At 70.8% G+C, this 357,606-nt stretch carries 339 protein-coding genes, 2 tRNA genes, 3 pseudogenes and 1 riboswitch (1 of these 345 running past the window's edge); of the genes and pseudogenes, 158 read left to right on the plus strand and 186 right to left on the minus strand.

The window, feature by feature from the left end; genetic code table 11:
* Positions 1–146: the 5' end (the start) of an aminotransferase class V-fold PLP-dependent enzyme gene (locus tag BMY74_RS07275; protein ID WP_089911549.1), read on the minus strand. Its footprint begins 952 nt before the window's first position; 146 of the gene's 1,098 nt are visible here — the first part of the coding sequence; its start codon is at positions 144–146; its stop codon lies off the left edge, out of view.
* Here BMY74_RS07275 and BMY74_RS07280 point away from each other — a divergent pair.
* Positions 145–621, plus strand: a complete 477-nt coding sequence (locus BMY74_RS07280; protein ID WP_089911552.1) for an oligopeptide/dipeptide ABC transporter ATP-binding protein — start codon at positions 145–147, stop codon at positions 619–621. The two genes, BMY74_RS07275 and BMY74_RS07280, sit on opposite strands and share 2 nt — an antisense overlap.
* A 104-nt stretch (positions 622–725) precedes the next feature.
* Here BMY74_RS07280 and BMY74_RS07285 read toward each other — a convergent pair whose 3' ends face one another.
* Both BMY74_RS07285 and BMY74_RS07290 read right to left on the minus strand, forming a co-directional pair.
* Complete coding sequence (locus BMY74_RS07285) at positions 726–1,370, minus strand: class F sortase (RefSeq protein ID WP_089911555.1); 645 nt, start codon at positions 1,368–1,370, stop codon at positions 726–728.
* The gene (locus BMY74_RS07290; protein ID WP_089911557.1) at positions 1,367–2,179 is read right to left on the minus strand and encodes a DUF4397 domain-containing protein; all 813 of its coding nucleotides are present in this window, start codon (positions 2,177–2,179) and stop codon (positions 1,367–1,369) included. Before BMY74_RS07290 ends, BMY74_RS07285 begins: the two co-directional genes overlap by 4 nt.
* 200 nt (positions 2,180–2,379) lie before the next feature.
* Here BMY74_RS07290 and BMY74_RS07295 point away from each other — a divergent pair, with 200 nt between their 5' ends.
* The 5 genes from BMY74_RS07295 to BMY74_RS07315 all read left to right on the plus strand — a co-directional run bounded on the left by BMY74_RS07295 (position 2,380) and on the right by BMY74_RS07315 (position 6,008).
* The gene (locus BMY74_RS07295) at positions 2,380–3,318 is read left to right on the plus strand and encodes a LysR family transcriptional regulator (RefSeq protein ID WP_089911560.1); all 939 of its coding nucleotides are present in this window, start codon (positions 2,380–2,382) and stop codon (positions 3,316–3,318) included.
* A gap of 170 nt (positions 3,319–3,488) precedes the next feature.
* On the plus strand, positions 3,489–4,025 hold the full coding sequence (locus BMY74_RS07300; protein ID WP_143091472.1) for a hypothetical protein: 537 nt from the start codon (positions 3,489–3,491) through the stop codon (positions 4,023–4,025).
* Positions 4,026–4,162: 137 nt separating this feature from the next.
* Complete coding sequence (locus BMY74_RS07305) at positions 4,163–4,705, plus strand: hypothetical protein (RefSeq protein ID WP_089911566.1); 543 nt, start codon at positions 4,163–4,165, stop codon at positions 4,703–4,705.
* Between the two features lie 36 nt (positions 4,706–4,741).
* Positions 4,742–5,329: an RNA polymerase sigma factor gene (locus BMY74_RS07310; RefSeq protein ID WP_089911569.1), complete on the plus strand. Its 588-nt coding sequence runs from the start codon at positions 4,742–4,744 to the stop codon at positions 5,327–5,329.
* Positions 5,316–6,008 (plus strand): anti-sigma factor, encoded by a 693-nt coding sequence (locus tag BMY74_RS07315; RefSeq protein ID WP_089911572.1) that lies wholly within the window; start codon positions 5,316–5,318, stop codon positions 6,006–6,008. The genes BMY74_RS07310 and BMY74_RS07315 overlap by 14 nt, the downstream gene beginning before the upstream one ends.
* A gap of 18 nt (positions 6,009–6,026) precedes the next feature.
* Here BMY74_RS07315 and BMY74_RS07320 read toward each other — a convergent pair whose 3' ends face one another.
* Entirely contained in the window at positions 6,027–7,289 is a 1,263-nt protein-coding gene (locus BMY74_RS07320; RefSeq protein ID WP_089911575.1) for an FAD-dependent monooxygenase, read from the minus strand.
* A gap of 71 nt (positions 7,290–7,360) precedes the next feature.
* Between BMY74_RS07320 and BMY74_RS07325 the strand changes: the two genes are divergently transcribed.
* The 4 genes from BMY74_RS07325 to BMY74_RS07340 all read left to right on the plus strand — a co-directional run bounded on the left by BMY74_RS07325 (position 7,361) and on the right by BMY74_RS07340 (position 9,398).
* Entirely contained in the window at positions 7,361–7,810 is a 450-nt protein-coding gene (locus BMY74_RS07325) for a MarR family winged helix-turn-helix transcriptional regulator (protein WP_177229613.1), read from the plus strand.
* 108 nt (positions 7,811–7,918) lie between these two features.
* Positions 7,919–8,212, plus strand: coding sequence for a WhiB family transcriptional regulator (locus tag BMY74_RS07330; RefSeq protein ID WP_089912587.1), 294 nt, complete (start codon positions 7,919–7,921; stop codon positions 8,210–8,212).
* A complete protein-coding gene (locus tag BMY74_RS07335; protein WP_089911580.1) occupies positions 8,209–9,075 on the plus strand; it encodes a MerR family transcriptional regulator in 867 nt (288 codons plus the stop codon). The genes BMY74_RS07330 and BMY74_RS07335 overlap by 4 nt, the downstream gene beginning before the upstream one ends.
* Positions 9,076–9,095: 20 nt before the next feature.
* Positions 9,096–9,398 (plus strand): DUF3099 domain-containing protein, encoded by a 303-nt coding sequence (locus tag BMY74_RS07340; RefSeq protein WP_245785955.1) that lies wholly within the window; start codon positions 9,096–9,098, stop codon positions 9,396–9,398.
* 6 nt (positions 9,399–9,404) lie between these two features.
* Here BMY74_RS07340 and BMY74_RS07345 read toward each other — a convergent pair whose 3' ends face one another.
* The 3 genes from BMY74_RS07345 to BMY74_RS07355 all read right to left on the minus strand — a co-directional run bounded on the left by BMY74_RS07345 (position 9,405) and on the right by BMY74_RS07355 (position 11,937).
* Complete coding sequence (locus BMY74_RS07345; RefSeq protein WP_089911586.1) at positions 9,405–9,926, minus strand: hypothetical protein; 522 nt, start codon at positions 9,924–9,926, stop codon at positions 9,405–9,407.
* A gap of 328 nt (positions 9,927–10,254) precedes the next feature.
* The gene (locus tag BMY74_RS07350) at positions 10,255–10,815 is read right to left on the minus strand and encodes a snapalysin family zinc-dependent metalloprotease (protein ID WP_089911590.1); all 561 of its coding nucleotides are present in this window, start codon (positions 10,813–10,815) and stop codon (positions 10,255–10,257) included.
* Positions 10,816–11,094: 279 nt separating this feature from the next.
* Positions 11,095–11,937: an oxidoreductase gene (locus BMY74_RS07355; protein ID WP_089911592.1), complete on the minus strand. Its 843-nt coding sequence runs from the start codon at positions 11,935–11,937 to the stop codon at positions 11,095–11,097.
* 240 nt (positions 11,938–12,177) lie between these two features.
* Between BMY74_RS07355 and BMY74_RS07360 the strand changes: the two genes are divergently transcribed.
* Positions 12,178–13,788 carry an ABC transporter substrate-binding protein gene (locus BMY74_RS07360; protein WP_177229614.1) on the plus strand — a complete coding sequence of 537 codons (1,611 nt, stop codon included), beginning with the start codon at positions 12,178–12,180 and terminating at the stop codon, positions 13,786–13,788.
* An 80-nt stretch (positions 13,789–13,868) separates the two neighbouring features.
* Here the strand turns inward: BMY74_RS07360 and BMY74_RS07365 are convergent, their stop codons facing one another.
* Positions 13,869–14,708 (minus strand): ABC transporter permease subunit, encoded by an 840-nt coding sequence (locus tag BMY74_RS07365; RefSeq protein ID WP_089911598.1) that lies wholly within the window; start codon positions 14,706–14,708, stop codon positions 13,869–13,871.
* On the minus strand, positions 14,708–15,637 hold the full coding sequence (locus BMY74_RS07370; RefSeq protein WP_089911603.1) for an ABC transporter ATP-binding protein: 930 nt from the start codon (positions 15,635–15,637) through the stop codon (positions 14,708–14,710). The genes BMY74_RS07365 and BMY74_RS07370 overlap by 1 nt, the downstream gene beginning before the upstream one ends.
* Before the next feature lie 155 nt (positions 15,638–15,792).
* Here BMY74_RS07370 and BMY74_RS07375 point away from each other — a divergent pair, with 155 nt between their 5' ends.
* Positions 15,793–16,968, plus strand: a complete 1,176-nt coding sequence (locus tag BMY74_RS07375; RefSeq protein ID WP_143091473.1) for a sensor histidine kinase — start codon at positions 15,793–15,795, stop codon at positions 16,966–16,968.
* Positions 16,965–17,633, plus strand: a complete 669-nt coding sequence (locus tag BMY74_RS07380) for a response regulator (protein WP_089911606.1) — start codon at positions 16,965–16,967, stop codon at positions 17,631–17,633. Before BMY74_RS07375 ends, BMY74_RS07380 begins: the two co-directional genes overlap by 4 nt.
* A 6-nt stretch (positions 17,634–17,639) precedes the next feature.
* On the opposite strand, the gene BMY74_RS07385 is transcribed toward BMY74_RS07380, so the two are convergent.
* From BMY74_RS07385 to BMY74_RS46050, 4 genes are all read right to left on the minus strand, one after another.
* Complete coding sequence (locus BMY74_RS07385) at positions 17,640–18,716, minus strand: BtrH N-terminal domain-containing protein (RefSeq protein ID WP_143091474.1); 1,077 nt, start codon at positions 18,714–18,716, stop codon at positions 17,640–17,642.
* Between the two features lie 196 nt (positions 18,717–18,912).
* Positions 18,913–19,752, minus strand: a complete 840-nt coding sequence (locus BMY74_RS07390) for an endo alpha-1,4 polygalactosaminidase (protein ID WP_245785956.1) — start codon at positions 19,750–19,752, stop codon at positions 18,913–18,915.
* 13 nt (positions 19,753–19,765) lie between these two features.
* The gene (locus BMY74_RS46045) at positions 19,766–20,281 is read right to left on the minus strand and encodes a Rossmann-fold NAD(P)-binding domain-containing protein (protein ID WP_245785957.1); all 516 of its coding nucleotides are present in this window, start codon (positions 20,279–20,281) and stop codon (positions 19,766–19,768) included.
* 21 nt (positions 20,282–20,302) lie between these two features.
* A complete protein-coding gene (locus BMY74_RS46050) occupies positions 20,303–20,746 on the minus strand; it encodes an NAD-dependent epimerase/dehydratase family protein (RefSeq protein WP_245785958.1) in 444 nt (147 codons plus the stop codon).
* 193 nt (positions 20,747–20,939) lie between these two features.
* Here BMY74_RS46050 and BMY74_RS07400 point away from each other — a divergent pair, with 193 nt between their 5' ends.
* Positions 20,940–21,791: a helix-turn-helix transcriptional regulator gene (locus BMY74_RS07400; RefSeq protein WP_089911615.1), complete on the plus strand. Its 852-nt coding sequence runs from the start codon at positions 20,940–20,942 to the stop codon at positions 21,789–21,791.
* On the plus strand, positions 21,788–23,062 hold the full coding sequence (locus tag BMY74_RS07405) for an MFS transporter (RefSeq protein WP_089911618.1): 1,275 nt from the start codon (positions 21,788–21,790) through the stop codon (positions 23,060–23,062). The genes BMY74_RS07400 and BMY74_RS07405 overlap by 4 nt, the downstream gene beginning before the upstream one ends.
* Here the strand turns inward: BMY74_RS07405 and BMY74_RS07410 are convergent.
* From BMY74_RS07410 to BMY74_RS07430, 5 genes are read right to left on the minus strand one after another with little or no spacing between them, the layout of a single operon-like run.
* Positions 23,019–23,867 (minus strand): class II fructose-bisphosphate aldolase, encoded by an 849-nt coding sequence (locus BMY74_RS07410; RefSeq protein WP_089911621.1) that lies wholly within the window; start codon positions 23,865–23,867, stop codon positions 23,019–23,021. The genes BMY74_RS07405 and BMY74_RS07410 overlap by 44 nt on opposite strands.
* On the minus strand, positions 23,864–24,784 hold the full coding sequence (locus BMY74_RS07415; RefSeq protein ID WP_089911624.1) for a 1-phosphofructokinase family hexose kinase: 921 nt from the start codon (positions 24,782–24,784) through the stop codon (positions 23,864–23,866). The genes BMY74_RS07410 and BMY74_RS07415 overlap by 4 nt, the downstream gene beginning before the upstream one ends.
* On the minus strand, positions 24,781–25,698 hold the full coding sequence (locus tag BMY74_RS07420) for a DMT family transporter (RefSeq protein ID WP_089911627.1): 918 nt from the start codon (positions 25,696–25,698) through the stop codon (positions 24,781–24,783). Before BMY74_RS07420 ends, BMY74_RS07415 begins: the two co-directional genes overlap by 4 nt.
* Positions 25,699–25,708: 10 nt before the next feature.
* Positions 25,709–26,665 carry an N-acetylglucosamine kinase gene (locus tag BMY74_RS07425; protein WP_089911630.1) on the minus strand — a complete coding sequence of 319 codons (957 nt, stop codon included), beginning with the start codon at positions 26,663–26,665 and terminating at the stop codon, positions 25,709–25,711.
* 1 nt (position 26,666) lies between these two features.
* Positions 26,667–27,788, minus strand: a complete 1,122-nt coding sequence (locus BMY74_RS07430) for an SIS domain-containing protein (protein WP_089911633.1) — start codon at positions 27,786–27,788, stop codon at positions 26,667–26,669.
* Between the two features lie 221 nt (positions 27,789–28,009).
* Here BMY74_RS07430 and BMY74_RS07435 point away from each other — a divergent pair, with 221 nt between their 5' ends.
* Positions 28,010–28,849: a DeoR/GlpR family DNA-binding transcription regulator gene (locus tag BMY74_RS07435; protein ID WP_089911636.1), complete on the plus strand. Its 840-nt coding sequence runs from the start codon at positions 28,010–28,012 to the stop codon at positions 28,847–28,849.
* A gap of 102 nt (positions 28,850–28,951) precedes the next feature.
* Here the strand turns inward: BMY74_RS07435 and BMY74_RS07440 are convergent, their stop codons facing one another.
* From BMY74_RS07440 to BMY74_RS07455, 4 genes are all read right to left on the minus strand, one after another.
* Positions 28,952–29,587, minus strand: a complete 636-nt coding sequence (locus tag BMY74_RS07440; RefSeq protein WP_177229615.1) for a DUF998 domain-containing protein — start codon at positions 29,585–29,587, stop codon at positions 28,952–28,954.
* Positions 29,584–30,210, minus strand: coding sequence for a TetR/AcrR family transcriptional regulator (locus BMY74_RS07445; protein WP_089912596.1), 627 nt, complete (start codon positions 30,208–30,210; stop codon positions 29,584–29,586). The genes BMY74_RS07440 and BMY74_RS07445 overlap by 4 nt, the downstream gene beginning before the upstream one ends.
* A 45-nt stretch (positions 30,211–30,255) precedes the next feature.
* Positions 30,256–31,020: an SDR family oxidoreductase gene (locus BMY74_RS07450; protein ID WP_218159548.1), complete on the minus strand. Its 765-nt coding sequence runs from the start codon at positions 31,018–31,020 to the stop codon at positions 30,256–30,258.
* 77 nt (positions 31,021–31,097) lie between these two features.
* Complete coding sequence (locus BMY74_RS07455; RefSeq protein ID WP_089911639.1) at positions 31,098–31,505, minus strand: hypothetical protein; 408 nt, start codon at positions 31,503–31,505, stop codon at positions 31,098–31,100.
* 105 nt (positions 31,506–31,610) lie between these two features.
* Between BMY74_RS07455 and BMY74_RS07460 the strand changes: the two genes are divergently transcribed.
* The 5 genes from BMY74_RS07460 to BMY74_RS07480 all read left to right on the plus strand — a co-directional run bounded on the left by BMY74_RS07460 (position 31,611) and on the right by BMY74_RS07480 (position 37,525).
* A complete protein-coding gene (locus tag BMY74_RS07460) occupies positions 31,611–32,510 on the plus strand; it encodes an NAD-dependent epimerase/dehydratase family protein (protein WP_089911642.1) in 900 nt (299 codons plus the stop codon).
* 78 nt (positions 32,511–32,588) lie between these two features.
* Positions 32,589–33,212: a flavodoxin family protein gene (locus BMY74_RS07465; RefSeq protein WP_089912603.1), complete on the plus strand. Its 624-nt coding sequence runs from the start codon at positions 32,589–32,591 to the stop codon at positions 33,210–33,212.
* A gap of 194 nt (positions 33,213–33,406) precedes the next feature.
* Positions 33,407–36,415, plus strand: a complete 3,009-nt coding sequence (locus BMY74_RS07470) for a protein kinase domain-containing protein (RefSeq protein ID WP_177229616.1) — start codon at positions 33,407–33,409, stop codon at positions 36,413–36,415.
* Between the two features lie 69 nt (positions 36,416–36,484).
* Entirely contained in the window at positions 36,485–36,907 is a 423-nt protein-coding gene (locus BMY74_RS07475) for a nuclear transport factor 2 family protein (protein WP_089911649.1), read from the plus strand.
* Between the two features lie 21 nt (positions 36,908–36,928).
* Positions 36,929–37,525 (plus strand): TetR/AcrR family transcriptional regulator, encoded by a 597-nt coding sequence (locus BMY74_RS07480; RefSeq protein ID WP_089911652.1) that lies wholly within the window; start codon positions 36,929–36,931, stop codon positions 37,523–37,525.
* A gap of 4 nt (positions 37,526–37,529) precedes the next feature.
* Here the strand turns inward: BMY74_RS07480 and BMY74_RS07485 are convergent, their stop codons facing one another.
* Positions 37,530–38,519 (minus strand): hypothetical protein, encoded by a 990-nt coding sequence (locus BMY74_RS07485; RefSeq protein ID WP_089911655.1) that lies wholly within the window; start codon positions 38,517–38,519, stop codon positions 37,530–37,532.
* A 77-nt stretch (positions 38,520–38,596) separates the two neighbouring features.
* The gene (locus tag BMY74_RS07490) at positions 38,597–39,367 is read right to left on the minus strand and encodes an SDR family NAD(P)-dependent oxidoreductase (protein WP_089911657.1); all 771 of its coding nucleotides are present in this window, start codon (positions 39,365–39,367) and stop codon (positions 38,597–38,599) included.
* Between the two features lie 85 nt (positions 39,368–39,452).
* Between BMY74_RS07490 and BMY74_RS07495 the strand changes: the two genes are divergently transcribed.
* Positions 39,453–40,292 (plus strand): helix-turn-helix transcriptional regulator, encoded by an 840-nt coding sequence (locus tag BMY74_RS07495; protein WP_089911660.1) that lies wholly within the window; start codon positions 39,453–39,455, stop codon positions 40,290–40,292.
* 33 nt (positions 40,293–40,325) lie between these two features.
* On the opposite strand, the gene BMY74_RS07500 is transcribed toward BMY74_RS07495, so the two are convergent.
* The 3 genes from BMY74_RS07500 to BMY74_RS07510 form a co-directional block, all read right to left on the minus strand.
* Entirely contained in the window at positions 40,326–41,357 is a 1,032-nt protein-coding gene (locus BMY74_RS07500; protein ID WP_245785959.1) for a hypothetical protein, read from the minus strand.
* A gap of 11 nt (positions 41,358–41,368) precedes the next feature.
* Positions 41,369–41,923, minus strand: coding sequence for an RNA polymerase sigma factor (locus BMY74_RS07505; RefSeq protein ID WP_089911667.1), 555 nt, complete (start codon positions 41,921–41,923; stop codon positions 41,369–41,371).
* A 152-nt stretch (positions 41,924–42,075) separates the two neighbouring features.
* A complete protein-coding gene (locus tag BMY74_RS07510) occupies positions 42,076–43,311 on the minus strand; it encodes an extracellular catalytic domain type 2 short-chain-length polyhydroxyalkanoate depolymerase (protein ID WP_177229617.1) in 1,236 nt (411 codons plus the stop codon).
* Positions 43,312–43,435: 124 nt separating this feature from the next.
* On the opposite strand from BMY74_RS07510, the gene BMY74_RS07515 reads away from it, so the two are divergent.
* The 4 genes from BMY74_RS07515 to BMY74_RS07530 all read left to right on the plus strand — a co-directional run bounded on the left by BMY74_RS07515 (position 43,436) and on the right by BMY74_RS07530 (position 47,905).
* Complete coding sequence (locus tag BMY74_RS07515; RefSeq protein ID WP_089911673.1) at positions 43,436–44,269, plus strand: PhzF family phenazine biosynthesis protein; 834 nt, start codon at positions 43,436–43,438, stop codon at positions 44,267–44,269.
* Between the two features lie 81 nt (positions 44,270–44,350).
* A complete protein-coding gene (locus BMY74_RS44860; protein ID WP_245785960.1) occupies positions 44,351–45,811 on the plus strand; it encodes a PP2C family protein-serine/threonine phosphatase in 1,461 nt (486 codons plus the stop codon).
* A complete protein-coding gene (locus BMY74_RS44865; protein ID WP_089911676.1) occupies positions 45,808–46,839 on the plus strand; it encodes a cobalamin B12-binding domain-containing protein in 1,032 nt (343 codons plus the stop codon). Before BMY74_RS44860 ends, BMY74_RS44865 begins: the two co-directional genes overlap by 4 nt.
* A gap of 295 nt (positions 46,840–47,134) precedes the next feature.
* A complete protein-coding gene (locus tag BMY74_RS07530; RefSeq protein WP_089911679.1) occupies positions 47,135–47,905 on the plus strand; it encodes an MHYT domain-containing protein in 771 nt (256 codons plus the stop codon).
* Positions 47,906–47,908: 3 nt separating this feature from the next.
* On the opposite strand, the gene BMY74_RS07535 is transcribed toward BMY74_RS07530, so the two are convergent.
* Both BMY74_RS07535 and BMY74_RS07540 read right to left on the minus strand, forming a co-directional pair.
* Positions 47,909–48,163, minus strand: a complete 255-nt coding sequence (locus BMY74_RS07535; protein WP_089911682.1) for a Smr/MutS family protein — start codon at positions 48,161–48,163, stop codon at positions 47,909–47,911.
* Complete coding sequence (locus tag BMY74_RS07540) at positions 48,148–49,341, minus strand: MFS transporter (protein ID WP_177229618.1); 1,194 nt, start codon at positions 49,339–49,341, stop codon at positions 48,148–48,150. Before BMY74_RS07540 ends, BMY74_RS07535 begins: the two co-directional genes overlap by 16 nt.
* Positions 49,342–49,414: 73 nt before the next feature.
* On the opposite strand from BMY74_RS07540, the gene BMY74_RS07545 reads away from it, so the two are divergent.
* The gene (locus tag BMY74_RS07545) at positions 49,415–49,855 is read left to right on the plus strand and encodes a helix-turn-helix domain-containing protein (protein ID WP_143091476.1); all 441 of its coding nucleotides are present in this window, start codon (positions 49,415–49,417) and stop codon (positions 49,853–49,855) included.
* Here the strand turns inward: BMY74_RS07545 and BMY74_RS07550 are convergent.
* The 3 genes from BMY74_RS07550 to BMY74_RS07560 form a co-directional block, all read right to left on the minus strand.
* Positions 49,849–50,514 carry a DUF1345 domain-containing protein gene (locus tag BMY74_RS07550; RefSeq protein ID WP_089911692.1) on the minus strand — a complete coding sequence of 222 codons (666 nt, stop codon included), beginning with the start codon at positions 50,512–50,514 and terminating at the stop codon, positions 49,849–49,851. The two genes, BMY74_RS07545 and BMY74_RS07550, sit on opposite strands and share 7 nt — an antisense overlap.
* Positions 50,507–50,857 carry an STAS domain-containing protein gene (locus BMY74_RS07555; RefSeq protein WP_177229619.1) on the minus strand — a complete coding sequence of 117 codons (351 nt, stop codon included), beginning with the start codon at positions 50,855–50,857 and terminating at the stop codon, positions 50,507–50,509. Before BMY74_RS07555 ends, BMY74_RS07550 begins: the two co-directional genes overlap by 8 nt.
* Before the next feature lie 80 nt (positions 50,858–50,937).
* The gene (locus tag BMY74_RS07560) at positions 50,938–51,555 is read right to left on the minus strand and encodes a DsbA family oxidoreductase (protein ID WP_089912610.1); all 618 of its coding nucleotides are present in this window, start codon (positions 51,553–51,555) and stop codon (positions 50,938–50,940) included.
* Positions 51,556–51,628: 73 nt separating this feature from the next.
* On the opposite strand from BMY74_RS07560, the gene BMY74_RS07565 reads away from it, so the two are divergent.
* Both BMY74_RS07565 and BMY74_RS07570 read left to right on the plus strand, forming a co-directional pair.
* Positions 51,629–52,642, plus strand: coding sequence for a GTP-binding protein (locus BMY74_RS07565; protein WP_089911698.1), 1,014 nt, complete (start codon positions 51,629–51,631; stop codon positions 52,640–52,642).
* Positions 52,642–53,727: a GTP-binding protein gene (locus BMY74_RS07570; protein ID WP_143091477.1), complete on the plus strand. Its 1,086-nt coding sequence runs from the start codon at positions 52,642–52,644 to the stop codon at positions 53,725–53,727. Before BMY74_RS07565 ends, BMY74_RS07570 begins: the two co-directional genes overlap by 1 nt.
* On the opposite strand, the gene BMY74_RS07575 is transcribed toward BMY74_RS07570, so the two are convergent.
* Positions 53,613–54,800 (minus strand): mannosyltransferase, encoded by a 1,188-nt coding sequence (locus tag BMY74_RS07575; protein ID WP_177229620.1) that lies wholly within the window; start codon positions 54,798–54,800, stop codon positions 53,613–53,615. The genes BMY74_RS07570 and BMY74_RS07575 overlap by 115 nt on opposite strands.
* A 141-nt stretch (positions 54,801–54,941) precedes the next feature.
* Here BMY74_RS07575 and BMY74_RS07580 point away from each other — a divergent pair, with 141 nt between their 5' ends.
* From BMY74_RS07580 to BMY74_RS07620, 9 genes are all read left to right on the plus strand, one after another.
* Positions 54,942–55,733, plus strand: a complete 792-nt coding sequence (locus BMY74_RS07580) for a trypsin-like serine peptidase (protein WP_245785961.1) — start codon at positions 54,942–54,944, stop codon at positions 55,731–55,733.
* 21 nt (positions 55,734–55,754) lie between these two features.
* On the plus strand, positions 55,755–56,279 hold the full coding sequence (locus BMY74_RS07585; RefSeq protein WP_089911708.1) for a hypothetical protein: 525 nt from the start codon (positions 55,755–55,757) through the stop codon (positions 56,277–56,279).
* 60 nt (positions 56,280–56,339) lie between these two features.
* The gene (locus tag BMY74_RS07590; RefSeq protein WP_089911713.1) at positions 56,340–58,664 is read left to right on the plus strand and encodes a helix-turn-helix domain-containing protein; all 2,325 of its coding nucleotides are present in this window, start codon (positions 56,340–56,342) and stop codon (positions 58,662–58,664) included.
* A 351-nt stretch (positions 58,665–59,015) separates the two neighbouring features.
* Positions 59,016–61,289, plus strand: a complete 2,274-nt coding sequence (locus tag BMY74_RS07595) for a M4 family metallopeptidase (protein WP_089911716.1) — start codon at positions 59,016–59,018, stop codon at positions 61,287–61,289.
* Positions 61,290–61,558: 269 nt separating this feature from the next.
* Positions 61,559–62,392: a hypothetical protein gene (locus tag BMY74_RS07600; protein ID WP_089911719.1), complete on the plus strand. Its 834-nt coding sequence runs from the start codon at positions 61,559–61,561 to the stop codon at positions 62,390–62,392.
* A 12-nt stretch (positions 62,393–62,404) separates the two neighbouring features.
* Positions 62,405–62,728, plus strand: a complete 324-nt coding sequence (locus tag BMY74_RS07605; RefSeq protein ID WP_143091478.1) for a hypothetical protein — start codon at positions 62,405–62,407, stop codon at positions 62,726–62,728.
* The gene (locus BMY74_RS07610; RefSeq protein WP_089911726.1) at positions 62,725–63,225 is read left to right on the plus strand and encodes a WXG100-like domain-containing protein; all 501 of its coding nucleotides are present in this window, start codon (positions 62,725–62,727) and stop codon (positions 63,223–63,225) included. The genes BMY74_RS07605 and BMY74_RS07610 overlap by 4 nt, the downstream gene beginning before the upstream one ends.
* Positions 63,218–63,718: a hypothetical protein gene (locus tag BMY74_RS07615; protein ID WP_089911729.1), complete on the plus strand. Its 501-nt coding sequence runs from the start codon at positions 63,218–63,220 to the stop codon at positions 63,716–63,718. The genes BMY74_RS07610 and BMY74_RS07615 overlap by 8 nt, the downstream gene beginning before the upstream one ends.
* Positions 63,715–64,161: a hypothetical protein gene (locus tag BMY74_RS07620; RefSeq protein WP_089911731.1), complete on the plus strand. Its 447-nt coding sequence runs from the start codon at positions 63,715–63,717 to the stop codon at positions 64,159–64,161. Before BMY74_RS07615 ends, BMY74_RS07620 begins: the two co-directional genes overlap by 4 nt.
* 51 nt (positions 64,162–64,212) lie before the next feature.
* On the opposite strand, the gene BMY74_RS07625 is transcribed toward BMY74_RS07620, so the two are convergent.
* The 6 genes from BMY74_RS07625 to BMY74_RS07650 are packed head-to-tail and all read right to left on the minus strand — an operon-like array spanning position 64,213 to position 71,898.
* Positions 64,213–64,977 carry an aspartate/glutamate racemase family protein gene (locus tag BMY74_RS07625; protein ID WP_089911734.1) on the minus strand — a complete coding sequence of 255 codons (765 nt, stop codon included), beginning with the start codon at positions 64,975–64,977 and terminating at the stop codon, positions 64,213–64,215.
* The gene (locus BMY74_RS07630) at positions 64,974–66,413 is read right to left on the minus strand and encodes an NCS1 family nucleobase:cation symporter-1 (protein WP_089911737.1); all 1,440 of its coding nucleotides are present in this window, start codon (positions 66,411–66,413) and stop codon (positions 64,974–64,976) included. The genes BMY74_RS07625 and BMY74_RS07630 overlap by 4 nt, the downstream gene beginning before the upstream one ends.
* A 58-nt stretch (positions 66,414–66,471) precedes the next feature.
* On the minus strand, positions 66,472–67,200 hold the full coding sequence (locus tag BMY74_RS07635; RefSeq protein ID WP_089911741.1) for a GntR family transcriptional regulator: 729 nt from the start codon (positions 67,198–67,200) through the stop codon (positions 66,472–66,474).
* A 16-nt stretch (positions 67,201–67,216) separates the two neighbouring features.
* Positions 67,217–69,445 carry a molybdopterin-dependent oxidoreductase gene (locus BMY74_RS07640; protein ID WP_089911744.1) on the minus strand — a complete coding sequence of 743 codons (2,229 nt, stop codon included), beginning with the start codon at positions 69,443–69,445 and terminating at the stop codon, positions 67,217–67,219.
* A 10-nt stretch (positions 69,446–69,455) separates the two neighbouring features.
* Complete coding sequence (locus BMY74_RS07645; protein ID WP_245785962.1) at positions 69,456–70,034, minus strand: TetR/AcrR family transcriptional regulator; 579 nt, start codon at positions 70,032–70,034, stop codon at positions 69,456–69,458.
* Positions 70,035–70,083: 49 nt separating this feature from the next.
* On the minus strand, positions 70,084–71,898 hold the full coding sequence (locus tag BMY74_RS07650; RefSeq protein ID WP_089911748.1) for a LamG-like jellyroll fold domain-containing protein: 1,815 nt from the start codon (positions 71,896–71,898) through the stop codon (positions 70,084–70,086).
* 306 nt (positions 71,899–72,204) lie between these two features.
* On the opposite strand from BMY74_RS07650, the gene BMY74_RS07655 reads away from it, so the two are divergent.
* Entirely contained in the window at positions 72,205–73,200 is a 996-nt protein-coding gene (locus tag BMY74_RS07655; RefSeq protein WP_089911751.1) for an ABC transporter substrate-binding protein, read from the plus strand.
* Positions 73,201–73,209: 9 nt separating this feature from the next.
* Here BMY74_RS07655 and BMY74_RS07660 read toward each other — a convergent pair whose 3' ends face one another.
* Positions 73,210–75,345 carry a putative bifunctional diguanylate cyclase/phosphodiesterase gene (locus BMY74_RS07660; RefSeq protein WP_089911756.1) on the minus strand — a complete coding sequence of 712 codons (2,136 nt, stop codon included), beginning with the start codon at positions 75,343–75,345 and terminating at the stop codon, positions 73,210–73,212.
* Positions 75,346–75,486: 141 nt separating this feature from the next.
* On the opposite strand from BMY74_RS07660, the gene BMY74_RS07665 reads away from it, so the two are divergent.
* The 6 genes from BMY74_RS07665 (at position 75,487) to BMY74_RS07690 (ending at position 81,850) form a co-directional block, all read left to right on the plus strand.
* Positions 75,487–76,221: a GntR family transcriptional regulator gene (locus tag BMY74_RS07665; RefSeq protein ID WP_089911759.1), complete on the plus strand. Its 735-nt coding sequence runs from the start codon at positions 75,487–75,489 to the stop codon at positions 76,219–76,221.
* A 4-nt stretch (positions 76,222–76,225) separates the two neighbouring features.
* Positions 76,226–77,221 (plus strand): ADP-ribosylglycohydrolase family protein, encoded by a 996-nt coding sequence (locus BMY74_RS07670; protein ID WP_089911762.1) that lies wholly within the window; start codon positions 76,226–76,228, stop codon positions 77,219–77,221.
* Positions 77,222–77,259: 38 nt separating this feature from the next.
* Complete coding sequence (locus BMY74_RS07675) at positions 77,260–78,636, plus strand: purine-cytosine permease family protein (RefSeq protein WP_089911767.1); 1,377 nt, start codon at positions 77,260–77,262, stop codon at positions 78,634–78,636.
* Positions 78,629–79,588: a PfkB family carbohydrate kinase gene (locus BMY74_RS07680; RefSeq protein ID WP_089911771.1), complete on the plus strand. Its 960-nt coding sequence runs from the start codon at positions 78,629–78,631 to the stop codon at positions 79,586–79,588. Before BMY74_RS07675 ends, BMY74_RS07680 begins: the two co-directional genes overlap by 8 nt.
* 94 nt (positions 79,589–79,682) lie before the next feature.
* Complete coding sequence (gene mycP, locus BMY74_RS07685) at positions 79,683–81,098, plus strand: type VII secretion-associated serine protease mycosin (RefSeq protein ID WP_245785963.1); 1,416 nt, start codon at positions 79,683–79,685, stop codon at positions 81,096–81,098.
* Positions 81,095–81,850, plus strand: a complete 756-nt coding sequence (locus tag BMY74_RS07690) for a DinB family protein (protein ID WP_089911774.1) — start codon at positions 81,095–81,097, stop codon at positions 81,848–81,850. Before mycP ends, BMY74_RS07690 begins: the two co-directional genes overlap by 4 nt.
* On the opposite strand, the gene BMY74_RS44870 is transcribed toward BMY74_RS07690, so the two are convergent.
* From BMY74_RS44870 to BMY74_RS07710, 5 genes are read right to left on the minus strand one after another with little or no spacing between them, the layout of a single operon-like run.
* On the minus strand, positions 81,840–82,010 hold the full coding sequence (locus BMY74_RS44870; RefSeq protein WP_177229621.1) for a hypothetical protein: 171 nt from the start codon (positions 82,008–82,010) through the stop codon (positions 81,840–81,842). The genes BMY74_RS07690 and BMY74_RS44870 overlap by 11 nt on opposite strands.
* 34 nt (positions 82,011–82,044) lie before the next feature.
* Positions 82,045–82,950 (minus strand): carbohydrate ABC transporter permease, encoded by a 906-nt coding sequence (locus BMY74_RS07695; protein WP_089911776.1) that lies wholly within the window; start codon positions 82,948–82,950, stop codon positions 82,045–82,047.
* Positions 82,947–84,224, minus strand: a complete 1,278-nt coding sequence (locus BMY74_RS07700; RefSeq protein WP_245785964.1) for an ABC transporter permease subunit — start codon at positions 84,222–84,224, stop codon at positions 82,947–82,949. Before BMY74_RS07700 ends, BMY74_RS07695 begins: the two co-directional genes overlap by 4 nt.
* A gap of 29 nt (positions 84,225–84,253) precedes the next feature.
* Positions 84,254–85,534, minus strand: coding sequence for an ABC transporter substrate-binding protein (locus tag BMY74_RS07705; RefSeq protein ID WP_089911782.1), 1,281 nt, complete (start codon positions 85,532–85,534; stop codon positions 84,254–84,256).
* Positions 85,535–85,544: 10 nt separating this feature from the next.
* The gene (locus BMY74_RS07710; RefSeq protein WP_089912619.1) at positions 85,545–86,741 is read right to left on the minus strand and encodes an ABC transporter ATP-binding protein; all 1,197 of its coding nucleotides are present in this window, start codon (positions 86,739–86,741) and stop codon (positions 85,545–85,547) included.
* Positions 86,742–86,873: 132 nt separating this feature from the next.
* On the opposite strand from BMY74_RS07710, the gene BMY74_RS07715 reads away from it, so the two are divergent.
* Both BMY74_RS07715 and BMY74_RS07720 read left to right on the plus strand, forming a co-directional pair.
* Positions 86,874–87,560 carry a response regulator transcription factor gene (locus BMY74_RS07715; RefSeq protein WP_089911785.1) on the plus strand — a complete coding sequence of 229 codons (687 nt, stop codon included), beginning with the start codon at positions 86,874–86,876 and terminating at the stop codon, positions 87,558–87,560.
* Positions 87,557–88,771, plus strand: coding sequence for a sensor histidine kinase (locus BMY74_RS07720; protein ID WP_089911788.1), 1,215 nt, complete (start codon positions 87,557–87,559; stop codon positions 88,769–88,771). The genes BMY74_RS07715 and BMY74_RS07720 overlap by 4 nt, the downstream gene beginning before the upstream one ends.
* 3 nt (positions 88,772–88,774) lie before the next feature.
* Here the strand turns inward: BMY74_RS07720 and BMY74_RS07725 are convergent, their stop codons facing one another.
* The gene (locus tag BMY74_RS07725; protein ID WP_089911791.1) at positions 88,775–89,071 is read right to left on the minus strand and encodes a YiaA/YiaB family inner membrane protein; all 297 of its coding nucleotides are present in this window, start codon (positions 89,069–89,071) and stop codon (positions 88,775–88,777) included.
* A 379-nt stretch (positions 89,072–89,450) separates the two neighbouring features.
* On the opposite strand from BMY74_RS07725, the gene BMY74_RS07730 reads away from it, so the two are divergent.
* From BMY74_RS07730 to BMY74_RS07740, 3 genes are all read left to right on the plus strand, one after another.
* The gene (locus tag BMY74_RS07730; protein WP_177229622.1) at positions 89,451–90,926 is read left to right on the plus strand and encodes a sigma-70 family RNA polymerase sigma factor; all 1,476 of its coding nucleotides are present in this window, start codon (positions 89,451–89,453) and stop codon (positions 90,924–90,926) included.
* Between the two features lie 85 nt (positions 90,927–91,011).
* Positions 91,012–91,275, plus strand: coding sequence for a DUF1883 domain-containing protein (locus tag BMY74_RS07735; protein ID WP_089911798.1), 264 nt, complete (start codon positions 91,012–91,014; stop codon positions 91,273–91,275).
* Between the two features lie 82 nt (positions 91,276–91,357).
* On the plus strand, positions 91,358–91,831 hold the full coding sequence (locus BMY74_RS07740; protein ID WP_089911801.1) for a hypothetical protein: 474 nt from the start codon (positions 91,358–91,360) through the stop codon (positions 91,829–91,831).
* Here BMY74_RS07740 and BMY74_RS07745 read toward each other — a convergent pair.
* Positions 91,817–94,489: an AfsR/SARP family transcriptional regulator gene (locus BMY74_RS07745; protein WP_143091479.1), complete on the minus strand. Its 2,673-nt coding sequence runs from the start codon at positions 94,487–94,489 to the stop codon at positions 91,817–91,819. The two genes, BMY74_RS07740 and BMY74_RS07745, sit on opposite strands and share 15 nt — an antisense overlap.
* Positions 94,490–94,689: 200 nt before the next feature.
* Between BMY74_RS07745 and BMY74_RS07750 the strand changes: the two genes are divergently transcribed.
* The 3 genes from BMY74_RS07750 (at position 94,690) to BMY74_RS07760 (ending at position 97,424) form a co-directional block, all read left to right on the plus strand.
* Positions 94,690–95,706 carry a LacI family DNA-binding transcriptional regulator gene (locus BMY74_RS07750; RefSeq protein ID WP_089911807.1) on the plus strand — a complete coding sequence of 339 codons (1,017 nt, stop codon included), beginning with the start codon at positions 94,690–94,692 and terminating at the stop codon, positions 95,704–95,706.
* A 147-nt stretch (positions 95,707–95,853) separates the two neighbouring features.
* Complete coding sequence (locus BMY74_RS44875; RefSeq protein ID WP_089911810.1) at positions 95,854–96,729, plus strand: hypothetical protein; 876 nt, start codon at positions 95,854–95,856, stop codon at positions 96,727–96,729.
* Entirely contained in the window at positions 96,726–97,424 is a 699-nt protein-coding gene (locus tag BMY74_RS07760; RefSeq protein WP_089911813.1) for an aminoglycoside 3'-phosphotransferase, read from the plus strand. The genes BMY74_RS44875 and BMY74_RS07760 overlap by 4 nt, the downstream gene beginning before the upstream one ends.
* Positions 97,425–97,451: 27 nt before the next feature.
* Here BMY74_RS07760 and BMY74_RS07765 read toward each other — a convergent pair whose 3' ends face one another.
* A complete protein-coding gene (locus BMY74_RS07765; protein ID WP_089911816.1) occupies positions 97,452–98,192 on the minus strand; it encodes a DUF1684 domain-containing protein in 741 nt (246 codons plus the stop codon).
* On the minus strand, positions 98,189–99,163 hold the full coding sequence (locus BMY74_RS07770) for an ArsR/SmtB family transcription factor (RefSeq protein WP_089911819.1): 975 nt from the start codon (positions 99,161–99,163) through the stop codon (positions 98,189–98,191). Before BMY74_RS07770 ends, BMY74_RS07765 begins: the two co-directional genes overlap by 4 nt.
* Before the next feature lie 70 nt (positions 99,164–99,233).
* Here BMY74_RS07770 and BMY74_RS46950 point away from each other — a divergent pair, with 70 nt between their 5' ends.
* Entirely contained in the window at positions 99,234–99,953 is a 720-nt protein-coding gene (locus BMY74_RS46950) for an inositol monophosphatase family protein (RefSeq protein ID WP_425434822.1), read from the plus strand.
* Here BMY74_RS46950 and BMY74_RS44880 read toward each other — a convergent pair.
* A tRNA-Ile gene (locus tag BMY74_RS44880) sits at positions 99,910–99,981 on the minus strand. The genes BMY74_RS46950 and BMY74_RS44880 overlap by 44 nt on opposite strands.
* A gap of 80 nt (positions 99,982–100,061) precedes the next feature.
* Positions 100,062–100,134: transfer RNA gene (locus BMY74_RS07780), tRNA-Gln, on the minus strand.
* 302 nt (positions 100,135–100,436) lie between these two features.
* On the opposite strand from BMY74_RS07780, the gene BMY74_RS07785 reads away from it, so the two are divergent.
* The 8 genes from BMY74_RS07785 (at position 100,437) to BMY74_RS07820 (ending at position 119,416) form a co-directional block, all read left to right on the plus strand.
* A complete protein-coding gene (locus BMY74_RS07785; protein WP_089912623.1) occupies positions 100,437–101,978 on the plus strand; it encodes a glycoside hydrolase family 13 protein in 1,542 nt (513 codons plus the stop codon).
* An 88-nt stretch (positions 101,979–102,066) separates the two neighbouring features.
* A complete protein-coding gene (locus BMY74_RS07790) occupies positions 102,067–105,726 on the plus strand; it encodes a DUF4132 domain-containing protein (protein WP_177229623.1) in 3,660 nt (1,219 codons plus the stop codon).
* A gap of 73 nt (positions 105,727–105,799) precedes the next feature.
* The gene (locus tag BMY74_RS07795) at positions 105,800–109,513 is read left to right on the plus strand and encodes a DUF4132 domain-containing protein (protein ID WP_089911829.1); all 3,714 of its coding nucleotides are present in this window, start codon (positions 105,800–105,802) and stop codon (positions 109,511–109,513) included.
* An 82-nt stretch (positions 109,514–109,595) separates the two neighbouring features.
* Positions 109,596–113,240 (plus strand): DUF4132 domain-containing protein, encoded by a 3,645-nt coding sequence (locus tag BMY74_RS07800; protein ID WP_177229624.1) that lies wholly within the window; start codon positions 109,596–109,598, stop codon positions 113,238–113,240.
* Positions 113,237–114,307 carry an ATP-binding protein gene (locus BMY74_RS07805; RefSeq protein ID WP_218159550.1) on the plus strand — a complete coding sequence of 357 codons (1,071 nt, stop codon included), beginning with the start codon at positions 113,237–113,239 and terminating at the stop codon, positions 114,305–114,307. The genes BMY74_RS07800 and BMY74_RS07805 overlap by 4 nt, the downstream gene beginning before the upstream one ends.
* Positions 114,265–116,511 (plus strand): DUF5682 family protein, encoded by a 2,247-nt coding sequence (locus BMY74_RS07810; protein WP_245785966.1) that lies wholly within the window; start codon positions 114,265–114,267, stop codon positions 116,509–116,511. The genes BMY74_RS07805 and BMY74_RS07810 overlap by 43 nt, the downstream gene beginning before the upstream one ends.
* Complete coding sequence (locus BMY74_RS07815) at positions 116,508–117,614, plus strand: VWA domain-containing protein (RefSeq protein ID WP_089911838.1); 1,107 nt, start codon at positions 116,508–116,510, stop codon at positions 117,612–117,614. Before BMY74_RS07810 ends, BMY74_RS07815 begins: the two co-directional genes overlap by 4 nt.
* Entirely contained in the window at positions 117,611–119,416 is a 1,806-nt protein-coding gene (locus tag BMY74_RS07820) for a hypothetical protein (RefSeq protein WP_089911841.1), read from the plus strand. Before BMY74_RS07815 ends, BMY74_RS07820 begins: the two co-directional genes overlap by 4 nt.
* 265 nt (positions 119,417–119,681) lie before the next feature.
* On the opposite strand, the gene BMY74_RS07825 is transcribed toward BMY74_RS07820, so the two are convergent.
* From BMY74_RS07825 to BMY74_RS07850, 6 genes are all read right to left on the minus strand, one after another.
* Positions 119,682–121,019: a hypothetical protein gene (locus BMY74_RS07825; protein WP_089911844.1), complete on the minus strand. Its 1,338-nt coding sequence runs from the start codon at positions 121,017–121,019 to the stop codon at positions 119,682–119,684.
* Positions 121,020–121,029: 10 nt separating this feature from the next.
* Positions 121,030–121,950, minus strand: a complete 921-nt coding sequence (locus BMY74_RS07830; RefSeq protein WP_089911847.1) for an ArsR/SmtB family transcription factor — start codon at positions 121,948–121,950, stop codon at positions 121,030–121,032.
* Between the two features lie 107 nt (positions 121,951–122,057).
* Positions 122,058–122,642: a TetR/AcrR family transcriptional regulator gene (locus BMY74_RS07835; RefSeq protein WP_089911849.1), complete on the minus strand. Its 585-nt coding sequence runs from the start codon at positions 122,640–122,642 to the stop codon at positions 122,058–122,060.
* Between the two features lie 3 nt (positions 122,643–122,645).
* Positions 122,646–124,094 carry an MFS transporter gene (locus BMY74_RS07840; RefSeq protein ID WP_089912628.1) on the minus strand — a complete coding sequence of 483 codons (1,449 nt, stop codon included), beginning with the start codon at positions 124,092–124,094 and terminating at the stop codon, positions 122,646–122,648.
* Positions 124,095–124,221: 127 nt separating this feature from the next.
* On the minus strand, positions 124,222–124,869 hold the full coding sequence (locus BMY74_RS07845; RefSeq protein WP_342716637.1) for a hypothetical protein: 648 nt from the start codon (positions 124,867–124,869) through the stop codon (positions 124,222–124,224).
* Positions 124,866–126,308, minus strand: coding sequence for an alpha/beta hydrolase (locus BMY74_RS07850; protein ID WP_089911852.1), 1,443 nt, complete (start codon positions 126,306–126,308; stop codon positions 124,866–124,868). The genes BMY74_RS07845 and BMY74_RS07850 overlap by 4 nt, the downstream gene beginning before the upstream one ends.
* A gap of 196 nt (positions 126,309–126,504) precedes the next feature.
* Here BMY74_RS07850 and BMY74_RS07855 point away from each other — a divergent pair, with 196 nt between their 5' ends.
* Together BMY74_RS07855 and BMY74_RS07860 are read left to right on the plus strand one after the other, a co-directional pair.
* Positions 126,505–127,674 (plus strand): sensor histidine kinase, encoded by a 1,170-nt coding sequence (locus tag BMY74_RS07855; RefSeq protein ID WP_218159551.1) that lies wholly within the window; start codon positions 126,505–126,507, stop codon positions 127,672–127,674.
* Positions 127,675–128,349, plus strand: coding sequence for a response regulator transcription factor (locus BMY74_RS07860; RefSeq protein WP_089911854.1), 675 nt, complete (start codon positions 127,675–127,677; stop codon positions 128,347–128,349).
* Between the two features lie 392 nt (positions 128,350–128,741).
* Here BMY74_RS07860 and BMY74_RS44095 read toward each other — a convergent pair whose 3' ends face one another.
* Positions 128,742–128,900, minus strand: a complete 159-nt coding sequence (locus BMY74_RS44095) for a hypothetical protein (RefSeq protein ID WP_177229625.1) — start codon at positions 128,898–128,900, stop codon at positions 128,742–128,744.
* A gap of 19 nt (positions 128,901–128,919) precedes the next feature.
* Here BMY74_RS44095 and BMY74_RS07865 point away from each other — a divergent pair, with 19 nt between their 5' ends.
* The 4 genes from BMY74_RS07865 to BMY74_RS07880 all read left to right on the plus strand — a co-directional run bounded on the left by BMY74_RS07865 (position 128,920) and on the right by BMY74_RS07880 (position 135,886).
* Positions 128,920–129,534, plus strand: coding sequence for a hypothetical protein (locus BMY74_RS07865; protein WP_089911857.1), 615 nt, complete (start codon positions 128,920–128,922; stop codon positions 129,532–129,534).
* A gap of 99 nt (positions 129,535–129,633) precedes the next feature.
* Positions 129,634–132,183 carry an NPCBM/NEW2 domain-containing protein gene (locus tag BMY74_RS07870; RefSeq protein WP_089911860.1) on the plus strand — a complete coding sequence of 850 codons (2,550 nt, stop codon included), beginning with the start codon at positions 129,634–129,636 and terminating at the stop codon, positions 132,181–132,183.
* Positions 132,177–135,047: a discoidin domain-containing protein gene (locus BMY74_RS07875; protein ID WP_089911863.1), complete on the plus strand. Its 2,871-nt coding sequence runs from the start codon at positions 132,177–132,179 to the stop codon at positions 135,045–135,047. Before BMY74_RS07870 ends, BMY74_RS07875 begins: the two co-directional genes overlap by 7 nt.
* Positions 135,048–135,124: 77 nt before the next feature.
* The gene (locus BMY74_RS07880) at positions 135,125–135,886 is read left to right on the plus strand and encodes an alpha/beta hydrolase (protein WP_342716640.1); all 762 of its coding nucleotides are present in this window, start codon (positions 135,125–135,127) and stop codon (positions 135,884–135,886) included.
* Here BMY74_RS07880 and BMY74_RS07885 read toward each other — a convergent pair.
* Positions 135,808–136,299 (minus strand): metallophosphoesterase family protein, encoded by a 492-nt coding sequence (locus tag BMY74_RS07885; protein ID WP_089911865.1) that lies wholly within the window; start codon positions 136,297–136,299, stop codon positions 135,808–135,810. The genes BMY74_RS07880 and BMY74_RS07885 overlap by 79 nt on opposite strands.
* A 53-nt stretch (positions 136,300–136,352) precedes the next feature.
* Between BMY74_RS07885 and ku the strand changes: the two are divergent.
* Positions 136,353–137,153: pseudogene (gene ku, locus BMY74_RS07890) on the plus strand (non-homologous end joining protein Ku); the annotation flags it as partial.
* Between the two features lies 1 nt (position 137,154).
* Here ku and BMY74_RS07895 read toward each other — a convergent pair.
* On the minus strand, positions 137,155–137,799 hold the full coding sequence (locus BMY74_RS07895) for a PP2C family protein-serine/threonine phosphatase (RefSeq protein WP_245785969.1): 645 nt from the start codon (positions 137,797–137,799) through the stop codon (positions 137,155–137,157).
* Between the two features lie 69 nt (positions 137,800–137,868).
* Entirely contained in the window at positions 137,869–138,807 is a 939-nt protein-coding gene (locus tag BMY74_RS07900; protein ID WP_089911871.1) for a helix-turn-helix transcriptional regulator, read from the minus strand.
* A 43-nt stretch (positions 138,808–138,850) separates the two neighbouring features.
* Here BMY74_RS07900 and BMY74_RS07905 point away from each other — a divergent pair, with 43 nt between their 5' ends.
* Complete coding sequence (locus BMY74_RS07905; RefSeq protein ID WP_089911874.1) at positions 138,851–139,927, plus strand: epoxide hydrolase family protein; 1,077 nt, start codon at positions 138,851–138,853, stop codon at positions 139,925–139,927.
* Positions 139,928–139,958: 31 nt separating this feature from the next.
* Positions 139,959–142,562 (plus strand): AfsR/SARP family transcriptional regulator, encoded by a 2,604-nt coding sequence (locus BMY74_RS07910; RefSeq protein WP_177229626.1) that lies wholly within the window; start codon positions 139,959–139,961, stop codon positions 142,560–142,562.
* On the opposite strand, the gene BMY74_RS07915 is transcribed toward BMY74_RS07910, so the two are convergent.
* From BMY74_RS07915 to BMY74_RS07925, 3 genes are all read right to left on the minus strand, one after another.
* Positions 142,545–144,092: an outer membrane protein assembly factor BamB family protein gene (locus tag BMY74_RS07915; protein ID WP_089911881.1), complete on the minus strand. Its 1,548-nt coding sequence runs from the start codon at positions 144,090–144,092 to the stop codon at positions 142,545–142,547. The two genes, BMY74_RS07910 and BMY74_RS07915, sit on opposite strands and share 18 nt — an antisense overlap.
* A gap of 381 nt (positions 144,093–144,473) precedes the next feature.
* Positions 144,474–144,836 carry a hypothetical protein gene (locus BMY74_RS07920; RefSeq protein ID WP_143091484.1) on the minus strand — a complete coding sequence of 121 codons (363 nt, stop codon included), beginning with the start codon at positions 144,834–144,836 and terminating at the stop codon, positions 144,474–144,476.
* Between the two features lie 46 nt (positions 144,837–144,882).
* The gene (locus BMY74_RS07925; RefSeq protein ID WP_089911888.1) at positions 144,883–145,656 is read right to left on the minus strand and encodes a TetR/AcrR family transcriptional regulator; all 774 of its coding nucleotides are present in this window, start codon (positions 145,654–145,656) and stop codon (positions 144,883–144,885) included.
* Between the two features lie 94 nt (positions 145,657–145,750).
* Here BMY74_RS07925 and BMY74_RS07930 point away from each other — a divergent pair, with 94 nt between their 5' ends.
* Together BMY74_RS07930 and BMY74_RS07935 are read left to right on the plus strand one after the other, a co-directional pair.
* The gene (locus tag BMY74_RS07930; RefSeq protein ID WP_089911891.1) at positions 145,751–148,009 is read left to right on the plus strand and encodes an ATP-binding cassette domain-containing protein; all 2,259 of its coding nucleotides are present in this window, start codon (positions 145,751–145,753) and stop codon (positions 148,007–148,009) included.
* Positions 148,006–148,788, plus strand: a complete 783-nt coding sequence (locus tag BMY74_RS07935) for a siderophore-interacting protein (protein ID WP_218159552.1) — start codon at positions 148,006–148,008, stop codon at positions 148,786–148,788. The genes BMY74_RS07930 and BMY74_RS07935 overlap by 4 nt, the downstream gene beginning before the upstream one ends.
* Here the strand turns inward: BMY74_RS07935 and BMY74_RS07940 are convergent.
* Positions 148,778–149,734, minus strand: a complete 957-nt coding sequence (locus BMY74_RS07940; RefSeq protein WP_245785970.1) for an acetylserotonin O-methyltransferase — start codon at positions 149,732–149,734, stop codon at positions 148,778–148,780. The genes BMY74_RS07935 and BMY74_RS07940 overlap by 11 nt on opposite strands.
* A 107-nt stretch (positions 149,735–149,841) precedes the next feature.
* On the opposite strand from BMY74_RS07940, the gene BMY74_RS07945 reads away from it, so the two are divergent.
* Positions 149,842–151,044: an FAD-binding protein gene (locus BMY74_RS07945; protein ID WP_089911894.1), complete on the plus strand. Its 1,203-nt coding sequence runs from the start codon at positions 149,842–149,844 to the stop codon at positions 151,042–151,044.
* Here the strand turns inward: BMY74_RS07945 and BMY74_RS07950 are convergent.
* Both BMY74_RS07950 and BMY74_RS07955 read right to left on the minus strand, forming a co-directional pair.
* Positions 151,017–151,586 (minus strand): SRPBCC family protein, encoded by a 570-nt coding sequence (locus BMY74_RS07950; protein WP_089911897.1) that lies wholly within the window; start codon positions 151,584–151,586, stop codon positions 151,017–151,019. The genes BMY74_RS07945 and BMY74_RS07950 overlap by 28 nt on opposite strands.
* A complete protein-coding gene (locus BMY74_RS07955; RefSeq protein ID WP_218159553.1) occupies positions 151,579–152,085 on the minus strand; it encodes a helix-turn-helix domain-containing protein in 507 nt (168 codons plus the stop codon). The genes BMY74_RS07950 and BMY74_RS07955 overlap by 8 nt, the downstream gene beginning before the upstream one ends.
* A gap of 95 nt (positions 152,086–152,180) precedes the next feature.
* Between BMY74_RS07955 and BMY74_RS07960 the strand changes: the two genes are divergently transcribed.
* A complete protein-coding gene (locus BMY74_RS07960) occupies positions 152,181–154,310 on the plus strand; it encodes an RICIN domain-containing protein (RefSeq protein ID WP_245785971.1) in 2,130 nt (709 codons plus the stop codon).
* Positions 154,311–154,486: 176 nt separating this feature from the next.
* On the opposite strand, the gene BMY74_RS07965 is transcribed toward BMY74_RS07960, so the two are convergent.
* A complete protein-coding gene (locus tag BMY74_RS07965; protein ID WP_089911904.1) occupies positions 154,487–154,813 on the minus strand; it encodes a DUF6204 family protein in 327 nt (108 codons plus the stop codon).
* Positions 154,814–154,882: 69 nt separating this feature from the next.
* Between BMY74_RS07965 and BMY74_RS07970 the strand changes: the two genes are divergently transcribed.
* Positions 154,883–155,524, plus strand: a complete 642-nt coding sequence (locus BMY74_RS07970; RefSeq protein WP_089911907.1) for a thiaminase II/PqqC family protein — start codon at positions 154,883–154,885, stop codon at positions 155,522–155,524.
* Positions 155,525–155,562: 38 nt separating this feature from the next.
* Here BMY74_RS07970 and BMY74_RS07975 read toward each other — a convergent pair whose 3' ends face one another.
* Complete coding sequence (locus BMY74_RS07975) at positions 155,563–157,056, minus strand: chitinase (RefSeq protein ID WP_089912647.1); 1,494 nt, start codon at positions 157,054–157,056, stop codon at positions 155,563–155,565.
* Positions 157,057–157,156: 100 nt separating this feature from the next.
* Between BMY74_RS07975 and BMY74_RS07980 the strand changes: the two genes are divergently transcribed.
* Entirely contained in the window at positions 157,157–157,921 is a 765-nt protein-coding gene (locus BMY74_RS07980) for an alpha/beta fold hydrolase (RefSeq protein ID WP_089911910.1), read from the plus strand.
* Here the strand turns inward: BMY74_RS07980 and BMY74_RS07985 are convergent.
* From BMY74_RS07985 to BMY74_RS07995, 3 genes are read right to left on the minus strand one after another with little or no spacing between them, the layout of a single operon-like run.
* Positions 157,911–158,741 (minus strand): oxygenase MpaB family protein, encoded by an 831-nt coding sequence (locus BMY74_RS07985; protein ID WP_089911913.1) that lies wholly within the window; start codon positions 158,739–158,741, stop codon positions 157,911–157,913. The genes BMY74_RS07980 and BMY74_RS07985 overlap by 11 nt on opposite strands.
* Positions 158,742–158,798: 57 nt before the next feature.
* Positions 158,799–159,614: an ankyrin repeat domain-containing protein gene (locus tag BMY74_RS46060; RefSeq protein WP_143091485.1), complete on the minus strand. Its 816-nt coding sequence runs from the start codon at positions 159,612–159,614 to the stop codon at positions 158,799–158,801.
* 19 nt (positions 159,615–159,633) lie between these two features.
* Complete coding sequence (locus BMY74_RS07995) at positions 159,634–160,020, minus strand: hypothetical protein (protein ID WP_089911916.1); 387 nt, start codon at positions 160,018–160,020, stop codon at positions 159,634–159,636.
* A 30-nt stretch (positions 160,021–160,050) separates the two neighbouring features.
* Between BMY74_RS07995 and BMY74_RS08000 the strand changes: the two genes are divergently transcribed.
* Genes BMY74_RS08000 through BMY74_RS08045 form a run of 10 tightly spaced genes read left to right on the plus strand, consistent with a single transcriptional unit; the run spans position 160,051 to position 169,338 of the window.
* Entirely contained in the window at positions 160,051–160,596 is a 546-nt protein-coding gene (locus BMY74_RS08000; RefSeq protein ID WP_089911918.1) for a helix-turn-helix domain-containing protein, read from the plus strand.
* A gap of 27 nt (positions 160,597–160,623) precedes the next feature.
* A complete protein-coding gene (locus BMY74_RS08005; RefSeq protein WP_089912654.1) occupies positions 160,624–161,703 on the plus strand; it encodes an NAD(P)/FAD-dependent oxidoreductase in 1,080 nt (359 codons plus the stop codon).
* Positions 161,700–161,882, plus strand: a complete 183-nt coding sequence (locus BMY74_RS46810; RefSeq protein WP_089911921.1) for a 2Fe-2S iron-sulfur cluster-binding protein — start codon at positions 161,700–161,702, stop codon at positions 161,880–161,882. The genes BMY74_RS08005 and BMY74_RS46810 overlap by 4 nt, the downstream gene beginning before the upstream one ends.
* On the plus strand, positions 161,879–163,114 hold the full coding sequence (locus tag BMY74_RS08015; protein ID WP_089911925.1) for an NAD(P)/FAD-dependent oxidoreductase: 1,236 nt from the start codon (positions 161,879–161,881) through the stop codon (positions 163,112–163,114). The genes BMY74_RS46810 and BMY74_RS08015 overlap by 4 nt, the downstream gene beginning before the upstream one ends.
* Positions 163,111–164,004: a dihydrodipicolinate synthase family protein gene (locus BMY74_RS08020; RefSeq protein ID WP_089911928.1), complete on the plus strand. Its 894-nt coding sequence runs from the start codon at positions 163,111–163,113 to the stop codon at positions 164,002–164,004. Before BMY74_RS08015 ends, BMY74_RS08020 begins: the two co-directional genes overlap by 4 nt.
* Positions 164,001–164,993: a proline racemase family protein gene (locus BMY74_RS08025; protein ID WP_089911932.1), complete on the plus strand. Its 993-nt coding sequence runs from the start codon at positions 164,001–164,003 to the stop codon at positions 164,991–164,993. Before BMY74_RS08020 ends, BMY74_RS08025 begins: the two co-directional genes overlap by 4 nt.
* A 34-nt stretch (positions 164,994–165,027) precedes the next feature.
* Positions 165,028–165,666, plus strand: a complete 639-nt coding sequence (locus BMY74_RS08030) for a VOC family protein (RefSeq protein ID WP_089911936.1) — start codon at positions 165,028–165,030, stop codon at positions 165,664–165,666.
* 38 nt (positions 165,667–165,704) lie between these two features.
* Positions 165,705–168,149 carry an ABC transporter permease gene (locus BMY74_RS08035; protein WP_143091486.1) on the plus strand — a complete coding sequence of 815 codons (2,445 nt, stop codon included), beginning with the start codon at positions 165,705–165,707 and terminating at the stop codon, positions 168,147–168,149.
* A 20-nt stretch (positions 168,150–168,169) separates the two neighbouring features.
* Complete coding sequence (locus BMY74_RS08040; protein ID WP_245785972.1) at positions 168,170–168,745, plus strand: ABC transporter ATP-binding protein; 576 nt, start codon at positions 168,170–168,172, stop codon at positions 168,743–168,745.
* On the plus strand, positions 168,721–169,338 hold the full coding sequence (locus BMY74_RS08045; RefSeq protein WP_245785973.1) for an ATP-binding cassette domain-containing protein: 618 nt from the start codon (positions 168,721–168,723) through the stop codon (positions 169,336–169,338). The genes BMY74_RS08040 and BMY74_RS08045 overlap by 25 nt, the downstream gene beginning before the upstream one ends.
* A 54-nt stretch (positions 169,339–169,392) precedes the next feature.
* On the opposite strand, the gene BMY74_RS08050 is transcribed toward BMY74_RS08045, so the two are convergent.
* Both BMY74_RS08050 and BMY74_RS08055 read right to left on the minus strand, forming a co-directional pair.
* Positions 169,393–169,839: an Lrp/AsnC family transcriptional regulator gene (locus tag BMY74_RS08050; protein ID WP_089911942.1), complete on the minus strand. Its 447-nt coding sequence runs from the start codon at positions 169,837–169,839 to the stop codon at positions 169,393–169,395.
* A complete protein-coding gene (locus BMY74_RS08055) occupies positions 169,836–170,957 on the minus strand; it encodes a M24 family metallopeptidase (RefSeq protein WP_089911945.1) in 1,122 nt (373 codons plus the stop codon). The genes BMY74_RS08050 and BMY74_RS08055 overlap by 4 nt, the downstream gene beginning before the upstream one ends.
* A 104-nt stretch (positions 170,958–171,061) precedes the next feature.
* Here BMY74_RS08055 and BMY74_RS08060 point away from each other — a divergent pair, with 104 nt between their 5' ends.
* Positions 171,062–172,006 carry a 5'-3' exonuclease gene (locus BMY74_RS08060; protein WP_089911949.1) on the plus strand — a complete coding sequence of 315 codons (945 nt, stop codon included), beginning with the start codon at positions 171,062–171,064 and terminating at the stop codon, positions 172,004–172,006.
* A gap of 22 nt (positions 172,007–172,028) precedes the next feature.
* Here BMY74_RS08060 and BMY74_RS08065 read toward each other — a convergent pair whose 3' ends face one another.
* Positions 172,029–173,945: a CHAP domain-containing protein gene (locus BMY74_RS08065; protein WP_089911952.1), complete on the minus strand. Its 1,917-nt coding sequence runs from the start codon at positions 173,943–173,945 to the stop codon at positions 172,029–172,031.
* Between the two features lie 381 nt (positions 173,946–174,326).
* Here BMY74_RS08065 and BMY74_RS08070 point away from each other — a divergent pair, with 381 nt between their 5' ends.
* Positions 174,327–175,649, plus strand: coding sequence for an FG-GAP-like repeat-containing protein (locus BMY74_RS08070; protein ID WP_177229628.1), 1,323 nt, complete (start codon positions 174,327–174,329; stop codon positions 175,647–175,649).
* A gap of 39 nt (positions 175,650–175,688) precedes the next feature.
* Here BMY74_RS08070 and BMY74_RS08075 read toward each other — a convergent pair whose 3' ends face one another.
* The 14 genes from BMY74_RS08075 to BMY74_RS08140 all read right to left on the minus strand — a co-directional run bounded on the left by BMY74_RS08075 (position 175,689) and on the right by BMY74_RS08140 (position 190,637).
* Positions 175,689–176,858 carry a GNAT family N-acetyltransferase gene (locus BMY74_RS08075; protein ID WP_177229629.1) on the minus strand — a complete coding sequence of 390 codons (1,170 nt, stop codon included), beginning with the start codon at positions 176,856–176,858 and terminating at the stop codon, positions 175,689–175,691.
* A gap of 37 nt (positions 176,859–176,895) precedes the next feature.
* Positions 176,896–177,894 (minus strand): hypothetical protein, encoded by a 999-nt coding sequence (locus BMY74_RS08080; protein ID WP_089911961.1) that lies wholly within the window; start codon positions 177,892–177,894, stop codon positions 176,896–176,898.
* 49 nt (positions 177,895–177,943) lie between these two features.
* Positions 177,944–178,648, minus strand: coding sequence for a DUF4333 domain-containing protein (locus tag BMY74_RS08085; protein ID WP_089911964.1), 705 nt, complete (start codon positions 178,646–178,648; stop codon positions 177,944–177,946).
* 96 nt (positions 178,649–178,744) lie between these two features.
* Positions 178,745–181,486: a DEAD/DEAH box helicase gene (locus BMY74_RS08090; RefSeq protein WP_089911968.1), complete on the minus strand. Its 2,742-nt coding sequence runs from the start codon at positions 181,484–181,486 to the stop codon at positions 178,745–178,747.
* Positions 181,487–181,674: 188 nt separating this feature from the next.
* A complete protein-coding gene (gene htpG / locus BMY74_RS08095) occupies positions 181,675–183,516 on the minus strand; it encodes a molecular chaperone HtpG (protein ID WP_089911973.1) in 1,842 nt (613 codons plus the stop codon).
* A gap of 45 nt (positions 183,517–183,561) precedes the next feature.
* Positions 183,562–184,422 (minus strand): diacylglycerol kinase family protein, encoded by an 861-nt coding sequence (locus tag BMY74_RS08100; protein WP_089911977.1) that lies wholly within the window; start codon positions 184,420–184,422, stop codon positions 183,562–183,564.
* Positions 184,419–185,327, minus strand: a complete 909-nt coding sequence (tatC, locus tag BMY74_RS08105) for a twin-arginine translocase subunit TatC (protein ID WP_089912665.1) — start codon at positions 185,325–185,327, stop codon at positions 184,419–184,421. Before tatC ends, BMY74_RS08100 begins: the two co-directional genes overlap by 4 nt.
* Positions 185,328–185,440: 113 nt before the next feature.
* A complete protein-coding gene (tatA, locus tag BMY74_RS08110) occupies positions 185,441–185,734 on the minus strand; it encodes a Sec-independent protein translocase subunit TatA (RefSeq protein ID WP_089911979.1) in 294 nt (97 codons plus the stop codon).
* Positions 185,727–185,999 carry a bacteriophage holin gene (locus BMY74_RS08115; RefSeq protein WP_177229630.1) on the minus strand — a complete coding sequence of 91 codons (273 nt, stop codon included), beginning with the start codon at positions 185,997–185,999 and terminating at the stop codon, positions 185,727–185,729. Before BMY74_RS08115 ends, tatA begins: the two co-directional genes overlap by 8 nt.
* Positions 186,000–186,017: 18 nt before the next feature.
* A complete protein-coding gene (locus tag BMY74_RS08120; RefSeq protein WP_089911982.1) occupies positions 186,018–186,989 on the minus strand; it encodes a helix-turn-helix transcriptional regulator in 972 nt (323 codons plus the stop codon).
* Positions 186,986–187,951 carry a helix-turn-helix transcriptional regulator gene (locus tag BMY74_RS08125; protein WP_089911987.1) on the minus strand — a complete coding sequence of 322 codons (966 nt, stop codon included), beginning with the start codon at positions 187,949–187,951 and terminating at the stop codon, positions 186,986–186,988. Before BMY74_RS08125 ends, BMY74_RS08120 begins: the two co-directional genes overlap by 4 nt.
* Before the next feature lie 61 nt (positions 187,952–188,012).
* Positions 188,013–188,858, minus strand: a complete 846-nt coding sequence (locus BMY74_RS08130) for an alpha/beta fold hydrolase (RefSeq protein WP_089911989.1) — start codon at positions 188,856–188,858, stop codon at positions 188,013–188,015.
* Positions 188,859–188,922: 64 nt separating this feature from the next.
* A complete protein-coding gene (locus tag BMY74_RS08135; RefSeq protein WP_089911993.1) occupies positions 188,923–189,561 on the minus strand; it encodes a uridine kinase family protein in 639 nt (212 codons plus the stop codon).
* The gene (locus tag BMY74_RS08140; protein WP_089911996.1) at positions 189,561–190,637 is read right to left on the minus strand and encodes a WD40/YVTN/BNR-like repeat-containing protein; all 1,077 of its coding nucleotides are present in this window, start codon (positions 190,635–190,637) and stop codon (positions 189,561–189,563) included. The genes BMY74_RS08135 and BMY74_RS08140 overlap by 1 nt, the downstream gene beginning before the upstream one ends.
* Positions 190,638–190,758: 121 nt before the next feature.
* On the opposite strand from BMY74_RS08140, the gene BMY74_RS08145 reads away from it, so the two are divergent.
* Positions 190,759–194,883, plus strand: a complete 4,125-nt coding sequence (locus tag BMY74_RS08145; protein ID WP_089911999.1) for a wHTH domain-containing protein — start codon at positions 190,759–190,761, stop codon at positions 194,881–194,883.
* Between the two features lie 93 nt (positions 194,884–194,976).
* Here BMY74_RS08145 and pafA read toward each other — a convergent pair whose 3' ends face one another.
* A complete protein-coding gene (gene pafA / locus BMY74_RS08150) occupies positions 194,977–196,335 on the minus strand; it encodes a Pup--protein ligase (protein WP_089912002.1) in 1,359 nt (452 codons plus the stop codon).
* 116 nt (positions 196,336–196,451) lie between these two features.
* On the opposite strand from pafA, the gene BMY74_RS08155 reads away from it, so the two are divergent.
* The 4 genes from BMY74_RS08155 to BMY74_RS08170 all read left to right on the plus strand — a co-directional run bounded on the left by BMY74_RS08155 (position 196,452) and on the right by BMY74_RS08170 (position 201,779).
* Positions 196,452–197,816: a bifunctional phosphatase PAP2/diacylglycerol kinase family protein gene (locus tag BMY74_RS08155; protein ID WP_089912668.1), complete on the plus strand. Its 1,365-nt coding sequence runs from the start codon at positions 196,452–196,454 to the stop codon at positions 197,814–197,816.
* A 172-nt stretch (positions 197,817–197,988) separates the two neighbouring features.
* Positions 197,989–198,744, plus strand: coding sequence for an IclR family transcriptional regulator (locus BMY74_RS08160; RefSeq protein WP_089912004.1), 756 nt, complete (start codon positions 197,989–197,991; stop codon positions 198,742–198,744).
* 52 nt (positions 198,745–198,796) lie between these two features.
* Positions 198,797–200,266: a glycerol kinase GlpK gene (gene glpK / locus BMY74_RS08165; RefSeq protein ID WP_245785975.1), complete on the plus strand. Its 1,470-nt coding sequence runs from the start codon at positions 198,797–198,799 to the stop codon at positions 200,264–200,266.
* Positions 200,259–201,779: a glycerol-3-phosphate dehydrogenase/oxidase gene (locus tag BMY74_RS08170; RefSeq protein WP_089912008.1), complete on the plus strand. Its 1,521-nt coding sequence runs from the start codon at positions 200,259–200,261 to the stop codon at positions 201,777–201,779. The genes glpK and BMY74_RS08170 overlap by 8 nt, the downstream gene beginning before the upstream one ends.
* Here BMY74_RS08170 and BMY74_RS08175 read toward each other — a convergent pair.
* Both BMY74_RS08175 and BMY74_RS08180 read right to left on the minus strand, forming a co-directional pair.
* Positions 201,776–202,546 (minus strand): aminoglycoside phosphotransferase family protein, encoded by a 771-nt coding sequence (locus BMY74_RS08175; protein ID WP_245785976.1) that lies wholly within the window; start codon positions 202,544–202,546, stop codon positions 201,776–201,778. The genes BMY74_RS08170 and BMY74_RS08175 overlap by 4 nt on opposite strands.
* A 62-nt stretch (positions 202,547–202,608) precedes the next feature.
* Positions 202,609–203,028 carry a MarR family winged helix-turn-helix transcriptional regulator gene (locus BMY74_RS08180; RefSeq protein ID WP_089912010.1) on the minus strand — a complete coding sequence of 140 codons (420 nt, stop codon included), beginning with the start codon at positions 203,026–203,028 and terminating at the stop codon, positions 202,609–202,611.
* Positions 203,029–203,107: 79 nt separating this feature from the next.
* Here BMY74_RS08180 and BMY74_RS08185 point away from each other — a divergent pair, with 79 nt between their 5' ends.
* Positions 203,108–203,716, plus strand: a complete 609-nt coding sequence (locus tag BMY74_RS08185; RefSeq protein WP_089912014.1) for a maleylpyruvate isomerase family mycothiol-dependent enzyme — start codon at positions 203,108–203,110, stop codon at positions 203,714–203,716.
* Here BMY74_RS08185 and BMY74_RS08190 read toward each other — a convergent pair.
* On the minus strand, positions 203,706–204,269 hold the full coding sequence (locus BMY74_RS08190; protein WP_218159556.1) for a GNAT family N-acetyltransferase: 564 nt from the start codon (positions 204,267–204,269) through the stop codon (positions 203,706–203,708). The two genes, BMY74_RS08185 and BMY74_RS08190, sit on opposite strands and share 11 nt — an antisense overlap.
* 179 nt (positions 204,270–204,448) lie before the next feature.
* On the opposite strand from BMY74_RS08190, the gene BMY74_RS08195 reads away from it, so the two are divergent.
* Entirely contained in the window at positions 204,449–204,994 is a 546-nt protein-coding gene (locus BMY74_RS08195; RefSeq protein WP_089912017.1) for a PadR family transcriptional regulator, read from the plus strand.
* A gap of 181 nt (positions 204,995–205,175) precedes the next feature.
* Entirely contained in the window at positions 205,176–205,811 is a 636-nt protein-coding gene (locus tag BMY74_RS08200; RefSeq protein WP_089912020.1) for an alpha/beta fold hydrolase, read from the plus strand.
* Between the two features lie 515 nt (positions 205,812–206,326).
* Here the strand turns inward: BMY74_RS08200 and prcA are convergent.
* The 5 genes from prcA to BMY74_RS08225 form a co-directional block, all read right to left on the minus strand.
* On the minus strand, positions 206,327–207,100 hold the full coding sequence (gene prcA / locus BMY74_RS08205) for a proteasome subunit alpha (RefSeq protein WP_089912023.1): 774 nt from the start codon (positions 207,098–207,100) through the stop codon (positions 206,327–206,329).
* A 34-nt stretch (positions 207,101–207,134) separates the two neighbouring features.
* Positions 207,135–207,983, minus strand: a complete 849-nt coding sequence (gene prcB, locus BMY74_RS08210; protein WP_089912026.1) for a proteasome subunit beta — start codon at positions 207,981–207,983, stop codon at positions 207,135–207,137.
* A 49-nt stretch (positions 207,984–208,032) separates the two neighbouring features.
* Entirely contained in the window at positions 208,033–208,227 is a 195-nt protein-coding gene (locus BMY74_RS08215; RefSeq protein WP_030471529.1) for a ubiquitin-like protein Pup, read from the minus strand.
* 79 nt (positions 208,228–208,306) lie between these two features.
* Positions 208,307–209,800 (minus strand): depupylase/deamidase Dop, encoded by a 1,494-nt coding sequence (gene dop, locus BMY74_RS08220; RefSeq protein ID WP_089912029.1) that lies wholly within the window; start codon positions 209,798–209,800, stop codon positions 208,307–208,309.
* 72 nt (positions 209,801–209,872) lie between these two features.
* Positions 209,873–212,263 carry an FtsX-like permease family protein gene (locus BMY74_RS08225; protein WP_089912032.1) on the minus strand — a complete coding sequence of 797 codons (2,391 nt, stop codon included), beginning with the start codon at positions 212,261–212,263 and terminating at the stop codon, positions 209,873–209,875.
* A gap of 107 nt (positions 212,264–212,370) precedes the next feature.
* Here BMY74_RS08225 and BMY74_RS08230 point away from each other — a divergent pair, with 107 nt between their 5' ends.
* Complete coding sequence (locus BMY74_RS08230) at positions 212,371–212,859, plus strand: NUDIX domain-containing protein (protein ID WP_089912035.1); 489 nt, start codon at positions 212,371–212,373, stop codon at positions 212,857–212,859.
* Here BMY74_RS08230 and BMY74_RS08235 read toward each other — a convergent pair.
* From BMY74_RS08235 to BMY74_RS08260, 6 genes are all read right to left on the minus strand, one after another.
* Entirely contained in the window at positions 212,846–213,181 is a 336-nt protein-coding gene (locus tag BMY74_RS08235; RefSeq protein ID WP_218159557.1) for an antibiotic biosynthesis monooxygenase family protein, read from the minus strand. The genes BMY74_RS08230 and BMY74_RS08235 overlap by 14 nt on opposite strands.
* A gap of 15 nt (positions 213,182–213,196) precedes the next feature.
* Positions 213,197–214,072, minus strand: a complete 876-nt coding sequence (locus BMY74_RS08240; RefSeq protein WP_089912677.1) for an aldo/keto reductase — start codon at positions 214,070–214,072, stop codon at positions 213,197–213,199.
* 15 nt (positions 214,073–214,087) lie between these two features.
* Positions 214,088–215,119, minus strand: coding sequence for a glycoside hydrolase family 5 protein (locus BMY74_RS08245; RefSeq protein WP_089912041.1), 1,032 nt, complete (start codon positions 215,117–215,119; stop codon positions 214,088–214,090).
* 166 nt (positions 215,120–215,285) lie between these two features.
* Complete coding sequence (locus tag BMY74_RS08250) at positions 215,286–216,341, minus strand: glycoside hydrolase family 5 protein (protein ID WP_089912044.1); 1,056 nt, start codon at positions 216,339–216,341, stop codon at positions 215,286–215,288.
* 98 nt (positions 216,342–216,439) lie between these two features.
* Positions 216,440–217,195, minus strand: coding sequence for a hypothetical protein (locus tag BMY74_RS08255; protein ID WP_089912046.1), 756 nt, complete (start codon positions 217,193–217,195; stop codon positions 216,440–216,442).
* Positions 217,192–217,893, minus strand: a complete 702-nt coding sequence (locus BMY74_RS08260) for an ABC transporter ATP-binding protein (protein WP_089912049.1) — start codon at positions 217,891–217,893, stop codon at positions 217,192–217,194. Before BMY74_RS08260 ends, BMY74_RS08255 begins: the two co-directional genes overlap by 4 nt.
* Positions 217,894–218,004: 111 nt before the next feature.
* Here BMY74_RS08260 and BMY74_RS08265 point away from each other — a divergent pair, with 111 nt between their 5' ends.
* Both BMY74_RS08265 and BMY74_RS08270 read left to right on the plus strand, forming a co-directional pair.
* Positions 218,005–219,072, plus strand: coding sequence for a sensor histidine kinase (locus tag BMY74_RS08265; RefSeq protein ID WP_245785977.1), 1,068 nt, complete (start codon positions 218,005–218,007; stop codon positions 219,070–219,072).
* Entirely contained in the window at positions 219,069–219,698 is a 630-nt protein-coding gene (locus BMY74_RS08270; protein WP_089912052.1) for a response regulator, read from the plus strand. The genes BMY74_RS08265 and BMY74_RS08270 overlap by 4 nt, the downstream gene beginning before the upstream one ends.
* Here the strand turns inward: BMY74_RS08270 and BMY74_RS08275 are convergent.
* The gene (locus tag BMY74_RS08275; RefSeq protein ID WP_089912055.1) at positions 219,695–220,219 is read right to left on the minus strand and encodes a hypothetical protein; all 525 of its coding nucleotides are present in this window, start codon (positions 220,217–220,219) and stop codon (positions 219,695–219,697) included. The two genes, BMY74_RS08270 and BMY74_RS08275, sit on opposite strands and share 4 nt — an antisense overlap.
* 83 nt (positions 220,220–220,302) lie before the next feature.
* Positions 220,303–222,099 carry a proteasome ATPase gene (gene arc / locus BMY74_RS08280; RefSeq protein WP_089912058.1) on the minus strand — a complete coding sequence of 599 codons (1,797 nt, stop codon included), beginning with the start codon at positions 222,097–222,099 and terminating at the stop codon, positions 220,303–220,305.
* Between the two features lie 713 nt (positions 222,100–222,812).
* On the opposite strand from arc, the gene BMY74_RS44885 reads away from it, so the two are divergent.
* Complete coding sequence (locus BMY74_RS44885; protein ID WP_177229631.1) at positions 222,813–223,664, plus strand: Rv0361 family membrane protein; 852 nt, start codon at positions 222,813–222,815, stop codon at positions 223,662–223,664.
* 43 nt (positions 223,665–223,707) lie between these two features.
* A complete protein-coding gene (locus tag BMY74_RS08290) occupies positions 223,708–224,577 on the plus strand; it encodes a hypothetical protein (protein ID WP_089912059.1) in 870 nt (289 codons plus the stop codon).
* A gap of 54 nt (positions 224,578–224,631) precedes the next feature.
* Here the strand turns inward: BMY74_RS08290 and BMY74_RS08295 are convergent, their stop codons facing one another.
* Positions 224,632–225,456: a tRNA (adenine-N1)-methyltransferase gene (locus tag BMY74_RS08295; RefSeq protein ID WP_218159576.1), complete on the minus strand. Its 825-nt coding sequence runs from the start codon at positions 225,454–225,456 to the stop codon at positions 224,632–224,634.
* Between the two features lie 15 nt (positions 225,457–225,471).
* Positions 225,472–226,590 carry a site-2 protease family protein gene (locus BMY74_RS08300; protein WP_089912064.1) on the minus strand — a complete coding sequence of 373 codons (1,119 nt, stop codon included), beginning with the start codon at positions 226,588–226,590 and terminating at the stop codon, positions 225,472–225,474.
* Between the two features lie 259 nt (positions 226,591–226,849).
* Between BMY74_RS08300 and BMY74_RS08305 the strand changes: the two genes are divergently transcribed.
* From BMY74_RS08305 to BMY74_RS08315, 3 genes are all read left to right on the plus strand, one after another.
* Positions 226,850–227,725 carry a RecB family exonuclease gene (locus BMY74_RS08305; RefSeq protein WP_089912067.1) on the plus strand — a complete coding sequence of 292 codons (876 nt, stop codon included), beginning with the start codon at positions 226,850–226,852 and terminating at the stop codon, positions 227,723–227,725.
* Complete coding sequence (locus BMY74_RS08310; protein ID WP_177229646.1) at positions 227,722–228,495, plus strand: thioesterase family protein; 774 nt, start codon at positions 227,722–227,724, stop codon at positions 228,493–228,495. Before BMY74_RS08305 ends, BMY74_RS08310 begins: the two co-directional genes overlap by 4 nt.
* A 62-nt stretch (positions 228,496–228,557) precedes the next feature.
* Positions 228,558–229,199, plus strand: coding sequence for a phosphoribosyltransferase (locus BMY74_RS08315; RefSeq protein WP_089912073.1), 642 nt, complete (start codon positions 228,558–228,560; stop codon positions 229,197–229,199).
* Here the strand turns inward: BMY74_RS08315 and BMY74_RS08320 are convergent.
* From BMY74_RS08320 to BMY74_RS08330, 3 genes are read right to left on the minus strand one after another with little or no spacing between them, the layout of a single operon-like run.
* Positions 229,133–229,444, minus strand: coding sequence for an antibiotic biosynthesis monooxygenase family protein (locus BMY74_RS08320; RefSeq protein WP_089912076.1), 312 nt, complete (start codon positions 229,442–229,444; stop codon positions 229,133–229,135). The two genes, BMY74_RS08315 and BMY74_RS08320, sit on opposite strands and share 67 nt — an antisense overlap.
* Positions 229,441–230,301, minus strand: a complete 861-nt coding sequence (gene hisG / locus BMY74_RS08325; RefSeq protein WP_089912080.1) for an ATP phosphoribosyltransferase — start codon at positions 230,299–230,301, stop codon at positions 229,441–229,443. Before hisG ends, BMY74_RS08320 begins: the two co-directional genes overlap by 4 nt.
* A gap of 16 nt (positions 230,302–230,317) precedes the next feature.
* Entirely contained in the window at positions 230,318–230,581 is a 264-nt protein-coding gene (locus BMY74_RS08330; protein WP_089912086.1) for a phosphoribosyl-ATP diphosphatase, read from the minus strand.
* A 108-nt stretch (positions 230,582–230,689) separates the two neighbouring features.
* Between BMY74_RS08330 and BMY74_RS08335 the strand changes: the two genes are divergently transcribed.
* The 3 genes from BMY74_RS08335 (at position 230,690) to BMY74_RS08345 (ending at position 232,551) form a co-directional block, all read left to right on the plus strand.
* A complete protein-coding gene (locus BMY74_RS08335) occupies positions 230,690–231,340 on the plus strand; it encodes a (2Fe-2S)-binding protein (RefSeq protein ID WP_089912090.1) in 651 nt (216 codons plus the stop codon).
* A 48-nt stretch (positions 231,341–231,388) separates the two neighbouring features.
* Positions 231,389–231,563: riboswitch (cobalamin riboswitch) on the plus strand.
* 33 nt (positions 231,564–231,596) lie between these two features.
* Positions 231,597–231,785 (plus strand): CbtB domain-containing protein, encoded by a 189-nt coding sequence (locus BMY74_RS08340; protein ID WP_177229632.1) that lies wholly within the window; start codon positions 231,597–231,599, stop codon positions 231,783–231,785.
* Between the two features lie 16 nt (positions 231,786–231,801).
* Positions 231,802–232,551 carry a CbtA family protein gene (locus BMY74_RS08345; protein ID WP_089912096.1) on the plus strand — a complete coding sequence of 250 codons (750 nt, stop codon included), beginning with the start codon at positions 231,802–231,804 and terminating at the stop codon, positions 232,549–232,551.
* Here the strand turns inward: BMY74_RS08345 and BMY74_RS08350 are convergent.
* Positions 232,548–233,204: an HAD family hydrolase gene (locus BMY74_RS08350; protein WP_089912100.1), complete on the minus strand. Its 657-nt coding sequence runs from the start codon at positions 233,202–233,204 to the stop codon at positions 232,548–232,550. The two genes, BMY74_RS08345 and BMY74_RS08350, sit on opposite strands and share 4 nt — an antisense overlap.
* 213 nt (positions 233,205–233,417) lie before the next feature.
* Here BMY74_RS08350 and BMY74_RS08355 point away from each other — a divergent pair, with 213 nt between their 5' ends.
* The 3 genes from BMY74_RS08355 (at position 233,418) to BMY74_RS08365 (ending at position 235,898) form a co-directional block, all read left to right on the plus strand.
* The gene (locus BMY74_RS08355) at positions 233,418–234,317 is read left to right on the plus strand and encodes a PAC2 family protein (RefSeq protein ID WP_089912103.1); all 900 of its coding nucleotides are present in this window, start codon (positions 233,418–233,420) and stop codon (positions 234,315–234,317) included.
* 139 nt (positions 234,318–234,456) lie between these two features.
* Complete coding sequence (locus BMY74_RS08360) at positions 234,457–234,663, plus strand: hypothetical protein (RefSeq protein WP_089912107.1); 207 nt, start codon at positions 234,457–234,459, stop codon at positions 234,661–234,663.
* A gap of 74 nt (positions 234,664–234,737) precedes the next feature.
* Positions 234,738–235,898 (plus strand): MFS transporter, encoded by a 1,161-nt coding sequence (locus tag BMY74_RS08365; protein WP_089912110.1) that lies wholly within the window; start codon positions 234,738–234,740, stop codon positions 235,896–235,898.
* Here the strand turns inward: BMY74_RS08365 and BMY74_RS08370 are convergent.
* A complete protein-coding gene (locus tag BMY74_RS08370; protein ID WP_089912113.1) occupies positions 235,828–237,411 on the minus strand; it encodes an ABC transporter permease in 1,584 nt (527 codons plus the stop codon). The genes BMY74_RS08365 and BMY74_RS08370 overlap by 71 nt on opposite strands.
* Complete coding sequence (locus BMY74_RS08375; protein ID WP_089912116.1) at positions 237,408–238,295, minus strand: ABC transporter ATP-binding protein; 888 nt, start codon at positions 238,293–238,295, stop codon at positions 237,408–237,410. Before BMY74_RS08375 ends, BMY74_RS08370 begins: the two co-directional genes overlap by 4 nt.
* An 82-nt stretch (positions 238,296–238,377) precedes the next feature.
* On the opposite strand from BMY74_RS08375, the gene BMY74_RS08380 reads away from it, so the two are divergent.
* On the plus strand, positions 238,378–238,869 hold the full coding sequence (locus BMY74_RS08380) for a GbsR/MarR family transcriptional regulator (RefSeq protein WP_245785979.1): 492 nt from the start codon (positions 238,378–238,380) through the stop codon (positions 238,867–238,869).
* Between the two features lie 55 nt (positions 238,870–238,924).
* Here the strand turns inward: BMY74_RS08380 and BMY74_RS08385 are convergent, their stop codons facing one another.
* Entirely contained in the window at positions 238,925–240,025 is a 1,101-nt protein-coding gene (locus BMY74_RS08385; RefSeq protein WP_089912122.1) for a S1 family peptidase, read from the minus strand.
* Positions 240,026–240,529: 504 nt separating this feature from the next.
* Here BMY74_RS08385 and BMY74_RS08390 point away from each other — a divergent pair.
* Complete coding sequence (locus tag BMY74_RS08390; protein WP_245785980.1) at positions 240,530–242,236, plus strand: S8 family serine peptidase; 1,707 nt, start codon at positions 240,530–240,532, stop codon at positions 242,234–242,236.
* A gap of 149 nt (positions 242,237–242,385) precedes the next feature.
* The gene (locus BMY74_RS08395) at positions 242,386–242,775 is read left to right on the plus strand and encodes a hypothetical protein (protein WP_089912128.1); all 390 of its coding nucleotides are present in this window, start codon (positions 242,386–242,388) and stop codon (positions 242,773–242,775) included.
* A 4-nt stretch (positions 242,776–242,779) separates the two neighbouring features.
* On the opposite strand, the gene BMY74_RS08400 is transcribed toward BMY74_RS08395, so the two are convergent.
* Complete coding sequence (locus BMY74_RS08400) at positions 242,780–243,229, minus strand: hypothetical protein (RefSeq protein WP_143091489.1); 450 nt, start codon at positions 243,227–243,229, stop codon at positions 242,780–242,782.
* A 54-nt stretch (positions 243,230–243,283) separates the two neighbouring features.
* Positions 243,284–244,522, minus strand: a complete 1,239-nt coding sequence (gene mshC, locus BMY74_RS08405) for a cysteine--1-D-myo-inosityl 2-amino-2-deoxy-alpha-D-glucopyranoside ligase (RefSeq protein WP_089912134.1) — start codon at positions 244,520–244,522, stop codon at positions 243,284–243,286.
* Between the two features lie 236 nt (positions 244,523–244,758).
* Here mshC and BMY74_RS08410 point away from each other — a divergent pair, with 236 nt between their 5' ends.
* The 5 genes from BMY74_RS08410 to ctaD all read left to right on the plus strand — a co-directional run bounded on the left by BMY74_RS08410 (position 244,759) and on the right by ctaD (position 256,966).
* The gene (locus BMY74_RS08410; RefSeq protein ID WP_245785981.1) at positions 244,759–248,913 is read left to right on the plus strand and encodes a glycoside hydrolase family 2 TIM barrel-domain containing protein; all 4,155 of its coding nucleotides are present in this window, start codon (positions 244,759–244,761) and stop codon (positions 248,911–248,913) included.
* A 65-nt stretch (positions 248,914–248,978) separates the two neighbouring features.
* Positions 248,979–249,806: a slipin family protein gene (locus BMY74_RS08415; protein ID WP_089912140.1), complete on the plus strand. Its 828-nt coding sequence runs from the start codon at positions 248,979–248,981 to the stop codon at positions 249,804–249,806.
* A 132-nt stretch (positions 249,807–249,938) separates the two neighbouring features.
* Positions 249,939–253,835 carry an ATP-binding protein gene (locus BMY74_RS08420; RefSeq protein ID WP_089912143.1) on the plus strand — a complete coding sequence of 1,299 codons (3,897 nt, stop codon included), beginning with the start codon at positions 249,939–249,941 and terminating at the stop codon, positions 253,833–253,835.
* Positions 253,836–255,161 (plus strand): lipase/acyltransferase domain-containing protein, encoded by a 1,326-nt coding sequence (locus BMY74_RS08425; protein ID WP_089912145.1) that lies wholly within the window; start codon positions 253,836–253,838, stop codon positions 255,159–255,161.
* Between the two features lie 38 nt (positions 255,162–255,199).
* Positions 255,200–256,966: an aa3-type cytochrome oxidase subunit I gene (gene ctaD / locus BMY74_RS08430; protein WP_089912148.1), complete on the plus strand. Its 1,767-nt coding sequence runs from the start codon at positions 255,200–255,202 to the stop codon at positions 256,964–256,966.
* Between the two features lie 58 nt (positions 256,967–257,024).
* On the opposite strand, the gene BMY74_RS08435 is transcribed toward ctaD, so the two are convergent.
* Entirely contained in the window at positions 257,025–257,837 is an 813-nt protein-coding gene (locus BMY74_RS08435; protein WP_089912152.1) for an SCO6745 family protein, read from the minus strand.
* A gap of 74 nt (positions 257,838–257,911) precedes the next feature.
* Here BMY74_RS08435 and BMY74_RS08440 point away from each other — a divergent pair, with 74 nt between their 5' ends.
* On the plus strand, positions 257,912–258,448 hold the full coding sequence (locus BMY74_RS08440; RefSeq protein WP_089912155.1) for a DUF4240 domain-containing protein: 537 nt from the start codon (positions 257,912–257,914) through the stop codon (positions 258,446–258,448).
* A 13-nt stretch (positions 258,449–258,461) separates the two neighbouring features.
* On the opposite strand, the gene BMY74_RS08445 is transcribed toward BMY74_RS08440, so the two are convergent.
* Both BMY74_RS08445 and BMY74_RS08450 read right to left on the minus strand, forming a co-directional pair.
* Positions 258,462–260,390, minus strand: a complete 1,929-nt coding sequence (locus BMY74_RS08445; protein WP_089912158.1) for a vWA domain-containing protein — start codon at positions 260,388–260,390, stop codon at positions 258,462–258,464.
* The gene (locus BMY74_RS08450; protein ID WP_089912161.1) at positions 260,387–261,778 is read right to left on the minus strand and encodes a sigma 54-interacting transcriptional regulator; all 1,392 of its coding nucleotides are present in this window, start codon (positions 261,776–261,778) and stop codon (positions 260,387–260,389) included. The genes BMY74_RS08445 and BMY74_RS08450 overlap by 4 nt, the downstream gene beginning before the upstream one ends.
* Positions 261,779–261,933: 155 nt before the next feature.
* Between BMY74_RS08450 and BMY74_RS08455 the strand changes: the two genes are divergently transcribed.
* From BMY74_RS08455 to BMY74_RS08470, 4 genes are all read left to right on the plus strand, one after another.
* A complete protein-coding gene (locus BMY74_RS08455; RefSeq protein WP_089912163.1) occupies positions 261,934–262,359 on the plus strand; it encodes a YcxB family protein in 426 nt (141 codons plus the stop codon).
* A 60-nt stretch (positions 262,360–262,419) separates the two neighbouring features.
* Positions 262,420–263,217 carry a hypothetical protein gene (locus BMY74_RS08460; protein WP_089912166.1) on the plus strand — a complete coding sequence of 266 codons (798 nt, stop codon included), beginning with the start codon at positions 262,420–262,422 and terminating at the stop codon, positions 263,215–263,217.
* Positions 263,218–263,317: 100 nt separating this feature from the next.
* Positions 263,318–265,120 (plus strand): vWA domain-containing protein, encoded by a 1,803-nt coding sequence (locus tag BMY74_RS08465; protein WP_089912170.1) that lies wholly within the window; start codon positions 263,318–263,320, stop codon positions 265,118–265,120.
* On the plus strand, positions 265,117–266,442 hold the full coding sequence (locus tag BMY74_RS08470; protein ID WP_089912173.1) for an extracellular solute-binding protein: 1,326 nt from the start codon (positions 265,117–265,119) through the stop codon (positions 266,440–266,442). The genes BMY74_RS08465 and BMY74_RS08470 overlap by 4 nt, the downstream gene beginning before the upstream one ends.
* 347 nt (positions 266,443–266,789) lie before the next feature.
* On the opposite strand, the gene BMY74_RS08475 is transcribed toward BMY74_RS08470, so the two are convergent.
* Genes BMY74_RS08475 through fabG form a run of 3 tightly spaced genes read right to left on the minus strand, consistent with a single transcriptional unit; the run spans position 266,790 to position 269,374 of the window.
* On the minus strand, positions 266,790–267,815 hold the full coding sequence (locus BMY74_RS08475) for a ferrochelatase (protein ID WP_089912683.1): 1,026 nt from the start codon (positions 267,813–267,815) through the stop codon (positions 266,790–266,792).
* 52 nt (positions 267,816–267,867) lie between these two features.
* Entirely contained in the window at positions 267,868–268,635 is a 768-nt protein-coding gene (gene fabI, locus BMY74_RS08480; protein WP_089912176.1) for an enoyl-ACP reductase FabI, read from the minus strand.
* A gap of 34 nt (positions 268,636–268,669) precedes the next feature.
* Positions 268,670–269,374 (minus strand): beta-ketoacyl-ACP reductase, encoded by a 705-nt coding sequence (gene fabG / locus BMY74_RS08485; RefSeq protein WP_089912179.1) that lies wholly within the window; start codon positions 269,372–269,374, stop codon positions 268,670–268,672.
* Between the two features lie 108 nt (positions 269,375–269,482).
* Here fabG and BMY74_RS08490 point away from each other — a divergent pair, with 108 nt between their 5' ends.
* Positions 269,483–272,062 carry an FAD-binding and (Fe-S)-binding domain-containing protein gene (locus BMY74_RS08490; protein WP_089912184.1) on the plus strand — a complete coding sequence of 860 codons (2,580 nt, stop codon included), beginning with the start codon at positions 269,483–269,485 and terminating at the stop codon, positions 272,060–272,062.
* Here BMY74_RS08490 and BMY74_RS08495 read toward each other — a convergent pair.
* Complete coding sequence (locus BMY74_RS08495) at positions 272,042–273,334, minus strand: MFS transporter (protein WP_089912686.1); 1,293 nt, start codon at positions 273,332–273,334, stop codon at positions 272,042–272,044. The genes BMY74_RS08490 and BMY74_RS08495 overlap by 21 nt on opposite strands.
* Positions 273,335–273,450: 116 nt before the next feature.
* Here BMY74_RS08495 and BMY74_RS08500 point away from each other — a divergent pair, with 116 nt between their 5' ends.
* Genes BMY74_RS08500 through BMY74_RS08515 form a run of 4 tightly spaced genes read left to right on the plus strand, consistent with a single transcriptional unit; the run spans position 273,451 to position 276,805 of the window.
* Positions 273,451–274,110 (plus strand): response regulator transcription factor, encoded by a 660-nt coding sequence (locus BMY74_RS08500; RefSeq protein ID WP_089912187.1) that lies wholly within the window; start codon positions 273,451–273,453, stop codon positions 274,108–274,110.
* The gene (locus BMY74_RS08505) at positions 274,111–275,415 is read left to right on the plus strand and encodes a sensor histidine kinase (protein ID WP_089912191.1); all 1,305 of its coding nucleotides are present in this window, start codon (positions 274,111–274,113) and stop codon (positions 275,413–275,415) included. It begins immediately after the preceding gene.
* Positions 275,412–276,275 carry a TAXI family TRAP transporter solute-binding subunit gene (locus BMY74_RS08510; RefSeq protein WP_089912194.1) on the plus strand — a complete coding sequence of 288 codons (864 nt, stop codon included), beginning with the start codon at positions 275,412–275,414 and terminating at the stop codon, positions 276,273–276,275. Before BMY74_RS08505 ends, BMY74_RS08510 begins: the two co-directional genes overlap by 4 nt.
* The gene (locus BMY74_RS08515) at positions 276,272–276,805 is read left to right on the plus strand and encodes a dihydrofolate reductase family protein (protein WP_089912197.1); all 534 of its coding nucleotides are present in this window, start codon (positions 276,272–276,274) and stop codon (positions 276,803–276,805) included. Before BMY74_RS08510 ends, BMY74_RS08515 begins: the two co-directional genes overlap by 4 nt.
* Here BMY74_RS08515 and BMY74_RS08520 read toward each other — a convergent pair.
* The 5 genes from BMY74_RS08520 to BMY74_RS08540 form a co-directional block, all read right to left on the minus strand.
* Positions 276,790–277,755 carry a VWA domain-containing protein gene (locus BMY74_RS08520; protein WP_089912200.1) on the minus strand — a complete coding sequence of 322 codons (966 nt, stop codon included), beginning with the start codon at positions 277,753–277,755 and terminating at the stop codon, positions 276,790–276,792. The two genes, BMY74_RS08515 and BMY74_RS08520, sit on opposite strands and share 16 nt — an antisense overlap.
* A complete protein-coding gene (locus BMY74_RS08525) occupies positions 277,752–278,633 on the minus strand; it encodes a DUF58 domain-containing protein (RefSeq protein ID WP_177229647.1) in 882 nt (293 codons plus the stop codon). The genes BMY74_RS08520 and BMY74_RS08525 overlap by 4 nt, the downstream gene beginning before the upstream one ends.
* 59 nt (positions 278,634–278,692) lie before the next feature.
* Positions 278,693–279,742 (minus strand): AAA family ATPase, encoded by a 1,050-nt coding sequence (locus BMY74_RS08530; protein ID WP_089912206.1) that lies wholly within the window; start codon positions 279,740–279,742, stop codon positions 278,693–278,695.
* Positions 279,743–279,804: 62 nt separating this feature from the next.
* Positions 279,805–280,335 (minus strand): molybdenum cofactor guanylyltransferase, encoded by a 531-nt coding sequence (gene mobA, locus BMY74_RS08535; RefSeq protein ID WP_089912209.1) that lies wholly within the window; start codon positions 280,333–280,335, stop codon positions 279,805–279,807.
* The gene (locus BMY74_RS08540) at positions 280,332–281,015 is read right to left on the minus strand and encodes a TetR/AcrR family transcriptional regulator (protein WP_089912211.1); all 684 of its coding nucleotides are present in this window, start codon (positions 281,013–281,015) and stop codon (positions 280,332–280,334) included. The genes mobA and BMY74_RS08540 overlap by 4 nt, the downstream gene beginning before the upstream one ends.
* Before the next feature lie 77 nt (positions 281,016–281,092).
* Here BMY74_RS08540 and BMY74_RS08545 point away from each other — a divergent pair, with 77 nt between their 5' ends.
* On the plus strand, positions 281,093–282,001 hold the full coding sequence (locus BMY74_RS08545) for an ATP-binding cassette domain-containing protein (protein WP_089912214.1): 909 nt from the start codon (positions 281,093–281,095) through the stop codon (positions 281,999–282,001).
* Positions 281,998–282,741: an ABC transporter permease gene (locus tag BMY74_RS08550; RefSeq protein WP_089912217.1), complete on the plus strand. Its 744-nt coding sequence runs from the start codon at positions 281,998–282,000 to the stop codon at positions 282,739–282,741. The genes BMY74_RS08545 and BMY74_RS08550 overlap by 4 nt, the downstream gene beginning before the upstream one ends.
* On the opposite strand, the gene BMY74_RS08555 is transcribed toward BMY74_RS08550, so the two are convergent.
* Entirely contained in the window at positions 282,728–283,600 is an 873-nt protein-coding gene (locus BMY74_RS08555) for an oxidoreductase (protein WP_089912220.1), read from the minus strand. The two genes, BMY74_RS08550 and BMY74_RS08555, sit on opposite strands and share 14 nt — an antisense overlap.
* A gap of 26 nt (positions 283,601–283,626) precedes the next feature.
* On the opposite strand from BMY74_RS08555, the gene BMY74_RS08560 reads away from it, so the two are divergent.
* Positions 283,627–283,968: a DUF2203 domain-containing protein gene (locus BMY74_RS08560; RefSeq protein ID WP_089912222.1), complete on the plus strand. Its 342-nt coding sequence runs from the start codon at positions 283,627–283,629 to the stop codon at positions 283,966–283,968.
* Here the strand turns inward: BMY74_RS08560 and BMY74_RS08565 are convergent.
* The gene (locus tag BMY74_RS08565) at positions 283,965–284,858 is read right to left on the minus strand and encodes a hypothetical protein (protein ID WP_089912689.1); all 894 of its coding nucleotides are present in this window, start codon (positions 284,856–284,858) and stop codon (positions 283,965–283,967) included. The genes BMY74_RS08560 and BMY74_RS08565 overlap by 4 nt on opposite strands.
* A 90-nt stretch (positions 284,859–284,948) precedes the next feature.
* Here BMY74_RS08565 and BMY74_RS08570 point away from each other — a divergent pair, with 90 nt between their 5' ends.
* From BMY74_RS08570 to BMY74_RS08580, 3 genes are all read left to right on the plus strand, one after another.
* Entirely contained in the window at positions 284,949–285,497 is a 549-nt protein-coding gene (locus BMY74_RS08570; RefSeq protein ID WP_089912692.1) for a cysteine hydrolase family protein, read from the plus strand.
* Positions 285,494–286,396 carry a GlxA family transcriptional regulator gene (locus BMY74_RS08575; protein WP_089912226.1) on the plus strand — a complete coding sequence of 301 codons (903 nt, stop codon included), beginning with the start codon at positions 285,494–285,496 and terminating at the stop codon, positions 286,394–286,396. Before BMY74_RS08570 ends, BMY74_RS08575 begins: the two co-directional genes overlap by 4 nt.
* Before the next feature lie 74 nt (positions 286,397–286,470).
* The gene (locus tag BMY74_RS08580; protein WP_089912229.1) at positions 286,471–287,028 is read left to right on the plus strand and encodes an isochorismatase family protein; all 558 of its coding nucleotides are present in this window, start codon (positions 286,471–286,473) and stop codon (positions 287,026–287,028) included.
* On the opposite strand, the gene BMY74_RS08585 is transcribed toward BMY74_RS08580, so the two are convergent.
* Genes BMY74_RS08585 through BMY74_RS08595 form a run of 3 tightly spaced genes read right to left on the minus strand, consistent with a single transcriptional unit; the run spans position 287,015 to position 288,572 of the window.
* On the minus strand, positions 287,015–287,404 hold the full coding sequence (locus BMY74_RS08585) for a hypothetical protein (RefSeq protein ID WP_089912232.1): 390 nt from the start codon (positions 287,402–287,404) through the stop codon (positions 287,015–287,017). The genes BMY74_RS08580 and BMY74_RS08585 overlap by 14 nt on opposite strands.
* A complete protein-coding gene (locus tag BMY74_RS08590) occupies positions 287,401–288,042 on the minus strand; it encodes an NAD-dependent epimerase/dehydratase family protein (RefSeq protein ID WP_089912235.1) in 642 nt (213 codons plus the stop codon). The genes BMY74_RS08585 and BMY74_RS08590 overlap by 4 nt, the downstream gene beginning before the upstream one ends.
* A complete protein-coding gene (locus tag BMY74_RS08595) occupies positions 288,039–288,572 on the minus strand; it encodes a TetR/AcrR family transcriptional regulator (protein ID WP_089912237.1) in 534 nt (177 codons plus the stop codon). Before BMY74_RS08595 ends, BMY74_RS08590 begins: the two co-directional genes overlap by 4 nt.
* Before the next feature lie 47 nt (positions 288,573–288,619).
* Between BMY74_RS08595 and BMY74_RS08600 the strand changes: the two genes are divergently transcribed.
* The gene (locus BMY74_RS08600; RefSeq protein ID WP_089912696.1) at positions 288,620–289,096 is read left to right on the plus strand and encodes a GNAT family N-acetyltransferase; all 477 of its coding nucleotides are present in this window, start codon (positions 288,620–288,622) and stop codon (positions 289,094–289,096) included.
* Positions 289,097–289,100: 4 nt separating this feature from the next.
* On the opposite strand, the gene BMY74_RS08605 is transcribed toward BMY74_RS08600, so the two are convergent.
* Both BMY74_RS08605 and BMY74_RS08610 read right to left on the minus strand, forming a co-directional pair.
* Positions 289,101–290,408, minus strand: a complete 1,308-nt coding sequence (locus tag BMY74_RS08605; protein WP_425434823.1) for an NlpC/P60 family protein — start codon at positions 290,406–290,408, stop codon at positions 289,101–289,103.
* Positions 290,409–290,573: 165 nt separating this feature from the next.
* On the minus strand, positions 290,574–291,035 hold the full coding sequence (locus BMY74_RS08610) for a cupin domain-containing protein (protein WP_089912240.1): 462 nt from the start codon (positions 291,033–291,035) through the stop codon (positions 290,574–290,576).
* A gap of 85 nt (positions 291,036–291,120) precedes the next feature.
* On the opposite strand from BMY74_RS08610, the gene BMY74_RS08615 reads away from it, so the two are divergent.
* The gene (locus BMY74_RS08615; RefSeq protein WP_089912243.1) at positions 291,121–291,690 is read left to right on the plus strand and encodes a TetR/AcrR family transcriptional regulator; all 570 of its coding nucleotides are present in this window, start codon (positions 291,121–291,123) and stop codon (positions 291,688–291,690) included.
* Here the strand turns inward: BMY74_RS08615 and BMY74_RS08620 are convergent.
* Positions 291,683–293,197, minus strand: coding sequence for a class I adenylate-forming enzyme family protein (locus BMY74_RS08620; RefSeq protein ID WP_089912247.1), 1,515 nt, complete (start codon positions 293,195–293,197; stop codon positions 291,683–291,685). The two genes, BMY74_RS08615 and BMY74_RS08620, sit on opposite strands and share 8 nt — an antisense overlap.
* 9 nt (positions 293,198–293,206) lie before the next feature.
* The gene (locus BMY74_RS08625) at positions 293,207–294,016 is read right to left on the minus strand and encodes an SIR2 family NAD-dependent protein deacylase (RefSeq protein ID WP_089912250.1); all 810 of its coding nucleotides are present in this window, start codon (positions 294,014–294,016) and stop codon (positions 293,207–293,209) included.
* A 17-nt stretch (positions 294,017–294,033) separates the two neighbouring features.
* Here BMY74_RS08625 and BMY74_RS08630 point away from each other — a divergent pair, with 17 nt between their 5' ends.
* The 3 genes from BMY74_RS08630 to BMY74_RS08640 all read left to right on the plus strand — a co-directional run bounded on the left by BMY74_RS08630 (position 294,034) and on the right by BMY74_RS08640 (position 297,386).
* A complete protein-coding gene (locus tag BMY74_RS08630; RefSeq protein WP_143091490.1) occupies positions 294,034–294,486 on the plus strand; it encodes a hypothetical protein in 453 nt (150 codons plus the stop codon).
* On the plus strand, positions 294,483–296,000 hold the full coding sequence (locus BMY74_RS44890; RefSeq protein WP_177229633.1) for a proline-rich domain-containing protein: 1,518 nt from the start codon (positions 294,483–294,485) through the stop codon (positions 295,998–296,000). Before BMY74_RS08630 ends, BMY74_RS44890 begins: the two co-directional genes overlap by 4 nt.
* An 84-nt stretch (positions 296,001–296,084) precedes the next feature.
* Positions 296,085–297,386, plus strand: a complete 1,302-nt coding sequence (locus BMY74_RS08640) for an FAD-dependent monooxygenase (protein ID WP_089912255.1) — start codon at positions 296,085–296,087, stop codon at positions 297,384–297,386.
* Here the strand turns inward: BMY74_RS08640 and BMY74_RS08645 are convergent.
* From BMY74_RS08645 to BMY74_RS08655, 3 genes are read right to left on the minus strand one after another with little or no spacing between them, the layout of a single operon-like run.
* Positions 297,306–300,026, minus strand: coding sequence for an AfsR/SARP family transcriptional regulator (locus tag BMY74_RS08645; protein WP_089912258.1), 2,721 nt, complete (start codon positions 300,024–300,026; stop codon positions 297,306–297,308). The genes BMY74_RS08640 and BMY74_RS08645 overlap by 81 nt on opposite strands.
* Entirely contained in the window at positions 300,026–300,658 is a 633-nt protein-coding gene (locus tag BMY74_RS08650) for a hypothetical protein (RefSeq protein WP_089912703.1), read from the minus strand. The genes BMY74_RS08645 and BMY74_RS08650 overlap by 1 nt, the downstream gene beginning before the upstream one ends.
* Complete coding sequence (locus BMY74_RS08655) at positions 300,655–301,365, minus strand: ATP-binding cassette domain-containing protein (RefSeq protein WP_089912706.1); 711 nt, start codon at positions 301,363–301,365, stop codon at positions 300,655–300,657. The genes BMY74_RS08650 and BMY74_RS08655 overlap by 4 nt, the downstream gene beginning before the upstream one ends.
* 203 nt (positions 301,366–301,568) lie before the next feature.
* Here BMY74_RS08655 and BMY74_RS08660 point away from each other — a divergent pair, with 203 nt between their 5' ends.
* Complete coding sequence (locus BMY74_RS08660; RefSeq protein WP_089912709.1) at positions 301,569–304,385, plus strand: aconitate hydratase; 2,817 nt, start codon at positions 301,569–301,571, stop codon at positions 304,383–304,385.
* A 119-nt stretch (positions 304,386–304,504) separates the two neighbouring features.
* The gene (locus BMY74_RS08665) at positions 304,505–304,930 is read left to right on the plus strand and encodes a DUF1761 domain-containing protein (protein WP_177229635.1); all 426 of its coding nucleotides are present in this window, start codon (positions 304,505–304,507) and stop codon (positions 304,928–304,930) included.
* On the opposite strand, the gene BMY74_RS08670 is transcribed toward BMY74_RS08665, so the two are convergent.
* From BMY74_RS08670 to BMY74_RS44895, 13 genes are all read right to left on the minus strand, one after another.
* Positions 304,927–305,367 (minus strand): PH domain-containing protein, encoded by a 441-nt coding sequence (locus BMY74_RS08670; protein WP_371927725.1) that lies wholly within the window; start codon positions 305,365–305,367, stop codon positions 304,927–304,929. The genes BMY74_RS08665 and BMY74_RS08670 overlap by 4 nt on opposite strands.
* Positions 305,364–305,861, minus strand: a complete 498-nt coding sequence (gene ribH, locus BMY74_RS08675; RefSeq protein WP_089912266.1) for a 6,7-dimethyl-8-ribityllumazine synthase — start codon at positions 305,859–305,861, stop codon at positions 305,364–305,366. The genes BMY74_RS08670 and ribH overlap by 4 nt, the downstream gene beginning before the upstream one ends.
* Positions 305,858–307,120 (minus strand): bifunctional 3,4-dihydroxy-2-butanone-4-phosphate synthase/GTP cyclohydrolase II, encoded by a 1,263-nt coding sequence (locus BMY74_RS08680; protein WP_089912269.1) that lies wholly within the window; start codon positions 307,118–307,120, stop codon positions 305,858–305,860. Before BMY74_RS08680 ends, ribH begins: the two co-directional genes overlap by 4 nt.
* Positions 307,117–307,737 carry a riboflavin synthase gene (locus tag BMY74_RS08685; protein WP_089912272.1) on the minus strand — a complete coding sequence of 207 codons (621 nt, stop codon included), beginning with the start codon at positions 307,735–307,737 and terminating at the stop codon, positions 307,117–307,119. The genes BMY74_RS08680 and BMY74_RS08685 overlap by 4 nt, the downstream gene beginning before the upstream one ends.
* An 8-nt stretch (positions 307,738–307,745) precedes the next feature.
* Complete coding sequence (gene ribD, locus BMY74_RS08690; RefSeq protein WP_089912711.1) at positions 307,746–308,729, minus strand: bifunctional diaminohydroxyphosphoribosylaminopyrimidine deaminase/5-amino-6-(5-phosphoribosylamino)uracil reductase RibD; 984 nt, start codon at positions 308,727–308,729, stop codon at positions 307,746–307,748.
* 14 nt (positions 308,730–308,743) lie between these two features.
* Positions 308,744–309,394 carry a ribulose-phosphate 3-epimerase gene (rpe, locus tag BMY74_RS08695; protein WP_177229636.1) on the minus strand — a complete coding sequence of 217 codons (651 nt, stop codon included), beginning with the start codon at positions 309,392–309,394 and terminating at the stop codon, positions 308,744–308,746.
* 26 nt (positions 309,395–309,420) lie between these two features.
* On the minus strand, positions 309,421–309,918 hold the full coding sequence (locus BMY74_RS08700; protein WP_089912277.1) for a flavoprotein: 498 nt from the start codon (positions 309,916–309,918) through the stop codon (positions 309,421–309,423).
* Positions 309,919–309,928: 10 nt separating this feature from the next.
* The gene (locus BMY74_RS08705; protein ID WP_089912280.1) at positions 309,929–310,405 is read right to left on the minus strand and encodes a shikimate kinase; all 477 of its coding nucleotides are present in this window, start codon (positions 310,403–310,405) and stop codon (positions 309,929–309,931) included.
* A 113-nt stretch (positions 310,406–310,518) separates the two neighbouring features.
* A complete protein-coding gene (locus BMY74_RS08710; protein ID WP_089912283.1) occupies positions 310,519–311,970 on the minus strand; it encodes an RsmB/NOP family class I SAM-dependent RNA methyltransferase in 1,452 nt (483 codons plus the stop codon).
* On the minus strand, positions 311,967–312,272 hold the full coding sequence (locus tag BMY74_RS08715) for a hypothetical protein (protein ID WP_143091492.1): 306 nt from the start codon (positions 312,270–312,272) through the stop codon (positions 311,967–311,969). Before BMY74_RS08715 ends, BMY74_RS08710 begins: the two co-directional genes overlap by 4 nt.
* Positions 312,269–313,195 (minus strand): methionyl-tRNA formyltransferase, encoded by a 927-nt coding sequence (fmt, locus tag BMY74_RS08720; protein ID WP_089912289.1) that lies wholly within the window; start codon positions 313,193–313,195, stop codon positions 312,269–312,271. Before fmt ends, BMY74_RS08715 begins: the two co-directional genes overlap by 4 nt.
* 2 nt (positions 313,196–313,197) lie before the next feature.
* Positions 313,198–313,746 (minus strand): peptide deformylase, encoded by a 549-nt coding sequence (gene def, locus BMY74_RS08725; protein ID WP_089912292.1) that lies wholly within the window; start codon positions 313,744–313,746, stop codon positions 313,198–313,200.
* Positions 313,747–313,792: 46 nt separating this feature from the next.
* Complete coding sequence (locus BMY74_RS44895) at positions 313,793–313,942, minus strand: hypothetical protein (protein ID WP_177229637.1); 150 nt, start codon at positions 313,940–313,942, stop codon at positions 313,793–313,795.
* 206 nt (positions 313,943–314,148) lie between these two features.
* On the opposite strand from BMY74_RS44895, the gene BMY74_RS08730 reads away from it, so the two are divergent.
* The gene (locus BMY74_RS08730) at positions 314,149–314,667 is read left to right on the plus strand and encodes a DinB family protein (protein WP_089912295.1); all 519 of its coding nucleotides are present in this window, start codon (positions 314,149–314,151) and stop codon (positions 314,665–314,667) included.
* A 44-nt stretch (positions 314,668–314,711) separates the two neighbouring features.
* Here BMY74_RS08730 and BMY74_RS08735 read toward each other — a convergent pair whose 3' ends face one another.
* Entirely contained in the window at positions 314,712–314,921 is a 210-nt protein-coding gene (locus BMY74_RS08735; RefSeq protein ID WP_143091493.1) for a hypothetical protein, read from the minus strand.
* Positions 314,922–315,101: 180 nt separating this feature from the next.
* Positions 315,102–316,871 (minus strand): gamma-glutamyltransferase, encoded by a 1,770-nt coding sequence (ggt, locus tag BMY74_RS08740; RefSeq protein WP_089912300.1) that lies wholly within the window; start codon positions 316,869–316,871, stop codon positions 315,102–315,104.
* A gap of 65 nt (positions 316,872–316,936) precedes the next feature.
* Between ggt and BMY74_RS08745 the strand changes: the two genes are divergently transcribed.
* Positions 316,937–317,404: a hypothetical protein gene (locus tag BMY74_RS08745; RefSeq protein ID WP_089912303.1), complete on the plus strand. Its 468-nt coding sequence runs from the start codon at positions 316,937–316,939 to the stop codon at positions 317,402–317,404.
* Here the strand turns inward: BMY74_RS08745 and BMY74_RS08750 are convergent, their stop codons facing one another.
* Genes BMY74_RS08750 through BMY74_RS08760 form a run of 3 tightly spaced genes read right to left on the minus strand, consistent with a single transcriptional unit; the run spans position 317,405 to position 322,934 of the window.
* A complete protein-coding gene (locus BMY74_RS08750; RefSeq protein ID WP_089912306.1) occupies positions 317,405–319,744 on the minus strand; it encodes a primosomal protein N' family DNA-binding protein in 2,340 nt (779 codons plus the stop codon).
* A gap of 30 nt (positions 319,745–319,774) precedes the next feature.
* Positions 319,775–320,977, minus strand: a complete 1,203-nt coding sequence (locus BMY74_RS08755; protein WP_089912308.1) for a hypothetical protein — start codon at positions 320,975–320,977, stop codon at positions 319,775–319,777.
* 10 nt (positions 320,978–320,987) lie between these two features.
* Entirely contained in the window at positions 320,988–322,934 is a 1,947-nt protein-coding gene (locus BMY74_RS08760; RefSeq protein ID WP_089912311.1) for a phosphocholine-specific phospholipase C, read from the minus strand.
* Between the two features lie 141 nt (positions 322,935–323,075).
* Here BMY74_RS08760 and BMY74_RS08765 point away from each other — a divergent pair, with 141 nt between their 5' ends.
* Positions 323,076–323,564 (plus strand): calcium-binding protein, encoded by a 489-nt coding sequence (locus tag BMY74_RS08765; RefSeq protein WP_089912314.1) that lies wholly within the window; start codon positions 323,076–323,078, stop codon positions 323,562–323,564.
* Here the strand turns inward: BMY74_RS08765 and BMY74_RS08770 are convergent.
* The 13 genes from BMY74_RS08770 to pyrR all read right to left on the minus strand — a co-directional run bounded on the left by BMY74_RS08770 (position 323,551) and on the right by pyrR (position 339,668).
* Positions 323,551–326,439, minus strand: coding sequence for a BTAD domain-containing putative transcriptional regulator (locus BMY74_RS08770; RefSeq protein WP_089912317.1), 2,889 nt, complete (start codon positions 326,437–326,439; stop codon positions 323,551–323,553). The genes BMY74_RS08765 and BMY74_RS08770 overlap by 14 nt on opposite strands.
* Before the next feature lie 85 nt (positions 326,440–326,524).
* A complete protein-coding gene (gene metK, locus BMY74_RS08775; RefSeq protein WP_177229638.1) occupies positions 326,525–327,727 on the minus strand; it encodes a methionine adenosyltransferase in 1,203 nt (400 codons plus the stop codon).
* Between the two features lie 36 nt (positions 327,728–327,763).
* Positions 327,764–329,017 carry a bifunctional phosphopantothenoylcysteine decarboxylase/phosphopantothenate--cysteine ligase CoaBC gene (gene coaBC / locus BMY74_RS08780; protein ID WP_089912320.1) on the minus strand — a complete coding sequence of 418 codons (1,254 nt, stop codon included), beginning with the start codon at positions 329,015–329,017 and terminating at the stop codon, positions 327,764–327,766.
* Between the two features lie 619 nt (positions 329,018–329,636).
* Positions 329,637–329,915, minus strand: coding sequence for a DNA-directed RNA polymerase subunit omega (gene rpoZ / locus BMY74_RS08785; RefSeq protein ID WP_045313812.1), 279 nt, complete (start codon positions 329,913–329,915; stop codon positions 329,637–329,639).
* Between the two features lie 2 nt (positions 329,916–329,917).
* Entirely contained in the window at positions 329,918–330,514 is a 597-nt protein-coding gene (gmk, locus tag BMY74_RS08790) for a guanylate kinase (RefSeq protein WP_089912323.1), read from the minus strand.
* On the minus strand, positions 330,511–330,828 hold the full coding sequence (gene mihF, locus BMY74_RS08795) for an integration host factor, actinobacterial type (RefSeq protein WP_030471603.1): 318 nt from the start codon (positions 330,826–330,828) through the stop codon (positions 330,511–330,513). The genes gmk and mihF overlap by 4 nt, the downstream gene beginning before the upstream one ends.
* A 296-nt stretch (positions 330,829–331,124) precedes the next feature.
* Positions 331,125–331,937 (minus strand): orotidine-5'-phosphate decarboxylase, encoded by an 813-nt coding sequence (gene pyrF, locus BMY74_RS08800; RefSeq protein WP_089912326.1) that lies wholly within the window; start codon positions 331,935–331,937, stop codon positions 331,125–331,127.
* A complete protein-coding gene (gene carB, locus BMY74_RS08805) occupies positions 331,934–335,236 on the minus strand; it encodes a carbamoyl-phosphate synthase large subunit (RefSeq protein WP_089912328.1) in 3,303 nt (1,100 codons plus the stop codon). Before carB ends, pyrF begins: the two co-directional genes overlap by 4 nt.
* A complete protein-coding gene (gene carA, locus BMY74_RS08810) occupies positions 335,236–336,348 on the minus strand; it encodes a glutamine-hydrolyzing carbamoyl-phosphate synthase small subunit (RefSeq protein ID WP_371927726.1) in 1,113 nt (370 codons plus the stop codon). Before carA ends, carB begins: the two co-directional genes overlap by 1 nt.
* Positions 336,345–336,833 (minus strand): PH-like domain-containing protein, encoded by a 489-nt coding sequence (locus BMY74_RS08815; RefSeq protein ID WP_089912334.1) that lies wholly within the window; start codon positions 336,831–336,833, stop codon positions 336,345–336,347. The genes carA and BMY74_RS08815 overlap by 4 nt, the downstream gene beginning before the upstream one ends.
* Positions 336,830–338,113: a dihydroorotase gene (locus BMY74_RS08820; protein ID WP_089912337.1), complete on the minus strand. Its 1,284-nt coding sequence runs from the start codon at positions 338,111–338,113 to the stop codon at positions 336,830–336,832. The genes BMY74_RS08815 and BMY74_RS08820 overlap by 4 nt, the downstream gene beginning before the upstream one ends.
* Positions 338,114–338,166: 53 nt before the next feature.
* A complete protein-coding gene (locus tag BMY74_RS08825; RefSeq protein WP_089912340.1) occupies positions 338,167–339,099 on the minus strand; it encodes an aspartate carbamoyltransferase catalytic subunit in 933 nt (310 codons plus the stop codon).
* The gene (pyrR, locus tag BMY74_RS08830) at positions 339,096–339,668 is read right to left on the minus strand and encodes a bifunctional pyr operon transcriptional regulator/uracil phosphoribosyltransferase PyrR (RefSeq protein ID WP_089912344.1); all 573 of its coding nucleotides are present in this window, start codon (positions 339,666–339,668) and stop codon (positions 339,096–339,098) included. The genes BMY74_RS08825 and pyrR overlap by 4 nt, the downstream gene beginning before the upstream one ends.
* Before the next feature lie 257 nt (positions 339,669–339,925).
* On the opposite strand from pyrR, the gene bldD reads away from it, so the two are divergent.
* Positions 339,926–340,414, plus strand: coding sequence for a transcriptional regulator BldD (gene bldD, locus BMY74_RS08835; RefSeq protein ID WP_030471611.1), 489 nt, complete (start codon positions 339,926–339,928; stop codon positions 340,412–340,414).
* Between the two features lie 114 nt (positions 340,415–340,528).
* Here bldD and BMY74_RS08840 read toward each other — a convergent pair whose 3' ends face one another.
* On the minus strand, positions 340,529–341,338 hold the full coding sequence (locus tag BMY74_RS08840; RefSeq protein WP_281244962.1) for a sigma-70 family RNA polymerase sigma factor: 810 nt from the start codon (positions 341,336–341,338) through the stop codon (positions 340,529–340,531).
* Positions 341,339–341,426: 88 nt separating this feature from the next.
* Between BMY74_RS08840 and BMY74_RS08845 the strand changes: the two genes are divergently transcribed.
* Together BMY74_RS08845 and BMY74_RS08850 are read left to right on the plus strand one after the other, a co-directional pair.
* Positions 341,427–342,128: an SDR family oxidoreductase gene (locus BMY74_RS08845; RefSeq protein WP_089912352.1), complete on the plus strand. Its 702-nt coding sequence runs from the start codon at positions 341,427–341,429 to the stop codon at positions 342,126–342,128.
* Positions 342,129–342,140: 12 nt separating this feature from the next.
* Positions 342,141–342,770 (plus strand): HD domain-containing protein, encoded by a 630-nt coding sequence (locus BMY74_RS08850; RefSeq protein ID WP_089912355.1) that lies wholly within the window; start codon positions 342,141–342,143, stop codon positions 342,768–342,770.
* A gap of 45 nt (positions 342,771–342,815) precedes the next feature.
* Here the strand turns inward: BMY74_RS08850 and nusB are convergent, their stop codons facing one another.
* The 3 genes from nusB to BMY74_RS08865 are packed head-to-tail and all read right to left on the minus strand — an operon-like array spanning position 342,816 to position 344,909.
* The gene (nusB, locus tag BMY74_RS08855; protein ID WP_089912358.1) at positions 342,816–343,235 is read right to left on the minus strand and encodes a transcription antitermination factor NusB; all 420 of its coding nucleotides are present in this window, start codon (positions 343,233–343,235) and stop codon (positions 342,816–342,818) included.
* Complete coding sequence (efp, locus tag BMY74_RS08860; protein ID WP_089912361.1) at positions 343,235–343,801, minus strand: elongation factor P; 567 nt, start codon at positions 343,799–343,801, stop codon at positions 343,235–343,237. The genes nusB and efp overlap by 1 nt, the downstream gene beginning before the upstream one ends.
* Positions 343,802–343,832: 31 nt before the next feature.
* Positions 343,833–344,909 (minus strand): M24 family metallopeptidase, encoded by a 1,077-nt coding sequence (locus tag BMY74_RS08865; RefSeq protein WP_089912364.1) that lies wholly within the window; start codon positions 344,907–344,909, stop codon positions 343,833–343,835.
* 35 nt (positions 344,910–344,944) lie between these two features.
* Between BMY74_RS08865 and BMY74_RS08870 the strand changes: the two genes are divergently transcribed.
* The gene (locus tag BMY74_RS08870; RefSeq protein ID WP_177229639.1) at positions 344,945–345,355 is read left to right on the plus strand and encodes a B-4DMT family transporter; all 411 of its coding nucleotides are present in this window, start codon (positions 344,945–344,947) and stop codon (positions 345,353–345,355) included.
* Here BMY74_RS08870 and BMY74_RS08875 read toward each other — a convergent pair.
* Together BMY74_RS08875 and BMY74_RS46065 are read right to left on the minus strand one after the other, a co-directional pair.
* Positions 345,339–345,947, minus strand: a complete 609-nt coding sequence (locus BMY74_RS08875) for a hypothetical protein (protein ID WP_218159559.1) — start codon at positions 345,945–345,947, stop codon at positions 345,339–345,341. The genes BMY74_RS08870 and BMY74_RS08875 overlap by 17 nt on opposite strands.
* A gap of 19 nt (positions 345,948–345,966) precedes the next feature.
* A complete protein-coding gene (locus BMY74_RS46065; protein WP_245785984.1) occupies positions 345,967–346,332 on the minus strand; it encodes a VOC family protein in 366 nt (121 codons plus the stop codon).
* A 343-nt stretch (positions 346,333–346,675) separates the two neighbouring features.
* Here BMY74_RS46065 and BMY74_RS08885 point away from each other — a divergent pair, with 343 nt between their 5' ends.
* Together BMY74_RS08885 and BMY74_RS44900 are read left to right on the plus strand one after the other, a co-directional pair.
* Positions 346,676–346,861, plus strand: a complete 186-nt coding sequence (locus tag BMY74_RS08885) for a hypothetical protein (protein ID WP_143091494.1) — start codon at positions 346,676–346,678, stop codon at positions 346,859–346,861.
* 90 nt (positions 346,862–346,951) lie between these two features.
* Complete coding sequence (locus tag BMY74_RS44900) at positions 346,952–347,113, plus strand: hypothetical protein (protein WP_177229640.1); 162 nt, start codon at positions 346,952–346,954, stop codon at positions 347,111–347,113.
* Between the two features lie 12 nt (positions 347,114–347,125).
* Here BMY74_RS44900 and aroQ read toward each other — a convergent pair whose 3' ends face one another.
* The 7 genes and pseudogenes from aroQ to BMY74_RS08920 form a co-directional block, all read right to left on the minus strand.
* Complete coding sequence (aroQ, locus tag BMY74_RS08890; RefSeq protein WP_089912376.1) at positions 347,126–347,554, minus strand: type II 3-dehydroquinate dehydratase; 429 nt, start codon at positions 347,552–347,554, stop codon at positions 347,126–347,128.
* Positions 347,551–348,609 (minus strand): 3-dehydroquinate synthase, encoded by a 1,059-nt coding sequence (aroB, locus tag BMY74_RS08895; protein WP_425434824.1) that lies wholly within the window; start codon positions 348,607–348,609, stop codon positions 347,551–347,553. The genes aroQ and aroB overlap by 4 nt, the downstream gene beginning before the upstream one ends.
* 28 nt (positions 348,610–348,637) lie before the next feature.
* A pseudogene (locus tag BMY74_RS08900) lies at positions 348,638–349,163 on the minus strand (shikimate kinase); the annotation flags it as partial.
* The gene (aroC, locus tag BMY74_RS08905) at positions 349,160–350,359 is read right to left on the minus strand and encodes a chorismate synthase (RefSeq protein WP_089912719.1); all 1,200 of its coding nucleotides are present in this window, start codon (positions 350,357–350,359) and stop codon (positions 349,160–349,162) included. The gene aroC and the pseudogene BMY74_RS08900, both read right to left, overlap by 4 nt.
* 13 nt (positions 350,360–350,372) lie before the next feature.
* Entirely contained in the window at positions 350,373–350,825 is a 453-nt protein-coding gene (locus tag BMY74_RS08910) for a prepilin peptidase (RefSeq protein ID WP_089912385.1), read from the minus strand.
* A 109-nt stretch (positions 350,826–350,934) separates the two neighbouring features.
* Positions 350,935–351,390 carry a PTS sugar transporter subunit IIA gene (locus BMY74_RS08915; RefSeq protein WP_089912387.1) on the minus strand — a complete coding sequence of 152 codons (456 nt, stop codon included), beginning with the start codon at positions 351,388–351,390 and terminating at the stop codon, positions 350,935–350,937.
* The gene (locus tag BMY74_RS08920) at positions 351,387–351,623 is read right to left on the minus strand and encodes a PTS sugar transporter subunit IIB (RefSeq protein WP_089912389.1); all 237 of its coding nucleotides are present in this window, start codon (positions 351,621–351,623) and stop codon (positions 351,387–351,389) included. The genes BMY74_RS08915 and BMY74_RS08920 overlap by 4 nt, the downstream gene beginning before the upstream one ends.
* Positions 351,624–351,734: 111 nt before the next feature.
* Between BMY74_RS08920 and BMY74_RS08925 the strand changes: the two genes are divergently transcribed.
* Genes BMY74_RS08925 through BMY74_RS44905 form a run of 3 tightly spaced genes read left to right on the plus strand, consistent with a single transcriptional unit; the run spans position 351,735 to position 354,064 of the window.
* Positions 351,735–352,490, plus strand: coding sequence for a GntR family transcriptional regulator (locus BMY74_RS08925; RefSeq protein WP_089912391.1), 756 nt, complete (start codon positions 351,735–351,737; stop codon positions 352,488–352,490).
* Positions 352,487–353,767, plus strand: coding sequence for a PTS transporter subunit EIIC (locus BMY74_RS08930; RefSeq protein WP_089912393.1), 1,281 nt, complete (start codon positions 352,487–352,489; stop codon positions 353,765–353,767). The genes BMY74_RS08925 and BMY74_RS08930 overlap by 4 nt, the downstream gene beginning before the upstream one ends.
* A gap of 30 nt (positions 353,768–353,797) precedes the next feature.
* Positions 353,798–354,064 (plus strand): HPr family phosphocarrier protein, encoded by a 267-nt coding sequence (locus BMY74_RS44905; protein ID WP_159460507.1) that lies wholly within the window; start codon positions 353,798–353,800, stop codon positions 354,062–354,064.
* 198 nt (positions 354,065–354,262) lie between these two features.
* On the opposite strand, the pseudogene BMY74_RS46070 reads toward BMY74_RS44905, so the two are convergent.
* A pseudogene (locus BMY74_RS46070) lies at positions 354,263–354,799 on the minus strand (phosphatase PAP2 family protein); the annotation flags it as partial.
* A gap of 57 nt (positions 354,800–354,856) precedes the next feature.
* Between BMY74_RS46070 and BMY74_RS08940 the strand changes: the two are divergent.
* The 4 genes from BMY74_RS08940 to BMY74_RS08955 all read left to right on the plus strand — a co-directional run.
* A complete protein-coding gene (locus BMY74_RS08940; protein ID WP_089912400.1) occupies positions 354,857–355,531 on the plus strand; it encodes a response regulator transcription factor in 675 nt (224 codons plus the stop codon).
* Complete coding sequence (locus tag BMY74_RS08945) at positions 355,528–356,883, plus strand: ATP-binding protein (protein ID WP_089912405.1); 1,356 nt, start codon at positions 355,528–355,530, stop codon at positions 356,881–356,883. The genes BMY74_RS08940 and BMY74_RS08945 overlap by 4 nt, the downstream gene beginning before the upstream one ends.
* Before the next feature lie 83 nt (positions 356,884–356,966).
* Positions 356,967–357,269 carry a hypothetical protein gene (locus tag BMY74_RS08950; RefSeq protein WP_089912408.1) on the plus strand — a complete coding sequence of 101 codons (303 nt, stop codon included), beginning with the start codon at positions 356,967–356,969 and terminating at the stop codon, positions 357,267–357,269.
* 95 nt (positions 357,270–357,364) lie between these two features.
* On the plus strand, positions 357,365–357,606 hold a 242-nt coding region (locus tag BMY74_RS08955), incomplete at its 3' end, for a leucine zipper domain-containing protein (protein ID WP_143091497.1).

Raw genomic sequence — 357,606 nt, forward strand, 5'->3', positions numbered from 1 at the left:
GCCAACTGGGCGCGCACCTCCTCGGTGCGGGCGAGCCACGTCGACTTCGGTCCCGCCGTGAACTGGGCCTGGTCGTAGAACGCGTCCAGCCGCGCCCGCACGGCGGTGGACAGCGGTGTCTGGTGGGCGGCGTCGAGGTGGAGCATGGTGTCGGCGGCCGGGAAGTGCGCCCGGATGTCGCGGGTGTCCAGCAGGGCCGACCTGCTGCGGGACCTGCAGCGCGAGCTGGACCTGACCTACGTCTTCATCTCCCACGACCTGTCGGTGGTCAAGCACATCGCGGACCGGGTGGCCGTGATGTACCTGGGCAAGATCGTCGAGCTCGCCGACCGGACGTCGCTCTACCGCGCTCCCCGCCACCCCTACACCGCGGCACTGCTGTCGGCGGTCTCCGTCCCGGACCCGGCGAAGGAACGGCAGCGCCGCCGGGTGGTGCTGAGCGGCGACATGCCGTCGGCGGCCGCCCCGCCGTCCGGGTGCGCGTTCCACCCGCGCTGCCCGCGCGCCGAGGCCGAGTGCGCGGAACGGTCGCCGTCGTGGGATCCCCAACCCGGGGCGGATCACTTCGCCGCGTGCTTCTCACCACTTCCGGCGCCCGAGCGCGCCTCCGGGCTCCGGTGATCGGACACGCGCGACCCTCCTGACCGGTTGTCGGTGTCCGCTGGGGCGGTGTCACCAGCAACAGGGAGGCGAAACTCCATTGTGGAGCGATGCCGGTCTCCGGGTCAGACGGGTTCCGCGGTCACCACCACGTTGTCCACATAGGACCTCGTGGCACGGTCGAACTCCCCACCGCAGGTGAAAAGCGTCAGTCGAGGCGCACCGGTCGAGGTGAAGTAGGGGCCCAGGTCGAGATCCTTCTTCGGGTACTGCTCACGCGCCACGACCCGGTACCTCCTCACGCGCCCGTCCTGCCCCGTCAGAGCGACCTCGTCACCCCTGTCCAGTTCACGGAGCCGGTAGAACGCGCCCGGCCCGTCCGTCGCGCTGTCGACGTGTCCACCGATGACCAGCGAGCCCGCGGGCGAGTCGAGTCCGACGCCGAACTCGTACCACCCGACGACGTCGACGCTGGGCGGTACCGCGAACTCCGCGTTGTCGTCGACGCCGGTGGGCACGACCCGGGCCGTCAGGCCGATCCCCGGCACGGACAGCGACGTCGGCGGGACGTCCTGCCGCTCCACCGGCAGGTCCGCGGGCCGGGTCGGCACCGGGGCGCCGGCGACCGCCTGGGGACTGGTCGTGCTCGCGGTGGCCATCTCCCGGACCACCTCCGCGCCGAAGTCGCGCTCACCGCGGGAGACCAGCCACACCGCGCCCAGCCCGAGAACGACGGAGACCACCAACGCGAGCACACCAGCGCGGGTCACCTGGACTCAACCGCCGGACGACGCCGGGCCACCACGACGGCCGCCGCCGCGACGAGGCCCGCCAGCGCCAGACCCCACGGCATCAGGCCGGAACCGGCCGTGCTGCCCCCACCGGCGGGCATCCCGCTCGGCGCGCCGCCCAGGCCGTCGATCGTCTGGGCCGCGAAGGTCAGCGACTTGGCCTCCGCCGATCCGATGGCGTAGACGATGGTGGCCGCACCGGCCTTGAGCACGAGGTCCTTCGGTCCGATCGCGACGGTCGTCGTGCCGGCGAGCACGACGTCGGCGTTCACCGTGCCGGCGGGCAGGTCGGCCTTGTTCTCCTTCGGGTTGGTGAGCCCGGAGAACACGGGCTTCCCACCGGCGCGCACGTCCACCGCGGGTGCGGCGGCGGTGTGCCGGACGATCAACCTCGCCTGACCCGCCGCCAGCTTCGACCTGTCGTTGACGAACGCGGTCAGCGCGGGTTTGCCGGAGGCGTCCAGGTGCGCTGCCAGGCTCACGTCCTGGCCGCCCGGCACGGCGAGCGCGTTGTTGCGCAGGATGGCCTTGTCCACGGCCTCACCCGGTTTGGTGAGCGCGATGTCGTAGGTCGCGGCAGGCAGGGTCAGCGGGCCGGCGACGGTCGCCGGTGCGAAGTTGTCCAGCGTCTTCTTGCCGTTGACGTAGACGTCGACCGGCTGGCCGGGGATGCCGTGCACCACCGTGACCATCGAGTCCTCGGCCGCGCCCGCGGGCAGCGTGACACCGAACGACATGGCCACGGCCGACAGCACGGCGGCGGTGACGCGCAACGCGATGTTCCTCATCTTCACTCCAAGTCCGGGGAACCGGGGACGCGGGAGATACGACGGCGTCCCCCGGTTCGGATGCACCCGGCCCGAAAACTCCGCCGGACGACCGGCGCTCGACCTTGCCCGCGCACAGCGGCCAGGGCACCATCGGGGACGACCAGGCGGGCGATCACCGCTCGAGATCCCGCTCAGTGCGGCCGATGAGGTGACCTGTCGTGGAGTTCAACGTCCGCCACCTGCGCGCGCTCGACGTGCTGCGGATCGAGGGCAGTTTCCGCAGGGCGGCGGCGAGGCTCGGCGTCGGCCAGCCGTCCCTGTCGAGGCAGGTGGCCCGGATGGAGAAGGCCCTCGGGATGGCACTGGTGGACCGTTCCGTCGACGGTGTCACGCTCACCCCCGCCGGACTCGTCGTGGTCAAGCACGCCGGCCGGGTGATCACCGCGGTCGACGACATGCTCGCCGAGCTCGACGAACTCCGCGGGACCACGGGCGGTGAGCTGAGGATGGCCGCGTCGCTCAACCCGGCGCTGACGACCGAGTTCCTGCTCGGGGCCGGGTGGCAGGTGCACGTCACGCGCGATCAGGACACGGTCGTGAAAGCGCTCGTGGAGGCCGGCACCGTCGACCTCGCCCTTCTGGTCGACGATCCGGTGGCCCCTTATCGGCCGGCGCCCGGGTTGCGCATGGCAGTGGTCCTGGAAACGCCCCTGTGGGTCGCCACGCCACGGGACCACTCGTTCAGTGGGCGTGACGTCCTCCGGCTCGCTGATCTGGCGGGCGAGCCGTGGCTGATGCCCTCCAGCGGAACGCTGCGCACCATCATCGGACGGGCGCTGCGCAAAGGCGCCGCGATGCCGGAGGTGCGTCTCTGGGGTGACGTGGAAACGCTGTTCCCCGCGGTCGAGACCGGCACCGGAATCGGGCTGGCCAGTCCTCTGTGCGGTGCGTTCTACGGCTACCGCGTCGACGTCCGGCCGCTGGCGGACGGGCCGACGGAACGCAAGATCTGCGTGTGGCGCGAGACCGCCGTGTCCACGTCCCTGATCAGGTCCCTGGTCGACGAGCACCAGCGAAGGCACGTGGCCTTGGCCCCGGTCATGCCGCAGTACCTCCACTGGCTGGAGGAGAACCCGGCCGCACTGCCGCATTTCTGACGCGCGAGATCCTTCGTGAGCGCGGCATATTCCTTCAGGGCATCACAAATCGCACGTCGTGACATAGCGCCAATGGTGTTCACACGGCGATATGTTTAATTTCGGCACTTCAGAGCACCAGTTCGAATTGTTAGCCTTTCGGCATTGTTCTCGAACGGAAGGTTCGCACCATGAATTTCGCGCGAAGGCTTTTCGCATTCGTCACCGGAGTGGCCGCGGCCGCGGTGCTGGTGGTCGCGCTGCCCGGCTCGGCTTCTGCGGGACCGTGCCCTTCCGCGACCGCGTTGTCGATCATCAACCAGGGCCGCACCTCGTTCTGGAACTACCACGAGAGCGGCGTCGCGGACAACGCGACGGCGCTGAAGAACATCAACCAGGCCGCCTCGGGTCTCGCCGCCCAGCGCAGCAGCTACGGCACGGCTCCCGGTGGATCGGTCTGCCTGGCGAACTCCATGCTCAACGGGCTCTACTACGTCGGATCCGCCTACCGCCTGACCCTGAGCGAGATCGCCGGCGGTTCGCACAGCGCGGGGTCGAAGCACTACCAGGGCGTCGCGTTCGACGTCGCGAGCATCAACGGCAGTTCCGTCAGCTCGTCCAACCCGTACTACCAGGGGGTCATGCAGAGCTGCCGCAACAACGGCGCGGTCCTGGTGCTCGGGCCCGGTGACGCGGGCCATGCCACGCACCTGCACTGCCAGTGGTGATGTGACCCCGGTGGTGTGTGCCGCCAGAACGGCACACACCACTCGCAGAACGACTTCCTCGGCGCGAGGTGCATCCGCGGCGACCACGCCCGTCGTACCCGACTCATCCAGCCACGGACGAGTTGAGGAGTGCTTCGATGCGCAACCGACTGATCGCCGCCGCACTGGCGTTCGGCATCGCAGTCGCCGGTGGTGTGGCGGCGGCCGTCCCCGCCACCGCGGCCCCGTCGGCCACGACGGTTTCACCGGCCGGCGCGGCGAACGAGTTCTTCCGCGGACGGACCGACCTGACGCTCGACACCGCGGCCGCGGCCGCGCTCACCTCGCTGGGCGTGAAGGTCAAGCCGTTCCTCGCGCGCACCAACGGGTCTGCTATCAGCTTCGCCATCGTCGGCGACCCGTCGGACGGCACGATCGAGCACATCGGTGGGCTCGTGCTCCGGGCAGGACACACGAGGCTGTACCTGACCAACTACACGATCGACCTCAAGCGCGGCGTGCTCTCGGGGCTGGTGAACTTCACGACACGAGCGGACCTGTTCACCCTCGGCGCGGCCACGCCCCAGGGCGTCACGCTGGCCCTCACGCCCGGCGCCGCCTCCGTGCTCAACAGCACCTTCGGCGTCACCGCGTTCACCCCGGGGCTCGTCCTCGGGTACGGCGACCCCGTACTCCGCTGAGCCCGCCGCAGGCTCTGGATCCGGTCAGGTGGTCCGATGTTGCCCGCGGTGGTCACGGCCGTGAACGACACAGGTGACACCGCCGACGAGGTGGCCAAGTCCTTCGTCGCCGGTGACGACGGTGCGCTTCGTGCCGTCTACGACCGCTACGCCCCGGCGGTGCTGCGGGTCGCGGCGGCCACCCTCGGGACGCACGCCGACGCGGAGGACATCGTCCAGACGACCTTCGTGACGGCGTGGCGCACCAGGAGGAGCTTCGACCCGGCGAGGGGCAGCCTGCTGGTCTGGCTGCTCACCATCGCGCGCAGCCGGAGCCTCGACCAGCTCAGGACGCGAAGCCGCCAGACGAACACCGTGAAAGCGCTTCGGAGCAGCAGCACCGAAACCATGTCCGACGAGGCCGTGCGACCCGAACGGGTCGTGGACCGCATGATCGTGCTCGAGGCGATCGGCGAGCTGCCACTCCAGCAACAACGCGTCCTGTTCCTGGCGTTCTACGATGATCTCACGCACGAACAGATCGCTTCGGTGACCAGCCTGCCGCTGGGCACGGTGAAGAGCCACCTGCGCCGCGGTGTGGCCAGGCTGAGGAAGCGGTGGGAGGTGGACGGTGTCGCACGCTGACCCCGATCAGCTCACGCTCGTCGCCCTGGGCGAGCCGGCCGCCGACAGGTCCACTTCGGACCACGTCCGCGGCTGTGCCGCATGCCGCGCCGAGCTGGCTTCGCTTCGCGAAGTGGTGGCCCTGGGCAGGGAAAGCCACGTCGAACTCGACCTGCCCATGCCGTCGGAGGCCGTCTGGGACCGCATCACCGCCGAGGTCGACCGGAAGAACACGACCGTCGTCGCGGTTCCACCGCACCGGCCACGTCGCCGGGTCCGGGGGTTGCTCGCGGTCGCCGCCGCGGCCGCGGTGATCGGCGCGGCCTCTGCGGTCGTCGTGGACAGAGCCGCTACGAGCACACCCGTGGCGGCGGAACAACTGCTGGCACGAGCACAGCTGTCCCGGCTCGGCACGGCTCCCGGCGGCGCCCGGGGCACCGTGCGCGTGGTCCGCACCGGAGACCACGCGGTGATGCGGGTCGCCGTCGACGGAATGCCCGCGCCACAAGGGCTCTACCAGGTGTGGCTTTACGACGGCGTCGACACGATGATCCCTCTCGGCGTGCTGACGGGTGGCGAGGTCGAGGTGCCGGTTCCGGCGAAGGTCGACCTGACCCGGTTCAAGGTGGTCGACGTGTCCGCTCAGCGACTGGGGCAACAGGAACACGGCGTCAGCGTGCTGCGGGGTGAGTTGGGCTGACCGCTGTGATGCGCGGCTTCACACCTGGGTTTCGCGCCGGAGGATGACGTCCGCAGGAGCGGCCGGCGCCATCAGCCCCTTGGCGTTGAGCGAACCGAAGAAGGTGGCGAGAGGTTTCACCGCGGCGACGAGCCGCAGCACGGGCGCCGGACTGGCAAGGCCGCGACGGACGCGCGCCGCGCTGCCGCGTTCGATGCGCACCTGACGTTCCTGCTCGGCCTGCACCGGGGGCCTCCTGCGCGCCTCGACCTCCGCGCAGGCCGCGTCGAGCTCGGCGTCGGGTCCGCCGTCGAGCAGCACGCCCGCGATCCGGTTGGCCGTCTCCGCGGCGTCGCAGATCGCGAAGTTGATGCCGTTGCCCCCGACCGGTGAGATGACGTGCGCCGCATCGCCGATGAGCAGGACTCCCGGGCGGTACCACCGGTCGACCTTCGTGATGCGGACGGGCAGCAGGGTGAACTCCGCCGGGTCGGCGATGGCGTCGACCCGGTCGCCGAGCCAGGGCAGGCTCGTCCGCAGCGCGGCGACGACGGGGCCGGCACCGCCTTCCCGCAGGCGCGGGAACGACCCCGCCTCGATGGTGAACCCGATCTGCCAGTGGTCGACCTGGTTGAGCACGGCGATCGTGCCGAGCGGGTGTCCGAACAGCTGCAGACCCGACAGCGCCGGATCGCCGTCGCGGCGCGGGAACTCGCGCCACAGCAGGTCGAGGCTCGCCCCGAGCTGGGTGGTCTGCGCGCCCGCGAGGACGCGGACCTTCGAGTTGCGCCCGTCAGCGGCGATGACCAGGCGGGCGCGCACTTCGCGTTGCCCGCCTTCACCGGTGTGCCGGACTCCGCACACCCTGCCGGTGTCGTCGCGGAGCAACTGGTTCACCTTGGCCCGCATGCGCACCTCGAAGCCGGGATGGGCCGCTGCCAGCTTCACCATGTGCGGCAGGAACAACGCCTGCGGGATCAGGGCGTAGTAGGGGTGCTTCGCGCTGGTCTTGTCGTAACGGGCGATCGTGTAGGTCTTCTTCGGCGTGTGCCACTGGAAGGCTCGGGCCCTGGTGTGCGGGATGGTGTTGAGGATCTCGTCCGCCAGTCCGAGCTGGTCGAGGTAGTCGAGCACGGACGGGGCGAGCGTGTCGCCGCGGAACCTGCGGTTGAAGTCCGCCTGCGCTTCCAGCAGCACGACGCGCAGCCCGGCGCGGGCGAGAAGGTACCCCAGGACTACGCCGGCCGGACCACCGCCCACGACGACGCACTCCGCCTCGGTGACCTCTTGTGGTTCGACCATCGAAAACTCCCATAGATTGACTACTAGGAAATCTAACTAGGTCCGGCCGGGCCTGCATGACGGGAGATGACGTGTCCCTGCACCAGGAAGTGCTCGACCAGGTGCGGGCCGTGGCAGCGGTCACCACCCGCCTGGGCGATGCGTTCGCCCAGGCCACGGGCCTGAACCGGACCGACGCGACCGCACTCGCGATGGTCATGGACGCCGGTGACGCAGGGGACGACATCGGGCCCTCGCAGCTCGCGCGCCAGCTCCGCGTCACGACCGCGGCCACGACGGCACTGGTCGACCGCCTGGTGGCGGCGGGCCACCTCGAGCGCGTTCCCGACCCGTCCGACCGTCGGCGACTCGTCCTGCGGATCACGACCTCCGCACTGAGCGAGGGCAGGGAGTTCTTCGGTTCGGTCAACACCGCGCTGCTCGCCGCGACGTCCGGCTTCACCGCCGACGAGCTCGACGTGGTCGCCCGCTACCTCGGCGTCGTGCGCGCGACGATCGAGCAGCACCCGCCTGAGGCGTGATCGGACCGCGCCGCCCCGACGAACTCGACGCCGAGTTGCGTCGTTTCTGAGTCGAATTTATGCTTGGGTCAGCGCATCGTGATCATCTGTCAGCGAAGGTCGTGCACCGTGCCCGAGCTCTCCCGTCTGCCCCAGCCCGTGACCGAGTCGTGGGACTGGCAGCTGTCCGGTCTGTGCCGAGGCATGGACAGCACCTACTTCTTCCACAAACCCAACGAGCGGGGCAGCGCACGAGAGGCACGCGAAGCGGCGGCGAAGGCGATCTGCCAGAGGTGCCCCGTGATGCAGAAGTGCCGCGAGCACGCGCTCCAGGTCCAGGAGACCTTCGGCATCTGGGGTGGTCTGGGGGAAAGCGAACTGCGGGCGATGCTCACCGCGCAGTCCCGCCGCAGGCGGCCGTGACCTACACGCCTCGCGCGGTGGCGGCGATGCTGGGAATCGCACCGACCACGCTCAGGACGTGGGACCAGCGTTACGGCGTGGGGCCTTCGCAGCGCAGCGAAGGCGGTCATCGTCGTTACGAGGACTCCGATGTGGAGCTCATCCGGCGGATGATGGCGCTGACCGCCCGGGGAGTCACACCGGCGGCCGCGGCCGAACTCGCTCGCCGGCAACGCGATCGCGGACCGTTCCGGGCGCGGTCGCCGCTGGACGACGACATCGCGCGGGCCGCTCGGCTCGCGTTCGTCACCTCCGCGAACGGACTCGACGAGTCGTCGATGCTCGACGTGGCCGGCAAGCTCATCGCCGACCACGGCGTCGTCGCGGCGTGGGACTCGGTGTTCGTCCCCTGCCTGACCGACATCGGCGACATGATCGCCGCTCGCGGCAGCGGGGTCGAGATCGAGCACCTGGCCAGCGCGAGCGTTCTGCAGGCCATGCGAGGCGTACCCCGGTCGACCGCGCCCGGCCCGCCGGCGGCGCTGTTGTCGACCGCACCGGAGGAACAACACGTCCTCGCTCTGGAAGCGCTCGGAGCCGCGCTGTCCGAACAGGACTGCCAGTGGCGCAGTCTCGGCGCTCGAGTGCCTCCTCGCGCGTTGTGCGACGCTGTCGCCGCTCTGCGGCCGGGCGTCACGCTGATCTGGGCCCATCGCGCGGATCTGACGGCAGCGGTGCCTCTGGACGAGTTGCACGCGCGCTCTGATTCGCTGCTCGCGGTCGCGGGACCGGGCTGGTCCGGCGTGGCGCTGCCCTCGTTCGTGCAGCGGCCCGAGTCGCTGACGGAGGCCGTCGAACTGGTGCTCGCCCGCACTTCCGATTGAGCGAGAACGGAGGTCGAACTGTGAACTCACACCGCGGCGACCAACCCGTGCTGATCACTTCGGCGGCACCGTCCCACCAGGAGCAGCTCGCGGCCAGACGGCGCCGGTACGCCGTCATGATGAGCCTGCGCATCCCGTGCATCGTGCTCGCCGTGGTGTTCGCGAAGATCTGGTGGCTGGCGCTCGCCCTGATCCTGCTGTCGGTTCCGCTGCCGTGGATGGCCGTCCTCATCGCCAACGACAGGCCACCGCGCAAGGCGGAGACGCCGCGGCGCCTGCGACCGTTCCGCCGCGCCATCACCACCGGCGACCATCAGCCGTAGCGGGGATCAGAGCTGCCCGCCTCCGGTCACGAGGTAGTAGGCGTCGGCGGTGTCGCCGTCGACGCCGACGAAGTACTCGAGACGTGCCGCGGCCTCCCGGACCAGGACGATGAGGATGTCGAAGCCGTGGTCGCCCGCGAGAGCTTCGAGTGCCGGCCCGGCGAGGCCGACGTCGCTGTTCGCCACCGCGGTCAGGAGGCTTGCCGCGTACTCGACCGCTTTGGCGCAGTGGTGTTCCTCCTTCAGCACCGTCATCCCGATCGGGACGCGCGCGTCGGACTTGAGGCCTCCCATCGGGAGGCCGTGCACCAGCACCGAGGTGAGCACGTCCAGCGCGGCCATCCGGGACGCCTCGTCCCGCAGCACCATCCGCACCGCGACGATCGCGTTCGCGTGGTCGCGCCGGTTGATCGCGCCGATGGCCGCTCGCACCCAGGTCGCGCCATCCGGTTGCGGACCGGCGTGGGTGGTCGTGGCGGCGCTCGACGACACCACGTCCGCCAGCAGGTCGTCCCGATCGGAGATCATGTGCGGTGTGGACCTTCCTGCTCGACGACCCGTCTGGCCGTAGCCGATGGTAGATCTTGCCGCGGAGACGTCCCCGGACCGGGCGACCTGACGCCTGATCGCGGAAGCGCTGTGTAGCAACCGGATTCGATCGCCGAGGCGCTCCACCACTCGGAGAGCGGCATCAAGTCGACGCAGGAGCCACGCGCGGCGACCGAATGTGATCAGCAGCGGCCGCGGTCGCACGATGGAGTGATGTGCAGCGTCCACCGTGCTCCGCAGGCCCACTCCCCGGCGCACGGGCGAGGCCCGGGTCCACTGGAGACCCAGGCCTCGCGGTCGTGCGCGCTCAGGAGTGGACGGGGACCTGCTCGTAGATCACCTTCCACTCGTAGGTGCCGGCGAACCCGTTGGCCCACAGGGAGTTGACCCTGGCCGCCTCGGTGGCGTTCGGCGAGGCGACGGTGCACGACGTGCCCGGACCACCACCCGACATCAGCTCCGAGCACGGGCCGCTGTAGTGGTCGGGCAGGCCGAGGGCGTGCCCGGTCTCGTGGGCGGTGATGCGGGTGACGTAGTACTGCCGCGCCTGCGTGTAATCGATGAAGATCGTGCCGCTGCCGTGGCCGTTGGTCGAGGCGTACGAACCGCGCGGGTCGTTGCCCTCGCGGTAGCGCAGAGTGGCCGCGCTGCGGTTCTCCACCAGTTTCACGTTGGACACCCGCGCATTCCAGTTCGCCGCGCCCTGCCGAATGGCGCTCGCGAACGTGGGTGCGCTGCTGGTGTCGTAGTAGACGTTGACCGCCGCCGCGGTGGGCGGGGCTCCACCGGCCGACGCGTGGCCGGTCAGGGGTGCGACGACGGTCGTGGCCGCGGCGAGCGCGACGGCCAGGAAGGCTTTCCTGAGCATGGTTTCTCCTCGCTTGCAGGGTGCGAAGAATGGAACTTTCCGGTTCCGCCAACTCAACGTAAGGAAGGTGTTCGCGTCCATTCGCCCGCCATTGGCGTGAAGCGGGTGAACGCTCTTGACCGTTGACGTCGCCCGCTATTCGGGCGAATGCGGCGAACACGCGAGAAGAGGGCGAATGTTCGTCACGATGCGTCAGCTTCTGCAGTACGAATCAGGTGGGGATGCGTGTTGAACTGCTCGCGAATTCCCGCCGAACCGGTCCAGGTGTTCGGGGATGGTTCAGGCGTCGTCGAAGGCCGTCCTGGAGGCGAGCGGCTCCCACTCGTCCATCGTCTGGAGGAAGCCCGCGAACTTCCTCCTGGCGGCGGCGTAGACCCCCGCGCCGAGCGGGAGGTGCAGTGGCGGGTGCTCGGCGTCGACCGCCCGCAGGAGGACGTCGATGGCCTTGCGCGGATCGCCCGGCTGCCGCCCGTCGTGCTCGGCGCGGTAGCGGCGGCGGCCCCCGGCCGAGATGCCGGCGTACTCCGGCATCTCGGCCGCGGCCATCCGCATGGAGCGGCCGAGGAACTCCGTGCGGAACGGGCCGGGCTCCACGATGATCGTCGCGATCCCGAACGGGGAGACCTCCTGGGCGAGCGCCTCGGACAGGCCCTCGACGGCGAACTTGGTGGCGTTGTAGTAACCGCTGCCGGCGCTCCCGGCGATTCCCGCGCCCGAGGACATCATGACGATCCGCCCGCCACCTGCCTTCCGCAGGGCGGGCAGCGCGGCCCTGGTCGTCTCGATCACGCCGAAGACGTTGGTCTCGAACAGCGGCCGGTACTCCTCGGGGGAACCCTCCTCGATCGCGCCCACCATGCCCTGGCCCGCGTTGTTGACCAGCACGTCCAGCCCGCCGAACTCCTGTTCCGCCACCGAGATCGCGGCCGCGGCGTCTCCCTCCCGCGTGACGTCGAGCGTGACCGCCCGGCACGTCCCGGGGTGGGCGGCGACGAGGTCCTCCAGCGACCGCGGGTCGCGCGCGGTGACCACGGCCTGGTCACCGCGGTCCAGCACCGCCTCGGCGAGGACCCGGCCGAGTCCGGCCGAACATCCCGTGATGAGCCATCTGCGCGGCGTCATGCTCGTGTCTCCTCCGTGGTTCGGTTGGGCCTGCGTGAACGACCGTAATGAGGTTCGGCCTGCCGGGCGTGGGTGCAGTGCACCCCCGTTGCCGCGCCGATGCTTCTGAAGAGGACGGTCCGACGACACAAGTCGGCCGGAGTTCTTTCGTTGTTCCGCACGAAGATTTCGCGTGTTCGAGTTCCTACGCTGCGGCGATCACGTGCCAAAAGCACCTTCGACCTGTCAAAGGGCGTTCTCTTGAACCTCAGCCGCACAACGGCGACGTGGCTCGCCGTCTTCGCCGTCTCCACCGCGCTCACCGGCTGCTCCGGTGCGGCGGAGAGCGACCGGTCCTCGGTCGCGCACGACGCGGACATCCCGAAGCTGACGTGGGCGGTGGCCGCCGGGCCTCGCTCGCTCGACATCGCGCACAGCCTCGACGGCACGTCCTACCTGGCCATCGCGGCCCTGTTCGACTCCGTGCTCAGGCTCGACATGAAGGGCAACCTCGAATCCGGCCTCGCGGAGTCGTGGTCCAGTCCCGACTCCCACACCTACGTCTACCGGATCCGCCGGGGCGTGAAGTTCTGGAACGACGAGCCGGTGACCGCCGAGGACGTCCGGTTCTCGCTGGCACGGCAGCTCGACCCGGCCACCGCCTCGGAGTCCGCGCAGTTGCTCGCGGCGGTGAAGTCCGTGGAGGTGAGCGGGCCGGACCAGGTGACCGTCCGGTTGAGCCACCCGGACGCCGCGTTCCAGTACACGCCCGCGCTGGCGTGGTTCGTGCAGCAGAAGTCCTACGTGGAGGCCGCGGGCGAGGAGCTCGGCACCGGTGCCAGGCCGGGCATGGGGTCGGGCGCGTACACGGTCGAGTCGTTCTCGCCGGCCGGCGGCGTCGCGCTGCGCCGCAACGAACAGTACTGGGGTGCGAAGCCGAAGGTCGTCTCCGCGGAGATCAAGCCCATCGCCGTCCCGGAGGCCCTGCGGCGCGCCGTGCAGGCCGGTGAGGTGGACGGCACCATCGACTTCCCGGTGCGGCACGCCCAGCGGTGGGAACAGCTCCGCGGTGTGCGCGCCCAGTTCGTGCGGAGCACGACCACGACGTACCTGTCGCTGGACACGGCCACGGCCCCGTTCGACGACGAGCACGTGCGTCGCGCGATCGCGCACTCGGTCGACCGGAAGGGGTTGCTGGCGCCCGCTTTCGGCGGCCGGGCCGACCTGGCCGCCAGCCCGTTCACGACCGCGCAGCTGACCGCGACGGTCGGCGAGGACCGCGCCGCGGAGCTCACCGAGTCGATCGCGCTGCCCGAGTTCGACCTGGGCAAGGCCGCGGCGGAGCTGAAGAAGTCGAGACATCCCAACGGGTTCACCGTCGACGCGCCCTACGCCGCCGACGAGCCGTGGGCCCAGCTCACCCTGGAGGACCTCGCCCGCAACCTGGCCCGGATCGGCATCAGGCTCACCCCGAAGCCGATGCCGCGCCAGCAGTGGGTGGCACAGATCTACGCGCACCAGGACCTGGGCATCCAGATCATCCGTGCCGGGGGCGGCACCCCCTACGCGGGCGAGCTGGCGTCGGTGTTGTTCGTCGAGGACTCGGCGAGGCCGAACGGCTTCAACACCGCCAACTTCCACCCGGACGAGGTGCGCCAGGTCGTCGACCAGATCGGCGCGCCGAGCAGCGCGGAGGCGCGGTTCGCACAGTTGAGGTCGCTGATGGCGCTCAACGCCGAGCAACTGGGTTACGTCCCGCTGTTCGAGCCGCAGACCGGCATCGCGCTGCGCGACGAGTTCGTCTTCGACCCGCAGGTCGACACCTTCCTGGTGGGGGACAACTGGTTGCGGCTGATCAAGTCGGCGAAGTGAGCGCGGGCGGAGCACGGCGACGTCCGGCAACACGCTCGTGACCGGTGGGGAAGGCGCACCCTCCCAACCGGCCGCAGGCGTCACACGTCCCGGCGGCTCAGGCTGACCACCGCGGCGACGACAGCGGCGGCGACCCAGATCGCCAGCACCGCGACACCTGCCGCGGCGCCCAGCTTGCTGTCGCCCGCGGCGGCCACCGCGGTGAACGCGGAGGCGGCGGAGCTCGGCAGGAAGCGCAGGATCGTGTCCCAGCTGTCGGGCAGCAGTGCGCCGGCGATGTTGGGCAGGATCAGGATGCCGCCGACGACCGCGCCGATGCTGCCCGCGACGCTGCGCAGCAGGATGCCCAGGCCGAGGCCGATCAGGGCGATCGCGGTGATGTAGCCGACCATGCCGAACAACGTGGTGAGGACGTCGTCGTCGGTGAGCGAGGCGGTCGGGGCGTCGTTCGCGGAGAGGATGGCCGTGCCCGCCGCGTAGGAGCCCAGGACGGCGATCAGCGCGGTGGGGATCACGGCGGCGGACAGGGCGACGGCCTTGGCCACCACCACCTGCCAGCGGCGGGGGACGGACACCACGGACGCGGTGATCATGCGGGAGCCGTACTCGCGGGCGCCGGCGAGGCTGCCCAGGACGCCGATCAGGAGCACGGCGAACGTGGAGCCGGTGAGGACGGTCGAGAGGGGTCCGCCGCCGCCGAACGGGCCGCCGCCGTCGGAGCCGCCCGGGCCGGGGGGCTGGACGGAGCCGGTGGAGACCGCGGAGGCGATCGCCCCGAAGCCGATCATGACCACGGCGACCGCGGCCATGCCCACCCAGGTGCTGCGCAGGCTGCGGGTTTTGATCCATTCGGAGTGGACGGCCCTGGTGAGCGTCTGGGGGCGGACGCGGGTCGCGGGTGCGGGGAGGGTGGTGGTCATCAGGCTGCCAGTTCGTGCGTGGGGACGGTGGCGGTGTACTCGACGCTGTCGCGCGTGAGTTCGAGGTAGGCCGACTCGAGCGAGGCGGTGACGGGGGTCAGTTCGTGGACGCGCAGCCCGTGTTCCGCGGCCAGGTCGCCGATCGCGGCCGAGGTCGTGCCGCGGACCTCGAACCGGCCCGGCTCGCGGGTCGTCAGCGAGATGCCGTCCCCGGCGAGCAGTGCCGCGAGCCTGCCCGCGTCCGGCGAGACGACGACGACCGCGTTGCCTCCGGGGGACTCCTCGATGAAGTCCGCGATCGACGAGTCGGCCAGGATCCGTCCCTGGCCGATGACCAGCAGGTGGTCGGCGACCAGTTGCATCTCGCTCATCAGGTGCGAGGAGAGCAGCACGGTGCGCCCCTCCCCCGCGAGCTCCGTGAGCAGGTCGCGGATCCACTGGATGCCGTCGAGGTCGAGGCCGTTGACGGGTTCGTCCAGCAGCAGCACGGCCGGGTCGGCGAGCAGTGCGGCGGCGATGCCGAGGCGCTGGCCCATGCCGAGCGAGAACGACCCGGCCGCCTTGTGCGCCACCTCGCTCAGCCCGACCTGGGCGAGCACCTCGTCGACCCGGCGGCGGCCGATGCCGACGGTGGCGCCGAGCGCGAGGAGGTGGTTGCGGGCGCTGCGGCCGGAGTCGACCGCCTTGGCGTCGAGCAGCGCGCCCACCTCGGCGAGCGGTGCGCGGGAGGTGGCGTAGGGGTGGCCGTTGACGAGCGCCGTGCCGGAGGTCGGCCGGTCGAGGCCGACGATCATGCGCATGGTCGTCGACTTGCCGGCGCCGTTGGGGCCGAGGAAGCCCGTGACGACTCCGGGGCGGATGGTGGCGGTGATGCCGTCCACGGCCACTTTGGTGCCGTAGGTCTTGGTGAGGTGCCGCAGTTCGATCATGCCGAGAACGATGCTCCTGACACGGGCTCGTGCGCGTCGTACGGCCGTGGACACATAGGACACTCGCCCGTACTGCGTTCGTGGTACGGCTCCCGGTTCGCGGTACGACGGCGGTGAGATGCCCCCAGGCCGCCGGGGCGTCTACTTTGATCGTCATGACGCGGATGTCGGTCTGGAGGTGGGTGGCGAGCCACCCCGTGCTCCGCGACATCGCTCTCACGTGCGTCGTCGTGGCGGGCGGCGTCGCCGGTGAGCTGAGCGGGATGCGCGGCCAGACCGACGGGGCCCTCACCACGCGGGACTTCGTGGCACTGGCCGTCGTCGTGGTCGCGGTGTCCACCCGCCGCCTGCGCCCCGCGCTGAACCTGGTCGGCACCGCCGTCGCCGCGCTGGCGATGGTCCTGGTCACGGGTGTGCTGCAACCCATGCTGGTCGTGACCCTCGGGGTGCTCACCTACACCACGACCGCCGCCACCGGCCGCCGTTCCGGGGTGCTGCTGGCCGCCCCGATCGCCGTCGGCCTCTACGTCGTCGACACCTTCGTGGACACGTCGTCCCCGTGGTCGCCCCGGAGCTTCGCCGTGCTCGCCGGGATCGCCGCGGCCGCCGCCGCCGGGGACGCCGTCCGCAGCCGCCGCGCCTACGTGGCCGAGGTCGAGGAACGGGCCCGCCGCGCGGAGCACACCCGTGAGGAGGAGGCCGCCCGCCGCGTCGCCGAGGAACGGGTGCGCATCGCGCGGGACCTGCACGACGTGGTCGCCCACCACATCGCGGTGATCAACGTGCAGGCCGGAGCGGCGAGCCACGTCCTCGTCCGCCACCCGGACCAGGCCCGCCGGGCCCTCACCCACATCCGCGACGCGTGCGGCACCGTCCTGAGCGAACTGGCCTCGATCGTCGGCGTGCTGCGGGAGAACAACGACCACGACAGGGAACCCGTCCGCGGTCTGGCCGCGCTCACCACCATGATCGACTCGCTCGCCGCCACCGGCCTCACGGTGGAGCGCAGGCAGGCCGGCGAGGCGAGGGACCTGCCCGCGGTCGTGGACCTCGCGGCCTACCGGATCCTGCAGGAGGCGCTGACCAACGCGCACAAGTACGGCACCGGAACCGCCTGCGTCACCATCACCTACACCGACGACTCCCTCATCCTCGACGTCGTCAACCCCATCGCCGTGGAACGCGCGCCGGTCACCTCGGGCTACGGCATCCTCGGCATGACCGAACGCGCGGCCACCGCGGGCGGCACCCTCGACGCGACCGCCCGCCCGGACGGGCGCTTCGCCGTCCACGCCGAACTCCCCGCCCCGACGCAGAAGGCCACCACATGACCATCCGGGTGCTGCTCGCCGACGACCAGGCCCTCATCCGCGCCGGCTACAAGATGATCCTCAACGCCGAACCGGACCTGGAGGTCGTGGGCGAGGCGGTGAACGGGCGTGACGCCGTGCACCTCGCCCGCGCGACCCGCGCGGACGTGGTGCTCATGGACATCCGCATGCCCGAGGTCGACGGCATCGAGGCCACCCGCCGCATCGCCGCCGACGACGACCTCGCCGGCGTGCGCGTCCTCGTGCTGACCACGTTCGAGAACGACGAGAACGTCCTCCACGCGGTCCGCGCCGGCGCCAGCGGGTTCCTCGGCAAGAACGCGGGCCCCGACGAGCTGATCCACGCCGTCCGGGTCGTGGCCTCCGGGGACGCCCTGCTGTCCCCGAAGGCCACCAGGGGCCTCGTCCAGCACGTCCTGAACCAGCCCGAGCCCGTGCCGCTGCCGGCGCTGGCCGACCTCACCGACCGCGAGCGCCAGATCGTCGTCCTCGTCGCCCACGGACTGTCCAACGAGGACATAGCGCAGCGCCTGGTGCTGTCGCCGCTGACCGCCAAGACCCACGTCAACCGGGCCATGACCAAGCTGGGGGCGCGGGACCGGGCGCAGCTCGTCGTCATCGCCTACCACAACGGCCTGGTCCGGCCCGGTGACCCGGCGCCCTGACGGGCCTCAGTCCACGACGGCCTTCAACCGCGCGATCGCGTCGGTCTCCGCCGCGTGCAGCTCCGCGAGCTGCGCGCCCATGGCGGGGAACTCGGTCATCTCCCCCAGCGCGTTCCACATGGCGCCGATCTCCCGCCACCGCGGCGCGAGCCCGGAGTGCCCGGCCTGCTCGAGGAAGTCCGCGAACAACGGCCGCAGGTTGCCGCCGGTGACGCCGTAGCGGCCGTCCACTCCCTCGCGCACGCTCTGCAGCGCGTGGTCGAGGCCCTGTCCGTCGGCGAAGACCTTCGGCCACGCCTTGGCGGCCTTGGTGTCGGTCATCATGCGCGACCACTTGCGCCACGCCGGCAGGGAGAACGAGTCCGACTTGGCCGACAGGTGCTCGACGACGTCCCGCAGGCCTTCGCGCACCGCGGCCTCGACGTCGGGCGCCCGGTCGGAATCGGTGATCACGAGGGCCTGGTTCTTCCAGGTGCCGACGCGCGCGACGGCCCGGTCGAGGTCCTCGCGCGCGACGGTGAGCGGGACCTGGTTGCGGTCGTCGAGGTAGACCTGGTTCCCCGCGGCGCGGTAGACGACGACCGGGTGGCCGCCGTGGCCGTCGAGCTCCTCGGGGAGGTCCCAGTAGCCGATCTGGTACCGGTCCGGCCACACCATGACGGCGTCGCCTGCGTCGAGGCGCGCGGTCAGCCACGCCCGGGCGGCCTTGGGCGCCGAGCGGTGCCACTCGTGGGCGATGCCGAGGCGTGCGAGGACCTTCTCGCTGCGGCGGGTCACGTACTGCCACGTGTTGGTGAAGCCGATCGTGACGTGGCGGCTGTTGTGCTGCTTGAACTCCCACAGGATGTAGCCGGCGCCGATCCCGCCGCCGATGCCGAAGACCAGCGCCTCGTCCAGGCCGGAGATGCCGCGGGCGGCGAGCATGGCGTTCAGTCCCGCCGCGTCGGGGTCCGTGCCTCCGCGCAACACCCAGCCGCCGTCCGGCGAGGCACCGCTCAGGTGGGCGAACGCGGTCGTGTAGCGCTCACCGGTCTTGGCCATGCGGGCGCGCACCTGCGCCTTGAACTGCTTGCGTGACGTCATCACCGAACTCCTCGGCCGTCGCGTCCGACACCCGAACCCCACGCGCCCCGATGTCACGACAGCCTTGGTTCCAGGCATGACGAGGAGGGCGTCCCGAGGCTCACAGGTCCCCTTTGCCTCCGCTGTGGCCGGATGGCGTGGGCACCCGGTCAGGAGGTTGGGCGTGGAACACGCCGGTGGCCATCCTAACGTCGGGTCAGCAGTGCTGGAAGACGTGATCCGGGTTCTCCGGCCCGACGAGCCCGCGGTCGCGCAGGGTGGTCGTCCTCGGCGTCGCCGGGTCCGCGCACGCCCCGGCGAACGTGCCGCGCAGGTTGTCGGTGTACTCGACGTCCATCACGTGCGCGCCGTAGACGTCGGTGTAGGTCGAGCACTCGTTGAAGGCGTGGCACTCCTCGGTGACGGCGAAGTCGAAACCGACCTCGTCGTGGGCGCGCCTGCTGATCTCCGCGGAGTTCTTCTGGCCGATCGGCAGGCCGCGGTCGTGCGCCCGCGCGCTGAGCAGGGCCGCGAACGCGAGGTTGTGCTCGGCGGTGAGGCGGTCGCCGGAGCGGGAGTACGAGTCCAGGTTGTCGATCTCGACGGACTGGAAGCCGCGGTCGGCGCAGCGGGTGATCGACTCCCCGACCAGCCTCGCCAGTTCGTCCCGGTTGGACGGTGACGAGGTGTCCACGAGGAGCTCGTCGGGCCACTCCGGGTCGATCACGGGCTCGCCGCCGGAGTCTTTCAGGACCAGGTGCCCGCGCCGGGTCAGCCACAGCTCGCGGTCCTGCGGCTGCGTCTGGAAACCGTTGACGTAGCAGACGTTGTGGACGCCCGGTGCCGGTGAGGCGGTGCTGTCGCGCGCGACCAGCGTGACGCCCGCGGGGGGCGGGTAGGCCGCGCCCAGCTGGTAGTCGAGCACGGCGGGTGAGGGCGGCAGCGCCACGCCGGCGCGGGGTGCGGTCGGCGCCGGGGCCGCCTCCTGACCCGAACACCCGGCCAGCAGCGCGATCGACACCAGGACCACCCAGGCCGGGCGAACGGAGGCACTCACCTGGTCCATTCCATCACACCGCCGCGGGACGACCGGCGGTGACGAGTCCCTTCTCCACCATGCTCAGGCCGGCGGCGACCACGGCCTCCTGCGCCGGACGCGGCTCCCAGTCCAGCACCCGCCGCGCCTTGTCCGTGGACACCCCCTTCACGAACCCGAGGTCGGCGGTCACCGACCGGAGCTCCGGGGTGAACCGCGCTGCGAGCCTCACCACGAAGTCGGGCAGCGTCCTGGTGGGCACGCGCTTCGCGGCCTCGCCGAGGTCGGCCTTCAGCAGCGCGCCCACGTCCTCCAACGCGAGCGACTGTCCCCTCGCGACCAGGATCCGCTGGCCTGCCGCACCGGGGGCGGTCATCGCGCGCACGTGCGCGGCGGCCACGTCCCGGACGTCCACGATCGGCATCCACAGGTTCGGGTAGCCGGGCATGGCGCCGTCGAGGAGGCGCCGCACCACGTGGTTCGCGCCCGAGACGGCGTCGCCCATCACCGGGCCCATCACGGCCACGGGCAGCACCGCGACGAGTTCCACGCCTTCCGCGGCGGCGAAGTCCTAGTCAGCACGCTCGGCCAGGGTCTTGCTCCTGCCGTAGGCGTCGATGCCCGGTCCGTCCAGAACGGACCAGTCTTCCTCGGTGAACGTGCCGTGCGTGTGCGGGTGCCCGAAGCCGACCGCGTGGAACGCCGACGTCAGCACGACTCGCCGCACCCCCGCGTCACGGGCCGCGCGGAGCACGCGCAGGGTGCCGTCCCGCGCGGGAACGATGACGTCGTCGTCGTTCTTGACGTGCTGCAGGTGCACGGGCGAGGCAACGTGCAGCACGTACTCGCACCCCGCGACGGCCTCGGCCCAGCCCTCGTCGCTCGTCAGGTCGGCGGCCGCGAAGGTCAGCGCCGAGTCGTCGGCGAGGCCCGCGTCGGCGAGCACGGCGCGAACGGTGGTCTGCTTGCCCGGCGAGCGCACGGTCGTGCGGACGTGGTGGCCCTCGCTGAGCAACTACAGGATGACGTGGCCCGCGATGAAGCCGGAACCACCGGTCACCAGAACGTTCGCCATGGTGATCACTTCCCCTGGTCGGTCGCTGTCGAGGACGATCTTGCGGCCGGCCGTGCGCCCCGGCCAGAGCCCTTGTCAACCGGGGGAGTGACAGGGCCCCTCACGATCCTCCTGACCGCCTTACGGTGGAGGCATGACCGACGACCCGAACCTGCTCGGCGCCTTCCTGCGGGCCCGGCGCGAGCTCGTCACGCCCGAGCGGGCGGGCATCCCGGTGCACGGGGTCCGGCGGGTCCCCGGGCTGCGCCGCGAGGAGGTGGCGATGCTCGCGGGCATCAGCGCCGACTACTACCTGCGCCTCGAACGCGGGCGCGACCGCCACCCGTCGGTGCAGGTGCTGGAGTCCCTGGCCACCGTGCTGCAGCTCGACGACGACGCGCGCGAGTACCTCGTCGGGCTCGTCGCCGAGAAACCCCGCAAGCGCAGGCGGGCTCGACGGGAGGTCGTTCCCACCGGCACGGCCAACCTGCTCTCGGTGCTGCCGTTCCCGGCGTTCGTCGAGGGCCGCTACCTCGACGTGCTCGCCGCGAACCCGTTGGCCACGGCCCTGTCGCCCCGGCTGACCGCGGGGGCCAACCGGTTGCGGGACGTGTTCCTCGACCCCGAGGAGAAGGAGATGTTCCAGGACTGGGAACTGGCCGCCGCCTACCTGATCGCGGGGTTCCGCCAGGCCGTCGGCACCGACACCGACGACCCCCGGTTCATCGAGCTCGTCGGCGAGCTCACCCTGGCGAGCCCGCTGTTCCAGCGGCTCTGGGCACGTCACGACGTGCGCCCGCGGATGAGCGGCACGGTCCGGTTCACCCACCCCCAGCTCGGGGAGATCACCCTCAACCGGGAGAAGTACCTCGTCGCCGGCACCGACGGGATCATGCTGGTCGTCTACCACCCCGACGCCGGTTCGGAGCACGCCGAGAAGCTCGCGTTGCTGGGCTCGGTGCTCGGCTCGGCGCGTTCCGGCACCTCACGTTCGCCAGCACGGTGAGCACCTCGACGCCACGACCTCCCGGCAGGCACGACCTCGCCCTGCTGGCGATCGGCTCCGGACTCTCCACCGCGAGTTCGATGCTCACCCTCGTCGGACTCACCGTCCGGCTGCACGACGTGGGTCCCGGTGCCGTCGCCACCCTGTTCGCGGCCGGCACGGTCGGTGGTGTTCTCGGCACCCCGGTCGGCGGCCGGCTCGTGGACCGCTACCGCAACCGGTCGCTGTTCGTGCTCGTCCTGATCGCGCAGGCGGTGACGTTGTCGGCGCTGATCGCGGTCGCCTCGGTGCCCGCCGCGGTCATCGCCGGCCTCGCGATCATGGGAATGCTCGGCGCGATGGCCACCACGTGCACCTCCGTGCTCGTCGCGAGGCTCACCGCCGAGGACGACGGCGTGCGCGGGTTCTCGTGGCTCAGCACCGCCCGCACGGCGGGAGCCATGGCCGGGACCCTGCTCGGTGGCGTCGTGGCCGCGGGGCCGGGCCTCGAGATCGCGCTGGCGATCGACGCCGGGGCGTCCGTGGTGCAGGCGTTCCTCATCTCGCGCATCCGAACCGACCGGGACCCGCGCGTGCACGACCGGTCCGCGGGCACGTCACGCCGCTCGCTCGCCGGGCTGGCGCAACTGGGTCAGGACGGACTGCTCACCGTCCGGCTGGCGGCCCACGTCGTGACGATGACCGCGATGACCATCGCCCTGGCGAACGAGATCTTCCTCGTCACCGGGGTGATGCGGCAGAACGAGGTGGTCTACGGCGTCGTGGTCACGTGCTGGGGCGTCGGTGTCATGGCGGGTGCCGTGGTGACCAGGCGGCTCAAAGGCGTCGACGCGTTGTTGCGCGCGTACCTCGTCGGCACCGGCGTGATGGCCGCGGCGTTCGCGGTGACGGCCCTGTTCCCCCACCCCGTCGTCAACGCGGTCGCGTGGATCGCCGGCGGTGGCTGCGCGGCGGTTCAGAACGTCACCCTGATGGCCTTGGTGCAGAACCGCACCCCGGAGGCGTGCAAGGGCCGTGTCCACTCGGCGGCCGGCACCTGCCTCATCATCGCGAACACCGCCGGCTACCTCTCTGCGGGCCCGGTGATCTCCTCGGCAGGTCCGAGGAACACCCTCTTCATCGCCGCTGCCCTGATCGTTCCGGCCACGCTGGCGATGGTCGTCGTCGTCCTGCGCGAACGGGCGGGGAGCGAGCCCGCGGCACCTGGGAACACCTCCTCCCCGCCCATCAGCGCGCGATGCTCGGCGCGTCCGCGTCGGCCAGCACGGTGAGCAGCCTCGCCACCTCGTCGCGCACGGCGTCGCGGCCGGGCGCGAGGTAGCGGCGCGGGTCGGTCAGGAGCTCCCGCTCGTCGAGCACCGCGCGGACCGCCTCGGTCAGCACCTGGTTGAGGCGCGTGCCGACGTTGACCTTGACGATCCCGCTGGTCACCGCCCCGCGCAGGCCGTCGTCGGACACACCGGACGAGCCGTGCAGCACCAACGGCACGGGAACCGCGTCTGTGAGTGCCGCGATCAGGTCCTCGTCGAGCACGGCGCTGCGGTCCGTCATGGCGTGTGACGAGCCGACCGCCACGGCGAGCGAGTCGACGCCGGTCGCCGCTACGAACGCCGCCGCTTCGGCCGGGTCGGTGCGCACTCCCGGCGCGTGGGCGCCGTCCTTGCCGCCGACCTCGCCCAGTTCCGCCTCGACGAGGCATCCGTTGGCGTGGCAGCGTTGCACGACGGCGCGGGTCCGGTCGACGTTCTCGGTGTAGGGCAGCTTGGACGCGTCGAACATGACCGAGGTGATGCCCAGGTCGAGCCCTTCGCGGATCAGGTCCTCGTCCTCCACGTGGTCGAGGTGGACGAGCACGGGCACGGAGGCGTCCTCGGCGAGTCGCAGGCACGCGAGCGCGAACGGTGCCAGGGAACCGTGGTAGCGCACGGCGTTCTGCGAGATCTGCAGGATCACCGGGAGTCCGCTGTGCTCCGCGCCGGCCACGATGGCCTCGGCGTGCTCGATCAGGATCGCGTTGAACGCCCCCACCGCGCGCCGCTCCTCGCGCAGTTCGCCGAGCAACGTCGTCCAGTTCACCGTGTCTCCTTCACCGTCGTCAGTGGAATCCAGCGGGTTCTGGCCCCCAGGTCGATCTCGCCCGCCACCGGCCGCAGCACCGCGCTCGCGGACGTGGCGACCACGTCGGCGAGCGCGGCGGGCCAGTCGACGTCCCGTCCCGCCGCGAGGTGCAGTGCCAGCGCGGCGGCGGCCGCGTCCCCGGCGCCGGTCGGGTTGCCGGTGACGACCTCCGGCGGGCGGGCCTGCCAGGTGCCGTGGGCGGTCGCCGCGATCGCGCCGTCCGCGCCCGCCGTCGCCACCACGGCGGGCGTTCCCCCTGCCACCAGGTCGTGCACAGTCCTTCCACCACCGACGAGTTCGGCCAGTTCGTCGGAGTTGGGCATCAGCACCGCTCCGCTGTCCGCGGCCGCGCGGAGGGCCGGTCCCGACACGTCGGTGATGACCGGCACGCCGAACTCCGCGCACACCCGCGCCAGACGGGCGGGCACGGCCGGGTGCAGGCCGTGCGGCACGCTGCCGGAGATGACGACGCCACCCGCTCCGGCTTCCAGTTCGTCGCGCAGTGCGCCGGTGATCGCCGTTTCCGCGCCCTCGCAGGCCGGGAAACCGTTCTCCTGCAACATGGTCGTGGTGCCGTCCTCGGCCACCACCGCCACTGTTCGCCGCACCGACGCCAGCGCGGGCACGAGCCGGTGAGCGATTCCCAGCTCCTCCAGGCCCGCGCGGAACTCGTCGGGTTCCGCGGTCGTGGTGAGCGCGAGTGCGAAGCCGTTGCCTCCCAACGCGTTCACCACGGCCGCGACGTTCACGCCCTTGCCGCCGGCCCGCGACCGCACCTGCGGCACGCGGACCGTCTGCCCGACCCGCAGGGCGTCCACCCGGTAGGTCACATCGATGGCGGGGTTGAGCGTGACGGTGATGATCCGGTCCGTCACGCCGGAACCGCTTCGCTGCTCTTCTCGGCCCGGTAGACCATCAGCGTCGAGCCGGCCAGTGCCAGCACGATGCCCGCGATCTGGAACGCGCTGGGCTGCGCGCCGAACACGATGAGCGAGAGCACGATCGTCAGCACGGGTGCCAGCGCGTTGGTGACCGGTGCGACGATCGAGGCCTTGCCGCGGCTCATGGCCATCACGAGGAACAGCGCGCCGACGGCGTTCAGGACCTGCGTCCCGGCGGTGAGGGCGGGAGCCTGCCAGGGGAAGTCCAGCGGGAGGCCGCCCATCATGAGCAGCGCCACCGGGATCAGCACGAGGCCGCTGATGGTCATCCAGCCGAACGTCGACGCGTCGTCGACCCCGGCCACCGCCGCCTTGCGCATGTAGTACGCCTGCACGCCCCAGGCCACGCAGACCAGGACCGCGAGCAGCAGGTAGACCCACCCGGTGTCACCGGCTTCCCCGGTGGACACGGAGAACAGCACCACCGCGACGAGAGCGAGCACCACGCCCGTCCAGGACAGGGCGCCGAGTCGTTCGCGCAGCAGGCCGAACGCCATCAGGACGGTGATCGCCGGGGACAGCGCGACGATCGGGAAGATCACGTACGCGGGCCCGATCGTGAGCGCCTTGAACAACACCAGCTGGCCGCCCGCGCCGGTGAGCCCGATCAGCAGGCCGTACCCTGCGGCGGTCCTGCTGCGGTCGAACCTCCTACCGCGCAACGAGAACCACGCCGGGATGAGCATCGTGAACGCCCACACGACGTAGATCATCGGGTCGGGGTAGGCGTAGAGCTTGGTGGGCAGGGCGGAGAAGGCTCCCCAGACGCCCCAGAACAGCACCAGCAGGCCCGCGTACGGGATCCAGCTGGTCGGGCGGAGGGAGGTGGACACGCCTGATCCGGTCATCTTCGGCTCCTCAGAGGGAGAGCGCTGCGGCTGTGTGGACGTGCTCTGCCCGCAGGGGGTGTCCGTGCAGGCGTGCCGCGTGGAGCGCGGCACCGACGTGCGGTTCCAGCAGTGGTGCGCGCAGGTCGAAGTCGTGGGTGAGCGACTCGCGGAACGCCGCCAGCACCTGCGCCGAGCCGAACATGCCACCCGAGTACGACACCGGAACCTGCTGCGAGGCCTCGAACTCCAGCGCCTCGCGGCCTATGTCGACGAGGAGTGCGAGCTCCTGGCCCGCTCGCCGGAGGACGTCCGCGGCGATCGCGTCCCCCGCGTCCGCCGCCCGGACGACGACCCTGCTCAGGTTCGCGATCTTGCCGCGGTCGCCGTGCCACCGGTTGACCACGACGTCGATGGCGTCGAAGTCGGCGGAGAGTTCCAGCGCGGCGCGCATCTCCTCGACGAGCGGACCGGCGGGCATCCGTCCGTCGACCATGCGGCTGAAGGCGTTGAGGCCGTTGACGGCGACCCAGTAGCCGGAGCCCTCGTCGCCGAACAGCTCGCTCCAGCCGCCACCACGCCACTGCCTGCCGGCGTTCTCGCCGTACGCGATCGAGCCGGTGCCCGCGACGACGTTGATGCCGTCGACCCCGCCGAGCGACCCGGCCCAGCCGCAGATCATGTCGTTGCCGCACCGGTAGTCCGTGGTGCCGAGGACCTTCGCGGGGAGCGCGTCGAGCACCGGCACGTCGGCGCTGATCTCCCCGTACGCGGGCAGTCCGAAGAACGCGAAGGTGATGCCGTCCACCGGGATGCCGGCGGTGGCGCAGACCTCGTCGATCCCCTGCCGCAGCAGGGGTTCCACGATCCCGATGCCCTCGCTCAGGTAGTAAACGCTCGCGGTGCGCGCCTCGGCGACGACCCGGCCGTCCGGATCGACCAGGCAGAACGCCGTCTTGGTACCCCCACCGTCGACACCGAGGAACATCTCAGCCCACTCCCTCCGGGAACTCGTGGATGACCACGCCCTGCACGACCCGGTTGACCTCGCCGCCGGGGAACGGGTTGTCCGGCGTCAGGTCGAGAGCCAGCGAGCACGCGAGTGCCGTGGCCTGGGCCGCGATCACGGCCACCAGGGCCCACGCGGACGGGGAGCCGCCGGCCGGCACCGGCCACACCTGCGCTCCCCCGCACTCGTCGGGACCCGCCGCGCCCACCACGACCACGCGCTCGGGCTCCAGGGCCACCACCAGCTCCCGCGCGATGTCGACGTCGTAGGAGCGCGCATACGGTTCCGGCGAGAGGAAGACGACGGCGATCGTGCGGTCGTCGAGGACCGACTTCGGGCCGTGCCGGAAGCCCAGCGACGACTCGGCGATCCCGACGACCTGGCCGCGGGTCAGTTCGAGGGACTTGAGCGCGGCCTCCCGTGCCAGTCCCCGCAACGGGCCGGAACCCAGGTACACCAGGCGATCCGGTTTCGCACCGGCGATCGCCGACGCCCGTTCCGCCGCCTCGCCGAGGACCGCGGTTCCCGCCTGCGCCAACGCTTCCACGTCGACGTCGAGACCGAAGGCCAGCAGCGCCGCCAGCGCCATGCCGGTGAACGACGACGTCATCGCGAAGCCGCGGTCGTTGACCTCGTCCGGCAGCGCGACCACGACGGCGTTCCCGTCGCCGGACCACCGCTGGGCGAGCCTCCCCCGCGGATCACAGGTGATCACCAGGTGGCGCGTGGGCGTGAGCCGGTGCAGGAGTTCCGCCGCCGCAAGCGATTCGGGGCTGTTGCCGCTGCGCGCGAAGGAGACCAGCAGCACCGGGCGTTCGTCGACGACGACCGAGCGCGGGTCGGCGACGATCTCCGTGGTGGCGACGGCGTCGACCTGCCTGCCGAGGTGCCGCGCGAGAGCGGGTGCCACGACCTCGCCGATGAACGCCGAGGTGCCGGCGCCGGTCAGCACGATCCTGGGGTTCGCGGCCAGCGCCGCGCCGAGGAGTTCTTCGATCCGCGGCCGGGCGTGCCCGACCACGTCCTCCACCGCCCGCCAGGTGGTGGGTTGCTGCCAGATCTCCCGCGCGGTCCAGCTGTCGCCGAGCCCGGTCACAGTCATGTGTCGCCTTCCGATTACCGGCGCACTTCGAAACGCATTCCGGAGCGCATTCCCCGAGTGGTGCATTCGTACGTCCGGCGCTGCGCGAGGGGCAAGGTTCGGCGCTCAAATGAACAAACGGAGTGAGCGTTTCGCCGCGTCGTCCCTGTTCAGGACGATCATCGGAGGAAGCTGCGCGTGAACAATCGCTCACCGGAATGATCTGTCGTAGGCTCCGCTGCATGGCCGATACCACGGATTCCTCCGCACCCAAGGGCCGCACGCGGAAAAGGCTCACGACGCGGGCCGAACGCATGTCCGAAATACTGCGAGCGCTCCGCGAAACAGGTTCTCTGCAGGTCGGTGAACTCGGCACGCGGCTCGGTGTCTCGTCCGCGACGCTGCGGCGCGACCTGGCCCAGCTGGAGGAGCAACGGCTGCTGATCCGGACCCACGGAGGGGCCAAACCCCACGGCGCGATCGACGAGGTGCCGGTGCGGTACCGGGGAGGCCGGTCCCGTGACGCGAAACGGGCCATCGTGCGCGAGGCGGTGCGCCTGCTGCCGTCCGGGCCGCACGTCATCGCCCTGACCGGTGGGTCCACGACCACCGAGCTCGCGAAGCAGTTGCCCGGCAGGGCCGACCTGACCGTGGTGACGAACGCGCTGAACATCGCGATGGAGATGGCGATGCACCCCAGGCACAAGCTCGTCGTGGTCGGCGGTGTCGCCCGGCCGCGTTCCTACGAGCTGGTGGGCCCCTGGGCGGAGCACGTGCTGGCGTCGATCAGCATCGGCACCGCGTTCATCGGCGTCGACGGCATCGACGCCGCGGCGGGCATCACCACGCACGACGAGAACGAGGCGCGCACCAACCGCGCGATGCTGGGCCGCGCCCAGCGGGTGATCGTGATGGCCGACGGCAGCAAGCTCGGCAAGGCCACGCTCGCCCGCATCGCCGACGTCCAGGACGTGCACGAGGTGATCACCGACCTGTCCGCCGATCCCGCGGCCGTGGCGGCGATCCGGGCGGCGGGCGTGCGCGTCACCGTGGTCGAGGTGACGACCGCGAAGGACGGGTGACTCAGCCGCCCGGCCGGACGAGCCCCGAGTCGCAGGCGAAGAACGATGCGCTCGCACCGTCCACAACGGACGCGGACGGCTCCAAGGGCGAGAAGGTCGCGTTCACCGCCCCGCGGGCCGCGTCGGCAACGCCACGCCGCACGCGACCGCCCACAGCAGCACCGGGAACGCGGCGATGCGTTCCCATAGACCGAACAGCGCCGGACCACCGACCTGGGCCACCATCAGCACGAGGGCGACCATCGCCACCACAGCGGCGGCGACGCCGACGCGGCCGAGGACGCGCCACCGTTCGGTGCCCGCCAGCGCGAGCCCGGTCAGCAGCATCGCGACCTCGCCCACCGGGATGGCGACGACCGCGCCGGCGACGTGCAGGGTGGCGCTGGTGTCCTCGGGGTTCAGGCCGACGACGGTCAGCGCCAGCCCGGTCACGACGAGGAGCGCGAGCCCGGTGCGGGCCGTCCGCGTGGCCGGGAACAGCGGCCCGACCAGCAGGGCTCCCCCGGCCAGGCACAGACCGGCGACCGTCCAGGACACGCCCGAGACGACGTGCCACGGCGAACACACCCAGCGCTCGACCTGCTCCGACCGGAAGCAGGTGGCCGCGCCCAGGTCGCTGATCGCGTTGCGCACCCAGCTGTACGGGACCTCCCACCGCGCCTCGACGACGAACAGCAGCAGGAAGTACTGCGCGACCAGCACCCACAGCGCCGCACCGAGGCGGGCCCGCCCGGTCACGCCCGGACTCCGGCCAGGCGCAGGGCGAAGAGCACGAAGGCGTCGGCCACCTGCTCCCGCGTGTGGTCCTGGCCGGGGCCGAACCAGTTGCCGACGCGCTGCCCCATGCCGCCGATCGCCCGCGCCGCCAGGCGTGCGTCGGGGACGTCGAACACGCCGTCCGCCAGCACGTCCAGCAGCAGCTGCTCCGAGGCGGCGCGCAGGGCGAGCGCGGGCGCGGCGAGTTCGGCGGACAGCACGTGCAGCTCGCTGTTGGTCACCACGGCCAGCAGCGAGAAGTCGGTGTGCGCGAACACGTGCGTGCGCACGAGCGCCGTGAGCTTCTCGACCGGGTCGGTGAGGCCGTCGACGGCGTCGAGCAGTCGCCGGTGCAGCTCGCGGTGCCCGACCAGGACCAGCTCGGCCAGCACCAGTTCCTTGGAGCTGTAGTAGCCGTAGAGGGTCGCCGAGTTGATGCCCGCGGCCGCGCCGATCTCGCGGATCGAGGTGCCGTGGAACCCGCGTTCGGCGAACAGCCCGAGAGCGGCGTGCAGCACGCGGCCCTGCGTGCCCGTCGGTGTCGTTCCCTCGGGCAGGACGACGGCCGCGGTCGCCAGCCTGCCCTTGTTCCACTGCTCGCTCAACGCCCACTCCAACCAATCGATTGATTGGAATGTAGACCATTCAGCTCAGGCGCGGCGCGAGGGGAGCATCGACAGGGCCTGGGCGCGCTGGGCGACGAGCTCGTCGTAGGTCCCGTCGCGTTCCGCCCAGCGGTGCATCAGGACCTGCTCGACCAGGACTTCCTTGGGCGTCGGTTCCTGGGACAGCAGCTTCACGACGTCGGTGACGTAGTCGTGCACCGGCACCGCCCGCGGGTTGACCTTCTCCTGCCCGGCGCTGGCCACGGCCGGGGGCACGAGTTCGACGACGTCGACGCCCGTCCCGTCCAGCTGGGCGCGCAGGGCCTCGGAGTAGGCGTGCACGGCGGCCTTGGACGCGGCGTAGGTGGGCATCGGCGGGAACGGCAGGAACGCGATCCCCGACGTGACGGTGACGATGGTTCCCGCACCGCGCCCGACGAGGTGCGGGGTGAAGGCGTCGATGAGCCGGATCGTGCCGGTCAGGTTGGTGTCGATGGTGCGCTGCGCGGCTTCGAAGTGCGCCGGGTCGCGCAGGTCCTCGAGCAACATGACCCCGGACATGGTCACCACGGTGTCCAGGTCGGGGAAGCGGGCGAGCACGGCGTCGCGGGCGGCCTCGACCGACTCGCCGTCGGTCACGTCGAGGGCGAACTCGCCGTCGCCGGCGCTGCGTCCGCCCACGGCGACGGTGCTGCCCGCGGCGGTCAGGTGCCGGGCCAGTTCCCGGCCGATGCCGGACGTGCCGCCGGCGATGAAAACGGTGCGGTTGGACAGGTCCACGAGAAGTTCCTCCATGTCATTCGCTGACATGGCCAGTCTTCGCCGCGGAAGGCCGGTGTCCCAGGTCCCTGATCTTCCGGGGTCCTGTCAGGACCCCTCTCAGGCGGTCACTTCGCGATGCTGCCCGACAGCTCGGAACTGCTGTCGCTGCCGGGTGAACCGCTGCCCGCGGTCTGGGTCAGCGGCTTGCCGTTCGCCGTGCTCTTCGCCAGCACGTCACCGCCGCCGTACTTCAGTTGCAGCTTCCACTCGTGGCGGCCGCTGTCCACGGGGAACTCGAGCGTCTTCGACCACGGGAGCGTCACCGCCTTCTCCTCGGTGGTGGCGCCGTCGACGACCAGCGTCAGCGACGTGATCGTGGCGGTACCCGTCACGTCCAGCACGATCGTGTTCACCGCAGAGGTCGCCGACGTGGCCGTGGTGGCCGCTCCCGGAGCGCCCGGCTCGGGGGTGGTGCACCCGCTCATCGCCGCCGTGACCAGCAGGGCCAGCAGAACTCGTTCGCTCCCACGCATGATCGTGGAGTCTACGAGGGCGGGACGACGCCCACGGAACGACTGTTTTGCCGGATCGGCAACGTTCCTCGGCCGCCGGTGGTGCTCGCGGCTAGCTTGCGGGGCATGAAGGTCTTCCTCACCGGCGCGACCGGTTTCATCGGAGGCGTCGTCGGTGAACGGCTCGTCGCCGAGGGGCATGAGGTGCGCGGCCTCGTGCGCAACCCTGACCACGCGCCGCTGCTGCGGCGGGCCGGGATCACCCCCGTGCCCGGCGACCTGGACGACGCCGGCCTGCTCACGGCCGAGGCGCAACGGGCGGATGGCGTGATCAACGCGGCGAACAGCGACCACCGGGGCGCGGTGGAGGCCCTGCTGCGCGGCCTGCGCGGCTCCGGCAAGCCGTTCGTGCACACCAGCGGCACCAGCCTGATCGCGGACGACGCCAAGGGCGAAGCGCTCTCCCCCACCGTCCACGACGACGCGCACGAGGTCGTCGCGAGCTCCCACCCCGTCCGGCAGGCCCGGTTCGCGCTCGACACCGACGTCGTCACCGCCGACGGTGTGCGGGCCGTCGTGCTCTGCAACCCGCTCGTCTACGGCACCGGCCGCGCGCCCCATCCCGACACCGTCCTGCTGGTGCCGCTCGTCGCGCAGGCCCGCGCCGGCGGCGTCGTCCGCGTGGTCGGCCGGGGCCTCAACACCTGGTCCACCGTGCACGTCGACGACCTGGCCGCGCTGTACGCGACCGCGCTGACCGACCCCGCCGCCCGCGGGTTCTACTTCGTGGAGAACGGCGAAGCGTCGTTCGCGGAGATCGGTGCCGCGATCGCGGACCGGCTGGGCCTGGGCGCGGTGCAACCGTGGCCGTTGCAGGAGGCGGCACGCGTGTGGGGCGAGGGTTTCGCGCGCTACGCGCTGGGCGCGAACAGCCGGGTGCGCGCCACCAGGGCGGGGGAACTCGGCTGGAAGCCGCGGCACTCCTCCGTCACCGCCTGGATCCGGCAGGACCTGCGCGTCCACTGAGGACAGGTTTGGCCGCGGCCGGAACGGGGTCCCCTCAACAGTGCGCCCTTGCGGTCCCGAGCACGGCGCGCACGCAACATGTGGAGGTTCACCGTGTCCTTGCGCGCCGTGGCTCTGGTCTGCAGCCTGAAGCCGTCCCCCGCCCCGTCCAGCAGCGACCTCATCGCGCACCAGCTCCTCGACGAGCTCAAGAACCACGACGTCGTCGGCGAGGTCGTCCGGGTCGTCGACCACGACGTCAAACCCGGCGTCGAGGCGGACATGGGCGACGGTGACGAGTGGCCCGCGCTGCGCCGCTCCATCGGCGAGGCCGACATCCTCATCGTCGCCACGCCGACCTGGATGGGTCACGCCTCCAGCGTCGCCCACCGCGTCCTCGAACGCCTGGACGCCTCGCTGTCGGAGACCGACGACCAGGGCCGCCCCGCGATGTTCGGCAAGGTCGCCCTGGCCGCCGTGGTCGGCAACGAGGACGGCGCCCACAAGATCGTCGCGGATCTCTTCCAGGCCCTCAACGACACCGGCTTCTCCATCCCGGCCCAGGGGTGCACGTACTGGAACGGCCAGGCGATGCAGACCGTCGACTACAACGACCTCGACGAGACGCCCGACGCCGTGAAGTCCACCACCGCGACGGCGGCCCGCAACGCCGCCCACCTCGCCCGGCTGCTGCGGGCCGAGCAGTACCCGCCCGTGTCCTGACACAGCGCGAAGGCCCACGCTCCGGCGTGGGCTTTTTGTTGCGCAGAAGCAATTCCACCCCACCTGTGCGCTGTAACGCGACCGGAGCGATCAGGCGATCTACCACCTGGTCGATTCGGACCGAACGAACAGTGCGGAGTGGTGCGGGGAAGCCGCGTCCACGCCTCCCCGAGTTCCAGGTGGGATGGTTCTCCTTGCGCGACTTGCCGAAACGCCGCGTCGTGGCCGGTGCCACGTTCGTGGCGGCCGTGTCCCTCGTCGTCTTCCTTTCCCTGCAAGGGCTCGAGCGGGCCGACAAGTGGGGCAGCGTCATCAGCGCGCTCGTCGCGCTGACGAGTCTGTGGTTCGTGCTGCCGAAGCCCGGTCCGGACGCCGGGAAGCTCCTCGACGCGCTGGAGCTCGATCCTCTGCACACCGGTGATCCCCGCGAGATCGGCGAGTACACCCTGCTCGGCCGGGTGGGGTCCGGTGCCACGGGCAACGTGTTCCTCGGTGCCAGCGGACGGCTCGGGCAGCTCGTGGTCGTCAAGGTGATGGGCGCCGAGGTGGCCGCGAACCCGGTGAGCCGCGAGCGGTTCCGGCGCGAGATCCGGTCCGTGGACGAGGTCGGCAGGGCGGCGGGCGGTGAGTTCCCGACACTGCTCGACTCCAACGCCGACGCCGAGCGGCCGTGGTTCGCGACCGAGTACCTGCCGAGCCGGTCGCTGCAGGAGCTGGTCACCGGCCCGTGGCGGCCCGCGGCGGTGGCGTGGCTCGCGGCCGCGGTGGCGCGGAAGCTGCGGCTCGTCCACGCCAAGGGCCTGGTGCACCGGGACCTCAAGCCCGCCAACGTGCTGCTGGGCGTCGAGGACCTGTGGATCATCGACCTCGGCATCGCGAAGAACCGCGAGGACGCCGGCCTCACCCGGCACGGTGCCGTCGGGACCGTCGCGTTCATGTCGCCGGAGCAGGCCCGCGGCACCGAGGAGGTCACCGCGGCGAGCGACGTGTTCTCGTTGGGGGCGTTGCTGGTCCACGCGGCGACGGGCACGCCGCCGTTCGGCAACGACCCGGACGACACCGTGCGCAGGATCCTGGCCGACGAACCGGACCTGAGCGGACTGGCGGGGTGGGACAGCGCACTCGTCGCGCTGCTGCGGCGGTGCCTGGACAAGGATCCGGCGCGGCGCCCGTCGTTGGACGAGATCATCGAGGTGTGCACGCCGTTCGCCGGCGACGCGCCCGCGGAGGTCCGCGCACGGGCCGCGGAGCTCGGTGCGGCGATGGCGGTCGCGCGCGACCAGGCGTCGGCTCCCCCCGTTCCGTGGTGGCGCCAGGTCAGGACGCGGTGGACCGCACTCGCGGCGGTCGTCGCGTTGCTGGCGTTCGCCGTGGTGCCGCTCCTCGCCTCCAGCCGCGAGATCACCGCACTGGCTTCGTGCTCCACACCACCGGACACGACCGTCCACATCGGAGTGTCCGCGGACAAGAGCGAGCTGTTCAAGGAGTTCGCCGAGAAGTACGGCACGCGGTCGGCCGACGGGCACTGCGTCAAGGTCCGGATCACCGAGCTGAACTCCGGCACTGCCGCGAACACGCTGGCACGCGGGTGGACCGAGTCCGACGGCCCGCGCCCCGACGTCTGGTCCCCGGCCTCCAGCGAGTGGCTCGACATCGCCCGCGACCGCGCCGCGCCCGGCTCGAACGCGCTCGCCGCGCTGCAGGCGCAGAGCCGCGGACCCGTCGTGACGTCACCGCTGGTGGTCGCCATGCCGAAGCCCATGGCGGAGACGCTCGGCTGGCCGAGCACCAGGGACGTCAGCTGGAGGACGCTCGCGGACCTGGCGGCCGACCCGCAGGGGTGGGCGCGGTACGGGAAGGACTGGGGCCCGTTCCGGCTGGGGAAGACGAACCCCAACTACTCGACCTCGGGCCTCAACGCGACCATCGGCGCGTTCCACGCGTTCCGCGCCAACATCGATTCGACCGGACCGCTCGAGGACGGCGACGTCGACAACGTCAACGCGCAGAGGTTCGTCCAGAGCATCGAGCAGTCGATCGTGCACTACGGCGAAACGAGCCTGCACTTCCTGCGCAACCTGCGCACCGCCGAACGACAGGGGCAGGGGCTCTCCTACGTCTCCGCGCTCACCGTCGACGAGAGTTCCATGCTGGCCTACAACTCCGGCTACCCGGCGGGCGCACTGTCCCCTGTGGACCAGAAGGAGGGCGAGCCCACCACCAAGCTCGTCGCGATGTACCCCAAGGAAGGGACGATCTTCCACGACCACCCGTACGTCCCGCTGGCGTGGCCGGACACCTCGACGGCGAAACGGGAGGTGTCCGAGGACTTCTTCACCCACCTGAGATCCACCCAGGCGCAGAAGCGCTTCGGGGAGCTGGGTTTCCGCGACCCCTCGCGGAAGTCGAACGAGGTCTCCGAGCAGAACGGGGTCTCCCCCGACTTCGCCGTGAAGGAGGTGCAGGCGCCGTCGGCGCGCACGCTGAACAAGGTGCTGACCGCGTGGAGCACCGTGCGCAAGCCGGCGAACGTCCTGCTCGTCGTCGACACGTCCGGTTCGATGAGGTCCGGCGTGACCGCGGAGAAGGTCGACAAGCAGACCTGCGACCCGAAGTGGCTCGAGCGGGACCCGGTCACCAGGCACTGCCCGTCCAAGATCGAGCTGGTCAAGAAGTACCGCACCGAGATCGTCACCGGGTTCACCAACTCCGACCGGCTGGGCCTGTGGAACTTCTCCAGCGCGGGCTACGCCGGCAAGGGCCCGTCCTGCCGCGACGACCACTGCGAGCAGCACCCGATCGGCCCGCTGGACGAGGTGAAGCGCCGGGAGATCGCGAACAAGATCGCGGAGCTGCCCGCGGACGGCGGGACGGGGCTGTTCGACACCGTCGACCGGGCCGTCACCACCATGCGGCAGCAGTTCGACGAGAAGGCCATCAACGCCGTCGTGGTGCTCTCCGACGGCAAGAACGAGAAGGAGACGGGCCTCGACCTCGCGCAGCTCGTCGAGCGGATCAAGGCCACCGCGGGGTCCGAACCGGTCAGGGTGTTCACGCTCGCCTACGGCTTCAGCCCCGAGGACGCCACGGGACGCGAGGAGCTCAAGAAGATCGCCGAAGCCACGGCGGCGGGCGCGTACGAGGCCGCCGATCCCAGCACGATCACCGACGACCTGGTGGCGGCCATCACGTCGAACTTCTGATCCTGGTTTTTCGCGACAACCTGTCGTAACGTTCACGACAGGTTGTCGTAAAAGTTCCGGGAGGGCCCCATGGACGATCGCGCCGAGCTCGTCGAACTGCTCAGCCACTACGCCGACATCGCGGACCTGAAGGAGTTCGACGCGTTGCCCCGCAAGGTCTTCACCGAGGACCTGACGCTCGACTTCGAGTCCGTCACGGGCATGCCGCCCATGACGGTCCCGCTGGACAGCTACGTCGAGGTCCTCCGTTCGACCTTCGCGCCGTTCGAGGCGACGCACCACGCGATCACCGGCCACGTCGTCACCGTCGAGGGCGACACCGCGAAGATCCACGCGCACGTCCGCGCCGAGCACTGGCTGCCGGACGCCGCTCGCTGGCTGGTCGTCGGCTTCTACGACGACGAGGCGGTCCGCACCGCGGACGGCTGGCGGCTCAGCCGTGTCAAGCTGACGGCGACACACCAGGAGAACGTGCCCGCCGCCGTGCGGTGAGAACCGAGGAGGAACGACCGGATGCCGCGGATTCGCGCCGCCACCATCGAGGAGCACCACGAGGTGGTGTGGACGGGCCTCGCCGAGGCGTTGCGGCAGTTGCTGCTCGAACGCGACTACGACTCGATCACCCTGGGCCACATCGCGGCGCGGGCGGGCCTCGCGCGCAACACGCTCTACAACTACGCCAAGGACAAGCGGACGCTGGTCCTCGAACTCGCCCGCCGTGCCAGCAGCCCGCTGGCCGAGCAGGTGAGCGCGATCGCGGCACGGTCGGCGGACCCGGCGGCCGACCGGATGCGCGAGATCGTCGAGACGATCCTGGCGGCCTCCACGGACCTGCGGTTCATGTTCCTGCCGAACGCGAGTCCGATGGTCGCCGAACTCCAGCAGGGGCCGGAGAACCCGTTCACCGTCCTCGTGGCCGAGGTGGAGAACGTCGTGCGGGACGGCATCACCCGAGGCGAGTTCCGCGACGTCGGCGACGTGGGCCTCGTCGTGGAACTGCTGTCGGGCGCGATGCGGGCGGGCGTCGACCGGATCGGCCGCGACCCGGCGTCGTTGCCCGCCACGGTCCGCGCGGCGCAGGAGGTCGTCCTCGCCGCGATCACGGCCTGACGGTCTACTGCATGTTCGTGACGTGCCGGTGCCGGGGGTCGGCGGCGCACGTGTAGAGCTGCAGGTTGTAGCCGCGGCCGATCATGACCATCGTCGGCTCGTGCGGAGCCGGGTACGGCGGGTGCGCCGCCTCGGCGTCCTCGACCGGCTGCCAGCTCATCCCGCCGTCCCACTCGGCGCTGGCGACGGTCAGCAGCGGCTCGACGTCCGCGCCGCAGTCCGGGCACGCCATGGGGAACGGGTCGGAGAAGCTCCACGGCCCGTGGCCGCCGGTCTTCCAGCCGTCGGCCACGGACAGGTCGTACTGGTACCTCTGCCCTTCCCGGTCCTCCCACTCGTGCACCTGCCGGGCCAGGTCCTCCTCCAGGCAGTGCGGAGCGGGGTACTCCGTGACCTCCTCGGGGTGCAGCACGCACGGCTGCGGCAGGTAGTGCTCCTCGACCGCGGCCGGGACCGGGGGTTCTCCGAGCGGGTCGGTCACCTCCGCCGCCACCCGCCAGCGCACCGCGGTGCTGGGCGCGTAGCCCTCGTCCTCGTGGTCGAAGGGGCACCACAGCACCTGCACCAGGTCCGCGCCGTCCGGGCGGGGCAGGCCGGGGACGTCCCGCGCGTACAGCTGCGCCACCGGCACCATCGGCAGCGGGCCGTCCTGCCTGATCGGCGTGCCCTGGTCGACGCGGTCGACGACGACCTTCTCCTCCGCCGTCAGGAGGTTGACCCCGCGTTCCCGTGGACGGGCCCACGCCTCGGTCAGGATCTGCCTGCGCGCCATCACATCGGGCACGGAGGCACCGTCCAGAAAGGAGTCACCGTGCTCGGCGCAGGAAGGCCACGGCTCCCCCGCCGGCCACAGCAGCGGACCACCGACGGAGCTGTCCGCCGCCGTCGGTTCGCCCGGCCGGGGGTGCAGCCGCACGGAGGTGCGGGCCAGCGGCGCCAGGGCGGGGAGGTGCTGGGCGACGTCGACGGGACGCGGCGGGGTGGTGCGGACCATGGCACGGGATCGTAATCACGATCTTCACCGCCCCGCGCCGATTCGAACAACCGCACACCGCTTCCCCAGCCCACGTCTCAGGCCCCGGCGCCCCCGTCCACCGGCACGATCGCGCCGTTCACCATCGACGCCCGGTCGCTCAGCAACCACGCGGCGACCTCGGCCACCTCACGCGGCTCGGCCATCCGCCCCAACGGGGTCGACGCGGTGATCTGCGCGGTCACGCCGGGCGTCGCCGCCTCCCACTGTTCGATCATGGCCGTCGCGGTGCCGCCGGGCGTGATGCCGTTGACCCGGATCCCCTCCCGGCCCCACGTCACTGCGGCGCTCTCGGTGAGGCTGTTGAGCGCGCGCTTCATGGCGCCGTAGGCGGGCAGGACCGGGTTCGCGCGGCGGCTGCCGATGCTGGACGTGTTCACGATGGCGCCGCCACCGCCGCGGCGCATGAGGGCGGCCTCGGCGTTCATGGCGGTCCAGTGGCCGCGGAAGTTCACCGCGAACTGCTCGTCGATCTCGTCCTCGCTGGTCTCGTGCAACGGGCCCGGCTGCTGCACGACGGCCCCGTTGTTGAAGGCGCCGTCGAGTCGTCCGTGGAGCTCCTCCACGCGGTCGACGGCGGCGCGGACGCTGGCCCGGTCGCCCAGGTCGATCGTGACGGCGTCGGCGGTGCCGCCTTCGGCGCGGATGCCGGTCACGAGGCGGTCCAGGGCGTCGGCGCTGCGGGCGGCGAGCACGACGGACGCGCCCTCGTGGGCGAAGAGCCTCGCCGCCGCCTCGCCGATGCCGCGGCTGGCGCCGGTGATGAGCACGACCTTGCCGGCGAGGAGGCCGGTGTTGTTGTTCGTCATGGCACCAGCGTCGGTCCGGGTGCGGACCGGAGGCAGGCACAGGCTGTACCAGTCTGGGAGGCCGCCCACCGCGCATACTCGGGGTATGGACAAGCAGCAGCTCGGCACGTTCCTGCGCACCCGGCGGGAGCGGCTCCTGCCCTCGGACGTCGGTATGCCCTCGGGTCCGCGCCGCCGGACGTCCGGGCTGCGCCGCGAGGAGGTGGCCGTCCTCGCGCACATCTCGACGGAGTACTACATCCGCCTCGAACAGGGGCGGGCGCCGCGGCCGTCGACCGAGGTGCTGGCGGGGATCGCCCAGGCCCTGCGGCTCACCGACGCCGAGTCCGACCACCTGCACGTCCTCGCGGGCACCGCGCCGAGCCGCACGGGACGGCACCGGCGCGACGTCCGGCCGAGCATCCTCGCGCTGCTCGATCGGCTGCCGCAGACGGCGGGCTTCGTGACGTCGGCGGCGTTCGAGGTGCTGGCGTGCAACGACCTCGCGGCGGCGTTGATGGAGGACTTCCGCGAGCTCGGCCCGCGGGAGCGCAACCTCGCGCGGCGGGCGTTCCTGCACCCCGTCCCGGAGCTGTACGGCGTGTCGGACGCCGCCGAGTTCCGCCACCACGTGGTCATGCACCTGCGGGCCGCTCTCGCGCGCTACCCGTCCGATCCGGTGGTGTCCGGGCTGGTCGACGAGCTGCGCGAGGGCAGCGCCGACTTCGCCCGGCTCTGGGAGCGGCACGACGTGCACGCCGCGCCGACGCTGACGAAGACGTTCCGGCACCCGGTCGTCGGGGAGATCACCGTCGACTGCGACTCACTGGCGCTGACGGACCGCGACCAGCACCTGGTCCTCTACAGCGCCCCGCCCGGTTCTCGTGACGCCGAGGCGCTGGCGTTGCTGAACGTGCTGGGAGCGCAGAAGTTCGCGGACTCCTGAGAGGACCGGAATCGGTCCTCTCAGGAGCGTTGCTCAGATCTTGCCGGCCGCGATGTCGGCCAGGTTCACCCGGGACGACTTGTAGTTCGCCACCGAGTGCGGGTCCTGCTCTCCTTGCGCGGGAACGACCTCGGAGCGGATCGGCAGGCCGTTGCCGGCGTCCACGGTCACCACGTGCGCCCCCTCGCCGGAGCTCACCGGAGGAGCGGCGGTGAGCTTCAGCACGGTCTGGCCCCCGACGTCGGCCTTGTCGACGGTGACGTCCTCGATGGTCGCGAGCAGCTTCAGCACCCCCGCGCGGACCTCCGCGTTGGCCGCGCCGATGAACAACGCGTAGGTCGTGTTGCTCCACAGGGTGTTGTTGATGCCGTCCTCCAGCTCCTTGCCCGTCGGGCGCGGCTTGGCGGGCGGCACCGGCATGCCCTTCTTGCGGAAGACCTCGGCCCTTTCCTCCTGGCCGCGCGCCCACGCCTTCTCCTGCTCGGCGGGGCTCATGCCGAGCGCCCAGCAGCAACCGGCGCCGTTGACCATCGCGTTCCTGGCCGCCTCCAGGTCACCCTTCGCCGCGAGCCGGGCGGCCGCCATCAGCTTCCGGTCGTAGTCCGTGGCCAGGTCCTGTCCCTTCGCGGCCGCCTGCGCCAGGGTCTTCGGGGAGTCGCCGTGGAACGTCTGGCCCTTGTCCGTGTAGACCGTGTACCAGACGTACTGCGACTTGTCGGGCGCGAGGTTCGAACGGATGATCAGCGACGAGTCCCCCTGCGACGGCGCCGCTTTCAGGTCGGAGGCGAGCTTCACCAGCGGTGACTCGACCACCTGCGGTGCCGCGGCCGGAGGTGCCGCCGGAACGCCACCGCCCGTCGTGCCCATCACCACCGCCGTGGCGACGGCCGCCGCACCCACGGCCGTGATGCCGGCCCTGGTCCAGGAGAACCAGCGCTTCGGGCGCACGACCGGGGCCACCGGCTCCGCCATCGCCGTCCGCAGCGCCGCACGGGCGTCGTCGTAGGCCTCGGGGCGGGGGGACGGGACGTCACGCAGCTTCTTCATCAGGTCCATCTCATCCATGGGGTGTTCTTTCACGTTGTCGGTACCTGCAGCAGCGCGGCCACCTCGGGGGCGTCGCGCAGCGACTTGCGCGCCTGGTGCAGCAGGCGGCGGGCCGTTCCGGCCGGGATGTCGAGCACCCGTCCCGCCTCGGCGACGGTCAGGTCCTCCCAGGCGACGAGGCCCAGGACCTCCCGCTCCTCCGGTTTGAGCCGTGCCAGCGCCGCGCGCAGCGACGCCTGGGCGTCCACGCGCGTGTCGACCGCCGGCCAGGGGTCCCAGCCGCTCGCCATCCGCGCCACGTCCGGCGCGGGGTCCTCTTCCGGCTCGGACCGCCAGTGCTGGCGCAACCTGTTGAGCGCGACGCCGTACAGCCAGGGCCGGGCCCCGGGGTACGACCTGTCGTAGCTCGCACGGGAGGCGTAGGCCGCCACCCACACGTCGCCGAGCACGTCCTCGGCGGTCTGCCGCCCCACCCTGCGCGCGAGGTAGCTGCCGATCGCGCTCTCGTGACGGCTGATCACCTCGACGAAGGCGTCCGTGTCTCCGTGCAGCGATCTGCCGATCAGTTCAGCGTCTGACGACATGGAGCTCCTCGGGTTCTGCTTCCCTTTCCACCCCGTAGTTGTCAACTCGCGCCGAAACCGTTCAGGTTGCTCGACGGCGCAGGTCAGCGTGTACGACAACGGCCGCGCCTTCGAGGCGCGGCCGTCCTGGTCGTGTGCTGTTGGAGCGCTGGTCAGCACCTCACCCAGTAGTTCGTCGAGGTCTGCCGCAGAGTGCTGGTGGTGTAGGTGTTCCAGAGTCCGAGCGCCTGGTTGGAACCCAGCGCGTAGGTCTGGCCCAGGTTCGCGTAGGCGCGGCCGGCGACCGTGTGGGCGTAGTTGCTGGCGGTGACGCATCCCGAAGGCGGAGCCGTGGTGGTGGTGGTGGTGGTTGTCGTCGTCGTGGGCGCCGGTCCGCCGTTCGAGAGCGCCTTGACCATGTTCACCACGGCGGTCATCTGCGGGCCGCTCTTCTGCGCGTACTGCGCCGACTGGTAGCCCCACCAGTCCCAGCAGCCGCGCGGGTTCGCGGAGGACGTGGTGGCCTGCGGGTAGAGCACGACCATGCCGTTGGTGTCGGCGTACTCGTTGAGATAAGCCTTGTCCAGCAACGCGTTGCCGATCTGGCCGTACGTCTGCTGGCAGCCGTGCAACGCCACCACGAGCTTGCACGGACCGGTCTCGCACGCCTTGGGCACGTACGCGAAACCCTCACGGCCCAGGGTGATCGCCGACGCGCTGCCGCCGGGCGCGTAGGTGTTCTGGTCGAACTGCACGAGCTTGCCGGTCAGCGTCGAGGCGGCCGCGTTCACGGAACCGAACAGGTGGCCCAGCATCTGCCCGACGACGTCGGCCGAGCACTTGTTGATGTACGGCGAAGCCGTGGAGCCGCAGGCGTTCGGGCCGATCGGGCTGATCCACGCGTGGCCTGCCGCGGTGGTGCTGTTGTAGACGACGCGGGAGCCGAAGTCGCGGTAGTAGGTGGCGAGGTCGTTGTTCACCGCGGCGTCGACCGTGTCGTCCGCGGTGCCGTGGAAGAGCCACACCGGGTCGCCGGACAGGTTCTGCGGCGCGTCGACCGCGCCCGCCGCCGCGCGGTCGCGGGTCAGCTGTTCGAGCTGGGCCGGGGTCTTGCGGGCCTGGAAGGTGTCCATGCACGCGAGCAGGGCGGTGTTGACGTTGTTCTGCGCGCAGTCGTAGGGACCGGCCGAGAAGATGCCCGCGCCCTGGAACAACCCGGAGTACGCGACGTGCAGCTGGTTCGCCATGTACCCGCCGGACGAGATGCCGCTGACGTACGTGCCGGTGATGTTCAGCTTGGTCAGCGTGCCTTGCTGGGGCGGCGGGACCGCCGCGAGCGAGATCGACAGGGATGCCGCGGCCAGGCCGGTCGCCGCCGCGAGTGCCACGAGCACGTTCCTCAATCGCATGTGTTCGCCTCCGTCGTTGCAGGCAGGACGTGCGATCGAGGCTAAGAGCGGACAAATGGCCTGCACCACGTGTGACGGAGCTACCTCGTGCGGTGACCGGACGTCGGACGGCACCATTGACACCATGCGGACGTTCAGCCAGGTCGACGTTTTCACCGACGAGTTCACGAAGGGCAACGCGCTCGCGGTCGTGCACGACGCGGAAGGCCTCACCACGGAGCAGATGGCGGCGTTCGCGAACTGGACGAACCTCGCGGAGACGACATTCCTCCTGCCACCGACCGATCCCGCCGCGGCCGACTACCGGGTGCGCATCTTCACGGTGAGCCGCGAGCTGCCGTTCGCGGGCCACCCGACGCTCGGCTCTGCCCACGCGTGGCTGGCCGCCGGCGGCACCCCGCGCGACCCGGACCGGCTGGTGCAGGAGTGCGGCGCCGGTCTGGTGGAGGTGCGCCGGGACGGCGCGCGGCTGGCGTTCGCCGCCCCACCGCTCCTGCGCGGCGGTCCCGTCGAGAACCCGGAGGCCCTGGCGGCGGCGCTGGCGATCGAGCCGGACGACGTCCTCGGCGCTCAGTGGGCCGACAACGGACCCGGTTGGGCCGCGGTGCTGCTGCGCTCCGCCGAGGCGGTGCTCGCCGTGCGGCCCGACTACCAGCGGTTCGGCGAGTTCACCGGCATCGGGGTGGTCGGGCCGCACCCGGAGGGCCACGACGCCGAGTTCGAGGTGCGGGCGTTCATCCACGAGGGCGGCAGGTACGAGGAGGACCCGGTGACCGGCAGTCTCAACGCCGCGATCGCCCAGTGGCTCATCCCGGCCGGAATCGCCCGGGAGCGGTACGTCGCGGCCCAGGGCACGGCGCTCGGCCGGCGCGGGCGAATCCACCTCGCGCAGGCGGACGGGCGGATCTGGGTCGGCGGGAACACCGTGGCGGGCATCACCGGACGGGTGACGCTGTGATCGTCCTCTGAGGACCGCATACCCACTCGTCAGGGGGTTCAAACGTTGTTCTTGATCGGGTTCGGATGAGACAATCGGTTCGTGGTCACGGTCTCCAGCTGGTTGCGTTCACCGTGCCCCGCGCTGGTCGTCGACGCCGTCGGTGCCGTGCACGGCATGAACGACGCAGCCAGGACGCTCTTCCCGGAACAGGTCTTGCCGCCCGACTTGCGGCACGGCGAGTCCGTGCACGTCGCGGACCGCAGCTACGCCGCCCACCGGGTCGACAACGAGGACGGCTCGGTCACCTGGTGGCTGCTCGACGAGACCGACCTGCTGCTCGAACGCGACCGCGCCGCGCTGCTGGCGCGGATGTCCAGCGAGCTGATGACATCGCTCAACCCCGAGCGCTGCATGAACGTCGTGGCGGAACTGGCCGCCGAGCACCTCGCCGACGAGGCCGTGGTGATCGCGCCGCCGTCCGGCAACGGTCACCCGGTCACGCGGTGCCTGCGCGGCGGGACGCCGACGTACGAGCTGCAGCGCGTCGACGTCGAGGAGGTCGTCGGGCTCAGCGAGGCGTTGCGCGGCTTCCCGCCGGTGCCCTCGCGGTGGATCGACCCGGCCGCGGCGCCGGGCTGGCTCGCCCAGGACGTCGTCTCGATCGTCGTCACCCCGCTGCCCGGCCACGGCGTGCCGGCCGGGGCGTTGATCCTCATCCGGCGCGACAAGCAGTTCACCGAGGCCGAGGAGGCGTTCGCGCGGCTCTTCGCGTCGCGGGCGGGCGTGGCGATCTCGGCGGCGAGCCTGTTCACCCAGCAGGCCTCGATCACCGAACGGCTGACCCGCGACCTGCTGCCCCCGGTGCTGCACCGCTACGAGCACGTCGAACTGGCCGGGCGCTACCGGGCGTCGGGCGACACCGAACGCGTCGGCGGCGACTTCTACGACGTGCACGAGCTGCCGGACGACCAGTTGTTCGTCCTGTTCGGCGACGTGTGCGGCAAGGGACTCGACGCGGCGGTGCAGACCGGCCGGGTCCGCACGGCGGTGCACGCGCTCCTGCAGGTGGTCACCGACCACGACCAGGTGCTGCACGCCCTCAACCAGGCGTTGCTCACGACGGACGAGTCGCGGTTCATCACCACGGTCGTCGGCACCATCAGCCCCGAGGCCGGCGGCCTGCGCGTGCGGCTGACCTCGGGCGGGCACCTGCCTCCGCTGGTCGTGCGCACGAACGGCGAGGTCGAGGCCGCCAGGAACAAGGGCACGCTCGTCGGCATCCTGCCGAAGATCCTGACCGAGACCGACGAGGTCGTGCTGGCGCCCGGCGACTCGCTGCTGCTCTACACCGACGGCATCACCGAGGCCCACGGCGGCCCGCTGGGCGACGAGGAGTTCGGCGAGGACCGCCTGCACCGCGCCCTGACGGCCTGCGGCGGCATGCCGGCCGAGGCCCTCGTCGAACACGTGCACATGCTCGCCTCGCAGTGGGTCGGCGGTGGCGAGCACGACGACATGGCGGTCGTCGCCATCACGGCGCCGCGGAGGAGGCCTTCGTGAAGCCCGTCGCGGACGTGGTGGACGCCCTGTGGGAGGCCGCGCTGCTCGGCGACGAGTACCGGGCCACCGACGTGGTGCTCGACGCCGCCGACGAGCGCGGCCACGAGACCGTGCTGCTCGACGTCGTCGGCGCGGTGCAGAAGCGGGTCGGCCAGGAATGGGCCGCGAACCGTATCAGCGTGGCGCAGGAGCACGCGATCACCGCGATCAACGACAGGGCGGTCACCGCGTTGTCGATCACCAGGCCGCGCCGCGAGCCCGAGCACGGGCGCGTGACGGTCGCGTGCGTGGACGGCGAGTGGCACGCGTTGCCCGCGCGGCTGCTGGCGGAGGTGCTCGCGTTGCGCGGGTTCGCCGTCGACTACCTGGGCGCGCAGGTGCCGACGCCGCACCTCATCACGTACCTGCACCGCACCGGCCCGGACGTGGTGGCGCTGTCGAGCTCGATCGCCACCCGGCTGCCGGTGGCGCACTCGACGATGACGGCGTGCCAGGCGACGGGCGTGCCGGTGATGGTCGGCGGGGCGGCGTTCGGCCAGGACGGCGTGTACGCGCGGCGGTTCGGCGCGAACGCGTGGGCCGCGGACGCCCGGTCGGCCGCGGACATGCTGCTGTCGCAGACGTTGCCCGCGCCGAGCCCCCCGCACCAGCCGGTCGACGACCTGCCGCACCTCGCGGACCAGGAGTACACGCTCGTGACGCGGACCGCGCGCGATCTGGTGCGGTCGGTGTACCGCGGTCTCGAGGACCGCGTGCCCGCGATGGCCTCCTACACCGACGAACAACGGCACCACACGGCCGAGGACCTGGCCCACATCGTCGACCACCTGGCCACCGCCCTGTACGTGGACGACGACTCGCTGTTCGTGGACTTCCTGTCTTGGACCGGTGCAGTGCTCAACGCGCGCGGCGTGCCGGCGCAGGTGCTGGACCCGGCGTTGGAGTTGTTGTCGGACCAGCTGCGCGATTTCCCGCGCGCGCAGCGGATGCTCGCGCAGACGCGTCTAGGTGTCCAGACGATGAACTAGGGCCTGTGTCGAGGTCCGGTTCGATGAGAGCTGCGCTTGAGGTGGTTTCTGGTGGTGCGGCCGGAACGGCCGCGTACCGGTGTTGTACGTGGGCGTTCCGGCCGTGCCGCCAGGGGCCGCCTCGGGCCCGGCTGTCGCGGACCGGATCTCGACACAGGCCCTGGTCTCAAGTGGACGGACGCAGAGTATGTCTTTTCCCACTGGGTGTGCACGCCTGATCGCCGTTCGTATTCGTGAATCCCTTTATTTCCAACGGCCTTGTGCCCCATAGATTCGAAATGTTTTCATCTCGCCCATGGAGATGGGGACGGCCACACCGATCGCTGCCTACGTCGTCGCGGTACTCGGCTCTGTTCTGGGACTCCTGGCCGCGGAACGCGCACGCAACGCGAACAGGACGACGCGCAACTGGTGGATCGCCGTGGCCGCCGTGTCGATCGGCGGTCTGGGCATCTGGGGCATGCACTTCACCGCGATGCTCGGCACGTGGATGGGGTCCACCGTCTCCTACGACATCCCGATCACGTTGCTCAGCATGGTCGTCGCCATCGTGTTCGTCGCGATCGGACTGTTCATCGTGCGGCGCTACGGCGTCGACGGCGACACGCGCTTCGTCCTGCTCGCGGCGGGCGGTCTCGTCACCGGCCTCGGCGTCGCGGCGATGCACTACACCGGCATGTCCGCGATCATCATCAACGCCGACGTGTCCTACAACATCGGTATCGTGGCGCTGTCCGTCGTGATCGCCGTGGTGGCCTCGACCGTCGCGCTGTGGTTCACGCGCAAGGTGACCGGCCCGCTCGCCGTCGCGGGTGCGGCGCTGGTGATGGGCGTCGCCGTCACGGGCATGCACTACACCGGCATGTACGCCATGAGCATGACGCACGACCACGCCGCGTCGGTCGTCGTGGGCAACTCGCAGGAGCTGATCACGTCGTTGATCATCGGCGGTGCCGGCGTCAGCGTGATCATCATCTTCCTGCTCGCACTCACCTCGTCCGACGAGGAGACGAGCGAGGAGACCGAGCTGCTCGACCGCGTCATGCGCAGGACGAGCCAGGGCTGAGCCCTACTTCAGGTGCACCAGCAGCATCCCGTCGTTGCCGGGAGCCGTTTCGACGCGCCGGTAGAGCTTCTTCACGTGCGGCTGCTTGAGCATCGCGAGCACGCGGCTGCGCAACTTGCCCGATCCCTTGCCCGTGATGATCTCGACGAGCGGCACCCGCTGCCCGGCCGCGCGGAAGAGCGCGGCGCGGATCGCCTGGGCGATGTCCTGGTCGCTGCGGAAGACGGGATGCAGGTCGACGGTCAGCTTGTCGGGCACGCGCTCATTCTGCCCCGGTCCCACACCACGAGCCCCGTCACCGCTCCGCCCACCGTCACGACGCAGGCGACCACGACGGCGGCGTCGAGTGAGAACGCCTGCGCGAGCAGCGGTCCCGCCAGCGCGCCGGCCAGCGTCGCCAGCGCCTCCGCAGACAGGAACACCGCGCTGATCCGGCCGAGCGCCTCGTTCGGAACCTCGCGCTGCAACACGGTTTGCGGCACGACGAGGGTCATCGAGCCGAACAGTCCGATCGCGACACCGGCGGGCACCGCGACGACCACCGACGTCGAACTGAAGAGCGCGAAGAACGCCACGGCGACCGCCGACTGGGTCGCCGCGAGCAGCAGGCGCGGCGGCACCCGGTCGACCAGCCGGCGGACCAGCACCGCGCCCAGCAGGAACCCGACGCCGAGCGCGGACACCACGAACCCGATCTGCTCGCTGCCCCCGAGCCGCTCGATCCCGAACGGCACGAGCAACGCGCTGAGTGAGGCGTTGGCCGCCAGGAACACCGCCGTCAGCGGCAGCAGCACCACGGCGACCGGTAAGCCCCGCAACACCTCCCACCCCCCGGCGAGGCCGGCGCGCTCCCCCACCGCCGGACCGCCGCGGCGCGTCATCAGCGCGATCGCCGCAGCCGAGACGAGATAGCTCGCGACGTCGATCCAGATGAGCGCGGAGAACCCGGCGAACGTCAGGATCGCGGCCCCGAGCGGCGGCGCGACGAGCCGGACCGTGCCGTCGACGAACGCGTTGAGCGAGTTCGCACTGCTCAGCCCGCTCCCCTTGCCGACGACGACCGGCAGGTGCGCCTGCGCGGCCGGCCGGAACAGCACAGCACCCGTGCTCTCCGCGACGAGCGCGGCGTAGACGAGCCAGAGCGAGTGCTCGGCCGTCGCGAACACCATCAGCCCGACCGCGGCCGCGCGGAACAGGTCCGCGACGATCATCACGCGCCGGCGGTCCCACCGGTCCGTCAGCACCCCCGCGACCGGGCCGAGCAGCAACGGCGGCAGGTGCTCGGCCACGAGCGTGAGACCGGTCGCCAGCACCGAGCCGGTGAGCGCGTAGACGTGCGCGGGGATGGCGATCACCAGCAGCCAGGAGCCCAGCAGACTCACCGTCCGCCCGGTCCACCACAGCCGGAAATCACGGATCTTCAGCGCTTCGAGCACCGCCCACCCCCAGGTAGTATTCTTGTCAGAATAAGAGCGCCACCCGGAGTGTTCTGTCAAGATAGGAGCGGACGTGCCGAACGAGCCCATCGGGCCGAGACTGCGCGCCCTGCGGCAGGCCTCGGGCCGCACCGTCGCCTCGGTCGCCGCCGACGCCGGGCTGTCCGTGCCCTACATCGCGAACCTGGAGAACGGCAGGGGGAACCCGACCACGAACGCGTTGAGCAGGCTCGCGGCCGCGCTCGGCACCGAGCTCTCGATCGAGTTCGGGTCAGCGAGCCCGGCGGCCACCGGACCGGTCCCGCAGAGCGTCGTGAAGCTGAGCCGCAGCCGGCGTTTCCAGGAGACCGTGGCGGCCCTCGCCGGGTCCGGGGAGGAGCAGCAAGAGGTGGCCGCGCGACTGATCAGCGCGTGCGTCCTGCTGACGGAGGCGCTCGGACGCGAGGCGAGCGAGCACGACTGGTGGCGGCTGCTCGACGCGCTGACGCTGATGGCCGAGCACCCGGCTCACTGACTGCTGATGCTCGCGACCAGGTTGATCGTCGTGGCCAGCACCCCGGTGCCGAACAGGTACGACAGCAGGGAGTGCTTCAGGGCCGTGCGCCGCATCTCGCGCCCGGACAGGCTCGTGTCGGACACCTGGAACGTCATGCCGATGCTGAACGCCACGTACGCGAAGTCGCCGTAGTCGGGCGGCTCGGGCTGGTTGAAGTCGATGCCGCCGTCCGCGCCGTAGTAGTAGAGGCGGGCATAGCGCAGGGTGAAGATCGTGTGCACGACCGTCCACGACAGCACCACGGACAGCACGCCCAGGCCGACGCGCAGCAGTTCGGAGCCGCCGGTCGTGTGTGCCGCACGGGCCAGTACGAAACCCACGGACACCAGGCTCGCCACGGCGGCCACGATCAGCACGACCTCGGCGACGCGGCGGGTGGGGTCGTTGCGGACGGCGTGCTGCGCGGTCTCCTCGGCGTCCATCGGCCAGATCACCAGCCACGCCCGCACCAGGTACACCAGCGTGGCGACGTCCCAGCCGATCAGCAGGCCGAATTCGCCGTGGCCGGTCAGGGTCACCGCGAGACCACTGACCAGGCCCGCCGCGACCGCGACGACGACCTTGGTGCGGTCCAGCACGAAGCCGTCCGGCGCCGGGCGGGACGGCAGGTCAGGCATGCAGCGCCGCGTCGACGTCCAGGTACAGCTCCAGCGTCTCGGTCAGGGTGGTCGCCTTCAGCGCCCTCAGCACGCTGCCGCGCGGGGACACGAGCCGGAACGGCGTGCCGCGCTCCTCACCGCGCAGGTGGTACTCGACCAGCGCGGACAGGCCGACGGACGCGAAGAACTCGACGTCGCTGAGGTCGAGCACCACGGGCAGTCCCGCGCCGAACGCCTCGGACAGCTTCTCCCGCAGCAGTTCCACTGTGTAGGAGTCGACCTCGCCCTCGGCGCGCAGCACGACCGCGGTGTCACGCTTCTCGGACTCGACCTTCAACAGAGCAGCGTTGCCCTCGTTCACGGTGTGCAGCCTCCCGATCTGATCGTCGGCTCCACGCTAACCGATCGCGCGCTCCCAGGTCCGTGACGAAAGGCGCTCGTTCAGCTCTCCCGGGCCTGCGCCAGCGCGCGTTCGAACAGCTCGGTGGGCTGGGCCCCGGACACGGCGAACCGCTCCGCGAGCACCACGAACGGCACGCCGGACACGCCGATGTCCCGCGCGCGCTGCTCGTCGGCGCGCACCTCGCCGGCGCAGGCGGCCGGGTCCTCGAGCACGGCCTTCACGTCGGCCGCGTCGAGACCCGCCTCCGTGACGACCTCGGTCAGGGACTCGGGCGTGAACAGCGAGCGCGCCTGCCCGAAGTTGGCGTGCAGCACGGCGTCGAGGACCTGGTGCTGGACGCCCTTCTCCCCCGCCAGGTGCAGCAGCCGGTGCACGTCGAACGTGTTGCCGACCTCGCGGTCCAGGCGGTACTCGAGCCCCTCGTCGCGCGCGAGCTGGGCGACGGAGGCCTCCATCTCGGCGGCGCGCGGGCCGAACTTGGCGGCCAGCATGTCCTGGACGGACTCCACGCCGGTCCTGCCGGGGTCCAGCTCGAACGCGCGGTGGACCACGGTGATCTCGTCGCGGTGCTCGAACGCCGCCAGCGCCTTGTCGAAGCGCGCCTTGCCGATGTAGCACCACGGGCAGATGACGTCAGCCCAGAACTCGACCTGCATGCCTCCGATCATGTCACGTCTCACCGCCGACGCCGGTTCGAAACGATAATCGTTGTCATGTAGGGTACGGGCCATGGCAGCACGGGTCGTATTGGTAGCCGGGTTCACCCACCACGACGTGGCCGACGAGCTCTGGCGCGCGTCACCGGAGTCGTCGCTGGTCAGGCACGACCTGAGCGGCCTGGCCGATGGGGTGGTGCGGCGCTGGGCGGACGGCAGGCTCACCGTGCTGGAGCTCGCGCACGGGTGCGTGTCGTGCACGTTGCGGCTGGACCTGATCCCGTTGCTGGAGAGCCTCGACGGCCGGGTGATCGTGCAGCTGGACCCGATGCTCGAACCGGAGGCGGTCTGCTTCGCGCTGAGCGAGACCTCCGTCGAGGTCGAGGCGGTCGTGACGGTGGTCGACAGCGCCACCTGGCTCGACGACGCCACGGGCACCGACTCGCTCGCCGACCGGGGCATGCGCGCGGCCGAGGGCGACGAGCGGACCGTCGCGCAGGTCGTCGTGGGCCAGGCGGAGTTCGCGGACGCGCTGGTGCTGACCGGCCCGGCCGGTCCGGTGCTCACCGCCGTGCTCGACCGCCTCTCCCCCGGCGCCCCGCGGCAGCTCCTGGAGACGCTGGACGTCGTCTCGTTGCTGGCGGAGATCCCCCGGGCCTCGCGGCGGGGCGAGATCGACGACGGCTTCGGGTCGCTGCTGTTCGGGCGGCCGTCGCTGGAACCGGCGCACGGCGTGTCCGTCGTCCACTTCACCGACCGGCGCCCGTTCCACCCGATGCGCCTGCACGACTGCATCGACGTGCTGCTCGACGGCGTCGTGCGGGTGCGCGGCCGGGTGTGGGTGGCGAGCCAGCCCGAGGCGGCGCTGTGGCTCGAGTCCGCGGGTGGAGGGCTGCGCGTGGGCAACCTCGGCCCCTGGGAGGGCGACCGCGACCAGGAGGTCGTCGTGATCACGACCTCCGCCGACGCCTCCGAGATCACCGCGGCACTGCGGTCGGCCCTGGTCACCGACGAGGAGCTGGGCCTGATCGCGGAACTCGACTTCGCCGACCCGTTCGCCGACTGGCACGAGGAGATGGAACTCTGATGCGCACTCCCGTGACCGTGCTGTCCGGCTTCCTGGGCGCCGGCAAGACGACGCTGCTCAACCACGTCCTCGCGAACCGCTCCGGCCGCCGCGTCGCGGTGATCGTGAACGACATGAGCGAGGTCAACATCGACGCGGCGCTCATCGACCGCACCACCGAACGGCTCGTCGAGCTCACCAACGGCTGCATCTGCTGCACGCTGCGCGAAGACCTGCTCGACAGCGTCGGCGAACTGGCGCGCTCGGGCCGGTTCGACACGATCCTGGTCGAGTCGACGGGCATCTCCGAGCCGATGCCGGTGGCCGCCACCTTCGACTGGACGTTCGCCGACGGCACGAGCCTGTCCGACCTCGCCCGGCTCGACACCATGGTCACGGTCGTGGACGCGGAGGGCTACCTGCGCGAACTGGCCGCCGGCGACGTCGCGGACCTGCTCGTCGACCAGGTCGAGTTCGCGAACGTCCTGGTGGTCAACAAGACCGACCTGGTCACCGAGGACCAGCTCGCGAAGCTCGACGCCCTGCTGCGGCGCCTGAACCCGTCCGCCCGCCTGCTGCACACGCGCCGGGGGGTCGTGGAGCTGGCCGAGGTGCTCGACACCGGCCTCTACGACCCCATCACGGCGGCGCAGGCGCCCGGCTGGGCGCAGGAGCTCGCCGGCGGGCACACCCCGGAGACCGAGGAGTACGGCATCCGGTCCGTCACCTACCGCGCCTCCCGCCCGTTCCACCCCGCCCGCCTCGCGGAGGCGTTGAGCGACTGGGAGGGCGTGCTGCGCAGCAAGGGTTTCTGCCACATCGCGACCCGCCCGGACGTGCTGGCCGTGTGGTCGCAGGCGGGCCCGAACCTGGTCATCGAGCCCGGTGAGCTGCTCGACTCGCCGCAGGCCCGCCAGGAGCTGGTGTTCATCGGCGTGGACCTCGACGTGGCGGAACCCGCGCGGCGCCTGGACCCCGCGCTGCTCACCGATCAGGAGCTCGCGGCGGGACCCGAGGTGTGGGGGACGTTCTCCGACCCGTTGCCGGAGTGGGACCTCGACGACCTGCACGACCACGCGAGCGTGACCAGCGCCAGCGCCGGGTAGACCCAGCCCAGCGCCGCGAGCGGCCACGGTCGCGGGATCTCCCAGATCGACGGCTGCAGGTCGATCAGGACCGTGATGACGTCCGAGCACACCGCGACCACCCACACCCCCGCGAGCACGAGGTTCCGCCGCCCGTAGACCAGCCACAACACCAGCGGGATCACCCACAACCAGTGGTGGCTCCACGAGATCGGCGAGACCAGCAGCCCGAACAGCTGCACGACGACCACGGCGGCGAGCCCGTCCCCCGCCCTCACCGCCGCCCGCAGCGCGCACCACGTCAGTGCGGCCGACACCGCCACCGCGAGCAGCCACGGCCAGGACGTCTCGACGTCGTACCCGAGGGACCGCGACAACGCGCCGCGCACCGACTGGTTGATCACCGACCCGACCGGCCCGACCCGATCAGCCGCGCCGAGCAGCTCGAACCAGTAGCGCCACGAGTCGCCCGCCGACACGAGGAAGCCCAGCGCCACCGTGACCGCGAAGCCCGCGATCGACCACAGCGCGGCCTTCCACCTGCGGGTGACGAGGAAGTACAGCCCGGAGATGGCCGGCGTCAGCTTGATCCCGGCCGCGACACCGACGCCGAGGCCCGCGACGACCTGGCGCACCGCGAGCATCGCCGCGAACACCCCGGCGACCAGCACGAGGTTGATCTGTCCGAAGTCGAGGGTCTTGCGGACGGGCTCGAACCACAGCGCGATCGCCGTCCACAGCAGCGCACGACGGCCGTCGTACCGTTCGTCACCGGCGAGCGACTTCAGCGCCGTGCGCACGATCCACCACAGGCAGACCAGCGACACCACCTGCCAGACCACCCGCGCGGCCACCCACGGCAGCGCCGACAGCGGCAGGAAGAGCGCGGCCGCGAACGGCGGGTAGGTGAACGGCAGCGGGAAGTCGGCCGTGAACGGCATGTCGATCGAGTAGAGCTGGTCGCGCAGCACGTTGGGCGCGAGGGTCCAGTACACCTTCAGGTCGATCATGCCCCAGTTCGCCGTGGCCGCGTAGACGGCCAGCGACAGACACAGCAGCAGCGGCGCGAACCGCAGAACGCGCTGGTCGAACACCGGTTCCTCCCCCTGAAGTCGCACCCCCGCAGCCCGGACATCATCCCAAAGGCTGGTTTGGACCGCGGCAGCGCTCCCGCGTGCAACTCCGGTCCTTTGTGGAACGTCACCCGGTCATGACCCGGCCAGGTGGTGACGAAGGTGTCCGAATCGGACCGAACCGCTGCTCTGGCCCACTGGACACCGGAACGGATGAAAGCCGTCGGCGACGGCGATCTCCCGCCCGCCGAGCAGATCTCGAAGCCCTACGAGGGCACGGCGCCGGGCGTCGGCAGGTTGTTCCTGTCGAACTCCCTCGGCGAGGACCACTCCTGCACCGCGACGGTGGTGCCGAGCGCGACCGAGGACGTGGTGCTGACGGCCGGGCACTGCGTCAACGGCGGCCTCGACCGGTGGGACGACCCGATCAAGGTCCTGAACGTGGTGTTCGTGCCCGGCTACGACCGCGGAGCGCAGCCGCACGGCGTGTTCGCGGCACGCGCCTTCGCCTGGTCCGACACCTACACCGAGCCGTCCAGCGGCCTGGACGACGACGCGGTGATCGCACTGGACCCGGTGGGCGGCAAGCACGTCCAGGACGTGGCCGGATCCCAGGACGTGTCGTTCGACACCGTTGGACCACCGGTTGAAACGATCACGCTGGGGTATCCGGTGTCGGAGCTCGCGCGGGGCGAGGCATTGCTGTCGTGCGAGCGCCCGGCGACGCTGGAGGTCAACTCGGTCCTGTCCACGTGGGAGACGGACTGCGATCTCGCCGGTGGTTCCAGCGGTGGGCCGTGGTTGCGCGGTGTCGACCCGGCCACGGGCAGGGGAACGATCTTCTCGGTCACCAGTCGCGGCACGGTGAACGGCGACCTGGTCACGACCGACCTCAGCGAAGCCGCGTTCTCCGAGGCCGTCGAAGCGTTGTACACCAGCGCGAACGACCTCTGACGACACAGGGAAGGATTGACGATGAACATCAAGCACAGGTCGGCCGCGGGGCTCGGCGTCACCGCGTTGCTCGCGGCGGCCGTTCTGCCCCTCGCCGCCGGCACCGCGTCGGCCAACCCGTCCGATCAGCCGTGCGACGTCGCGGACCTCGTCGTCTCGGTGACGAAGGACCCGTACTCGTCCGCGGGCCAGGAGGCGTTCGTCCTGCACTACGAGGCGGCCGGCCCCGACACGAACTGCAAGCTGCAGGGCGTGCCGACCGGCGTCACGTTCACCAAGGGCAGCGGTCACGGCGAGGGCGACGGCAGCGGCATCACCGTCGTACCGGACAACCCGAACGGCGACCCCGCACCGGTGAACGTCCGGCCCGGCAAGGCCGCCGAGTCGCGGATCCTGATGTCCTCGCAGGAGCCGGAGTCGTTCCTGCCGGACGTCGTCACCCTGAACCTGCCGGCCGAGGGCGGCCACACGACCACGGTCGGCTGGCCGGACGGGCAGTCGCTGCGGGGCTCGCAGGTCGAGGTGACGGACGTGTCGCCCGCCTGATCGCCGCGGCCCCCTCGTCGTTCCAGCCGCATAATGCAGTTGGAACGACGAGGGGGCGCAATGAGCACGACCGCTTTCGGGGACTTCCTCCGCTTCTACCGGTCGCGGATCCCGCTGACGCAGGAGGAGCTCGCCGAACGCACAGGCCTGAGCACACGGGCGATCAGCGACATGGAACGCGGCCGCACGCTCAGTCCCCAGTTCCGCACCGTGCAACTCCTCCTCACCGGTCTCGGCCTGCGCGACGAGGAGGCGGCCGAGTTCACCGCGCTCGCCCGCGCCAGCCGCGTCGTCGCCGTCCGGGAACGGCCTGCGACACCGTTCGCCGTGGCGTCCTGCTCACTGCCGCCGGTGCTGGTCGAGCTCACCGGCCGCGACGGCGAGAAGGAGCTGCTGGACGGGTTCGCCGCGGACGCCGCCTCGTCGTCCCGGCTGCGGATCGCGGTGGTCCACGGCGCGCCCGGCTCGGGCAAGACCGCACTCGCCGTCGACGCGGGCCACCGGCTCGGCCCGCGGTTCACCGACGGCTGCGTGTTCCTCGACCTGCGCGGCACCGACCACGAACCGCTGACCCCGGACAGGGCCGCGCACCGGCTGCTGCGCTCGTTCGGCGTGGACGAGCGCCAGATCCCGTCCGACCCGGACGACAGGCTGTCGCTCTACCGCTCACAGCTCCGGGACCGCACCGTCCTGCTGGTGCTGGACAACGCGGCGAACGAGGCCCAGGTCCGCCCGCTGCTCTCTTCCAGCCCCGGCACCCTCGTGCTGCTGACCAGCCGCAGGACGCTGGCAGGCCTGGACGTCCGGCACCGCCTCGCGCTGGAGTTGTTGCCGCTCAACCATTCCTTGGACCTGCTCCGCACGGTGACGGGCTCCGGGCGACTCGACGCCGAACCGGAGGCGGCCCTGCGGGTCGCGGAGCTGTGCGGGGGCATGCCGCTCGCGTTGCTCATCGCGGGCAACCGCCTGACGAGCAGGCCTCAGTGGACGGTCGGACACCTCGCCGGGCAACTGGAGGACGAGGGTCGCCGCCTGTCCGTGCTGCGCGCGGGCGATCTCGAAGTCCGGACGGCGTTCGAGATCTCCTACCACCAGCTCAGCCCGGCCGCTGCCGCCCTGTTCCGCAGGCTCGCCCTGGTGCCGGGACCGGACGTGAGCACCTCCCTGGCCTCCGTCCTCACCCCGGACGCCCCCGAGGCCCTGGACGAACTGGCCGACGCCTCGTTGCTGGGCATCAGCGACGTCCCCGGCCGCTACACGCGTCACGACCTGCTGCACGTCTTCGCCACCGAGCGCCTGGGACTGGACGAGGATCCCGCCGCGGTCGACGAAGCACGCACACGTTTGCGCCACTGGCTCCTCGACGTCGCCACCAGGGCGGCCCTCTTCTTCGACCACGACGAGCCCGCCGAACGCCTGGGACCGGTGCACGACAGGGAGTCTTCCGACCGCTGGCTGGAGCGGGAACTGGAGAACTGGCGCGCGGCGTTGCGGGACGCCCTGGAGGCGGGCGAGCACGACCGCGTCCTCGCGGTTGCCCAGGCCATGCACTGGTACTCGGACATGCACGGCGTGGGCGACCTGTGGCGCGAGGTCTTCTCCGCCGGCGCCCACGCCGCCCGCCGGTCGGGCGACGCGAAAGCCACCGCCGCCCAGCTGAACTACCTCTCCTGGGCGCTCTACGCGTTGTGCGGCCGCCCCCACGAAGCCCTTGCCGTGCACGAACAAGCCGCAGCGGTGCCGATCGACGACACTCTCACCGAGGCCTGGACCCACTACTACGGCTCGGCGATCCGCCGTCGCGTCGGCGAACCGGAGAAGGCCGTGGCGCTCGGCCGCCGCTCCGTCGACCTCTTCGAGCAGGCGGGCTACGGGATCGGCGAGAACCTGGCGCTCTCCCTGCTGGGCCTCATGCTCCACAACGCCGGCCACCTCACCGAAGCAGTCGAGGTGCAACAGCGCAGCGTGGACCAGCACCGCAAGGCAGGCGGCGACGACGAACTCCTCTCCATGCTCCTGATCCGCCTGGCCACCACCCTCGCCGCCGCGGACCAGGTGCCCGCCGCGCTGGACCTCCTCGACGAGGCGGAGACGTTGTTCCGCAAGCACTCCAACACCGCCGGCACCGCCCGCGTGCAGCACAACCGCGGCCTGGTCCTGATGGACGCGGGCCGCTTCCCCGAGGCCCGCGCACAACTCCGGGCAGCACTCGGCGAGGCACGGCTGTCCGACCACCGCGTCGAGATCCTGGCCCGGCTGGCGGACATCGCCGACGACCCGGCGCAGGCCCGCGCACTGCGGGTGCGGGCGCTGGCCGAGTGCGACCGCTACGACACCCCGGCGGTGCGCGCCACGGCGGCGAAACTGGTGGCCGCGCTCAGCTGAGGCTGAGACGTCGCACCGCCGCGGTGCCGCCGTGGACGTTGAGCCCGGCCCCACACCCGACGTGGGTCGTCCCGCTCGCCTGCACCTTCCGAACAAGAGCGTTCCCATGTCGGCCGGCCCTCTGAGCACCCCAGACTTCTCGGCGCAAATCGACCATCGGGCGCGACAAAGGAATACACGGCAGCAAGTCCTACAAATGCGCACGAATTGTTGGTGTGAATAAGTTAGTACTTGTTAACGGTCGTCCGGGAACTCATTCTTTCCCTGCTCCGCCACCACATTCACCTCGACGAACGCCCGGCTCCCCCTGCAACCGAGGGCCGGTCGGCTCGCCCTGCAACGAGGAGAAAAATGCAAGCGAGACGCACCTTCGTGCTGGCCGTGGCAGGTTCACTCGCCGCAGCCGTCCTCACCCAGACCGGCGCGCAGACCGCCGCCGCCCAACCAGGACCGACCGCCGAGGCACTGGCCGTGGACGCGGCCGCGAGCCTCGTCGCGAGCCGTCCGGCCCAGCTGCACGCGGGCTCGAACGACGCGTTCGCCCGGCACGCCGTCATCTCGTCGACGAACGGCCTGAAGTACGTCCCGTACGACCGCACCTACAAGGGGATCCCGGTCGTGGGCGGCGACTTCGTCGTCGTCACGAACTCGACCGGCCAGGTCCTGCAGACGTCCGTCAGCCAGGACAGGACGATCGACCTGGCGAGCACCACTCCCTCCGTCACCAAGGCGCAGGCCGAGGCGACCGCGCGGACCACGCTGTCCACTGTGGACGGCGTGGGCACCGCGGAACAGGTCGTGTACGCGCTCGGCTCCGCTCCCGCGCTCGCGTGGAAGGTCACGGTCACCGGCCGCGACGCCGAGGGCCCGAGCAAGCTCGACGTGGTCGTCGACGCCGCCACCGGCAAGGTGCTGCGCAAGCAGGAACGCGTGATGCACGGCACCGGCACCAGCGGCTGGAACGGCCCGAACCCCGTCACCATCGCCACGACGCAGTCCGGTTCGACGTTCTCGCTGAAGGACCCGAACCTCACCAACGTCAGCTGCCAGGACGCGGCGAACAACACCACGTTCACCAAGTCCACCGACACGTGGGGCAACGGCACCCAGACCAACCGCGAGACCGGCTGCGTCGACGTGCTCTTCGCCGCGCAGACCGAGTCGAAGATGCTCACGCAGTGGCTCGGCCGCAACGGTTTCGACGGCAACGGCGGCGGCTGGCCGATGCGCGTCGGCCTGAACGACCAGAACGCCTACTACGACGGCAGCCAGGTCCAGATCGGCAAGAACTCCGCCGGCCAGTGGATCGGCTCGATCGACGTCGTCGCGCACGAGCTCGGCCACGGCATCGACGACCACACGCCGGGCGGCATCTCCGGCGCGGGCACCCAGGAGTTCGTCGCGGACGTCTTCGGCGCCACCACCGAGTGGTTCGCGAACGAGCCGTCGCCCTACGACACCCCCGACTTCCTCGTCGGCGAGACGATCAACCTCGTCGGCCGCGGCCCGATCCGCAACATGTACAACCCGTCCGCGCTCAACCACGCGAACTGCTACTCGAGCTCCATCCCGAACACCGAGGTCCACGCGGCCGCCGGCCCCGGCAACCACTGGTTCTACCTGCTCTCGCAGGGCACGAACCCGTCCAACGGCCAGCCGGCCAGCACCACGTGCAACAACACCACGATCACCGGTCTCGGCGTCGAGAAGGCCATCAAGATCTTCTACCACGCCATGCTGCTCAAGACCTCCAGCAGCTCGTACCTGAAGTACCGCACCTGGACGCTGACCGCCGCGAAGAACCTCTACCCCGGCAGCTGCGCGGAGTTCAACACGGTCAAGGCCGCCTGGGACGCGATCAGCGTGCCCGCCCAGTCCGCCGACCCGACGTGCAGCGCCACCGGCACCGTGACGATCAGCAACCCCGGCAACCAGTCCAGCACGATCGGCACCGCCGTGTCGCTGCCGCTGTCCGCGAGCGGCGGCACCGCGCCGTACACCTGGTCCGCCACCGGCCTGCCCGCCGGCCTCTCCATCAACTCCGGCAACGGCACCATCTCCGGCACCCCGACCACTGCCGCCACGTCGAACGTGACGGTGACCGCCACCGACAGCGCGAACAAGAGCGGCACCGCGTCGTTCAGCTGGACCGTCGGCACGAGCGGCGGGACCTGCTCGGGCCAGAAGCTCGCCAACCCGGGCTTCGAGTCCGGCGCCACCTCGTGGACCGCCAGTTCGGGCGTCATCGGCCAGCACAGCGCCGACGGCGAACCGGCCCGCACCGGCACGTGGTCGTCGTGGCTGAACGGCTACGGCTCCTCGCACACCGACTCGCTGTCCCAGTCGGTGACGATCCCCGCCGGCTGCAAGGCGTCGCTGACGTTCTACGTCCACATCGACACCAAGGAGACAGGCAGCACCGTCTACGACAAGCTGACCGTCACCGCGGGCAGCACCACCCTCACGACGCTCTCGAACGTGAACGCGGCCTCGGGCTACGTCCTCAAGACGTTCGACGTGTCCTCGTTCGCGGGACAGACGGTGACCGTCAAGTTCACCGGCGTGGAGGACGCCTCGCTGCAGACGTCCTTCGTGGTCGATGACACGGCGGTGACGCTGAGCTGACGCTGGTGCGCGGTTGCCGCGGTCGTGGACTCGATCGCGACAACCGCGCTGCACCACACCGGACAAGTCGCGCCCGGCCTCGAACGGCACAGTGCCCGCACGTCACCGATGGACGAGTTTGGGCTGGTTCAGCTACTCCCCATTCAGGTCAATCGACTACTGATCTATTTACTCTCCGTATCAAATGGTCCGTTCGACGATTCGAATTCCGCCATTCGAGTCATCTCTTCGTGTTCCTGTTGCTACTCTCCGCAGCAGGGAGGTATTTCATGGCAGAGGGTGACAGGCAGGACGAGGGCGAGGACCACGAGGCCCGGCTCGCTGAGCAGCACCACAGGCTGGCGTTGGCGAGAGCGGGGTACGCGCCGCCGGCACCGGAGCCGTACGAGCTCGAGGACTCGGTCGCCACGGCACCGGGTGTGAGCGTCGTGGTGCGGGACCGCCGGATCATCTGGCTCGACGTCCACCCGGATCTGCTCACGCAACCGCCGGGTGCCGTGTCGAAGGCGATGAGGGACGCCGTCAACGCCGCGCTGGAGCAGTCGTTGATCGACACGCCCGGTGCCGGTGATCCGGGACCCGACCTGGCCGCGCTGGGGCAGCAGCTCGCGGACTTCACCCGCCAGGGCGGCGAGGCGTTGCGCCGGATCCAGGGCCTGCTCGAGGCGTCGATGGCGAAGACCGGCATCCGCGGCGACAGCACGCCCCAGTACGTCGACCACCTGTTCCAGGACGCGATGGGGGTGGTGGCCTCCACGCAGGCGGCGCTGTCGGCGGATCCGGCGCCGGTGGTCGTCGGTGAGGGCGGCGACGAGGCCAACGAGGTCAACGCCACCGTCACCAGCGGTCAGGTCCACACCCTGTCGCTGACCGTCGTCGCGGTGCAGTACCCGTCCGCGCAGTTGACGCAGTCGGTGATCCAGGCGGTCAACACCGCGATGGACGACTGGGAACGCCAGGCCGCCGCGGTGGACAGGCCGGCGCTGGACGTCGCCGCGTTGCAGGCGGTCAGCGAACAGGCCGAGAAGGTCCGCGAGCAGAGCATGCAGCACCTGCGCGCCTACACCACGAACCTCACCTCGATCATGCGCACCGTCGACTAGGGAGTGACAACGATGTCCGGGATGCAAGTGTCCGCCGAGGCGATCGGCGGATCCGCGAAGGAGATCCTGGGGACCGGCGACTCCCTGACCGGGGAGATCGCCGCGTTCCGCAGCCAGGTCGAAGCGCTGACCGGCGCGTTCGGAGCCGACGAGCTCGGCTCGGCGCTGGGCACGATCTACCAGATCGTCTCCGAGGCCGCGTTCGAGTCGTTCGAGGACAACGCCGACGGTCTCGCGGAGATCGGCACCACCCTGCAGGGCATGGCCGACGAGTACACGGCCGTCGAGGCCGCCAACCAGCAGTCGCTCCAGCAGGTGATGGGAGAGCTGGCATGACCACCGGCATGATGCTGCCGCCGGAGCTGTCCGGCCTGCTCAACACCCTGGGCTTCAACTGGCCCGAGAGCGACGAGGGCAAGCTCTTCGACCTCGGCGGTCTCTGGTCGGACTTCGCCGACCGCCTCGGTCCCGCCGCGGCCACCGCCGACGGCCACGCCCAGCAGGTGCTGAGCGCGAACAGCGGCGCGGCCATCGACGGCTTCAAGGCGTTCTGGGCCGACGACGAGTCACCGAAGAAGAACCTCGAGGACGGCGCCACCGCCTCGTCGCTGGTCGGTGCGGGCCTCTACGTCTGCGCGGGTGTCGTGGTCGCGCTCAAGATCGCCGTGGTCGTGCAGCTGGCCATGCTCGCCGTCCAGATCGCCCAGGCCATCGCCACCGCGGTGCCGACGTTCGGCGCCTCGCTGCTGGAGATCCCCATCTTCAAGGAGATCACCTCGATCCTGCTCGACCAGGCGATCGACCTCGCCGTCAGCCAGGTGCTCAATGCCTAAGGTCAAGAAGCCCAAGAAGAACAGGACCATCACCAACGCCGGGGTCTTCAACCCCATCGGCACGAAGCTGCGGACGGCGAAGCGCCCCGCGGGCGGCAACGTCCAGCCGCTCGACGTCGACTCCTACGCGAACCTCAAGAAGCGGGAGAAGGTCGGTGACAACCTGGAGCACGACCACATCCCGTCGTCGGCCGCGCTCAAGAAGGCCGAGGAGAAGCGGCTCGGCCGCAAGCTGACGAGGCAGGAGGCCGACGCCCTGCACAACAAGGCGAACGCCATCGAGGTCCCGAAGGACGTCCACGCGAAGAGCGACACCTACCGGGGCAAGAACACGAAGAAGCAGATCGAGGACGACGCGGCGGACCTCAGCAAGGCCGCGAACAGGGACTACGCTACGACCCGCAAGAACCTCCTCGCTCACGGTTACTCGGCCAAGGACGTCGACGCGGCTTTGGACGAGTTGCGCGCTGCGAACCGAAAGAAGGGCATATGACGACGGTTTCCGGTGAGATCACCGTGCTGCTGGACGTGCTGGGCCACCGGCAGGGTGACAGCCGCATCCTCGAAGCGGTCGTCCTGGTCGGCCCCCAGATGGAGGTCAGCGAGTACGACTTCGACGGCGAGAAGTCGACGTACTTCGTCTTCAAGGACGCCGGCACCGAGCTGCTCTTCGAAGACGACGTCCTGGCCTCGGCGATGGTGAGGACCCAGCCGGATCCCGAGGACGAGACCTACGGCGTGTACCCGCGTCCCGGCGAACTGGTGCAGGGGCTCTCCGCCACCGCCACCCGCGACGAGGTCAGGGCGTTCCTGGGCAGCCCGGAACGCACCGGCCCGAGCTTCGACCGTTACCAGGTCAACGGCCGCTACCTGCACTTCGAGTTCGGTGCGGACGGGCGGGTCGCCCGGATCTCCGCGCTGCTCGAACCGGTCTAGGCACACGGGTCCGCCACCGCACCGGTGGCGGACCCGTTTCTCGTCGCGGGGTCAGCGGTTCTCCGCCGCCGAGTACCCGGCACTCCGGTGTCCGTTCCGCAGTGCCGGTACCGCGAACGCCTCCAGCAGCCCCGAGTAGGGCTTGGGCGGTGGTGCGGCGAACTCCCCCGCCGCGCTCGTCCGCAAACCCATGCGCACCAACGACTCCACCTGCAGCACGGCCGCCTGCACACCGTCCACGACGGGCACACCGACCCGTCGCTCGATCTCCGCGCGTTGCGACGTCATGCCGGCGCACCCGAGCACGACCACGTCCGACCCGTCCGCCGCCACCGCCGCCCGGCAGGCGGCGACCACGGCGTCCACCGCGGCCTCCACCTCCAGCACCGGCACGTCGCAGGCCGACACGCCCCGGCAGAACCCCGCCATGCCGTAGCGGTGGGCGAGGTCCCAGGCCCGGCCTCGGGTGCGGTCCAGTGTCGTGACGACGCTGAACCCCCGTCCCACCAAGGCCGCGGTGCGCATCGCCGCCTCCGCGATGCCGATCACGGGACCGTCCACCAGTTCGCGGGCGGCCTCCAGGCCCGGATCGCCGAAGCAGGCGATCACGTGGCCGTCGGCCTCGGAGGACGCGATCTCGGACAGCAGGCCCGGCACGCTGAGCGCCTCGTCGTAGTGGCTCTCGATCGACGCCGGTCCCATCGACGGGCACGTGGTCCGCACCTGAACTCCTGGTCCGGCGATCGCGGAGGCGGCGCGGCCGATCGCCTCGGTCATGGCCGTGCTGGTGTTGGGGTTGACGACGTGGATCTTCACCGGTTTCCCTTGGACAGCAGGGAGAACAGCGCGAAGCCGAGTGCCATGCCGACGAACCAGCTGTAGGGAGCGGCGGCCGACAGCGCGGGGACCAGGACCGGGACCATCGCCACGAGGGAGGCCACCACCGTCGAGACGATCGCCTTCGGGTTGTACCCGTTGCGGTACCAGTACTTCCCGCTGGTGGACATGGTGAACAGGTCGTCGACGTCGACCCGTTGCCGCGCCACGACGTAGTGCCCGGCGATCAGGACGCCGAACAGCGGGCCGATGAACGCGCCCAGCGTCTCCAGCGTGTAGTGGATGACGGCCGGGTTGTGGTAGAGGTTCCACGGCGTGATCAGCACGGATCCGACCGCGGCGATCATGCCGCCCGCGCGCCAGCTGATGCGGCGCGGGTTGACGTTGGAGAAGTCGAACGCGGGCGAGATGAAGTTCGCGACGATGTTGATGCCGATCGTGGCGATGCTGAACGTCAGCGCTCCCAGCACGATCGCGAACGTGCTGTCGATGCGCGCGACCGTCGCGACCGGATCGGTCAGCAGCTCGCCGAAGACCGGCACGGTCAGGGAGGCGGTGACGACGACCAGCACGGCGAACACGAGGAAGTTGACCGGCAGGCCCAGCAGGTTGCCGCGCTTGACGGCCGCGAACGACTTGCCGTAGCGGGAGAAGTCGCCGAAGTTCAGCATCGGGCCGGAGAAGTACGAGACGACCAGGGCGATGGCGCCGAACATGACCGGCAACGAGGCCCAGCCGGTGTGCTTCACGTCGCCGAGGTTGAAGTCGATCGCGCCCCAGCCTGCCCGGGCGATCAGGTAGCCCGCGAGCAGGAACATCACGACGTAGACGGCGGGTCCGCAGAAGTCGATGAACCGCCGGATCGTCTCCATGCCCGTCCAGAACACGGCCGCCTGCAACAACCACAGCGCCGTGAACGACGCCCAGCCGAGCGCCGACAGCCCCAAGAAGCCGTGCTGCTGCACGTCCGCGTACGGCAGCAACGACGGGAAGAGCTTGAGCAGCACCACGTCCAGGGCCGCGGACGCCAGGTAGGTCTGGATGCCGTACCAGGCCACCGCGATCAGGCCGCGGATGACGGCGGGCACGTTCGCGCCGAGGACGCCGAACACGCTGCGGCAGATCACCGGGTACGGCACGCCGGTCTGCTGGCTGGGCTTCGCGACGAGGTTGCAGAAGAAGTACACGATCCCGATGCCCACCAGCAGGGACACCAGGACCTGCCAGCCGCTCAGGCCCAGCAGGAAGAGGCTGCCCGCGGTGACGTACCCGCCGACGCTGTGCACGTCCGACATCCAGAACGCGAAGATGTTGTAGGAGCCCCAGGTCTGCTTCTCCAGCGGCGCCAGATCGGCGTTGGTCAGCCTGGGGTCGTAGGCGGGCTTGCTCTCCGTGGTCGTCGCTGTCGCTGTCATCTCCGCACTCCTGCCTGGTGGGGTGTCGCCACCGTAGGGAGGAGTTGTTTCCCGGCTGCTACGGGAAACGTATATCTTCCCCGTCCGCGAACAGGCCGGTGTCCCTCGGCACGGCCGCCAGCGACGAGCGCAGCCGTTCGTGGTGGACGCGGGCGGCCTCGACCAGAGCGACGGCGTCGCGTGCCACGAACGCGGCGAGCATGCCCTCGTGGTCGGCGTGCAGCGCCCTGCGTTCCTCGTCGGGCACGTGTGCCATGGGCTGCAACGGTTCGGTGAGGTTCCAGGCCGACTCGAACATGTCGAGCAGCCGCTTCATGCCGCTCGGCCGGACCAGCGCGAGGTGGAACCGGCGGCTCTCCCTGTGGTACGCCCGCACGTCCCCGGCCGCCTGCGCGTCGGCCAGCGCGGTGTGCGCGGCGCGAGCCTGTTCGTCGTGCTCGAGGCGCGCACGGGAGACCGCGGCCCCCAGCGCGGCGGCTTCGAGCACACCCCGCACGACGTACAGCTCGTGCAGCTCCTCGGGGGTCAGCTTCGCGACCGTGTAACCGAAGTTGGGCCGGTGCTCGACCAGGCCCTCGCCGATCAACGTCTTGAGCGCCTCCCGCACCGGGATCCGGCTCACCCCGAACACCGCCGCCACCTCGTCGACGGGGATGGCGCTGCCCGGCGGCACGCCGTCGAGCAGGCACCGCCGCAGCTCGGCGAGGATGGCCGCCTGCGCACTGCCACCGCGGTCGGCCTCGAGCTTCGCCACCACGACCGACCGTCTCCTCGGAGCCCGACTCATCCGGACACGGTAGACCTCATCCGAGCGGGTCGAGCCGGGCCGGCACGTGCTTGTGCCACGGGGTGCCCGCCCACTCGTCGCGGTCCTCGGCGGCGGTGAGCTCGTTGGGCGCGACGCCCGTGCGCTCCCGGACCGTGAGCCCGAAGCCGTTGGGCAGCGAGACGTGGCCGGAGCGCATGGTGTCGGTCGTGTCCACGGACACCTCCACGCTGCCGCGGCGGGTGGTGATCCTGACCAGGTCGCCGGTCGTGACGCCGAGCCTCGCCGCGTCCGCGACGCTCATGCGCAGGCGGCCCTCCTGGTCGCGCCGCCGCCAGGTCGGATCGCGCATGATCGTGTTGGCGGTGAAGGCGCGGCGTTCCCCGGCGGAGAGCACGAACGGCCACTCCGGGTCCGCGGCCGGCGCGGGCCTGTCGCCCAGCGCTGCCACCGCGGCCAGCAGTTCCGGCACGTCCAGGTTGATCCGGCCGCCCCGTACCCGCTGCCAGGACTCGCCGTACTCGTCGTCGGTGATGTGCACGCCGTGCGAGCCCTCGACGATGGCCTCGAAGAGCCTCTCCCCCGCCTGCGGACCGGTTCCGTAGCCGGCCTTCTCGACCCCGGCGGGGTTCTTGCGGGCGCACTCGTGCGCGGCCATCCACAGCACCGCGGCCGCCGAGGCGTCGTGCGGCAGCGTCGGGCCGAGCGTGCGGTACAGCAGGACGGACGCGAGCCGCCTCTTCGCCGGATCCGCCAGCGCTCCCAGGAACGCCTGCGCGAACTCGGTGCGTCCGGCGGCGGCCGCCGCGCGCAACGGGGCGTAGTCGGCTTCGGTGAGCGCGCCGGAGGCCTCGACCAGCCTCGCGTGGATCTCCGGTTCCGGCAGCACGCCCTCCGGTGCGGGCACGACCGGGTGCCGCAGGTGGAAGACGTTGCGCGGGAAGTCGAAGTTGAAGAACGTGGCCTCGAACTTCTCGAACTGCGTCGGCGCGGGCAGCACGTAGTCGGCCAGGCGCGCGGTCTCGGTCATCGCGACGTCGATGACGACCACGAGTTCCAGCGCGGCGAGCGCCTCCCGCATCCGCGCCGAGTCGGCCAGCGAGTGCGCCGGGTTCGCGCTCTCGACCAGCATCGCCCGGTAGCGAGCCGGGTGGTCGGTGAGGATCTCCTCGGCGATCACGTTGCACGGCACGAGACCACTGATGATCGGCGCACCGGCGACCGGGCTGCGCGGGCCTTCACCGGTGGCGTGCCCGCGGTCGCGGCCGAGCGGCACGAGGCTGGAGGGCACGTACTGGGTGCCCTTCTCGCCGAAGTTGCCGGTGAGCAGCCAGACGAGCTTCTCGACGTAGCTCACCAGCGTGGAGTCGCGGTTCATCTGGACGCCCAGGTCCTCGAACACCGCGACCGAGTCCGCGGCGGCGATCCGGGCGGCGACCGCCCGCACCAGCGACTCCTCCACGTCGGCGACGGCGCAGTACTCGCCCACCGGCACCTGCCGCAGCACGGCGGTCACGGCGTCGAGGCCGTCCGCGTGCTCGGCGAGCCAGTCCGCGGCGACCAGGTCCTCCTGCACGAGCACGGCGGCCAGCGCGGTCAGCAGGTAGAGGTCGGTGCCGGGCCGCACCTGGAGGTGGAAGTCGGCGAGCTCGGCGGTCTCGGTCCGCACCGGGTCGATCACGACCATCGACCGCGCGGGGTCCTTCGCGATCTCCTTCAGCACGGACCTGGCGCGCGGGAAGCCGTGCGACTGGTAGGGGTTCTTGCCGACGAACAGCGCGACCTCGCAGTGCTCGAAGTCCGCGCGGGTCATGTTGCCGAGCAGGCGGGCGCTGACCCAGAACTCACCGGTCTTCTCCTGCGCGAGGGCCGAGGACCGGTATTTGGCGCCGAACGCCGCGAGCGTGGCGGGCGAGTACGCGCCGCCGAGGTGGTTTCCCTGACCGCCGCCGCCGTAGTAGAAGATCGTCTCGCCGCCGAACGCGTCGCGGACCTCACCGAGCCGGGCCGCGATCTCGCTGATCGCGGTGTCCCAGCCGATCTCCTCGAACGTCCCGTCCGCCTTGCGGCGCAACGGATGCGTGATCCGGCCGGTGTCGCCGTTCTGGTGCAGGCCGAGGCGCAGCGCCTTGTTGCAGGTGTAGCCGGCCGACGCGGGGTGGAGCTTGTCCCCGCGGATCTTGTCGAACGACCGGCCGTCCTCGCCGACGAGGACCTCGATCCCGCAGTTGCACTCGCAGAGGATGCAGGCGCTGGGTTTCCACACGGTCGGCTCCCTAGTTCGGTCGCTCCAGCAAGGGTGTGATCTCCGCGAGGACGTCGTCGAGCGGCCCGAGGTCGCGGTGCGCGCGGCAGAGGATGATCGCCCCTTCGACCGCGGACACGACCAGCGTGGCCAGCCGCTGCGCGCGTGACGCCTCGAAGCCGTTGGCGGACAACGCGTTCGCGATCCCGTCCTGCCACTGGGCGAAGATGTCCCGCACCACGTCGGCGGCGTCGGGGACGACGTCACGGCCGTCCATCGCCATCGCCGCGGCGGGACATCCCGCCCGGTAGTCGGTCTTGGTCAGCGACCGCTTCCAGAAGGCGACGAGGCGTTCGACCATCAGGCGCACGTCCCCCTCGGCCGCCGCCTCGGCGACCATCGCGGAGATGTAGTCGCCCGCCAGGCGGACGGCGCCCAGCACCATCTCGTTCCGGCCTCCGGGGAAGTGGTGGTAGACGGATCCCCGCGGCGCGCCGCTGTGGGCCAGCACGGCGTCGACCGTGACCCCGGCGGCGCCGCGTTCGCGCAGCAGCAGCACAGCGCTGTCCAGCATCCGCTGCTTGGTGCCCCGCCTGCCCTGCTCGACCACCGCACCTCCTCGCTTGGATCTGCACTATGGCAGAGACCATAGTGCGCTGTCAGCCCCGTGCGGTGAGGAACTCCGAGGGGCGCAGGGCCCTGGCCACGATCCGGGTGTCGCCGAGGGAGCCGTAGAAGCCCTGGCCGTAGCGCAGGGCGAACTGGGTGGCACCGAGGACGAACGGCCTGCCCTGGGTGGTGATGCCGCGGGACTCCCCGGCCGCGTTGCGGGCGATCTTCGCGCCGTCGACGTACGTGGTGGTGCGGCGGCCGTCGTTGACGATCGCGACGTGGGTCCAGCGGCCGACCGGGATGGCGTGGCTCCAGGAGGTGGGGTCGGCGTCGACCGGCACCGGGTAGACGACGAACTGCAGGAAGCGCTCGCCGGAGACGTTGAGGCTGCACGTCGGTTCGTCGTCGGACCAGCCGCTGTGCTTGCCGGCGTCGCCCGCGCGGCCCTCCCAGCTCAGCACGCCCATGAAGGCGTGGTCGCCGGTGAACGGGCTGGGGAGCTTCAGGAACGTCTCGATGGTGTAGCCGGACTCGAACTTCTGGCTGTTGAGCGGGGCGTTGCCGGCGGTGCGCAGGACCGCGCCGCGGTCGGGGGCCTTGCCGCCCGCGAAGGTGAGGCTGGCGTGGGCGGGCTGGGTGTCGTGGTGGTCGGTGGACCACGTCAGGACGTCGGGCGCGCTCGCGTGCAGGTGCTCGACGGTGAGGTCGTTGCCGTTGCCGGTCAGGTCGCGGGCGACGACACCGGGCGCCACGGGACCGGCCGCGGCGGAGGGAAGGCCCTCCCGGTCGAACCGCCAGTACGCGGCGGTGCCGCGGACCAGCACGGCGCGCGCGGGGCGGGACGCGGGCAGCGCGGGCGGGGCGAACCCGGCGAAGCGCCGCCGGAAGTCGATCTCGACGGTGAACCTGTCGAGCTCACCGCTGAGCTCGGCCGTCTCGGCCTCCGGGAGCGTGTCGCGGTGGGTCAGCAGCCACGGCGAGAACGTCTCGACGTCGATCACGTTGCGCGCCAGGTCGAACGAGTAGAAGCGGACCATGCCCGCGCCGCCGTAGTAGCGCTCCTGGTAGTTCGTGATGTGCAGGTGCACGGGGTTGCCGGCGTCGTTGGTGAGCGTGACCCGGCCCGACGGCCAGTAGTGGCCGTTGAGCGTCAGGAAGATCTGGTCGTTGCGGCGGATCAGGTTGTCCCACAGGCGTTTCCCGTGCTCGGACAACGCGGCCTCCGGCGAGCCGCCGACGAGGTCGTGGGTGGTGAGAACGGTGGGCAGGGCGCGGTGTTCGTCGAGAACCCCCTGCGCCCACTGGATTCCCTTGTCCGACACGCGCCAGTCCAGCGCCAGCAGCAGCCACTGCCGGCCGCCCGCGGTGATGACGTGGAAGCTGTTGTAGCCGCCGGGTGCGAAGCCGCCGAACGTCTTCATCCGCTGGAACCGCTCGGGGCCGAACACCCGCGAGTACGGCGTGGGGCCGCGCTGGTCGTCGCCGGACACGTCGTGGTTGCCGGCCAGCACGCTGTACGGCACCTGGTTCCCGATGGAGTCGAAGACCGAGTCGGCGAGCCGCATCTCGCGTTCGGTGCCGTGCTCGGTGACGTCACCGAGGTGAGCCATGAAGACGATGTTCGCCTCGCGGCGCCGTTTCGCGAGCGACCGCAACGCCTCCCGCACGGGTTCGGGGTCCGAGCCGCCCTCGTCGAGGAGGTACTGCGTGTCGGGCAGCACGGCGATGGTGAACCGCGAGTCGTCCGCGGCGGGCGCGGCCTGCGCGACCGGTGCTCCGGCCAGCGCGGCCACGGCCGGTGCCGCGAAAGCGGCCTGCAACACCGTGCGGCGCCCCAGCGCGGGAGTGGCGTTCTCAGTCATGTCGTCAGCCTGCCGATTCCAAGCGGGCTGGACGTTGAACAACCGCTGCACTCCGCCTGAAGTCTTGGAGCGGGTACCAGAGCGGCCGAAGGCACGACAAGAGACGTTCCGTTGAACGGAAGAAACGCCCGCCCAATTCACACGAATCGACCACCTTGACGTTCGTGCAAGGATGGCCCGCAAAAGGAGAAAAGATTACCTGATCCCGCGGTGACCACATCGTCGAATGGCGAAGGTCAGTGCGCCGTTTCGCCGTGCCCGAATATCCGAACAGAGCACCTATTCCATTTCACGGGAGAAAGTCACATGTCTGGTAGGCGCCGGATCGCAGGTCTCCTGTCCGCTGCCGCCGTGCTCGCGGCGGCGTCCGGTTGCGGTGCGCTCGGCGGCGGGCAACCGGCCGCGACCTCCCAGCCCGCCGCAGCCGAGAAGATCTTCATCAAGGTGGGCGTGCTTCCGGTCGTCGACGTGGCGCCCCTGCACATCGCGATGAGGAACGGGTACTTCAAGGAGGAGGGGCTCGAGGTCGAGACGGTCGTCGTCCAGGGTGGCGCCGCCGCGATCCCCGGACTGGTCCAGGGCAGCCTCGACATCACCTTCGGCAACTGGGTCTCGTTCATGGCCGCGCAGTCCAAGGAGACCGCGAAGAACGTGGGCGGCATCAAACTGATCTGCGACGGCTACCAGGCGAAGCCCGGGATGTTCCTGATCCTCGTGAAGGGGAACGGGACCATCAGGTCGATGACGGATCTGGTCGGCAAGACGATTGCGATCAACACTTTCAACAACATCTCCGAGCTGACCACGAAAGCGGTGCTCGAAGCCAACAACATCGATCCGAAGAAGATCACGCTCAAGGAAATGCCCATGCCCGACATGGAGGCGGCGATCGAGCGGAACGTCGTCGACGCCGGGTTCATGAGCGAACCGTTCATCACCAGGGCGCAGCGCAACTCCGGCCAGATCGCGATCCTCGACGCGGCCTCGGGCCCCACCTCCGCCATCCCCATCGCCGGGTACGGCACGACCGGCAAGTTCGTCCAGGAGAACCCGAACACGGTCGCGGCGTTCCAGCGCGCGATGACCAGGGGACAGCAGGACGCTTCGAACCGCGCCACCGTCCAGGAGCTCCTGCCGCAGTACGCCGGTGTGGACCGGGACACCGCCAAGCTCGTGAACCTCGGCCAGTTCCCCACCTCGCTCGACGCCACGCGACTGCAGCGGGTGGCCACCCTGATGCGCACGTACGGGCTGCTGCAGACCGACCTCGACGTCGAGCCGATGCTGTTCCGGGGCAGGTGACGGGCGCGGTCACCAGCCGGTGGACGCGGCCGCCTTCCACTCGGCCGCGTCCGCCGGCCTCCCGAAGAGGTAGCCCTGCGCGTACGAGCACCCGGCGTCCCGCAGCCAGTCCGCCTGCTCCGGCGTCTCGATCCCCTCGGCGACCGTCTTCGCGCCCAGCACCTCGGCCAGGGCGATGATGCACCGGATCACGCCCTCGGTGCGGCCGTTGCGGCCGAGGGCCCCGGTGAACGAGCGGTCGATCTTCACGACGTCGAACGGGTAGCGCTGCAGGTAGCTCAGCGAGGAGTAACCGGTGCCGAAGTCGTCGAGCGCCACGCGGATCCCCGCCTCGCGCACGGCCACCAGGCTCCGCATCGCCGGTTCGTCGGCCCAGACGCTCTCGGTCACCTCGACGGTCAACCGGTTCGGCGCCAGTCCCGCGGAGGTGATCACCCGGTCCAGCCGCGGCAGGAAGCCGGGGGTCGCGAGTTCGCGCGTGGAGACGTTCACCGTCACGCCGAGGGACCGTCCTTCGCCGTTCCAGCGCACGGCCTGTCCGCACGCGGCTTCGAGGACCTTCTCGCCGAGCGGCACGATGAGGCCGGTCTCCTCGGCGAGGCCGATGAACGCGTCGGGGCCGAGCAGGCCCCTGCCGGGACGCTGCCACCGGACCAGTGCCTCGGCGCTCGTGACCGCGCTCGTCGCGAGGTCGACGATCGGCTGGTAGTGCACGACGAGCTCGCCGCCGTCGATGGCGGTGCGCAGGTCTGCCTTGTCGCGTTGCCGGGCGAGCGCCTGCTCCCCCATCTCCCGCCGGAACTGGCGCACCCGGTTGCCGCCGTCCCGCTTCGCGACGTACATCGCGGTGTCGGCGTCCCGGAGCAGGCCGGCCGCGTCCGCACCGGCCTGCGACACGGCGGCGCCGACGCTCGCCGCGAACGGTTCCGCGGCGCCGTTCAGGCTCTGCAGCACGGACTTCGCGAGCCGCACGGTGTCCCGCACGTCGAAGCCGGGGGCGAGCACGGCGAACTCGTCACCGCCGAGACGGCCCGCGACGGCCCTGGGAGGCAGCGCGGAACGCACGCGGGCGGCCGCGGCCTGGAGGTACCGATCGCCCACCTCGTGACCGTCGGCGTCGTTGACGTCCTTGAACCTGTCCAGGTCCACGACGAGCAGCCCGACGACGGTCTCGGCGCCCATGGCCTCCCGCACGAGGTGCAGGAAGTGCGCCCGGCTGGCCAGCCCGGTCAGCTCGTCGCGTTCCGCCTTGTCGCGCAGCGCCTGCTCCCACTGCCGGCGTCCGCTCACGTCCACGGCGGCGACGACCGTGTGGTCGGGCCCGGTGTCCTGTTCGACCGGACCGGTGTGGACGGAGAGCACCAGACCGTCGCGCGGCTCCACCTCGACGGGGTCCACGACGCACCCGTCGCGGCAGCCGACGATGCCGACTCCGTGCGGGCACACCACGGTCCCGGCGTCGTCGCCCCAGCCGAACATCTCGCGGGCGCGGGCGTTGTGCAGCCGCGGAGTTCCGTTCTCGTCGAGCAGCGCCAGCCCCACCGGGGTCGCCTCCAGCAACGCCCCGACGGTCCGGCGCGCGGTCTGCTCCGCCCTGACCGCGCGCACGGTCTCGTGCAGCGCGAAGGTCCCGATCACCAGGCCCAGCAACGGCATCACCGCGGCCATCACCACGTCCGGATCGACGCGGTCGAGCCGGGACAGCGACAAGCCGAGCCCTCCCGCGTAGCCGCCCAGGCCCACGAGCGACTTCACCGGGTACCGCCAGGGACCTCCGTGCAACGCGCGCCGCGTCGTCGCGCCGAACAGGAACGCGAGCACCGGCTGCGCGGCGGGCAGGACGAGCACCGCACCGGCCGTGGCGACCCCTTCGACGACCGCGACCGCCCAGCCGTCGTACCGCGGCCGCACCCACCACGAGCCCAGCACGAGCAGGACCACCGCGGCCAGGACGACACGGGCGATCCCGTTCCCGGCCACGAGCAGATTGCCCACCAATGCGGCGCCGCCCAGCCACGCGAACACATTCGTGAGCAATCGAACCGCGCGCAACGGATCGCGGGGCGCACGACTCCCCGACTCGTTCACCCGCCCGATCGCCATCGCACCGGACCCGTGCGCACCCGCCACACCTGTTGCCCCCATGGATTCGAGGTGAATCGGCTGTCCAGCTCAACAAAGAATGCACTATCTGCCGAAAACCGGTCACGGTACAGCCGCCGATCGGATACCTGGGCCACGAACGAGCCGTTGACCGTACAGGTACCAGACAGGTACGTTCGCTGTATGACCAACGAGGCCGGTGCCGCTCGCGTCCGATCGTCGCTCAAGCGGCAGGAGGTCGCTGACCGGCTGCGGGAGGCGATCAGATCGGGTGAGCACCCGGCCGGGTCGCTGCTGCCGGGCGAGAACGAGCTGGCGCGCCGGTTCTCCGTCAGCCGCAGCACCATCCGCGGCGCGTTAGAGGGCCTCGCCAGGGACAACCTGATCGAGACGCAGACCGGGGTCGGGTCGTTCGTCACCTTCGACGGCCGGCAGCTCGACGAGTCGCCGAGCTGGGGTCTCGCGCTCGCGATGACCGGCATCCACACCCGCGCCGAGGTCGTCCGGATGGAGCGCGTGGTCGACCCCGACCTGGCGGCCACCGTGGGCGCGGGCTCCATGGAGTTCCTGGCGCTGGACCGGATCCGCCGCCTCACCGGCGACGGCACCGCCGTGTCGCTGGAACGCAGCCGGGTGCCCGCGGTCGGCGCGGTCGCACGCGTTCCCGAGGACGGGCTCACCGACGACTCGCTGGCCGAGACGATGGCAGCGGCCGGGCTGGTGCCGGCGCGCGGGGACCAGTGGATCGCGGTCGCGGCCCTCGGCGAGGAGGACGCGCGGCTGCTCGGGCGGGAGCCGGGTGAGATGTTCCTGCACACGACCCGCATCGCGCGGGACGCGGACGGCGGCTTCGTCGAGAAGGTCGTCAGCTGGCTCGACCCCGCCCGGTTCCGCCTGCACGTGAGCTTCGGGGGCTGAGCCGGTGGACCTCCACGACCGCGCGCTGGCCGCCTTCCGCGGACTGGCGCTGGGGGACGCGCTGGGCATGCCCACGCAGTCGATGTCCCGCGCCGAGATCCTCGCCGACCACGGGCCGATCACCGGGCTCGCCGACGCCGGGCCGCGGCAGCGCATCGCCGCCGGCATGGCCGCCGGGTCGATCACCGACGACACCGAGCAGGCCGTGCTGCTCGCCGAACTGCTCGTCGAGGGCGGCGGCGTCGTCGACCCGGTCGTGCTGGCGCGGCGGTTGCTGGCCTGGGAGGACCGGATGCGCGAGCGCGGCTCGCTCGACCTGCTCGGCCCGTCCACGAAAGCCGCGCTGGCCCGGCTGCAGGACGGCGTCCCGGCCGAAGAGGCGGGCAGGACCGGTGCCACGAACGGCGCCGCCATGCGCATCACCCCGGTCGGAATAGCCGTGGACGCGGCCGACCTGACGTCCTTTGTGGACGTCGTCGCGCGCACCAGCGCGCCCACGCACAACACGGGCATCGGCATCGCCGCGGCGGCCGCCGTCGGTGCCGCGGTGAGCGCGGGCGTGGGCGGCGCGAGCCTGCCCGAGGCCGTCGAGGTCGCCGTCGCCGCGGCCGACGAGGGCGGGCGGCGCGGGTACTGGGTGGCCGGTGGCTCTATCGCGGCCCGCCTGCGCTGGGCGCTCCCCCACCTCGCGTCCCTCGGGGCCGCCGACCGGGAGACGGCGTTGATCGACGTCGTCGGCACGTCCGTGGCGGCCCAGGAGTCCGTGGTCGCCGCGCTCGCCCTGGCGGCACTGGCCGACGACCCGTGGGACGCGCTCTGCCAGGCCGCGAGTCTCGGTGGGGACACCGACACGATCGCCGCCATGGCGGGAGCGGTCCTGGGCGCGACGCACGGCGGTTCGGCGTGGCCCGCCGCCGCGGTCGCCACCGTCGAGCAGGTCAACGACCTCGACCTCGCCCCGCTCGTCAGCAAGCTGCTCGACCTCCGAGGAAGGCCGTAGAGCCGAAGCGTTTCCGTCACCGTCGTCTGGAGACCGTCATGTCCACCACCACCCGCGGCGCGCTGAGCGCCGTCGAGCAGCGCGGCATCGAGCCCGTGCCCACCGCCGACCGCAACGGCAACCCCCTGCAGCTGTTCTGGGTGTGGTTCGCGGCCAACATCTCCATCCTCGGCCTGCCGCTCGGTGCCACGCTGGTCGCGTTCCAGTTCCTCAACGTCTGGCAGGCGCTGGTCGTCGCCGCGGTCGGCGCCGCGGGCTCGTTCGCGGTGGTCGGCGTCGTCTCGGTGGCCGGGCGGCGCGGCGGGGCACCGAGCATGACGTTGTCCCGCGCGGTCTTCGGCACCCGCGGCAACGCCGGGCCGACGCTGGTCGCCCTGGCGTCGCGGCTCGGCTGGGAGACGGTCAACACCACCACCGGCGCGTTCGTGCTGCTGTCGCTGTTCACCATCGCGTTCGGCACGGCGACCGGCGCGAAGTCGGTGCCGGTGCTCACGATCGTCGCGATCCTGGTCTTCGAGCTGTGCACGCTCTTGGTCTCCGGGCTCGGCCACGCGGCGATCCTGGTCATCCAGAAGTGGGCGACGTGGATCTTCGGCGCCCTGAACGTGGTCGTCGGCGTCGTGCTCGTGGCCACTGTGGACTGGAACGCCGTCGCGGCGATGCCCGCGGGCCCGTTCACCGCGGTGCTGGCCGGAATCGGCGTGATCGCGGGCGGCACGGGCATCGGCTGGGCCAACGCGGGCGCGGACATGGCCCGCTACCAGAAGACGAGCGTGCGGGCGGGCCGCCTGATCAGCGCGAGCGCGGCCGGTGCCGGCATCCCGCTCGTGCTGCTGATCGGCCTCGGCGCGCTGCTCACCGCGGGCGACGACTCGCTCGCGTCCGCCTCGGACCCGGTCGCCGCGATCCGCGGGCTGCTGCCGTCGTGGATGGCCGTGCCGTACCTGATCGCCGCGTTCGGCGGACTGCTGCTGTCGAACCACCTGTCGGTCTACTCGGCCGGGCTCACCACGCTGACGCTGGGCGTGCGGGTGCCGCGGGTGTACGCGGTCGCGTTGGACGTGACCGTCACGTTCCTCGGCGCGATCTACTTCATGCTGGTGGCCGAGAACTTCTACGGACCGTTCATCAGCTTCATCTCCCTGCTGGCCATCCCGATCACGGCGTGGCTCGGCGTCTTCCTGGTCGACATGGTCAAGCGCCGCCACTACGACCCGGCGGGCTTGCTCGACATGACCCGCGGCGGCGCCTACTGGTACCGCGGAGGCGTGGAGTGGCGTGCGACCGGGGCCTGGGCCGTCGCCCTCGTCGTGGGTTATGTGTTGCTCGCCAACGGTTTCAGCTCGATCGGCTGGATCGTCACGTTCGTCGTCGCGGCGGCGGGCTACTTCGCCCTGGGCGGTGCCCGTGACTGACGCGCGGCTGATCTCGACCGGCAACGTGATCGTCGACGTCGTGATGACCGTCGACCGCATCCCGGAACCGGGCGGCGACATCATCGCCAGCAGCTCGCAGATGATCGCGGGCGGCGGCCTCAACACCCTCGTCGCCGCCCGGCGCACCGGGCTGCCCGTCGTGTTCGCCGGGCAGTACGGCACCGGCCCGATGGGAGACATCGTGCGCGCCGCACTGGCCGCGAGCGGCGCCGAGATCGTCCAAACAGGACTCGAAGGCGTCGACAGCGGCTACTGCGTCGCCCTGGTCGACGCGACCGCCGAACGCACGTTCGTGACGACCGTCGGCGCCGAGGGCAGGCTGACCCGCGACGACCTGGACCGCGTGCACGTCACCGGGCACGACCTGGTCCACGTCTCCGGCTACAGCCTCGCCCACCCGGTCAACGCGGCGGCGTTGTCCGGCTGGCTGCCCGGCCTGCCCGCCGGTGCCAGGGTGATCACCGACCCGTCGCCGCTGGTCGGTGACCTCGATCCCGTGCTGCTCGACGCGGTGCTGGCCCGCACCGACGTGCTCACGGCCAACGCGCGGGAAGCGACGATCATGACCGGCGTCGCGGACCTCGCCGCCGCCGCGACCGCCCTCGTCCCGCGCATCCGCGCCGGTGGGTTCGCCGTGGTGCGCGACGGCGCGTCGGGCTGCCTGCTCGCGGGAGCGCCGATCGGCCCGCAACCGGTGCGGGTACCAGGTTTCCCGGTGCACGCGGTCGACACCAACGGCGCCGGTGACGCGCACGCCGGGGTGCTGGCCTCGGCCCTGGCGGCCGGTCTGTCCCCGATCGCGGCGGTGCGGCGGGCCAACGCCGCCGCCGCGGTCGCCGTCACGAGGTCCGGTCCGGCCACCGGTCCGACGACCGCCGAACTCGACGCGTTCCTGCGCGACGCCGACCACCTGAAGCCCGCTTCAGGTTGAGGCGCCCCGGTTTTTGCGGCCAGCGGGCCTCCTGTGGTGGACTCTGGTCAACACCGATCGGGGGGTCGGTGGGGGTGGACCCGGGGGGTCACAGGTGAAGATCGATACCACGGGGTTCCGCCGTGCCACGGCAACGGCGACCACGGCAATTCTGCTGCTGACAGGAGCACTTCCGGCGGCTTCCGCGCAGCCGCAGACCGCGGCACAGCCGAACTCGGTGCCACCGGCGCTGCCGCCCGGCACCCCGCCGCCGAGGGACACGGGCGGGCCGGACGTGCCGTACGAGCCGACCGGCAAGGGCTGCGTCACGTCCGACACCAAGAACGAACTGATCGAGCAGATGCCGTGGGGCCAGGTCCACCTGAACCTCGAGCAGGCGCACCGGTTCGCGACCGGCAAGGGCGTCAAGATCGCGATCATCGACACGGGTGTCGACCCGCGCAACCCGCGCTTCGGCGGCCGCGTCGTTCCGGCCGGTGAGTACGTCAGCGGGACCAAGAACGGCGCGGACGACTGCGACGGCCACGGCACCGAGGTGGCGGGCGTCGCGGCGGCGGCCAGGACCGAGGGCGACTTCGTCGGCGCGGCACCGGGGGCGACGATCCTCGCGATCCGCCAGACCAGCGACCGCTTCGAGTTCAAGGGCGACGCCACCAGGGAGAAGCGGACCTCCGCCGGCAAGGTCTCGACGCTGGCGCAGGCGATCGTGCGCGCCGCGGACCAAGACGCAGGGGTCATCAACATCTCCCTGACGAACTGCGGCACCCCCAAGGACTTCAGCGCGGACGACCGGGCGCTGCAGGCCGCGATCCGGTACGCGGTCGACGTCAAGAACGCCGTGGTCGTGACGGCGGCGGGCAACCTCGACGCCAAGGCCGGCTGTCCACTGCAGAACAACAACATCGACTCCGCGACAGTCAGCTCGATCTCGTCGCCCGCGTGGTTCGCCGACGACGTGCTGTCGGTGGCGTCGATGGCGCGCTCCGGTGAGGTGTCGGGCTTCAGCGTCTGGGGCCCGTGGGTCAGCATCGCCGCGCCGGGTGAGGAGATCATCTCCGTCGACCCCAAGGGCACCGGCCTGACCAACGCGAACGTGAAGGCCGACGGCGTGGGGAAGATCCAGGGCACGAGTTTCGCTGCCCCGTACGTCTCGGGCATCACCGCGCTGGTGCGCGAGCGCTTCCCGGACCTCAAGGCTCGCCAGGTGATGGACCGGCTCAAGGCCACCGCGCTGCACCCCGGCAACGTGTCCGGAAGGGACCACCGGGTCGGCTTCGGCATGGTGAACCCGGTGGCCGCGCTGACCGCGGTGCTGCCCGCCGAGTCCGCCGGTTTCCCGGGCCCGCGGCCCAGGGAGATCCTCACGACCGTCACCCCGCCACCGGGTCGCGACTGGCCACCGGTGGTCGTGGCCCTGAGCGGCATCGGCATCGGTTTCGGGTTGCTGATGCTGACACTGCTCGTCCTCAACTCGATCGAGCGGCGACGGCGTGCGAAGCTCGGCGGATGAACTTCAGCCACCCCGACGACCTGCGGGGCGCCACCTTCACCGACGTGAGCCTGCGTGGTGCCCGGTTCACCCGCGCGAACTTCTCCGGCGTGGTCATGCGCGCGGTCGAGGTCGGCGGCACGGACATCGACGCGCCGTGGCTGCTCGACGGCAGGAACACGTTGCTGGTCAACGGTGTCGACGTCACGCCGTTCGTCGACGCCGAACTCGACCGGCGCTTCCCCGGCCGCGCCGAGCGCCGCGCGCAGGACCCGGACGGGCTGCGCGCGGCGTGGGCGAAGGCGGAGACCGCCTGGGCCGCGGCGGTCGAGCGGGTCGCGGCGCTGCCACCGGGCACGCAGGACGTCTCGGTGGACGGCGAGTGGTCGTTCGCCCAGACCGTCCGGCACCTCGTCATGGCGACCGACACCTGGCTAGGCAAGGCGGTCCTCGGCCGGGAGAAGCCGTACCACCCGCTGGGGATGCCGAACGCCGAGTACGAGACCGACGGCTACGACCTGTCGGTCTTCGTCTCCGGCGTCCCGCCCTACGCCGACGTGCTGGCGGCCAGGGCCGACCGGACGGCGATGGTCCGCGACTTCCTCGCGACCGCGACGCCGGAGGACCTGGCCGTGGTGCGGGCGAACCCGTGGGGTCCCGAACACCCCGAGACCACCCTGTCGTGCCTGCACACCATCCTCGAGGAGGAGTGGGAGCACCTGCGCTACGCCACGCGCGACCTCGACACCATCACCCGCGGCTCTACTTCGTAGACCCGGCCGGCACTTCCTGCACGAGGCGACGACCACGACCGACGAGCTCGACGCGTTCCTCCACGATCAGCAACGGCAGCGGCCGCCGGCACCTCGGTGCGAGGTCAGCCAGCGGACCGCGGCGCAGCCGCGGGAACAGCCTTCCGCCGATCCTTCTCACGACCGCGGACCTCCATGCGGACGCGGGGGAAGCTCTACTTCGTGGACCCGGCCAGCACCCCCTGCACGAAGTACTTCTGGAACACCAGGAACACCGCCAACGGCACGACCATCGACAGGAACGCACCGGTCGACAACATGTCGATGTTGGTGCCGAACTGCCGCAGCTGGGCCCGCAGCGCCACCGTGATCGGCGCCGAGTCCTGGTCCGCGAACACCAGCGCCACCAGCAGGTCGTTCCACACCCAGAGGAACTGGAAGATCGTCAGCGACGCGATCGCCGGCTTCGCCACTGGCAGGATGACGCGCTTGAAGATCACCCACTCCGTGGCGCCGTCCATCCGCGCGGCCTCGATCAGGTCGCGCGGGATGCCGGTGAAGAAGTTGCGCAGCAGGAAGATGGCGAACGGCAGGCCGAACGCGACGTGGAACAGCACCACGCCGGTGATCGTGCCGAACAGGCCGAGCGCGCCGAACAGCTTCGCCACCGGGATCAGCGCCACCTGGATCGGCATGACGAGCAGCCCGACCACGACGACCGTCAGCGTCTCGCGGCCCGGGAACTCGATCCACGCCAGGGCGTACGAGGCCAGCGACGCCATCACGACGACCAGAACCGTTGCGGGCACGGCGATGTAGAAGGTGTTGAGGAACGACTGCCACACCGCCTGGTTCGCCACCAGGTCGGCGTAGTTGGCCAGCGTCAGCTCGGCGGGCTTGGTGAACACGGTCCACCAGCCGCTCGCGGTGTTGGCCGACTCGTCGCGCAACGACGCGATCAGCAGACCGAACACCGGGACGAGCCAGAAGACGGCCACCAGGGCGAGCACGACCTGCACGACCCCGTTGCCGAGCCTCGACACCAGCCGCGTCAGGAAGCCCCGCTTCGGTGCTCCCGAGACCGGCACGTCGATGCGGACCTCGTCCGCCACAGCAGTCACGACCGCTCCCGTCGGAATCGGCGGATGTTGAACAGCATCGCGGGCGCCACCAGCAGGAACAGGATCACCGCGAGCGCGCTGCCCGCCCCCTGGTCGCCGCCGGTGCCGAAGGACACCTGCCACATCTGCAGGGCCAGCACGTTGGCCTCGGACTGCACCGAGCCCGGCGCGATGACGAACACCAGCTCGAAGATCTTCAACACGTTGATCACGAGGGTCACGAACACCACCAGCAGCACCGGCGAGAGCAGCGGGATGGTGACGCGTTTGAACACCTGCCACTCCGTCGCGCCGTCGACCCGCGCGGCCTCCAGCGCGTCACGCGGGATCGCCGACAGGCCCGCGGCGATGAACGTGATCGCGAACCCGGTCATGATCCAGATCCAGGACGAGATGATCACCGGGGTGATGAACGACGGCCCGAGCCACGTCAGGCCGCGGAACGGCAGCGCGAAGTTCTCGGGAGGCAGCCGCACGGTGACGTCACCGGCGCCGAGGTCGGGGAAGGTGAACCTGCCGTCGTCGCCGGTCGTGGTGCGGGCGACGACCTGCCCGTCCCGCACCGCTTCCACGGCCACGCCCGGCAGGCCGCGCTCGGTCGGGTCGACGGCGCCCGCCCTGCCGCCGATCGACACGTCGAGCCACAGCACACCGCGCAACTCCCCCGTGCCGGCGGTCGGCGGGGAGGCCGGCAGCGCCTGCGGCGGCACGTCCTGCGGTGGATACCCGATGAGCGGCAACGAGATCGTGTCGCCCGCCCGCGACGGCCGGATCGCGGTGAAGCCCGCTTCCGTTGCGGCGTAACCGTCCCTTGGCCGCGCACCGGGGTACTGCGAGGCCGGGCTGAAGACGTCGTGCACACCCACCACGACCGCGTTCACGACGCCCTGGTTCGGCGCCTCCTCGTACACGAGCCGGAAGATGATGCCGGAGGCGAACAACGAGATCGCCATGGGCATGAACAGCACGAGCCGGAACGCCGTCGCCCACTTGATGCGTTCGGTCAGCACGGCGAGGATCAGGCCGATGCCGGTGACGGCGGCTGGGGCTACCACCACCCAGATCACGTTGTTGCGGAACGCGATCAGCGTGCGCGGGTCGGTGAACGTCTCGACGTAGTTGCCCAGGCCGACGAACTCGTCACCCGAGGCGTCGAAGAAGCTGCGGATCAGCGAGTACACCAGCGGGTACAGCACCAGCGCCGCGAGCACCACCAGTGCGGGGAGCAGGAACGGGATCGCCTGCCGGGGCGAGCGCCCCGGCGCGGCGTCCACGTTCGGACTGAAACTCCGCTTCCTTGACGTCATGCGCCGTAGGCCTTCGCCGCGTTCGCTTCCAGGCGCGCCATGATGCCGTCGACGTTCTTCGGGTCGGCCAGGAAGTCCTGCAGGTCCTTCCACTCCCCCGCGCCCTTCGTGCCGCCGAACGCGGCCGGTGCGAGGTCGGACATGTCGAACCGGACGTTGTCCCCGGCGTCGACGATCCGCCGCGCGAGGTCCTGCGTCACGGCGTCCGGGTACGCGCTCTCCGGGATGTCCTTGTTGGGCGAGAGGAACCCGCCGAGCTCGGCCCACACCTTGCCGGACTCCGGTGAGGCCAGGTACTTCATCAGCTCGGTGGTCGCCTTGTCGTCCTTGAACTGCACGGCCATGTCACCACCGGCGACGACGGCGTCCTTGCTGCCCGCGACCGACGGGAACGGGAAGAACTTGGCGTCCTGGCCGACCTTCGCCTTGGTGTTGGTCGTGATGATGCTCGCGACGAAGTCCGCCTCGAACACCATGGCGGCACCGGAGGGCTCGCCGAAGACGGTGATGACGGACTTCGGGAACTCCGTCTGCAGCGCGCCGGGCGCGATCAGGGTCGGGTCGCCCCAGAGCTTCGCCAGCTCCTCCAACGCCTTGCGCACGGTCGGGTCGGTCCACGGGATCTCGTGCTTCGCGAGCTTGTCGTAGTTCTCCGGGCCCGCGGTGCGCAGGTAGACGTTCTCGAACCAGTCGGTGAGCGTCCAGCCGTCCGCACCGCCGACCGACACCGGCGCGAGACCCGTCTCGGAGATCGCCTTGCTGACCTTGATCAGCTCGTCCCACGTCGCGGGCGGCGTGGCACCGACCTGCTGGAAGGCCTTCTCGCTGTACCAGAACGCGGACTTGTTGGCCGTCTTGAAGGTGAAGCCGTAGAGCTTGCCGTCGACGCTGCCGAGCTGCTTCCACACGGCCGCGTTGTGGTCGGTGACCGCCTTCTCGACGTCGGCGCCCACGGGCTTCAGCGCCCCCGCCTTGGCGAACTGGGCGACGAGACCGGGTTGCGCGATCAGCGCGACGTTCGGCGGTGTGCCGCCCGAGATCCTGGTCTGCACCACAGTCGGCAGCTCGTCCCCGGCGGGTGTGTACCTGACCTCGGCGCCCGTCTTGTCGGTGAACACCTTCAGCACCTGCTCGAAGGCCTTCTGCTCGTCGCCGGTCCATGGTCCGACGACCTCGACGGTCTGCCCCTTGAGGTCTTCAGAAGTCCCGGTTCCCGCGGCACCTCCGGAGCACGCGGCGGCGGTGAGTGCGAGCAGCGCGATCCATTGCTTCCCCATTGAAGCTCTCCTACTTCCAGATCGAGGACCCGGTGGCCGGGTCGAAGAAGTGCAGCCGGGAGGTGTCCACCCGGGCGGCGACGGGTTGTCCTTCGTAGATGCGGGTGCGCGGGCTGAACCGTCCGACGAGGACGGTCCCCTTGCCGCCGGTGCCGGGCAGGTCGTCGGTGCCCGCGTCCCTGGCCAGCTCACGGGTGTCGTCGGTGACGACGGGCGGGACGTCGACCGGGAAGTGCACGAGCACGTCGGACCCCATCGCTTCGACCAGATCGGCGACGGAGTGCAGGATCTCGCCCTCCTGCGCGTCGGCCAGGGCGGTGTCCTCCATGTCCTCCGGGCGGATGCCGACCACGACGTCGCCGCCGACGTACTGCTCGAGCTTCGGGCGTTGGCGCGGCACGGACTCCGGCAGCAGCAACGCGTCGGAGCCGAGCGAGACCCAGAACCGGTCGTCGCCGTCCCGGTCGAGCTTCGCGGACACGAGGTTCATGCCCGGCGAGCCGATGAAGCCCGCGACGAACAGGTTGACCGGCCGGTCGTAGAGCTCCTGGGGCGGGCCGACCTGCTGGAGCACCCCGCGGCGCATGACGGCCACGCGGTCGCCGAGCGTCATGGCCTCGGTCTGGTCGTGCGTGACGTACACGGTCGTCACGCCGATCTCGCGCTGGATCCGCGCGATCTGCGCCCGCATCTGGACGCGCAGCTTGGCGTCCAGGTTGGACAGCGGCTCGTCCATCAGGAACGCCTGCGGGGCCCGCACGATCGCCCGGCCCATGGCGACGCGCTGCCGTTGCCCGCCGGAGAGGTTGCGGGGCTTGCGGCCGAGGTGCTCGGTTAGTTCGAGGACCTCGGCGACCTCGCGCACGCGGTGGTCGATCTCGGACTTGGGGAGCTTGCGCAGCGTGAGACCGAACGCGATGTTGTCGTACACGTTCAGGTGCGGGTAGAGCGCGTAGGACTGGAACACCATCGCAACATCGCGATCACGGGACGGCACGTCGTTCACGACCTGCTCACCGATGTGGATCGTGCCTTCGGTGATCTGCTCGAGCCCGGCGATCATGCGCAGCGCCGTCGTCTTGCCGCAGCCCGACGGGCCCACGAGCACCAGGAACTCGCCGTCGCGGATCTCCAGGTTGAGGTCGGTGACGGCACGGGTGCCGTCACCGTAGGCCTTGCCCAGCCCCGTCAGAACGACTTCTGCCACGCCCACTCCCCGGTTCGGTGTGCTGCAGACCGTAGAGGCGGCAGCCCTAAGGGAGATTTAAGGACGTAGCACGATCGAGATAAGCTCCCGCCCCCTCTCCCCATCGGCGGGTTCGCTGCTTACCCTGCGTGTATGTCGAAGGTGCTGGTGGTCGAGGACGACCCGGTGGTCCAGGCGGCGCTCGTGCACGCGCTGACCGACCTCGGGCACGTCGTGCAGGCCGTCGGCACCGCCGTGGCCGCGTTGCGCGAGGCGGGCACGTCGGAGCTCGACCTGGTGATCCTCGACCTGGGGCTGCCGGACCTCGACGGCGTCGCCGCCCTGCGCATGCTGCGCGGCGTGAGCAACGTCCCGGTCATCGTGGCGACGGCGCGGGGTGCCGAGAGCTCGGTCGTGAGCACGCTGAACGCGGGCGCGGACGACTACATCGTCAAACCGTTCTCGGCCGAGCACCTGGCCGCGCGGATCAACGCCCTGCTGCGCCGCACGGGCACCGGTACGACCGCGTCCGCCGACCTCCTCGCGCTGGGCGACCTCCGCATCGACCTCGCGCAGCGCCTGGCGTCGCTCGGCGAGTCCGCTCTCGCGCTGAGCAGGCGGGAGTTCGACATGCTCGCCTACCTCGCGCAACGGCCGGGGCGGGTGATCTCGCGCCGTGAACTGATCCAGGCCGTGTGGGGCAACCCGTACGTCGGCGACGACAAGACGATCGACGTCCACGCGTCCTGGTTGCGGCGCAAGCTCGGTGAGACGGCGGCCCACCCCCGTTACCTGCACACGGTCCGGGGCGTCGGGTTCAAGCTGGCGGCGCCCGGATGAGGGCGGTCATCACCCGCGCTCTGCTGCTCGCCACCGGGGTGGTCGCCGTGGTTCTCGTGGCCACCGCCGGGTTTCTGCTCCACTCGCACGCGGTCTCGACGGCAGCCCAGGCCGATCGGCGGGACGCGGCGGTGGTCGCCGGTGTGCTCGCGGTGTCCTCGGACCCCGACGCGGTCCGCGGCACGATCGCCCGCACCACCGCCGGTGCCGAGGGGCGGTTGTCCGTGGTGCTGGAGGACGGCACGCGGCTCGGTGCCGGCGGTGGCCCGCGCGTGACCTCCGCCGGCGGGTCCGTGGTCTCGGTGGTGCCCGCGTCCGTGCCGTTCCCGTTCCTCCCGGTCCTGCTGGTGTCCGGGATCGCGCTCGTGGCGGTGGGACTGGCGGTGTGGCTGGGGCACAGGCCTTTCACACCGGTGCTCGCGGCCCTGCGCGACCTGACCACGTCGGTCGGGCGGCGGGTGCGGCTGCGCGGTCCCCGCGAACTGGAGGCGCTCGCCGAGTCGATCGACGAGGCCTCCTCGCGGACGTCGCAGCTGCTGGCGAAGGAGCGGGAGATGATCGCGGACGTGTCGCACCGGCTGCGGACACCGCTCGCGGCCCTGCGGCTCGACGCCGACGCGATCGGCCCCGGCCCCGTCGCCGACCGGATCCGCAGCGCCGTCAGCACGCTGGGCCACGACGTCGACCGGATCATCCAGTCGCTGCACCCGGTCGAGGGCGAGACGGCCGGCAAGTGCGACGTGGCGTCGGTCGTGGAGTCGCGGATGGCGTTCTGGTCCGCGCACGCGGCCGACCAGGGCCGGGTGTGCGAGATCGACGTGGGCGAGCCGTGCTGGGTGCCGCTGGCACCGGACGCGCTGGGTGCCGTGGTGGACACGTTGCTGGAGAACGTCTTCCGGCACACGCCTCCCGCCGCACCGGTCGGGGTGTCGGTGGTGCGGCACGCCGGGTGGGTGACCCTCGTCGTCGAGGACGGCGGCACCGGGGTCGCCGACCCGTCCTCGGCGTTGCACCGGGGCAGCAGCGGGGGCGGGTCGACGGGGCTGGGCCTCGACATCGCCCGCGCGGCCGCGGAGGCGACCGGCGGCACGATCCACCTGGAGCGCGGCCGGCTCGGCGGCGCTCGCGTGCGGCTGCGGTTCTCCGAGGCCAACAGCCACCACGAGCCGGCGAGCCCGCGCGCCTGGCGGCTGTGGCGCGGTCACCCGTGAGGATCAGGCCGCGTCGATCTTGAACGGGTCGTGGTCGGTCAGCAGCTTGTCGAGCCGGGCTCTGTCGACCCGGCTGTGGATGTAGGCGTCCTCCTGCCGGTCCCTGAGCACCTTGGCGAGGGTGAACGCCGAGGTGACGGTGTAGAGCATCGCGATGCCGAGGAAGGCGCGCACCCACCCGTCGACGGGCAGGAACACGACTCCGATGGTGACGGCGGTCAGCGAGAGCCCGAACGACAGGACCGCCTGCACGTAGAAGGCCGCGGTCGTCGGGGTGTGCGTGGGCGCGGAGGACGTCATGGTCCGAGAGTCCTGGGTCATCCCCCGGCTGTCATGAGTACGGCTACTCAGTTCCGCTGTTCGGCGCCAAAAAGGTCCATTGTGGAGCGTTCTCCACGTCGACCTGGAACGAATTCCGACTGGACACATTTCTGGTCACGACGAAACGCCGCGTGCGTGCCGCCGGCTCAGCACCGGTTGGTGCTTTCGGCGCAGAGCCGGATGTCCACCAGGCCAAGGAGACGCGGGCGCCAGGGCCTTCCGGCCCGAGTTCGCCGCGACTTGCGCCGGACCAAAACCTCTTTTATTACATCGAGTTCGTATGCGTGGATTGTTCACCTTGAGTCATGTCGATAGGGTCCGCGTATCAGTACAGGGCATCACGTTAAGGCGGCTTTCTTTGATCGGGCAGCGTGGACGACCGCCGTCGGATGCCGACCTCATCGATGCCGTCAGAGACGGCAGGGTCGAGGAGTACGGCAAGCTCTACGAACGTCACGTGCGCTCGGCGAACATGCTGGCCTTGCAGCTGTCCTCGTCGTCCTCGGACGCCGACGACCTGGTGTCGGAGGCGTTCGCGAAGGTCCTCGCGGCACTGCGCGCAGGCGGCGGTCCGGGCGCGTCGTTCCGGCCGTACCTGCTGACGGCGGTGCGGCACGCGGCGTACGACCGCACCCGCAAGGAGAAGCGGGTCGAGCTGGCCGGTGACGTCGAGGAGGTTCCCGGCGCCGCCAAGGCGACCAGCGTGCCGTTCCGCGACAAGGCGGTCGAGGACCTGGACCAGACGCTGGCGGCGACGGCGTTCGCGACGCTGCCCGAGCGGTGGCGGACCGTCCTGTGGCACACCGCGATCGAGGGCCAGTCACCGGGCGAGATCGCACCGCTGCTCGGCCTGACCCCGAACGGCGTCTCCGCGATGGCGTTCCGTGCGCGCGAGGGCCTGCGCAAGGCGTTCTTGCAGGCACACGTCAACCAGGAACCGGCGGAGACCTGCCGCCCGACCGTGACGAAGCTCGGCGCCTGGACGCGCGGCGGCCTCAAGGGACGCGACGCCGTCCACATCGACGAGCACATGGACACCTGCGCCGAGTGCCGCAAGCTCGCCAGCGAGCTCTCCGACGTGAACGGCGCGCTGCGCGGTCTCGTCGCCCCCATCGTCCTGGGCACGGGCACCGCCGGTTACCTGGCCGCGGCGGCGACCGCGACCAAGGGAGCCGTCGTCACGCTCAGCGCGGCCTCGTGGCTGGGCGTCGCCGCCTCGGCCGCGGCGGTCGTCGTGGTGGCCTCGGGCGTCGTCGTCAGCTCGGGCAACGGACCCGTCACCACGGTCATCGGCGCCGCCCCGACCAGCACGAGCGCCTCGGCGGAACCCGCGCCGAGCGAGTCGGGCACAACGCGGAGCTCCGGCGCCACGCCGACCAGGGGCACGTCGGCGGGCACGGCCGCCCAGGGCACCACCGGCGCGAACCGGCCCGCGACGAGCACGAACAACACCGTCGTCCCCGCGGGCGAGGCCGAGCTGTCGGGGTCGGCGCCCAGCGGCATCACCATGACCACCGACGGCCCGGCCAACGAGATGAACGTCAGCATCACCAACAACGGCGACGCGCCCACCACGGTGCCGACGCTGACGCTGACGATGCCCGACAAGATCAAGACGGTCGGCCCCGGCAAGACCTCGGTGGGCTTCATCGCCTGCCCGGCCGGCAAGGGCGTCGTCACGTGCGAGGGCGGCCAGACGCTCGCCCCCGGCCAGACGATCACGTTCCGCGCCCGGCTGCAGGCGGGCAACAAGGCGGGCGACGGCGTCATCACCGGCGTGGCGGGACCGGTCGAGGTCAGCATCCCGATCACCATCGTCCAGGCGCAGGGCTGAATGGCGGAACAGGCACACGGCGCAGCGTGCGCTATCGCCGCATCAGCGGATTTCGGGTCGAGACGCGATCCGCTACCAATGGTGTGTGGAACACCTCTACTGGGATCTCGGGACGTTCGCGGGTGGCGCTCGCTTCGAGGTGGAGTTGCGCGGTTCAGCCGCGCGGGTGTGTCTCATGGACGTCGACCACTACCAGGCGTACCTGGACGGCGGCGACTACGAGTACTACGGCGACTTCTACAACATCAGTCCGATAGTCCTCGAGGTGCCCTACGACGACCGCTGGTATCTGGTCGTCGACAGCAACAGCGGTCGAGTGAAAGTCACATTCGAGCAGATCTTCGACTGATCATCCCGATCACCATCGTCCAGGCGCAGGGCTGAGTCCACTTCGGACAGCGGGATCGGTCCTCACGCCGCACCATGGGCGGGTGGAGGAGCTCACCGCGGCGCTGACCGGGCTGGAACTGCCGTTCCGCACGCTCGTCGACGACTCGGAGTGGGCGCACGCGAGCGTGGAGGGCCTGGTGCTCGACCTCGGCACCTGGTGGTCGGCCGGCCCGGCGACCCGGCTGCAGCCGCAGGTGACGTTCAGCGACGCCTTCAGCGAGGTGGGCCGGAACCACGGCGCGGTGTACGTCGAGGGGTACGTGTGGAGCGGCGGGCAGGCGGTCGCGGCGGCGTGGTGCGGGCTCGGCGGCGCGGTCCTCTACGGACCCCGTGCCGAGGCGTACCTCGGGGTGCCGTTGTCACCCCACTTCTGCCGCAGGACCCAGCAGCGCAACGGAACGGCCGCGGTGCTCATGAGCAAGCACCCGCGGCTGCTGCCGTTGCTGCGAGACGGGCTGCCGCGCGGCGCGGTGCTGCCCGGCGGGAGACCGGGCCCGCGGTCAGCCGGTGCCTAGCGCCGCGAACCTCTCGTCCGCCTCCCGCCGGTGCCGGGCGGCCTCGGCCGGGTCGCTGACGGCACGGGCCAGGTGCTTGTGCGCGTTCGCCGCCTCACGCCTGTCATCGATCCGTTCGGCCAGTTCCAGCGCCTCACGCAACGGCGCGATGGCCTCGTCCGGACGTCCGGCGGCGGTCAGCACCTCGCCGAGGTAGTTGAGCACCACCGTTTCCGTCGTGACGTCACCGATCGCGCGCACGGCCTTGAGAGCCGACTCCAGCGCCTCCAACGCCTCGTCGTGCCGGCCCATGGCGTGCAGGATCATGCCGAGCGCGCTCCGGGTGTCCGCCTCGTCGCGGCGGCTGCCCATCTCGCGCATCAGCTCGAGCGCCGCCGTGCACGCCTGCAACGCCTCGTCGTAACGGCCGAGCGCGCTGTAGATGTTGCTGACGTTGCTCATCGCCTGCGACTCGAGGTGCCGGTCACCGAGCTGCCGCGCCACCGTGATGGCCTGTTCCAGCAGCTCAGCGGCCTCGGCGTGGCGTTCGAGGGTGCGGTAGACCAGCGACAGGTTGTTCAGCGTGCCCGCCACTCCCTGCAGGTCGCCCAGTTCGCGGAGCATCTCGATGGCGCGCTCGTTGTAGTGGATCGCCTTCGGGTACTGCGCGGTCTGCCAGAACACCATCGCGTAGTTCTTCGTGGTGATCGCGAGCGCGACCGGCTCGTCCTTCGCCGCCTCCAGCGCCAGTTCGTTGATCGTGGCCCAGTCACGCGTGTGGCCGCGCACCATGCAGAAGAACGTCAACGCGCGTGCGAGCTGCCACGTGTGTGTGCGCCAGCCACCGTCGAGAGACAACGCCACGGCGGCGACGAGCGTCTGGCGTTCGGTCTCCAGCCACTCGACCGCGTGGTCGTAGTCGCGCAGCACCAGCCGCGAGGCCGGCCGGTAGGTGATGTCGACCTCGTACTTGCGCGCGGCGGGCGACATCAGCCGCGTCGCCTGGTTCGCCGTGTCGAGGAAGTGGTCGAGCAGCCTCGTCAGCGGCGCGCGGGTGCCGTCCACCTTGGACTGCGCGTACTGCCGCAGCAGGTCGTGCATCCGGTAGCGGCCGAGCGTCGTCGCCTCCAGCAGGTGCACGTCGACGAGGTCCTCGAGCATCCCGTCGCACTCCAGCAGGTCGAGCTCGCCCAGTGCCGCGGCCTGGTCGACGTCGAAGTCCGTGCCGTGGTGCAGGCCGAGCAGGCCGAAGAGCCGCTGGTGAGCGGCGGGGAGCTGGCCGAACGACAACGCGAAGACCGCGTCCAGCTCGGATAATCGTCCCTCGCGCAGCCGCGTCGCGAGGTGGGCGGTGGTCCAGGTGGGACGGCTGCGGAGCCGTCCGGCGGCCAGGCGCACGGCCAGCGGCAGCCGCCCGCACAGCTCGACGACCTCGCGGGCCGCGTCGTCGGTACCGCGTTCGTCGCCGACGATCGTGGCGAAGAGCTGCAACGCCTCGGCCTCGGACAGCACGTCCAGCGTGAGCGTCGACGTGCCCTCCAGCTCGACCAGCCGCGCGCGGGACGTGACCAGCACCAACGAGCCCGGCACGCCTGGCAGCAGCGGACGGACCTGGTCGGCGTTCACGGCGTTGTCGAGCACGACGAGCAACCGCCTGCGCGAGAGCTCCGCACGCCACATGGCGGCACGTTCGTCCAGGCTGACCGGGATCTCTTCCAGCCCGAGCGCGCGCAACAGCACGTCGAGCGCGTCTGTCGGTTCCACGGGCGCACGGCCCGCAGTGTGCGCGTGCAGGTCGATGAACAGCTGACCGTCCGGATACTCCAGGCGGTGCGCCAGGTGCACGGCGAGCGTCGTCTTGCCGACGCCCGGCATGCCGTCGATCGCGGAGATCACGACCGCCGACTTCCCGGTGACGGCCCTGGTCAGCCGTTCGATCTCGGTCGCGCGGCCGGTGAAGTCGGCGACGTCGCGCGGCAGCGTGTTCAGGGCGGGCCGCGGCTCGTCCCCGCGCAGCAGCCGCGCGTGCAGGTCCCGCAGTTCCCCGCCCGGATCGGTGCCCAGCTCGTCGGCGAGCAGCACCCGCACGTCCTCGAAGGCCTGCAACGCCTCGGCGGGCCGGTTCGCCCGTTGCAACGCGTGCATCAGCTGGAGCCAGAGCTGTTCGCGCAGCGGGAACTGCTTGGTCAGCCGCCTCAGTTCGGCGATCAGCCGTTCGCCCTGGCCCAGCTCGATCGACAGCCGCGCGTGCTGCTCGGCGACGGTGAGCCGCCTTTCCTGCAGCAGCGTGAGCTCGGCTTCGAGCCGCGGCCCCACGGTGAGGCCGTCGAGCGCCGGGCCGCGCCACAACCGCAGCGCCTCGCCGTACCGGGCGACCGCCTCCCGGTGATCACCCTCTTTCAGGGCTTCGTCGCCCACCTCGCAGAGCCGCTCGAAGACCGCGACGTCCACCTCGTCGTCCGGCACCACGAGCCGGTAGCCGCCGGGAACGGTGACGAGGTCGTCCAGCACGAGCTTGCGCAGGGCGGCGACGTAGGTCCGGATGTTCGATTCGGGAGCAGCGGGTGGAGATTCCCACACCGCCTCGCTCAGATGTTCAAAACTGACCGTCTCGTTGGCGTGCAGTGCCAACGCTGCCAGCAGTGCCCTTTGTCGGGGCCCGCCCAGCCGCAGTTCCACGCCCCCACGCCAGATCTGCAGCGGCCCAAGAAGCCGATACCGCACTGACCCTCCTCGGGGGGCATGGTGCCAGAACTCGGCGGTGCTGTGCGGAATTTGTGCGGACGATCTTGGAAACTCGGCTCACGCCGCTGTGAAGAGGGGGAACGAAGATGGCCCTGAGCAGATCGTGGTCCGGCCAGGCAGCCTAGGATGACCGCATGACCGAGACGGCGAAGCGACGTCCCGGCCCCCGGATCGAAGAGGTCGCGCGGGTCGCCGGGGTGTCGAAGTCGACCGTCTCGCGCGTCATCAACGACGAGCAGTACGTCAGTGCGAAGGCCCGGGAGGCCGTGCACGCCGCCATCGCCGAGCTGGGGTACTCCCCCAACCAGGCCGCGCGCGCACTCGCCGGCAACCGGGCCAACGCCATCGCCCTGGTGGTCTCGGAGCCGACCGGCCGCGTGCTGTCCGACCCGTTCTTCGCGGGCGTCCTGCGAGGCGTCCACTCCGAGCTCGCCGGCCGCCACATGCAGCTGCTGCTGATGATGAGCCAGCCCTCCGACACCGACGACCTGGTGGCGTACCTGAGCAGCGGCCACGTGGACGGCGCGCTGCTGGTGAGCCTGCACGGCGAGGACCCGCTGGTGCCGATGCTCGCGGACCTCGGCCTGCCGGTGGTCTCCGGCGGCCGTCCCCTCGGCGCCACGGTCCCGTTCGTGGACGCCGACAACTTCACCGGCGCCCTGGAGGCCGCGCGGCACCTGGCGTCACTGGGCCGCAAGCGCATCGCGACCGTGGCGGGCCCCAAGGACATGGCCGTGGGCGCGGACAGGCTCAGCGGCTTCAAGCGGGGCCTCGGCGAGGCCAAGCTCCCCTCGACCCTGGTGGCCCACGGCGACTTCACGCCGGAGAGCGGTGCGCGGGCCATGGAGTCGTTGCTGCGCAAGGCCCCCGACCTCGACGCGGTGTTCGTCGCCGCGGACATCATGGCGCTCGGCGCGTTGCAGGTGCTGCACGCACAAGGCCGTCGAGTGCCCGAGGACGTCGCCGTCGTCGGGTTCGACGACTCGGTGTTCGCCTCGACCGCCACGCCGCCGCTCACGACGATCCGGCAGGACGTCGAGGAGCTCGGGCGCACGATGACGTGGCGGCTGCTCGCGGAACTGGCGGGCGAGGCGGGGCTGCCGCCGTCGCTGCTGCTGCCCACGTCTCTCGTCGTGCGTTCGAGCGCCTGAAAGACCTTCATCGGTGAGCTTCCGCCATCCGTGACGGGCAGGCCTTCGTTTTCACTCGTTCGGCACAACCTCGAGGCACTGTCGGTAACACCTCATGCGGCTTCTCGATGGTGAGCGCGTAAGCACTCACCCGAGGGAGTTGCGACAGTGATCGAGAACTCGGCGGCCGGTCTCGTGATGGTCCCCGGCGAGGTGACGGTGACCGTCACCGGCGAGCAGCACCACCAGGACGTGCTGTCGCGCTACGCGGTTCCGGACGGCGTGACGCGCCACGTCGCCGTGAATCTGACGTGGTGCGCGATCGCCTCGGGCAAGTACCGGGGCCACCGCGGCATCGAGGTGCGGCTCGACGGGTACCGCGTCGGCGAGCTGACTTTCCTGATGTCGCAACGGTATGCGCCCGTGCTGATGCACGTGGAGTCCGGCGGCGGGGCGACCGGGTGCACGGCGTTCGTCCAGCGCGGGAGCAACGGGCTGCTGCAGATCTTCCTGCGGATGCCGCGCGAGATCCCCCGCGGTGCGGTCGTGCCCGTCATGCCGGCGCGCAGGTCGTGGGTGGCGCCGGTGGCGATCAGCGCCGCGGCCCTGCTCGGGTTCTTCTTCGTGATCGGCGTCATCGGCTCGGCGGTCGACGGGAACAAGGCGGCGGGGCTTTCCACCACCACCGCTGCTCCTGCTACGACAACGACGACGACCGTGGCACCGCCGACCAGCACCACGACGACGACCACTTCCACCACGACAACGACTACGACCACCACCACTGCGCCTGCGGCCGTCGCGCAGCCCAAGCCGCAACCCCAGCCGCAGCCGAACCCCCAGCCCCAGCCGCAACCGCAGCCCGCCCCGAAGCCCCAGCCGCAGTGCGACCCGAACTACAGTGGTTGCGTGCCGATCGCGTCGGACGTGGACTGCGCGGGCGGTTCCGGCAACGGGCCGGCGTACGTGGCCGGCCCCGTCCGCGTCATCGGCACGGACATCTACGGGCTCGACAGCGACAAGGACGGCACGGCCTGCGAATGAGGATTCCCGAGGACGTGCTGCGCGCTGCCGGCCCGGTGACCGGGTGGTCCGACGACCACGAGGGCCTGTCCGGCGACGTGTGGCACGTCGGTTCCAGCTACGTGAAGCGCTCGGGCGCCGACGAGCACGCCCGGTTGCTGTGGCTGGGTGAGCACTTCGAGGTGCCGGAGGTCCAGGTGTTCGCCGACGGCTGGCTCGTGCTGGCCGACGTCGGCGCGCCCTCGCTGGCCAAGGCAGACCCCGTGCTCGCGGGAACCGTCATGGGCGAGGTGCTGCGGGCGTTGCACTCGGTGCCGGTCACCTCGTGCCCTCACGACGCCAGGGTCGCGGTCGTCGTCGAACAGGCGCGGCACAACGTCGAAGCCGGTCTCGTGGACCCGGACGACTTCGACGACGACAACCTCGGCGCCACGCCGCAGGAGTTGCTGGAGCGCCTGGTCGCCACCGCGCCCGAGACCGAGGACCTGGTGGTGGCACACGGGGACTTCTGCCCGTCGAACGTGTTGCTGCGCCCCGACGGCTCGACCGTGCTGATCGACGTGGCGCGGCTCGGCGTGTCCGACCGGCACCGCGACCTGGCGCTGGTGCACCGCGAACTGAGCGGGGAAGCCGCAGACGCGTTCGACCGCGCCTACGGCCTCACCCCCCGCCCGTCGACGCTCGCCTGGTACCGGCTGCTCGACGAGTTCTTCTAGAGCGCGGATCGGACTTCGACCCACGCCCTAACCGCGCTCGTACGGCGTCTTCTCCCCCGCCTCCACGGCGAACGCCAGGTGGTTGCCCGCGGGCGGCAGCGGGCACGTGGCGAAGTCGGTGAACGCGCACGGCAGGTTCGTCGCGCGGTTGAAGTCGAGGACGACCTTGCCGTCTCGCGGGGTGGCGGCGATCTGCCGGTTGGCCGCGTAGGTCGTGACACCGCTGGTCTCGTCGGTGAACAGGATGCTCAGCCCGCCGTTGCGCCCGTTGAACGCCGTCAGCGCGTGCTCGGTGCCATTGAACTTGAACCGCACACGGCCCGGTGCCTCGTACACGTGACTGAGCCCCTCGACCACCGCACCGACCGTCGTGGGGACGGGCGCGTCGAACGGCTCGTACTCGCCCTCCAGCACCCACGTCTCCTGAGGGTCGTACGCCGGAACACCCTTGAAGTCCTGCAACACGGGCGCCTTCGGGTCGTGCACGCGGATCAGGTAGCCGCCGCGCCGGGCGACCTCGATCTCCACGTCGCCCGCCACGACGCGTTCGCCGCCGCCGCTCTGCACGAGCTCGAACCGCTTGGTCTCGCCGTCGTTGCGCCAGTAGGCCGCGTCGTCGTCTTGCCACCACTCGCCCGGTAGGCCCTCATAGGTGCGTGGGGCCGTCTCGAGCCAGTCGAGCGAGACCAGCGCCAGCCACCCGTACGGGTCGGCCAGGTTCGTCTCGCGCTCCGTCTTCCAGGTCTGCCAGTCCTCAGCGAAGCTCATGTCCTTGCGAACAACGGCTCGGCGGCCTCGCTTCCCCGTTCCACCTTGTGGGAAATGAGCGCATCGCCGAGTTCCGTGCGCGCGTAGACGACGCTCCGGCCGTGGCGTTGCGAGGTCAGAAGCCCAGCGTCACGCAACGCACGCAGGTGCTGGTTCACCGCCGAGGTCGTGACGCCCGTACGTCGTGCGATGTCGGTGGACGACCGCGGTTGTGCCAGCTCGGCCAGCAGGTCCGCCCGCACCTGGCCGAGGACACCGGCGAGCGCCTCCGGCCCGCGGCAGCGTCCGGTCTCCCACACCGTTCCGGCGCCACGGGCGGAATAGATCAGCAACGGCGGAGCACCGGGATCGACCGGCACGGCCGTGCGTCGCGCGAACACGCTGGGCACGAGCGTGAGGCCGTGTCCGCCGGCCTCGACCCGCCGCGGCGGCGCCCCCGCGATGCGCACCTGGACCACGGGGCTCTTGAAGGTGATCCGTTCGGAGATCCCCGAGAGCATCACCGCGAGGCCGTGCTGGGCCATCGCGCGGCCGCGGTGGGCGATGTCGGCTTCGAGCACCGCGCGCATCCGGTCCCACTGCCCGGACAGAGCCGTGTGCCAGTAGGACTCCAGCGCGCCGAGCACCCGGTGGCGGTCGCGCAGCACGTCCGGCACGCCTCCGAACAACGCCCGGAAGTCACGTCGCATGGTGCGGGTTGAGGTCTCGCGCAACGCCGCGAACTCGTCCTCGATCCTCGTGAACGGCGTCGTCGGGCGGGGGCTCAGGAAGTCCGGCGTCCAGCCGCGTCCGGTCGACAGCGCCAGCAGGACCTCGGCGTCGACATCGCGGATTCCGCGCGCCCACGGCAGGTGCAGCGGGTACTTGGCAGGGTTCTTCAGCACGCGCAGGCTGAGCGTCAGTTCGTTCAGGGGCGACACGGCGAACCGCACGTCCACCATGTCGGACTCGCCGAGCACGAACTCGATCATGTAGCACAACGCTACATCAGTTACACCCGAAGGACACCTGGCGCGAAGCTTCGCGACCATGTGGACCGACATGTGCCTCGCGCTGCGGATCGCCCGCCGGGCAGCTGAACTGGTGCTCTCCGCAGGCACTCCCGACGTGTGGCTGAAGGAGGACGGCAGCCCGGTCACGTCGATCGATCTCGAGGTCGAGGACCTGGTGCGCCGCCTGCTCGCGGAGGCGGTGCCCGACGACGGTGTCGTGGGTGAGGAACGCGCCGAACACCGGGGAACCTCCGGTCGCCGGTGGCTGGTCGACCCGATCAGCGGCACCGCCGACTTCGTCGCCGGACGGCCGACGTACTCGGTGGACCTGGCCTTGGAGAAGGCGCTGGCCGTCTCCGTCATGCCGTCGCTGGACATCACGATGGCGGCCGGACGGGGCATCGGCTGCCGCGTTTTCCGTGCCGGAGAGGAAGAAGTCGCTCGTGTGTCCTCAACGGACGTAGTCGAAGGTGCGCGCGTGTGCCTACACGGCAAGAGGAAACCCATTCTGGAGCGCTGCGCCGTCGTGGACGGGGCGACGTCCGTGCTGGACCTGATCACCGGCCGGGTGGACGCGGTGATCGCGGCGGGCGCGGGCCTCGACGAGTTCGACCTGGCGTGCCTGCCGGTGCTCGTGGAGGAGGCGGGCGGCCGCGTGACGGTGGTCGAGGACGACGTCGTGCTGGCCACCAACGGTGTCCTGCACGACGCCTTCCTCTCCCTGCTGGTCGCGCGTCCTGGTGTCGAACCAGGCACCCCGGGCTCATGAGGCCTGGGTGATCGCCGGATCCCGCGCGCTGGAGTGACCGACCGGACTCGCACCGGCTTCGACCAGGACCACAACCTGGTGCCTCGACTGCTTCGGCTTCGGTCACGGCTGCCCGTCGAGGGTTCGAACCTCGATCTCCGCGTTCAGAGCGCGGTGTCCGTGCCAGTTGGACCAACGGGCATCAAAAAAGCCGCCTCGTCGCTGTGTGCGACGGGACGGCTCCCCGGGACATGAGGGTCAGCTCATGCCGAGGAGCACCAGACGTGCTGATGGCGCATGTGTTGCATCACGGCTGGCTCCCTTCCTCCGGTTCGTCGAGAACCACTCTGACGGACGGCGTGGCGGGCTTGCAACGCATTTTCAGTGATCGCAAAAGTTTGCAGACTTGATTTGATTCCTCCAGGAATCCTCAAGCCGACTTGCGGAAAACTTTTGCAACGTCTTTCCTGGACCGCTGACACACCTCACCCGGAAGGCATGGACATGTCCCAGGACTGGTGGCGCCACGCCGTCATCTACCAGGTCTACGTGCGCAGCTTCGCCGACTCGAACGGCGACGGCGTCGGCGACCTGCCCGGCATCCGCTCACGCCTGCCCTACCTGCGCGACCTCGGCGTGGACGCGGTCTGGATCACGCCCTTCTACGCGTCACCGATGGCCGACGGCGGCTACGACGTGGCCGACTACCGCGCCGTCGACCCGCATTTCGGCGGGTTGGACGACGTGCGCGCGTTGGTGGACGACGCACACACGCTCGGTATCCGGGTGATCGTCGACATCGTGCCGAACCACAGCTCCGACCAGCACGCGTGGTTCCAGGAGGCGCTGGCCGGTCGCAACCGCGAGCGGTACATGTTCCGCGAGGGCGTCGGCGACCAGCCGCCGAACGACTGGGAGTCGGTCTTCGGCGGGCCCGCGTGGACACGGGTGGCCGACGGGTCCTGGTACCTGCACCTGTTCGCGCCGGAGCAGCCGGACCTCAACTGGGAACTGCCGGAGGTGCGCGCGGAGTTCCGCGACGTGCTGCGGTTCTGGCTGGACCTCGGCGTCGACGGCTTCCGCGTCGACGTGGCGCACGGCATGGTCAAGGCGCCGGGTCTGCCCGACATCGGGCACGCCGACCAGCTCAAGCTGCTGGGCACGGAGCCGTTGCCGTTCTTCGACCAGGACGGTGTGCACGACATCCACCGCGAGTGGCGTGAGGTCATCGACTCGTACGAGGGCGACCGTGTGCTCGTGGCGGAGGCATGGACGCCTTCAGCCGAACGGACGGCCATGTACCTGCGTCCCGACGAGATGCACCAGGCGTTCAACTTCCACTACCTGACAGCGGAGTGGAACTTCGACGCGTTGCGCTCGGTCATCGACTCGTCGCTGGCCGCGGTCGAACCCGTTGGCGCGCCTACGACCTGGGTGCTCTCGAACCACGACGTGCAACGGCACGTGACGCGCTACGGCGGCGGCGAGACCGGTGTGCGCCGTGCGCGCGCAGCACTGGCGTTGATGCTCGCACTGCCGGGCTCGGTGTACCTGTACCAGGGCGAGGAGCTCGGCCTGCCCGAGGTGCTGGACCTGCCCGACGAGGTGCTGCAGGACCCGATGTGGGAGCGCTCGGGCCACACCGAACGAGGCCGCGACGGCTGCCGCGTTCCGTTGCCCTGGAAGGCGTCCGGCCCGTCACTGGGCTTCGGCACCGGCGGCTCGTGGCTGCCGCAGCCCGCCGACTGGGCGAAGCTCAGCGTGGAGACGCAAGCGGGCGACCAGGACTCGATGCTGTCGTTCTACCGCAACGCTTTGCGCACACGCCGCGAGAACCCGGCCCTCGGCACGACCGTCACGTGGATCGACGGCCCTGCCGACGTGCTGTGGTTCGAACGCGACGGCATCGCCTGCGCCGTGAACCTGTCCGAAGCGGTCGTCGAACTGCCCGACCCCGGCTCCGTCCTGCTGGCCTCGTCCTACTACGGGGTCCGCGACGGCCTGCTGCTCCTCCCACCCGACACCGCGCTGTGGTGGAAGCCGTGACCAGCGAATTCACGTGATCGACTAAAACTGTCAGACCCCCTGGGTACCGTCCGTGGACATCAGCTCCAGGTCGGACTCAGGGGGTTTCGTGACAGGCAGGTGGGAGCTCGTCTCCGGCAACTCGGCCAAGTTCTGGGAGATCACCCGGAGCAGCACCGCGGTGACCGTCCGCTTCGGACGGCTGGGCGCGGCCGGGCAGACCCAGACGAAGGAGCTGCCGTCCGAGGCCGCCGCGCAGGCGCACGTCGCGAAGCTCGTGGCGGAGAAGGAGAAGAAGGGCTACCGCAGCGTGGCCGCTGCGGCAGCCGCACCTCCTGCCGGCACCGGTCAGATCACGCCTCCCGCCGACGCCCCACCGGCGCACCCTCTCGCTGGGACTTGCCCGACCGGCTCTCCCGCGGGAACCTCCGTCGACACGTCCGCTGCCACCACGTCCGCCGCCGCACCTCCCACCCCCGCGTCTCCCGCCGCCGCACCTACCACCCCCGCGTCTCCCGCCGCCGCATCTCCCTCCCCCGCGTCTCCCGCCGCCGCACCTACCACCCCTGCGTCTCCCGCCGTCGCATCCCCCACCCCCACCTTCGCCGAGGACACCTGGGTCATGCCCGCCGCGTGGCTCGCCCAGGCGATGCCCCGACGCGACGCGCGGCCCCTGCCCGCCTTCACACCCGACCAGGCGATGGCGCGGAAGGTCCGCGACCACATCGCCGCTGGCGCCGCGAAGATCTCCGAGGCCCTCACCTCACCGGACCACGACCCCGAACTGCTGCGAGCGCTGCGCCACCACGTCGAGGGCCGCCCCGACCCGCTGGGCGCCGCGACGCTCGTGAAGCTCGTCGGCTTCGACCACGAGATCTCGCCCGTGCACTGGTGGCTCGAGGACTTCGGCCTCCCGTTCGCCGCCACGGCGGCCATCCACCACGCGACGATCTACGACAGCCGCGGCCGGCTGCTGATCAACCTGCCACGCCACAGCCCGGAACACAGCGCCGAGAGCCGCGTGCTGATCGACATCCGCACCGCGCTGGCGGTGGCCGACGAGGCGACCTACGACGCGACCGTCACCGAGTTGGAGAAGGTCGGCACGAACTGGTTCGGCCAGGTCGCGCGGGCGTTCCTCGTCCCGACGCGCCACGACTGGTTCGAGGAGGCGAACCAGTCGTCGAGCTCGTACTGGATGGTGCACAGCTCGGCGAGCACCCCCGACCACCTGAGCCGGCTGCAGTACGGCCACCTGATCTGGTCGGAGACCGCCGTGTACACGGCGCTACACCTGCTCGGCCCCGCCCTCGCCCCCGTGCTCGAGGCCGAACTGCGCGCGAAGGCCGAGTGGGGCGGGGAGCACCGCAGGCTGGCGCTCGACGTGCTGGCGGCCCTGCCGACCGACGAGGCGTTCCTGATGCTGCTCAACCGCCTGCAGGAGCGGTACGTCCGGCCCGCGCTGGCCGCCGCGATGGAGGCGTTCCCCGCTCGTGCGCTGCGCCTGATGACGCCTCGCGCGGCGAACGACGCGGACGTCCGCAACCTGCTGCGCGCCCACCTCGTCAAACACCCCGGCCTGCCCGTCGCGGACGAGCTCGCCGCGCTGGTCGAGGTGAGTCCCGAAGCGCCGGTCGAGGCTCTTCCGCCGATCCTGGCCGAACCACCGTGGACGCGCCGCCGCCCGCAGGCGAAGCCCGTTGTGCTGCACGGTCTTCCGGTTCCCGACGCCCATCTCACGTGGTCGCCGGGTGAGCGTGAGGAGTGGTCGGCGGTCACGGGCTGGTGGTCGCGGCAGACCGGCGACTGGGAGTCGATGGCGGAGGCGATCCGCACCGGCAAGGGCTCCCGCTACGACCACAGGCTGTTCGAGGCCGGTCCGGAGGAGATCGCCCGGCCGTTGCTCGCCGTCTGGACGCCGAACGACACCTGGAACAGCGAAAGCTGGGGCAAGCGGATCGCGGCGCGGTTCGGCATCGACGCGCTCCCGGTGATGCTGAGGCTGGCGGCGAGCAACCCGCACGTGTCCGGCGTCGTGCTGCTCCCCTACGCCACGCCCGAGGTCGCCGCGCTGATGGCGGACTGGTTCGTGCGCCTCAAGACCGCGCGCGCGTTCGCGCTCTCCTGGCTCGCCCGTCACCGCGAGGCCGCCGCCCGCCTCCTGCTGCCGGTCGCGCTGGGTGCGGCGGGCACGGCGCGCCGCAACGCCGAGTTCGCCCTGCGCCACCTCCACCTGGAGATCGGTGTCGACGTCATCGCCCTCGCCTCCACTCCCGAGGCGGGAGCGGCGATCCGCACGCTGATCGAGGTCGACCCGCTCGACGTCCTGCCCGCGAAGCTGCCGTCGATCGGCGGCTGGGCCGATCTCAGGCTGCTGCCCCAGGTGCTGCTCGCCAACGGCGCCGGCGCGTTGCCCGCGGACGCCGCGAAGAGCCTCCTGACGACGGTCGCGCTGTCCAAACAGGACGCCGTCTACCCCGGCCTGCCGCTCGCCGTCGAGGCGTGCGACCGCGCGTCGCTGGCCGAGTTCGCCTGGGCCCTCTTCGGCCTCTGGCAGGACGCGGGCACCCCGTCCAAGGACGGCTGGGTCCTCACCGCGCTGGGCTGGTTCGGCGACGACGAGACGGCGCGCCGCCTCGCCCCGCTGATCCGCGCGTGGCCGGGCGAGAGCCAGCACGCCCGCGCGGTGGCGGGCCTCGACGTGCTCGCCCAGATCGGCAGCGAGGTCGCGCTGATGAACCTGAACAGCATCGCGGAGAGGGTGAAGTTCAAGGGCCTCAAGGCGAAGGCGCAGGAGAAGGTGACCGAAATCGCCGCCGCGCTGGGCCTGAGCCGCGACCAGCTGTCCGACCGCCTCGTCCCCCGCCTGGGCCTCGACGAGGCCGCCAGCCTCGTCATCGACTACGGCCCGCGCCAGTTCACGGTCGGCTTCGACGAACAGCTCAAGCCCTACGTCCTCGACGCGGAAGGCAAGCGCCGCAAGGACCTCCCGAAACCAGGTGCCCGCGACGACCAGGAGCTCGCCCCGGCGGAGCACAAGCGGTTCGCGACGTTGAAGAAGGACGTCCGCGCCATCGCCTCCGACCAGATCCACCGCCTGGAACGCTCGATGGTCGACCAGCGCACCTGGACCACGGCGGAGTTCCACGCGGTCCTGGCCGCCCACCCCCTGCTGTGGCACCTGGTCCGCCGCCTGGTGTGGATCACCGACACCGGCCTGACCTTCCGCCTGGCAGAAGACCGCACCCTCGCGGACGCCTCCGACGACGAGGTCAGCCTGCCCGAGAACGCGGTCGTCCGCGTGGCCCACCCGATCGACCTGGCGGACACCCTCCCGGCCTGGGGCGAGGTGTTCGCGGACTACGAGATCCTCCAGCCCTTCCCGCAACTGGGCCGCCCCACTCACGCCTTCGCGCCGGGCGACACCATTCCCCAGCTCGCGAAGTACCTCAACAGGAACGTGCCGGTCGGCAAGGTCCTCGGCCTCACGAAGCGGGGCTGGGCACGCTGCCAGCCCCAGGACAACGGCGTGGAGCCGTGGATGACCCGCTCACTGCCCTCCGGCGGCGCCCTGGTCGCCTCGCTCGACCCGGGCATCATCGTCGGGATGGTCGACTTGGAGCCGGAGATGCAGTTCAGCGCGCTCTGGTTCGACCCGGACGGCGCAGGCGCCTGGAGCCCGCCCAGGAACGGCACGCCGACCACCTTCGAAGTGGACGCCATCACCGCCTCGGAACTCCTCTCGGAACTCGAGTCACTCCACGCCTGACATCGGGAACGGCCGGCCCACGGCCGGCGTCAGACCGGCTCGGCAACACCAACGGATCAACAGGGAGCAGCAAGTGCGCAGGTGGGAGCTCGTCTCGGGCAGCGCGGCGAAGTTCTGGGAGATCGGCAGGGACGGCACCGCCGTCACCGTCCGCTTCGGACGCCTCGACACGAACGGCCAGACCCAGACCAAGGAGCTGGCCACCGCCGAGGCAGCCGCAGCACACGTCGCGAAGCTCGTGGCCGAGAAGGAGAAGAAGGGCTACCGCGCCGTGACGCCGACACCGGCAACGGAAACGGCGCAAGCCACCTCCCAGCAGCCTGCCACCAACGCAGGCTCGGCCACCGACCTCACCACCGCGGGCAGCTCAGCCACCCAACTCGCCGCGACCACAGGCTCGGCCGCCCACCTCACCACCACCGCCAGCAACTCGGCCACCGGCCCCGCCTCCGCCAGCAGCTCAGCCACCCGCCCCGCCTCCAGCCACTCAGCTCCCCACACCGCCACCAACCCCGCTGCGACCTCCACCCCCAGCCCCGCCGCCGCCTCCACCCCCTCCTCCCCCCAACAGCCCCTCCCCACCGACGAAGACACCTGGACCATGCCCAAGGCGTGGCTGCGCGACGTGGTCCGCCAACGCGGCTTCCACCCCGCCCCGGAGTTCGCCGTAGACCCCACCCTCGCCGAAGAAGCCCGCCGCCGAGCGGGCAAGCAACAAGCCACCACCGTCGAACGGGTCCTGTCCGAACCGGCCTCCGACCGCGACCTGGTCGAGGCGACGCGCGACCACCTCGCCGGCCGCCCGAACCCCACGGGCGCGGCGGCGGTGGCGGCCATCATCGGCTGCGGCGAGCAGTCGGTGCACGCCTGGATCGCCGACCACGGCGTGGCCTTCGCGACGGAGGCCGCGGTCGAGTTCACCATGCTGGCCTCCGCACCCGAGTGGCTCCCGCAGCAGCGCGAGTACGGCAACGAGCGCCTGACGACCCGCGGCGGCCACCTCCGCCTCACCTTCGACAACGTCGAGGGCAAGATGCTCAGGTCCGTCCGCTACGCGCTCGCCACCGCGGACGACAGCGAGCGGGCCGAGGCCGCGGCGTTCCTCGAAAGGCTCGGCGAGCTGGACGACCCCAACGCGCAGATGGTGCGCACCTTCCTGATGCCGGAGCGCGCCGACTGGTTCCAGGAGGCCTGCGCCGCACCGCATTCGAACAGCCGCTGGTGGGTCGTCCCGTGCAGCGCGAGCACGCTCGAGGAGTTCGAGCTGGCGCAGACCAGGGTGACCAACAGCAGCACCATCCTGCACACCGCGCTCTACGTGCTCGGCCCCGCGATCGCGCCGTTGCTCGCCGCGGCGCTCGACCACAAGCACCAGCTCGCCGATCGCCGCAAGACGGTGCTGAAAGTGCTCGCGGCGCTGCCCACCGACGAGGCGTTCACGATCGCGCTCGACCGGATCGACGAGAAGTACGTGCGGCCGACGGTGCTGTCCATGATGGCGGCGTTCCCGGCGCGCGCGGCCCGGCTCCTCGGCGAACGCTCGAGTCGCAACGCCGCTCTCCACCAGCTGCTCAGCGTGCACCTGAAGACGTACCCGCACCTCGAGGCACCCGAGGGGTTCGTCGACGTCGAGTCCGAAGCCGTGCCGGAGGCGCCGGCTGAGGCCCTGCCGGCGGTGCTGGCGTCGCCGCCGTGGACCAAGCGCAAGAAGCCCGTGAAGCCCGTGGTGGTGCCGGACCTGCCGGTACCCGGCCCGTCGCTCGTGTGGCTGCCGGGTGAACGGGAGGCGTGGTTGAAGGACGGTCACTGGGACACCCACGCCTACAAGACCTGGGAGCACTGGCTGGCGGAGTTCAAGGCCGGCCGGATCGGCTACCGGATGGCGGACCTGCTCATCGGCGCGCCCGAGGAGAAGGTGCGGCACCTGCTGGCCGACTGGGAGCCGCGGCTCGGCTGGAGCGCCGAGTCGGCGGGCAAGCGGCTGGCCGCGAAGTTCGGCTTCGACGCGTTGCCCCCGCTGCTGCGCATCGTGGAGCGGACGTCGGCGGCCGCGGTGGTCGTCCTGCCGTTCGCGACGCCCGAGGTGGCCACGCTGATGGCCGACTGGCTCGTGCGGCTCAAGCAGGTCCGCAAGACGGCGATGGCCTGGCTGGCCCGGCACCGGGACACCGCCGCACGCCTGCTCGTCCCCGCCGCCCTGGGCAAGCCCGGTGCCGAGCGCCGCAACGCCGAGGCCGCGCTCCGCCACCTGCACGCCCTGGGAGTGGACGTGGTGGCCGTCGCACCGACTCAGGCCGCGGCCGAAGCCCTGGCGTCGTTCCTGGCCGTCGACCCGGTCGACGTGCTGCCCGCCAAGCTGCCCGTGATCGGCGAGTGGGCGGACACCCGGCTGCTGCCCCAGGTCCTGCTGCGCGACCGCAGGCAGGCGCTGTCCCCGGAGGCCGCGCGGAACCTGCTGATGACGGCCGCGCTGTCCAAGCCGGGCGATGTCTACGCCGGGCTTCCGATCGCCCGCGACGTGCTCGACAGGGACTCCCTGGCCGAGTTCGCGTGGGCCGTCTTCCAGCGCTGGCAGGAGATCGGCGCGCCGTCGAAGGAGGGCTGGGCGCTCACCGCCCTCGGCTGGCTCGGCGACGACTCGACGGTCCGCGCGCTGGCGCCGTTGATCCGGGTCTGGCCGGGAGAGAGCCAGCACGCGAGGGCGGTGACGGGCCTCGACGTGCTCGCCGACATCGGCACCGAGGTCGCCCTGTCCCACCTCAACAGCATCGCCGAGAAGGTGAAGTTCAAGGGCCTCAAGACGAAGGCCCAGGAGAAGGTCGCCCAGATCGCCGAGGAACTGGGCCTGTCCCGCGACCAGCTGGCCGACCGGCTGGTGCCGCGCCTCGGCCTCGACGACGCCGCGAGCCTCGTCATCGACTACGGCCCCCGGCAGTTCACCGTCGGCTTCGACGAACAGCTCAAGCCCTACGTCCTCGACCCGGACGGCAAGCGCCGCAAGGACCTCCCCAAGGCCGGTGCGAAGGACGACCAGGACAAGGCACCGCTGGAGCACAAGCGTTTCGCGGCACTGAAGAAGGACGTTCGCGCCGTGGCGTCGGACCAGATCCACCGCCTGGAACGCGCCATGGTCGACCAGCGCACCTGGACCGCGGCCGAGTTCCACACGGTCCTGGCCGGCCACCCGCTGCTCTGGCACATCGTCCGCCGCCTGGTCTGGATCACGGACGAAGGCCTCTCCTTCCGCCTCGCGGAAGACCGCACGCTCGCCGACTCCGGCGACGACGAGTTCACGCTCCCCGAGGACGCCACCGTCCGCGTCGCGCACCCGGTCGACCTCCGCGACGAGCTCGAAGCCTGGGGCGAGGTCTTCGCCGACTACGAGATCCTCCAGCCCTTCCCGCAGCTCGGCCGCCCTCTGCACCTGGTGTCCCAGAACGAGGACCTGCTGCCCCACCTCAAGAAGTACTGCGACGTCGACCACCCCGTCGGCAAGATCCTCAGCCTCACCAAGAAGGGCTGGATCCGCGGCGAGCCCCAGGACGGCGGCGTGGAGTGCTGGATCACCCGCCCGCTGCCGTCCGGCGGTGCCCTCGTCGCCTCGCTCGACCCCGGCATCGCGGTGGGCGCCATCGACGTCTTCCCGGAGCTCAAGTTCACCGAGCTCTGGTTCTCCGCCGACGGCCACGGCTACTGGTCCTCCCAGCGCAACGCCTCCGGCACCCTCACCACCGACGCCATCACGGCCTCGGAGATCCTGTCCGAACTGGAGTCACTGCACCAGTAGCGGCACCTCTCAGAAATTGTCAGACCCCCTGAGTAACGTCCGTGGACATCAACTCCCTTGTGTGGCCCCAGGAGGTAAAGCAGTGCGCAGGTGGGAACTCGTCGCGGACGGCTCCGCGAAGTTCTGGGAGATCGGGCAGGACGGCGCCTCGGTGACCGTCCGGTTCGGACGGCTGGGCACCGCCGGCCAGACCCAGACCAAGGAGCTGGCCTCCGCCGAGGCAGCCGACGCGCACGTCGCGAAGCTCGTGGCGGAGAAGGAGAAGAAGGGCTACAGACCGGAGGGCGCGGCGCAGCCTTTAGCGGCGTCGGCCACCAGCGCGGCCCAGCCCTCAGCGACGTCAGCCACCAGCACCGCGCCACAGCACACGGCGGCACCAGCCACCAACGAGCCTTCCACCATCGCGCAGCAGCCCTCGGCGGCACCACCCGTGGGCACCCGCCCCGCCACCGCCCCCGGCACGACCGCCCCCGCAGCCACCACCCCCGCGACCCCGGCCCCCGTCCTCGACGAGGACACCTGGGTCATGCCCAAGGCGTGGCTGCGCGACGTCGTCCGCCAGCGCGGCTTCAGCCCGGCCCCCGAGTTCACCCTCGAACCCGCCAAGGCCGACCAGGCACGCCACCTCATCACCGACCAGGCCGAAACCATCGAACGCGCCCTCTCGGTCAAGGGCTCGCACGAGGACCTGGTCGACGCGGCCCGCGAGCACCTGGCCGGCAAGCCGAACACCCTGGGCGCGGCGGCGCTCGCGGCCATCACCAAGCCGGGTGTACCTGCCGTGCACGCCTGGATCGCGGACCACGGCCTCGCGTTCGCCACGACGGCCGTGGTCGAGCTCATGGGCGTCACGTTCTCCGAGCAGTGGAACGACAAGCGCGGCAGGTGGACCAACGTCTGCCTGCAGTACGAGCGCGGCGGCTTCCAGACGTCGCACACCGAACCGCTGGGCCAGATGCTCACGGCCGTCCGGTACGCGATCGCCACCGCGGCCGCCGAGGAGCGCGCCCAGGCCGAGGCCGCGCTGGAAGAGCTCGCAGGGTCGAAGACCGAGAAGGAGCTGCGCGCGTACCTGCTGCCGGAGCGGGCCGATTGGTTCGCCTCGCTCTGTCAGCAGCAGTACACGCCGAGCCGGTGGTGGATGCTGCCGAGCATTGCCCGCACGAAGGAGGACTTCGAGAAGGCGGATCTGTCGCTCACGAACTACGCGTTCCTGATGTACACGGCCGTGTACGTGCTGGGGCCGGGCGTCGCGCCGTTGCTCGCGGCGGAACTCGACGGCGACGCCTACTACCAGAGCGCGGAGGGGCGCAAGCGGGCGTTGAAGGTGCTCGCCGCGTTGCCGACCGACGAGGCGTTCACGATCACGCTGGACCGCCTCGACGCGAAGTACGTGCGGCCGGCCGTGTTGTCGGCGATGGCGGCGTTCCCGAAGCGGGCCGCGCGGCTGCTGGCGCACCGGGCGGCGTCCAGTGCCGAGGCGCTCAAGCTGCTCCAGGCGCACCTGCTGTCGCACCCCGAGCTGGCGGTCCCGGACGACGTCGCCGAGCTCATCTCCGAGTCCGGTCCGGCCGTGCTGCCGGAGGCGGGCGCGGACCAGCTGCCCGCGTTGCTGGTCGCGCCGCCGTGGCTGCACCGCAAGAAGCCGGTGAAGCCCGTGGTGCTGGCGGACCTCCCGTCGCCGGAGCCGACGATGGCCTGGCATCCGGGTGAGCGCGAAGAGTGGCTCGGGTGTGGCGCGGAGTGGCGGCAAGACCACCACGACTGGCGCAAGCTCCTCGGGGACTACCTCGCCGGCACGATCGGCTACTACGACAACGACCTGTTCCTGCTCGCGCCCGACGACGAGGTGCGGCACCTGCTGGCGGACTGGAAGCCCAACTACAGCTACGGCGTCGAGGAGTGGGGCAAGAACCTGGCGGCCCGCTTCGGCCTCGACGCCGCACCGGCGCTCGCGCGGCACGTCCAGTCGTCACCGGCGGGGACGGGGATGGTGCTGCTGCCGTTCGCCACGCCCGAGGTGGCCACGCAGATGGCCGACTGGTTCTCCCGCACCAAGCAGGCGCGGCGCTGGGCCCTCGACTGGATGGGCCGGCACCGCGAGCAGGCCGCGCGCCTGCTCGTCCCCGCGGCGTCGGGCAAGGCGGGCATCCCCCGGCGCAACGCCGAGACGGCGTTGCGGTATCTGCACAACAACCTCGGTGTCGACGTGGCGGCCGTCGCCGCGGAGTGCGGTGCCGGGGCCGCGATCGACGTGGTGCTGTCGGTCGACCCGGTCGACGTGCTGCCCGCGAAGCTGCCGGTGATCGGCGAGTGGGCCGACACGCGGCTGTTGCCGCAGGTGTCGCTGGCCGACCGCAGGCACGCGCTGCCGGCCGAGGCCGCGGGCAACCTGCTGATGACGGCGGCGCTGTCCAAGCCCGGTGAGCTCTACGCGGGCCTGCCGATCGTGCGCGAGGCCCTCGACCGCGATTCGCTGGCGGCGTTCGCCTGGGCGGTGTTCCAGGCGTGGGAGCAGGCGGGCTCGCCGTCGAAGGAGAGCTGGGCGCTGAGCGCGCTCGGCTGGTTCGGCGACGACTCGACGGTGCGCGCGCTGTCCCCGCTGATCCGCAGGTGGCCGGGCGAGAGCCAGCACGCGCGGGCGGTCAGCGGGCTCGACGTCCTCGCCGAGATCGGCAGCGAGGTCGCGCTGTCCCACCTCAACAGCATCGCGGAGAAGGTGCCGTTCAAGGGGCTCAAGACCAGGGCCCAGGAGAAGGTCGCCCAGATCGCGGCGGAACTCGGCCTCTCCCGCGACCAGCTGTCGGACCGGCTGGTCCCGCGCCTCGGACTGGACGACGCCGCGACGCTGGTCATCGACTACGGCCAGCGGCAGTTCACCGTGGGCTTCGACGAGCAGCTCAAGCCGTTCGTGCTCGACCCGGACGGCAAGCGCCGCAAGGACCTCCCGAAGCCCGGCGCGAAGGACGACCAGGACAAGGCACCGTTGGAGCACAAGCGGTTCACCGCGCTGAAGAAAGACGTCCGCACCATCGCGGCCGACCAGATCCAGCGGCTCGAACGCGCCATGGTCGACCAGCGCACGTGGAGCGCCGAGGAGTTCCTGACGGTGCTCGTCGACCACCCGCTGCTGTGGCACCTGGTCCGCCGGCTGGTGTGGATCACCGACGAGGGCACGTCCTTCCGCCTGGCCGAGGACCGCACGCTGGCGAACGTGGACGACGACGAGTTCACGCTGCCGGAGAACGCGGTCGTGCGCGTGGCGCACGCGGTCGACCTGAAGGCCGAGGCGTCGGCGTGGGGCGAGATCTTCGCCGACTACGAGATCCTCCAGCCGTTCCCGCAGACCGGCCGCCCGTACCACCTGCTGGAGTCCGGCGAGGACCTGCTGCCCCAGCTCAAGAAGTTCTGCGCCACCCCGTACCCCATCGGCAAGATCCTCGGCCTGACCAAGAAGGGCTGGGTGCGCGGCGCCCCGCAGGACGCGGGCGTCGAGTGCTGGATCACCCGGCCGTTCCCCGGTGGCGGCGCGCTCGTCGCCTCGCTCGAACCCGGCATCGCGGTGGGTGCGATAGACGTCTTCCCCGAAGTCGGTTTCAGCGACATGTGGTTCTCCCCCAACGGTCACGGCACGTGGTCCGCTCCGAAGGACGCGCCCGACAGTCACCCCATCGACCCGATCACGCTCTCCGAGCTCTTCACCGAACTGGAGTCCCTCCGGTCATGACCAGCACCCAGACGATGCAGCGCCCTCCCGCCGAGGTCCGCTTCGCCGACGAGCTCGCCCGCCTGCGCGACACCGACACGGCGCCCAAACCGCCGGGCTGGGCGCTGAGCCTCGCCGCCGCGCGGAAGTTCGTGGTGGGCGACGAAAAGACGGGCATCACCAAGAAGTTCGTGGGCGACCCGTCCCTCGTCGACAGGGCGCTGGTGACGCTCGCGACGAGCCGAGGCCTGATGCTCGTCGGGGAGCCCGGCACGGCGAAGTCGCTGCTGTCCGAGCTGATCGCGGCGGCGGTGTGCGGCGAGTCGACGCTGACGATCCAGGGCGGCGCGGCCACGACCGAGGACCAGATCAAGTACTCGTGGAACTACGCGCTGCTGGTCGCGGAGGGTCCGTCGCCGCGCTCGCTCGTGCCCGCGCCGATGCTGCGCGGCATGGCCGAGGGCAAGGTCGTGCGGTTCGAGGAGATCACCCGCTGCCCGCTGGAGGTCCAGGACTGCATGCTGTCGATGCTGTCGGACCGCGTGATGGCGATCGGTGAGCTGCACGGCCCGGACGGCATGGTGTTCGCGCAGGACGGCTTCAACGTGATCGCCACGGCGAACACGCGGGACAGGGGCGTCAACGAGATGAGCGCCGCGCTCAAGCGCCGCTTCAACTTCGAGACGGTCTTCCCCATCGCGGACTTCGACACCGAGCTCGCGCTGGTCGAGCAGGAGGCCGCGAAGCTGCTGGAGAAGTCGGGTGTCGAGCTCGCGCCGCGGCGGGACGTGCTGGAGGTGCTCGTGCGCACGTTCCGCGACCTGCGCGAGGGCACCGACAGGCTCACCACGGTGATGAGCACGGCGGAGGCGGTGTCGGTCGCGCACGCCGTCGGGCTGCGGGGCTGGTTCCTGCGCGGTGAGGTCGGTTCGGCCGCGGACGTCGTGGAGTGCCTGGCGGGCACGGCGGCGAAGGACAACGCGGAGGACCTGGCACGGCTGCGGCGGTACCTGGAGCAGCACGCGTCGCGGCGCAAGGGCAAGCAGTGGCAGGAGCTGCACCGCGCCCGTCACCTGCTTCCCGGCTGATGGGGGCGGTGTTCGTCGGCGTCCGCCACCACAGCCCCGCCTGTGCCCGGCTGGTCGCCGCCACGATCGAGGAGCAGCAGCCCGCGTACGTGCTCGTCGAGGGTCCCGCCGACTTCAACGAGCGCATCGACGAGCTGCTGCTCGGGCACGAGCTGCCCATCGCGCTGTTCAGCTACTCCGACCAGCACGCGTCGTGGTCGCCGTTCTGCGACTACTCGCCGGAGTGGGTGGCGATCACCGAGGCGCGGCGCGTCGGTGCCGAGGTCAGGTTCATCGACCTGCCCGCGTGGCACGAGGCGTTCCGGGACGTGAGCAACCGGTACGCGGACGCGGAGCTGCGCTACACCGAGGTGGTCGACCGGCTGTGCAAGGAGTTCTCGGTCGACAACGTCGACGTGCTGTGGGACCACCTCTTCGAGTGCGAGACCGACCCGGTGGGCATGGCCGAGTACTTCGACCTGCTGCGCGGCACGGCGACCGCGGACGAGGGCGACTCGGCGCGCGAGGAGTACATGGCGCGCTGGGTGCGGGCCGCGGTGGCCGACGCGGGTGAGAGGCCCGTCGTGGTGATCACCGGTGGCTTCCACACCGCCGCGCTCAAGGGGAAGCTCGACGGCGGCACGGAGTGGCCGGAGGTGCCGGAACGCGAACGAGGCGCGAGCTACCTCGTGCCGTACTCGCACGCGCGGCTGGACGCGTTCACCGGCTACCAGTCGGGCATGCCGTCACCCGGCTACTACCAGCAGGTCTGGGAGAACGGCCCGCAGCGCGCGGCCGACTGGCTGGTCGAGTCGGTGGCCACGCGGCTGCGCAGGCGGCAGCAGCCGGTGTCGACGGCCGACCTCATCGCCGCGCACACCCAGGCCGGGGCGCTGGCCCGGTTGCGCGGTCACGAGAACCCGGCGCGCACGGACGTGCTCGACGGGCTGACCAGCGCGTTGATCTCCGAGGACCTGACGCAGCCGCCGCCGTGGACGCGGCGTGGCACGCTGCAGCCCGGCGCGCACCCGGCCCTGGTCGAGATGCTCGGGGCGTTGCGGGGCGGCAAGGTCGGCAGGCTGCACCCCGGCACTCCGGCACCGCCGCTGGTCAACGCCGTGCTGGAGCTGTTGCGGACGCACGGCCTCGACCAGGAGGGCAAGGTCTCGCTCGACCTCACCGACCCGCGGGCGTTGGAGCGCAGCAGGGTCCTGCACCGCCTGCGGGTGCTGCGGATCCCCGGCTTCGAGCGCACGAGCGGCCCGTCCGAGGGGGCCCAGCCGCGCCTGGACGAGCAGTGGACGCTGCGGCCGGTCGAGGAGCGGCTCGCGGCGTTGATCGAGGCCGCCGAGAACGGCGCCACGCTGGAGGAAGCGGCCGGGGTGGCCCTGGAACGCCGGTCCCGGCACGCCCAGCTCGACGAACTGGGCGGGATCCTGTTCGACGCGGTCCTGTGCGGGATCTCGGCGTTGTCCGGCAGGGTCAAGAAGTCGCTCAACGAGGGCGTGCAGGCGACGGGCGACCTGGCGGCGCTGGGCACCGTCCTGAGCGGCGTGCTCGGCCTGTGGCGGCACGACAGGGTGTTCGGCACCAGGAAGGACCCGCTGCTCGGCTCGGTGATCGACGCGGGCACGGCGCGGGTGCTGTGGCTCGTCGAGGGCCTGCACGGCGGCCCGGCTCCGGCCGATCCGAACCGGCTCAAGGCGATGGCGGCGACCAGGGACGCCGTGCTGCACGCGAAGTCCGCGCTGTCATTGGACGTCGTGGACGTCACGGGCGTGGCGACACGGGTGAGCAACGACGTGCAGGCGCCACCGGACCTGCGCGGCGCGGCGCTCGGTCTCGCCTGGGCACTGGGTTCTCAGCCGGACGTGCGCAAGGTCCGCACCATCGAGGCGCTCGGCGACTGGCTCGCCGGGTTGTTCGCGGTGGCGCGGGAGGAGGTGCTGGCGAGCCCGGACCTCGTGGGCGTGCTGGACGAGCTGGTCAGCGCGATGGACTCCGACGAGTTCCTGGTGGCGCTGCCCGCGTTGCGGCTCGCGTTCAGCTACTTCCCGCCCAGGGAGAGGGAGACGATCGCGGCCACCGTGCTCGCCCACCGCGGTGTCGAGGGCGGCGCGGCGAAGAACATCACCCGGCTCACCGCCGACCCGGTGTCCGTGGCGGAGGCGATGGCGATCGAGAAGCGCGTGGACGCGTTGCTGGTGAAGGGCGGCCTGGCATGACGGACCTGGAACGCTGGCGGCTCATCCTCGGTGAACCGGCGTCGCGCTGCACCGGAGGCCTGCAGAGCGACGCGGCTCGCAGGGACGCGGCGCTGGAGTGGCTCTACGGACGTGATCCGGAGCTGGCCGAACGCGGCGTGCGCAAGAGCGGCGGCAACGAGGACTCGGTGCTGCAGACCGTCGACTGGCTGGACGAGGTCCACACCCTCTTCCCGAGGGAGACGATCGAACGGCTGGAACGCGACGCCGTCGAGCGCTACGAGATCACCGACATCGTCACCGATCCGGATGTGCTGCAACGGATCGAGCCGAATCCGGCACTGCTGCGCGCGGTGCTGCGAACCAAGCACCTGATGAACCCGGCCGTGCTCGCGATGGCGCGCAAGATCGTCGAGGCGGTCGTGAGGCAGTTGATGGAGAAGCTGAAGACGGAGGTGCGCACGGCGTTCAGCGGCACGAAGTCGCGGCGGCCGAGCATCCACAAGAACTCCCGCAACTTCGACTTCCGCTCCACGATCAGGGCGAACCTCCAGCGCTACCAACCCGAGGAGCGCAAGCTCGCGATCGAGCACCCGAAGTTCGTCTCCCGCTCCAAGCGGCATCTGGAGCAGTGGCAGGTCGTCCTGCTCGTGGACCAGTCGGGGTCGATGACCAGCTCGGTGATCCACTCGGCCGTCACGGCGGCCTGCCTGTGGGGCCTGCCGGGGTTGCGGACGCACCTCGTCGCGTTCGACACCAACGTGGTCGACCTGACCTCGGACGTGACGGACCCTGTCGAGCTGCTGATGAAGGTGCAGCTCGGCGGCGGCACGGACATCGCCAGGGCCGTGGCGTACGGCGCGGAGCTCGTGGACAGCCCGCGCCGGTCGATCGTGGCGATCATCAGCGACTTCTACGAGGGCGGCAGCGAGGAGCGCCTGGTCCGCACGGTCAAGGGCCTGTGCGAGCAGGGCACCCACGTGCTGTGCCTCGCGGCGCTCGACGACGAGGCGAACCCGGACTACGACAGGGCTCTGGGCCAGCGCCTCGCGAACGTCGGCGCCCACGTCGGCGCCATGACCCCGGGCCAGCTCGCGGAATTCGTTGCGGAGAAACTCAGGTGACCAGACCCGACCTGCTGGCACTCACCCCGGACGCGCTCGCGGCGCTCGCCAACCGCGGTCTGGTGAAACGTGCCGTCAAGGAGCTCGACGCGGGCGTCGTCCCGGCGCTCGACACCGATCCGGCCGGTGCCGTCCAGGGCAAGTTCCCGGACGGCACCACGACGACGCTGCCACCGGGCACGGCGCTCGAGGCGGCGCGGTGCAGCTGTGGCGCGACGGGCGTGTGCCGGCACCGCATCGCCGTGGTGCTGGCCTACCAGCGCACCCAGGAGACGAGCGCCCCCGCCGAGCTGTGGTCGCCGGGCACCGTCACGGACGACGACCTGGTGGCGTTGATGGGGGAACGCACGCTGCGCCGCGCCCGCAGGGCGTTCCAGGCCGGCTACCGCGCGAAGCTCCGCCGCCCGACCGCGCAGGACCAGACGGCGCAGGCGGAACTGCCGACCTGCACGGTCACGTTCCTCGTGCCCGGCGACCTGTCCTACGTCCACACCGACGCGGTCAACAAGGACGAGGCGACGGCGCTCGCCGTGTGGGCGTTCCGCGAGGCCGACGCCCAGGGCACCGACACGGTCGACGTCGGCGGTTCTCCCACCACGGCAACGGATCTGACCGCCGTCACCGACCTGCTCGACCAGCTCCTGCTCGACGGCGCCACGAACGCGAGCGAGGTGCTCGACGTCGCCTGGCAGCGCCTGCACCGCGACCTGACCGCGCAACGCCTGCACTGGCCCGCCGCCGTGATCACCGACCTGCTCGCGCAACTCTCCGCGTACCGCGGCCGCAGCGCGGACTACGAGGCGGAGCGGTTCGCAGCCCTCCTCACCGAACTGCACGCCCGCACCACGGCCACGGGCCCGCGTGCGGAGGTCCTCGGCCCAGACGAGCCCGCCGAGACACCCCTGAAGCGGGTCAGGCTCACCGCCCTGGGCGCCCGCCTGCGCGCGGAGAACGCGGTGGACGTCTACTTCGCCTCGGGCGACGTGGTCCTGGTGCAGCGAGACACCCCCGTGCGCACCGGCCACCGCTTGGCGGCGTCGAACGTCGTCTCCGAATCGGCGACCCGCAGCGCGAGCCGGGCCGTCACCCTGAAGACGAGCAGGGTCGCCAAGACCTCGCTCACCCCGGTGGGCACGGCCTGGGACCACCTGCCACAGGCCCTGGTCGTCACCGACTACGACGCGGCCGCCGCCCACCTGGCCGGCCTGCCCCCACGCCAGGTCCGCGCGAGGGTGGAGGCAGAACTGGTCCGCGCACTCCGGGTGGCCGAGGTGACCGACCTCGCCTACGACCCGGCCGCACAACGCCTCACCGCCACCCTCCACGCCCCCAACGGCACAACGTGCCTGCTGGAGGCCACTCACAGAGCCGTCGCCCCGCAGTCCCTGGACGCGCTGACAGTGGCACTGCGGGCGAATACGACGACGATCACCGGCAGCATCCGCCGCCACCGGGGCACGTTGGTCGTCGACCCGCTGGCGGTCCACACCGCGGCGGGCGTCGTCGTGCCGGACATGGCGACGGACACGACACCCCAACCGCTGATGCCGGGCACGACGCAGTCCGACCCGCTGAGCGCGACGGTGGACAGCGCGCTCACGGTGCTGGCCGAGGCCGCCCACCGGGGGCTGGACCACCTGACGGACAGCCTGCTGGCCCGTGTGCGGGAGGTCGGCACGCACCTGCACACCGCGGGCCTGCGCACGGCGGCGGCTCAGGTGACGGCGTTCGCCGACGGCCCGGGGGCGGCGACGTGGCTGGCCGCGCACCTGAGGCTGCTGGTGACGGCCGACGCGCGCTGAGGACGTGCTGGGGGCGGGTGCGTGCGCGTGCAGGGCGTGGGAGTGTGCTGAGGTGCGGGGGGAAGCACGGCCGACGCGCCGCAGGGCTGCCTGGTGCGGGAGGCCCGGCGCGGGCAGCCTGGCGCGGAAGGCCTGGTGCGGGAGGCCTGGTTTGGGCATCCCGGCGCGGGAGGCCCGGCGCGGGAGGCCCGGTGCGAGCAGCCTGGCGCGGACAGCCTGGCGCGGACAGGCTGGCGCGGACAGGCTGGCGCAGGCCGCAGGAGCGTCAGCGTGCCAGAGGCTGCGGCGCCCGCCCCCGCGCCGCCAGCCTCGGCTGCCCCGTCCTCGGCTGCCCTGGCCCCGGCTGCACCGGGCTCGGCTGCCCCGCGGGCGACTGCACCGCCATCGGCTGCACCTGCCCCTGCACCACCGGAGCGGGATCGCCCCTCCCCGCCACCACCGACGAGGTCGGGTCGATCCGCTGCGACAGCACGTAGTCCTCCGCGGCCTCCCCCACCCGCCCGAGCCGCTCCAACACGAACCCCCGCAAATAGGCCGCCCGCGCCGCACCCCACCCACCGAGCGCGACACCCCGCCCGTAAGCCTCCACCGCCTCCTCCAACGACCCGCACGAGGCCAGCACGTCACCCTGCAACGCCCACGTCCTGTCATCGCCAGGACTGAGCTCGACCAACTCGGCGACGTACCCCAAAGCGCGCTGCCCGAGTCCCACGGCCAGGTGCGTCCGCACGAGGAAGCAGTGCAGCGCATAGGCTTCGTCGGCCCAGGCGAGCCGGTCCATCTCCGTGGCAGGCGTGATCGCGTTCAGCGATTCCAGCGCACGTCCCAAAAGGCGGTGCGTCTCGGTGATGTCGCGGCGCACGAACGGAACCGCCGCGATCGCCCGGTGCAGGCGCGCCCGGTGCAACAACCCGGCGAAGCCGTTCTGCGGCAACTCCGAAGAGGCCTTCACGGCCAGTGCGGCGGCGGCCTGCAGGGAGGTCGAGTCGACACCGCGCGCAGCGGAGCGGAAGACCACGAACAGCGCCAGGTCGCGGCGTGTGGAAGCCGGCAACCCGGACCTCGCGCCGCGCAACGCCATCGCCTCCACGGCGGAGGACGGGAGGTGGCAGCGGAGGACGGCGAGTTGTTCGAGGGCGAGGTCCGGGGAGAGCACGTGCTTGCGCGGGTCGATCACGGTCAGGCCGATCGCGGCGGCCGCGCGGTGGGGATATCCCAGGCGCAGCAACAGGTCGCAGGCGGCTCGGCGGTCGGCGGCGCCCAGGGCGCGTTCGTGGACCCGCCACCAGAGTTCGGAGGCGAGGTCGACGGGGAACGTCGTCATGTCGGGGCCGCCGACGTCGAGGCGGCCCCGGCTCGCGGCGGTGAGCAGGCGCAGGTGGGCGGAGGGTGGTGGCTCGAAGCGCGGGACGTCGGCACCTGTCACGAACGCCGCCGCCATCGCGTGGGTGATGCGGGCGTGCAACGCCGACGAGGCGGAAGGGGCGGACAGTCCGGCGTAGACGTGGCAGGCGACGGGGACGCCGGCGGTGTGCAGGGCGCGCAGGCGGGCGGCCAGCGCGGAGGGGCTCGGGTCGGTGCGGTACCGCGGCAGTGCGGTCATGCGGGCCTCCCTAGTTGAGCAGTTCCCAGCCGCGCCGGGTCAGGCGGTGGCGGACCGACCTGCCGTTGCGGTGGGTCGAGACGAAGCCCGCTGTGCGCAGGGCGGTCGCGTGTTGTGACGCAGTGGGCAGGCTGATGCCCACGTGCTTGGCGAGTTCGGTGGTGGTGCGTTCGGACGTGAGGGCGCGCAGCACCAGCGTCCTGGTGCGGCCGAGGGCCAGTTCGAGGCTGGCGCCGCCGGGCTGGGGCGTGGTGACCGGGTAGAAGAGCAGCGGCTGCGGTTCGGCGAACATCGACACGGCGGGACGGGTCAGGCCGTTGAGCACCGGCACGAGGAGCATTCCGGTGCCGCGCAACGAGACCTCGGTGTCCCAGCCCAGTTCGACGTGCAGGGCTGGTGAGGTCCACGAGATCGACGGGTGCAGCCTGCCGAGCAGGTCGCCCAGGCCGCGCGTCGCCGCCTGGGACGACCGCAGCCGCACCTCCGCGTCGAACGCCTGGCGCGTCGGCGACCAGTTCGGGCCGAGCAGGTCGCGGAAGCCGTCGTGCAACGCCGCGCGCAGATCAGCTCGGGAGGACGGGGTGCCGGCCGCGAACGACCGCAGCCACGGCGACGTCGTGCCGAGCATGCTCGCGATCTGGTCGCGCACCCGCGCGGACGGCACCTCGAGCACCTGGCGGACGGCGTCCTCGAAGTCGGGCCGCGCGGAATTGAAGAAGTCGGGGATGAAGCGGCCGGGCCTGACCAGTTCGGCGAGCGGGCGGATCCGCGGCAGCAGCAGCCGGTCCCACTTGCCGCCGTGCACGGTGAAGACCAGCTCGTACATCGGCAGCGGAGCCGCCGCGAATCGCGTGCGCGCCAGGTCTTCCAGCTCGAAGAGAATCGTCAGGCCGCGTCCTTCGGGCGCGGGTTCGGACATCACGATCGGCATGTGCTTCCCCCCGGAGTGCCATCGCTTCCGAAGGTACGCAGACTTCGTTGTCCGGTGTCGGGGTCGCACGGATTGACAACGATCGGTGGACAACCCCGGACGAGCGGCTACCGCGGGGCGAGGTGGTCCCAGGCGGGGCCGGGGGCGGTGAGGCCGACCAGGAGGGCTTCCAGGTCGGTGAGCGGCTGCCGGTCCGGGTGGTGGTGCCAGGTGGGCACGGCGCTGATGCCGTCGGCCGCGGCCGTGATCAGCGCGGTGACGTGGGGCGGGAGGCCGTCGGCGGCGAGGTCGTCGTGCCAGCGCAGGGTGTCCTCGCGGGCGAGGTCGATGATCTCCGGGATGGTCACCAGGTGGCTGAGCAGGGGGACGAGGTCGCGGAACATGCCGGGGTCGCGGGAGAACGCGGCGCTCACCCGGATGTAGGCGCGGGTGAGACGCCCCGGCGCGGTGTCGTCGGGGTCCACGGCGGCGATGACGTCGGCGCGGAACCGGTCGAACAGGTCCTGGGCGAGGGCCCGCACCAGGTCGTCCTTGGTGGCGAAGTGGTGCAGGAGGCCGCCCTTGGACACGCCCGCGTCCCTGGCGATGTGGTCGAGCGTGGCGGAGGTGCCGCGGGCGCGGATGCACGCGCCCGCGGCGTCCAGCAGCGCGCGGCGGGTGTCCTCGGGGGTGCGCCCGGCTACACGCGGCATGGACTACTCCTCGGTCGGGGTCGTGGTGGTGCCGTTCTTCCTACCGGAGGGGATGGTGTACCAGGCGATGAGGGCGGCGATCACGGTGATCGCGGCGGCGGCGACGGACGTGACCTGCATGGCGGTCGTGAACGCCTCCCGCGCCGCCTCGACGACACCGGGGCCGGCGGTGTTGACCGCGGTCGCCAGCGAGTCCTGCACGGCGGCGCGAGCGGGACCGGGCAGGTCGGCGGGCAGGTCCAGCGACGCCCGGTAGACCAGGGTCACCGTCGAGCCGAGCAGCGCGATGCCGAGCGCCCCGCCGAACTCGAAGGCCGTCTCCGAGATGGCCGAGGCGGCACCGGCGCGTTCGGACGGCACCGCGGAGACCACGGCGTCGGTGGTGAGCGTCATCGCCACGCCGATGCCCAGCCCCAGCGGAAGCAGGGCCGCCGCCAGCCACAGGACGTGATCGGCGTTCTCGGCGACGGCGACGAGCACCAGGCCCAGCGCGCCGAGCAACAACCCCACCGCCACGGCGCGACCGGTGCCCAGGCGTGCCACGAGCAGCCCGATCACGGCGACGGCCAGGACGGACGCGACGGTCGTGGGCAGCTCGACCAGTCCGGCGGCCAGCGGGCGCAGGCCGCGCACGAGCTGCAGGTACTGCGAGAAGAAGAACAACACGCCCATCAACGCGAAGATCGCGACGAAGTTGGCCAGCACCGCCCCGCTGAACGCCTTGTTGGTGAACAGCTCCACGTCGATCAGCGGCGTCTCCAGCCGGCGCTGACGGCGGACGAACAGCACACCCGCCGTCACCCCCACCACCGCGGCGAGCACCGACTGGAGGTCCACGCCGACACCGATGGCGTGCTTGACCGCGTAGACCAGCGGCACGACGGCCGCCATCGACATCGCGGCGGACAGCAGGTCGAACCGGCCGGGTCGCGGGTTGCGCGACTCCGGCAGCAGGACCGCGCCCGCCACCAGGAACACCAGCACCACCGGCACGTTGATCAGGAACACCGAGCCCCACCAGAAGTGCTCCAGCAGCAGCCCGCCGACCAGCGGCCCCAGCGCCATCCCCCCGGCCGAGGCCGCCGACCAGATCGCGATCGCCCTGGTGCGTTCACGCTGGTCGGGGAACATGGTGCGGATGATCGACAGCGTGGACGGCATGATCGTCGCCCCGGCCACACCGAGCAGCAGCCGTGCCGCGATCAGCATCTCCGCGTTCGGTGCGAACGCCGCCAGCGCCGACGCCGCGCCGAACGCCGCGGTGCCCGCCAGCAGCACGCGCTTGCGCCCGAGCCGGTCGGCGAGCGTGCCCGTGGTCACCAGCAGGCCCGCCAGCGCCAGCGCGTAGACGTCGCCGATCCACAGGACCTGCGTCGAGCTCGGGGCCAGGTCCGCGGTCAGCGACGGCACGGCCAGGTAGAGCACCGTGCCGTCGACGGCCAGCAGCAGCATCGAGCCGACCAGCACCACCAACGCCGCCCACCTGCGCCGATACGGCGTGGACGTCTTCGTCGCCGCGAGGGCCTCACCAGGGGTCACGCATTTATTGTACCGGCTGGACGGTGTAATACGAGTCGAACTACCCAGCCCCGCCGTCGAGCAGCCAGTTGAAGCGCAGCCTCCACGCCCGTTCCGTGCTCGCCAGCGCGGCCGCCACGCCCAAGGCGATGTTGAGCCACACCGGCAGGTCGACCGGTGACACGAAGGTGCCGATCTGCGCCGCGATCGGTGCGGGCTGGGTCAGCTTCTCGAGCAGTTGCATGACCAGGAACGCCAGTGACACGAGGAGCACGGTCGTCGAGACGACGCTGATCCCGCGGCTGAGCGCCGGGTGGACGCGGTCCAGGTGCTCCCTGCGGCCCTCTGCCGAGAACCGGTCCGGCCGGAGCCGCCGCTCGGTCCCTCCGGCGGTGACGTAGTGGCACCGCTTGAGCCCGAAAGCGCTCACCTTCACCTCGATCTTGCCGCCCGGGACGGGGAACGCGGCCGGGAGCCGGGACCGGGCGTGGTGCCTGCCGTCGACGTACAGGTCGGCGTTGGTGTACCCCTCGGCGTCGATGCGGTTGTGCCGGACGTCGACCGCGTAGACGGCGTCGGTCAGGTCGAGGTAGAACAGCGAGCGGCCGAACAGCTGCCACCAGCGGAACCGCGGCAGCGGGTGCCCGTCGCCGGGTTTGACGCGCCGGGCGGCCCGGCGTTTGCGCATCTCCTCGAACACGACGGTCACCGGCCCGGTTCCGCGGCGCAGGCGAGGTCCTGGGCCGGGCGTTGCCCGGTGGTCAGGAACTTCGTCGCCGCGTCCTCGGCGCACTGGTTGCCGCCCCACGGGTAGAGGCCGTGGCCGCCCGCGTCGGCGGTCACCAGGGTGGCCCGCTTCCCGAGCGCCCGCCGCAGGTCCTGGGCACCGGACAACGGCGTGCCCGGGTCGCGTTCGTTCTGCAGCAGCAGCACGTTCGACGGACCGCGGTCCCCGATGCGCACCGGCGGCTCGGTGCGCCGGTCCGGCCAGAACGCGCACGGGCCGATGTTGGCCGTGACCGCGCCGAGCATCGGGTACTTCACCCGGTCGGCGGCGACCGCGCGCTGGTAGTCGCGGACCGAGTCCGGCCACCGCGAGTCACCGCAGATCACGTGCAGGCGGGCCGACATGGAGTTGTCGCGGTCAATCGCCGGAAGCAGGGGCACGGGCTGGTTCGTGTCGATCGCCCGCCAGGTCTTGGCCAGCGCGGGCAGGGCGGCGTCGCTGTAGAGGTACTCGAAGGTGATCCCGCGGAAGGTCAGACCGTCCACGCCCTGGACCGGCTGGGCGTCGAGCCGCTTCGCCAGGTCGAAGTACTTGGCGGTCACCTGGTCCGGGGTCGTGCCCAGGCCGTGCTCGGGGTGCGCCGCGGCGTAGGCGGCGAAGTCCGGGAACCGGTCCTCGAGCCCCTGGGCGAACCTGCGCATGGCCGTGACGTCGTACCCGCCAGGCCCCAGGTTGCTGTCGAGCACGATCCGATCGCCGCGGTCGGGGAACATCGTCGCGTACACGGCGCCGAGGTAGGTGCCGTAGGAGGCGCCCAGGAAGGAGATCTTTCTCTCCCCCAGGGCCTTCCGGATCAGGTCCATGTCGCGGGCGGTGTTCGCGGTGGTGGTGTGCGGCAGCATCTTCGCCGTCGGCGAGGTGGCGCACTGCTCGGCGATGGAACGCGCGTAGCCGGCTTCGCGGACGACGTCGGCCGAGGTGTGCGCGTAGGACGCGAAAGCACCTCGTGCCTGCTGCTGCGGGGTCAGTTCGCAGGTCACCGGTGTGCTGCGTCCGACGCCGCGCGGGTCGAACCCGATGACGTCGTAGGAGTCCAGCACCTCTCGGGGCAGGCCGGAACCGGCGAGCAGAGCGGGATACCCGAGTCCTCCACCGCCGGGGCCGCCGGGGTTCGTCAGCAGCACACCGCGTCGCTGGGCCGGGTTCTCGGCGGCCAGCCGGGAGATCGCGATCTCGATCCGCTCGCCGCCGGGATCGCGGTGGTCGAGCGGCACTTCGAGGGTCGAGCACTCGAGCCGCGGTGCGGCGACCCCCTCGGGGCAGGGTCCCCACGCCAGGGTCCGCGCCGCCGCGGAGCCGGCGGGAACGGCGGTGGTCAGCAGGGCGGTCACGACGAGGGCGACCGGCAAGGTCCTGCGCATCGTGTTGTCCTCCAGTCGAAGCGTGCGGGTACGTGCCCGGCTGGAACCCACTCTGTCCACTCCGCACCGCGACCACATCGGTCCCGCGGCTCGACCGCAGTGGCCCCAGGTCGAGTGCGCCGGTACGACCCAGGTCGGGGAGTGGACTGGACCTGGGGCTCCTGCGACGCCCCCGGCCCTTCGCGACAATGACCGGGTGAGAACGGATCCTGCGAGGTGGTGGGGGCACGCGTGGCGGCTGGTGGTGGCCGCGCTGCTGGGAGTCCCCTTCTGGTTCGCCACCGCGGTGCTCGTACCGCCGGGGTGCGCCGCGGACACGTGTTCCTGGCTGGTCACCGGTGATCCGCTGGTCGCGCTCGCCTGTCTGGTCCTGCTGCTGTGGCGGCAACGCTTCCCGCTCGCGGTGGCCCTGGTGGTCACGGTCGCTTCCAGCGCGTCGACGCTGGCCGCCGGCGCGGCGCTGCTCGCCCTGTGCTCGCTCTCGACCCGGCGCCGCCCGGTCGAGATCGGTGTGGTCGTACTCGCCTTCATGACCGCCTCGCAGGTGCTCGGGCGCATCTACCCGATCGACGTCGCACCGGTCTCGATGTGGCTCGAGCTCACCTTTCCCCTGCTGTGCGCGGGGACCGCGGTGGCCATCGGCGTGGCCGTCGGGGCCGGGCGGGCCGAAGCGCGTTCCCTGCTGGAACGAGCCGAAAGCGCGGAACGGGAACAGCACGCGCGAGCCGCGCAGGCCCGCGCCCAGGAGCGGAACCGGATCGCCCGGGAGATGCACGACGTGCTGGCACACCGGATCTCCCTGGTGGCCATGCAGGCCGGCGTGCTGGACCACCGCGCCGACCTGACGGCCGAGGACACCCGCCTGCTGGTCCGCGGGATCGCCGACGGCTCCCAGCTCGCACTGCAGGAACTGCGCGACGTGCTCGGTGTGCTCCACGGCGATCCGGAGCGCCCGGAACCACCCCAGCCCTCGCTCGACCGCCTGCCCGGCCTGATCGCCGACTCCCGCGCCTCCGGGCTCGAGGTCACGCTGGTGAACGACGTGACCGGCGAACCACCCGAGCTCATCGGGCGAACCGGCTACCGCGTCGTCCAAGAAGGACTGACCAACGCCGCCAAACACTCCCCCGGCGCCGAGGTGCGGGTCACCCTGGAGGGAACGGCCGGCGACGAACTGCGCGTGAGCGTCCGCAACTCACCCGCCACCGAGACCGGGCCCCGGCCGCCGTCCTCCGGATTCGGGCTGCCGGGACTCACCGAACGCGTCACCCTCGCCGGAGGAACGCTGGACCACCACCCGGCGCCCGGCGGCGGCTACCTGCTCGCCGCGCGGCTACCCTGGCCGCACCGGACGGGAAGAGGTTGAGTGGACGAGCGCGAACCGACGCGGGTGGTCGTCGTCGACGACGACCAGCTGGTGCGGATGGCACTGCGGCTGCTCCTCGACGGTGAGCCGGACCTGACCGTGGTCGCGGAGGCCGCCGACGGCGAGTCCGCGCTCGCCGCGGTCGACCAGCAACGCCCGGACGTGGTGCTGATGGACGTGCGCATGCCCGGCCGCGACGGCATCAGCGCCACCAGGGAACTGCTCGCGCGCCCGTCACCGCCCAAGGTGCTGATGCTGACCACCTTCGACTCCGACGACCTGGTGCTCGGCGCCCTGGAAGCCGGAGCACTCGGCTTCGTCTTCAAGGACACCCCACCCGCGCGCATCGTGGACGCGGTGCGCACGGTCGCCGAGGGCGACCCGGTGCTGTCCCCTGCCGCCACGGCACGGGTGATCGCCGCCGCCACCGGGCCGCGGTCCTCCGCCTCGCGCCGCGGGAGCCGTGACGCCGCGCGGGCGAAACTGTCCACATTGACCGAACGCGAGCTCGACACCGCGCGTGCCATCGCGGACGGGCTGAGCAACCCGGAGATCGCCGAACGGCTGCACATCAGCGTCGCGACGGTGAAGGCGCACACCGGCAGCCTGTTCGCCAAGCTGGCGGTGGAGAACCGGGTGCAGATCGCGCTCGTGGTCCGCGACGCGGAGGACTGAGGCCTCGGCGGTCCCGCGTGCCGGGCGCGGGGGATGTCGAGGTGGCCTCGTGCCGGATCGAAGACGGCGGTCTGCAGCTGGTCGTCCGGCACACCAGGCGGTAGGGCGCGAGGTGCCAGTGGACGTGCCGGTTGGCTTGCCGGCTGCCGAGGGACAGGACGTAGAGGCGTTCAGCGGGAACCAGGTCGGTGAGTGCACGGCCGGCGCGGTGCACCACCGCTGGTTCGCAGACGAAGCAGGCACGACGAGCGAGGGCGAGGTAGGCGTCGGGCTGCCAGGGCGTGCGTGTGGTCACCGGTCTCGCCTACCAGATCTGCAGCGGTCCGCGACGCGGAGGACTGAGGCCTCGGCGGTCCCGCTCCTCAGGCCGTAGCCACGCGCGGCCTACCTGCTCATTCCGGGCGCGAGGCCTCGGCCAGCCGTGCGTGCAACCGCTCCCTGATCTCGTCCGGCGTGTAGGCCGCGCGGCGGCGCTGGTTGCGGGCGGCGACCACGCCGCTCGCCGCGACACCCGCGAAAGCGGCGATGCCGAGCAGCTTCCAGAGCTTCATGCGCATAGGGTACGGGGCCATGCCGACCTCCCTGGACCAAGCCGTCGAGATGACCCGCACCGGTGACGTGTGGGTGTTCCGCGGGCGCAGCCCCGCCGACCGGGCGATCCAGGCCATGACGAACAGTCCCGTCAACCACGTCGGCATGGCGATCGTCATCGACGACCTGCCGCCGCTGATGTGGCACGCCGAGCTCGGCAAGTCCCTCAAGGACATGTGGAGCGGCACGCACCAGCGCGGTGCGCAGTTGCACGACCTGCGCGACGCCGTGGTGACGTGGCACGACAAGTACGGGCAGCGGGCGTGGTTGCGGCAGCTCGACTTCGAGGTGACGCGCGAGATGGAGGACGCGGCGCTGCGCACGGTGGCGCGGCTCGACGGCACTCCGTTCCCCTCGACGGCCAAGCTCGCCTCGCGGTGGATCCGCGGCCGGGTTCCGGTGGGCGGCAGGTCCGACGCGACGATCGAGAGCGCGTTCTGCGCGGAGATCGTGGCCGTCACGTACGAGGAGATGGGGCTGCTGCCGAAGCGCCGGCCCAACTGGTACGACCCGGGCCGCTTCTGGAGCGGTGACGACCTGGACCTGCTCGGTGGCGCGAAGCTCGGCAAGGAGATCGAGATCGTCGTCATGTGAAAAGCCTGTCCGCAAGAGGACTGATAACTATCAGCCACTTGACCGGGTGTGGACCGCCTCCACACGATGGGAGCGGTCTCACCCCGGGAGCTGACAACGATGTCACGACTGCTCGTCCTCGTGCTCGCCCTGCTGTTGCCCGCCGCGCCCGCCGTCGCCGCACCGGCCGGCTGGACCGTCCGAGGTCCAGGCCAGGTCACCGCGGAACTGGCTTTGAGCAGCGGAAACCTCACACTCGCCGTCCACCGCCAAGGCAGAACGGTGCTCCACCCCGCCGCGCTCGGCCTCACGACGAGCACCGCGGACCTCACCAAGGACCTGCAGTTCACCGGGCGCGCTGACCGCGTTGTCCACGAGCGCTACACGATGACGACGGGCAAGCGGCTGCAGCGCTCGGCCCGGATGACGGAGACCAGGTTCGGGTTCCGCACCGCCTCGGGCGGCTTCGACCTGGTCGTGCGCGTCTCGGCGGACGGCGTCGCCTACCGGTACGTGTTGCCCGGACCCGCGACCGTCACCGGCGAGGCGTCCACCTTCCGCGTCCCCGCCGACGCGAAGGCGTGGCTGCTGCCCTACAACGCCTGGTACGAGGCCAACCGCGTGCGCACGACCGCCGGGGAGGCCACCGGCGACTTCGGCTACCCGTCGCTCTTCCAGACCGGCCAGGACTTCGCGTTGCTCACCGAGTCCGATGTGGACGGCCGGTACGCGGGCAGCCGGTTGCGCCGGGAAGGCGACGGTTTCCGCGTCGTCCTCGCCGACCCGCAGGTGGCGTCGACCGGTACGACGCCGTGGCGCACCGCGATCGTCGGTGACCTCGCCACCGTCAGCACCTCCACGCTCGTGGACGACCTGGCGAGCCCGGCGAAGTTCACCGACACGAGCTGGATCAGGCCCGGCAAGGTCGCGTGGTCGTGGCTGAGCGAGCACTCCAGCCCGAGCGACTTCGCGCGGCAGAAGCAGTACGTCGACTTCGCGGCCCGCAACGGCTGGCAGTACTCGCTGGTCGACGAGGGCTGGAGCGCCGCCTGGGTGCCCGAGCTCATCCGGTACGCCCGCGCGCAGGGCGTGGAGATCCTGCTGTGGATGCACTGGACCGACCTCGACACGCAGCAAGAGCGCGACACCGTGCTGCCCAGGGTGAAGCAGTGGGGCGCCAAGGGCGTGAAGCTCGACTTCATGGAGTCCGACTCGCAGGACCGCTACCGCTGGTACGACGCGGTGTTGCAGAAGACGGCCGACCTGAAGCTGATGGTCAACTTCCACGGTTCCACGATCCCGCACGGCCTCGCACGCACCTGGCCGCACGTGCTCACGATGGAGGCGGTGCGCGGCGCCGAGAACTACCCGCCCGCCGCCAACAACCCCGTGCAGTTCTTCACCCGCAACGTCGCCGGCTCCATGGACTACACGCCCGTGTCGCTCGAGGTCGGCACGAAGGAGGCGTCGATCGCGCACGAGGTGGCGCTGCCGGTCGTGTACGAGTCGGGCTGGACGCACTTCGCCGACAAACCCGAGGCCTACGAACGGCACCCGCAGGCGTTGCGCTACCTGAACCAGCTCCCGACGGTGTGGGACGAGACCCGCCTGCTCGACGGCGACCCCGACTCGCACGCCGTGGTCGCGCGCCGCAACGGCGACCGGTGGTTCGTCGGTGGCATCGCGACCCAGGAGCGCACTCTCCAGGCACCGCTGGGCTTCCTCGGCGGCGGGCAGTGGCTGGTCGAGACCGTCCGCGACCCCGCCACCAGGGCCGACGTCGTCCGCGACCGGCAGGTGCTGCGCAACACCGACACCCTCGCGGTGCCGGCCGGGCGCAACGGCGGCTTCGCCACACTGATCTGCCGCTACCGGCCGGGTCTGCAGACGTGCGACCAGCCGGTCCGCCAGGTCCCGAAGACCACGCTGACCGTCACGCCGACCGGGACGACCGACACCCCGGCGGGTTCGAGCATCGAGGTCACCGGCACGTTCACCAACGGCGACAAGGAGATCCGCGACGTCCGGCTGACGGCGACCGCACCCGAGGGCTGGTCCGCCACGGGTCCGGCGATCACCCGCACCAGGCTCGCGCCGGGCGAGTCGATCAACGGCCGCTGGCGGCTCACCGCGGGCGGGAAGGTCGGCCCGGTGGACGTGCCGGTCGTCGCCACCTTCGGTGACGTGCACGTCGAGCAGGCGGTCAAGGCGTTCGTGCCCCCTCCCACGCCGTCGAACGGCGCACAGGTCAGCGACCTGCCGTTCATGAGCGAGACCAACGGCTGGGGCCCGGTCGAGCGGGACAGGTCCAACGGCGAGAACACCGGCGGTGACGGCCAGGCGCTGTCCATCGGCGGCACCACCTACGCCAAGGGCCTCGGCACGCACGCGCCGTCCGAGATCTCGGTCTACCTCGGCAGGGGCTGCGAGCGGTTCAGCGCGAAGATCGGCCTCGACGACGAGACCACCGAGACGGGCTCGGTCGTGTTCCAGGTGTTCGGTGACGAAAAACCGTTGTACGACAGCGGTGTCGTCCGGACCAAGGGCGCGGCGGTGCCGATCGACGTCGACGTCGCGGACGTCCGGATGCTCAGCCTCCGCGTCACCGACGGCGGCGACGGCCGCAACTTCGACCACGCCGACTGGGCGGAGGCCGCGCTGACATGCTGATCAACCGCAGGACGTTCCTGGCCGCCACCGGTGTGCTCGCCCTCGCGCCGAAAGTGTCGGTGGCACAACTGAAGGACACCTACTACGAGGTGTTGCTCAGGCACACGAGGTGGGCCGAGACGCAGTACGACGCGACAGCCGGACGGTACCGGCGCACGGACTTCGGCTTCGCGGTCGTGCTCGGCAACGCCGTCCTTCTCACGAGAGGCGGCTACGACGCCTCCCTCGCAGGAGTCGAGAAGGACGCGCTGAAGGAGCACACCCTCGCCACGATCAAGCACTTCGCGGCGAGCAACGTGCTGGCGGGCGGCACGGAGTGGGGCAAGACGTTGTTCTGGGACACCACGTTCCAGTCCTACTTCGTGCTGGCCGCCCGCCTGCTCTGGCCCGACCTGGACGCGCGGACCCGCGCGAACGTCGAGGCGATCGCGCGCGGCCAGGCCGAGTACACGACGTCCCTCGGCACGGCGAACGACCCGCGCTCGGGCAGCTGGACCCCGAACGGTCTCACCGGCGGCCACCGCGGTGACACCAAGCTGGAGGAGATGGGCGTCTACGCGCAGGCGCTCGCGCCCGGACTGGCCTGGCACGGCGACGGACCGGGCTGGCGCGAGGCGTTCGGCCGCTGGAGCCGCAACGAGGCGGGCCTGCCCGCCGCCGACCTCGCCAATCCCTCCACTGTGGACGGCGTGCCGATCTCGGCCAACACGGCCACGAACCTGCACGACACGTTCATCGTCGAGAACCACGGCTCGTTCGGCCCGCACTACCAGGAGGAACTCTGGCGCACCTCCGGTCGCAACGCCGTGCACTTCCTGCTCGCCGGACGGCCGCTGCCCGAGGTGCTCACCCAGCAGCCCAACGGGGAGCTGTTGTGGCGCACCATCCTCGCCACGATGAGCGACGCCGGCGAGCCGTTGATGCCGATGGTGAACGACCGCGAGCACCTCTACGGCCGTGACGTCATCCCGCTCGCCTTCCGCTCCACCGTCCTGCAGGACCCGATGGCCGCCCGCGCCGAGGCCGCGCTCGCGTCCCGGCTGCTCGCCTACCAGGCGCACCCGCCGGTCCACCGGCTCGCGAAGTTCTCCGGTGAGGCCAAGTACGAGCCGGAGGCCCGCGCGGAACTGGCGATCAGCTACCTGCTGCACGAGCTGCGCCCGCCCGCGACACCCGTGCCGGAGCAGGAGTTCTTCAGCCGTGCCGCGATCACGATCGACCACGGCGCCGATCCGGGCCTGCTGACCCACCAGTCCGCGGCCGCCTGGGCGGGCACGGTGACGAAGCCGGGCTTCACGAAGCTCGCGTGGCAGCCCGCGCACGACGACTGGCTGTTCAAGATCAGCGGATCGACCCCGATGCTGTTGCCGCCGCTCCCCGTGCTCGGCCGCAACACCGTGGCCTACCAGCAGGTCCGGGACGGTTTCGACGCCACGGCGAGCCTGCTGCGGTTCGCGGACGGGTTCGCCGGCACCGCCACCCTGCCCACCGGCACGGTCGTGTGCGCGCTCCCCCGTCCCGGCCGGGTCGACGTGCACAACCTCGCGATGGCCGGGATGCCCGGACTCACGGGATCCCGCACGTACACGGGATCGGCCGGCCGCGTCACGGTCCAGGCGCGTGAAGGCTTCCGGGTCGACGAGATCACGTTCCCCGCGACGACGGCCCGGCACGTCCGCATGGTCGGTGTCACGCCGCACGCGACGTACGGGTACTCGCTGTTCGACTTCGAGACCGGGACGAAGCCCGTGGCGACCACGGCGTCGTCGTTCGACCCCGGTTACGAACCCGGCAAGGCCACGGACGGTGATCCGGCCACGCGCTGGGCGGTCGCCCGTGCCGAACGCGGCCGCGCGGACAGCTGGATCGCCGTCGACCTCGGCACCGCCACGACCGTGCAGCGCGTGCGTCTGCGCTGGGAGACAGCGGCCGCGGGCGCCTACCGGATCGAGACCTCGGCGGACGGCACGACGTGGACGACGGCGGCCGCCTACCCGCGTCCGGACCTCAGCACACCGGGCTGGCTCGACGTCGACGGCCGCGCGGGGTTCGTCTCGCGGTCCGCCGAGCCGTTCACCGTGCAGGGCGACACGATCACCGTGCCGGCCGGGCTCGTCGAGGGGTACGTGCGGGCCGACCTGCGCAGGATCGCGGCGGAACCGGCACCGGACTGCCCTCCCCACGTCCGAGCGAGCACCGCGGACGGGTTCCTGAGCCTGTTCAACCTGTCCGCCGACGACGTCACCGGACCCGTCCGCCTGCGCGGGAGCCGTCTCTACCGCGGCACGCAGGTCACCACCCGTGACGGCACCGAGTACGCGCTGTCCCTGCCCGCCGCGACCGCCCGCGTCGAAGCACCGTGGTTCACCGCGAAGGGCATCCCGCCGGGCATCACCGCCGTCGTCCACGACGCGCAGCGCGTCACCTTCCGCGGTGGTCCGGCCGCGTTCGTGCTGACCCACCGCGACGGCCGGTCGCTCCCGGTCGTGCTGGCCAGGGCCGAACGCACCGTGACCATGCCGCCGGCCACGCCGTTCCCGATCAACGACCTCGCGCTGGGCCGCGTCACGTTCCCGAACTCCGTCCTGCCACCCGGGATGAGCGACCCGGCGGCCGCGGTGGACGGCTCCCCGCGCACCGCGTGGACACCGGGTCACGACGGCCGCATGGTCGTCGACCTCGGTGCCGCGCACGACATCGCCGATGTGAGTCTCAAGTGGACGCACGGCCGGCCACCGCCGCACACCGTCACCTACAGCCCGGACGGCAGCACCTACGGTTCCACGCCGACCGGCCGGTACGTGGCGGTGTCGACCGGGTGGCGGCCGGGGCACGCGTCGCTCCAGAGCGTGGTGGTGACCTGACGCGGGTTTAACCGGAGGACACCCGGCAACCCGATGGCATGTTCGACGGATTGCGTTCGGCCGCACGGGAAAGCAGCGTGAGTGCGCTGTGGACCGTGCCGCGGTTGCTGCGGCACCCCGTGTGGCGGAACGCCGATCCCGGCATGGGCAGGGGCCTCGGTGTGGTCCTCGCGCCCGGCTTCGGAGCGGGCGACGTGAGCCTGCTGCCGGCCGCCCGGTGGCTGCGCGCACGCGGCTTCGTGACGGCCAGCGCCGGAGTCGGGTTCACCGTGGGCTGCACGGGTGACCTGCTGGTGAAGCTCCTGCGCAACACCGGAGAACTCGCCGAGCGCACCGGTCGTCCGGTGGTGCTGCTCGGCCAGAGCCGTGGCGGCGGCGTTGCCCGTCTCGCCGCCGCCCGGCGCCCCGACCTGGTGTGCGGCCTGGTGATGATGGGCAGTCCCGTGCTCGACCCGATGGGCGCGCACCCGAACGTCATGCGCATAGCCCACTTCCTCACCCGTCTCGCCGCCGCGGGCGTGCCGGGCCTGCTCGACGTCGACTGCCTGCGCGGCCCCTGCTACGACGAGCACGTCAAGGACCTCACCGAACCGCTGCGGATGCCCGCGATCTCGATCTTCTCGCGCTCGGACGGCGTCGTGCCGTGGCAGCTGTGCCAGGACCCGAGCGCCGAGTGCGTCGAGGTGCACAGCACGCACACGGGCATGGGCTTCGACCCGCGGGTCTACGAGCTGCTGGGCCCCAGGCTCGCGGAATGGGCTCAGGTGACGGGCACGATGCGCGCGTCGAGCACCTCGCCGTCGGCCACGTCGAGCAACCCGAGCGTGCCCTGCGGCTGACGGCGCTTGTCGGTGGGCGAGCCGGGGTTGAACACCCGCACCCCGTCCTCCTGCTCGTCCCACGGGATGTGCGAGTGGCCGAACACGATCAGCCGCGCGTCCGGGAACCGGCGGCGCATCCTCGTCATGCGACCGGTCTTCTGGCCGCTGTCGTGGATCATCGCGAACGGCAGCCCCTCGATCTCGGACTCGACGACCTCCGGTGCGCCCCACGCGACCACGTCGGGCCCGTCGTTGTTGCCGCACACGGCGATGACGGGCGCGTACTGCGCCAGCTCGTCCAGCACGGGGGCCACGCAGACGTCTCCGCCGTGCAGGATCAGGTCCGCCGACCGCAGGTGCTCGGCCACGGCCGGTGGGCACCGCTTCCAGAAGCGCGGCGCGTGGGTGTCGGACAGCACGACGACTCTCACGCCGCGACCGTACCCGCCGTTTGCGGTTGCGCCGAACGGGGTACGTGTCCTGCATGGCGAGGGCGATCTGGAGCGGTTCGATCAGTTTCGGGCTGGTGACCATCCCGGTGGAGCTGTACAGCGCCACCGAGGACCACACCGTGCACTTCAACCAGTTCCAGCGCGGCACCTCCGACCGCATCCGCTACAAGCGCGTCAACGAGCGCACCGGTCGCGAGGTCCCCTACGACAAGATCGTCAAGGGCCACGAGGTCGACAACGGCGAGTACGTGATCGTGGAGCCCGAGGAGCTGGACGAGATCGCGCCGGGCCGCAGCCGGACGCTCGACATCGAGGCGTTCGTCGACATCGGCGAGATCGACCCGGTGCACTTCCAGAAGACGTACTGGCTGGGGCCGAGGAAGCCCGAGTTCTCCCGCCCGTACCTCCTGCTGGCCCAGGCGATGAAGAAGACGAACCGGGCCGGCATCGCCCTGTTCGTCATGCGCGGCAAGCAGTACTTGACGGCGCTCACCGAGGACAAGGGCGTCCTCGCCGTGCACACGCTGTTCTTCGCCGACGAGATCCGCAAGCCCCAGGACGTGCTGGACGTGACACCGGAGGGGCGGGCGCCGCGCGGCAAGGAGCTCGACATGGCGGTGTCGCTGGTCGAGTCGATGGCCGACGACTGGCGGCCGAAGGACTACCGCGACACCTACACCGAGCGCGTGAACGAGCTGATCAAGGCCAAGCAGAAGGGCAGCAAGGTCAAGGTCGAGGACGAGCCCGCGGAGGCGACCGGGGTCGTGGACCTCATGGAGGCCCTGCAGCGCAGCGTCGAGGCGAGCAAGAAGAAGCGCGGCAAGGGCAAGAAGGTCAGCTGACCACGAGGGCTGTCGCGTTGTCGGTGCCGTGCGCGTACATGGCCGCACGCACCAAACGCTGTGCTGTGGCGTGGCCGGACATGATCGCCTCGATGCCGTCGTGTCCCAACGGGCCGTAGACGCCGTCTGACACGAGGGCAACGCAACCGGCACGCGTGGACGCACGGCCGATGGTCTCGACAGTCGCGAGGCGCACCGTGTTCGTGACGACGTGCTCCATGCGCGGCTGGGCCACGATCCCGCGTGAGCGGAGGTACTCGGCGACCGTGTGGTCGGTCGTGAGTTGCACGAGGTCCGAGCCGTCGGACGCGTACGCGCGTGCGTCGCCCGCCCACGCGACGTCGAAGCCGCCGCCGGGGCGGGCCACCGCGACCGCGATCACGGCGTCGCCGGAGTGCACCTGCAGCGCGTCCCTGGCCGCCAGGACGGCGGCGACCGGGTCGACCAGCAGCGCGGCGGCGCGGGCGGCGGCCCAGGCGGCTTCAGCGGCGGCAGCGGTGTCGCCCACGCCGTCGGCTATCACGAAGGTGCGGCGGCCGACGGCATATGCGTCTGCATTGTGCGTGCGTGGTCCACGGTCCGACGCGTGGGTCACGGTGAGCGCGGTGCCCAGTGGCATGGTGTGCTCGATCAGCATGGCGGACCTCCTGACCTCCAGTGAGCCTGCTGCGGCTAGGAGTCTGCTGTCAGGACCCTGAGAAGTTCTCTAGAACTTCGCCGCCCGGCGAAACCGCTCCGCCGCCTGGAGCAGGGCCGCGGACAGCTCCGGCGGGGAGACGACCTCGAACTCGACCGTGATGCTCGCGAGCATGAACACCACGTCGTCCATCGTCTCGCCGCCGACCCGCACGTGGCACGAGTTTTCGTCCACAGCCGAGACCTCGCCATAGCTCTGCCAGTCCAGGGCGTCGGAAGCGGGCACGCTCAGTCGCACGACACCCTGCACGGGCCACCGATCGGCCACCCGTGCCGCCACGAACGCCCCCGCGTCGCCGCCCGGGATCTCACGCGGTGTGAAGCGCGCACCGAACGGGGTCCGCACGCTCATCCGATCGAGTCGAAATGTCCGCCAGTCCTCCCGTCGCACGTCCCAGGCGACCAGGTACCACCGCCGGCCCCACGTCACGAGCCGGTGCGGCTCGACCTCGCGCAGCGACTCCTCCCCCGCGTGGCCGACGTAGCCGAACCGGAGCCGCTGCCGGTCGCGGCAGGCCGTGCCGACCGCCGTCAGCACCTCCGCGTCCAGGACGGGACCGGACGACGTGTGCGGCACCGTCGCGAACTCCACCGCGGCGACCCGGTGCCGGAGAGCGGAAGGCAGCACCTGCTCGACCTTCAGCAGCGCGCGCACGGCCGTCTCACCGATGTTCTCGATGCCACTGGCGGTGCGCAGCCCCACGGCCACGGCCACCGCCTCGTCGTCGTCCAGCAGCAACGGCGGAAGCTGCGCGCCCGACCCGAGCCGGTACCCACCACCAGACGTGCCCATCGACGCGTGCACCGGGTAATCGAGCGTGCGAAGCCGGTCGACGTCACGCCGGACCGTGCGTGTGGTGACTCCCAGCCGTTCCGCGAGTTCCGCGCCGGACCACTCACGGCGCGACTGCAACAGACCGAGCAACTTGAGCAAACGAGCCGAGGACACTGTAGGACCATAACTGTCCTACAGCCCGAATAGCGTCTCGAGCATGAAGCCGTTCGAGATCAACATCCCGCAGGCCGACCTCGACGACCTGCACCGCCGCCTGGACCAGACCCGCTGGCCGAACGATCCCGAGGGCGCGGGCTGGGCCCAGGGCACACCCCAGCCGCGTCTCCAGGAGCTCGTGGGGCAGTGGCGCGACTTCGACTGGCGCGAGAAGGAACGACAGCTCAACAAGATCCCGCAGTTCACCACGGAGATCCACGGCCGGGAACTGCACTTCCTGCACGTCACCAGCCCGAACAGGAACGCCGAGCCGCTGCTGCTCACCCACGGCTGGCCGACGACGTGCTTCGCGTTCGAGCAGATGATCGAGCCGCTCAGCCGCGACTTCCACCTCGTGATCCCGTCGGTGCCGGGCTTCGGCCTCCCCGGCCCCACGGAGGAGCTCGGCTGGACCATCCCGCGCGTCGCCGAGATGTTCGCCGAACTGATGACACGCCTCGGCTACGACCGCTATGTCGCGCACGGCTTCGACTACGGCGCCAAGCTCACCCGCGAGCTCGGCCTGCGCGACGAGGTCAGGGCCGTCCACCTCAACCAGATCTTCTCCGCGGGCGTCACCGAGGAGGCGGCCGACCTGGGCGTCGAAGCCGAGCGGCGGTCGGCGGAAAAGGCTTACCGGTACGAGTTCGAGCAGTTCGGTTACGTGGCGATGCAGAGCACGCGGCCGCAGTCGGTCGCCCACGCGCTCACGGACTCGCCGGTCGCGCAGCTGGAGTGGATCGAGTGGGCGTTCCACACGTGGAGCGACCCGGAGATCGGGGTACCCCTCGACGCGCTGCTGACGAACGCCTCGCTGTTCTGGTTCACCAGGACGGCGGGTTCGTCGGCGCGCTACTACCAGGAGGGCGACGAGACGTGGGGCGAGCTGGAACCGCACTCCGCCACACCGACGTCGGTGGCGGTGTTCCCGCACGACGTGGGCGTGCCGATCCGGCGGATGGCCGAGCGCAACCACACCATCGCGCGGTGGACGGAGATGCCGCGCGGAGGTCACTTCGCGGCGCTGGAGGTGCCGGAGCTGATGGTCCGGGAACTGCGAGACGCTTTTCTTTTGTGAGGCCACCGCGGGAGCGACTACGGTGATCACCGTGCGCTTCACGGTCTTCGGCGGGGTCTCGGCGCGGGCGGGCGACCGCACGACCGACTTCGGTCCCACCCGGCCGGGCGCCCTGCTGGGTGTGCTGCTCGCCGACGCGGGCCAGGTGGTGAGCGCCGAGGAACTGGTCGAGCGGGTGCTCGGCGACGCGCCCCCGCCGCGGGCCCGCGCGATGATCCAGACGTGGCTGACGCGGTTGCGGCAGACGTTGCCGGGCCTGATCGAACGCGACGGCGGCGGATACGTGGTGCGGGTCGACCCGCTGGAGATCGACCTGCACCTCTTCCGGCACCTGGTGCGCACCGGGAGGACGGCGGAAGCGCTGGAACTGGCGCACGACGAGCTCCTGTCCACTCTGGACACACCGTGGGCGCGGCAGAGGCGCGCGGACTTCGCGGGCGAACTGCTCGCCGCCCGGCTCGGCCACGTCGACGCGCGGCTGGCCGGGGGCGAGCACACGGCGCTGGTGCCCGAACTGCGTGCGCTGGCCGCCGAAAGGCCGCTGGACGAACGGGTCGCCGCCCAGCTGATCGAGGCGTTGCACGGCAGCGGGCGCACGGCGGAAGCGTTGCGGCACTTCGAGGTCGTGCGCGCCCGGCTCGCCGAGGAGCTGGGCGCCGAACCGTCGCGGCACCTCACGGCCCTGCACCGGCGCCTGCAGGCCGCCTCGGCACCGCGCCAGTTGCCCGCGGCACCCAAGCCGTTCACCGGCAGGGCGCTGGAGCTCGCAGAGCTCGACCAGGCGCCGACCGGGGTCGTGGTGATCACCGGCACCGGGGGCGTCGGCAAGACCTCGCTCGCCGTGCACTGGGCGCACCGCGCGGCGGAACGGTTCCCCGACGGCCAGCTCTACGTGAACCTGCACGGGTTCGGCCCGAGCGGCGCGGCGGTGAGCCCCGGCGACGCGGTGCTGAGGTTCCTGGCCGCGCTCGACGTGCCGCGCGCCCAGGTGCCGCACGACCTCGCCGGGCAGTCGGCGTTGCTGCGCGACGCGTTGGCGGACAAGCGGGTCCTCATGCTGCTGGACAACGCCACGGACACCGACCAGATCGAACCGTTGCTGCCCCGCACGCCCAGCACCCACGTGGTGATCACGAGCCGCACGGCGCTGAAACCCGCACACGCCCACGCGCTGCCGTTGGGACTGCTGCCGCCCGACGACGCCCGCGAACTGCTGGCCGCCCGCATCGGGCACGACCGCGCGCGGGCCGAACCGGACGCGGTCGACACCGTGGTGCGCCGCTGCGCCCGCCTCCCGCTGGCCCTCGCGGTGGCCGGGGCGAGGGCGGCGACGCAGCCGGAGTTCCCCCTGGCGGCGCTGGCGGACGAACTGGCCGACCTCGACGCGTTCGCCGACGACGATGACGTCACCGCCGACCTGCGTTCGGTGTTCTCCCACTCCTGCAAGGCGTTGAGCCCGGCGGCGCTGCGGCTCTTCCGGTTGCTCGGTCTGATGCCGGGCCCGGACATCGGCCTCGCCGGTGCCGCCTCCCTGGCCGGGCTCGACGTCGGCGAGGCCCGCGCGCTGCTCGGGGAACTGGCCAGGGCGAACCTGGTCGACGAACCCGAGCCGGGCCGCTTCACCTGCCACGACCTGCTGCGCGACTACGCGGCGGAACTGGCCCAGGACGGTGAACGGGACGAGGCGCTGCACCGGTTGCTCGACCACCTCGCGCTGACGGGCGTGGAGGCCGGTGTGGTCTACACGCCGAACCGCCACCGCCCGACGACCCCGGACCCGGCGCCGGGTGTCGTGGTCGGGCGGTTCGGCACGCAGGAGGAAGCGCTGGCGTGGCTCATGACCGAGCACCCGACGCTGATGGCGGCCCTGCCCCGCGGCACGCCGGTGCAGACGTGGCTCATGGGCTGGTGCCTCGCCGACGCGCTCGACCGCCAGGCCCGCTACCGCGATCTCCTGACGTCGCAACAACTCGCGGCCGCCGCGGTGGAACGGCTCGGCGACACCGACGCGTTCGGGCGCACGCTGATCAACCTCGGCCGCAGCCTGAGCCGCGCGGGCAGGCCGGACGAGTCCGCCACGGCGCTGCGCCGGGCGTTCGAACTGTACGGGGGCGACCCGGCGGGCCAGGCAGAGGTGCTGCTCAACATCGCGATGCTGTGCCCGGACGACCGGATCGGCGAGGCGCTGGAGCACACGCGGCGCGGGCTCGCGTTGTTCGAGGAGTGCGGCGACGAGCACGGGCAGGCCAACGCGTTGACCGGACTCGCCTGGGGCCACGGGAAACTGGGCGAGTACGCGCAGGCCGTCGAGTACGCGGAACGCGCGATGCGGATGTGGCGGGCGATGGACCACCTGGTCGGCCAGGCCGAGGCGTGGGACAACCTCGGCACCGGCCACCTCGGGCTGGGCGACCACGCGAAGGCGGCCGAGGCGTTCACCCGCTCCTCCGAGATGTTCCGGCGGGCGGGCGACCTGCCGCTCGAAGCCGGTGCGCACGAACAGCTCGGCGACGCCCACGCTGCCGCGGGTGCCGCCGAGCAGGCTCGTCAGGCCTGGCAGAAGGCCGTAGAACTGCGCACGCGGGCGGGACTTCCGGCCGACCGCGTGCGCGCGAAACTAGAGGCCGAACGCTAGGAGCACGTGGCCGTGCGGGTTCTGGAACGCCGAGTTGTAGCCCGACTGCACGTACACCATGCCGTCCGAGATCACCGCTCCCGCACCGGGACCGGCCAGCACACCACCACGACCGGTGAGTCCGTTGACACCGCGCACGTCCTGGATGGTGTCGTAGGTCCAGATGATCCGGCCGGTCCTGGCGTCGTACGCCCGGAACTTGCCGTCGAGCGCGCCGAGCCACACCACACCGGGTGAGCTGGACACCGGCAGGCCGTGCGCCTGGTAACAACCGGGCTGGCCCGCCGCACCGCCCGTGGTGCAGCCGTCAGCGGGTGCCGGCGTCTCCCACAACACGGTGCCGGTGGCGGGATCCACCGCGAACAGCTTGCCGGGATCGGCGTAGTAGGTCGCGATGTAGAGCCGCTTGCCGTCGTAGCTCGACCCCCACTGGATGCCCGAGATGCCGCCGCTGGGCAGCGGCACACCGAGCTGGCGACGCCACACGACCTGCCCCGTCGAGGCGTCGAACACGTGGTACACACCGGACTTCTGCCCCACACCGACGAGCTGCCTGCCGTTCACGCTGAACAGGTTCGGCGTGGCACCGATGTCGTAGTCGAGGTTGGTGCCGTCCTTGAGACCCGGGCAGTAGCCCTCGGCGTCGGGCTGGTTGCACGCGTCGCGCCACGTGTCGGCGTCGGTGACCTGGTTGGTCCACCTCACCGCGCCGGTGCGGGCGTCCAGTGCGAGCAGCGAGTCGAACTCACCGCCCTTGCCCGTGTAGTTCTGGCCCGTGCCGACGTAGAGCGTGCCGGTCCTGCGGTCGATCACCGGCGAGCTCCACACGCCGACGCCGGACGGCTCGAACCGCTTGGCGCCGTTGGGCCACGTGCCCACCTGGACCGGTTCCGGCACCGTGTGGTGGCGCCACACCAACGCTCCGGTGTCGATGTCGAACGCGTCGATGTGGCCGCGGAACGTGCAGCAGTCGTGCGTGTTCGGCAGCACGTTCTCGGCGCTGGACGTGCCGACGTACACCAGTCCGTTGTGGACGATCGGCGAGCTGGTGGTCATCGACGCGATGCCGGTGTCGAGCTGCACCTGCCACTTCTGGCGCCCGGTGCGCTGGTCGAGCGCGAAGAACCTGCTCGCGCTGTCACCGAAGAACACCTTGCCGTCGGCCACGACCGGGCCGTCGGAGTTGAACGCGTACCGGGTGGCCTGCGGGAGCGCGAACTCCCACCTGGCCCGGCCGGTGCGCGCGTCACGGGCGTAGAACTTCCCGTCGGGCCCCCCGAAGTAGACGGTGTCCCCCACGACGGCCGGCTGGCTGCGGACGCCGTTGTAGTCGCCCTTGGGGTAGGCGAACGCCCACTTCAGCTTCAGCTTCGAGGCGTTGCCCGCGTTGATCCGCCATTCCGCGGCCTGGTGCCGCGACCCGGCGAGGTCCTTCGCCCAGCCGGACCAGTCACCGTTCGCGTGCGCGGTGGCGGGTCCTGCGGTCAGCACTGTCAGCGCTGCCGTGAGCAGCGCGGTGGTCTTGAGCATGGAATCGTCCCCCTTCCGCCACCCAGCGTGGCAGTGGCGGAAGGGGGACGCGTCCGCCCAAAGTCTCTTGTCGGCGTAACCGATCGGTTGATGCGGCACGACGAAGTGGTCGTGGCCGGCACGACCACCGAACCCTGCCGCGCCACTTCCCCGGCGAGGCGGTCGTCCCCGCTGTGCCGCGCTTGCACGACCGAGGTGAGCTCGAGATCCGCGACGGGACCATCTGGTGCGACACGAGAGCAGGCGCCTGCGACGCCGGGTCACCGAGCGAGCGCTCGACATTCCTGACGCCGGAGCCGGTCGGCGCGGCCAGCACCATCGCGAGGACGACGGCGGCCGCGGCCCTTCCGACCGGCACGTGCCGGCCTCGTGAGGGACCTGTCACGGTTGCACCACGGTGAAGTGGCCGGCGAACCCGGCGAACCGCTCCGCCAGCGGCCCGCTGCGCTCGTCCAGCGCACGCCACAGCTCACGGTGCCGGTCGACCGACCACCGGTCGTGCACGACCACCACAATGGCGCCCTGCTGTGCCAGCAGTGGTGCGGTGAGGTCGTTGCCGAACACCAACGGCCCGACGTCGACGAGCGTGCGGGGCGCGTGCACGACGGCGGCGAGGTCCCCGACCTCGTAGGCCATCGTCATGGTCGCCCGGCCGGGGCGGTCCTGCGAGGGGGCGGCCGCCGTGCTCGGCGCCGTCAGCATCAGGGCGCACGCCACTGCCACGAGGACTCTGCCGATTGCCATGGGCACGATCCCACCGAGCCCATGTGCGGTGAACGTCCGGACCATGTCACGGTTTTGCTACAGCGCCCTCGACACCGTCGAGGAGGACCTTCAACCCGCCGCGGAAGTTCTCCACGGCGTCGTTCTCCAGGTACGGCAGCTCCGGGTCGACCGGCTCCCGATCCTGCTCGAGGACGTGCAGCATGGGGAACTTCTTCTCGAGGTCCGGCTCGACCTCGATGAGCACAGCGGACCGCGCGTACCACCACTCCTCGTCGGCCTGCCCGGTCGCGCCGCCCGCCGCGCGGGCCTCGGCGACGGTCTGGGCGGCACCGCGCACGAAGTAGTTGATGGCGCCGACGATCCCGCGCAGCCTGCGGCCGGGCAGGCCGGTCGAGACGAGGATCGCGGCCAGCGCCTCGGTCACCGCGAACTCGTGCGGGCCGAGCACCGGACGCGCCTGCGACACCTGCAGCACCCACGGGTGGCGGCGGTAGCACTCCCACATGTCGTGCGCCCAGCGCGTGACCGCGGGCCGCCACCCCTCGCCCAGGTCGTAGGACGTCGGCACCTCGGCCATCGCGCGGTCGTACATCAGGTCGACCAGCTCGTTCTTGCCCGGCACGTACGTGTAGAGCGCCATGGCCGTGCGCCCGAGCCGCTCCCCCACCGCGCGCATCGAGAACGCCATGCCCTGCTCGTCGGCGACCTCGATGGCGGCGTCGACGATCGCGTCCACGCTCAGCCCCGGCTTCGGGCCGGGCCGCTTCTCGGCGGCCGACGCGCGCCAGAGCAGTTCGATGGAGCGACGTGGATCGCCCTGACCTGCGTAGACGACCACGGTTGCGACTCCTTACGCCGTAAAGTAACCTTGCGAACCCGTACTTTACGGCATAAAGAATCAGTTCTGAAATCAACTCAGTGGGGGAAGCAGCGTGAACGCTGTCGCTGACAGCCATGACTGGATCCAGGTCCGCGGGGCGAGGGAGAACAACCTCGCGGACGTGTCGCTCGACGTCCCCAAGCGCCGCCTGACCGTCTTCACCGGCGTGTCCGGCTCCGGCAAGTCCTCGCTGGTCTTCGGCACGATCGCGGCCGAGTCGCAGCGCATGATCAACGAGACCTACACCGCCTTCCTGCAGTCGTTCATGCCGTCGATCGGCCGCCCGGACGTGGACGCGCTGCACAACCTGAGCGCGGCGATCATCGTCGACCAGGAGCGCATGGGCGCGAACTCGCGCTCCACCGTCGGCACCGCCACCGACGCGCACACGATGCTGCGGATCGTGTTCAGCCGCCTGGGAGAACCGCACGTCGGCACGTCCGGCGCGTTCAGCTTCAACCTGCCCGAGGGCATGTGCCCGTCCTGCGAGGGCCTGGGCAAGGTCACGACCATCGACGTGGACGCCATCGTCGACAGGTCGAAGTCGTTGAACGACGGCGCGATCGACGCCCCGAACTACGCCGTCGGCAGCTGGTACTGGCAGGTCCTCGCGAACTCGGGCCTCTACCCCGCCGACCAGCCGATCAGCACCTTCACCGACGAGCAACTGCACGACTTCCTCCACAAGCCGACGACGAAGCTGAGCATCGGCGGCAGCAACATCACCTACGACGGCCTGATCACCAAGCTGCAGCGCACGGTCCTGTCCAAGGACCGCGAGTCGATGCAGCCGCACGTCCGCGCGTTCGTCGACCGCGCCGTCACGTTCACCACCTGCGGGGAGTGCAAGGGCGCCCGCATCAACCAGGCCGCGCTCGGCTCCAGGATCCGCGGCGTGAACATCGCCGACTGCTGCGCCATGCAGATCAGCGACCTCGCTCGGTTCGCGCACTCGATCGACGACCCGTCCGTCGCGCCGCTGCTGGCGACGCTGCGGGGCACGCTGGACTCGCTGGTGGAGATCGGTCTCGGTTACCTGTCGCTCGACCGCGAGTCCGCCACGCTGTCCGGCGGCGAGTCGCAGCGCGTGAAGATGGTGCGCCACCTGGGTTCCTCGCTCACCGACATCACCTACGTGTTCGACGAACCGACCGTCGGCCTGCACCCGCACGACATCCAGCGGATGAACGACCTCCTGCTCCGCCTGCGGGACAAGGGCAACACCGTCCTCGTCGTCGAGCACAAGCCGGAGACCATCGAGATCGCCGACCACGTCGTCGACCTCGGCCCCGGCGCGGGCGTGCACGGCGGGCACCTCTGCTACTCCGGTGACGTGGCGGGCCTGCGCGCGTCCGGCACGCTGACCGGCCGCCACCTCGACCACCGGGCCAAGCTGCGGCCGGTATTCCGCTCCCCCCGAGGCTTCCTGCCGATCAGCGGTGCCCGCACGAACAACCTCAAGGACGTCTCGGTCGACCTGCCGCTCGGCGTGCTGACCGTCGTCACCGGCGTCGCGGGCTCCGGCAAGTCGTCGCTGGTCCACGGCTCGTTGCGCGGCCGCGAGGACGTCGTGACGGTCGACCAGTCGCCGATCCGCGGCTCGCGCCGGTCCAACCCCGCCACCTACACCGGCCTGCTCGACTCGATCCGCACCGCCTTCGCCAAGGCCAACGGCGTGAAAGCCGCGTTGTTCAGCGCGAACTCCGAAGGCGCCTGCGAGAACTGCAAGGGCATCGGCCTCGTCTACACCGACCTCGCGATGATGGCCGGTGTCGCCACGGTGTGCGAGAAGTGCGAGGGCAAGCGCTTCACGCCCGAGGTGCTGCGCTACACGTTGCGGGGCAGGAACATCAGCGAGGTGCTCGGCATGTCCGTCGCCGACGCCCGCGACTTCTTCCCGTCCGGCCAGGCCCACGCGGTGCTCAGCCGCCTGCACGACGTCGGCCTGTCGTACCTCTCGCTCGGGCAGCCGCTCACCACGCTGTCCGGCGGGGAGCGGCAACGGCTGAAGCTCGCCATCCACATGGCGGAGAAGGCCTCCACCTACGTGCTGGACGAACCCACGTCCGGCCTGCACCTCGCCGACGTCGACCAGTTGCTCGGCCTGCTGGACCAGCTGATCGACGCCGGCAACACGGTCATCGTGATCGAGCACCACCTCGCCGTGATGGCGCACGCCGACTGGATCGTCGACATGGGCCCGGGAGCGGGCCACGACGGCGGCCGGGTCGTCTTCTCCGGCACCCCCGGCGACCTCGTGTCCACTTCGGACACCCTGACCGCCCGGCACCTGAAGGAGTACCTGTCGTGAGCCTGCTGACGGTGACCTCCGTCGAACCCCTCACCCCGCGCATGACCCGCGTGACGTTCACCGGTCCCGGCCTCGACGAGATCGGCACCTGGCCGGACCAGCAGCTCAAACTGCTGTTCCCCAGGCCCGGCGGGTCCGCGCACGTCTCGGACTCCCCCGACGTCGGCACCTGGTACCAGGCGTACACGGCCATGCCCGAGGACGAACGGCCGTGGATGCGCAGCTTCACCGTCCGATCACTCGCCGACGGCGTGCTGACCGTCGACTTCGTGCTGCACGGCGACAACGGCCCCGCGTCGAGCTGGGCCGCACGTGCCATGGAAGGCGACGTCCTCGGGAGGTTCGGCCCCTCCCCCGACTACGCGCGCCCGCTCGGCACCGCGGACCTGCTGGTGTTCGCGGGCGACGAGACGGCGCTGCCCGCGATCGCCTCCCTGCTGGAACTGCTCCCCGAGGGCCGGCGACGACTGGTGTTCGTCGAGGTCGCGGACCCGGCCGAGGAACAGGACGTCCCCGGCGTGCGCTGGGTGCACCGCAGTGCCGGGGAGGACCTGGTGTCGGCGGTGACCGCGGCGGACGTCGAGCTGTCGACGTGGGTGTGGCTCGGCGGTGAGGCCTCCGCGGTTCGCGCCCTGCGCAGGCACTTCGTCGGCGCCGGAGTGTCCAAGAAGGACATCGAGTTCACCGGCTACTGGCGGCGGGCCCTCACCCAGGACGACGCTCCCACCGCCGACGACCTCGCCGAGGCCCAGGAACGGATCGCCGCGCTCAGCGGGTGAACTCCAGCAGGCTGCGCCCGCTCACCGGGGTCACCGACTCCAGCGTGAGCCCGTGCCGCGCGGCCATCCGCTCGAGGTCGTGGAGTCCCCGGTCCCGCCCGCCGAAGTGCGCGAGCATGACGAGGTCGAACTCCGTGCTCTCCCCGAGGGACTCCACGACCAGCACCTTCGCGGCCTGCGCGGCGCACCGCGCCAGGATCTCGTGCGCCTTCTCGTCGTCCCAGTTGTGCAGGACGTCGACCAGCAGGTACGCGTCCCCGGCGGGCAACGGGTCGAAGAAGCTCCCGCCGGTCACCTCGGCCTCCAGCCCCAGTTCGCGGAACATCTCCGCCGCTCCCGCGACCGTGTCCGGCAGGTCGACCAGGTGGCCGCGCGTCCCGGGACTGGCCTGGAGGATCGCGGCGAGCGCGCGGCCGTTCCCGCCGCCGACGTCGACGAGCGTGCCGAACCGGGACCAGTCGGTCGCCGCCACCAACCGCGGGATCCAGGCGGCCATGCGGTGGTTCATCTGCCGGTCGAACGCGGCCCGCAGGTGCGGGTGACCGGCCAGGTCGGCCCAGAAGCCCTGGCCGTAGCGGACCTCGTAAGCGGACTCGCCGGTGCGGACGCTGTGCAGCAGGTCCGCGAACGACAGGTCGGCGCGGCCGGCGGGTGAGTCCTGGTGGAGGAAGCCGTGCAGGCCGTTGCCGGCGTCGGCGCGGAGGAGGGCGCCGAAGGTCGTGGTGCGGTAGCCCGCGTCTGTTCTCTCGGTCACGCCGAGGGCCGTCAGGTGGGCCAGCAGCAGGTCGAGAGCGACCGGATCGGCCTTCACCTCCGGTGCGATCTCGTCCGCGGTGGCGGCGCCGTCCGCCAGGCGGTCCGGCAGCCCCAGCGTCACCGCGACGCGCAGCGCCATGGGCGTGACCAGCCCGGACATCTCCCGAAGCCGCTGCACATCGGTGTTCACCGGATCCACCCTGCCACCTCGCGCAAGCCGATTTCGGTCAACACTGAAGCAATAGTCAGGAGAACTACCACACGACGATCACTGGCGTCGGCGCTTACCGTGTCCGTATGAGCACCAACTGGGCGGGCAACGTCACGTTCACCGCGGCCCAGGCCGTCACCCCGGCCTCCGCCGACGACCTGCGGGCGGTCGTGCGCGGTTCCTCGGCCGTGCACGTCGTCGGCTCGGGGCACTCGTTCAGCCCGATCGCCGACACGACCGGCACGCTGGTGTCGCTGGCGGCGATGCCCGAGGTCTTCGAGGTGTCCGGCCAGACGGTCCGGGTGAGCGCGGGCATGACCCTCGCGGACCTGTCCGTGCGCCTCGAAGCCGCCGGGCTCGCCCTGCACACGCTGCCGTCGCTGCCGCACATCACGGTGGCCGGCGCGGTCACCACGGCCACCCACGGCTCCGGGAAGCGGTCGCTGGCGGGTGCCGTGCGGTCCGTCGAGGTGCTGCGCGGGGACGGCTCGGTCGTCGAGCTGACCTCGCCCGGCGCGGTCGTGTCGATGGGCGGGCTGGGCGTCGTCACGACCGTGACGCTGGACGTGGTGCCGTCGTTCCAGGTCGCGCAGACGGTCTACGAGGACGTCGCGTGGACGACGTTGCTCGTGAAGCTGGAGCAGATCTTCGACGGCGCGTACAGCGTGAGCGCGTTCGTCGACTGGCAGGGCGGCGCGACGATCTGGGCGAAGCACCGCGTGGGCGACGAGGAGTTCGCCTTCCCCGGCCGTCCCGCGTCCGAGCCCGCGCACCCCGTGCCCGGTCAGCCCGCCTCGCGCTGCACGCTGCAGGGCGGCGTGCCCGGACCGTGGCACGAGCGCCTGCCGCACTTCCGCGCCGAGTTCACCCCGTCCGTGGGCGAGGAGCTGCAGACCGAGTACTTCGTGCCCCGCACCCGCGCGGTGACGGCGTTGCGCGCGCTGGCCGAGATGTCGACGGTGATCTCACCGCTGGTGCAGGCCTGCGAGATCCGCACGATCAACGGCGAACCGCAGTGGCTCAGCCCCGCCTACGACCGCGACAGCCTCGCGATCCACTTCACCTGGGTGCCGAACACCCCGGCCGTGCTGGACCTGCTGCCGCGCCTGGAGGAGGCCATCGCGCCGCGGCCGCACTGGGGCAAGCTCTTCACCGTGCCGCCGGCGCTGCTCGCGGCCCGCTACCCGCAGTGGGACGCCTTCGGGGCCCTGCTGCGCGAGCACGACCCGAAAGGCGTCTTCCGCAACGAGTTCCTGACCCGCTACTTCGGCTCGGCGGGCCCCTTCTGACGCAACGCCTCCAGCTCGTCGTCGGAGAACCCGTAGGTCGTCACCACGGTCATCTTCTCGCTCGTGACCACGAGACCGGGGCCGAACTCGTCGACCACGACACCGCGCTGGTTCGCCGACTCGAAGAACGGCCTGCCGGGCCCGCCGATCTCGACCTTCGACGGCCAGAACAGCGTGCGGCGCTTTTCGCCGGGGTGGAACTCGTGGGCGAACTTGAGCTGGTGCAGGAAGGTGATCCAGCCCTCGGTGATGTCGTCGTAGTAGTCGTCCCACTCGGGTGAGGTGCCCTTGGGAGCGCGGGTCAGCACGACCTTCGTCCCCTCGGGCACGGGCGTGAGCGCGAACGTGTCGTGGCCGTGGACGACCAGCGTGGTGCCGTCCTCCTCGGCGTTCTCGAAGTAGATCTGGTCGATCTCGGCGTCGAGCTCCGGGATGTCCCAGCCGTGCCAGTGGCGCAGCTTCTCCTTGTCCCGGAACGACTGCCACACCTCGTCGACCGGCGCGGCCACGGTGATCTCGATCCGGACGCCTTCGTCACCCATCTGCCACCCCGGGGTGTCCCATCGCGACCACCCGGTACGGGCGGCCTGACTCGGTGTCGTACTTCAACGCGATCTGCCGCACCGCTTCGGCCAGGTCGCTGGTGAACTCGTGGACGGCGCCGGGCGCGCCGAAGCGGACCGTCGCCTCCACCGTGAACGTGAGCAAGCGCTTTCCCGCCTCGGCCGCGGCACCGGACATCCGCTCGACCTCGCGGGCCGTGTCCTCCGCGACCGACACGAGGTGCGTGGCCGCGAACTGGTCCTGGACGTCGGCGGCGATCTCCCGGCCGGGCTTCGCGCGCAGCACCCGTTCGACGCACCCGCGCCGCTGCCGCTCCTCGACCAGCTCGACGAGTCCTGCCTGCTCCAGGGCCCGGACGTGGTAGTTGACGCGCTGGCGGGGCAGGTCGAGAGCCGCCGCGAGCTGCGTCGCCGAGGCGGGCGACTTCAGCAGCTCCAGCAGCGACAGGCGCAACGGCGACAGCTCCACGCCCAGCACGCTCTCATTTGACAAATTCATTTGTCAATACCGGAACGGGACCGGAAACAGTTAGGTTCGTTGACGGTTGCAACAAACCGCCCCACCCTGTGACCGTGAGAACCCCCCTGCTGGTGGCAGCGTTGGCAGCAGCGGCGATCGTTCCTGTGTGGACGGTCGCGGCCCAGGCCGACGTGGTGCCCGGAACCGCTTATCAAGTGACGAACGTCGGCAGCGGAAAGTGCGTGGAGTCGCTGGGAACGGCCAACGGCGCACAGCTCCGCCAACAAGGATGCTCGGGCCAGACCTGGAAGTTCACGCCCACGAGCGACGGCTACTTCACCGTCGGCGAGGGCCAGGTCTGGGACGTCTCGAACGTGTCCGCCGCGGACAACGCCGCGATCCACCTGTGGCAGAACTTCTCCGCGAACAACCAGCAGTGGCGACCCGAACAGGTGGGCACCGACACCTACCGGTTCGTGAGCCGCCACAGCGGCAAGTGCCTCGACGTGCCCGGCGCGTCCACGGGCGACGTGCAGCTGGTCCAGTACACCTGCAACGGGACCAACGCACAGCTCTTCCGCCTCACCGGCGGCACGCAGCAGCCGGGCCAGCCGGACTTCGGCCCGAACGTGCTCGTCTTCGACCCGTCGATGCCCGCCGCCACCATCCAGGCGCGGCTGAACGACGTCTTCCGCCAGCAGGAGACGGGCCAGTACGACGCCCGCCGGTACGCGATCATGTTCAAGCCCGGCAACTACAACGTCGACGTCAACATCGGCTTCTTCACCCAGGTCCTCGGCCTCGGCCTGCTGCCGGACGGCGTGACGATCAACGGCCAGGTGCACGTCGAGGCGGACTGGTTCCAGGGCAACGCGACGCACAACTTCTGGCGCGGCGCCGAGAACCTCGCGATCCGTCCCCCGTCGGGCACGAACACGTGGGCCGTCTCGCAGGCGTCCGCGATGCGCCGCACCAAGACCTACGGCAACATGCAGCTCGACGACAACGGCTGGTCCAGCGGCGGCTTCCTCGCGGACTCCGTGGTCACGGGCCAGGTGCGCTCCGGCTCGCAGCAGCAGTGGCTGTCGCGCAACACCGAGTGGGGCTCCTGGACCGGTGAGAACTGGAACATGGTCTTCGTGGGCGCCCGCAACGCACCGCAGACGTCGTTCCCCGAACCCCCGTACACGAACGTCGCGCAGACCCCGGTCGTCCGCGAGAAGCCGTTCCTGAACGTGGACAACGCGGGCAACTACAACGTCTTCGTCCCGTCGCTGCGCTCCAACACCAGCGGCACCACCTGGGCCGCCGGCAACCAGCAGGGCACGAACATCCCGCTGTCGCAGTTCTACATCGCGAAGCCGGGCACCTCGGCGGCCACGATGAACGCGCAACTGGCCGCGGGCAAGCACCTGCTCCTCACCCCGGGCATCCACCAGGTGACGGAACCGATCCGCGTGACGCGTCCCGACAGCGTCGTGATGGGCCTCGGCCTCGCCACGGTCATGCCCACCAACGGGAACATGGCACTGGACGTGGCCGATGTGGACGGTGTGAAGATCGCGGGCCTGCTCATCGACGCGGCCCCGACCAACTCCCCGCTCCTCGCCCAGATCGGCGCGCCGGGCAGCAACGCCAACCACGCGGCCAACCCGACGTCGCTGCACGACGTGTACGTCCGCATCGGCGGCTCGGCCGTGGGCAGGGCCACCACCTCGCTGGTCGTCAACAGCCACAACGTGATCGGCGACCACCTCTGGCTCTGGCGAGGAGACCACTCCTACGGCGTCGGCTGGGACGTCAACACAGCGGACACCGGCCTCATCGTCAACGGCAACAACGTGACGATGTACGGCCTCTTCGTGGAGCACTACCAGAAGTACCAGACCATCTGGAACGGCCAGGGCGGCCGGACGTACTTCTACCAGAACGAAATGCCGTACGAGGTGCCCAACCAGGCAGCCTGGATGAACGGCTCGACGCGCGGCTACGCGGCCTACAAGGTCTCGAACAACGTCACGACCCACGAGGCCTGGGGCCTGGGCAGCTACGCGTTCATGAACGCGAACCCGTCCGTGGTGGCCGACCGGGCGTTCGAGGTGCCGAACACCCCCGGCGTGAAGTTCCACAGCATGGTGACCGTGTCGTTGGGCGGCAAGGGAACCATCCAGCGGATCATCAACAACTCGGGTGGCACGGCGACGGCCGGGTCGACCGAGGCGTACCTGGCGAACTACCCGTGATGACGCGCTGACGCGTTGCGGGACAACGTGCCCCCGCTCCGGCCTTGAGGCCGGAGCGGGGGCACGCTTCTCCGTCCGCCACCGCAAGGCGACCACGCACGCGGTACCAACCGCGCCCGCCGTCACAAAGCGATCAACTCCGCTGGAACCGGCGCCGGCCACCAAGCCGACCCGTGTCAGCCCAGCCGCTTCGGCCGGTTGACCTTCATCTCGTCCATGTCGGTGACCTTCGCCTTCAAGCCGCGAAAGTCCACGCCCAACTCGTCGAGGGCCGAAGCCGCACGCCGCAACCCGGCCTCATCAGCCTTCTCCTCCGCCGTCAGGATCACCCGGTAGCTGAAGAAGTCGAGCTTCTCGTCGTACGTCAACGCCCCGTCCTCGCTGAACCCGGCGTCCCGCAGGAAGTCGAACCCCTCCAGCCGCTCCCTCAACGCCACGCGCTGCTCATCGGTCAACTCGGCGAAGCGCCCGCGGACGAGTACTCGATAGGTGTGTTCAGCCACGAGCGAAGATGCTCCCCGATCCCCCGCAACTCTGGCGAACGATTTCCCGCATGCGAAACAATCTCGACCATGAACGCAAAAGAGCTGGTCACGCGCATCCGGACGGAGCTGCACCCCGGTGACCACGACAACCTCGTGGTCAAGCTGATCGAAACCGGACAGGCCCCGCGCGCCGTGATCGCCACGTTCGCCGCGGAGGAGAACCACATCGTCTCGTCGGACTGGCGAACATTCCTGACACTCGCGGCGAAGGCGGAGGAGCCGAACGCCCGCGCCTTCTTCACCCTGCTGGCCGGCGGCGAGGAGCTCGTCCACCCCATGCTCCGGCCGCTGGCCGAGGCGGCGGGCATGTCCGCCAAGGACTTCGAGAACTACGAACCGTTCGCGGGCGCGCAGGCCTACCCGGCGTACCAGGCGTGGATGGCGCTCAACGGCGAGCCGACGGACGTGATCCTCGCGATCCTGGCGAACTTCACCGCGTGGGGCGGTTACTGCGCGCGGATGGCCAAGGGTCTGCGCGAGCACTACGGCTTCAGCGACGAGGCGTGCGCGTTCGTCGACTTCTTCGCCACGCCCGCGCCGCAGCTGGAAGAGCAGGCACTGGCCGCCGTCCAGGCCGCGCTCGACAGGGGCTGGCAGCCGAAGCACGCGTGGCGCTACGGCCGCCTGCTGCAGGCGTACGAACTGCAGTTCTGGTCCACGCTGGCCTGAAAAGACAGGGGCGGCACCGCGAAGTGCCGCCCCTCCGGCTACCGGGGCAGGTAGGCGCGGTGCGCCTTGGAGAACTCGTAGTTGTTGTACTTGTCCCAGTTGATCGACCACGTCATGAGCCCGCGCAGGTTCGGGTAGACGCCGCGAGGCTTGTAGCTGCCGCACCGCGTGCCCTTGGTGAGGCAGTCGAGCGCGATCTGCACGTCCGCGACCGAGGTGAACCCGTTGCCCGCGTACATCGCGGCCGGCAGGCCGAACGCGACCTGTTCCTGCTTCAGCGGTGCGAAGAACTTCGACGCGTCGCCGCGCACCGGGAACCCGGCGAGCAGCATGTCGGTCATGGCCACGTGGAAGTCCGCGCCGCCCATGTTGTGGTACTGGTTGTCCAGGCCCATCACGGGTCCGGAGTTGTAGTCCTGCACGTGCAGCAACGTCAGGTCGTTGCGCATGGCCTCGATCACCGGCAGGTACGCGCCGGTCCGCGAGTCGCCACCGCCCGCGCCGCCGTAGAACTGGTAGCCGACCTGCACGAAGAACGTCTCCGGCGCCATGGTGAGCACGAAGTTGGCCCCGTAGCGCGCCTTCAGCGAGCGCAGCGCCGAGATCAGGTTCACGACCACGGGCGTGGTCGGGTTCTTGAAGTCGGTGTCCCCGGCGTTGAGCGACAGCGAGTGGCCCTCGAAGTCGACGTCGAGGCCGTTCAGGCCGTACTTGTCGATGATCGCCGACGCCGAGCGCACGAACGCGTCGCGCGCGGCCGTCGTCTCCAGCCGGACCTGGCCGTTCTGGCCGCCGATGGAGATGTTGACCTTCTTGCCCTTCTGCTGCTGGGCGCGGATGCCGGCGATGAACTCGGCCTCGGACTCGACGTTCGGGCACTCCGCGACCGGGCACTGGGTGAACCGCAGCTCACCGCTCGTCGCACTGGTCGGCTCGGCGAACGACAGGTTGATGACGTCCCACTCGTCCGGCACGTCCTTCATGCGGATGTAGCCGGAACCGTTGGCGAAGCTCGCGTGCAGGTAGCCGACGAGCACCTTGCGCGGCAACTGTCCCGTGGGCGGCTGACCGGTCGTGGTGGTGGTCGTCGTCGTAGTGGTGGTGGTCGTGGTCGTCGAAGTGGTGGAGCTGGTCGTCGGTCCGGTGCCACCGGTGCACGCGGCGCCGTTGATCGTGCAGTTGGCCGGGTCGGCGGTGCCGGCGGCGTTGAAGCCGAACGACACGCTGGCGCCGGGCGCGATCGAGCCGTTGTACTCCCGGTTCACGAACGTGTTGTGGTTGCCGCTCTTGGTGAGCAGCGAGTCCCAGTAGGCACCGACGCTCGTCGAGGCCGGGTAGTCGAACTCGAGCTTCCAGGAGCTGATCGCCGCGCTGGTCTCGTTCTTGATCGTGACCGTCGCGGTGTAGCCGGTGCTCCAGGACTGCTTGGAGAACGTCGCCGTGACTCCGGCGGCGCTGGCAGGGGCGAGGCTCACGATCACGGTGCCGAGCACCAGTGCGGCCACCGCGGATATTCGAGCGAACAACAGCATGGGCTGCTCCATCCCTCACGCGTTGGCGGCCGGCAGGGGGGTCCTACCCCGAATTGGACTAGACCATCTATCGCGAAGTCAAGGTTCTAGACTTCCCGCCGTGCCCCACGCTCGTGCCGCCGACGGAACCAGGCTCTTCTACTCGGTCGAGGGCGCGGGTCCCCCGCTGCTGCTCATCGCGGGCCAGGCGAACTCGTCGCGCTGGTGGTCACAGGTCCGCCCGGACTTCTCCGCGCACTTCACGACGATCACCACCGACCACCGCGGCACCGGTTCCAGCGACAAGCCGGACGTCCCGTACAGCACCCGGATGTTCGCTGAGGACTGCGTCGCGGTCCTGGCCGACGCGGGCATCGACCGGGCCCACGTCTACGGCACGTCGATGGGCGGCCGCATCGCGCAGTGGATCGCCGCCTCACATCCCGGGCACGTCGACCGGCTGGTGCTGGGCTGCACCTCCCCCGGCGGGCCGCACGCGATCGAGCGCAGCGCCGAGGTGCGCAAGTCGCTGGCGCAGGTCGACGCGATGAAGGCGCGCAGGGCGTTGGAAGCGCTCATGTACACGCCGGCCTACAAAGGCCCGTACAACACGCTCGGCGACCCGCAAATGCCGCCTTACGCGCGCAAGCGACACCTCTTCGCGAGCGGCGAACACGACGCGTGGGACGTGCTGCCGTCCATCACCGCTCCCACCCTCGTGGTGCACGGCACGGACGACATCTTCAACCCCACGGCCAACGCGCCGCTGATCACATCGCGCATCCCGGGCGCACAAATGCACCTCATCGAGGGCGCACGACACGGCTACTTCGAGGAGTTCCGCGCCGAGGCGTCCCCTCTGGTCGTGGACTTCCTCAGCCCGTGACCCACCGAAGGCCGCGCATCAACGCGTGGCCCGCGAACCGCACGCTGGTGGCCTCGGAGATCGGCAGGTAGGGCAGCCGCAACGGCATCCGCGCCCACATCGGCAACGTGCCGACCGCCGTGGCGCTCAACACCGCGTACGGACCGCGCGCCAGCATCGGCAAGGGGGCCTTGACCAGCAGGAACCGCGCCGCCTCCCGCGCCTCGGACGTCCCCTTCAGCTCAGCCCGGTAGGACTGCAGCGTCGCGTCGAGCTCCGCTGTCGTGCGCGGCGGGTCCGGGATGCCCATGGCGTCCGCGATGACGGCCATGTCGGCGACGTACCCGTCGTAGTCGTCGAGCGGCTTCTCGCCGTAGCGCTGGTGGCACCGCAGGAAGCTGTCGACCTCGGCCACGTGCACCCACGCCAGCAGGTGCGGGTCGTCGGCCCGGTACGGCCGCCCGTCCGACGCGGTGCCGTGGATGTGCGTGTGGATGCGTGCGAGCCGTGCGATGGCCTCGTGCGCGTCGTCGGCCGTCCCGTACGTGGTGACGGCGAGGAACAGGCTCGTGCGCTGCAAACGGCCCCACGGATCACTCAGGTAGTCGGAGTGCTGCGCCACCGCCGCCATCGCCAACGGGTGCAACGACTGCAACAGCAACGCCCGCAGCCCGCCGATGAACATGGCGTGATCAGCGTGGACGTGCCGGATCGGCCGGTCGTCGGCGAACAGGCGGGGGCCGGGCGAGTCGTGGATCCGCTGGGCGTGTCTCTCCCGCTCCGGGCCCGCGACCTTCTCGAAGAGCCCCTCGCTCAGCTGCCGCCTCAGTGCCTCCAGCATCACTCCATGATGCGGGGGGGTCGCTGAGAACGGCAGCCCGTCGGGGCAGGGCGGCCTTCAGGCGGTCAGGTGGCCGGGGAGACGCACCCACAGGTCGGGTGCGGTGAACGCGCGGGCGTCCGTCGGCCGCAGGCCCGCGAACGCGAGGCAGTACGCCACGGGTTCGCCCTGGTAGAGGTGTGCCAGCAGCACGTCCGCCGCCGTGTCCTCCAGGTCGGCACCGGCGCCGGTGGCCAGGTCCGACGCCTCGCACTCGCCGTCGCGGTGGATCTCGCCGTGGTTGCCGCCCTTGGGGTTCGCGAACATGCCGAACCCGACGGTGCCCACCGAGAGCCGTTCGAGCACATGTGTGGCCGCAAAGCCCTTGGGCTGCATCACCACGCAGCCGCCGGGAACGGTCGTCACGCCGACCACGGCCTGGTCCGCGTCCCACGTCCAGACCTGCTCGGTCACCTCGACGGGTTCCGCCTCCAGCCTGTGCACGGCCGTCTCCGCGTCGATCCCCGCGACACAGGCCAGGCTGTGGCCGTCGTCGCGGGGAACGCCGCCGAGAGCCGCCACGAGCCGGTCGCGTTCCGCGATGGCGGCGCGTTCCTCGGGCGTGAGGACCTCGTCGGTCGGCAACGGGTGTTCGGTGGCGAGGCTGAGCCGCGCCGGCGACCAGCCGTACATCATGGATCGCGCCGGGTCCGCGCCCGCGGCGAGGAGGACCTCGACGTTGCCGAACCGGCTCGCGTGCACCGCCCGCCACAAAGCCGTGCGCCCCTCGTCCAGCGCGTCGACGTCGTCGACCTCGGCGATCAGCGCCGCGACCTCTTCCGGCGACTTGAACTCCGCGGCCCAGTGCAGCTCTTCGAGCGTGTGTTCCCCCATGCCTGGAGGCTAGCGGTGATCAGCCGAGGGCCTCGACGACCTTGGTGACCATCGTGCGTTCCGCGGCGGCCACCTCGCCGTCCGCGCCCGCGACCGAGCGGCACATCTCCGTCACGGCGGCCCGGAAGATCGCGACGTCGCGCGGCTCGTGGGCGTTGATGATCGCCACCGAGTCGCGCAGCGCGGCGAGGACGCCGGACTCCACATCGGACGTCGAGCCCTTCGGCAGCGAGGGCGGGGCGGCGGAGACGACGGCGCGCAGGTCGTCCGAGAGCAGGGTGATGGCCCTGATGCCGGCGTGGCTCTCCTCGTCGACCGCGCCGGGGTCCGCAGTGGACACCAGCACCATGGCACCGAAAACGGCCGTGCGGAGGGTCTGCCCCTCCGCCTCCGTGTACGCAGTCATGGGCGCAAGCCTATGCAACGATCGGTGGCTATGAGTGCGGGTCAGGTGCTTGGCGCCAACATCAGGACGTTTCGCGAGCAACGCGGGCTGTCGCTGTCGGAGCTCGCGCGGCGGTCGTCCATCGCCAAGGGCACGCTGTCCCAGCTGGAGAGCGGCACGGGCAACCCGACGATCGAGACGGTGTTCAGTTTGTCGAACGCTCTGGACGTGCCGGTGTCGGAACTGGTCACCGAGCGGACGCCGCCGGACGTGGTGCTGGTGCGGGCCCGCGACGTCGAGGTGCTCAGCAGCGCCGCCGTCGACCTGCGGCTGATGCGCCGGATGGACATCGGGGACACCGTGCTGGAGATCTACGACCAGCGGGTGCGGCCGGGAGCCGTCCAGACCAGCGAAGGTCACCCCGGCAGGGAGCACGTGCTGGTCACCAGCGGCTCGCTGCGCGTGGGACCGGTGGAGAAGCCCTACGAACTCGGACCGGGCGACTACGTGTGCTTCCCCGGCTCGACGCCGCACCTCTACGAGACGCTCGGCGATGAGGTCAGCTCGGTACTGGTGCTCGAGTACCCGAAGCACTAACGTTCATTCTAATGAACGGAGGTGGTGATGAACCCGGACGTCGTGGTCCTGGGCGCGGGCATCATCGGGGCCGCGTGCGCCCAGGCGCTGAGGGCGCGAGGCCTCGAGGTCGTCGTCGTCGACCGCCACGGACCGGCGTCGGGCACCAGCGCGGCCGGTGAGGGCAACGTCCTCGTCAGCGACAAGGAGCCCGGCCCGGAGCTCGGCCTCGCCCTCGCGAGCCGCGCACTCTGGCCGGAACTGGCGCACGACGCCGAATGGGAGGAGAAGGGCGGCCTCGTCGTCGCCACCACCCCCGAGGCCGCGGCACCGCTGCGGGCCTTCGCCGCCGCCCAGCGCACGGCGGGAGTCGACGCCTGCGAGATCGGCCCGTCGGACGCGCTCACCCACGAGCCGCACCTCAACCCGGAGATCACCGCCGCCGTCCACTACCTCCAGGACGCCCAGCTCAACCCGGTCAAGGCAACCCGAACCCTGTTGCGCGGCATCGAGGTCCGGCGCGCCGAGGTGTCCACAACGGACGGACGCAGCGTCACCACGTCCGGCGGCGTGATCAGCTGCGGCGCGGTCGTCAACGCCACCGGCCCGTGGGCGCGCCACTTCGGCGTCAACGTGCTCCCCCGCCGCGGCGTGGTGCTCGTGACCACCCCGATCCCCGGCAGGATCCGGCACAAGGTCTACGACGCGGACTACGTCGGCGCGGTCGCGAGCGGCGACGCCGACCTCCAGACGTCGGGCGTGGTCGAGTCGACGCAGGCGGGCACCGTGCTGATCGGGTCGAGCCGTCAGCGCAAGGGCTTCGACGAGGCCATCGAGAGCCGTGTGCTGAAAGCGCTGGCGCAGCGGGCGATCGCGATGTTCCCGATGCTGGCGGACGTGCCGGTGATGCGCGCGTACGGCGGCTTCCGCCCGTACGCCCCGGACCACCTGCCGATCATCGGCGAGGACCCGCGCACCCCGGGCCTGTGGCACGCCACCGGCCACGAGGGAGCGGGCGTCGGTCTGGCCCCGGCCACCGGACACCTGCTCGCCGACCTGCTCACGGGTGCGACCCCCCTGGTGGACCCGCACCCGTTCCGCGTCGACCGGCCGGAGGTGATGGTGTGAAGGTGACGTTCAACGGCCACCGGCGCGAGGTGGCGCACGTGGCGGAGTTGTTGCCCGGCAGGTACTTCTGCGGCATCGGCGTGTGCTTCGGGTGCGTCGCGGAGATCAACGGCGTGCCCGAGGTCCGCGCGTGCCGCCACGCGCTGCGCGACGGCGACGTGATCAGGACGACGCCATGAGGGTCGTGGTGGTGGGCGCGGGTCCCGCCGGGATGGCGGCCGCCCGGACCGCGGCGGACGCGGGGGCCGAGGTCGTGGTGGTGGACTCGGAGCCGGACGCGGGTGGGCAGTACCTGCGGGGGCGGGCGAGGTTCGCGCACCCCGGGGTGGCGCACTGGAAGAACACCGAGGTGTGGATGGTGGAGGGCGGCACGCTGCACCTCCGGACGACCGGGGCGGGGCAGGGCGACAGCGGCACCTCCACCCCGCCGATCCCGCGCGTCCTCACCTTCGACTCGCTGGTCATCGCCACCGGCGCCTACGACCGTCCGCTGCCCTTCCCCGGCTGGGACGGCCCCGGCGTCATCACCGCGGGCGCCGCCCAGGCCCTCGCCAAGCAGGGCGTCACCCTCGCCGAACGGGTCGTCGTCACCGGCACCGGCCCGTTCCTGCTCCCGGTCGCCACCGCCCTGCAGGACCTCGGCGCCACCCTCGTCGGCGTCTACGAGGCCTCCTCCCCCACCCGCTGGCTGCGCGAGGCGAGAGCGATCACCGCCAACCGCCACAAGATCCGCGAGCTCGCGACCTACCGCAGGGTCCTCCCCCGCCTGGAGACCCGCACCGCCGTCGTCGCCAAGCACGGCGACCGCGTGACGGTCGCGAAGCTCGACAGCCAGTGGCGTCCGGTCAGCCACCGCACCGTGCACGCGGACCTGGTCTGCGTCGGCTACGGCTTCCTGCCCCGCACCGACCTCCTGCCGGACGCCGCGCGCACCGACGGCTTCTACGTCGTCGACGACCACCAGCGCACCTCGGTCGAGAACGTCTACGCCGCCGGCGAGGTCACCGGCATCGGTGGCGCGGACCTGGCCGAGGCCGAGGGAGTCGTCGCCGGAGCGGCCGCGGCGGGCCTACAACCGCCCGCGACAGCGCTGGAGGCGGTCAGGAGGGGCCGGCTCTTCGGGCAGGCCTTGGCCAGGGCGCACGCCGTCGAGCCCGGCTGGCGGTCGTGGCTGCGGCCGGACACCACGGTGTGCCGGTGCGAGAAGGTCCGGCTCGAAGACCTGACGAGCGCGAGCACCATGCGCGAACTCAAGCTCACCAGCCGTGTCGCGATGGGGCGGTGCCAGGGCCGGATCTGCGCCCGCAACGCCGCCGAGCTGACCGGTGTCCCGTTCGACGGCCAGCGCCGCGTGATCGCGGTCCCTATCCCCCTGGGCGAACTCGCCGAACTCCCCGAGGAGCAGCCATGACCGAACGTCTCGACGGCGTCATCGTCGCCACCGCACTCCCGTACGCCGAGGACCCGTCGGCACCGGCAGGCCTCAGGCCCGACCTGGACAAGTTCGCCGAGCACTGCCGGTGGGTCGTCGAGAACGGCTGCCGCGGCGTCGGGCCCAACGGGTCGCTGGGCGAGTACTCGTCGCTGACCGACGCGGAACGCCGTGAGGTCGCGCGGACCGCCATCGCGGCCGTGAAGGGCAAGGGCATCGCGGTCATCGGCGTGCACGGCGTGGGCGCGCACCAGGCGCGGCACTGGGCCGAGGTGGCGGCCGAGGACGGGGCGGACGGCGTGCTGTGCCTGCCGCCCACGATGTACCGGGCCAACCGCGGCGAGGTCGTGCACCACTTCCGCGAGGTCGCGAAGGCCGGGCTGCCGATCATGGTCTACAACAACCCGATCGACACCAAGGTCGACCTCACGCCCGACCTGCTGGCCGAGCTCGGCCAGATCGAGAACGTCGTGGCGGTCAAGGAGTTCTCCGGCGACGTGCGGCGGGTGCTGGAGATCAGGGCCGCGGCCCCGCACCTCACGGTCGTGGCGGGTGCGGACGACGTCGTGCTGGAGAGCCTGCTGATGGGCGCGACGGGCTGGTTCGCGGGCTACCCCAACGTGTTCCCGGCGGAGAGCGTCGAGCTGTTCACCTTGGCGCTGGCGGGCGAGCTCGACGAGGCGCGCGCCCTGTACGAGAAGCTCGTGCCGGCGTTCCGGTGGGACTCGCGCACCGAGTTCGTGCAGGCCATCAAGCGCTCCATGGACTACGTCGGGCGCTACGGCGGCCCGTGCCGTCCCCCGCGCGGACCGTTGAGCGCCGAGCAGCTCGCGCAGGTCGACGCGGACATGAAGCTGGCGACGTCATGAGGTTCGCCAAGTACTTCAGCGCGGTCGACTCCCACACCGAGGGCATGCCGACGCGCGTCATCACGGGCGGGGTCGGCGTGATCCCCGGCGAGACCATGGCCGAGAAGCGGCTCAACTTCATCAAGAACCACGACCACATCCGCAGGTTCCTGGTGAACGAGCCGCGCGGCCACGCGGCGATGAGCGGTGCGATCCTGCAGCCGCCGACCCGCCAGGACGCGGACTGGGGCGTGCTGTTCATCGAGGTCTCGGGCCTGCTGCCGATGTGCGGGCACGGCACGATGGGCGTCGCCACGGTGCTGGTCGAGACCGGCATGGTCGAGGTCACCGAGCCCGTCACGACGGTGCGGCTGGACACCCCGGCCGGGCTCGTGCTCGCCGACTACGACACCCGCACGAAGCTCGTGACGATCCGCAACGTCCCGGCGTACGCGCACGAGCTCGACGCGACGGTCACCGTGCCCGGACTCGGCGAGATCCGCTACGACATGGCCTACGGCGGCAACTTCTACGCGATCGTGCCGCTCGCAGACCTCGGGATCCCGTTCGACCGCGAGGAGAAGGACAGGATCCTGCGGGCCGGTCTGTCCATCATGGACACGATCAACGCGGCGAACCGCCCGGTGCACCCGGTGGACGCGGCGATCGGCGGCTGCAAGCACGTCCAGTTCACCGCACCCGGCCAGGACGGCGCCCACTCGCGCAACGCGATGGCGATCCACCCCGGCTGGTTCGACCGGTCTCCGTGCGGCACGGGCACGTGCGCGCGGATGGCCCAGCTGCACGCCCGCGGTGAGCTCGGCCTCGGCGAGGACTACGTGAACGAGTCGTTCATCGGCACGCGGTTCATCGGCCGCCTGCTGGAGGAGGTCCCGCTCGGCGACCGCACCGCCGTGGTGCCGACGGTGGCCGGCCGCGCGTGGATCACGGGCATGGGCCAGTACCTCCTGGACGAGACCGACCCGTTCCCGGAGGGGTTCGTCCTGTAGCCGCGCGGGTAGCTCTCCGTCGGAGGTGGGCCCGATGATCACCACTGACTACGTTCCGGGTGCCCCGGCCTGGATCGGCCTGGGCACCTCGGACGAGGCCAAGGCCGCGGAGTTCTACAGCGGTGTGCTCGGCTGGGAGTACCAGCCGCTCGACACGCCCGGTACCGGCGTGTTCACCCACGCCGGCCGGACGGTCGCCGGGCACGTGACGTCGCAGTCGAGCTCGTGGACCGCCCACTTCGCGGGCAGCGGCCCCGAGGTGCTGCTGACCGATCCGCACGGCGTGGAGTTCGGGGTGTGGCACGGGCCTGCCGGGCTCGGCGCGGTGTCGGTGCCGGGCTCGCTCACGTGGCTCGAGCTGCACTCCCCCGCTCCGAGCGCGTCGGCGTCGTTCTACCGCTCGCTCTTCGAGTGGGAGATCCAGCTGATCCCGGGTGCGCCCGGCCAGTTCCTGCGGCCCGCCGGCACGGGCGAGGGCAGCCTGTTCGGCGCGATCGTCGCGGACGCGCAGGCGTTCTGGCTGCCGTACTTCGAGGTGGCCGACGTCGACCGGGCCGCCTCCTCCGCGCCGGTGCTGCTCGCGCCGCACGACCTCGACGGCGTGGGCCGGATCGCGGTCCTCGTGGACCCGTTCGGGGCGAGGTTCGGCGTCATGTGTTCCGTTACCTCATAAAGCTCCCCAAATCGGGACGCTCCGGTTAGCGTGCGCTGGTGCAGTTGCCGTGGAGAGCCGCGCCCCGGGCAGCGCTGTCGAGTCCGCTCACGTTGCTGGTGAGCATCGCGACGACGTTGCTGCTGGGCTTCGTCGTGGCCGCGGCCGCACTGCACTCCTCCGCCGCGGGCAGTGCCGCGCTGGCCTACCAGCAGAGCCGCATGTGCTCCCAGTCCGTGCACCCGTCGCTGGACGGGGACGGGCTCCCGCTGCCGACGGCCGTCTCGATGGCCGCGCGCAGCGACGTGGGCGGCGCGTACACGCGGATCGGCAGGCCCGACTTCAACGGCATCGCGACCTGGGGCCGGTTCGGCTACCGGCCGGACGCGGCGGCACACCTGACCGTCGTGCAGGGCGGCGGCACCGGGCTCTGGGTGCCGCAGACGATCGCGACCGCCGCGAAGGTGCGGGTGGGCGATCGGCTCACCGGGTCGCTGCTGGTCGTGAGCGCGATCTACGCCGACCTCGCGCAGCCCGTGTCCGGGTGGTGGTGCTCCGAGGCGAAGACCGTGGTGCCGAACCCGCTGGGCGGCGACGGCGCCAGCACGTCGGTGATCTGGGTGGCCTCCCCCTCGGACCTCTCCGCGCTGCCCGACGAGTTCTCCTCGGGCGCCACGGTGTCGCTGCGGTTCCTCGCCGAGCCCCCGGCGACGCTCGGCGAGGCGGAGGCGCTGCGGGACGGCGGGAACGCGCGGCTCGCGGCGCTCGGGCTGCCGTTGACGCGGACGGACCTGCTGACCGGCGCCATCGCCGCGGCGCGGACCTCGGAGCGCAACGTCTCGTCCGCGCTGCTGCCGTTGGTGATCATCAGCGTGCTGGTCGGGCTCGCGGGCGTGGGCACCGTGACCGTGCAGTGGGCGCAGCGCCGGCACTCCGAGCTGCGGCTGCTGTGGGTGCGCGGGGCGAGTCCGCTGGCGCTCGGTTTCCGCGGCGTGCTGGAACTGGGGTTGCCGCTGGTCCTGGGCGGTCTGCTGGGCCTGGTGGCCGCGCGGCTGCTGCTGCGGCTGTACGCACCGGGGGTCGTGCTGGCTCCCGGAACGTTGTGGCTGGCGCTCGGTTTCGTGCTGGCCGTGGTGCTGCTGAGCCTGGCGGTGACGGTGCTGGTGGCGTCGTGGCGGGTGCACCGGACGTTCCAGAAGCAGGCGCGGACGCGGCGCCTCGCGTGGGTGCCGTGGGAGTTGATCGTCGCCGGACTGGCCGTAGTGGCGTGGATCCGCCTGTCCCACAACGGGCTGGGCACCGCGCTGAAGGCCGGGACGCTCCCGCGCGTGGACGTGGCCGCGTTGGCGTTCCCGCTGCTGGTGGTGCTGACGGCGGCGTTGCTCGCGACCCGGCTGCTGCGCTGGTCGCTCGGGTGGTCGCACCGCGTGCAGTGGTGGCAGGTCCCGGCCGCGCAGCTGGCCCTGCGCCGCCTCGCCGCGGCCGCCGGCCCCGTGACGGGCGTGCTGCTCGTGGGCGTGCTGGCGGTCGGCACGATCGCCGTCGGCAGCGCGGTGGCGGGCGCGCAGCAGTCGGCGCTGGACTCGAAGTCGGGCGTGTTCGTCGGCGCCAACAGCACGGTGCAGGTGTCGCAGGACGTCGCTCTCGGCCGGATCCCGTTGCCGTCTTCGTTGCAGGGCACCACAACGCTCGTCGGAATGAGCACGGGTGCGCTGGTCGTGGACCCCGCGACGTTCACCGACGCGGCCGTCCTCGACGACGCCGACGAGGTGCGGTCGCTGCTGTCCGGTCTGCGGCGGGACGGCGAGGTCGCGCCCGCCGTGCGCATCGGCCGGTCGCCGGACCAGGAGATCCAGGTGCCCGGACTGCCGCTGCTCAAGCCCGTGGCGTCGCTGCCGTCGTTCCCCAAGCTCGGCACGCGCGGCTACGTGCTGAACCGCGAGTCGGTGCCGGCCGTCGAGCAGGTCGGCTCGTGGCACCTGTGGTCGTCGCTTCCCTTGTCCGCCTTGACTTCGGCGCTGCAGGCCGAGGGCATCCACTACACGAACGTCGCCGACCGCGCCCGCGTGCTGGACGGCCTGCCGTTCCTGACCGTCGAGTGGACCTTCGGCTTCGTGGCGGCGATCGGCGTCGTGCTGGCCGTGGTCGCCGCCGTGGCACTGCTGCTGGCCGTCGAGGTCCGCCGCCGCCAGAACGCCGTCTCGGGCGCCCTGTCGACCCGCATGGGCATGCGCCCGTCCGTGCTGTGGTCGAGCCACCTGCTCGAAGTGGGCGCGCTGGCGTTGCTGGCACTGGGGATCGGCTCGGTCGCGTCGTTCGTGAGCGCGGGGGCGGCCGTGCCGCGCCTCGACCCCGCGCCCTGGCTGAACCCGGCGCCGGTGTTGCCGGACCTGGTGCCGTTGCTCGGTTCGATGGTCACCTGCGGCGCCCTCGTGGTCGTCGTGGCGGCCTGGCTGGCTTTGCGCGGTGTGCGCACCGCGCGGATGGGAGAACTGCTCAGGTGATCCGCGCTTGTGGCGTCGGGGTGTCCTACGGTTCCGTGCGCGCCGTCACGGACGTGTCGCTGTCGATCGCCCCCGGCCTCACCGTCCTGTCCGGGCCGTCCGGCTCGGGCAAGTCGACGCTGCTGCGGGTGCTCTCGCTGGTCGAACGGCCGTCCGCCGGCGAGGTGTTCGTCCGCGACGTGCCGACGTCGTCGCTGTCGTGGTCGGAGCTGCGCACGTTGCGGCGCAGGGAGATCGCCGTGGTGTTCCAGAACCCGGCCGACAACCTGATCGCGCACCTGACCGTCGGCGAGAACCTCCGGGCGGCCGGCGCCGGCGACTTCTCACTGCTGGACCGGCTCGGGCTCGGCGGGTCCGCGACCTGGCGGATCGGCGCGCTCTCCGGCGGGCAGCAACAGCGGCTGGCGTTCGGGTGCGCGTTGGCGCGTGGCGCTTCCGTCGTCGTGGCGGACGAACCGACCTCGCAGCTCGACGTGCGTTCGGCCGACCTCGTGCTGGAGACGCTGGGATCGCTGCCGGTGCCGGCCGTCGTGGCGTCGCACGACCCGCGGCTGGTGTCGCTCGCGGACCTGTGCATCCCGCTGGCCGCGTCGTGATCCGCGCGGACGGGGTGCACCGGGCGTTCGGCGGGGTCTCCGTGCTGCGCGGGGTGGACCTCGCCGTCGCCGCCGGTGAGCTGGTGACGCTGAGCGGGCCGTCCGGGTCCGGCAAGACCGCGCTGCTGTCGCTGTTGTGCGGCTTCGACCTCCCGGACAGCGGGTCGGTGCTGCCGGGGCGGGCCTCGTGGTCGGCGTGTGCCGTTCTGCCGCAATCGCTGGGCCTCGCGTCCGAGCTGACGCTGGAGGAGAACGTGGCCCTGCCGTTGCGGCTGGCCGGGCGCGAGGTCGCCGGCGTCTCGGAGCTGCTGGCGGAGCTGGGCATCGCCGGACTGGGCGACCGGTATCCGGGCGAGGTGTCGTTCGGGCAGCAGCAGCGGGCCGCGCTGGCCCGCGCCGTGGTGGCCGGGCCCGCCGCGTTGCTCGCCGACGAGCCGACCGCGCACCTGGACGCCGTCAGCGCGGTGGCCGCGGTCGGGTTGCTGCGGCGGGTCGCCGACGAAGGGGCCGCGGTGCTGATCGCCACCCACCACGACGCCGTGCACGAGGTGGCCGACCGGGTGCTGGTCCTGGCCGACGGACAGGTTCGCTGACACGGGCGAGGTGTGCCCCTCGCCCGTCACAGCTCGCCCGTTGTAGCGCGACTGTCAGACCGCGGGCGGGCGGTCCTCATACGGCGTCGAGAGCACCACGGTCGTGCGGGTCGACACGTTCGCGGACTCCCGGATCTTCTGGAGGAGCTCCTCCAGCGCCACGGGCGAGCTGACGCGCACGCGCAGGACGTACGAGGCGTCACCCGCCACCGAGTAGCAGGCCTCGATCTCCGGGAGGTGCTCGAGGCGCTTCGGGTAGTCGTCCGGCTCGGACGGGTTGATCGGGAACAGCGAGATGAACGCGGACATCGGCAGGCCGATCTCCGCGCCGTCCAGGCGGGCCGCGTAGCCCTTCACGATGCCGCGCTGTTCGAGGCGCTTCACGCGTTGGTGCACGGCCGAGACGGACAGGCCCACGCGCTCGGCCAGGTCGGTGAAGCTGCACCGGCCGTCCGAGGCGAGTTCCTTCAGTATCGCTCTGTCGATCTGCTCGAGGGTCAAAGCACCACCAGGTCGTGAGGTCGGTTGTTGAAGGACTCGACGCCGTCCGGGGTGGCGACCACGATGTCCTCGATGCGCGCGCCCCAGCGGCCGGGCAGGTAGATGCCGGGCTCCACGCTGAAGGCCATGCCCGCCTCGAGCGGCAGGGAGTTGCCGCTGACGATGTAGGGCTCCTCGTGCACGTCCAGACCGATGCCGTGGCCGGTGCGGTGGACGAAGAACTCGCCGAAGCCCGCGTCCGCGATCACGGTGCGGGCGACGTTGTCGATCTCCTCACAGGTCACGCCCGGCTTGACGGCCTCGACGGCCGCCTTCTGCGCCGCCTGGAGGACCGCGTAGGTCTCCCGGACGTCGTCGTAAGTGGGCTCGCCCATCACGTAGGTGCGGGTCGAGTCGGAGTTGTAGCCCTCGGCGACCGGGCCGCCGATGTCGATGACGACGACCTCGCCCGCCTGCACCACGCGGTCGGAGTCGCGGTGGTGCGGGGACGCGCCGTTCGGGCCGGAGCCGACGATCACGAAGTCGGCGACGGTGTGGCCCTCCTCGACGATCGCGGCGGCGATGTCGCGCGCCACCTCGCGCTCGGTGCGGCCGACGCGCAGGAACTCGCCCATGCGCGCGTGCACGCGGTCGATGGCCTGGCCGGCCTTGCGCAGGGCGTCGATCTCGGCGGCGTCCTTGCGCATGCGCAGCTCGCGGATGATCGGCCCGGCCAGCGACTGCTCGCCGCCGATCGCGTGGCCGAGCTTGATGGTGTGCAGGGCGGGCATCATGTCGGCCACAGCCGTGCGGTTGCCCTTGAGCGCGGCCTTGACCAGCGCGTACGGGTCCTCGCCGTCGACCCACGTGACGACCTCGACGCCCAGCTCGTCGGTCGGGATGGCCGCGTAACCCGGCTGCTCCAGCTTCGGCACGACCAGCGTCGGCGTGCCGCCAACGGGCAGCGCGAGGCAGGTGAGGCGCTCGAACGAGTCGCCACCGGCACCGATCAGGTACCGCAGATCCGAGCCGGGCGAGATGAGGAGGGCGTCGACGCCCGCCTGCTCGGCGGCGGCGGAAGCGCGGTCGAGTCGCGCACGCAGCGCGGACACGTCGATGGGCCCGGTGATCGTTGCCATGGTCGAAGCCTAGTGCGTTGCCCGCTCCGCCCGCCGGGCGCGTTCACCACCCCCGGCGCGCCTGGCGGGCACGGGCGGCCCACGCCCTAGTAGCTTGTCCGTTCGTGAGCTCTCCCCTGGTGCTGCTCGACTCCGCGAGCCTCTACTTCCGGTCGTACTACGCGCTGCCGGACTCGATGACCGCGCCCGACGGCACGCCGGTCAACGCCGTGCGCGGGTTCGTCGACACGATCGCCCGCGTCATCACCGAACGCGGCGCGGCCCGCCTGGTGGCCTGCCTCGACGCCGACTGGCGCCCCGAGTTCCGCGTGAAGGCGCTGCCGTCCTACAAGGCGCACCGGGTCGCCGAGGACGCGGCCGACGGCTCCGAGGAGGTCCCGGACACGCTGACGCCGCAGATCCCGATCATCCTCGACGTGCTCGACGCCGCCGGCATCTGCACCGGCGAGGCCGCGGGCCACGAGGCCGACGACGTGATCGGCGCCCTGGCGCACCGCGAGACCAGGTCGCCCGTCGAGGTGGTCACGGGCGACCGCGACATGTTCCAGGTCGTGCGCCACGAGCCCACGCCCGTGCACGTCGTCTACGTGGGCCGCGGCTGGAACAAGGCGGAGGTCCTCGGCCCCGAGGAACTGGCGGCCAAGTACGCGCTGCCCGTCGAGAACGCGGGTTCGGCGTACGCCGACATGTCCGTGCTGCGCGGCGACCCCTCCGACGGCCTGCCGGGCGTGGCGGGCATCGGCGAGAAGACCGCCGCGAAGCTCATCACCGAGTTCGGCTCCCTGGACGCCGTCCTGAAGGCCGTGACGGACCCGATGGACCGCAAGCTCACCACCAAGGCCCGCAACGCGCTCATCGCGGCCGAGGAGTACCTGGCGGTGGCACCGGTGGTCGTCCGCACCGCGCTGGACGCGCCCGTCGTGCTCGACCGGTCCGACGAGGTGCCGCGGGTGCCGGCCGACCCCGAGCGGCTGCGCGAGCTCACGCAGCGCTGGGGTCTCGGCAGCTCGGTGCCGCGCCTGGTGAACGCGATGGAGCGGCGCGCCTGACGTTCCAGGCGCGCCGCCATCGTCAGGCGAACGTGTCCGGATATCCCGCGTCGACCGCGGGCGACACGACCGACGTCCAGGTGGTGCCGTCGAACCTGTCGCACAGGACGTTGCTGCCCGCGCCGACCCGGCGGCAGTAGGACACCGTGCCGTCCTTGTTCGTGAGCCAGGCACGGTCCGAGGCATAGCCCCAGTCGCCGTGCCCGGTTCCCACGGACCGCCAGCCGTTCGGCGTCAGCACCGTGCAGACCAGCGACTGGTAGCTCTCGGCGCCGGCACGACCGCACAGCGCGGGACCGTCCTTGGTCGAGAGGTACGCGCGGTTGTCGGGATAGGCGGTGTCGACCTGCGGTGAGGTGGAGCTCGTCCACGTCGCGCCGTCGAACCGGTCGCACATCACCCGCCCGCCGTCACCGACCCGGCGGCAGTACGACACCGTGCCGTCGGTGTTCGTCAGCCACGCGCGGTCCCCGTAGCCCCAGTCGCCACGGCCGGACGTGACGGACACCCACCCGTTCGGCGTCGAGACCGTGCACACGAGCGCCTGGTGGTTCGGGTCGCCGGCCCGTCCGCACAGGGCCGGGCCGTCCTTGGTCGCGAGGTAGGTCCGGTTGTCGGGGTAGCCCACGTCGGTCTGAGGTGAGGTCGAACTGGACCACGCCGTGCCGTCGAACCTGTCGCACCGCACGCGGCCACCGTCACCGACCCGGCCGCAGTACGAGACGGTGCCGTCGAGGTTCACCAGCCACGACCTGTCCGCTGCATAGCCCCAGTCCCCGCCACCGGACGTCACCGACCTCCAGCCGGACGACGTGAGCACCGTGCACACCAAGGCCTGGTAGGTGTCGCCACCGGCACGCCCGCAGAGCGCCGGGCCGTCCTTCGTGGCGAGCACGCCGCGGTTCTCCGGATAGCCGGCGTCGATCTGCGGTGAGGTGGTGCTCGACCAGGTGAAGCCGTCGAACCGGTCGCACATCACCCGTCCGCCGTCACCGACGCGACGGCAGTAGGAGACGCTGCCGTCCGCGTTCGACAGCCAGGTGCGGTCCGCCAGGTAACCCCAGTCGCCGGCGCCTGTCGATGCCGAGGACCACCCAGTCGCAGTGCGCATCGTGCAGACGAGGGCCTGGTGGTGCTGGGCGCCCGCACGCCCGCACTGCGCCGGACCATCCTTTGAGGACAGATACGCCCGGTCCGCGGCGTTCTGGTTCGTGCTGACCCGCTTGGTCGACGGTGGGGACGTGCCCGCGGAGTTCCGGGCCACGACGGCGTAGTTGTACGACTGGCCCGGCGACACCTGGGCGTCGAGGTGGCCGGTTCCGCCGACCGTCGCCAGCAGCGCACCGTCGCGGTACACCTGGTAGTCACTCGCGCCGGCCGCCGCGCTCCAGGACAGGTTCACCCGCGAGCCGTGAGCCAGAGCGGTGATCATCCCTGGGGGATTCAGCGCGAGCGGCGGGGCGACGACGTCCTTGAAGTGGATGAACCCGGTCGGGTAGTAGCCGCCGGGGGTCAGCTTCTTCCAGTGGAAGTTCCCGCCGTAGTTGTCCTCGGAGATGATCACGTAGCCCGGTCCGACCTCCTCGACGCAGGCGACGTGCCCGTAGGCGCCGGAACCGTTCGAGTTGCGGTCCCACCACGCGATGGACCCGACCGCAGGAGTGCCGTTGACGGCGACGCCGTACTGGCGAGCGCGGTGCCCCCACTGGTACGCGTCCCCATGACCACGCAGGTAACTCGCGTCCGCTCCGTTGTTGATGAGGCGGTACGCCGCGTAGTTGGTGCAGTTGTGGCCAGGATCCATGCCCCAGTAACGCGTTCCGCTGTTCGCCGCGTACCCGCCATCACCGCGACCGATGCTCGCGCACCCCTGATACCCGGTGCACAGCGTGGTCGAGACCGCGTTCGCCGGGGGAACGGCGAGACCGGCCAGTGCCATAGCGAGCACCGCCAGCAGAACGAACCGTCTTCGCAGTACACGAGCAATGCGCACGACCGACTCCTGTTCCCGAGAGCAACAGCCTTCTGTCGTGCGGACACTCCCGTCGGTTAACGCCACAGCTCACGATCACACGAACCGCCCAACACACTTGCACGGAAGAAAACTCTCAGTCGACACCGTGAGCGCACGGTCCACCCGACATGAGCAAGTCCACCACCCGGGAGGACTTCCACTTTTTGTCCACAAGGGACCATTCCCGACCGATGAGCATAACCGTTGTTACGATTGAACTTCTACCTCCGATAGACGCACATGAATCGACGACGAAGACGACTCTTCAGCATCGCAAGCCTCCTCACCCTGTTGGCCTCGTTGCTCGTGTCCATTCCCGCATCGGCGCTGGGCAACGACTACCCGTGGCCGAGCGCCAACATGAACCAGTTGTCACCGCTGCGCTTCAACTATCGCAACTGCACGGACTACGCGGCATGGACGCTGAACCGGCAGCTCGGCGGTTCCACGAGCGACATCCGGTTCAACTGGAACAGCATCCAGGCGAACAACAGCGGCCACGCCAGGGACTGGCGGCAGGGCGCGATCAACCGGGGCAAGCCCGTCAACGACACGCCGAGGCGTGGCGCTGTCGCCTGGTGGGGTGCGAGCCACGGCGGCGGGTACGGGCACGTCGCCATGGTCGCCGAGGTGCGCGACGGCGGGAACACCGTGGTCGTGCACGAGTACAACCGCAGCAACACCGGCGTGTTCGGCACCCGTGCGCTCACGAGGTCCAACGGCTGGCCAGAGGCGTTCCTGCACATCGCGGACCTGCCGGGCGCGGACGTGAGTGGCGACGGCCGCGCCGACCTGGTCCTCGTGGCGACCGGACCGACCGGTTCCGGCCGCACCGAAGCCCACGTCCTCGACGCGGCCACCGGCTACTCCACGTGGTACTCGCACTGGGCGACCGCCGCCGGGTACACCAGCGCGGCCAGCGACAAGCACCTCGTCGGCGACGTCAACGGCGATGGGAGGTCAGACCTGGTCATCGTCGGCACCGGCCCCACCGGCTCCGGTCGCATGGAGGCGCACGTCCTGGACGGCGCGACCGGCTACTCGACCTGGCTCGCACACTGGGCGACCGCGGCCGGCTACGGCAACTCCTCGACCAGGTACGGCCTGGGTGACGTCAACGGCGACGGCCGGGCGGACCTGGTGCTCATCGGTACCGGGCCGACGGGCTCCGGCCGCACTGAGGCCCACGTCCTCGACGCGGCCACCGGCTACTCGACGTGGCTTGCCAACTGGGCGACCGCAGCCGGGTACAGCGGCGCGCCGACGGATCGTCACCTCGTCGGTGACGTCAACGGCGACGGGCGAGCCGACCTCGTCATCGTCGGCACCGGGCCCACCGGATCGGGCCGCACCGAGGCCCACGTCCTCGACGCCGCCACCGGGTACTCCACCTGGATCGCGCACTGGCCCACCGCAGCCGGGTACAGCGGCGGTGACAACGACCGCCACGTGCTCGGCGACGTCAACGGCGACGGGCGAGCCGACCTCGTCATCGTCGGCACCGGGCCCACCGGATCGGGCCGCACCGAAGCGCACGTCCTCGACGCCGCCACCGGGTACTCCACCTGGATCGCGCACTGGCCCACCGCGGCCGGGTACGGCGACGCCACCCTCAGGTACGCGCTCTGAACTCAGGGCAGGCCTGGAGGGCCCAGGCCTGCCCTCCTGCTAGAAGAACGTCGAGCAGAGCGGCGCGACAGGGCTTGCGAACAACGCGTCCGCCTCGTCGAACCGCGCCCCCTCGATCCGGCGCGCGGCGGCGAGATCGGAGAACTTCGTGTCGCCCAGGTACACCGCGCCCAGCAGGTCCACGGGGATCGTGATGTCGGCGGGCGCGTCCACGCGTTCGACGCCGTCGGACGACACCCGGTAGCGGCCGTCGTTGGCGGGCAACAACTTGTCGTGCACCTCGATCACCACGGGCGCCGCGGCGCCGTACGCGCGGGCGGCGAGCATGCGCGGCACGTCCACCAGGCGCAGCCAGATCTGGTCGAAGACGTCCTTCGTGAACACGACGCGCGGGTCCTCGAAGAGCCAGTTGATCGGGTCGTCGAGCGCGGCGTCGACGGTGATCGTGTCGACCAGGTCGAGGCGGGTCAGGTAGATCCAGAGGTCGCGCCACGCATCGGTGTTGGCCCACGCGAAGTCCTCGACCTGCATGTGGTGCTTGAAGTCGTCGTCCTCGCTCACCTTGTAGCTGACGTAGCCGTCGTCGCCGTCCGGTCCACTGTGGACGACGGTGACGAGGTTCTCGGCCTCTCCCTTGCGGTCCTGGTGGATCGCCCACCAGCCGGGCCAGCGCGAGATCTGTCCCGGTCGGTCGAGACCGAACGCCTGGTGCAGCTCGGGCACGAGCTTGTCGGACGTGTCGGGGTCGACCATCCGCACCCTGCCGACCGGCGAACCCGGTATGACGGCCTTGCGCGCGTCGATCCGCAGGAACCGCACGCGCCCGGCGAGGCCGTAGCCGAAACGGCCGTAGATGCGTCCCTCCGACGCGCGGAGCGTCGCCACCGGGTCAGGCACAGTGGAGAGTTGCTCGCGCATTAATCCGCTCAGGACGCCACGGCGCGTGTAGTCCGCACGCACGCCTACCCGTGACACGGCCGCGTGCGGCACCACGGCTCCGCCCGGCACCACCATCGAGCTCGCGAACGTCTGGGTCGTGCCGACCATGGTGTCGCCGTCGAACGCGGCGATCACCCGGCCCGGCTCGTAGGTGCGCCTGCCGATCTCCCACTTCTCGTCGGTGGGCGGGCCCCAGTGCATCGCCCGGCGGAACAGCGTGTTGTGGGCGCGGTACTGCGCGTCGTCGGCGAGAACTCGGATGTCCGTCACGCCCGCGATCGTCGCTCAGGGCGCGGCCGAACGCACGTCAGTTTCCGAGCCGTCCCCAGACCCGCACTCTCAGCGTGCTCCACTCCGTGCGCAGCCGGACGTACTCGTCGGCCTGGGCCTTGGTGATCCGCAGCTCCGCGTCGAACCAGGTGCGCTCGTCGTTCCTGTCGCGCACCCGGAAGTTGTCACGCCATCCTTCGAACGGCTGCCACTCCTGCGCGCGTTCCGGATCCCCGTCCGGGAGCCGCACCAGGTTCCTGGCGAGCAGCAGGTCGTCCGCCTGCTCGAAGTCCTCGAAGAGCACCGAGTAGTCGTGGTCGCCGCCGGACGTGACCGGACGCCCGCGCTCCACGGTCTCCAGGTACGCGATCATCGAGTACCGGCCGGCGTACTCCCGTTCCCCGTCCCATTCGAACGGCTCCCAGCACAGGTCGTCGGTGAAGACCTCCAGCCCACCGTCGACGTGTTCTCGCGCCATACGCCTCAGACGTCGTTCGTCACCCGGCACGACGAACGACGTCGGCGGCCAAGCGAGCCCCTGGGCCACGAGCCGATCCGACTCGGCGGCGCTGATCGGTACGCGCACAGGGGATCGCGGGTTTCCCCACAGCGACCTCTTGAAGTAGTCGCTCTCGGGGACGTTGGCATCCGACCAGACGGCTGACCAGGTCCCCGTCGGGAGGAACCTCTCCCTCGTACCGTTGCCGAAGTCGCGGACCAGCACGCACGCCTTGTCCAGGTCGAAGACGTCGGAGCGGTGCGCGAACCACGCGTAGATGTTCGTCCCTTGGCCGTACGGCACCTCGTACCGTTCGGCTCGCACGTCCACGACCAGGTCCACGACCAGCTGCTCGACGTCGTCGGCCGAGATCTCGAAAACGGTCGGCTCACCGCCGTGCCGCGCCAGCAGGTCGGACGGACCCCACGCCAGTGAGCGGGTGAACGCCTCCTCGGTGCCGTCCGGCGACACCCGCACCACCGCGACCGGGCAGCGCTGCGATTCCTCGGCGCGGACGACGAAGTACTGCGAAGACACGAAACCTCCCCCAAGGTCAACTTGAGGGAGGTTATCGCGAAAACGTGGATCAGCCGGTCGGCTGGCCGACCTCGTACTCGCCGTCCTCGGTCTTGACGACGATCTTGACCTTCTTGTCCTTGCCGCCGACCTGCACCTTGCACTCGAACGAGGTGTTGGGCTTGACCTCGTTCTCACCGGAGCAGGTCGCGGCGCCGACGTCGGAGATCTTGTACTCGTCCTTCAGGATCTGGACGACGCCGTTCTGGACGGCCGTGTTGTCGAAGATCTTCTTCTTGAAGAACGCCGGCGACACGAACCCGGTGAACAGCACGCCGCCGACGAGCAGGACGACGACCACCGCGGCCACCCAGATGGCCGCGCTGGACTTCTTCTTCGGCGGCATCGGCGGGCCGTAGCCCGGCTGCTGCCCGTACGGGTTGGGCTGCTGGCCCGGCATGCCGTACTGCTGGGTCTGCTGGCCGTACGGGTCCTGGGCAGGAGTGCCGTACGGGTTCGACTGCGGCTGCTGGCCGGGCACGCCGTACTGCTGCGTCTGCTGCTGCGAGGGGTCGAAACCCGGGTACGGCTGCTGCTGGCCCGGCTGGGGCTGCGGCGGGCCGTACGGGTTCTGCCCCGGCTGCTGGGCCGGGAAGCCGCCGGACGGCGTGCCGGGAGGGAAACCGCCTCCATAGGGCTGCTGCGGCGGTTGCGGCTGCTGGCCCCAGGGCTGCTGCGGATCGTTCCCTCCGGACGGTCCGTACGGGCTGCTCATCTGTCGACCTCCGTGTGTACGACGTTGCGGCGAAATCCAATCACACCGTTGACGTCAGTCTTTACTCCGACTCGCAAAACCTTCGTCAGGCCCATGTCACATCATCGCCACAACTCCGCGCCGCAGCGCGTCGACGGCCTTGGCCGCGGCCGAACCGACGGCGTCCTGTCGGCCGACCACCTCACGGATCTGGTCCAAAAGGTCGATCACCTGCCGGCACCAGCGCACGAAGTCGCCCGCGCCGAGTTCGTTGCCCCCGGCCTCGGCGGCGCTCAGGACCTTCTCGAGCGACTCGCCGCGCGCCCACCGGTACACCGGCCAGGCGAAGCCCGGATCCGGCTGGCGGGTGATGCGCTCCAGCTTGTGGCGGCGCTCGTCGTCCTCGATCTCCGCCCACAGCCGCACGGTCTTGAGCATCGCGTCGGCCACCGGGCCCTGCGGCAGGCGGGCCTCGACGGGACCGTCGCGCCGGGCCTCGTAGACGAGCGACGAGACGACGGCGGCCAGTTCCTCCGGCTTGAGGCCCTTCCAGACGCCGCCCCGGATGCACTCGGCGGCGAGCAGGTCCGACTCGCTGTAGAGCCTGGTCAGGCGCTTGCCGTCGGCGGTGACCTCCTCGGACTCGCTCAGGTAGCCGCGCTCGCGCAGCAGCGCGCGGATGCGGTCGAACTGGCGCGCCAGCGAGTGCGTCGTCGCCGCAACCTTGCGCTCCAGCTGCTGGTTCTCGGCCAGCAGCCGGTGGTAGCGCTCTCCCCAGCGGGCGTGGTCCTCGCGCTGGTCGCAGCCGTGGCACGGGTGCGAGCGCAGGGCGCGGCGCAGCGTCGCGAGCTCCGGGTCGTCGGCCGCGGTGGTCTGCCTGCGGCCCCGCGACGGCAGGCTGATGCCCGTGTTGCGGATCGTGGACGCGAGGTCGCGCCGCGAGCGGGGCGAGCGCACGTCGACCTGCTTGGGCAGCCGGATGTGCCCGAGCACCTCGACCGGCGACGGGAAGTCGGCCGAGGTGAGACGGCCCGACCAGCGGTCCTCCGTGACGACCAGCGGCTTGGCCTCCCCCATCGGCTCGAGACCGGGGTCGACGACGACGGCGAGACCGCTGCGGCGCCCGGACGGCACCGCGATCACGTCACCCTTGCGCAGCCGTTCGAGCGACTTGGCCGTCTCGATGCGGCGCGAGTTCGTGTTCTGCTTCGCGAGCTGCTTCTCCCGGTCGCCGATGCGCCGCCGCAGCGAGGCGTACTCGGTGAAGTCGCCCAGGTGGCACGTCATCGACTCGGAGTAGCCCTCGAGCGCCTCCTTGTTGCGCTCGATGCGGCGCGCGAGGCCGACCACCGAGCGGTCCGCCTGGAACTGCGCGAACGACTGCTCCAGGATCTCGCGCGCGGACTCGGCCCCGAGCTGGGACACGAGGTTCACGGCCATGTTGTAGCCGGGCCGGAACGACGAGCGCAGCGGGTACGTGCGCGTGGACGCGAGCCCGCCGACCGCCTTCGGGTCGATCCCGGGCTGCCAGACGACGACCGCGTGCCCCTCGACGTCGATACCACGACGCCCGGCGCGGCCCGTGAGCTGCGTGTACTCACCCGGCGTGAGGTCGACGTGCGCCTCGCCGTTGTACTTCACGAGCTTCTCGAGCACGACCGTGCGCGCGGGCATGTTGATGCCGAGCGCGAGCGTCTCGGTCGCGAACACGACCTTGACCAGCCCGCGGACGAACAGCTCCTCGACCGTCTCCTTGAACGCGGGCAGCAGCCCGGCGTGGTGCGACGCGATGCCCCGCTCCAGCGCCTCCCGCCACTCCCAGAAGCCCAGCACGCCGAGGTCCGACTCGGGCAGGTCGCGGGTCTTCTCGTCGATGATCCGGCGGACCTCCTCGGTCTCCTCCGGCGAGTTGAGCCGCAGCCCGGCCCGCGCCGTCTGCGCGACCGCCGCGTCACACCCGGCACGGCTGAACACGAACACGATCGCGGGCAGCAGCGACGCGTTGTCGAGCCGCTGGATCATGTCGGTGCGCGACGGCGGCTTGAACCCGCTGTTGCGCCCGGCCCTCGCGTTGTTCGCGTTGCGGTTGCGCCCCCGGCTGAACGGCACGTGGTAGCGCGCCAGCTCCTCGGTCTTGCGCAGCACCTGCGAGTTGATCCGCGCGTGCGTCTCGTCGCCCTCGAACAGGTCGAGCATCTGGTTGCCCACCAGCATGTGCTGCCACAGCGGCACGGGCCGGTGCTCGTCGACGACCACGGTCGTGTCGCCGCGGACCGCGACCAGCCACTCGCCGAACTCCTCGGCGTTGCTGACCGTCGCGGACAGGCCGACGACCTGCACGTGCTCGGGCAGGTGCAGGATGACCTCCTCCCACACGGGCCCGCGGAACCGGTCGGCGAGGTAGTGCACCTCGTCCATCACCACGTACGCCAGTCCGTCCAGAGTGGACGAACCCGAGTACAGCATGTTCCGCAGCACCTCGGTCGTCATGACCACGACCGGCGCACCGCCGTTCACGCTCGTGTCGCCGGTCAGGAGGCCGATGTTCTCCGCCCCGTACCGCGCGGTGAGGTCGGCGAACTTCTGGTTGCTCAACGCCTTGATCGGCGTCGTGTAGAAGCACTTGCGGCCCTCGGTCAGCGCGAGGTGCACGGCGAACTCGCCCACCACCGTCTTGCCGGCACCGGTGGGGGCGCAGACGAGCACTCCGTGACCGTCCTCCAGGGCCTCGCAGGCCTGGCGCTGGAACGGGTCCAGCTCGAACGAGATCACGGACAGGAAGTCGGTCAGCTTGGGCCGCTGGGCGTTGCGCCGGGAGTGGGCGTAGGCCTCGGCCGGGGACCGCGAAGCACTTGACACCCCTCCAGGCTTTCACATCACACCGACAATCGCCGCCGACATTGATTAACTTCAGGTTGCACTGAAGCTATTGAGTCGGCTGTCAAGCAAAAGGCCTGATCAGGGCGTTGCCGAGGGGAAGAGTGGCGCAAGAGCTTGGGGGGCGCGGCGGGTGCGTCCGATCCCGCACCCACCGCGCCCCACCTGCGTCAGAACGTGCGCTGCACCCGGTCCGCGACCAGCTTCACGAACCGCGACGGGTCCGCCAGCTCGCCGCCCTCCGCCAGCAGCGCCAGCCCGTGGACGAGCTCCGCCGCGTCGGCGAGCGACTCCCGTTCGCCCGCCGCGAACGCCTGGTGCAGGCCCTCGACCAGCGGGTGCGACGGGTTGAGCTCCAGGATCCGCTTGATCTTCGGCAGCTCCTGGCCCATGGCCTTGTACATCTTCTCCAGGGTCGGAGTGATGTCGTAGGAGTCACCGACGACGCACGCCGGCGAGGTCGTCAGGCGCGACGAGAGGCGGACCTCCTTGACGGTGTCCTCCAGCTGCTCCTTCATCCACGTGAGCAGGTCGGAGAACTCCGCGGCCTTGGCCTCGTTGGCCGACTTCTCTTCGTCGGTCTCGAGGTCGACCTGGCCCTTGGCGACGGACTGGAACGTCTTGCCGTCGAACGCGGGAACGGAGTCGACCCACATCTCGTCGATCGTGTCGGTGAGCACGAGGACCTCGAAGCCCTTGGCGCGCAACGCCTCCAGGTGCGGCGACTTCTCGACGGCGACGCGCGAGTCGCCGGTCATGAAGTAGATGTGCTCCTGGCCCTCCTTCATGCGCGAGACGTACTCGGCGAGGGTCGTGAGCGACTCCTCCGAGTGCGTCGAGGCGAAGGAGCAGACCTCCAGGATCGCGTCGCGGTTGTCCGCGTCGGACAGCAGGCCCTCCTTCAGCGCCGCGCCGACCTCGCCCCACAGCTTCGCGTAGTCGTCGGGGCGCGAGGACTGCAGCGACTTGATGGAGGAGAGGACCTTCTTCACCAGACGGCGGCGCATCAGCTGGATGTGGCGGTCCTGCTGCAGGATCTCGCGCGAGACGTTCAGCGACAGGTCCGCCGCGTCGACGACGCCCTTCACGAAACGCAGGTACTCGGGCATGAGCTCGGCGCAGTCGTCCATGATGAAGACGCGCTTCACGTAGAGCTGCACGCCGCGCTTGCCGTCGCGCATGAACAGGTCCATCGGCGCCTGCGCGGGCAGGAACAGCAGGGCCTGGTATTCGAACGTGCCCTCCGCCTGCATGCGGATGGTCTCGAGCGGCGCGTTCCAGTCGTGGCTGATGTGCCGGTAGAACTCGGCGTACTCCTCCTCCGTCACCTCGGAGGCGGGGCGCGCCCACAGGGCCTTGCGGGAGTTGATCTCCTCGCCGCCCAGGCGCACCGGCCAGGTGATGAAGTCCGAGTAGCGCTTGACGATCTCCTTGATCTTCGCCGGCTCGGTGTAGTCCGGCAGCCGGTCCTCGTCGTCGGACGGCTTGAGGTGCAACGTGACCGAGGTGCCCTGGGGCGCGTCGTCCACGTCGTCGATCGTGTACGTGGCCTCGCCCGTGGACTCCCAGCGCACGCCCTTCTCGGCGTGCGGGTACTTCGTCACGAGGGTGACCTTGTCCGCCACCATGAACGACGAGTAGAAGCCGATGCCGAACTGGCCGATCAGGTCCGAGCTCGACGACTGCTGTTCCTTGAGCTGCTTCAGGAACTCCGCGGTGCCGGACTTCGCGATGGTGCCGATGAGGCGCACGACGTCCTCGCGGGTCATGCCGATGCCGTTGTCCCGCACCGTGAGCGTGCGCTCGGCGGGGTCGGATTCGATCACGACGTGCAGGTCGTCCACGTCGACCTTCATGTCCTTGTCGCGGAACGACTCCAGCCGCAGCTTGTCGAGCGCGTCGGAGGCGTTCGAGACCAGCTCGCGCAGGAACGTGTCCTTGTTCGAGTAGATCGAGTGGATCATCAGCTGCAGCAGCTGACGCGCCTCGGACTGAAACTCCAGCGTCTCCATGAATCCCTACCGAAGAACCGAAAACGAACCGAACAGCCCTACAATTTAGCGACCCACGACCGTGAGGGCGTCCGGAACCGTCCGAACCGTCACGGGCAGGGCCTCCTGCCGTTCACCGTCGGCGTAAGCGATCCAACCGTTACCACCGGCCAGGGTGACCTCGCGCGCGCGGAACGTCCGCACGGCCGGATGGTCGGTGTGCGTGCCCGTGCGCAACGTGGGCAGCATCCGCATCAGCATCGTGCGGCTGGCGCGTTCCACGACCGTCACGTCGAACAGCCCGTCGTGGGCGTCCGCCTCGGGGCACACCGGGATGCCGCCGCCGTAGTTCGGCGTGTTGCCGATCGCCACCAGCGTGGCGTCCAGCGAGAACTTCTCAGTCTCCGTCGTCACGACCAGCGGCGCCGACTTGAGCGACGCGAGTTCGGCCACGATCGCGAGGTCGTAGCGGCGCGGCCCGGCGGGCCAGCGCATCACGTTCGCCCGCTCGTTCACCGCGGAGTCGAACCCGGCGCACAGCACCGTCGCGAACCACTGCCCCGTCGACAGCCGGCCGAGGTCGAGGGTCTTGCGGGTGCCGTGCACGACGTCCTCGACCGACCGCGAGCCGATCGCCGCCGCCAGGTCGTTGCCGGTGCCCGCGGGGACGATGCCGAGCGCCGTCGGTGTGCCCGCGACCGCCTGGATGCCCAGGTGGGCGGCTCCGTCACCGCCGAGCACGACCAGCAGGTCGACACCGGACGCGACGGCCTCGCGGGCCATCGCCAGCGTGCCCTCGGCGTCGTGGGCGACCAGCTGCGTCAACGACGACACGTGCGGCCGCAGCGCGGCGGCGGTCGACCCGGCCATGCGGGCCGCCCGCCCCTTGCCCGACGCGGGAACGACCAGCAGCGCTGCCCGCGTCACGTGGCGTCGTCGTAGTTCACGCGCTTCGCGGGCTCGGAAGCGACGGCCTTCTCACCGGGGTCGTTGCCCTCGGCGTCGGAGGCGACGTAGTGGAACGGCGCCGCCTCGTTGTCGTCGAGCTGGTCCCAGCCCTCGGCGGACCGGAGCTTGGCCTTGCGCTTGTCGTGCACGCGGGAGATCTGGATCGCCATCTCGAACAGCAGCACCAGCGCGAGGGCCAGCACGACCATCGAGATCGGGTCGGTGCCCGGCGTCGCGACCGCGGCGAACACGAACAGGCCCATCGTGAGGCCGCGCCGCCACTTGGCCAGCCGCTCGTAGGACAGCACGCCCGCGCGGTTGAGCATCACGACGACCAGCGGGATCAGGAAGCTCACGCCGAAGATGAACAACATCGTGATGACGAAGTTGATGTACTTGCTACCCGTGAGCGCCGTGGTCCAGTTGCCGCTGCCGAAGCCGAGCAGCACCTTCAGGCCCTCGGGCACCACCAGGTACGCGAGCACCGCGCCCGCCACGAACAGCAGCGCGCCGGCGCCCACGAAGACGCGCGCGAACTTGCGTTCCTTCTGGTAGAGGCCGGGCGTGATGAACGCCCAGATCTGGTACAGCCAGAGCGGGCTGAGCAGCACCGCGCCGGCCGCCGTGCCGACCTGCAGCTGCACCAGGAAGATCTCGAACGGCTCGGTCTGCAGCAGCGCGCAGCGGCCGTCCTTGGTGATGTCGGCCCGGTACGGCGCGAGGTCGGGCTGGCAGTACGGCCCCGTCAGGATGTCGCCCAGCGACGGGATCGGGCCGAGCCGCACCTGGAACCAGATGAAGCCGAAGATCGCACCCACGGCGATGACCAGCATCGCGAGACCGAGCCGGTACCTCAGCTCGTACAGGTGCTCTTTGAGCGACATCGTGCCGTCGGCGTTGCCCCGACGGCGCCTGCCGCGTTCCCGGCGTTCAGCGAACCACCGGAACGGACTTGCCACCGCGTCGACCGTCCTTACGAGTCAGTGAGACCGGGAGGTCAGTTGCCGGTGGCCTTGTTCTGCGTGGTCTGCTCGATCGGAGGAGCGACCTGGGGCTGCTGCGGCTGTGCCTGCGGCTGGGCCGGGGGCAGCTGCTGGACCGGCTGCTGCACGGGCTGCTGCTGGACCGGCGCGTCGTCCGGGTCGGAGTCGCGGAGGCCCTTCGTCTCAGCCTTGAAGATCTTGGCCGACTTGCCCAGCGAGCGGGCCATGTCGGGAAGCTTCTTCGCACCGAACAGCAGGATGATCACCACGGCGATGATGATCAGCTCGGTGGGTCCGAGGTTAGGCATTGGTGGTCCTCCTGTCTCCCCCGCGACGACGATCGTACGCGGGGTTCGCCCTGGTCCGGGCCTGTTCCTTCGACCGTCGTCCGGCGAAGGCCACCTTCAGCGCCGCGGATCGCGCCTTGAGCAGGCCCACGCCGTCTCCGAACCTGTCCCCCACCAGGGTGCGGGCAGAGGCGAATCGACGCAAGGATCGGAGGACTCGGACCGCGATCACGACGAGCGCGACGAGGCCGAGCGCGATCAGCGCCAGGGTCGGTGTGGACGGCACACCCACACGTTATACGTCTTAGGTGGACAGCAGGTGATCTGCCCGCCGCAACGCCTCGCGGGCTTGGCGGACCACCTCGTCCGCGAGCTCCGCCGGCTGCTCTACGTGCACGTCGCCGCCCAGCCCGAGGAGCAGGCGGACCATCCACGACGGGTCGTCGTAGCGCATGAGGACACGCGTGCGGCCGTCCGAGAGCTCCGCGGCGTGGTCGACCGGGTAGTACTCGGCGACCCAGTGCGCGTCCGGTTCGAGCAGGAGGACCGCGATCTTCTGGTCGTCCCTCGGGTGGAACAAGCCCTCCGACGTATCGGTCGGCTGGGCGTGCGGCGGAGGCGCCGACGGCTCGTCCAGCACCTGCACGTCGTCGATCCGGTCGAGCCGGAACAACCGCACGCCGAGGGCCGACCGGCACCATCCTTCGAGGTAGCCGCGCCCCTCGACGAGCAGCAGGCGCATCGGGTCGACCACTCGATCGCTCATCGCGTCGTGCGACTGCGAGTAGTAGCGGATGCGCACGGCCCGTTCGCGCTTCACGGCGTCCTGCACGGCGGCCCGGACCTCGGCGGTCTCCCCGCGTTCGAACGCGCCGAGCCCGACGACCATGCCCGCGGGCTGGGCCTTGCCGACCGCGGCCTCGATCTTGGCGAGCGCGCGCTGCACGGCGTCCGTGTCCACGACACCGGGTGTGTCGGCCAGTGCCCGCAGCGCGACCAGCAGCGACGCCGCCTCGGCCGCGGTGAGGCGCAGCGGCCGGTCGAGGCCCGCGTCGAACGAGACCGTGATCGTCTCGCCCTCGAACGACAGGTCGATCAGGTCACCCGGCCCGTAGCCGGGCAGGCCGCACATCCACAGCAGCTCGAGGTCCTTGCGCAGCTGCTTCGGCGTGATGCCGAAGTCGGCCGCGGCCTCCTTGACGGTGATGGCGGGCCGGTTGAGCAGGTACGGCACGAGTGCGAGCAGGCGCGGCAGCCGTTCGTTCGACGCGGTCACCGCGCTCCTTCCAGTGCGCCCTGCAGGCGGTCGCGGACCGACTTGGCCAGGACCTCGGGTTCCAGCACCACGATGTCGGGCCCGAACCCGGCGAGCCACTTGGCCGCCGAGTCGGGGAACTTCAGGTCGATCTCGACGACGTCGCCGCCGTCGCGTTCCTCGACGACCTTCGCGTGCCGCCGCACCCCCTGGGCCCGGTCCTTCGCCACCCAGATCCTGGCCGGTGCCGTGTGGTGCGGATCGGCCTGCGTGCGTGCGATGAGGCTCATCAGGTCCGTGCCCTCGGGGACGGTGAACGCGCCGGGCTTGCCAACGGTCCGTACGGCGCCCACGACGCGAGAGAGCCGGAAGCAGCGCGTGTCGTTGCGTTCGCGGTCCCAGCCGACGAGGTACCACTTGCCGCGCCAGGCGACCACGCCCCACGGCTCGACCGTGCGTTCCTTCTGGCCGCCGGGCGGCGGCTTGCGGTAGTCGAACGAGACGACCTGACCGGCCTGCACGGCCTGCAGCAGCGGCGGGAACGCGGGTTCGTTGGCCCGCACCTTCGGCTCGACGGCCGCGGGCGTGTCCTGGTCGACGTCGACCCCGGCGGCCCGCAGCTTGATCAGCGCGCCGTGCACCGCGCCCGTGAGCTGCGGCGAGTCCCACAGCCGGGCGGCGAGCGCCACCGCGGCGGCCTCGTCGGGTTCGAGGTCGATGTCGCCGAGCTCGTAGTCGCGGCGCGCGATCCGGTACCCGTCCTCCGCGCCCTCGGCGTTCGACTGCCGGCCGGTCTCGAGCGGCACGCCGAGGTCCCGCAGCTCGGACTTGTCGCGTTCGAACATGCGGAAGAACGCCTCGTCCGTCGGCGCTTCGTGATAGCCGGGGACGATGGCGCGGATGCGCTCCGCTGTCAGGTACTGACGGGTCGACAGCAGGCACAACACCAGGTTGACGAGGCGTTCGGCGCGTGCGATGGCCACGGACAAACCCTAACGCGTGCGCGCGCCGAAACCTCATCACCACCTGTCGTCAACGGTCCGTTCAGAACAGGGTCCGCAGCTCCCGGACCAGTTCGACGGGTACCTCCTCGGCCATGTGGTGCCCGCAGTCGAGGGACCGAATCCGCACGTCATCGGCCCATTCGGCCCAGATCTCACCGAGGTCTCCGTACAGTTCGCCCAGGTCGTCCTTGGCCGACCACAGCGCGAGCACCGGGCACGTGATCCGGCGTCCGGCGGCGAAGTCCTCGTCGTCGTGGACGCGGTCGACCTCCAGGCCGGCGCGGTAGTCGCCGCACATCGCGTGCACGGTCCCGGGGTCGTGGATCGCCCGCTGGAAGTCGGCCCAGTTCTCGACGCCCATCGCGAGCGGGGTGTCGTGGTAGCGGCCGCCGTACCAGAGGTCGGGGTTCTCGTTGATCATCGCGGCGGCGAGGTCCTGCCGCGCGAGGAAGAACCAGTGGTACCAGCTCTGCGCGAAGCGGGCGTCGGCCCTGCTCAGGTGGGCGCCGATCGGCAGTCCGTCGAGGACGGCGAGGTGCGTGACGCGATCGGGGTGGTCGAGCGCCAGCCGGATCGCCGCGGCGGCCCCGCGGTCGTGCCCGGCCACGGCGAACTCCTCGTGGCCCAGCTGCCGCATGAGCTCGACGAAATCACGCGCCATCGCGCGTTTCGAGTAGTCACCGGGTTTGCTGGATTCGCCGTAGCCGCGGAGATCGGGGCACACGACCGTGTGGTCGGTCGCGAGCAACGGCGCGACGCGGTGCCATGTGGTGTGGGTCCGAGGGTGGCCGTGAAGGAGAAGGACCGGTGGCCCTGCACCACCGGTCCTCACCCGTAACACGGCCTCGCCAACGTCCCTGCAACGCAACGAGAAACCCTCGAACACACCCTTCGGCTACCCCTGTGGAGCGCTGCCGACACGTCCCATTTCGCTGCGGGGTGCGCGGGTGTTACACCCCGACGACGATTTCACGCTCCGGATCGTGGCGGACACCCGTCGTACCTGCCACGACGACGGTCGCCCGCGCCCACGGCCGTTCCCGGAGCAGGAAAGGGATTTCCTCCTCCAGCCACGCGGCGACGTGCCGCCGTTGCTCGTCGGAGTCACCGTCGCGTGCGGACAGGCGGCGCTGCTGCTCGTCGAGGTCGCCCTGCACCCAGATCGAGGCGTCGAGCCACGGCGCGAGCTCCTCGCGGAGGATGCCGGTGCCCTCGATCCACACGACGTCCAGGCCGGCGGGCACCCGGATCTCGCCAGGTCTGCCGTGCTCGGCCCACGCCGGCGGCCGGAACGCCACCTCCCCGCCGCGGTGCAGGGTCTCCAGGACGTGCTCGGCGATCAGCGCGCCCCAGTCGAAGTACGCGTGGTGCCAGGCGATGTCGTCGGTGTGCACGACCGCGGACCGCGGAACGAGCGCCCGCAGCCGTCCGGCGAGAGTGGACTTCCCGGCGCCACCGCGCCCGTCGACCGCGACGACGAGGGGACGCCCGGTGGGCCCGGGCGCCTCCGCACGCAGTCGCGCCACGACGTCGGCCAGGTCCACGACCCGCCACGCCGCCGGTTCCGCCTCGCCGGGGTGCAGTCGCATCAGGTGCGCCCGACGCGGCCCTTCTCGCCCGCGGCCCAGCAGGTGCGGCCCACGCAGTCCACGGTGTCGAAGCTCCCGGTGTCCGCGACCTCCCACTTCTCGCCCTTGCGGACGTCCGTCCCGGACGGACCGACGGCGACCAGCCCGTCCCCGCGGTAGGCGATGCCGGACCGGTACCCGACGGGCGCCTGCGACGCGGCCTGCCAGCCACGGCCGTCGTTGGTCGCGAACGCCGGCGTCGGATCGGTCGGCTTCAGGTAGTCGCCCCCGATCGCCACCCCGCGCCACGGCGTCTTGAACGCCACCGCGAACACCCCGGCGGCCTCCCCGGACGGCAACGGCACCTCGGAGGCCTTCCACGACCGACCGCCGTCCCGCGACTCCAGCACCCGTGCCTTCGCGCCGCCGCCGGTCGCGATCCACGCGTGGTTGCCGCTGGTCGTCACGCACTGCCCGGACGCCGCGAACGCGAACTCGCCCGTTTGTGCCTCCGGCATGCCCTTGGGGTCGTTGACGTGCCACGACCGACCACCGTCCCACGTGCGGAGCACCCGGAACCTCCCGTCGACCGGGTCGCTGAGCGCGAGACCGCGGAACCGGTCGAAGAACGCCACGCAGTCGTAGAACGCCTTCGGGTCGGTGTTGCGGAACTCCTCCTGCCAGCTCCGGCCGCCGTCGGACGTGCGGTAGATCCGCGACGCCTCGCCCTCGCCGATCGACAGCGCCACGGCGTTGCGCGCGTCGAAGGCCTCGATGTCGCGGAAGTCGAGGGCCTCGGTGCCGGGCGGAGCCACGGACTCCCAGGTCCGGCCGCCGTTCGTGGTGCGCAGGACGGTGCCCTTCGAGCCGCTGACCCACGCGACCTGGGCGCTGACGGCGGACAGGCCGCGGAGGCGGGCGTCCGTGCCGGTCGGTTTCAGGTCCCAGAACGGGCCGCTGTGGGTGTCGGCGGACGTGGAGGAGGTGGTGGCGCCGGAATCCGCCGGACCGGAACCGGCCAGCTCGCGGCCGGAGGCTGCGGACGCGACCCCGGGAAGCACCAGGAAGGCGGCCAGAGCCGCCGCGATGATCCTCATGCGGTCACTCTCGCCCAGTCGCTGCCCACTTCCTACCCTCTGATCGGCCGGACAAGGCTGAACGGGTGACTTGCTGCGTCGCTCCGGCACGTGCCGCCGACCACGGAAGAAAATCTCCGGCATGACGGAGAACGACCCGCGCCTGGTGATCGAGGTGACCGCTCCCCTGCGGCCACTCACAGAGGTCAGCGCGGCCCATCCATGGACGAAGACGGCGTGCACCCACCTGGGACCGTCGAACACGATGCTCCACGCCTGCGCTGCACTGGTCTCCCATCTGGCCCGCGAGCACGACTCCCACACCGTCCTGGCTGCCGATCCCTGGCGCGACGCGTCGTTCGCGGAACGGTTCACCCAGCGGCTGCGCTGGCTGACGAGCCAGGTCCTGCCCGTGGACGCGTTGCTGCTTTCCGATGCCGAGGCGTCCCTGCTGGTCGTGTTCCCCTATCTCCACCAAGCGTTCTGGGCGCAGCGAGCAGCCACGGTGCTGCAGGGTGCGGACCCCGCGACTGCGGCGTTCGAGCCGGGAGGTGACCTACCGGGGTTCACCGCGTTCGCCGAAGAGCACGGTGCTCTGCACCGCAGGGGAACGCGTGCCGCCGAAGCTGGAACGGCTGCCGCTGCGAGCATCGGCTGGTGGCTTTTCCACCGCTGGCTCGTCCGCCAGCCGGAGTGCTACGACCCGAGCACCATCACACCGTTGCTGCCCGAGTCGCTCGTCGCACCGCTGGATGCAGTGCTCACGGCTTCACGACTCATGGAGCTGATGCGCGTCGTCCAGCTCGACCCTGCGTACCTCCGCAGGGTCGACCGCCCAGGCACGTTGAAACCGACAGTGCGCATCGCCGGCGGCACGGAAGACGAACAGGGCTTGCGTGAGCAACTGCTCGGCTATCTGCTCGTCGTCGCCCACCGCACCGCAATCGACCCCACCGCGCTGCCCCGCGTGGTCGCCGACCACCTGGGCATCGACGACGGCGTCCAACCGGACGCGGTGCTCACGTCGATCCGGGCGGTGACGTGGGACGGCGACCGCACCCGCGTACTCACAACCGACTGCCGACACCCCGCGACCGTCCTCGCCCTGCACGACCGCGCCGCGGCCGTCGACGCGGTGCTGACAGAGATCGTCCTCGCCACGGAAGAATCGGAGACACTCGCACCGCTCAAACACCTGCCCGTCCACGCCTCGGCGGACGGCACCACCCCGACGACATCGGCGAGCAGCCACCGGTTCCGCCTGGCGGACGACCAGATTCAAACGCTGCTCATGGGCGAACAGCTCTACGGCAGCGCGGAACTCGCCGTCCGCGAGCTGTACCAGAACGCTCTCGACGCCTGCCGCTACCGCGAAGCCCGGACCAGCTATCTGATCAGGACGAACGCCGCACCACCAGCATGGCAGGGCCGAATCGACTTCCGGCAGGGCGTCGACGAGAAGGGCCGGCCATTCCTAGAGTGCGCGGACAACGGCATCGGGATGGGCGAGCGCGAACTCGTGGACGTGTTCGCCCAAGCCGGTGTGCGGTTCACGGACCTGCCCGAGTACGTCGAGGAGCAGGCCGATTGGGCCGTCCAAGGGGTGGAGTCGTTCCCCAACAGCCGGTTCGGCATCGGTGTGCTGAGCTACTTCATGTTGGCCGACGAGATCACCGTGACGACCTGTCGGCTCGGACGCTCCGGCCTGCCGGGCAGACGACTGGAGGTCCACATCGCAGGGCCGGACGCGTTGTTCCGCGTCCGCGACGTGGGCGCAGGCGAGGACGCGGGCACAGTGGTGCGCCTGCACCTGCGCTCGGCCGTTACCCCGGTGAGTTGCACGGACCTGCTTCGGAGGCTCCTCTGGCTGAGCGATTTCGCCGTGACGTCGCACGACTCCGGCGGTAGCCAGGAGTGGGAACCCCGGCAGTTGTCCGCAGCCGCGCCGATCGGCTCGAACGATCCGTTCATGAAGAACGCCTCCCGGAGCGTCCAGAAGATCGTGTCCACCGATGACACACGCGTCTGGTGGTGCGATTGCCCCGGCGCGGTCCTGGCCGACGGGCTCTGGGCGGGCACCCTGACGTTCGGCGCCGTGGTGGACCTCGTCGGACACAACCGGCCGCGACTCACCGTGGATCGAACGAAGATGATCGACTTCGACCCGATCCTCCTCGAGGAACGCCTGAAGCCCTTCGTCCCGGACCTCGTGAGTGCGACCGATTCCCCGCTGTCCCACTGGTGGCTGGGTGAGCTGGCCAAGAAGATGCCGAGGCTCGCGGATGACATCTGCGACTACGCGGTCGGCGCTCGCTACCGGCCTTGGCGCATCGGAAACACCGAGGCGCCAATCGAGGTCGTGGGGTGCTTCCCGAGCGACGCCGCCATGGTGGATCCGAAGGCCACTGCCCCGAGATGGAACCAGCAGGTGAGCAAGTGGCGGTCGGAGGCGTGGTTGCAGGTCGAAGAACCATCCAGCACACTGTCCGGCTCTATCATCCCCGCACGCCCGTCCGACGAGAGCCTCCTCGACTCGCAGGGCGTCGAAGCGTCACTGGGGTCTGTCCTGCAAGCATCGATCGCCACCCGCAGAACGCCAGCGGAGGTCCTGGCACGGCTCGCGTTGCTGGGCGTGAACACCGCCGCACTGGTCTCGATCCCCGCCACCCCCAGACCGACGGATCCGAACCTGCTGCGCGACCACGTCGACAAGGGCAGCAGCTGGCTGAGCCAGCATCGGCCCGTTTCGCCGCTTCAGGTGCTCAGAGCGGCCACCGCGAGCGGACTGTCCCCGGCCGACGTGGTGGAACGGCTCGCCGAACTCGGCTACGACACCAGCCGGGTCACTCGCATACCCGCTCACGACGATGCCGCGCTGTTGCCAGACCACCACGGTGGACTGCTTCACAAGGGAGGAGCGGTGCCGGCAGCACACATCATGGTCGCCGCCGCCAAGTCCCGGCGCCCCCCAGCCGAAGTGGCGCGCCGGCTCGCCGAACTCGGCTACACCACGCCGGATCCGGCCACCTTGCCGCCTGACTTCAACGTCCTGGACCCCATGATCTTCCTCAAACACCCACAACGAACGGGGACCTACGTTGAAGATCCAGTACCGCGACGCCACGTCTTTCTATCCGCATGGATGATGTCGGACGCGTCACCTGCCGGGATCGCCACCAGGCTGCGGGCCGCGGGGCTCGACGTCAGTGCGTTGAACGACTTACCGCAGGACCTCACGTCGTTTGATCGCACGATCATGCGCGAGCAGCAGGACATCGACGGAGTGAAGTCCGGACCACTTCATCGTCAGGCCGTCACCGTGGGGCACGTGATCTCCGCCGCGCTCAAGACACATCAGCGTCCTGTCGTCGTCGCCCGTCGACTCGCCGGGTTCGGTTACGAGTGCCCGGCCGCTGAGCGTCTGCCGGACGACGTGAACTCCGACGATCTCAACATCATTGGAATGACGCGCTCGATCGTGCGAGGCGACAGCAGCCGGAGCTGGTTGCCCACAGGTATGGCCGTAAGCCTCCAGCACGTGGTGATCACCGCGGCGAAACACGCCAAGAGCCCGTCTTTCGTGGCGGAACGCCTCGCCCGGTTCGGTTTCGACACGCCGACACCTCACCCCCGGCTCACCGTGCGATTCGAAGATCTCATCCTGCTGAGTGTCGACCTCGACGGCGAGGGACCGTGGCTGGACAGTGATCACCATGCATTGGCCCAATCAGACAACACCGTGCCGCTGGGCCATGTGCTGGCGGCAGCGGCGAAGCTGGGAACGCCACCTGCCGAGGTGGCCGAGAGGCTCTCCGAACTGGGCCTGAACAGCCAGAAGGCTGCCCTTCCCAGCAGGGTGGAACGGCGGGACGCGCAGTTGCTGGCTCAAGTGGTTCCGCGCGAGATTTCCTTGCTCTACCGGCACTGGATGTTCGCCTGGTTGGGACTGGAACGGCCGGTGAGCACACGCCACCTGATGCTCCAGTCAAGAAGTACCACACTCACGCCTGCTGAGGTGGCCTCCAGGTTGTCCGCGTTGGGCTTCGCCGTCACCGACCCGCAGCACCTTCCCTCGTCGATAGACGAGATCGACGAGAAACTGCTGCACGTGAGCACCCCGACGCCGCACTGGTTCGAGTTCGAGTCCGACTTCGCCGAGATGAGATTCCCGCGTCGATCAGTCATGCACATGGCCCATGAGACCGGCCTCTCCCTGCGTGGAGTGCTCGACCGGCTGGCCCGCCTCGGCGTCGAAGTAACCGATTGAGCGAGCGGCGGGGTCCAGTTCACAAGGCCATTACTTTCCAGGCGCCAAGAGGGGCGCGCTCCAGGCCGGAGCGCGCCCCTCGTCGTTCGGTGTCTAGAGCGAGGCGATGAGGCGTTCCACGCGCTCGTCGACCGCCCGGAACGGGTCCTTGCACAGCACCGTGCGCTGCGCCTGGTCGTTCAGCTTCAGGTGCACCCAGTCGACCGTGAAGTCGCGACCGGCGGCCTGCGCGGCGGCGATGAAGTCACCGCGCAGCTTGGCCCGCGTGGTCTGCGGCGGGGTGTCCTTGGCGGCCTCGATCTCGCCGTCGTCGGTCACCCGCTCGACCTGGCCCTTGCGCTGCAGCAGGTCGAAGATGCCCCGGCCGCGGCGGATGTCGTGGTAGGCGAGGTCGAGCTGGGCGATGCGCGGGTTCGACAGGTCCATGTTGTGCTTGGCCATGTACCGCTCCATCAGGCGGTTCTTGATGGCCCAGTCGATCTCGCGGTCGATCTTGGTGAGGTCCTGCGACTCGACGGCGTCGAGCGTGCGGCCCCACAGTTCGAGGACGCGGTCGGCCATGGGGTCGGGCGAGCGCTTGGCGCAGTGCTCGACGGCCTTCTCGTAGTACTCGCGCTGGATGTCGAGCGCCGAGGCCTCCTTGCCGCCCGCTAGGCGCACCGTGCGGCGGCCCGTCAGGTCGTGGGAGATCTCGCGGATCGCGCGGATCGGGTTGTCCAGCGAGAAGTCGCGGAACTGGACGCCCTGCTCGATCATCTCGAGCACCAGGTTCGCGCTGCCGACCTTCAGCAGCGTCGTGACCTCGGACATGTTCGAGTCGCCGACGATGACGTGCAGGCGCCGGTAGCGCTCGGCGTCGGCGTGCGGCTCGTCGCGGGTGTTGATGATCGGGCGGGACCTGGTCGTCGCCGACGACACGCCCTCCCAGATGTGCTCGGCGCGCTGCGAGAGGCAGTACACGGCGCCGCGCGGGGTCTGCAGCACCTTGCCGGCGCCGCAGATCAGCTGGCGGGTGACGAGGAACGGCAGCAGCACGTCCGCGATGCGCGAGAACTCGCCGGCGCGTGCGACCAGGTAGTTCTCGTGGCAGCCGTAGGAGTTGCCCGCCGAGTCGGTGTTGTTCTTGAACAGGAAGATGTCACCGCCGATGCCCTCGTCGGCGAGCCTGCGCTCGGCGTCGACGAGCAGGTCCTCGAGGATCCGCTCACCCGCCTTGTCGTGCGTGACGAGCTGGGCCAGGTCGTCGCACTCGGCCGTGGCGTACTCCGGGTGAGAGCCGACGTCCAGGTAGAGCCGGGAGCCGTTGCGCAGGAAGACGTTGGAGGAACGCCCCCAGGAGACGACCCGGCGGAACAAGTACCGCGCGACCTCGTCCGGGGACAGACGACGCTGCCCGTGGAAGGTGCAGGTCACCCCGAATTCTGTCTCAATGCCGAAGATCCGCCGCTGCATGCCTCAACAGTAGGCGACTCTCAGGCGGAGCAGGGTGATCCGTTCGGGCGGCACGCCGGTTGCGGTTTAGTGTCGGAGGGGTGTGGAAACGGGTCAGCGCTCTCGACAAGAAGCTCATGAGCTCCTCCGCCGGACTGCCTCCAAGCAGGCTCGACAGGGGTTTGAAGAGGCTTTCGAAAGCCGCGAACCACAGCGTGCTGTGGTTCGTCATCGCGGCGATTCTGGCAACGGGCAAAGGGCCGTTCCGGCGTGGCGCGTTGCGGGGCCTCGCGGCCATCGCAGGGGCCTCTGCCAGCGCGAACCTGGTCGGGAAGTCACTTTTCCCGCGCCGCAGACCCGCCGCCGATCTGATCGGTCTGGACCGCCGCCTGTCGAAACGCCCGACGTCGTCGTCATTCCCGTCCGGTCACTCCGCGTCAGCGGCCGCTTTCGCCACGGCCGTGGCCATGGAATCGCCCAAAGCAGGCGTTGTGGTGGCCCCGATCGCCGCCGCCGTGGCTTATTCACGCGTGCACACGGGCGTTCATTGGCCGTCGGATGTCGCGGCCGGCGCGGCGGTAGGCGTCGGCGCCGCGTTCCTGACGCGCCGGTGGTGGCCGCTGGGCATGAACGAGCCCGCGTCGGCCTACGAACACGCCGATTTGACGTCCCTGCAGGACGGCGACGGCCTGGTCGTCGTGGTCAACCCGTTCTCCGGCTTCGGCCCCGACCCGACGCCGCGGATCACCGAGGAGTGGCCGAAGGCGCAGGTCGTGTCGGTCGAGGAGCTCGACGACCTGCCGGACGCGAAGGCACTGGGCGTGGCCGGCGGCGACGGCACGGTGGCCGCCGTGGCCGCCATCGCCGCCGAGCGCGACCTGCCGATGGTGCTCGTCCCGTCCGGCACGCTGAACCACTTCGCGCGCGACGTGGGCATCACCGGCCTGCACGACACGGCCCAGGCGGTGGCCGACGGCGTGGGCGTGCGGGTCGACCTGGCGCAGGTCAACGACCAGTGGTTCGTCAACACGGCCTCCCTGGGCGGCTACCCCGACATGGTGCGGATCCGCGAGAAGCTCGAGAAGCGCTGGGGCAAGTGGCCCGCCGCGGCGATCGCGATGTTCCGCGTCCTGCAGCGCGCCAAGCCGCTGCACATGACCATCGACGGCGACAAGCACCTGGTCTGGATGCTGTTCGTGGGCAACGGCCCGTACCGCCCGAAGGGCTTCGCGCCGACCATGCGCCCGCGGCTCGACGACGGGCTGCTGGACGTGCGCTTCGTCCGGGCGGACCGCAAGTACTCGCGGACCAGGTTCTTCCTGGGCGCGCTGCTCGGGGCGCTGGAGCACTCGCGCATGTACAAGCACTTCGAGGTGGCCTCGCTGAACGTCGAGGTGCACGGGGCGCCGATCTCGATCGCGACGGACGGCGAGGTGCGGGAGCGGGCCAACCACTTCAGGTTCCGGTCGCGGGCGGCGGCGCTCGGGATCTACCGGCCGTAGGGGCGGCGGGCGTCGGGTCGCGGGCGGGCGGCAGGCAAGCAGGCGGGCAAGCAGGTCGGCGGCGAATCCGGCGACCACACCCTTCCGGCGACCCACGCGTCCGCCCCGCGGTCACCCACCCCGACCAACTCGTGTTCGACATTGTCGAACGAGCGCAGCTAGAGTGGGGTGCGTGCCCGGCCCCATCCAGTCCATCCAGCGCGCGGCGGAGGTCCTCAAACTCCTCGCCCACGGCGGCGCGCACCAACTGAGCGTCGGCGAGATCGCGCGCGCCCTGGACCTGGCGAAACCGACGGTCCACGGCATCCTGCGGACCCTGCAGGAGGTCGGGTTCGTCGAGCAGGAGGTCGAGGGCGGCAAGTACCGCCTGGGCGCCGCCCTGTTCCAGATCGGCACGTCCTACCTCGACGGCAACGAGCTGCGCGCCAAGGCGTTGAACTGGTCGGACACGTTGGCGATGCGTGCGCGCGAGGCGGTGCGCATCGGGGTGATGCACGGCAAGCACGTACTGGTCGTCCATCACGTGTTCCGGCCGGACAACAGCCGGCAGACGCTCGACACCGGGGCGCTGCTGCCGTGGCACGCGACGGCGCTGGGCAAGGCGCTGGTCGCGTTCGGCGAGTGGCCCGACGGCGAACTGCAAGCCTTCACCCGGCACACCCTCAACCCCGACCAGCTCTACGTCGCGATGAACGAGGTCCGCGACCGCGACTGGGCCTACGACCTGCACGAACTCGTCGAGGGCGAGGCCTCGGTCGCCGCCCCGATCCGCGACCGGCGGGGCGTGGCGGTGGGCGCCATCGGCATCTCCGGACCGGTCGAGCGGTTGTGCGACTCGCCGGACCAGCCTCCCCGCCTCGAACTCGTCTCCTACGTACGTGAGGCAGCTCGCAGCGTCTCCCGCGAGCTCGGCGGGCTCTCCTGGTAGTAGTGTGGGATCGTTCGACATTGTCGAATGGTTCGCACAAGGGAGTGTGCACGTGGCTTACATCGCGGCGATCGACCAGGGCACGACGTCGTCCCGGTGCATCGTGTTCGACCAGTCCGGCGGGATCGTGTCGGTCGCTCAGCGCGAGCACCGCCAGATCTTCCCGAAGCCGGGGTGGGTGGAGCACGACGCGACCGAGATCTGGACGAACGTGCAGGCCGTCGTGCGCGACGCGCTCGGCCACGCCTCTCTCTCGTTCAGCGACATAGCGGCGTTCGGCATCACGAACCAGCGCGAGACCACGGTCGTGTGGGACCGTCAGACCGGCGAGCCCGTGCACAACGCGATCGTCTGGCAGGACACGCGCACGGACGCGTTGATCAAGCGGCTGGGCGACCAGGACAGGTTCCGCGAACGCTCGGGCCTGCCGCTCGCGACCTACTTCTCCGGTCCGAAGCTGCGCTGGCTGCTCGACAACGTCGAGGGGCTGCGCGCGCGGGCCGAGGCCGGCGAGGTCCTGTTCGGCACCATGGACACCTGGCTGATCTGGAACCTGACCGGCCGCCACGTCACGGACGTCACCAACGCGTCGCGGACCATGCTGATGAACCTGGAGACCCTGGACTGGGACCAGGAGCTGGTCGAAGCGATGGACGTTCCCCGCCAGATGCTGCCCGAGATCCGCTCCTCCTCCGAGGTGTACGGCACCTACGAGGGCGTGCCCGTCGCGTCGGCGCTCGGCGACCAGCAGGCCGCGCTGTTCGGCCAGACCTGCTTCGAGCCCGGCGAGGGCAAGTGCACGTACGGCACGGGCGCGTTCCTGCTGATCAACACCGGGAGCAAGCCGGTGCGGTCGCAGAACGGCCTGCTCACGACCGTCGGGTACCAGATCGGCGCCGAACCCGCCGCGTACGCGCTGGAGGGCGCGGTCGCGGTGACGGGCGCGCTGGTGCAGTGGTTCCGCGACAAGGTCGGGCTGATCTCGTCGGCCGCGGAGATCGAGACGCTCGCACGGACCGTGGACGACAACGGCGGTGCGTACTTCGTGCCCGCGTTCTCCGGACTGTTCGCACCGCACTGGCGCAGTGACGCCCGTGGCGTGATCGCGGGCCTGACGGGCTACATCTCGCGCGGGCATCTCGCACGGGCCGTGCTGGAGGCATCGGCGTGGCAGACGCGTGAGGTCGTGGACGCGATGAACGCCGACAGCGGTGTCGACCTCACGACGTTGCGCGTCGACGGAGGCATGACGGCGAACAACCTGCTCATGCAGTTCCTGTCGGACGTGCTGGACGTACCGGTGGTGCGCCCGATCGTGGCCGAGACGACGTGCCTCGGCGCGGCGTACGCGGCCGGTCTTGCGGTGGGCTACTGGAGCTCCACCGACGAGCTGAAGGCCAACTGGCACAAGGCGGCCGAGTGGGAGCCGTCGATGGAACCGGCCGCCCGCGACAAGGGCTACCGGAAGTGGAAGAAGGCGGTCGAGCGGACCGTCGGGTGGATGGACGAGGACGATGACTGAGCTTTCACAGAGGGACAGGGCTCGCGAAGAGCTCCAGCACGGCAAGTTCGACGTCGTCGTGGTCGGCGGCGGCATCCTGGGCATCGCGACCACGTGGGCCGCGGCCCGCTCCGGCCTGCGCGTCGCCCTGGTCGAGAGCGGCGACTTCGCGGGCGCCACGTCGTCCGCGTCCTCGAAGCTCGTGCACGGCGGCCTGCGCTACCTCGCGATGGGCCCGTCGGCCGTGCCGATGGTGCACGAGAACCACAAGGAACGCCGCGCGCTGGGCGACCGCCTGGCCCCGCACCTGGTGCGGCCGCTGCCGTTCCTCGTCCCCGTCTACAAGGGGGGCCCGCACAGCCGGTTCGTGCTCGGTGCGGGCGTCACGCTGTACTCCGCGCTGTCGGGCTTCGGCGACGGCGCGGGCAAGGTCCTGTCGGCGCGCAGGGCTGCGGAGTGGGTGCCTGACCTGCGCGCCGACGGTCTGCGCGGTGCCGCGATGTACTACGACCACCAGATGAACGACAGCCGCGTGGCGATCACCGCCGCGCGTGCCGCCGCCGAGGCCGGTGCCGTGCTGCTCAACCACATCTCGGTCGTGGGGCTGCGCAGGACCGGTTCCCGTGTGTCCGGTGTGGACCTCCGCGACGCGCTCGGCGAGTTCGGGGTGGACGCGAAGGTCGTCGTGAACGCGACCGGTCCGTGGCTGGACGTGCTGCGGCGCATGGAGGATCCGGCCGCCGACCCGTCGATCCGCCTGTCCAAGGGCTCGCACCTGGTGCTCCGGCAGACCTCGGAGTGGAAGGCCGCGCTGACGATCCCGGTCGACGACGTGCGCGTGTCGTTCGCGATCCCGTGGGAGGGCCACCTCCTGCTCGGCACCACCGACGAGGCCTACGAGGGCGACCCGGCGGCGGTCGCCTGCACCGACGCCGACGTCGACCAGATCCTCGGCGAGGCGGGCACGGCCGTCGCCGGCCTGGACCGTTCGCGGATCGCGTACACGTTCGCGGGCCTGCGGGTCCTGCCCGGCGGCCCCGGCGACACCTCGCACGCCAAGCGCGAAACGGTGATCACCGCGGGCTCCGGCGGCATGATCAGCGTGGCCGGCGGCAAGTGGACGACGTTCCGCAAGATCGGCGCCACCGTCCTGGCCCGCGTGAACTCCGAGCTCGGCCGCACCTTCGACGGCCCGCTCGACGGCGTCGCGCTGCCCGGCTCGGCCCTGCCCGACACCGTGGGATCCGTGCTGGGCCACGCCTACGACGCGCTGCCCGACGACGTGGTCCGCCACCTCGCCACGCACTACGGCACGACCTCGCACGAGGTCGTCGCCCTCGGCCTGGAGAACCCGGCGCTGCTGGAGCGCGTCCACCCGGACGGCCCGGACATCTGGGCGCAGGTCGAGCACGCCCGCCGCACCGAGTGGGCGTCCGAAGTGGACGACGTGCTGCGCCGCCGCACGACCGTGATGGTGCGCGGCCTCGACTCCCCCGAGGTGCGCAGCAGGGTGTCGGAGCTGCTCGCCTCCTAGAGGGCCATGGCGCGTTCCACGAGGTACTCGGCCAGTTCGGGTGCCGAGTGGAACGCGCTGCGCACCGCCAACGCCCCGTCGCACCCCAGCACGACGTCTTCCCTTGACACAGAACGGTTCTCGAGCCGCAGGCCCTCCAGGTAGGCGTCGATCACCGCCTCCCGCACGGGCGGCAGGTCCGCGACCGCCATCCGCCCGGCCTGGGCGAGCCCGACGAGCAGCTGACCGAGGTCGGCGCCCACCGGGTTCGGGCACTGCCAGCCGACGTCGATCACCACGAACGACTCGGGATCGTCCCGCGGCACCAAAAGGTTCTGCGGGCACGCGTCGTTGTGCCCGGTCGCCTGCGGCAGCGCCTCCAGCCGTGCCAGGATCTCGGGGATCCTCGCGGCGAGCGGCGAGCAGTCCGGCCGCAGGAACGCCTCGCGGACGAGCCTCGCCTCGTACAGCACGCGCAACGCCCGTCCCGGCGCGTCGCCGAACCGGCGCCCCGCCCAGCGTCCCAGCGCCAGCGCGGCCCGGCGGAACCGCGGCAGGTCCCACTCCACCGCGGCGCAGCGCACGTCCTCCAGCCACAACCCCACGCGGTCGCCGAGGTCGTCGACGCGCAGCACGCGCGGGCGGCGCATTCCCGGCGGCAACGCGAAGTCGGACAGCAGGAAGTCCGCCTCGTCCCGCCACGGGAAGTCGCCGACCACGTCCGCCAGCGCGGCCGGGATCCGCGGCCGGCGCAGGACCTTGACGAACACCGACCCGTCGGCCGACACGACCCGGTAGAGCGCCGCGGTGGTCGCGGCGACCGGCCGGAACGCGATCGGCGCGACGCGGGTCAGCGGTAGGGATCCGTGATGTCGCCGAGCATCTCGAGCGCCTCGCGCAGCTGGGCCATGCGGCGCTTGCCGATGTGCTGTTCCCATTCCGCCTCGATCCTGGCCAGCTCCGCGTTCGCCACGGGCACGGCCTCCTTCGCCTTCTCGGTGACCTTCACGAGCCGCGCCCTGCCGTCCGCCGGGTCGGGCACCCGTTCCACGTAGCCCGCCTTCTCCAGCTGGTCCACGAGGAACCCGGCGGTCTGCTTGGTCACCTGGGCCGACTCGGCCAGCACGGTCAGTCGCGTCCCGTCCGGGTCGACGCGCATGAGCACCCGCGCCTGCGCCTGGGTCACCTCGAAGCCCGCGGCGTTGACCGCGGCCAGGACGCGGTTCTCCACGTCGCGGTTCGGGATGAAGAGCAGCAGACCGATGTTCACCCGGAACTCCCCTTGTCTTTGGTCAGTCTCTCTGATTAAAGTAGTCAGCCCATCGAACTAAATCAAGAAGAGGTTCGCCATGGACGACACCCAGGTGTGGCAGACGATCGACTCCGAACGCGCGGCGACCGCCGACCTGCTCGCCGGCCTCACCGAGGTCGAGTGGACCTACCCGTCGCTCTGCGAGGGCTGGACGATGCGCGAGGTCGCGGCCCACCTGTCGCTCGCCCACCGGATCAGCCTGGGCGGAGCGTTCAAGGCGTTCGTCAGAGCCCGCGGCAGCTTCAACCGCCTGGTCGACCAGACCGCGCGCGACGAGGCCCGCAGACCGACGGCCGAACTCGTCTCCGAACTGCGCGGCGCTGTCGGCCTCCACAGGCTCGCGCCGGGCCAGACACTCAAGAACGCACTGCTCGACACCCTGGTCCACGCACAGGACATCGCCCTGCCTCTCGGCGTCGAACGCCACATGCCGACCGACGCCGCCGTCGTCGTGGCCGACGACCTGTGGCGCATGGGCTTCCCGTTCCACGCGCGACGCAGACTGGCCGGGCACCGCCTGACCGCCACCGACGCGGACTGGTCGGTGGGCGAGGGCGCCGAGATCAGCGGCCCGATCGAGGCCCTGGTCATGCTGCTCGCGGGCCGCACCGCGACGATCCCGCGCCTGACGGGCATCACGGTCTGAGGTCGCGCACCACCCTCCGGCACACGTGCACCCGCTCGAACCGCTGCCGCAGCTCGGCCTCCCGCTCGATCCGGGCGCGCAACACAGCCCCGACGGGCTCCAGCCCGAGCTTCGCGCTCAGCACCGTGCCCACCTCCGCCGGCGAGGCGTACACCTCCAGGTGCCGGCCGTCCTCGACGAACCCGTTGCGCGCCAACCACCTCAGCGTCGGCACGTCCTCGCGGGTCCACGCGTCGACCCTGCGCACACCGAACCGCTCCAGCCGCCGCACGGCCTCGGCGAGCAACGCCGTCGCGACGCCCTGTCCCTGGAGATCCGGGTGCACGACGACCGTCTCGATCGTCGCCTCCGGCCCCGGCACCGACACGTCCAGGACGCCGATCACGTCACCGTCGACCGCCACCAGCTCCAGGTCGGCGCGGCGCTTGGCCGGCCAGACGTCGTCGTAGCACGTCGTTCCCAGCAACCCGAGCACCCGGCAGCGCAGCCACGACACCTCGTCGGCCTGCTCGTAGTCGCGCACCTCCCGCCGTCCCGGCCCCCGGCGCACCACGGGTCTCTCCCACGCCCCCAGCAAGCTCAGCCTTCCCGTTCTCCCAGGCGCGGCGCCGGTCACGCCCCTCGCCTCGTCCACCTGGCACCCACCAGGGTTCCGGATGTGAGGCGGGCTCGCACGCGTCTTTCGCCGTCACCGTTTGCCAGGAACATACTGAGTATGCATACTCAGTATGCATGTTGGTCAAACACGGCCTGCTCGCGCTCCTGGAGAGCGGGCCCATGTACGGCTACCAGCTGCGGGTGGCGTTCGACTCGGCCACCGGCGGCACGTGGCCGTTGAACATCGGGCAGGTCTACACGACGTTGTCGCGCCTCGAACGCGACGACCTGGTCGCCGCACTGCCCGAGAACGAGGGCCAGCGCCCCTACGAGATCACCGCGGGCGGCCGCGACGAGCTGAGGAAGTGGTTCGCCACGCCCGTGCAGCGCGGCGACCGGCCGCGCGACGAGGTGGCGATCAAGCTGGCCCTGGCGATCACCACGCCGGGCGTCGACGTCGCCAAGGTCGTCATGACCCAGCGCACGGCCACGATGCGCACGTTGCAGGAGTACACGAGGCTCAAAACCCAGCCGGGCGAACTGCCGTGGCTGCTCGTGCTCGACGCGATGATCTTCCAGGCCCAGGCCGAGCTGCGCTGGCTCGACCACTGCGAGGCGAGCCTGCTGCGCGACGACCCCCGCCCCGTCGCCGACACCACAGACGTCGAGGCGCCGAGATGACCGCACCCGAGTCGCGGCACGCGCACCGCACCCACGGCGCCGGCGACACGGCGACAACGGCATCTCCCTCACCGTCGCACCCGGCGAACTCGTCGCCGTCACGGGCGCGTCCGCTCCGGTAAGTCGACGCTGCCGAACCTCTGCGGCGGCCTCGACAGCAGCTCGCGGTTAGCCTGCCACCATGACCACCTTCGCCATAGCGCACGGAGGGGGCGACGTCGGCTGGTCGTGGCACCTGGTAGCAAACGCCTTGCAGGCCAAGGGTCACACCGCAGTAGCGCCGGACCTCCCGATCGAAGACGAGTCGAAAGACCTGACGGACTGGGCCACAACACTGATCGAGGCCCTCCCGTCCACAGAGGACGTGGTCGTAGTGGGCCACTCCTTCGGCGGCTTCGTGGCCCCACTGGCAGCAGAACGCCTCAACGCCTCAGCACTGGTCCTGGTCTCGGCCATGATCCCGGCCCCAGGCGAGGCACCAGGCGACTGGTGGGCCAACACGGGTTACGAGGACCCAGGCCTGGAGGACGCGTTCTTCCACGACGTCCCACCAGCCCTGGCAGCAGAGGCGCAGAAACGGGAACGAGGCATGGCCGAGACCCCGATGGCCAAGCCCTGGCCCCTCGACAAGATGCCGGACGTGCCAACGCACTTCATCCTGTGCACAGAGGACCGCTTCTTCACACCCGCCTTCATGCGCAGGGTGGTCGCAGACCGGCTGGGCGACATCACGCCGGTGGAGCTGGCGGCGGGACACTGCGCCTCACTGAGCAAGCCGAACGAGCTGGCAACCCTGCTGACCGCCTACGCACGCTGACGCAGCACACCAGCCGCGACGCCGAAGGCGAGCCACATGGCCGGTGCGATGCCGCAGGCGAGCCGTCCTGAGCAAAGAGGTACCGGCGGTGGGGTCCCATCACGAGTCGCGCCATAGCACTTGCTGCATGCGAGGAGGGGTGTCAAGCGGACACGCTTTTCGTCCGCTTGACACCCCTCCTCGCATGTGGCCCGCTCTTGGTGCGGCTTGGGATGGGACCCCACCGCCACCGCAACCAAACAAAGCAACCGGCAGCCGCCCTACGCAACAGGCGTGCCATCAACCCGCCCCCAGCGCTGGCCCCCATCTCAGATTGCCGGGGTCTGGGGCAGAGCCCCAGGGAAAGCACGCAACAGAAACAGGCCGCACGCAAAACAACCACCCGCACAAGCAGCCACCCGCACAAGCGGCTCTCGCACAAGCGGCTCCCGCCCAAGCGGCTCTCGCCCAAGCCCCCACCCGACCAAAGCAAAGACCCCCAGCCAAAAGCCAGGGGCCCCGCCAACCCAACCGCCCTACTTGGACTCACCCTCCGAGTCCTCAGCAGGCAGCTCCACATCCTCAACAGCCTTCCCGTCCTTGACAGGAGCAGGCATCAAAGCATCCAGCGCAGCCCCGGCAATCCGCCGGAAAGCCCTCCGAGGCCGTGCCCGCTCCAACACAGCAACCTCCAACTTGGCAGCCGGAAGCAGCTCAGCGGACCCGTTCCCAGTGGACGGCGACCCGGCCGACAAGGCCTTCACCGCCACCGGAACAGCCTCGGCCAACGAAAGCCCGTCGGCGAAGGCCTCCTTCAACGCCGTGTTGGCGGCGTCCACGGTGCCGCCCATCACGATGTACTGGGGCTCGTCGACGATCGACCCGTCGTAGGTCAACCGGTACAGCGTGTCGGCCGCGGACGAGTCCCCGACCTCGGCCACCGCGATCTCCACCTCGAACGGCTTGATCTGCTCGGTGAAGTAGGTGCCCAGCGTGGTGGCGTAGACGTTCGCCAACGACCTCGAGGTGACGTCCCGGGGGTCGTTCTGGTAGCCGCGGACGTCAGCGAACCGGATCCCTGCCTGGCGCAGGTTCTCGAACTCGCTGTAGCGGCCGACGGCGGCGAAGCCGATGCGGTCGTAGATCTCCGAGACCTTGTGCAGGGTGCTGGAGGGGTTTTCCGCGACGAACAGAATGCCGTCCGCGTACTTCAGCACGATGACGCTGCGACCCCTGGCGATGCCCTTGCGGGCGTACTCCGAGCGGTCGCGCATCACCTGCTCTGCCGATGCGTACAGCGGCATCGTCATGGGTGGTGCTCCTGACGTCGAACCTGTGGGGGACTCAGCCTGCGGGGCGGGACCTGCGGCCTTCGACGACCGCGTCGGCGATCGTGGCGACCTGGGGTTCCGGCACCTCAACCGCGCCGTCGGCGCCGTTGATCGTGACCACTACCGGGTAGAGGCGGCGGACCGGGTCCGGGCCGCCCGTGGCCGAGTCGTCGTCGGCCGCGTCGTACAGCGCCTCGACGACCGAACGGATCGCGGCGTCCGCGTCGGCGTCCGGGTCGTAGAGCTTCTTCAGCGCCGACTTCGCGAACAGCGAGCCGGAGCCGACGGCCTGGTAGCCCTGCGACTCCTCGTAGCGGCCACCGGTGACGTCGTAGGACACGATGCGGCCTGCGCGCTCGGGATCCGCCGCCGAGGTGTCGTACCCGGCGAACAGGGGCACCACGGCGAGGCCTGCCATGGCCGCGTCGAGGTTGCCCCTGATCATCGCCGAGAGGCGGTTCGCCTTGCCGTCGAGCGACAGCGGCACGCCCTCGATCTTCTCGTAGTGGCGCAGCTCCACCGTGTACAGGCGCACGATCTCGATCGCGATGCCGGCCGTGCCCGCGATGCCGACGGCCGAGTGGTCGTCGGTGACGAAGACCTTCCTCATGTCGCGCTGGGCGATCACGTTGCCCATCGTCGCGCGCCGGTCACCGGCGATCACGACACCACCCTTGTAGGTGGCGGCGACGATCGTCGTCCCGTGCGGGGCCTGGACGGTCCCCTCCGGGAGCTTCCGGGCACCAGGCAGCATGTCGGGTGCCTGGGCCCGCAGGAAGTCCGTGAACGACGACGAGCCCGGCGTGAGGTACGCAGCGGGCAGCGCCGCGGCCGGGTAACGCCCGGTCGAGCTGTTGTCCATGTGTTGGTTGTTCTCCCGTCCCCGAGGTGGTCCGCAGGCCCCCGAAGGCCTACTGACCACCCTTCTGCACGTATGCGCGGACGAAGTCCTCCGCGTTCTCCTCGAGCACGTCGTCGATCTCGTCGAGGATCGCGTCCACGTCCTCGCCGAGCTTCTCGCGGCGTTCCTGACCTGCTCCGGCGGCGTCGTCCGCACCGTCGTCGCCGTCGCCACCGCCCTGGCGCTGCTTCTGTTCCTGGGACATCTCGGCCTCCCACTGACTCGCCTGACAAGAACACTACCCAGCGGCACCGACAAAAACCCTGAGCCACTCGGGTAGACGATCACCCGCGGGTCAGCGCGTCCACCAGCTGCTCGGCGGTGTCGGAGGCCTCCAGCAGCGCTCCGACGTGGGCTTTCGTGCCCCGGAGGGGTTCGAGCGTCGGAATCCGCACGAGTGATTCCCGACCGAGGTCGAAGATCACCGAATCCCACGACGCGGCCGCGACGGAGGTCGGGTAGCGCTCCAGGCACCGGCCGCGGAAGTACGCACGCGTGTCCTCGGGCGGCGTGGTGATGGCCGCGCGGACCTCTTCCTCGCTCACGAGGCGCTTCATCGAGCCGCGCGCCACCAGGCGGTTGTAGAGGCCCTTGTCGAGGCGCACGTCGGAGTACTGCAGGTCGACCAGGTTGAGCCGGGCCGCGCCCCACTCCAGGCCGTCGCGCTGCCGGTAGCCCTCGAGCAGCCGCAGCTTCGCGACCCAGTCGAGCCGGTCGGCGCACTCCGCCGGGTCGCGCGCGAGCGCGTCGAGCACCTCGCCCCAGATCCGCAGGACGTCGCGGTCGCCGACGCCCTCCTTCTCGACGAACGCGGTCGCGCGCTCGTGGTAGGCGAACTGCACGTCGAGGCCGGTGAACTTGCGCCCGCCGGTCATCTCGACCTTGGTCTTGAGGGTCGGGTCGTGGCTGATCTGGTGCACCGCGCGCACCGGGTCGACCATGCGCAGGTCGTCGAACCGCTGCCCGGCCTCGATCATGTCGAGCACCAGGGACGTGGTGCCGACCTTGAGGTACGTGGAGTACTCGGCCAGGTTCGCGTCGCCGATGATGACGTGCAGGCGGCGGTACTTGTCCGCGTCCGCGTGCGGCTCGTCGCGCGTGTTGATGATGCCGCGCTTCAACGTCGTCTCGAGGCCGACCTCGACCTCGATGTAGTCGGCGCGCTGGGAGAGCTGGTAGCCCGCCTCCTCGCCGGACTGCCCGATGCCGACGCGCCCCGAACCGGTCACGACCTGGCGCGACACGAAGAACGGCGTCAGGCCGGCGATCACGGACGTGAACGGCGTGGACCGCTGCATCAGGTAGTTCTCGTGCGTGCCGTACGACGCGCCCTTGCCGTCGACGTTGTTCTTGTACAGCTGCAGGCGGGGCTGGCCCGGCACGGAGGCTGCCTTGATCGCGGCCTCCTCCATCACCCGCTCCCCCGCCTTGTCCCAGATCACCGCGTCGCGCGCGTTGGTGACCTCGGGGGCCGAGTACTCGGGGTGCGCGTGGTCGACGTAGAGCCGCGCGCCGTTGGTGAGGATGACGTTGGCCGCGCCCAGGTCCTCGACGTCGGAGTCGGCGGGGTGGCCGCCGGGCGAGCCCAGGTCGAACCCGCGCGCGTCGCGCAACGGCGACTCCACCTCGTAGTCCCAGCGCGCCCGCCGGGCTCGCGGTATGTCCGCCGCCGCCGCGTACGCGAGAACCACCTGTGTCGAAGTGAGCACCGGGTTCGCGGTCGCGTCGCCCGGCACTGAGATGCCGTACTCGACTTCGGTTCCCATGATCCGCCGCATACGCAACACCTTATGACCTGACCCCGACAACAGCGTGAGGGGAGCTTCACGGTGAAGCTCCCCTCACCCTATTCACCCGGACGCCAATCCGGCTGCAGGCCGGATCCTCGAAGCGCCGCGAGAAGGCCCGAAAGCGGCGGCGACGGCGAGCAGCACGACGATCGCCGCGCCCGTGACCAGCGGCAACACCACCCTGGGCCCGGGCAGCGTCAGCGGGAGACCGATCGACAGGAACGCGACCTCCGCGTAGGCGAACCCGAGCACACCTCCCCCGACGACCCCGACGAGGGCCAGCATGACCGCTTCGGCGACGACCCCGCCCTGCAGTCCGCCTCGAGTGACGCCCAAGGCGCGCCGGAGGGCGAGCTCCTTGCGGCGCTCCTGGACGGAGATGGTCAGCGCGGTGCCGATGCCGGTCACGGCCACCGCGACGGACAGCCCCAGCAGCACCATCATCAGCACGGTGCCGAGGTGCATGTACCGGGCTGCTTCGGCGCGTTCGTCCGCATCCGTCCGCACGATCACGGTCGGGTTGTTCGGCAGCGCGGCCTGCAGCGAGGACCGGAACTGGGCCGGGTCGACGCCCGGCCGCAACGCGACGAGCACCTTCGCGGCCGGTCCCGACGTGGGGCCGGCGACGATCGGCGTGTAGCCCGTGATGCTGCCGGGAACCGTGCCGACCACCTTGTACTGCACGCCACCGGCCTCGACGAACGCCCGGTCCTCCCAGTGCGGGGGCACGATGGCGGTCCCGGCGGCGAGCTGCTCGGCACCGGTCACGTTCTGCGCCTTCAGCCACGTCCTGAACTGCTCGGGGTCGACGCTCGCCGCGGTGTCCCCCGTCCTGTGCAGCACCACCGAGGCCGCCACGCCCGGCTGCGCGGGGATCTCCGGCAGCGGCCGGTCCCCCGCGTCCACCACGGTCGCGTCCGGGCGCTCCTCGTTGGCGTACTGGAACGTCAGTTCCTCCGCGCCCCCGAGCACGACCAGGAAGAACGTCACCATCGAGCTCGCCAGCAGCAACGGCAGCGCCACCGAGGCCGACCGCTGCGGCATCCTGCGCACCTCGGCGCCCGCGAGCTTCCACTGCGTCCCCCCGATCCTGCCGAACAGCCGCGCGATCAGCGGGACCGTGACCGGCCCGAGGATCCAGAACAGGCCGGTCACCGCGGCGATCGCGGAGAACGTCACGGCGAGAGGGGCGGCGGACGTGCCCTTGGCGGCGATCGCGGCCATGGCGAGCAGCGCGGCGCCACCGGTGAACAGCACGCCGAACACGAGCCGAAGGCGACGCACGGAACGAGGCGGTACCTCGCTGTCCGCGTCACGCAGAGCGGCAAGAGGCGATACACGCGCGGCGTTCAGAGCGGGACGCACTGCGGCGATGACGCTCAACACCGCGGCGACGACGACTCCGAGGACCACGTACCCGAGCGACGGCAGCAGTTCCGGGCTCAGCTGCACCGCGCCGAACAGCGCGGAGATGCCGGTGACGTCGAACGTCCTGGCCAGCAGCCACGCCGTCGGCCCGCCGAGCAACGCGCCCGCGACACCGGCCAGCGCGCCCGTCACGAACGCCTCGAACAGGCTCCTGCGCACCAACGGCCCGCGCTGGGCGCCGATGCACCGCAGCAACGCCGTCTGCCGCTGCCGTTGCGCGTAGACCGCCCGGAACGTGGCCGCCGCGACGAACACCGCCGTGGCCAGCGCGAGCACGCTGAAGGGCAGCAGGATGAACGTCAGCTCGTTGCCGATGCTGTCCGCGTCCGGCGCCGGGTCCCACACGGCGTACGACGCTCCTGCGGCGGCCGTGACGGCGTCGCGGCTGCCGCCGAGCACCCAGATCTCCTTGGTGAACGGCTGCGGGTCGAGCTTCTTCGCGAGGTCCGGTCCGGCGACCAGGACAGGTCGCGCGTCGAGCCCGCCCTTCTTCATGACACCGCTGACGGTCACCTCGACCGGCTTGCCGTCGGCGGCGGCGAGCCGTACCCGGTCACCGGGCTTCAGCCCGCGTTCGTACGCGGTGATCTTGTCGACGGCGACCTCGCCGTCCGAGGCCGGCGCCTTCCCCCCGGCGAGCGGCCAGCGCACCAGGTCCGGCTGCTGGACGTGCACCTCGGCGCGGTGCTCCCCGGCACGGCCGCCGGCGTCGAGCAGATCGGCCTGCGCCACCTGCACCGGCACGGCCCTGGCGACGGAGGAGAGCCTGGCCAGCACCGCGGCGTCGAGCACAGGGCGGTCCGCCTCGGCCGTTCCGTACTCCGCGGGCTTGATGTCCACCACGTGGCTCACGGAGGACGGGGTGAGGGGCGCGCCCTCGTCGACCGACCTGGTGAGCGCGTCGCTCAGCACCAGGGCGGCCAGCAGGCAGGCCACGCCGACGACGAGCGCGACGCCGGGCAGCAGCGCGCGGCCCGGCCGGGCGCGGAACTCGGCGACGCCGAGCCGCAGGGAAGTGGACACGGATCCTCCTCGGTGACGTCTGACGGTCCCGAAGGTAGGAAGGGAGGCGATCAGCGGGCGTCGGACTGGGGTAGCAAGCTCGCGTACGACCACAGGAGGACACCGGGATGATCACCCTCTACGACGAGGACGCGAACGCCATCGGCGAGGTGACGCGCGAACGGATGCGCGCCGAGAACCTCTGGCACGGCTGCGTGCTGACCGTCGTCTTCTCGACCGACGGCGAACGGATCTACGTGCACCGGCGCACCGACACCAAGGACATCTTCCCCGGCCTGTACGACTTCTCGGCGGGCGGCGTGATCGACGCGGGAGAGACCCCGGACGAGGCCGCCGCCCGCGAACTGCGCGAGGAGCTCGGCGTCGAGACCCCGCTGACGCCGTTGTTCAAGACGACCTACGTCGACGAACTGACGCGCTACCACGCGTGGATCTACGAGACGCGCAGCGACGGCCCGTTCACCCACCAGCCCGAGGAGGTCGCCTGGGGCGGGTGGATGGACGCGGCAGAACTGCGCGGCAAGATCGAGGACCCGGACTGGCCGCTCGTGCCGGACGGCAGGGCGATCGGCCGGGAGTGGCTCAGGCGCGCTTGAACCCGTGGCTGCGCTCGACCTTCGCGATGTGCAGCGTGTAGCTGTCGTACCAGTCGTCCCGCCCGCGCTGTTGCGCCGCCCGGTGCTCGGCGTTGGTGCGCCACTGCTTCAGGGCCTCGGCGTCGCGGAAGTAGCCGACGGTGATGCCGAGCCCGCCGGGGTTCTGCGCGTGGTCCATCCCGAGGTAGCCGGGGACGTCCCGCACCAGCTCCTCCATGCGCGCGTTGGTCTCGGCGTAGCCGTCCTGGTCCTGGGTCCGCACGGTCGTGAAGATCGCCGCGTAGTACGGGGGTTCGAAAGCCGGGAGGGGTACGTCGCTCACAGGCGTCACCGTAGGCTAGTTCCAACTGAGACCGGAACGGGTTTTCCAGTACCGCTCGGCGGGTTCGGCGAGGTCCGGCAGGTCGACGTCGATCCGGAGGGCCTCCACGTTGGACCGCAGCTGCTCCGGGCTCGCCGCACCGGACAGCACGACGTCGGCCCACGGCTGCGCCACGACCGCCGCCAGCGCGACCGCGTCCGGGCCGACACCGAGCGCTTCCGCCTGTGCCGCAACCGCTTGCGGAGGCTCCACGACGAGCCGCCCGTTGGCCACGCCCTCCTTGACGACCACCCGCAGCCCGGCGTCGTGCGCCTCCCGCAACGCCTCCCCCGCCGAGGTCTCCAGCAGGTTCCAGGTGGACTGCACCGAGCTGAAGACACCGAGGTCCAGCGCCTTGCGGATGGCGTCGGCCTGGCGCGGCCCGGACGTCGAGAACCCCAGCGGCACACCGATCCCCGCCATCGCGTCCAGCAGGGCCCGGTCCGCGAACAACGGGCTGTCGGCCGTCAGCGAGTGCACCTGGTAGAGCGAGACCCGCGGCAGCAGCGCACGGGTCTCCTCCCACTGCTGGGTGAAACGCGCGAGCGAGTGCTCCTTGACCTCGTGCACCTCGGCGTCGGGCCGCCAGTCCGCCGTGTAGGCGTAACCCCACTTGCTGGAGACCGTCACGTCGTGGCCGGGCAGCCACGACGACAGGAAGTCCTCCGACAGCCCGTACGACCGGGCCGCGTCGACCCACCGGATGCCCAGCTCGTAGGCCGTGTCGAGCACCCGGTGGCACTGCGCGCGCATGGACTCGACGTCGCGCACGGCCGGTAGTGCGTCCTCACGGCCGAGGTTGATGTAGTGAGGACGACCGAGAGAGGCGAGGCCGAGCGCGAGTTGAGCCATGCGGACCACGGTAGGTCACCACTGGTCGGGCGCGCGCACGATGTCGCGCACCCAGACTCCCGCGGGCTTGAGCCTGCTCGTCCCGCTGAACGACGTGCCGGAGCAGGTACCGGCCTTGAACACCGCGCCCGACCGCTCGTCGTCGGAGAAGTTCCAGTTCGCCCACGAGATCTTCTTGCGCTTCATCAGGTCGACGTACTCCTGCGCCATGGTGAAGTCGTTCGGGCCGTCCCCGGTCGCCTCCTGCGTGCCGAACTCCGTGACGAACACCGGCACCTGGCTCGACACCCGGTCCAGGACCGCGAGGTGCGAGTCCCGGTGCTCCTTCGCGTAGAAGTGGAACGAGTACATGAAGTTCGTCGCGTTGACCTTGTTGTTCAGCACGACCGACGGGTCTTCGTCGTCGGAGTGCCCGAACGTCGACCAGCCGTTCGTGCCGGAGATGATCAGGCTGTCCGGGTCCTCGGCGCGGATGACCGGGATCATCTGCTCGGCGTAGGACTTGATCCGCGACCACGAGACCTCGTTCGGCTCGTTGGCGATGTCGTAGATGATGTTGGTCTTGTCCTTGTGCCGCTGGGCGATCTCCTTGAAGAACGTCTTCGCCTTGGACGTGTAGACGTTCGGGTCGCCGGGGTCGAGCTGGTGCCAGTCGACCAGGACGTAGAGGCCGCGCCGGGTGGCCTCCTCGATGTAGCTGTGCACCAGGTCGGTGAACTTGCGCGGGTTCGTCTCGTAGCCGCCTTCGTCCCGGGCGACGTACATGGCGACGCGGACGAAGTCGGCCTTCCAGTCGTTCTGCAGCGCGTCCCACCACTGGGACTTGTTGCAGCCGTTGAACCACTGGATGCCGTGCGTGCTCATCCCGCGCAACTGGATCGCCTTGCCGCTGCTGTTGCACAGCTGGACGCCACAGACCTTCAGCTGGCCGTTGACCGCGGCGGGCGACCCCGGCGGCAACGCGGCGACGGCGGTGGCGGGCGCGAGACCGGACAACGGGAGCACGACCGCCGCGGCGAGTGCCAGGACAGACTTCTGCCAACTCATTCGAGCATCTCCTCCGGACCACTTCGGCGGCGGTACGGCGAAGGTCCCGCACGCGTCCGGACGTGGTCAACGAACAGCGGCCGAACTGCACCAAAGGGCAAGCGGCACAACGAAGAGCGGCGGCCCCGGGGGGACCGCCGCTCACGTGACCCGCCGACCGGAGGGATCAGAAGTCGTCAGCCGTGCGGATGTGGTTGCGCACCCACTTGCCGGCCTCCTTCAGCACACCCTCACCGGCGAAGTTGCTGCCGGAACAAGTGCCGCTGTTGAACACCGCGCCCGTGCGGTGGTCGTCGGAGAAGTTCCAGTTCGTCCAGGAGATCTTGGCCTCCTTCATGAACGAGATGAACTTGTTCGCCATGGTGAAATCGTTGGGACCGTCACCGGAGGCCTCCTGCGAACCGAACTCGGTGACGAAGACCGGCACCTGGCTCGAGACCGTGCGCAACGCGTTGAGGTACGAGTCGCGGTGGTCCTTGGCGTAGAAGTGGAACGTGTACATCAGGTTCGAGGCGTTGACCTTGTTGCGGCTGACCTCGTTGATGTCGCGGCCGTCGGACAGGCCGAACGTCGACCAGCCGTGCGTGCCGACGAGCACGAGGCTGTCCGGGTCCTCCGCGCGGATCGTCGGGATGACGGCCTCCGCGTAGGACTTCACCCGCGACCACGTGACGCCGTTCGGCTCGTTGGCGATGTCGTAGATGATGTTCGTCTTGTCCTTGTGCCGCTGCGCGATCTCCTTGAAGAACGTCTTGGCGCGCGCGGTGTTGTGGTTGGGGTCGCCCGGCGAGAGCTGGTGCCAGTCGACGAGCGCGTACAGGCCGCGCTTCGTGGCCTCCTCGATGTAGCCGTGCACCATGTCGGTGAACTTCCGGGGGTTCGACTCGTAGCCGCCCTCCTGGACGTACATCGAGATGCGGAGGATGTCCGCCTTCCAGTCGTTGGCGAGCGCGTCGAGGGACGCGGTCTTGACGCACTGGGAGTACCACTGGATGCCGTGCGTGCTCATGCCGCGCAGCTGGATCTGCTTGCCGTTCTTGTTGCACAGCTTGACGCCGCACACCTTGAGCTGGCCGTTGACCGCCGCGGGCGAGCCCGCGGGCAGCGCGGCGGCGGAGACGTCGCCCGCCGGTGCCGCGGCGACGGAACTGCCCGCCATCACACCGGTCAGGGGGAGCACGACTGCCGCGGCGAGCGCCACCACAGACTTCTGCCAGGACATACAGCGTCTCCTCTCGGACTTCCGGCGGCGGATTTGGTTAGGTAAGTTTCCTTACCGATTAAAGGTATAGATGACCATAGGTCCGCCCCAAGAGGGAGTCAAGCGTCTCGTCGCAGAAGAGTCACAGTTCCGGTACCCAGAGTCACCAGTACGTACATCGCCAAAACGCCGACCGCCGCCAGGGGTGCGAGCGGCGGGTCCTCGACCACACCGGCCACCTCCCACACCAGGTAGGGCACCATCACCGCCGACGCGTCGACGTCCCACGGCTCGGGCAGCATCGGCGTGATGGCGGGCAGACCCCACAGCAGCACGCCCACCACCACGATCGTCACGGCCGTCGACCTCACCGCGAGCCCCAGCCCGAGCCCGGTCAGACCGGTCACCAGGATCGACAGCACGGCCGCGCCCGCCCACGGCAGCACGTCACCGATGCCGTCCCACGGCGCGATGGGCGGCGGCCGGTCCCCCATGTTCAGCCGGCTCGTGCCGATGCTCAGCGCCAGTGCGACCGCGCCGAGCACCACCGACGTCACGGCGACGAGCACCGTTTTGGCCGCCAGCAAGCGCTTCCGGTCCGGCACGGCGATCAGCGCCGTGAGCCTCGGATCGGAGGTCGCGACCAGCGCGCCGAGCGCCGCGACGAGGAACTGCACGACCGGCGTGATCACCACGCTGGAATCGGCGGAGGCGAACTTGGCCTGTTCGGCGGCGGGCGACGAGTCGTAGTCCTGGACGATCAGCCACGACAGCAACGCGCCCGCGGCCACCATCGAGCCGATCGCCGCCACCACGCCCCACGACGCGCGGACGGTCCGGAGCTTCAGCCACTCCGCGGCGAGCGCGTTCTTCACAGTCCCCTCCCGGAGGTGAGTTCGAGGTAGGCGTCCTCGAGAGAACCGTGCCGCGTCAACGCCTCCATCGGTGTCTCCTTCACCAACTGTCCTCTTGCGACGATCACCACGTGGTCGGCGGTCAGCGCCATCTCGCTCATCAGGTGGCTCGAAACGAAGACCGTGCGGCCTTCCTTCGCCAACGCGCGCATGAGGTCGCGGATCCACCGCACGCCCTCGGGGTCGAGTCCGTTCACCGGCTCGTCGAACATCAGCACGCCGGGGTCGCCCAGCAGCGCCGCCGCGACGCCCAGCCGTTGCTTCATGCCGAGCGACAACGCCCTGATCCGTTTGTGCCGCACGCCTCCCAGACCGACCTGCTCCAGCAGTTCGACCGCACGCGCCCGTCCGATCCCGTTGCTCGCGGCGATCCAGAGCAGGTGGTCGAGCGCCTTGCGGCCGTGGTGCACGGCCGCGGGGTCGAGCAACGCGCCGACGTGCCGCAACGGCCGGTCGAGGTCCGCGTACCGCCTGCCGCCGACGAGCGCCTCACCGCCGGTGGGCCGGTCCAGGCCGAGGATCATCCTCATCGTCGTGGACTTGCCGGCGCCGTTCGGGCCGAGGAAGCCCGTCACCAGTCCGGGGTGGACGGTGAACGACAGGTCCCGGACCGCCGTCGTGTCCCCGTATCTCTTCGTCAGGTTCCGCACCTCGATCATGCGGAAGAGAGTCGGCCGCCGCGCCGCGGAAGGGATCGGCCCCTGCTCCGATCCCGGGAATCGGACCGTGGTCCGAGGCGGTTCGGCCGCACGCTCGTTAACGTCGTCGACGTGATCGCACGACTGCACCTCTACCTGGTCGACGTCACCGCCGCGGTGGTGATCGGCGTCCTCGTCGGCTACGCCATGGTGGAGCACCAGGACAGGTCGTGGTGGCTCGTCGTCCCCGGCACCCTCCTCGTCGCGCTGCCGGTCGCGGTCCGCCGGATCCGGCCCGTGACCGCCCTGGTGGTCAGCACGGTCGCCACGGCCGCGGTGGTGGTCGGCCAGGTGCTGCCGGCGGAGGCGCTGGGAGCCCCGGTCGGTGCGGTGTGCTTCGCGCTCTACACCGTGGCCGTGGACCGCTCGCGGACGTGGTCGCTCGCCGCCCTCGCGTTCGCCGTGGTCGTGATCGCGGGTGTCTCCGGCGGTGAACCCGAGAACGTGCTCGTCGTCCTCGCCGCGATGAGCGCCGTCTGGGTCATCGGGTACACGACCCGGATGCGACGCTCCTACTTCGAACGGGAGAGGGTGCGGCAGGGCGAGCAGGCCCTCTCCGACGAACGCCTGCGCATCGCGCGCGAACTGCACGACGTGGTGGCGCACAACCTGTCGCTGATCGCCGTGCAGGCGGGCAACGCCGCACACGTGCGCTCACCCGAACACGCCTACGAGGCGTTGCAGGTCATCTCGGACACGAGCCGTGCGGCCCTCACGGAGATGCGAGGGCTCCTGGGCGTGCTGCGCTCCGACGCCGACCTCGCCCCCTCCCCCGGCCTCGGCGGGCTCGCCGATCTGGCCGACCGCGCGTCGCTGGCGGGCGTGCGCGTGGCGCTGGAGGTCCGCGGCGACACCGCCGTGCCGGAGGGGATCGGGCTCTCCGCGTACCGGATCGTGCAGGAGGCGCTGACGAACGTCGTGAAGCACGCCGCCCCCGCGTCGTGCACGGTCCTGGTGGACGTGGCGCCGGAGGCCGTCCGCGTCGAGGTGGCGGACGACGGACCCGGGGTGAGGGAGCTGGGAGTGGGACACGGGTTGATCGGCATGCGCGAACGCGTGGCGGTGTACGGCGGCACGTTCAGCGCCGGCCCCGGTGACGGCGGCGGTTTCCGGGTGGTCGCGGAGCTGCCGGTCCGATGACGGGTGTGCTGATCGTCGACGACCAGGCGTTGCTGCGCGCCAGCTTCCGGCTGCTGGTCGACCACGAACCGGACCTGACCGTCGTGGGAGAGGCCGGCACGGGCGCGGAGGCCGTGGCGCTGGCTTCCTCCCTGAGGCCCGACGTCGTGCTGATGGACATCCGCATGCCGGAGATGGACGGCATCGAGGCCACGCGGCTGCTGGACGGGCCGCGCGTGCTCGTGCTGACCACGTTCGACCTCGACGAGTACGTCTTCGGCGCGTTGCGGGCCGGAGCGTCGGGCTTCCTGCTGAAGGACACGCCGCCCGCCGACCTGCTGGCCGCGATCCGCGTGGTGGCGTCCGGCGAGTCGCTGCTGTCGCCGACGGTCACGCGCCGCCTGATCGCCGAGTTCGTCCGGCGGCCCGCCCCGCCCGCGGTGCGCGGGCTGGACCGCCTGACCGAACGGGAGAAGGAGGTCCTGCTGCTGATCGCGCGCGGCCTGTCCAACGCGGAGATCATGGCCGAGCTGCACGTCAGCACCGGCACGGTGAAGACGCACATCGGGAACCTGCTGGCGAAGCTGCACGCGCGGGACCGGGCACAGCTCGTGATCGCGGCCTACGAGTCGGGACTGGTCCGCTAGATCTCGGCGTCGCGCAGGAGGCGGCCGTTCGCGTCGTAGGCCCGGATCCGCACGGAGCTGATCTTCTCCGGCACGAAGCAGGCGAAGACCTCCCCGTGCAACTCGGCTTCGACCACCTCGCCGCTCGGCAGCACGAGCTCGAGAACCGCGACCTCGGGAGCGACCCGTCCGACCTCGAGGCTGCCGCCCTCCCAGACCAGGCCCGTGCGACCGGCGACGTACTCGGCACCGGGCGCGCCGGCCTTGCCCTTCGACACGACGAACCCGTTGCCGTGGACGCTGCAGACGATCATCTCGTCGGGGGTGACGCCCGCCTCCACGACGCTGTCCCGCACCCGCCGCAGCATCCCGACCACGTATCCGGGCGGCCGCTCGCAGCTGCGGTCCGCCATGACCCGCATCGACTCGACCGACAGCGGTACCGGTGTTCCCGCGACGACGACCGGGTCCGCCACGTCGCGGGCGTAGGCCAGCGCGGTGACGACCCCCAGCGCTCCCAGCACGTGCCAGACACCCCTCATGCCCTTACCCCCGAGCAGGAGTCCAGAACGCCGAACCGCCCCGGCCGTGGGAAACGACCGGGGCGGTTCGGTTTCGAGCTGTACTACAGGTACGTGCCGGTGTTCGTGGCCGTGTCGATCGCGCGGCCCGTGTCCTGGTTCTTCCCGGTGACGAGCGTGCGGATGTAGACGATCCGCTCGCCCTTCTTGCCCGAGATGCGAGCCCAGTCGTCGGGGTTCGTCGTGTTCGGCAGGTCCTCGTTCTCGGCGAACTCGTCGAGGATGGCCGCCTGCAGGTGCCGGACGGAGAGTCCGGGCTGCTTGGTGTCGAGCAGCGACTTGATCGCCGCCTTCTTGGCCCTGTCGACGATGTTCTGGATCATGGCGCCGGAGTTGAAGTCCCGGAAGTACAGGACCTCCTTGTCACCGTTGGCGTAGGTGACCTCCAGGAACCGGTTGTCCTCGGACTCCTCGTACATGCGCTCCACGGTGTGCTGCACCATGCCCTCGATGCAGGCCTTCGGGTCCCCGCCGAACTCGGCGAGGTCGTCGGCGTGCAGCGGGAGGTTCGGAGTCAGGTACTTGTTGAAGATGTCCTTCGCGCCCTCGGCGTCGGGCCGCTCGATCTTGATCTTCACGTCGAGCCGGCCCGGGCGGAGGATCGCCGGGTCGATCATGTCCTCGCGGTTGGAGGCGCCGATGACGATGACGTTCTCCAGGCCCTCGACGCCGTCGATCTCGGCGAGGAGCTGGGGCACGATCGTCGTCTCGACGTCGGACGACACACCCGAACCACGGGTGCGGAAGATCGAGTCCATCTCGTCGAAGAACACGATCACGGGGGTGCCGTCGGACGCCTTCTCACGAGCCCGCTGGAAGATCAGGCGGATGTGCCGCTCGGTCTCACCGACGAACTTGTTGAGGAGCTCGGGGCCCTTGATGTTGAGGAAGTACGACTTCGCCTGCTTGTCGGTCTCGCCGCGGATCTCCCGCACCTTCTTGGCCAGCGAGTTCGCCACCGCCTTGGCGATGAGCGTCTTGCCGCAGCCGGGAGGGCCGTAGAGCAGCACGCCCTTGGGCGGGCGCAGCTCGTACTCGCGGAAGAGGTCGGCGTGCAGGAACGGCAGCTCCACGGCGTCGCGGATCTGCTCGATCTGCCGGGAGAGGCCACCGATGTCGTTGTAGTCGATGTCCGGGACCTCCTCGAGCACGAGGTCCTCGACCTCGGCCTTGGGGACCCGCTCGTAGGCGAAACCCGCCTTCGAGTCGACCAGCAGCGAGTCGCCCGGCTTCAGCGGCGAGTCGAGCAGCGGCTGGGCGAGCCAGACCACCCTCTCCTCGTCCGCGTGGCCGACGACCAGCGCACGCGCGATCGTGTCCTCACCGTCGTCGGTGAGCACCTCCCGCAACGCGCAGACCTCGCCGGAACGCTCGAACCCGCCGGCCTCGACGACCGTCAGCGCCTCGTTGAGGCGCACCGACTGGCCGTAGGCGATCTTCTCCGGCTCGACCGCGGGGGACACGGCCACCCGCATCCTGCGACCCGAGGTGAAGACGTCCACGGTCCCGTCGTCGTACCGCGCCATGAAGACGCCGTACCCGCTGGGCGGTTGCGCCAGCCGGTCGACTTCCTCACGCAGCGCGAGCAACTGGCTTCGTGCTTCGCGGAGGGTGTCTATGAGCTTCGTGTTTCGCTCGGTCAGCTGGCTGACGCGCTCTGTCGCCTCAGCCAGACGCTGCTCGAGCAACCGCGTGTGCCGCGGGGACTCGGTCAGCTTGCGACGCAACGACGCGATCTCGTCCTCGAGGAACCTGATCTGCGCTGTCAGCTCAGCAGAATTGTTGCCCTGGTTCAGCTCGCCACCCTCATCGGGTTGGCTGCCGGGATGACCGTGCTGCATGTCGGCACCCTCCTCCCGTGTTCGTACCGATTACGGTACCGGCGATCACCGACAAAATGGGGTACTCACAACATCATCTTCGCTCGTGTGACGCAACGGGACTGCCTCCAGAAGTGCTCGACTGCTCCATCTCGGTGCCCGGTTCGCCCGTCTACCCGCTACGGTGCGTCCCAGACACCACCACCGGCGTTTCGCACCACGACACGCCAGACGACCTGCGACAAGTCCGAGGAGAGGGTCATGGGAGCACCTGTGCGGGCACCCGGCCCCCACGCTCCGCGACCACCCTCGGGTGATCACGTGCACGCCTGGTGCGGCTCGCGCCCCGGCGACGGGCGGCGATCCGCCGTCGTCCCACCAGGTGGACCAGCGGTTGAGCCGTTCGGTGGTCACGCACCGCAACTCACTCCGTTCGTGCCCGTCCGAGGCCGTGCCCGAGAGGGCCTCCGGTGCGACCGGAGGGCGTGCGGCCAACCGGGTGGTTCCCCCGGCGCGACCGGCTCACCACACCGACAGCGCAGTGCATCGCACTCGATTCCCGGTGGAGTTGCCACAATCGTTATCAGACACGGCCTTCACACGCCCGGATCACCACTCAGGGCGTGTGCATAACCACTCGTGCGTGTCGATAGGCACCATTCGCCCGCGAGCCACAGGGCGAAGTACGACAATGTCCAGCGAAAGATCACCTCATCCGCATCGGGGGAGTTTCGATGACCTACCCGCCGCAGCAGCCAGGCCCCTACGGGCAGCAGCCGCCGCCCGGCGGGCCGTACGGGCAGCAGCCGCCGCAGCAGCCGGGTCAGGGCCAGCCGCAGCCCGGCTACGGGCAGCAGCCGCCTCCCGGATACGGCCAGCAGCCCGGTCAGTACGGCCAGCCGCAGCAGGACCCGTTCGGCCAGCAGGGCCCGCCCAGCGGCGGCTTCCAGCAGCAGGGCCAGTACGGCCAGCAGCCCGGTCAGCACGGTCAGCAGCCGTACGGCCAGCCAGGCCCCTACGGGCAGCAGCCCTACGGCCAGCCCGGCGGGTTCGGTGGTCCCCCGCCCCCGAAGAAGAGCAACACCGGCCTGATCATCGGTGTCGTCGTCGGCGTGCTGGTGCTCGTCGGCGGCGGCATCACGGCCGCGGTCCTGCTCTCCGGGAACAGCTCCAGCAGCTCGTCGACGGAGGCGGGCGGCAACTCGAGCAGCTCCGACGAGGCCGCCGAGGTCAAGAAGATCGCGGAGTCGTACTACGCCGCCGGCATCTCGGGTGACACGAGCAAGGCCAAGTCGATGGCCTGCCAGGAGGTCCTCGACGAGGCCAAGGAGGCGGAGAAGAAGCTGGAGAGCCTCACACCGGAGCAGCGCAAGCAGGCCGAGGAACTCGCCAAGCAGCTCAAGCCGGTGGTGAAGGTCAAGGACGCGACCGTGTCGGGCGACGAGGCGCTGGTCAAGATCAACATCTCCACGTCCATGGGTGGTCAGAGCTCGAGCGCCGACACCGAGGTCAAGTTCAAGAAGATCTCGGGCGACTGGAAGTTCTGCTCGCTCACCAAGGACATCAAGATTCCGACCACCAGGTGACCCGTCACCGCCGGATCCGTTCATCACCATCGGGGGAAGTTCCATGACCTACCCGCCGCAGCAGCCGGGGCCCCACGGCCAGCAGCCGCCGCAGCAGCCCGGCCACGGCCGGCAGCCGCAGCCGGGTCCCGGCCAGTACGGCCAGCAGCCGCCTCCCGGGTACGGCCAGCAGCCCGGCCAGTACGGCCAGCCGCAGCAGGACCCGTTCGGGCAGCAGGGCCCGCCGAGCGGCGGCTTCCAGCAGGCACCGCCCAGCGGTGGGTTCCCCCAGCAGGGCCAGTACGGCCAGCCCGGTCCCTACGGCCAGCAGCCCGGGTACGGCCAGCCCGGTCCGTACGGCCAGCCCGGCGGGTTCGGCGGTCCCCCGCCCAAGAAGAGCAACACCGGCCTGATCATCGGTGTCGTCGTCGGCGTGCTGGTGCTCGTCGGCGGTGGCGTCACGGCCGCCGTCCTGCTCTCCGGCGGCGACTCGAACAGCACCACCGCCGCGCCGACGTCCGCGAGTTCGGACTCCGGCGACTCGGACGGCGGCACGAAGCCGACCGCGCCGTCGTCGAAGAGCTCGTCGAGCGGCGGCGACAGCGCGGCGAAGGACGTCGCGGAGGAGTTCACCGACCGGGTCCTGAAGGGCGTCCGCGCGGGCACCAGCGACCCGAACGACATCAAGGACCTGGTGTGCACGGCGGAGTTCCCCAAGCTGAAGGCCCAGACGGCCGCGGCGAACCCGAGCGTCACCGCCACGGTCTCGGAGGTCAGGACGTCGGGGAGCACCGGCACGTTCCGGCAGAAGCTCACCGGGCTCGCCGATCCGGCCAACCCCGGCAAGGTCACGTCCGGCAGCATCATCTACAAGCTGTCGAAGGAAGGCAGCAAGTGGACGGTCTGCGGCATCGACAAGATCGAGGCCAACTGATCTGACGCGCGACGGCCCCGCACCTCCGGTGGAGGTGCGGGGCCGTCGTCGTGCTCAGCCCTTGCTGGGACGGCGCTGCGGCTTGGGAGCCGTCACGCCGGGGGCGAGCTTCCGCGCGGTCAGCAGGAACGCGGTGTGCGCGATCATCCGGTGCTCCGGGCGCACGGCGAGACCGACGACGTGCCACGGGCGGACGAGCGTCTCCCACGCGTGCGGCTCGGTCCAGCACGTCTGCTCGCGCAACGCCTCCGTGACCACGGACAACTGCGTGGTGGTGGCGACGTAGACGACCAGGACGCCGCCGGGGATGAGGTTCTCCGCGATCGTGGGCAGGACCTCCCACGGCGAGAGCATGTCGAGGATGACCCGGTCGACCTCGCCCTGGTGGTTCTTGACGTCGTCGACGGTGATCGACCAGTTGCCGGGGCGCTCGCCGAAGAACGTCTCGACGTTGCGGATGGCGTGGACGGCGTGGTCCTCGCGCACCTCGTAGGACTGGACGCTGCCCTTCTCGCCCACCGCGCGCAGCAGCGAGCACGACAACGCGCCGGAGCCGGCGCCCGCCTCCAGGACCCGCGCGCCCGGGAAGATGTCGCCGTACATGCAGATCTGCGCGGCGTCCTTGGGGTAGATGACCTGCGCGCCGCGCGGCATCGACAGCACGTAGTCCGGCAGCAGCGGGCGCAGCGCCAGGAAGTTCGTGCCGCCGACCGACTGCACCACGGACCCCTCCGGCTGCCCGAGCAGCAGGTCGTGCGGGATGGCGCCGCGGTGGGTGTGGTACTCCTTGCCGGGTTCGAGGACGACCGTGTAGTGCCGCCCCTTGGGGTCGGTCAGCTGTACCCGGTCACCCGGCTGGAACGGTCCACTTGCGCTAATCACCGCGCAATGGTGTCAAACGCCCTTCTCAATGGCCGCACGCAGGTCCTCCCTGCGCAGCACACCGGCCGGGCGGCCCTCCATGTCCACGACGAGGAACTGCCACGCGGCGGTCTCCTGGACCTGCTTCACGATCTCCTCGCCGGGCTCTCCGGCGAACAGCACGGTCTCCGGCCGGATCGGCTCCGCGGCCTGCTCGGCGGGCGCGAAGGGGCTGGCGGCGGCGAGCTTGCGCGCCAGTTCCGCGTCGAGCAGCCCGGCCGCCACCCCGTCCGCCCGCACCAGCACCACACCCCGGCCGGCCGACGTGCTCAGCGCGTCCGCGACGGGACTCTCCGCGGGCAGCTGGAGCACGGGCAGGATGAGGTCGTCGAGCGTCACACCGGCAGGCCACGTACGGCGCCGTTCCCCGGCAAGCTCACTCCTCGCACCAGCGACGACGCCCCACGCCGTGAGCACGCACACGCCGAACCGCAACCAACGGTCCTGTGCCCCCTCAGCAACGCCGTACAGCGCCCACACCACCAGCGCGATGGCCACGGCAATGCCACCGACCACGGCAACACGCGTACCCGTGGCCCGTTGCCCGGTAACGGCCCACACGCCGGCCCGCACGATCCGCCCGCCGTCCAACGGCAACCCGGGCAGCAGGTTGAAGATCGCGACGGCGGCGTTGGCGGCGGCGAGCTGGAACACCAGCACCCACACCACGCCGTGCTGCTCCATGACGGTCGCACCCACGCCGAAGACCGCCGCCAGCGCGATCGACACAAGAGGACCGGCCCCCGCGACCGCACCTTCGTGGCCGGGCTTGCCGGGCGTGCGCATGATCTCGGTGGACCCGCCGAGCAGGAACAGGTGCAGTCGCCTGACCGGCAACCCCAGCCGCAGCGCCGCGACGCAGTGCCCCAGCTCGTGGGCGAGCACGGAGACGCCGAGGAAGACGGCGAGCAACACCGCCATCAGCAACCCGACACCGGGCGGCGTGCCGGGAGCGAGGTCGTCGACGAACGGCGCGTAGAAGGCCACCACGATCGCCGAGCCGATCCACCACGACGGCGCGAGCAACACCGGGATGCCCGCCACCCGGAACAGCAGCAGGCCGCCCACTCGATCACTGGTCCGCGCGGCCACGGGAGCACTGTAGAGCGGTGGGTGTGATCTCGCGGTTCGGTGGCCGCCCATCCCCACTGCACATGCCTGCCTGGCCACACCGGCGCTCCCGGCACAACTGCTCTCTCCTCCGCGGCCCTCACCACCCCCGCTCAGGCGCCCTTTCCCGGCCACCCGGCCCCCCACTCCCCTCTCCCCCGTCCCCAGCGCCCTTCCCCACCACATCCGCCCCGCTCCCCCTCCCCCGCCGACACCCGCCGCCCCACCGCCCCGCGCAGGAATGTCAGACCCCTGTCCTAGGGTGCGAACCATGAGCACCACGTTGCGCAGGCCCGCGCTCTCGCCTTCCCGGGCAGGGGACTTCAAGCAGTGCCCGCTGCTCTACCGGTTCCGCGCGGTCGACCGGCTGCCGGAGAGGCCGACGAAGGCGCAGGTCCGCGGCACGGTGGTGCACGCGGTGCTCGAAGACCTGTTCGCACTGCCCGCCGCCGAGCGCGTGCCCGACCGCGCCCGTTCGATGATCACGCCGGCCTGGGAGCGCGTGAAGGCCGAACGCCCGGAGTTCGCCACGCTCTTCGAGGCCGAGGGCAGTGAGGAGGAGGCGGAGTGGCTGAGGTCCGCCACGAAGCTGCTGGACGGCTACTTCGGCCTCGAGGACCCGAGGCGCCTGGAGCCGGAGTCGCGCGAGCTGCTCGTCGAGTCCGAGCTGCCCTCCGGCGTGCTGCTGCGCGGCTACATCGACCGCGTGGACGTCGCCCCGACGGGTGAGATCCGCGTGGTCGACTACAAGACCGGCGCCGCGCCCCGCGAGATCGGCGAGGCGAAGGCGCTGTTCCAGATGAAGTTCTACGCGCTGGTGCTGTGGAAGCTGCGCGGCGTCGTCCCCCGCCAGCTGCGCCTGATGTACCTGGCCGACCGCCAGGCCCTCGCCTACACGCCGGACGAGGGCGAGCTGGCCCGCTTCGAGCGCACGCTCGACGCGATCTGGCAGGCCATCATGCGCGCGGCCCCGACCGGCGACTTCCGCCCGAACCCCAGCCGCCTGTGCGACTACTGCGACCACAAGGCCTTCTGCCCCGCGTTCGACGGCACGCCGCCGCCCTACCCCGGCTGGCCCGAGCCCGACGACACCGAGACCCTCCAGGACCGCGACTGATGCCGGCCTTCTACCTGCCGCTGGGCGACGACACGTTCCGCTCCACCGAACACACCGTCGGCCCGTGGGGCCCGGACAGCCAGCACCTGGGCCCGCCCTCCGCGCTGCTGGTGCGCGCTCTGCTGGGTCTGGGCAACCCGTCGTCGGCACTGGCCCGCGTCACGTTCGAGGTCCTCGGCCCGGTCCCGGTGGCCGACCTGACGGTGTCCACGTCGGTCGAACGCCCCGGCCGCTCCGTCGAGTTGCTGGCGGCAACGCTCTCCCACGAGGGCCGCGCAGTCCTGACGGCCCGTGCGTGGCGCATCGTCGGTGCGGACACCACGGCGGTGGCAGGCGGCGAGGTTCCGGCGATGGCACCGCCGGACATGGCTGTCCCGATGGAGGTCCCGGACCACTGGGGCGGCGGCTACCTGGCCGCCGTCGAGTGGCTCTCCCTGTCGGGCGGCATCTTCACTCCGGGCGACGCCCAGGTGTGGGCCCGCCCGAAGGTCGCCGTCGTCGAGGGTTTCGAGCCGACGCCGGAGGAACGCCTCTTCTCCGTCGTCGACTCGGCCAGCGGCGTCTCGTCCCGTGTGGACATCCGCAAGTGGTACGCCATCAACACGGACCTGACGGTCCACCTGCACCGCCGGCCCGTCGGCGAGTGGGTGGGCATGGACGCGCGGACGACCATCGGGCCGGACGGGGTCGGACTCGCGACCAGCGTCGTGCACGACGCGGAGGGGCCGGTGGGCACGACGGCGCAGGCGCTGTTCGTGCGCGAGCGCTGACGAGCACCACTCGTCCTGCCGCTCGCCTCCCACGACGGAAGGCGCGTAGCGTCAACGGGACTGTGAAGAGGTTCGCGAACCGGCAGGAAGCGGGCCGCGCCCTGGCAGCGCGACTCGCCGCTCGCCCCTGGCACGACCCGCTGGTCCTGGGCCTGCCCCGAGGCGGTGTCCCGGTCGCGCGGGAGGTGGCGAGCCGCCTCGAAGCCGAACTCGACGTCGTCGTCGCACGCAAGATCGGCGCGCCAGGGCACCCCGAGTACGGCGTGGGAGCGGTGACGGCCGACAGCGAGCCGATCTACGACCCGAGGGCGCTCCGAGCGCTGAACCTCACCGAGGAACAACTGGGCCGCACCTGCGACGAAGAGCGCAAAGAGGCACAGCGGCGCACGCTCCTCTACCGCGGCGCCAAGCCGCTCACCATTGAGAACCGCGACGTCATCCTCGTGGACGACGGCCTGGCCACCGGAGTCACCGCGCGGGCGGCACTGCTCTGGATCGCCCAGCGCGCACCGAAGAGCGTCACCCTGGCCGTGCCCGTGGCCGCCCGGGAGTCGCTCAGGACGTTCAGCACCCCGGTGGTCGCCGTCCTGACGCCGAAGCACTTCCAGTCCGTGAGCCGCTGGTACGAGAGCTTCGATCAGACCACGGACGACGAGGTGCTCAGCGCGCTCTCGAAGTGGGAGACCACCGGGAACGGCGAGTAGAAGCGGTGCAGCAGCGACGACCACCGCTCGTAGGACGGCCCCTGCCGGAACCCGACCTCGTGCGCCTCGACCGAGTCCCAGCGCACGAGCAGCAGGTAGCGCGACGGCGTTTCCAGGCACCGCAGCAGTTCGAGGCCGTGGAAGCCCGGCGAGGCGGAGATCAGCTCCCGCGCCTCGCCGAACGCCCACTCGAAGTCCTGCTCGGAGCCCGGCAGGACGTCGAGCAGGGCGTGCTCCGTGATCACAGGCGGCAGAACCGGATGTCCGAGGCCAGCACGGCCTTGGCGCCGATGGCGGCCAGCTCGTCCATCACCTTGTTCGCCTCCTTGCGCGACACCATCGCCCGCACGGCCGCCCAGTCCGGGTTGGCCAGCGGCGCGACCGTCGGTGACTCCAGGCCCGGGGTGAGGGCCACGGCGGCGTCGAGGATCGAACGCGGGCAGTCGTAGTCGAGCATCAGGTACTGCTGCGCGAACACGACGCCCTGCAGGCGGGCGGTGAGCTGCTTCTTGGCCGCCGTGAGCTCCGAGCCGTTGCGGTGGATGAGGACCGCCTCCGACTCGCAGATCGGCTCGCCGAACGGCACTAGGTCGTGCTGGCGCAGGGTGCGGCCGGAGCCCACCACGTCGGCGATCAGGTCGGCCACGCCCAGCTGGATCGAGATCTCGACGGCGCCGTCGAGGCGGATCACCTTCGCGGTGATGCCGCGGGCCTTGAGGTCGCGGCCGACGAGCTTCGGGTACGCCGTGGCGAGGCGCTTGCCCTCCAGGTCCTCGACCTTCCAGTCGGTGCCGCGGGGGCCCGCGTAGCGGAAGGTCGACGAGCCGAAGCCCAGTGCCAGCAGCTCCTCGACGGAGGAACCGTTGTCGTCGGCGCCCGAGTCGGCGGCCAGGTCGCGGCCGGTGATGCCGAGGTCCAGGTCGCCGGACGCCACGTAGATCGCGATGTCCTTGGGGCGCAGGAAGAAGAACTCGACCTCGTTGTTGTTGTCGAGCACGGTGAGGTCGCGGGGCTCGTGCCGCTGCCGGTAACCGGCCTCGGTGAGCATGGCGGAGGCGCGTTCGGCGAGCGCGCCCTTGTTCGGGACTGCTACGCGCAGCATGTGGAGGTCTTTTCCGTCAGAGGTACTTGTACACGTCTTCGAGGGTGAGCCCACGGCCCAGCATGAGCACCTGGAGGCGGTAGAGCAGCTGCGAGATCTCTTCGGAGAGCTTCTCGTCGGACTCGTACTCGGCGGCGATCCAGACCTCGCCCGCCTCCTCCAGGACCTTCTTGCCCTGCGCATGGACCCCGGCCTCGAGCGCGGCGACGGTGCCGGAACCTTCCGGCTTGGTGGCGGCTCGTTCGGTCAGTTCAGCGAACAGGGAATCGAAGGTCTTCACGGCTCCACATCCTCCCATCCCGGCGACCCCCGTCCACACCGCGGTCGCATCTGTCCCAGGCGGTGGACGTGATCTGTCCTGCATGGACACCCGGTAGCGTGAATTCCCGTGTCCGAATTCGCGGAGGTCCTGCACGCGCTGCGCCGGGTGCGCGGAATCAACCCGTTCTTCGCGCTCGACGTGGGGCGTCCGAACGAGTCCTGGTTGCCGGGAACGGCACTGCTGGAGGGCCCGGCGCTCAAAACCACGATCGACGCCATCGCGAACCGGTACAAGGCCGACGAACCCCGTGTCGCGGCGAGCCTGTTCTTCCTCAGCTACACGGCGCGGCTGCTCAGCCCGCTGACGGCCGCGAACCTGCCCATCGACGTCCGCCCCGAGAACCTGTGGTGGCGGCACGATCCCGCGAACGGCCTGAGCGTCCGGATCGACGAGCCGCGGCTGGGCCCGCCGGCCGCCGAGGCGCTCGCACCCGTGGTGGAGGCCGTCCAGGCGGTCGCCCCGGTGGCGACCGGATTGTTGTGGGGCAACGCGATGTCCAACATCGCGGGGGCGCTGAAAATGGTTGTGCGCGCACGCATGCTCACGGCGGAAGAAGCGGAAGAACGGGGCGAACTGCTCATGAGCGCGCCGCCGTTCGAACAGGCGGGGCAATTTCTGAGCTTTCCCGGCGAGCTCGGTTTCCGGCGCAGGAGCTGCTGCCTGTACTACCGCGTCGCCGCAGGTGGGAAGTGCGGCGACTGCCCACTCGTGAAGTGAGGAACGCAACAACTCTTATGGCCGGTTGTGCTTAACGGGCCGATCAACTTACGGTGCACGCGCCGCAGTGACGGGAAGCCGGTGGAAATCCGGCGCGGTCCTCGCCACTGTGACCGGGAAGCGATCCCCGCCGAGCACGTCACTGGTCCCCGCCGGGACTGGGAAGACGCGGGGGCAGCGTTGATCCGGGAGTCAGGAGACCGGCTGCGGCGCCGCAAGGAGAGTTGACCTTCCACGAGGTATGGAGGAGCCCGTCATGACGAGCCCCGCAGCAAGCCTGTCCGCCGTCCGCGTGCCCAAATGGGCCTTCGCCGTCTCACTGCTCGGCCTGATCGTCACCTACCTGGTCCTGCAGGAGAACGGCCTCGCGCTCGGCGCGGGATCCGAGTTGCTGCACGAGTTCTTCCACGACGGCCGCCACGCCCTCGGCGTCCCCTGCCACTGATCCGCCGATCACGCAGATGACGACGTACAAGTCCATCGCACTGCGCGGGATCGCGGCCGGCGGCATCGCCGGTGTCGCGTCCGCGCTGGTGCAGCTCCTGGTGACCGAGATCCCGATCCGAGCGGCGCTCGCGGTCGAGGAGGCTCGCGCGCCCGCCGGTGAAGAGGCCGGCCACTCCCACGGCGGCGAGGGCGAGCTGGTCAGCCGCGGCGCCCAGGTCGTCGGCGGCATGCTCGGCGTGGTGATCGTCGGCATCGCGGTCGGCCTGGTGTTCGCCACGGCCTACGCGCTGTCGAAGCGCTGGTTCTCCGGCAGCACGCCGTTCACCCGCAGCGCCACGTTCGGTGCCGCGGTGTTCGGTGCCGTGGCGCTGCTGCCGTGGCTGAAGTACCCGGCCAACCCGCCCGCGGTGGGCGACCCGGAGACGGTGAACTACCGCACCGCGCTCTACCTGGGCGTGGTGGTCGCGGGCCTGGTGATCGTCTGGGGTGCCAGCCTGCTCGCCGAGCAGCTGCGCGCGCAGTCGCAGCCGGTGCGCGCCACGGCCGTGCTGCTCGCCGTGGCCGCGGCCACGGCGGTGGTGCTGCTGGCGTTCCCCGCACCGCCGGACACGATCCCGGCGGACATGCCGGTGACCGTGCTGTGGCAGTTCCGCCTCAGCTCGCTCGCCCAGCTGGCCACGCTCTACGTCGGCATCGGCGTGGTGTTCGGCCTGCTGGTGGACCCGGCCACGCGCAAGGCGAAGACGCCCGCCGCCGCGCTTTAGAGCGCGCGCAGCACGTCGAGGTCGACGCCGGTGAGGGAGTCGCGGAAGATCCGCCGCTCCCCCGCCGGCACCTCGACGTCGCAGGGCACCACGAGCACGGTGCACCCGGCGGCCACCGCGGCCGCGACACCGGTCGGCGAGTCCTCGACCGCGACACAACGCGAGGCGTCCACGCCCAGCAGCCGCGCCGCCTTCAGGTAAGGCTCGGGCAGCGGCTTGTTCAGCCCGTCCACCTCGTCGCCGCACACGGTCACGTCGAACAGGTCCCGGCCGATCGTGTCCAGCGCGACCTCGGTCAGCCCGCGCTCGGTGGACGTCACCAACGCCATCGGCACGCCGGAGGACCGCACCGCGCGCAACGCCTCCTGGGCACCCGGACGCCACGGCAGACCGGCGCGGAAGACCTCCTCGGTGCGGCGCAGGATCCACGCGGCTCCGTCGGCCATGTCGGCCTCGGTCGGCTCGATGCCGACGTCGCCGAACAACAGGCGCATCGTGGTGGGCACGTTGCTGCCGACCATGCGCTCGCGGGTCTCGACGCTCAGCACGCCGCCGAGCTTCTCCGCGTACTCGTAGAGCGGGATGTCCCACAGCTTCTCGGAGTCGAGCAGCGTGCCGTCCATGTCCCACAGCACGGCCTGCAAGTCAGACATCGAAGTACTCCGCCTCCGGGTGGTGCGCCACGAAGGCGTCGGTGGTGTTCCGGCGGCGACGGTGCCGCCCGAGGGCCCCACTCACGATACGTGGTTGCGCCGGACGGCTGCGACAACGCCGCTCACCAGCGCTTTCCGCGAGGGCGGCGCTTCGTGATCACGCATGGGCCAAGCCTACGATGAGTTGACCGGGGGAGGCCGTAGTCTGGCGCCGTGAACGATCCGTCCCAGGAATCCCCGACCCCCTCGAACCCGCGTGTTCCGCTCACGAGTCCGATCATGGTCTGCGCCTTCGAAGGCTGGAACGACGCAGGCGACGCCGCGAGCACCGCGATCGAGCACCTCCAACTCACCTGGGACGCCACCCCGCTCGCCGAGATCGACCCGGACGACTACTACGACTTCCAGGTGACGCGCCCGACCGTCCGCATGGTCGACGGCGTCACGCGCAGGGTCGACTGGCCGACGACGCGGCTGTCGGTGTGCCGGCCTCCCGGTTCGGACGTGGACGTGATCCTCGTGCACGGCATCGAGCCGAACATGCGGTGGCGCAAGTTCGCCGCCGAGCTGCTGGGCCACATCGACGCCCTCGGGGTGACGACCGTCGTGACGCTGGGCGCGCTGCTGATGGACACGCCCCACACCCGTCCGGTCCCGGTCACCGGCACGGCCTACGACCCGGACGCCGCCGAGAGGTTCGGCCTGGAGCACTCGAAGTACGAGGGCCCGACCGGCATCGTCGGCGTGTTCCAGGACGCGTGCGTGCAGGCGGGCATCCCGGCGATCTCGTTCTGGGCGGCCGTCCCGCACTACGTGTCGCAGCCGCCCTCCCCCAAGGCCACGCTGGCCCTGCTGCACCGCGTGGAGGAGGTCCTCGACATCGAGGTGCCGCTCGGCGCGCTGCCCGAGCAGGCCGAGGAGTGGGAGCGCACGGTCTCCGAGATGGCCGACGAGGACGAGGACGTGCGCAACTACGTCCGCGCCCTCGAGGAACGCGGTGACGCGGCCATGCAGATCACCGAGGCGTCCGGCGACGACATCGCCGCGGAGTTCGAGCGCTACCTGCGCCGCCGCGGTCGTGGGCCGGGCTGGCCGTCCGCCGGTCCTCGCTAGCTCGACGCAGGTCAGGAGCCGTTCCGGTCATGTGGACCGGGACGGCTTTTTCACGCTTCCGAGTGATCGAGCCGAGGTTTCCCGGCGCCGAGGAATGGGTACCAAGATCCATCTCCAGACAGGAACCACCGTGTCTCTCGTGCGCAAGATCGCTGTCGGTCTCGCTGCGGGTGGCGGCGTGCTGTTGGCCGTGTCTCCCGCCAGTGCAGCTCCCATCTCCTCCGTCGACGCCGTCGGGGAGAACGGCCCCCACACGGCCATGAACGACTTCAGGGAGTCGTTCCAGGACAACCTCTACGGCGTGCAGGACACGACGCGAGCGGTCGCCGGCAAGATCCGCGGCTAAAAACTTAGCGACACTAACCACTTTTCGGGGATCTCCGCCGCTCGTCCGCCTAGGGTGGGCGGCGGAGGTGTCGGGTGGGACGGTTGGCACGCGCCGGGCTGTACGCGGGCGCCTTGATCGGGCCGTTCGGCGGCGCCATCACCACGTCGATCCTGCCGGAGATCGGCGAGAGCTTCGGCCGGTCCGCGGGCTCGGCGGCGTCCACGCTCACCTACTACCTCGTGCCGTTCGCGGTGCTGATGCTGGCTTCCGGCACGCTCGCGCAACGCTGGGGTCCACAACGGACTGTCCGGATCGCGTACATCGCCTACGCCGTCACGTCCGCCCTGGCCGCGTCCTCCTGGACGTTCGAGGTGCTGCTGGCCTCGCGCGCGCTGCAGGGCGCGGCGAACTCGTTCACCACACCGGTGTTGCTGGCGGTGATCGCCGCGTCGACGCCGAAGGAGAAGCTCGGGCGCGCGCTCGGGCTGTTCGGGTCGATGCAGGCGGCCGGGCAGACCTCCGCGCCGCTCGTCGGCGGGCTCACCGCCGAGATCGACTGGCGGCTCGCGTTCGTCGTGATCGCCGTGGTGGCCGTCGGGCTCGCGGTGCTGGGCGTGCCGCAGACCGACGCCGAACCGGAACGGGACGCGAGCCTGCGCAGCGCGTTCGTGCCGAGCACGCTCTGGCCGGCGCTCGTCGGGTTCATCGGCTGGGCGTGCCTGGGCGGGTTGTCGTTCCTCGTGGCGTTCCGGCTCGACGACGTGTTCGGGCTCGGTGCGGGCCAGCGCGGTGTGCTGCTCACGGGTTTCGGCGTCGTCGGCTTCCTGACCGCGCGGTACATCGGCAAGGCGATCGACCGGTTCGGCGCGCGGACGACCATCACCGTCGCCGCGACGCTCGGCGCGGGGCTCGTCGCGGCGGTCGGCACGACGCCCTTCACGGCCCTGGTCGTCCTCGCCTGGGCGCTCACCGGAGCCGCCGCCCAAGGCGTGCTGGTGAGCATCAACGCGTTGGTGCTGCAGAGCGAGAGCGCCAACAGGGGCGGCAGCGTCAGCGTCGTGCAGTCGCTGCGCTTCATGGGTGCCGCGGCCGCCCCGCTGGCGTTCGTCCCGCTCTACCAGTCCCACCCGCTGCTGGGGTTCCTCGTCCCAGCGGGCCTGCTGGTCACGATCCCCGCGATCGTCACGTTGTCAGGTCGCGGCGCCGGAAGCCGGCGAACCCCGCGACCAGCAGCACCACCGCCACCCCGGTGAGCCACGCGAGCGGCCCGAAGGTGATGTCCGGGTACTTCGGGACGTGCGTGAACGGCGAGAGGTCGATGACCCACTGGTCGAGCCGCAGCGCCGGGCCGAGCAGCGTGAGCACCAGCGACACCGACACCACCGCCCAGCTCACGCCTGTGAACTGCGGGAACGCCCCGAACAGCAGCAGTGCCACGCCCGCGACCACCCAGGCGGCGGGGAGCTGGACCAGTGCCGCGCCCAGCATCTCGGGCAGCACCGTGCCGACGTCGTCGACCTGCAGCCCGTACACCAGTCCCAGGCCCAGACCGGCCGACGCCAGCACGACCGCGCCTCCCACCAGCGCGAACACCGCGTGCGACGCGACCCAGGACCACCGCGAGACCGGCGTCGCGAGGATCGGCTCCGCGCGGAGCGAGGTCTCCTCCGACCGCAGCCGCAGCACCGCCTGCACCAGGTAGATGGACGAGATCAGGCCCAGCAGCTGCGTGACGGTCGCGAAGAACGCGTCCACCATCGCGTCGGCGCCGCCGATCGTCTGCACGATCTGCCCGAGCGCCGGGTTGTCCTCCACCATCTGCCCCACGGCCTGGGCGACGCTGCCGTAGATCACGCCCACCGCGAACAGGGCGATGGACCAGCCGATCAACGAGCCCTTCTGCAGCCGCCACGCCAGGCCGAACGAGGTGCCGGTCGTGCCCTCCGCAGGGCCGAGGCGGGTCGCCAGCAACCCGAGGCCGACGTCCCGGCGCGTCACGACGTACGCGGACACGCCGGCGAGGAGCACGAACGCGGCGAGCGGGAGCAGCAGCACCCAGAACCTGTTGTCGCCGAACGACCTCACGTGCTCGGTCCAGCCGATCGGCGAGAACCAGGTCAGCCACTGCGGCCCCGACTCCCCCGCCGCGTCGCCGGCCGCGCGCAGCAGGTAGACGACGCCGAGGAACCCGCCCGCGATCGCGTTGGACACGCGCGAGTTCTCCGAGAGCTGCGCGGTGAACGCGCTGACGCCGGTGAACACCAGCCCGACGCTCGCCGTGGACAGCCCGAACGCGAACGAGCCCGCCGCGTCCAGGTCCTTGCCGATCAGCGCCACCGCCTGCAGCAGCCCGATCAGCAGGCTCGTGCCGCCCGCGACGACGACGGCGGCGGCGAGTGGCGCGTGCCGTCCCACGACGCCCGCGCTGATGAGTTCCGTGCGACCGGCCTCTTCTTCTGCGCGCGTGTGCCGCGTGACGACGAGCATGGCCATGATCGCGATGAACAGGCCGGAGAAGACGCCCCAGCGCCACACCACCAGACCGCCGAGCGACGACCAGTCGTGCAGCGGCCCGAGCATCGCGAGGAAGGCGGAGTTGGCGTTCGCGGTGACGCCGAGCTGCGCCCGTGCCTCGGCGCCGCTGTACAGCTCCTCGAGGGCCGTCGTCGTGGAGTACGTGACGCCGACCAGGAACAGGACCCAGACGGGCAGCAGGATCCGGTCGCGGCGCAGGGCCAGCCGGACGAGGTGCAGCGTGCCGATCATTTCGCGTCCTCGTAGTGGCGCAGGAACAGCTCCTCCAGCGTGGGCGGCTGCGAGGTCAGCGTGCGCACGCCCGTGGCCACGAGCTGCTTGAGGACCGGGTCGAGCTGGTCCGAATCGACCTCGAACTTGACCCGGTTGCCCTCGGCCACGAGGTCGTGCACGCCGGCCAGGGACGCGAGCCCGTTCGGCGGGGCCGCGAGCTCGGCGGAGATCGACGTGCGGGTGAGGTGCCGCAGGTCGGCGAGCGTGCCGGTCTCGACGACGTGGCCGCCCCGGATGATGCTCACCCGGTCGCACAGGGCCTCGACCTCGGCGAGGATGTGGCTCGACAGCAGCACGGTGCGGCCGCGCTCGCGTTCGTCGTTGACGCAGTCCTGGAAGACGGCCTCCATCAACGGGTCGAGACCCGACGTCGGCTCGTCGAGGATCAGCAGCTCGACGTCGCTCGACAGGGCCGCGACCAGCGCGACCTTCTGCCGGTTGCCCTTGGAGTACGTGCGGCCCTTCTTGCGCGGGTCGAGCTCGAAGCGCTCCAGGAGCTCCGCGCGGCGGGCCTTGTTCACGCCGCCGCGGAGCCGTCCGAGCAGGTCGATGACCTCGCCGCCGGTCAGGTTGGGCCAGAGGTTCACGTCGCCGGGGACGTAGGCGAGCCGGCGGTGCAGAGCCGCGGTGTCCTTCCACGGGTCGCCGCCGAGCAGCCGCGCGGTGCCGGAGTCGGCACGCAGCAGGCCGAGGAGGATCCGGATCGTCGTCGACTTGCCGGAGCCGTTCGGCCCGAGGAAGCCGTGCACCTCACCGGTCTGGACGTCCAGGTTCAGGTCGTCCAGTGCACGCGTCGGGCCGAAGGTCTTCACCAGGCCCGACACGGATATCGCAGATGTCATGGGCGGTAAGCTACGCTTCTTTCACAACTTCGTGAAGCGTGTAAATTTTGCCCGATCGGCTGACGAAAGGGATGATGCCGCCGTGACGAGTACTACGGAGCGTGACACGCAGGCGGTGAGCCAGTTCGTCGAGCGGTTCGGCGGGATCCTGGCGGACACCGGCGTGCCGCGCATGCCGGCTCGCATCCTCGCGGCGCTGCTGACAACGGACTCCGGGCGGCTCACCGCGGCCGAGATAGCCGAACTGCTGCAGATCTCCCCGGCGGCGGTGTCGGGCGCTGTGCGCTACCTCACGACCGTGCAGATCGTCAGCCGGGAGCGTGAACCCGGATCACGCCGTGACGTGTTCCGGATGCGCGACAACGTCTGGTACGAGACGACGTTCCGCAAGGACCAGATGCTCGGCATGATCGACGAGGTGCTCGGCGAGGGCGTCGACGCGCTCGGCTCGGACTCCGCGGCGGGGGCCCGGCTGGACGAGACGCGCGAGTTCTTCCGGTTCGTGCACGGCGAGCTGGGCTCGTTGCTGGACCGGTGGCGCGTGCACCGCGAGAAGTGGCTGGAAGAGCGCTAGAAGACAGCGGACGGGGGAGCCTCCGGCGTGGAGGCTCCCCCGTCCGCCACGCACGTCAGCCCGTGGTGAGAGTCAGGCCGTAGGCCTCGAGGATCTCGTTGACCGGCTGGTAGTAGGTCGTGCCGCCGCTGGTGCAGTCACCGGAGCCACCCGAGGTGACGCCCTGCGCCTGCGTGCCGCTGACCCACGAGCCACCCGAGTCACCGGGCTCCGCGCACACGTTCGTGCGCGTGAGGCCGCTGACCGAGCCCTCCTGGTAGTTCACGGTCTGGCTCTTGGCCTGGACCTCACCGCAGTGCCAGCCCGTGGTCGAGCCGGAACGGCAGATCGAGGCGCCCACGGCGGACTCGGTGTGACCGGAGACGATCACGTCGGAACCGCCGTAGTGGTTCACCTTCGGCGTGGAGGTCCACGACGAGTTGGTGCGCACGAACGAGTAGTCGTTGCCCGGGAAGGACGACTTCTCGAACTCGCCCATCGCCGTCTTGTCGACGCCGGTCACCGTGTCGCCGGGCGACCCGCAGTGGCCCGCGGAGACGAAGCCGCCGTCGACCGCGAAGCCGACGGAGCAGCGTCCGGCGTTGTTGATGTAGTAGGCGTCACCACCGCGGGTGTCCTTGAACAGCCGCGGCGCCTCGTCGGTCTCGACGACCTTCGCGACGGCGCCCGCCTTTTCGACCAGCGACTGCGCTGCCGAGGTCTGGCCGCGCTTGACGGTGATCGTCACCGCGTTCGCCTTCGTGTCCACGTACCAGCCGGTGACCTCGGCCGGGGCCTGGGACGCGTCGAGCTTCGCCTTGGCCGCGTCCAGGTCAGAGGCCTTGTGCGCGACCGTGCGGGGCTCCGCGCCGAGCTTGCGGAGCCGGTCGGTCTTGGCCGCGTCGGTCACGCCCACGACGAGCTTGCCGGAGGACGCGTCGAACCACGCGCCGCCGTAGCTCTCGCCCGCGTACCCCTCCACGACACGCTGCAGGACCGCGGCCGCGCTCTCCTGGCGCAGCCTCTCCGCCGCCTGCCGGGCGTCCAGTCCGAGGTCGCGCTGCATCGCGGCGAGCAGGTCGGCCGACGGTTGCGGTGCGGCGACGGCGGCAGGGGATGCCGTGGCCGCGAGTGCACCCGTCAGAACAGCCACAGCCGCGACAGCCATGCGCTTCATAGGCACTTCTCCTTGATCTTCGGTTTTTTCTGCAGGGCCGGTGTAACGCCGGACCGGGCAACCGCGATGAGGAGATCAGCTGTGCTGCAACACAGCTCGCACGACACCGGATGACAGGCGTCCCCAGGCGGTCGAACTGCCCGATCAGTTCGTTCCTCCGTCTGGGCGACGCTACTTCGGCGTGCTTACCGGACGGTAGGGTCGATCGAGGGGTGGACCTCGCGGCGTCTCGGTTGATATAGGGAATGCAAATTCGTTCTCCCGGCCTATTTCCGTGACACAGAGCGACCATTCGCCTTGACACGAAACGTCAAATCTGTCAACAGTTCGCACTCGCTGGCGTATCCCTCTGACCTGCGGTTTAGGTCTAGCGTGCTGGACACCCTGTTCCCTGCACGAGGGAGAAACCCTGCCATGCGAAGAGTCTTGGGTGCGGGACTCACAGCCGCTGCCGCCGTGTGTCTGGCCGCCGCTGTGGTTCCAGCCGCTTCCGCTCAAGAAAACGTGGGGACGATTCTCGGCGCCGACCGCGCCAAGGTCGTGAAGGACAGCTACATCGTCTCGCTCAAGGCGGGAACGGCGTCGAGGGCCGCCGCTCCCGAACTGGCAGGACGCTACGGCGGCCAGGTCGGCAAGGTCTGGCAGCACGCGCTCAACGGCTTCTCGGTGAAGATGACTGCCCAGCAGGCCGCCCGCCTCGCCGCGGACCCGAAGGTCGCGTTCGTCGAGCAGGACGCCGAGGTCAGCCTCCTCGACGTGCAGCAGAACCCGCCGTCGTGGGGCCTTGACCGCAGCGACCAGCGCGACCTGCCGCTGAGCAACAGCTACCAGTACGACACCACCGCTTCGAACGTGACGGCGTACATCGTCGACACCGGTGTGCGCACGACGCACCAGACGTTCGGCGGTCGCGCCACCTGGGGCACCAACACCTCCGGCGACGGCAACAACAGCGACTGCAACGGCCACGGCACGCACGTCGCCGGCACCGTCGCGGGCGCCGAGTACGGTCTCGCGAAGGCCGCCAAGGTCGTCGCGGTCAAGGTGCTCAACTGCCAGGGTTCGGGCACCATCCAGGGCGTCGTCGACGGCGTCAACTGGGTGACCGCGAACGCGGTGAAGCCCGCCGTTGCGAACATGTCCCTCGGTGGCGGCGCCGCGGCCGCCCTGGACACCGCCGTGCGCAACTCGGTCGCGTCCGGCGTGACCTACGCCGTCGCGTCCGGCAACTCGAACACCGACGCGTGCTCGTCGTCCCCGGCCCGCGTGGCCGAGGCGATCACCGTCAACGCGTCGACCAACACCGACGCGCGCGCCTCGTTCTCCAACTACGGCACCTGCACGGACATCTTCGCGCCGGGCCAGAACATCGTGTCGGCGTGGCACACCAGCGACACCGCCACGAACAACATCTCCGGCACGTCGATGGCCTCCCCGCACGTCGCGGGTGGCGCGGCGCTGTGGCTCGCCACGCACCCGACCGACAGCCCCGCCGCCGTCTGGGCGGGCCTGAACGCCGCCTCGACCCCCAACAAGATCACCAGCCCGGGCAGCGGCTCGCCGAACAAGCTGCTCTACACGCTCTTCGGCGGCTCGCAGCCGGGCAACCCGTCCGTGACCAACCCCGGCACGCAGACCTCCACGGTCGGCACCGCGGCGTCGCTGCAGCTCTCGGCCTCCGGCGGCACCGCGCCGTACACGTGGTCCGTCTCGGGCCTGCCGGCCGGCCTCTCGGCGAGCTCCTCGGGCGCCATCTCCGGCACCCCGACCACCGCGGGCACCTCGACCGTCACCGCAACCGTGACCGACGCGGCCGGCAAGACCGGCTCGGCCACGTTCTCCTGGGTGGTCAACGCGGTCGGCGGCAGCTGTGACGCCAAGACCAACTCGACCCCCGTCGCCATCGGTGACCTCTCCACCGTGACCAGCACGATCGTCGTCTCCGGCTGCGCGGGCAACGCGTCGGCCACCGCCACGATCGCGGTCGCCATCACCCACACCTACAAGGGCGACCTCGTGGTCGACCTGGTCGCACCGGACGGTTCGGTCTACAACCTGCACAACCGCACCGGCGGCTCGGCCGACAACATCAACGAGACCTTCACCCGCAACCTCTCGGGTGAGGCCGCCAACGGCACCTGGACGCTGCGCGTGCGCGACGCGGCGTTCCTGGACACCGGCACGTTGAACAGCTGGACGCTCGACGTCTGATCGTCTCTTCGGTGAACGAACCGCCCCCGGTGCTTCCGCCTCGGGGGCGGTTCCACGTTCAGGGCTCGCGGAAGCCGGTAACACGGAGCAGGTGATCACCCGACAAGCAGCCTGAATGCCGAGACGACAGCAGCAACGGGGAGAGTCGCGTGGGGCTTTTCAGCAAGACGCCAGAGGAGATCGCCGCCAAGAAGGCCGCCGGTGAGCTTCGCGCAGCGGAGAAGGAAGCAGCGCGCTTCGCCGCATCCCCAGCTGGACGGGCTCGTGCGGCCAAGGCGGACGGCGCGAGGATCTTCCAGATCTCGATCGAGCTCGAGAACACGCGCACGAGCCTTCTCGACGTGGTCCTCACCACGCAGAACAGCAACAACCACACTCAGACGCTCAACGAGATCGAAGCCGAGGGGTGGAGGTTCGAGGCCATCTCGACGACCTTCATCCCGCAGACCACCACGATCACCGAGAGCTCGTTCTCGAGCGGATCCAACGGAGAGACGTCCGGCATCGTGCTCGCCACCTACGTGTTCAGGCTCGCTTGACGCTTCAGGGCTCGCGGAACCACTCGCGCCGGTGCTCGAACCACTGCCGCAGGTCGTCCTCGTCGAGGTCCACGCTTAGCAGCTCCAGCACGGTCTCACGATCCGGGTGGTCGCTCGCGCGCACGTGGTCGACGGTGACCTGGACGCCCGCCGCGCAGAGGTGCTCCACGTCGTACATGCAGCCGGCGTCGAAGTTGGCGCGCTTGAGCGCGAAGTGCCGCCAGACGTCCTCGGGCCGCCGGTGCTCGGCCAGCAGGAACCCGGCCAGCGCCGCCTGCTCCCCCAAGCCCTGGGAGTGGGCACGGCACAGGGCTTCCTGCTCGACCAGGAACCGCAGCAGCGGCAGGTCCCCGGCGGTGCTCTCAGCCGCCAGCACCTCGCCACGGGCGGCCTCGTTCAGGTCCTCGCAGTCCGGCCCGCGCTCGTACCGCAGCCCCTGCCATGCCTCCGTCACGGGCACAGTGTGGCGGGCGCGCGCCACCGCACGGCAGCGCGCGCCCTCAGCCAGTTAGAGCTCCACGCCCAGAAGCGCGTCCACCGCAGTACGAACCTGCGAAGGCCCGTGCCGATCCGACCCACCGTGCGCCAACGCCTCATCGGCCCACGCGTCGACGGCCGCCAGCGCACGCGGCGTGTCGAGGTCGTTGCCCAGGTGGTCGCGCAACCGCGTCACGGTGTCCACAGCGGACGGTCCGGTGTCCAGGGCGGCCGCGCGACGCCACTTGTCCAGCCGGGCCAGCGCCTCGTCGAGCAGGTCCTGGGACCACGGGCGGTCGGTGCGGTAGTGGCCGGCGAGCAGCGCGAGGCGGATGGCGTTGGGGTCCACCTTCTCGGCGCGCAGCTTCGAGACGAAGACCAGGTTGCCGCGCGACTTCGACATCTTCTCGCCGTCGAGGCCGATCATGCCCGCGTGCACGTAGTGCCGTGCGAACGGGTGCTGGCCGGTCTGGGCCTCGGCGTGCGCCGCGGAGTACTCGTGGTGCGGGTAGATCAGGTCGGAGCCGCCGCCCTGCACGTCGAAGCCGGTGCCGAGGCGGTTGTGGGCGATGGCGCTGCACTCGATGTGCCAGCCGGGGCGGCCCTCGCCCAGTTCGGACGGCCAGGAGGGCTCGCCGGGACGCTTCACGCGCCACAGGAGTGCGTCGAGCGGGTGCTTCTTGCCGGGGCGGTCCGGGTCGCCGCCCCGCTCGGCGAACAGCTTCAGCATCGTCTCCTCCGAGTAGTTCGACTCGTAGCCGAACCGCCCGGTGGCGTTGTGCTCGAAGTAGACGTCCGGGTACTCGGCGTCGTCGACCCGGTAGGCGTGGCCGTCCGCGACGAGCTTGGCCACGACCTCGACGATCTCCGGGATCGCCTCGACGATGCCCACGTAGTCCTGCGGCGGCAGGACGCGCAGGGCCTCCATGTCCTCGCGGAACAGGGCCGTCTCGCGCATGGCGAGGACCACCCAGTCGTCCTTGTCGCGCTCGGCCCGCTCCAGCAGCGGGTCGTCGACGTCGGTGACGTTCTGGACGTAGTGCACGTTGTGCCCGTTGTCGAGCCACACGCGGTGCACGAGGTCGAACGCCAAGTAGGTGGCGGCGTGGCCGAGGTGAGTCGCGTCGTACGGCGTGATCCCGCAGACGTACAACCTGGCGGTGTCTCCTGGAGCCGTGGGGCGCACCTCGCCCGTAGCCGTGTCGAACAGCCGCAGCGGGCGGGGGTCCCCGGGAACCCGCGGCACAGGAATGGATGACCAGGTCTGCATGTATCCGACATTAACGCGTACCGCCGAACAGAGCGTGATTTCCGGGTGTTGGGACGACCACGCGCGGTTCGTTCGGACAGAAAGGCAGGACATCCGTTGACGCCGTGACGGGCACGCCCCTAGCTTCGGGAGGCATGCTTCGTGTCGTCGTAGCCACGGTGGTAGCGCTCTCACTGTCCCCGGCCACAGCACAGGCCGAACCCCTGGACGCCTTGGCGTATCTGGAAAATCCCAGAATGACAGCCGAGAACCAGGAGCCTCCGCACCCGGATCTCAAGCCCGAACGCAAGCTCAGCCTCAACGGCGAGTGGCGCCTGCGGATGTTCGACCGGCCGCAGGACGTGAGGGAGACCTCCGACGGCTGGCGCACGGTCCAGGTCCCCCACACGTGGCAGACCGACTTCCTCGACCACCCGATGTTCCGCAACATCCCCACCGAGATGTACCCGGACGACCCGCCCCGGATCCCGCACGACGTCAACCCGACCGGCGTCTACGAGAAGACGTTCGACCTGCCCGCGGGCTGGGACCGCACGCTGGTCCGGTTCGAGGGCGTGACCAGCGGATACTTCGTGTGGCTCAACGGCACGTACGTCGGCTACGACCAGGGCGGCTACACGCCGGCCGAGTGGGACCTCACCAGCAAGCTCAAGCCCGGCCGCAACACGCTGAGGCTCCAGGTCCACCGCTGGGGCTCCGGCTCCCACCTGGAGGACTACGACCAGTGGCGGTTCTCCGGCATCTTCCGCGAGGTCTGGCTCTACTCGACGCCGAAGACGTACCTGCAGGACGTCACGATCAAGACCGACCTCGACGCCGAGTACCGCGACGCGACGATCTCCGCGGACGTCAGGATCGGCGGACCGCAGGAGGGCCACAGCGTCCGCACCAGACTCTTCGATCCCCAGGGCCGTGAGGTCCCCATCAGGGACGGCAAGGTCGTCAACCCGCTGAAGTGGACCGACGAGACCCCGAACGTCCACGAACTCCGGATCGAGCTGCTCAAGGACGGCCGGGTCGTCCAGACCGGCAAACAGCCCGTCGGGTTCCGCAAGATCGAGATCGTCGACCGCCAGTTCAAGATCAACGGCAAGCGAGTCCTGTTCCGCGGCACGAACCGGGCCGAGACCTCGGTGCGCGGCAGCCGCTACGTCACCCGCGCTGACCAGGAAAAAGACGTCCAGCTGATGAAGCGGTTCAACATCAACGCCGTGCGCACCTCGCACTACCCGAGCGACCCGTACTTCTACGAGCTCGCGGACCGCAACGGCCTGATGATCGCCGACGAGGTCGACATCGAGACCCACCACCACGACGCCTGCCCGTCCAACTGCCTCGCCGAACGCCCCGAGTGGCAGGACGCGTTCCAGGACAGGTTCGTGGCGATGATGCAGCGCGACAAGAACCACCCGAGCGTGGTCATGTGGGACACGGGCAACGAGGCGGGCCTCGGCAAGGCGCACCACACGATGGCCGAGTACGCGAGGAAGAACGACACCCGCCCGCTCTACCACCAGCCGAACGTGCCGGACGGCGACGCGCCCTTCGCGGACGTGGCCGGGCCGCGCTACCCGTCACCCGCGAGCCTCGAAGCCAAGGCGAAGACCACGACCAAGCCGATCATCATGGGCGAGTACGCGCACGCGATGGGCAACAGCCTCGGCAACTTCAAGGAGTTCTGGGACGTCGTGCGCGCCTACCCGCAGGTGCAGGGCGGCTTCATCTGGGACTGGGCCGAGCAGAACATCGCCCTGCCCCTCTACACGACCCCGGACGACGCCAACGGCATCCTGACCTACCTGTCCGGCAAACCGTCCCACGTGGACGGACCGCACGGCAAAGCGTTGCAGCTCAGCGGACTCGACGACTTCGTGGAGGTCTACCGCGACCGCAAGCTCGACGAGGTCACCAACGGCCTGACGCTCGACGCGTGGGTCAAGCCCGACACGTGGACCGGCGACTTCACGGTCATCTCCAAGGGCGACCACCAGTACGCGCTGAAGATGTCCAACGCCACGACGCTGGAGTTCTTCGTGCACAGCGGCACCTGGCGCACGGTCCGTGCGACCGTGCCGGCGGACTTCCACGGCAACTGGCACCGCGTCACCGGCACGTTCGACGGCGCGAAGCTCCGCTTGCTCATCGACGGCCGTGAGGTCTCCACGGCCGACTACAGCGGCACGATCGACTGGTCGCACTGGCCGGTCAACATCGGGCGCAACGCCGAGACCATGCAGGAGAACGTCGGCACGCGCATGGCGCACGGCAGCGTCGACCAGGTCCGGATCTACCACCGCGCCCTGACCGAGGCCGAACTCGCTCAGGACCCCAAGAGGACCGCCGTGCTGGCGCTCGACTTCGAGAAGCTGGAGGACAAGGGCCGCAAGGAGTCCTACGGCGCGGGCACCGGCGGTGTCGACGGCGTCGTGTGGGCCGACCGCAGGCCTCAGCCGGAGACCACCGAGCTGATGGCCGTCCACTCCCCCATCCGGTTCTCGTTCGCGGACAACGAGCTCACCGTCGTCAGCGAACGCCAGTTCACCGGCACCGATGACCTCGAACTGCGCTGGGACGTCCAGGACAACGGCCGCACCATCGCCCAGCACCGCGGCAGGCTCCAGCCGGGCACGATCGCGTTGCCCGACTTCGGGGCCGAGACCGAACGCTGGCTGACCGTGCGCGCGACGGATCGGCGCGGCACCGACGTGGGCATCGCGCAGTTCCCGCTGGGCGGCACGCAGATCACCGGCCTGCACACGCCCGGCAGGCCCGGCGAGCTCACCACCACGCAGAACGACTCCGAGGTCGTGCTGTCCGGCAGGGACTTCCGGTACGTGCTCAGCAAGAAGACCGGCACCCTCACGTCGATGCGCGTGCGGGGTACCGAACTGCTCCACGCCGGCCCGGAGCTCGACGCGTGGCGCGCACCGCTGTCGAACGAGTTCATGAGCGAGGACTCGTCCTGGTACCGCAGCGGCCTCGACCGCCTGAAGACATCACCAGTCGACATCACTGTCTCACAGGGCACCGACACTCTCGTGACGGTGCGGTCGACCGCCCAGGCGGTGCGGGACGCCTCGTTCGCCCAGACGTTCACCTACCGCGTCACCGGCGCCGGCGAGATCACCGTCGGGCACCGGGTCGCCGCGAAGGACCGCATGCGCGACCTGAGCTACCTGCCCGGCATCGGCTTCACCCTCAAGGTTCCGGACACCTTCAAAAGGTTCACCTGGTACGGCCGCGGGCCGGGCGAGAACTACGACGACCGCAGGTCCGGCAACCCGGTCGGCGTCTACCAGTCCACAGTGGACGAGCAGTTCAACGACTACTACAAGCCGCAGGACTTCGGCAACCACGCGGACACGCGCTGGGCGACGCTCTCCAACGGCCGTGCGGGCCTGCTCGTGGCGGGTGATCTGGACGTGCGCGTGTCACGGTACGACGACCTCGACCGCGCCGCGTACCCGTTCGCACTCAAGAAGAACGACGGCTGGACGACCCTGCACGCGGCACACCGCGTCACGGGCGTGAGCGAGACGTTCCACGAGCCGTTGCCGCAGTACCAGGTGGAAGCGGGCAACGAGTACGCGTACTCCGTGCTGCTGCGCCCGCTCACGCCCGCGGAGGCGGCCACGGGCAAACTCGGCCGTCAGGTCGACTGCGCCCCCACCGCCGAACTGCGCGCCACGGACACCACGCTCGAACCCGGTGAGCAGGTCCAGGCCCAACTGGTCGTCACGAAGCCCTGTGCCGGCACGACCACGGCCAGGTTCACCGCGCCGGACGGCTGGTCGGTCATCCCGCCTGCCGCAGACCTGTCGAGCGGCTCCGCGACGGTGACGATCAGGCGCGACGGCGGCGACACCGGCACCCGCCCGGTGTTCGCGGAGATCACCACCGGCAAGGGGACGTCGACCCTGACGCACGACTTCACCGCCACCCCGCGACCACCGCAGGGCGAGGCGCAGGTGTCCGCGCTGGAGTTCCTCGGCGAGCGCAACGGCTGGGGCCCGGTCGAGCGCGACCGCAGCAACGGCGAGCAGCAGGCGGGCGATGGCACCACGATGAGCATCCGCGGCGCCCGGTTCGACCGGGGCGTCGGCGTGCACGCCGACTCGGAGTTCCAGGTCTACACCGGCGGCAGGTGCGGTCTCCTGACCGCCACCATCGGTCTCGACGACGAGACGAACGGTGCCGGCACCGTCCGGTTCGAAGTCCTCGGCGACAACCGATCGGTGTACCGAAGCCCTGTGCTGACGGGACAGAGCGCACCCGTCCCGATCTCCGTCGACACGGGTGGAGCAACGGTGCTGACGTTCCGGGTGACGGACGGAGGTGACGGCAACGCCCACGACCACGCCGACTGGGCCGCTGCGGTCCTGCACTGCTGAAAACTGTCGGACCCCAGGCGTACCGTTGGAGATCAAGGGCATTCGCCGCTGAAAGGCGGGGTCTCATGGTCTTCTTCGAAATCCTCGGCGGGCTGGTCGCGCTCGGAGGCCTCGGCCTCGCCATGAGCGCCAGAGTGATCAAACAGTTCGAACAGGGACTGGTGTTCCGGTTCGGCAAGCTGCAACAGGGCGTGCGCGGGCCGGGGCTGACGATGCTCGTCCCGGGGGTCGACCAACTGCGGAAGGTCAACCTCCAGATCGTCACCCTGCCCGTGCCGGCCCAGGACGGCATCACGCGCGACAACGTCACCGTGCGCGTCGACGCCGTCGTGTACTTCAAGGTGCAGGACGCGGCGAAGGCCGTCATCAACGTCGAGGACTACCGGTTCGCGATGTTGCAGGTGGCGCAGACGTCGCTGCGGTCCATCATCGGCAAGAGCGAGCTCGACGACCTGCTGTCCAACCGCGAGCGCCTCAACCAGGGTCTGGAACTGATGATCGACACCCCGGCCCTCGAGTGGGGCATCGACATAGACCGGGTCGAGATCAAGGACGTGGCGCTGCCGGAGAGCATGAAGCGCTCGATGTCGCGCCAGGCCGAGGCCGAACGCGAACGCCGTGCGCGCATCATCACCGCGGACGGCGAGCTGCAGGCGTCCAAGAAGCTCTCCGAGGCCGCCGGGACCATGGAGTCGACTCCCGGTGCTCTGCAACTGCGGCTCCTGCAGACCATCGTGGAGGTGGCGGCGGAGAAGAACTCGACGCTTGTGCTGCCGTTCCCGGTGGAGCTGCTGAGGTTCCTGGAGAAGAACACCAACGTCGAGTCGCCCGTGAAGGCGGAGGCGCCGGTGGCGCCGCCCGAGTTGACCGAGGAGCCGAAGGAACCGGCGTGAGGCGGTGCGGCCTGCCTGCGTCGCCGGGGAACGAGTCCCACCAGCGGTCCACCGCCCCCGGCTACGCCGTGTGAGTTACCCCGAGTAACACCTCCGGCCCAGGAGCGACCTCCGATCAGGGGGTAGTGACGCATGACGAAGAGGGCCAGGGACAGGTTCGTCGGCATCGGCGTCGGCTCCTACGAGCTGGTGCAGCCGCTGCAGCACGCCGTGAGCGACGTGCGGGAGCTGCGCGCCCTGCTCAAGGGCTACGACGGCGAGCCCCTGGCCGACCCGGCCGAGGCCGATGTCCGCGCGCACATGAAGGCGCTGCGCCAGAACCCGCAGGACGGCGGCGCGCTGGTCGCGTTGTGGAGCGGCCACGCCATCCCCGTCGCGGGCAACCTCAGGCTCCTGGCCAGGGACAACGACGGCGCGGTCGACGGCATCATGCTGCACGAGTTCGCGCTGTGGTGTGCCGCGTCGGGTGCGCACCAGGTGCTCATCATCGTGGACGCCTGCTACTCGGGCGCCCAGCTCGACGAGGCGGTCCGCACCGTCGCGGCCGTCCAGGAGGAGTTGCTGGCGGGGCAGGTGCACTGGGCGGGTGTGCTGGTGTCGTGTTCGAGCGTCGAGACGGCTCGTGACGGGCTGTTCGGCGGGAAGTTGCGCAAGCTGCTGCGTGCTGGTCCCACGGCCGTTGAGGACGCACGGCGGTGGAGCGATCGCATCGCCCTCGTCGACGGTGGGGCGGTCGGTACGGCGCTGTTGAACGCGTGGGACAGCGACGTTCAACGGCCGCGCTTCATGCAGTACGGGTCCGCGCAGCCGATGCTGCCGAACCCCCTCTATGCCGCGAACACGGTCGTGAAGCACCTTCTGCTCGCGGCACGGGGTGGTGACTCCGCGGACAACCGGTCGTGGTTCACCGGACGGACCGCTCAGGTCGACGAGGTCGTGGGCTGGGTGCGGTCCGGGGTGGCCGGGCTGCGGGTGGTGACCGGGTCGCCGGGCACCGGCAAGTCCGCGGTGGTCGGGCGGGTCGTGAGCCTGTCCAACCCGGTCGAGCGCGACCTGCTGCTGACCGCCGGGCCGTCGTTCCGGCACGCCGACCCCGGTCCGGGCTCGGTCGACGCGGCCGTGCACGCCCGCGCGATGGACGCCGACCGCGTCGCCGACCTGCTCAGCCGGCAGCTCGTCGGCGCGGGCCTGGTCCCCGCGCCCGAGGGGCCCCGGCGGGGTGCGGCCGAGCTGGTAGGCGTGGTCAGCGCCCTCGACGAACCCCCGGTGGTGGTGGTCGACGGCCTCGACGAGGCGCGCGGCGAGTCGTTCTCGATCGCCACCTCGCTGCTGACCAAGCTCGCGGCCCACGCCGTCGTGATCGTGTCGACCCGGCAGGCGCACCGGGTCGCGGGCGGTGCTCCCCTGCTGACCGAGCTGTCGCCGGTCGAGGTGCTCGACCTCGACGACGCCGACAGCGAGCCCGACGTCCGCGAGTACGTCCTGGCGCGCCTGGGGCCGGGCGCCAAGCCGTCCACTGCGGATGAACTGGCGAAGCTGCCGTTCCTGACCGCGTGGATGATCACCGACCAGGTCCTGGCGGACGGCGGGGCCGACCTCAAGCTGTCGTTGGACGCGGCGTTCGATCGCGAGCTCGCGAAGGTGCCCTCGGCGCGTGCGTTGCTGACGGCACTGACGTGGAGCTACGGCGCGGGATTCCCCGAAGAGGAGTGGCGCGCTGTCGCCGAGGCGTTGTTCGGTGAGACGTTCAGCCGTGAGGACATCACGGCCGTGCTAACCGAACTGGGCCGTCACATCGTGCAGGACGGTGAGGAAGGCACGGCGGTCTTCAAGCTCACGCACCAGACGTTCGCGGACCACCTGCGGCCGCCGTTCGCACCGAGCCGGGACGAGGTCTTCGCGCCGGGCGCGGAGAAGGTGGCGTGCGCGCTCATCGAGTTGTACCGGCAGCGCATGGAGGCGGGCGTGCCGCCGAACGTGCCCGGCTACCTGTGGAAGTACGCGTGGCGGCATTGCGGCCATGCGGGCACACGGGCGTTGGACGGGTTGCGCGCTCTAGCGGTGATGAACCGGATGTTGTTGCCGGACATCGCACTCGCGGCCACGACGGCGGCGAACGAGCTGATGCACTGGGGTCGTGGTGACGAGGCCATCGCACCGCTCGAGGAGGCCGCCGAGCACTTCCGCGCGCTGGTGCCGAAGTTGCGCATGTACCTGGCGGACCTGGCGTTCGTGCTGAACAAGCTGGGCCGGCGGTTCCGCGACGCCGGACGCCTGCAGCAGGCCGTGGCGCCAGCGGAAGAGGCCGCCTTGCGCTACCGCGAGCTCGTGGCGTCGACTCCGACGACGGCGGAAAGCCTCACGCACAAACGGCTCGCGCAACGCATCGCGAAGACGTCGACGCACGGCGGTGACAACCCGACGTACGCGTCGCACCTCAGTGGCGCGTTGGTGGACCTGAGCGAGGTCTACGCGATGTTGGGCCGCAGGCAGGAGGCGCTGTCCACGGCTCGTGACGCCGTTGCGGCCGTCGACACCGATGCACCGCTTGCGCGCGCGATGACGTGCCTTGCCGCGCGGTGCAGCGATTCCGGCCTGCGCTACGAGGCCATGCAACGGTCCAAGCAGGCCGTCGAGCTCTATTACGCGCTGGCGCAGACGAACCCGGTGTTCCTCGCGGACCTGGTCAGCGCCCTGGTCGAGCTGAGTCGCGACTACCTGGCGCTGAGCAGGCTGTCCGACGCCGCGAGCACCACACAGCAGGCCGCGGACATCAGCGGCACGCTCGGCCGGCACGCCGCGTTCCGCCCGCAGCTCGCGGACGCGGCGCTGAGCCTGAGCGTCGCGTACAGCATGGTCCACCGCACGGAGGCCGCCCTCAACGCCGCGAGGCAGGCCGCCGACCTCGCCGACGGGCTGCCCGTGCACGGCCAGGCGCTGCACAACCTGATGCGCCGCCAGCGCGACGCCGACAAGCCCCGCGAGGCCCTCGCGACCGGTCTGCGGGCCGTCGAGGTCTCCCTGCTGCCGGAGAACGCGGACCGGCTGTCGACGCTGGCGGCGGCGTTGTTCACGCTCGACACGATCTGCGCGGGGCTGGAGCAGCCCGAGATCGTCGAGGAGACCTGGGAGAGGGTGACCGCGCGGTTCAACGGCCCCCAGCTCGCCACGTTGCTGATGCTGCGGGCGGCGGCCACGAAGGCCGGGGATCCGGCGGCGGCGAGGTGGCTGTGCCAGGCGCTCACCCACGTCGGCCAGTCGCGGCAGGCGATCCACGACGTGCACGACATCGCGCGCCGCCACTACGACTCCGGCCCGTGGCCGTGGGACACCACTCCGGACTGGCTGTCGGTCGACCGGGTGTTGCTGCGGACCGCGCGCACCTGGGTGTTCGCGCGGTCGTACGCGGAGGAGCGCGACATCCTGGTGCGGCACCCGGAGCTGCTGTCGACGGACGCGGACGTGGCCGTGTCGGAGGCGTTGTACGGCACGAGCCTGATCGAGGCGCAGGTCATCCAGTCGCGCCGGACCACCGCCCAGCAACAGGGCGTCGCGCTCGCGTACCGGCCGTGGCTGCTCGCGAGTCTCGCGGACGAGTTCGTGGACGCCACGCCCGCACGCCGTCGCGAACTGCTCGCCACCCGGCGCGACGAGTTGCTGGACAAGGAAGTCCTCAAGAACGTGCGCGACAACAGGCCGGTGCACGCGTTGCTGCTGCTGGCGGACGAGGACGCCGACGTGCTCGACCTCGTGCTCGACGCCGTGGAAGACCCTTCGCGCACAACGGAGATCCTGCGCGGGCTCGCCAATGGCGCGTCACCACAAGCACTTACGCAGGCCGTGACGGCGTTGGAGCCGCACGCGCTGACGGCGTTGTACAAGGCGGTCGCGCGCGCTCGAGCCGGTGACGAACGTCTGGCGTTGCCTTCGGCGGGCCAGCGCATGGCGTGGATCCACGAGCTCACCTACCTGGTGCCCGCGAACTTCGCGTTGCTGTCCCTCATCCGCAAGCTGGCCGAGGAGTCCTAGATGACTGATCTCGTGGTGGTCCTGCCCGGCATCCTCGGCAGCACGCTGCGCAACGCGGACGGCATGGTCTGGGAGGTGTCCGGCAGGGCCGCGTTGCGCGCGGTGCTGACGCTGGGGCGGAGCCTGAAGCGGTTGAAGCTCCCGGACGGCATCGGCGACGAGCACCCGCAGGACGGCGTCGAGCCCGTCGCGCTGATGTCGGACCTGCACGTCGTCCCGGGCATCTGGACGCCGTTGAAGGGCTACGACCGGGTCACGCGCCGGATGAACTCCCTGGGCTACACCGTGGAGAAGGGCAACCTGATGCTCTTCGCCTACGACTGGCGGCTGTCGAACCGCTACAACGGCGCGTTGCTGGCCCGGCGGGTGGACGAGGCACTGGACCGGATCGGGCCGGACGCCAAGGTCAGCTTCGTGTGCCACTCGATGGGCGGGCTGGTCGCGCGGTGGTGCGTCGAGCAGTGCGGGATGGCCGAGCGGACCGACAGGCTGATCACCATGGGCACGCCCTACCGCGGGGCCACCGCCGCGCTGGACCAGCTGGTCAACGGCGTGCGCAAGGGGCTCGGGCCGCTGGCGGTCGACCTGACGGAGTTCGCGCGGTCGATGCCGTCGCTGCACCAGTTGCTGCCCGAGTTCGCGTGCATCGAGTCACCCGGCGGGCTCCTCAAGACCACGGAGGTGTCGTTGCCCGAACTCGACACGAAGATGGTCACGGACGCGATGGCGTTCCACAGCGCGTTGACCGACTCGTTCGCCGACCAGACGTACGCGATCCTCGGCGGTAAGCAGCCCACGGCCACCACGGCGCGCATCTCTGACGGCAAAGTCACCTGCTATCGGACATATGAAGGCGAAGAGCTGTACGGCGATGCGACCGTACCGATGGTCGGTGCCGCACGGCGTGGGCTCGCGTTGTCGTCGAACACGCTGCACCGCGTGACGGAGCAGCACACGTCGTTGCAGGACAACGCCGCCGTGTTGGACGCCGTCGAGTCGTTCCTGACCGCGAAGGCCATCGTGCCGCGCAACGTGACGGTGACCGAGCCCCAGGTCGTCGTGCCCGACCTCGTGCTCACCGGGGAGGACCTGGAGGTCACCGTCGAGCTGAAGGACACGGCTCCGCGGGCGGTGAAGGTGGCGGTGGTCGACGAGAACGGCAAACAGGTCGAATCGCGCAGTCCGGCGATTTCCGAGAAGATGGCCGTGAGATTCGGAGAATTGGCCCCCGGCGCTTACTACGTGCAGGTCAGCGGCATTTCGGTAGGCGCTCCGGTGGTCCCGGTGACCAGCGCGGTGCTCGTCGCGGATTGCCCCCCGGTCTGACCGGGAGGACGATTCACCTCTGGCACGGAGGAGGCACGATGACCACGATCAAGCCAACGCCCGTGGTGCCCCATCCCGGGGCCGCGCGCGCCCGGCCGAAGGGCTCGTACTTCCTGTCGTTGTTCAAGACGACGGATCCCAAGCAGATCGGGATCATGTACCTCACGACGTCGTTCGTGTTCTTCTTGATCGGCGGCGTGATGGCGCTGCTGATGCGCGGCGAGCTGGCACGGCCGGGGCTGCAGTTCCTGTCGAACGAGCAGTACAACCAGTTGTTCACCATGCACGGCACGATCATGCTGCTGCTGTACGCGACGCCCATCCTGTTCGGCTTCGCGAACTTCGTCCTGCCCCTGCAGATCGGTTCGCCGGACGTCGCGTTCCCGCGCCTGAACGCCTTCTCGTACTGGCTGTACCTGTTCGGCGGCATCATCGTGGTCGCCGGGTTCCTCACGCCGGGCGGCGCGGCGGACTTCGGCTGGTTCGCCTACACGCCGCTGTCGTCGGCGGTGCACTCGCCGGGTGTCGGCGCGGACTTGTGGATCATGGGCCTGGCGGTGTCCGGCCTCGGCACGATCCTCGGCGCGGTCAACATGACGACGACCGTCGTGTGCCTGCGGGCGCCGGGCATGACGATGTTCCGGATGCCGATCTTCACCTGGAACATCCTGGTGACGTCCGTGCTGATCCTGCTGGCGTTCCCGATCCTCACGGCCGCGTTGATGGGCCTGGCTGCGGACCGGCACCTCGGGGCGCACGTGTTCGACCCGGCCAACGGCGGCGTGATCCTGTGGCAGCACCTGTTCTGGTTCTTCGGCCACCCCGAGGTCTACATCGTGGCGTTGCCGTTCTTCGGGATCGTGACGGAGATCTTCCCCGTTTTCAGCCGCAAACCGTTGTTCGGCTACAAGGGGTTGGTGTTCGCCACTCTCGCGATCGCCATGCTGTCCGTGGCCGTGTGGGCGCACCACATGTACGCGACGGGCGCGGTGCTGCTGCCGTTCTTCGCGCTGATGACGTTCCTCATCGCGGTGCCGACGGGCATCAAGTTCTTCAACTGGATCGGCACGATGTGGAAGGGGCAGCTCACGTTCGAGACGCCGATGCTGTTCTCGATCGGCTTCCTCGTGACGTTCCTCTTCGGCGGCCTGACGGGCATCCTGCTCGCCTCGCCGGCGCTCGACTTCCACGTGTCCGACACCTACTTCGTGGTGGCGCACTTCCACTACGTGCTGTTCGGCACGATCGTGTTCGCCACCTACGCCGGCATCTACTTCTGGTTCCCGAAGATGACCGGCCGGATGCTCAACGAGCCACTGGGCAAGTTGCACTTCTGGACGACGTTCTTCGGGTTCCACGGCACGTTCCTGGTGCAGCACTGGCTGGGCAACGAGGGCATGCCGCGCCGCTACGCCGACTACCTGCCGTCGGACGGCTTCACGTTCCTCAACACGTTCTCGACGATCGGCTCGTTCCTGCTCGGCGCGTCCGTGCTCCCGTTCGTGTGGAACGTCTTCCGGTCCTACCGCTACGGCGACCCGGCCCCGCACGACGACCCGTGGGGCTACGGCAACTCCCTGGAGTGGGCGACGACGTCACCGCCGCCGCGGCACAACTTCAAGGAGCTGCCGCGCATCCGCTCGGAGCGGCCGGCGTTCGAGCTGCACTACCCGCACATGGTCGAGCGGATGCGGGACGAGGCGCACTTCTCGCTGACCCATCCCGGCAAGCACCGGGCGGGCAAGGACGAGGTCACCGAGAAGGCGCTCGCGTCGACGCACCGCGACGGGACCGACGAGGACTGAGAACCGGCGTGGCGGGCCGTCCGCGAGGCGACGGCCCGCTCGGCGCCAACGACTTCGCTCAGCGGCGGCCGGGCAGCAGACCACCCTCCACGACGGCCTTGCTCAGCGGCGCGGCCAGTTCGACGAACCGCTGCTTCTCCTGGTCGCTCAGGACGTCGTAGGCCGGCGCGGCCATGCGGTCCGTGTCGTCCTCGATGCCGTTGCGCAGCTCACGGCCCTTGTCGGTGAGGAGCTGGTCCTCGCCGACGAGCCCGCGGTGCTGCAGGTCCTCGACCGTGGCGTCCCACTGCTCTCGCGACCACGCACGGGTCTTGCGCAACGCGTCGGCCGGGTAGTCGCCCGTTGCGACGTGCAGCACCAACGCCTCGATGCCGGAGATGTTGTGCCTCAGCAGGGCCGCGAGGTGGCCGTCGCCGCGGAACTCGCGCAGCAGCGTCTGGGCGTGGAACAGCTGCAGCAGCGTGTCGTCCGGCCACGGCAGGCTCGCGTGCGCGGCGAACAGCGTGCGGCCCTGCGGCATGTCCTTGGACCGCTCGGCCGCTCGCTTCGCGAGCTCGGTGATCTCCTTGAGGTCGTCGGGCAGCACCTTGCGGAGGGCCTCGTCCGCCGCCTCCCAGCGCAGCTCCAGCATGCGCTGCGGCGTGACCTTCTCCCACGCCTGCGGGATGCGCGCACGCACGATCTCGGGGTTGAAGTTGTAGAACGTCGCGATCACGACCTCGGCCCCGACCGCGCCCATCGCCGCGGCGCGGGACGCGAAGTACCCACCTGGCCGGTCGAGCCCGACGCTCGCGTACCGGGAGTCCGCCTCGGGGGCGAAGTAGATCATTCCGTGCACGGCCTCGAGCGAGCGGAAGAGAGTCCTGATCATGCCTACAACCTAGAACGTCGCGGCTCGTAAGTCAGGCGCCGAAATTGTCAGACCCCTCTGCCACGCTTCTCGACGTGGACCCGAACACCTTCTGGAAGCTCATCGCCGCGGCCCGGGCGAGCGTCCCCGACCCGTCCGACGGCCACGCCGTCGCCGCCGCGGCCACCACGTTGCTGGCCGAGCGCCCGCCCGCCGAGATCGTCGCGGCCCAGCAGACCCTGTGGGAGCTGCTGACCGCCTCGTACCGGAACCCGCTGTGGGCGGCGGCGTACATCCTCAACGGCGGCTGCTCGGACGACGGCTTCGACTACTTCCGCGGCTGGCTCGTGACCCAGGGCGAGGAGGTCTACACGGCCGCCCTGGCCGATCCCGACTCGCTGGCGTCCTTACCGGCGGTGGTGGCGGCCGCCGACTCCGGCGACGAGTTCGAGTGCGAGGACGCCCTGTCCATCGCCTGGAACGCGCACATCAAGGCGACGGGCATGCAGTTGCCGCAGGACGCGTTCCGGATCCGCTACCCGGAGCTCGACCCGGACTGGGACTTCGACTTCGACGACAGCGCCGAACTCGCGGCCCGCCTGCCCAGGCTGGCCGCGCTCCACGACCTCTGAGGTCCTGCCGAGGTCACCGCCTGCGGCGCCGCGACCTCAGGTAGTCGCTCACCACAGCGGCCCCGAGTCCTTCCTCGTCCGCCGAGACGACCCGGCCACCACCCCGCCGGGCCACGATGTCGACGAACGCGGCCAGCCGGGGGTCGTCGCCCAGCTTGAACACCGAGATCGTCGCCCCGAGCCGGGCCAGCCCGTCCACCTCGTTCAACGTCTTGGTCAACGTCCGCGGCAGCGGCGGGTAGTTGAACTCCGCATCCCCGTCGGGCTCCAGGTGCGCCGTCGGCTCGCCGTCGGTCACCACCAGCACCACGGGCTGCGCGTCGGGATGCCGCCGCACGTGCCGGCCGGCGAGCAGCAACGCGTGGTGCAGGTTGGTCCCCTGCTCCCACACCCCTTCCAACGCCGTCAGCTGACCGATGTCCACGGCCTCGGCATAACGCCCGAACGTCACCAACTGCAGCGCGTCCGTGCGGAACCGGGTGCGCACGAGGTGGTGCAGCGCCAGGGCCGTGCGCTTCATCGGCACCCAACGCCCGTCCTGCACCATCGACCAGGAGGTGTCCACGCACAACGCCACAGCGGCACGCGTCCGGTGTTCGGTCTCGGACACCTCGAGGTCGACCACGTCCAGGGACATCGAGCCCGAGCGCAGCACGGAGTTGCGCAGGGTGCGCGGCACGTCCCAGGGCTCGGTGTCGCCGAACTGCCACGGCCGCGTCGAGCCGATCAGCTCTCCGGCGGCGCCGGCGGACGACGTCTCGCGCGAGCCCTGCGCCGAGCGGAGCTGGTCGACGACACCGCGCAGCGCCGTCTCTCCCAGGCGGCGCAACGCCTTGGGCGTCAGCCGCAGCGAGCCGTCGGGGGCGCGTTCCACGATGTTCTGCGACCGCAGCGCCTTCTCGAGCTCGGCCAGCCGGCGGGCGTCGACCGAGGCCGACTCGCCCAGCTGGCGTTCGAGCGCCTCCAGGTCGATGTCCTCCAGGCGGGCGCCCGGATACGACTGGGAGAGCTGCTCGGCCAGGGCGTCGAGCTCGGCGAGGTCCGCCATCGCCTGCGCGCCCTCGCCGAGGCCGAGCGGGTCCTGGCCGCGGAAGCGCGCGGACGACGTCCAGTCCTCGCCGGGACGCAGCCGTTGCAGCAACGAGTCCAGAGCGGACAGCTGTGAGCCGATGCCGCCGAAGGCCTGCTGCGACAGCGCGGAGAGCTCGGCGCGCTGGGCGTCGGTCATCGAGTTCATCATGCGTTGCGCCGCGGCCGATCGGGCGGCGAGCGCGTCGATGAGCTCGTCGACGTTGCGGGGCTTCTCGGGGAAGAAGTCGCCGTGCCTGCGCATGAAGTCGTCGAACATGCGCGGCGTGTCCGGGGAGCCGGAGGCGTGTGCTTCCAGCAACGTGTTCAGGTCCCGCAGCATCCGCTGGATGCGTTCGACGTCGCGGGAGTCCACGTTGGACAGCGCGTCCTTCATGCCCTGGAAGCGCTGGTCCAGCAGCTCACGGCCGAGCAGGTCGCGGATCTGCTGGAACGCCTCGCGGGCCTCCTCGGAACGCCAGTCGTAGTTCGACAGCTCCTGCACGGCCGCGGCGGTGCCCTGCGGGAGGGCGTCGAGCTGGGCCTCGCGGAAGCGCGCGTCGTCGGACGGGTCCGGGAACAACGCGCGGCGCTCGGCCTCCAGCGCCCTGTCGAGCAGCTGCCGGACCTCGGTCAGCGTGCCGTCCAGGCGGTGCCGGCGCTGGATCGACGCGCGGCGCTGCCACAGGCGTGAGGTCAGGTCGTCGAGGCCGCGGGTGCCGTCGACGCCGCGGCGCAGCAGTTCGCGCAGGGCGGACTGCGGTGAGGCGCCCTCCATGATCTCGCGGCCGAGCTCGTCCACGGCCGCGCGGAGGTCCACCGGGGGCGCCAGCGGGTCGGCGCCGCCGCCCCAGCGTCCGTAGCGGTATCTCATCCGTACACCGATCGGTCGTCGTCGGAGGAGTTGTCCTTCGACAGGTGGCGGGTCAGGTAGAGCGACTCCAGGGCCAGTTCCACGGCGGAGGCGATGCGGCCGACGGGGTCCTTCGGGCCCGCGCCCAGCCGGGCCGCGACCTCGTGCAGGATCGGGAGCTCCGGCAACGCCGCCAGCAGGTCGCCCGCGTGCACCCGGTCGCCGGTCGCCACGGGGTGGCCGTCGGAGACGACCTCGGCGAGCGCGCGGAGGTTCAGCCCGGCCAGGCGCGCGCGTGCCGTGTCGGCGATCGAGCGGCGCAGCAGGTGGACCAGCACCTCCTCCTCGCGGCCCTCCTCCCCCGCCTCGAACTCGAGCTTGCCGCGCAGCACGTCCGGCACCGACTCGAGGTCGACCGGGCGGGCGATGGCCGGGCTCTCGCCGATCAGCGCGGACCGGCGCAGGGCCGACGCCGCGACGGTCTCCGCCGCCGCGATCGCGAAGCGCGCCGACACGCCGGAGCGCTGGTCGATCGACGACGACTCGCGCAGGTGGCGCACGAACCGGGCGATGATCTCCAGCAGGTGGTCGCCCACCTCGGCGACGAGCTCGGCCTCCTGGCGGACCATGTCGACCTCGGCGTCGACCTCCAGCGGGTAGTGCGTGCGGACCTCGGCGCCGAAGCGGTCCTTGAGCGGCGTGATGATGCGGCCGCGGTTCGTGTAGTCCTCGGGGTTCGCGGTCGCCACGAGCAGCACGTCGAGAGGCAGCCGCAGCGTGTAGCCGCGGACCTGGATGTCGCGCTCCTCCATGACGTTGAGCAGCGACACCTGGATGCGTTCGGCCAGGTCGGGGAGCTCGTTGATGGCGATGATGCCGCGGTGTGCGCGCGGGAGCATGCCGTAGTGGATCGTCTCGGGGTCGCCGAGCGACCGGCCCTCGGCGACCTTCACCGGGTCGACGTCGCCGACCAGGTCGCCGACGGACGTGTCGGGGGTCGCGAGCTTCTCGGCGTAGCGCTCATCGCGGTGCCGCCACACCACCGGCAGGTCGTCACCGAGTTCGGCGGCACGGCGCCTCGACTCGGGCGTGATCGGGTCGAGCGGGTGTTCGCCCAGCTCGGAGCCCTCGATCACGGGCGTCCACTCGTCGAGCAACGAGATCAGCGTGCGCAGCAGGCGGGTCTTGCCCTGCCCTCTCTCCCCGAGCAGGACGACGTCGTGGCCCGCCAGCAGCGCGCGTTCGAGCTGCGGGAGCACCGTGCGGTCGAAACCGACGATGCCGGGCCACGGGTTGCGTCCTTCGCGCAGGGCCGCGAGGAGGTTCTCCCTGATCTCGGTCTTGACGCCGCGCGGCAGGTGCCCGGCGGCGCGCAGTTCGCCCGCCGTGCGGGCCAGGTTCTGGGTCACCCCGACGACGCTACGCACCGAATCCGGACCCGTCGATGTGGAGCAACTCCAGGCGCGGGCGGAACGCGTGCGCCAGAATGCGGGGCGACATGAGTGACAGCGTTGATTTCAGATGGGCCCCCTCCCCCGCCGACTGGCGTGCCAGCCTGCGCGCGATGGTGCCGATGTTCCGATGGGCGCCGTGGTTCGCGCTCGCGTTCGCGGCGATCTCGCTCGTGCAGCTGTTCGTCCTGGGCGGACCGGTCTTCGTGGGGATCTTCGGGCTGGTGTGCGCGCTGGTCATCGGCCTGATGGAGCCGGTAGCGGTGTGGTGGCGGTTCTCGTCCGACGAGATGATCAGCCGGACGGTGGTCGGCAGCGCCGACGCCCAGTCGTTCCGGATGGCCGTGGGCGCCGCGGTGCGCGAGGAGATCGTCTGGCAGGAGCTGCCGGGCTGGACCGAGACGCGGCAGGGCTTCGTCCTGGAGACGCTGGACGAGGGCGCGGCGTCGCTGTCCGTGCCGCACCGGGCCTTCGCGTCCGATGAGGACCTGACGTCGTTCCGTTCGCTGCTCGAGAACAACATCGGTCCGGCGAAGTAGGTGTCTCGGATCGGGCACACCGGGTGGGGCTCGCGGGGCCGGGCCACGTAATCTCGTCGGGTGTCCTGTGCAAGTGCCACGCTGGTCGTGTGGACGTCGGGATGGCTGCACGGCCTGGCCGCCGCCGACGACGTCCTCGACGCCCTGCACACGTGGGCCGAGCAGCACGAGGTGGTGGCCGACGACGACGGCACCGCCACGGCGCTCGACCTCCCCGGTCCCGACGAGGCCCCCGTGGGTCCCGCCCTGCTGCTGGCCGCCCTGCGGCGCGCGGGCGCGACCTCGGCGCGGCTGGTCCTGCCCGTGCCGGGCGACGTACGAGGGCTGGGAGGCAAGGGCACCCTCGCGACGTGCGCGCTGCGTTCCGGTGAGGCGCTCGTGGTCCCGTCCGTGCACATCGGGCTCGTGCCGAAGATCGTGGCCGACGGCGTGATGCGCTGGACGGTGTTCGACCTGCCGTCCTCCAACGGCCTGGAGCACATCCCGATCGGCGAGGCCGAGGCCGGGCTGGGCACCGCGCTGCGCGAGGCGACGGCGGCACTGGCCGCGCTGGACGTGGCCAAGCACCGCCCGAACGTGCGCAAGGAGATCGCCGACCTGGCGGCGGAGAACTCCACGCTGCCGTGGCCGGACGCGATGCCGCCCAGGGCGCTGCGCGTGCTGCAGCGGGCCGCCGAGGTCGCCGCGATCGTGTCGGTGGCCAGCGCGGACTCGCCCGGTGGCGCGTTGTCGGCGTCGGCGATGACGGCCCGCACGGAGGCGCTGCGCCCGGTGGCCCAGGCCGTGCGTCGCGCACGGTGCGCGGCGGTCGACGAGGCCGTGCGCGTGCTGGCGGACAGCGGCGCCGGTCGTCACTGACCCAAACGAGTGGTTCTCCCCCGCTGACCCGTCCTGACCGGCCAACTCCCCCAGAACTGTCGGTGCTCCCGCTTAGGGTGCCTGGTGGGGAGGACGCCGGATGGAGGACGTCGACCAGCGCCGGTCGAGCACAGCACCCCGGTACGCGGGCGCCCTCATGCTGGCCGCGGTCGCCGGGCACCTGCTGTCCGAGACGGCCACGGGCGCGCTCACGACGTGGCAGTCGTGGGTGCTCTACGGCCTCGGCGCGGGTCTGCTGGTGCTGTCGGCGTCCGCGATCGAGCGGCTGAACCAGCTGGCCAAGCGCATCCGGTTGCGCTGGGTCGTGTTCACGGCGGTGCTCGCCGCCGCCGCGGTGCTGGTGGCGTTCGCGGGCCCGCCGCTCGTCGCGTACGGGCGGGTGCTGGTCCTCGGCTGTCCCCAGCCGACGGAGGTGCGGGTGCTGACGTCGCAGGACGCCGAGCCCGCGATCAGCGAGGTGGCGCGGAGGTTCGAGCTGCACACGGCGGCGGAGAACCACGGGTGCCGCACGGCGCGGCTGTACGTGTTCTCGGCGCCGGGCGACCAGGGCGCGATCGCGTTGCGGTCCTCGTGGTCGGCGAAGGAGCTGCGGGAGATCGGGCCGCACCCGGACGTGTGGCTGCCCGACTCGATCGCGGAGGCGAACGAGGTGGTGCGCCGCACGAGAGGCGTCGGTTCGGCGGTGCGCGTCGAACCGGGCGAGTCGGTCGCGTTCTCCCCCGTCGTGCTCGGCGTGCCCCCGCGGATCGCGAAGGACGTCGTCTCGAGCACCCCGGAGACCTGGGGTGAGCTGCTGACGAAGGTCGGCCGCACCGGCACCCCGATCGGCAGGCCGAACCCGCTGCTGACGGCGGCCGGCGGGCTCGCCACGGCGGCGTTGTACGAGACGCTCGACCCCGCCGTCGTGGAGCGCGGCGTCGAGGAGGCCGACCGGCCGCGGCCCGGCGCGGCGATGATCACGACCGAGCAGGTGGTGCTGCGGCACAACAAGACCGCCTGCGCGCAGAAGCCGTGCCTCACCGCTCTGTACCCATCGGACACCTACCGAGCCGACTACCCGCTGAACCTCGTCGAGTGGGAGGCCCAGGACGTGCGCAACCACGCCGCCCGCGAGCCCGCGAAGGCGTTCCGGGCGTGGCTCGGCACGCAGGAGGGCCGGGCGGCGCTCAACGCCACCGGGCTGCGTCCGGCCGGGCAGGCCGCGGGAGCGGAGTTCCGCGAGGAGTTCGGGGTGCGGGCGGGTCTCGCGCTCGACCGCGAGGAGGCGGCACCGGACGACGCGGCGCAGGCCGAGTTCGAGAAGAACTACGAGCAGGCCAAGAGGGACGGCCGCGTCTGGCTCACCCTCGACGCGTCCGGGTCGATGGCCGAGCTGTCGCCGACCGGGGAGACGCGGTTCGCCGTCGCGGTCAACGGCGTCGGCAAGGCCCTCACGCAGATGGGTCCCGAGGACACGTACGGCCTGTCGGTGTTCCGCGACACCGAGGTCCGGCAGCTCGTCCCCCTCGGCCGGCGGGACAAGGAGGCCGCGGCCGCCGCGCTGAGCACCGTCACGCCGGCCGGGGGCACGCCGCTGCACCAGGCCGTCCTCGACAGCCTCGACCGGGTCGGCGCCGGCGACGCGGACCACGTCAGCGCGGTGATCGCGCTGACCGACGGCGAGGACACGACGAGCCCGCAGACCCGGCAGGACGTCGTGGACGCGGTGCGACGCAAGGGGGTCCGCGTGTTCGTGATCGCCGTCGGCGACGCGAGCTGCGCGACGCACGCGCTGACCACGATCACGGACGCGTCGGGCGGCGAGTGCCGCGACTCGACGACGGACACGCTCGGGGACGACCTGGCGGAACTGTTCCGCCGGGTGTGGGGAGGTTCCGGATGAGGTGGCTGCGGCGCACCTGGGCGGCCCTGCCCAGACTCGGCCCGCCGGGTGTCGTGTGGGCGAACCGCTCGTGGCTCGCGATGGGCGTGGCCGTCGGGATCGTGCTGACGATCCTGTTCACGAACGGCGTGCAGCCCCTCTTCCGCGAGTCGACCGAGTGGGAGAAGGGCAAGCTCGTCGTGCTCAGCGGCCGCGACCAGAGCGACGGCGGCCAGCGGCGCGCGTTGATCAACCAGTGGAACGCCGAGCACCCGGACCAGCCGGCCGAGATCGTCGAACTGCCGGACGAGGCGGACGGCCAGCGCAGCGAGATGGTCGCGCGGGCCCGGGAGAAGGCCGACAACGTCGACGTCTTCAACCTCGACGTCACCTGGACCGCCGAGTTCGCCCAGTCCGGCCACCTGCGCCCGTTGTCCGGTGTGGACACGAGCGGCTTCCTGCGCCGCCCGCTGGAGAGCTGCCGCTACCAGGGCGTGCTGTGGGCGCTGCCGTTCAACACGGACGCGGGCCTGCTGTTCTACCGCAAGGACCTGGTGCAGGAGGACCCGCTCGACCTGGACGACATCACCACCACCGCCACCCGAGCGCTGCGGGCCGGGCAGGACGCCCGCCTCGCCGCCGGCTACGCGGGCCAGTTCGCCGACTACGAGGGCCTCACCGTCAACGCCCTGGAACTGATCTGGGCGGAGAAGGGCGACGTGGTCGACGAGAGCGGCAAGGTCGTGATCGACTCCGAACGGACCCGCCGCGCCCTGCGCTGGCTCGCCGACGGCCTCAAGGGCGACAAACCCGTGGTGCTGCCCGAGTCCCGCTCCCAGACCGAACCGCTCACCACCCAGGCGTTCCGCGACGGCAAGATCGCCTACATGCGCAACTGGCCGGTCGCCCACCGCGTCCTGCAGGGCAACCAGGGCGAGTCGGCGGGCCGTCCCCGCATCGACTTCGGCGTCACCGGGCTGACCGGCCCGAGCGTCCTCGGCGGCCAGAACCTCGCGATCTCCGCGAAGTCCACCAAACCGCGCGCCGCCCAGGCCCTCATCGAGTTCCTGACCGGCCCGCGCAGCCAGCAGCTCCTCTTCGAACGAGGCGGTCTCGCCGCCACCCGCGGCATCGTCTACCAGGACAGCCGGGTCGCCACCGAACACCCGTACTCCAGCACCCTGCTGGACGCGATCGAGGACGCCCGGCTGCGCCCGGTCACCCCGTACTACTCGCGTTTCAGCGACGAGTTCCGCACGATCATCCGGTACGCGCTCGACCACGACGGCGCTTTACCGGACAACGCCGAGGAGTCGCTCACCAACGCACTTCAGGGCCGTTGATCCGGGCGCAGCACGAAGTCGTGGGTGAGCGCGCGAACGCGCCGCGGTGGTCCTGACGGCACCGGCGGGAATCGCCCCTCCAGCGCGCTGTCGCGCTCACCCTGCGAACCGCAGACCGCCGAGCGGACCGTCCGCGGCCAGCCCAGGGGTCTGCGCCGGGAATGACCACGCGGAACTCGTAGCGGCTCTCGCGCCTGGCCGACCGGCCGGAGAAGCGCGGGCCCCCTGCCGAGAACCAGGTCTCGCGCACGGGCTGGACCTGGTCGTCGACGGCCTCTCGCCGGACGACCTGCGGGCGTTGCGCCGGATCTCCGACACGGTGCTCGCCCGCATCGACCGCCGGTGACTCAGGTGCGGGCGGGCCTCTTGGCCGGCTCGCAGCACAACGGCGCACAGGGCGCACCGTTCACCGTGCAGCCCGCCGACGTGAACGACGACAGCTTGCGCACGGGCGCGCCGGAAGTGTGCTCGGCGACCAGTTCGGTCACGAGTTCGGCGAACCGCGGGTCGCCGTTCGGGGTGGCCGCACGGGCGAACTCCATGCCCAGCTCGGCGGCACGCTCGCGGGCCTCGGTGTCGAGGTCCCACACCACCTCGAGGTGGTCGGACACGAACCCGATCGGGCAGATGACCACACCGGTGACACCCTTGGCGTGCAAGGCGTCGATGTGGTCGACGACGTCCGGTTCCAGCCACGGGATCTGCGGCGGGCCGGACCGCGACTGCCACACCACGTCGTACTCGGTCACCCCGAGGTCGGCGGCCACGAGACGCGAGGCCTCGACGACCTGGCGCGAGTAGCGGTAGCCGCCCTCCGACGGCGGACCGGCGGCCTTGTCGGCGGACACCGGCACCGAGTGCGCGGTGAACACGATCCGGTACGGGCCGTTCAGGGACGCCGCCGCCGTGCGGACCGCGTCGGCGAAGGAGGAGATGAAGAGCGGGTGGTCGAAGAACTGGCGCAGCTTCACCAGTTCGGGGCCACCGGGCACGGCCTGCAGGGCCCGCACGATGTCCTCGTCGTACTGGCGGCAGGCGGAGTAGCCGCCGTACGCGCTCGTCGGGAACACCAGCGCGCGCTGCACGCCGTCCGCCTTCATCTGGGCGACGGTGTCCTCGACCATCGGGTGCCAGTTGCGGTTGCCGAAGTAGATCGGCAGTTCGAAACCACGGGCCTTGACGGCCTCGATGGCTTCCAGGTTCAGGCGGTTGATCGGCGACACGCCGCCGAAGTGCTGGTAGTGGGCCTCGACCTCGTCCAGCCGCTCCGGCGGCACGCCGCGTCCGCGCACCACGTTCTCCAGGAAGGGACGGACGTCCTCAGGACCTTCTGGGCCGCCGAACGACAGCCAGAGCAGCGCATCGAAACTCACCACTCCATCCAATCAGACGCCCGATCGCCTCACATGACGAACGCGTGTGACCTCAGAGACCCAGGAAGTGCACGCCGCCGTCGACGAACACCATCGAGCCGGTGGTGGCCGGGAACCAGTCGGACAGCAGGCCGCACACGGACTTCGCGACCGGCGTCGGGTCGTCGACGTCCCACGACAGCGGCGCCTTCTCGCCCCACATCTTCTCCAGCTCGCCGAAGCCCGGGATGGACTTCGCGGCCATGGTGCGCACCGGGCCGGCGGAGATGAGGTTCACGCGGATGCCGTCCGGGCCGAGGTCGCGCGCCATGTAGCGGTTGATCGACTCGAACGCCGCCTTCGCCGCGCCCATCCAGTTGTAGGCGGGCCACGCCTGGCGGGCGTCGAAGTCGAGGCCGACGACCGACGAGCCGTGCGACAGCAACGGGCGGACGGCCTGCACGAGCGCCTTGTACGAGTACGCCGAGACGTGCATCGCCACGGAGACGTCCTCCCACGGCGCGTCCATGAACGGCGCGCCGAGGCAGCTCTGCGGGGCGAAGCCGATGGCGTGCACGACGCCGTCGAGGCCGTCGACGTGCTCACGCACCCGGTCGGCGAGCGTGTCGAGGTGCTCCTGGTTCTGCACGTCGAGCTCCACGACGGGCGCGGGCTTGGGCAGGCGCTGGGCGATGCGCTGCACGAGGCTCATCCGGCCGAACCCGGTCAGCACGACCTCGGCGCCCTGCTCCTGGGCGACGCGTGCGACGTGGAAGGCGATCGACGCGTCGGTGATCACACCGGTGATCAGCAGTCGCTTGCCTTCGAGCAGTCCGGTCACTTGATCCAACCCTTTCGCAGTACGGGGAAAACGTTCAGTGGCCCATGCCGAGGCCGCCGTCGACCGGCAGCACGGCACCGTTGATGTAGCCGGACTCGTTCGCCGCGAGGAACGTGACGGCGCGCGCGATCTCCTCCGCCGCGCCGTAGCGGGCGGCCGGGATCTGCTTGAGCGCGGCGTCGCGGACGGCCTCGGGCAGCTCGGCGGTCATGTCCGTGGTGATGAAGCCCGGCGTGACGACGTTCGCGGTGATGTTGCGCGAGCCCAGCTCCAGCGCGATCGAGCGCGCCATGCCGACCATGCCCGCCTTGGACGCCGCGTAGTTGACCTGGCCCGCGCCGCCGGTGAGGCCGACGACCGAGGAGATGAAGACGATGCGGCCGAACTTCTTGCGCAGCATGCCGCGGGAGGCGCGCTGGGCGAACCGGAACGCGCCGGTCAGGTTCGCGTCGACGACCTGCGTGAACTGCTCCTCGCTCATGCGCAGCAGCAGCGTGTCCTGCGTGATCCCGGCGTTGCAGACCAGCACCTCGACGGGGCCGTGCGCGGCCTCGACCTCGGCGAAGGCGGCGTCGATCTCCTCCGAGTTCGTCACGTCGCACTTCACGCCGAGCAGGCCTTCGGGAGCGCCGGAACCGCGGTGCGTCACCGCGACCTTGTCGCCCTGCGCCGCGAACGCCTGCGCGATGGCGAGGCCGATGCCGCGGTTGCCTCCGGTGACCAGAACGGACCGACTCACTAGCTCTCCTGAGAATCGCTGCTGGTTGACCGGGTGAGGCTATCGGCTACCGGCAGGTAGACCGGCATCGGCGGAGGCAAGTCACACCCAGCCAGGCATGATCGGGTGATGCGGGCGTTTCTCGATCAGCTCCGGCGTCACGTGGACGGTGACGTGCTGGACGACCCGGCGAGCCGGGCCCTGTACTCGGCGGACGCGTCGAACTACCGCCACGTGCCGCGGGTGGTCGTCCGTCCACGCACGACGGACGCCGTGGTCGCGGCCGTCGGGCTGGCCGCGGAACACCGCGTGCCGATCACCAGCCGCGGCGCGGGGACGTCCATCGCGGGCAACGCGTGCGGCACCGGCCTGGTGATCGACTTCAGCCGGTACCTGACCGCGTTCGAGATCTCCGGCGACCGGGCGTTCGCGCAGCCGGGCGCGGTGCTCGACAAGATCAACGCGGCGGCCGGCCCGTACCTGTTCGGGCCGGACCCGTCGACGCACTCGCGCTGCACCATCGGCGGGATGATCGGCAACAACGCGTGCGGCGCGCACTCGGTGAAGTGGGGCAAGACCAGCGAGAACGTCGCGAACCTCCAGGTCCTGACCGTCGACGGCCGCACGTTCGACACCACGAGTCCCCCGCCGCTGGCGCTCCCCCCGCACGACCCGGCGTGGTTCCCGCAGCTCGGCCGCCGGGTCAGCGGGTACGCGCTGGACGCCCCGACGCTGACCCAGCAGCTGGTCGGCACCGAGGGCACGTGCGTGGTCCTGCTGGGCGCCGAACTGAAGCTCGTGCGCAGGCCGGAACGCCGGATCCTCGTCGTGCTCGGCTTCGCGGACACCTACGAGGCCGCCGACCAGGTCACCCAGATCGAGGGCGCGCTCGCGATCGAGGGCCTGAACGAGTCGCTGGTGCACGGCGTGAAGACCCGTCCCGACCTGCCGGAAGGCCGCAGCTGGCTGTTCGTCGAGGTCGAGGACCACCCCGAACGCGTCGCCCGGCTCACGAAGAACTCCCTGGTCATCCACGACCCCGTGCACCAGCGGGCGCTGTGGCGGATCCGCGAGGACGGCGCCGGTCTCGCCACGCGCATGGCCGACGGCAGCGAGGCCTGGTCGGGCTGGGAGGACGCGGCCGTCCCGCCGGAGCGCCTCGGCACCTACCTGCGGGAGTTCGACCAGCTGCTGACCCGCTACGGACGCCGTGGCATCACCTACGGCCACTACGGCGAGGGCTGCATCCACGTCCGCATCGACTTCGACCTGGCGAGCGGCTACCGCGAGTTCCTGCAGGACGCCGCCGACCTGGTCGTGAGCCACGGCGGCAGCCTGTCGGGCGAGCACGGCGACGGCCAGGCGCGATCCGAACTGCTCAGCCGGATGTACCCGCCCGAGGCGATCCAGGCGTTCCGGGAGTTCAAGCACGCCTTCGACCCTCAGAACCTGCTCAACCCCGGCCGGATCGTCGAGCCGCTCAAACTCGACGACGACCTGCGGGTCCTCGTCGCGCCGCCGAAGATCCCGACCCGCGCGGAGTTCGCGAGTGACACGCGCCGGTGCGTCGGCGTCGGCAAGTGCCTGAACACGCACGGCGGCGTGATGTGCCCGAGCTACCGCGTCACGCGCGAGGAGAAGCACTCCACGCGAGGGCGCGCGCACCTGTTGTTCGAGATGCTCAACGGCGACGTGGTCAAGGGCGGCTGGCGCTCGCCCGAGGTGGCCGAAGCACTGGACCTGTGCCTGGGCTGCAAGGGCTGCAAGCGCGACTGCCCCGTCGACGTCGACATGGCGAGTTACAAAGCGGAGTTCCTGCACGAGCACTACAAACGACGGGTGCGCCCGCGTGCGCACTACGTCATGGGCTGGCTGCCGACATGGCTGAAGTACGGGCTGGTCAACAGGTTCACGGCGAAGCTCGGCCGGTTCGCCGGCATCACCCCGGAACGCGAGCTGCCGACGCAGACCACCCGCCTGGTGCGCCAGCTGCACCCGCTCGGCACCGGCGACCCGGTGCTGCTGTTCCCCGACACGTTCACGAACCACTTCGAACCGGGCGTCGGCCTCGACGCCGCGAACGTCCTGGCACACCTCGGAAACCGCGTCGAGGTGCCGTCCGCGAACGTCTGCTGTGGACTGACGTGGCACTCGACGGGTCAGTTGGGGAAGGCCCGCCGGGTGGTCGAACGCACGGCACGGGCGTTGCTCCCGTGGACGAGCCAGGGCGTCCCGGTGATCGGTCTGGAACCGAGCTGCACCGCGTTCCTCCGCGTGGAGGCCCCGAAACTCTCGGACGACCCGGCGGTGCGGGCGCTGGCGAAGGCCACCCGGACGTTCGCCGAGCACGTCGCCCCGAAGCTCCCGGCCCTGGAAGGCGCACGGGAGGCCGTCGTCCAGACGCACTGCCACCAGTACGCCGAGCTCGGCTTCGAGCCCGACAAGGCCGCGATGGCGAAGGCGGGCCTGAAGCCGACGGTCGTCGAGGGGTGCTGCGGCCTCGCCGGGAACTTCGGGTTCGAGCGAGGCCACTACGACGTCTCGATCGCGTGCGCCGAACAAGAGCTGCTGCCGGCGTTGCGCGCCAACGAGGACGCGCTGGTGATCGCGGACGGCTTCAGCTGCCGCACGCAGATCCGCCACACCACCGACCGCAGGCCCGTGCACCTCGCCAGCGCGCTCGCCGCGCTAATCGCGGTCGAGGACTGAGTCCTTCGACGTCTCCCGCATGAACCCGTAGACCAACAAGGAGATCAGCACGCACCCGGCGACGTAGTAGAAGAACACCGACTCCATCCCGGCCTGTTTGAACCACAGCGCCACGTACTCGGCCGTGCCGCCGAAGATCGCCACGGTCAGCGCGTACGGCAGCCCGACACCGAGCGCCCGGATGTTCGTCGGGAACAGCTCGGCCTTCACGATCGCGTTGATCGACGTGTACCCGGTCACGATCACCAGGCCGCCCAGCATGAGCAGGAACGCCGGAAGCGCCTCGGACGTCCTCGCGAGCGTCGAGAGCAACGGCACGGTGGCGAGCGTGCCCAGCACCCCGAACCCGAGCAGCAACGGCCGCCGCCCGATCCGGTCGGACAGCGCGCCCGCAAGCGGTTGCAGCACCACGAACACCAGCAGCGCGGCGAAGTTGATCCAGCTCACCGTCGCCGCGTCGATGTGGCTCGTGTTCACCATGAACTTCTGCAGGTACGTCGTGAACGTGTAGAACGCGACCGTGCCGCCGAGCGTCAGCCCCACCACGGTCAGGCACTCCTTCGGGTGCTTGAGCAACGCCCGGATGGTGCCGTTCTGCTCACCGCTCCCCTTCTGCTTCTCGAAGTTCGACGACTCGTCCATCCCGCGCCGCAACCACATCACGACGATCGCCCCGGTCGCCCCGATCACGAACGCGACCCGCCAGCCCCACTCCGTCATCTCGGCCTTGGACAGGAACTGCTGCAACACGATCTGCACACCCAGCGCCACCAGCTGACCGGCCGTCAGCGTCACGTACTGGAAGCTGGAGTAGAACCCGCGGCGAGCGGGCGAGGCCACTTCGGACAGATAGGTGGCCGAGGTCGCGTACTCACCCCCGACCGACAGGCCCTGGAGCAACCGCGCGAGCACCAGCAGGACCGGCGCCGCCACCCCGATCGACGCGTACGACGGCGTCAGCGCGATGATCAGCGAGCCCGCGGCCATCAGCGTGACGGACAACGTCAGCGCGGCCCTGCGCCCGCGCCGGTCGGCGTACCGGCCGAGCAGCCAGCCGCCCAGCGGCCGCATGAGGAAGCCGACGGCGAACACGGCGGCGGTGTTGAGCAGCTGCGCGGTCTGGTCGCCCTTGGGGAAGAACGCGGCCGCGAAGTAGATGCTGAACGCTGTGTAGGCGTACCAGTCGTACCACTCGATGAGGTTGCCGACCGACCCGCGCAGCACGTTCGCCACCACACGGCGTTCGCTGCTCTTCTCCTGAACGACTGTCATGCCGGACACCATTCCGACGGCCGCGGACCGGTCACAACTCGGGCCCGGGCATCTTTACAGTCGCTTAAGCGCCTCGGAACGCCACGGAAACGACCGTCATGACCGATACTGCTCGCATGCGGGTGCTGTTGGTCGAAGACGACGACGGTGTCGCGAACGCCCTGGTGGAGGCACTGCGGGCGAACGGGCACCGGCCCTCCCGCGTGCGCAGGGGCGCCGACGCGCTGATCGCCCACCGCGACGCCGACGTGGTGCTGCTCGACCTCGGCCTGCCCGACCAGGACGGGCTGGAGGTGCTGCGCAAGCTCCGCAAGATCGACCCGGTGCCCGTGCTCGTGCTGACGGCCCGCGGTGACGAGCGCACGGTGGTGCGGGGGCTGCGGCTCGGGGCGGACGACTACCTGGTGAAGCCGGTGCGGCTGGCCGAGCTCCTCGCCCGCATCGACGCGGTGGCCCGGCGCAGTGCGGCACGCCAGCAGGAGCCCGGTGACGTGGTCCGGGTGTCCGATGTGGAGATCGACCTGCAGAGCCGTCAGGTGCTGGTCGGTGGCAGGCAGATCTCGTTGACCACCAAGGAGTTCGACGTGCTGGCGGTGCTCGCGAAGCGGCCCGGCACGGCGGTGAGCCGGCAGCAGTTGATGGACGAGGTGTGGGGCAACGCGTTCGTGGCGGTGTCGCGGACGCTCGACGTGCACCTCACGCAGTTGCGCGCCAAACTCGACCGGCCGGGGCTGCTGCACACGATCCGCGGTTTCGGCTACCGGCTCGGTGAATAGATGCGGCAACGGCTTCTGTTGGTGCTGCTGCTGTTCTCGCTCTCGGCCGTCACCGCGTTCGCGTTCCCGCTGCTGATGAGCACGGCATCGGAGCGCACCCAGCAGTTCGTGATCAGCCGGACCGCCGACCTCGACCGGTTCGCGACGCTGCCCAGCGACGTCGTGGCGTCCGAGGCCGAGCGGTACGCCGAGGTCTACGGCGAGGAGATCGTGGTCGTCGACGCGGCCGGCACACCGATCGTCGAGTCGGGCATGACGGCGGACGACGTGTCCGCGCAGATCGACGCGGCGCTGCGCAACCAGCCCGCGAAGCAGGTGCCGACCGTGCTGCCGTGGAGCGGCGGTGACGTCCTGTTCGCGCGGCCCGTCGGCATCGGCACGAAGGTCGCGGGCGCGGTGGTGCTCAGGGCCTCCACGCGGGTCGCCGCGCTCGACGTGGCACGGCGGTGGGCGATCGTGCTGGCCGGGGCGTTGCTGGCGGCGTGCGCGTGCGTGCTGCTCGCACTCGTCGTGTCGCGGTGGCTGCTCAGGCCGTTGAAGGAACTCGACCGGGGCGTGCGGGCCGTCGCGGAGGGGCAGCGGCGCACGCACGTCGCGGACACCGCGGGACCGGCCGAGCTGCGGGCGTTGTCGGAGTCGTTCAACCGCATGTCCGACGCCGTCGCCGAGGCCGCCGACCAGCAACGACGACTGATCGCCGACGCCTCGCACCAGCTGCGCAACCCCATGGCGGCGCTGCGGCTGCGGGTCGACATGCTGCCGTCCAACGGCTCGCTGCTGACCGAGGTCGAACGCCTGGAGTCGCTGCTCGACGGCCTGCTGGCACTGGCCTCCGCCGAGAGCACCGCCACCGAACGCGCCGCGGGCGGCGTCGAACCGGAACTCGCCGACCTGCAGGTCGTGGCGCACGACCGCGTCGACGCGTGGCGGGCGGCGGCCCAGGCCGAGGGCGTCACGATCACCGTCGACGACCGCGCGCCCGGTCTCGTGCGGTGCGCGGTGTCGGACCTGGCGCAGGTGCTGGACGTGCTGCTGGACAACGCCATCAGGTACGGCGCCACCCACGTCGAGGTGATCTGCGACCGCGCGACCCTCACCGTGCGGGACAACGGACCAGGTCTGTCCAAAAAGGACATCAAGCACGCCACCGAACGGTTCTGGCGCGGTGACGACTCGCGGCGCGGAACGGGCCTCGGACTGGCGATCGCCGAGAGGATCGTCACCGCGCACGACGGAAAACTGACCCTGCACACCGACGGCGGCCTGGTGGCCACGGTCCAGTTGCCGAAGGAGCCGCTGCTGTGAGACGCAGAACGTTCCTCCTCGGCGCCCTGGCCCTCACCGCGTGCGGCACCAGCGAGCCCTCCGGCACCATCCGCATCGCGGGCGGCGAACCCGGCGGCTTCTACAACGATTTCGCCGCCCTCATCTCCCGCCTGGCCCCGAGCCCGCTGACCATCACGCCGGTGGAAACGGGCGGCAGCGCCGACAACCTCAAGCACCTCCGCGAGGGCACCGCGGACATCGGTCTCTCCCTCAGCGACAGCGCCCACATGGAACCCGGCCTGGTGGCCCTCGGCCGCGTCTACGAGAACTACCTGCAACTCGTGGTCCTCAACGACTCGCCCTACACGACAGCGGCGGACCTGGTCGGCAAACCGGTGTCCCTGGGCGCCGACGGCTCCGGCGCCGCCCTGCAGGGCAGCAGGCTCGCGCTCGGCGTCCAGGAGCAGCACTACCCGCTGCGCAACGCCGTGGACGCCCTGAAGGCGGGCGAGATCGCCGCCCTGCTGTGGTCCGGCGGCGTGCCGACTCCGGAGCTCGACCGGGCGAGCGGCATCAGACTCCTCCCGCTGGACGGCTTCCTGCAGAGACTGCGGCAGGACTACGGCAAGGTCTACGAACGCGTGGACGTCCGCATGGGCGTCTACGGCTCCCCCGTCGACGTCCCCACGATCGGCACGCCGAACCTCATCGTGTGCCGGCCGGACCTCCGCGCCGAGTACGCGGGCGCCGTGGTGCGGCTGCTCGTGGGCCGGGCGGCGGAACTGGTGCCGGAGCAGGCGCTCGGCACCCAGTACCTCGACGTGCGGAGCTTGATCGACACGGGCAAGGTGCCGTTGCACCCCGGTGCGGCGGCGGAATACCGGAGGCTGCACGGATGATCAGCACGATGGCGTCGGTCTCGCTGGACGGGTTCTTCGAGGGCCCGGACCACGACATCGACTGGCACCACATGAACGACGAGCTGCACGGCCACATCAACGCCGAGCTGGCGAAGTTCGGCACGTTCGTGAACGGCCGCCGCAACCACGAGCTGATGCTCGGCGCGTGGCCGCACGCCGAGGACCACCCCGAGTGGCCGCAGGCGATGCGCGACTTCGCCCCGATCTGGCGCAACGCCCGCAAGATCGTCTACTCGCGCACGAAGCACTTCACCGACTGGAACTCCGAGACGCGCACCGAGGTCGACCCCGACGAGATCAGACGACTGCCGGGCGACGTCATGGTCGGCGGCAACGAGTTGCTGCAGACGTTCTTCGAGCACGACCTCGTCGACGAGGTCCGCCTCTACCTCAACCCGGTCGCGATCGGGGCGGGCACGCCGTTCTTCCGCAAGCCGAACGCCCTGGCGCTCAAGAGCACCAGGGCGTTCGGCAACGGGGTCGTGGAGCTGATCTACGGAAGGCGTTGACCCAGCAGCAGAGCGGCGGCGGCCGCGAACATCGCCGTCAGCGTGCCGAGCAGCAGCCACGGCTTCGACGCGTCCGCCTGCTTCTTCTCGTACCCGATCTGCTCGCCGAGCGTGTCGTACACCCGGCGGAGTTCCTCGGCCGAGGCGGCCTTGAAGAACTCGCCGCCGGAGATCTTCGCGATCTCCTTCATCGAGTCGTCGTCGACGGGCACGGACTGCTGGCGGCCCTCGATGTCGACCACGCCGTCCTCGGTGCCGAACGAGATCGTGGAGATCGGGATCCCGGCCTTCTTCGCGTCCTCGGCCGCGTCGAACGCCTTGCGGGTGCCCACGGTCTCCTTGCCGTCCGTCATCAGCACGATGCGGGCGGGCGGCGGGCCCTCGGCGCCTCCGACGACCTTGCCGAACGAGTCGATCGACGCCATCGCGGCCACGAGCGCGTCACCGGTCGCGGTCGACTGGGCGAGCTTGAGCCCGTCGATCGACTGGCTGACGGCGGTGCGGTCCGTCGTCGGCGCGACCAGCACGGTGGCCGAGCCGGCGAACGAGATCAGGCCCAGGTTGATGCCCGGGGTGAGGCCCTCGGCGAACGACTTGGCGGCGACCTGCGCTGCTTCGAGGCGGGAGGGCTTGACGTCGGTGGCCTTCATCGACAGAGACACGTCGACCACCAGCATCACGGTCGCGCGGTTGCGCGGGACGCGCTGCTCGGCCGTCGGGCCGGCCAGCGCCACCGTCAGCAGCGCCAGTGCCGCGAGCAGGAACGCCGCCGGGACGTGCCGCGACCAGCGTTCCCGCTTGGGCGCGACCTTCTCCAGCAGCTCCAGGTTCGTGAACCGCAGCACGCGCTTGCGCCGCACCCGCTGCACGAACACGTACGCGGCGGCGAGCGCCACGACGGCCACGAGCAGCAGGAACCACCATGGGGCGACGAAGTTCGAGAAGCTCATGCGACACCCCCGGACCAGCGGCGCTTGCGCGCCACCACGAAACGAACCGTGTCCGCGATCCAGTCCGAGTCGGTGCGCAGCACCAGGTGCCCGGCGCCGGCGCGGCGCAGCCCCGCCGCCACCTCGGCCCGGTGTTCGGCGGCCGCGGCGTTGAACTCCTTGCGCAGCAACGCGGACGCGGTCACCTCGCGCTGCCGCCCGCTCTCCGGGTCGGACAGCACGACGGTGCCGACCTCGGGCAGGTCGACGTCACGCGGGTCGACGACCTCGATCGCCACGATGTCGTGGCGGGCGGACAGCGCGCGCAACGGCCGCTGCCACTCCACGCCGCCGAGGAAGTCGGAGATGACCACGATCAGGCCGCGCCGGCGCGGCGGGCGGCGCAGTTGTTCGAGCAACGCCGCCAGGTCGCCGCGCGTGCCCTCGGGCGCCCGGTCGATCTCGGCGATCTTGCGGATCATGCCGCGCGCGTGTGCGAGGCCGCCGCGGGCCGGGATGCGGACGTTCTCCGCGCCCGTGGACACGGCGGCGCCGATGCGGTTGCCGCCGCCGCGCGTCAGGTGCGCGACCGCGGCCGTCGCGGCGATGGCCAGGTCGCGCTTCTCGCAGGCGGCGGTGCCGAAGTCGAGCGACGGCGACAGGTCGATCGCGACCCACGTCTCCAGCTCGCGGTCGGCGACCGTCTCGCGGATGTGCGGGATCGTCGTGCGGGCCGTGACCGCCCAGTCCATCCGGCGCACGTCGTCACCGGGCTGGTAGGTGCGCGCCTCGCCCGGCTCGGTGCCCGGTCCCGGCACGAGACCGAGGTGGTTGCCCTGCAGCAGGCCGTCCAGGCGGCGCCGGACGTCGAGCTCGAGCATGCGCAGCGCGGCTTCCATGCGGACGCCGCGCAGCACGGGCGGCGCCCACGAAGGGCGCTCCTCGGCCTTCTCGCGGCTCACTGCCTACCAGCCGGAACCGGCTGCTGCGGACGGGCCGACACCTGCGGCAACGGCACGATCTGCAGCACGCGGGTGATGATGTGGTCGATCGGCACGCCGTCGGCCAGCGCGTCGTACGAGAGCACCAGGCGGTGGCGCAGCACGTCGGGCACGACGTCCACGACGTCCTGCGGCAGCACGTAGTCACGGCCGCGGACCAGCGCGAGGCCGCGCGCGGCGGCGATGATGCCGAGCGACGCACGCGGCGAGGCGCCGTACGCGACCCAGCCGGCGACGTCGGTGAGGCCGTGCTCGGCCGGCGCGCGGGTCGCGATCACCAGGCGCACCACGTAGTCGACGAGCGCGTGGTGGACGAAGACGCGCGACGCCACGCCCTGCAGGCGAACCAGCTCCTCCGGCGAGAGGACCTGGTTCGGCGTGGGCGCCTCGACGCCCATGCGGTAGACGATCTCGCGCTCTTCCTCGGCGGTCGGGTACTCGACCTGGATCTTGAACAGGAACCGGTCGCGCTGCGCCTCGGGCAGCGGGTACACGCCCTCGTTCTCGATCGGGTTCTGCGTCGCCAGCACGAGGAACGGGTTCGGCATCGGGAACGTCCTGCCGCCGATGGACACGTGCCGCTCGGCCATGACCTCGAGCATCGCCGACTGCACCTTGGCGGGCGCGCGGTTGATCTCGTCGGCGAGCACGAAGTTCGCGACGACGGGGCCGAGTTCGACGTCGAACGCCTCGCTCGACTGGCGGTAGATGCGGGTGCCGAGGATGTCGGCGGGCACCAGGTCGGGGGTGAACTGCACGCGGCTGAACGAGCCGCCGACCACGCGGGCGAACGTCTCGACGGCGAGCGTCTTCGCGACACCCGGCACGCCTTCGAGCAGCAGGTGGCCCTTGGCCAGCAGACCCACGAGCATCCGCTCGACGAGCCGGTCCTGGCCGACGATCACCCGCTTCACCTCGAACACGGTGCGTTCGAGCAGCTGGGCGTCACGAGCCGGGGTGACGGGCGCCGATGCGTTCGGCGTTGCCTCGGCGGCGGGCTCGGTCACGTGCGGGCCTCCATGCAGAACAGGGTTTTACCGATCGTGGAACAGTCTTCCCCCTCCGCTGTTCAACCGCTGTGAAGGGTGTCCAGGTCGGCGGGCGTGTCGACGTCCTGCGCCTCACCGGGCAAAGCGGACACTTCGACGGGGTCGAGCTGCAGCAGAGTCTTGCGCAGGGGCAGGTTCCGCGGATCATCGGGTAGCGCGTCGCGCAGCTGGGCGGCATTCCAGAACCCGATCAGCCACTGCACCCGGTCGTCCTTCAGCACGGCGTTGCGGCCGGTCCCCCGCAGCCGTGCGATCGTGTCCTTCGTGAGCCCGGGCTGGTCGACGGCGAGCACCACGACCCAGTCCTCGGTGACCTTCGCGAGCCCCGCGGCCAGTCCGGCGAGCGGCCCGCCTCCCGGTGGGTCCTCGCGCGCCCACACCACCCCGGGGAGATCCTTCTCCGGCCCGACGACGACCTTCTGCGCCGCGTCGTCCACAACGGACAGCACGTGGTCGAGCAGCGTCGCGTCCCGATAGGACAGTGCGGCCTTGTCGACGCCGCCGAGCCGTTCGGCTTTGCCACCGGTCAGGACGATCACCGCGTAGGTCATGCCCGGCTCCCGATGTGCGCGGCGACGCCTTCGAGGAACAGGTGCAGACCGAAGTCGAACTCCGCGGCCATGTCGTCGGCGTCGATGAGGTTGTCCACGTCGAACACGCCGGACGCGACGATCTTCGCGAGCGCGGGCATCCTGCGCGGGTCGACGGTCTCCCGCAGCCGCTGCGCGTACTGGCGGCTGAACTGGGCCGGGTCGGTCTCGAACCCCTGGGTCAGCGCGACGCTCAGCCACGCCTCGCCGTGCACGAACGTCATCAGGCTCATCACCACGCCGACCTTCTCCGCCGGCTCCAGCGGCGTGTCGTCGAGGGCGCCGAGCGCGCTGTCGAACCAGGCGAGGCTCCGGGGGCCGCTCGGCGGGCCGCCCAGGGGGATCTGCAGGAACCACGGACGCCTGCGGATGCCCGCGAGCAGCGCCTTCGCCCAGACCTCGAACTTGTCGCGCCACCCGCCGTCCGGGAGCGCGGGCGGCTCGTCGAACGCGGCGTCGGCCATGAGCGCGAGCAGTTCGTCCTTGCTCTTCACGTGGCGGTAGAGGGCCATCGTCGCGTTGCCCATCTCCTGGGCGACGCGTGCCATCGACACGGCGGCGAGCCCCTCGGCGTCCGCGACCGCGATGGCGGCCCGCGTGATGTCGGCGGCGTCGATCGTCGGTTTGCGCCCCCTTTTCATGCCCTCTAGTCAAACAGATGCGTATGCCATACGCTAATTTGGGTTTTGCGTATGAGGTACGCATAAAAGGGGGTTCGATGATCGTCGAGACAGAGGGTCTGACGAAGAGCTACGGGGCGCAGACCGTGCTGAACGGCCTGGACCTGGAGGTCGCGGAGGGGTCCGTGCTCGCGTTGCTCGGGCCGAACGGCGCGGGCAAGACCACCACGATCCGGATGCTGAGCACGCTGACCAGGCCCGGCGGCGGGGTGGCGCGCGTGTGCGGGTTCGACGTGGTGCGGGAGGCGGCCGCCGTGCGCGGCGTGATCAGCCTGACCGGGCAGTACGCGGCGGTGGACGAGGAGCAGACCGGGCGCGAGAACCTGGTCATGATCGGCCGCCTGCGCGGCTCCACCAGGCCGGCGGCTCGCTCGCGGGCTCTCGACCTGCTGGAGCGGTTCGGCCTGACCGAGGCGGCGGACCGGCGGGTGCGCACGTACTCCGGTGGCATGCGGCGGCGCCTCGACCTGGCAATGAGCCTGGTCGCCCGGCCACGGTTGCTGTTCCTGGACGAGCCGACCACCGGCCTCGACCCGGTCAGCCGCACGACGATGTGGGACGCGATCGGCGACCTGGTGCGCGACGGCGTGACGATCTTCCTCACGACCCAGTACCTGGAGGAGGCCGATCGTCTCGCCGACCGGATCCTGGTGCTGCACCGCGGAGGCGTCGTCGCGGACGGCACCGCGGACGCGTTGAAGAACTCGGTCGGCGGCACCCGCCTCGACCTGGTGCTGGCGAGCGCGCAGGACGCGGGGCGCGCCGCGGCCGTCGTCGGCGGACTGGTCGACGGGGCGGCGCTGAGCCTGCCGTCCGACGGCAGCGCCGTGCACCTGCACCGCGTGCTCGACAACCTCCGCATGGCCCACGTGGACGTGGTGCGGGTGTCCGCGCACCGCCCGACCCTGGACGACGTCTTCGAGACCCTGACGAGGGCAGCCGCATGACCGCTTCGCTGACGATGGTGGGCCGGAGCATCCGCCTGAGCCGCCGCAACCTCGACTCCGTGATCATGGCGATCGTCCTGCCGGTGATGATGATGTCGTTGTTCGTGTACGTCTTCGGCGGCGCCATCAGCGCGGTCGACTCCTACGTGAACTACGTCGTGCCCGGAATCCTCGTGCTGTGCACCGGTTACGGCGCCACGTCCACCGCGATGTCCGTGGCCGACGACATGAAGAAGGGCGTGGTCGACCGGTTCCGCTCGATGCCGATCAGCGGGTTCTCCGTGCTGACCGGTCACGTCGTCGCCTCGCTCACCCGCAACGCCCTGGCGACGACCGCCGTCGTGCTGGTCGCGTTGCTGATGGGCTTCCGGCCCACGGCGTCGCCGGGGTCCTGGGTCCTCGCGATGGGCCTGCTGGCGCTCTACGTGTTCGCGTTGTCGTGGCTCGCCGCGGGCATCGGCGTGATCGCCAAGTCCGTCGAGTCGGCGAGTCTCCTCGGGTTCTTCATGCTGTTCGTCCCGTACCTGAGCAGCGCGTTCGTGCCGGTGGCGACGATGCCCGCGTTCCTGCGGGTGATCAGCGAACACCAGCCGATCACGCCGGTGATCGAGACCGTGCGGGCCCTGCTGAACGACCAGCCCGTCACCTCGGGGTGGCTCGCCCTGGCGTGGTCGGGCGGGCTGCTGGTGGTCGCTTTCGGCTGGGCCACCTGGTTGTTCGGCCGGATCAGCCGTCGTTGAGGTGCGCGGCGTCGAGGCGGGTCAGCTCCTCGGGGGTGAGCCGGATGTCGCCCGCCTCGACGTTCTGCCGCAGGTGCCCCACGTCTCCGGTACCGGGGATGACCAGCACGTGCGGGCCGCGCGCCAGCGTCCACGCCAGGCGGATCTGCGCGGGTGAGACGCCGCGGGCGTGCGCGATCGCGGTGACCTCGTCGTCCTGCGCCGACGTGCCGGCCTCCCGGCTGGCCCCGGCGAGCGCGAAGAACGGCACGAACGCGATGCCGCGTTCGCCGCAGACGCCGAGGAAGTCGTCCTGTTCCGGGTGGTGGCCGAGCCCGTAGGAGTTCTGCACGCACACGACCCCGGCGATGCGTTGTGCCTGGTCGAGGTGGTGCTGCCGGACGTTGGACAGCCCGAGGTGCCGGACGAGGCCGGCCCGCTGGAGCTCCGCCAGCGCCCCGAAGTGCGCGCTGACGTCGTCCAGCCCGCTCACCCGCAGGTTGACGACGTCGAGGTGGTCGCGGCCGAGCTGGCGCAGGTTCTCCTCGACCTGGCCCCTCAGCTGTTCCGGCGTCGCGAGCGGCAGCCACTCCCCCTGCGGCGTGCGGCCGGGGCCGACCTTCGTGACGATCACCAGGTCGTCCGGGTACGGCGCGAGCGCGCTGTTGATCAGCTCGTTCGCCGACCGGGTGGCGGAGAAGTAGAAGGCGGCCGTGTCGACGTGGTTCACCCCGATCGCGACCGCCTCGCGCAGCACCGCGATCGCCTCGTCGCGGTCACGCGGAACCGCCCCGGGACCGAACGCCGTCCCCCGCTGCGGCAACCGCATGGCGCCGAACCCGACCCGCCGCACGGTGAGGTCACCCAGTCGCCACGTCATTCCGTCCACTGTGCCAGCCTGTCGTCGTGGGACTGTTCACGCTCGACGAGGCCCGGAGCGAACTCGCGCGGCTGCTGCCCGCGCTGGACGAGATCGTGCGCCTGCGCGCCGACGCCGCCGAACTGGCCGTCGGCCGCTCGACGCTCGGCGGGCTGCCGGAGTTCAAGGCCGCGCAGGCCCGGCTGGACGAGCTGATGGAGTCCGTGCAGCGGACCGGGGCGGAGCTGAAGGGCTTCGCGCCGCTGCTCGTCGACTTCCCGTCGGAGATCGACGGTGTGCCGGTGCTGCTGTGCTGGCTCGAAGGCGACCGCGAGCTCTCCTGGTACCACCGGACCGATCTGGGCTTCGCGGGCCGTCGCCCTCTCTAGGGCGCGAGGAAACCGGCGATCAGCAGCACGCTCACCAGCCCCGCGATCAGGCCGAACGCCACCAGGTACCGCCTCGCGGTGGTCCGGCCGGGCATGCGGAGCAGGATGATCCCCGCGGCCACCGTCAGCACGCCCGCGATCGGGGTGAGGGCGCGCCACGCCTTGTCCCACGTGAACGGCAGGTAGTCGTCCGCGCCGTAGAGCGACAGGATCAGCGCGGGCAGGCCGAGTCCGGCGGCGGCCGCGGCGGCGAGCGTGTTGAACCGTTGTTGCGCCTCGCTTTCCTGCGCGACGGCGAACGTGGAGACGCTGCTGAGCAACGCCTGCAGCCGCGTGACCTCGTCACCGAGCCCGGCGTCCATGGCCTCGCAGTGCCGCATGACCAACGTCGTGAACCGCCCCTCGCGCACGGCCTCCTGGGCCACGTCCCGCGCGCGGCTGACCGCCATCGACAGCTCGACGAGCTGCGCCATGAGCATGCGCAGGGCGGTGTTCTTGCGCTGTGCCAGCAGGTCGGCGATCTGGCGTTCCATCTCGTACCGCAGGCCGCGCAGGTCCGCGACGGTGTTCCTGGACCCCTCCGCGAGGACCTTGGCGATCGTGAGCGCCTTCTCGCGCTCCGCGATCCGGTGGGCGGGCTCGGCGAGGGTTCCGGGCAGGTCCTCGGGGGACCAGGTGCTCTGGCGCCAGCCCTGCGCGTCGCTCCACGCCGCCCGGATCACGACCTCGACGCGGTTCCCGTCCGTGCGCGCCTCGCCCACGAGGATCTTGCGGTGCTCGCCGGAGGTGATCCGCAGGAACGGCACCGCCGCGCCTCCCAGGCGGCCTTCTCCGAGGGTGACCTCCGCGCCCAGGTCCGGGTCCGCGGGATCCCCCGCCAGGATGCGCATGTCCGTGATCTTCGCACGGTGACCGGATCCGTCCGTTCGTCGGCCGGGCCGTGCCTGTTCCGCCGGGGTGCGGTCCACGAGGCTGGAGGCATGAAGCGAGCATTGATCGTCATCGACGTGCAGGAGTCGTTCCGGCAGCGCCCGAACTGGGCCGAGGTGTCCGACCCCGACGTGGTCGGCAAGGTGAACCGGCTCGTCGACCTCACCCGCGACGCCGGTGACCTGGTGGTGTGGGTCCTGCACTCCGAGCCCGGCTCCGGCGACGTGTTCGACCCCGCGCTCGGGCACGTGCGGCTGATGGACGGGCTCAAGCCGCTCGACGACGAGCCCGTCCTGACCAAGACCGCGCACAACGCGTTCACCACGACGAACCTGCAGCAGACGCTCACCCAGCGCGGTGTGCGGGAGCTGCTGATCAGCGGCATCCGCACGGAACAGTGCTGCGAGACGACCACGCGGGTCGGGTCGGACCTCGGTTTCGACATGACGTTCGTGACCGACGCGACCGCCACCATGCCGTTGCCGCACTGGCGCACCGGGAAGGTGCTGGGCGTCGAGGAGGTCATCGAGCGGACGGAGTACGTGCTGGCCGGTCGTTTCGCACGGATCTCGGATGTCGCTACGCTGACCGGATCGTGACCAGAGTCGTCTTCCTGCTCGTACCGGGAGTGCACCTGCTCGACCTCGCGGGGCCGGCGCAGGTGTTCTCCAGCGCGGCCGACCTCGTGGGCGGGTACGCGCTGTCGTACATGGGCGACACCGAGACCGTGCGCAGTCATCAGGGCGTGCCGCTGGGCGCGTCGACGGACCTGCCCTCTCTCGATGTCGACGATCTCGTGTTCGTGCCGGGATGGCGGTCGCCGAAGATCGTGGGCACCGGCCACCTGAGCGACCGCGCGTTGGCCTGGGTGCGCGCACATCACGACAACGGCGGCACAGTCGCGAGTGTGTGTGCGGGCGCGGATGCGTTGGGGCGAGCCGGTTTGCTCGACGGACGCCGATGCACCACGCACCACGAGTTGCAGGAAGAGCTCGAACGGCGCTACCCCGCCGCACAGGTCGTGCACGACGTCTTGTTCGTGGAGGACAACAGGGTGGTGACGTCCGCAGGCATCGCGAGCGGCATCGACCTCGCGCTGCACCTCGTCGCCGTGCGCCATGGCCCCGCTGTCGCCGCCGCGATCGCACGCACGATGGTCGTCTACGCGCGCAGGAACGGCGACGACCAGCAGTCGAGTGTGCTGCTGCGGCACCGCTCGCACATCAACGAGACGGTGCACCGCATCCAGGACGTGATCGAGTCACGGCTCAGCGACCGCCTCTCACTGGCCGAACTCGCCGTGCACGCCGGTTGCAGCGAACGGACCGTGACGCGGTTGTTCGGTCGTGCGACGGGCATGACGCCGTTGAAGTACCAGCAGGCGTTGCGCGTCGAACGGGCCGAACACCTGATCGGTCAAGGCGCCACGGTCGAGTCCGCCGCCCGCAACGTCGGCTTCGAGGACGCCCGCATGCTGCGCCGGCTGCGTTCGCGCTGAGCCGCACGCGTGCGGCCGTCCACAGTCGACGGAACACCCTTGCACGCCACCGCGAGCGGCCTAAGCTGGGCCGCGTGACCACTCTGGCGAACCGCCCCAACACCGCGTTGCTCGTGATCGACGTGCAGAACGGCGTGGTGAACCACGCCCACAACCGCGACGAGGTCGTCGCCAACGTCGCCACCCTCGTCGACAAGGCGCGCGCGGCCGGCGTCGACGTCGTCTGGGTGCAGCACAGCAACCCCGAGCACATGCCGAAGGAGTCCGACGGCTGGCAGTTCGTGCCGGAGCTGAAGCTCGCCGACGGGGAACCGGTGGTGCACAAGACCTTCGCCGACTCGTTCGAGGCGACCGACCTCGAGGAAGTGCTGGCGGGCAAGGGAATCGGCAGTCTCGTGGTGTCCGGCGCGCAGACCGACGAGTGCATCCGCTCGACCCTGCACGGCGCCATCGTGCGCGGCTACGATGCCAGGCTCGTGAGCGACGCGCACACCACCGAGGACCTGTCGGAGTGGGGCGCGCCCACGCCGGACAAGGTCATCGCGCACACGAACCTGTACTGGGAGAACCACACGGCGCCGGGCCGCACCGCGGGCGTCGTGAAGACCGAGGACGCCTTCAAGCCCGCGTGACGAGGTGCCTGCTCGGCAGGTAGTCGATCTTCCAGTCCTCGTAGACGCCGGCCAGCCCGCACTCCAGGCACCGCAGGCCGACGGTCAGCCAGCGCACCTCGCCGTCCGGCAGGCACGACGACCCGAGCGCGGCGGCGAACTCCTCGCCGCCGCACGTGCACTCGCACTCCTCCGCGTCGTCTTCGTCCCAGTGCTCGTCGGAGTCGCCGATGAACTCCGCGAGGCCGCACGCGAGACAAGTCCTGCGCACGGCCTGGTCCTCGGTCATCTGCACCGTGAACGACTTCCCGCCGCACCCACCGCACACGGACTCGACGACGTGCGTGACCTCGTAGCCGTCCTCCTGGTAGGCGCGGATCGCCTCGTCGAGCGTCATCCCGCCACCCGGTTGATCTCGTCGCTGCGCAGCACCCGGTCGGCGTGCGCGCCCTTGGCCAACGCCACCATCGAGCGGCCGAGCAGTTCGGTGGTCGTGACCATCTTCGGCGCCACCCTGCGCAGCACCGGGAAGAGCCACGAGGACCACGAGTAGAGGTAGCGGTAGATGCGGGTGCGCGACGTGATCCCGTGCAGCGGCTGGATGAAACCGGGTCGCACCACGAACACCGGCCGGTCGAGCGCCAGCAACTCGTTCTCCGTGCGTCCCTTGACCCGCGCCCACATCGTCTTGCTGTCGGCATCGGCACCCTCACCCGACACGTACACATAGGTGCCGCCGACGACCCGTGCCGCCTCAAGCGCGTAATCGTGCGTCACGGGCGTGTACTCGGCCTCGGTGAGACCCGCGGACGTCACGCCCATGCAGTAGAAGCACGCGTCGGCGTCGGCCAGTTCCGCCGCGATCGCCGACAGGTCACCGAAGTCGGCGTGCACCACGTGCCGCAGCTTCGGGTCGGTCGCGGCCGACGGCGAACGCCCCACCGTCACCACCGAGTCCACCTCGGCGTCGAGCAGGGCCTCGCACAACGCGCCCTGGCCCACCATGCCGGACGCACCGAAAATCACGATCTTCACGGCGACAAACTAGCCCTCAGCGCCGCGGTGACGCGCTCGCCGTCCCCGGTCGCGAGCAGGTCGAGCAACGCGCCCCGCAGCACCGCGAGCTCCCGCGTGCGCGACACCAGCCCGGCAGCGGTCTCGCGCACCTCCTCGGGCTGCCCGGCTTTCAGCACCTCCAGCCAGTCCGCCACGGTCGCGCGCGCGAACCCCGCCCACGGTCCGTCCGGCTCCACGAGAGAGCGTGCGTAGGCCTCCAGCCACAACGTGAGCAACGGCCGATGCGCCGGCGCCGACAGCCAGTCCCACAGCCGCGCCACCACTCCGGGCCCGGTGCCGATGTCGCCGAGCAACGCCAGTTCGTCGGCGCGCGCCCGCGCCAGCAACGCCCTGACCAGGCCTTCCTTGCTGCCGAACAGGTAGAGCAGCACGCGCGTGCTCGATCCGATGGCCGCTGCCAGCGGCCGCAGCGACACGTCGGCCAGGCCGTGGGTGAGCACGTACCGGTAGGCGGCTTCGAGGAGTTCGGTCTCGCGGGCGGACGGCATGGCGCTATTCTCGCATTACTGAAACACTCGTGTCAGTGGAGGACACCATGCAGATCCGCCCCCTCGGCCGGCCCGGTGACCTGGGCTGGGTGGTCCAGGCGCACGGCGAGCTCTACGCGTCCGAGTTCGACTGGGACACCTCGTTCGAGGCACTGGTCGCCAAGATCGTCGGCGATTTCGCGACAGAGCACGACCCCGCGAGAGAGGGTGCGTGGATCGCCGACCTCGACGGCCAACGCGTCGGATGCGTGCTCTGCGTTCGTGAGGACGACACGACCGCGAAGCTGCGCGTACTGCTCGTGCACCCGGACGCACGGGGGCACGGCGCGGGCAACAAGCTCGTCAGCACGTGCGTCGAGTTCGCGCAGAAGGCCGGCTACGAACGCATGGTGTTGTGGACGGTCGCCGGCCTCGCGTCAGCCCGGAAGATCTACGAGGCGCACGGGTTCGAGCTCGTCGAGGAGACGCCCCAGCACAGCTTCGGCCACGACGTGACCGGCCAACTCTGGGCACGCGACCTCTGAAGTCTCACAGCATCCGCGTCACGTACGGCATGATGCCGCCGTACCGCACAGGCGAAATCCGCACCACGGCACCGGAATGCGGCGCTTCCACCATCATCCCGCCGCCCAGGTACAGCGCCACGTGCGTGCCACCGCCCGGTCCCCAGAAGATCATGTCACCGGGGGCCATCTGCGACAGCGGCACCTTGCGGCCGGAGTTGTACTGGTAGCCGCTGTAGTGCGGCAGGTACACGCCGGCACCGGCGAAGGCGTACATCATCAGGCCCGAACAGTCGAAGCCGATCTTGCGGTAGTCGCCGAACGAGTCGGCCACGCCGCCGTCGCGCACACCGTAGGTCGGGCCGTTGTAGTTGCCGCCACCCCAGGCGTAGATGACACCGCGCTGGGCCAGCGCCCGGTTGATCACGGTCTGCACGCGGTTGCCGGACGGCGCGGGCGCCGACGCGACCGGGCGGGGTGCCTGGGCCTGCGGCTTGGGAGCCGCGGCGGCAGCGGCCGCGGCGGCGCGCCGGGCGTTCTCCTCGTCCTCGCGCCTCTTGGCCTCGGTCCACTGGTCGTACTGCTGGCGCTGGGCCTCGAGCCCGCCCACCGCACTGCGGGCCGCGGCCAGCTCGCGTTCGACGGCGTCCTTGTCGGACTGCAGCGCCTCGGTCGCCGCGGCCTGCGCCGAGTGCGCCTCCACTGCGGCCTGCTGGGCCTGCTCGGCGACCTTCTTGGCCTCGTCCGCGGCGGCCTGCTTGTCCTCGGCCTTCTTCAGCGCGGCGCGGGCGGCGGCGTCGAGGTTCGCGGCGGTGCCCTGGTCACGGGTGACCTGGTCGAGCCGGTTCAGGCTGGACGCCGACACCGCCTCCAGCATCTGGGCGCGGGCCAGCAGGTCCTCCGGCGACTTGGCGCCGATGTAGGCGGAGAACGACCCGACCGTGGTGCCCTGCGCGTAGGAGGCGGCGGCGAAGTCGTCCAGCTCCTTGCGGCTCTTCTCGACGGCGGCGGTGGCCGCGTCGGCCTCGACCCGCGCGTTCGCGGCGTCGCGACGGGCGGCCTCGGCCTCGGAGATCGCGGTCTCCAGGTCGACGCGGGCCTTGTTCGCGAGCTCGCGCTTGTACGAGACCTCGTCCATCAACTCCTGCAGGCGCGACTCGGCCTGCGTGAGCCTGCCGGTCAGCTCGCCGACGCGGGCCGCCTTCGCGTCCGCCTCGGCGCGGGACGCCGAGATCTCCGCGTCACTGGGGTTCGGCGGAGGCGGCGGCACGGCGGCGGCCGTCCCCGTGAGGACGGCCGTCATCAACACCACCACGGCGGAGAGTCGTGTCAACACGGGGCATCACCTCCGACCGAATTAGACCAATCAGACTCATCCGGCGCATCTGGAACTCACGCACCGTCAACCACACGTGTCACAGTGGAACACGGTCGGTGGTCCTTTTGGGACGATCGGAGTGCTGGCGTGTCGCCGGTATGGACGAACGCCGGATCGCGTCTACGGCGCGAACTCGGTGGACGGTTCGGTGGCGTACTTCTCCCAGATCGGCGTCATGGTCTCGCGGTTCATCGGCTGACCGGACTCGACCATGGCCTTGAGGTCGCGGAAGTACTGCACGTACAGGTCCGGCGTGAAGGTGTTCAGCATGACCACCGGGTCGTCACCGCGGTTGGCGAAGGTGTGCGGTGCGCCCGGCGGGACCAGGACCCACGTGCCGGCTTCGGCGTCGTGCTCGTCCTGCCCCACGGTGAACCGCACGGTGCCCGACAGGACGTAGAAGCCCTCGTCGTGCTGCGCGTGGCGGTGCTGGGGTGGACCGGGGGTGTGCGGGGGGATGACCAGTTCGGCGAATCCCAGGCGGTGAGCGGTGTTGCCGCCGTCCTCGAGGATCCGGATCGACGACGGTCCGTGGGAGATGAGCTCGCCCTCACCGGGGCGGACGATCGACACAGCGGCCACGACGGGACCTCCTGAAGGTGATTTCAGCTTGTGCAATCACCCTAGACCGGTGACTGCACATCGTGCAATCAGTAGGCTCTCCGGCATGCCGCGATGGAAACCGGACGCAGTCGAGCGCCTGCAGGCCGCCGCCCTGGACCTGTTCGACGAGCAGGGTTTCGAGCGCACGACCGTCGCCGAGATCGCCCAGCGGGCAGAACTCACCCAGCGCACGTTCTTCAACCACTTCCCGGACAAGCGGGAGGTGTTGTTCGAGATGAGCTCGAAGCTCCGGCAGGAGATCGTCGGCGAGATCGAGGCCGCCGACCACGACCTGGAGCCACTGGACGCCGTCATGCACGCGTTCGAGGTCGTCGCCGACAAGCTGCTTGAGAGCCGCCGTGCCGTCGTGGTGCGCCGTTATGCCGTGATCGCGGCCAACCGCGAGTTGCAGGAGCGCGAGCTCGGCAAGAACGCCGTGCTCACCGAGTCCGTCGCGGCCGCGCTCACCGCGCGCGGGTGCGATCCCGCGACGGCGTTCCTCGCCGCCGGCGCCGCCATGCTCGCGCAGCAGGCGGCGTTCCAGCAGTGGACACGGCCAGGCGAGACCCGGACGTTGCGCGATCTCCTGCCTGATGCGGTGCGCGCGCTGCGCACGACCGTCGGGGTCAGTTGACTCCTCGGTCCCGGCCCGCCCAGTACGGCTCGCGCAGCTTGAACTTCTGGATCTTGCCGGTCGCCGTGCGCGGGATCGAGTCGCGGAACTCGATCGACGTCGGCGCCTTGTACCCGGCGAGCTTCTCCTTGCAGTGCGCGATCAGCTCGGCCTCGGTCGCCTCGCCGGAGAGCACGACGAGCGCCTTGATCGTTTCACCCCACTTCTCGTGGGGCACTCCGATCACCGCGACCTCGGCGACGGCCGGGTGCGAGAACAGGCAGTCCTCGACCTCGATGGACGAGACGTTCTCGCCACCGGTGATGATCACGTCCTTCTTGCGGTCCGAGATCGTCAGGTAGCCCTGCTCGTCGAAGTGGCCGCCGTCGCCGGTGTGGAACCAGCCGTCCTCGAGGGCGTCCGCCGTGGACTCCGGGTTGTCCCAGTAGCCCTCCATGACCACGTTCGAGCGCGCGAGCACCTCGCCCGTGTCGGAGATCTTCAGCTGGGCGCCGAGCGCCGGCGCGCCCGCCCGTGACTGCAGCTTGGCCTTCTCCTCTCCCTCCGGCCCCGGCTGGGCGCGGTTGAAGGTGAGCAGCGGCGCCGTCTCGGTCAGGCCGTAGATCTGCAGGAACTCCCAGCCGAGCTCCTCGGTGACGCGCTGGATCGTGCGCGACGGAGGCGGCGCGCCCGCGCACACGATCCGCACGCGGTCACGGCCGGGGATCTCGCCATCCCACGTCTGCGCGGCGTCCAGCACCGCGTTCCACACGGCCGGTGCGCCGCACATGAGCGTGACGCCGTGGTCGCGCACACGGCGCAGGATCTCGGCACCGTCCACCTTGCGCAGCACCACCTGGGGCACGCCGAGGCCCGTGAGCCCGAACGGCATCCCCCAGCCGTTGCAGTGGAACATCGGCAGCACGTGCATGTAGACGTCGCCCTCCCACGCACGTGTGTGCATGGCGAACGTGACGGCGTTGAGCCAGATGTTGCGGTGCGTCAGCTGCACGCCCTTGGGCCGCGCCGTCGTCCCGGACGTGTAGTTGATGGTCGCGGTCGCATCCTCCGAGGGCGCGCTCCACGGCCGTGGCTCCACATCGAACCGAAGCAGCGACTCCGACTCCTCGCCGAGAGTGAACCGGTGGCGCGCCACGACGTCGTCCAGTTGCAGCTCCGGGTCGACGAACAACGCCGACGCGCCGCTGTGCTCGACGATGTACTTCACCTCGTCGGGGCGCAGGCGGAAGTTCACCGGCACGCAGACCCGCCCGCTGCCGGGCAGCGCGTGCAGCAGCTCGAGCATCCGCGCGGAGTTGTGGCTGACGACGGCGACCCGTTCGCCCTCACCGACGCCCAGCGCGTCGAAGCCCGCCTGCCACGCGCGCACGCGGGTGGCCATCTCCGCGTACGTCGTCGTCGCGACCGGCTTCGCGGGCTGGTCCGGCTCGTCGATCGTCGCCGTGGTCGCCGCGAACGCGAACGACGCCCGGTCCAGGAAGTCCGTGGTGATCAGCGGTACGCGCATGGACCGACACTACGACCAGGTGCTCGGATCTCCCCAGGACGAGAACGTCCCTCCCCCGGATGGAGGAACGGAGCTGAGGTCGGGGAGCACGTCACCGACGGGTTCGTGCAGCACGACGGTCGCCACGTCGTCGTACGGCGTCGGTTCGGCGTTGCAGATGATGACCTCGGCACCCGCTCGGGCGGCCAGCGGCACGAGTCCCGCGGCGGGCTGCACCGAGAGCGACGTCCCCGCCACCAGCAGCACGTCGCAGTCCAGGGCGGCGAGGCGGGCGCGGCGCAGCACCTCGGCGTCGAGGTGCTGCCCGAACGAGATCGTGGCGGACTTGAGGATCCCCCGGCAGCGCAGGCAGTCCGGGTCCTCCTCGCCCTCGGCCACGCGCTTGAGCGCGTCCCTCATCGGGCCGGTGGCGCCGCAGCCGAGGCACACGGTCGTGTGCAGCGTGCCGTGGACCTCCAGCACGCGGTGGGGGTCGGAGCCCGCCTTCTGGTGCAGGCCGTCGATGTTCTGCGTGATCACGGTGCGCAACCGCCCGGACCGTTCCAGTTCCACCAGCGCCCTGTGCGCGGCGTTCGGCTGGGCGGTCCACACGGGACTGGTCAGTTTCGTGTGCCAGGAAAGCCTGCGCGCCACGGGATCGGAGGCGTAGACCTCCAGCGACGAGCCGCGCCCGGCGTCCGCGTCCCGCGTCCACAGCGCGTCGGGGTCGCGGTAGTCCGGGATGCCCGAGTCCGTGGAGACCCCGGCGCCGGTCAGCACCGTGATCCGGTGGGCGGACGCGACCAGCGCGCGTGCCGCTGTGCACGCCTGGGAGGCCATCGGTTCACACTATCCGGGTGCGCAGCGCTGTGGGAGCCGCGATCGCGGCAGTGGGCTTGGTCACCACCATCGCCGGGACTTTCCTGCCCTGGCTGAAGTCCGGATCGACCACGAGGGACAGTTACGAAGTGCTCTCCCTGCGTGGTTTCGCCGGGTTGGACGGGGTGGCGGGGACCCTCGTCACGTCGGTCTGGGTGGGGCTAACGCCGCTGGCCATGGTGGCGATTGCTCTCTACGTGGTCCGTTTTCCACGGTTTGCCTCATGCATCGGCCTCCTCTTTGGCACGATCAGTGGAACCGTGGCCCTACTGGCCACAGTCCAAGGGGACAGCAAGGGTTCATTGGTCGGCATCAGCACAGCTGGACCGGCCACGACACTTGCCGGTGCCGTACTGACGATCGTGGGGGCGATCACGGTGCTCACCTCTACCAGGCGCAGCGCAGTGAGAACCTCAGGAGGGAACCCGTGAGCTACCCAGGTGGTGGCGGTGGCCAGTGGCAGCCGCAGAACAACCCGTACGGGCAGCAGCCCCAGCAGGGCGGCTACCCGCAGCAGCCGCAGCAGCCGGGTGGCTACCCGCAGCAGCCCCAGCAGGGCGGCTACCCTCAGCAGGGCGGATACCCGCAGACCGGACCGCAGGGCTTCCCGCAGCAGGGTTTCCCGCAGACGGGCCCGCAGGGCTTTCCCCAGCAGGGTTTCCCGCAGCAGGGCTTCGAGCAGCAGCCGTACGGCTACGCGCCGATGGGTGGCGAGCCGCCGAAGAAGAAGCGCACCGGTCTGGTCGTCACGGCCGTCGTCGCGGTGCTGCTGCTGATCGGTGGCGGTGTCACGTTCTTCGCCCTGCAGAAGTCCGACCCGGCGGCGAACGCGGGTCAGGACACGCCGGAGGTCGCGGCCAAGAACCTCATCGAGCAGCTCGGCAGTGGTGACGTCGTCGGCATCATGGCGTCCTTGGCACCGGCGGAGGCCGCGTTGTCGAAGGACTACATGGAGTCGATGACGAAGGAGATGAAGCGCCTCGAGATCCTCAAGCCCGACGCCGACCCAAACAAGCTGACCGGCGTCGAGTTCAAGAGCGAGAACATCAAGTTCGACGAGGCCGCCGCCGAGAAGATCAACGATCACCTCACCATCAACAAGCTGGTCGAGGGCAAGATCACGATCACCTCGGACGCGTCGAAGATCCCGCTGACCGACAAGCTCGTGGACGCGCTCGGCACCGAGTTCAAGACCACGACCTCGAAGTCCGAGACCGTCGACATCACCGCCGAGGTCAAGAAGCGCGGCACGCCGATCGGCATCGCCTCGATCAAGGTCGGCGACAAGTGGTACCCGAGCGCCTTCTACACGATCGCCAACGCGGTCCTGGAGGAGGAGAAGCAGAAGTGGCCGTCGCAGGGCATCGCGGCGCAGGGCGCGAGCTCGGCCGAGGACGCGGCGAAGCAGATGGTGAACGCCGCGCTCGACGCCGACCTGGAGAAGGTCATCGCGCTGCTGCCGCCCGACGAGGCCGGCGTGCTGCAGGACCTCGGCCCGCTGCTGGTCAAGGAGGCCGGCACGACCAAGCCGACCGGCGCCAAGCTGAACGCGCTGGAGACCGACGTCAAGGACGTCGCCGGCGGCAAGCAGGTCACGGTCAAGAAGCTGTCGATCACCGCCGAGGGCGAGACCGTGACGATCACCCGCGAGGGTGACTGCTACTCGGCCGAGGTGCCCGGCCAGGGCAACCAGAAGCTGTGCGCCGACGAGATCACGCAGCTGGTCAAGCAGCAGGGCGGCAAGAACATCCCCACCGAGGCGATCGAGATCATCGGCCGGGTGGCGTCGTCGGTCATGAAGACCGGTGTCGGCGTGGTGTCCACCGAGGTCGACGGCAAGTGGTACGTCAGCCCGGTCCGCTCCTACTACGAGCTCGCGCTCTCGCTGTTCCGCGGCTTCGAGCCCAAGGACGTCGACGCGCTGATCGAGCTCCTCAAGAAGTAAGTTCCCGCAGGTCCGCCACGGCCCTGTCACCCGCAACAGCGCGGTGACAGGGCCGTGGCAGTTCGTGGGCCGAGTGTTGCCGTCATGGACACACAGGTTCTGATCATCGGCGCCGGCCCGACCGGACTCACCCTCGCCCTCGACCTCGCCCGCCGCGGCGTCCCGTTCCGCGTCGTCGACGCCGCGCCCGCGCCGTTCGCGGGCTCCCGCGGCAAGGGCCTGCAGCCGCGCAGCATGGAGGTCTTCCACGACCTGGGCGTGATCGAGCCCGTGCTGGCGGCCGGCCGGTTCCATATGACGATGCGCGCCTACGACGGCCGCGAGGTGCTGCGCGAGTGGAACGTGCACGAGGGCCGTCACCCCACCGAGGAACGCCCGTACGCGGCCACCCTGCTCATCGCCCAGTTCCGGGTCGAGCAGGTCCTGCGGGACGCGCTGCCCCAGCCCGTCGAGTACGGGATGCCGCTGACCTCGTTCACGCAGGACGAGTCGGGCGTGACGGCCGTCGTCGGCACGGAGACCGTCCGCGCCCGGTACCTCGTCGGGTGCGATGGCGGGAAGTCGTTCGTGCGCAAGGAACTCGGCGTCCCGTTCGTCGGGGAGACGCACGAGGACATGCGGATGCTCGTCGGCGACCTGCGGATCTCCGGCCTGGACCGCGACCACTGGCACCAGTGGGGCGGCCGCGCCGACCGGTGGCTCGCCCTGTGCCCGTTGCCGGACACCGACCTTTTCCAGTTCCAGGCGAGCGGTGACGGCGAGCCGTCGCTGGACCTGTACCGGCAGATCGTCCGCGAGCGCACCGGCCTGGACGACGTCGTCGTGCACGACGCGACGTGGACGTCGTTGTACCGCACCAACATCAGGATGGTGGACAGGTTCCGCGTCGGCAGGGTGTTCCTCGCGGGCGACGCCGCGCACGTGCACTCCCCCGCCGGCGCCCAGGGCATGAACACCGGCATCCAGGACGCCTACAACCTGGGGTGGAAGCTCGGCATGGAGACGCTGCTCGACACCTACGAGTCCGAGCGCAAGCCGGTCGCCCAGTGGCTGCTCGGCATGACGACCGCGCTCATGACGTCCGGCGACCGGTTCCAGAAGCGCGACGACGAGACCCTGCAGCTGTCGCTGTCGTACCGGACCACCGAGGGCGAGGGGCTGCAGGCGGGCGACCGGATGCCGGACGGCACCACCGAGCAGGGCAGGATCTTCGACCTGCTGCGCGGACCCGACTTCGTGACGCTGGACCTCCCGGACGGCCCGGTGCTCGTGCGCCCGGACGGGTACGTCGCCGCGATCGGCCGGTCAGCGATCGACGCCTACTTCGGCGCGAACCCGGTCACGCAGCTGCACCACCGCCGGGTCGCCGCTCGGACCGCCGCGTAGCCGTTCCGCCTCGTCCAGGGCGCCGCCCGCGCCGCCGGGATCGCCCTGGGCGAGCAGCCAGTCCGCGTACCACTCGAGCACCGTCGCGCGGGCAGGCCCGTCCGCGCTCCTGCTGATGGCCTCGCGCGCCTTCCCGTGCTCCTCGCCCGCCGCGTCGAGGTGACCGAGCCGCGTGAGCGCCAGCCCGAGCCCCGCGTGCACGTTCGCCCGGAACTGGCTGGCCGGCGAGTCCACCGTGGCGTCGAGCGCCTGCCGGTAGAGCCGCACGGCGTCCTCGAAGTCACCGCTCCAGTAGGCGATCTCGCCGTGCGCCTGCGCGATCCGCCCCCGGTCCAGGTCGGACGGCGACCACGGCACCCGCGCGAGATCGTCCCGGGCCCCGGCGAGGTCGCCGGTCCGGATCTTCAGCCGCGCCGCCTGCACCAGCACCGACATCGGCACGAGCATCGACTCGGGCTCGCCCAGCTCCGCCGCGACCTGCCGGGCCTCGGACACCGCCTGGAACCCCTCGGCGAACGCGCCGCGGTTGATCAGCACCATGACCAGGCACGACAGGCAGAACACGACGGCCCACCGGTCGCCCGCGGCCCGGAACCCGTCGAGGGCGAGCCGGTACTGCGCCTCGGCCCGCGGCGCCGCGCCCTCGCTGAACTCCCCGGCCACCAGCCCGCGCACCAGCGCCGAGAACGCCCTCATCCACCCGTCGGGCGACCGCTCCATCCGCTCGGCCAGCGCCCCGAGCCGCTCCCCCAGGTCGGCGTCACCCCACACGTGACCGCTGGTGAGCATCAACGCGCACACGGCCGTCGTCAGGTCCTCCTCCCACAACCGCCGCAACGCGGTGATGACGTCGGCCGTGCCGAACGCCGCCACCGCCTCCGACAGCGGATCGGCGGGAATCTGCAACGCCCAGCGGTGGATCTCCTCGAACCGCTTGGTCATCACCAGCCAGTGCCACGTCCGGGCGGCCATCATCCGACGTGCCGTGGCGAGGTCGTCGCGCACCGCCCATGCCATCGCCGCGTCCAGGTTGGCGCGCTCGGCGTCGAAGACCTTCAACGCCTCCAGCTGCCCCGCCCCTCTCAGCAACGGCTCGTGCCGCTCCGCCAGTGCCACGTAGTAGGCGGCATGCCGCGCGGGGTCGGCGGCGTTCTGCTCCAACGCGTACTCGCGCACGGTCTCCAGCAACCGGTACCGCTCGCCCGCGCGCACGACGAGGGACTTCTCGACGAGCGCGGCCAGCAGGTCCTCGGTGTCCCACAGGTCTCCGGCACCGCACACCTCGTGCACCGCCTCGGCGGTCGCCCCGCCCACGAACACCGCCAGCCGCGCCAGCAGTGCCCGCTCGGCGTCGTCGAGCAGCTCCCAGCTCCAGTCGATCACCGCCCGCAACGTGCGGTGCCGCACCGGCCCGGTCCGCGCGCCGCGGTCCAGCAACCGCAGGCGGCTGTCCACACGCGACTCGAGCTGTGCCGCCGACAACGAGCGCGCCCGTGCGGCCGCGAGCTCCAGCGCCAGCGGGATCCCGTCCAGGGCAGCACAAACCCGCCGCACGACGTCGGCGTCGAACGCCGTCCCGACGCGCGCCGAGAACAACCGCACGGCGTGGTCGAGGTCGAGCGGCGCCACCGCGTGCACGACCTCGCCGGGGATCCCCAGCGGCTCGCGCGACGTCGCCAGCACGCGCGCGTCCGGCGCCTCGGCCAGCAGCCGGACGCACAACGCGGCGGCCGCGTCCACCACGTGCTCGCAGTTGTCGAGCACCACCAGCGACGCCCTGAGCCGGGAGAACATGGGCGCCGCCAACGGGTTCGGCCCCAGGGCGGTGTCCAGCGCCGCGAGCGGGTCGGCCGCCGAGTCCAGCTCGACGAACCACGCCTGCGGCAGGGTCGAGGCGTGCGTCAGCGCGAGACGTGTCTTGCCCACGCCTCCGAAGCCGGTCAGCGTCACCAACCGGTTGTGCCGCACCAGCTCCGCCAGCACCGCCAGGTCGCCGTCGCGCCCGACGAACGACCCGACCGCGGCCGGCAGGTTGCCGCGCGCGACGCGGTCGCGCAGCACCGCCAGGTGGGCGGCCGCCAGCGCCTCACCGGGGTCCACGCCCAGCTCGTCGGCCAGGGCCGAACGCACGCGCGCGAACACCGCCAGCGCGTCCGACCGCCGTCCGGCGGCGTTCAGCGCCAGCATCAGCCGGGCCTGGACGTCCTCGCGCAACGGGTGCGCGGCCGCCAGCGCCTCCAGCCCCGCCAGGTCGTCGCGCAGCAACGCCAGCCGCACGGCCTCGTCCACCGCGAAGGGCGCGTCCTCGAACGCCGCCCCGCGCCACAGGGCCGCGTCGCGGGTGCGCGTGAACTCCTCGACGTCGGTCGACGCCTCCAGCCGGTAGCCCGACGCGTGCGACGAGACCACCGCCGCACCGAGCACCCGCCGCAGCCGCGACACCAGCGACTGCAACGCCGCGGCACCGTCGACCGGTGGCTCGTCCGGCCACAGGTCGGCGATCAGCCGCTCCGGCGCGACGACGGATCCAGGTTCCACCGCCAGCCGGATCAGCAACCAGCGCAGGCGCTTGCCGCGCACCTCGACCGGTGCGCCGTCCGCGGCCACGACCCGCAGCGGCCCGAGCACGTCGACACGCATCAGGCCCGCCGCACCCCGGCCACCACCGCGCCCGCGACGAGCACGGCTCCTGCCGCCACCGCCCCCAGCAGGGACGGCGACACCCTGTTGTGGCCCAGGGCGTCGAGCACCCACCCGAGCGGGGTGACCCGGCCGAGCGGGTAGGTCAGCACCACCACCGAGAACACCGCCAGGACGGTGCGCCCGACGGAGTCGAGAACGGGACGGGCGAACAGCAGGCCCACACCGACGCCGAGCAACGCACACCCAGTATGCGCGGCGAGTCCGACAAAAAATTCGCCCGCCGTGTACGGGTGCGGGTTCGTCACCACCGGCCACACCGACGCCAGCACCGCCAGCACCAGCGAGAACAGCACCGCGACCAGCGCCGAGGCGGTCAGAACGCGAGCCCACCCACCGGCGGACACGACCGTGATCTCGCGCCGCACCACGTCCTCGGACGTCGCCACCACCACGGCCACCCAGGCCGAGATGGGGTACAGCAACGCCGACGAACCCGAGTACGCCTCCAGCGGCTGCCCGGCGTCCGAGGAGAACAACATCCCCATGACACCGAGGAACACCAGCAGGGGCGCCAAATACCGTTGCCCGCGAAGGACGTCGGCCGCGAGGTAGCGAACGAGGGAGGTCATCGCACGCTCCGCACCGAGCACCCGAGCCGCAACGCCTCGGCGAGCACCTGGTCGCTGCGGTCCGGCGCCACCACCACGCGCACCGACGACCCGCGCGTCTGCACGGACCGCACCCCTTCCAGCGCTTCCAGCACGTCCACGGCCGCCACCCGGCTGAGGTCGATCGTCACGTGCCCACCGGCGAGGTCGACGCGCGTGGCCGACGCGAGGTGTCCCTCGTGGTCGGACACCAGCGCCGTCCGCCCCTCCAGCAACGCCACGAGTTGCTCCGCGGCCCCGGGGTCGAGCCCGGTCCACGGCTCGTCGAGCACCAGCACGTCGGTGGCGAGGAACGCCTGCGCCAGCGCGACCTTCTGCGCGTTGCCCTTGGACAGCTCCGACATCGGCGCCGTCATCGAGCCGACGAACCCCAGCCGTTCCAGCACGTCGTTCGCCCCGGCACGCCGCACCCGCCCCATGTGCGCGAGGTACGACGAGGCGGACATCCTCACGTCCGACGGGAAGCGCTCCGGCACGTAGCCCACCGATGCAGGCCGCTCGACGCGGCCGGACGTCGGCCTCAGCACCCCCGCTGCGATCTTGAGCAACGTGGACTTGCCGGTGCCGTTCGCGCCGGTCAGCACGGTCAGGCCGGAGACCTCCAGCGTGAGGTCGCGCAGCACCCAGGGCCCACGCCCGTACCGCTTCGAAACCTGGTCGAGGAGCACCACGCCAAGATAGCCACCCGGGACGGCGCGGCCCGTCGCTTCGGCGTTCCCCGTCGTCGTGACGGTGACTTAGGGCAACCTGGGTTGAACCGGCTTACAGGACAAGCGTACTGTTTGGGGTCGAGGGGCAGCCGTCGACCCAGTGAGGAAGACTCTTCCCCATCCCGAACCGACCACCGCGCTGTCACCAGATGGAGTTGCACGTGACTGCACCAGCTAGCAAGGACAGCTTCGGCGCCCGCGGCACGCTCAACGTCGGCGACGCCTCGTACGAGGTGTTCCGGCTGAGCGCCGTGGAGGGCGCCGAGCGTCTGCCGTTCAGCCTGAAGATCCTGCTGGAGAACCTGCTGCGGACCGAGGACGGCGCGAACATCACCGCCGACCACGTGCGCGCTCTCGCCAACTGGGACCCGGCCGCCGAGCCGAGCACCGAGATCCAGTTCACGCCGGCCCGCGTCGTGATGCAGGACTTCACCGGTGTCCCCTGCGTCGTCGACCTCGCCACCATGCGCGAGGCCGTCACCCAGCTCGGCGGCGACGCCGAGAAGGTGAACCCGCTCGCGCCCGCCGAGCTCGTGATCGACCACTCGGTCATCGCCGACATCTTCGGCCGCCCGGACGCGTTCGAGCTGAACGTCGACCTCGAGTACGAGCGCAACCGCGAGCGCTACCAGTTCCTGCGCTGGGGCCAGACGGCGTTCGACGAGTTCAAGGTCGTCCCGCCCGGCACCGGCATCGTGCACCAGGTCAACATCGAGCACCTCGCCCGCGTCGTCATGGTCCGCAACGGCCAGGCGTACCCGGACACGCTGGTCGGCACCGACTCGCACACCACGATGGTCAACGGCATCGGCGTGCTGGGCTGGGGCGTCGGCGGCATCGAGGCCGAGGCCGCGATGCTCGGCCAGCCGGTCTCCATGCTGATCCCGCGCGTCGTCGGCTTCAAGCTCTCCGGTGAGCTGCCCCCCGGCGCCACCGCGACCGACCTCGTGCTCACGATCACCGAGATGCTGCGCAAGCAGGGCGTCGTCGGCAAGTTCGTCGAGTTCTACGGCGAGGGCGTCGGCGCCGTGCCGCTCGCGAACCGCGCCACCATCGGCAACATGTCGCCGGAGTTCGGCTCCACGGTCGGCATCTTCCCGATCGACGGCGAGACCATCGACTACCTGCGCCTCACCGGCCGGTCCGAGGAGCAGATCGCGCTCGTCGAGGCCTACGCCAAGGAGCAGGGCCTCTGGCACGACCCGTCCCGCGAGGCCGTGTACTCGGAGACGCTGGAGCTCGACCTGGCGACGGTCGTCCCGTCCATCGCCGGCCCGAAGCGCCCGCAGGACCGCATCGAGCTGACCTCCGCCAAGGAGGCGTTCCGCCAGGCCCTGGGCGCCTACGTCGCGCACACCGACACCCCGGCGCTGTCCGGCGTGGACGAGGCCGTCGACGAGACGTTCCCGGCCAGCGACCCGGTCGCCGTCCACGAGGGTGAGAACGGCTCCGGCGCGCCGAAGGTGTTCCAGACCGCCGCCGAGGGCTCCACCGGCCGCGTGTCGAACCCGGTCAAGGTCACCGTCGACGGCAACGAGTTCGAGCTGGACCACGGCGCCGTCGCGATCGCCGCGATCACGTCGTGCACCAACACCTCGAACCCGTCCGTGATGCTCGGCGCGGCCCTTCTCGCGAAGAAGGCCGTCGAGCGCGGTCTCGAGCGCAAGCCGTGGGTCAAGACGACCCTGGCGCCGGGCTCGAAGGTCGTCATGGACTACTACGAGCGCGCCGGCCTCATGCCGTACCTGGAGAAGCTCGGCTTCCACCTGGTCGGCTACGGCTGCACCACCTGCATCGGCAACTCGGGCCCGCTGCAGGAGGAGATCTCGGCGGGCGTGCAGGAAGGCGACCTCGCGGTCGTCTCGGTGCTGTCCGGCAACCGCAACTTCGAGGGCCGGATCAACCCGGACATCAAGATGAACTACCTCGCGTCGCCGCCGCTCGTCGTGGCGTACGCGCTGGCCGGTTCGATGGACAAGGACATCACCACCGAGCCGCTCGGCACCGACACCGAGGGCAAGCCCGTCTACCTGTCGGAGATCTGGCCGTCGCCGGCCGAGATCGCCGAGGTCATCTCGACCTCGATCTCCGCGGAGGGCTTCACCAAGGGCTACACGAACGTGTTCTCCGGTGACGAGCGCTGGCAGTCGCTGCCCACGCCGACCGGCAACACGTTCGAGTGGGACAGCGAGTCCACCTACGTGCGCAAGCCCCCGTACTTCGAGGGCATGGAGATGGAGCCGAAGCCGGTCACCGACATCGCGGGCGCTCGCGTCCTCGCGCTGCTGGGCGACTCGGTCACCACGGACCACATCTCCCCCGCCGGTTCGATCAAGGCCGACTCGCCCGCGGGCAAGTACCTGACCGAGCACGGCGTGGAGCGCAAGGACTTCAACTCCTACGGCTCCCGCCGCGGCAACCACGAGGTGATGATCCGCGGCACGTTCGCGAACATCCGCCTGCGCAACCTCCTGCTCGACGACGTCCAGGGCGGCTTCACCCGCAACTTCCTGGAGGCCGACGCCCCGCAGACGACGATCTACGACGCGTCGGTCGCCTACGCCGAGGCGGGCGTCCCGCTCGTCGTGCTGGCGGGCAAGGAGTACGGCTCCGGCTCGTCGCGCGACTGGGCGGCCAAGGGCACCTCGCTGCTCGGCGTCCGCGCCGTCATCGCCGAGTCCTACGAGCGCATCCACCGCTCGAACCTGATCGGCATGGGCGTCGTGCCGCTGCAGTTCCCGGCCGGCGAGAACGCCGCGTCCCTGGGGCTGGACGGCACCGAGACGTTCGACTTCGCCGGCCTCACGGAGCTGAACAACGGCACCACGCCGTCGACGGTGCACGTGACCGCCACGAAGGCCGACGGCTCGAAGGTCGAGTTCGACGCGGTCGTCCGCATCGACACGCCCGGTGAGGCCGACTACTACCGCAACGGCGGCATCATGCAGTACGTGCTGCGCAAGATGGTCCGCAGCTAGTCCGAACCGCTGAAAGGGCCGCTCACCACCCGGTGGGCGGCCCTTTCGCCGTCTATGGGTTCGTAACGGCGGCCGTGCGCTTCGCGATGCCAAGTCACCCTGATCATTGCGGAGATCCCATGAACCTCAGCGTGCTCGGCGACCTGAACTGGCCGGCCGTCGTCGTCGCCACGATCGCGTACTTCGCGCTGGGCATGGTGTGGTACGCGGAGTACGCCTTCGGCAGGGCCTACCAGCGCTCGTCCGGCCAGGACCTGAGCCCACCGGAGAGACCGGGCGCGGTCGTCTACGCGATCCCGCTGCTGACGTGCTTCGTCATCACGCTCACGACGGCGATGGTCGGCCGCGCGTCGCACACCGACACCATCATGGAAGGCCTGCTGCTCGGGCTCGTCGTCGGCATCGGCATCGCGTTGCCCGTCCGGTTCGTCACGGGTGCCTACGACATGACGAAGCCCGCCCCGATCACCTTCGCGGCCATCGGGGCGGGCTACCACATCGTCGGTCTCACGCTCGCGGGCGCGATCCTCGGTCAGTGGACCTAAATACGCGCTGCCTTGTGCAGTTCACGCAACGCGCGCACGGACGACACGGCGTACTCGCGGTCCGTCGCCTGCACCGCCATGATCGAGACGTACTCGTCGTCCGGGAGCTCCAGGCGGGCCCACGCGGCGCCGTCCGGGAAGCTGACCGACAGCACGTCGTTCCAGTCGTAGTGGTGTGACGTCACGACGTTGCGCACGTCGACACCCGACGCGTCGGCGGTGACGCGCGGACGGGTCAGCAGCAGCACACCGCCCGCCAGCAGGAAGCCCAGGAAGATCATGGCGACCTGGTCGGAGGTCCGGAAGATCACACCGGTCGGGGTGTCGCCCAGCAGCACGCCGACGACCGTGAACACCGCGACGAGACCGACCGCGCACGCCCACGCGACTCGGCGGATCTTCTTGGGACGCAGGACGATCCGTTCCGCGGTCATCATTCGAAACCTCGCTCGGTCCAGGGCTGGCGCAGGCCGCGCAGCACCAGCGCCGTGTCGATCGCGGCGACGGTCGCCTCGTACCCCTTGTCCTCCACCGAGTCCGGCAGGCCCGCACGGGCCAGGGCCTGCTCCTCGGTGTTCGTCGTCAGCACGCCGTTGCCGACGGGCGTCGACTCGTCCAGCGCGACGCGCGTGAGCCCGTCGGTCACCGAGTCGCACACGTACTCGAAGTGCGGGGTGCCGCCGCGGATGACCACGCCCAGCGCGACCACCGCGTCGTGGTGACGCGCGAGTTCCTGCACCACGACGGGAAGCTCGATCGCTCCCGCCACGCGCACGACCGTCGTGTCGACGCATCCCGCGTCCTCGGCGGCCTTGAGGGCGCGCTCGACGAGCTGGTCGGTGATCTTGGTGTGCCAGCGCGTCGCCGCGATGGCGACGCTCAGGCCCTTGCCGTCGAGCTTCGTCTGCTCTGGACGGCCCTCGCCGCTCATTCCTGGTCCTCCGTAGCGGAAACAACGGCCTCGTACTGCTCGAGCTGAGTCAGTTCGTGGCCCATCCGGTCACGCTTGGTGCGCAGGTACCGCAGGTTCTCCGGGTTCGGGGAGATCGGCAGCGGCACCCGGTCGAGCACGCGCAGACCGTATCCGGCCTCCAGTCCGACGCGCTTGGCCGGGTTGTTCGTCAGCAGCCGCATGGACTTGATGCCGAGGTCCACGAGGATCTGCGCGCCCGTGCCGTAGTCGCGCGCGTCGGCGGGCAGGCCCTGCACGAGGTTCGCGTCCACGGTGTCCGCGCCCTGGTCCTGCAGCTGGTACGCCTGCAGCTTGTGCATCAGGCCGATGCCGCGGCCCTCGTGACCGCGCATGTACAGCACGACACCACGGCCTTGTGCCGCAACGGCTTCCAGCGCCGCGTCGAGCTGCGGGCCGCAGTCGCAGCGCAGCGAGCCGAGCACGTCACCGGTGAGGCACTCGGAGTGCACGCGCACCAGCACGTCCTCGCCGTCGCCGATGTCGCCGTAGACCATCGCGACGTGCTCGATGCCGTCGAGCAGGCTGTCGTAGCCGAACGCGGTGAACACGCCGTGCGCGGTCGGGATGCGGGCCTCGGCGGCGCGTTCGACCTGGGTCTCGACCCGGCGGCGGTACGCGATGAGGTCGGCGATCGTGATCAGCGCGAGGTCGTGGTCGGCCGCGAAGACCTCCAGCTCGTCGCGGCGGGCCATGTCGCCCTCGTCCTTCTGCGACACGATCTCGCAGAGCACACCGGCGGGCGAGAGCCCGGCCAGGCGCGACAGGTCGACGGCGGCCTCGGTGTGCCCGGGACGACGCAGCACGCCACCGGCCTTGGCGCGCAACGGCACCACGTGGCCGGGGCGGTTGAAGTCGCTGGCCTTCGCGGTCGGATCGGCGAGCAACCGGATGGTGCGGGCGCGGTCCGCGGCCGAGATGCCGGTGCTGACGCCCTCGCGCGCGTCGACCGTCACGGTGTACGCGGTGCCGCGCGCGTCCTGGTTCGTGTGGAACATCGGCGGCAGGTCGAGTCGCTCGCAGTCGGCCTCGGTCAGCGGCACGCAGATGTACCCGGACGTGTAGCGGACCATGAACGCGATCAGCTCGGGCGTCGCCTTCTCGGCGGCGAAGATCAGGTCGCCCTCGTTCTCGCGGTCCTCGTCGTCCACGACGACCACGGGACGACCGGCGGCGATGTCCTTGATCGCGCGCTCGATCTCAGCGAAGTCGGTGCTCACTGGGCCTCCTCGCCCGCGATGGCCCGCAGGTGCGGGATCGCCAGTCGTTCAACGTACTTCGCCAGCACGTCGACCTCCAGGTTCACCGGGTCGCCGGGCTTGCGGTGCCCGAGCGTGGTGAGTTCGAGGGTGGTCGGGATCAGGCTGACGGTGAACTGGTCCTCGGAGACGGTCACGACCGTCAGCGAGACCCCGTCGACCGTGATGGAGCCCTTCTCCACGACGTAGCGGGCGAGGGTCGGAGGGAGTCCGATGTGGACCATCTCCCAGTGCTCGGCCTTCTCCCGCGCGAGGATCGAGCCCGTGCCGTCGACGTGGCCCTGCACGATGTGGCCACCGAGGCGCTGGCCGACGGCGGCCGCGCGCTCCAGGTTGACCCGGTCGCCCTCGGCGAGCTTCGCGAGGCTGCTGCGGTTGAGGGTCTCGCGCATCACGTCGGCGGTGAACGCGCCGTCCTCGACGTCCACGACGGTGAGGCAGACGCCGTTCACCGCGATGGAGTCGCCGTGCTTGGCGTCGCTGGTCACGATCGGCCCCGCGATGCGGATCCGCGCCGCGTCCGGCAGGTCCTCCGTCGCTACGACGTGGCCGAGTTCCTCGACGATCCCGGTGAACACCGCTCCTCCTAAGTTTGCGGAACCGCGCTGATCCGCAAGTCCGGTCCGCTCATGGTGAACTCTTCCACGGTCAACCGGACAGCGTCCGTGATGGTCGACACGCCCGCGTCCAGCACCGCCGCGGGACCTGCCCCGAGCAGCGCGGGCGCGACGTAGGCGAGCACGCGGTCGACCCGGCCCGCCCGCCAGAACGCACCGGCGAGCGTCGGACCGCCTTCCAGCAGCACGTCGACCACCCCCTGCTCCGCGAGAGCGCCCAGCACGACGTCCGGTTCGTGCGTGCGAAGGTGTAGCGCGGTGTGCTGGAGCTTCGCTCCAACCGGCAGGTCGCTCATGCCCACGACCACCGGCAACGGCTGGCGGGCCAGCGGCATTCCTGCGGCGTCCCTGGCGGTCAGCGCCGGGTCGTCCAGCCGGACCGTGTTCGTGCCGACGACGATCGCGTCGAGCTTCGCGCGCAGGGCGTGGACCTCCTCGCGGGAGACTTCTGAGCTGATCCACCTGCTGGTGCCGTCCTGCGCGGCGATGCGGCCGTCCAGAGAGGCCGCGTACTTCCACGTGACGTGCGGACGGCCCGTGCGCGCGTAGTGCAGCCACGCCCTGAGAGGGCCCCGGCTGACTTCTTGCGCGAGGAGACCGCTCTCGACCGTGATTCCAGCTCGTTCGAGCAGGTCAGCGCCGCCCGAGGCCCTCGGGTTGGGGTCGCTGACGGCATGGATGACGTGCTTGATGCCCGCCTCGACGAGCGCTTCGGCGCACGGCGGTGTGCGGCCGTAGTGCGCGCACGGCTCCAGGGTGACCACGGCCGTGCCGCCCTGTGCTTTCGTGCCCGCTTCTTTGAGAGCCATGACCTCGGCGTGCGGACCACCGACGGGCTGGGTGCCGCCGAACCCGACCGCCTCGCCGTTCTCGTCCAGGACCACGCAGCCGACCGGTGGGTTGGGGCTGGTGGTGCCCCGCACCCGTTCGCTCTCCGCGATGGCGAGCGCCATCGCGTCCTCGGGAGTCACCTCGCCCCGGCTGCCTGGGCGCGCAGCGCTTCGACGGCCTTGCCGGGGTCGGCGGCGTCGTACACCGCGGAGCCCGCGACGAAGCAGTCCACCCCGGCCTGCGCGGCCTGTTCGATCGTGTCGGCGTTGATGCCGCCGTCGATCTCCACCAGCAGCTTGAGGTGCCCGGTGTCGACGAGGTGGCGGGCCTGGCGGACCTTGTCCAGCACGTCCGCCATGAAGCTCTGGCCGCCGAAGCCGGGCTCCACCGACATCACCAGCAGCGTGTCGTAGTGCTTGAGCACCTCGACGTACGGCTCCAGCGGGGTGCCGGGCTTGATGCTCAGGCCGGCCTTGCTGCCCGCCGCCTTGAGGTTCTTGGCCAGCGCGACCGGGTCGTTCGCCGCCTCGACGTGCACGGTGACGTTGTAGGCGCCCGCCTCCGCGTAGCCGATGGCCCAGCGGTCCGGGTCCTCGATCATCAGGTGGCAGTCGATCGGGATGTCGGTCACCTTGAGCAGCGACTTCACCACCGGCAGGCCGAGCGTCAGGTTCGGCACGAAGTGGTTGTCCATGACGTCGACGTGGATCCAGTCCGACGTGGGCACCGCGGCGAGCTCGTCGGCGAGGCGCGCGAAGTCGGCGGACAGGATGCTAGGGGCGATCATCGGCGTGTGGACCACAAGGGTGAAGTCTAGGTGTCCAGCAGGTCGAGCAGCCTGCCGGGAGGCTCGTCTGAGACCACCACGACACCCGCCTCGGTGAGCGTCGTGACGTGCGTCTCCCACATCGGGTGACGGCGCTTGTCCGCGTTGGCCTGGGGCAGGACGACGACCTTGCAGCCCTCGACGCCCATCGCCTCGTTCAGCGCGGTCAGGGCCTGGTTGTCGCCGATGCCCAGGGCCAGCTTGGCCACGGAGTTCGCGCTGGCGGGGGCGAAGATGAACGCGTCGGGCGTCCGGTAGGGCTTGGGCTGGCCCGGCATCCTCGGCTCCCAGCGGATCGGGAGGTCGGTGAGGGCTTGGAGCTTCTCCAACTCCCCCGCCTCCTCGAACCACGGGGCCACGGCCGGCGTGAAGGTGATGGCGAGCTGCCAGCCCCTGTCCCTGGCCGGCTGCGCCAGTTCGGTGCGGAACCAGCTTTCGACGCCGCCGCAGCCGCTTGCGACCAGTCCGAGCAGCCCACGTGTCATGTGGACGATCCTAGGCAGGTCGTGGTGGCGGCCCGGCGAGCGCCGCCAGGCGGTCCGCGACGACGTCCGGGGGCAGCCGGGTGTCGATCTCGACGGTGGCCGACGCGCGCAGCAACGGCTCGACCTCGCGGGTGTCCGCGATGATCCGTTCGCGGTCCTCCTCCGTGCCGCCGAACGGGTTGGTCGTCCTGGTGGCGACGCGGTCGAGGAGGGTGGCGATCGGTGCGCTGAGCAGCACGACCTCGTCGAACCTGGCGCGGAACCCCGCCTGGTTGACCACCGTGCCGGCGAGGAACAGCGGCTCTCCCGACCGTTCGTGCCCGGCGATCAGGGCGTCGACCAGGTCCTCGCGCCACCGCGGTTCGCCGGTGCGGTCGATCCAGTCGCCGTAGTCGGTGTCCACGGTGCGATATCCCCGCTGTGCCAGCGCTTCCAGCGCCGTCGACTTCCCCGCGCCGGACATGCCGGTCACCAGGACGACGGGCATCGCGCACCCCCTGCCGTCATCCGAACCAGTGAACTCCGGAGCCGTTGCGGCCCTTCGCGCGCCGACGGGGCCCTTCGCTGTCGGACCCCGTCGCTAGCGTCCTTCCCGAGCGCTCACACAGGGCGTCGCAGCACCGCGCAGAACATCGCGTCGGTGCCGTGCAGGTGGGGCCAGAGCTGGACGTGCGGGCCTTCCCCGAGGTCCGGAACTCCCGGGAAGAACTCCCGCGTGTCCAGCAGTTCGGCTCCCGTCCGCCGCGCGACGTCCGTCACCACCCCGACGGTCTCCGAGAGATGAGGTGAACACACGACATAAGCCACGACGCCGCCAGGACGCACCAGTCGCAACGCCTCGGTGAGCAGCTCCCGCTGCAGCTTCGTGAGCGTGCCGACGTCGGCGGGCTGGCGCCTCCACCGCGCCTCCGGGCGCCTGCGCAGGGCACCGAGACCGGTGCAGGGCGCGTCGACCAGCACGCGGTCGAACGCCCCTTCCAGGAAGTCGGTCTCGCGGCCGTCGGCCACCTCCACGGTGACCGGCAGACCGGAGGTGATCTTGCGCACGAGCTCGGCGCGGTGGGGCGCCTTCTCGACGGCGATCAGCTCGCCGCCTTCGAGGCCGACCAGTGCGGCCAGCAGGGCGGCCTTGCCGCCGGGGCCGGCGCAGAGGTCCAGCCAGCGGTCATCGGTACCCCCGTCGTCACCGCCCAGGAGCGGCGCGCGCGTCAGGGCCAACGCACACAGCTGACTGCCCTCGTCCTGCACGTTGGCGAGGCGCTCCCGGACGGGTTCGAGATCGCCCGGGTCGCCCGCACCCGCCTCCAGGTGCACGCCGTACGGCGAGTACGGCGCCACGTCACCGCCGGTGATGGCGGCGAGCTCGTCGGAGCTCACCTCGCCGGGCCGTGCGACCAGGTGCACGGCCGGGCGGGCGTCGTCGGCCTCGAGGGCCAGCTTCAACGGCTCCTCGCGGCTGCCGAGGGCCTCCGCGAACGCCTGCGCGATCCAGCGCGGGTGGGCGTGGGTGAAGGCCAGGTTGCCGATCGGATCGGTGTCCGGGTCGGGGGCCAGCTCGTCGACCCAGGCGGCCTCGTCCTGCTCCGCCACCCGGCGCAGGACGGCGTTCACGAAGCCGGCGATGCCGGACCCGAGCTCGGCCCGCACGAGGTCGACGGTCGAGGCGACCGCGGCGTGGGACGGAATCCGGGTGCGCAGCAGCTGATACGCACCCAGCCGCAACGCGTCGAGCGCCGAGCCGTCCACTTCGGACAGCGGCCGGTCCGAGCACGCCTCGATGACGGCGTCGAGCAGCCCTTGGGCTCGCGCCGCGCCGTAGGTCAGTTCGGTGGCCAGCGCCGCATCACGGCCAGTGATGCGACGTTCGCGGAGCATCTGCGGCAACACCAGGTTCGCGTACGCGTCACGCTGCCGCACGGCGCGCAGGGTCTCCAGCGCGGCAAGGCGGGCCGGGTCCTCCACGGGTGGCCTGGAGGGCCCGGTGCGCCGGCGCGGCGGGTGCGGCCTGCTCGGACGGGACGGCTTGGAAGCGCCTCGCGAGTGGTTGGTCATGCGGTGTACTCCACTGTCTCGGGCTCCCCTGCGGCGCCACGGGTCACGCACGCCGCCTTCCTGTCCTGCCGCTCACGCGCGACGCACCGCACGTCCATGCCCCAGCGCTCACTCGCCACGGCCGCGTCCTGACGCCTGCGGCCAACACGCACCACGTCCTGCGGCTCTCGGGCACCGCGCAACGCCTCCGCGCCTCGCCACCCACGCACCACGTCCGCACACCGCAGCACTCGACCACCACGCGTGGCGCCCGCACCCCGCCCGCGGGCAACGCCCGCAGGCCCCAGGCAGACGCCCGTCATGCGATGCGCTCCCCTGCTTCGATCCGCGTGCCGCGTGCCCAGTCGGTGGCGGCCATGCGCTTCTTGCCCTGCGCCTGGACCTCGCCGAGGGCCACGGCGGTGGTCGCGGTGCCGACGAGCACGCGCTTGCGCTCGACGAGCACCTCGCCCGCCGGCAGCGTCACGTCGGTCACGGGCGTCACGGGGCCGAGCTTGAGGCGCTCGCCGCGGAACTCGGCCCACGCGCCGGGTTCCGGCGTCACGGCTCGCGCCAGGCGGTCGACGGCCGTGGCGGGGGCGGTGAAGTCGAGGCGCGCGTCCTCGACGGTGATCTTGGCGGCGTAGGTGACGCCGTCGGCGGGCTGTTCGACGGCACGCAGGGTGCCGTCCTCGATGCCGTCCACAGTGGACAGCAGGAGGTCTGCGCCCGAGACGGACAGCCGGGTCAGCAGGTCGCCGGAGGTGTCGCGCTCGCGCACCTTCTCGGTCACCACGCCGAACACCGGGCCCGCGTCGAGCTCCTTGACGATGCGGAACGTCGAGGCGCCCGTGATGTCGTCGCCGTTGCGCACGGAGGCCTGCACCGGCGCGGCGCCGCGCCATGCGGGCAGCACGGAGAAGTGGAGGTTGACCCAGCCGTGCTTCGGGACGTCGAGGGTGCGCTGCGGGAGCAGGTTGCCGTAGGCGACGACCGGGCAGAGGTCGGGCTCCAGCGCGCGCAGGCGCTCCAGGAACTCGGGGTCTCCCGCCTTGGCGGGCGTGAGGACCTCGATGCCGTGCTCGTCGGCGAGCGCGCCGACCGGGGAGCGCTCGAGCCTGCGGCCGCGGCCGGAGGGTGCGTCGGGGCGGGTGACCACGGCGACGACGTCGTGGCGGGAGGAGTCGATGAAGGCGCGCAGCGAGGGCAGTGCGACCTCGGGCGTACCGGCGAACACGAGTCGCATGGTCAGCTGGACCTGCCGAAGAGTGGGTGCGGGCTCTGCTTCAAGGTGGGGACCGTACCGTCGAACCACTCGGCCTGCCGGATTTCCCGCATGGCCTTCTTGCGGGTCTCGGCGTCGAGGCGGTCGAGGAACATCACGCCGTCGAGGTGGTCCGACTCGTGCTGGATGCAGCGGGCCAGCGTCTCGGTGCCCTCGACCTCGACGGGCTCACCGTGCATGTTCCAGCCCTTGGCCACGACGTGCAGGTGGCGCTTGCAGTCCCACGACATGCCGGGGATGGAGAGGCAGCCCTCGGAGCCGTCCTGCATCTCCTCGCCGACGACGTCCCACGTCGGGTTGACGAGGTGGCCGGCGAAACCGTCGCAGTGGTAGGTGAACACCCGCAGTCCGACACCGAGCTGGGGCGCGGCGAGGCCCGCTCCGCCCGCGTTCTGCATCGTGTCCCACAGGTCCTTGACCAGGGTGCGCAGTTCCTTGTCGAAGTCGACGACCTCGGTGGCCGCGGTGCGCAGCACGGGGTCGCCGAACAGGCGGATGGGTTGGACGGTCACGCAGTGCTCCTCGTGTGGACTGGGAGCCAGTCTACGAGGAGCGCGGTCAGTGCTCGGACGCGCTGCCGAGGAAGATCACGCCCACCAGCGCCACGACGAAGTGGCCGGTGAAGCGCAGCGCGGTCAGCACGGGACGCAGCAGCGCGTGGAGGTCGAAGTGGGCAACCGGGGCGCTGGAGGCGGTAGTCGTCGTCATGGCGTCCACTGTGCCGTTCGCGCAGGTCAGCGCACATCGTCTCGCGGTATCGAGACGTCATCAGCCCGAGGTAGGAAGATCGGGTGCTCCACTCGGCCGGAAGGCGGACACCTCCAGGTCATGAGGCTGATGCGACCGATCCGGGAGGCGCGGCGCACACCCGGCCGCGTGAGGTACCGGAGGCGGGTTCGAGTGATCATGGGTCCATGACCTGGACGGCACCCGAAGTCGACATCACCGATGAACCGTTCCTCGGGCCGGAACGCCCGATGCTGGAAGCGTGGCTCGACCGCCACCGGGCCACCTTCCTCCAGAACTGCGCGGGGCTCACCGGCGAGCAGCTCGCCGAGGCGTCCGCGCCACCGTCGAACCTCACCCTGCTGGGCCTGATCCGCCACCTCGCCGACGTCGAGCGGATGTGGTTCCGCGTCCGCCTGGCGGGTCAGGACGTCAAGCCGCGGTACAGCGCGCCGGGCACCCAGGACGGCGCCTTCGAGGACCTGGACCCGGCCCGCGCCGAGACCGAGTACGCGGACCTCGTCGCCGAGATGGCGCAGGCCCGCGTGGCGGCCGCCACGCGGGACCTCGACGACACCTTCGTGCACGCGCGGTGGGGCGAGATGTCGGTGCGCTGGCTGTACGTCCACCTGATCGAGGAGTACGCGCAGCACAACGGGCACGCCGACCTCCTCCGCGAACGCATCGACGGCCGCACGAACAACTAGCCGCCCGCGGGGTCGCCGGACGTCGCCGCTCCCGGACCGGGTGCTCAGTGCATGCCGTCGATCACGCGGACGATGTGCCGGGGGTTGAGGGTGACCGGGTTCCCGGGCTTCTCGATCCCCATCGGAAGGGTGATCAGGCCGCCCGCCTTCAGGGCGTCGTCGACCTGCCGGACGAGCTCGGGGAAATCGACGAGAACGCGGTACTTGCTGCCGTCCGTCATCTCGAGCATGTTCCACGCCATTTCGAGCCTCACTTCACGAGCCGACTGCGCCGCCCGCAGTGGGGATCGAGCCGGTGTCGCGCTTCGTTACGAGTTCGTTCAGGCGAGAGCGCGGCATTCGGCCCGAATTCCATCTCGGACCGAAACGGCGGCGGAATGGAAAAGGACGGGCCGCCGGGCGCCCGTCCTTTTCCCGCTTTCGGAGTCGGTGGCTCAGCCGACCTTCACCACGCGGGCCGCACCACCTCCGCGGCGCGTCGGCTCGGCGACCGCGCGCCAGCGGCCGTCCTTGGTGCGTTCGACGGCCGTGGCGGCGCCGATCTCGGCGTTCTGGCTGAACCTGTGCCCGATGGCCTGCAGGCCCGCGGTGGTCGAGGCGGCGATGAACGCCGCTTCGGCCGGGGTGGTGGCGGCGTTGCGCTGCGAGGCGCGCGGGGCCGCCACGGCGTCGAGCAGGGACAGCTTGCGGTCCAGGCGCCCGGTGAGGATCTGGGTGACCGTGGTGAGGATGGTGGCGCCGCCCGGTGATCCGACGGCGAGCACGACCTTGCCGTGGTCGAGGACGATCGTCGGGGCCATGGACGAGCGCGGGCGCTTGCCGGGGCCGGGGAGGTTCGGGTGCGGGACGGCCGGGTTCGGGGCGACGAACTCGAAGTCGGTGAGCTCGTTGTTGAGCAGGAAGCCCCGGTTCGGCACGACGATGCCGCTGCCGCCCTCCGCCTCGATGGTGAGGGTGTAGGCGACGACGTTGCCCCAGCGGTCGGCGGTGGTCAGGTGCGTGGTGCGTTCGGCGTCCTCGCGCTGCGCCGAGGTCCCGGCGGTGGCCTCGCAGGCCTTCGGGTCGCGCGGGTCGGCGGCGGGCTGTGGGGCGGGCAGCACGGCGTCGGGCTTGATCAGGCACGCGCGGCTGTCGGCGAACTTCTGCGAGAGCAGCCCCTCGGTCGGCACGCGGGAGAAGGCCGGGTCGCCGACCCAGCGCAGGCGGTCGGCGAAGGCGAGCTTGGTCGACTCGATGAAGCGGTGCAGGTACTCGACGTCGGAGGCCTTCGAGAGGTCGGTCGACTCGAGGATGTTGAGCGCCTCGCCGACGGTCGTGCCGCCGGACGACGGCGCCGCCATGCCGTAGACGTCGAGACCGCGGTAGCGGGTGTGCGTCGGGTCGCGGCGTTCGACCTGGTAGCGGGTGAGGTCGGACAGCTGCAGGTCGCCGGAGCGGACGTTGCGGGTGGAGCCGGGCACGACCGGGGGCTTGCGGACCGCGTCGACGAGGTCGCGGCCGACCGCGCCGCCGTAGAGCGACGCGAGCTCGGTGCGGGCGAGCTCGCGGTAGGTGTCGGCGAGCTGCGGGTTGCGGAACGTGCTGCCGACCGCGGGCGGCTGGCCGCCGGGCAGGTAGAGGTCGCGGGTCGAGGTGAAGTCGGCGAAGCGGGCGGCGTTGTTCGTGATCTGCGTGTTGAAAGTCTGGTCGACGACGAAACCGCGCCGCGCCAACGCTTCCGCGGGCGCCATGGCCTCGCGCAGGTTGAGCGTGCCCCACTTGCGCAACGCCTGCTGCCACGTCCTGGGCGTGCCGGGGACGCCGACGGACTTGCCGCTGGTCATGGCCTCGGCGAACGGGATCGGCTGGCCGTTCTCCACGAAGAGCTGGTCGGTCGCGGAACGCGGCGCGGTCTCCCGGCCGTCCAAAGTGGACACGCGACCGGTGCGGGCGTCGTAGTGGACGAAGAACCCGCCGCCGCCGATGCCCGCGCTGAACGGGTCGGTCACGCCGAGCGCGGCGGCGGTGGCGACGGCGGCGTCGACGGCGTTGCCACCGCGGCGGAGCACGTCGATGCCGATCTGGGACGCGTCGGGGTCGACGCTCGAGACGGCGCCTCCCCAGCCCACCTGTTCGGGGACGCGGGGCGGTGGTTCCGCCGCGCCTGCCGGAGCAGGAGCGACCATCACGACGGAGAGTGTCAACGCAGCGACCGTTCGCAACATGCGGAAACTTCTACTCCGTTGTGACCGGATGGCAACACCCCTTGAGGAAGGCCTAAGGTGCGGACGTGTCGATCGATCTTGACCAGTTGCGAACCGATTTCACGAACACCCCGCTCGACGAGGCCGACCGTGAGGAGGCGCTGCACCTGCTGCTGCGCGAACGCCGCGAGGGCGACGCCGACCTGCTACGCCACCTCCTCGCCGAGGAGACCGCCGCGCACCAGGAGGGCTGGGGCGTGCGCGAGGCGTTGGTGCTCGCCGCCCTGTTGCTCGCCGAGTGCGGGCGCGAGGACGACGTCTGGACGCTGTGGGAGGCCAAGAACGCCTCCTTCGACACCATGGCGGGCCTCGACGGCTTCCTGTTGTTCCCGGCGGGCATCGCGGGCACGACGGCGCACGTCATCGCGAACGAGGAGCACCCCGAGCGCAACGAGCTCATGACCTACATGAGCGAGTACCTCGAGTACGAGAAACTCACCGACGAGGACATCCGCGAGAACGTCGCGGGCCTGCGCTCCCACTTCGAGAACTGACTACAGGACCTCCAGCGGGTCGAGCTTGATCCGCACCAGCTCCTGCTCCTTGCGCGCCGTCCGCACGGCCTGCGCCTCGGCCAGCACGGCGGCCAGCTGACGGCCTTCGGCGCGCGCGACCCGCACCAGGGCGCGTTCCTTCGTCTCGTCGTCGCCCAGCGGCACCGGCCCGAGGATCTCGCCGGTGGGCGGCAGCCGGAGCTCGTCGAGCATGGCGTTCACCGCGTCCGGGGTGCCGTCGACGGTCGCCATCCTGACCGCCGGCGGGAACCCGAGCTCGGTGCGCGCGGCGAGTTCGGTGGCGGCGTGCCACACCGGGTCCCAGCGGACGAGCGCCTGCACCGGCGTCAGGCCGGAGTCCGCGATCACGACCACGCGCCCGTTGCCCGGCCGCACCAGCCCCGCGGCCGTCATCCACCGCCGCAGCGCCTCCTCGGAGGCCCGCAGGTCGGCGCGCCCCAGCAACGCCCACCCGTCGAGCAGCAGCACCGCCCCGTAGCCGCCCTCGGCCACGGGTTCGGCGCCCGGCGTGGCGACCACGAGCGCGGGCTTGCCCGGCACCTTCGTCAGCACCTCGTCCGCGCCGCTGGTCCGCACCGGATACCCGGGAAACGCCCGCCCGAGCTCCTCGGCCGTGCGCCGCGCCCCGATGATCTGCCCGCGCAGCTTGCGCGACCCGCACGTGGGACACCGGAACCCGGCCTCCGTGGCGGCGCACCACCGGCAGTACGCGGGCTTCGGCAGCCCGTCCTCGGTCCCACCCGGCAACGCCAGCGGCCCCGCACACCGGCGGCACCGCGCGGGCCCGCGGCACTGACCACACGCGAGCGACGGCACGTACCCGCGCCGCGGCACCTGGATGAGCACCGGCGAGTCGGCGAGGGCGAACCGGGCGGCGTCGAACGCGATGGACGGCAACCGGGCGGTGCGCGCGGCCGGGTCCTTGACGTCCTGCCACTCGTTGTCGCCCACCGACACCACCCGCGGCGCCACGGACCTCAGCGTCTCCCGCGACGCGACGATCTCGTGCGCCCACCCGGTCTCGACCAGCAGCTGCGCCTCGGCCGTGCGCGCGAACCCACCGATGAGCAACGCGGCACCCGTCATGTGCGCGCGTTGCACCAACACGTCACGCACGTTCGGATACGGCGACCGCTGCTCGACGTGCAGGTCGTCCCCGTCGTCCCACACGACGAGGAGCCCGGGGTCCCGGACGGGCGCGAACGCCGTGGCGCGCGTGCCGACCACCACCCGCGCCACCCCCCGCCGCACGGCCAGCCAGCGCTTGTAGCGCTCCGACGGCCCGAGATCGGCCGACAGGGTCACCACGCCTTCGATGAGCCTGCCGCACGCCTCGGCGACGCGGGCCAGGTCGCGGTGGTCGGGCACCACGATGGCGACGCCGCGCCCGGACGACGCGACCGCGGCGGCGGCCTCGGCCAGGCGGGCGGGCCAGTCCTCGGAGGGCAGGGCCTGCCAGACGGCGTGGGCGGGGCGGCCCTCGCGGAGGGCTTCGAGGTACTTGGGGCCGCGGGGGTAGCGGGACCAGGCGTCGGCGGGGACGGGGGGCAGTTGTGAGCGGGGAGGCGCGGGAAGGGGGGCCGGGTCGGCGGCAGGAACGTCAGCGGCAGGAACGTCGGCGGCTGCGAGGTCCGGAGTGGCGGCGAGGCCCGGAGTGGCGGAAGCCAGGGTGATGGGGGCGGCGTCGTGGGGAGTGGATGGCGGGGTCGCGGGGTGAGGGGTGGCAGGGACGGCTCCGGAGGCGGGAGCAGGCTCGGCGCCGTCAGGGGCCGGCTCGGTGCCGTCGTCGGCGGCCGCCTCGGAGGTCGAGGCCGAGTCCGCGGCCAGGGCGGGGGCGGAGGTCGAAGTGGGCTCGGCAGCGACCTCGAGGTCGGCCGTTTTCGCCACCCACGCCGGGAGTTGCGGGAGCGGGGGTGGTTCCGGGGACGCCGCCGCCTCCGCCCGCGCGTGGCGGGGTGGGATGGCCAGGCGCAGCACGTCGATCATGCCGCCCGCGTACCTGTCGGCGATCGCGCGGGCCAGGGCGGCGATCTCCGGTGCCAGCACCGGTTCCGGGGAGACGACCTTCTCGATGAAGGCGAGTTTCTTGCCGTACTCCGACTTCTCGGTGCGCTCCAGGAGGTAGCCGTCGACCAGCTGGCCCGCGAAGCGCACGCGCACGCGGCAGCCCGGGACGGCGGTGTCGTCCAGTTCGGACGGAACCGCGTAGTCGAAGGGGCGGTCCAGGTGGGCCAGGGGGACGTCGACCACGATCCGGGCGACCGGTAGCGACTCCGCGGGGACCCGCTCCCCTTTTCTCGCTCCGGTCTTCGCGCTCATGCCTCCTGGTGTATCAGACAGCCCCGACAGTCACGCGTTGCGCCTCACCAAACCGGTGAAGCCCGCCACGAACAGGGTCGCGAACGCCCAGGCCAGGATCTGCAGCAGCCACGTCGCGCCCAGGACGAACTGGCCGGTGGGCGCGGCCGTGTCGACGGTGCAGCGGGCGGCGTCGACCTTCACCAGCGGCGTCGCCACGTTGAGGGCGTAGCCGACCTGCTCCACGACCGAACACCGGACGGCGCCGGAGGTCAGCACGAGCCCCACCGACACGGTGAGCACGCCGGCCAGCCACACGAGGGCGAGTCCCGGGCGGTAGCCGTGGCCCACGGTCACGCCGCGGACCAGGTGCCAGACGCGTCCCCAGCGGGAGAGCTGGCCGCGGCGGCGCAGATCACGTTGCTGGGCAACGCGGATGCGCCGCACGTCGCGCTCGTGGCCCGCGGCCTGGTGCGCCTGGGCGAGCTGGGCCCACGGCTGGGCGGAATAGCGGAGCGTGCGCGTCGAGAGCAACGACAGCCATTCGTCCACAGTGGCGTCCCGCGGCAGGCCCTCGTAGGTGAGGCCTTCGAGCTGCACGTCGCCGTCGATGCCCGCGAACGGCATGAGCAGGTCCTTGCCCACGCGCACGTGGCGCAGGTCGAGCGCGACGCCGGACGAGAAGCGGCCCTGGCGGAGGATGATCTGCCCGTCGATCCGGGTGCCGCGCAGGCGCACCGCCGCGTGCCTGCCGCCGCCGGAGACGTCGCAGCCCTCGTTCAGGAAGATGCCGTCGCCGACCTGCAGGTCGACGAGGGTCAGGCCGGCCTCGAAGCGCCCACCGCCGCACATCAGCACGCCGGCGATCCGCGACCCGCTCAGCGTCACGGCTCCCTCGGCGTGGAAGCCCTCGTCCAGGTAGACGCTGCCGCCGATGCGCATGTGCAGCGCGTCGACCGACTCACCCGCGCCGAGCCGTGCGCCGCTCAGCCGCAGGTGGTGGTCCACGGCCAGACCGCGGGCCTCGACGGACGGCGCGACGAGTCCCCGCAGGTCCAGCAGCGAGAACTGCGCCCTGCTCAGCAGCACCGGTCGTGCGGTGGTGCAGTCGCGCAGCACCAAAGGCTTCTTCGCGACGACGTCGGACAGGTCGAGCTGACCCGTGATCGTCGCGCCGGTCAGCACCAGGCCGCTGGGGTCCAGCGACTCGTGGTCGACCATCCGCTTCCGGATCTCATCCCCCGTGATCTCCACGGGGCAGACGTTAGCCTGAGATCGACTCGCGGCCGTTCTCGATGTGACCGCACAGACGGCGGCGGAACTTCGGCTCCTCCTCCACCGTGACAGTGAGGTCGTACCAGCCGGAGTTCATGACGGTCAGCCACGGGATCACGTGCCGATGTCCTGGCCTCACGACGTAACGACGCCGCTCCAGCACGAACGTCAGACGCGTCGATCCGCTGTTCTCGAACGTCAACGTCAGCACACGGCTGTATCCGCGCACCGACGACGAGACGCGCGCACGGTCGGAGGACGTCCCGGCGAACTCACGGCGGAAACCGTTGGGGCCCAGCAACACGAGGTCGTGGTCACCCGCGATCTCGACGGACTCCGACGAGGAGACGTCGAAGTGCTGCGGCAGCGCGAACTGGCCCGAGTACGGGTACAGCGCGAAGTGCACGGACGCCGATCCGGAGTTCGACATCTCCAACGTCGAGCCGCGCAGCGACGCGTCCGGCTGGTACGGAAGGGGGCGCGCACGCCGCCGTCCGGGCTCCTGCTCCGGCATCTTCTGCTCGGACGGGGGCGCGGGACGCCAGCGCGGCGTCGCGGGCGGCACCGCGGCGGGCTCGCCGACCTCGGGCCACGTCCGGCGCCGCTCGAAGTCGAACGTCGACGTCAGGTCACCGGCCACGATCCGGCGCCACGCGGAGATCTCCTCCGAACGGACGCCCGTCCACGTCTCGAGGAACCGCGTCATCGACGTGTGGTCGAACACCTGCGAGTTCACGTAACCGCCGACGGACCACGGCGAGACGACGGTCATCGGTACGCGCGCGCCGAGCCCCAACGGCCGGTCGCCCACGTACTCGTCGGTCACGGACAACGGCGGGCGCGGCGGCGGCACGTGGTCGAAGAAGCCGTCGTTCTCGTCGTAGGTGATGAACAGGACCGTCGACTCCCACACCTCCTGGTTCGACGCCAGCGCGTCCAGCACCTGGTAGGTGATCGAGGCGGACGCGGCGGGCGACGACGCGCCGGGGTGTTCGGAGTCCACAGAGGACGGAACCAGGTACGACACGGCCGGCAACCGCCCCGCGGTGACGTCCGCGCGGAACTCCTCCCCCAGCCCGCCGGGCTTCACGCGGTGCAGTCCTCGCGAGTACAGCGACTTCTCAGCGGCGGTGAGCTTCGAGAGGTCGAGCGAGCCGATCAACGCCGGGTCGCCGGTGCCGTACAGCTTGTCGAGCGACTTGAACCCCGCCGGCAGCACCTTGCGCGCGATCTCCTTGAACCGCAGGAAGAACTCCAGGTTGTTGTCCTGGAAGTTGTCCCACTCCTGGTAGACCCGCCACGACTTCCCCGCCGCCTCGAGGCGTTCCGGGTACGTCTTCCACGTGTAGCCGGCGTGGGTGTCCTCGCTGTAGGCGGCGTTGCCGGTCGCACGGCCGCCGGAGGGTTCGAAACCGGTGTAGCCGGAGACCCAGTAGTTCCGGTTCGGTGACGTCGAGGACGGCACCGAGCAGTGGTAGGCGTCGCACAGCGTGAAGGTGTCCGCGAGCTCGTGGTGGAACGGGATGTCCTGCCGCGTGTAGAACGCCATCGTCGCGGCGGTCTTCGCCGGCACCCAGTTGTCGTTCCACCCGCCGCGCAACGCCGCGTGCCCGCCGTTCCAGCTGTGGTCCAGGTCACCGATGTACTGGATGTCGCGCCCCGACGCCGCCTCACGTACCGGGAACGGCAGCACGCCCGACTGGTCGAACACACCCTTCAACGCGTTGCGGTCGGAGAACCCACGCACGCCACGGAGTGTGCCGTAGTAGTGGTCGAATGAACGGTTCTCCTGCATCAACAGCACGACGTGCTTGATCGCGCGCAAGCCTCCCGCACGGGGCTCACGGGCCAACGCGGCGTACACCGACGGCGGCAGCAGCGTGCCCGCACCGGCTGCGGCGACGGCAGCCATGAACCCACGACGAGAGAGCGACATGATCCCAGTTTGTAGTCGCAGCACATGGCCAGGAACCGACTCTCGTATGAACAACGTCCGCCGGTCTGCGGTTAGCGTTCGGGCAACGCCCGGTTGCGACTCTTCTGCCCGTTGGCAAGACACGGAAGAGGGGAAGCAACCATGAGACTGCGCATCGCTGCTGCAGCGCTCGCCATCGGCCTGTGCACCGCAGGTGTCGCGTCAGCCGATGAGGTGCCGCCGGAGTTCCAGAACAGACCTGGGCAGGCGGCCTGCTACGACGCCGTGCCCACGATCATCGACTCCGGTGTCATCTTCGGCACCGCGGGACCGGACGTGATCGTCGGCAGCAACGGGCCGGACGTCATCTACGGGCTCACCGGCGCGGACGTCATCATCGGCCTCGGCGCCGACGACGTGATCTACGGCGGCCAGGGCAACGACCTGATCTGCGCCGGCTGGGGCCAGGACTACGTCCAGGGCGGCGGCGACCACGACACCGTCTACGGCGAGCCCGGCAACGACGACCTGTTCGGCGGCGACGGGATGGACCTGCTGTCCGGCGACCTCGGGCCGGACGACGACGGCGACGGCGAGGCCGGGTTCGACTACTGCCCGCCGTCCACGGAGAACCCGGTCAGCTGCGTGTGACCGTCTGCCGCAGCAGGATCTCGGTGGCGGGATCGGGCCTGACCCCGAGCTGCCGCAACGAGTCCAGCACGCGCGCACGGGTCTCCAACGTCCTTTGTGGATTCCGTGCGCGCAACGCGGCCGCGAGTGCCAGCCGGTGCCCGCGCGGTTCGAACGGTTCTAGCTCCAGCGCGCGGTCGGCGAGGTGATGTGCCTCCGCCGGATCTCCCGTGACGAGCCGGAGTTCGCCCAGTGCCAGCAGGGTGCGCACGTACCGCTGCCTGATCCGGGCGATCTCCGGCTCGCACACCTCCGCCAGGTCCGGCAGCGGATCACCCCGCCACAGCGCCACCGCCGCGTCCAGGTCGTCACCGGCCTCCTCGAACGCCCACAGGTCCGCGGTCAGCAGCCCGCCGCGGACCAGCCTGATGCTGTCGCCGTCGCTGCGCAGGCAGTAGCTGGCCTCGCCGCCGGCGCGGCCCGGTTCCAGCAGCCGGCGGAGGTGGGTCATCGTCACCCGCAGGTTCCGGGCGGCCCCGGCGGGGTCCAGGCCGGGCCACAGCAGGTCCACCGCCTGGTCGCGGGTGACGACGGGCCGCAGCACCAGCAGTCCCAGCAGCTGCCGGACGCGGACGCGGCGCAGTTCGGGCGCCTCGGTGACGAGGCCGTTCCTGGTCACCCGCATCGGCCCGATCACCTCGATGCCGATCGGGTGGTCCGGCGGCGAGGGCACGGTGGCGAGCAGTCTGGTGGCGCCCACGGCCAGCTCCGGATCACGCGTGAGCGCGCGGAACTGGCGGTGCACCGCCGGTCCGACGCGATCGGCGAGCCAGGTGCCCAGCTTCGTCCTCCCCACCGCCGCGAGCCGGGCGGCCAGTTCCACCGACCACGGCAACGGCAGGAAGCAGAGTGCGTGTTCCTCGTCGAGGTCGGCGCGGAGATCTCCTTGCCGTGCCTGGAGGAACGCGCGTCCGGCCGCCCGAGCCCTGCGGTGCGACGGACCGAGGTCCGTGTCGTCCCAACGCTTCCGCAGCTCCTCGTTGAGCACGTAGCCGAGCGTGAGGAACCGCCGCAGGTGCCGTTCGGCGACCTCGACCTCCAACGGCCACCGGACCAGGTGCCGCTGGTAGAGGTCACGGGCCAGGTCCTCCTCGCCGCGCGTGACGGCGACCGCCGCGTGCGACGCGCACGCCAGCACCGCGTCCCGGGGGTTGTCCTGCTCGGCGGGGAGTTCGGCCGTGATCTCACCGAACGACGCGGCGATGACCGTGTGCAGTGCACGCGCCACGAACTCGCCACGTGCCGTGCTGTCGGCATCGTCACCGAGGAACTCGACGGCCTGGCCGTCGAACCAGCGCGCCGCGGCGGCGTGGCGGCGGGCCAGGTCGTCGTCCAGCATGCGTTCGGCCAGCTCGGCGGCCTCCTGCCCGCGTCCGCACATCGCCAGGCAGTGGACGTGGAACCTCGTCGTGGACACGGCGAACGCTTTCGGCACCTCGGTCGTCGGCGCCTGGGCGAGGTGGGTCAGCGCCGTCTCCGGATCACCGGCCAGCTCGGCCACCACCGCGGCGGCGCTGTGCCTGAGCACCTTGAGGACCGGGGTGGTGGCCTCGAGCCCCTGCGCCCGCTGGGCGACCCGCGCCAGCCTGACCAGATCTCCCCTGGAGTGCGCGGTGATCACGGCCTGGCCGAGCGCCACGGCGGCGCCGTCGTGGTCACCGGCATCGAGCAGGGCCGCGCAGGCCTGGTCGACCAGGTCGTCGAGGGACGGGTCGGTGAAGTCGTCGGCGTGCACGACCGCGGCCCTGAGCAACAGGAACGCCGGATCTCGGCGGTGTCCGGCGGGCACCGCGTCGAGCCACCGCCGTGCCGTCGCGCTCGGCAGCACCGACAGCGTCGTGCGCACCAGTTCGACCGCCAGGCGCGCCAGGAGGGGCCAGTCCCGCGCCTCGCACGCCACCCTCCCGGCCGCGGCGAGGTCTCCCCGCGCAACCAGCACCTCGACGGCCCTGTCCCGCAGGTGATCGGTGGGCACGAGGCTCGTCCACAGGTCGTGGGCTCGGTACCTGCCGTCGTCGAGCATGTCGACCAACGGCACCTCACGTGCGAGGTGTTCCATCTCGGCGTTGGTCGCGGCCACCGCACTGATCTCCTCGGCGGTCGCTGTCCCGAGAGCCACCAACGCCGCCAACGCGCCGTGCAGCGGTTGTGGCAGGCGACTCAGCACCTCCTCGGCGGCGTAACGCCACGAGGCGGCACGTCCGGCCGTGAGGGACAGCCTGACGAGCGCGGGCCAGCCGTGGAGGTCCCCGGCGGGTTCGCGACCGAAGCTCCTCGCCAGCGCGGCGGTCTCGGCACCGGTGAAGGCGAGGTCGGCCGTCGCGACCACGGCCACCTCCCCGGCCGCCTGCCTGCGCGCCAACGGAAGAGCGGGCGTGGTGCGACCCGACAGCACGAGGTGCGCGGTGTCCGGCAGAGCGCGCACGACGGCTTCGAGCAGGTGTGCGCCCGGCGACCCGTCCGGGATCTCGTGCACGTCGTCGAGCAGCAGGCAGACGTCGAGCGGTGCCGTGCTTCGCAACGCCAGCAGAACCTCCCGCGCACCGGGCTCGGGACCGGGGCGTGCGCCGAGGGCGTCCAGGATCGCCGCGGCCAGCCGGGCGGCGTCCTCGTGGCCGGGGCCGCACGTCACCCAGGCGTCGACGCCCTGCGGTTCGAGCAGGTTCGCGCGGACCGCCTGGGCCAGTGCGGTGGTCTTGCCGAAGCCCGCTCCGGCCGTGACGAGGGTGATCGGGCGGCACCACCGCGCGCGGAGGCGGTCGACGAGACGCAGGCGCGGCAGCTCGACGTCGAGCGGGCGCGGCACCGCGCGCAGGCCTGTCGTGTTGTCCCCCACGCAGAGCGGAGAGCTCCGCACGGCCCGAAATACGCGCAACGGCCCGCCTCCCCGGAAGGGAAACGGGCCGGTGGTGCGTCCTGGATCAGGCGCCGGCGGCGTTGCGCAGGGCCTCCGCGCGGTCCGTCGACTCCCACGGCAGGTCGACGTCGGTGCGGCCGAAGTGGCCGTACGCGGCCGTCGGGCCGTAGATCGGGCGGAGCAGGTCGAGGTCGCGGATGATCGCGGCGGGCCGGAGGTCGAACACCTCGGTAATGGCCTGCTGGATCTTCTGCGGGTCGACGGTCTCGGTGCCGAAGGTCTCGACGAAGAGGCCGACGGGGGCTGCCTTGCCGATGGCGTAGGCGACCTGGACCTCGACGCGGGTGGCGAGGCCCGCCGCGACGGTGTTCTTCGCGACCCAGCGCATGGCGTACGCGGCCGAGCGGTCGACCTTCGACGGGTCCTTGCCGGAGAACGCGCCGCCACCGTGGCGGGCCATGCCGCCGTAGGTGTCGACGATGATCTTGCGGCCGGTCAGGCCCGCGTCGCCCATCGGGCCGCCGATGACGAAGCGGCCGGTCGGGTTCGTCAGCAGGCGGACGTTGGTGGTGTCGAGGCCGAGCTCGTTGATCTCGGGCGCCACGACGTGCTCGCGGAGGTCGACGCCGAGGAGCTTCTCGAGGTCGATGCCGTCGGCGTGCTGCGTGGAGATGACGACCGTGTCGAGGCGCACGGGCTGGTCGCCCGCGTACTCGATGGTGACCTGGGTCTTGCCGTCCGGGCGCAGGTACGGCACGGTGCCGTCCTTGCGGACCGCGGTCAGGCGGCGCGACAGGCGGTGGGCCAGCGCGATCGGCAGCGGCATGAGCTCAGGCGTGTCGGTGCACGCGTAGCCGAACATCAGGCCCTGGTCGCCGGCGCCCTGCTTGTCGATCTCGTCGTCCGCGCCCTCGACGCGGTTCTCGAACGCCGTGTCGACACCCTGCGCGATGTCCGGGGACTGCGCGCCGATCGCCACGTTCACGCCGCACGAGTGGCCGTCGAAGCCCTTGGCGGACGAGTCGTACCCGATCTCCAGGATCTTCTCGCGGACGATCGTGGGGATGTCGGCGTAGGCCTCGGTCGTGACCTCACCCGCGACGTGGACCTGACCCGTGGTCACCAGCGTCTCCACGGCGACACGGGAGCGCGGGTCCTTGGCGAGCAACGCGTCCAGGATCGAGTCGCTGATCGCGTCACAGATCTTGTCCGGGTGTCCCTCGGTCACCGACTCACTCGTGAACAGCCTGCTGCTGTGCTGGCTCACGGACACTCCTTCGTTGCGGGTTGGACTGAGGAAATACTACTGAGGCCGAGTCAAGCGAGCGGTAACCGCGTCCCACACAGCGGACGCCACTTGAGTTTTCGGGCCGTGCGGTATAGGCGTCTCGGCGCCGTCCGGGGACAGCAGCCAGCCGGCGTTGTCCTCCTGCTCGAACGCCTTGCCGTCACCGACCGCGTTGAGCACGAGGAGGTCGCACCCCTTGCGCCGCAGCTTCGCCCGACCGTAGTCGAGCACCGACGTCGTCTCGTCCCCGGTCTCCGCGGCGAACCCGACGATCAGCTGGCCACTGCGACGTGCGGAAACGAGCTCCACGAGGATGTCGGGGTTCTTGGTGAGCGCGATCGGGTCGGGGTCGCCGTCGGTCTTCTTGATCTTGTGACCGGTGAGCGACAGCGGCCGGAAGTCGGCCACCGCGGCGGCCATCACGACCACGTCCGCGTCCGCCGCGACCTTGTGCATGGCGTCGCGCAGCTCCACCGCCGAGCCGACCTTCACGAGGTCCACACCCGCCGGAGTGGCGAGATCCGCCGTGTTTCCCGCTACCAAAGTCACACGCGCACCGCGCTGGGCGGCCACCCGCGCGAGTGCGTAACCCTGCTTGCCGGACGACCGGTTGCCGATGAACCGGACCGGGTCGAGCGGTTCGCGCGTGCCGCCCGCGGAGATCGCGACGTGCACACCTTCGAGGGTCCGCCGCAGCGCGTCCGGCTGCACGAGCAGGAGCCGCGCCAGCTCGACGATCTCGGCCGGGTCCGGGAGGCGGCCCTTGCCGGTGTCCTTGCCGGTCAGCCGGCCGGACGCCGGCTCGGCGACGGTGACACCGCGACTGCGCAGCAGTTGCACGTTGTGCTGGGTGGCCGGGTGCTCCCACATCTCGGTGTGCATGGCGGGCACCAGCAGGACCGGGCAGCGCGCGGTCAGCAGCGTGTTCGTCAGCAGGTCGTCGGCGAGGCCGTGGGCGGCCTTCGCGATCAGGTTCGCCGTCGCCGGGGCCACCACGACCAGGTCCGCGTTCTGCCCGAGCTTGACGTGCGGCACCTCGTGCACGTCGTCGAACGGGTCGGCGGACACGACCTGGCCGGACAGCGCCTCGAAGGTGGCGGCGCCGACGAACTTGAGCGCGCCCTCGGTGGGGATGACCCGCACCGAGTGACCGGACTCGGTCAGGCGGCGCAGGACCTCACAGGCCTTGTACGCGGCGATGCCCCCACCGACGCCCAGGACGATCTTGGGCTTGGCGGGGGCATCGGCGTCGGATGCGGCGGGGTTCAAGGACTCTCCTCGAGAGGAACGACCGGCCAGGGTCACGCCTCCGCGAGGAGGAACCCCGCTGGGGTCCGGGGACCGGGGTCCCCGGTGGTGCGGTGGAGCTGCGGGCCGCGGGTCGGACCGGGGTGCGGCCTCGGTGGTGCGGTGGTGCTGCGGGTGGCGCTGCGGCCGCTGGCCGATCCGAGGTGCGACCGGTGGTGCGGTGAAGCTACGGGCCGCAGATCGAGCCTGGGTGCGGCCCTCGGTGGGGCTGCGGTGCTGCGGACCGTCGGTTGGGCCGGAGCCCGGGCCACGGTGAAGCTGTGGGCCGCCGGTCCGAACCGAGCTGCAGGCCGCGGAGCCGAAGTGCGGCCCGGTTGAGCCTTGGGTTCGAGTCCCGGCGAACGGCGGGCCGCGACCCAAGGCCGCGAGCCCCGGTTCGAGCTCGGGGACCGTAGGCCTTCGGCCGAGGTGCCGGCCGTGAGCCGCAGGTCAGAGACCCGTGCCTCACTCGGAGGACCCACTGGGGGTCCGGGGGCGAAGCCCTCCGGCCGGGGTGTGGGGGCTGGGCCCCCACAAGACACTTCGGAGGCGCCGTGGCCTGCGCTTTCCGCAGGCACACTTCACCCAGCGTCTTCGAACGTCACTCGCCCTCGGTGTGCTCCAGGAGACCCGCGTGGATCTCGCGGAGCGCGATCGAGAGGGGCTTCTCACGCGGGCCCGGCTCGACGAGCGGGCCGACGTACTCGAGCAGGCCCTCGCCGAGCTGCGCGTAGTAGTCGTTGATCTGGCGGGCACGCTTCGCGGCGTAGATCACCAACGCGTACTTCGAGCTCACCTGCTCAAGCAGGTCGTCGATCGGCGGGTTGGTGATGCCCTCCGGGGAACCGGTCAGATGACCGAGCTCGGTGTGGGTGATCACTTTCAGACTCCTGAAATTCGTGGTCCGACCATCAAGGATAGCAAGTCGGCCGCGGCCGACTGCACGTCGGCGTTCACGACGACCTCGTCGAACTCCTTCTCGGCCGCCAGCTCCTCGCGGGCGATCTCGAGCCGGCGTGCGACGACGTCCGGGTGTTCGGTGCCCCTGCCGGTCAGCCGGTCGACCAGGTGCTCCCAGGACGGGGGCGCCAGCATGACCAGCTGGGCTTCCGGCATGGCCACGCGGACCTGCCGCGCGCCCTGCAGTTCGATCTCGAGCAGGGCGGGGCGGCCTGAGGCCAGCGCTTCCTCGACGGGCCTGCGGGGGGTTCCGTAGCGGTTTCCGGCGAAGTCGGCGTGTTCGAGGAACTCGCCCGCGTCCACCATCTGCTGGAACTTCACGTGGTCCACGAAGTGGTAGTGCACCCCGTCGACCTCGCCCGGCCTCGGCTTCCTGGTGGTCGCCGAGACGGAGAAGTACACATCGGGTTGCTGCCTGCGCAGCTCCGCCAGGACGCTGGACTTGCCAACGCCGGACGGCCCGGACAAGACGGTGAGGCGGGGACGGGCAGAGCCCGCCCCCGCCTCGGTGCCAATCACTCTCCGCTGAACTCGGAGAGCAGGGCCTTGCGCTGGCGGTCACCGAGACCGCGCAGGCGACGGCTGGGAGCGATCTCGAGGCGCTCCATGATCTGCTGCGCGCGAACCTTGCCGACGCCCGGGAGGGCCTCGAGCAGCGCGGACACCTTCATCTTGCCCAGGACCTCGTCGCTCTCGGCGGCCTTGAGCACGTCCGTCAGGGTCGTGCCGCCGCGCTTGAGGCGCTCCTTGAGCTCAGCCCGAGCGCGACGAGCGGCAGCAGCCTTCTCCAGCGCTGCGGCTCGCTGCTCCTCGGTAAGCTGGGGAAGAGCCACGATTTCCTCCGTGGTGTGGATTCTTTTCGGATCGGTGCCGCGACCGTACCGACCGCAATTGCCTGGGGACAACGTGACCCAGTCAGGTAAATCTTCAGCGGTCATGAGTGATGCGGCGGGTGGTAGTAGTACCAACACCCTCCGGCGGCCTGATCACCGCCCTCCGGCGACTCATCCCACACGTTACGTGTGCTATGAGGCCGGTGACCAGCGGGGCAGCCGGTGGCGTGGACCCTACCAACACATGTTTCCCCAGGTGAGCGCGCCACACCCCAAAAGTTGTGGCGCGCCCCTCCTCAGAGGCTCTCCTGGACCCTCCGCACGGCGCTGACCAGCGAAGACACGTCCGGCCCGTGCTTGAGAACATCTCGTGAAGAAGTCGGAAAGACGTTGCGCATGTCGGGGCCGAAGAGCCGTTTTAGATCAGCCGTGGAGCCGCCCTGAGCGCCGAAACCGGGCGCCAGGATCGGTCCGTTGAACCCCGAGAGGTCTACATCCGTTTCCCCGATCGTGGCACCCACGACGAGACCGACATCGCCGCACGGGGAAATGCCTGAATTCCGAGCGGAGGCGAAATCGATGATCGTCTGAGCCGTGGTTCGCCCGTCCGGAGCAACGGCCCGCTGGACCTGGGCACCCTCCGGGTTCGAGGTGAGGGCGAGCACGAACACGCCCCGGCCGGTCGCCCGCGCCGTGTCGAGCGCGGGCTGCAGCGATCCGAAGCCGAGGTACGGCGACACCGTCACGGCGTCACCGGCCAGCGGCGAGCCGTCGCCCAGGTACGCCTGCGCGTAGGCGGCCATGGTCGAGCCGATGTCGCCGCGCTTGGCGTCCACGAGCACGAGCGTGCCCGAGTCGCGCAGCTCCGCGATCACCCGCTCCAGCACGGCGACACCACGCGACCCGTGGGCCTCGAAGAACGCCGCCTGCGGCTTCACCATCGCCACCTGGCCGCCGAACGCCTCCACGGCCGTCAGGGCGAACCTCTCGAGGCCCTCCGCGGTCGGGGAGAGCCCCCACGCCTCCAGCAGGCTCGGGTGCGGGTCGATCCCGACGCACAGCGGACCGTGCGCCTCGACGGCTTTCGCGAGCTTCTCGCCGAACGTCACGCGTCACCCCGCAGCGCGGCCTGGAGGGCCTGCAGCGGCTGGACCCCGATGTCGCCCCGGATGAGCGCCTCGATGCCGTGCACGGCCGCGGCAGCGCCCTGGATCGTGGTGACGCACGGGATGTCCTTGGCGACGGCGGCGGTGCGGATCTCGTAACCGTCCACACGGGGACCGCTGTTGCCGTACGGCGTGTTGAAGATCATGTCGATCTCGCCGTTCAGGATCATGTCGACGACGTTGCCCTCGCCCTCGAAGTGCTTGCGCACCTCGGTGCACGCGATCCCGTTGCGCTTCAACACCTCCGCGGTGCCGGCGGTCGCGAGGATCTGGAACCCGAGGTCCGCGAGGCGCTTGACCGGGAAGATCATCGCGCGCTTGTCGCGGTTCGCGAACGACACGAACACCTTGCCCTTGGTGGGCAGCGAGCCGTACGAGGCCGTCTGCGACTTGGCGAACGCCTTGCCGAACGACGAGTCGATGCCCATGACCTCGCCGGTGGACTTCATCTCCGGACCCAGCAACGAATCCACGCCGTGGCCCTCGGGCGTGCGGAAGCGGTGGAACTGCATGACCGCCTCCTTGACCGCGACCGGCGCGTGCTCGGGCAGCCGGGCACCGTCACCGGTGGCCGGCAGGACGCCCTCCTCGCGCAGCTCCGCGATCGTGGCGCCGAGCATCACGCGCGACGCGGCCTTGGCCATCGACACGGCCGTCGCCTTGGACACGAACGGCACCGTGCGCGACGCACGCGGGTTTGCCTCCAGGACGTACAGAACGTCGTCCTTGAGCGCGTACTGGACGTTCAGGAGCCCCTTCACGCCGATGCCGCGCGCGATGGCCTCGGTCGAGCGGCGGACGTTCTCGATGTCCGACGCGCCGAGCGTGATCGGCGGCAGCGCGCAGGACGAGTCACCGGAGTGCACGCCGGCTTCCTCGATGTGCTCCATGACGCCGCCGATGAACACCTCGTCGCCGTCGCACAGCGCGTCGACGTCGATCTCGATGGCGTCGTCGAGGAACCGGTCGACCAGCACCGGGTGCTCGGGCGTCACCTCGGTCGCGCGGGCGATGTAGCCCGACAGCGACTCCTCGTCGTACACGATCTCCATGCCGCGCCCGCCGAGCACGTAGGAGGGGCGCACGAGGACCGGGTAGCCGATCTCGTCCGCGATCTCCTTCGCCTCGTCGAACGACGTGGCCGTGCCGAACTTCGGCGCCGGCAGCCCGGCCTCGGTCAGCACCTTGCCGAACTGGCCGCGGTCCTCGGCGAGGTGGATCGCCTCAGGCGTCGTGCCCACGACCGGCACGCCGGCGTCGGACAGGCGCTTCGCGAGGCCCAGCGGCGTCTGGCCGCCCAACTGCACGATCACGCCGGCGACCTCGCCGGAGCGCTGCTCGGAGTGCACGACCTCCAGCACGTCCTCGAACGTCAGCGGCTCGAAGTACAGGCGGTCGGAGGTGTCGTAGTCGGTCGACACCGTCTCCGGGTTGCAGTTGACCATGACGGTCTCGTACCCGGCCTGCCGCAGCGCCATGGCCGCGTGCACGCACGAGTAGTCGAACTCGATGCCCTGGCCGATGCGGTTCGGGCCGGAGCCCAGGATCAGCACCTTCGGCTTCTCCCGCTGCTCCGCGACCTCCGTCTCGGCGTTCGGGTCGAGCTCGTACGCGGAGTAGTGGTACGGCGTCTCGGACTTGAACTCCGCCGCGCACGTGTCGACCGTCTTGTAGACCGGACGCACGCCCAGGCGGTGCCGCAGCGTGCGCACGCCGTCCTCACCCGCGAGCTCCGGCCGCAGCACGGAGATCTGCCGGTCGGACAACCCGGCGCGCTTCGCCTTGCGCAGCAACGACTCGTCGAGCACGGGAGCCTCCAGGAGCTCCGTGCGCAACGTGCCGAGCCAGGCGATCTGCTCGATGAACCACCGGTCGATCTTCGACGCCTCGTACACGTCCTCAATGGACGCACCGAGTCGAAGAGCACGCTCGACCGTGTAGATGCGACCGTCGTGGCCGCGCTTCAACTGCTCCAGGACGGACTCCAGAGTAGTGCCCTCCGGGTCCGGCTGGGTCCAGAAACCGACCGATTTCGTTTCCAGCGAACGCAGCGCCTTGCCCAGCGCCTCCACGAAGTTCCGGCCGATCGACATGGCCTCGCCGACCGACTTCATCGTGGTCGTCAGCGTGGGGTCGGCGCCGGGGAACTTCTCGAAGGCGAACCGCGGCGCCTTCACGACGACGTAGTCGAGCGTCGGCTCGAACGACGCCGGGGTCTCCCCCGTGATGTCGTTGGTGATCTCGTCGAGCGTGTAGCCGATGGCGAGCTTCGCGGCGATCTTGGCGATCGGGAAACCCGTTGCCTTCGAAGCAAGAGCCGACGACCGCGACACGCGCGGGTTCATCTCGATGACGACCATGCGGCCGTTGTCCGGGTGGATCGCGAACTGGATGTTGCAGCCACCGGTGTCGACGCCGACCTCGCGGATGACCTGGATGCCGACGTCGCGCATGTGCTGGTACTCGCGGTCGGTCAGCGTCATCGCGGGCGCGACCGTGACCGAGTCACCGGTGTGCACGCCCATCGGGTCGATGTTCTCGATCGAGCAGATGACGACGACGTTGTCGTTGCGGTCGCGCATCAGCTCGAGCTCGTACTCCTTCCACCCGAGCACGCTCTCCTCGATCAGCACCTCGGTGACCGGGGACTCCTCCAGGCCGATGGCCGCGAGGCGCTCCAGCTCCTCCGGGGTGTGCGCCATGCCGGAACCCAGGCCGCCCATGGTGAACGACGGCCGGATGACGACGGGCAGACCCAGCTCGGCGACGGTGGACCGCACCTCGTCCATCGTCCTGCACACCGCGGAACGCGGGACGTCCGAGCCGATCCCGCGGACCAGGTCCTTGAAGATCTGCCGGTCCTCACCGCGCTGGATGGCGTCGACGTTCGCGCCGATCAGCTCGACGTCGTACTTCTCCAGCACGCCGCGCTCGTGCAGCGCGATGGCCGTGTTGAGCGCCGTCTGGCCGCCCAGGGTCGCCAGGATCGCGTCCGGGCGCTCCTGCGCGATGACCTTCTCCACGAACTCGGCCGTGATCGGCTCGATGTAGGTGGCGTCGGCGAACTCGGGGTCGGTCATGATCGTCGCGGGGTTGGAGTTCACCAGGCTGACCCTGATGCCCTCCTCCCGCAGCACCCGGCACGCCTGGGTGCCGGAGTAGTCGAACTCGCACGCCTGACCGATGACGATCGGGCCGGAGCCGATGACCAGGATGTGCTTGAGATCAGTCCTCTTCGGCATCAGCGGGCCTCATTCATCATGGTCACGAAGTCGTCGAACAGGGGCGCGGCGTCGTGCGGTCCGGCCGCGGCCTCGGGGTGGTACTGCACGGAGAACGCCGGCGCGTCGAGCAGCCGGACGCCCTCGACGGTGCCGTCGTTGGGGCAGTAGTGCGACAGCACGGCGCGGCCGAACTCGGAGGAGAACTCCTCGCCCGGCGTGCCCTCGAGCGCGAACCCGTGGTTCTGCGAGGTGATGGCGACCTTGCCGGTCGTCACGTCGATGACCGGGATGTTGATGCCGCGGTGGCCGTAGCGCATCTTGTACGTCCCGCGGCCGACTGCGCGGCCCAGGATCTGGTTGCCGAAGCAGATGCCGAACAACGGCAGCTTGCGGCCGAGAGCCTCGCGCGTCAGGGCGATGGCGTGGTCCTGCGTGGCCGGGTCGCCCGGGCCGTTCGACAGGAACAGGCCATCCGGGCTGACCTTCAGGATGTCCTCGAACGTGCTGGTCAGCGGCAGGACGTGCACCTCGATGCCCCGTGCCGCCATCATCCGCGGGGTGTTCGACTTGATGCCCAGGTCGAGCGCCGCGACGGTGAACTTCTTCTCGCCGATGGCCTCGACGACGTACGGCTTGTCCGTCGTGACGTCGACCGCGAGGTTCGCGCCGACCATCTGCGCCGACGCCTTGACCTGCTCGACCATCGACGCGTCGTCGGTGAGGTCGGAGCCGGAGAACACACCGGCGCGCATCGCGCCCTGCTCGCGGATGTGGCGGGTCAGGGTGCGGGTGTCGAGACCCGCGATGCCGACGACGCCCTGGTTCGCGAGCTCCTCGTCGAGGCCCCGCTTGGAGCGCCAGTTCGACGGCGTGCGCGCGGGGTCGCGGACGACGTAGCCCGCCACCCAGATCTTGGACGACTCGTCGTCCTCGTCGTTCCAGCCGGTGTTGCCGATCTGCGGCGCGGTCTGCACCACGATCTGGCGGTGGTAGGACGGGTCGGTCAGGGTCTCCTGGTACCCGGTCATGGCCGTGGAGAACACGACCTCGCCGAGCGAGACGCCGGTCGCTCCGTACGCCTCACCGCGGAAGACACGTCCGTCTTCCAGCACCAATGCCGCGTTCGTCACGCCTTGCCTCCCACGAGAGCTGCTACCCATTCGTCGTAAACGTCCTTGTCGTCACCGCGAAAGCCAGTGTCGAACAGGTGGCCATCGTTTTCCCACTGCACCACCAACAAGCCTTCTTCGCTGAACATGACCTTCCCGGCGAGGCCTCGGTCCGTGCGCGCGTCCCGGATGGAGCCGGCGGGGATGAACAACGGCGAGGCGCCGGTCCGCTCGATCGCGATGCCCTCCGGCACCAGGCTCAGCGTGGCCTCGGCGCGGTGGCCGATGTCGCCGACCTGGACGCGGTCCTGCCAGTTGCCCGCGTTCGTCGTTCCGATGTAGACGCCCGTGGTCTCCAGGCGCGGCGCGCCGAGCTTCTCCGGTGTCGACGGGAAGGCGGGCAGGCCGGCCTGCGCGCGCTGGCGGCGCTTCCAGCCGTGCCACATGCCGTAGACGCACAGGGCGAAGAAGACGAAGACCGCCAGGGACAGGAGGATCCGGGTCATTCCGCAATCCTCCCCGCCACCGCGGTCACCCGGCCACGCAAGATGGTGGCCGTCACCGCCGCGGGCAGTTCCATGCCCTCGAACGGGGTGTTGCCGGCGATGCTCGCGAGCTCGGCGCCGGTGACCGTCCAGGACGCGTCCGGGTCGACCAGCACGAGGTTCGCGGGCTCGCCGACGGCGATCGGGCGGCCCTGGTCGGTCAGCCCGGCGATCTCGGCGGGCTTCTCGCTCATCACCCGCGCGACACCGCGCCAGTCCAGCAGGCCGGTCTTCACCATCGTCTCGACGACGATGCCGAGCGCGGTCTGCAGGCCGAGCATGCCCGGACGGGCCGCCGACCACTCGCAGTCCTTGTCCTGGACCGCGTGCGGGGCGTGGTCCGTGGCGACGCAGTCGATCGTGCCGTCGGCCAGCGCCTGGCGCAGCGCGTCCACGTCCGCCTGCGTGCGCAGCGGCGGGTTGACCTTGTTGACCGGGTCGTACGTGCTCAGCCGGTCGTCGGTCAGGATCAGGTGGTGGGGCGTGACCTCGGCGGACACCTTGGTGCCGCGGGCCTTCGCCCACTTCAGGACGTCCGCCGTGCCGGTGGTGCTGACGTGGCAGACGTGCAGCTTCGCGTCGACCTGCTTCGCGAGGATGCAGTCGCGGGCGACGATCGACTCCTCGGCGGCCGCCGGCCAGCCCTGCAGGCCGAGCCTGGAGGCGTTCTCGCCCTCGTGCGCCTGGGCGCCGACGGTGAGCCTCGGCTCCTCGGCGTGCTGGGCGATGACGGCGTTCAGCGACTTCGAGTACTCGAGCGCACGGCGCATGATCAGCGGGTCGTGCACGCAGTGGCCGTCGTCGGAGAACACGCGGACATTCGCCTTGGACTTGGCCATCGTGCCGAGTTCGGCGAGCTTCTCGCCCTTGAGGCCGACGGTGACGGCGCCGACCGGGTGGACGTCGACGAGGCCGACCTCCTGACCGCGGCGGGCGACGTGCTCGACGATGACGGCGTTGTCGGCGACCGGGTCCGTGTTGGCCATGGCGAAGACGGCGGTGTAGCCACCGAGCGCGGCGGCCTTCGAGCCGGTCTCGATGGTCTCCGTGTCCTCGCGGCCGGGTTCGCGCAGGTGGGTGTGCAGGTCGACGAAGCCCGGCAGCAGGACCGCGCCGTTGCCCTCGATGACCTCCGCGTTCTCGTCCGTGCCCTCGGCGATGACGCCGTCACGGATCAGGACGTCTTGCGGTTCCCCCTCGCCGTAGGGCCTAACTCCCTTGAGCAACAAGGATTTCTTCACTTTGGCTTCCTGCAAGGGCTTCACTGTGTTCGATGGTTCGGTCGCAAGCTCCCTCACGAGTTTTCCTCCTCGTGGGCGAGCAAGTGGTACAGCACGGCCATGCGCACGTGGACACCGTTGCGGACCTGCTCGGTGATGGCGGCCTGCGGGCTGTCGGCGACGACGGAGGCGATCTCCATGCCGCGCAGCATCGGGCCGGGGTGCAGCACGACGGCGTGCTCGGGCAGCAGCTTCAGGCGCCGCTCGTTGAGGCCGTAGGCGATCGAGTACTCGCGCGAGCTCGGGAAGAACCCGCCGGTCATCCGCTCGGCCTGCACGCGCAGCAACATCACCGCGTCCTGCGAGGCGAGCTCGGAATCGATCTCGTGGGAGACCGTGACCGGCCAGTTCTCGACGCCGGTGGGCAGCAGGGTCGGCGGGGCGACCAGCGTGACCTCGGCACCGAGCGTCGTCAGCAGGTGCACGTTGGACCGGGCGACGCGGCTGTGCAGGACGTCGCCGACGATCGCGACGCGGCGGCCGTCGAGGCTGCCCAGGCGGTCGCGGAGCGTGGCGGCGTCGAGCAACGCCTGCGTGGGGTGCTCGTGCATGCCGTCGCCCGCGTTCACGACGGACGTGTTCGTGTGCTTGAGCCAGCCCGCGAGCCGGTGGGCCGCACCGGACGCCGGGTGGCGCACGATCACGCAGTCGGCACCCGCGGCCTGCAACGTCAGCGCGGTGTCCCGCAGGCTCTCGCCCTTGCTGACGCTGGAACCGGAGCTGCTGACGTTGATCACGTCCGCGGACATCCACTTGCCGGCGATCTCGAACGACACCCGCGTGCGGGTGCTGTTCTCGTAGAACATCGTGATCACCGTGCGGCCGCGCAGCGTCGGCAGCTTGCGGACCTCGCGGCCGAGCAGCGCCTGCTTCAGCCGGTCCGCGGTGTCGAGGACCGCGATCGCCTGGTCGCGGTCGAGGCCGTCGGTGGAGAGCAGGTGCTTCACTTCAGCACCACTCCGTCGCGGCCGTCGAACTCCTCGAGCATCACCACTACGTCCTCGGTCTTCGACGTCGGCAGGTTCTTGCCCACGTAGTCCGCGCGGATCGGCAGCTCGCGGTGGCCGCGGTCGACCAGCACGGCGAGCTGGACGGCACGGGGGCGGCCGTGGTCGCGCAGCGCGTCGAGCGCGGAGCGGATCGTGCGGCCGGAGAACAGCACGTCGTCCACGAGCACGACCAGCTTGTCGTCGATGCCGCCCTCGGGCAGCTTCGTCGCCTCCAGCGGCCGCGTGGGGCCCCTGCGCAGGTCGTCGCGGTAGAGGGTGATGTCGAGCGTGCCCTCGTGCACCGTCCGGCCGGAAAATTCGGCGATCTTAGCGGCAAGGCGCCGTGCGAGGGGGGCTCCCCGGCTGGGAATACCCATCAAGACGACGTCGGGTGCGCTGGGTGCATCGAGAGCGGTCTTCTCGATGATCTGATGGGCCATTCGGGCGACAGTGCGCGCGACGTCACCGGCCGAGAGAATCTCGCGATCCCCGGCCGGATCCGTCGCGCCACGTTGACGTGACGCCACGGCTGGACCTCCTTCCCCGCCTCACTGGACGGGTCCTTAAAGGACGTCGGACACCTAGCTGCAACTAGGCTGACCTGCACCGTATCACCTGTGGACGGTCAACCATCCGAGTGGTAGGCCAGGCGTGGCGCGCGTCTCTCCTTGAGATCAGCTTGACCTGTCGACCACGGCGAGTAATCATTACTCTGCGTATCGATCTAAGCCTCCCCGCAGCACGCCCGTACTGCTGACGGGGCGAATGAACGGAGAACCGCCACATGGGCGACTACGCCAAGGCGCTGGGGGCCAAGCTCCGCGCTATCCGCCAGCAGCAGGGCCTGTCCCTGCACGGCGTCGAGCAGAAGTCCGGCGGTCGCTGGAAGGCCGTGGTCGTCGGCTCGTACGAGCGCGGTGACCGCGCGGTGACCGTGCAGAAGCTGGCCGAGCTGGCCGACTTCTACGGGGTTCCCGTCGCCGAGCTCCTGCCCGAGGGCCGCGTGCCGTCGGGTGCCGAGCCGGCCACCAAGATCGTGATCAACCTCGAACGGCTGCAGCAGCTGCCGGTCGAGAAGGTCGGCCCGCTGGCCCGCTACGCCGCGACCATCCAGTCGCAGCGCGGCGACTACAACGGCAAGGTCCTCTCCATCCGCACCGAGGACCTGCGTTCGCTCGCGATCATCTACGACATGACGCCGGGCGAGCTCACCGAGCAGCTCATCGACTGGGGTGTGCTGCCTCCCGAGGCCCGTCCCGCGAAGGAAGACTGAGCTCCACACGCCGTTCGTGGCTCCCCCGACGTCCTGCTTGTCGCCCTGAGGACGCCGAGGGAGCCACGTGCGTTTTCAGGGTCGTCCGGCCGGCAGCAGCGGCGGTGGTCCTGCTCACGGCACGAGCGCGGCCAGTTGTCGCCGGTCCTGGATCACGTGGATCGCGACGATCCGGCCGTCGCGCACGGTGAACGCCATGATCGAGAACGGCACGCCGTCCACCCGCGCGATGAAGCCGATCTCGTTGCCGACGACGGCGAACTGCTCGGTCGCCCTGGCCGCGAAAGCCCGGAACAGGCCGGCGCGCCCCGCGACGTTCCGGCCGCCGAGGACCTCGAGGGCGCCCGCGCGCAGCACCACGTCCGGGTGCAGCACCGACACCAGCCCCTCCAGGTCGCCCTCGCGTGACGCGCGGAGGAACGCCCGCACCACCTCGCGCTGCTGCGGCAGGTCGACGTCGGGCCGCGGCTTGTCCTGCACGCGCCTGCGGGCCCGCGACGCCAGCTGACGGGTCGCGGCCGGCGTCTTGTCGATCAACGGCGCGATGTCGTCGAACGGCACGGCGAACAGGTCGTGCAGCACGAACGCCAGCCGCTCATCGGGCTTGAGCGAGTCGAGCACGATCAGCATCGCGAGCCCGACCTCGTCGTTCGCGACGGCCCTGTGCTCGGGTTCCTCGCTGACGTCGATCACGGGGTCGGGCATCTCGAACGCGTGCTCGCGCCGGTCGCGCAGCATGTTCAGGCACACCCGGCCGACCACGGTGGTGAGCCAGGCGGCCGGGTTGTCGATCTCGCCCGTGTCGGCGCGCTCGACGCGGAGCCAGGCGTCCTGCAACGCGTCGTCCGCCTCGGCGAACGAGCCCAGCATGCGGTGGGCGATGGCGCGCAAACGCGTGCGCTCCTGCTCGAACTGCGCGATCACGACGTCCCCCTGTGGCCTGGCGCACACCCTGTCACGTTCTCGCCCGCTGCCGGGTCGGGCAGGCAACGGACTCGACCGGAGGGTAATCATGAAGATCGTCGTCACGGGTGGAACCGGCACTCTCGGCCGGCACGTCGTTCCGCTGCTGCGCGAGGCCGGTGCGGAGGTGACGGTGCTGAGCCGTCATGGTGACATCGCCTGCGACCTGCTCGGAGACGTCCCGCCGATCGAGGCGGACGTGGTCGTGCACCTCGCCGGTGGGCAGAAGGGGGATGACGTCGCGACCCGCAACCTGCTCGCGGCCTGCCGGGGCGTGCGGCACTTCGTGCACATCTCGGTGATCGGCGCCGACACCGTTCCGCTCGCGTGGCTGCGCACCAAGCTCGCCGCCGAGCAGGCGGTCGAGGCATCAGGCATCGGGTTCACGATCCTGCGCGCCGCCCAGTTCCACGACCTGGCGCTCACGATGGTGCGCGGCCTCGCGAAGCTGCCGGTCGTGCCGGTGCCGGGGTTGCGGCTGCAGCCGGTCGACGCCCGGGACGTGGCCGTGCGACTGGCCGAACTGGCGCTGGGACGGCCCGCCGGTCGCGTGACCGACCTCGCCGGGCCCGCGGAGTTCGACCTCCGCGACCTCGTGCGGGACTACCTGACCGCCGAGGGCAAGCGCCGGCTCACGGTGCCGATGCCGTTGCCGGGCAAGGCCGGGAAGGCCTACCGGGCCGGGCTCAACCTGAGCCTGGACGGTGACCGGGGCGCCCGCACCTGGGAGGAGTTCCTCGCCGCCCGGTAGCATCCTGGCAACGTGACGGACCTTCTCGCTGATCAGAACCCGCTGCCGTCCGGTGTGGACTCCCGGCTGCGCGACCACCTCACGTTCCTGATCGAGGTCGACCAGCTCAAGACCGTGCTGCGCGCGTCCCCTCTCGCGGCGGCCGACAGGCGTGAGAACGACGCGGAGCACTCGTGGCACCTCGCGCTGATGGTCATGACGCTCGCCGAGTACGCCGACGAGCCGATCGACGTCGGCCACACCATGAAGCTCGTGGTGGTGCATGACCTCATCGAGATCTACGCGGGTGACACGCCCATCTACGACACCGAGCTCGCCGCGAGTCAGCAGGAACGCGAGGAGGCTGCGGCGGACCGGTTGTTCGGCATCCTGCCCGAGGACGCGGGACGCGAGATGCGGGCGTTGTGGGACGAGTTCGAGGCGCGCGTGACGCCCGAGGCGCGGTTCGCCAAGGCCATGGACCGGCTGCAACCGCTGCTGCTCAACTGGATGGCCAAGGGCGGGACGTGGCGGACGCCCGGTGTGACCGCGGACGACGTGCGGGCGCGCAAGGCCGTGATCGGCGAGGGATCCGAGAAGCTCTGGAAGGCCGCGTTGCAGCTCATCGACGAGGGCGAGCGGCGCGGCTGGGCCCGGAGCTGACGGACCCGCAGGGCGTCACCGGTGATGACGCCCTGCGGGGAGTGTCTACAGAACGGCGCGCAGCTGGTCCGCGATCACCGCGATGCGGCCGAGCACGCCGTTCACGAACCGCGGCGAGTCGTCCGTCGAGAGGCCCTTGGCGAGCTCCACGGCCTCGTCGATCGCGACGGCGTCCGGCACGTCGGCGGCCCACAGCAGCTCGTACAGGCCGAGTCGCAGGATCGCCCGGTCGACCGCCGGCATGCGCTGCAGGGTCCAGCCCTCGGCGTGTTCCGAGATGAGGTCGTCGATGCGCGAGCGGTTCGCGGTGACGCCCTCGACCAGCGAGACGGTGTAGTCGTTCACCGGCGGGACGTCGGGCGAACCCACGCGCCCGGCCAGCAGCGTCACCGGGTCGGTGCCCAGCAGGTCGGCTTCGTAGAGGAAGTCGACCGCCCGCTTGCGGGCCTTGCTCCGAGCGCCCATTACTTGTCGCTGATGCGGCCGAGGTAGCGGCCGTCGCGGGTGTCGACCTTGATCTTCTCGCCGGTCGTGACGAACAGCGGCACCTGGATCTCGGCGCCGGTCTCGAGGCGGGCGGGCTTGGTGCCGCCGGTGGAGCGGTCGCCCTGCAGGCCCGGGTCGGTGTGCTCGATCACGAGCTCGACCGACGTCGGGAGCTCGACGAACAGCGGCACGCCCTCGTGGACGGCCACGACGGCCTCCTGGTTCTCCAGCATGTAGTTGGCGGCGTCGCCGACCGTCTCCGCCGGGACCGGGATCTGGTCGTAGGTGTCGCCGTCCATGAAGATGAAGTCGGCGCCGTCCTTGTAGAGGAAGGACATGCCGCGCTTGTCCACGGTGGCGGTCTCGACCTTGGTGCCCGCGTTGAAGGTCTTGTCGACGACCTTCCCGGTCAGCACGTGCTTGAGGGTCGTGCGCACGAAGGCGCCACCCTTGCCGGGCTTGACGTGCTGGAACGCGGTGACGGTCCAGAGCTGGCCGTCGAGGTTCAGCACCAGGCCGTTCTTCAGGTCGTTCGTGGTGGCCACGGTGGGATTTCTCCTGTGTAGGACGGGGGTGTCAGACGACCACGAGTTCTTTCGTGGTCAGGGTGAGGAGCTCCGGCCCGCTGTCGCGGACCACGAGGGTGTCCTCGATGCGGACCCCGCCCCGCCCCGACAAGTAGACGCCGGGCTCGACGGTGACCGCCATACCGGCCGAAAGTGTACCGGCCCCCGCCTTGGACAACGCCGGTGCCTCGTGGATCTCCAGCCCGACGCCGTGGCCGAGGCCGTGCAGGAACTCGTCGCCGTGCCCGGCCTTCTCGATCACCTCGCGTGACGCGTGGTCGACGGCGCTCACCTCCACGCCCGGCTCGAGGGCGTTGCGTCCGGCCGCCTGCGACCGCGCGACCAGGTCGTACAGGTCGCGCTGCCAGTCGGCGGGCTTGCCGAGGACGAGCGTGCGGGTCATGTCGGAGTGGTAGCCGTCGACGAGCGCGCCGAAGTCGAGCTTGATGAAGTCGCCGGTGTGCAGGACGGCGTCCGTCGGCGAGTGGTGCGGCACGGCCGAGTTCGCGCCGAACGCCACGATCGAGGAGAACGACGGGCCCGCGGCGCCGTGGTCGAGCATGCGGTTCTCCAGCTCGCGCGCGACCTCGCGCTCGGTCCGGCCCGCCCGCAGACCGCCGTGCCCGATCAGCGCCGCCAGCGCGCGGTCGGCCGCCGCGCACGCCATCCGCAGCGCCTCGATCTCGACCTCGTCCTTGACCAGCCGCAGCTTCTCGACCAGGCCGCCCGCCTTGACCAGCTCGGCCTTGCCGGCGGCCGCGGTCAGCCCGTCGCGGCCGTCGACCGTGACGTGGTGGCTCTCGAACCCGAGCCTGCCCTTGGCCCGCCGGGCGAGCGCGGTGTCGCACGGCCGGTCGATGAGCCGCTCCAGGTCCGGCACCTGCTTCGCCGACTGCGTGAGGTAGCGGCCGTCGGTGCAGAACACCGTGGTGTCGTCGCCGTTCACGTCCACCAGCACGGCGGCGTTGGACCCGGTGAAGCCCGTGAGGTATCGGACGTTCAGCAGGTTCGTCACGAGCAGCGCGTCCAGGTTCGCGGCCTGGAGCTCCCGGCGCAGGGCGGTTCGGCGTGCGGCGTACGACGACATGCCTCGCAGCGTACGGCCAGTCCTAAGCTGTTCGCATGGCTGCTTGGTTCGTCCGTGCGTTGTGGATGGGGCTCCTGCACGGAGCCGTGCAGACCGGAGTGGCGGCCGTGGGCGTGCGCAGCCCCGAGGCCACGTCGGTCCGGCCGATCGCGCTCGTGCTGCTCGTCGTCGCGGCGGTGCTCTGGGGCGCCGTCGACGCGCTGCGCGACCTGGACGGCCGCGGCATGCAGTGGTTCGTCGCGTCGCTGGTCGCGGGTCCGTTCGCGGGCGCGCTGGGGGTGATCGGGGCGGCGCTGCTGGTCGACCAGACCGGGCAGGAGGCGCTGTGGGTGGCGCTGACGGGCGGGGCGGCGTTCACGGCGCTGCTCGTCCTCGCGCCCGCCGGGCTCGGCATGCTGCTGGGCTCGTTCCTCGCGAAGAAGAACGCGGCTAGTCAGCAGCCCTGACGGTCAGCACGTAGCGCGCCGAGGTGCGGAAGGAGCCCGACTCCCCGTCGACCACCAACTCGTGCTCGCCCGGCGTGAGCGGCGGGATCCACGCCCACAACCCGCACCCCTGCCCCGTCACGCGTCCCTCGCGCTGCCCCACGACGTTGCCCCGCGCCGCCTGGTAGGCGATCGCGACCGGCGCGATCCGGCGCAGCTCGACCAGCCGCCCGTCCAGCGCGACCGAGCCCTTCGCGTCCTCCATGAACCGCGCGCAGGCATCGGAGGTGGAGGCGAGGTTGAGCGCCGGACCGGCGAGCGGGCGACCGGCCGGCACCTCGCACCTGCGGTCGACGGTCCCGCCGAACGTGCCGGCGAAGAACCACACGTCCCGCGGCTGGTTCTCCGCGCACCACTGGCCGGTGTCGTCGACGACGGGGTTGCGGTTCTCCGGACTCGACGCCGCCCACGTCCACCACCGCGCCTGCAGGTCCTGATCGGACAGCGGCTCCGCACCGGCCGTCGTCTCGGCGCCGACGGGCGTGGGCTGCGGCGCGGCCGCCGCGCACCCGGCCAGGAGCAGGGCCAACGCGGCGATGAAGGGTCTCGGCACGATCGGCATCTTTACACGGTCAGCCTGCGACGAGCTCGATTTCGAACCCGTCCTCGTTCTCCAGGAACGCCGCGTAGTGGTCCGGTCCTCCCGCGTGAGGATGCCGGTCCGCGAACATGAGCTTCCAGCCGTGCGCCTCGGATTCCCGCGTGAGGCGGTCGACGTTCTCCTTGGTGCCGGCGTGCAGGGCCAGGTGGTTGAGGCCCGCTCTCATGCGGTCGTGCGGGCCCGTCATGGCCGGGGAGCGCTCGGCCACGACGTAGGTCTCGTGCAGCTTCCAGCTGACGCCGTCGCTCCAGCGCTGGTGCTCGGTCCAGCCCAGTTCGGTGAAGACCCAGCCGAGGGTGGCTTCGGCCCTGGAGAGGTCCGGGACCCACAATTCCACGTGGTGCAGCAACGTTTTCCCTTGCGTGTCAACGAATTGGCCACCGGAAGGTCCGTCAGGACGCTTGCGTGCCTGGCATCCGGCCATGGCGAACGAGTTCAGGGGTCGGGTGTCCGGGGACAGTGTCCAGATCGGGAAAGTACACACGTTCAACGTGGGCGGTGCCCCGACGGGAAGCGGCGGTGTGGAGCCACGCCGGAGGAGGAGATCAACCCGATCCACTTCGCGGCGAGGACCCGCCCGTCTTCCGCGGCGCCGACCAGGAGCCCCGCCCGTCGGCGTCAGCGACGACGCCGACGCGCAGGAGGTCGCGGAGAAGCTCACGCGGTGCGCGACCGAGGTGGTGCTGGAGCCCGCCAACTGCCCCCAGGCCCACCAGGCGCACTCCCCGGGCGGCGTCCGCTGGGAACTCGTCGGCGATCCCCGCGATGGCATGCAGTTCAGGTGGGCCGGCGACAGGTTCCTGGCGCGGGGCACCGCGGTGATGACGTTGAGCTACGAGGCGGAGCGGAGCAGCCGCGCCCTGTAGGTCAAGGGGACCCTCCGCAAGGAGCGGTTCGACCTGCCCGACGGCGATACGGCCGCCGACTGGACCGCCGCCAGGGACTCGGAGTACGGGTTGCTGCAGGTGAAGACCGGCTACTCGCTCGTGGCCCGGTGGACCCAGACGTTCTTCACGACCTACGAGACCTCACGCACCCAGTCCGGGACTTGCGAGGCCACGATCATCCGCACGCCGGACAGGACCGCCCAGCTGCTCACGATCAAGCACGTGTCGTGATGCCGGCCGGCGCTACTTCTTGAGCGACAGCCACCGCAGGGCCAGCAGGTAGCCCTCCACGCCCAGGCCCACGATCACGCCGCTCGCCACCGCCGAGATGACGCTGTGGTGCCGGAACTCCTCGCGCTGGTGGATGTTCGAGATGTGCACCTCGACCAGGGGCGCGGTGAGCTGGGAGCAGGCGTCGCGGACGGCGATGGAGTAGTGCGTCCAGGCCGCGCCGTTCAGGACCACCGGGGTGGAGGCGTCGGCGGCCTCGTGCAGCCACCCCACCATCTCGCCCTCGTGGGCGGTCTGGCGAACCTCCACCTCGAAGCCCAGGTCGCGGCCCTCGGCCTCGCACATCTCGACGAGGTCGGCGTAGGTGGTGCGGCCGTAGACGTCCGGCTCGCGGGTGCCGAGGCGGTCGAGGTTCGGGCCGTTCAGGATCAGGACCTTCACAGCAGCACCGTTCCGCCCGTGGACTTGGGCTCGGCGGCCACGGCCGAGTAGGCGGCGGCGATCAGGGCCGGGTCCGGGCCTTCGAGGCGGCCCGGCTTGGCGAGGCCGTCAAGGACCACGAAGCGGAGCACGCCCGCCTTGTTCTTCTTGTCGCCCTTCATGCCTTCCAGCAGTTGCGGGAGGCCGTCCGGGTCGTAGGTGGTCGGCAGGCCGAGCAGTTCGAGGACGCGCTTGTGGCGGTCCGCGGTCTCGTCGTCCAGGCGGCCTGCGAGGCGGGCCAGTTCGGCGGCGAAGACGAGGCCGACGCTGATGGCGGCGCCGTGGCGCCAGCGGTAGCGCTCGCGGCGCTCGATCGCGTGGCCGAGGGTGTGGCCGTAGTTCAGGATCTCGCGCAGGGACGACTCGCGCAGGTCGTTCGAGACGACATCGGCCTTGATCTGGATCTTGCGGCGGACCAGTTCGGCCAGCACGTCGCCGGTCGGGTCCAGCGCGGCCTGCGGGTCGGCCTCGATCAGGTCGAGGATGACCGGGTCGGCAATGAAGCCGCCCTTGACGATCTCGGCGGAGCCCGCGATGAGCTCGTTGCGCGGCAACGTCTCCAGCGTCGCGAGGTCGACGAAGACGACCTCGGGCTCGTAGAACGTGCCGACCAGGTTCTTGCCCGCGTCGGTGTTGATGCCGGTCTTGCCGCCGACCGCGGCGTCGACCATGCCGAGCAGGGTGGTCGGGATGTTGACCAGGCGCACGCCGCGCATCCAGGTGGAGGCGACGAAGCCGGCGAGGTCGGTGACGGCGCCGCCGCCGAGGCCGACCACGACGTCGGAGCGGGACAGGCCGATCTTGCCGAGCACGTCCCAGCAGAAGCCGGCGACGGCCAGGTCCTTGCCGTCCTCGGCGTCGGGCACCTCGACGCGGTGCGCGTCGATCCCCGTCGCCTTCAGCTCGTCGACCAGCACCCCGGCCGTGGCGGCCAGGGTCGGCTGGTGCACGATCGCGACCTTGGCCGTGCCCTCGAGGTGCCCGACGATCTCGCCCAGCAGGCCCCGGCCGATCACGACGAGGTACGGCTTCTCGGCGTTGACCTCGACGGTCAGCGGCTCGGTCATTCCCCAACTCCCTTGATCACCGCGTCGGTCACCTGCTCCGGGTCGAGCGCGTCCGTCAGGACCTCGACCGTCGCGACCTCGCGGTACAGCGGCAGGCGCGCGTCCAGTAGCGCCTTGAACGTGGCGCGCGGGTTCACGCCGGTGAGCAGCGGGCGGTTGGCCGCGAGCCCGGTGCGGCGCACGCCCTCGGCCATGCCCACGTTCAGGAACACGACGGTGTGCTCCCGCAGGCGTTCGCGGGTCGTGGCGGACAGCACCGCTCCCCCGCCCAGCGCCAGCACGCCCTCGTGCTCGACCAGCGCCTTGGCGACCGCTTCCTCTTCCATGGCGCGGAAGACGGGCTCGCCGTCGTCGGTGAAGATGTCGGAGATCGGCTTGCCGGCCAGCTGCACGACGTCGGCGTCGACGTCGCGGAACGGCACGCCCAGCCGGGCCGCCAGCAGCTCGCTGACGGTGGTCTTGCCCGCGCCGGGCGGGCCGACCACGACGAAGCGCGGGCTCACATGCCCTCCCAGCGGGCTTCCAGCGCCTTGAGGTAAGCGTGGGCGTTGCGGCGCGTCTCGTCGAGCGAGTCGCCGCCGAACTTCTCCAGCGCGGCCTCGGCCAGCACCAGCGCCACCACGGACTCCAGCACGACGCCGGCGCGCGGCACGGCGCAGACGTCCGAGCGCTGGTGGATCGCGACGGCGGGCTCGCCGGTGCGGACGTCCACCGTGGACAGTGCGCGCGGGACGGTCGAGATGGGCTTCATCGCCACGCGGGCGCGCAGGATCTCGCCGTTGGTGATGCCGCCCTCGAGGCCACCCGCGCGGTTCGAACGGCGCGTCACGCCGACCGGGCCGCTGCCGCGGTCGATCTCGTCGTGCGCCTGCGAACCCCAGCGCTGGGCGGAGGTGAAGCCGTCGCCGATCTCGACGCCCTTCATCGCCTGCACGCCCATCAACGCGGCGGCCAGGCGCGCGTCGAGGCGGCGGTCCCAGTGCACGTGCGAGCCGAGGCCCGGCGGCAGCCCGTACGCGAGCACCTCGATCACGCCGCCGACCGTGTCACCGGCCTCCTTGACGGCCTCGACCTCGGCGACCATCGCGTCGGTGCCGCGGGGGTCGAAGCAGCGCACCGGCGACTCGTCGATGGCGGCCAGGTCGTCGGGCGTGGGCAGAGCCGCGTCCTCGGGCGTCCGGGCCTTGCCGATGGACACCACGTGGCTCAGGACCTGCACGCCGAGCAGCTGCTGCAGGAACTGCCGGGCGACCGTGCCCAGCGCCGTGCGGGCCGCGGTCTCGCGGGCGGAGGCGCGCTCCAGCACCGGGCGGGCCTCGTCGAATCCGAACTTCTGCATGCCCGGCAGGTCGGCGTGGCCGGGCCGCGGCCTGGTCAGCGCCTCGTTGCGGCCGGTCGGCTTGAGCAGGCTCGGGTCGACCGGGTCCGGCGACATGACCGTCTGCCACTTGGGCCACTCGGAGTTGCCGATCGTGACCGCGACCGGACCGCCCTGGGTCCTGCCGTGGCGCACACCGCCGAGGATCTCGACCTCGTCCTGCTCGAAGCCCATGCGGGGCGAGCGACCGAACCCGAGCCGGCGGCGCCCGAGCTGGGCGACGAGGTCCTCGGTGGTCACCTCCACCCCGGCGGGCATGCCCTCCAGGACGGCGACGAGGGCGGGGCCGTGTGACTCTCCAGCGGTGATCCAGCGCAGCACGTTCACAATCCTTTCACAACGTCGTCAACGCCCAGGTGGCGGCCAGCAGGCCCGGTCCGTGGGGCACCGCGCGCCGGCGCCGGAGCGCGGCCACGGCCAGCGTCACGGCACTCGACAGGATCGCCGCTGGTAACAGGGCCGGCAGCGGGAGCGCCGCGCCCAGTCCGAACGCGAGCTTCACGTCGCCGCCGCCCATGAACGCGGGCCGCAGCCACCGCACGAGGAGATGCGCGCCACCGAAGACGAGCGCCGTGAGCACCGCCGCTCCCAGCCCGTGGAACTGCAGGAGCAGCAGCAGAGCGCCCAACGGGAGGGTCAGCGCGTCCGGCAACCGGTGGTGCCGCAGGTCGATCGCCGCGAGCACGATGCCGAACCAGGCCAGCAGGTACGACGAGGGTGGTGCGTCCAGGACGGCGGCGACCGTCCACAGCGAACCCAGCGCGGACGCGAGCAGGACCGTGGTCATGGCACCACGGTCCTGCTCGGCACGTCGAAGTACAAATCCCGCCCCGTCGTGAACGGACCGTTCACGACAAGGCGTCACACAGGGCCGGAAGAACGCCCTGACCTGCGGTTCAGCGAGACCAGTCGAACAGGGCGTCGTTCGCCGCCACGTCCACGTCCTGCGCCAGGTCGCCGAGCGCGTCCGCCGACGCGTCCAGCGCGATCACCGGGCAGATCGGCGCGAACCCGGCCGCCTCGACCTCGGCCGGGTCCCACGTCACGATCTTCTGACCGGCCTGGACCTGCTCGCCCTTGACGACGTGCAGCTCGAAGCCCTCGCCCTTGCGCTTCACGGTGTCGATGCCGAGGTGGACCAGGACGGCCGCCCCTTCACCGTTGGCGACCACGAACGCGTGCGGGTGCAGCGTCACGACGGTGCCGTCGAGCGGCGAAACCACATCGGACTTCGATCGAACGGGCTCGACGGCCACACCGGGGCCGACCATCGCCTGCGAGAAGACCGGGTCCGGAACCGCGGCGAGCGCGACGGCCCGACCGGCCACGGGGCTGCCGACGCGGACGCTCACAGCAGGTCCTCGATGTCCGACGCGATGGTGTCCGCCTCCGGTCCGACGACGACCTGGACGACGTTGCCGGAACGCATGACCCCGTGTGCTCCCAAGCCCTTCAGGGCCTTCTCGTCGACGACGGACCCGTCGTTGAGCTCACACCGCAGGCGGGTGATGCAGGGCTCGATCTCGACGATGTTGTCCGCGCCGCCCAGCGCCTCGAGGATCTTCTGAGCCTTCTCGTCAGCCACGTTCGTACCTCTCGTTCCCGTAACAGCGGTTGACACCCGCTCGGTGCGCGGAGCATTCTCCCGCACCAACTGGTCTAGACCGGAAAGTACCACTAGCGAGGAGGTGAGCGAGTGAACGAGATCGTGGAGGGGCCCAAGCCCAAGCACGCGCAGTTGCGCGAGATCCTGCGACGGCTGGCCGAACAGGAACTCGCTCCCGGCTCACCGATTCCGTCCGAGCGCGATCTGGCAGAGCGGTACGGAGTCTCTCGCATCACCGTGCGGGCCGCAGTCGGCCAACTGGTGGCAGAAGGCCTGCTCACGCGGGCGAAGGGGCGTGGGACGTTCACCGCCAAGCGGCGCTACGACCTGCAGCTCTTCCTGGCCTCGTTCACCTCGGACATGAAGGCGCGCGGGGTCGAACCCAGCACCGAGGTGATCAGCTGCGGCCAGGCGCCGGCCGGTTCGAAGGCCTCGCTGGGCCTCGACCCGGACGAGTACGCGTACCGCGTGGTGCGGCTGCGCAAGGCCGACGGCGCCCCGCTGGCGCTGGAGGCCGGCTGGTACAGCCCGCACATGCTTCCCGAGCTCGACCGATGTGACCTGACCGGATCGATCTACGAGATCATCGCGACCCGGTACGGGATCCAGCTCGACCACGCGCGGCAGACCGTGTGGGCCGAGACCGCCGACGCGGAGACCGCGAAGGCGCTCGACGTCCGCAAGGGCAGCCCGCTCCTCGTGTTCAGGAGGGTCGCCAGTTCCGAGGGGCGGCCCTGCGAAGACGTGACCTCCTGGTACCGGGGCGATCTCTACCAGGTGACCATGCAACTGGACCGGACCGTCCCGGGTACCGGACCCAACTCCGCCAAGGGAGGAACCCGATGAGCACGGACGCCGCAACCGGTGGTCGTGAGATCAAGGGCCTCGCCACGTTGCAGCGCTTCGGTCGCAGCCTCATGCTGCCGATCGCCGTGCTGCCCGCGGCAGGCCTGCTGCTCCGCTTCGGTCAGGACGACCTGCTGGGCAAGGACGGTCTCGGCTGGAACGCCGTCGCCTCGGTGATCGGTGCGGCTGGTGACGCGCTGTTCAGCAACCTCGCCCTGCTGTTCGCCGTCGGCATCGCCGTCGGTTTCGCACGCCGCGGCGACGGTTCGACGGCGCTCGCCGGCGTCGTCGGCTACGTCGTGCTGACGAACGTCTTCAAGGCGATGTCGCCGCTGGTCCTCGACCAGCCGACCGACCCGGCCGCCAAGCCCGAGGTGATCAACTACGGGGTGCTCGGCGGTATCGTCGTCGGCATCCTCTCGGCGCTGCTGTGGCAGAAGTACCACCGCATCAAGCTGCCCCCGTACCTGGCATTCTTCGGTGGCCGCCGGTTCGTGCCGATCATCGTCGCCGGTGTCATGGTGATCGTCGGCGTCCTGCTCGGCCTGGTCTACCCGTGGTTCGACGCGGGCCTGACCGCGATCGGCGAGTGGGTCACGGGCAGCACGGTCATCGGTGCCTTCATCTACGGTGTCGTCAACCGCCTGCTGATCCCGCTGGGTCTGCACCACATCGTCAACAACGTCGTGTGGTTCCAGTTCGGCGAGTTCAACGACAAGACCGGTGACATCCCGCGCTTCCTCGCGGGCGACCCGACCGCCGGCACGTTCCAGACCGGCTTCTTCCCGATCTTCATGTTCGCGCTGCCCGCCGCCGCCCTGGCGATCGTGCACACCGCGAAGCCGAGCCAGAAGAAGATCATCGGCGGCATCATGGGCTCCGCCGCTCTCACCGCGTTCATCACCGGTGTGACGGAGCCGCTCGAGTTCGCGTTCATGTTCGTGGCGTGGCCGCTGTACCTGATCCACGCGGTGCTGACCGGTACGTCGCTCGCGATCTCGAACGCCCTGGGCGCGCACGACGGCTTCTCCTTCTCCGCCGGTGCGATCGACTTCGTCCTCAACTGGAACATCGCGCAGAAGCCGTGGCTGCTCATCATCCTCGGCCTGATCTACGCGGTGATCTACTACTTCCTGTTCCGCTTCGTCATCACCAAGTGGAACCTGAAGACTCCGGGACGCGAGGACGACGAGTCCCCCGAGGCCGACGAGAGCGTCGCCGGCAGCACGGGTGACACCGCGGTGCGCGAGACTCGCACCCGCAACGACAAGCAGTAAGCACAACCAGCTCTACCGGGAGGAACCATCATGGCCGAGCGACGGGTCACCGTGGCCAGCAAGGTCGGACTGCACGCCCGGCCTGCCGCACTGCTGGCGAAGGCCGCCGCCGACCAGCCGGTGACGGTCAGCATCGCCAAGGACGGCGGCGAAGCCGTTGACGCGGCGAGTGTCCTGGGTCTGATGACCCTGGGCGCTATGCATGGTGACGAGGTGGTGCTCAGCGCCGACGGGGACGGAGCGGATGCCGCTCTCGACGCCATCGCCGAACTGATCGCCACCGATCACGACGAGTGAGTCCGGCTGTGAGCGGTCCCGGTCGCCCCGACGGCCGGGACCGCTCACCGCCCACCCGAAGTGCAGCACCACCCCCGCGGTCACGACGCCGGCGAGAGTCGACGGCGTGACCTGCGGGGTGTTCACCACCGTCCAGACGCCGCCCGCGGCCAGCAGGGGCGGTGCGATCAGCCCCGCGGTCCACTTGCGCAGCAGCAGGAACGCGAGCGTCGAGACCAGCAGCGCCGCGCCGAGCGTGTCGCTGAACCGGTGCCAGCCGAGCGACACCGTCTCCGCCGCGACCGCCCCCGCGCCGACCGCCCCCGGAATCGCCACGACCAGCGCGAACCGCTTCGGGACCGCCATCGTCACCGCGATCACCGACGCCACCGCCGCGGTCGTGTGCCCGCTCGGGAAGCTGTTGTGCACCAGCACGGCGTCGTCGTCCAGCGGCGGCCGCACCAGCACGTGGAGCTTCAGCACCTGCGCGCCCAGCACCGAACCGCCGAGCAGCAGCAACGGCCACAGGGACTTCTTGCGTGCGAAGAGGACCACGAGGACGGCTGCGACGAGGATCGCCATGTCCACGTTGGACGCCCACGAGTGCTGCAGTGACAGCTCGGGCAACGCGGTGTTCTCCGCCTTCTGCCCGAACGACGTCCACACCAGCGCGAAGTACGTGAAGAGGAATCCCAGCAAGCTTCCGGCCATGCGTTCGAGACTCCGTGCGCCGCTCAACGGGAACGTCCACGCCATGTCATGGTTCCGCTACAGATCGCGCGGTGACGCCGTCTCCCGCAGATAATGGATCTCGTGGCGACGGTCCTGCTGGTGGAAGACGACCCCTCGGTGCGGGAAGGACTCGGGCTGGCGTTGCGCCGCCAGGGCCACGAGGTCCGGGCGGCGGGAACGGGCGAGGAGGGCGTCGAGAGGCTCCGCGAGTCCCGTCCCGACATCGTGGTCCTCGACATCATGCTGCCGGGCATCGACGGTTTCGAGACGTGCCGCCGGATGCGCGCGCACGCCGAGGTGCCGATCATCATGCTCACCGCGCGCGGCGACGACTTCGACGTGGTCGCGGGCCTGGAGGCGGGCGCGGACGACTACGTGGTCAAACCCGTCGAACCCAGGGTGCTGGAGGCCCGCATCCGCGCCGTGCTGCGGCGCACGGTCGCCGAGCCGTCGAGCGTCGAACGCCACGGCTCGCTGGTGATCGATCGGGCAGGCCTGCAGGTGCTCAAGAACGACGCGAAGGTCGCGCTGACCCCGACCGAGCTGAAGCTGCTGCTCGAGCTGTCCCGCACGCCCGGCCGGGTGCTGACCCGCCAGCAGATCCTGGAAGCCGTCTGGGAGCACGACTACCTCGGTGACTCCCGGCTCGTCGACGCGTGCGTGCAGCGGCTGCGAGCGAAGATCGAGGACGTGCCCTCCGACCCCGGTCACATCCACACGGTGCGCGGCTTCGGGTACCGCTTCGGCCCGCGATGAGGTCGTTGCTGCGCGGCCTGCGCCCCCGGCTGATGGCGGCGTTCCTGCTGCTGACGGTGCTGGGCGCGGTCGGGGCGGCGGGCGCCTCCTACGCGACGGCGCGGACGTTGCTGCTGGAGGACGCGCAGGACGGGTTCATGAACCCGCTGGTGGCGGACGTCCGCGAGTACGCGCCCCGCCGGCTCGCGGTGCCGCCGGCGCAGCAGGACCTCGACGACTTCGCCACGTACCTGCGCGGCTCGGCGGTCGTGCTGTACGAGGGCATGAGGTCGCGCAACGGGCCCGACCCGTCGTTCGTCCCCGCCGAGATGCGCGAGATGCTCAAGACGAGCAGGACGACGCTCTGGCAGCGCCGCACCGACCTGACGGACCCGTACGTGGTCGTCGGGATCCCGCTGCTGCGCCCGGACGGTTCTCCCACGGGTGTCGAGGTGTGGGCCCTGCAGTACCTGAGGGGCCCGCAGACGGCCATCGACAGCTTTTCGACCGCGGCCTGGGTGGGCGTCAGCCTCGTGCTGCCCCTGGCCCTGGGGCTCGCGCTCTTCACCGCCCGCGGTGTGCTGCGCCCGGTCCGCCGCCTCGGTGCCGCCGCCCGCGCCCTCGGTTCCGGCCGCCTGGACACCCGTGTCGACGAACGCGGCTCCGACGAGCTCGCGGACCTCGCCCGCACGTTCAACCGCGCGGCGGAGCAGCTGGAGGCCTCCCAGGCCGCCTCCCGCCGGTTCGTGGCCGACGTGTCCCACGAGCTGCGCACCCCGCTGACGGCGATGAACGCCGTGACCGCCGTGCTGGACGAGGACGCCGACACGCTGCCGCCCGACACGGCCGTCGCCGCGCGCCTCGTCTCGGCGGAGACCCGCAAGCTCACCCGCCTGGTCAACGACCTGATGGAGATCTCGCGCTTCGACGAGGGCCGCAACCTCCTCGAACTGGACGACTGGGACATCGGCACCGCCGTCCGCGACACGCTGGCCGCGCGCGGCTGGAGCAAGTCCGTCGAGGCGTCGCTGCCGGAGGGCGTGGTGGCCCGCGTGGACCGCCGCCGGCTCGACGTCATCGTCGCCAACCTCGTCGGCAACGCCCTCAAGCACGGCGGCGTCCCGGTGCGCGTGACCGTGCGGCCGGGCGTCGTCGAGGTGGCCGACCACGGCCCGGGCATCTCCCCCGAGGCCCTCCCCCACATCTTCGACCGCTTCTACAAGGCAGACACGGCCCGCTCCCGTTCCGAGGGCAGCGGACTGGGATTGGCGATCGCATGGGAGAACGCACGCCTGCACGGCGGCACCATCGAGGCGGCCAACGCGCCCTCGGGCGGCGCGGTCTTCACCTTGCGCTTGCCCTCGTCACCCTGACGGCGTGCGGTATCCGGCCGACGCCCGTCCTCACCGGAGCCGAGGCGCCGACGGTCCCGACGCACTCGCTGACGGTCTTCCTCGTGTCCGCCCAGGGGGACGGTCTGGTGCGCCGCACCCGCGAGCACACCGGCAGCGTCGACATCACGACCGCGATGAACTCGTTGCTCGCCGGGCTGACCGACGAGGAGAAGAAACTGGGGCTGAGCACCGAACTGCCCGCCACCACGGGGAAAGCGGTCGCCGTGCTGGACGTGATCGTGATGCCCGAGGACGTGAAGCCGCCGGACTCGAAGTGGGGCGTGTTCCAGGTGTACTGCACGGCGCTGGCGAGCCGCGCGACGGTGGCCGGGGTGGCGCCGGTGCCGGACGGGATGTGCCCCTAGGTGTATTGACCACGAGCGTTGTTGACGGGCCTTGATCATGGGGAAGGCCTCCGTGTGTGGTGTAGGTGTCGAATCTGCACCGCACGGAGGCCTTCGTGTCCCACCGTAACGCCCGCCTGACCGTTCATGGCAGGCGGCTTCTGATCACTCGCGTCCTGACAGGTCGGCCGGTCGCCCACGTGGCCGCCGAGATGGGCATCTCCCGGGCAACGGCCCACAAGTGGATACGTCGCTGGCGCTGCGAAGGCGAGGCCGGCCTGGCCGACCGCTCCAGTCGTCCGCTCACCACCCCGCATCGCACACCCGCCGACCTCGAAGCCCAGGTGTGCAGTCTGCG

This window comes from Lentzea albida (genome assembly GCF_900111005.1).
In the GTDB taxonomy this organism is placed as follows: Bacteria; Actinomycetota; Actinomycetes; order Mycobacteriales; family Pseudonocardiaceae; genus Lentzea; species Lentzea albida.

Coding starts and splice junctions, on each gene's coding strand:
- BMY74_RS07985 (WP_089911913.1), bottom strand. CDS start 158,741: ATGCTGGAGGCACTGAGGCGGCAGCTGAGCGAGGGGCTCTTCGAGAAG.
- mobA (WP_089912209.1), bottom strand. CDS start 280,335: ATGACCTACGCGGTGATCGTCCTGACCGGTGGCAAAGCCGAACGGCTC.
- BMY74_RS07475 (WP_089911649.1), top strand. CDS start 36,485: ATGGACGATCGCGCCGAGCTCGTCGAACTGCTCAGCCACTACGCCGAC.
- BMY74_RS08525 (WP_177229647.1), bottom strand. CDS start 278,633: ATGGAAGCCGCGCTGCGCATGCTCGAGCTCGACGTCCGGCGCCGCCTG.
- BMY74_RS08025 (WP_089911932.1), top strand. CDS start 164,001: ATGAGGTTCGCCAAGTACTTCAGCGCGGTCGACTCCCACACCGAGGGC.
- BMY74_RS07835 (WP_089911849.1), bottom strand. CDS start 122,642: ATGCCGCGTGTAGCCGGGCGCACCCCCGAGGACACCCGCCGCGCGCTG.
- BMY74_RS07995 (WP_089911916.1), bottom strand. CDS start 160,020: ATGACTGCGTACACGGAGGCGGAGGGGCAGACCCTCCGCACGGCCGTT.
- BMY74_RS44885 (WP_177229631.1), top strand. CDS start 222,813: ATGACCTACCCGCCGCAGCAGCCAGGCCCCTACGGGCAGCAGCCGCCG.
- BMY74_RS07805 (WP_218159550.1), top strand. CDS start 113,237: ATGACCAGCACCCAGACGATGCAGCGCCCTCCCGCCGAGGTCCGCTTC.
- BMY74_RS07435 (WP_089911636.1), top strand. CDS start 28,010: ATGGCCGATACCACGGATTCCTCCGCACCCAAGGGCCGCACGCGGAAA.
- BMY74_RS07460 (WP_089911642.1), top strand. CDS start 31,611: ATGAAGGTCTTCCTCACCGGCGCGACCGGTTTCATCGGAGGCGTCGTC.
- BMY74_RS08195 (WP_089912017.1), top strand. CDS start 204,449: ATGTTGGTCAAACACGGCCTGCTCGCGCTCCTGGAGAGCGGGCCCATG.
- BMY74_RS07840 (WP_089912628.1), bottom strand. CDS start 124,094: ATGCTGCTGCTGGCCGTCGACGGCACGGTGCTCTACCTGGCCGTGCCG.
- BMY74_RS08015 (WP_089911925.1), top strand. CDS start 161,879: ATGAGGGTCGTGGTGGTGGGCGCGGGTCCCGCCGGGATGGCGGCCGCC.
- BMY74_RS07450 (WP_218159548.1), bottom strand. CDS start 31,020: ATGTCAGCGAATGACATGGAGGAACTTCTCGTGGACCTGTCCAACCGC.
- BMY74_RS07515 (WP_089911673.1), top strand. CDS start 43,436: ATGCGGACGTTCAGCCAGGTCGACGTTTTCACCGACGAGTTCACGAAG.
- BMY74_RS08250 (WP_089912044.1), bottom strand. CDS start 216,341: ATGTCCTGGCAGAAGTCTGTGGTGGCGCTCGCCGCGGCAGTCGTGCTC.
- BMY74_RS07310 (WP_089911569.1), top strand. CDS start 4,742: ATGTTGCCCGCGGTGGTCACGGCCGTGAACGACACAGGTGACACCGCC.
- BMY74_RS08910 (WP_089912385.1), bottom strand. CDS start 350,825: ATGACCACGGTCCTGCTCGCGTCCGCGCTGGGTTCGCTGTGGACGGTC.
- BMY74_RS08585 (WP_089912232.1), bottom strand. CDS start 287,404: ATGACGCTCGACGAGGCGATCCGCGCCTACCAGGAGGACGGCTACGAG.
- BMY74_RS08145 (WP_089911999.1), top strand. CDS start 190,759: ATGACGGAGAACGACCCGCGCCTGGTGATCGAGGTGACCGCTCCCCTG.
- BMY74_RS08240 (WP_089912677.1), bottom strand. CDS start 214,072: ATGGCTCAACTCGCGCTCGGCCTCGCCTCTCTCGGTCGTCCTCACTAC.
- BMY74_RS07425 (WP_089911630.1), bottom strand. CDS start 26,665: ATGTTCCTCGGTGTCGACGGTGGGGGTACCAAGACGGCGTTCTGCCTG.
- BMY74_RS07505 (WP_089911667.1), bottom strand. CDS start 41,923: ATGTCGTCAGACGCTGAACTGATCGGCAGATCGCTGCACGGAGACACG.
- BMY74_RS07550 (WP_089911692.1), bottom strand. CDS start 50,514: ATGCCTGACCTGCCGTCCCGCCCGGCGCCGGACGGCTTCGTGCTGGAC.
- BMY74_RS07495 (WP_089911660.1), top strand. CDS start 39,453: ATGGACAAGCAGCAGCTCGGCACGTTCCTGCGCACCCGGCGGGAGCGG.
- BMY74_RS08870 (WP_177229639.1), top strand. CDS start 344,945: ATGGCTGCTTGGTTCGTCCGTGCGTTGTGGATGGGGCTCCTGCACGGA.
- BMY74_RS07655 (WP_089911751.1), top strand. CDS start 72,205: ATGTCTGGTAGGCGCCGGATCGCAGGTCTCCTGTCCGCTGCCGCCGTG.
- BMY74_RS44095 (WP_177229625.1), bottom strand. CDS start 128,900: ATGAAGCTCTGGAAGCTGCTCGGCATCGCCGCTTTCGCGGGTGTCGCG.
- BMY74_RS07895 (WP_245785969.1), bottom strand. CDS start 137,799: ATGCTGATCGAGCACACCATGCCACTGGGCACCGCGCTCACCGTGACC.
- BMY74_RS08445 (WP_089912158.1), bottom strand. CDS start 260,390: ATGAGATACCGCTACGGACGCTGGGGCGGCGGCGCCGACCCGCTGGCG.
- BMY74_RS07705 (WP_089911782.1), bottom strand. CDS start 85,534: ATGGGGAAGCAATGGATCGCGCTGCTCGCACTCACCGCCGCCGCGTGC.
- BMY74_RS08290 (WP_089912059.1), top strand. CDS start 223,708: ATGACCTACCCGCCGCAGCAGCCGGGGCCCCACGGCCAGCAGCCGCCG.
- htpG (WP_089911973.1), bottom strand. CDS start 183,516: ATGGAGACGCTGGAGTTTCAGTCCGAGGCGCGTCAGCTGCTGCAGCTG.
- BMY74_RS07915 (WP_089911881.1), bottom strand. CDS start 144,092: ATGCTCAAGACCACCGCGCTGCTCACGGCAGCGCTGACAGTGCTGACC.
- BMY74_RS08515 (WP_089912197.1), top strand. CDS start 276,272: ATGATCAGCACGATGGCGTCGGTCTCGCTGGACGGGTTCTTCGAGGGC.
- BMY74_RS46950 (WP_425434822.1), top strand. CDS start 99,234: ATGTGCCTCGCGCTGCGGATCGCCCGCCGGGCAGCTGAACTGGTGCTC.
- BMY74_RS07920 (WP_143091484.1), bottom strand. CDS start 144,836: ATGGCAATCGGCAGAGTCCTCGTGGCAGTGGCGTGCGCCCTGATGCTG.
- BMY74_RS07400 (WP_089911615.1), top strand. CDS start 20,940: ATGACCGACGACCCGAACCTGCTCGGCGCCTTCCTGCGGGCCCGGCGC.
- BMY74_RS08055 (WP_089911945.1), bottom strand. CDS start 170,957: ATGGCAACGATCACCGGGCCCATCGACGTGTCCGCGCTGCGTGCGCGA.
- BMY74_RS08185 (WP_089912014.1), top strand. CDS start 203,108: ATGGACGACACCCAGGTGTGGCAGACGATCGACTCCGAACGCGCGGCG.
- BMY74_RS07945 (WP_089911894.1), top strand. CDS start 149,842: ATGAGCACCAACTGGGCGGGCAACGTCACGTTCACCGCGGCCCAGGCC.
- BMY74_RS07305 (WP_089911566.1), top strand. CDS start 4,163: ATGCGCAACCGACTGATCGCCGCCGCACTGGCGTTCGGCATCGCAGTC.
- BMY74_RS08345 (WP_089912096.1), top strand. CDS start 231,802: ATGACGACGTACAAGTCCATCGCACTGCGCGGGATCGCGGCCGGCGGC.
- BMY74_RS08555 (WP_089912220.1), bottom strand. CDS start 283,600: ATGACGTGGCGACTGGGTGACCTCACCGTGCGGCGGGTCGGGTTCGGC.
- BMY74_RS07635 (WP_089911741.1), bottom strand. CDS start 67,200: ATGAGTCGGGCTCCGAGGAGACGGTCGGTCGTGGTGGCGAAGCTCGAG.
- BMY74_RS07620 (WP_089911731.1), top strand. CDS start 63,715: ATGACGACGGTTTCCGGTGAGATCACCGTGCTGCTGGACGTGCTGGGC.
- BMY74_RS07615 (WP_089911729.1), top strand. CDS start 63,218: ATGCCTAAGGTCAAGAAGCCCAAGAAGAACAGGACCATCACCAACGCC.
- BMY74_RS08845 (WP_089912352.1), top strand. CDS start 341,427: ATGAAGATCGTCGTCACGGGTGGAACCGGCACTCTCGGCCGGCACGTC.
- BMY74_RS07500 (WP_245785959.1), bottom strand. CDS start 41,357: ATGGATGAGATGGACCTGATGAAGAAGCTGCGTGACGTCCCGTCCCCC.
- BMY74_RS08065 (WP_089911952.1), bottom strand. CDS start 173,945: ATGGCACTGGCCGGTCTCGCCGTTCCCCCGGCGAACGCGGTCTCGACC.
- BMY74_RS08705 (WP_089912280.1), bottom strand. CDS start 310,405: ATGCCCGTCGTCCTGGTGACCGGCATGTCCGGCGCGGGGAAGTCGACG.
- BMY74_RS08420 (WP_089912143.1), top strand. CDS start 249,939: ATGACGAAGAGGGCCAGGGACAGGTTCGTCGGCATCGGCGTCGGCTCC.
- BMY74_RS07365 (WP_089911598.1), bottom strand. CDS start 14,708: ATGACCACCACCCTCCCCGCACCCGCGACCCGCGTCCGCCCCCAGACG.
- BMY74_RS07465 (WP_089912603.1), top strand. CDS start 32,589: ATGTGGAGGTTCACCGTGTCCTTGCGCGCCGTGGCTCTGGTCTGCAGC.
- BMY74_RS08135 (WP_089911993.1), bottom strand. CDS start 189,561: ATGCGACTGCACCCCGGCGAGGCGGAACCGGCGGCGTGGCGGGTCGTG.
- BMY74_RS07675 (WP_089911767.1), top strand. CDS start 77,260: ATGTCCACCACCACCCGCGGCGCGCTGAGCGCCGTCGAGCAGCGCGGC.
- BMY74_RS08945 (WP_089912405.1), top strand. CDS start 355,528: ATGAGGTCGTTGCTGCGCGGCCTGCGCCCCCGGCTGATGGCGGCGTTC.
- BMY74_RS08140 (WP_089911996.1), bottom strand. CDS start 190,637: ATGAGGATCATCGCGGCGGCTCTGGCCGCCTTCCTGGTGCTTCCCGGG.
- BMY74_RS07485 (WP_089911655.1), bottom strand. CDS start 38,519: ATGGTCCGCACCACCCCGCCGCGTCCCGTCGACGTCGCCCAGCACCTC.
- BMY74_RS08270 (WP_089912052.1), top strand. CDS start 219,069: ATGACGGGTGTGCTGATCGTCGACGACCAGGCGTTGCTGCGCGCCAGC.
- BMY74_RS07565 (WP_089911698.1), top strand. CDS start 51,629: ATGGCAGCACGGGTCGTATTGGTAGCCGGGTTCACCCACCACGACGTG.
- BMY74_RS08565 (WP_089912689.1), bottom strand. CDS start 284,858: ATGCGCATCCTGGCGGGGGATCCCGCGGACCCGGACCTGGGCGCGGAG.
- tatA (WP_089911979.1), bottom strand. CDS start 185,734: ATGCCTAACCTCGGACCCACCGAGCTGATCATCATCGCCGTGGTGATC.
- BMY74_RS08540 (WP_089912211.1), bottom strand. CDS start 281,015: ATGAAAAGGGGGCGCAAACCGACGATCGACGCCGCCGACATCACGCGG.
- BMY74_RS07630 (WP_089911737.1), bottom strand. CDS start 66,413: ATGACAGCGACAGCGACGACCACGGAGAGCAAGCCCGCCTACGACCCC.
- BMY74_RS08490 (WP_089912184.1), top strand. CDS start 269,483: ATGCGGGCGTTTCTCGATCAGCTCCGGCGTCACGTGGACGGTGACGTG.
- BMY74_RS07480 (WP_089911652.1), top strand. CDS start 36,929: ATGCCGCGGATTCGCGCCGCCACCATCGAGGAGCACCACGAGGTGGTG.
- BMY74_RS07970 (WP_089911907.1), top strand. CDS start 154,883: ATGAACGCAAAAGAGCTGGTCACGCGCATCCGGACGGAGCTGCACCCC.
- BMY74_RS07380 (WP_089911606.1), top strand. CDS start 16,965: ATGACCATCCGGGTGCTGCTCGCCGACGACCAGGCCCTCATCCGCGCC.
- BMY74_RS08520 (WP_089912200.1), bottom strand. CDS start 277,755: ATGAGCTTCTCGAACTTCGTCGCCCCATGGTGGTTCCTGCTGCTCGTG.
- BMY74_RS07350 (WP_089911590.1), bottom strand. CDS start 10,815: ATGCTCAGGAAAGCCTTCCTGGCCGTCGCGCTCGCCGCGGCCACGACC.
- BMY74_RS07760 (WP_089911813.1), top strand. CDS start 96,726: ATGAGGATTCCCGAGGACGTGCTGCGCGCTGCCGGCCCGGTGACCGGG.
- BMY74_RS08030 (WP_089911936.1), top strand. CDS start 165,028: ATGATCACCACTGACTACGTTCCGGGTGCCCCGGCCTGGATCGGCCTG.
- BMY74_RS08375 (WP_089912116.1), bottom strand. CDS start 238,295: ATGACATCTGCGATATCCGTGTCGGGCCTGGTGAAGACCTTCGGCCCG.
- BMY74_RS07385 (WP_143091474.1), bottom strand. CDS start 18,716: ATGACGTCACGCAAGCAGTTCAAGGCGCAGGTGCGCGCCCGCATGGCC.
- BMY74_RS08305 (WP_089912067.1), top strand. CDS start 226,850: ATGTCAGACCCCTGTCCTAGGGTGCGAACCATGAGCACCACGTTGCGC.
- BMY74_RS08260 (WP_089912049.1), bottom strand. CDS start 217,893: ATGATCGAGGTGCGGAACCTGACGAAGAGATACGGGGACACGACGGCG.
- BMY74_RS08500 (WP_089912187.1), top strand. CDS start 273,451: ATGCGGGTGCTGTTGGTCGAAGACGACGACGGTGTCGCGAACGCCCTG.
- BMY74_RS07875 (WP_089911863.1), top strand. CDS start 132,177: ATGCTGATCAACCGCAGGACGTTCCTGGCCGCCACCGGTGTGCTCGCC.
- BMY74_RS08930 (WP_089912393.1), top strand. CDS start 352,487: ATGAGCACGGACGCCGCAACCGGTGGTCGTGAGATCAAGGGCCTCGCC.
- BMY74_RS08625 (WP_089912250.1), bottom strand. CDS start 294,016: ATGGCCTCCCAGGCGTGCACAGCGGCACGCGCGCTGGTCGCGTCCGCC.
- dop (WP_089912029.1), bottom strand. CDS start 209,800: ATGCGGCGGATCATGGGAACCGAAGTCGAGTACGGCATCTCAGTGCCG.
- BMY74_RS08470 (WP_089912173.1), top strand. CDS start 265,117: ATGAGGTGGCTGCGGCGCACCTGGGCGGCCCTGCCCAGACTCGGCCCG.
- BMY74_RS08230 (WP_089912035.1), top strand. CDS start 212,371: ATGATCACCCTCTACGACGAGGACGCGAACGCCATCGGCGAGGTGACG.
- BMY74_RS08595 (WP_089912237.1), bottom strand. CDS start 288,572: ATGCCGTCCGCCCGCGAGACCGAACTCCTCGAAGCCGCCTACCGGTAC.
- BMY74_RS08415 (WP_089912140.1), top strand. CDS start 248,979: ATGGTCTTCTTCGAAATCCTCGGCGGGCTGGTCGCGCTCGGAGGCCTC.
- BMY74_RS08545 (WP_089912214.1), top strand. CDS start 281,093: ATGATCGTCGAGACAGAGGGTCTGACGAAGAGCTACGGGGCGCAGACC.
- BMY74_RS08600 (WP_089912696.1), top strand. CDS start 288,620: ATGCAGATCCGCCCCCTCGGCCGGCCCGGTGACCTGGGCTGGGTGGTC.
- BMY74_RS08435 (WP_089912152.1), bottom strand. CDS start 257,837: ATGATCAGGACTCTCTTCCGCTCGCTCGAGGCCGTGCACGGAATGATC.
- BMY74_RS07770 (WP_089911819.1), bottom strand. CDS start 99,163: ATGATCGAGTTCGTGCTCGGCGAGTCCGACATGGTGGACGTGCGGTTC.
- BMY74_RS07690 (WP_089911774.1), top strand. CDS start 81,095: ATGAACTTCAGCCACCCCGACGACCTGCGGGGCGCCACCTTCACCGAC.
- BMY74_RS08410 (WP_245785981.1), top strand. CDS start 244,759: ATGACAGCCGAGAACCAGGAGCCTCCGCACCCGGATCTCAAGCCCGAA.
- BMY74_RS07610 (WP_089911726.1), top strand. CDS start 62,725: ATGACCACCGGCATGATGCTGCCGCCGGAGCTGTCCGGCCTGCTCAAC.
- BMY74_RS07765 (WP_089911816.1), bottom strand. CDS start 98,192: ATGAGCTTCGCTGAGGACTGGCAGACCTGGAAGACGGAGCGCGAGACG.
- BMY74_RS08000 (WP_089911918.1), top strand. CDS start 160,051: ATGAGTGCGGGTCAGGTGCTTGGCGCCAACATCAGGACGTTTCGCGAG.
- BMY74_RS07300 (WP_143091472.1), top strand. CDS start 3,489: ATGAATTTCGCGCGAAGGCTTTTCGCATTCGTCACCGGAGTGGCCGCG.
- BMY74_RS07510 (WP_177229617.1), bottom strand. CDS start 43,311: ATGCGATTGAGGAACGTGCTCGTGGCACTCGCGGCGGCGACCGGCCTG.
- BMY74_RS44905 (WP_159460507.1), top strand. CDS start 353,798: ATGGCCGAGCGACGGGTCACCGTGGCCAGCAAGGTCGGACTGCACGCC.
- BMY74_RS08615 (WP_089912243.1), top strand. CDS start 291,121: ATGCCGCGATGGAAACCGGACGCAGTCGAGCGCCTGCAGGCCGCCGCC.
- fmt (WP_089912289.1), bottom strand. CDS start 313,195: ATGCGACTCGTGTTCGCCGGTACGCCCGAGGTCGCACTGCCCTCGCTG.
- BMY74_RS08245 (WP_089912041.1), bottom strand. CDS start 215,119: ATGAGTTGGCAGAAGTCTGTCCTGGCACTCGCCGCGGCGGTCGTGCTC.
- BMY74_RS07370 (WP_089911603.1), bottom strand. CDS start 15,637: ATGATCGAACTGCGGCACCTCACCAAGACCTACGGCACCAAAGTGGCC.
- BMY74_RS08020 (WP_089911928.1), top strand. CDS start 163,111: ATGACCGAACGTCTCGACGGCGTCATCGTCGCCACCGCACTCCCGTAC.
- prcA (WP_089912023.1), bottom strand. CDS start 207,100: ATGACGATGCCGCTGTACGCATCGGCAGAGCAGGTGATGCGCGACCGC.
- BMY74_RS08700 (WP_089912277.1), bottom strand. CDS start 309,918: ATGACACGTGGGCTGCTCGGACTGGTCGCAAGCGGCTGCGGCGGCGTC.
- bldD (WP_030471611.1), top strand. CDS start 339,926: ATGGGCGACTACGCCAAGGCGCTGGGGGCCAAGCTCCGCGCTATCCGC.
- BMY74_RS08670 (WP_371927725.1), bottom strand. CDS start 305,367: ATGATGACCGCGGAACGGATCGTCCTGCGTCCCAAGAAGATCCGCCGA.
- tatC (WP_089912665.1), bottom strand. CDS start 185,327: ATGTCGCTCAAAGAGCACCTGTACGAGCTGAGGTACCGGCTCGGTCTC.
- hisG (WP_089912080.1), bottom strand. CDS start 230,301: ATGCTGCGCGTAGCAGTCCCGAACAAGGGCGCGCTCGCCGAACGCGCC.
- BMY74_RS07905 (WP_089911874.1), top strand. CDS start 138,851: ATGAAGCCGTTCGAGATCAACATCCCGCAGGCCGACCTCGACGACCTG.
- BMY74_RS08215 (WP_030471529.1), bottom strand. CDS start 208,227: ATGTCCCAGGAACAGAAGCAGCGCCAGGGCGGTGGCGACGGCGACGAC.
- BMY74_RS07355 (WP_089911592.1), bottom strand. CDS start 11,937: ATGACGCCGCGCAGATGGCTCATCACGGGATGTTCGGCCGGACTCGGC.
- BMY74_RS08665 (WP_177229635.1), top strand. CDS start 304,505: ATGAACCTCAGCGTGCTCGGCGACCTGAACTGGCCGGCCGTCGTCGTC.
- carB (WP_089912328.1), bottom strand. CDS start 335,236: ATGCCGAAGAGGACTGATCTCAAGCACATCCTGGTCATCGGCTCCGGC.
- BMY74_RS07950 (WP_089911897.1), bottom strand. CDS start 151,586: ATGGGTGACGAAGGCGTCCGGATCGAGATCACCGTGGCCGCGCCGGTC.
- BMY74_RS08645 (WP_089912258.1), bottom strand. CDS start 300,026: ATGCGTGTCGACGTGCTCGGGCCGCTGCGGGTCGTGGCCGCGGACGGC.
- BMY74_RS07865 (WP_089911857.1), top strand. CDS start 128,920: ATGCCGACCTCCCTGGACCAAGCCGTCGAGATGACCCGCACCGGTGAC.
- BMY74_RS07345 (WP_089911586.1), bottom strand. CDS start 9,926: ATGATCTCCGATCGGGACGACCTGCTGGCGGACGTGGTGTCGTCGAGC.
- BMY74_RS07665 (WP_089911759.1), top strand. CDS start 75,487: ATGACCAACGAGGCCGGTGCCGCTCGCGTCCGATCGTCGCTCAAGCGG.
- BMY74_RS46060 (WP_143091485.1), bottom strand. CDS start 159,614: ATGGGGGAACACACGCTCGAAGAGCTGCACTGGGCCGCGGAGTTCAAG.
- BMY74_RS07585 (WP_089911708.1), top strand. CDS start 55,755: ATGAACATCAAGCACAGGTCGGCCGCGGGGCTCGGCGTCACCGCGTTG.
- BMY74_RS08765 (WP_089912314.1), top strand. CDS start 323,076: ATGAGACTGCGCATCGCTGCTGCAGCGCTCGCCATCGGCCTGTGCACC.
- BMY74_RS07870 (WP_089911860.1), top strand. CDS start 129,634: ATGTCACGACTGCTCGTCCTCGTGCTCGCCCTGCTGTTGCCCGCCGCG.
- BMY74_RS08370 (WP_089912113.1), bottom strand. CDS start 237,411: ATGATCGGCACGCTGCACCTCGTCCGGCTGGCCCTGCGCCGCGACCGG.
- nusB (WP_089912358.1), bottom strand. CDS start 343,235: ATGGGCGCTCGGAGCAAGGCCCGCAAGCGGGCGGTCGACTTCCTCTAC.
- BMY74_RS08760 (WP_089912311.1), bottom strand. CDS start 322,934: ATGTCGCTCTCTCGTCGTGGGTTCATGGCTGCCGTCGCCGCAGCCGGT.
- BMY74_RS08170 (WP_089912008.1), top strand. CDS start 200,259: ATGACTGAGCTTTCACAGAGGGACAGGGCTCGCGAAGAGCTCCAGCAC.
- BMY74_RS08085 (WP_089911964.1), bottom strand. CDS start 178,648: ATGAGCAGCCCGTACGGACCGTCCGGAGGGAACGATCCGCAGCAGCCC.
- BMY74_RS07590 (WP_089911713.1), top strand. CDS start 56,340: ATGAGCACGACCGCTTTCGGGGACTTCCTCCGCTTCTACCGGTCGCGG.
- arc (WP_089912058.1), bottom strand. CDS start 222,099: ATGCAGCACGGTCATCCCGGCAGCCAACCCGATGAGGGTGGCGAGCTG.
- BMY74_RS07605 (WP_143091478.1), top strand. CDS start 62,405: ATGTCCGGGATGCAAGTGTCCGCCGAGGCGATCGGCGGATCCGCGAAG.
- BMY74_RS07815 (WP_089911838.1), top strand. CDS start 116,508: ATGACGGACCTGGAACGCTGGCGGCTCATCCTCGGTGAACCGGCGTCG.
- BMY74_RS08505 (WP_089912191.1), top strand. CDS start 274,111: ATGCGGCAACGGCTTCTGTTGGTGCTGCTGCTGTTCTCGCTCTCGGCC.
- BMY74_RS07420 (WP_089911627.1), bottom strand. CDS start 25,698: ATGACCGGATCAGGCGTGTCCACCTCCCTCCGCCCGACCAGCTGGATC.
- BMY74_RS07725 (WP_089911791.1), bottom strand. CDS start 89,071: ATGACGTCCTCCGCGCCCACGCACACCCCGACGACCGCGGCCTTCTAC.
- BMY74_RS08425 (WP_089912145.1), top strand. CDS start 253,836: ATGACTGATCTCGTGGTGGTCCTGCCCGGCATCCTCGGCAGCACGCTG.
- BMY74_RS07560 (WP_089912610.1), bottom strand. CDS start 51,555: ATGCAGGTCGAGTTCTGGGCTGACGTCATCTGCCCGTGGTGCTACATC.
- BMY74_RS07455 (WP_089911639.1), bottom strand. CDS start 31,505: ATGCGTGGGAGCGAACGAGTTCTGCTGGCCCTGCTGGTCACGGCGGCG.
- BMY74_RS08385 (WP_089912122.1), bottom strand. CDS start 240,025: ATGAAGCGCATGGCTGTCGCGGCTGTGGCTGTTCTGACGGGTGCACTC.
- BMY74_RS08865 (WP_089912364.1), bottom strand. CDS start 344,909: ATGTCGTCGTACGCCGCACGCCGAACCGCCCTGCGCCGGGAGCTCCAG.
- BMY74_RS07280 (WP_089911552.1), top strand. CDS start 145: ATGGTGTCGGCGGCCGGGAAGTGCGCCCGGATGTCGCGGGTGTCCAGC.
- BMY74_RS08715 (WP_143091492.1), bottom strand. CDS start 312,272: ATGACGGGCGTCTGCCTGGGGCCTGCGGGCGTTGCCCGCGGGCGGGGT.
- BMY74_RS07720 (WP_089911788.1), top strand. CDS start 87,557: ATGAGGGCGGTCATCACCCGCGCTCTGCTGCTCGCCACCGGGGTGGTC.
- BMY74_RS08550 (WP_089912217.1), top strand. CDS start 281,998: ATGACCGCTTCGCTGACGATGGTGGGCCGGAGCATCCGCCTGAGCCGC.
- BMY74_RS07830 (WP_089911847.1), bottom strand. CDS start 121,950: ATGCCGATCGTGATGTCCGAACCCGCGCCCGAAGGACGCGGCCTGACG.
- BMY74_RS07715 (WP_089911785.1), top strand. CDS start 86,874: ATGTCGAAGGTGCTGGTGGTCGAGGACGACCCGGTGGTCCAGGCGGCG.
- BMY74_RS07430 (WP_089911633.1), bottom strand. CDS start 27,788: ATGACTGTGACCGGGCTCGGCGACAGCTGGACCGCGCGGGAGATCTGG.
- BMY74_RS08350 (WP_089912100.1), bottom strand. CDS start 233,204: ATGTCTGACTTGCAGGCCGTGCTGTGGGACATGGACGGCACGCTGCTC.
- BMY74_RS08340 (WP_177229632.1), top strand. CDS start 231,597: ATGACGAGCCCCGCAGCAAGCCTGTCCGCCGTCCGCGTGCCCAAATGG.
- BMY74_RS07570 (WP_143091477.1), top strand. CDS start 52,642: ATGCGCACTCCCGTGACCGTGCTGTCCGGCTTCCTGGGCGCCGGCAAG.
- BMY74_RS07600 (WP_089911719.1), top strand. CDS start 61,559: ATGGCAGAGGGTGACAGGCAGGACGAGGGCGAGGACCACGAGGCCCGG.
- ribD (WP_089912711.1), bottom strand. CDS start 308,729: ATGGCGCTCGCCATCGCGGAGAGCGAACGGGTGCGGGGCACCACCAGC.
- pafA (WP_089912002.1), bottom strand. CDS start 196,335: ATGCAGCGGCGGATCTTCGGCATTGAGACAGAATTCGGGGTGACCTGC.
- BMY74_RS07660 (WP_089911756.1), bottom strand. CDS start 75,345: ATGGGGGCAACAGGTGTGGCGGGTGCGCACGGGTCCGGTGCGATGGCG.
- ctaD (WP_089912148.1), top strand. CDS start 255,200: ATGACCACGATCAAGCCAACGCCCGTGGTGCCCCATCCCGGGGCCGCG.
- BMY74_RS08620 (WP_089912247.1), bottom strand. CDS start 293,197: ATGCGCGTACCGCTGATCACCACGGACTTCCTGGACCGGGCGTCGTTC.
- ggt (WP_089912300.1), bottom strand. CDS start 316,871: ATGTTGCGAACGGTCGCTGCGTTGACACTCTCCGTCGTGATGGTCGCT.
- BMY74_RS08710 (WP_089912283.1), bottom strand. CDS start 311,970: ATGACCAACCACTCGCGAGGCGCTTCCAAGCCGTCCCGTCCGAGCAGG.
- BMY74_RS44895 (WP_177229637.1), bottom strand. CDS start 313,942: ATGACGACGACTACCGCCTCCAGCGCCCCGGTTGCCCACTTCGACCTC.
- BMY74_RS07750 (WP_089911807.1), top strand. CDS start 94,690: ATGACCGAGACGGCGAAGCGACGTCCCGGCCCCCGGATCGAAGAGGTC.
- BMY74_RS07825 (WP_089911844.1), bottom strand. CDS start 121,019: ATGACCGCACTGCCGCGGTACCGCACCGACCCGAGCCCCTCCGCGCTG.
- BMY74_RS08005 (WP_089912654.1), top strand. CDS start 160,624: ATGAACCCGGACGTCGTGGTCCTGGGCGCGGGCATCATCGGGGCCGCG.
- BMY74_RS07595 (WP_089911716.1), top strand. CDS start 59,016: ATGCAAGCGAGACGCACCTTCGTGCTGGCCGTGGCAGGTTCACTCGCC.
- BMY74_RS08570 (WP_089912692.1), top strand. CDS start 284,949: ATGAAGCGAGCATTGATCGTCATCGACGTGCAGGAGTCGTTCCGGCAG.
- BMY74_RS07290 (WP_089911557.1), bottom strand. CDS start 2,179: ATGAGGAACATCGCGTTGCGCGTCACCGCCGCCGTGCTGTCGGCCGTG.
- mshC (WP_089912134.1), bottom strand. CDS start 244,522: ATGCAGACCTGGTCATCCATTCCTGTGCCGCGGGTTCCCGGGGACCCC.
- BMY74_RS08750 (WP_089912306.1), bottom strand. CDS start 319,744: ATGAGCGCGAAGACCGGAGCGAGAAAAGGGGAGCGGGTCCCCGCGGAG.
- BMY74_RS08730 (WP_089912295.1), top strand. CDS start 314,149: ATGACCTGGACGGCACCCGAAGTCGACATCACCGATGAACCGTTCCTC.
- BMY74_RS07530 (WP_089911679.1), top strand. CDS start 47,135: ATGGAGATGGGGACGGCCACACCGATCGCTGCCTACGTCGTCGCGGTA.
- prcB (WP_089912026.1), bottom strand. CDS start 207,983: ATGGACAACAGCTCGACCGGGCGTTACCCGGCCGCGGCGCTGCCCGCT.
- BMY74_RS07320 (WP_089911575.1), bottom strand. CDS start 7,289: ATGGTCGAACCACAAGAGGTCACCGAGGCGGAGTGCGTCGTCGTGGGC.
- BMY74_RS07850 (WP_089911852.1), bottom strand. CDS start 126,308: ATGCGCAGGACCTTGCCGGTCGCCCTCGTCGTGACCGCCCTGCTGACC.
- BMY74_RS08155 (WP_089912668.1), top strand. CDS start 196,452: ATGAGCTCCTCCGCCGGACTGCCTCCAAGCAGGCTCGACAGGGGTTTG.
- BMY74_RS07785 (WP_089912623.1), top strand. CDS start 100,437: ATGTCCCAGGACTGGTGGCGCCACGCCGTCATCTACCAGGTCTACGTG.
- BMY74_RS08815 (WP_089912334.1), bottom strand. CDS start 336,833: ATGACCCGGATCCTCCTGTCCCTGGCGGTCTTCGTCTTCTTCGCCCTG.
- BMY74_RS08650 (WP_089912703.1), bottom strand. CDS start 300,658: ATGACCTCCCTCGTTCGCTACCTCGCGGCCGACGTCCTTCGCGGGCAA.
- ribH (WP_089912266.1), bottom strand. CDS start 305,861: ATGAGCGGCGAGGGCCGTCCAGAGCAGACGAAGCTCGACGGCAAGGGC.
- BMY74_RS07490 (WP_089911657.1), bottom strand. CDS start 39,367: ATGACGAACAACAACACCGGCCTCCTCGCCGGCAAGGTCGTGCTCATC.
- rpe (WP_177229636.1), bottom strand. CDS start 309,394: ATGATCGCCCCTAGCATCCTGTCCGCCGACTTCGCGCGCCTCGCCGAC.
- BMY74_RS08200 (WP_089912020.1), top strand. CDS start 205,176: ATGACCACCTTCGCCATAGCGCACGGAGGGGGCGACGTCGGCTGGTCG.
- BMY74_RS08455 (WP_089912163.1), top strand. CDS start 261,934: ATGGTGCCGATGTTCCGATGGGCGCCGTGGTTCGCGCTCGCGTTCGCG.
- BMY74_RS08495 (WP_089912686.1), bottom strand. CDS start 273,334: ATGACAGTCGTTCAGGAGAAGAGCAGCGAACGCCGTGTGGTGGCGAAC.
- BMY74_RS07975 (WP_089912647.1), bottom strand. CDS start 157,056: ATGCTGTTGTTCGCTCGAATATCCGCGGTGGCCGCACTGGTGCTCGGC.
- BMY74_RS07375 (WP_143091473.1), top strand. CDS start 15,793: ATGACGCGGATGTCGGTCTGGAGGTGGGTGGCGAGCCACCCCGTGCTC.
- BMY74_RS08275 (WP_089912055.1), bottom strand. CDS start 220,219: ATGAGGGGTGTCTGGCACGTGCTGGGAGCGCTGGGGGTCGTCACCGCG.
- BMY74_RS08465 (WP_089912170.1), top strand. CDS start 263,318: ATGGAGGACGTCGACCAGCGCCGGTCGAGCACAGCACCCCGGTACGCG.
- BMY74_RS08640 (WP_089912255.1), top strand. CDS start 296,085: ATGGACACACAGGTTCTGATCATCGGCGCCGGCCCGACCGGACTCACC.
- BMY74_RS07650 (WP_089911748.1), bottom strand. CDS start 71,898: ATGACTGAGAACGCCACTCCCGCGCTGGGGCGCCGCACGGTGTTGCAG.